The sequence below is a fragment of the Paenibacillus sp. FSL P4-0176 genome, assembly GCF_037975265.1.
Lineage (GTDB): Bacteria > Bacillota > Bacilli > Paenibacillales > Paenibacillaceae > Paenibacillus > Paenibacillus amylolyticus.
Genome location: NZ_CP150242.1, coordinates 3,402,618 through 3,863,990 on the forward strand (window position 1 = coordinate 3,402,618; position 461,373 = coordinate 3,863,990).

378 protein-coding genes, 5 pseudogenes and 1 riboswitch are annotated in these 461,373 nt (G+C 43.6%); of the genes and pseudogenes, 297 read left to right on the top strand and 86 right to left on the bottom strand.

The features are described 5' to 3' along the window. Nucleotides 1-84: 84 nt before the first annotated feature. The 10 genes from MKY95_RS15520 (at nucleotide 85) to glyA (ending at nucleotide 10,040) form a co-directional block, all read left to right on the top strand. The gene (locus MKY95_RS15520; RefSeq protein WP_339187423.1) at nucleotides 85-492 is read left to right on the top strand and encodes a cupin domain-containing protein; all 408 of its coding nucleotides are present in this window, start codon (nucleotides 85-87) and stop codon (nucleotides 490-492) included. 308 nt (nucleotides 493-800) lie between these two features. Further along, a complete protein-coding gene (locus tag MKY95_RS15525) occupies nucleotides 801-1,790 on the top strand; it encodes a LacI family DNA-binding transcriptional regulator (RefSeq protein WP_074095042.1) in 990 nt (329 codons plus the stop codon). Continuing rightward, nucleotides 1,783-2,661 carry a ribokinase gene (gene rbsK / locus MKY95_RS15530; protein WP_339199646.1) on the top strand — a complete coding sequence of 293 codons (879 nt, stop codon included), beginning with the start codon at nucleotides 1,783-1,785 and terminating at the stop codon, nucleotides 2,659-2,661. Before MKY95_RS15525 ends, rbsK begins: the two co-directional genes overlap by 8 nt. Then, a complete protein-coding gene (gene rbsD / locus MKY95_RS15535) occupies nucleotides 2,661-3,062 on the top strand; it encodes a D-ribose pyranase (RefSeq protein WP_017688515.1) in 402 nt (133 codons plus the stop codon). Before rbsK ends, rbsD begins: the two co-directional genes overlap by 1 nt. A gap of 14 nt (nucleotides 3,063-3,076) precedes the next feature. Further along, the gene (locus MKY95_RS15540; protein ID WP_036615975.1) at nucleotides 3,077-4,558 is read left to right on the top strand and encodes a sugar ABC transporter ATP-binding protein; all 1,482 of its coding nucleotides are present in this window, start codon (nucleotides 3,077-3,079) and stop codon (nucleotides 4,556-4,558) included. Nucleotide 4,559: 1 nt separating this feature from the next. Further along, on the top strand, nucleotides 4,560-5,531 hold the full coding sequence (gene rbsC, locus MKY95_RS15545; RefSeq protein WP_036615973.1) for a ribose ABC transporter permease: 972 nt from the start codon (nucleotides 4,560-4,562) through the stop codon (nucleotides 5,529-5,531). 14 nt (nucleotides 5,532-5,545) lie between these two features. Continuing rightward, nucleotides 5,546-6,478, top strand: a complete 933-nt coding sequence (gene rbsB / locus MKY95_RS15550) for a ribose ABC transporter substrate-binding protein RbsB (protein ID WP_339199650.1) — start codon at nucleotides 5,546-5,548, stop codon at nucleotides 6,476-6,478. A 323-nt stretch (nucleotides 6,479-6,801) separates the two neighbouring features. After that, a complete protein-coding gene (locus MKY95_RS15555; RefSeq protein WP_076212076.1) occupies nucleotides 6,802-7,545 on the top strand; it encodes a YggS family pyridoxal phosphate-dependent enzyme in 744 nt (247 codons plus the stop codon). Between the two features lie 19 nt (nucleotides 7,546-7,564). Next, nucleotides 7,565-8,770, top strand: a complete 1,206-nt coding sequence (locus MKY95_RS15560; RefSeq protein WP_339199653.1) for a benzoate/H(+) symporter BenE family transporter — start codon at nucleotides 7,565-7,567, stop codon at nucleotides 8,768-8,770. Between the two features lie 25 nt (nucleotides 8,771-8,795). Further along, complete coding sequence (gene glyA, locus MKY95_RS15565) at nucleotides 8,796-10,040, top strand: serine hydroxymethyltransferase (protein ID WP_339199657.1); 1,245 nt, start codon at nucleotides 8,796-8,798, stop codon at nucleotides 10,038-10,040. A gap of 95 nt (nucleotides 10,041-10,135) precedes the next feature. Here the strand turns inward: glyA and MKY95_RS15570 are convergent, their stop codons facing one another. Beyond that, entirely contained in the window at nucleotides 10,136-10,756 is a 621-nt protein-coding gene (locus tag MKY95_RS15570; protein WP_339199660.1) for an SDR family oxidoreductase, read from the bottom strand. A gap of 45 nt (nucleotides 10,757-10,801) precedes the next feature. Next, a complete protein-coding gene (locus MKY95_RS15575) occupies nucleotides 10,802-12,232 on the bottom strand; it encodes a PLP-dependent aminotransferase family protein (protein ID WP_339199663.1) in 1,431 nt (476 codons plus the stop codon). 285 nt (nucleotides 12,233-12,517) lie between these two features. Here MKY95_RS15575 and MKY95_RS15580 point away from each other — a divergent pair, with 285 nt between their 5' ends. From MKY95_RS15580 to MKY95_RS15595, 4 genes are all read left to right on the top strand, one after another. Next, nucleotides 12,518-14,623: a serine hydrolase domain-containing protein gene (locus tag MKY95_RS15580; protein ID WP_339199666.1), complete on the top strand. Its 2,106-nt coding sequence runs from the start codon at nucleotides 12,518-12,520 to the stop codon at nucleotides 14,621-14,623. A gap of 344 nt (nucleotides 14,624-14,967) precedes the next feature. Further along, entirely contained in the window at nucleotides 14,968-16,416 is a 1,449-nt protein-coding gene (locus MKY95_RS15585; protein WP_076327609.1) for an amino acid ABC transporter substrate-binding protein/permease, read from the top strand. Next, nucleotides 16,409-17,137 carry an amino acid ABC transporter ATP-binding protein gene (locus MKY95_RS15590; RefSeq protein ID WP_076327608.1) on the top strand — a complete coding sequence of 243 codons (729 nt, stop codon included), beginning with the start codon at nucleotides 16,409-16,411 and terminating at the stop codon, nucleotides 17,135-17,137. The genes MKY95_RS15585 and MKY95_RS15590 overlap by 8 nt, the downstream gene beginning before the upstream one ends. A gap of 121 nt (nucleotides 17,138-17,258) precedes the next feature. Then, entirely contained in the window at nucleotides 17,259-17,615 is a 357-nt protein-coding gene (locus MKY95_RS15595; protein WP_076327607.1) for a hypothetical protein, read from the top strand. 58 nt (nucleotides 17,616-17,673) lie between these two features. On the opposite strand, the gene MKY95_RS15600 is transcribed toward MKY95_RS15595, so the two are convergent. The 3 genes from MKY95_RS15600 to MKY95_RS15610 all read right to left on the bottom strand — a co-directional run bounded on the left by MKY95_RS15600 (nucleotide 17,674) and on the right by MKY95_RS15610 (nucleotide 20,583). After that, on the bottom strand, nucleotides 17,674-18,954 hold the full coding sequence (locus tag MKY95_RS15600) for a glycoside hydrolase family 27 protein (RefSeq protein WP_076327606.1): 1,281 nt from the start codon (nucleotides 18,952-18,954) through the stop codon (nucleotides 17,674-17,676). Between the two features lie 108 nt (nucleotides 18,955-19,062). Then, nucleotides 19,063-19,944: an AraC family transcriptional regulator gene (locus MKY95_RS15605; protein ID WP_076327605.1), complete on the bottom strand. Its 882-nt coding sequence runs from the start codon at nucleotides 19,942-19,944 to the stop codon at nucleotides 19,063-19,065. Nucleotides 19,945-19,971: 27 nt separating this feature from the next. Next, nucleotides 19,972-20,583 carry a TetR/AcrR family transcriptional regulator gene (locus tag MKY95_RS15610; protein ID WP_036615941.1) on the bottom strand — a complete coding sequence of 204 codons (612 nt, stop codon included), beginning with the start codon at nucleotides 20,581-20,583 and terminating at the stop codon, nucleotides 19,972-19,974. A gap of 138 nt (nucleotides 20,584-20,721) precedes the next feature. On the opposite strand from MKY95_RS15610, the gene MKY95_RS15615 reads away from it, so the two are divergent. From MKY95_RS15615 to MKY95_RS15630, 4 genes are all read left to right on the top strand, one after another. Further along, nucleotides 20,722-21,483, top strand: coding sequence for an alpha/beta hydrolase (locus tag MKY95_RS15615; RefSeq protein ID WP_339199671.1), 762 nt, complete (start codon nucleotides 20,722-20,724; stop codon nucleotides 21,481-21,483). A 257-nt stretch (nucleotides 21,484-21,740) separates the two neighbouring features. Next, nucleotides 21,741-22,175 carry a ribonuclease domain-containing protein gene (locus MKY95_RS15620; protein WP_101313754.1) on the top strand — a complete coding sequence of 145 codons (435 nt, stop codon included), beginning with the start codon at nucleotides 21,741-21,743 and terminating at the stop codon, nucleotides 22,173-22,175. A gap of 14 nt (nucleotides 22,176-22,189) precedes the next feature. After that, a complete protein-coding gene (locus MKY95_RS15625) occupies nucleotides 22,190-22,465 on the top strand; it encodes a barstar family protein (RefSeq protein WP_076327603.1) in 276 nt (91 codons plus the stop codon). Between the two features lie 275 nt (nucleotides 22,466-22,740). After that, nucleotides 22,741-24,435: an ABC transporter substrate-binding protein gene (locus tag MKY95_RS15630; protein WP_076253030.1), complete on the top strand. Its 1,695-nt coding sequence runs from the start codon at nucleotides 22,741-22,743 to the stop codon at nucleotides 24,433-24,435. A gap of 126 nt (nucleotides 24,436-24,561) precedes the next feature. Here MKY95_RS15630 and MKY95_RS15635 read toward each other — a convergent pair whose 3' ends face one another. Beyond that, nucleotides 24,562-25,431 carry an AraC family transcriptional regulator gene (locus MKY95_RS15635; protein WP_076253031.1) on the bottom strand — a complete coding sequence of 290 codons (870 nt, stop codon included), beginning with the start codon at nucleotides 25,429-25,431 and terminating at the stop codon, nucleotides 24,562-24,564. A gap of 163 nt (nucleotides 25,432-25,594) precedes the next feature. Between MKY95_RS15635 and MKY95_RS15640 the strand changes: the two genes are divergently transcribed. The 5 genes from MKY95_RS15640 to MKY95_RS15660 all read left to right on the top strand — a co-directional run bounded on the left by MKY95_RS15640 (nucleotide 25,595) and on the right by MKY95_RS15660 (nucleotide 33,905). Then, a complete protein-coding gene (locus tag MKY95_RS15640; protein WP_339199678.1) occupies nucleotides 25,595-27,112 on the top strand; it encodes a glycoside hydrolase family 43 protein in 1,518 nt (505 codons plus the stop codon). A gap of 7 nt (nucleotides 27,113-27,119) precedes the next feature. Then, entirely contained in the window at nucleotides 27,120-28,670 is a 1,551-nt protein-coding gene (locus MKY95_RS15645; protein WP_339199681.1) for a glycoside hydrolase 43 family protein, read from the top strand. A 124-nt stretch (nucleotides 28,671-28,794) separates the two neighbouring features. Continuing rightward, entirely contained in the window at nucleotides 28,795-30,480 is a 1,686-nt protein-coding gene (locus tag MKY95_RS15650) for an extracellular solute-binding protein (protein WP_339199684.1), read from the top strand. Between the two features lie 57 nt (nucleotides 30,481-30,537). After that, nucleotides 30,538-32,295, top strand: coding sequence for a histidine kinase (locus MKY95_RS15655; RefSeq protein WP_339199686.1), 1,758 nt, complete (start codon nucleotides 30,538-30,540; stop codon nucleotides 32,293-32,295). After that, nucleotides 32,280-33,905, top strand: a complete 1,626-nt coding sequence (locus tag MKY95_RS15660) for a response regulator (RefSeq protein WP_339199689.1) — start codon at nucleotides 32,280-32,282, stop codon at nucleotides 33,903-33,905. Before MKY95_RS15655 ends, MKY95_RS15660 begins: the two co-directional genes overlap by 16 nt. A gap of 124 nt (nucleotides 33,906-34,029) precedes the next feature. Here MKY95_RS15660 and MKY95_RS15665 read toward each other — a convergent pair whose 3' ends face one another. Further along, a complete protein-coding gene (locus MKY95_RS15665) occupies nucleotides 34,030-34,797 on the bottom strand; it encodes a helix-turn-helix domain-containing protein (RefSeq protein WP_047842955.1) in 768 nt (255 codons plus the stop codon). A gap of 274 nt (nucleotides 34,798-35,071) precedes the next feature. Here MKY95_RS15665 and MKY95_RS15670 point away from each other — a divergent pair, with 274 nt between their 5' ends. The 15 genes from MKY95_RS15670 (at nucleotide 35,072) to MKY95_RS15740 (ending at nucleotide 56,234) form a co-directional block, all read left to right on the top strand. Continuing rightward, complete coding sequence (locus MKY95_RS15670; protein WP_036615912.1) at nucleotides 35,072-36,427, top strand: extracellular solute-binding protein; 1,356 nt, start codon at nucleotides 35,072-35,074, stop codon at nucleotides 36,425-36,427. Nucleotides 36,428-36,532: 105 nt separating this feature from the next. Continuing rightward, nucleotides 36,533-39,430 carry an extracellular solute-binding protein gene (locus MKY95_RS15675; RefSeq protein WP_100526244.1) on the top strand — a complete coding sequence of 966 codons (2,898 nt, stop codon included), beginning with the start codon at nucleotides 36,533-36,535 and terminating at the stop codon, nucleotides 39,428-39,430. 19 nt (nucleotides 39,431-39,449) lie between these two features. After that, a complete protein-coding gene (locus tag MKY95_RS15680) occupies nucleotides 39,450-40,406 on the top strand; it encodes a sugar ABC transporter permease (protein ID WP_036615906.1) in 957 nt (318 codons plus the stop codon). A gap of 2 nt (nucleotides 40,407-40,408) precedes the next feature. After that, nucleotides 40,409-41,284 carry a carbohydrate ABC transporter permease gene (locus MKY95_RS15685; protein ID WP_026081082.1) on the top strand — a complete coding sequence of 292 codons (876 nt, stop codon included), beginning with the start codon at nucleotides 40,409-40,411 and terminating at the stop codon, nucleotides 41,282-41,284. Nucleotides 41,285-41,299: 15 nt separating this feature from the next. Next, nucleotides 41,300-42,763, top strand: a complete 1,464-nt coding sequence (locus MKY95_RS15690; protein ID WP_076253037.1) for an NHL repeat-containing protein — start codon at nucleotides 41,300-41,302, stop codon at nucleotides 42,761-42,763. Then, nucleotides 42,747-43,382, top strand: coding sequence for a YIP1 family protein (locus MKY95_RS15695; RefSeq protein WP_339199698.1), 636 nt, complete (start codon nucleotides 42,747-42,749; stop codon nucleotides 43,380-43,382). The genes MKY95_RS15690 and MKY95_RS15695 overlap by 17 nt, the downstream gene beginning before the upstream one ends. A 17-nt stretch (nucleotides 43,383-43,399) precedes the next feature. Continuing rightward, nucleotides 43,400-45,976: a DUF5696 domain-containing protein gene (locus MKY95_RS15700; protein ID WP_339199701.1), complete on the top strand. Its 2,577-nt coding sequence runs from the start codon at nucleotides 43,400-43,402 to the stop codon at nucleotides 45,974-45,976. Between the two features lie 53 nt (nucleotides 45,977-46,029). Continuing rightward, entirely contained in the window at nucleotides 46,030-46,875 is an 846-nt protein-coding gene (locus MKY95_RS15705; RefSeq protein ID WP_082219083.1) for a sugar ABC transporter permease, read from the top strand. Nucleotides 46,876-46,892: 17 nt separating this feature from the next. Then, on the top strand, nucleotides 46,893-47,840 hold the full coding sequence (locus MKY95_RS15710; RefSeq protein ID WP_036615897.1) for a carbohydrate ABC transporter permease: 948 nt from the start codon (nucleotides 46,893-46,895) through the stop codon (nucleotides 47,838-47,840). Between the two features lie 58 nt (nucleotides 47,841-47,898). Further along, nucleotides 47,899-48,120: a hypothetical protein gene (locus MKY95_RS15715; RefSeq protein WP_339199706.1), complete on the top strand. Its 222-nt coding sequence runs from the start codon at nucleotides 47,899-47,901 to the stop codon at nucleotides 48,118-48,120. Further along, the gene (locus tag MKY95_RS15720) at nucleotides 48,117-49,823 is read left to right on the top strand and encodes an RICIN domain-containing protein (protein WP_076253040.1); all 1,707 of its coding nucleotides are present in this window, start codon (nucleotides 48,117-48,119) and stop codon (nucleotides 49,821-49,823) included. Before MKY95_RS15715 ends, MKY95_RS15720 begins: the two co-directional genes overlap by 4 nt. 293 nt (nucleotides 49,824-50,116) lie before the next feature. Beyond that, nucleotides 50,117-52,468: a helix-turn-helix domain-containing protein gene (locus tag MKY95_RS15725; protein WP_339199709.1), complete on the top strand. Its 2,352-nt coding sequence runs from the start codon at nucleotides 50,117-50,119 to the stop codon at nucleotides 52,466-52,468. Nucleotides 52,469-52,743: 275 nt separating this feature from the next. After that, entirely contained in the window at nucleotides 52,744-53,598 is an 855-nt protein-coding gene (locus MKY95_RS15730; protein ID WP_036671100.1) for an ABC transporter permease subunit, read from the top strand. A 27-nt stretch (nucleotides 53,599-53,625) separates the two neighbouring features. Further along, on the top strand, nucleotides 53,626-54,555 hold the full coding sequence (locus tag MKY95_RS15735) for a carbohydrate ABC transporter permease (protein ID WP_036615892.1): 930 nt from the start codon (nucleotides 53,626-53,628) through the stop codon (nucleotides 54,553-54,555). A gap of 38 nt (nucleotides 54,556-54,593) precedes the next feature. Further along, nucleotides 54,594-56,234 (top strand): ABC transporter substrate-binding protein, encoded by a 1,641-nt coding sequence (locus MKY95_RS15740; protein WP_076253043.1) that lies wholly within the window; start codon nucleotides 54,594-54,596, stop codon nucleotides 56,232-56,234. Between the two features lie 224 nt (nucleotides 56,235-56,458). Here the strand turns inward: MKY95_RS15740 and MKY95_RS15745 are convergent, their stop codons facing one another. Next, the gene (locus MKY95_RS15745; protein ID WP_076317893.1) at nucleotides 56,459-57,601 is read right to left on the bottom strand and encodes a glycosyl hydrolase family 8; all 1,143 of its coding nucleotides are present in this window, start codon (nucleotides 57,599-57,601) and stop codon (nucleotides 56,459-56,461) included. Between the two features lie 288 nt (nucleotides 57,602-57,889). On the opposite strand from MKY95_RS15745, the gene MKY95_RS15750 reads away from it, so the two are divergent. From MKY95_RS15750 to MKY95_RS15815, 14 genes are all read left to right on the top strand, one after another. Continuing rightward, a complete protein-coding gene (locus MKY95_RS15750; protein ID WP_076317892.1) occupies nucleotides 57,890-59,173 on the top strand; it encodes an SGNH/GDSL hydrolase family protein in 1,284 nt (427 codons plus the stop codon). A 41-nt stretch (nucleotides 59,174-59,214) separates the two neighbouring features. After that, the gene (locus MKY95_RS15755; protein WP_076253046.1) at nucleotides 59,215-59,988 is read left to right on the top strand and encodes an alpha/beta hydrolase-fold protein; all 774 of its coding nucleotides are present in this window, start codon (nucleotides 59,215-59,217) and stop codon (nucleotides 59,986-59,988) included. Nucleotides 59,989-60,059: 71 nt separating this feature from the next. Further along, complete coding sequence (locus MKY95_RS15760) at nucleotides 60,060-60,695, top strand: glycoside hydrolase family 11 protein (protein ID WP_036615877.1); 636 nt, start codon at nucleotides 60,060-60,062, stop codon at nucleotides 60,693-60,695. Nucleotides 60,696-60,828: 133 nt separating this feature from the next. Continuing rightward, the gene (locus MKY95_RS15765) at nucleotides 60,829-61,668 is read left to right on the top strand and encodes an SUMF1/EgtB/PvdO family nonheme iron enzyme (RefSeq protein ID WP_036671125.1); all 840 of its coding nucleotides are present in this window, start codon (nucleotides 60,829-60,831) and stop codon (nucleotides 61,666-61,668) included. A 350-nt stretch (nucleotides 61,669-62,018) separates the two neighbouring features. Beyond that, nucleotides 62,019-63,134, top strand: coding sequence for a helix-turn-helix domain-containing protein (locus tag MKY95_RS15770; protein ID WP_076253047.1), 1,116 nt, complete (start codon nucleotides 62,019-62,021; stop codon nucleotides 63,132-63,134). A gap of 4 nt (nucleotides 63,135-63,138) precedes the next feature. Further along, nucleotides 63,139-64,920 (top strand): sensor histidine kinase, encoded by a 1,782-nt coding sequence (locus MKY95_RS15775; RefSeq protein WP_076253048.1) that lies wholly within the window; start codon nucleotides 63,139-63,141, stop codon nucleotides 64,918-64,920. A 13-nt stretch (nucleotides 64,921-64,933) separates the two neighbouring features. Continuing rightward, nucleotides 64,934-66,475, top strand: coding sequence for a response regulator (locus MKY95_RS15780; RefSeq protein ID WP_076253049.1), 1,542 nt, complete (start codon nucleotides 64,934-64,936; stop codon nucleotides 66,473-66,475). 139 nt (nucleotides 66,476-66,614) lie between these two features. Beyond that, nucleotides 66,615-68,270, top strand: coding sequence for an extracellular solute-binding protein (locus tag MKY95_RS15785; protein WP_036671131.1), 1,656 nt, complete (start codon nucleotides 66,615-66,617; stop codon nucleotides 68,268-68,270). Nucleotides 68,271-68,382: 112 nt separating this feature from the next. After that, nucleotides 68,383-69,348, top strand: coding sequence for an ABC transporter permease subunit (locus tag MKY95_RS15790; RefSeq protein ID WP_036615861.1), 966 nt, complete (start codon nucleotides 68,383-68,385; stop codon nucleotides 69,346-69,348). A 12-nt stretch (nucleotides 69,349-69,360) separates the two neighbouring features. Next, nucleotides 69,361-70,263 (top strand): carbohydrate ABC transporter permease, encoded by a 903-nt coding sequence (locus MKY95_RS15795; RefSeq protein WP_017688457.1) that lies wholly within the window; start codon nucleotides 69,361-69,363, stop codon nucleotides 70,261-70,263. Between the two features lie 282 nt (nucleotides 70,264-70,545). Beyond that, a complete protein-coding gene (locus tag MKY95_RS15800) occupies nucleotides 70,546-70,920 on the top strand; it encodes a response regulator (protein ID WP_036615858.1) in 375 nt (124 codons plus the stop codon). Further along, nucleotides 70,910-71,545, top strand: a complete 636-nt coding sequence (locus MKY95_RS15805; protein WP_036615855.1) for a chemotaxis protein CheC — start codon at nucleotides 70,910-70,912, stop codon at nucleotides 71,543-71,545. The genes MKY95_RS15800 and MKY95_RS15805 overlap by 11 nt, the downstream gene beginning before the upstream one ends. Beyond that, entirely contained in the window at nucleotides 71,538-72,500 is a 963-nt protein-coding gene (locus MKY95_RS15810; protein ID WP_036615852.1) for a sensor domain-containing diguanylate cyclase, read from the top strand. The genes MKY95_RS15805 and MKY95_RS15810 overlap by 8 nt, the downstream gene beginning before the upstream one ends. Before the next feature lie 1,233 nt (nucleotides 72,501-73,733). After that, a complete protein-coding gene (locus MKY95_RS15815) occupies nucleotides 73,734-74,531 on the top strand; it encodes a peptidase (protein WP_076317890.1) in 798 nt (265 codons plus the stop codon). A 72-nt stretch (nucleotides 74,532-74,603) separates the two neighbouring features. Here the strand turns inward: MKY95_RS15815 and MKY95_RS15820 are convergent, their stop codons facing one another. After that, nucleotides 74,604-74,948, bottom strand: coding sequence for a helix-turn-helix domain-containing protein (locus tag MKY95_RS15820; protein WP_074095086.1), 345 nt, complete (start codon nucleotides 74,946-74,948; stop codon nucleotides 74,604-74,606). A 266-nt stretch (nucleotides 74,949-75,214) separates the two neighbouring features. Here MKY95_RS15820 and MKY95_RS15825 point away from each other — a divergent pair, with 266 nt between their 5' ends. From MKY95_RS15825 to MKY95_RS15885, 13 genes are all read left to right on the top strand, one after another. Continuing rightward, nucleotides 75,215-76,318 carry a Gfo/Idh/MocA family oxidoreductase gene (locus MKY95_RS15825; protein WP_076317889.1) on the top strand — a complete coding sequence of 368 codons (1,104 nt, stop codon included), beginning with the start codon at nucleotides 75,215-75,217 and terminating at the stop codon, nucleotides 76,316-76,318. Between the two features lie 116 nt (nucleotides 76,319-76,434). Next, on the top strand, nucleotides 76,435-77,781 hold the full coding sequence (locus MKY95_RS15830; RefSeq protein WP_076317888.1) for an NtaA/DmoA family FMN-dependent monooxygenase: 1,347 nt from the start codon (nucleotides 76,435-76,437) through the stop codon (nucleotides 77,779-77,781). A 14-nt stretch (nucleotides 77,782-77,795) separates the two neighbouring features. Continuing rightward, on the top strand, nucleotides 77,796-78,536 hold the full coding sequence (nfsA, locus tag MKY95_RS15835; RefSeq protein ID WP_036671143.1) for an oxygen-insensitive NADPH nitroreductase: 741 nt from the start codon (nucleotides 77,796-77,798) through the stop codon (nucleotides 78,534-78,536). A 138-nt stretch (nucleotides 78,537-78,674) separates the two neighbouring features. After that, nucleotides 78,675-79,100: a MarR family transcriptional regulator gene (locus MKY95_RS15840; RefSeq protein ID WP_036671145.1), complete on the top strand. Its 426-nt coding sequence runs from the start codon at nucleotides 78,675-78,677 to the stop codon at nucleotides 79,098-79,100. A 285-nt stretch (nucleotides 79,101-79,385) separates the two neighbouring features. Further along, nucleotides 79,386-81,704 carry a glycoside hydrolase family 95 protein gene (locus MKY95_RS15845; protein WP_076317887.1) on the top strand — a complete coding sequence of 773 codons (2,319 nt, stop codon included), beginning with the start codon at nucleotides 79,386-79,388 and terminating at the stop codon, nucleotides 81,702-81,704. Between the two features lie 301 nt (nucleotides 81,705-82,005). Then, nucleotides 82,006-82,239 (top strand): hypothetical protein, encoded by a 234-nt coding sequence (locus tag MKY95_RS15850; protein ID WP_256721215.1) that lies wholly within the window; start codon nucleotides 82,006-82,008, stop codon nucleotides 82,237-82,239. A gap of 101 nt (nucleotides 82,240-82,340) precedes the next feature. Then, nucleotides 82,341-83,927, top strand: a complete 1,587-nt coding sequence (locus MKY95_RS15855) for a response regulator (protein ID WP_076317886.1) — start codon at nucleotides 82,341-82,343, stop codon at nucleotides 83,925-83,927. Beyond that, nucleotides 83,909-85,648: a sensor histidine kinase gene (locus MKY95_RS15860; protein WP_076317885.1), complete on the top strand. Its 1,740-nt coding sequence runs from the start codon at nucleotides 83,909-83,911 to the stop codon at nucleotides 85,646-85,648. Before MKY95_RS15855 ends, MKY95_RS15860 begins: the two co-directional genes overlap by 19 nt. Before the next feature lie 121 nt (nucleotides 85,649-85,769). After that, nucleotides 85,770-87,431 (top strand): ABC transporter substrate-binding protein, encoded by a 1,662-nt coding sequence (locus MKY95_RS15865; protein WP_076317884.1) that lies wholly within the window; start codon nucleotides 85,770-85,772, stop codon nucleotides 87,429-87,431. A gap of 42 nt (nucleotides 87,432-87,473) precedes the next feature. Then, complete coding sequence (locus tag MKY95_RS15870; protein ID WP_076317883.1) at nucleotides 87,474-89,150, top strand: ABC transporter substrate-binding protein; 1,677 nt, start codon at nucleotides 87,474-87,476, stop codon at nucleotides 89,148-89,150. 136 nt (nucleotides 89,151-89,286) lie between these two features. Then, nucleotides 89,287-90,228, top strand: a complete 942-nt coding sequence (locus MKY95_RS15875) for an ABC transporter permease subunit (RefSeq protein ID WP_047844314.1) — start codon at nucleotides 89,287-89,289, stop codon at nucleotides 90,226-90,228. A 15-nt stretch (nucleotides 90,229-90,243) separates the two neighbouring features. Continuing rightward, complete coding sequence (locus tag MKY95_RS15880; RefSeq protein ID WP_036615816.1) at nucleotides 90,244-91,164, top strand: carbohydrate ABC transporter permease; 921 nt, start codon at nucleotides 90,244-90,246, stop codon at nucleotides 91,162-91,164. A gap of 98 nt (nucleotides 91,165-91,262) precedes the next feature. Continuing rightward, nucleotides 91,263-93,524 (top strand): glycoside hydrolase family 3 N-terminal domain-containing protein, encoded by a 2,262-nt coding sequence (locus MKY95_RS15885; RefSeq protein WP_339199730.1) that lies wholly within the window; start codon nucleotides 91,263-91,265, stop codon nucleotides 93,522-93,524. A 91-nt stretch (nucleotides 93,525-93,615) separates the two neighbouring features. Here MKY95_RS15885 and MKY95_RS15890 read toward each other — a convergent pair whose 3' ends face one another. Next, a complete protein-coding gene (locus MKY95_RS15890) occupies nucleotides 93,616-94,260 on the bottom strand; it encodes a TetR/AcrR family transcriptional regulator (RefSeq protein ID WP_036615814.1) in 645 nt (214 codons plus the stop codon). Then, nucleotides 94,253-95,455: a tetracycline resistance MFS efflux pump gene (locus MKY95_RS15895; RefSeq protein ID WP_036671164.1), complete on the bottom strand. Its 1,203-nt coding sequence runs from the start codon at nucleotides 95,453-95,455 to the stop codon at nucleotides 94,253-94,255. Before MKY95_RS15895 ends, MKY95_RS15890 begins: the two co-directional genes overlap by 8 nt. 150 nt (nucleotides 95,456-95,605) lie before the next feature. Here MKY95_RS15895 and MKY95_RS15900 point away from each other — a divergent pair, with 150 nt between their 5' ends. The 9 genes from MKY95_RS15900 to MKY95_RS15940 all read left to right on the top strand — a co-directional run bounded on the left by MKY95_RS15900 (nucleotide 95,606) and on the right by MKY95_RS15940 (nucleotide 106,305). Next, complete coding sequence (locus MKY95_RS15900; protein WP_036671166.1) at nucleotides 95,606-96,028, top strand: DUF3237 domain-containing protein; 423 nt, start codon at nucleotides 95,606-95,608, stop codon at nucleotides 96,026-96,028. A 239-nt stretch (nucleotides 96,029-96,267) separates the two neighbouring features. Beyond that, nucleotides 96,268-97,848 carry a histidine-type phosphatase gene (locus tag MKY95_RS15905; protein ID WP_036671168.1) on the top strand — a complete coding sequence of 527 codons (1,581 nt, stop codon included), beginning with the start codon at nucleotides 96,268-96,270 and terminating at the stop codon, nucleotides 97,846-97,848. 184 nt (nucleotides 97,849-98,032) lie between these two features. Continuing rightward, nucleotides 98,033-98,524: a sigma-70 family RNA polymerase sigma factor gene (locus MKY95_RS15910; protein WP_036615805.1), complete on the top strand. Its 492-nt coding sequence runs from the start codon at nucleotides 98,033-98,035 to the stop codon at nucleotides 98,522-98,524. Continuing rightward, nucleotides 98,524-99,498 carry a hypothetical protein gene (locus MKY95_RS15915; RefSeq protein ID WP_036671171.1) on the top strand — a complete coding sequence of 325 codons (975 nt, stop codon included), beginning with the start codon at nucleotides 98,524-98,526 and terminating at the stop codon, nucleotides 99,496-99,498. Before MKY95_RS15910 ends, MKY95_RS15915 begins: the two co-directional genes overlap by 1 nt. A 198-nt stretch (nucleotides 99,499-99,696) precedes the next feature. After that, nucleotides 99,697-100,452: a carboxymuconolactone decarboxylase family protein gene (locus MKY95_RS15920; protein WP_036671173.1), complete on the top strand. Its 756-nt coding sequence runs from the start codon at nucleotides 99,697-99,699 to the stop codon at nucleotides 100,450-100,452. Between the two features lie 128 nt (nucleotides 100,453-100,580). Next, nucleotides 100,581-101,462, top strand: a complete 882-nt coding sequence (locus tag MKY95_RS15925; RefSeq protein WP_036671175.1) for a LysR family transcriptional regulator — start codon at nucleotides 100,581-100,583, stop codon at nucleotides 101,460-101,462. Nucleotides 101,463-101,640: 178 nt separating this feature from the next. After that, a complete protein-coding gene (locus MKY95_RS15930; protein ID WP_036671177.1) occupies nucleotides 101,641-103,530 on the top strand; it encodes a beta-glucoside-specific PTS transporter subunit IIABC in 1,890 nt (629 codons plus the stop codon). A 28-nt stretch (nucleotides 103,531-103,558) separates the two neighbouring features. Further along, a complete protein-coding gene (locus MKY95_RS15935) occupies nucleotides 103,559-104,983 on the top strand; it encodes a 6-phospho-beta-glucosidase (RefSeq protein WP_036671179.1) in 1,425 nt (474 codons plus the stop codon). Nucleotides 104,984-105,114: 131 nt separating this feature from the next. Beyond that, nucleotides 105,115-106,305 (top strand): MFS transporter, encoded by a 1,191-nt coding sequence (locus MKY95_RS15940; protein WP_036671180.1) that lies wholly within the window; start codon nucleotides 105,115-105,117, stop codon nucleotides 106,303-106,305. Between the two features lie 59 nt (nucleotides 106,306-106,364). Here MKY95_RS15940 and MKY95_RS15945 read toward each other — a convergent pair whose 3' ends face one another. Next, nucleotides 106,365-106,931, bottom strand: coding sequence for a GNAT family N-acetyltransferase (locus tag MKY95_RS15945; protein ID WP_036671181.1), 567 nt, complete (start codon nucleotides 106,929-106,931; stop codon nucleotides 106,365-106,367). 30 nt (nucleotides 106,932-106,961) lie between these two features. Continuing rightward, nucleotides 106,962-107,837 carry a LysR family transcriptional regulator gene (locus tag MKY95_RS15950; protein ID WP_339199984.1) on the bottom strand — a complete coding sequence of 292 codons (876 nt, stop codon included), beginning with the start codon at nucleotides 107,835-107,837 and terminating at the stop codon, nucleotides 106,962-106,964. 109 nt (nucleotides 107,838-107,946) lie between these two features. Between MKY95_RS15950 and MKY95_RS15955 the strand changes: the two genes are divergently transcribed. The 9 genes from MKY95_RS15955 to MKY95_RS15995 all read left to right on the top strand — a co-directional run bounded on the left by MKY95_RS15955 (nucleotide 107,947) and on the right by MKY95_RS15995 (nucleotide 121,248). Then, nucleotides 107,947-109,341 carry an MFS transporter gene (locus MKY95_RS15955; RefSeq protein ID WP_339199739.1) on the top strand — a complete coding sequence of 465 codons (1,395 nt, stop codon included), beginning with the start codon at nucleotides 107,947-107,949 and terminating at the stop codon, nucleotides 109,339-109,341. Nucleotides 109,342-109,674: 333 nt separating this feature from the next. Beyond that, entirely contained in the window at nucleotides 109,675-111,039 is a 1,365-nt protein-coding gene (locus MKY95_RS15960) for a cytochrome ubiquinol oxidase subunit I (protein ID WP_339199742.1), read from the top strand. Continuing rightward, nucleotides 111,039-112,052, top strand: a complete 1,014-nt coding sequence (locus MKY95_RS15965) for a cytochrome d ubiquinol oxidase subunit II (protein WP_339199744.1) — start codon at nucleotides 111,039-111,041, stop codon at nucleotides 112,050-112,052. Before MKY95_RS15960 ends, MKY95_RS15965 begins: the two co-directional genes overlap by 1 nt. 14 nt (nucleotides 112,053-112,066) lie before the next feature. Beyond that, entirely contained in the window at nucleotides 112,067-113,890 is a 1,824-nt protein-coding gene (gene cydD / locus MKY95_RS15970) for a thiol reductant ABC exporter subunit CydD (RefSeq protein ID WP_339199747.1), read from the top strand. Further along, complete coding sequence (gene cydC / locus MKY95_RS15975; RefSeq protein ID WP_339199750.1) at nucleotides 113,887-115,614, top strand: thiol reductant ABC exporter subunit CydC; 1,728 nt, start codon at nucleotides 113,887-113,889, stop codon at nucleotides 115,612-115,614. Before cydD ends, cydC begins: the two co-directional genes overlap by 4 nt. 243 nt (nucleotides 115,615-115,857) lie before the next feature. Continuing rightward, nucleotides 115,858-116,553, top strand: coding sequence for a response regulator transcription factor (locus MKY95_RS15980; protein WP_339199754.1), 696 nt, complete (start codon nucleotides 115,858-115,860; stop codon nucleotides 116,551-116,553). Then, complete coding sequence (locus MKY95_RS15985; RefSeq protein WP_339199758.1) at nucleotides 116,550-117,803, top strand: HAMP domain-containing sensor histidine kinase; 1,254 nt, start codon at nucleotides 116,550-116,552, stop codon at nucleotides 117,801-117,803. Before MKY95_RS15980 ends, MKY95_RS15985 begins: the two co-directional genes overlap by 4 nt. A 105-nt stretch (nucleotides 117,804-117,908) precedes the next feature. Continuing rightward, nucleotides 117,909-118,598, top strand: a complete 690-nt coding sequence (locus MKY95_RS15990) for an ABC transporter ATP-binding protein (protein WP_339199761.1) — start codon at nucleotides 117,909-117,911, stop codon at nucleotides 118,596-118,598. Next, nucleotides 118,591-121,248, top strand: coding sequence for an FtsX-like permease family protein (locus MKY95_RS15995; protein ID WP_339199763.1), 2,658 nt, complete (start codon nucleotides 118,591-118,593; stop codon nucleotides 121,246-121,248). The genes MKY95_RS15990 and MKY95_RS15995 overlap by 8 nt, the downstream gene beginning before the upstream one ends. A gap of 93 nt (nucleotides 121,249-121,341) precedes the next feature. On the opposite strand, the gene MKY95_RS16000 is transcribed toward MKY95_RS15995, so the two are convergent. Next, complete coding sequence (locus tag MKY95_RS16000) at nucleotides 121,342-121,617, bottom strand: hypothetical protein (RefSeq protein WP_339199766.1); 276 nt, start codon at nucleotides 121,615-121,617, stop codon at nucleotides 121,342-121,344. A gap of 187 nt (nucleotides 121,618-121,804) precedes the next feature. Between MKY95_RS16000 and MKY95_RS16005 the strand changes: the two genes are divergently transcribed. Together MKY95_RS16005 and MKY95_RS16010 are read left to right on the top strand one after the other, a co-directional pair. After that, on the top strand, nucleotides 121,805-123,421 hold the full coding sequence (locus MKY95_RS16005) for a helix-turn-helix domain-containing protein (RefSeq protein ID WP_339199769.1): 1,617 nt from the start codon (nucleotides 121,805-121,807) through the stop codon (nucleotides 123,419-123,421). A gap of 28 nt (nucleotides 123,422-123,449) precedes the next feature. Beyond that, the gene (locus MKY95_RS16010; RefSeq protein WP_339199772.1) at nucleotides 123,450-125,195 is read left to right on the top strand and encodes a sensor histidine kinase; all 1,746 of its coding nucleotides are present in this window, start codon (nucleotides 123,450-123,452) and stop codon (nucleotides 125,193-125,195) included. A 105-nt stretch (nucleotides 125,196-125,300) separates the two neighbouring features. On the opposite strand, the gene MKY95_RS16015 is transcribed toward MKY95_RS16010, so the two are convergent. The 4 genes from MKY95_RS16015 to MKY95_RS16030 all read right to left on the bottom strand — a co-directional run bounded on the left by MKY95_RS16015 (nucleotide 125,301) and on the right by MKY95_RS16030 (nucleotide 129,992). After that, nucleotides 125,301-126,191, bottom strand: a complete 891-nt coding sequence (locus MKY95_RS16015; protein WP_124114740.1) for a carbohydrate ABC transporter permease — start codon at nucleotides 126,189-126,191, stop codon at nucleotides 125,301-125,303. A gap of 18 nt (nucleotides 126,192-126,209) precedes the next feature. Next, the gene (locus MKY95_RS16020) at nucleotides 126,210-127,100 is read right to left on the bottom strand and encodes an ABC transporter permease subunit (protein WP_339199775.1); all 891 of its coding nucleotides are present in this window, start codon (nucleotides 127,098-127,100) and stop codon (nucleotides 126,210-126,212) included. Nucleotides 127,101-127,190: 90 nt separating this feature from the next. Then, complete coding sequence (locus MKY95_RS16025; RefSeq protein ID WP_339199777.1) at nucleotides 127,191-128,795, bottom strand: hypothetical protein; 1,605 nt, start codon at nucleotides 128,793-128,795, stop codon at nucleotides 127,191-127,193. 186 nt (nucleotides 128,796-128,981) lie between these two features. Further along, the gene (locus tag MKY95_RS16030; protein ID WP_339199779.1) at nucleotides 128,982-129,992 is read right to left on the bottom strand and encodes an alpha/beta fold hydrolase; all 1,011 of its coding nucleotides are present in this window, start codon (nucleotides 129,990-129,992) and stop codon (nucleotides 128,982-128,984) included. A 124-nt stretch (nucleotides 129,993-130,116) separates the two neighbouring features. Between MKY95_RS16030 and MKY95_RS16035 the strand changes: the two genes are divergently transcribed. Together MKY95_RS16035 and MKY95_RS16040 are read left to right on the top strand one after the other, a co-directional pair. Then, nucleotides 130,117-131,001 carry a LysR family transcriptional regulator gene (locus MKY95_RS16035; RefSeq protein WP_339199781.1) on the top strand — a complete coding sequence of 295 codons (885 nt, stop codon included), beginning with the start codon at nucleotides 130,117-130,119 and terminating at the stop codon, nucleotides 130,999-131,001. Between the two features lie 111 nt (nucleotides 131,002-131,112). Then, nucleotides 131,113-131,577 (top strand): NUDIX domain-containing protein, encoded by a 465-nt coding sequence (locus MKY95_RS16040; RefSeq protein WP_339199783.1) that lies wholly within the window; start codon nucleotides 131,113-131,115, stop codon nucleotides 131,575-131,577. Between the two features lie 161 nt (nucleotides 131,578-131,738). Here MKY95_RS16040 and MKY95_RS16045 read toward each other — a convergent pair whose 3' ends face one another. Continuing rightward, nucleotides 131,739-132,086, bottom strand: coding sequence for a helix-turn-helix domain-containing protein (locus MKY95_RS16045; protein ID WP_221821145.1), 348 nt, complete (start codon nucleotides 132,084-132,086; stop codon nucleotides 131,739-131,741). A 134-nt stretch (nucleotides 132,087-132,220) separates the two neighbouring features. Here MKY95_RS16045 and MKY95_RS16050 point away from each other — a divergent pair, with 134 nt between their 5' ends. Both MKY95_RS16050 and MKY95_RS16055 read left to right on the top strand, forming a co-directional pair. Beyond that, a complete protein-coding gene (locus MKY95_RS16050) occupies nucleotides 132,221-133,135 on the top strand; it encodes a DsbA family protein (protein WP_339199784.1) in 915 nt (304 codons plus the stop codon). A 116-nt stretch (nucleotides 133,136-133,251) separates the two neighbouring features. Further along, nucleotides 133,252-133,824 carry a hypothetical protein gene (locus tag MKY95_RS16055; RefSeq protein ID WP_339199786.1) on the top strand — a complete coding sequence of 191 codons (573 nt, stop codon included), beginning with the start codon at nucleotides 133,252-133,254 and terminating at the stop codon, nucleotides 133,822-133,824. Nucleotides 133,825-134,451: 627 nt separating this feature from the next. Here MKY95_RS16055 and MKY95_RS16060 read toward each other — a convergent pair. Further along, entirely contained in the window at nucleotides 134,452-135,960 is a 1,509-nt protein-coding gene (locus MKY95_RS16060) for an alpha-N-arabinofuranosidase (protein WP_253508507.1), read from the bottom strand. A 205-nt stretch (nucleotides 135,961-136,165) separates the two neighbouring features. On the opposite strand from MKY95_RS16060, the gene MKY95_RS16065 reads away from it, so the two are divergent. Next, nucleotides 136,166-137,083, top strand: a complete 918-nt coding sequence (locus MKY95_RS16065; RefSeq protein WP_339199788.1) for an ArsR family transcriptional regulator — start codon at nucleotides 136,166-136,168, stop codon at nucleotides 137,081-137,083. 140 nt (nucleotides 137,084-137,223) lie between these two features. Next, on the top strand, nucleotides 137,224-138,339 hold the full coding sequence (locus tag MKY95_RS16070; RefSeq protein ID WP_339199790.1) for a phosphotransferase: 1,116 nt from the start codon (nucleotides 137,224-137,226) through the stop codon (nucleotides 138,337-138,339). Between the two features lie 99 nt (nucleotides 138,340-138,438). Here MKY95_RS16070 and MKY95_RS16075 read toward each other — a convergent pair whose 3' ends face one another. Beyond that, nucleotides 138,439-139,290 (bottom strand): AraC family transcriptional regulator, encoded by an 852-nt coding sequence (locus tag MKY95_RS16075; RefSeq protein ID WP_339199792.1) that lies wholly within the window; start codon nucleotides 139,288-139,290, stop codon nucleotides 138,439-138,441. Between the two features lie 176 nt (nucleotides 139,291-139,466). Here MKY95_RS16075 and MKY95_RS16080 point away from each other — a divergent pair, with 176 nt between their 5' ends. Next, nucleotides 139,467-140,873 (top strand): glycoside hydrolase family 4, encoded by a 1,407-nt coding sequence (locus MKY95_RS16080; RefSeq protein ID WP_339199793.1) that lies wholly within the window; start codon nucleotides 139,467-139,469, stop codon nucleotides 140,871-140,873. Between the two features lie 88 nt (nucleotides 140,874-140,961). Here the strand turns inward: MKY95_RS16080 and MKY95_RS16085 are convergent, their stop codons facing one another. Further along, nucleotides 140,962-141,849 carry a LysR family transcriptional regulator gene (locus MKY95_RS16085; protein WP_339199795.1) on the bottom strand — a complete coding sequence of 296 codons (888 nt, stop codon included), beginning with the start codon at nucleotides 141,847-141,849 and terminating at the stop codon, nucleotides 140,962-140,964. A 384-nt stretch (nucleotides 141,850-142,233) separates the two neighbouring features. Here MKY95_RS16085 and MKY95_RS16090 point away from each other — a divergent pair, with 384 nt between their 5' ends. The 3 genes from MKY95_RS16090 to MKY95_RS16100 all read left to right on the top strand — a co-directional run bounded on the left by MKY95_RS16090 (nucleotide 142,234) and on the right by MKY95_RS16100 (nucleotide 144,871). Next, nucleotides 142,234-142,980: an acetoacetate decarboxylase gene (locus MKY95_RS16090; RefSeq protein ID WP_339199796.1), complete on the top strand. Its 747-nt coding sequence runs from the start codon at nucleotides 142,234-142,236 to the stop codon at nucleotides 142,978-142,980. A 14-nt stretch (nucleotides 142,981-142,994) separates the two neighbouring features. After that, complete coding sequence (locus tag MKY95_RS16095) at nucleotides 142,995-144,026, top strand: ketopantoate reductase family protein (protein ID WP_339199798.1); 1,032 nt, start codon at nucleotides 142,995-142,997, stop codon at nucleotides 144,024-144,026. A gap of 194 nt (nucleotides 144,027-144,220) precedes the next feature. Continuing rightward, nucleotides 144,221-144,871, top strand: coding sequence for a hypothetical protein (locus MKY95_RS16100; RefSeq protein ID WP_036671218.1), 651 nt, complete (start codon nucleotides 144,221-144,223; stop codon nucleotides 144,869-144,871). A 42-nt stretch (nucleotides 144,872-144,913) separates the two neighbouring features. Here the strand turns inward: MKY95_RS16100 and MKY95_RS16105 are convergent, their stop codons facing one another. Together MKY95_RS16105 and MKY95_RS16110 are read right to left on the bottom strand one after the other, a co-directional pair. Continuing rightward, nucleotides 144,914-146,632, bottom strand: coding sequence for an AraC family transcriptional regulator (locus MKY95_RS16105; protein WP_339199800.1), 1,719 nt, complete (start codon nucleotides 146,630-146,632; stop codon nucleotides 144,914-144,916). A gap of 173 nt (nucleotides 146,633-146,805) precedes the next feature. Beyond that, nucleotides 146,806-147,759, bottom strand: a complete 954-nt coding sequence (locus MKY95_RS16110; RefSeq protein ID WP_327196795.1) for an ABC transporter substrate-binding protein — start codon at nucleotides 147,757-147,759, stop codon at nucleotides 146,806-146,808. 429 nt (nucleotides 147,760-148,188) lie between these two features. Here MKY95_RS16110 and codB point away from each other — a divergent pair, with 429 nt between their 5' ends. Further along, nucleotides 148,189-149,466, top strand: a complete 1,278-nt coding sequence (gene codB, locus MKY95_RS16115; protein WP_036671222.1) for a cytosine permease — start codon at nucleotides 148,189-148,191, stop codon at nucleotides 149,464-149,466. Beyond that, on the top strand, nucleotides 149,435-150,703 hold the full coding sequence (locus MKY95_RS16120; protein ID WP_036671224.1) for a cytosine deaminase: 1,269 nt from the start codon (nucleotides 149,435-149,437) through the stop codon (nucleotides 150,701-150,703). Before codB ends, MKY95_RS16120 begins: the two co-directional genes overlap by 32 nt. A gap of 83 nt (nucleotides 150,704-150,786) precedes the next feature. Here MKY95_RS16120 and MKY95_RS16125 read toward each other — a convergent pair whose 3' ends face one another. Next, entirely contained in the window at nucleotides 150,787-151,911 is a 1,125-nt protein-coding gene (locus MKY95_RS16125; RefSeq protein ID WP_036671226.1) for a GerAB/ArcD/ProY family transporter, read from the bottom strand. Between the two features lie 130 nt (nucleotides 151,912-152,041). On the opposite strand from MKY95_RS16125, the gene MKY95_RS16130 reads away from it, so the two are divergent. After that, nucleotides 152,042-153,004 (top strand): WYL domain-containing protein, encoded by a 963-nt coding sequence (locus MKY95_RS16130; protein WP_339199803.1) that lies wholly within the window; start codon nucleotides 152,042-152,044, stop codon nucleotides 153,002-153,004. 85 nt (nucleotides 153,005-153,089) lie between these two features. Beyond that, on the top strand, nucleotides 153,090-153,617 hold the full coding sequence (locus MKY95_RS16135; RefSeq protein WP_036671230.1) for a VOC family protein: 528 nt from the start codon (nucleotides 153,090-153,092) through the stop codon (nucleotides 153,615-153,617). Nucleotides 153,618-153,927: 310 nt separating this feature from the next. Here MKY95_RS16135 and MKY95_RS16140 read toward each other — a convergent pair whose 3' ends face one another. After that, nucleotides 153,928-154,611, bottom strand: a complete 684-nt coding sequence (locus MKY95_RS16140) for a GNAT family N-acetyltransferase (protein WP_051449761.1) — start codon at nucleotides 154,609-154,611, stop codon at nucleotides 153,928-153,930. 173 nt (nucleotides 154,612-154,784) lie between these two features. On the opposite strand from MKY95_RS16140, the gene MKY95_RS16145 reads away from it, so the two are divergent. The 6 genes from MKY95_RS16145 to MKY95_RS16170 all read left to right on the top strand — a co-directional run bounded on the left by MKY95_RS16145 (nucleotide 154,785) and on the right by MKY95_RS16170 (nucleotide 161,392). Then, complete coding sequence (locus MKY95_RS16145; protein ID WP_339199807.1) at nucleotides 154,785-156,092, top strand: AraC family transcriptional regulator; 1,308 nt, start codon at nucleotides 154,785-154,787, stop codon at nucleotides 156,090-156,092. Between the two features lie 146 nt (nucleotides 156,093-156,238). Then, nucleotides 156,239-156,979 (top strand): type I methionyl aminopeptidase, encoded by a 741-nt coding sequence (gene map, locus MKY95_RS16150; protein WP_339199809.1) that lies wholly within the window; start codon nucleotides 156,239-156,241, stop codon nucleotides 156,977-156,979. A 164-nt stretch (nucleotides 156,980-157,143) separates the two neighbouring features. Beyond that, nucleotides 157,144-158,382, top strand: a complete 1,239-nt coding sequence (locus MKY95_RS16155; protein ID WP_339199811.1) for a DUF418 domain-containing protein — start codon at nucleotides 157,144-157,146, stop codon at nucleotides 158,380-158,382. Between the two features lie 1,022 nt (nucleotides 158,383-159,404). Further along, complete coding sequence (locus tag MKY95_RS16160; RefSeq protein WP_339199813.1) at nucleotides 159,405-159,965, top strand: methyltransferase domain-containing protein; 561 nt, start codon at nucleotides 159,405-159,407, stop codon at nucleotides 159,963-159,965. Between the two features lie 171 nt (nucleotides 159,966-160,136). After that, nucleotides 160,137-160,529, top strand: a complete 393-nt coding sequence (locus MKY95_RS16165; RefSeq protein WP_339199814.1) for a metalloregulator ArsR/SmtB family transcription factor — start codon at nucleotides 160,137-160,139, stop codon at nucleotides 160,527-160,529. Beyond that, complete coding sequence (locus MKY95_RS16170; protein ID WP_339199815.1) at nucleotides 160,526-161,392, top strand: aldo/keto reductase; 867 nt, start codon at nucleotides 160,526-160,528, stop codon at nucleotides 161,390-161,392. Before MKY95_RS16165 ends, MKY95_RS16170 begins: the two co-directional genes overlap by 4 nt. Here MKY95_RS16170 and MKY95_RS16175 read toward each other — a convergent pair. Both MKY95_RS16175 and MKY95_RS16180 read right to left on the bottom strand, forming a co-directional pair. Beyond that, complete coding sequence (locus MKY95_RS16175) at nucleotides 161,386-162,735, bottom strand: response regulator (RefSeq protein ID WP_339199817.1); 1,350 nt, start codon at nucleotides 162,733-162,735, stop codon at nucleotides 161,386-161,388. The two genes, MKY95_RS16170 and MKY95_RS16175, sit on opposite strands and share 7 nt — an antisense overlap. Further along, nucleotides 162,735-164,444: a histidine kinase gene (locus tag MKY95_RS16180; RefSeq protein ID WP_339199819.1), complete on the bottom strand. Its 1,710-nt coding sequence runs from the start codon at nucleotides 164,442-164,444 to the stop codon at nucleotides 162,735-162,737. Before MKY95_RS16180 ends, MKY95_RS16175 begins: the two co-directional genes overlap by 1 nt. A 310-nt stretch (nucleotides 164,445-164,754) precedes the next feature. Here MKY95_RS16180 and MKY95_RS16185 point away from each other — a divergent pair, with 310 nt between their 5' ends. The 5 genes from MKY95_RS16185 to MKY95_RS16205 all read left to right on the top strand — a co-directional run bounded on the left by MKY95_RS16185 (nucleotide 164,755) and on the right by MKY95_RS16205 (nucleotide 171,227). Next, complete coding sequence (locus MKY95_RS16185) at nucleotides 164,755-165,639, top strand: ABC transporter permease subunit (protein WP_036616097.1); 885 nt, start codon at nucleotides 164,755-164,757, stop codon at nucleotides 165,637-165,639. 18 nt (nucleotides 165,640-165,657) lie between these two features. Further along, nucleotides 165,658-166,527, top strand: coding sequence for a carbohydrate ABC transporter permease (locus tag MKY95_RS16190; protein ID WP_017688372.1), 870 nt, complete (start codon nucleotides 165,658-165,660; stop codon nucleotides 166,525-166,527). 255 nt (nucleotides 166,528-166,782) lie between these two features. Then, entirely contained in the window at nucleotides 166,783-168,468 is a 1,686-nt protein-coding gene (locus tag MKY95_RS16195; protein WP_339199822.1) for a hypothetical protein, read from the top strand. A 71-nt stretch (nucleotides 168,469-168,539) separates the two neighbouring features. Further along, nucleotides 168,540-170,255 (top strand): discoidin domain-containing protein, encoded by a 1,716-nt coding sequence (locus tag MKY95_RS16200; protein WP_339199824.1) that lies wholly within the window; start codon nucleotides 168,540-168,542, stop codon nucleotides 170,253-170,255. A 30-nt stretch (nucleotides 170,256-170,285) separates the two neighbouring features. Beyond that, nucleotides 170,286-171,227: a family 43 glycosylhydrolase gene (locus MKY95_RS16205; RefSeq protein WP_339199826.1), complete on the top strand. Its 942-nt coding sequence runs from the start codon at nucleotides 170,286-170,288 to the stop codon at nucleotides 171,225-171,227. Between the two features lie 78 nt (nucleotides 171,228-171,305). Here MKY95_RS16205 and MKY95_RS16210 read toward each other — a convergent pair whose 3' ends face one another. From MKY95_RS16210 to MKY95_RS16220, 3 genes are all read right to left on the bottom strand, one after another. After that, nucleotides 171,306-171,833: a DinB family protein gene (locus MKY95_RS16210; protein ID WP_339199828.1), complete on the bottom strand. Its 528-nt coding sequence runs from the start codon at nucleotides 171,831-171,833 to the stop codon at nucleotides 171,306-171,308. Nucleotides 171,834-171,979: 146 nt separating this feature from the next. Beyond that, nucleotides 171,980-174,001, bottom strand: a complete 2,022-nt coding sequence (locus tag MKY95_RS16215) for an ATP-dependent DNA helicase (RefSeq protein WP_339199830.1) — start codon at nucleotides 173,999-174,001, stop codon at nucleotides 171,980-171,982. Nucleotides 174,002-174,060: 59 nt separating this feature from the next. Then, entirely contained in the window at nucleotides 174,061-175,551 is a 1,491-nt protein-coding gene (locus MKY95_RS16220; protein ID WP_339199832.1) for a PLP-dependent aminotransferase family protein, read from the bottom strand. Nucleotides 175,552-175,698: 147 nt separating this feature from the next. Here MKY95_RS16220 and pdxS point away from each other — a divergent pair, with 147 nt between their 5' ends. The 7 genes from pdxS (at nucleotide 175,699) to MKY95_RS16255 (ending at nucleotide 186,323) form a co-directional block, all read left to right on the top strand. Continuing rightward, nucleotides 175,699-176,583 carry a pyridoxal 5'-phosphate synthase lyase subunit PdxS gene (gene pdxS, locus MKY95_RS16225; protein WP_200869424.1) on the top strand — a complete coding sequence of 295 codons (885 nt, stop codon included), beginning with the start codon at nucleotides 175,699-175,701 and terminating at the stop codon, nucleotides 176,581-176,583. A gap of 205 nt (nucleotides 176,584-176,788) precedes the next feature. Further along, nucleotides 176,789-179,248: a helix-turn-helix domain-containing protein gene (locus MKY95_RS16230; protein ID WP_339199834.1), complete on the top strand. Its 2,460-nt coding sequence runs from the start codon at nucleotides 176,789-176,791 to the stop codon at nucleotides 179,246-179,248. Nucleotides 179,249-179,452: 204 nt separating this feature from the next. Continuing rightward, a complete protein-coding gene (locus MKY95_RS16235; RefSeq protein ID WP_062834547.1) occupies nucleotides 179,453-180,685 on the top strand; it encodes a PTS transporter subunit EIIC in 1,233 nt (410 codons plus the stop codon). A gap of 19 nt (nucleotides 180,686-180,704) precedes the next feature. Next, the gene (locus tag MKY95_RS16240) at nucleotides 180,705-182,978 is read left to right on the top strand and encodes a glycoside hydrolase family 3 C-terminal domain-containing protein (RefSeq protein WP_339199835.1); all 2,274 of its coding nucleotides are present in this window, start codon (nucleotides 180,705-180,707) and stop codon (nucleotides 182,976-182,978) included. A gap of 257 nt (nucleotides 182,979-183,235) precedes the next feature. After that, nucleotides 183,236-184,318 carry an ABC transporter substrate-binding protein gene (locus MKY95_RS16245; RefSeq protein ID WP_339199837.1) on the top strand — a complete coding sequence of 361 codons (1,083 nt, stop codon included), beginning with the start codon at nucleotides 183,236-183,238 and terminating at the stop codon, nucleotides 184,316-184,318. Nucleotides 184,319-184,530: 212 nt separating this feature from the next. Next, nucleotides 184,531-185,190 carry a TetR/AcrR family transcriptional regulator gene (locus tag MKY95_RS16250; RefSeq protein ID WP_339199839.1) on the top strand — a complete coding sequence of 220 codons (660 nt, stop codon included), beginning with the start codon at nucleotides 184,531-184,533 and terminating at the stop codon, nucleotides 185,188-185,190. Next, nucleotides 185,187-186,323, top strand: coding sequence for a choline esterase (locus MKY95_RS16255; RefSeq protein ID WP_339199840.1), 1,137 nt, complete (start codon nucleotides 185,187-185,189; stop codon nucleotides 186,321-186,323). Before MKY95_RS16250 ends, MKY95_RS16255 begins: the two co-directional genes overlap by 4 nt. A gap of 131 nt (nucleotides 186,324-186,454) precedes the next feature. Here the strand turns inward: MKY95_RS16255 and MKY95_RS16260 are convergent, their stop codons facing one another. Together MKY95_RS16260 and MKY95_RS16265 are read right to left on the bottom strand one after the other, a co-directional pair. Then, entirely contained in the window at nucleotides 186,455-186,793 is a 339-nt protein-coding gene (locus tag MKY95_RS16260) for a cupin domain-containing protein (RefSeq protein ID WP_074095159.1), read from the bottom strand. Between the two features lie 79 nt (nucleotides 186,794-186,872). After that, nucleotides 186,873-187,700 (bottom strand): AraC family transcriptional regulator, encoded by an 828-nt coding sequence (locus tag MKY95_RS16265; protein ID WP_339199841.1) that lies wholly within the window; start codon nucleotides 187,698-187,700, stop codon nucleotides 186,873-186,875. A 203-nt stretch (nucleotides 187,701-187,903) separates the two neighbouring features. On the opposite strand from MKY95_RS16265, the gene MKY95_RS16270 reads away from it, so the two are divergent. From MKY95_RS16270 to MKY95_RS16295, 6 genes are all read left to right on the top strand, one after another. Beyond that, nucleotides 187,904-189,373, top strand: a complete 1,470-nt coding sequence (locus tag MKY95_RS16270) for a HAMP domain-containing sensor histidine kinase (RefSeq protein ID WP_339199843.1) — start codon at nucleotides 187,904-187,906, stop codon at nucleotides 189,371-189,373. Between the two features lie 6 nt (nucleotides 189,374-189,379). Then, the gene (locus MKY95_RS16275) at nucleotides 189,380-190,072 is read left to right on the top strand and encodes a response regulator transcription factor (RefSeq protein WP_339199845.1); all 693 of its coding nucleotides are present in this window, start codon (nucleotides 189,380-189,382) and stop codon (nucleotides 190,070-190,072) included. 119 nt (nucleotides 190,073-190,191) lie between these two features. Continuing rightward, entirely contained in the window at nucleotides 190,192-191,700 is a 1,509-nt protein-coding gene (locus MKY95_RS16280; RefSeq protein ID WP_339199846.1) for an S-layer homology domain-containing protein, read from the top strand. 10 nt (nucleotides 191,701-191,710) lie between these two features. Further along, nucleotides 191,711-192,415, top strand: a complete 705-nt coding sequence (locus MKY95_RS16285) for an ankyrin repeat domain-containing protein (RefSeq protein ID WP_339199848.1) — start codon at nucleotides 191,711-191,713, stop codon at nucleotides 192,413-192,415. A 312-nt stretch (nucleotides 192,416-192,727) separates the two neighbouring features. Next, nucleotides 192,728-193,441, top strand: a complete 714-nt coding sequence (locus MKY95_RS16290; RefSeq protein ID WP_036615630.1) for a glycoside hydrolase family 16 protein — start codon at nucleotides 192,728-192,730, stop codon at nucleotides 193,439-193,441. Nucleotides 193,442-193,629: 188 nt separating this feature from the next. After that, a complete protein-coding gene (locus MKY95_RS16295; protein WP_339199849.1) occupies nucleotides 193,630-195,315 on the top strand; it encodes an extracellular solute-binding protein in 1,686 nt (561 codons plus the stop codon). 155 nt (nucleotides 195,316-195,470) lie between these two features. Here MKY95_RS16295 and MKY95_RS16300 read toward each other — a convergent pair whose 3' ends face one another. After that, nucleotides 195,471-197,111 carry a response regulator gene (locus MKY95_RS16300; protein WP_036615627.1) on the bottom strand — a complete coding sequence of 547 codons (1,641 nt, stop codon included), beginning with the start codon at nucleotides 197,109-197,111 and terminating at the stop codon, nucleotides 195,471-195,473. A gap of 11 nt (nucleotides 197,112-197,122) precedes the next feature. Next, nucleotides 197,123-198,832, bottom strand: a complete 1,710-nt coding sequence (locus MKY95_RS16305) for a sensor histidine kinase (protein ID WP_036615626.1) — start codon at nucleotides 198,830-198,832, stop codon at nucleotides 197,123-197,125. 212 nt (nucleotides 198,833-199,044) lie between these two features. Between MKY95_RS16305 and MKY95_RS16310 the strand changes: the two genes are divergently transcribed. The 10 genes from MKY95_RS16310 (at nucleotide 199,045) to MKY95_RS16355 (ending at nucleotide 212,505) form a co-directional block, all read left to right on the top strand. Then, nucleotides 199,045-199,929: an ABC transporter permease subunit gene (locus MKY95_RS16310; protein WP_100527900.1), complete on the top strand. Its 885-nt coding sequence runs from the start codon at nucleotides 199,045-199,047 to the stop codon at nucleotides 199,927-199,929. A gap of 15 nt (nucleotides 199,930-199,944) precedes the next feature. Further along, nucleotides 199,945-200,823, top strand: coding sequence for a carbohydrate ABC transporter permease (locus MKY95_RS16315; protein ID WP_017688354.1), 879 nt, complete (start codon nucleotides 199,945-199,947; stop codon nucleotides 200,821-200,823). A 43-nt stretch (nucleotides 200,824-200,866) separates the two neighbouring features. Continuing rightward, the gene (locus MKY95_RS16320; protein WP_339199851.1) at nucleotides 200,867-205,324 is read left to right on the top strand and encodes a carbohydrate binding domain-containing protein; all 4,458 of its coding nucleotides are present in this window, start codon (nucleotides 200,867-200,869) and stop codon (nucleotides 205,322-205,324) included. 135 nt (nucleotides 205,325-205,459) lie between these two features. Next, entirely contained in the window at nucleotides 205,460-205,588 is a 129-nt protein-coding gene (locus MKY95_RS16325; RefSeq protein WP_219845137.1) for a DUF6254 family protein, read from the top strand. Between the two features lie 559 nt (nucleotides 205,589-206,147). Next, nucleotides 206,148-207,326 carry an IS110 family transposase gene (locus MKY95_RS16330; protein WP_076320423.1) on the top strand — a complete coding sequence of 393 codons (1,179 nt, stop codon included), beginning with the start codon at nucleotides 206,148-206,150 and terminating at the stop codon, nucleotides 207,324-207,326. A gap of 165 nt (nucleotides 207,327-207,491) precedes the next feature. Next, on the top strand, nucleotides 207,492-208,790 hold the full coding sequence (locus tag MKY95_RS16335) for an NCS2 family permease (protein WP_017688352.1): 1,299 nt from the start codon (nucleotides 207,492-207,494) through the stop codon (nucleotides 208,788-208,790). A 164-nt stretch (nucleotides 208,791-208,954) separates the two neighbouring features. Then, nucleotides 208,955-209,932 (top strand): alpha/beta hydrolase, encoded by a 978-nt coding sequence (locus MKY95_RS16340; RefSeq protein WP_101313828.1) that lies wholly within the window; start codon nucleotides 208,955-208,957, stop codon nucleotides 209,930-209,932. Between the two features lie 141 nt (nucleotides 209,933-210,073). Beyond that, a complete protein-coding gene (locus tag MKY95_RS16345; RefSeq protein WP_339199854.1) occupies nucleotides 210,074-210,838 on the top strand; it encodes a MerR family transcriptional regulator in 765 nt (254 codons plus the stop codon). Nucleotides 210,839-210,851: 13 nt separating this feature from the next. Further along, a complete protein-coding gene (locus tag MKY95_RS16350; protein WP_036615614.1) occupies nucleotides 210,852-211,496 on the top strand; it encodes a GNAT family N-acetyltransferase in 645 nt (214 codons plus the stop codon). Further along, entirely contained in the window at nucleotides 211,489-212,505 is a 1,017-nt protein-coding gene (locus MKY95_RS16355) for a CocE/NonD family hydrolase (protein ID WP_036615612.1), read from the top strand. The genes MKY95_RS16350 and MKY95_RS16355 overlap by 8 nt, the downstream gene beginning before the upstream one ends. 110 nt (nucleotides 212,506-212,615) lie before the next feature. Here the strand turns inward: MKY95_RS16355 and MKY95_RS16360 are convergent, their stop codons facing one another. Next, nucleotides 212,616-213,968, bottom strand: a complete 1,353-nt coding sequence (locus MKY95_RS16360; RefSeq protein ID WP_036615611.1) for an MATE family efflux transporter — start codon at nucleotides 213,966-213,968, stop codon at nucleotides 212,616-212,618. 136 nt (nucleotides 213,969-214,104) lie between these two features. Between MKY95_RS16360 and MKY95_RS16365 the strand changes: the two genes are divergently transcribed. Continuing rightward, entirely contained in the window at nucleotides 214,105-214,788 is a 684-nt protein-coding gene (locus MKY95_RS16365) for a TetR/AcrR family transcriptional regulator C-terminal domain-containing protein (protein WP_036615609.1), read from the top strand. A gap of 46 nt (nucleotides 214,789-214,834) precedes the next feature. Here MKY95_RS16365 and MKY95_RS16370 read toward each other — a convergent pair whose 3' ends face one another. Continuing rightward, complete coding sequence (locus MKY95_RS16370; protein WP_036671323.1) at nucleotides 214,835-215,722, bottom strand: LysR family transcriptional regulator; 888 nt, start codon at nucleotides 215,720-215,722, stop codon at nucleotides 214,835-214,837. A gap of 157 nt (nucleotides 215,723-215,879) precedes the next feature. On the opposite strand from MKY95_RS16370, the gene MKY95_RS16375 reads away from it, so the two are divergent. Next, complete coding sequence (locus MKY95_RS16375) at nucleotides 215,880-216,047, top strand: hypothetical protein (RefSeq protein WP_339199858.1); 168 nt, start codon at nucleotides 215,880-215,882, stop codon at nucleotides 216,045-216,047. Beyond that, nucleotides 216,037-217,215 carry an MFS transporter gene (locus tag MKY95_RS16380; RefSeq protein ID WP_339199860.1) on the top strand — a complete coding sequence of 393 codons (1,179 nt, stop codon included), beginning with the start codon at nucleotides 216,037-216,039 and terminating at the stop codon, nucleotides 217,213-217,215. Before MKY95_RS16375 ends, MKY95_RS16380 begins: the two co-directional genes overlap by 11 nt. Nucleotides 217,216-217,244: 29 nt before the next feature. On the opposite strand, the gene MKY95_RS16385 is transcribed toward MKY95_RS16380, so the two are convergent. Together MKY95_RS16385 and MKY95_RS16390 are read right to left on the bottom strand one after the other, a co-directional pair. Then, a complete protein-coding gene (locus MKY95_RS16385) occupies nucleotides 217,245-217,646 on the bottom strand; it encodes an extradiol dioxygenase (RefSeq protein WP_036615598.1) in 402 nt (133 codons plus the stop codon). Nucleotides 217,647-217,846: 200 nt separating this feature from the next. Beyond that, nucleotides 217,847-218,506 carry a metalloregulator ArsR/SmtB family transcription factor gene (locus tag MKY95_RS16390; RefSeq protein ID WP_036671328.1) on the bottom strand — a complete coding sequence of 220 codons (660 nt, stop codon included), beginning with the start codon at nucleotides 218,504-218,506 and terminating at the stop codon, nucleotides 217,847-217,849. 166 nt (nucleotides 218,507-218,672) lie between these two features. Between MKY95_RS16390 and MKY95_RS16395 the strand changes: the two genes are divergently transcribed. From MKY95_RS16395 to MKY95_RS16420, 6 genes are all read left to right on the top strand, one after another. Further along, nucleotides 218,673-220,031, top strand: a complete 1,359-nt coding sequence (locus MKY95_RS16395) for an MFS transporter (RefSeq protein ID WP_076253134.1) — start codon at nucleotides 218,673-218,675, stop codon at nucleotides 220,029-220,031. A gap of 349 nt (nucleotides 220,032-220,380) precedes the next feature. Further along, nucleotides 220,381-220,740 (top strand): iron-sulfur cluster assembly accessory protein, encoded by a 360-nt coding sequence (locus MKY95_RS16400; protein WP_017688344.1) that lies wholly within the window; start codon nucleotides 220,381-220,383, stop codon nucleotides 220,738-220,740. Between the two features lie 23 nt (nucleotides 220,741-220,763). Further along, nucleotides 220,764-221,051: a hypothetical protein gene (locus MKY95_RS16405; RefSeq protein WP_076327548.1), complete on the top strand. Its 288-nt coding sequence runs from the start codon at nucleotides 220,764-220,766 to the stop codon at nucleotides 221,049-221,051. Between the two features lie 123 nt (nucleotides 221,052-221,174). Continuing rightward, on the top strand, nucleotides 221,175-222,614 hold the full coding sequence (locus MKY95_RS16410) for an MFS transporter (protein WP_339199863.1): 1,440 nt from the start codon (nucleotides 221,175-221,177) through the stop codon (nucleotides 222,612-222,614). Between the two features lie 70 nt (nucleotides 222,615-222,684). Further along, nucleotides 222,685-223,908, top strand: coding sequence for a macrolide family glycosyltransferase (locus tag MKY95_RS16415; protein WP_339199865.1), 1,224 nt, complete (start codon nucleotides 222,685-222,687; stop codon nucleotides 223,906-223,908). Between the two features lie 138 nt (nucleotides 223,909-224,046). Continuing rightward, nucleotides 224,047-225,276, top strand: a complete 1,230-nt coding sequence (locus MKY95_RS16420; protein ID WP_339199867.1) for a multidrug effflux MFS transporter — start codon at nucleotides 224,047-224,049, stop codon at nucleotides 225,274-225,276. A gap of 167 nt (nucleotides 225,277-225,443) precedes the next feature. Here the strand turns inward: MKY95_RS16420 and MKY95_RS16425 are convergent, their stop codons facing one another. Further along, complete coding sequence (locus tag MKY95_RS16425; RefSeq protein WP_036615582.1) at nucleotides 225,444-226,418, bottom strand: HTH domain-containing protein; 975 nt, start codon at nucleotides 226,416-226,418, stop codon at nucleotides 225,444-225,446. Between the two features lie 105 nt (nucleotides 226,419-226,523). On the opposite strand from MKY95_RS16425, the gene MKY95_RS16430 reads away from it, so the two are divergent. The 5 genes from MKY95_RS16430 (at nucleotide 226,524) to cls (ending at nucleotide 231,147) form a co-directional block, all read left to right on the top strand. Then, on the top strand, nucleotides 226,524-227,003 hold the full coding sequence (locus MKY95_RS16430) for a GyrI-like domain-containing protein (protein ID WP_339199869.1): 480 nt from the start codon (nucleotides 226,524-226,526) through the stop codon (nucleotides 227,001-227,003). A 330-nt stretch (nucleotides 227,004-227,333) separates the two neighbouring features. Beyond that, nucleotides 227,334-228,512, top strand: coding sequence for an IS110 family transposase (locus tag MKY95_RS16435; RefSeq protein WP_339194353.1), 1,179 nt, complete (start codon nucleotides 227,334-227,336; stop codon nucleotides 228,510-228,512). A gap of 207 nt (nucleotides 228,513-228,719) precedes the next feature. Then, nucleotides 228,720-229,067 carry an S-Ena type endospore appendage gene (locus MKY95_RS16440; RefSeq protein WP_076317822.1) on the top strand — a complete coding sequence of 116 codons (348 nt, stop codon included), beginning with the start codon at nucleotides 228,720-228,722 and terminating at the stop codon, nucleotides 229,065-229,067. Between the two features lie 84 nt (nucleotides 229,068-229,151). Further along, entirely contained in the window at nucleotides 229,152-229,496 is a 345-nt protein-coding gene (locus tag MKY95_RS16445) for an S-Ena type endospore appendage (RefSeq protein ID WP_339199872.1), read from the top strand. Nucleotides 229,497-229,707: 211 nt separating this feature from the next. After that, a complete protein-coding gene (gene cls, locus MKY95_RS16450; protein ID WP_253508632.1) occupies nucleotides 229,708-231,147 on the top strand; it encodes a cardiolipin synthase in 1,440 nt (479 codons plus the stop codon). Nucleotides 231,148-231,309: 162 nt separating this feature from the next. Here cls and MKY95_RS16455 read toward each other — a convergent pair whose 3' ends face one another. From MKY95_RS16455 to MKY95_RS16465, 3 genes are read right to left on the bottom strand one after another with little or no spacing between them, the layout of a single operon-like run. Further along, entirely contained in the window at nucleotides 231,310-232,431 is a 1,122-nt protein-coding gene (locus MKY95_RS16455) for a Ger(x)C family spore germination protein (protein WP_076317819.1), read from the bottom strand. Beyond that, on the bottom strand, nucleotides 232,428-233,516 hold the full coding sequence (locus MKY95_RS16460; protein WP_036615569.1) for an endospore germination permease: 1,089 nt from the start codon (nucleotides 233,514-233,516) through the stop codon (nucleotides 232,428-232,430). The genes MKY95_RS16455 and MKY95_RS16460 overlap by 4 nt, the downstream gene beginning before the upstream one ends. After that, nucleotides 233,509-234,972, bottom strand: a complete 1,464-nt coding sequence (locus MKY95_RS16465) for a spore germination protein (protein ID WP_076317817.1) — start codon at nucleotides 234,970-234,972, stop codon at nucleotides 233,509-233,511. Before MKY95_RS16465 ends, MKY95_RS16460 begins: the two co-directional genes overlap by 8 nt. A 232-nt stretch (nucleotides 234,973-235,204) precedes the next feature. Here MKY95_RS16465 and MKY95_RS16470 point away from each other — a divergent pair, with 232 nt between their 5' ends. From MKY95_RS16470 to MKY95_RS16525, 12 genes are all read left to right on the top strand, one after another. Next, nucleotides 235,205-237,505, top strand: a complete 2,301-nt coding sequence (locus tag MKY95_RS16470; protein ID WP_076317816.1) for a stalk domain-containing protein — start codon at nucleotides 235,205-235,207, stop codon at nucleotides 237,503-237,505. Nucleotides 237,506-237,674: 169 nt separating this feature from the next. Further along, on the top strand, nucleotides 237,675-239,960 hold the full coding sequence (locus MKY95_RS16475) for a DEAD/DEAH box helicase (RefSeq protein ID WP_339199876.1): 2,286 nt from the start codon (nucleotides 237,675-237,677) through the stop codon (nucleotides 239,958-239,960). 20 nt (nucleotides 239,961-239,980) lie between these two features. Beyond that, entirely contained in the window at nucleotides 239,981-240,736 is a 756-nt protein-coding gene (locus MKY95_RS16480) for a class I SAM-dependent methyltransferase (RefSeq protein WP_076317814.1), read from the top strand. Between the two features lie 200 nt (nucleotides 240,737-240,936). After that, entirely contained in the window at nucleotides 240,937-241,884 is a 948-nt protein-coding gene (locus MKY95_RS16485; protein WP_036671347.1) for an ABC transporter permease subunit, read from the top strand. A 13-nt stretch (nucleotides 241,885-241,897) separates the two neighbouring features. Continuing rightward, on the top strand, nucleotides 241,898-242,767 hold the full coding sequence (locus MKY95_RS16490; protein WP_253508644.1) for a carbohydrate ABC transporter permease: 870 nt from the start codon (nucleotides 241,898-241,900) through the stop codon (nucleotides 242,765-242,767). 65 nt (nucleotides 242,768-242,832) lie between these two features. Then, entirely contained in the window at nucleotides 242,833-244,419 is a 1,587-nt protein-coding gene (locus MKY95_RS16495) for an extracellular solute-binding protein (RefSeq protein WP_036671349.1), read from the top strand. A 111-nt stretch (nucleotides 244,420-244,530) separates the two neighbouring features. Then, nucleotides 244,531-246,252, top strand: a complete 1,722-nt coding sequence (locus MKY95_RS16500; RefSeq protein ID WP_339193402.1) for a histidine kinase — start codon at nucleotides 244,531-244,533, stop codon at nucleotides 246,250-246,252. Beyond that, nucleotides 246,252-247,862, top strand: a complete 1,611-nt coding sequence (locus MKY95_RS16505; protein WP_047843079.1) for a response regulator — start codon at nucleotides 246,252-246,254, stop codon at nucleotides 247,860-247,862. The genes MKY95_RS16500 and MKY95_RS16505 overlap by 1 nt, the downstream gene beginning before the upstream one ends. A gap of 96 nt (nucleotides 247,863-247,958) precedes the next feature. Then, nucleotides 247,959-250,190: an FAD-dependent oxidoreductase gene (locus tag MKY95_RS16510; RefSeq protein ID WP_339193403.1), complete on the top strand. Its 2,232-nt coding sequence runs from the start codon at nucleotides 247,959-247,961 to the stop codon at nucleotides 250,188-250,190. Between the two features lie 17 nt (nucleotides 250,191-250,207). Then, complete coding sequence (locus tag MKY95_RS16515) at nucleotides 250,208-251,416, top strand: GDSL-type esterase/lipase family protein (protein WP_339199986.1); 1,209 nt, start codon at nucleotides 250,208-250,210, stop codon at nucleotides 251,414-251,416. 219 nt (nucleotides 251,417-251,635) lie between these two features. Next, nucleotides 251,636-256,699, top strand: a complete 5,064-nt coding sequence (locus MKY95_RS16520; protein ID WP_339193405.1) for a hypothetical protein — start codon at nucleotides 251,636-251,638, stop codon at nucleotides 256,697-256,699. Between the two features lie 338 nt (nucleotides 256,700-257,037). Beyond that, a complete protein-coding gene (locus MKY95_RS16525; RefSeq protein WP_339193406.1) occupies nucleotides 257,038-257,925 on the top strand; it encodes a cation diffusion facilitator family transporter in 888 nt (295 codons plus the stop codon). A gap of 130 nt (nucleotides 257,926-258,055) precedes the next feature. Here MKY95_RS16525 and MKY95_RS16530 read toward each other — a convergent pair whose 3' ends face one another. From MKY95_RS16530 to MKY95_RS16540, 3 genes are all read right to left on the bottom strand, one after another. Continuing rightward, entirely contained in the window at nucleotides 258,056-258,526 is a 471-nt protein-coding gene (locus MKY95_RS16530; protein ID WP_127548746.1) for a ferritin-like domain-containing protein, read from the bottom strand. A gap of 106 nt (nucleotides 258,527-258,632) precedes the next feature. After that, the gene (locus MKY95_RS16535; protein WP_339193409.1) at nucleotides 258,633-259,073 is read right to left on the bottom strand and encodes a hypothetical protein; all 441 of its coding nucleotides are present in this window, start codon (nucleotides 259,071-259,073) and stop codon (nucleotides 258,633-258,635) included. Between the two features lie 336 nt (nucleotides 259,074-259,409). Continuing rightward, entirely contained in the window at nucleotides 259,410-260,825 is a 1,416-nt protein-coding gene (locus tag MKY95_RS16540; RefSeq protein ID WP_339193411.1) for an alkaline phosphatase, read from the bottom strand. 299 nt (nucleotides 260,826-261,124) lie between these two features. On the opposite strand from MKY95_RS16540, the gene MKY95_RS16545 reads away from it, so the two are divergent. From MKY95_RS16545 to MKY95_RS16565, 5 genes are all read left to right on the top strand, one after another. Beyond that, nucleotides 261,125-262,939 (top strand): family 43 glycosylhydrolase, encoded by a 1,815-nt coding sequence (locus tag MKY95_RS16545; RefSeq protein ID WP_339193413.1) that lies wholly within the window; start codon nucleotides 261,125-261,127, stop codon nucleotides 262,937-262,939. Nucleotides 262,940-263,170: 231 nt separating this feature from the next. Continuing rightward, nucleotides 263,171-263,485, top strand: a complete 315-nt coding sequence (locus MKY95_RS16550; protein WP_036615511.1) for a metalloregulator ArsR/SmtB family transcription factor — start codon at nucleotides 263,171-263,173, stop codon at nucleotides 263,483-263,485. After that, complete coding sequence (locus tag MKY95_RS16555) at nucleotides 263,482-265,950, top strand: FAD-dependent oxidoreductase (RefSeq protein ID WP_339193415.1); 2,469 nt, start codon at nucleotides 263,482-263,484, stop codon at nucleotides 265,948-265,950. The genes MKY95_RS16550 and MKY95_RS16555 overlap by 4 nt, the downstream gene beginning before the upstream one ends. 253 nt (nucleotides 265,951-266,203) lie before the next feature. Continuing rightward, a complete protein-coding gene (locus MKY95_RS16560; RefSeq protein WP_339199987.1) occupies nucleotides 266,204-267,022 on the top strand; it encodes a helix-turn-helix domain-containing protein in 819 nt (272 codons plus the stop codon). A 24-nt stretch (nucleotides 267,023-267,046) separates the two neighbouring features. Beyond that, nucleotides 267,047-268,219: an MFS transporter gene (locus tag MKY95_RS16565; RefSeq protein ID WP_339193416.1), complete on the top strand. Its 1,173-nt coding sequence runs from the start codon at nucleotides 267,047-267,049 to the stop codon at nucleotides 268,217-268,219. A 314-nt stretch (nucleotides 268,220-268,533) separates the two neighbouring features. Here the strand turns inward: MKY95_RS16565 and MKY95_RS16570 are convergent, their stop codons facing one another. Next, nucleotides 268,534-269,343 (bottom strand): AraC family transcriptional regulator, encoded by an 810-nt coding sequence (locus MKY95_RS16570; RefSeq protein WP_282321317.1) that lies wholly within the window; start codon nucleotides 269,341-269,343, stop codon nucleotides 268,534-268,536. Nucleotides 269,344-269,478: 135 nt separating this feature from the next. Between MKY95_RS16570 and MKY95_RS16575 the strand changes: the two genes are divergently transcribed. Further along, nucleotides 269,479-270,900 (top strand): family 43 glycosylhydrolase, encoded by a 1,422-nt coding sequence (locus MKY95_RS16575; RefSeq protein WP_339193418.1) that lies wholly within the window; start codon nucleotides 269,479-269,481, stop codon nucleotides 270,898-270,900. 122 nt (nucleotides 270,901-271,022) lie between these two features. Here MKY95_RS16575 and MKY95_RS16580 read toward each other — a convergent pair whose 3' ends face one another. After that, a complete protein-coding gene (locus MKY95_RS16580) occupies nucleotides 271,023-271,937 on the bottom strand; it encodes an AraC family transcriptional regulator (protein WP_339187133.1) in 915 nt (304 codons plus the stop codon). A gap of 216 nt (nucleotides 271,938-272,153) precedes the next feature. Here MKY95_RS16580 and MKY95_RS16585 point away from each other — a divergent pair, with 216 nt between their 5' ends. From MKY95_RS16585 to MKY95_RS16600, 4 genes are all read left to right on the top strand, one after another. Further along, nucleotides 272,154-273,029 carry a fumarylacetoacetate hydrolase family protein gene (locus MKY95_RS16585; protein WP_339193419.1) on the top strand — a complete coding sequence of 292 codons (876 nt, stop codon included), beginning with the start codon at nucleotides 272,154-272,156 and terminating at the stop codon, nucleotides 273,027-273,029. Nucleotides 273,030-273,050: 21 nt separating this feature from the next. Next, nucleotides 273,051-274,517: an alpha-ketoglutaric semialdehyde dehydrogenase GucD gene (gene gucD / locus MKY95_RS16590; RefSeq protein WP_339193420.1), complete on the top strand. Its 1,467-nt coding sequence runs from the start codon at nucleotides 273,051-273,053 to the stop codon at nucleotides 274,515-274,517. A 16-nt stretch (nucleotides 274,518-274,533) separates the two neighbouring features. Beyond that, a complete protein-coding gene (locus tag MKY95_RS16595) occupies nucleotides 274,534-276,510 on the top strand; it encodes a YjhG/YagF family D-xylonate dehydratase (protein WP_339193421.1) in 1,977 nt (658 codons plus the stop codon). 62 nt (nucleotides 276,511-276,572) lie between these two features. Further along, nucleotides 276,573-278,234 (top strand): glycoside hydrolase family 43 protein, encoded by a 1,662-nt coding sequence (locus tag MKY95_RS16600; RefSeq protein ID WP_076317788.1) that lies wholly within the window; start codon nucleotides 276,573-276,575, stop codon nucleotides 278,232-278,234. Nucleotides 278,235-278,406: 172 nt separating this feature from the next. On the opposite strand, the gene MKY95_RS16605 is transcribed toward MKY95_RS16600, so the two are convergent. Continuing rightward, nucleotides 278,407-278,763 (bottom strand): DUF3221 domain-containing protein, encoded by a 357-nt coding sequence (locus MKY95_RS16605; protein WP_076317787.1) that lies wholly within the window; start codon nucleotides 278,761-278,763, stop codon nucleotides 278,407-278,409. 173 nt (nucleotides 278,764-278,936) lie between these two features. Here MKY95_RS16605 and MKY95_RS16610 point away from each other — a divergent pair, with 173 nt between their 5' ends. The 3 genes from MKY95_RS16610 to MKY95_RS16620 all read left to right on the top strand — a co-directional run bounded on the left by MKY95_RS16610 (nucleotide 278,937) and on the right by MKY95_RS16620 (nucleotide 280,546). Next, the gene (locus MKY95_RS16610; RefSeq protein WP_235193831.1) at nucleotides 278,937-279,239 is read left to right on the top strand and encodes an immunity 53 family protein; all 303 of its coding nucleotides are present in this window, start codon (nucleotides 278,937-278,939) and stop codon (nucleotides 279,237-279,239) included. A 41-nt stretch (nucleotides 279,240-279,280) separates the two neighbouring features. Beyond that, nucleotides 279,281-280,012, top strand: a complete 732-nt coding sequence (locus MKY95_RS16615) for a hypothetical protein (protein WP_076317786.1) — start codon at nucleotides 279,281-279,283, stop codon at nucleotides 280,010-280,012. A 66-nt stretch (nucleotides 280,013-280,078) separates the two neighbouring features. After that, nucleotides 280,079-280,546, top strand: a complete 468-nt coding sequence (locus MKY95_RS16620; protein WP_339193426.1) for an Imm26 family immunity protein — start codon at nucleotides 280,079-280,081, stop codon at nucleotides 280,544-280,546. 286 nt (nucleotides 280,547-280,832) lie between these two features. Here MKY95_RS16620 and MKY95_RS16625 read toward each other — a convergent pair whose 3' ends face one another. Continuing rightward, entirely contained in the window at nucleotides 280,833-281,447 is a 615-nt protein-coding gene (locus tag MKY95_RS16625; RefSeq protein WP_076317784.1) for a TetR/AcrR family transcriptional regulator, read from the bottom strand. Between the two features lie 176 nt (nucleotides 281,448-281,623). On the opposite strand from MKY95_RS16625, the gene MKY95_RS16630 reads away from it, so the two are divergent. Then, complete coding sequence (locus MKY95_RS16630; RefSeq protein WP_076317783.1) at nucleotides 281,624-282,361, top strand: SDR family NAD(P)-dependent oxidoreductase; 738 nt, start codon at nucleotides 281,624-281,626, stop codon at nucleotides 282,359-282,361. A gap of 127 nt (nucleotides 282,362-282,488) precedes the next feature. Here MKY95_RS16630 and MKY95_RS16635 read toward each other — a convergent pair whose 3' ends face one another. Further along, nucleotides 282,489-283,361 carry an AraC family transcriptional regulator gene (locus tag MKY95_RS16635; RefSeq protein WP_036671442.1) on the bottom strand — a complete coding sequence of 291 codons (873 nt, stop codon included), beginning with the start codon at nucleotides 283,359-283,361 and terminating at the stop codon, nucleotides 282,489-282,491. 208 nt (nucleotides 283,362-283,569) lie between these two features. Between MKY95_RS16635 and MKY95_RS16640 the strand changes: the two genes are divergently transcribed. From MKY95_RS16640 to MKY95_RS16675, 8 genes are all read left to right on the top strand, one after another. Then, nucleotides 283,570-289,953 carry a GDSL-type esterase/lipase family protein gene (locus tag MKY95_RS16640; protein WP_339193429.1) on the top strand — a complete coding sequence of 2,128 codons (6,384 nt, stop codon included), beginning with the start codon at nucleotides 283,570-283,572 and terminating at the stop codon, nucleotides 289,951-289,953. A 275-nt stretch (nucleotides 289,954-290,228) separates the two neighbouring features. Further along, on the top strand, nucleotides 290,229-291,941 hold the full coding sequence (locus MKY95_RS16645) for a histidine kinase (protein WP_339193431.1): 1,713 nt from the start codon (nucleotides 290,229-290,231) through the stop codon (nucleotides 291,939-291,941). Then, nucleotides 291,938-293,344, top strand: coding sequence for a response regulator (locus MKY95_RS16650; RefSeq protein WP_339193433.1), 1,407 nt, complete (start codon nucleotides 291,938-291,940; stop codon nucleotides 293,342-293,344). The genes MKY95_RS16645 and MKY95_RS16650 overlap by 4 nt, the downstream gene beginning before the upstream one ends. A 252-nt stretch (nucleotides 293,345-293,596) precedes the next feature. Next, nucleotides 293,597-295,333: a sugar ABC transporter substrate-binding protein gene (locus tag MKY95_RS16655; RefSeq protein ID WP_339193435.1), complete on the top strand. Its 1,737-nt coding sequence runs from the start codon at nucleotides 293,597-293,599 to the stop codon at nucleotides 295,331-295,333. 61 nt (nucleotides 295,334-295,394) lie between these two features. After that, a complete protein-coding gene (locus MKY95_RS16660; RefSeq protein WP_047843154.1) occupies nucleotides 295,395-296,309 on the top strand; it encodes an ABC transporter permease subunit in 915 nt (304 codons plus the stop codon). 13 nt (nucleotides 296,310-296,322) lie between these two features. Further along, the gene (locus MKY95_RS16665; RefSeq protein WP_100527586.1) at nucleotides 296,323-297,216 is read left to right on the top strand and encodes a carbohydrate ABC transporter permease; all 894 of its coding nucleotides are present in this window, start codon (nucleotides 296,323-296,325) and stop codon (nucleotides 297,214-297,216) included. A 22-nt stretch (nucleotides 297,217-297,238) separates the two neighbouring features. Continuing rightward, nucleotides 297,239-298,867, top strand: coding sequence for an alpha-glucosidase (locus tag MKY95_RS16670; RefSeq protein ID WP_339193438.1), 1,629 nt, complete (start codon nucleotides 297,239-297,241; stop codon nucleotides 298,865-298,867). A gap of 52 nt (nucleotides 298,868-298,919) precedes the next feature. Then, the gene (locus MKY95_RS16675) at nucleotides 298,920-300,590 is read left to right on the top strand and encodes an alpha-glucosidase (protein ID WP_339193440.1); all 1,671 of its coding nucleotides are present in this window, start codon (nucleotides 298,920-298,922) and stop codon (nucleotides 300,588-300,590) included. A 104-nt stretch (nucleotides 300,591-300,694) separates the two neighbouring features. Here MKY95_RS16675 and MKY95_RS16680 read toward each other — a convergent pair whose 3' ends face one another. Both MKY95_RS16680 and MKY95_RS16685 read right to left on the bottom strand, forming a co-directional pair. Further along, nucleotides 300,695-300,976, bottom strand: a complete 282-nt coding sequence (locus tag MKY95_RS16680) for a GNAT family N-acetyltransferase (RefSeq protein ID WP_036615433.1) — start codon at nucleotides 300,974-300,976, stop codon at nucleotides 300,695-300,697. Next, nucleotides 300,969-301,220, bottom strand: coding sequence for a (4Fe-4S)-binding protein (locus MKY95_RS16685; RefSeq protein WP_339193442.1), 252 nt, complete (start codon nucleotides 301,218-301,220; stop codon nucleotides 300,969-300,971). Before MKY95_RS16685 ends, MKY95_RS16680 begins: the two co-directional genes overlap by 8 nt. Before the next feature lie 577 nt (nucleotides 301,221-301,797). Between MKY95_RS16685 and MKY95_RS16690 the strand changes: the two genes are divergently transcribed. Continuing rightward, nucleotides 301,798-302,376: a YiiX/YebB-like N1pC/P60 family cysteine hydrolase gene (locus tag MKY95_RS16690; protein ID WP_165789882.1), complete on the top strand. Its 579-nt coding sequence runs from the start codon at nucleotides 301,798-301,800 to the stop codon at nucleotides 302,374-302,376. Nucleotides 302,377-302,439: 63 nt separating this feature from the next. Here the strand turns inward: MKY95_RS16690 and MKY95_RS16695 are convergent, their stop codons facing one another. Next, nucleotides 302,440-302,811 (bottom strand): CcdC protein domain-containing protein, encoded by a 372-nt coding sequence (locus MKY95_RS16695; protein ID WP_339199989.1) that lies wholly within the window; start codon nucleotides 302,809-302,811, stop codon nucleotides 302,440-302,442. A gap of 368 nt (nucleotides 302,812-303,179) precedes the next feature. On the opposite strand from MKY95_RS16695, the gene MKY95_RS16700 reads away from it, so the two are divergent. The 3 genes from MKY95_RS16700 to MKY95_RS16710 all read left to right on the top strand — a co-directional run bounded on the left by MKY95_RS16700 (nucleotide 303,180) and on the right by MKY95_RS16710 (nucleotide 312,276). Beyond that, nucleotides 303,180-303,737: a cupin domain-containing protein gene (locus tag MKY95_RS16700; protein ID WP_339193445.1), complete on the top strand. Its 558-nt coding sequence runs from the start codon at nucleotides 303,180-303,182 to the stop codon at nucleotides 303,735-303,737. Nucleotides 303,738-304,174: 437 nt separating this feature from the next. Then, nucleotides 304,175-308,566 carry an AAA family ATPase gene (locus MKY95_RS16705; protein ID WP_339193447.1) on the top strand — a complete coding sequence of 1,464 codons (4,392 nt, stop codon included), beginning with the start codon at nucleotides 304,175-304,177 and terminating at the stop codon, nucleotides 308,564-308,566. 182 nt (nucleotides 308,567-308,748) lie between these two features. Next, the gene (locus MKY95_RS16710) at nucleotides 308,749-312,276 is read left to right on the top strand and encodes an S-layer homology domain-containing protein (RefSeq protein ID WP_339193448.1); all 3,528 of its coding nucleotides are present in this window, start codon (nucleotides 308,749-308,751) and stop codon (nucleotides 312,274-312,276) included. 115 nt (nucleotides 312,277-312,391) lie between these two features. Here MKY95_RS16710 and MKY95_RS16715 read toward each other — a convergent pair whose 3' ends face one another. After that, nucleotides 312,392-313,231 carry an alpha/beta hydrolase gene (locus MKY95_RS16715; protein WP_339193450.1) on the bottom strand — a complete coding sequence of 280 codons (840 nt, stop codon included), beginning with the start codon at nucleotides 313,229-313,231 and terminating at the stop codon, nucleotides 312,392-312,394. Between the two features lie 151 nt (nucleotides 313,232-313,382). On the opposite strand from MKY95_RS16715, the gene MKY95_RS16720 reads away from it, so the two are divergent. Continuing rightward, nucleotides 313,383-314,246 carry a LysR family transcriptional regulator gene (locus MKY95_RS16720; RefSeq protein ID WP_127549400.1) on the top strand — a complete coding sequence of 288 codons (864 nt, stop codon included), beginning with the start codon at nucleotides 313,383-313,385 and terminating at the stop codon, nucleotides 314,244-314,246. A gap of 16 nt (nucleotides 314,247-314,262) precedes the next feature. On the opposite strand, the gene MKY95_RS16725 is transcribed toward MKY95_RS16720, so the two are convergent. Beyond that, the gene (locus MKY95_RS16725; protein ID WP_339193453.1) at nucleotides 314,263-314,667 is read right to left on the bottom strand and encodes a VOC family protein; all 405 of its coding nucleotides are present in this window, start codon (nucleotides 314,665-314,667) and stop codon (nucleotides 314,263-314,265) included. A gap of 307 nt (nucleotides 314,668-314,974) precedes the next feature. On the opposite strand from MKY95_RS16725, the gene MKY95_RS16730 reads away from it, so the two are divergent. After that, nucleotides 314,975-316,714 (top strand): ATP-binding cassette domain-containing protein, encoded by a 1,740-nt coding sequence (locus tag MKY95_RS16730; protein WP_339193454.1) that lies wholly within the window; start codon nucleotides 314,975-314,977, stop codon nucleotides 316,712-316,714. Between the two features lie 70 nt (nucleotides 316,715-316,784). On the opposite strand, the gene MKY95_RS16735 is transcribed toward MKY95_RS16730, so the two are convergent. Both MKY95_RS16735 and MKY95_RS16740 read right to left on the bottom strand, forming a co-directional pair. Next, nucleotides 316,785-317,177, bottom strand: coding sequence for a transporter (locus MKY95_RS16735; protein ID WP_076317778.1), 393 nt, complete (start codon nucleotides 317,175-317,177; stop codon nucleotides 316,785-316,787). 205 nt (nucleotides 317,178-317,382) lie between these two features. Further along, on the bottom strand, nucleotides 317,383-317,556 hold the full coding sequence (locus MKY95_RS16740; protein ID WP_076317777.1) for a tryptophan RNA-binding attenuation protein: 174 nt from the start codon (nucleotides 317,554-317,556) through the stop codon (nucleotides 317,383-317,385). A 345-nt stretch (nucleotides 317,557-317,901) separates the two neighbouring features. Here MKY95_RS16740 and MKY95_RS16745 point away from each other — a divergent pair, with 345 nt between their 5' ends. From MKY95_RS16745 to tenA, 5 genes are all read left to right on the top strand, one after another. Further along, nucleotides 317,902-319,860, top strand: coding sequence for a beta-glucoside-specific PTS transporter subunit IIABC (locus MKY95_RS16745; protein WP_076317776.1), 1,959 nt, complete (start codon nucleotides 317,902-317,904; stop codon nucleotides 319,858-319,860). A 72-nt stretch (nucleotides 319,861-319,932) separates the two neighbouring features. Beyond that, a complete protein-coding gene (locus tag MKY95_RS16750) occupies nucleotides 319,933-321,375 on the top strand; it encodes a glycoside hydrolase family 1 protein (RefSeq protein ID WP_036615418.1) in 1,443 nt (480 codons plus the stop codon). A 17-nt stretch (nucleotides 321,376-321,392) separates the two neighbouring features. After that, on the top strand, nucleotides 321,393-322,244 hold the full coding sequence (locus tag MKY95_RS16755; RefSeq protein ID WP_076318155.1) for a PRD domain-containing protein: 852 nt from the start codon (nucleotides 321,393-321,395) through the stop codon (nucleotides 322,242-322,244). 296 nt (nucleotides 322,245-322,540) lie between these two features. Next, nucleotides 322,541-325,213 (top strand): endo-1,4-beta-xylanase, encoded by a 2,673-nt coding sequence (locus MKY95_RS16760; protein WP_036615417.1) that lies wholly within the window; start codon nucleotides 322,541-322,543, stop codon nucleotides 325,211-325,213. Nucleotides 325,214-325,419: 206 nt separating this feature from the next. Then, nucleotides 325,420-325,517, top strand: a riboswitch (TPP riboswitch). A 113-nt stretch (nucleotides 325,518-325,630) separates the two neighbouring features. Continuing rightward, nucleotides 325,631-326,293, top strand: a complete 663-nt coding sequence (gene tenA / locus MKY95_RS16765) for a thiaminase II (protein ID WP_083669638.1) — start codon at nucleotides 325,631-325,633, stop codon at nucleotides 326,291-326,293. A gap of 210 nt (nucleotides 326,294-326,503) precedes the next feature. Here the strand turns inward: tenA and MKY95_RS16770 are convergent, their stop codons facing one another. Genes MKY95_RS16770 through MKY95_RS16790 form a run of 5 tightly spaced genes read right to left on the bottom strand, consistent with a single transcriptional unit; the run spans nucleotide 326,504 to nucleotide 328,817 of the window. Continuing rightward, nucleotides 326,504-326,800, bottom strand: coding sequence for a spore coat protein (locus MKY95_RS16770; RefSeq protein ID WP_036615415.1), 297 nt, complete (start codon nucleotides 326,798-326,800; stop codon nucleotides 326,504-326,506). Nucleotides 326,801-326,811: 11 nt separating this feature from the next. Next, entirely contained in the window at nucleotides 326,812-327,012 is a 201-nt protein-coding gene (locus MKY95_RS16775) for a hypothetical protein (RefSeq protein ID WP_076210515.1), read from the bottom strand. A gap of 31 nt (nucleotides 327,013-327,043) precedes the next feature. After that, nucleotides 327,044-328,180 carry a zinc-dependent alcohol dehydrogenase gene (locus MKY95_RS16780; protein WP_036615410.1) on the bottom strand — a complete coding sequence of 379 codons (1,137 nt, stop codon included), beginning with the start codon at nucleotides 328,178-328,180 and terminating at the stop codon, nucleotides 327,044-327,046. Further along, nucleotides 328,177-328,563, bottom strand: a complete 387-nt coding sequence (locus MKY95_RS16785; protein WP_036615408.1) for a spore coat protein — start codon at nucleotides 328,561-328,563, stop codon at nucleotides 328,177-328,179. Before MKY95_RS16785 ends, MKY95_RS16780 begins: the two co-directional genes overlap by 4 nt. A gap of 11 nt (nucleotides 328,564-328,574) precedes the next feature. Then, on the bottom strand, nucleotides 328,575-328,817 hold the full coding sequence (locus MKY95_RS16790; protein ID WP_036615405.1) for a hypothetical protein: 243 nt from the start codon (nucleotides 328,815-328,817) through the stop codon (nucleotides 328,575-328,577). A gap of 188 nt (nucleotides 328,818-329,005) precedes the next feature. Between MKY95_RS16790 and MKY95_RS16795 the strand changes: the two genes are divergently transcribed. The 5 genes from MKY95_RS16795 (at nucleotide 329,006) to MKY95_RS16815 (ending at nucleotide 334,643) form a co-directional block, all read left to right on the top strand. After that, nucleotides 329,006-329,290 (top strand): hypothetical protein, encoded by a 285-nt coding sequence (locus MKY95_RS16795; RefSeq protein ID WP_339193459.1) that lies wholly within the window; start codon nucleotides 329,006-329,008, stop codon nucleotides 329,288-329,290. A 253-nt stretch (nucleotides 329,291-329,543) separates the two neighbouring features. After that, on the top strand, nucleotides 329,544-330,629 hold the full coding sequence (locus MKY95_RS16800; protein ID WP_174806471.1) for an L-dopachrome tautomerase-related protein: 1,086 nt from the start codon (nucleotides 329,544-329,546) through the stop codon (nucleotides 330,627-330,629). 344 nt (nucleotides 330,630-330,973) lie between these two features. Continuing rightward, nucleotides 330,974-332,434 (top strand): spore germination protein, encoded by a 1,461-nt coding sequence (locus MKY95_RS16805; RefSeq protein ID WP_036615397.1) that lies wholly within the window; start codon nucleotides 330,974-330,976, stop codon nucleotides 332,432-332,434. Then, the gene (locus MKY95_RS16810) at nucleotides 332,407-333,546 is read left to right on the top strand and encodes a GerAB/ArcD/ProY family transporter (protein WP_255319871.1); all 1,140 of its coding nucleotides are present in this window, start codon (nucleotides 332,407-332,409) and stop codon (nucleotides 333,544-333,546) included. Before MKY95_RS16805 ends, MKY95_RS16810 begins: the two co-directional genes overlap by 28 nt. A gap of 2 nt (nucleotides 333,547-333,548) precedes the next feature. Then, complete coding sequence (locus MKY95_RS16815; RefSeq protein WP_339193460.1) at nucleotides 333,549-334,643, top strand: Ger(x)C family spore germination C-terminal domain-containing protein; 1,095 nt, start codon at nucleotides 333,549-333,551, stop codon at nucleotides 334,641-334,643. A 118-nt stretch (nucleotides 334,644-334,761) separates the two neighbouring features. Here the strand turns inward: MKY95_RS16815 and MKY95_RS16820 are convergent, their stop codons facing one another. Together MKY95_RS16820 and MKY95_RS16825 are read right to left on the bottom strand one after the other, a co-directional pair. Beyond that, a complete protein-coding gene (locus tag MKY95_RS16820; RefSeq protein ID WP_036615388.1) occupies nucleotides 334,762-335,103 on the bottom strand; it encodes a nuclear transport factor 2 family protein in 342 nt (113 codons plus the stop codon). Nucleotides 335,104-335,131: 28 nt separating this feature from the next. Beyond that, the gene (locus tag MKY95_RS16825) at nucleotides 335,132-335,926 is read right to left on the bottom strand and encodes an SDR family oxidoreductase (protein WP_339193463.1); all 795 of its coding nucleotides are present in this window, start codon (nucleotides 335,924-335,926) and stop codon (nucleotides 335,132-335,134) included. Nucleotides 335,927-336,102: 176 nt separating this feature from the next. Here MKY95_RS16825 and MKY95_RS16830 point away from each other — a divergent pair, with 176 nt between their 5' ends. The 4 genes from MKY95_RS16830 (at nucleotide 336,103) to MKY95_RS16845 (ending at nucleotide 343,222) form a co-directional block, all read left to right on the top strand. Beyond that, nucleotides 336,103-336,984: a LysR family transcriptional regulator gene (locus MKY95_RS16830; protein WP_339193464.1), complete on the top strand. Its 882-nt coding sequence runs from the start codon at nucleotides 336,103-336,105 to the stop codon at nucleotides 336,982-336,984. 228 nt (nucleotides 336,985-337,212) lie between these two features. Continuing rightward, complete coding sequence (locus tag MKY95_RS16835; protein WP_164783315.1) at nucleotides 337,213-337,362, top strand: hypothetical protein; 150 nt, start codon at nucleotides 337,213-337,215, stop codon at nucleotides 337,360-337,362. A gap of 397 nt (nucleotides 337,363-337,759) precedes the next feature. Further along, the gene (locus tag MKY95_RS16840) at nucleotides 337,760-339,352 is read left to right on the top strand and encodes a glycoside hydrolase family 32 protein (protein ID WP_076317774.1); all 1,593 of its coding nucleotides are present in this window, start codon (nucleotides 337,760-337,762) and stop codon (nucleotides 339,350-339,352) included. A 66-nt stretch (nucleotides 339,353-339,418) separates the two neighbouring features. Then, complete coding sequence (locus MKY95_RS16845; RefSeq protein ID WP_051449768.1) at nucleotides 339,419-343,222, top strand: GH32 C-terminal domain-containing protein; 3,804 nt, start codon at nucleotides 339,419-339,421, stop codon at nucleotides 343,220-343,222. Between the two features lie 106 nt (nucleotides 343,223-343,328). Here the strand turns inward: MKY95_RS16845 and MKY95_RS16850 are convergent, their stop codons facing one another. Next, nucleotides 343,329-344,990 (bottom strand): PucR family transcriptional regulator ligand-binding domain-containing protein, encoded by a 1,662-nt coding sequence (locus tag MKY95_RS16850; protein ID WP_339193465.1) that lies wholly within the window; start codon nucleotides 344,988-344,990, stop codon nucleotides 343,329-343,331. Between the two features lie 202 nt (nucleotides 344,991-345,192). Between MKY95_RS16850 and MKY95_RS16855 the strand changes: the two genes are divergently transcribed. The 7 genes from MKY95_RS16855 to MKY95_RS16885 all read left to right on the top strand — a co-directional run bounded on the left by MKY95_RS16855 (nucleotide 345,193) and on the right by MKY95_RS16885 (nucleotide 353,074). Beyond that, nucleotides 345,193-346,452, top strand: coding sequence for an amidohydrolase family protein (locus MKY95_RS16855; protein WP_339193467.1), 1,260 nt, complete (start codon nucleotides 345,193-345,195; stop codon nucleotides 346,450-346,452). 23 nt (nucleotides 346,453-346,475) lie between these two features. Then, on the top strand, nucleotides 346,476-347,696 hold the full coding sequence (locus tag MKY95_RS16860) for an amidohydrolase family protein (RefSeq protein WP_036615378.1): 1,221 nt from the start codon (nucleotides 346,476-346,478) through the stop codon (nucleotides 347,694-347,696). Nucleotides 347,697-348,029: 333 nt separating this feature from the next. Beyond that, on the top strand, nucleotides 348,030-348,962 hold the full coding sequence (locus MKY95_RS16865; protein ID WP_339193469.1) for an ABC transporter permease subunit: 933 nt from the start codon (nucleotides 348,030-348,032) through the stop codon (nucleotides 348,960-348,962). Between the two features lie 17 nt (nucleotides 348,963-348,979). Next, nucleotides 348,980-349,861, top strand: a complete 882-nt coding sequence (locus MKY95_RS16870) for a carbohydrate ABC transporter permease (RefSeq protein WP_339193470.1) — start codon at nucleotides 348,980-348,982, stop codon at nucleotides 349,859-349,861. Nucleotides 349,862-349,956: 95 nt separating this feature from the next. After that, the gene (locus MKY95_RS16875) at nucleotides 349,957-351,411 is read left to right on the top strand and encodes an ABC transporter substrate-binding protein (protein WP_339193472.1); all 1,455 of its coding nucleotides are present in this window, start codon (nucleotides 349,957-349,959) and stop codon (nucleotides 351,409-351,411) included. 16 nt (nucleotides 351,412-351,427) lie between these two features. Then, complete coding sequence (locus MKY95_RS16880; RefSeq protein ID WP_036615371.1) at nucleotides 351,428-352,390, top strand: amidohydrolase family protein; 963 nt, start codon at nucleotides 351,428-351,430, stop codon at nucleotides 352,388-352,390. Between the two features lie 477 nt (nucleotides 352,391-352,867). Further along, the gene (locus MKY95_RS16885; protein ID WP_339193474.1) at nucleotides 352,868-353,074 is read left to right on the top strand and encodes a hypothetical protein; all 207 of its coding nucleotides are present in this window, start codon (nucleotides 352,868-352,870) and stop codon (nucleotides 353,072-353,074) included. Between the two features lie 281 nt (nucleotides 353,075-353,355). Here MKY95_RS16885 and MKY95_RS16890 read toward each other — a convergent pair whose 3' ends face one another. Further along, the gene (locus MKY95_RS16890; RefSeq protein ID WP_339193476.1) at nucleotides 353,356-353,604 is read right to left on the bottom strand and encodes a hypothetical protein; all 249 of its coding nucleotides are present in this window, start codon (nucleotides 353,602-353,604) and stop codon (nucleotides 353,356-353,358) included. A gap of 367 nt (nucleotides 353,605-353,971) precedes the next feature. On the opposite strand from MKY95_RS16890, the gene MKY95_RS16895 reads away from it, so the two are divergent. The 8 genes from MKY95_RS16895 to MKY95_RS16930 all read left to right on the top strand — a co-directional run bounded on the left by MKY95_RS16895 (nucleotide 353,972) and on the right by MKY95_RS16930 (nucleotide 357,903). Beyond that, entirely contained in the window at nucleotides 353,972-354,121 is a 150-nt protein-coding gene (locus MKY95_RS16895) for a hypothetical protein (RefSeq protein ID WP_179086457.1), read from the top strand. A 578-nt stretch (nucleotides 354,122-354,699) separates the two neighbouring features. After that, complete coding sequence (locus tag MKY95_RS16900) at nucleotides 354,700-354,867, top strand: hypothetical protein (RefSeq protein WP_155985137.1); 168 nt, start codon at nucleotides 354,700-354,702, stop codon at nucleotides 354,865-354,867. Nucleotides 354,868-354,888: 21 nt separating this feature from the next. Next, nucleotides 354,889-355,413, top strand: coding sequence for a DUF3841 domain-containing protein (locus tag MKY95_RS16905; RefSeq protein WP_036615368.1), 525 nt, complete (start codon nucleotides 354,889-354,891; stop codon nucleotides 355,411-355,413). A 329-nt stretch (nucleotides 355,414-355,742) separates the two neighbouring features. Next, nucleotides 355,743-356,225, top strand: a complete 483-nt coding sequence (locus MKY95_RS16910; RefSeq protein WP_017688279.1) for a MarR family transcriptional regulator — start codon at nucleotides 355,743-355,745, stop codon at nucleotides 356,223-356,225. A 20-nt stretch (nucleotides 356,226-356,245) separates the two neighbouring features. After that, on the top strand, nucleotides 356,246-356,821 hold the full coding sequence (locus MKY95_RS16915) for a nitroreductase (protein WP_036615365.1): 576 nt from the start codon (nucleotides 356,246-356,248) through the stop codon (nucleotides 356,819-356,821). Nucleotides 356,822-356,838: 17 nt separating this feature from the next. After that, entirely contained in the window at nucleotides 356,839-357,324 is a 486-nt protein-coding gene (locus MKY95_RS16920) for a nitroreductase family protein (protein WP_036615363.1), read from the top strand. 184 nt (nucleotides 357,325-357,508) lie between these two features. Further along, entirely contained in the window at nucleotides 357,509-357,655 is a 147-nt protein-coding gene (locus tag MKY95_RS16925) for a hypothetical protein (protein WP_179087923.1), read from the top strand. Between the two features lie 116 nt (nucleotides 357,656-357,771). Further along, nucleotides 357,772-357,903, top strand: a complete 132-nt coding sequence (locus MKY95_RS16930) for a hypothetical protein (protein ID WP_339193479.1) — start codon at nucleotides 357,772-357,774, stop codon at nucleotides 357,901-357,903. A 258-nt stretch (nucleotides 357,904-358,161) separates the two neighbouring features. On the opposite strand, the gene MKY95_RS16935 is transcribed toward MKY95_RS16930, so the two are convergent. After that, nucleotides 358,162-359,106 (bottom strand): NAD(P)-dependent oxidoreductase, encoded by a 945-nt coding sequence (locus MKY95_RS16935; RefSeq protein WP_036615361.1) that lies wholly within the window; start codon nucleotides 359,104-359,106, stop codon nucleotides 358,162-358,164. Nucleotides 359,107-359,283: 177 nt separating this feature from the next. On the opposite strand from MKY95_RS16935, the pseudogene MKY95_RS16940 reads away from it, so the two are divergent. Beyond that, nucleotides 359,284-359,586: pseudogene (locus MKY95_RS16940) on the top strand (MFS transporter); the annotation flags it as partial. Nucleotides 359,587-359,638: 52 nt separating this feature from the next. On the opposite strand, the gene MKY95_RS16945 reads toward MKY95_RS16940, so the two are convergent. From MKY95_RS16945 to MKY95_RS16955, 3 genes are all read right to left on the bottom strand, one after another. Continuing rightward, the gene (locus tag MKY95_RS16945) at nucleotides 359,639-361,195 is read right to left on the bottom strand and encodes a BCCT family transporter (RefSeq protein ID WP_036615358.1); all 1,557 of its coding nucleotides are present in this window, start codon (nucleotides 361,193-361,195) and stop codon (nucleotides 359,639-359,641) included. A gap of 260 nt (nucleotides 361,196-361,455) precedes the next feature. Next, nucleotides 361,456-361,881, bottom strand: coding sequence for a MarR family transcriptional regulator (locus MKY95_RS16950; protein ID WP_036615356.1), 426 nt, complete (start codon nucleotides 361,879-361,881; stop codon nucleotides 361,456-361,458). A gap of 132 nt (nucleotides 361,882-362,013) precedes the next feature. Then, the gene (locus MKY95_RS16955; RefSeq protein ID WP_036615355.1) at nucleotides 362,014-362,652 is read right to left on the bottom strand and encodes a nitroreductase family protein; all 639 of its coding nucleotides are present in this window, start codon (nucleotides 362,650-362,652) and stop codon (nucleotides 362,014-362,016) included. A gap of 285 nt (nucleotides 362,653-362,937) precedes the next feature. Here MKY95_RS16955 and MKY95_RS16960 point away from each other — a divergent pair, with 285 nt between their 5' ends. The 9 genes from MKY95_RS16960 to MKY95_RS17000 all read left to right on the top strand — a co-directional run bounded on the left by MKY95_RS16960 (nucleotide 362,938) and on the right by MKY95_RS17000 (nucleotide 370,883). Beyond that, entirely contained in the window at nucleotides 362,938-363,873 is a 936-nt protein-coding gene (locus tag MKY95_RS16960) for an NADP-dependent oxidoreductase (protein WP_036615353.1), read from the top strand. 240 nt (nucleotides 363,874-364,113) lie between these two features. After that, a complete protein-coding gene (locus MKY95_RS16965) occupies nucleotides 364,114-364,266 on the top strand; it encodes a hypothetical protein (RefSeq protein WP_155985136.1) in 153 nt (50 codons plus the stop codon). Between the two features lie 24 nt (nucleotides 364,267-364,290). Further along, nucleotides 364,291-364,416 (top strand): hypothetical protein, encoded by a 126-nt coding sequence (locus MKY95_RS16970; protein ID WP_268748595.1) that lies wholly within the window; start codon nucleotides 364,291-364,293, stop codon nucleotides 364,414-364,416. Continuing rightward, the gene (locus MKY95_RS16975; RefSeq protein WP_036615351.1) at nucleotides 364,409-364,942 is read left to right on the top strand and encodes a DUF1572 family protein; all 534 of its coding nucleotides are present in this window, start codon (nucleotides 364,409-364,411) and stop codon (nucleotides 364,940-364,942) included. The genes MKY95_RS16970 and MKY95_RS16975 overlap by 8 nt, the downstream gene beginning before the upstream one ends. 88 nt (nucleotides 364,943-365,030) lie before the next feature. Further along, a complete protein-coding gene (locus MKY95_RS16980; protein ID WP_036615349.1) occupies nucleotides 365,031-365,315 on the top strand; it encodes an ATP-binding protein in 285 nt (94 codons plus the stop codon). Nucleotides 365,316-365,557: 242 nt separating this feature from the next. Beyond that, nucleotides 365,558-367,435, top strand: coding sequence for a collagen-like protein (locus tag MKY95_RS16985; RefSeq protein ID WP_339193484.1), 1,878 nt, complete (start codon nucleotides 365,558-365,560; stop codon nucleotides 367,433-367,435). A gap of 109 nt (nucleotides 367,436-367,544) precedes the next feature. Next, complete coding sequence (locus MKY95_RS16990; RefSeq protein WP_235200815.1) at nucleotides 367,545-369,212, top strand: hypothetical protein; 1,668 nt, start codon at nucleotides 367,545-367,547, stop codon at nucleotides 369,210-369,212. 57 nt (nucleotides 369,213-369,269) lie between these two features. After that, the gene (locus tag MKY95_RS16995; protein WP_036613939.1) at nucleotides 369,270-370,478 is read left to right on the top strand and encodes a hypothetical protein; all 1,209 of its coding nucleotides are present in this window, start codon (nucleotides 369,270-369,272) and stop codon (nucleotides 370,476-370,478) included. Between the two features lie 51 nt (nucleotides 370,479-370,529). Continuing rightward, nucleotides 370,530-370,883 (top strand): hypothetical protein, encoded by a 354-nt coding sequence (locus MKY95_RS17000; protein ID WP_036613938.1) that lies wholly within the window; start codon nucleotides 370,530-370,532, stop codon nucleotides 370,881-370,883. 268 nt (nucleotides 370,884-371,151) lie between these two features. Here MKY95_RS17000 and MKY95_RS17005 read toward each other — a convergent pair whose 3' ends face one another. Beyond that, a complete protein-coding gene (locus MKY95_RS17005) occupies nucleotides 371,152-371,409 on the bottom strand; it encodes a GlsB/YeaQ/YmgE family stress response membrane protein (RefSeq protein ID WP_024630063.1) in 258 nt (85 codons plus the stop codon). 154 nt (nucleotides 371,410-371,563) lie between these two features. Here MKY95_RS17005 and MKY95_RS17010 point away from each other — a divergent pair, with 154 nt between their 5' ends. The 3 genes from MKY95_RS17010 (at nucleotide 371,564) to MKY95_RS17020 (ending at nucleotide 374,513) form a co-directional block, all read left to right on the top strand. After that, nucleotides 371,564-372,271, top strand: coding sequence for a response regulator transcription factor (locus tag MKY95_RS17010; RefSeq protein WP_036613937.1), 708 nt, complete (start codon nucleotides 371,564-371,566; stop codon nucleotides 372,269-372,271). 71 nt (nucleotides 372,272-372,342) lie between these two features. Beyond that, entirely contained in the window at nucleotides 372,343-373,707 is a 1,365-nt protein-coding gene (locus tag MKY95_RS17015; RefSeq protein WP_235200814.1) for a HAMP domain-containing sensor histidine kinase, read from the top strand. Between the two features lie 101 nt (nucleotides 373,708-373,808). Continuing rightward, complete coding sequence (locus tag MKY95_RS17020; RefSeq protein ID WP_235200813.1) at nucleotides 373,809-374,513, top strand: hypothetical protein; 705 nt, start codon at nucleotides 373,809-373,811, stop codon at nucleotides 374,511-374,513. 122 nt (nucleotides 374,514-374,635) lie between these two features. Here the strand turns inward: MKY95_RS17020 and MKY95_RS17025 are convergent, their stop codons facing one another. From MKY95_RS17025 to MKY95_RS17035, 3 genes are all read right to left on the bottom strand, one after another. Then, nucleotides 374,636-375,511, bottom strand: coding sequence for a HAMP domain-containing sensor histidine kinase (locus tag MKY95_RS17025; RefSeq protein ID WP_339193490.1), 876 nt, complete (start codon nucleotides 375,509-375,511; stop codon nucleotides 374,636-374,638). Nucleotides 375,512-375,917: 406 nt separating this feature from the next. Beyond that, entirely contained in the window at nucleotides 375,918-376,616 is a 699-nt protein-coding gene (locus MKY95_RS17030) for a response regulator transcription factor (RefSeq protein WP_036613934.1), read from the bottom strand. Then, nucleotides 376,603-377,565: a phosphatidylinositol-specific phospholipase C/glycerophosphodiester phosphodiesterase family protein gene (locus tag MKY95_RS17035; protein ID WP_339193493.1), complete on the bottom strand. Its 963-nt coding sequence runs from the start codon at nucleotides 377,563-377,565 to the stop codon at nucleotides 376,603-376,605. The genes MKY95_RS17030 and MKY95_RS17035 overlap by 14 nt, the downstream gene beginning before the upstream one ends. A 391-nt stretch (nucleotides 377,566-377,956) precedes the next feature. On the opposite strand from MKY95_RS17035, the gene MKY95_RS17040 reads away from it, so the two are divergent. Continuing rightward, on the top strand, nucleotides 377,957-378,268 hold the full coding sequence (locus MKY95_RS17040) for a nuclear transport factor 2 family protein (protein WP_339193496.1): 312 nt from the start codon (nucleotides 377,957-377,959) through the stop codon (nucleotides 378,266-378,268). Between the two features lie 295 nt (nucleotides 378,269-378,563). Here MKY95_RS17040 and MKY95_RS17045 read toward each other — a convergent pair whose 3' ends face one another. Next, on the bottom strand, nucleotides 378,564-379,133 hold the full coding sequence (locus MKY95_RS17045; protein ID WP_076250577.1) for a TetR/AcrR family transcriptional regulator: 570 nt from the start codon (nucleotides 379,131-379,133) through the stop codon (nucleotides 378,564-378,566). 166 nt (nucleotides 379,134-379,299) lie between these two features. Between MKY95_RS17045 and MKY95_RS17050 the strand changes: the two genes are divergently transcribed. The 3 genes from MKY95_RS17050 (at nucleotide 379,300) to MKY95_RS17060 (ending at nucleotide 383,960) form a co-directional block, all read left to right on the top strand. Next, nucleotides 379,300-380,805 carry an FAD-dependent monooxygenase gene (locus MKY95_RS17050; RefSeq protein ID WP_339199991.1) on the top strand — a complete coding sequence of 502 codons (1,506 nt, stop codon included), beginning with the start codon at nucleotides 379,300-379,302 and terminating at the stop codon, nucleotides 380,803-380,805. Between the two features lie 423 nt (nucleotides 380,806-381,228). Further along, nucleotides 381,229-382,653 (top strand): 6-phospho-beta-glucosidase, encoded by a 1,425-nt coding sequence (gene ascB, locus MKY95_RS17055; protein ID WP_339193498.1) that lies wholly within the window; start codon nucleotides 381,229-381,231, stop codon nucleotides 382,651-382,653. Nucleotides 382,654-382,787: 134 nt separating this feature from the next. Further along, nucleotides 382,788-383,960 (top strand): MFS transporter, encoded by a 1,173-nt coding sequence (locus MKY95_RS17060; RefSeq protein WP_339193500.1) that lies wholly within the window; start codon nucleotides 382,788-382,790, stop codon nucleotides 383,958-383,960. 92 nt (nucleotides 383,961-384,052) lie between these two features. Here MKY95_RS17060 and MKY95_RS17065 read toward each other — a convergent pair whose 3' ends face one another. Then, nucleotides 384,053-384,805: a MurR/RpiR family transcriptional regulator gene (locus MKY95_RS17065; RefSeq protein WP_076250570.1), complete on the bottom strand. Its 753-nt coding sequence runs from the start codon at nucleotides 384,803-384,805 to the stop codon at nucleotides 384,053-384,055. 415 nt (nucleotides 384,806-385,220) lie between these two features. On the opposite strand from MKY95_RS17065, the gene MKY95_RS17070 reads away from it, so the two are divergent. From MKY95_RS17070 to MKY95_RS17100, 7 genes are all read left to right on the top strand, one after another. Beyond that, nucleotides 385,221-387,083, top strand: coding sequence for a beta-glucoside-specific PTS transporter subunit IIABC (locus MKY95_RS17070; protein ID WP_339193503.1), 1,863 nt, complete (start codon nucleotides 385,221-385,223; stop codon nucleotides 387,081-387,083). 450 nt (nucleotides 387,084-387,533) lie between these two features. Beyond that, the gene (locus MKY95_RS17075; RefSeq protein WP_339199993.1) at nucleotides 387,534-388,697 is read left to right on the top strand and encodes an MFS transporter; all 1,164 of its coding nucleotides are present in this window, start codon (nucleotides 387,534-387,536) and stop codon (nucleotides 388,695-388,697) included. 634 nt (nucleotides 388,698-389,331) lie between these two features. Then, nucleotides 389,332-389,577: a hypothetical protein gene (locus MKY95_RS17080; RefSeq protein WP_339193506.1), complete on the top strand. Its 246-nt coding sequence runs from the start codon at nucleotides 389,332-389,334 to the stop codon at nucleotides 389,575-389,577. Nucleotides 389,578-389,953: 376 nt separating this feature from the next. Then, on the top strand, nucleotides 389,954-390,517 hold the full coding sequence (locus MKY95_RS17085) for a GNAT family N-acetyltransferase (RefSeq protein WP_339193508.1): 564 nt from the start codon (nucleotides 389,954-389,956) through the stop codon (nucleotides 390,515-390,517). Nucleotides 390,518-390,613: 96 nt separating this feature from the next. After that, nucleotides 390,614-391,189 carry a TetR/AcrR family transcriptional regulator gene (locus MKY95_RS17090; RefSeq protein ID WP_339193510.1) on the top strand — a complete coding sequence of 192 codons (576 nt, stop codon included), beginning with the start codon at nucleotides 390,614-390,616 and terminating at the stop codon, nucleotides 391,187-391,189. A 205-nt stretch (nucleotides 391,190-391,394) separates the two neighbouring features. Further along, the gene (locus MKY95_RS17095) at nucleotides 391,395-392,435 is read left to right on the top strand and encodes an NADH:flavin oxidoreductase (protein ID WP_339193512.1); all 1,041 of its coding nucleotides are present in this window, start codon (nucleotides 391,395-391,397) and stop codon (nucleotides 392,433-392,435) included. A 72-nt stretch (nucleotides 392,436-392,507) separates the two neighbouring features. Beyond that, the gene (locus tag MKY95_RS17100) at nucleotides 392,508-392,744 is read left to right on the top strand and encodes a hypothetical protein (protein ID WP_339193514.1); all 237 of its coding nucleotides are present in this window, start codon (nucleotides 392,508-392,510) and stop codon (nucleotides 392,742-392,744) included. Here the strand turns inward: MKY95_RS17100 and MKY95_RS17105 are convergent. Further along, nucleotides 392,724-393,743, bottom strand: coding sequence for an alpha/beta fold hydrolase (locus MKY95_RS17105; protein WP_339193516.1), 1,020 nt, complete (start codon nucleotides 393,741-393,743; stop codon nucleotides 392,724-392,726). The two genes, MKY95_RS17100 and MKY95_RS17105, sit on opposite strands and share 21 nt — an antisense overlap. Nucleotides 393,744-393,888: 145 nt before the next feature. Here MKY95_RS17105 and MKY95_RS17110 point away from each other — a divergent pair, with 145 nt between their 5' ends. The 18 genes from MKY95_RS17110 (at nucleotide 393,889) to MKY95_RS17195 (ending at nucleotide 412,678) form a co-directional block, all read left to right on the top strand. Then, on the top strand, nucleotides 393,889-394,797 hold the full coding sequence (locus MKY95_RS17110; protein ID WP_339193517.1) for a LysR family transcriptional regulator: 909 nt from the start codon (nucleotides 393,889-393,891) through the stop codon (nucleotides 394,795-394,797). A gap of 66 nt (nucleotides 394,798-394,863) precedes the next feature. Continuing rightward, nucleotides 394,864-395,583, top strand: a complete 720-nt coding sequence (locus tag MKY95_RS17115) for a class I SAM-dependent methyltransferase (RefSeq protein WP_339193518.1) — start codon at nucleotides 394,864-394,866, stop codon at nucleotides 395,581-395,583. A 197-nt stretch (nucleotides 395,584-395,780) separates the two neighbouring features. Further along, nucleotides 395,781-397,712 carry a fructose-bisphosphatase class III gene (locus tag MKY95_RS17120; RefSeq protein ID WP_036613925.1) on the top strand — a complete coding sequence of 644 codons (1,932 nt, stop codon included), beginning with the start codon at nucleotides 395,781-395,783 and terminating at the stop codon, nucleotides 397,710-397,712. A 191-nt stretch (nucleotides 397,713-397,903) separates the two neighbouring features. After that, a complete protein-coding gene (locus MKY95_RS17125) occupies nucleotides 397,904-398,791 on the top strand; it encodes a chromosome condensation regulator (protein ID WP_339193519.1) in 888 nt (295 codons plus the stop codon). Between the two features lie 353 nt (nucleotides 398,792-399,144). Then, the gene (locus MKY95_RS17130) at nucleotides 399,145-399,345 is read left to right on the top strand and encodes a cation transporter (RefSeq protein WP_047843207.1); all 201 of its coding nucleotides are present in this window, start codon (nucleotides 399,145-399,147) and stop codon (nucleotides 399,343-399,345) included. A gap of 29 nt (nucleotides 399,346-399,374) precedes the next feature. Then, complete coding sequence (locus MKY95_RS17135) at nucleotides 399,375-401,813, top strand: heavy metal translocating P-type ATPase (RefSeq protein ID WP_339193521.1); 2,439 nt, start codon at nucleotides 399,375-399,377, stop codon at nucleotides 401,811-401,813. A gap of 52 nt (nucleotides 401,814-401,865) precedes the next feature. Beyond that, a complete protein-coding gene (locus tag MKY95_RS17140; RefSeq protein ID WP_339193522.1) occupies nucleotides 401,866-402,720 on the top strand; it encodes a hypothetical protein in 855 nt (284 codons plus the stop codon). Between the two features lie 16 nt (nucleotides 402,721-402,736). Continuing rightward, on the top strand, nucleotides 402,737-403,366 hold the full coding sequence (locus MKY95_RS17145; protein WP_200904541.1) for a nitrite reductase: 630 nt from the start codon (nucleotides 402,737-402,739) through the stop codon (nucleotides 403,364-403,366). Between the two features lie 5 nt (nucleotides 403,367-403,371). Beyond that, nucleotides 403,372-403,575, top strand: a complete 204-nt coding sequence (locus MKY95_RS17150; protein WP_339193524.1) for a heavy metal-associated domain-containing protein — start codon at nucleotides 403,372-403,374, stop codon at nucleotides 403,573-403,575. A 33-nt stretch (nucleotides 403,576-403,608) separates the two neighbouring features. Further along, nucleotides 403,609-403,848 (top strand): glutaredoxin family protein, encoded by a 240-nt coding sequence (locus MKY95_RS17155; RefSeq protein WP_047843211.1) that lies wholly within the window; start codon nucleotides 403,609-403,611, stop codon nucleotides 403,846-403,848. Between the two features lie 239 nt (nucleotides 403,849-404,087). Beyond that, nucleotides 404,088-404,417, top strand: coding sequence for a metal-sensitive transcriptional regulator (locus MKY95_RS17160; protein WP_047843212.1), 330 nt, complete (start codon nucleotides 404,088-404,090; stop codon nucleotides 404,415-404,417). A gap of 259 nt (nucleotides 404,418-404,676) precedes the next feature. Beyond that, nucleotides 404,677-405,516, top strand: coding sequence for a PRD domain-containing protein (locus MKY95_RS17165; protein WP_339193527.1), 840 nt, complete (start codon nucleotides 404,677-404,679; stop codon nucleotides 405,514-405,516). A gap of 146 nt (nucleotides 405,517-405,662) precedes the next feature. Then, complete coding sequence (locus MKY95_RS17170; RefSeq protein WP_339193530.1) at nucleotides 405,663-407,528, top strand: beta-glucoside-specific PTS transporter subunit IIABC; 1,866 nt, start codon at nucleotides 405,663-405,665, stop codon at nucleotides 407,526-407,528. Nucleotides 407,529-407,541: 13 nt separating this feature from the next. Continuing rightward, nucleotides 407,542-409,002, top strand: a complete 1,461-nt coding sequence (locus tag MKY95_RS17175) for a glycoside hydrolase family 1 protein (protein ID WP_339193532.1) — start codon at nucleotides 407,542-407,544, stop codon at nucleotides 409,000-409,002. Between the two features lie 286 nt (nucleotides 409,003-409,288). Beyond that, nucleotides 409,289-410,527, top strand: a complete 1,239-nt coding sequence (locus MKY95_RS17180; protein ID WP_339193534.1) for a DNA polymerase IV — start codon at nucleotides 409,289-409,291, stop codon at nucleotides 410,525-410,527. Next, the gene (locus MKY95_RS17185) at nucleotides 410,524-410,871 is read left to right on the top strand and encodes a YolD-like family protein (RefSeq protein ID WP_339193535.1); all 348 of its coding nucleotides are present in this window, start codon (nucleotides 410,524-410,526) and stop codon (nucleotides 410,869-410,871) included. The genes MKY95_RS17180 and MKY95_RS17185 overlap by 4 nt, the downstream gene beginning before the upstream one ends. 1 nt (nucleotide 410,872) lies before the next feature. Further along, nucleotides 410,873-411,241, top strand: a complete 369-nt coding sequence (locus MKY95_RS17190) for a hypothetical protein (RefSeq protein WP_339193537.1) — start codon at nucleotides 410,873-410,875, stop codon at nucleotides 411,239-411,241. Between the two features lie 603 nt (nucleotides 411,242-411,844). After that, nucleotides 411,845-412,678, top strand: a complete 834-nt coding sequence (locus MKY95_RS17195; protein ID WP_339193539.1) for a radical SAM protein — start codon at nucleotides 411,845-411,847, stop codon at nucleotides 412,676-412,678. Between the two features lie 196 nt (nucleotides 412,679-412,874). Here the strand turns inward: MKY95_RS17195 and MKY95_RS17200 are convergent, their stop codons facing one another. After that, on the bottom strand, nucleotides 412,875-413,231 hold the full coding sequence (locus MKY95_RS17200; RefSeq protein WP_036673628.1) for a helix-turn-helix domain-containing protein: 357 nt from the start codon (nucleotides 413,229-413,231) through the stop codon (nucleotides 412,875-412,877). 137 nt (nucleotides 413,232-413,368) lie between these two features. Here MKY95_RS17200 and MKY95_RS17205 point away from each other — a divergent pair, with 137 nt between their 5' ends. From MKY95_RS17205 to MKY95_RS17225, 5 genes are all read left to right on the top strand, one after another. Beyond that, on the top strand, nucleotides 413,369-414,025 hold the full coding sequence (locus MKY95_RS17205; protein ID WP_339193541.1) for an ABC transporter permease: 657 nt from the start codon (nucleotides 413,369-413,371) through the stop codon (nucleotides 414,023-414,025). Between the two features lie 11 nt (nucleotides 414,026-414,036). Then, nucleotides 414,037-414,942, top strand: a complete 906-nt coding sequence (locus tag MKY95_RS17210) for a glycine betaine ABC transporter substrate-binding protein (RefSeq protein WP_339193542.1) — start codon at nucleotides 414,037-414,039, stop codon at nucleotides 414,940-414,942. Nucleotides 414,943-414,955: 13 nt separating this feature from the next. Beyond that, nucleotides 414,956-415,726: an ABC transporter ATP-binding protein gene (locus MKY95_RS17215; RefSeq protein WP_339193545.1), complete on the top strand. Its 771-nt coding sequence runs from the start codon at nucleotides 414,956-414,958 to the stop codon at nucleotides 415,724-415,726. Next, complete coding sequence (locus MKY95_RS17220) at nucleotides 415,723-416,250, top strand: zinc-binding dehydrogenase (RefSeq protein WP_339193547.1); 528 nt, start codon at nucleotides 415,723-415,725, stop codon at nucleotides 416,248-416,250. The genes MKY95_RS17215 and MKY95_RS17220 overlap by 4 nt, the downstream gene beginning before the upstream one ends. A gap of 124 nt (nucleotides 416,251-416,374) precedes the next feature. Further along, complete coding sequence (locus tag MKY95_RS17225) at nucleotides 416,375-416,794, top strand: ester cyclase (protein WP_339193549.1); 420 nt, start codon at nucleotides 416,375-416,377, stop codon at nucleotides 416,792-416,794. A gap of 83 nt (nucleotides 416,795-416,877) precedes the next feature. Here the strand turns inward: MKY95_RS17225 and MKY95_RS17230 are convergent. Then, nucleotides 416,878-418,187 (bottom strand): annotated as a pseudogene (locus MKY95_RS17230) (amidohydrolase family protein). Between the two features lie 166 nt (nucleotides 418,188-418,353). Here MKY95_RS17230 and MKY95_RS17235 point away from each other — a divergent pair. The 3 genes from MKY95_RS17235 to MKY95_RS17245 all read left to right on the top strand — a co-directional run bounded on the left by MKY95_RS17235 (nucleotide 418,354) and on the right by MKY95_RS17245 (nucleotide 420,605). Next, complete coding sequence (locus tag MKY95_RS17235; RefSeq protein WP_036613915.1) at nucleotides 418,354-418,782, top strand: MarR family transcriptional regulator; 429 nt, start codon at nucleotides 418,354-418,356, stop codon at nucleotides 418,780-418,782. A 163-nt stretch (nucleotides 418,783-418,945) separates the two neighbouring features. Further along, on the top strand, nucleotides 418,946-419,392 hold the full coding sequence (locus MKY95_RS17240; protein ID WP_127549270.1) for a GNAT family N-acetyltransferase: 447 nt from the start codon (nucleotides 418,946-418,948) through the stop codon (nucleotides 419,390-419,392). Between the two features lie 421 nt (nucleotides 419,393-419,813). Next, complete coding sequence (locus tag MKY95_RS17245; protein ID WP_047843236.1) at nucleotides 419,814-420,605, top strand: SDR family oxidoreductase; 792 nt, start codon at nucleotides 419,814-419,816, stop codon at nucleotides 420,603-420,605. Between the two features lie 160 nt (nucleotides 420,606-420,765). Here MKY95_RS17245 and MKY95_RS17250 read toward each other — a convergent pair whose 3' ends face one another. Next, on the bottom strand, nucleotides 420,766-421,023 hold the full coding sequence (locus MKY95_RS17250) for a GlsB/YeaQ/YmgE family stress response membrane protein (protein ID WP_074095306.1): 258 nt from the start codon (nucleotides 421,021-421,023) through the stop codon (nucleotides 420,766-420,768). 199 nt (nucleotides 421,024-421,222) lie between these two features. On the opposite strand from MKY95_RS17250, the gene MKY95_RS17255 reads away from it, so the two are divergent. The 13 genes from MKY95_RS17255 (at nucleotide 421,223) to MKY95_RS17315 (ending at nucleotide 435,406) form a co-directional block, all read left to right on the top strand. Beyond that, complete coding sequence (locus MKY95_RS17255; protein ID WP_339199995.1) at nucleotides 421,223-422,875, top strand: extracellular solute-binding protein; 1,653 nt, start codon at nucleotides 421,223-421,225, stop codon at nucleotides 422,873-422,875. Between the two features lie 74 nt (nucleotides 422,876-422,949). Then, nucleotides 422,950-424,788, top strand: coding sequence for a histidine kinase (locus MKY95_RS17260; RefSeq protein WP_339193551.1), 1,839 nt, complete (start codon nucleotides 422,950-422,952; stop codon nucleotides 424,786-424,788). Nucleotides 424,789-424,791: 3 nt separating this feature from the next. Further along, entirely contained in the window at nucleotides 424,792-426,333 is a 1,542-nt protein-coding gene (locus MKY95_RS17265; RefSeq protein WP_339193552.1) for a response regulator, read from the top strand. Nucleotides 426,334-426,486: 153 nt separating this feature from the next. After that, entirely contained in the window at nucleotides 426,487-428,535 is a 2,049-nt protein-coding gene (locus MKY95_RS17270; RefSeq protein WP_339193553.1) for a glycoside hydrolase family 16 protein, read from the top strand. 199 nt (nucleotides 428,536-428,734) lie between these two features. Further along, on the top strand, nucleotides 428,735-429,109 hold the full coding sequence (locus tag MKY95_RS17275; protein ID WP_127549260.1) for a DUF2750 domain-containing protein: 375 nt from the start codon (nucleotides 428,735-428,737) through the stop codon (nucleotides 429,107-429,109). A gap of 32 nt (nucleotides 429,110-429,141) precedes the next feature. Continuing rightward, a complete protein-coding gene (locus MKY95_RS17280) occupies nucleotides 429,142-429,579 on the top strand; it encodes an Imm26 family immunity protein (protein ID WP_339193555.1) in 438 nt (145 codons plus the stop codon). 323 nt (nucleotides 429,580-429,902) lie between these two features. Further along, nucleotides 429,903-430,109 carry a helix-turn-helix transcriptional regulator gene (locus MKY95_RS17285; RefSeq protein WP_036613900.1) on the top strand — a complete coding sequence of 69 codons (207 nt, stop codon included), beginning with the start codon at nucleotides 429,903-429,905 and terminating at the stop codon, nucleotides 430,107-430,109. Continuing rightward, complete coding sequence (locus MKY95_RS17290) at nucleotides 430,110-430,550, top strand: hypothetical protein (protein ID WP_315372660.1); 441 nt, start codon at nucleotides 430,110-430,112, stop codon at nucleotides 430,548-430,550. A 357-nt stretch (nucleotides 430,551-430,907) separates the two neighbouring features. Then, nucleotides 430,908-431,480, top strand: coding sequence for a sigma-70 family RNA polymerase sigma factor (locus MKY95_RS17295; protein ID WP_237175107.1), 573 nt, complete (start codon nucleotides 430,908-430,910; stop codon nucleotides 431,478-431,480). Then, entirely contained in the window at nucleotides 431,455-432,300 is an 846-nt protein-coding gene (locus MKY95_RS17300) for a hypothetical protein (protein WP_221821440.1), read from the top strand. The genes MKY95_RS17295 and MKY95_RS17300 overlap by 26 nt, the downstream gene beginning before the upstream one ends. Next, a complete protein-coding gene (locus MKY95_RS17305) occupies nucleotides 432,281-433,156 on the top strand; it encodes an ABC transporter ATP-binding protein (RefSeq protein WP_315372659.1) in 876 nt (291 codons plus the stop codon). The genes MKY95_RS17300 and MKY95_RS17305 overlap by 20 nt, the downstream gene beginning before the upstream one ends. After that, nucleotides 433,153-434,223: an ABC transporter permease subunit gene (locus MKY95_RS17310; RefSeq protein WP_315372658.1), complete on the top strand. Its 1,071-nt coding sequence runs from the start codon at nucleotides 433,153-433,155 to the stop codon at nucleotides 434,221-434,223. The genes MKY95_RS17305 and MKY95_RS17310 overlap by 4 nt, the downstream gene beginning before the upstream one ends. Before the next feature lie 424 nt (nucleotides 434,224-434,647). Continuing rightward, nucleotides 434,648-435,406, top strand: coding sequence for an AAA family ATPase (locus tag MKY95_RS17315; protein WP_339199997.1), 759 nt, complete (start codon nucleotides 434,648-434,650; stop codon nucleotides 435,404-435,406). Nucleotides 435,407-436,079: 673 nt separating this feature from the next. Here MKY95_RS17315 and MKY95_RS17320 read toward each other — a convergent pair. Beyond that, a complete protein-coding gene (locus MKY95_RS17320; RefSeq protein WP_237175103.1) occupies nucleotides 436,080-436,280 on the bottom strand; it encodes a hypothetical protein in 201 nt (66 codons plus the stop codon). Between the two features lie 301 nt (nucleotides 436,281-436,581). Between MKY95_RS17320 and MKY95_RS17325 the strand changes: the two genes are divergently transcribed. After that, complete coding sequence (locus MKY95_RS17325; RefSeq protein ID WP_315372705.1) at nucleotides 436,582-437,772, top strand: glycine C-acetyltransferase; 1,191 nt, start codon at nucleotides 436,582-436,584, stop codon at nucleotides 437,770-437,772. Nucleotides 437,773-437,809: 37 nt separating this feature from the next. Then, complete coding sequence (locus tag MKY95_RS17330; protein ID WP_076250511.1) at nucleotides 437,810-438,769, top strand: L-threonine 3-dehydrogenase; 960 nt, start codon at nucleotides 437,810-437,812, stop codon at nucleotides 438,767-438,769. Between the two features lie 740 nt (nucleotides 438,770-439,509). Here MKY95_RS17330 and MKY95_RS17335 read toward each other — a convergent pair. Next, a complete protein-coding gene (locus MKY95_RS17335) occupies nucleotides 439,510-440,094 on the bottom strand; it encodes a TetR/AcrR family transcriptional regulator (protein WP_051447337.1) in 585 nt (194 codons plus the stop codon). A 157-nt stretch (nucleotides 440,095-440,251) separates the two neighbouring features. On the opposite strand from MKY95_RS17335, the gene MKY95_RS17340 reads away from it, so the two are divergent. From MKY95_RS17340 to MKY95_RS17370, 7 genes and pseudogenes are all read left to right on the top strand, one after another. Continuing rightward, the gene (locus MKY95_RS17340) at nucleotides 440,252-440,941 is read left to right on the top strand and encodes an SDR family NAD(P)-dependent oxidoreductase (protein WP_315372706.1); all 690 of its coding nucleotides are present in this window, start codon (nucleotides 440,252-440,254) and stop codon (nucleotides 440,939-440,941) included. A 508-nt stretch (nucleotides 440,942-441,449) separates the two neighbouring features. Further along, nucleotides 441,450-441,803 carry a hypothetical protein gene (locus MKY95_RS17345; RefSeq protein ID WP_338587030.1) on the top strand — a complete coding sequence of 118 codons (354 nt, stop codon included), beginning with the start codon at nucleotides 441,450-441,452 and terminating at the stop codon, nucleotides 441,801-441,803. 363 nt (nucleotides 441,804-442,166) lie between these two features. Beyond that, entirely contained in the window at nucleotides 442,167-443,162 is a 996-nt protein-coding gene (locus tag MKY95_RS17350; RefSeq protein WP_315373423.1) for a glycoside hydrolase family 43 protein, read from the top strand. Between the two features lie 446 nt (nucleotides 443,163-443,608). Further along, a pseudogene (locus MKY95_RS17355) lies at nucleotides 443,609-444,079 on the top strand (LLM class flavin-dependent oxidoreductase); the annotation flags it as partial. Nucleotides 444,080-444,335: 256 nt separating this feature from the next. Further along, nucleotides 444,336-445,514, top strand: coding sequence for a hypothetical protein (locus MKY95_RS17360; protein WP_339193560.1), 1,179 nt, complete (start codon nucleotides 444,336-444,338; stop codon nucleotides 445,512-445,514). A gap of 422 nt (nucleotides 445,515-445,936) precedes the next feature. Then, the gene (locus MKY95_RS17365; RefSeq protein WP_339193562.1) at nucleotides 445,937-446,074 is read left to right on the top strand and encodes a paeninodin family lasso peptide; all 138 of its coding nucleotides are present in this window, start codon (nucleotides 445,937-445,939) and stop codon (nucleotides 446,072-446,074) included. Nucleotides 446,075-446,600: 526 nt separating this feature from the next. Further along, nucleotides 446,601-447,437 (top strand): class I SAM-dependent methyltransferase, encoded by an 837-nt coding sequence (locus MKY95_RS17370; RefSeq protein ID WP_047843251.1) that lies wholly within the window; start codon nucleotides 446,601-446,603, stop codon nucleotides 447,435-447,437. A 188-nt stretch (nucleotides 447,438-447,625) separates the two neighbouring features. Here MKY95_RS17370 and MKY95_RS17375 read toward each other — a convergent pair whose 3' ends face one another. Further along, entirely contained in the window at nucleotides 447,626-448,690 is a 1,065-nt protein-coding gene (locus tag MKY95_RS17375; RefSeq protein ID WP_017688249.1) for a GntR family transcriptional regulator, read from the bottom strand. A 261-nt stretch (nucleotides 448,691-448,951) separates the two neighbouring features. Between MKY95_RS17375 and MKY95_RS17380 the strand changes: the two genes are divergently transcribed. The 4 genes from MKY95_RS17380 (at nucleotide 448,952) to MKY95_RS17395 (ending at nucleotide 453,132) form a co-directional block, all read left to right on the top strand. Beyond that, nucleotides 448,952-450,289 (top strand): extracellular solute-binding protein, encoded by a 1,338-nt coding sequence (locus tag MKY95_RS17380; protein WP_338706171.1) that lies wholly within the window; start codon nucleotides 448,952-448,954, stop codon nucleotides 450,287-450,289. Nucleotides 450,290-450,373: 84 nt separating this feature from the next. Continuing rightward, complete coding sequence (locus MKY95_RS17385) at nucleotides 450,374-451,270, top strand: sugar ABC transporter permease (RefSeq protein WP_315372012.1); 897 nt, start codon at nucleotides 450,374-450,376, stop codon at nucleotides 451,268-451,270. A 1-nt stretch (nucleotide 451,271) separates the two neighbouring features. Next, nucleotides 451,272-452,120 (top strand): carbohydrate ABC transporter permease, encoded by an 849-nt coding sequence (locus MKY95_RS17390; RefSeq protein ID WP_017688246.1) that lies wholly within the window; start codon nucleotides 451,272-451,274, stop codon nucleotides 452,118-452,120. A 28-nt stretch (nucleotides 452,121-452,148) separates the two neighbouring features. Beyond that, nucleotides 452,149-453,132 carry a family 43 glycosylhydrolase gene (locus tag MKY95_RS17395; protein ID WP_338706175.1) on the top strand — a complete coding sequence of 328 codons (984 nt, stop codon included), beginning with the start codon at nucleotides 452,149-452,151 and terminating at the stop codon, nucleotides 453,130-453,132. A 626-nt stretch (nucleotides 453,133-453,758) separates the two neighbouring features. On the opposite strand, the gene MKY95_RS17400 is transcribed toward MKY95_RS17395, so the two are convergent. Then, complete coding sequence (locus tag MKY95_RS17400; protein ID WP_339199999.1) at nucleotides 453,759-454,184, bottom strand: GNAT family N-acetyltransferase; 426 nt, start codon at nucleotides 454,182-454,184, stop codon at nucleotides 453,759-453,761. A 157-nt stretch (nucleotides 454,185-454,341) separates the two neighbouring features. Beyond that, nucleotides 454,342-454,620, bottom strand: a pseudogene (locus tag MKY95_RS17405) (LysR family transcriptional regulator); the annotation flags it as partial. A gap of 489 nt (nucleotides 454,621-455,109) precedes the next feature. Here MKY95_RS17405 and MKY95_RS17410 point away from each other — a divergent pair. The 5 genes and pseudogenes from MKY95_RS17410 to MKY95_RS17430 form a co-directional block, all read left to right on the top strand. Beyond that, entirely contained in the window at nucleotides 455,110-456,234 is a 1,125-nt protein-coding gene (locus MKY95_RS17410) for an arginine deiminase family protein (protein WP_339193565.1), read from the top strand. Nucleotides 456,235-456,260: 26 nt separating this feature from the next. After that, nucleotides 456,261-456,956, top strand: a complete 696-nt coding sequence (locus MKY95_RS17415; protein WP_339193567.1) for a response regulator transcription factor — start codon at nucleotides 456,261-456,263, stop codon at nucleotides 456,954-456,956. Next, nucleotides 456,943-458,259, top strand: coding sequence for a HAMP domain-containing sensor histidine kinase (locus MKY95_RS17420; protein WP_339193570.1), 1,317 nt, complete (start codon nucleotides 456,943-456,945; stop codon nucleotides 458,257-458,259). Before MKY95_RS17415 ends, MKY95_RS17420 begins: the two co-directional genes overlap by 14 nt. A 574-nt stretch (nucleotides 458,260-458,833) precedes the next feature. Next, on the top strand, nucleotides 458,834-460,810 hold the full coding sequence (locus tag MKY95_RS17425; RefSeq protein WP_339193573.1) for a sigma-70 family RNA polymerase sigma factor: 1,977 nt from the start codon (nucleotides 458,834-458,836) through the stop codon (nucleotides 460,808-460,810). Between the two features lie 73 nt (nucleotides 460,811-460,883). Then, a pseudogene (locus tag MKY95_RS17430) lies at nucleotides 460,884-460,994 on the top strand (tyrosine recombinase XerS); the annotation flags it as partial. Between the last annotated feature and the right edge of the window lie 379 nt (nucleotides 460,995-461,373).

Genomic DNA, 461,373 nt, shown 5'->3' on the forward strand with positions numbered 1-461,373 from the left:
ATATCGCACGTATGTGTGTAATCATATTTAGGTCAACATAGGAGCAGGACGATTAATCAATAAGATCACACTGGAGGAAATAAAATGGCTAAACATGAAGAAGTTAAAGATGGAGTGATATTCCCGGTAGGAGAAAAAAACGAAGCATTTTCGCAATATTTCATAGGGCAAAGTTATCTCGAATCCTTGGTTGCTGATCCCAAAGTGAATGTGGGTGTTGGGAATGTAACGTTTGAACCGGGATGCAGAAATAACTGGCATATCCATCGCGGTGGATTTCAGCTGTTGTTAGTGACTGGTGGGGAAGGTTGGTATCAGGAAGAAGGAAAACCTGCTCAATTCCTCAAAGCCGGCGATGTTATTGTGACTCATGATGGTGTGAAACACTGGCATGGGGCCGCCAAAGATAGTTGGTTTGAACACATTGCGATCACTGCAGGTACACCGGAATGGTTGGAACCTGTTACAGATGAAGTTTATGGGGAGTTATAAAATAAACGCTATGAATTGATTTATTCGAAAATGGTACTATCTAATTTGTTAATTAAAGGCTAATTAAGTTCAGGAGATTGCTGATTCTTATGTTGATCTGGTGCCATCACTCTGAGTTTTAATCGAGTGATGGCTCTTTACATCTATGAAGTATCGATCTCCCTGGCAGGAAGAAACCATGATATAGATGAATTCTAGTGCACTTTATGTATACTTGGAGAAATTTCCAGAATGAAAACGCTTGTCAAATTGAAAATAATATGATAATTTAATGTCTGTAACCGGTTACACATAGAGGAGAACAACTTATGACAACAATTAAAGACGTAGCTCAACTGGCTGGCGTATCTGTAGCCACCGTATCCAGGGTCATTAATGATAGAGGTTATGTTCATGCGGACACACGCAAAAAAGTGGAAGATGCTGTGAAGGCGCTTAACTTTTCGCCGAATGAAGTGGCTCGCTCATTATATAAGCGTAAATCCAAACTGATTGGCCTGTTGTTGCCGGATATTACGAACCCTTATTTCCCGCAGTTAGCCCGCGGCGTAGAGGACCGGATGCAGGAGCAGGATTACAGACTGATATTCGGAAATAGTGATGAGGATGAACGGAAGGAGCAGGATTACATCCAGACGTTTATCCAGAACAACGTGGTTGGTGTGATCTCTTCAACGAACTACCCTCATTCTTCGATATATGAAAACCTGAAGATTCCCGTTGTGTTTCTGGACAGAACTTCACTGGATCGTCCATCCGTGTATGCGGATGGCAGGGAAGGTGGAAGACTAGCTGCAAGGGAGATTATCAAACGCGGCAGTCGCCGGATCACAGTTATGCAGGGACCGTCACAGATCAGACCCGCTCAGGATCGTTTTGAAGGGGCGATTGAAATCATCCGTGATGCTGGGTTAGACTACCGGGTGATCCAGACGACCTCATTTTCAATTAACGAGGCAGGTGTATGGGCTGAAGAATTATTCAGGAAATATGCGGACACAGACGGGGTCATTGCGAGCAATGACATCGCAGCCATGGCAGTACTGCATGAGGCATCACGAATCGGAAGAAAGGTTCCTGATGACGTACAAGTGATTGGTTTCGATGATATTCCGATGAGCAGCCTATTATCGCCGGCATTGTCCACCATCCGTCAGCCAGCATACGAGATGGGAAGAGAAGCGGCGGGATTACTTATCCAGCTTGTGGAACAAGCTGCAATAGAGAATAAAAACATACAGTTGCCCGTAAGTTTCATCGAACGGGGCACTACGAGAAAGGTGAGATCAGATGGCTAAAATATGTGTAATTGGAAGCAGTTCGATGGATCTGGTTGTTACTTCGTCAAGACGGCCGGGAGCGGGTGAAACCGTTCTTGGCGATAGCTTCAAAACAGTTCCTGGTGGCAAAGGAGCCAATCAGGCTGTTGCCGCTGCACGACTGGGTGCCGAGGTTGCGATGATCGGTCGGGTAGGCGACGATGCTTTTGGCAAAGATATTGTAGAGAACTTTAGAGCAAATGCTGTAAATACGCAAAATGTGAAACCGGTTACACATTTAGAAAGTGGAACGGCTCATATCATTCTGGCAGAAGGTGATAATAGTATCGTAGTGGTTGAAGCGGCGAATCGGGAAGTTACTCCTGCATATGTCGATGAAGCAGCTGAAGTGATCCGCGATGCAGATATCGTATTAATTCAGCAGGAAATTCCGGAGGAAACGGTTGTGCATGTGAGTGCATTGTGTGCAGAACTCGGAACACCGCTGCTGCTTAATCCCGCTCCGGCGAGAACATTGCCGCAAGAAGTGATCGACAATGCCGCATATATCACGCCAAACGAGCATGAAGCCGAGATTTTGTTTCAGGGTATGAGTCCGGCACAGGCATTACGTCAGTATCCTAACAAGTTGTTCATCACGGAGGGCAGTAAAGGTGTACGGTACTTTGATGGCACTGAGGAAATTCTAGTCCCAACTTATAAAGTTGAGGCTGTTGATACTACGGGGGCAGGGGATACGTTCAACGCCGCATTTGCAGTTGCTTTGGCTGAAGGAAAAGCGTTACAAGAGAGTATACGCTTCGCCAATCGGGCTGCATCGTTGTCCGTCACCAAGTTCGGAGCGCAGGGCGGCATGCCGACGCGTGATGAAGTAGAGGAGAGCTTGTAATGAAAAGAAATGGCATGTTGAATAGTCACATTTCCAAGATTTTGTCGGATCTGGGCCATACGGACATGATTGCGATTGCGGATGCAGGTCTGCCGGTACCGGACGGGGTACTCAAAATTGATCTGGCCCTCAAACTGGGAACACCAAGTTTTCGCGAAGTGGTGGAAGCGATCGCAGAAGATATGGTCATTGAGAAAGTCATTGTGGCTGAAGAGATTTGCGAAGGCAATCCCGTAGCTATGCAATTCATCACAGAGAAATTCGGTGTAGAAGCAATTGATGCTTCCGTCAGCCATGAACAATTCAAAGCATTAACTCGGCAGGTGAAAGCGGTCATCCGCACAGGTGAAGCCACACCCTATGCCAATTGCATTTTACAATCGGGAGTCCATTTCGGTTAAAAGGAGGTTGCGTAATGCACATTCAGATGCAAGACATTCATAAAGCGTTTGGAACGAATCAGGTGCTGAGCGGAGTGGATTTTGAACTAAAGGATGGTGAAGTTCATGCCCTGATGGGGGAGAATGGAGCCGGCAAATCCACACTGATGAATATTCTGATTGGTCTTCATCAGCGTGATCAGGGAACCATTACCATAGACGGAGAAGAAAACTATTTTGCAAGTCCGAAGGAAGCCGAGAAACTGGGTCTCACATTCATACATCAGGAGCTGAATGTATGGCCTGAAATGACGGTGCTGGATAATCTCTTTATTGGTAAGGAACTGACATCATCGTTCGGATTGCTCAATACAAGACAAATGAAAGCGCTTGCCAAAGAACAGTTCGCCAAGCTTTCCGTAGACATACCACTGGAACGTCCTGCGGGAGAGTGCTCTGTCGGGCAGCAACAGATGATCGAGATTGCCAAAGCGCTAATGACAGATGCCAAGGTCATCATTATGGATGAGCCAACAGCAGCACTTACGGAGCGTGAGATCCAGAAGCTGTTTGGTGTAATCAGCTCGCTGAAGAAGGAAGGCGTATCCATCGTCTATATTTCTCACCGAATGGAGGAGATATTCACGATCTGTGACCGGATTACCATCATGCGTGACGGAAGAACGGTAGACACACAAGCTATTCCGCAGACAAGCTTTGATGAAGTGGTGCGGAAAATGGTAGGTCGTGAACTTACCGAGCGTTATCCTGTCCGGAATCCTTCTTATGGTGAAGTTGTCCTCGAAGTAAGGAATGCAAGCAGCAAAGGTCTATTCGAGAATATTAACTTCACCGTGAGAGCGGGGGAAATACTCGGTTTCTCTGGACTCATGGGTTCTGGACGAACAGAGATCATGAGAACCATCTTTGGTTTGGATACGTTAGATAGCGGTGAAATCTTCATCCGCGGCAAAAAAGCGAACATTCGTAAACCGGCAGATGCAGTGAAACATGGAATCGGGTTTATTACAGAAGACCGCAAGGATGAGGGGCTGGTATTAGACTTCTCTATTCGCGAGAATATGGCGTTGCCAAATCTGTTCAGTTTCTCAAGCAAAGGTTTCATCTCAACTTCAAAAGAACAAGACTTCGTAGATACACTGATCAAACGTCTACAGATCAAAACGCAATCCTCCGAGACGGCGGCAAGGAATCTATCCGGGGGTAACCAGCAGAAGGTGGTTATCGCGAAATGGGTTGGTATCGGACCAAGCGTACTTATCCTGGATGAACCTACCCGCGGAGTGGATGTCGGGGCGAAGCGCGAAATCTATGAATTGATGAATGAACTGACTGACCGCGGTGTTGCAATCATCATGGTATCGTCGGAGCTGCCTGAAGTGCTTGGCATGAGCGACCGGATCGCGGTTGTGCATGAGGGACACATCAGTGGCGAGGTTGCAAGGGAAGTAGCAACACAAGAACACATTATGACATTGGCCACAGGGGGACAGTGATATGACAACAATGCAGGAAAACAAAACGGCTAAAAGCGGATTCCGTTTCTCAAACGTGATACAAAAATTGGGACCGCTGCTTGGCTTAATCATTCTTATTCTCATCGTATCGGTGTTGAATCCCAGTTTCTTGGAACCGCTCAATATCTTGAATTTATTGCGTCAAGTCTCGATTAATGCGCTGATTGCCTTTGGTATGACGTTTGTTATCCTGACGGGTGGAATTGATCTGTCGGTCGGCTCAATCCTGGCTTTATCCAGTGCTTTTGTAGCAAATATGATGTTGTCTGGTCTCGATCCGATCTTGTCCATCATTATTGGTGTAGCACTTGGTGGTGTCATGGGTATGGTGAACGGACTAATGATTACCAAAGGTAAAATGGCTCCGTTTATCGCTACATTGGCAACCATGACGATATTCAGAGGACTGACATTGGTGTACACCAATGGTAATCCAATTACAGGACTCGGGGATAACCTGTTGTTCCAACTGTTTGGCCGCGGTTACCTGCTGGGCATTCCGGTACCTGCAATCACGATGCTGATTACCTTCATGATTCTGTGGATTGTTTTGCATAAAACGGCTTTTGGTCGTAAAACGTACGCCATCGGCGGTAATGAGAAAGCTTCCATTATCTCGGGTATCAAAGTTAATCGCGTGAAAATTATGATCTACTCCCTGACGGGTATGCTCGCTGCTCTGGCAGGTGCAATTCTGACATCGCGTTTGAATTCAGCGCAACCAACGGCAGGTACATCCTACGAGCTGGATGCAATCGCAGCAGTTGTATTGGGTGGTACAAGTCTTGCTGGAGGACGCGGACGCATCGTTGGTACACTGATCGGTGTTCTGATTATCGGCGTGTTGAATAATGGATTGAACTTGCTTGAAGTAAACTCATTTTATCAAATGGTTGTAAAAGGTATCGTCATTGCCATTGCCGTCCTGCTGGACCGCAAGAAAACAGCATAAGGAGAGAAGCGAATATGAAAAAGTGGACTGTAACACTCATAAGTATGCTGATGATCATCGTTCTGGCCGGGTGCTCTCTGGAGCCACCGGAATGGGCGAAACCTAACCCAAACAAAAGTAACGGACAGAAGAAAATAGGTTTGTCGATATCTACACTAAACAATCCATTCTTTGTATCACTGAAGGACGGGGTAATGGCTGAAGCCAAAAAACAGGGAATACAGGTCATCGTGGTGGATGCGCAGAACGATTCGGCCAAACAAACCAATGATGTGGATGATCTCATTCAGCAAGGTGTTAGTGCACTTCTGATTAACCCCGCGGACTCTGCAGCGATCTCCACAGCGGTTCAATCCGCTAATAGTGTGGGCATTCCTGTGATCACGCTGGATCGCTCCGCAGATAAAGGCGAAGTGGCGGCACTAGTGGCATCGGATAACGTTAAAGGTGGACGCATGGCAGCTGAATATTTTGTGGAACAACGGGGTGAGGGAGCAAAAGTCATTGAACTTGAAGGTGTGCCTGGTGCTTCCGCAACAAGAGAACGGGGTAAAGGTTTCCATGAAGTGGCTGACAAGCAACTTGATGTGGTTTCCAAACAATCTGCTGATTTCGATCGGTCCAAAGGGTTAAATGTCATGGAGAACTTGCTACAGGGTAATCCTGACGTGCAAGCGGTATTTGCCCATAATGACGAGATGGCACTTGGTGCAATTGAAGCGATTCAAAGCTCAGGTAAAGACATTCCGGTCATCGGATTCGACGGCAATGATGATGCAATCAAATCCATTCAGGATGGTAAATTGACAGCAACAGTCGCTCAGCAGCCTATACTGATTGGCCAACTGGCGCTGCAAGCAGCTCTGGATGTGCTCAGTGGCAAGCAGGTGGAGTCATCGATTCCCGCTGAATTGAAGCTGGTAACCAAGGAAAATGTGAACGAGTAAATCATCATAAAACATGTATCTTCTTGGACATGAACATAGAACTAAACCAAGCCGCTAATTTAGCGGCTTTTTTCATTTTGGAAGAAGCGTGCGGGCATCGCATCAATCAGATTATTGACTTTTAAAAGCGTATTAAAGGAACACCAATTGAATTAATGTCCTATTTGTCGTTTTGGACTGTTCCAAAAGATCATTTTTGGATATGTATATCCAATCCATGCGTTGCTATACTAGCATGACGTTCTACACAGTCTTCACAATACATAAGGAGGAGCTAATCTCATTGATTCATTCCTGTTTGGAATAGAAAGAAGGTGGCTGACATGAAACATCTAGTAGAAGAAAATCTTCAAGCTGTAAGACAGCAAATGGCATTGGCCTGCCAGGCTTCAGGTCGCAACATAGAGGACATCAAGTTGTTGCTCGCGACCAAAACGGTACCGCTAGAGAAATTACAAATAGCTATTCAAGCAGGTGAGGTCCTGTTTGGAGAAAACAAAGCTCAAGAACTCCGAGACAAATTCCCACTCATGGAACAAAGCAAGCAGGTGGAATGGCATTTTATCGGACATCTGCAAACAAATAAAGTAAAGGACGTAGTTAAATATGTTACTCTCATCCATTCCGTAGATCGTCTGAAACTGGGTCAAGCGTTACATAACCAGCTTCTCAAAGAGAATAAGACCTTAGACATTCTTGTGCAAATTAATACGTCCTACGAAGAAAGTAAATTTGGTGCCTCTCCAGAAACAGCCGTTGAGCTTGTAGAACAGTTGTCTCAATTCGAGACATTAAACGTGAAAGGTCTAATGACCATTGGAAAACTGAATGCGACAAACGAAGAAACACGACATTGTTTTCGATTGTTAAACCAGATCCGTACACAGATTAAAGAGAAAAATATTCCACGCGTAGAAATGGATATTTTATCGATGGGTATGTCTGGTGACTTCCAAGTCGCCATTGAAGAAGGAGCTACAATGATACGTGTAGGGACAAGTGTATTTGGTCAACGCTATTTACCGGACGAGTATTACTGGAATGAAAACACACGCATCGATGATTAAGTGAGAGGTAGTGTTAAATATGAAGACAGCATCCCCTTCGTTACGTGGCCGTGATTTGATATCGCCGGTGATCGCCGCTTTAATATCCGTAATTGTTAATTACGGGGGTACGTTTATCCTTGTTTTTCAAGCTGCAAAAGTCGCTGGTTTAAGCCCGGAAATGACCGCTTCCTGGATTTGGTCCATCTCGATTGGGGTAGGCGTAACAGGAATTTGGCTCAGTTATCGATATAAGGAACCGATTATTACAGCCTGGTCTACACCGGGTGTGGCGTTTCTCGTTTCAGCATTAGCGCTAACCCCTTATCCAGAAGCTATTGGCGCTTACATGATTTCAGCAGTCGGATTTATTATTTTAGGTTTGTCAGGCATGTTTGAACGTTTCGTTCGACTTATTCCCCCAGGCATCGCCTCCGGATTGTTAGCAGGTATTTTGCTACAGTTTGGTATTTCGGCCTTTGGAGGGGCGAAGGTAGATCCTTTGCTTGTGATTGTACTGTTTGCAGGCTATATCGTGCTAAGAAGGTTTACTTCCCGTTACGCCATTGTTGGCATATTGGCAATCGGTTTGATTTATTTGATATGCATGGGGAAAACAGACTTCAGTACAATCCAATTGGCTGTAGCATCGCCTGTATTTGTTGTTCCAGCGTTTTCGTTAAACGCCTTACTTGGCGTTGCGCTACCGCTGTTCATTATTACCTTGACAGGGCAGTATATGCCCGGAATGCTTGTTCTGCGTAATGATGGATTCAAGACAAGTGCCAATCCTATTTTAGCTGTAACAGGTTTGGGTTCGCTTCTTGCAGCCCCATTCGGATCACATGCTTTTAATGTGGCAGCTATTACAGCAGCGATTTGTACAGGAAAGGATGCACATGAGGATTCAACCAAACGTTATATTGCAGGTATTGCTTGTGGTGTTTTTTATATTTTTGTCGGCATTTTTGGCATAACATTGGCTGCTCTGTTTTTGATTCTTCCTGCTACCTTTATCGCAACATTAGCGGGATTAGCCTTACTTGGAACGATCGGTGGCAGTCTTGCCAATGCATTAACGGACCCTAAGGGACGTGAAACTGCATTGATTACGTTTTTGGCGACAGCAGCGAATGTGACTTTGCTTGGTGTGGGTGGTGCATTTTGGGGACTGTTTGCAGGAATGATGGCACATCTACTGATGAATAGTAAATTTCCCAAAAAACAACTTGGAACGAATAAATAACCGTAATATGGAGAGGAAGATGTTCATGAAACATTTGGAGAAGCAAGATAAAGTAATAGGAATGGCTGTCCAGCAAGAGCTTGGAAGGCAGCGGGATAAGATAGAACTGATTGCATCAGAGAATTTTGTAAGTCAAGCTGTGATGGAAGCAACAGGTTCGGTATTGACCAATAAATATGCGGAGGGGTATCCGGGCAGAAGATATTATGGCGGGTGTGAGCATGTCGATACAGTCGAAGAGATAGCAAATAGCCGCCTTAAAGCACTTTTTGGCGCTGAACATGCGAATGTGCAGCCTCACTCCGGTTCTCAGGCCAACATGGCAGTATATTTTGCCTCGGTTGAGATTGGGGACACAATACTTGGCATGAATCTATCCCAGGGTGGTCATCTAACCCACGGAAGTACTGTTAATTTTTCAGGTAGGTTTTACAATTTTGTTTCATATGGTGTCGATGCACAGACGGGCCGCATTGACTTTGACGAAGTACGTAAACTTGCTTATAAGTATCGTCCACGCATGATTGTTGCAGGTGGAAGTGCATACCCGCGGACCATTGAGTTTGAATTATTTGCCCAGATTGCCGCCGAAGTAGGAGCTCTTTTCTTTGTAGATATGGCGCATATAGCAGGAATTGTTGCGGCAGGTTTGCATCCTAACCCGGTACCACATGCCCATTTTGTTTCAACCACCACACACAAGACCTTACGAGGACCACGAGGGGGAGCCATTTTGTGCCGGGAGTCCTGGGCAAAGGCGATCGACAAAGCTGTATTCCCGGGGACTCAGGGCGGGCCATTCATGCACGTTATCGCGGGGAAAGCGGTGGCATTAGGCGAGGCATTGCAAACCGAGTTCACAACATATATTGAAGGTGTTCTGAATAACTCCAACGTATTGGCAGAAACTTTAATGAATGAAGGACTTACCCTTGTATCGGGAGGAACAGATAATCATATCGTGTTGGTTGACTTACGAACTATGGGCCTTACAGGCAAAGAAGCCGAAGCTTTACTGGATGAAGTAGGGATTACGGCGAATAAAAATGCAATTCCTCACGATACGGCAAGTCCTTTGGTTACAAGCGGTATTCGTTTTGGAACTCCGGCTATGACTTCAAGAGGGCTTGGAGCCAGGGAAATGAAAGAAATTGCTCAGCTGATAGGGCTTGCTTTTAAAAATCCAAAGAACTCGGATGTGAAAAATCAAATATTAGGTAGTGTCCGTGAAATCACTTCGCAATTTCCTCTATATGAAGGGCTTAAATAGCTTAACAGCAGACACAAATAGAGCCTGCAATTGTTCTTAATGGATAACAATTGCAGGCTCGTAATGTGCTTGTTTATATTGAAACTTAAGACGCCCTAGTAGGCTATACCTACACGAGACTGTACATACTCATCAGACATTAATTGCTGATAAGCAAACTCCGCAGTATCGATTACAGATATAGAAGTTCCACCGTCAGGCAAATAGTCGCGCTCAACCCGGTACTTACCAAGAGATTCTCCATCAAATAAGTAGGTAGGACACACGATTGTCCATTCTAACTCTGAAGCCTTCAGAATGTTGTACATCTCCAGATGCTCTTCAGCTGCTCGCGTGGACTTACGTTTGGACTCAGGGGATTGAAAACGAAGCAAGCCAGGATCCGTTCGACTTTCCAATATTCCTGCAGTACCAATGGTAATGATTCTTTTGATACGCTCCTGAGCCATAGCCTCAGCAATATGTCCCATGGATTGCGATAATGTAGTTGTTCCATCGGTATTTAAGGAACTAACAACGAGATCCACACCCTGTATGGCGTGATGAATATCCTCTTTGACTAAAGCGTTTCCTTGATGTAGAACAAAATTGTCATCGTTGATTTGTACCTTTTCCGGGCTTCTAACCAGTGCAGTTACATGATGATTGGAACGTAGGGCATTAGAGACGAAATGACTTCCAACCCGTCCGGTGGCTCCTAACACTAAAATTTTCATTACAAAAAACATCCTTTCGAATCCGATTGGAGAGCATGTTCTCCATCATAATACAATCTTTGCAAGCCGATGTATGCCTTCCTCAATCTGCTCCTCATCCACTTTTGCAAAACCTAATATCCATCCTTTTCGATGACTCTCCAAGCAATATCTACTAAGCGGATACACGCGTACACCTTGATCAAGGGCAGCATTTGTCAGCGCTTCTTCGTCAAATGACGTTTCAGATTCTAGAAGCATATGTAATCCCGTCTCCACACCACTTAATGTAAATCGTGAGCCTAGCCCAGAAGCAACAATGGCTTTGGTCATGACTTCGTGTCTGCGTCGATATATGTTCCGAACTCTTCTCATATGGCGCATAAAATGACCACGCTCAATAAAATGAGTTAGCGTTAATTGTTCCATAATCGGCAGATGACGATAGGTTAATTCATGAACTTGGGTAAGGCGATCGATGGCTATTTTGGGGCCGATGATAGCGGATAGTCGAATGCCAGGTGCAACCATTTTGGAAAAACTCATCATATAAAGCGTATTCTGAGGTTGCTGACTAAATATAGTTGGAAGTGGATCTCCACGGTACCTAAATTCGCTATCGTAGTCATCCTCAACAATCCAATATCGATGATGAGATGCCAAGTGCATCAATTGTTGCCTGCGTGGCTCCGACATAATAACACCAACGGCGCATTGATGAGAAGGTGTGACAAATACGAGTTTTGTCTGTGGGTGAATATGATCTACACATAATCCATACTCATCAACCGGAACGGGATCGACTTGCATCCGGCGGTATTTCATCGCCATCCAAGCAGCAGGGAAGCCGGGATCTTCTACGGAAACTGTGTCACCCTCACTTAAGAGTGCCTGGGCAATTAAATCAATGCTATGTTGTGCACCTGAGGTTAACAAGATTTGATCAACATCGATATGAATGCCTCGTTCAAGTGACAAATAACGCTGAATCTGTTCTCTTAACGCCAGTAACCCTCTGGCATCACCATAAGCCCAAAGATCCAGATTGGGTTCAGTAGAAGCTTGTAAAAAAGATTGCCTCCAGGCTTTTGTGAAACTTTCATCCAGATAAGGCTCGTGGGGATTAAAATCAATTTCTATTTTGCGATTGTCTCTATTGCCAAACCAACTATGCAGATGACCAATCGATTCGTTTAGTGTAGGCAGCTCGGGCGGAATAGGCCCTTGCATCGTGATGCCTTCTGATGAGCGAGGTGCATATGTCCAATCACTAACTCTTGTCCCGGCTCGTCGGGAGGTTACCGTATACCCTCGACTGAATAATTCCTCGTACACAATCTGTATGGTTGAGCGTGAAACACCAATTAATTGAGCAAGTTCGCGTGAGGGGAGCAGCAATTCGCCTGGTTGCCATTTCCCGGTTGTGATATTATGAATCGCTTGATCCAAAAGTTGCTGCCAGATCGGACGTTGGTCATTCCGATTAACTTTTAGCATTGCTTCAACTCCATTACTCATGCTGAATTATGGACTGCGTTTATTTATATACTTAGCCATGTTATTGACACTCCATCGACTGATATACCATTATAGCAAAAGTTTAATTTGCAAACAAAACAAAGCTGGACTAAAGCGATTTTTACCGTGTGTCCAACTTATTTCGGTTGGTCCTGCTTGGTTCATACTCGATTCATATTCAAGCCACAGACAGTTCATCTTCTTCGGTTACACTACGGGAGTACTAACACAGAGATTCCCAATCCATAGACTAGACAGGAGAAGATGAGATTGACACGAAAGAAACGAACGTCTATCGCCGCCATAACTTTGGTGTTTGCAATGATGTCCCCAATGTCGGCCATGGCCACACCCGCTAGCAGTAACGGTAGTAGCTCTACGTATGATCTAACTAAAAAGGCAGTAAGTGCAAAGGCCAAGGTACTTATTGAATCATACGCTACGACAAGTGTGCAGTACGCACTGATGGATGAGGGCGAGATTGTGATCTCCGGTCAGGCAGGCAAAAATGACCTGAAAAACAACACCCCACTTTCTTCTGAAACAATGTATGGCATTGGTTCAACCAGTAAAATGGTGCTTGCAACCGCCGTAATGAAGCTAGTGGACCAAGGCAAGGTTGATCTCGATGAGCCTGTCGTGAAGTATATTGCGGACTTTAAAATGAAAGACAAGCGTTACCAACAGATTACACCACGCATGTTACTGAATCATTCATCGGGACTTCTCGGAACGTCAAGTAACAGTGCAATACTGTTTGGAGATAATGATACCTATGCACATGATACGTTACTGGAACAATTGGCGACGCAACATTTGAAGGCCGATCCTGGCGCATACTCGGTGTATAGTAATGACGGTTTTACATTAGCTGAAATTTTGGTTGAGCGTGTCAGTGGCATGGACTTCACAACTTTCATGCACCGGTACATAACCGAACCCCTTGGTATGGAGCATACCAAAACACCGCAGGATATTGTGGACTTTAGCCAGATGGCAGCAACATATGCCCCTTCGCATGAGGAGCAACTTCCATTAGAGACTACAAATATGATTGCCTCGGGAGGCATCTATTCCACCGCTGAAGATCTGGTTCAGTTCTCGAAAATCTTTACAGGTGAGGTTGAAGGTGTTCTTTCGGAGGAATCCGTAGAGGCCATGGAGCAAGAAGAATACAAGAGAGGCATGTGGCCAGAAGAAGGCGATTCGTCCATTGGTTACGGCCTGGGCTGGGACAGCGTGAACCTGTTTCCTTTTAATGATTACGGCATCCAGGCAGTAAGCAAAGGCGGCAATACAATAACCTATCATTCCTCATTGATTGTACTTCCGGAGTATAATATGGCTGCTGCCGTAACCTCTTCCGGTGGTCATAGCTCAACGGATCAATTGCTGGCAACTGAGCTGTTGCTTGGCGCGCTTGAGGAGAAGAATATCATTCCTGAGCGTAAGCCGGAGAAGTCACATGATGCACCGATGAAAACAACCATGCCGAAGGAACTTACACAGCACACAGGCATGTACGCGGGTGGGGCAAACATGTTAATGAAGATGGACGTAAAAGATGATGGGCAATTAACGTTATCTAATCTGTCGTCTCCTAACAGTCCTGATCAGACCTATACGTACACCGCTGATGGCTCATTTGTTAATGATGCGGCTACGGAAAAGCTGAAGTTCGTTCAGGAAGTCAATGGGAACACATATTTGTGGTCTCGCTCGTATCAGTCTGTTCCTGGACTTGGACAAGTTGCTTCCTCTGAATATAAGGCAGAAAAACTTGAAACCAATGAATTGTCTGCAGAAGTAAAGGCCGCATGGCAGAAACGGGAAGGCAAAGCCTACGTCTTGGTCAATGAAAAATACACATCAACACTGTACAACGCAGCGATGCCGATGATTCCCATTCATACTTTTAATGAGCTGCCGGGTTATGTCTACACGAATAAAATCGTTGGAGCTAACCAAGCTGTGAACCAATTGCAAATTCCTGGATTAGCGGGCCGTGACACGATGGAGTTTAATTTCTATGAGGAAAATGGCGTGGAATATGTTACAGCTGGAGGCAACGTTTATGCTGCTCAAGACGTCATCAAACCGATCTATGCAGGAAAACAATCGAAGACAACGATTCAGGCGAATGGTCATGCCACATGGTATTCGATTCCAGCATCAGCTGCAGGTAAAGAAATGAAGGTCAAGATGTCTGCAAACAGCGCATTTGCTGTATATAACCAAGCTGGCATAGGCATTAATCATACAGTGGTCAGTGGACAAAACGAAATTGTGTTGCCTGAGAACGGAACTATTGTATTCGCGGGTGAAGCTGGTTCGAAGTTCGAGATTGTATTGACAACGAGAGCAAATTAATAGATTATAAAAAACTGTACAATAAAAAGTCGCGGAAATCGCGGCTTTTTTTGAGTTTTAAATTTTAAATAATACGTTTTAAAGTAAATGTACCTTTTTTCAGATTCACAATGTAATATTGGGTTTCGCGAAGCTTACTTAAAGGGTAAGTATTAAAAGGACTTTTACTGGTTGGAAAAAAATGATGGAGGAAAATGTTGCAAGTGGAAAGGCAAAGCATTGATTGTTAATATACAGTAAATAATAACAATCAAATGGGCAGAATATCGACAAAAAGCATAACCGTAATACCGATTCCAAAGAAAATAATGATTATTCGGACAATACCGAGACGGGGAGGACACATGAAAACAACGAAGATCTCATTTTTTATACTTTCACTGATGCTGCTCCTGGTGAGCGGTCTATCAGGATGGGTAGGGAACGCTGCCGCAGCGTCCGATTCCGGTAAAACCTATGTTATCGGAACTGATGTCACATTTGCTCCATTCGAATATGAAGATGAGAATGGTGATTTTGTTGGTATCGACATGGATTTGCTGGATGCCATCGCCAAAGATCAAAATTTTAAGTATCAAATCAAATCCCTGGGATTTAACGCAGCTGTACAGGCACTTGAGGCGAATCAAGTCGATGGTGTGATCGCAGGGATGAGTATTACGGATGAGAGAAAAGCAAAATTTGATTTTTCGGATACTTATTTTGAATCAGGTGTCGTTATGGGTGTTAGTGCCAACAATGACACAATTAAGAGTTATGAAGACCTTCGTGGACAGAAGGTAGCGGTGAAAACCGGAACAGAAGGGTTTAGTTTTGCAGAGTCCATCGCTTCAGAGTATGGATTTACGATCGTTCCGTTTGATGAGTCATACCAAATGTATGAAGATGTAAAAACCGGTAATTCCGTAGCCTGTTTTGAAGATTATCCTGTACTGGCCTATGGGGTTAATCAGAACAACGGTTTGAAAATTGTTACCGACAAAGAAGATGGCGCTCCTTACGGTTTTGCAGTAAGCAAGGGGAAAAACCAGGAGCTTCTGGAGATGTTTAATACAGGTCTCGCCAATATCAAAGCTAACGGTGAGTATAAACGCATTACCGAAACATATCTGGGTGAGAACGCTCCGACTGTTGCTAATCAAGGTCGCTGGGAGCTAATTCAGAAATCTCTTCCTGCACTTTTTAAAGGTCTGGGAAACACACTTTTATACACGATTGTATCCCTGTTCTTCGCGTTTATCATCGGTCTGATTTTCGGATTTATGAAGGTGGGACAGAACAAATTCCTTCGTGGTGTTGCCACTGTATTTGTAGATATCTTCCGCGGCATTCCACTGATTGTCCTGGCATTCTTTATTTATTTCGGGATTCCACAGGCGATGGGCTTCACAATGCCATTGTTCCTGGCGGCTATTCTGACACTTAGTCTGAATGCAGGGGCGTACGTAACCGAGATTATCCGAGGCGGGATTCAATCGATTGATCGTGGTCAGATGGAGGCAGCTCGTTCATTGGGACTTCCTTATCGCAAAGCGATGATAAAGATTGTCATTCCGCAGGCAGTGCGGGTTATGATTCCTTCCTTCATTAACCAGATGGTTATCACGTTGAAGGATACGTCAATCTTGTCCGTTATTGGTCTCGTAGAGTTGACACAATCGGGTAAAATCGTTATTGCAAGAACGTTCTCCTCTTTTGACATATGGTTAACGGTTGCGGTTATGTACCTGATTGTCATTATCACATTGACCAAAATTGCTGATTATCTGGAGGTGAAGGTTCGTCGTGGCTAAAATAAAAGTTGAAGGTTTGAAGAAAAGTTTCGGCTCGAATCAGGTCCTCAAGGGAATTGATGTGGCGGTCAACGAAGGAGAAGTTGTCTGTGTCATCGGGCCTTCCGGTTCGGGAAAAAGTACCTTCTTGCGCTGCATTAACCAATTAGATGTGATTACGGCAGGCCGGGTTATTGTGGATGATCAGGATCTGAATGACCCTAAAACGAACCTGAACAAAGCTCGCGAAAATATTGGCATGGTATTTCAACATTTTAACTTGTTCCCTCATTTTAGTGTACTTAAAAACATCATGTTTGCGCCCAGAGAACTCGGGATATTAAATGCACAGCAGGCGCGTGATACAGCACTCAAATTACTTGAGCGTGTGGGCTTGTCTGATAAAGCAGATAGCTTCCCAACACAATTGTCAGGTGGACAAAAGCAACGTGTAGCTATCGCTCGTGCGCTTGCCATGAATCCGGATGTTATGTTATTTGATGAACCGACTTCAGCGCTGGACCCTGAGATGGTAGGAGAAGTCCTCGGTGTTATGAAGGACCTCGCGAGCGAAGGTATGACGATGATGATCGTTACCCATGAGATGGGTTTTGCCCGTGAAGTAGCTGATCGTGTGATCTTCATGGACGGTGGTTATATTGTCGAGCAGGGCACTCCTGAAGAGATATTTGGAAATCCGAAGAATGAACGGACGATCAGCTTTTTGGAGAAGGTACTCTAGCACTGAATCGAGAATGAACACATTGAAAGTCGCTATATTAGCGGCTTTTTTTGTTATATTTATGAGGTGATTTAATAGAAAGACCGATCAAACTAAGCCAAGAAAGTGAGGTCTATACTCCATGGAAAACGTGTCACAAGAAGATCAACTGCAATCCATCAAAGCTTTTCAATCAACGATCCGCAAATCAGAAAATGCCTTAGTGAATATGACTCAGAAAAGGAATAACACAACATTGTTACAGAAACGTCTCCAAACTTTATACATCGGCCTAGCACTGTTGGAAAAGGTATGGAATCAGAAATCTCATCCCTACACGGAGGAAGATATCGCAGAAGCTCGTCTTGTCTTGATGGGATTGTTCCCATCTCTTGAGAGCATGTATGCCAATTCCAAAGAAGGTAGCCCACAAAAGACTCTTCTAGAAAGAAGGATTAAAGCATTTCATCTGGCCGTTCAAGCCATGGATACATACTGATGAAATGAGAGAGAGGTCTGTCTAATGAACGACAGACCTCTCTTTTTCTCTTGCAAGCTTAGGAAAACCGATAGAGACGCACACCGTGCACAGGTACAGTAGTAACTAAGGAATTCTCTGTTAATTGAGCTGCTTCTTGGCTCCACAATTCGGTACCTTCGGTAATGCCGGACAGTCCGGCCTCATCAATGGACAGATCCACAGGTAGAGCATTCTCGCCGATGTTGAACACAGCGATGTAAGAGGAACCATCCGTATGCTGGGCAGTCCACACAATAAGATCTTCTCTGCGTATGGCTTCTCTGGCTCCGTAACTCTCGCGATGCATTCGAAGAACCTCACGATTAGTTAGCAGGGATAGTGTCCAGTCATCGTTATCTCGCAGTTCACCACCAAAGATGAGCGGGGAACGGAAGATGCTCCACAGTGACATCATCGTCAACTGCTCGTCAGGTGTGAACCGAGTCCAGCGATCTGCTCCACCACCGTCTACAGATCGGATACCGATATGACCCAAAGGTAACATATCACAGTCTGGCCAGCAGCCTGCTTTGGGAACGCCTTGCCACGTCCGGCAGCGGTCGAACATATCCAATAACAGCGGCCAAAGGTCCCAGAAATCGTCCGTGACACGCCACATGTTGGCATGATCAGCGAAGAATTCTGAGTATTCCACCGGAGCAGGGCCAGGAGAGAGACTTAGTACCATGGGCCGACCGGAGCGCTCAATCGCTTTGGATATCATTTCGATCTCAGGCTGATGGGTGTCGTAGAGCCTGGAAGCAGCAATATCGTCTACTTTCACCAAGTCAACGCCCCATTGTGCATACAGTTCAAACAGCGAATCGTAGTAGGCTTGTGCGCCTTCTTTTGAGCTATCAACACCATACATATCTGTATTCCACGGACAGATGGAGTTCGGATGAGCAATATCGCGCGCAGTGGCGGTTGTTCCCAGAATCGGAGTAGCCGCATGTGCAGCTTGACGTGGAATACCACGCATGATGTGAATGCCGAATTGCAGCCCAAGACTATGAACGTAGTCGGCTAATGGCTTGAATCCCTGTCCACCTGCAGCGGAGGGAAACCGATTCTCGGCAGGCATAAGCCGCGAATATTCATCCATGATGAGTGGAACGAACGGACGATATTGCGAAGAATTGGCCAAAGGCTCGTACCATTGAATGTCGACCGTAATATAGCTCCAGCCGAAGTCTTTAAGATGTTCTGCCATGTACTCGGCGTTGCCACGAATTTCGTCTTCCGTAACGGCTGCGCCGTAACAATCCCAGCTGTTCCAGCCAAGCGGTGGAGTTGATGCTGCAAGTGTATGATTCATGGGAATGCTCCTTTATGAATTAATTATTGCTCTCGCTCAATTCATCATAATAAAGGATTTTATTAATATCTACAGTAATGTTGAGTGTCGAATGGCAAAATATTGCGGTTAGTCGAAGAACAATTTACGGTACACAAGGCTTTCTCCGCCACTACGAAATTCACCTGGCGTAACGCCTGTTATGCTGCGAAAGGCTTTGATAAAATAACTTCCGCTGGAATACCCGACTTGCTCGGCGATGACTTCAATGCTAAGAGAAGTTCCGCGCAGCAGTTCCATTGCTTTCTCGGTACGTACACGGGTTAGATACGCACCAGGCGTCAAGCCCGTACTGGAGCAAAAGCGACGTATAAAATGATATTTGGAAAGGGAAACATGCTCCGCAAGGTGATCGATACTGATCATCTTGGAGTAGTTGTTTTCTATGTATTCAACGGCTATTTGAATGTTTTCAGACCAATTCTCCCTGTTGCGCAATGTTGTTTTCTGTAATCGAGTCAATTCTGTCATGAACTGATATACGCTGGATGATGCGATCAGAGGATCAGTGATTCTGCCTGCCGCCGCATCAGTCACGATCATCCGCAATAGTCGGATGGGTGTACAATCAGCGGGAAGATAGGGAACTTCTCCTGCTTCACAAAGAAATTTTCGCCAATGGGGCAGAATAAGAGTGGGCCTGAACAGCAGGAACAGAAACTCCCAAGGTTCTTTTGATGCTGAATGGTAGTAATAGCGATGTGGCCCTGGAATTTCTGCCAAAAAAGCTTGTCCTGCGGTAACATGATGAATGCGATTATTCGACTCAAATACACCTTCACCCGAGATTGTATATTGGAATAACAGGAGAGGCCCGTCCGAACGTTCGAGTCCATCCCAATGATAAGAAGGATCGGTTATTGAATCACACCCAGCCGCATACAGTACACACAGTTGGAGCTCCTTGTCTTCCGCAAATCGAAACCCATAGGTTCCTCTAGGCATATTCATGTCAGCTCTCCTTGTTGCCCTGAATTTTTACTGCGCTCCGCGAATGAAAATATCTACTAGCTTTTGGCCCAATGAAAGATTGGAACCATATTTATGCAGGTTATCTTCCCGATTACCCATTAACATCAATGTCGAGAAAGTCTCTGCGAGGAAAAATGGATCGTCCGTTCGCAGTCTGTTTTCATCCATTGCCCGTTGGAAATGGGAGGCTAACACTTCATGAATCTGATGCTCCGCGTTGCGTATATCCTGAATTTGAGCTGGTTCAAGAAAAGGCTCAGCTTCTCTGAGCATGGTTTCAATCTCCGCATGTGGATTGCCCAGTCTGGCCTCTGCCAGACGCACAAGCCCCGACTCCAGATTCTCGGCTTGATCAAGGATATGCGAGGTTAACCGGCTCACATTCTGTAACATCGTTGTAAAGGCAACCTTAAAAAGCTCGGGTTTGCTGGTGAAATGATAATAAATGGTTGGTTTTGACACGCTACATGTTTTGCCAATTTGCTGAAGCGTGACTGTTTCGTAGCCATACTCCATGAATAACTGTGAAGCGGTTTGAATAATGGTTTGCTGAATTGAGATATCATCGTTGCCATGTTTGGGTCTTCCAGGCAATCGTTTGGGTGATTTTTCTGTCATTGGACTTCCCTCCATGAATATTTTATGACAAATAACGATAGTAAGCAAAATCATCTTGTAATTATACTTACCGGTAAGTATAATTATGAAGAGTTAAAAAAGGCATATCATTATCCTCATATTAAGGTGGTTATAAGGTTGAAAACAGCACAACGTACTAACAATTGGAAAAAAATAATCATGTGGACAATCTTGTCCATCGTTATCCTCGTGGCCGGAGTATTCGTATATCTCAATTCGGTTACGTATAGTCCCTCGGAGCGAGCCGAAACGGCGATGACAAGTAATGCTCAGGTTAATGTCACCAAGATTAAGGACGGTTACCGATTTGAACCCGTGGGTACAGAGATAATCAAACCGAATATTATTTTTTATCCAGGTGGTCTGGTTGAACCTGAAAGTTATTCTCCACTTGCCAGAGAAATGGCAGAACAGGGTCACCGCGTATATATCGCGAACATGCCAATAAACTTGGCGATTTTCGGTCAGAACAAGGCTGATTCCTTTATCGAGGAACATCCTGACGAAGCGTTCGTTATTGGTGGCCATTCTTTGGGAGGGTCATTTGCATCACGGTATGCTACGGAGCACAATGAGAAGTTGGAAGGCGTCTTTTTCTTGGCTTCTTATGCAGATGAAGGAGGGAGCGTAAAGAATACGGACTTGTCTATCTTACAGATTACAGGCTCGGATGACGGAGTGCTTAACTGGGAAGACTGGGAGAACTCCAAAGCAAATCTTCCGGAAGACACGACATATGTGAGTATTGAGGGTGGAAATCACTGTCAATTTGGCTCATACGGCATGCAAAAAGGAGATAATCAACCTGCCATTACGGAAGATAAGCAGTTGGAAGAGGTTGTTGTAGCCCTAGAGAACTGGATGGATACATTAAATTAAACTATTAAATGAATGTGTTGAATGGTAATGATCGTGGTACGATTAAAGTCGCTATTTTAGCGGCTTTTTTTGTTGTAGAATAAAAATAATGCTTCAATGGAGCAAGGCAACAGCTTTAATTGATTGAATTTCAACTCCATAATAGGCTTACAGAATTGCTTTAATTACCACAAATCGTTAACATTAGAAGCATTGTCATCGAAATAGCACCAAAACGGAAGACAGCAAGAGCAAGAACATCAAAAGGAGAAAAGATTATGTTTTTCAGAAAATTTGCTTACACGTTAGTGATCATCCTCGCTGCATTATTGTTCTCAGGTTGTACGTCAGAGTCTTTGCGTGATCTCGGATCACCTCAAGTTTCGGAGGATATGGGATTTGATGAGGTTGCCAATTATATCTCGGAACACAATGAACTCCCACCAAATTACATTACCAAGAAAGAGGCCAGAGATCTGGGATGGGAACCAAGCGAAGGTAACCTGCGAGAAGTCGCTCCAGGCAAAAGCATCGGCGGCGACGTGTTCAGGAACCGGGAAGGATTACTCCCCAACAAAAAAGGCCGGATTTGGTACGAAGCCGATATAAATTACTCAGGAGGACGGCGCGGAAGCGACCGAATTCTATACTCGAATGACGGTCTAATCTACCAGACGACAGATCATTACAAGTCATTTGAACAGTTAAAATAAACGGAGGAAATGATATGAGCATCATTCAGATTAACGGAAACGACTTTCACAGCAAGGAAGAGCTTCATCAAATTTTGCAGAACCAGCTTGAGTTAGACGAAAGTTATGGAGGCAATTTGGACGCACTATGGGATGTCTTAACTGGGGCTGTAAGCATGCCGCTTACTTTTCAATGGATTGGCTTCGAGAAAAGTAAAGAAATTCTTGGAGAATACGCTGATCAAGTCATGGAATTGTTGCGGGAAGTTGAAGCAGAAATCCAAGGATTTACGTTAGAACTATATTATTGAAAAGTAGGTTTGGTTTTATGAGGCGATGGGCAACCATCGCTTTTTTGGTCTTCACATTTTTACTGAGACACATGTCTAGATCATGCTATTTTCATGGCTTAATAATCAAGGTTGGGGTGATTAGACTTCCTTATACTTTAAACATGGAATAGGGTAGGCAGGAATGTAATCGTTTATTAACGGTTGAATATGTAAGCGTATACTATTTCAAAGTGAACCATCGCAATGTCTGGATTGGTTATTACGACTAACACCATTTAGGGGGCAGAAAAATAATGAGAGCCATTTCAAAAATGCTAGGAGCATGTCTCGTAACAAGTGTTGTGTTAGTTTCCGCCGGTTGCGGAAACGCTGGAGAGAATTCCGAATCAAATACGAGTGACCCCAACAGCCCGATCACATTTACCTTCTTCGGCGCAGATGCAAGTCCCAACTGGAACAAAATGCAGGATGCGGTAGGGAAGAAAATTACGGAAGAAACCGGTGTAAGTATTGATGCAGAATTCGATATTTCGAGCGGAGGCGGAAACGACCGCATTTCCCTGATGGCTGCCAGCGGCGATTATCCGGATTTGATCTTCCCAAAAGGTAACTTGACTAGACTCGTTGATGCCGGGGCAATGATTGATTTGACGGATCTGATCGAAGAACACGCCCCCAATTTGAAAAAGATCTACGGTGAGCACTTCAATCGGTTGAAATACAGCAATGATGATCCTTCAATCTATTGGATTCCAACGAACGGCGCAATCGATCAAGTTAGCTTCGATGCCACGAACGGTGCGGCTATTCAACATCGTGTAGTTAAGGAACTCGGGTATCCTGAGATCAAAACCTTAAACGATTTCGAAAATGTGCTACGTGACTTTTACGAGAAGAATCCGACAACAGAGGATGGCCAACCTACAATTCCACTGACGCTTAGTGCAGATGGATGGCGGCGAATGATCACTGTTACTGATCCCGCTGTCATGTCTACTGGAGGACCTGGAGATGGTGAGTATTTCATCAATCCGGACACCTACGAAGCCATTCTGCATTACAAACGTCCCGAGGAGAAGGAATATTTCCGGTGGTTGAACAAGATGTACAATGCAGGCTTGCTGGACAAGGACAGTTTTGTTCAGAAGGATGACCAATATAAGTCCAAAATCGCCAGTGGTCGCGTGTTATCCTTGCTTGATCCAAGCTGGGGATTCAGTGATGCGGAAAATGCGTTGAAAAGCGCAGGGAAAGACGATATGACCTACGGATTCTATCCGGTAACGTTAGATGACAGTTTTCAACGTAAAGATTTTCAGAATATCGGTTTTGATGGTTATGGCATTGGCATAACAGTCGATTGTGAAGATCCTGTCCGTGCCATCAAATTTTTGGATTGGATGTCTTCTGAAGAAGGGCAAGTATTGAGAAACTGGGGCGTTGAAGGCGAGCAATATAATGTGGAAAACGGTGTTCGCACCATCCCGGCCGATGTACAGGAACGTAAAAACAAAGACAATAACACATTCACCAAAGAAACCGGAGTAGGCTTGTATTACATTTTCGGTGCTCACTACGGGGATGGTGTCAAAGATTCAACGGATAACTACTATACAACGAATTATCCTGAACAGATTCAGCAAAGTTATTCTGATGAGGAGAAAGAAGCTTTGAAAGGTTATGGCATAACTACATGGAAGGACTTGTTCCCTTCCGAAGAAGAGTTTCCGGTGAAAGAGTGGGGCGCTGCTTACAATATGCCGATTCCTTCGGATAGCGGGGATTATAACGTTGTGTATCAGAAAACGCAGGATATTATTCAGAAACGGATCGCCGAAGCGATTACATCCTCTCCGAGTGCCTTTGAAGGCATATATGACAATATGATTACCGAACTTGATAATGCAGGTGCATTGGCCATGGAACAGCAGTATACGGAGTGGATTAAAGATCGCGTTCGATTGTGGACGGGTAAAGAGATCAATTAACTTGCGGATACGATCACAATAATGAATTGTTTGCAGATCCGAAGTATATCAAGAACTAAAAAACATCGAGCCATGCAGGATGGTTCGATGTTTTCAGTTTACATTTTACATTGAATGAACTTGTCATTATTGTGGTAATGCTTCAATTGCATCACGTCTTTGTTTGATATACTTACCGGGGGAGATGCCGACCATTTTGGTAAAACTGCGAATAAAATTGGCATAGTCACTAAAGCCCGATTGAAAGCATGCATCCGTAATACTCATTCCTTCTGACAGGTGGAATTTGGCCCGTTCAATACGACGACCCAAAATGTAGGAACGGATGGTCAATCCAGTATGCTTTTTGAACTGGCGGCTGATATAAGTACTGTTCATGTAGAACACTTCGGCAAGTTTGCGAAGCGTTATGTCTTGATTCAGATGTGTTTCAATATAATCCATGGTTTCACGAACCAGTTCAGGCATAATGTCATTGGGAACAAAGGAATTGTTATGAAACCAGACGTTAATCATGACCAACAATTGGGCTACGGCTGCATTTATTTTGATATCGGTGCCATAAGCATCGGAAGCAAGCAACCCTTCCAGTTCGTTTGTACATTGCAGCATCTGCTTCAAGTTATCGTCGTCTAGATGTACGATGTTGCCTGTTCCTTTGGGGCGATGGTCAAAACATGACGATAGATTGGTTGATGGTGTGGAAAGCTGAAACAGATATGTTTTTTTGAGATTGATTGTAATTCGTTCATACTCAGATTCATCCAGAATAAAGGCTCGGTGCATCTCCTCGGGTGACATCACAAGCAGATCACCAGGCTGAACATGGTAACATCGATTATCTACATAAAAGTGAACGTTTCCACGAAGAAACAGGTAGATTTCGTATGCATTATGGCGATGATAGATCGTTTCCAGCTTATACGTCGTTACGCTGTGCAGATATAAGAGCTCAGGCTGGATGGGATCATAAAAACACTCAGAGGATCCACTCATGAAGTACCTCCCGTCATTTCACGCAATAAATAGAGCGGTTAACGCAATGAAATTGTACTCAGCTTACCTTAAAATGTAATCATCCTATCATGATACCTTTTGTATTGCAAACGCTTTCTCGTAAAAAGACACAACTAAAAACGATTATAGGGGGATTCTTTTGATGAATCATCATTCTACACCACAAGCTGGTGAGCAAAAGCAAGACCAAGCTGCCAATCTGGAGCGTATTCCAGGGGAGATTGGAAAGCTTCGTCCCAACAGTAACCCTTTGGTGGCCCACAAATTTGGAGCCGATCCCTATGCTTTAGTATTTAACAATCGAGTCTACTTATATATGACTAGTGATAAGCTGGAATATGATAAGGACGGTCTTCCTCAGAAAAACAGCTACAGTTCAATCAACCGGATTACGGTCATTTCATCGGATGACTTAATCAACTGGACCGATCATGGAGAGATCAGAGTTGCTGGTCCTCAAGGCGCAGCAACATGGGCTTCGCAATCCTGGGCCCCGGCAGCTGCTCATCGAATCTTGGATGGCAAGGACTGTTTCTTTCTTTATTTCGCCAACAATGCCAGTGGAATAGGTGTACTGTCTGCACCAACACCTGTAGGTCCATGGATAGACCCTATAGGAAAAGCACTTATTACAAGAGAGACTCCGGGAGTGGAGGAAGTAACCTGGTTATTCGATCCGGCTGTCATTGTAGATGATGATCATCAGGCCTACATCTATTTCGGTGGTGGTATTCCACAGGGGAAAGCAGAAAGACCGGATACGGCAAGAGTGATGCGATTGGGAGACGATATGATCAGCGTTGTTGGCAAAGCAAAGGTTATTCAGGCGCCTTATATGTTTGAAGATTCAGGGATACATAAATATAATAATAGTTACTACTTTACGTATTGTTCCAATTTTATTGAGGGTGATCGGCCAGACGACAGCCCACCACCTGGTGAGATTGCATATATGACCAGTGTTCAGCCAATGGGGCCATGGACATATCAGGGTACGCTACTCCAGAATCCAGGACACTTTTTTGATATTGGCGGCAACAATCACCATGCTATATTTCAACTATCGGATCAATGGTACATTGCCTATCATGCCCAGACATTATGCCAAGCCATGGATATTCCCGAAGGTTACCGTTCAACGCATCTGAATCGAGTCGAACATGATGAGGCCACGGGTAAGATCAAGAAGGTACATGCCGATTATCAGGGTGTAGATCAAATCAAATGCTTCGATCCTTATGGGCGGGTAAGCGGTTCAACGATTGGATGGAGTAGCGGAGTATCAACAGAGCAATATCTTGACTCTGGTGAGATGTCTGCATCAGATTCGAATATGATTTCCGCTAAACTGCAAAATGACAGCTGGATAGCTATATCGAAGGTGGACTTTGAAAGTGAAGGACCCACAACCTTCACAGCCACGATTGCGAATCAAGGAACCGAAGGTACGTTAGAACTTCGACTTGATCGTGCAGACGGACTGTTAATTGGAGAAATCATTGTTCCGCCTGCGACCGAATCCCTTCACTGGATGGAACTAACAACTAAGGTTACGGGTGCGAAAGGTGTGCAAGACTTGTATATTAAGCTTAAAAGTTCAACAGACAGCTCAACCATCCTATTAAGAGAATGGAAGTTTAACAGACAAAATGAGGTGTAATTAAAGCATGTATCCGAATCCGATTATTTGGGCCGATTACCCGGATCTTGACGTTATTCGTGTAGAAGACACATATTATATGGTCAGTACAACCATGCATATGATGCCGGGATGTGTCATCCTGCGTTCATATGACCTGATCCATTGGGAAGTAGCCACATATGTATACGACACATTGGACGATACACCTGCCCAACGGCTGGTGGATGGTCATCACGTTTATAGTAAAGGCATGTGGGCTGCATCACTCCGCTATCATCAAGGAATGTTCTATGTGATCTTTGTTGCGAATGATACCCGTAAGACATACTTGTATACGTCGACCTCCATCTCGGGAGTGTGGAAGAAACAGATCGTGGAAGGGTTTTACCATGATTGCTCCTTATTTTTTGACGATGATGAACGAGCCTATCTCGTGTACGGTAATACCGAGATCTATCTGACCGAATTAAGCTCTGATCTGTCCGGGCCCAAACCTGGTGGAGTGCATCGCTTAATTGTAAAAGACGAGCAGCCTCATCACCTTGGTTATGAAGGAGCACATTTTTACAAGATCAATGGTAAATATATTGTGTTCCTGATTCATATAACAAAAGCTTCCGGACGTAGAACACAGGCGTTTTATATGGCAGACTCTCTGGAAGATATCTTCACTGGTGGAGAAGTATTTAATGACGATATGGATTATTTCAATTCAGGTGTTGCTCAGGGCGGTATCGTGGATACGCCGGATGGAGACTGGTATGCAATGCTGTTTCAGGATCATGGGGCTGTTGGCCGGGTGCCTGTTTTGGTTCCGCTACACTTTGATCAAGGTATACCGGTCTTTGCAAACAAAGCGCCGAAGCAGATTGATATCCCGAGCACGAGACCAGAGCACCGTTATATCCCGTTAGTGGGTAGCGACAGTTTCAATTATGAACCCGAGGAAGATGGAAGCATCCGCCTCCGTGATTTTTGGCAATGGAATCATACACCTAATCATGAACTCTGGTCCGTCACAGAGAAACCGGGAGTGTATCGTGTTCGAACGGGACAGATCAGCCCAAATCTGACGTTTGCGGTCAACACACTAACCCAGCGTTCAATGGGGCCCGCTTGCGAAGTAATAGTTACGCTTGACGGCAGTCGTCTGAATGATGGGGATTATGCCGGGTTGTGCTTTCTGATCGGTTCGTACGGTATGATCGCTCTTACGAAGCAGGATAACAAGTTTTACTTGGTCATGCATGCCAGAGATAGTGAGGATTCCACCATATTTGGCAATCTGATCGACCAGAAGCCAGCCACTGAACATGAACGTATCCCGGTATCAGATCCAGTAGTTAAACTAAAAGCATTCGGAAATTTTGAGAACAATCTGGATGAGTGCTCTTTTGCCTATTTCGATGGAACTGAATGGAGAGATATAGGGATTGTCCACAAAATGATATATAAACTGGATCATTTTATGGGTTGCCGAACGGGGTTGTTTGTATATTCAACCGAATTGGTTGGAGGAACAGCTGACTTTTCGAATTTCGAATATCGCGTAATTAATCCTGATGAGAAACAATAAAGATACGAAAAGCCGCCCAATGGCGGCTTTTCGTATTCAATGAGTACAAGTTGTTGTACAATGATATGGATTAAAGTTGACAGAGAGAAGAGAGTTGTTCAAACCGAACTGGGGGCATGTCGTCATGTATAAGAGATGTCTGGACATAACAAGATGGACCTTCATTCTGTTCCTTGCTGTATCCATACCAGCAGGTCATACCGAAGGTAATACCAAACAACATCATCCGCAGCAAGATGGGCAGCAGATTCAACTTCCCGCTACGTTTGAGAGGTATTCTCCTCCCATCGTGGTCTCTTTTGTCAGGGAAACGGGAGATGACCTTGAGCGCATGATTAGTCAGTTACCTGGTGAGACGATACTGGATAATCGCTGGACTCGTTTGTACGAGAAAGAGCTAGGTATTCAAATTCACTATGACTGGACTGCTAATGGAGATGTATACAATCAGAAGTTGGGTGTATCCCTCGCTGCAGGACGTTTTCCAGATGTGGTGAAAGTTAATCCATATCAACTTAGACAACTGAGCAATGCTGGAATGATCGAAGATTTAACCCATGTGTACCAAGAGTATGCTTCCCCACTTACAAAGAGTATATTGGAGGCGGAGGGAAGAGGCGCATTTGATGCGGCAACCATTGATGGCAAACTCATGGCTATTCCCGAATCATCTTCCTCCATTGAGACAGCGCAGTACCTGTGGATTAGAACCGATTGGTTGGAGCAACTGGGGCTACGGCCGCCTGAAACGATGGAAGAGCTTCTCCAGGTTTCGAAAGCGTTTACAGAGGAGGACCCCGACGGGAACGGAGAGCATGATACGTATGGACTTGCGCTAACAAACCATCTATGGGATCCAGTTATGGGAGCTGCAGGGTTCATGTCTGGCTACGGTGCCTACCCTAATATATGGGTTAAAGATGCAGAAGGAAACCTCACTTATGGAGGTATACAGCCTGAAGTTCGGGAGGCTCTGAAAGTACTGCAAACGTTGTATCGTGAAGGCCAACTTGATCCGGATTTTGGTTATAAAAGTGGAAACAAGGCGTTTCGTCTAGTTCAAGATGGAAAAATAGGGATGCTTTACGGCGAACAGTGGACATCCTTTATGCTTCAGAGCACCCGTGATAAAGAAACAGATATAGATGTAGAATGGCAGGCATATCCCATTGTTGCCAAGTCGGACCGGAGCCTGTTCGTACCGCTACGTTCCAACACTGGGCAATACTTTGCTGTAAAAAAGGGGTTCTCTAATCCGGAAGTTGTTGTAAAGCTCATGAATCTGCATCTGGACATCAACTGGGGGGATCAGGCACAGTATGAAACATACTACAATGACGACTCCCGAGCTGTGTGGATGCTTTCACCGGTAACTCCTTTTCCCGGTAATAAAAATATAGATGCATACAAACAAATTCGTGATGCCAGAAGTACAGGAGACTTCTCGGCTCTGCAGAATGAAGCTCTCGCCATTCACAAACGCATTGTCGCCTTTGAATTGGAAGATGTAGAGAGCGGCTGGGGCTGGAAACAAACCTATGGGCCTTCGGGTGCTTTTAGCATTGCAGATTCTTACGAGAAGAACGGCCAACTTCTCTATGATCAATTCACGGGCGGAATTACGGACACAATGGTTGATCGACAAATTATTCTTCGGGATCTTCAGCTTGAAGCCTATATGAACATTATTCTAGGCAGGTCGATAGATGAGTTTGATCAATTCGTTGAGAACTGGCGCAAGCTGGGGGGAGATCAGATCACATCGGAGGTTAACGCGTGGTTTCGCGCCAGCAAGCCAAAGGAGCGCTAATGTTCACTTTATTATTACAAGGAACCCACTCAGCCTTTGGCATTGGAGGTGAATGTATTGATCAAGATCCCTGCTAAATCATGGTTTAACAGTATATTTGCGCGATTAATAATCACCTATCTGGTATTTGTACTCCCCCTTATTCTTCTTGGCGTGTATCTGTATCATTGGAGTTATGACAATGCAAGTCAGGAAATATCGTTGTCCACGGAAAGACGGTTGAACCAATATGTCGTGGAATTGAACAGAGAGATAGAATGGATGGAATTACAGCAGTTTGATATCGTTGAGGATCGAAAACTCAATCGTCTAGCCATTCTCTGGGACATGATGGATCAGGTTGAGCGGCGTGATACATTAAATTACCTGACTGAACGACTCGCTTCATTCAAGAATAGCACTGCTTATATCAAAAACGTTCATGTACATATCCCTTCTGTTGGAAAAAGTATATCCGCGATCCAAGGCATCGATGATTTCGATAAAAGTTCTTACCTATATTTCAGTTCAGGCATGCAAGGAAAAGGTACACGTTTCACTGTGAAAGAGGACGCCTTGAACTTAAGTGCCGTCAGGCTGACAGGCACGAGAGGAGAACCCCCGCTTTTTGTCATTCAAGTGGAGCTGGATACATACCATTTTCAGAATGAACTCACACGGCTTAATTTGTACCCGGAGAGTTCAACTTTTCTGATTGAGGACAAAACGGGGCATGCCATCACAGATAAACATCAAGCTAGTGTTATTCTCGCGAATTACCGTGAGCACAGTGTAAAGGGTACACTTGATGGCTTTCGGATGAAGGTGGGTGACACCATGTACCATGTTAGTCAGTTGCATATGGACTCCCTGGGCTTATCCGTAGCTACATATCTACCCGAGGCAATTGTTACGAAGCCACTTAGCAAGTTCTATCATTGGGCTTGGCTGTTTGCAATTACATCATTTGTTGCCATCACGGCGTATCTCTATTCAAGTTACAAGTTAATTCATATCCCGTTGCTGTTGTTGGTGAAAAGATTCAAAAAAATGGAGGGAGGCATGCTTGATGTCCCCATTGCGCATAACCGAAAGGATGAATTCGGCTTCCTCTACACCCGTTTCAATCTAATGATTGAAAATCTTCAATCCCTGATCGACCGAGATTTCAAGAAAACACTGATGATGCAGCGGGCCGAGTTGAAACAGCTCCAATCCCAGATTAATCCTCATTTTCTGTACAATAGCTTCTTTATTCTGAATTCACTGGCAAGGACAGGAGAAACCGAACGTATTGAGCAATTCACCAACATGCTCGGAGAGTATTTCAGGTTCATTACGCGGAATGAAACAGATCATGTGAAGTTGAAAGTGGAAGTTGAGCATTCACGGATCTATACAGAGATTCAACAATTACGATTCTCCAGACGAATCAAAGTTGATTTTGGGTCACTACCTGCTGAGATGGAACATATTAAAGTTCCCAGACTCATTATTCAACCTATTATTGAGAATGCCTACGAACACAGCCTTGAAAAGAATACGGACTCCGGTCTTCTAATTATTGGGTTTAATATGGAAGGTTCATATGCCGGGATCACCGTAGAGGATAATGGTAATGAGTTGGAAGAGCAACACATTCAAACTCTTCAACAACGTTTGCATAAGGACGGAGGTACAGACGAAATGACGGCGTTAATAAATATTCATCGACGTCTGGTCCTGACGTATGGAGAAGGAAGTGGGCTTTTTCTATCCAGAAGTGAACTGCAAGGGTTAAAAGTCACAATTCGAATCCAGTGGAAAGAGGGGGAAAACGAATGTATCGACTTTTGATTGTAGATGACGAGGAGATTATTACGGATAGTCTCTATGAAACGTTCGCCAGACATATACCCGAACAGCTTGATGTATGTAAGGCCTACTCTGCAACAGAAGCATTGTCCTGGATGCAACGTTCGAGAATTGACATTGTTCTAACGGACATCCGTATGCCGGGTATGAGTGGGTTGGAACTGACAGAGCGGATTCAAGCCAGTTGGCCGAATTGTCGTGTCATTTTTCTGACAGGACATAGCGATTTTGATTATGCATATCAAGCTTTTCAGATGGCTAATGTGCGTTATTTGCTCAAAACGGAAGGTTATGACAAGGTGATGTCTGTTGTAGAAGATGTGATGGAAGAGATCCGGCAAAGTCACAGCATGGTTGAGTTGTTGGAACATTCTCATAAAGTTAATTCGCAGCTTGCACTGATACAGCAAAAAGAGTATTTACGGAAGTTACTTCAAGACTGTACAGCGGTTATAGATTCTACTATGCATATGCAGGACGAATTATCCAAACGAGATATAAGATTACAGATCAACTCGCCTGTTTATCTCATACTGGGTCGGTTCAATAATCTGCCAGAAAAGGGTTCGGACCTCACACAAGTCCAAGAATCTGTGCGCATTATCGGCTCTTCTCTGATGAATGAACGTACAGTGTGCGCAAGTGTAACGGACCATTATGGGGATACGATCTGGCTGCTTCAGCCGAAGCAGGAGGAAGAGATGACAAATGATAAACTTGTGCGATTTCTAGAAGGTACACTGGAACTGGTACAGGAAGCATGCATGGTCTCACTCGGCGTATCCATTGCTTTTTCATTAAGTAGTCGCAGTTGCAATTGGTCCGAGTTAACCAAACAATATGAACGTCTGAGATTACTCCAGTGGATGAAAATTGGGGATGGTGTATCCATGGTACTCACGGACCATCGTAATGATCTCTCATCTGATGTACCTAAAGAATCCATGCGGATCTCAAACCGGATCGAGATTATGTCAGGATATTTGGAAACGGGACGAATTCAGCCATTTTACGATATATTTGAGGAGCTTGCAGGCGAACTGCTGCAACAGGATATTACGATGGAACGTGCCATGGAGACATACTACAATCTGGCCTTATTATTGCATTCAACGATCAATCGTTGGGGTCTTCAACAGAAAATCCCGGATCAACGAAGCTTGCTACACTTAGGGGAGTATACATGCATGAAGGATGCAGTACAATTTCTATATCGTGCTGCCGATGAATTAGTACGCTACAAAAGATCAAATGAACAGGAACGCGCTAACGTTGTCATTCATTCCTTATGCAGTTACGTCAAGGAGAACCTGGAGAAAGATCTCTCTCTGGTAAGACTGGCAGAACTTCATCATTTTAATCCATCCTATCTGTCGCGATTCTTTAAGCAGGAAATGGGAATAAACGTGTCAGAGTTCATTGACGACTGCCGAATACGGAAAGCCAAAGAATTGCTTCAGAACACAAATCTTATGGTGCGTGAGGTCGCACTTCAAGTGGGGTATGAGGCTGCACATTCGTTTACCCGACTTTTTAAGAAAATAACGGGAATGACTCCTCAAGAATACCGGGAATCCCTCTTGGTACGTTAATAGTGAATACTCTGGAATTGACCAAACCCAAACAACCACAAAAAAACGCAGGAAGTAGAATACATCCTGCGTTTTTTTGTGGTTATTATCTAATTGATAAACAAACCGATTCGGCGATCCACCTTTAGGCCGTGTGGATTTTTTGTCTTCTATAAGCATTGGGACTCGATCCGGCATACGCTTTGAACTTTTTATAGAACCAATCAATATCCTTATAACCTACCTCAATAGCAATCTCATATATTCGCAGATTCGTGGAAGACAACAACTGCTGTGCCTTTTCCATACGTTGCTGGAGCATATAATCATTGAAAGACATCTTCTCTTCCAGCTTAAACTTCTGTCCAAGGTACGCACAGTTAAAATGAAGCATGTCAGAGATCTTCTTCAGCGTGATTTCATCACTCAGATGATCCCGTACATAGGCCTTAACGATACGAATAACATGACTGGAGTGCATGGGTTTACCGTTCATTTGAACGGGTGTTTTGAAGAACGACGACGTTTTGTGTGCCGGGTCGGTTTCAAGGTGGGATCTAAGTCCATGCAGACTGTTAAGTAAAGAAGAAGGACTAACAGGATACGGGAGATAATCATTTACCTGATACGTCAGGGCTTTGCGTACAAACCTGAAGTGATCTCTTCCACCCATCAGGAGGATAGGTATCTGACTTTTTTTTCGGATGTCATTGCATAACCAGAGCCCCGCGGTATCAAACCTCTCTGTATGTACCATAACAAGGGAAAAGTCTCGTTCTGACAATGCGGTCAAAGCCTCGGCCGATGAGAACACACAATTTGCGATAGTATATTGAGCTTTGCTCCGTAGCAACATCTGTTGCAACTCTCCGCACAAACGACGGCTGAAATCCACAAGTAAAATATCATACATGAAGCAATACCTCACCTTCTGCTGAATTGTAATGCGCTAGATTAACTGAAATTTGACTTAATTTCATTATGGTAATAAAAGAAAGCGCATACAATGTGCATATTTTTGTAGACAGTGCATTTCTTTACCAATTAAAACCTATAATGCACTTTGCTCGTGCAAAATTACGCAAATCTATATTCAGCCCGGGTAAACATCTGTATTTCGGCAGGTTGTTTGCGCTTTCATTTGAACGATACACTGTGATAGCAAACGACAATCAGGGGGGAAGACGATGAGAAAACACAAGTTCATGCTACTGAGCCTGGTATTTGCGGTCTTGTTGGTGATTGCTGCATGCAGTTCTGCACCTACCGCTCAACCCGAGCCGGAAAAGACAACACCACAGGAGGAACAAAAACCCGCGGAAACCGAGCCAAAGAATGAAAACTCCACGCCAGAAATGGACTTTGACATGGGTGGCAGAACGATCAAGGTTGTTGCTTGGTGGGACATGGAAATACAGGGGAATAACCCGGACAACATTCAACGTCTTGAGAATCTCGAAGCGCTGAAGAAAAAACACAACTTTAATATTGAATATGTTTCCATCGATTTTGGTGAATATCAGGAAAAAGTAGTTGCTTCCCTGATGGCCGGTGAACCGCTTGGCGATCTGGTGAGACTGGGCAAAAACTATGCCATTCCGGCATTGACCAAACAGGATCTGTTATGGCCGGTGGATGATTATATTAAAAACGACAAGGTATTCAACCAGAAAACAACCAAGGAATACATGCAGTATGAAGGCAAAGGTTACGGCTTTACCGAGGACCAGTCCTCGTTTATCAACGGAATTTTCTATAATCGCACACTCATGCAAGAGCTCGGCTTGAAGCCACTTCAGGAGTATGTGGATGCCGATGAATGGAACTGGGATACGTTCATCAGTGTTGCCAAGCAAGCGAACAAGGATCGAAACAATGATGGCAAGCTAGACACTTGGGGACTCGCTCAAACGGGCTTGCTGGAACCGATTCTGTATTCCAACGAGGCTTCTCTGACCAAAGAGGATAAGCAAAACCTGGAAGATCCAAAAACAAAAGAAGCGTTGAACTTCCTGTCCAAACTGGCTACCGAGAAGGTCGGTAGAGCTTCTGAGGGCGGCGATTGGACAGAGCCATCCACGTTCTTCCGTCAAGGCAACACCTTGATGTATTCAGGTGCCATGTACGAAGTTGAAGGTATTATGACGGATATGAAGGACTACGATATTGGTTTTGTACCGTTTCCAAAAGGTCCAAGTGCAACAGCGTATCACTCCGGTGAGTCACGTTACCAAGCTATAACGATTCCAAAAGCAGTAGAGAATCCGGAACAACTGATGTACATCTGGGAGAAAATTAATGAGATCGAATCGATCTATGAGTATCCGGGACAATCCACACTGGAGACACATCTGACCGATGAAGCAGATATCAACAACGCCAGAGAGGTTGCGGAAGGTATGTTGGTTCTCGACCATAACACATTCCCGTCCTTGCCGTTCTGGGATTTTGATGGGGAACTCAAAGAAGGGGTATCCGTATCTACGCTGATCGAGAAATACAAGGCTCCTTTCCAGGCTGCGATTGATGAGGTTTACAAATAAGTATCACGTTACACGGGCAGAACGCACCAGTGAAGGTGCGGTCTGTCCGGGTTAGTCAATCGTTCAGTTCTCTCAACGCTTACAGGAAAGGGGATACATTCAAACATGCGGTCACGTAAGAAAAAGGGACTAATCCTGGTGCTTGTCCTGGCCTTGGTGCTCTCCATATGGACACTATATCCATCGCGGGATCGTAATCCGGGAACGGTACATGCGCTTGAGGACTTTGAGGCGGTATCGGGAACCGAGGATTCATTCAGTTATGAGCATTATCTGACTGCTCATGACAATACGGCCAAACCGGATGAAATTGTACGCATCGAAGGCGAATCTTATGTTCAGGCAGAGGATGGGGAATTTGAGGTTGTGCAAGGGTACGCCGGATTAGACGGAAATGCCGTAATTACGCCGGAAACTGGAACCATTCGCTGGGATGTTCCCGTTCAAGTGAGCGGTTTGTACAACATTCGCATTCACTATTATCCCGTAGAAGGCAAAAGCTCCGGGATCGAACGCAGGCTTGAGCTTAATGGTAAGGTCCCGTTCAGAGGGGCTGATATTCTTCTGTTTGACAGGGTATGGGGGAATCGCGAGGATAACGTCCGGCAGGACGATCGTGGCAACGAGCTTAGACCAAGACAAGTGGAACAGCCCGAATGGCAACTGACTTCCTTCAAGGACAGCGCAGGGTACTTTGAGGAACCGTTTCAGTTTTATTTTGAAAAAGGCAGTCAGAAGTTATCGCTCACTTCATTAAGAGAAAGCATGGCGATCGATTATATTGAGCTATATCAAGAAAGCGAAGTTCCTTCCTATGCAGAGCTGGAGCAAACCTATGCCTCACTCGGCTTGAAACAATCGGCTCCTGTCATGCTGAAAGTTCAGGGGGAGGAAGCTGTTAGCAAATCATCTCCTACACTGGCACCAATCTCGGACCGATCAAGTCCTTCACTCGAGCCTTATAATGTATCGAAAATTCGGATGAACGCCATCGGGGGCATTAACTGGAAACTGCCGGGCGAATGGATTGAATGGGAAATTGACGTGCCTGAAGACGGACTGTATCAACTGGCGCTTAAGGTGAAACAGGATCAATTGCGTGGCATATATGCCACCCGCAGTCTGACGATTAACGGCGAAGTTCCGTTTAAGGAATTGAAACGCATTCGATTTAACTACAGCCCGGCCTGGCAAACTCAGGTCTTGGGTTCGGGAGAGGATAAGCCATATCAGTTTCATCTTGAAAAAGGGAAACACCGAATCCGAATGACAGTTACACTTGGCGACATCGCTCCGCTGCTTCGGACCGTGGAATCCAGCGTGCTGGAACTGAATGAGATGTATCGCAAAATATTAATGATCACCTCCAACAGTCCAGACCCACTGCGGGATTACCAGCTGGAACGGCGTATTCCAGAGATGACGGAGGTGTTTGAACGACAAGCTGACACCTTGCGTTCCGTTGCAGATTACCTGGAAAAGGCCACGGGTGAGCAAAGTGACAAAGTGGCCGTACTTCACGCCATGGTATTGCAGCTTGAAGATATGGCGGCCAGACCAGAGACGGTTCCCAAACGGCTGGATACGTTCAAAATTAACGTAGGTGGTCTCGGCACATGGATTCTATCGGTACGTGAACAGCCGATTACATTGGATTACCTTGTCGTATCTCCGCCGGGTGAATCGTTGCCAAAAGCGGAAGCGAGCACCGTCCAGCAGGTGAAGCACGAACTGGGCGCATATGTTGCCTCGTATACCGAAGATTACGACAGCATTGGTAACGTGGAACAAAAGAAGGATGCCATCACCGTATGGATCACAACTGGACGAGATCAGGCCCAAGTACTGAAAGGCATGATCGACGATTCGTTTACCCCGGATACGGATGTGTCCGTGCAGTTACGTCTCGTTCCGCCGAATATTTTGCTGCCCGCAACACTCTCGGGGGAAGGACCGGATGTAGCCATGCAGATGGGCGAAGACATTCCGGTGAACTATGCGATGAGGAATGCAACAGCGGATCTGAGCCAGTTCCCCGATTTCGAGGAAATTTCGGGCAGGTTCCGTGAAAGCGGATTGACGCCTTACCGCTACAACGACGGGGTATATGCCCTTCCAGAGCAACAGCATTTTCCAATGCTCTTTTACCGCAAAGATATTCTGAATGAACTGGGCCTCGAACCGCCGAAAACGTGGCAAGACGTATATAACGCCATCGCCGTGCTGCAGAAGCATAACATGGAGTTTTATCTGCCGATAGAGGATACGCTGAACAATGCCAACCTGGTTCCGAATTCAACCTTTGCGATGTTGTTATATCAGAATGACGGAACGTTCTACACCGAAGACCAGAAGAAAAGTGCACTGGATTCGGAGATTTCAATGGACGCGTTCAAACGCTGGACGCAATTTTATACCAATTACAAGTTTCCGCTCAAAGCCGATTTTCCGAACCGCTTCCGTACAGGGGAAATGCCGATCGGAATTGCTGATTACACCACGTATAACATGCTGACAGTTATGGCTCCGGAAATCCGCAATCTCTGGGACTTTACGATTGTTCCGGGTACACAGCTTCCGGATGGATCCATACGGCATGAAGTGGCCAGCGCTACGAGTGCGGTGATGATGCTCGAAAATGCGGACAACAAGGAAGCAGCGTGGAAGTTCATGAAGTGGTGGACTGATGATCAGACCCAGATTGAATACGGGAGAGAAATGGAAGGTCTTATGGGAGCGGCTGCCCGTTACCCAACGGCCAATATCGAAGCCTTGAAGCAATTGCCTTGGCCTGTGAAGGATTATCAAAATCTCGAGAAACAATGGGAATGGGTACAGGGAATCCCGCAGCTTCCTGGAGGTTATTTCACGGGACGACATCTGGACAACGCCTTCCGTAAGGTTGTCAATGCTAATGAAAATCCGCGTGAAGCCTTATCGGATTATGTCTTGTACATTGATGATGAAATAGAGTTGAAACGCAAAGAATTTAATCTGAAATAGAGGAAAGGGAGGGTAACGGTTGCAAGCTAAAACTACCAAGACAGCCGCCGCTCCTGCCGTCCATACCCGCCAGGTCGGCTGGTGGTCCCTATTGAAGCGGGATCTGTATCTCAGCAGGCATTATTACGTATTGATGGCACCGTTTATGCTGATTTTTTTCATGTTTACTGTCATTCCGGTCGGCATTTCACTCGGGCTCAGCTTTTTTCACTTCAATATGCTGGAGCTGCCGCGATTTGTCGGCTGGCAGAACTATTCCCGGCTTTTCCTGAACGATGACGTATTTCTGATCGCGCTCAAAAACACGCTGCTTTTTGCCGTAATTACAGGCCCTCTCAGTTATATAGCCTGCTTTTTGTTTGCGTGGATCATCAATGAGCTGTCTCCTAAAATTCGGGCGGTCATGACGCTGGTTTTCTATGCCCCATCCATATCGGGCAACGTCTTTTTCATCTGGCTGATCATCTTCTCGGGTGACAGCTACGGGTATATGAACGGCTTCCTGATGCGCCTTGGCGTCGTACTGGAACCGATCCAATGGCTCGCAGACGAGAAGTATGTACTGGCAATCGTCATTATTGTACAGCTGTGGCTGAGCCTGGGAACCAGCTTCCTGGCCTTTATTGCAGGACTGCAAACCATTGATCGTTCTCTGGTTGAAGCAGGAACCGTAGACGGGATCAAAAACCGCTGGCAGGAGCTCTGGTACATCACCTTGCCTTCGATGAGACCGCAGCTGATGTTTGGTGCGGTAATGCAGATTACCGCTTCCTTCGCCGTAGCTGAGATCTCCATCGCACTGGCAGGTTTCCCGAGCGTAAACTATGCGGCACACACAGTTGTCACACATCTGATGGACTTCGGAACCATTCGTTTCGAGATGGGCTATGCCTCGGCCATCGCAACGGTTCTGTTTGCCCTGATGCTGGGTACAAACGTTTTCACGCAAAAAATGCTTAGAAAGATAGGTGAATGACGATGACCAGCAAAGTACGTGCCGTGTTTGGCATGCCAAAAAGGCTTAATCGGTCATTTACCGTCAGCCTGATGTTATTTGCATTGCTGGGCGTGTTCGGCTCCTTTATGGTGCTTCCGCTCATCTATGCTGTCAACAATGCATTCAAGCCGCTGGATGAGCTGTTTATTTTCCCGCCGCGCTTCTGGGTGAACAATCCGACAACGGAGAATTTTGCCGATCTGATCAATCTCATGGGTAATTCGTGGGTGCCGTTATCCCGCTATATTGCCAACACATTGCTCATTACGATACTTGGCACAGCGGGGCATATCCTTCTTGCATCTGCAGCAGCTTATCCGCTGGCGAAGTATCGTTTTCCAGGTTCCAAAGTGTTGTTCACCATTGTCATTCTGTCCCTGATGTTCTCGCCGCATGTTACGGCGATTCCGAACTACATGGTCATGTCCTGGCTTGGCTGGATTAACACTCATGCCTCCATAATTGTGCCATCACTTGCGTTCTCGTTGGGACTTTTCCTGATGAAACAGTTCATGGAGCAGATTCCCGATGCTTTGCTGGAGGCAGCCAAAATCGACGGAGCCAATGAATACCGGATATTCTGGAGCATCGTGATGCCCAATGTGAAGCCGGCATGGCTCACGCTCATGATCCTGCAGTTTCCAGCGTTATGGGGAACGGATGGCGGGAGCTTCATTTACAGTGAAAATCTCAAAACGCTGCATTATGCGCTCAGTCAGATTGTGCAGGGAGGGATTGCAAGGGCCGGTGTAGGTGCGGCTGTTGCCTTGCTGCTGATGATTGTACCGATCACTCTGTTTATCATCTCTCAGAGCAGTGTTATGCAGACGATGGCCACTTCGGGCATGAAAGAATAGAAAGGAGGCAGCGAGGTGCGGAGAAGCACATGGAAAAAACGTAAATCGATCATCATGGGCATGATCTGCCTCCTGTTGTTCGTTCAAGAGGCGCCCTATGTGAGTGCAGACGGTAAAACGGATGCGTATCATTATTCCTTCTGGGGTGACGCAGTTCCTTCACCCGCGGCATATGAGGCAACAACCATTATCACCGGCAAGAAGCTGAACACAACTCCTATGAAAGAGCCAAGTGACATGCATGTTACCGCCAATCAGCACGTTTTTGTGCTCGATTCGGGCAATGGCCGCATCATTGAGATGGATCGCAACTTCAAGCTGGTACGGACGATTGATTCATTTGAGCAGGAAGGCAAGGAAGATCATTTTAAAAATCCACAGGGATTGTACGTCACGGAAAAAGGCCATCTGCTGGTTGCTGATTCGGATAATCACCGGGTGGTGCATCTGGATGAACAGGGGAAGCTGGTCAAGATCGTGTCTGAACCAAAATCGGATCTGCTTAAAGAAGACTTCCAGTTTAAACCGATGCGGATTGTTATGGACAAGGGGGAGCGTATCTACGTCATGGCTGAAGGCGTATTTGATGGATTCATGGAGTTCAGCGCCGATGGTACGTTCTCTTCCTTCATTGGAGCGAACAGAGTTCAGGTGGACCCGGTGGAGTATCTGTGGAAACGGTTTGCAACACGGGAGCAGCGGAGCCAGATGGTGATGTTCACTCCAACGGAATTTACCAATCTGGATATGGATGAAGAGGGCTTCATCTATGCCACTAGCGGGGATCGCGGCAAAGATCCGGTCAAGAAGCTGAATGCCCAGGGTACAGACATTTTGCGCAGAGAAGGCTATCAGACTCCGCAGGGTGATTTGCTGTATACCCAGGAAGCAGGGCCATCCCGCCTGATTGATGTGGATGTGGGTGACAGTGACATGTATTCCGTACTGGATTCCAGCAAGGGCCGAATCTTTACCTACAATGGAGACGGATATCTGCTCCATATTTATGGGGGCATCGGGAACCGGCTGGGCCAATTTAATACACCTGTTGCCCTGGAACGTGCGGGAGACCGGATGTTAGTTCTGGATAAAGCGCTGGGTGAAATCACCGTCTTTCAAACAACTGAATACGGACGTACACTCCACGAAGCGGTGCGCAGCTACTATAACGGTGATGAAGATCAATCTTCGGTGCTGTTTGCCCAAGCTGCCGAGATGAACGCTAACTTGGAATATGCGTATGCGGGAATTGGCAAAGCATTGCTTCGTCAGAAGGAATACGCCGAGTCTGCGAAATATTTCAAGCGCAGCATGGAGCCCAAAGGGTATTCCAAAGCTTTTCTTTTGTACCGCAAAGAGCTGATGCGTGAGCATTTTTCATGGATGATGTCCGGTATATTCCTGGCTGTCGCTGCGATTGTCACCGTCATCATCGTTCGCAGGCAGAAAAGGAGGACTACGAATGCAGGCATCAAGTAAGCAACTATACCAGTACCCGCTGCATCTGATTTTTCATCCGTTTGACGGATACTGGGAACTGAAATATGAACGGAACCAGAGAAACTCACTGCTGATTGCTTTCATGATCCTGGTGCTTCTGGTCATCACCAAAATTTTGCATGCCCAGTACAGCGGTTTTCTCATTAATCTCAGTAATCCAAAGTACCTGAACAGTCTGCTCGAAATGTTATATGTCATTGTACCGGTACTGTTTTGGTGTGTGGCGAACTGGTCGTTAACCACATTGATGGACGGGGAAGGCAAGTTCTCCGAGATTTTCATGTCAACGTGCTTTGCACTGGTACCGTTGTTACTCATTCATTTTCCATGGATCTGGCTGAGTCTTGTGATCTCTGCGCAGGAAACTGCCTTTTATTATTTCTCCAATGCACTCGCCGTTGTATGGACGGTATATCTGTTATTTGTGGGGAATATGACGGTTCATCAGTACACACCAGCCAAAACGGTGCTCACGATGCTGCTGACACTTGTAGCGATGGCGTTTATGGCATTTCTATGCCTGTTATTCTTTAGTCTTGTACAGCAGATTGTATCGTTTGTCGTAACCATCTATCAGGAATTAGTGCTTCGGGGCTAAGGGAGGAGGAAATTGTTATGAATTATACCGTAGCCAAAAAAATAACAGGAATGCTGCTCGCGGGCAGTCTGCTTCTGGGCGGTTGTCAATTCTCGCCAACACCGTTCGCTCACGAGACAGTGACTGCCGCAGATTCGACGGACTTTCCCTCCCTGCCTCCCGGAGAGAAACTGAAATCATCGTTCAGCGATGTCCGCCTTCCCGGCATGGTAGGCATTGCGCAGAATGCTGCGCTGCAATTGTTCATTAACGAAGAGACTGCCGAGATTGCAGTGATTCACACGCAGAGCGGCCAGATCTGGCGCAGCAATCCTGCAGATCGTGAGCAGGATGGGGTTGCAGCCGGGATAAACAAAGACCTATTGTCATCACAAACGAAGCTCAGCTTCTTCAACAGCCTCGGACAGAGCAGCACCGTGAATTCCTTCACGGATAGTGTTGCACACAAGCAAATAAGCTACGAGGTGCTGCCAAGCGGCGTGCGGGTCCACTACCAGTTTGGAAGCACTGAGCGATCCATAGAAGACTTGCCGATGAAGATCAGCAAGGAGCGATTTGAACAAAGGCTGCTTGCACAGCTAGACAAGGCCGGGCAACGGGCCTTGAAGGTCGGCTATGCGGAAGACAAGGATGAAGGCGCTTACGTCCGGATTGATAAGGCGATGCAAGGATTGCAATTGTCCCGGGCCTTGAAGGCTTTTGACACAGCCGGTTACACATCGGAGGATCTGGCTCAGGATCATGCCGAGTTTGGCATTGAAGAGGAACGAAGTGGACCACGGCTGTTTATGCTTACGATGGAATATGAGCTGGATGAAGAGGATCTGCTTGTACGTGTTCCGTCCTCAGGCATTCATTTTCCGGAGGAATATCCGATCAACAGCATATCTGTAATGGATTACTTCGGGGCTGGGGGTTCAGAAGAAGAGGGCTCCATACTGGTTCCGGACGGTTCGGGAGCGCTGATCCATTTTAACAATGGCAAGCTGCAGTATCCTGCCTATCAACAAGATATATATGGACCGGATATGACCATGAAACTACGGGAAGCAAGTTCGAATGAAGCCAGAGCTAGGTTGCCGGTATTTGGACTGATTCGGAAAGAGGGAGCTTTTCTGGGCATTATTGAAGAAGGGGATGCCGTTGCAGTTGTGAATGCCGATATCAGCGGCAAGCTGAACAGCTACAACAACGTATATCCAAGCTTCTATGTAGTGAATAAGAGCGATGTGACGCTTCAGGCAAGTGATATGGTTCGTACACTTCCGAAATTCCAGAAGAAACCGACCGCGTCTGATTTCGTCGTTCGATATGCTTTTGTCGGGGCGGATAAAGCCTCGTACTCGGGACTTGCATCACTCTATCGGGATTATCTGGTGCAAAACGGCGGACTTCCCGAGTTAAACGCCAGCAAGGAGCAGAGTAACGTTCCCTTTTATCTGCAATTGTTCGGTGGCATGACAACAAGGCAGCATATGCTGGGCATACCGTATGATTCAACGGAGGCTTTGACCACGTTTGATGAAGCCAAAAACATTCTTTCCGCCTTGACGGAGAAGAAGGTATCCAATATTCAGGTGCGCTATGCGGGATGGCTTAACGGCGGACTTCATCATCGACTGCCGGATTCCATCCAAGTAGATGGCGCGGTAGGCGGGAAAAAGGGATTGCGGGATTTCAGCACATACACACAAGAAGTGGGCATCGGTTTCTATCCCGATATCGCTCTGCTGAATGTGCAATCCAAAAAAGGGTTTAAACCGTCCAAAGAAGCTTCACGCACATTAACTCAGGAACCGGCGGTCTTGTATCCGATGAACCAGGCCATCCAGCGGCGGGACCGGGATCGTTCACCATCCTATGTGCTTTCGCCCAACATGCTGGAGGACGTGACGGCAGACATGTTAGATGAGTTGAGGTCCCTTCAAAAGGATGGACTGTCGCTAAGCCTGAATGATCTGGCAGCTCAGTTAAACAGCGATATGAATCCGAAAAAGCTGGTGGACCGAACACAAGCGCTTGGCTCCGTGAAGAAGGTACTTGAACAGATCGGGCAGCAGGCTGGCTCGCTTGTTGCTGAAGGCGGGAATGCTTATGCCCTGCCGTATGTAACTGGTCTGACAGATGCGCCGATGACCAGCAGTCGTTTCAAGCTGGAGGATGAAGAGATTCCGTTCTATCAGCTCGTTGTACACGGTAGCATCGGTTATACGGGGACGCCATACAATCTCTCCACATATACCAATGCTAGGCAATATGTGCTGAAGCTGATTGAATATGGAGCCAGTCCTTACTTTGCATGGTTCAATGCGCCAAACCATGTCGTGAAAGAAACGGATTATGATGATCTCTACGCGGCGAATTATGAACAATGGATCGATCTGGCTGCCGAGATTTACAACGAGGTGAACCAGGTGAACCAGCCGTTTGCCGGACGTTCCATGATGTCCCATGAATCCCTGGAGGAGGGCGTCTTCCGGACAACATATGAAGGTGGCGGGTTCGTAATCGTCAATTATAACGACTTCCCTGTAGAAGTTGACAACGATACAGTGGAAGCCCAAAGCTATGTGACTGGTGGTGAGCAGCTCTGAAGACGCTCCTGAAATGGAAATGGGGAAGTCGTACGTATGCTCAGCAGAAAGCCATGTGGGGCGTAATCTACGTGCTTCCCTGGCTCATTGGTTTTGTGTTGTTTTTCTTCATTCCGCTGTTAGCCTCTCTGCGATACAGCATGAGTACAATTCAGGCTAACGCGGAAGGCATAGCGATTCAGTTCAACGGTGTTGCCAATTACATTCAGGCGCTGACCGTCAATACAAGCTTTAACCGTGCGTTAATTGAGGCGATCACAGACGTGCTCATCAACGTACCGCTTATCGTTATATTCAGTCTGTTCCTTGCCGTCATCCTGAATCAGAAGTTCAGGGGCCGGGCTGTAGCGCGGTCGATCTTTTTCCTGCCCGTTATTCTGGCATCGGGAGTGATTATGACACTGGAGAGCACCAGCCTGATTGAAGCGGTTAATCAGAGTAGCACAGGTGGAAGCTCACTCGGGACATTTGAACTCGAAAATCTGATGGTTAACGCCGGAGTGAGCGATTGGATCGTCACGTATCTGAGCAGCGCCGTAGATCGGATCTATCAGATCGTCAGTCAATCCGGTGTACAGATTTTGATCTTTTTGGCAGGGATCCAGACGATTTCCCCTCAACTGTATGAGGCTTCGAAGATGGAAGGGGCAACGGGTTATGAAGCCTTTTGGAAAATTACGTTCCCAATGGTCAGCCCGCTTATTTTTGTCAATGCGATCTATACAATCATTGATTCTTTTGCCAATAACGCCATGACGGAACTGATCCGGGATACCGGCTTCGTCAAATTTGACTTTGGATTAAGTTCTGCCATGGCATGGGTCTACTTTCTGGCCATTGCCATCATTCTGGTTATCGTAAACATCATTTTCTCGAAGCGAGTCTTCTATCAAGATTAGAAAGGAGGGTGTCCCACGTGACAACATCACGATTATTATCGCTGGAGCATTGGAAAGGCTGGCTGTGGGCCATGATCCGATTCGTTCTGATTACCGGGCTTTCCTTCGTTATCCTGTTTCCCATATTTCAGAAGGTTTCCACATCCATCAAAGCTAAAGGTGATCTGTATTCGGCAGTGGTGGTGTGGATTCCACAGAACTTCTCCATCGACAATTTCAAAGAGGCGATACGCGTAATGGATTACTGGGCAACGCTGTTTAATACGTTTGCCCTGTCTGCAACGACTACACTGCTGACTACAGCATCCTGTGCACTTGCAGGATACGGATTCGCCAGACTGAAGTTCAGGGGAAGCAACTGGCTGTTTGCTGGTGTAATTCTGACGATTCTTGTACCGCCAACGACCATTCTCATTCCGGTATACCTGAATCTGAAAAGCTTTGATCTCATGGGGCTTATGACGCTTATAGCCGGCAAACCTGTTAATTTGCTTAATACCTATTGGCCGTTTATTCTGACGGCGATTACGGCCAATTCACTTAAGGCCGGTTTGTACATCTTTATCTTCCGGCAATTCTTCAGAGGTATTCCGAAGGAAGTGGAGGAGGCGGCCTATGTGGACGGCGCGGGCATCGGACGAACATTTTCAAGAATCATGCTGCCCAATGCCATTCCGTCCATGGTAACAGTCATGCTGTTTTCCTTCGTATGGCAGTGGAACGACAGCTTTTATACGACGACTTATCTGACTTCAAGTAAAGTCATGTCGACTCAGTTATCGTCCCTTCCGTATAATCTGGCCCAGCAGGTTACTGACGGTGCAGCTTCCCAGGCCGATCCGTTCTATTTGAGCATGATCCAGGATACAGGAATTCTTCTTGCCATTCTGCCTTTGATCATCATCTATTTGTTTGTGCAACGATATTTCGTAGAGAGTGTAGAGCGTACGGGAATCGTCGGTTAAGTTAAGTTCTTCTGTACGTTAGGAGTGGGATCAGACTGGAAGAGGGAGGAGGAACTTCATGCAACATTCCATCTGTGAAAAGGGGGCATGTAACGATCTCATGAACGTCTGCTCACAGCAGAACCGGGATCCTTCCCTGCGCAGGATCCCCCTGCTGGTGTGGAACGGGCTGCGGGAGCGGGCGCCGACCCTGAGCGATCTGTTTGATCAGAGATACTCTGACGGAGCTTACCTCGCATTATTGCAAGGCAATATATCAGATCAGGAGGAATTAAAGTGAAGAAGTTCATGACATCTTGTAAACTTGTACTCATTCTGGCTTTATTGATCACAATTGCTCCATGGGGAGGCAGCCGTGCCGAAGCATGGGTGGGCATGCCGATGGGCAAGCTGCACGTAAACGGCAAAAACTTGGTGAACAGCAACAACCAGCCTGTGCTACTGAACGGTTGGCATCAACCCTCAGGTGCCTACTGGACATATCAGGACAGCAATTATTATCTCAATCTGCATGGCAATAACCGTCATGCAGCTACACTGGCTTATCTGAAAGACATTACCGATACTTTTGCTGACACCAGCGCGAAGTACGGAAGCAATCATGGCTGGAATATGAATCAGGTGCGTCTGTTCATCGATCGTCAGGACATGGGAGATGTGGCTGCTGGTACATATAACTTTGCCGGTGTGCAGACCGTTACGCAAAATGTAATTATTCCGTACATTCAATATGCCAAAACAAAAGGTGTCTATGTTGTCCTGGGACTGGACTTCACACTGAAGGATGATCAGGCAACAACACCTGCCAACCTGCAAAAATTCAACGAAATCTGGGGTTATCTCGCTTCACGCCCGGAGATCAAAAGTGCAGACAACGTTCACTTCGAACTGATCAACGAACCGGTGAAATCCTATGCCAATGGACATTGGGGTGGATACAACGGGGAAAATGACTTTGTGGATCACTGGAATGACTTGCGTAATTTCCAAAATTCCATGATTTCAACAATTCGCAGCAAAGGTGCGGACAACGTCATCTGGGCGGCAGGTCTGGGATACAACCAATTTTACAGCTTGACGGCAAGCCATCCATTGACTGATCCGCTCAATAACTATGGATATGCGGTTCACTGGTACCCTGGTTATGGCGCATATGACAACTTCTCTATCCTGCAAGACCAGTGGAATACCAACGTGAAGGCAGCTGCTGACAAATATCCGATTAATATTACCGAGGTAACCTGGTTCAAAAACAAACCTGGCGATTCGGCCTACTGGAACTTGTTTAATGGCAGCAATGAAGGTTTTGGTACCAATACCAAAACGATTTTCAACGCATCAGGCAATGTCAGCATTGCAGCTCATATGAACGGATTCATTCTAAGTGAAGGACCACGAAGCTCCTTTGCCGACCCAACGGCTGGACTGAAATGGGATGGAGATGCTTCACGGAGTGCCATGGGACGATTCCTGTTCAACTGGTACCATGAACGTGCTCAGACTTACCCGGGCAGTGGACAAGGCGGCGGACCGACAACGGGTCTTGTATCCGGTGCAACTTATAAAATCGTAGCCCGGCATTCCAACAAAGTTGTTGATGTTCCTGGTGGTCAAAATGAAAATAATCTTCAGCTCCAGCAGTGGAGTGATCTGGGCGGTAACCCTCAGAAGTGGGTTCTGACCTCGATCGGCAGCGGCAACTATACACTGACAAGTGTGAACTCACCGGACAAAGTCATCGATATTCGCAACGGTACCCTCACCAATGGGGAAGCGGTTCAACTCATGAGCAATCTGAACACAACCGCTCAGCATTTTAAGGTCAACGATCTTGGTAACGGGTACTGGAGTATCATCAACGTGAACAGCAATAAAGCGATTGAAGTGGCAAACGCTTCCACTTCGGATGGAGCCTTGCTGCAGCAGAGCACCTACACAGGTGCTACAAACCAACAATGGAAATTTGTTGCCGTTAGCAATTAATAAGCACAACATTAAACAAAAACCTCCCCAAGTCATTCCATGTCTTGGGGAGGTTTTTTGCGTTTATTTTTGATACTTTGTGATGGATGTCATGCGAAGGTAAAATACAACTATATTTGTGCGCTAACCCGCAGACCAACAATTATTTTCATGCAAGCATTGTACGCTACAGTATGTAAATGTACCATAAGGAAGAAGTTGTACCTTCACCAGGAAGAAATGCCCGGTGTATCATTGAACAGCTACCTTAACACAGAGAAATGTAAGCGCTCGATAAAAAAGGGAGGGTACATATGCAGCTCCTATGGTCCAAATTTTCACCCGTGTTCCGCCGATTCCTCATTTCGTATCTTGTCATTCTGATGATTCCTCAAATTGCGGGATATGCCTCTTACCGAGCTTCTATTGAAGCGGCCCGTTCCAGTTCCATTGAAAACAGCTTGAAGTCGCTGAGTCTCGGGAAAGAGATCATTGAGCGTAACCTTCTTCAAGTTGAAGCCTTTACCAGGCAGCTTGCCGTCAATCCCGATTTGCAAAATTTAATTGCTGGGCCAAAGCCGCATGATCTCTACAATGTCTACGGTATGAACCGTATGCAGCGGAGCCTCTCCATGTACAGCAGTACCAATGATTACTTGTCCCATTTCTTCATTCACATTCCAAACTACAATGCCATCATCACACCAAGAACTGTGTATTATCGTCCAGAACATTATTATGCTGCCAATCAGCTGGACGGTATGTCGTTTGAACAATGGCATGACCAAATTCTCAAACAACCACACTTTAATGAAATCATACCGCTTCGAAACTATAAACGTGAAATACTCGGCACTGTGCTTGCAGACGTTCCCGCCATTACGTTTCTGCAATCTCTGCCTTTGAACAGCTTCAACAAACCGCAAGCGACGATTGGTGTCATGATTGATCAGGATCAGATGGCCAGCCTTACTCAACATATTGTGGATCAATATGGCGGCTGGACTCTCGTCACCGATGCGGAAGGACAGATCATTTTCTCCCATGGCATTGAACAAGCCGAAGCCGAGCAAATGGCACAGAGTCGCCAGAGAGAAGGTAACGCTGCGGAAACGGAGCTGAACGTGCAGAATGTACAGCCTGGAAGTGATGGTCGGCTGCTGATATCGATACAGTCCAGTCAAAATGGATGGAATTACTTGGCAGGGATTCCGGAGAAAGCACTCATGACAAAAGCGGACCAAATCAAACAAGTCACGCTGGTCTTTACTTTGGCAACCATTGCCTTGGGACTGTTATTCGGGCTGGTTCTGGCCTATCGGAATAGTGCACCCGTTTACAGATTGTTGGCCTCTTTTCGGGAACAAATCACCGATTCTCCAGGCAGACAGGGCAATGAATATGATTTTTTGGCAAGCCATATTAACAATCTCATTGCTAATAATGACTCACTTAAAAACGCCATGAATGAGCAGATTCCGTTATTGAGAGACGGTTTTATCAAACGTTTGTTAACGGGAGAAGTCTATACCTCACTTGAGTTGGAGGTTATCTCATCCCAGGCGCACATTTCTCTTCATAGCAGCAAGGGCTTGGCAGGCTTAGTGAAGGTAAACGGATATGCCAATCCGGACAGTGAAGAAACGATCCATGAACTGGGTGTCGCAAGGCTGCTCATCAAACAGGTACTTACAGAGTGGAATGCGCAGCTGCTGATCACGGATTGGGGAACAGACCAGATCGCTTTTGCCTGTCCATTGGATGAGAACTCACTGAATGAAGCTATAGGGAGATGTGAAAAAGAGCTGAACACCTTGATGGAAGTGATCTACCGGGAGCATCGGATATCCACAACAATTGGCACAGGTGCAGCTTACGAGGTCTGGAATGATGCAGGGCGTTCCTTTGACGAAGCCAAACAAGCTCTGGATTATGCCATTCATATGGGAACAGATCATCTGGTGAGATTTGAAGATACGATGAAGGAAAATGAAATGTTCTATTATCCGATTGAGTCTGAACAGCGCCTGCTGAACACAATCAAAGTCGGGGAGCCTGAAGAGGCGGTACGTATTCTGGAGCAATTGTTTCTTCGTAATTTAGAGGAGCGGGAACTGTCCTACGAGATGACACAGCAGTTCATCATGGAGCTGAAGGGGACTTTTCTGAAGCTGGACGAACCCAAATTCAAGTTGGATGCCTCCCTGCTGGAGGAATATAAAACCCGGGTGACATCCATTCAGATGACAGAAACGATTACTTCGCTGCGTGCAAAGTTCAAACGGTTAACGGAAGACATCTGCGGTGATTTCCAGAGAAGAAGAGCAGGAGCACATGCGGATACTGTAAGCGAAATGATTTGTTTTATCCAACAACATTATGGGGATGCAAACTTGACGATCTATCGGATTGCCGAGCACATGAGCAAGTCCGAGAAGTTTATATCCCAACTATTCAAAGAACATACGGGAGAGAATCTTTCCGATTATGTAGAACGGGTACGCATCGATGCTGCCTCGAACTTGTTGCACTCCACCGGTCAGACCATTGACGAGATAGCGGAGGCCACCGGGTATAATAGTGCACATTCATTCCGCCGAGCTTTCAAGCGGGTACGCGGCATTTCTCCGAGTGTATTTCGGAAAATGGACGTTCATAGCGGTTAATGTAGGCTGTTTCTCGGGAACTATATTCGCTATTTGTACTTTCTCAGCGTAACTGTACCTTTACGCATCCCCAGCGCAATCTTATGATTACTCAAAAAGTAAGCGCTACCAAGTTGAGCTGAAGTTCAGCACGATTTGGAGCCAAGAATGGGGGGATGATTCTGAGAACCACAATGACCAGTGAATCAAAGTCCGTGGAGAAACCAAGTAAACCGTTTGCCTTGAAGCAAGCATTATCCAGAAGCTGGAGGCGACATTGGCAGCTATATCTGCTGATCCTGCCACCGATTGCTTACTTTATTATTTTCAAGTATGTACCTATGGTGAATGCGGTCCTGGCATTTAAAGATTACAACGTCATCAAGGGGATCTGGGGCAGTCCGTGGGCCGGAACCAAGTATTTCGAATTACTTTTCAAAAATCCAGCGTTTGTCATGCTGATCAAGAACACACTCTACATTTCGTTTTACAGCCTGATCGTTGGTTTCCCGATTCCTATATTACTGGCGCTCGCGCTGAACGAAATCAAAAACATACGATTCAAAAAAACAGTACAAATGGTGACGTATGCTCCATATTTTATCTCTACCGTTGTTATGGTCTCCATCATTATGCTCTTTCTGTCTCCTAGGCTGGGTATTGTCAACACGATTGCAGGCGCCCTTGGTTTCGAAGCAGTGAATTTTCTCGGTGAGCCTGGACTGTTTCGATCCATCTACGTATTCTCCGATGTGTGGCAGGGAATGGGGTACTCCGCTGTGATATATCTGGCTGCTCTGGCAGGTGTTGATCCATCCCTGTATGAAGCCGCCAAAGTGGATGGAGCCAACCGAATACAGAAAATCATCAATGTTGATCTGCCTGGACTACTTCCGGCAGCCGTCATCATTCTGATCCTGAGTGTAGGGAATATCATGGCTGTTGGGTTCGAAAAAATATATTTGCTGCAAAATCCGCTCAACCTGTCTGCTTCGGAGATCATCTCCACGTATGTCTATAAAATAGGATTGCTGAATGCCAATTACAGCTTCGCTACTGCGGTTGGCCTGTTCAACTCGGTGATTAACCTGATTCTGCTATTAATTGTAAACGCGGTCGCCAAGCGACTGTCCAATACAAGCTTATGGTAACGGGAGCGAAAGGAGGAGAATCAACCCATGCCTAACACACAGACAAATGCAGGTCGTTCGCGGATCAAGAGCAGCAGTACGATTCGTGAATCCTGGGGAGACCGCGTATTTATAACGGTTGTTTACTTCATGTTGACAGTGGTGCTGATTGCCGTGCTGTATCCCTTGATATATATTGTGAGTTCTTCGCTCAGCAGCCCTGCTGCCGTCTCCTCGGGAAAAGTCTGGTTGTGGCCCATTGACCTGACGTTTGACGGTTACAAGTCTGTATTGCGGAATGATCAAGTCCTTACCGGTTATGCCAATTCCCTTTTTTATACAGCCTGCGGCACCTTCATCAGCGTGGCACTGACCATTATGATTGCTTATCCATTATCCAAAAAAACGTTTGTTGGTCGCAGCTCGTTAATGATGTTTATTACCTTCACCATGTTGTTCTCAGGCGGTTTGATCCCTACCTATCTGGTGGTCAAAACCATGGGACTGATTGATACCCGTTGGGCGTTGCTGATTCCCAATGCCGTCTGGGTATGGCAAGTCATCATTGCCCGTACCTTTTTTCAGAATTCGATACCGGAAGAATTGTCCGAAGCAGCAGACATCGATGGCTGCAGTGACATCCGGTTTATCTTCAGTATTATCCTGCCACTCGCCAAACCGATTATCGCCGTGTTGTCACTTATGTACGCTGTCGGTCAGTGGAATGCATACTTTGACGCCCTCATCTATCTGAAATCACAGTCGCTCTATCCGCTACAGCTGATATTACGCAGCATTCTTATTCTGAACAGCAGTACGGGGAGCATGGATGCATCGGAAATGATCAAACAGCAGCAGATGGCTGAACTCATGAAGTACTCGTTAATTGTAATGGCCAGCTTGCCGGTGCTAATCATCTATCCTTTTGTTCAACGGTATTTCGTGCAAGGTATGCTGATTGGCTCAGTCAAAGGATAAGTTCATTTTTTCTATTATTCATGAAGGAGAGGATTATATTGAAAAAAGCGGGATTCATCATTCTTGCCTGTATGCTGTTTACCTCGTTGGTACTTGCCGGATGTTCAAGTTCTGATAAGGGGAACGGGGAAGGTAGCGATCCATCAGGCAAGACGGCCATTAATGTGTTTGCTCACCAGGGTTCGGATACCAACCTTTCCACTAACAAATTCACGAAGAAAATGGAAGAGAAGTTTGATATTAAATTCAACTGGACTACGGTTCCATTCGACGGTGCAGCGGAGAAAAGACAGATTTCACTGGCTTCCGGTGATTATCCGGACTTGTATCTGCTCATCCCTTGGGTAGATCGTTTCTCCCAGACAGACTTGTTGAAGTTTGGTCAGCAGGGGGTTATTTTGCCGCTGAATGATCTGATTGAGGAGCATGCTCCCAATATTAAAAAAGTGCTTGAAAGCAATGACTATTATCGGGCCATGAACACTGCTCCTGACGGAAATATCTATGGTCTGACGGGTCTGAATGAATGTTTTCACTGTTCATACCCAAACAAAATGTGGGTCAACACCAAATGGATGGAACAACTGGGCCTGACCGAACCCACGACGACAGAAGAATTTAAGGAAATGCTTCGGGCATTTAAAACGAAAGACCCGAACGGGAACGGCAAAGCCGACGAAGTACCGCTAAGCGGTTCGACTGAAAATTTCGGTGTGCACATTATTCCGTACTTGATGAACGGTTTTATCTATGACGACGATCGGAATTATCTCATTGTCAATCAGGGGAAAGTGGAGACCGTAGTGAACAAACCGGAGTGGAAAGAAGGGCTTGCCTATATTAAATCCCTGTACGATGAAGGGTTGATTGATCCAGGGGCATTTACCCAAAACGTCGGGGCCTTCAAAAAAATTGGAGATAACGCTGATGCACAGCTTCTCGGTGCAGGAGCAGCGATGCATCCATCATTATTCGTAACCACTGCCGAAGGTTCTCCTTACGGGAATGATTACAATCCCATCCCTCCATTGAAGGGACCCCATGCTGCTTATGCTACGTACAACTATCCGATTGATCCCGGAGCGTCTTTTGTACTGACAAACAAAGCCAGTGAGGAAACACAGATCGCGGCCATAAAGTTGCTGGATTATCTCTATACCCAGGAAGGAACCATGGCATCATATCTCGGAGAAGAGGGTGTAAGCTGGCGCAAACCACAAGAAGGAGAAGTCGCGCTCAATGATCAGATTGAGCCGTTATATAAAGCCATTCCGCTTCCTTCTGGAGAAGAACCTCGTAATGACAGTTGGGCTGCATTAAGTCAGTACAATCATTATCAGGCATATCGGGACTCCGAAGTACAGGGGACAGACATCTATGCCAATGATGGTGGTGAGCGACGTCTCTATGAGGCGACATTGTTAATGGAGGGCAAGGAACCAAAAGAGATTTTCCCTCATTGGGCATTGTGGGTAGATCCGTCCCAAGCTGATGAAGCCAGCATGATGCAGACCAATCTCAAGGATTACATCGATCAGAACGCCCTGCAATTTATTACTGGCGCCAAAAGTCTGGATAAGGATTGGGATGAATATGTGAAAGGCCTGGAGGGATTGAACATTAATCGATATCTGGAGATTATGCAGTCTTCCTATGATACTTCTTCCGTTTCCAAATAATTAAAGTATCTGAATCATACAGAGCGGGAAAAGTTACTGCCTGTATTTGCACAACCACACGCGTTCCCGGTTCGCAGTCAACATATGCGAGCCGGGAACGTTTTTTATTGATATAGATTAAATCGTAATATCATTGCATCCTTCTTAAAATTCAGTGATTGGACCTGTGCTGCAAGCCAAACGTTCACAGGGCAGGTTCAACAGCTCGTGCACATTCCCTTAGTTTAGTACATGCGATATCTTCCGCTTAGAGCGAGCATGCTGAAAAAATACAGGCAATTGTCGTAATAACGTCGCTCTCCCTGACGCAAAGGTGTGTTCCAGAACTTGCGAACGAATGTGTCAGCATGTGGACCGTCCGCAGCCAGTGAAGCCATGGCATTGGTAGCCAGCAAACCTACAGGATGCAGTGAAGGTTCGTCGAAAGGTTCACCTTCTATTGTATACCGACGATAATCGGACATTTCAATATCACTGAAGAAGGATTGAATCCGATTGGATTGTTCGATCTGCCAGTGATCCCTGCGGAACCATTCCCAGTCCAGCGCTATATTTGCAGCAACACGGTAGGCATCACTGTAAAAATGTCTGAAATCACCATGCGGCTGTATTGGAGCCGGAGAGCCGTCATAGTTCGCATATTCAGGTGATAATCCGGTTACGGGATGGCAGGCTGTATGAAGGTAAGCACGACTAGCGGCCGCCGCTTCTTTCCAGAAGCGCTGATCTTCTTCATCCGCATATTTCGCGAATAGCTCATAAAAATGAGGCAGATGGTAGGATGGGTCGCTAAACGGTGTTTCTGGTATGAATTTGATCAGTTTTGTTTCCGGGTCCCACATGGGATCGCCTTCGCCGTCTTCGCCTTGATGTATACATGCACGAAGGATTTTGCGGGCTTGTGCCTTGTAATCATAAGGTTCAGCCCCATCGCCCCAGCGGTTGGATGCAAAAAAAAGCGCCATGGCAAAAAACTCCTCACCATCAGGAGCAGGACCTTGTGAGAGTTGGGTTCCGTCAGGCTTGCAATGCCAGGCAAAATAATCTTTATAACGTCCCGCTTTATGTTGCATAAACGTGTGTGAGAAATTCCAGAGTCGATCAAATTCCTCCTTTTTGTCCATCTGAACAGCCATCATCATGCCATAGGACATGCCTTCGGAGCGAACATCGAGATTACCGGTGTCCAGCAAATAACCCTTGTCCTCACCCATAGGGTAATATATTCGAGTATTTTTATCGCCATAAAACAGCTCGTTCCATGTTTCTTCCAATCTGTTCGTAATCTCATTCTTATCGTAGCCTAGCTTCAAGAACAGATTTGTATATGTACCCGTATCCCACGCGCCTTGACCCGTGATATTCATGAGTATCCTCCTTTATCAATGCGGTTTTTCAAAATTATATCATGGAAATAGTATACAAATTAAAGCGTTTACATGAAAAATTATAGGTGTTCTGATCTGCATGTCATTGTACTCAAATTAAAATGATATATTGGTTAAAATCCTATACTTTGTCAGGTTGTTGTAAAATTATGTAAGGGATACACTTTGGGAGAAGGATCACATCTGATCTAATAATACAAGCTGTGATTCTTTAAAAGTTGTTTGAGGATGGTCAGAATCTAAACCGGAAGGATGTGATGATGATTTATGCTCCAGGATTCAGGAGATGCAGGTGAAAACACGGAATTCACTGCACCGCGCGATCCAGTTGGAGTGACAGCGTCGGCAGTCAAGCCCGCAATTGATTTTGAGTCACCTAGATATCGCGACATGATTGGCCGATCTCTTCTGAACAAAGGAAATAATGTCAGATTAAAACGAGCCATTGAGAAGGCAAAAAACGGCGAACCTGTCGTTATCGCTTATATTGGAGGCTCCATTACCCATGGTGCTGGTGCAGTACCTATTCATCTCCAAAGTTACGCTTATCGGTCGTATGAGTCGTTCAAGTTTATGTTTGCGCTTTCAAAAGATAGTTCGATTCATCTGATTAAAGCAGGTGTGGGTGGAACTCCTTCAGAACTGGGGATTGTACGTTATGATCGTGATGTGCTGAGGGGAGGTGCCGTTCAGCCGGATATTGTCATAATCGAATTCGCAGTCAATGACGCAGATGATGAAACCCAAGGTAAATGTTACGAGAGTCTGGTACTCAAAGCACTTACTGCCGATAACAAGCCAGCGGTCATCTTGTTATTCAGTGTATTCGAAAATGACTGGAATCTACAGGATCGTCTCGCTCCGGTAGGCTGGCATTATGATCTGCCAATGGTAAGTGTGAAAGATGCTGTCGTAGATCAGTTCAATAAGACAAAAGGTGAAGGCAACGTTATTTCCAAAAAGCAATTTTTCCATGATATATATCATCCAACTAACATAGGGCATCGAATTATGGCCGATTGTTTGGAATATTTGTTCGACGTGACGAATCGTTCTGAGTGGGATGAGAAAGATCATCATATTGAAAAAGCTCCGCTAATTGGGAATGAATTTGTTAATGTGAAGCTGTTGGATCGGAAAAATGGCAATCATATTGCCCGAATCGATGCAGGCTCTTTTTGTAAAACGGACACGGATCTGCAGATGGCTGAGATGGATGCTCATGACTATGGTACACCTCAGTTCCCCAACAACTGGATGCGTACAGGAGAGGGAAAAGAGGATAAGAGTAGCTTTCGGATAAGTTTGCAGTGCAAACGCCTCATTCTGATCTTCAAGGATTCTGGTAACGATGAATTCGGAACTGCACATATCAAGGTAGATGGGGTATTTGTCCAAAAAGTCGATCCGCGTCAAGTGAACTGGACCCATTGCCATGCCACACTTCTGCTTAACGAAGAGCATGTGGGGGAGCACTCCATCGAGATCGAAATGGCGGAAGGCCATGAACATAAATGCTTCACTATTCTGGGTTTTGGCTATGTGGATTAACTGAAGACTGATAGTCACTCATATGTTCGGAGGAAAAGAGAATGGAATTGATCTCACCAGCAGTAACGGGATATGACCAGTATCGGGAGAATATACCACGTGGAGTCATGGAGACGGTAGAGTATCCTTCCACCACGGTTGGCAATTCCCGTAAAGCGATGGTGTACACCCCACCAGAATTTTCTTCGACAACGATGTATCCTGTACTTTTTCTTTTGCATGGTATTGGCGGAGACGAAACCGAATGGCATACTCATGGATCTCCGCAAATTATTCTCGATAATCTGTACAACGATAATATGCTTGAACCGATGGTTATTGTTTTCCCCAACGGTCGCGCAATGTCGAATGATCGAGCCGTAGGAGACCTGTTTGAACCTGAGAAAATCAAAGCATTTAAACGGTTCGAATCCGATCTGCTCAACGATTTGATACCTTACATGGAGTCGAACTACCCTTTGCATAAAAGCCGGGATAAAAGGGCGATTGCTGGTTTATCCATGGGTGGAGGTCAATCCTTAAATATCGGATTAAATAATCTAGACCATTTTGCATGGATCGGTGCTTTCTCTGCAGCCCCAAACACCAGAAGTCCGGAGCTACTTGTCCCTGATCTTTCGAAAGCGCCTTCATTACTCTCGCTGTTATGGATCTCTTGCGGTGAACAGGACAATCTTATAGAGATTAGTCTTGGGGTTCACCAATATTTGGCGCAACACGGAGTACCTCACATTTGGCATGAGGAAAGTGGAGGACATGATTGGCCCGTGTGGAAGAACGATTTGTATCTGTTTTCGCAACGTCTTTTCAAATGAATTTGCTGAAGAACATTCATATCGGATTGTAGCATCAACCAAATCTATTAAAATATCAGGAGGTATAATCTATGTTTAAATTTAGCAAAAAATTGTTAACCGTTGTTCTTGCAGCTTCCATGAGTTTTGGTGTCTTCGCAGCCACATCGAGCGCAGCAACAGATTATTGGCAAAATTGGACAGATGGTGGAGGAACGGTCAACGCCGTGAATGGATCGGGCGGGAATTACAGCGTGAATTGGCAAAATACCGGGAACTTTGTTGTCGGGAAAGGGTGGACATACGGTACGCCTAATCGAGTGGTCAATTATAATGCCGGCGTATTCTCTCCTTCAGGTAACGGCTATCTCACCTTCTATGGTTGGACTAGAAACGCTCTAATTGAATATTACGTGGTGGATAGCTGGGGAACGTATCGTCCTACCGGAACGTATAAGGGCTCGATGACTAGTGATGGCGGCACATATGACATCTATACAACGATGAGATACAATGCACCTTCCATTGATGGTACTCAGACTTTCCCTCAGTATTGGAGTGTTAGACAGACCAAGAAACCAATCGGAGTCAATTCTACCATCACGTTCAGTAATCATGTGAATGCATGGGCGAGCAAAGGGATGTACTTAGGCAACAGCTGGTCCTATCAGGTGATGGCAACGGAAGGTTATCAAAGTAGCGGAAGCGCAAACGTGACGGTTTGGTAAAAATGATGTGATGCAGTTCAACTTCTGCACCTGCATTTGAAATTCAATTTTCCGGTAGCGTTGAGTAACGTTATTCTCCAGACTAACGGACCTCGACGTTGCCGGATTTAAGCTAGTAAAGGAGAATAATTGAATGAAGAAGCTGGTATGGTTAACTTTAATCGCTATAGTTGTTAGTCTAAGTGCTTGTTCAGCAAGTAATACGAAATTAAGCGATGACTTGGTATTCGTCGAAGGAGGAGCCTTCAAGAGCAGTAAGCCGAGTCAGATCGATAGGAATGAAACGCTGGATTCCTTCTATATTGGCAAATACGAAGTAACTCAAAAAGAATGGATGGAGGTTATGGGGGAAAACCCTTCTGGCTTCAAGGGAGATGACCTGCCTGTTGAAATGGTCAGCTGGTATGACGCAGTGGAATACTGTAATCAAAAAAGTATAAAAGAAAACCTGAAACCTTATTACAATATAGATAAAGACAACCAGGACACGAATAATCACAATGAAAATGACACTATAAAATGGAATGTAACGATCAACGAGGACGCCAACGGTTACCGTTTACCCACAGAGGCAGAATGGGAATACGCTGCAAGCGGAGGTCAAAAGAGCTTAAATTACACATACAGCGGAAGTAACAATCCTGATGAAGTGGCTTGGTACTGGGTAAATGCCGGCGAGAACATTCTGACGGGTGACTGGAGCTGGCCCGCTATTGAGAGCAATCGTAATCAAACCAAAAAAGTCGGAACTCAGAAGGCGAATGAGTTAGGAATCTATGATATGTCTGGGAATGTGAGAGAATGGTGCTGGGACTGGTACAGCGATTCGGAGAGTCCAAATCAAACTTGGCGAGTTGTGAAAGGCGGAGGCTGGATCGGCGGTGTCAATAACAATGAAATATCATTTCGAGGCAAATTTGATGCAAATGGTTTTGGTCCCGATCAAGGATTCCGTATTGTGCGTGGAGAATGAAAACTCTTTTTCCTGGAAATAGATTACTTCTGAGCTAAACCTATACTTTGTCGGGTGAAAACCTATAGTTTAACAGGTTGTTGTACCAAAATGTAAGCGTTACACTTGAATTGTTATCCCGGCGCTTCGCTAAAATCGGAGCGTTCTTATAGTACAGTCCGATGGAACCATGTTCTATGTTATTGATAAATGACGATGAGACTGGTAGAAATTTTGTTCTCCAAAGTTGTGCGAGCAGACAACAATCCTGCTGTTGTTCTGCTGTTTAGCGTTTTCAGAACAACTGGAATCTACCTATTGATATAGATAAAATACATGCAGCTGATCAAGGATAAAAGTGAGGTGAGCTAATGTACAAGGTCATTGTCGCGGATGATGAGCCGTTTATGCTAGAAGGATGGAGAACAATGATTGACTGGCGAGCTTGTGGATATGAACTCTGCGGAACGGCAACAGATGGGGAGGAAGCACTTGCTTTATTTAACTCGGTTGAACCGGATCTTGTCGTCACGGATATTCAAATGCCTGTTATGGATGGTCTTGGTTTGATTCACACCTTGCGAGAAGATCTCGCCTATACCTCTAAAATTGTTATCGTTACAGGATACTCCGATTTTAATTACGCGAAGCAAGCCATACGGTATCAGGTCGATCAGTACGTGCTTAAACCTCTTGTTCCCGAGGAGATTCATCAAATCCTTATGGACATGATTGAACCTCTGGACAAACGCAGAAATGAGCAAAAACAGCAAAATGGAGTCACGGTTACAGATGAAGCCTATGAGAATCATCTTAATGAATATCGAATAAGCGAAGAATATGATTTAGAGCAAATGATGAACATCTCCAAAGAGATCTTGGCGTTGATTGAAGCAGAAAATACGTATTCTATCGATATTGCAGTGAGTGCACTGTTAGAGAAAAGTGAGAAAGCAGAGGTTTCGTTGGAATGGATACATCATGTCATCCGATATATCCATGGGGAGTTGCTACGTAAATATGGAAAAAGAGAGGGTTGCAGAGAAATACTATGTGAAAAAGATTGGCATGAGGCTGCGAGTTGGTCTTCCGGCACATTGCAAGACCTGTGTGTTCGACTGTCCAAGCAACTTTCCCAGTCTGAATTGAAGCAAAAGACGGGTACGGGAGGGCTGGTTGCAGAAGCAGTGAATGAATTGAAGCAGCACTATCGAAGTAAAATTAAATTACAGGATGTAGCTAATCGTATTCACGTGAATTCTGCCTACCTGGGTCAACAGTTCAAGCGGGAGATGGGGGTCAGTTTCAGTGACTATGTGCACCAGCTTCGTGTTGAGGAGGCCCGTAAACTCCTGCGACGTACCAATATGAAGATCACTGACATTGCATTCAGGCTAGGATATCATGATGCTGAATATTTCACCCAAAAGTTCAGAGCGCATACAGGGGAGCTTCCGTCAGTCTATAAAAACAAAAACCAAGGGTGATTATATGCGTCATAAATTCTGGATGTTCAGTAAGGTTAATGATATTCCTCTCCGATCCAAATTTCTGCTTATTTATGTACTTAGTATTCTCCTTCCTGTAATAACGATTAATATCTTCTTTTATGAACGAACCTCTGCGGATATCAAGATTAGAGAACAGGAAAATCTACGTAAATCCATCGACAGGGCTGCGGGGGAACTGCTAGGCATGATTGATGAGAGCGTTGCCCTGAGCCGAATTATTGCAGCAGACGATTCGCTCTATGAGGCACTGGATCGGACCTATCACTCCCCCGTGGATTATTACAACGTCTACCATGCATTCCTGCGAGATAAATTAACACGGTACATGTCAGCGAATATTCTGGAGGTGCGTATCTATACGGATAACGATACCATTCAGACGGGCAGTCATTATATCGTGATGAAAGACAAGAATGTACTCCCTGGATTGAAACAGCTGAAATCCACCAGTGGAGGCATTCTTGTCGTTGATTATATTGAGCCATCCGGATTTAACGCGGGAAGAAGAATCAGTGTGATTGGCAAAATGGATACCTATACTTCCTATGCCAATTACAACAAGTATTCCAAGATTGATCTGGAACTTAGCCGGGTGTACAGCATTTTAAATCGTGAATCAGACAGTCTTCAGCTGCGACTGGTGGACAGCAACAATCGAACTGTCGTTTCAAGTGGGGAGTTCAGCGAAACCGATTTATCCCCCCTTGATAATGAATCAATGCTCAAGGAATCTGGAGATTCTGCTTACACGCTCGAAAAATCGTTGGGGAATCTAGCCTACCTAAAGGGTTGGAAATTGATTGGAGTTGCCGATACGCGTCACCTTGACCACCTTTTGCAAGAAGCGTTTAAATCAATTCTGGGGTTGCTGGCATTAAGTATCGTGGTCCCCTCTGTATTGATCTACATTATTTTGCGTTCCTACCACTATCGGATTCGCAAGTTATCCAGACATATGGAGAAGGTTCGTAACGAACGATTCGATCTGATTGAAATTCACGAAGGCCGCGACGAAATTGGCGGGCTTATTCGTACATTTAACATCATGATTGGTAAAATTCATACGCTGATTAATGACGTATATAAACTGGAAATCCGCCAAAAAGATCTGGAGCTGGATCAAGTGAGGACTGAATTGTCCATGCTCCAGAGTCAGATGAATCCCCATTTTTTATTTAACACATTGAATGCCTTGCTAGTCGTTAGTACGAAGAATGGATATACGGAAGTAATTGAGATTATTAAAAGTCTGTCCAAACTGATGCGACAGTTGCTCAGTCATTCTGACAATCTGATTCCTTTGCAAGAAGAGCTGCAATTTACGAATCTTTATCTCCAGATTGAGAAGTTTCGCTTTGGAGAACTGTTTGATTACACCTTCGAGGTTGATCCTGATGCAGCTTCGTTGCTCATTCCCAGAATGAGTATTCAACCGCTTGTCGAAAATGCCTGCAAACACGGCTTGCAGGCGCGAAAAAATGGAAGACAGATCAAGATAACGGCGAGTCGAAACGCTTCTGAACTGGTTATTCAGGTGATCGATAATGGAATCGGTATGGATGCAGGGAGATTAACCGAGCTCCTGCGAGATATTCGTTCTGAAAGACCCAGGAACGGCGAGCATGTAGGACTCCGCAATGTCTACCGCAGGTTGGAACTCTTTTATGAAGGAAATGCGATATTTGATCTAAGCAGTGTACCTGGAAAGGAAACCATTGCAGGGTACCGTATACCGATCTCCAAGCTGGAACAGAGGAAATAGGAGGTAAACTCTCATGTATAAAGTATTGTTAGTCGATGATGAACCTTATGCCATTGAAGGGTTACAGCTTCTGATCAATTGGGAAAAGTATGGTTTCGAAATCAGAGGCGTGTGCGCCAACGGTGAGGAAGCCATTCGGATGATGGAACAAGATCGACCTGATCTCGTGGTGACAGACATTCGTATGCCTGTGATGAATGGGCTGGAACTTGTAGAAGAAGCACGACGATTGGAACATGAGTCTGTGCTGTTTGTCATCACGAGTGGATACAGTGACTTTAATTATGCCAGACAAGCTATTCGATTAGGTGTCTCCAACTATCTAACCAAACCGGTTGACAGTACAGAAGCAGAGGATATGTTGGTCCGTCTCCGTATGCAATTGCAGGAGCGTGAAACCCAGGAGCGTATAAGGGAACATGCAAACGAGCAAAGGATCAAAGCGTTTTTGTCCGCACTGATTAAGGATAAGCAAAATATATCGGAGGAGGAGATGTCAGAGATACGTCCTCGTTTGAACAAGTCCCATTGGGCATACCTGCGGATAGCCTTTCAGGGAGATATTCAGGAAGTCTGTTCAGTAGTCGAACAAACGGCTGAAGAAACAACTTGCTGTTATGTGATAGACAGAACAAGAGACTCATTGGGGCTTGTATGGGGGGAGGAAACGAATAATAGAAATGAGACGTTTGAAGCAATTAAAGCTTTTACCCAGCGTTTGATGAATAATATGCAACATAACGGCTGCGGAGATATTCATATCGCGGTTGGATTAACGGTCAACAAACTGGAGCATTTATCTGAATCCTTCCGCTCCGCTCAGGAAGTTGGGCGTTATTTGTTTTTTAATCAAGAGCATCTTTTGTTTGCCGAAGATATTCAGCTGGAGAATTGGCAGTTTGATCCGGAAACGCTGTCAGAGGTGGACCATATTTGCGATTTGCTTGAAAACGGTTCTGTGGAGGACCTCTCGTCTGCGATTCGGAGTGCTTTTGAACTGTTTGTACAGATGAAGGCTGCGCCAGAGATTGTACATATTTTCTCTACCCATATTATATTCCGCGGATTGTCCCTGTGCAGAGAATTAGGAGGAGAACCTAATGCTCTAATGAACGAATTGGCGAGCGGAATTCTGGAGAAGGGCCATCGAAATATAGAAGAGGTTGCTAACAATCTGGAACATTTCTGTTTACAATGCAAGTCAGCACTGGCAATTTTCCGGGAGAGGCAAATGGGTGGCATCCAGGCGACGGTTGCTGAATATGTGCAGATGCATTACAGGGAGACATTTACGATCCAGGAGCTCGCAGAACGATTCTACGTGAATCCTGTCCATTTAGGGCAATCCTTTTTGCGAAAGTATGGTAAGGGTGTAATCGAGGTAGTACATGATCTAAGAATGGAAGAAGCGAAGCGTCTGCTCCAGCAGACGAATCAAACATCCAGTGCGATTGCGGAGCAAGTAGGGTACCGCAGTTACCAGCATTTTCTCAGACACTTCGAAAAACGAACAGCCATGAAACCAGTAGAATACAGGCAAAAGTATGCGAATTGATCCATGAAAAAGAAGAACCCCTCCTGAATAAGACCTACAATTACAGGGGGGTAGACCTTAAATGTATATATTTTGTAACCGCATACATTTCTTCATACTAAAAACAGTAAGACATACCACTTCCAAGGAGGGCAAGTACATGGGGGGACTTAAGAAAAAGAAGCTTTGGGGTTCCGTATCACTCGTTCTGGCTTTGAGTTTGGCACTGGCAGGATGCAGCGGTGACAATGAGAAAGCGACTACAAAGGATGGGAAAGAGGTACTGAACATCTCGGCCTTTATCGGAACGCCAAATCAGGCGCCAGCTAAAGATAACCGAATCTACAAGAAGATTCAGGATGAACTCGGCGTTAATCTTGAGATGGAGTTTCTAGTAGGTGATCTTCAACAGAAGTTGGGCGTTATGATTGCCGGGGGCGATTTCCCGGATCTGATCACAGCAGACACCAAGTTGGTCTCAGCGGGTGCGGTTATTCCGCTCGAAGATCTCATTGAAGAGCATGCACCTAATCTGAAGAAACATTTCGGTAAAGACTGGAACCGGATGAAAGATTCCAGTGACGGACATATTTACTGGTTGCCTAACTATGGAGTGTATACAGGAGAGTTCATTAGTAACTATTATTCTGGTCCTGCATTCTGGATCCAAAAGTCCATACTGAAGGATGCCGGGTACCCAACTCCTAAAACGTTGGATGATTTCACAAAGTTGGTCCGTGATTATGCAGCCAAGAATCCAACTATTGATGGTCAACCAACGATTGGTTTCACTACATTGGCTTCAGACTGGCGGACGTTCCCTTTGCTTAACCCACCTGAACATCTTACGGGTCACCCCAACGACGGGGGCGTAGTCGTAGATGATAGTGGAGTCGCAACCGTTTTTGCCGACAAAGATATCTCCAAACGGTATTATAAGGAACTAAACAATCTGTACAACGAGGGATTGCTGGATAAAGAAGCCTTTGTTCAGAACTACGATCAATATCTGGCCAAAATTTCTTCGGGACGTGTGCTTAGTATGTTCGACCAGCACTGGAATTTCCAAGCCGGCGAAGACCCACTCGTAGCACAGGGGAAAATTGGCCAGACATACGTAGGCTTCCCGCTTGTCTATGATACAAGTATCACAGATCATTATCTGGATCGTCCGGTCATTAACTTGAACAATGGTTTTGGTATCAGTAAAGATGCCGAAGACCCTGTCGCACTCATCAAATTCCTCGATAAGCTTATGGACGAGAAGTACCAGAAGCTCTTGTCATGGGGTGAAGAGGGTGTAGACTATCAAGTGAATGAAGAGGGAAGATTCTATCGTACACCAGAGCAACGGACAGAGCAGGATGATCCAGCATGGAGATTGGTTAACAAAGCTGAAGGTTTCTACGCTGCTGCACCGAAGCTTGAAGGAACATTTGAAGATGGCAATGCAATTGGAGCGATCAACCAACCTGAGGAATTCTATGACAACCTCAAACCGGAAGATAAAGAACTTCTGGATGCATACGGCTTCAAAACGTGGAGTGACTTCTTCTCTCCTGCACCAGAAAATCCAGTGTACTATCCAGCATGGCAGGTCGATCTGAAAGAAGGCTCTGATGCTGCGGTAGCGAACAAACAAATGACAGACACTTCATTGAAATTCTTGCCTAAAGCAATCATGTCAAAACCGAATGAGTTCGATAACATTTGGACTGAATATGTAGACGCTTACAAGAAGATCGATGTTAAATCCTATGAAGATCGAATTAATGATCAACTGAAATGGAGAATCGAGAACTGGTCTGTTAAATAAAAAAATGCGGCAATGATTCTCTCGGAAGGTATCAACCAAAGGATTACTCAGGCGAGTGCCTTCCGGGGACATCATCCTTAAAGTCGCTGCAAGCCAATAGGAGGAGTGAAAGATGGCGAACACGCCTGGAGCCATACCAGAGCAAACCACCAGTACAGTCGTTCCCAAAGCACCACTGTTAAAACGATTGCGCGGACAAAGACAACTCATGTTCATGTCATTGCCCATCGTTGCGTACATTCTCGTATTCTCGTATTATCCCATTTGGGGCTGGGTTATGGCCTTTCAGAATTACAGTCCTGCGAAGAGTTTCACGCAGCAGGAATGGGTCGGGCTCAAACACTTTAAGTTTTTGTTAACAGACGATGCATTTCTTAACGTGCTTCGTAATACCATTGCGATGAGCGTCATCAATATGGTGCTCGGATTTGCGACAGCAATTATATTTGCCATTTTACTTAATGAGATCAAACATAAGTTATATAAACGAACCATTCAAACAATATCGTATTTACCTCACTTTCTCTCATGGATTATTGTGACAGGTATCGTAGCAAGTTCACTATCTGTAGATGGTGGGATTGTGAATGTGGTACTCATGAAGCTGCATATCATTCAAGAACCTATCATGTGGCTTAGCGTTCCGGAATACTTCTGGGGCATTGTAGGCGCATCCCATGTATGGAAAGAAGTTGGCTGGAATGCCATTATTTATTTGGCGGCCATCACGTCTATCGATCCTTCCCTCTATGAAGCGGCAGAGATTGATGGTGCGAACCGATATAAGAAAATGCTGTATGTGACCTTACCCGGAATCAAATCCATTGTTATCATTTTGCTGATCATGAATATGGGCTGGATTTTGGAAGCTGGATTCGAGGTTCAGTATCTGTTAGGTAATGGTGTGGTTGTCGACTGGTCACAGACGATAGATATATTTGTCCTGAAATACGGACTACAGATCGGGAATTATTCTTTGGCTACTGCGGCAGGTATCTTCAAAACAGTAGTTAGTATCACGCTGATCTTTGCGGCGAATTCAATTTCCAAACGGCTCGGGGAAGACCGATTAATATAAGGGGGACTAGAGATGGGAATCAATAAATCTCGGCTTGAACCGATTGTCTTCCATACGTTAAATGGTATACTGATGATCGCAATCGCGATTGTTACCCTGTATCCGTTTGTGAATACACTCGCCGTATCTTTCAATGCCGGTAATGACACCATCCGGGGTGGGATTTATCTGTGGCCTCGGGTATGGACAGATCAAAACTACAGAGCAGTATTTGCAGGAGGGACCATCTTCAGCGCCTTTGGTATATCTGTGGCGAGAACGGTTTTGGGAACAGTTTTAAGTCTATTCTTAACCTCCATGCTGGCTTACACACTAAGCCGAAAAGATTATATATTACGAAAGCCCATTACCATTACAGTTGTTCTTACAATGTATTTTAGTGCAGGTCTTATTCCAACTTACTTCCTAATGAAAGATTTGCATTTGTTAAACAACTTCCTGGTGTACATTATTCCTGGGCTGATCAGTGCATTTAATATGATTGTTATTCGAACCTATATCCAGACACTACCCGAGGGATTGATCGAATCCGCCAAAATTGATGGTGCTGGAGATTTCAGAACATTCATTTCCATTATTCTACCGCTGTGCCAACCGGTTCTCGCTACTGTTGCACTGTTCATTGCAGTCGGTCAATGGAATTCTTGGTTTGATACGTTTCTGTATGCATCTTCCAAACAAAACCTGAGCACGCTGCAATATGAGTTGATGAAACTATTATCATCTTCTATGAATTCCAACAGCAGTGCAGCCGTTGCCAATGGTGCAGATCTTGGTGCTGCGCGTAACATGGTCACACCTGTATCTATTCGGGCAGCGATTACGATTGTTGCCGCATTACCCATCTTAGTTGTATATCCATTTTTGCAGAAGTATTTCGTTCATGGCTTGCAGCTTGGAGGGGTAAAAGAGTAAACTTAATGCAGTTCCAGATAACCGATCAAAAACGGTCACTAGGTGACCGTTTTTTTATGTTTTTTAAACGGCGGACCTTAGTATGTCAATTGCACACGAATCGAACTTATTCAATAATGTTGTTGACAATTAAATTAAAGTTACTATAATTTATATTTACTTGATTCACCAGTCAGTCTCTTTTCAGGGTGCCACTGCGCGCGAAAGCCCTATATCAAGAACTGTCCACAGCGCCTGACCATCCCGAGCTCTTACCATTTTATCAAGGAGACTGAAGAGAAAATGAAAGTATTAATCGTGGAAGACTCCATTTTCGTACAGAAATTACTTACAAAGCTGATTGTTGATCATATTCCAGAATGCGAGATTCAGATTGCTAACAATGGAGAGCAAGGATACAACCTATTCAAGGAATTTCAACCTGATTTTATAACCACCGACCTGCTGATGCCTGGTTTGAACGGACAAGAAATGCTTCGAATGATTCGAGAAACGGATAGCAATGTCAAAATTATTATCTTATCTGCAGATATTCAGAAGACAACTAGGGATGAAGTTGAAATGTTAGGCATTTCTGGTTTTTTGAATAAACCGTTAACCGCAGAGAAGGCAACTACCATGATTCAACTGATTCAGGCGGCCTATCATGCTGAATGATTTACAGAAGGATTTGCTTACTGAACTAGTGAACGTTTACGTGGGACAAGCGGCTAACATGTTGTCAGAGATTGTAGACAAGCGTATCGTTTTGAATATTCCGGAAGTGGAACTAATCTCCATATCCGATGTTGATCCTGGAGATCGAAGATACAATATTTTCTTTAGTGAAGGTCACCTGTTTAGGTCATCTTTACAGTTTGGATACGAATTTCAGGGAAAAGCATTTCTGATGTTTCCTGTTGAGCAGGCTAAAGTATTGGCAAACATCTGTCTTGGAGAACTGGGTGAGAGCGTTATATCGAACGATCCGAACCTGATGGACACGGATTTGGACGTTTTGAAGGAAGTTAGCAATGTCCTGCTTAACGCCATTATTGGAGAATTCGGTAACTTCCTGGAGATCAAACTGGAATACGTCCTGCCTGATATTGAACTGATCTATGTCACCAATTCCGATCAACAAATATTGCTTCAGAATGAAGTTTATGTCCTGGTTTTACATACCTCGTTTTTACTTGCCGATACGGATGTGACAGGTATCATTGTCATAGCACTGAGTATGAACTCCATATCGAGCCTGCTGGCCAAAATGGACGCTTTGTTGGAGGCGGGCAATGGATAATCTTATTTCACAAGCTTTGAACAAAGCCCATATGGGAATAATGATCGTGGACAGGCATTTAAAAATTGTTGTGTGGAATGCCTGGTTGGAGCGCTTTACTGGCAAGAATGTAGAAGAGGTAGTAGGCTTGAATCTGCTTGAGATCTGCCCACGGTTTAAGTCGAACATGTATTTAAATATTTTGCAAAATGCGCTGTATCATGGACAGAGCAGATTTTGCTCAAGCGCTTTACATAAGGCGTTCATTCTTCCTAATGAAGGAGAGGATGAACAATTATTCAGACAAAATATGCATGTTGAACCGCTCTATCATGAAGATCGGAGTTACGCCCTTATTCAGATTACTGACATGACTAACACCAATACCAGGGTATATAAACTTAAAAATCTGATCAAAGAACTGGAGACGGAGTACGCCAAAATCAAAATCTCCGAGAAAATCAGCAAGCATTTGTCTTTGCATGATCCACTTACCGGTCTGCCTAATCGTCTTGCTTATAATGACCGTCTTGCCTGGGCCATCAGTAATGCCAAAAGAAACCATAACAAACTAGCCGTCATGTTTGTGGATGCTGATGGGTTTAAACAAGTGAATGATACATATGGACACCATGTTGGCGATCAAGTGTTGCTGGAAATGGCAAAGCGATTAAGTGAAACAATTCCAAGTGCGGACACTGTAGCTCGGCTTGGCGGGGACGAATTCATCATTTTAAGCCATCTGAAAGATGATCACGATGCTGAAGTCATCGCCAAAAGATTGGAAGCTGCATTCAGTACCCATTTCAAAATTGCCGGAAACTATATCAACCTTTCGATGAGTATTGGTATCAGCCTATTTCCCAAGCATGGACAGGAGCCTTCCGAACTTCTGAGACATGCGGATGGAGCTATGTACAAGATTAAAAAGAATGGCAAGAATGGTTACGGAATTTATGAACCTGAAAATGCTTAAGAAATCTAAAAATGTCTTTTAATAAAGTTGCTATAATAGCAACTTTATTTGTCTATACAATTAACATAAGAAAAAATACATTTTTTCTATGAATAATATTTTTTTACATATGAAGATGAGAGAGTAGTTATTGAGTAATGTAGTAATCATTCAGCCAGTAATACTTATAAAGGAGTGTGCATATTGAATGTAATAGATGGGTCGATAATCGTACTTTTGCTGTTCAGTTTCTATATTCTATTACTGTACGGAATGCCGATTATCTTAATCATAGTGGGGTATTTCATATTTAAAGGGTACAAGAAGCGCAGGGGTGTGAAGACGAACGATAAGTCGGTGGCTCCTGATGGTCAGCAAGCTACTATTAAACCATAGATTAATGTTGATACCACGATATTGAGCGGGACCAGAGTAAGGCCCGATTGAGAGCCGCTATATTAGCGGCTTTTTTGGATTTTAAATAAGAAGAAGTCTGAAAGAGGCGATAGTCAGAACAGTACCAAAAGCAAGGAGAAAAACGCCTCTAAACTTGATGCCCATCATATCGTATTCATGAAGTTCATCCTTCGTACGATTAAAAGGCCATGAATTAGGTCGTCTCAGTGCTCTAACCCCAAAGAATAAACCAATCATTCCAAGCAACAGAAAGAAAAAGAAGAAAAACATATCATCCCCCCTTTAACAAAGATAAGTAATATGGAAACCTATTGATTTGCCTATGCTGGCTGAGAATACATACTTTATGAAGGGTTACGTGGTTTGAACATTTTGTAGAAGATCAAACTGTATACATACGCCATAACCATAGGTTTAAAATACGAAGCGTAAGACCAGATGATGTACCATCTATTAAAATACCACACTTTTCCGTAATCTTTGGCGATCCACTCTACAATAGTCAATATGAGAGCTGATACAACTGCTACTAACCATGGATGTGCTCGATGCCTGTTAATATAATATATCATAAGACATCCAGCCATAAGGAAGAGACCCACATCGAATGGCAGAGCTGAAAAGGAGCGATTCGTGAATTACGGAGCAAGGTGTCAAAAATATGTCTTTGATGTTAAGGCAAGAAAACTAGCGAATCTATTTCAAAAAAACTGGAACAGTGCTATGATATAAAAGGAAAATAAATCTAATTATTACAATAAATTTAATATATTTACAGAGAGGGATTAAAGATTGAAACTATAATCCAAATATTTTTTATTATGAGGAGGATAAACTATGAATAAGAGAAAAACGAAGAAAGTTAGTACGGTAATGATTTGTATTCTATCGTTATTTTTGGCATCTTCAACAGTCCTGGCTAATACTGCATCTTCACCGTATAGTACACCCAAAATTAAGGGACACACGTACACTTTCACATCTGAAGTATGGACTCGAAATTTCACTACAGGTACGACTGCTGAAGCCGTTGCATCAGTGAAGGCTTCAGCAAGTGTTCCAAATGGATATATGGGAGCTATGGCTAGATTGTACACATCTGGCGGAAGCTTAACAGCTTCAAGTTCCATGACATATAATACGTCGAAAACCTCTAGTTTTTTTGTCTACTCTCCAAGAATAACGACTAAAACGACGTATTATGCTCAGAACGTTGGTGAATTCTATAATGGGAATGGATACACTCGTTATACTGGATACAAATCGCCAAACTTAAAGTTATCGAACGTAAATTCATCAAATGTTTTATTTGAAAACAACACTGAAACATCGGAAACGATTCACGAATTATTGCTTCAAACTAAATATGATGTCAATTCACAGGGCGATACCTATGGCTCAGCATTATCTGAACCAATCATTGGGGTTGAACCCGATTTGATTGCTGCAATTGGCACCAATGGAATCGAGGGTTATCTAAAAGCTGAAGATCTTACACCTAAAATCACTACCATCGAAGAAGTCTTGGCACAAACACAAGTGAATGGTACTGTTCGAACGATTCATTTGTATGATGTAGAAGGAGACAATATTATTGGAGAATTTGATGTAGTTACTGATTATAAAGTAGAATAGAAATTTTTCAGAGTAAAAGAGCCGCTAAATTGCGGCTTTTTTGGGTTAAGCTATCCATTTCAATTAAGTTGCTTAGCCGTATTCTTTTCCAAAGTCCTCCATCTTTTCAAGGATCGGTAGTAACTTCATTCCCTTGTCTGTTAACGAATACTCAACTCGCGGAGGAACTTCCGGATATACATCACGTTGAATAACACCATCATTCTCCAACTCTTTAAGCTGCTTTGTAAGGGAGCCTTGAGACAGATCTCCAAGGAATTTTTTGATATCCGTATATCGCCGTGTTTCGTCTTTTAGGTACCATAAGATAAAATATTTCCAACGCCCAGAAAGGACATTCTGAGTAAAAGCTATGGCGTACATGTCACTTTTTCCATCTATAAACTCTTGTTCAAAACCTTCGTTGCAAACTCTCATTCATATCACTCCTGATCCAAAGGTACATAAAGATGTACTATGTTCATTTAAATTGCCCTCTTTGCTAATAAAACAAATACACCTATGATGGTGTCAACACCAAAACAATTTTAGTTTACCTAAAGTATGAAAGAATAATTAATGTTATCTCGATTGAATAGTTAGCAAGCTAAATAAATATATCATAGAAATGAGTGACTGATAAGGGCTGGAGACAAACTGATATTCGATCATACTGTAAATTTTAACAAGGGAGATGTTTAACAATGAGCAAAAAAATTCGTACAGGTATCATAGGGGCATCCATTAATAACGGGTGGGCGAGTGGAACACATATTCCAGCTATTCAGCATTTGGATGAGTTCGAGCTTACAGCGGTTGGGACAAGTAATATGGTGAGTGCAAAGGCAAGCGCAGAAGCTTTCTATGCAGATCACGGCTTTGACAATATGAAGGAGTTGGCTCAGCATCCTGATGTGGATATGGTTGTTGTCAGTATTAATGTCAAGGAACATTATAACGCCGTTAAAGCCGTCGTGCCTGCTGGCAAACCAATCTATTGTGAATGGCCACTGGGGTCGAATACAGAGGAAGCGCTTGAAATGCAGGAATGGATAGCGTCCGCACAACTGCCAAATGCGATTGGATTACAGGCAAGACAAGCCCCGGCCGTTCAATATGTAAAAGATATATTGGCAGAAGGTTATGTCGGTAAAGTGTTGTCTGCCAACCTGAAGATCTCCATTGATGGCATGGGTGGCGTTGGTGATAAGTCGAGTGCGTACTTGTTTGATCGGAAAGTTGGAGGGAACTTGCTGACCATTGTAGGTGGACATAATCTGGATGCCTTCACTTTCATGCTTGGGGACTTTACAGAATTGTCTGCCACCACAGCTCAACAGTTTTCAGAAGTTGAATTGGTAGATATTCAGAAAGTCATCAAGAAAACAACGGATGATCAGATCATGATTACAGGGAAATTGACTAATGGGGCAGCAGCCAGCGTTCATATTCAAGGTGGAGTCAAACATCAGACAGGACTCACACTTGAAATTTTCGGAGACAATGGCACGATTGTTCTGAGCGCTCCTGCATCCATTCAATTCGGATCACACCATTTACGCGGTGCAGGATCTACGGACAACGAGCTTTGTGAACTACCCATTCCCGATGCCTATTACTCGGCTCCACATTCTCTATATAACGACTCCGGAATTGTTCTGAACATGGCTCAGGCTTATCGTAAGTTTGCCAAAGATATTCAAGAAGGTACTACCTTAGCACCTAATTTCGCGGATGCGGTGAAACTTCATCAGTTACTGGATGCCGTCGAGAAATCAGCCCAGACCGGTGAACGTCAATATCTATAACCCTCACTAAACGGAACAAAATCTGATCCATCCATATACTTAGCATGCTAAATATATTCACGCTATAGTAAGGGCACAAATATCTGTGCCTGTCCAGAACGAAGGAGAAAATCGTTATGAAAAAAAGAAGTGAAATGCAACTGGCTTTACAGATGGTTTCGGGTTATGGTGCCGAATTTAGCGCATGGAGAATGCCTGGCACGGATCCTGCAGCTTACACCAATATGGATAGTTATGTAGAACGGGCTAAATTAGCTGAACAAGGAAAGTTTCAAATGATTTTCATCGCTGACACTCCAGCATTATCCAATAATTTAGGCCCACAGACGCCTATGTTTCCTATGGACCCCATGTTGGCACTGATGGCAGTAGCAAGAGAGACACAACACATTGGGCTTGTGGCTACACTCTCTACAACATTTAACTATCCCTATAACATTGCACGTCAGTTCAAAGCACTGGATGTTATCAGTCATGGACGTGTGGGATGGAATGCGGTTACCACATCCGACCCCCTAGCGGCGGCTAATTTCGGTGCCCGGGTTGAAAATCGCCAAGAACGCTATGACAAGGCACATGAAAGCATACAAATTGTTCAGGCCTTGTGGGGGAGTTGGGAGCCAGACGCTTGGACGTTAGATGTAGAAGTAGGGGAATTTGCGGATATGGACAAAATCCAGCCTATTAACCTTCAGGGTCAATATTATGCATCTCGTGGTCCTTTGCCCATTCCGCCCTCTGAGCAAGGGCAGCCAGTGATTTTCCAGGCAGGGGGAGGAGGTGAAGGATTAGAATTAGCTGGGAAATATGCTTCCGGAGTGTACGCCAATCCTTATGATATTACTTCTGCCCTGGAACACAGACAAGCGATAAGGCAAAGTGCTGCCCGTTTTGGTCGAAACCCCAATGATATCAAAATGTTTGCTGGTTTTATGTTTTCTCTGGCTTCAACGGAGGAAGAAGCTCTGGATCGTCGGAAACAGCTTATGAGCTTTAACCCCCAGGAAATCCCCAGCAGGGTAAGTTACCTCGGATCCATGGTTGGTTTACCCTTATCGGTAAACTCCGTAGATATAGATCAACCTTTAGCGGCAGACTTGTTGAAAAATGCATATGCCAACCCCATGGACCCACGTTCTCCGAGAGCCTTAAAGTTATTAAAAGAAGGACTCTCTGTAAGGGATGTTCTCGCTCACGGGGTCATCAACTATCATCCGGTTGTTGCAGGCACCCCGACACAGGTTGCTGACTTCTTGGAAGAATGGTTTTTGGCTGAAGCATGTGACGGATTCTCAGTCGTGCCCGATGTATCTTTTGATGGCGTTGCAGATTTTGTGAATCAGGTAGTACCTATCTTGCAGGAACGCGGTTTGTTCCATAAGGAATATGAAGGAAAAACACTACGCGAGAATATGGGCGTTCCTTACGAATACGGATTGCAGGAACATGGAATCAACGAATAAAGGAGATTTTTTTAATGAATAACACAATTGAATTGCTTCATAACCATACATCGTTTCGTTCTTACACATCTCAACCCCTAACTGAGGAACAAATAGATGCAATATTTCAGGCAGCAAATCAAACTTCATCGTTCAGTCTTCTGCAGGCGGTATCCATTATACGCATCACAGATCCAGTACTTCGAAAAAAACTCAGACATCTGTGTGTCGATCAACCCTATATTGAAGAAGCGGCCGAATTCTGGATCTTCTGTGCAGATTTCAACCGAAATCATGAAATCGCTCCGGATGTGGATATTGAATATATTGAATTTCTGTTGATTGGTTCATTCGATGCTGGCCTGATGGCACAAAATGCGTTAACCGCGGCTGAATCGCTGGGACTTGGCGGAGTGTTCATTGGTGCGGTCAGAGCTAATATTAGCGAACTATCTGACGCATTGAATTTACCTAAATATGTTATCCCTCTGGTGGGGTTATGTATCGGTAATCCAGCTGGAGATAAGCCGGAACTGAAACCTCGACTCCCTCAATCCATGGTATTGCTTGATAATCAATACCAACCAATGGATCAAGAGAAATTAGCAATCTATGATGAGACCATGCTGAAGTATTATGAAAATCGTCCGACGAGAGCCCCTTTCACCGTAAAAAAAGTAAAAGGATGGAGTGACCATATCCAGGATCACCTCGAGAGAAGTATCCAACCGCAAATGATGGCCTATTTGAACAAGCAAGGTTTTGCCAAAAAATAAGGACTAAACCAATCTTTCGGGTGAAACTTGGATAGGAAAAGGCCCTTAAAGACGACACTAAGGTGAATTGACACCTGTATATCTCCATGATACATTTAGTCTGCTAAATATAATTCGGATGTTAGGGAGGGATCGTTCATGACAGATACAGTAGATTGTGAAATTCGACAGTCTTTAGATCGAATTTCCTCCCAAATGCGACGAAATTATAGTGAATCTCTTCGGGAACTTAATCTCTATGTAGGACAAGATAATTTGTTGTATCGGCTGTGGTTGGGTGATGGGGTAACCCAGATGCAACTAAGTGAACATATGAAATGCGAACCACCAACGGTTACAAACATGGTCAAATCACTGGAACAGAACGGATTTATATATCGCAAACGTGATGTACAGGATGCAAGGATCATGCGTATCTTTCTAACCGATAAGGGCAAAGAATTAGAAAAACCGGTTGAGCATAAATGGAGAGAGCAACAAGAGAAACTACTTCAATCCATTTCTTCGGAAGATCGGCTGATATTGAGACAATTCATGCAACAAATGGAGCGAAATATCTTATAACTTATGCCAAGATTAACGTAATCTAAATAAATGAACGAAACAGAGCCGCTATTATAGCGGCTTTTTTTATTGCCAATAGCTATATTTTCTTGCCCGGAACAAGAATTTGTACTGTCAGTTTCGGAATTCACGATTACATCTTTAATGCTGGGATAAGATTGTGATAATTCAAGTTAATTTTGTTCATTTAGATGCTTAAGAGATTACAGTACACTGAAAGAACATACAAACGGAACACACTAAACATGAAAATATGAGGAATTATAATTCGTTGGAGGTTTTAACGTGAAGACCAAAAATATCTGGTTTAATCAACCTGCTGGAACATGGGAAGAGGCATTACCTATCGGAAATGGAACTCTTGGAGGCATGATTTTTGGAAAAACACAGATCGAGAGAATTCAGCTTAATGAAGATAGTCTGTGGTATGGTGGTCCGATGCAGCGGAATAATCCTCAAGCACTTGAATCTTTATCTCAGATCAGAAGCTTGATTTTTGACGGTAAGATTAGGGAAGCAGAAGAACTCGCAGCAGATACTCTGGTAGGTGTTCCTGACGGGCAAAGGCATTATGAGCCATTAGGGGACTTCTATATCGCTATGGATCACAGTGAACATGAACCAAATGGATATCAAAGACATCTCGATCTGGAACAAGGCAAGGTAAACGTGAATTATACCGCAGATCAATCCATTTACAGCCGAGAATATTTTGCTAGCTACCCGGATCAAGTGCTCGTTGTTCATCTCAAATCTAGCGTGCCTGGAAAGTTATCTTTCTCCACTGTTTTTGGCAGGGGAACCGTTCTGGAATCAACATCCTATTCCGATATTCTTAAGCATCCTGTTGGTTTCCAATCCTATCTGGACCGGATCGAGAAGCGTGGAACGAATGACTTGATCATCCGGGGAAGAAGTGGGGGAGAAGAAGGAATCCGTTTTTGTTGTGCGATTCGCCTTATATCTGAAGGAGGGCAGGTTCATTATTCAAGCGGCCAGCTTTCTCTGAAAGATGGTAATTCAGCGACTATTCTAATCACGGCTTGCACGGATTTCCGAGTACCTAAGGAACAACTTGAAGCGGAGTGCCTCCGAAGAATTGAGGCCGCTTCAACAAAGCCATATAGCGAACTGCTCGCCGATCATGTCTCGGACTATCAATCCTTATTCGAAAAGATGGATATACATCTCGAAGATAAAAATAAAGATGTGAGATGTTCCGAACTTCCAATCGATCAGCGCCTTGAGCGGCTTAGAGCTGGTAAGCATGATCCAGAACTGATGAGTCTATACTTTCAATTTGGTCGCTATCTGCTTATCTCAAGCAGCCGTCCAGGTTCTTTACCGACAAACCTTCAAGGGATATGGAATAAAGACATGCTTCCTGTATGGGATAGCAAATATACGATTAATATTAATACACAGATGAACTACTGGCCTGCAGAAAGCTGCAATCTGTCTGAATGTCACGTTCCATTGTTTGATTTTATAGATCGACTGCAAGTCCGGGGAAAGGAAACCGCTAGAACCATGTATGGATGCAAAGGGTTCGTTGCTCATCACAATTCGGATATCTGGGCAGACGCTGCTCCGCAGGATGTATGCATGACATCGACGTTTTGGACCATGGGGGGAGCATGGCTTTCATTACATCTATGGGACCACTATGAATACAATAAGGATGTTCAATTTCTCAAAAAAGTTTACGCCACGATGAAAGATGCGGCTATCTTTATTCTGGATTATCTAATCGAGGATCCTTCCGGCAATTGGGTGATATGTCCTTCGTCCTCACCGGAAAATCGCTATATATTAGATAATGGAGAGTCGGGAGCTTTATGTTTTGGTGCTTCAATGGACAATCAGATTATTAGAGAACTCTTCACGCGTTGCATTGAAAGCACCCAAATTTTGCGAGAAGATCAGGAATTCGGAGAATTACTCCGTAGTGCTTTAACCAAAATTCCGGAGACCTCCATTGGAAAACATGGTCAGATCCAAGAGTGGAGTAACGATTATGATGAATTGGAACCTGGTCACAGACATATTTCCCATTTATTCGCTTTGCATCCTGGAACGCAAATTACGTTGCAATCAACGCCTGATCTCGCCAAGGCAGCTCGAGTAACACTCGACAGAAGACTGGAACACGGTGGTGGACACACAGGATGGAGCAGGGCGTGGATTCTCAACATGTGGGCACGATTAGAGGAGTCGGAACTTGCACACGATAACATCGTGGAACTTCTACGTTCCTCCACGTTACCCAATCTGTTTTGTGACCATCCTCCATTTCAAATTGATGGGAACTTTGGAGGTACTGCAGGTATAGCAGAGATGCTTCTTCAGAGTCATAACGAAGTAATCAGATTGTTACCTGCTTTGCCATCAGCTTGGCCAAAAGGATATATTCGTGGTATTCGGGCTCGTGGCGGATTTGAAATAGATCTGGAATGGAATAATGGTCGTCTATTCAATACCAGAATTCGCTCTATTGCAGAATCAAGAGTAACCGTATCCTATCTGGACCAAAAGATAGAATTAACCTTTCCTGGCCCCAATTCAATAATTGAACTAAGAGGATACGACTGGAATAACAAATAAGAACTTACTGATTACCTGAGCGAATGCCGGCTGACAAAACTGTCGTGCGAATTCGCTCTTTTTATTTGCTGAGATAAGATTTAGGCAAGAGTTGGCGTGTTTTTGCTCAATGCAAATAAGATTTCGACAGCTCTATACGGCGACTAGCGACGAAGATAACAACAGCTCATTCTGGATTGGATCAAACAGGTATTCTGAGGTCATATCAGATATATGACCTCCTTATCGTTTCGCGCAATAAATATAGCCGTTTGTGCAATGAAATTGCAGACATGAACCTATAAAATGTAACCATCCTAGCATGATGGACACCATCGGGTGGGGTTGTCAGACCTATAATCGTTATGATCAAGAATTCGGCTATGGCAAAAAAGGATGGATGTCTGAACGCTTCTGTCATTCGGAAGGACTGGTCACTGAAAAATATGCGGATGGTACACCAGCCAGCACCTGGTTTTGCCTGATGCCATGGGCCAGTGGATCGATCATTGAAGGCCTCGTTGGCGACTATTGGGATTATGCACGACATGAATGAATGTATTATGCAATAACTACAACAGTCACCATATTTGATGCCGCCGATAGGGAGACATGCTACCGGCGGTTTATTTTCGTTGGAGGAAAGGGGACAAAAGGATGTTAAAAGTATTACTGGTAGATGACGAGATGTATGTACGAAAGGGGCTGTATGAACTCATAAATTGGATGGATCTTAATATGGAGATTATCGGAGAGGCAGAGAACGGTGTAGAGGCATTAAATCTGATTGAATGCCTGCAACCAGACGTGATTATAACAGATATCCGTATGCCAATCCTGGATGGACTGGAACTGATACGTGCCGTAGAGAAAATACCACATCTGGAACCTGTGTTCATTATCATCAGTGGTTATCATGACTTCAAATATGCACAGCAGGCAATCAGGTACGGTGTTCATGACTATATCCTGAAGCCTATTGATGATGAAGAATTGACGGCGACGTTGCAGAAGTCAGCTAATCTGATTTGCAATAAAAGAAAACATATTCTTTGGACTGAGGGACAGGCCAGTAACATCATGCTGGAGGATGTGATCAAAGGCCATGTACAGAAGGAGGATGAACATCGATATGCCGAGATGCTTGGCATCAATCGTAACTCCAGTCTGCTCATAACTTTGATTGAACTTCAGACCGGATTAGATGCAATTAAAATTACGATTGAACAGCTACGTGAAGCAGTACATTCTCTGGAGAGTAATTTATGTAAAATGTTCATCAGTGAGCAACAACGCGGCACGTTTGCTTTATTACTGTTGTGGCCTGATCATCATCAAGGAGACTCGGCGTTACAGGATAACCTGCATAATATTCATATAACACTGAGCAAAAGGTTCAACCTGGATATCGGTCTTTACGCAGGAACACTCGTCAAAGAAATTGGTGATGTCACACAATCCCTTATGGCGGCTGAAGAAGCAGCCAAGCATAAATATGCTGAAACTGGTGGTGTCGTACGTTATACGGAAATCAAGGACAAACCACTGTTTGTTTTCAATGTATACCAGGACGAGGTGGATCAATTAATTCTGAGCCTGGAAGAGGGGAATAGGTCAGCTTACCACAAGATTGTAGAAGAGAAATTCAAATTGTTTCATATGAATCGATTTTCTTCTCAGGCTTTATCGGGTTCTCTTTTGCGTTATATAACGGGTATTCTCGCTGTGGTCCACGAAATGGGTGGTAATGATGAAGGGTTGCAACAACTGAAGGAGCTGGCACAACAAAGTCATGAAGGTTGGAATTTACGACTATTGAAAGATGCTTTTCTCATCGCGCTGGAGGAAGCCGAGGATTATGTCTCTCATCTGCGGATGGAACGATCCAAAGGGGATATCAGCAAGATCAAACGATATATTGATGCAAATTATACCGAGAACATCAATCTCAAAAGCATTGCTGCGCTCTTCTATATGAATCCCGTTTATCTTGGGCGATTATTCCGCAAAAGCTACAATCAATATTTCAATGACTATCTGCTCAACCTGCGGATTCATGAAGCGAAGAAGTTATTGCGCCAGACGGATCTGAGAATGTACGAGGTTGCTGCACGTGTAGGATTTCAGAATGCGGATTATTTTGTAACCCAGTTTGAGAAACTGGTTAAGTTATCACCTACAGAGTATCGCAATCTCCTTATGGGAAATGAGCAGCGAGGTGCACAATGCCAAGATGGAACCTGAATTACATGAAGCTTCGAGATAAGCTACTGCTTATGTATGTCTTATCTGTGTTTATTCCCATCGTTGTTACCAATGTGGTGTTCTACAATGTCACATCTGCCAATATTCGCAGTCAGAAAACTCGTGATGCCGGCATGGCACTGAACAATCTGAAGAATGACCTGCGGGTAACCATTGATCAGGGCGTCGGCCTCTCTTATTCGTTATATACTGACCCTGTATTCAATGACACCATCTCCCGTTCATTTCAGAGTCATTTTGAGTATATTGACGCTTATAATTCCTATCTAAAAGGGCAATTCTCCGGGCAAATGAATCAGGGGATTCGCTGGTATCAAGTGTATACCGATAATTCTACCATTTTATCTTCCGGTTATATTGATCGTTTAACTGACGATGTCCGCAACTCGGACTGGTACGTTCAATTTCAGGCATACTCCGCCCCTTATCCGGCATTGATCTCATCGGATCAGATGTTAAGTCTGGTTCAAAGGCTCGACAATCTGGACACTGGGGGGAGAGAGCAGTTACTTAAAATTGACCTGAATATGGATATGATCAAGCAGTATTTTCACAACAGCGGATTTGATGGAAAAGTGTATCTTCTTGATCCGGGGGGACACATCCAATTTTCAAATGATCCTACAGCAGAAGAAGCTCAGATAGGGAAACGTTACAGCGAGATCCAGTTTCCAAACAAAATGATTCCCTTTGAGATTACGTATACAGGTATTAACTATCTGGAAGGGTGGTCCCTGCATGGAGTGATGGATGAAGAAATTGTGTTGAAGGAGGTGCGGAAGTCCCGTTCCTTCGTCGTATGGCTGGCTTGCATTAATTTTGTCCTGCCTTCTATTATCATCGCGGCGATGTCCAGATCCATCCATGTCAGGCTGGTGCGTATTCTAAAACATATGAAAAAAGTAAAAACACAGAATTTCCAGACGATTCCGCCTGAAGATGCAAGAGATGAAATAGGTCAACTCACGATGGAATTTAATCGAATGACCGAGACGATCCATAACCTGATTCATGAGGTATATCTCGCCGACATCCAAAAGAAAGACCTGGAGTTGAAGCAGCAGGAAGCACAACTTCATGCGCTCCATAGTCAGATCAACCCACATTTTTTGTTTAATACGCTGGAGTCGGTACGTATGCGGAGCCTCATCAAAGGTGAGAAAGAGACTGCCAAAATCGTGCATAACATGGCCAAGATGTTTCGCAAGTCGATTAGTTGGAATCAGAATGATGTGACAGTGAAGGAAGAATTGGAACTCATCGAGAGTTTTTTGCAAATTCAGAAATACCGCTTTGGAGAAAAACTCCAATATACCATTGAGGCAGATCCTGCGGTACTGATGTACCGAATCCCCAAGATGGTTATCCTTCCCTTTGTTGAGAATGCAAGTATTCATGGAATTGAGTCATCTCCGGGTGTAGGCATCATTCAACTCTTTGTTTCAATGGAAAATGACCAGCTCCATATCAGACTAACGGATAACGGTATAGGGATGTCACAAGCAAAATTGGAAGAGTTGTTAAGTTACCTGGATCAAAACACCGATATGGGAGAGCATGTTGGCATGAAAAATGCGTATAGTCGCTTAAAACTTTGTTATAAAAATCACTTTACATTCGACATCCAGACATGGGAAGGAGAAGGTACGCATATCCAAATTAAGCTTCCACTTGATCCATCAGCCATGCCAGGCGACTAAATACGAGGGATATACTTTTCAAAGTAGGAGGTACACTTTCATGGGTAACTTTGAAAGCGCTATCTTGATATATTGAGAAGGCTTAAAGACACAAACAATACTTTAAGGGGGCATTTGCTACATGTTTAGAAAAAAAAACATTATAACAGGTCTGGCCATTTTACTGGCTGTAACCCTGGCAGGTTGTAATAAAGCCAGCCCGGAAGCCTCTTATCCTGACAGTAATGACAACACCCCGGTCACCTTTAAATATTTCACGTTTGGCGGTGGCAAGAAGGACATTCTGGCAAGCAGCACGACCATTGGCAAGAAGCTACAGGAGCAAACAGGCGTTGACTGGAAGATGGAATATCTGGTGGGCGACGGTGCAACCAAGGCAGGTGTAATGATTGCGAGTGGGGATTACCCCGACATCATCGACTCCAGTGGTGAAATGGCCAAATTGATGGATGCAGGTTCTTTTATCCCGCTGGATGAACTGATCGATCAATACGGGCCTAACATCAAGCAGGTATACGGGTCTTATATGGACAAATTCAGACAGGAGGATGGAAAGATATACTTCTTGCCATACACTGCCAACATCGGTTATGTGTCAGAGCCTAATTTCCAGACCGGCTTTTATATTCAGCGTGCTGTGTTAAAAGAGTTTAACTATCCCAAGATCAAAACGCTGGACGAATATTTTGACTTGATTGAGCAATACAAGCAAAAGCATCCGCAGATCGATGGAAAAGAAACCATCGGCTTCGCCACACTTGCTGGTGAATCGGGCAGCTTTTTCACCCTGCTAAATCCGGCTATGCATCTGGCAGGTTATCCAAACGATGGCAGTGTGATGGTGGATATGCAGAGTCATGAAGCCAAACTGGTAGCCGGATCTGATTATCAGAAACAATGGATTCAGAAGCTGAGCGAGGTTAACGCACAGGGGATGTTTGATCCAGAATCCTTCACAATGAACCAGGATCAGTATCTCGCCAAGTTGACGTCCGGTCGGGTGCTGGGATATTTCAGTTACTCCTGGCAAGTTGGAGACGCAACGAACAACCTCAAGAAGGCTGGTATTGACGATAAACGATACGTATCTCTACCGATCGTATTTGATGACAGTGTCAAAGACCAGTATGTGGACCCGCCAGGTTTTGTGAACAACTACGGTGTCGGAATTACCGTAAATGCCAAAGATCCCGTGCGAATTATTAAATATTTTGATAATTTGCTCAAGGAAGAAAACCAGATTCTGGTTCAATGGGGTGTTGAGAACGAGACGTATAGTGTGAATGATGAGGGTCGTTTTTACTTTGAAAATGATGACCAACGCAAGGCACATGAAGATCCAGAATTAAGTCGTAAATACGGCTTTGACTATTTTAATTACAGCTGGCCTCGTTACGGGAATAACTCCGTGCTGGAGGATGGTAACGCCTATGGACCGGGCAACCAACCAGAAGTGGCTACCTTTAGTTACACGGACGGTGACAAGCTGTTGTTAGAGAAATATGGTGTGGAGACATTCACAGAACTATTCAGCACACCGGATGAGCGTCCTTGGTCTCCTGCTTGGTCTATTGCACTGGAGCAGGGCTCTCCTGAACAGATTTTTATCACCAAGGCAGAAGACCTCCAGAAGAAATATTTACCCAAAATGATTATGGATTCGCCTTCCACTTTCGAGAACACATGGAATGAATATATGAGTCAATTGAATCAACTCGACAAGAAAACATACGAAGCTACGATAACACAGGCAGTTAAGGATCGTGTAGCTGGCAAATGGTGAGTGTAATCCATAAGAGAAAACACGGAACGGGGGAATATTCACATGTTAAAGCCAAAATTTAGAACAGCGGGTTTAGCTGTATTACTAACAGCTTTGCTGGCTGGGTGCAGTCAGAACAGTTCGTCATCAGCGCCTTCAGCCACAGGTGATGATGAGAACAGTCCAGTCACGTTCTCGTATTACATGTTCTCTCCAGGCAAGAAGGATGTTCTGGCAAGCGAAACTACCATCGGTAAAGCGTTGCAAGAGCAGACGGGTGTGGACTGGAAGTTGGAATATCTGGTAGGTGATAGTGCTACAAAAGCCGGTGTCATGATTGCCAGTGGAGACTATCCTGATGTCATTAGCTCCAGTGGTGAGATGTCCAAGTTACTGGATGCAGGTGCCTATATTCCGCTGGATGATCTGATTGAGGAATACGGTCCTAATATCAAAAGGGTGTATGGACCATATTTCGATAAAATGAAAAATGCCGAAGACGGTAAAATCTATGCCCTGCCTTATACGGCTAATCAGGGTGAGTATTCAGGTAGTCCAAATGTGGGCGGAGGAGCTTTCTGGATTCAACGATCTGTGCTCAAAGCGTTTGATTATCCCAAGATCACTACACTGGATGAATATTTTGATCTGATTCAGGATTATAAGGAAAAACATCCAACTGTCGACGGTGCAGAGACGATTGGATTTGTGTCACTTGCGGGTGTGGCCAATAACTTCTTCACCTTGCAAAATCCAGCGATGCATCTGGCAGGTTATCCGAACGATGGCAGTGTCATGGTCGACATGACTACCCATGAGGCGAAAGTTGTCGCAGGAACAGATGCCCAGAAAAAATGGATTCAGAAGTTGAATGAAATCAATGCTCAAGGCATGCTTGATCCGGAATCCTTTACGATGAACAAAGACCAGTACTTGGCCAAGCTGACTTCGGGTCGTGTGTTAGGATACTTCAATTATGGCTGGCAGGTTGGAGATGCGTCGAAAAACCTGCTCTCGGCAGGCATTGATGAGAAACGTTATGCACCACTTCCGATTGTGTTTGATGAAGGAATTAAGGATCAGTATGTTGATCCTCCGGGCTTTGTCAACAACTATGCAACAGGCATCTCGGTGAATGCCAAAGACCCTGTTCGTATCATCAAATATTTTGATAATTTGCTGAAGGAAGAGAATCAGGTTCTGGTGCAATGGGGAATCAAGGATGAGACGTACAGTGTGGATGAAAAGGGCCGATTCTATTATGCAAATGAAGATCAACGCAAGGCTCATGATGATCTGGAGCTCAGCCGTAAATTCGGGTTCACCTACTTTGGGACAGACTGGCCGAAATATGGCGGTGAATCTACACTAACCGATGGTAACGCTTATAGCCCTGGCAACCAGCCGGAAGTGGCCGCTGCATCTTACACCGAGGGAGATAAGAAATTCCTTGAAGCCTACGGTATCCAAACCTTTAGTGAATTATTTAACAAACCGGAAGAGCGGCCATGGTTCCCCGCATGGTCCATCGCCCTTGAACAAGGATCACCTGAACAGATCTTCACCACCAAATCGGATGATCTGCAACGTAAATACTTACCGGAAATGATCTTGGGAGCACCATCGAATTTTGATAAGCTGTGGGATGCCTACATGGCTGAATTGAACAAATTGGACAAAGCTGGTTATGAAGCGACCATTACCAACGTTGTGAAGGATCGTGTTGCAGGAAAATGGTAATACGAACACTTTAAAACAAACTGTTACATGCGCAGGAGAAGACGAAAGAGCATAACTCCGGCTTCTCCTCGCATGAATAACAGCACAGGAAAGGAGCAGGTTCACCGTGGAGAAACCTAATGTCTCCCTTAACTCGATGCCTCCGGCCTCGAGTCCGAAGGGAACCAGAGCACACTCGTTCTTTAAGCGACTTGTGCAGCAACGAACGCTTGCCTGGATGTGTATTCCTTTTGTCATCTGGGCTTTTATCTTCAAGTACCTGCCGTTATGGGGATGGACCATGGCTTTTCAGAATTTCAAACCGGCAAGGTCCTTCTCGGATCAGCAATGGGTAGGTTGGCAACATTTTAGTACGTTATTTGAAGACAATACCTTCTACCGGGTGCTGCGAAATACACTCGTTATGAGTTCCATTAAACTGGTGTTGGGATTTGTGACAGCAATTACGCTGGCTCTCTTGTTGAATGAGCTGAAAAATGTCATATTTAAACGTTTTGTGCAAACCGTCAGTTATCTGCCTCACTTTATCTCATGGGTTGTTGCTTCCAGCATTGTATTAACAGTCCTGTCACCAGACGGAATTATCAATCTGCTGCTGATGAAGCTTCACCTGATTGACAGTCCGGTACTATGGATGGGGAAAGGAGAATACTTCTGGGGTATTCTGGGGGCAACTGAGGTCTGGAAAGATGTCGGTTGGAACACCATTATCTATCTGGCAGCAATTACGGCAATTGATCCGGCGCAATATGAGGCTGCCGAGATTGATGGAGCCAGTCGCTTCAAACGGATGTTATATATCACCCTGCCTGGCTTGAAACCGGTTATTGTGATCTTGTTGATCATGAACATGGGAAGTATTCTTGAATCCGGATTCGAACCGCAATATCTGCTGGGTAACGGGATGAATATGGACTATTCGGAGAATCTGGACATCTTTGTACTCAAATATGGATTAGGGATGGGGAACTTTTCCTTAGGTACAGCAGCTGGCATATTCAAAACGGTGGTCAGCTTCATCTTCCTTTTCTCAGCGAACTATATAGCGAAAAAAATGGGAGAGAGCAGACTATTCTAAAAGGAGGCCTATGCCATGCGAAAAGGAAACACATCCCGCTTGCGGAATAGCAGCACCGGGGATCGAGCGTTTGACACTTTTAACATCATCTTCATGGTATGTCTGATGATTGTGACGATCTATCCCTTTGTTAATATGATTGCCGTATCTTTCAATAATGCAAATGATGCCATTCGGGGTGGAATATATCTATGGCCTCGTGTATGGACACTGGACAACTACAAATACATTTTTGGCGAATCCGATATTTATCACGCAACTCTGATCTCGGCGCTGCGTACGATCATTGGAACCGTGGTGTCCGTCTTCTGTACAGCCATGCTCGCGTATACGGTTAGTCGTCAGGAATTTGTGCTTCGCAAGTTTGTTACGATGTTTTTTGTATTCACCATGTATTTCAGCGGGGGGTTGATCCCCGGTTATCTGCTGATTCGAGACCTTGGATTGATCGGTTCCTTCTGGGTATATATCATTCCGGGTGTAATCGGTGTCTTCAATATGATCGTCATCCGTTCATTTATTGAGGGTCTTCCTGAAGGCATTCTGGAGTCAGCCCGTATTGACGGGGCAGGGGAGTTCACGACATTTATCCGCGTTGTCCTGCCGCTAACGATTCCCGCAATGGCAACCGTATCACTCTTTGTAGCTGTGGGACAATGGAATTCCTGGTTCGATGTATTCCTGTACAACTCTTCCAATAAAGAATTAAGCACATTGCAATATGAGTTGATGAAGATTCTGCAAACTTCGACAACCTCAGCGACTTCATCAGCAAGTGATGCTTATCAGTCTGCCGAAAGCAATGCAACGGCGGTCACACCAACCTCGATTCGAGCGACCATGACCATTATTGCAAGTGTTCCTATTCTGATGGTGTATCCGTTCTTACAGAAATACTTTGTCCAGGGTATGACGATTGGTGGCGTGAAGGGATAGTCATGACCTGAATATAATTTCATTGAACTTATGAAAACGCAACAAACTATACCGTAGTAACGTCTATTCATCCATAGAATACAACAGGAGTGAAACAAATGCATGTAAAATGGATGACGATTATTGGTGCCGTTGTTGGCTCTATGCTTATAGGGGTGGGAACGGCAGCTGCGGAAGAAACGTTTGTTGATCTAAAGTATTCAAAGTGGGCAGAGGATGGCATCACGTATATGGCGAAACGGGGAACAGTAGCCGGATACGGCAATGGGATCTTCAAGCCAGAGGCACTTGTGACAAGGGCACAAGCTGTCACTTTTATGGTGCGCGAGCTCTATTCAGATCAGCTTCAAAGAGCAGTGGAAGGCACAACTTATTCCGATGTTCCAACTACACATCCTTTCCATCGAGAAATCATGATAGCTGCTAAAAATGGACTTGCAAGTGGTTTTCCTAACGGAACTTTCCGTCCGGATGCACCACTTAGCCGCGCAGAGACTGCGGCCTTCCTTACACGGGCATATGCACTCGTGGAAGGTAAGAACGCCGCAAAATGGACAGACACGGACAGGCATTGGGCAGCAGCACCCATTCTTATTATGAGTTCAAACGGCTTGGTCGGCGGTTATTCAGATGCCACCTTCCGTCCGAACCAAGCTGTCACGCGCGCTGAATATGCCGTATTTATGGCGAGAGTAATTCGCTTCGAACGTGAAGTGGCCATTCGGACACAAGATTGGGACAAACTGATATCCTATATGACGGTGAGCGAGCAAGTTGGTCAGATGCTTATGCCTGACATTAGGCAATGGAATGGTAAAGCGACAACGACCGTTAATGAGGGGCTGAAACGAACTATCCATGATCAGGACTTGGGCGGACTTATTCTTTTTGACAAAAATATTGTAGACGTGACGCAGCTTACAACGTTCACACATGATATACAAAGAGAAGCAGGTGACATTCCTCTATTTCTTAGCATCGACCAAGAAGGAGGCGTTATTAAGCGAATACCAGGCGGTACGAACCTGCCAGGTCAAATGGCGCTTGGCGCAACTGGAGATGCAACACTAGCCGAAGCAGCTGGTCAGCTGACAGGGGAGGAGCTGAAGGCACTGGGACTGCAGATTAATTTTGCGCCAGTGCTGGACATCAACAGCAATCCAGATAACCCCATCATTGGTATACGGTCGTTTGGCTCGGATGCGGATTTGGTGACACGGCTTGGTCTGGCAACAATAAAAGGGCTACAGCAATCAGGGGTGATGGCGGCAGTTAAGCATTTTCCGGGACATGGAGATACAACGGTAGATTCCCATCTTGGTATGCCTGTGCTTGCCCATAACCGAGAACGGCTTGATGCGGTCGAATTAAAACCGTTTCGGGCTGCGATTGAAAATGGGGTAGAGATGATTATGACCGCGCATATTGCTTTCCCTGCCATAGACAACGAACATGTCACTTCGCTCAAGGACGGTGAACGTGTGCCGATTCCTGCCACCTTATCGAAAAAGGTACTGACAGGACTTCTTCGCGGAGAGCTTGGATATGAAGGTCTCATTGTGTCGGATGCCTTTACCATGAATGCAATTGCAGAGCATTTTGGGGAGAATCAATCGGTAGAACGCGCCGTTTCCGCAGGTGTTGATATCATCCTTATGCCAAAAGATTCAGCAGCGGCCCATCAAACGCTGGTGAACGCGGTGAACAAAGGAATGATCAAGGATGAAACCATACATGCATCTGTGAAACGAATCTTGGAGATGAAAGCGAAATATGGTTTATTTGAACGCAGTCAAACTCTTGCGCAAAAGCTAACTCAGCTTAACGGTATCATCGGATCGAAGGCGCACCGAGCAGTGGAGCAGACAATCGCAGAGCGAGCGGTCACTGTACTCAGCAGTCGCGAAGGTGTGCTTCCTGATCCAATGAAGCAAGGCGACCGGGTTGTTATTGTCGCAGCCGAGCAGGAACAGGCGAAACAGCTTGAAAAGCAACTGTTGCAAGCCGCTAACAACCTGTCGTTAAAGACTGAAATATCACTTGTTGGTCAAGGCAACATGAATGAAACACTTCAGGCGATTAGCAAAGCCAATTATGTGATTCTTGCTTCTTACCAATTCCGCAATGTGGCCAGCCAGTTCGGGTGGAGTGATTATCAAACCTTGATTAATGCGATGAACGAGAGTAATCAGCGATACACGGTGTTCTCACTCGGTAACCCATACGAGATGATCTATTTGCAAAACGTGCGCTCAGGAATTGCTGTGTATGGAAAGCAGGAGCCAAATACGTCTGCCGGGATCAAAGTATTGCTTGGTCAACTAAAAGCTGGAGGACAGTTGCCCGTGTTAACGGATTAACGCTTAATTAATGAAGAAAAAAACGGATTCCAGCATACGGAATCCGTTTTTTATTTCAAACTTTTGTTTTATCGATCCATGTACCATGCCATCACTCGGGTATTTCTTCGCTACAAACAAAATGAAGCAGCATCTTCACAAATTGCTCCGTCATCCGCATATCCAATGAATTATCATGAGCACCACGAATAGTTACCATGCGCTGGAGCATGCCCATCATCGTTGTGAAGATAAACTGAGCCAGATCCAGCGGAGGGGACGGATTCTTAATACTGCCGTCAACAACACCTTGGGATAAAGCGTCCATCAGGAAATGATTTTCTTTCCCGTTCTGGTTGAACTTATCATACTCTTCTCTTAATTCAGGGCTAAAATCATACATCTCATAGTTGATATCAAACAATTGAATAAACCGGATGTAGTCTGGATGATTCTCGGCATAAACAACCCATGCATTCAACATAACCGTGAGTTGTTCCCGCCCGTTTAAGTCCTTCGTTGAAGCACGGCTAACCTCATCCGTTAAATGTTCGATCAGTTGCATCTGAATGGCTAGAAGAAGTTCATCCATTGACTGGAAATGTTTATAAAAGGTCACTCTACTAAGTTCAGCTTTCGTACATACATCCTTAATCTTCACCTGGAGCAATCCATATTTCAAAAAAAGCTCCTTACCTGCTGCAATCAAATCATCACGATGTTTATTTCCCAATTGTTGATGCCAGTTTTCATTCACTTGTATACAATTGTCCTTTCTTCGAACGAAATGCGTTTAAGGTCAGTCCGAGAGAAGCGAGTAGCATAATTGCACCAAAAATATACGGGAAGTTTATGTTTTTGTCAAACAATAGTCCTGCGATCAGCGGCCCAATCACCGTGCCGAGACTGGAAAATGTAGTATTCAGACCCGATGCATAACCTTGCCGATCTCCTGCATTTTTGGATATTAACGTGCTGACCGAAGGTCGTAAAAACGAATTAAAGGCAAAGAATAACGCAGAAGCGAACAACAGAAACACAAGGTTGACCTTAATTAACATTAACAATAAAGCTATGGGTGTGATTATTAAGGAGAGACGGATCAACTTAACTTCACCTATTCTCTGTACGAACCAATCCAAAAGCCAGATCTGCACAACGATACCGATAATCGCGCCCAAAGTAATAATGATGGAGATTGTTGCAGCGTCGAACCCGTATTTTTGCTCTGCGAAAAGCGCGAATACTGTCTCATAACTCATGAGACCAAAGGTCATGACAAGCAACACAATCAAGTATTTGAAATAGGGGACTTTAAAAGAACTCCAGATTTTCTTGCCCAAGTGATCTCCTTTTTGAAGACGGATGGAGACCGTTCTTTTCTCGGGGGGAAGTGTCTCAGGCAATAGCAGCGTCATCAGGGCCGCAATCAGTCCCAGACCCGCTGCGAAGAAATAGGGCATGCGAATGCCCATCTCGGCGATGAGACCGCCCAGACCAGGTCCGAGAACCATTCCCAAGTTCATAGCTGCGCCGAAATAGCCCATGCCTTTTGCACGTGTCTCTGGCGTTGTAATATCGGCGACATATGCGAGGTTGGCAGGAACCATTAAACCGAGACTGATTCCACCGATAAACCGTGCGACATAGAGGAACGGCAATGACGTCGACAGCGCAAATATGATATCTGAAATGACAGACAGAAACATACCTGCGATGATCAACTTTTTGCGTCCAAATCGATCAGACAGTTGTCCCCCGAGAGGGGAAAAGAAGAATTGAGCGGCACCGAAGGCTGCAACTAAAAATCCTGCTACTGTGCCTCCCGCATGAAAAAGCTTCAAATACTCCGGCAATATGGGGATAAGCATCCCTTGCCCCAATAAAGCGATAAACAGATTTAACATCAGAATGAACAGTGGAAAGCGAACTGATTTTGGTAATGTACTCATGTACGTCATTAACTCCTTCGTTTACAATATGTTAACCTTTACATTGTGTAAACCATTTTAAATGATTTGAAGGAAATATGTAAATCTTTTTTTTAGTGAAGCAGTCTAATGAGTAGAGTTATAATTGTCCATATATGGAGGTGAGAATACGTGAAATTAGAGGAATTGTTTACGGTACATGTGAACATTGAGAAATCATTTGATTTGCAAAATAGCGAAGATGATTCGGTTGTTATGATTACTTTTACAGGCAGCGTAACCGGAAAGTACTTTGAGGGAATTGTGCTGGGTGGAGGAGTGGATACGCAGATCATCGGGAAGAATGGTGGTCCGCATACTCTATCGGCAAGATACATGCTCCAAGGAACCGACAACTCAGGGCATTCATGCAAAATTTATATCGAAAATAACGGAAATATTGATAAAACGCTGAAAACTGCTTTATTTCGTACTTCCCCCAAAATGATTACAGACAGCAAAGCCTTATCCTTCTTGAACTGTGAGACACTTATTGGAGAAGGTCATCCGACGGAGTCAGGGATAGATATAAAAATATATAGAAAACCGCTGTGATGCGGGGCAAATAGCAATTATCTTTTTATTGTATGGCAGAGAAGATAGCTTTTTATAATGAAAAGTCAGAGTCGCTAAGGAGCGGCTCTTTTTGTCGTATGAGACTTTACGTCAATATTTATATGTACTCTTTTACAATTAATTAACATAGGATGGATACGGCGCAGACACTTCACACCTATAGTATGATGAGCGAAAATAAACCAATATCAGGCGGAATAAGGAGAAAACTATTCATTATGATGATCAAAAAAATCGGGATTTCAGTAGCATCACTCGCCATCTTAACGTCTGTAAGTGTATTTTACGCATATGGTGCAGGCTCCAAACGCATGATCGAAGTGTCCGAACAATCGGCTAATGTGGTTGTGAACGGTCAAAGGGTGGAAGGCGAATCATTTCTCTACAATGGGGTTACTTATGTACCTGCAAGAGCGATTGGTGAAGCCTTAGGGCAAGAGGTAGACTGGGATAACAACACCCAATCGGTGTTTGTTGGACAGAAAATGAGCGATCAGCAGGGGTACCGCGGTACCAAAACGCCATATCCTTTTAAGGAAACAAGTTATACAAAAGCTCCTAGTGGATATGAACCCATATTTATTAACTACATAGGGAGACATGGTTCCAGACATCTATCCAGTTCCAAGTACGACAAGACGTTATTTGAACTGCTCGACATCGCTGAAAAGGACGGGCAGATCACTAATCTGGGCAAAGAGCTGAAGAAGGAAATTGGCAATCTGATGAAGGTTGAAAAAGATCATTATGGATTGTTATCCACTACGGGTGGAGAAGAACTGAAAGGAATAGGGGCCAGAGTTGGGCAGAATTTCAAAGAACTTTTTACATCGGATAAAAAAGTGATTGCACAAGCAACCTTCAAAGATCGAACGCCGCAGAGCAGAGATCAGTTTATTGACGGGTTAAAGGAAAGCTTGGGAGATAACAAGGTAGACATTCTGGCTTCAGCTTTTGAAGAAGGGAAAGACCCCTATCTACGGCCCTACGACCTAGCGACAAAGTATAATGAGTACGTAGAAGATGGAGACTGGGTTAAGTTATACGAGGATTATGTCACACAGAGCACTGGAACGCTTTATGCAAAAGAGGTTCTTCTGCAATTTTTCTCTGATGACTTCTATCAACGGCTGAACGCTGGAGAGTTTGAACTGAAAGATGAGAAGGGAAAAGTGAAGCTCAGCAACCCAACCGAGGCTGCTTCTAATTTATACGAACTCTACATCATATCTTCGAATATTAAAGGAGAAGGTGACTTCGAATTCGGGCGGTATTTCACGGCTAATCAGTTAAGATGGTACGAGAGCATTGACAATATCAATGACTTTTATGAAAAAGGTCCATCTTTAACGTCAACGGATCTGCCGAAAAATATCATTTCACCTCTGGTCAAAGAGTTGATCGTGTCTACCGAACAGTCCATTCAGCAAAAAGACACGGCTGGTATATTTCGTTTTGCTCACGCAGAAACAATTATTCCACTATCTTCATTCCTGGATATCGCCGGAGCTAATGTGAGTATCGACAAACCGCAGGACGTAACCCAAAACTGGAATGGCTCGGTTATCTCACCAATGGGAGCAAATATCCAATGGATTCTGTATTCCAATGGTAAGGATGTTCTCGTGAAAATGCTTAGAAATGAAGAAGAGATCGCCTTCCCGATCGAAACAAAGACCTATCCGTACTATAAGTGGGAAGATGTGAAGACATATTACCAAAACAAACTGCAGAAGGTAGGGGTAAGCTTGGACAGCAGTTTGGAAGACAATATCGAGCTTTTACAGAAGAAATTCTAGTTGGTGAACGATATGCATTTTATATGAAAATAAAGACGAAGATGAAGAAAGCAACTCCTTTTCATGGAGCTGCTTTCTTTTTTTGCATTTTGAATGAAATGGACCAATAAAAAAATCCTAAAACAAAATGTGACCAAATGCCGTCCGTAAGAGTGTTAGAGGTATAAAGGAGGGCATACCAACCATGCAGCGATCAGTGCCCCAGCTGGGCGATCATGTGATGAAAGTCTATGAGACATACGCGGATACGCTGTTCCGGATTGCCATGGTGCACCTCGGCAGACGAGAAGACGCGGAGGAAGCCACTCAGGATACCTTCATCAAACTAATAGAAAAAGCCCCTACGTTCAACGATGCGGAGCATCAAAAAGCATGGTTGATTCGGGTCATAACCAATCATTGCAAATCTTTATTAGGCAGAGGCTGGCGCAAACGGGAGGTCAAGCTGGAGGGAGTCGATCCTCTTACAACAGACAACCCTGAAGATCACGCGCTGATCGAACTTGTGCTGTCACTGCCCGTCAAGTATAGATCGGTGGTTCATCTGTATTATTACGAAGATTATCCGATCCGAGAAATCAGCGAGATCCTGGAGATTAGCGAATCAGCAGTGAAAATGAGATTAAAACGAGGAAGACAGCTGTTAAAACTGGAGCTGGAAGGAGAGGAACTGTAATGAACGAAGAACAATTCAAACAAAACTACAAGAAAGCGGTGGATCATATGAAAACAAACGAGCAAATGAAAAAACGGGTAGAGCAATCCTTAAACACGCAACATCAGGGACCAAAACGTCAACGTAAACCACTATACATTGCAGCAAGTGTTGTTATCGCTGCCAGCATTGGATTGGCTGCGCCAAGTGTATGGCAACAATTCAATGGACCAGCCGCACCAACACCACAGGTGGCAGCGGTGACTCCAGGCGCATCGTTTGATCCGATCGTGATTCCGAAGATGGAGTTGCCGAGTTCACAGGGCAAAGGCGCGATGGCTGATATGATGCAACTGGTTGTATATGGAGGAAGCGTATATACACAGTCCCCAACATTGCTTGAAGGCGCAAATGCACTCAACCTGCGGGGGGATAAACTGGGTACCACCACTGGCGGCATTGATGAGCTGAGCGGCCAAGATAAATATACGGAGCTTGCTTCCAACATTGGCGAAGCTGACATCTATGCTGTTAATGGCTACGACAAGGATTTCCGCATCATGTCTTACACCGAGATCGATGGTCAGGTGTATGCTCAGTTATTCGACAAGAACAACGGGATCACTATTGGTACTGGTGCCGACCTGATCGGCAAGCTTCATCTCGAAGGCAACATCGCCTCGGCGCAATGGGAGACGTTTAATAGCTGGAACAATGGATTGCAGCAGCTTCAACCGTTAGCAGCGGATGAAGCACTGGACAGCTTTATCTCATCGCTAAATGCTGCCAAACCGATCGCAACGAGCCCGGAGCTGGAAGAGAACCTCTACGGCAAGGAAGATCGCAAGATCATCTATCTCACGCTGGAAGACAAAACGCAGGTCCCACTGGTTCTGTTTGGTGAAGAAGGTCTGGTTCGTTATGGTAATGTTCCGGCATTCCTGGAGGTGGAGAAAGGCGCGTTCCAATCATTCTGGAACAGCTTGGGCGAGTAAGGTGAAGACAGTAATATGGCTACACCAAGAAGAGCGAACAGGGCACGCAAGTGCTTTGTTCGCTTTTTTCATCAACAAACAATCACTTGATAGGATTAGGCAATAAAATGATATGAATAGGATATGGATTCTTTCCCCTTTCAATGTAAAATGGGTACACCTAGTTTTAACTAAAAAGAAACAGGAGGTTAGATGAATATGAATCGAATCGAAAAGAGCCAGGAAACATATAAAAGGCTATTCGGCGAGGGAGTTCCAGCGGCATATGCTGCACATCCTGAATTTCAGGACATATTGAGTCGCTTCATATTTGGTGAAATTTTCGATCAAGGTGCCCTTGACGATAAGCAACGTGAGCTTATTACTTTGGTCGTACTGGCTACTAATCAAACGTTGCCACAACTCAAAGCACATACTCGTGCAGCGCTAAATGTTGGGTTGACTCCAACGGAGATCCAAGAAGCAATCTATCAATGCGCACCTTATTTGGGATTCCCCAAAACCTTAAATGCCATGTCGGAAATGAATGAAGTGTTCAAAGAGCGAAATGTTGCACTGCCTCTTGAAAGTCAGAAACGGGTTGAAGATGATAATCGCTTTGACAAAGGACTTGGTATTCAAAAAGAGATTTTTGGCGATATTATTGAGAAAAACCGGGAAAATGCCCCGTCAAATCAGAAGCATATACAGGACTATCTTTCAGCATTTTGTTTTGGAGACTTCTATACCCGCGGAGGTCTGGATCTGAAAACACGAGAGCTCCTTACCCTTTGTATACTAAGTGCACTCGGAGGTGCGGATAGTCAAGTCAAAGCACACGTTCAGGGTAACATCAATGTTGGCAATAATAAAGAAACCATGATCACCGCTCTAACTCACTGCCTTCCCTACATGGGATTTCCTCGAACACTAAATGCTTTAGCCTGCGTTAATGAAATCATTCCAGAGAAATAATCTTCTTTATTTGAAACAACAGACAGTTGATTATCCCAATCAACTGTCTTCTTCTGGTTAACAGGAAGGTATAGTAAAGAAATGAATGATTCAGTAGACACTTAAATGAACGTAAATCAGGAGGAATTATGGAGTTAAGAGTACTTCGATATTTTTTGACAGTAGCTCGAGTAGAAAATATCACACATGCTGCAACGATCTTACATGTGACACAGCCAACGTTAAGCAGGCAGTTGGCTGATCTGGAAAAAAATTTAGAAACTCAATTGTTTATACGCGGTAAAAGTAAAATAACACTGACAGAAGCAGGCATGCTTTTACGTCAAAGAGCAGAAGAAATTCTCACTCTTGCGGATAAAACAGAGAAAGAGTTTAAAGATCAGAACAATCTGGTCGGAGGAACCATATCGATCGGGAGTGTTGAATCATTAACGTCCAATGTTATTTTACAATTATTAAAAGACTTCAATATGGAGTATCCGCAGGTTAAATATCACATCTATAGTGGAACGGGGGATGACATAAAGGAGCGAATCGATAAAGGACTGCTCGATGTGGGCATTTTGTTAGAGCCCATTCACATTGAGAAATACGATTTCATCAGACTGCCCCAGAAGGAGCGCTGGGGAGTCCTTATGAAGACCTCATCACCTCTTGCACAAAAAAAATATGTCACTTCAACCGATTTAGCCGGAGTGCCTCTGCTCATATCCAGCCGATCTGTCGTACAGAATGAGATTGCAAGCTGGTTTGCCGATGAGTATGCACATTTAAACTTTGTTGCGACCTATAATTTAATATCTAACATACTTAACCTCGTAGAGGAGGGGTTAGGGACGGCCATCTGTATTGAGGGTGCGCTTGCAATGAAGCAGTCTGACACATTATGCTTTAGACCTTTTCAACCGGAACTTCAGTTTCCAACAGTGATTGTCTGGAAAAAACATAAGGTATTCAGTCAAACGGAGGTACGTTTTTTGGAACATATCAGGCATGCCTTTCAGGCATAATAAAGTATGAATTATAGGTATTGGCTATAGCTGTTTATCAGATGATATTTTAAAGGTGTAATGAATGCAGCCTTTATGTATTTCAGATAAATAGCTTTTTTTATTGCAAAGAGAAGTTATTTAGAGCGCTTTTGGTCTCATTCATTTAGATGGCAACAACAAGAGGGGGCATTATTGGATGAGCAAAAAATACGAGAAGTTGGCTCAAGATATTGTAGAGAAAGTGGGCGGTAGTGAGAATGTATCCACTCTGACTCACTGTATGACTAGGCTTAGATTTGCACTGAATGATACTACTAAAGCAGATCAAAAAGCGCTTAAATCGTTTGACGGTGTTATTGATGCGGTTGAGAGCGGCGGACAATTTCAAGTCGTCATCGGCACACATGTTGAAGACGTTTACAAAGAAGTGATCAAGCATCTTCAACCTAACGCGAGTTCATCGGGTGAACCAACTCAAGCTAGGAAAGTTAGTATTTTGGGGAAATTAATCGATTTCGTCTCGGGGACATTTAGTCCGATTGTTCCTGCTATAGCTGGGGCTGGTATGATCAAGGCATTACTCGCTCTACTTATTTTGTTCAACTGGATTTCAAAAGATTCACAAACCTACTATGTCGTAAGTCTTATGTCAGATGCTATTTTCTACTTTTTACCATTCTTGTTAGCGTTCTCAGCTGCAAACAAACTAAAATGTAGTCCCGTCTTAGCACTCGTTTTAGCCGGTGTTTTACTCCATCCCAACTTGACACAATTGCGTTTGGATGGGACTGACGTAAGTATTTTTGGAATCCCGCTAACTCTTGTATCTTATAGTTCTTCTGTAGTTCCAATTCTCTTAATCGTTTGGTCACAATCATATATTGAATCGTTGTTTAAAAGGATCATTCCGAATGCAGTGAAAGTTATTTTTGTTCCCATGTGCACTATTTTAGTAACGGGAATTTTGGCCTTAACCGTATTGGGACCACTGGGGTCATTTTTCGGAACGTATTTAGCGATGGGCTTTGACTTCTTCGCCGCACATGGTAGCTGGCTGGTTATTTTCCTGGTTGCAACCTTCTGGCCAATACTGGTTATGTTTGGGCTGCACCATAATATTGTTCCTCTATCCATTGCTCAAATCACCACATCAGGTTATGAGAATATCCTCGGTCCTGGAGCGATGATCAATTGTATAGGTCAAGGTGTTGCGGCATTAGTTGTAGGGATGAGAACCAAGGATAAAGCATTAAAACAAATTTCTGCTTCCAGTGGGATCACCGCGTTGATGGGAATCACGGAACCAGCTCTTTACGGCGTAAATTTACCGAAGAGATACCCACTTGTCGCGGGTATGATTGGAGCTGCTAGTGGGGGACTCTTTGCAGGGCTAATGGATGTTTCTCGTTACGCAACAGGCGCTTCAGGAATCCCGGCGATTCCTCTGTACATTGGTGAAAATATCTGGAATCTATATAACATTTTGATCGCACTTGTTATAACAACTGTCGTAACTGCTGTACTTACCTATTTGCTCAGTTTGAAATATGAAAAAGATGCACCTTCACAGAACACTGTTTCAAATGCGAACGAAGGGAGTGGGGTTGCGGATGAAGTCATTACAATTAAAGATTCTGTTATTGCAACGCCACTTAAAGGTCAGCTTATTCAACTTCAGGATGTACAAGATGCAGCGTTTGCCTCAGAGGCAATGGGTAAAGGAATTGCTATTGAACCTAGCGAGGGGAAAGTCATTGCTCCATTTGATGGCATGATTGTATCTCTATTTCCTAAGAAACATGCTATTGGACTATTATCCGATGAAGGAGTCGAAATTCTTATTCATGTCGGCTTAAATACGGTAAAGCTGAACGGAAAATATTTTGAAGCGTTCGTTGAAGAAGGTCAGAGAATTACAAAAGGGCAGACCTTGCTGACTTTTGATCTGGACAAAATCAGACAAGAAGGATATGTCACTCAAACGCCCGTTATTGTAACCAATTCGTATAGTTACTCGGATGTGATCGCAGAGACTAGTCCCCAAAATATTGATTTTAACAATACATTGTTGGTTGTCAAAGCTTAACAAAACTACAGGTTAGGAGTGTGTTTTAATGACTTTAAGAAAAGACTTTTTGTGGGGTGGGGCAGTTGCTGCTAACCAATGTGAAGGTGGATATGCAGAAGGCAACAAGGGACTATCCACAGTTGATGTAATCCCGGCAGGGAAAGATCGTGTTCCTGTCATGCGAGGACAGTTAAAAATGTTGGAGTGTGATCAAGAACATTTTTATCCGAGTCATGAGGCTATTGATTTTTATCATCGGTATAAAGAAGACATTGCTTTATTTGCAGAGATGGGCTTTACGTGTTTCCGTTTATCTTTGGCATGGACTCGGATCTACCCTAATGGAGATGACGAGTTACCCAACGAAGAGGGCTTGAAATTCTATGAAAATGTATTTGATGAATGCTTGAAGTATGGCATTGAGCCGTTAGTCACTATTACCCATTTTGATGTCCCTATTCATTTAGTGAAGACCATTGGATCGTGGAGAAGTCGAAAAATGGTGGATTATTATGAGAGACTGTGTGAAACGATCTTCACCCGTTATAAAGATAAAGTGAAGTATTGGCTTACCTTTAATGAAATTAACATGCTGTTGCATCTACCTTTTGGCAGCTCAGGCCTAGTGTTTGAAGAAGGTGAGAATGAGGATGCTGTGAAGTATCAGGCGGCTCATCATCAATTGATCGCAAGTGCAAAAGCAACTGAAATTGCGCGTAGAATTAACCCGGAAATTAAGATTGGCTGTATGTTAGCAGGTGCCAACACTTACCCGTATACATGTGCACCAGATGATGTCTGGAAAGCCATGACAAGAGATCGCGAGCACTACTTCTTCGTCGATGTACAATCCCGAGGAGAATACCCAAACTATGCCAAGAAAATGTTAGAACGAATGAATATTCATTTAGCCATGGAAGACGGGGACGAGGAATGTTTGAAAAATAATACGGTTGATTTCGTTTCGTTCAGTTATTATGGTTCGCGGTTAACCAGTGCAGACCCGGAAGTAAATACTCAAACGGCAGCTAACCTGTTTCCAACACTGCGCAATCCTCATTTGAAAACGAGTGAATGGGGATGGCAAATCGATCCTGAAGGTCTAAGAATTACAATGAATTCCTTGTATGACCGATATCAAAAGCCACTATTCATCGTTGAAAATGGCTTAGGAGCGATAGATACTCCTGATGAGACGGGATATATTGCGGATGATTATAGAATCGAGTATTTGCGTCAACACATCCAAGCTTTCATAACAGCAGTGGAAGAAGATGGCGTAGAGTTGTTGGGTTACACGTCCTGGGGTTGCATTGATCTAGTAAGCTCAAGTTCTGGAGAGATGAGTAAACGATACGGTTTCATACATGTCGACAAAGATGACGCTGGAAATGGTACGTTGAAACGCAGCAAGAAAAAATCCTTTGAATGGTTCAAAAAAGTTATTCAAAGTAACGGTAAAGAACTCTAATCGACTGAGCAGTAACGTATGAAGTCATCGACTTATGCGTTACTGCTTTATCCATTTATCGCAGCATCAAGGCTAACTATCGGCCATATGGAGCAAATACAAACATTAGGAGTTGGTTTTTTATAATATACATGGAGAAGCTTAAAACATATTCGTTATTGTCCGTTGCGTTATTAATTTCTTCAGGTCCAGTGATTGCCGCTAACATTCCTGCGATAGCCAATGATTTTCCAGAGATATCGGTAACACATGTAGGATTATTAACGACCATACCTTCATTATTTGTCATTCTTGGTGTGTTAATTGCTAATCGACTTGAACTTCTTATTGGGAAGAAAGCAACTATACTGACTGGATTAGGACTTGTTCTCATTGCGGGAGTATTCCCTGCATTGTATCATGACCTTTTTTCGTTGCTGTTCATTTCTCGCTGTTTGTTTGGGTTAGGTGTAGGTTTATTTAACCGGCTCATCATTCAGATGATCAGTGATATGTATCATAAAAATCCAGGTAAACAAGCAACCGTAATTGGCTTAGAAAGTGCCTTTGAGGGATTAGGAGGCATTTGTCTGACACTACTCGTTGGTCAACTATTGAAAATGGGCTGGCACACATCATTTTATGTCTACGCCCTGGCACTTCCTATTTTCATTGCATTCCTGATTTTCGTTCCTTCTGATAAAAAAGAGCTTAACAGAAGAGAAGAGGTCACCACGAATCCAAGCCACACAAATAATAAAAAAGCCCTTCAAGTCATGATTGGCTATGGTCTCTTATTATTTGTGATTGTAGCTATCTTCATCAATTATAATTTACAGATTACTCCTTTGATTTTGGAAAAAAATATCGGAACTGCGACAAACGGAAGCAACATGATTGCATTTATAGGTTTGGGAGCTTTTGTTGCCGGCTTTTCTTTTGGGAAAGTATACAAAACACTCGGTAACTATATCGTTCCATTATCGATTCTGTTACTTGGAAGCTCGATGTTCGTTACGACGATCTCGCAAAGTATTATTCTTACTACCGTTTGCTCAATGATCATCGGGTTTTCATTCCGCTGTATAATGCCCTATTTATTGCATACTTTTGCACAACAAATCGCCAAAATGGCAAAGCTGGGTACGACCATTGTTCTGATCGCGTATAACTTGGGAGCCACACTTTCACCCTATGAAGGAAGGTTAATTACGCAATTATTACGACTAGATACAGTGCAATCATTAGTCTCAAGTAATGCAATAATCCTATTATGGATTTCAACAGTTAGTTTGGGAATAGTAACCCTTCATCGCAAAAAGAAGAATATTCAACAAACATAGAAAACAGGGAACTTCATGATATGGAGTTCCCTTGTTTTAGATTGAGTTGTATGAACTTTTTAAATAGAATTCTTGTAATACACCAAGTGATCGGTCCACTCATTATTTTCGTGTATAAACCCTTTACGTAGACATTCAAATTCCATACCAACACTCTCTGCCAGTTTCATGGAAGGGGTGTTATCCACATTAATATGAGCTTCTATGCGGTGAAATTTCAGATGTTCGAATGCAATATGAAGTGCTTCATTCACTGCTTCTTTCCCATAACCTTTTCGCCAATACTGATTATGGATCGTGTATCCGAAACTTCCCCATTGAAAATGATCCCTTGCCAAGGTAGCAATATCAATCATACCCAGATGTGTACCATCTTGCTTTCTAAATACTCCAAAAACATAAACCGCATCTGTACGCGCTAACTCCTGGTGTCGATCTACCAGATCATGAAACCAATCCAGTGTACATTCACTCATATCCATTTTCCCTTTATCATGGCGCTGTTGGGAAGGCAAGCGGTTTTCAAACTCATTCAACCAATTTTCATAGTCGTCTTTCTGTAATGGTCGGATGACTAGCCGTTCTGTCTCTGAAATATGATCAAATTTTTCTGGTTTTAATATCAAAATGACATCTCCTTTATATTGAATTTATGCTCATGACATAGCACTGAAGTAGTCCATAACCACGCTGCGAAACTCTAAAGCGGCTTTGGAAATATACCTGTTTTTGTGCGAAAGTAGAGCGATTTCCCGAACGAGTTGGTGTTCCTCTACCTGAAGATATCTAATGCGCTCATGCGGGTTTCTGGCTGTGCTAGGTATAAAAGCTAGACCGATCTCCGCTTCAACAAGGGCGGTTAATCTTGCTGGCTCATCACCTTCATATACATACTTCGGTAGGAAACCAGCGGATTGACATATGGAATCCACCATATCACGAACCCCATAACCTTGCTTCACCCCAACAAACCACTCGTCCTTAAGCTCAGTTAATTGAATGCTGCTTCGGTCTGCATATCGATGACCTAAAGGAACAGCGACTACAATCGGATCGTCATATAGTATCTGACATTCGATATCGTCACCTTCAATCGGAGGGGAGGAGAGACAAAAGTCCACCTCGCCCCGTTGTAGGAGTCTGGACATGTTTTCTAACGAAACCATTTGCACATGGAACTGAATATCTGGCTTGTTTTTCCGGAATTCCCGCAGTATGCCGGGCAATGTGCTCGCCGTAGTCACTGCCAATTGCAGTGTACCCTGATCCGGGCTGGAGAGGTCAGCGATTTCCCGCTTTCCTTGTTCCAATTCAAATAAGGCTTTTTCAGTTCGCTGAAGAAATGTTCTTCCAAAGTCGTTTAGTCGCAGCTTTCTCCCGATTCGATCAAATAAAGGGACTCCCAGGTCGTCCTCTAATCGTTGTATCGTTTTGCTCAGGGAGGATTGCGTGACATGCAGCTTTCCCGCAGCTTCCGTAACATGTTCGCATCGGGCCACCGTCAGGAAATATTTTAGTTGAAGAAGTTCCATTTGCACCATTCCTTCATTCCTTCTAGTTCATCAAATCATAACATATAATGCGTTGGAATAAATGAATTCGTTCAAGTAAGATAACAGCAGAAGAGAGAGAGGTGCACCAATGAACGTTCGAAATAAAGGATTGATGTTAGCTGTTGGACTCGGAATTATGTTGAATCCGTTGAATTCCTCCATGATTTCGGTGGCAATCTCCAGGCTACAACAAGTGTATCAACTTAATTTTACAGCCGTTTCGTGGATTATTTTATCATTTTACATTGCCAGTGCTGTCGCTCAACCCGTCATGGGCAAGTGTAGTGATTTGTTTGGCCGCAGGAAGATCTTCCTCATGGGTCTTGTTATTGTTTTTGTATCGTCCATGCTAGCTCCATGGTCTTCCAGCTTTTCGTGGCTCATCGTATATCGGATCATTCAATCCATTGGTACTAGCATGATGGTGGCCGTCGGAATGGCGATTGTCAGAATGAACGTAACTGACAAGCAAGCATCCGCCTTGTCCACCTTGGCAATATTCCTTTCTGGAGCAGCTGCAATTGGACCTTTTATTGGTGGAGTATTAATTCATTGGTGGGACTGGCACAGCATATTCATCGTTAATATTCCGTTTGTCATGGCAAGCTTTTGGTTCGCCTGGAAAAAAATCCCGAAGGACGAGCCATCTCCGTCAACCTCTGGTCACATGTCCATTCGGCAATGGCTTGCGTTGATTGATGCATCAGGCATCCTGTTGTTTACTTTAGCTTTGGTGACTCTGCTCATCGGTTTACTTTCAGTAAATTCCGCAGGAGATGTTTCAACATGGCATCTGCTGACAGGAGGGATCGGGATAATTGCACTAGTTATATTCATCCGACATGAATTAAAAGCAGCCACACCGTTTATCCCTCTGCGAACGTTTGCCAGATATCCCGAAATGACGTGGGTCAATGTGCAATACATGCTGGTGAACATCCTGTTTTACGCTCTTTTTTTTGGAGTTCCTACGTACTTGAAGCAGGTACGTCATCTCAACGAAGTCTATACAGGAATGAGCATGCTAGCCTTGGGATTGTGTTCACTTATTATTTCTCCGATTGCAGGGCGCTGGATTGACAGATCGGGATCACGACCAGCTTTGATCGTTTCGGCTGGCTTAATGACATTCGGCTCTCTATTAATCGCAGTCATGAATGAAGCTTCCCCAATTGTCATTGTCATTGTTGCCTTAGCTTTATTTGGGATAAGCAACGGCTTAAACGCAGTTGGCATGCAAGCTGCCCTGTTTAAAAGCACACCCAAAGAAATGATTGGAGTCGCATCGGGTATTTTTAATACATCACGCTATCTGGGGACCATCTTATCGTCGTTATTAATTGGGATTGTCATGGGAGATACATTTAATGTGACAGGATTTCAGATGCTTGGAATCATCCTTACGGTATTAGCTGCATCACTGATCATCATGAGCGTACGTCGTGAGGCAGGTACGGTGAGTCCGGAGCAAGTAAGCAAGTAAAATAGCGAATCTGCCGTGCAATAGCACGTTTACACCCAATGAATCAATAGCTCCATTGGGTGTATTTTTTGTTTTTCACCAAGTTGTCAGAAAGAGTTGATCCTTTCTTGAACGTTTAGGGTAGAAGACGTGACTTTGATTGAATTAGGTAAAAATAAAGATATAATAATTTTGATTAATAGGCTTGGTTAGTACTTTAAGTGCATCAAGGTGTGGCAAGATATCGTCATACCTAACTTTGTGAAATTTTTCGCAACTCTGCATTGAGCTTGGCCAAAGCTGATATTGAATGTTTCTAAATTGAACAGAGTTTGAAAGGAGGCAACACAAAGAATGGCTATTGATACGGTTTTATGGAGCAGGCTAGTGACTGGTTTGACGCTCGGGTTCCACGTGATTTTTGCAACGCTTGGTGTCGGCGTACCTTTGATGATTGCTATTGCAGAGTTCATCGGCATTCGGAAGAAGGATCACCATTACATACTTATGGCAAAGAGGTGGTCCAGAGGGTTTGTCATTTCTGTCGCGGTTGGTGTCGTGACAGGCACAGCAATCTCACTACAGTTGGCCCTGGTATGGCCGAATTTTATGAAGTTGGCCGGGAATGTCATTGCACTGCCACTATTTATGGAAGTATTCGCGTTCTTTTTTGAAGCGATATTCCTGGGCATTTACCTGTATACGTGGGATCGGTTCAAAAATCCGTATATCCACTGGTTGCTGACTATTCCGATTGTCGCCGGGGCAGGCATGTCTGCTGTTTTTATTACAACAGTGAACGGATTCATGAACCAGCCTGAAGGTTTTGTCATGGAAGCAGGTCAATTCATGGCAGTGAACCCCGTGCAAGCGATGCTGAATACGGCGACGTTCTCCAAAGTGTTCCATGTATTAAGCTCGGCCTATCTGACAGGAGCTGCTCTGTTAGCAGGAATAGCAGCCTTTGCGATGCTGAGAAAAGGAGTGTCAGCCTACCACAAAAAAGGCTTGAATCTCATGATGGCCGTTGTGCTGGTATTCAGTTTATTAAATTCTTTAGCTGGAGATGTATCTGCCAAGTTTTTGGCTGAGCATCAACCGGAGAAGCTCGCAGCTGCCGAGTGGCATTTCGAGACGGAAAGCGGCGCGGATTTGATTTTTTTGGGATGGCTGAATGCAGAACATGAAATAATAGGTGCTCTTCATTTGCCGAAACTGCTCAGTTTCCTTGCCTTTGGAGACTTTAACGCTGAGGTTACCGGGCTAAACGAATTTCCACCAGATGAGCAGCCACCACTGCTTGTGCATTACTTGTTTGATCTAATGGCTGGAATTGGTTTCGCTCTGCTTGCTATATCAAGTCTGTACTTCCTGTTTGTATTCTGGAAGAAACGTAATCAGTTTAACAAGTGGATGCTTCGTATGGTTGCACTCAGTGCACCGCTTGCTTTTCTGGCCGTTGAGATGGGTTGGTTCTATGCAGAGATCGGGCGGCAGCCATGGATCATCCGAGGTTATATGCGAGTAGAAGAGGCCGCTACTTCTTCTCCGAGTGTGAGAATTTTATTTTTCGTCTTCTTGCTTCTCTACATCCTGCTAGGCGTTATGTGTGTCGTCGTACTGAGACGGTTGTTCAATAATAATCCTGCTGAACTCGAGATGGAGAAATGGTTGAAGGAGAAGCATGATCAATCAGCCAAGAAAGGGGATCAGGCATAATGAGTTATGAATTAATTGGTATTTCGGTACTCTGGCTGTTCTTGTACGGCTATCTTATTGTAGCTTCCATCGATTTTGGAGCAGGTTTCTTCGCCTTTTACGCACGCCTGACAAAGCAGGATCACCTGATTAATCGTCTGATCTCCCGTTATCTATCACCTGTCTGGGAGATCACCAATGTATTTTTTGTCTTTTTCTATATTGGTATCGTCGGATTTTTCCCAGACACGGCCTATTATTATGGCTCCGCGCTGCTTGTTCCGGGAAGTATAGCCGTCATTTTACTTGCCATTCGTGGGTCGTTCTATGCTTTCGAAAATTATGGTTCCAAAAAAAGTATCGTGTATTTGTTTTTATACGGAGCTACCGGGTTGCTTATTCCAGCGTCATTGTCAGTGGCACTGACACTGTCTGAAGGTGGCTTTATTTTGAAACAGGGAGATACGGTTTCCCTCGATTACTGGGCGCTGTTTACCAATCCGTTATCGTGGAGCATCGTTGGACTAGCCATCGTGTCCGTATTGTTCATTAGCGGATCATTTCTCACATTTTACGCTTCTCGCGCAGAGGACCATTCGGCATTGAAGCTCATGCGGAACTATGCTTTGTTCTGGAGCACACCGACCATTATTCTCGCGCTGACTGCATTTATATATTTGGGCCAACACAATGAGCGTCATTTTCAAAACATGATGGATTTATGGTGGCTGCTGGCGCTTTCCGTTGCGTTTTTCATGATTGCCATGTGGCTGTTATATAACGGACGACGTTATGGATTAGCTTTTATATGTATCATGCTGCAATTTTTCACAGCCTTTTTCGCTTACGGGATTGGGCAATATCCTTACATTCTTGATCCGTTCATTACCATTCAGAGCAGCGCCACATCACCTGCAATGGGCTTTGCACTCGTCGTTGTGTTTATCGGTGGTCTGTGCCTGTTAATTCCTTCTCTAATCCTGGTCTTCAAACTGTTCCTGTTTGATGCGGATTATGTGAAAGGAAAAAAATAAAGGAGGAGCGTTCAATGAAGAGGAGAGCCAAATCCAATCTGATCTCGCAGCAAATGTCTTTACAACGAAAAAACAGACTTCTCCTTGCGATCATATCGCTGGCCCTTGGTGCAGCTATAATAAGCCAGGCCACCTTGGTGGCTGAAGCAGTCCAGCGAATCTTTGTAGAGAAAGCTTCCTTTTCATCAGTGATGCTGTTGCTTGGCCTATTGCTGGCTGTCATGGCTGTACGTGCACTTTTGTCGTATGGAAACGGGAAAGTGGGCTTGCATATGGCAGCACGCGCCAAGACAAATATGCGAGCATCTGTGTTGCAAAACCTGACCCGCGCTTCTATGCCTTCAACCCTAAGTGGACAGACGGGAGGAAAGGTCAGTATTGCTTTGGATGCTGTGGATGAGGCTGATAGTTATTTCAGTCAATATATGCCGCGTATGATGGAAGCCGCGATGATCCCGATTCTGATTCTGGTTGTTACATTTACGCAGCACGCCAATACAGGCTGGATTATGCTGTTTACGGCACCATTTATCCCGCTGTTCATGATCTTGGTTGGGCTCAAGACAAAGAACAAATCAGAAGAAAAATACGCGCAACTGGCTGAGTTTTCCGGTACATTTCTGGATTCACTTCAGGGACTGGTCACGTTAAAAATATTCGGACGGGCTAAACGGCAGCAACAGGAAATTGAACGCAGCAGTCTGGGGTATCGTGATGCTACCATGGGCATTTTGAAGATTGCATTTACAAATACGTTTATGCTGGAATCGATCGTGATGTTAAGCATTGGTATTGTTGCGCTTGAACTGGCTATCCAGTTACTCGTTTTCAAATCGATGACCTTTCATACGGCCTTTCTCGTGTTGTTACTCGTTCCCGAGTTTTACAGTCTGTTGAAGAATACAGGAACGGCTTTTCACAGCGGGCGAACCAGTATGGGGGCCATTCGTAAGGTGGAACAAATGCTTGAGGAAACAAGTATCAAGAGCACACAAACGGAGCCTGAAGAAGGATCGGATCAAAGCGAATTAACCGATGTCGATGCAATTGCAAAGACGGAAGAGCTTCGTACAACTCGCGCCGAGTTGATAACAATGCCACCAACCATTGAACTGGACCATGTCCGATTCCAGTACACACCTGATTCCTTTGGACTTGAGACAGGACAGATCTCGATTGGACCGGGAGAACAGATCGCTATTGTAGGCAAAAGTGGATCAGGTAAAACCACGCTGCTCCATCTCATTGCTGGTTTGCTGAAACCAGATTCGGGAGCAGTTCTGGTTAACGGAAGCCAGCTTTTGCAACATGATGAGGCTGCATGGTTTGAACGTGTTAGCTACATTACACAGCATCCGTATATTTTTGCAGGTACATTTGCCGAAAATATCGCGATTGGCGCGGGTCGGAACGTCTCCAGAGCTGAAATTGAGCAGGCGGCAGAGGAAGCAGGGCTTGCTGGTGTTGTCGCACAATTGGAGCAGGGCTTGGATACGTTTGTTGGTGAAGGTGGACGGGGTCTGTCTGGTGGGGAAAAGCAAAGACTTGCTTTGGCACGTGCTTTTCTGAAGCGACCAGCTGTTATTTTGTTCGACGAACCCACCGTTGGTCTAGATCTGCACACCGAGCGGGTATTGCAACAATCCATTGCGTCATTAGCCAAAACGGCAACGATGATTACGGTGGCACACCGTTTATATACAATTCAACATGCGGACAACATTTTGTTTATGGACAATGGGGTATTGGTGGATTCAGGACATCATAAAGCGCTTCTGGCGCGCCTGCCTCAATATGCGGAGATGGTGGATGTACAACGGAAAGGAGGGTTAGCATGAATGAGCTGACGATTCTGTCAAAAGCGATGATTCAGGAGCGCAAGGATATCTTGCTTTCGATATTGGGCGGATTTATCGCCGGCATAGCAGGGGTAGCTCTCTTTTCCGCGAGTGGTTATATGATATCTCAAACAGTATTTGCGCCACCGTTGTACACTTTAATTGTACTCACCTCCATGGTCAAACTACTTGGTTTCCTTCGAGCGGCAAGTCGCTACGGGGAACGCTTGTATTCGCACAGAGCAACATTCTCCATGCTGAGCCGTTTGCGGACGTCCTTTTTTGCCAAACTGATCCCGGTAACGCCAGGTATATTGAACAAAAACCGAAGCGGGGATCTGCTTGCGCGGATCGTGGGTGATGTGGAAAGCTTGCAAAATTACTTTTTGCGGGTCGCGTATCCACCCATCATGGTTGTTATGGTGTTTTTGGCTACCATGCTGTTCACTTCGGCCTTTTCGATCTGGATTGCGTGTTTGTTAGTACTAGGTATGCTGATTACGGCATTTGTTGTACCAGGTATTGTCTTGTTAGGTCAGCGAAAAATACACGGACGTGTCCGCCAGCAACGGGCCTTGCTGTCCACGGAAGTAACCGAAGTGTTGTATGGTTTCAGGGATCTGAAAGTATACGGCCAATTGGAACAGCGTGAGCAACAGCTTCAGCAGGCTTCCGCTGCATTGGCAACGGAACAGAAACAAGCCGCTTCACACCTGCTGTGCGGGCAATCTATGCACGTTTTTGTGACGTATCTTGTTACATGGGGTGTACTAGCACTCAGCGCCTTCTTAATTGTGAATGGAGCGTTTGCCGGTGTATTCCTCGCCATGCTGATCCTGGCCACGCAGACCGTGTTCGAAGAAGCTGCGGCAATGGCTATATTACCTCTATATAAGCAGGACAGCGAGCACGCCGCTCAGCGACTGGCGGAAACGGTGCCAACCTCCGATGTGCAACCTGTACAGCCAAGCGGTGAAGTGTCATCCGATCAGGCAGTTTCGATTGAACTATCCGGTGTTAACTTCCAATATGAAGGGGAATGGAGACCGGCGCTGAGGGAGCTATCCCTGCAACTTGCAGCAGGCTCCAAAACAGCGATTGTCGGGCCGAGCGGGTCAGGCAAGTCAACGATTATCGATCTGTTACTCAAGTTGCGTGCGCCAACGTCTGGTGAGATACGGTTAAACGATGTTCTGGTGCAGGAACTGAATGAAGAGAGCATTTGGCAAAGGACAAATGTTGTGTTGCAGCAAAGTCATTTCTTCCGGGGAACCATCCGGGATAACCTGTTGCTGAATGAAGAAGAACATTCAGATGAACAACTGTCGGCTGTGCTGGATAAAGTCCAACTGCCGAATAAGTTGTTGACCGACATGGTGTATGAAAAAGGGGAGAACCTGTCGGACGGTGAGAAGCAGCGGTTGGCTCTCGCACGGGCCATGCTGCGCAAAGGACGGTTATGGCTTCTGGACGAACCAACTTCTTCGCTGGATTACGTCACAGAGAAACATGTGCTCCAGCATCTTCTTGCACAAGCATCCGAAGATACATTTCTCCTGATCTGCCATCGGCTGACGGGATTGGAAGAGATGGATCGGATTGTGGTCATGGACCAAGGCAAGATTGTGGAATCGGGTTCCTTCTCCGAGCTGATGGAGCAAAAAGGTTATTTTTATGAAATGAAACAAATTGAACGACAAATGGTTGGAGACGCCGGGGCGTGAAAATGTAAGATCAGTCCTGATCGTGGTCTCAGTAGTACTTCAAATCAGGCTAAAGAACGGTCACTGATGTTATCTGTTATTATCAGTAATCTTTTCTTTAGTCTTTTTGTCTATCCATTGAGAAAAACCATTAAGTGGGCAAACATTCACGTGAATGAACTCAATTGATGTATAATGACGCAGGAACTCTATAATCAACATGAAATAAATACAAATTCAAAATAGCATGATCTGAGGTGTACGATGAATCGCTTATTACTCGTAGAAGATGATGAAAATCTGGTGTTTGGTATTCAATATACTCTGTCCAATGAAGGATATGAGATCGTTGTGGCGGGGAACCTGGAAGAAGCTAGACAGGCACTGCAGGCAAAGTCGATCGATCTGATTTTGTTGGATGTCACTTTGCCCGATGGGTCGGGATATCAACTATGCAGTGAGATTCGGGTAACGTCGCAAGTGCCCATTATCTTTTTGACAGCTTTGGATGAGGAAGCTAACGTGGTCGCAGGGCTTGATCTCGGAGCAGATGACTATGTAACGAAGCCTGTTCGAACCAAAGAACTTATTTCACGAATTAAAGCCGTATTACGTCGTAACAACAAGGGAAAACAAGAAGTAAGCTTATGGACATCCGATAACATCCAGGTGCGTATTTTAGAAGGAACTGTACTCAAAAACAATAGTGAAATTACACTGACGGCGCTTGAATATCGACTACTATTGATGTTGATCTCTCATCCGAAGCAGATATGCAGCAGAAGTTCAATTCTGAATCATCTCTGGGATCTCTCGGGCGACTTCATTGATGATAATACGCTCTCTGTCCATATCCGCAGGTTAAGAGAGAAAGTGGAAGATATTCCAGCAGCACCACAATATATCGTAACCGTTCGGGGGATCGGATATAAATGGAACGTGGAAGTTATAGGGAGATGAACATGTTTGAAGTCATGCGAAATCCAGAGTGGAAATCCATCGCCATTAAAGTACTTGCTCTGCAAGTTCTTTTGTCGTTCGTGATGTTCTTTTACATGCAGTATCAAGTCGGTAGCATTAATACAACCATTGTGAATCAGAATAGTGCCCTAATCGGGCATTTGTTAATGAAAGATCCCCAGTTGGAGAATGAGGTGATTCACTTTGTTACCCAAGGTGCCCAGGCCGATGAACTTGCTGAGGGGCAACGTATCCTTGCACAATACGGATATCAGGCGGGTATGTCTTTAGAAGATCAGCCGGCTCTTTCAGGACTAGCATTACCCTTAAAAACAGCGACTCAAGTATTGTTGTTCCTGATCCCACTCATGGTGTTGCTTCTGTGGGAGTATCGTACATTTTTCGTAAAAATCAGAACGATTTCTCATGCAGCGGAGCAGGTTGTGGAACAGCAATTCGATAAAAAACTGCCTGAGACGGAGGATGGAGACTTCGGCTCACTTGGCCGGAGCTTCAATGCGATGGCTGGAAGACTAACTAACAGCCTGGAGCTACTCCAGCAGGATAAAACCTTTCTGCGCAATCTGTTATCCGACATTTCTCACCAGCTCAAGACACCCCTAGCCTCTCTGATTGTGTTCAATGAGAATCTGCTGAATGAACCCGGGATGAAAGAAGAAATGAGAATGACGTTTCTGGAACGAAGTCGGCAGCAGCTTGACCGAATGGAATGGCTCATTATCAGCCTGCTGAAGCTGGCACGGGTCGAAGCGGGAGCAATTGGATTTCGAAAAGAAAGGATCGAGCTTAGGGAGATGGTGGAGAGCGTTGTCTATTCACTTCGGACGGTAGCAGACCAGAAGCGGCAGACGATCTCCATCCTCGGTAGTGAAAATGCGTTTGTGCAAGCAGATGAAGAATGGCTCAAGGAAGCTGTTATAAATTTGATTAAAAATGCACTGGAACACTCCCCAGTAGAGGGTGAGGTTCAAATCCATTTGGAAGAAAACGCACTGTTTGATACGATCATTATCCATGACAAAGGCGAAGGCATTCATCCCGATGATATGCCTCATATTTTCAAACGATTTTATAAAGGAAAGAACCATAACAAGCCCAACAGTATAGGGATTGGTCTGGCTTTGACCAAATCGATCATTGAGGAACAACAAGGGATCATTACGGTGGAGAGTGTGCTTCAAGAAGGGACAACATTCAGAATTTCATTTTTCAAAAAAGAGAGGACTTAAGAAGAAGCTTACGATAATGTAAGCTTCTTCTTCACTTCAACGTAAGCTTCCACACCTATAATAACAATCAAGCAATGTTAATCATACAACTGGAGGTACAACAAGGTGGAAATTTTGAAGACCGATCATTTATGTAAAATATACGGAAGTGCTGAGGCTAGGGTGGAAGCATTGAGAGATGTTAATCTGTCCGTCAATCAAGGAGAATTCGTTGCGATCGTGGGCGCCAGCGGATCTGGCAAAAGCTCATTGCTGCATCTGCTCGGGGGAGTGGATCAACCGACAAGTGGCCAAGTCATTATTGACGGTATGGACCTGTATTCTCAAAGTGAAAATGAACTGGCTGTGTTCAGAAGACGCAAAATCGGTTTTATTTTCCAATCATACAATCTGATCCCGGTGTTAACTGCGGAAGAAAACATTAAACTGCCGATGCTGCTTGAGAATAAACATGTGGACGAGGGTTATCTTGAGGAATTATTGAGCGTGCTGGGACTCAGCGATCGAAGGCAGCACCTTCCGTCCCAATTATCAGGCGGGCAACAGCAGCGAACTGCAATTGGACGTGCATTGATCAATAAACCATCGATTATTTTGGCTGACGAACCAACGGGCAATCTGGACAGCAAGAACAGTAAAGAAATCGTAGATCTGCTTACCTACTCCGTCAGAAAGTATAATCAAACCTTGATTATGATCACACATGATCTGAATGTAGCTCAGAGAGCGGACCGTGTTGTAAATATAAAAGATGGCACACTCTTGCAGCAAACTGGGGTGAGAGATCGTGAATAAGTATACTAGTCTTACCCAAAAATATTTGCTAGGGCAGAAAAAAAGATCAATACTAACGATCGTTGGCATTATTTTGTCCGTGACACTACTTACAGCCATCGGAACCATCGGCCTCAGCTTCAGAGACAAGGTGGTTCGGCAAACCGTTCAAGAGTACGGGGATTACCATGTTTCTTTTAACGGATTACCCGGAGAAGCCATCTCTAAAGTTGTCAATAATGCATCGGTGGAGAGTGCCGGAATTATTAGTAGGGAAGGATATTCAGTCCTTAGTAAAACGAGTGAGAAAGAGAAGCGAGAAAATCCATTTGCTGCGCCTTATCGGTATTTGAATCTCAAAAATTATAACACTGATGCAATGAGCAAACTCCAGATTCAATTGGATGCGGGCAGACTTCCCAAGAATTCTCACGAAATTATCCTACCTACGTTGAGTCTGGATAGCTTTCCAACGAAACCGAAACTGGGTGATTCGATTAAGTTAAATCTGGGAGATCGGATTGTTGCATCAACAGGGGAAATGAAAAAAATTAATGGTTTGGGAGATCTCGGCTGGGATCAGGATGAGGATTTTCGCCCCCAAACAGAGAGGGAATTTATCGTCGTCGGGTTTAGTAACCCAGGCACTAAGGGTTCCTGGTCGGCCAACTTCATATTACCGGCCATCACTTATGATGATAACCAAACGATCAAACCGGATAAAAAATACTTCATTTACGTCAAAATGAAATCGATGGATCAAATCGAGCCAAAGACAGAAGCTATCATATCATCATTAAATGTTGAGAAAGTGGATCAAGGTTCTGCCGTAAAACTAGATAGGGCTATCGACATTAAAAATGTTCGGATCGATTACAATAATGAACTGCTCAAGTTATATGGCGAAAGCACCTACGAAGGTGTAAACCACAGTCTACTATACGCATTCGCTGCAATCATCATCATTATTATGGGTTGTACGAGTGCGGTAATTTATAATACGTTTCATATTTCTGTTCTGGAGCGGACCTCCCAATTCGGAATGCTGCGGTGCATTGGGGCTACCCCATCACAAATACGCAAATTAGTTCTCAAAGAGGCGACAATACTTAGTCTAATTGCCATTCCTATTGGATTATTGACGGGAACTGTTTTTATGAAACTTCTGTTTTACAACATCAGCTTTTTGGCGTTGGGATTTCTGAATGATATGCAAATGGTCATCTCCCTGCCAATTTTGATCATCGCCGGGGTACTGGGATTATTGACTGTTTATCTGTCGGCAATCGGACCTGCGAGACTGGCTGCAAAGGTATCCCCACTTGAGGCGATTCATAGCTCGGGAAGCACAAAGGTGGAGGACATCACATCTGTCCGAAAATCAATGCTGCTAGGAAAACTGTTAGGTATCGAAGGGCAGTTTGCTAGTCGAAATATCAGGCGGAACAAAAAGCGTTTCCGCATCACTGCCTTTTCCATAGTGATCAGCATGATTCTATTTATTGTCTTTAGCGGCTTGGCCGGATTCTTAGGACAGACGTCTCAATCGGGGATCGAGTATTCCTATTCAGTTCAATATGAAGGGGATTCCAAGCGGATCGATGATTCCGTATATTCAGACATTGTCAAAATTGACGCAGTAGAACATGCTTATAAGTTATATATCCATCAAGTGATGGCAATTCTTCCGAAGGATAAAGTCAATCCCAAATACTATGAACTCAGGAAGGGAATGTATTCTGTTGAAGAGGGAGAGGGGTATCGAACAGACAACAATTTCCTCGAATCTTACGGAGATAACGGACTCGATGCTCTGAAATCCAAACTAACGGCTGGTACGATCGACAAAGATAAGATGAACCAGGAGAATGGCGTCATTCTCAATCAGAAGTTACGAATTATAACGACGGAGGAAGGCAAACAGATTATCATCGACCAAACCCAGTTTAAGGTTGGGGATCACATCCAAGTACGTACTTTAGAGGGAGGGAATCAAAAATACAAGACACTGACGGTGACGGGGATCGTTGAACAAGGGGTGTTATCGAAAGATTATAATGAGAGCGCGATGCTTGAACTCATTACGACACCTGAAGTCATAGAGAAAGTTACAGGTAACGATGCGTATTCAAGGATCTTTATTCTTGCGAAAACCGATATTTCAAACAAGCCGATCACGGATTACCTCAAGTCCCTAACCGAAAAAGACGCTGGTTACAGCTATATGGATAATGTGATGGCGCGAGCAAAGGCCAAAAACGATGCCACCACAGCAAGCATCTTTTTGTATGGTTTTATCGGTGTAATTGTCCTTATTGCATTCCTGAATATAATGAACACCGTCAGCACCAATCTCATTCTACGCACCAAAGAATTTGCGGTGCTCAAAGCTATTGGCATGACACAGCGCAATGTAGGGAAAATGATCCTTTTGGAAGGTGTTTTATACGGCGTGTACGCTGCAGTATACGGTAGTATACTCGGAACAGTACTGAGCTATGGGATACATTATCTCTTCAAAGGTTCTGTCGACGTAGGTTGGGCCATTCCATGGTCCAGTATTGTTCTTGCTAGTGGAGGTGCCATAGCAACAACACTCGTTGCTACAGCTTGGCCGATGTATCGATTAAACCAAACGAGCATCGTTGAGGCATTGAGAAAGGAAACCTAAAGAAACTGGAGAACTATAAAATAGCATATCCCTTAAAAAAGTCGCATAAATAGATTGCGGCTTTTTTGGTATCAAGAACGTCTTGTAACACTTTTACATAACAGCAGATGATTCAGACGCCTTATTTTTCTTCGCAAGTGGCTTTTTCCTCAAAGTTCGATCATACAGATATGGCTTTCCGTGATAATCCCGTGCATGCTTTTGTTTTTGCTTTTTATGTATATCAACTTTAACCTCCAAATTAGCAACGTTGCTCTGGAATTCAGAAGCAATTCGTTTGCACCATTTCAGTCCACTTTCTTCTGATGCACTAAAATGAACGCGTAACAGATATCCATTCACCGTTAATTCAAATTTGTATAAATTCATGATATGTATCCTTTCCAGGTAGAGATTATATACTGCACAAAATACGTTAATCTGATTATAACAGGAACATACGTTCTGTAAAAGTGATATTTATGATTTCTACAATCCAAGAAGGTTCGCGAGACTCCTTCGCAATTTTTCGTTTAATGGTAAAATATCTAAAAATGGTTCATGTTGGGGGATACGCATGTATAAACTGATGATCGTAGATGATGAATTGCTCATGCGGGTTGGAATTCGTTCCATGCTGAATTGGGAAGAGTACAATTTCTATGTTGTTGGTGAAGCGGGAAATGGAAAAGAGGCATTAAGCCTTGCGCTTGAAGTGATGCCTGATCTAATTATTACAGATATCAAGATGCCGATTATGGATGGGTTGCAGCTTATACAAGAGGCCTCCTGCGTACTGAAAACCTGTAAGTATGTCATCCTGAGTAATTTTGACGAATTTCATTATGTGAAAGAGGCGCTAAAACTTGGAGCTTCAGATTACTTGATTAAAAGTGAAATCACCGAATCCTCCCTTATTGACCTCCTAAGCAATGTTGGACAGAAACTGCAAAGTGAACATGTTCACCCAACCAACACACCCTCTATAACACAGGACTATTCCAAGAGTCTAAGATATCTAAAGGATAGTTTCTTCCAAGATATTGTAAGCGGATTCATTAGTGAGGAGGATATCGTCACCAAAGCGGCAGAACTGCATTTTCGTATACGTTCGGACCAGTTGGTTGTCATGAAGTTCATCGTGAATTATTACGAGGATGCAAAGCGGAAATATGTAGAGAAGGGGGAAAAGCTGCTCCGATTTTCAATTCTTAACATTATGGAAGAGATCATTCCATCGAAGTGGGAGAAAGAGATTTTTGTTGAAAGTTCCTCTGAATATTGGGTGATTGTCAATGTACTTCCTGAGAGCCAATCTGTACACGCCGACTTGAATAAACTATGTAATAAATTGCTGTCTTCGATCAAGGATTTTATGAATCTATCACTCACGGCTGGGGTAAGTAGAATGACTTCCGGTTTCCTTCACATCAGGAAGGCCTGCCAAGAGGCAGAAACGGCTCTACAACAGAGTTTCTTCACAGGAAGCAACCAGGTGTTGTATTACGATGATATGGTTCAATCTCCAGATCGACATGAAGTTAAGGGGGCTTTAAGCCCGCAACAAGAACGAGATTTGTTGAAGTTGTGGGTAAGCAAAGATAACCAAAAGGCGGAAGAGTTCCTTGAAGGAATCCGATCCAATCTGGAACAGCTGCTAGCGGATGAGAATAGCATTCGCAAGCAATATATCATGGTAATGGAAACGATACACTCCCATCTATCCCGAGCCACGGAAAGAGGTGCACCTTCTTTAACAGAAAAATCACCCTATGAAATCGTTCTAAAGGGAGAGTATTGGGAGGATATCCACCAAGAAATGCTTGCTCATATTGCATATTACTTCCAAACCGATTCCCAAATCAAACAGGAAAGCACTTACACCGATCTCGCCACTGAATTGATCGACAAGTATTATGCGGAAGATATCTCACTGCAAAGTATCGCTAGCCAAATTAGTGTGAATCCGTCGTATCTCAGCCGTGTGTTCAAACAGGAACGAGGAGAGAACTTTATTACGTATTTGACCCGAGTTCGAATTGAACATGCCAAGGCGTATCTATTGAGCAGAGGAATGAGAGTGTATGAAATCGCAGAAAAGGTGGGCTACCATAACTACACGTACTTCAGTAAGATTTTCAAAAAATCGGTAGGGGTCACTCCTGAGGAATATCGAGAATTACAGCAGGGATGAATGTAATCGGTGAATAGAGGTGCAGCATATGAAGCATGTTCGGCCCTTCCGAATCAAGTACAAAATTATGGTGATCTGTATGACGGTCATTATCCTTCCGGTATTGGTGATGACAATCAATTCGTATTACTCCTCAGAGCGGTTGTTGGCACAGAACTATACAACGTTGCTAAACGATCTGGCCAAACAGACGAATATTCGCATTGATGAGTTCCTCAAGGAGATTGAGAAAATTTCGCTGCTAGCCAGCAATGGGCTTAGTGACAATCTGTCTGCGACTCATGAAGGGAGTTTTCCGATCCAGGATTTCCTGCGAGAGGGTGATGAACAACATGAGATTGCCGCATACAATATTCTGATGAATTATATCATGATGAAAGATCGCGTATTCTCCATTTACCTCTACAATATGAACGGGGGGCAAGACCTTTTTGTCAGTCCACATCAACCCATCGATCCAAACTTCAAAGTAGCAAACGAATTGTGGTTTAAAAAGTTCATGCATGATAAGGATCGAACCATTACCCTCACAACACGAATCGATGAACAATTGGAGAATAAAATACTGGCAGTGTCACACGCTCGCAAAATTCATGATGTGACTAGTGGAAAACTGCTTGGCGTGATTGTTGTCAGTATTGATATCAAATTCATCGAAATCGTCAATCGAAACTTGCAGGAAGGGCTGCGCTCCAGATTCATGATTGTTGATGAGGATGACAAGATCGTATATAACGTGAATGAACGATTAATTGGGACACTGTTCCGGGACAACGTTCGTCCGCCTGAAGCACTAAATGTCGTGGTGACCAGTCCCCTTAGTCAGCAAAAATGGACAACGTACTTATATATGCCTTTGGATGAGCTGACTGCTGATGGCAAAATATTGGGTCGTAATCTGGTGACGCTTGCCATTGTCATTGTTCTTTTTGCTGCCGTCATATCCATCTTTTTATCTCACGTGATCACAACTCCCATTAAGAAGCTGCTACGGAATATTGCTCTAGTCGAGAAAGGTCAGTTTGAACAAGTTGAACCTATTGGCTCAAGAGACGAGATTGGTCATTTATCCATTCGATTTAACAGAATGTCACACGAATTGAAGCGAATGGTCGAACGGATGCAGCAGGAAGAGATAGAGAAAGCCAAGGCCGAGATGCGTGCGCTCCATGACCAGATCAAGCCTCATTTTCTGTATAACACACTTGGGTCAGTGAAATGGATTGCCTCAATGCAGCAGGCTGATAAAATCGTGGAAATGACCGATGCACTAATCTCGATGCTCCGCTATGCAACAAAATCCGATGGAACCCTCGTAACCATTCGTGAGGAACTTGATAATATAACGAATTACGTAACGATCCAGAATGTCAGGTACTATGATTGTATTCAAATGAGATATGAGGTTGAGGATAGACTGCTGGATTATCGCATGCCCAAAATGATCCTGCAGCCGATTGTGGAAAATGCGATTTTTCATGGTCTGGCCGAACTGGAAGAAGACGGAACCATCACCATTCGGATTCAATCACAGCTGGATGAAGTTGTGATCGAGATCTGCGATAATGGTGTGGGTATGGATCATCATACGATGCAGAATCTATTGGAAGAGAAGCCCGCTGCAAGTACGGGAACGAATGGGATTGGATTGCATAATGTGCAACGGCGGATTCAACTTCATTTTGGGAAACCCTATGGAATACAGGTGGAGAGTAAAATAGGTGAAGGTACCATTTTCTCCATTCTGCTGCCTGCCATCCTAGAAGCCAAATAGTCATACATGCTTTCACTTAAGCATCTCATAATGCGGTACAGCGATCATAAAAATAAGTTTAGATATAAACAAAGGGCTCGCAGTATGAACTGCAAGCCCATTTGTTCACCCTTTGACGCTACCTAACACCAAACCTTTGGTGAAATATTTCTGCAAGAATGGATACACGAGCAAAATCGGAATGGCGCCCAGGAACATTTGAGCGGCGCGCCCCGTTCTGGCATTCATCATGGACAACAGCTGCGTATAATCTGACCCAGATTTCAGCATGATTTGCTCAAAACTTTGCAGGAGGGTCTGGAGGTAACTTTGTAATGGATAATTGGCTGGATTGTTCATATAGATAATGCCATCGAACCAGGAATTCCAGTGAGCGACGATACTGAACAAACCAACCGTAGCGAGAGCGGGCTTGAGAAGTGGGAGTAGAATACGAAGCAATACTTGTACAGGCCCAGCACCATCGATAATTGCTGATTCTTCAATCTCCTCGGGCAGCCCCCGAATGAAATTCATGAGGATAATCATACTGAATACGGGGAGAGCTCCAGGCAGGATCAGAGACCATATGGAATCGATTAGTCCCATTTTGACGACCACGAGATAGGTTGGAATTAGACCTCCACTGAATAACATGGTTATTATGAAAAATCCCATATAGATATTACGCCCCATCAATTTTTGTTTTGATTTGGAGAGGGGATAAGCCGTGAGTACGATCAGAACCAGATTCACCAACGTTCCGATAACGGTTCGTTGAATGGCTACCCAGAGAGAGGAGAAAAATGATCCTCCAGTTAATGCAAATTCATAGGCTTTTGTCGTAAATTCCACAGGCCAGAACGTGACACTCCCCGCAGATACAGCTGCGCTGCTGCTGAATGAAACAGCCAGCAAGTTGATAAACGGCAGGATACATAGGAGAGAGATTAGAAGCAATATGGTGTAGTTTATGATAAGAAATACACGCCTGCTCATACTTTTATCATAGATCATAATGTAAGTTCCTCCTTCTTAGAAGATACGATAACCAGCCACTCTGTAAGCCAAAATGTACGATACAGCAACGAGGACACTGGAAATGATCGATTTGAATAACCCGACAGCGGTACCAATTGAATACTGTGCTTGTTGAATTCCTAAACGGTAGACATAGGTATCAATAATATCACCCGTCTGATAGACAACAGGGGAGTAGAGATTATAGATTTGGTCAAAGCCAGCATTGAGTACGTTTCCAAGTGAAAGTACGGTCATTAAAACAATGGTTGGCATGAGGAGAGGCAACGTAATGTAGATGGTCTGTTTCCACCGTTTCGCTCCGTCGATCACTGCGGCTTCGTAAAGTCCCGGATCAATACTGGTCAGGGCTGCCAAATAAACAACCGTGCCAAACCCGAAACCTTTCCATATGTCACTCACAATCATCGTCCAAGGAAAAATTGAGGGTGTGCCAAGAAAGGAGATCGGTGCAATACCAAATAAACTTAGAAATGTATTGATAATGCCGTTGGAGCTAAGGATATCCAGCATGATGCCGGCCATAATGACCCAAGAGAGGAAGTTCGGAATGTAGACAAGGGTTTGAAATGTACGTTTAATTCCACTGTGTAGTACCTCGTTAAGCAGTAATGCAAAAATTACGGGCACGATTATACCACCGATAATCTTAAAGACAGACATGTACAATGTATTCCAGATCGTTCTTATGAAGTTCGGCTGATTAAATATGTGGGTAAAATTATCCCATCCTACCCATGGCGAGTTGAATCCGAGGCCCGGATTGTACTTCTGAAACGCAATAATAAGTCCGTAGAAAGGGATGTAACAAAAGATGAAGACCAAGACCAGGCTTGGAATCAACATGAGATGGTAAGGACTCTGCTGCTTCCATTTTCTCAACATACATATTCCTCCGTTCCTTGTACGCCAAATGTAATCGCTATCAAATAGAGGGGAGAGATGACCCTCGTCCCCTCTTTGTGACAAACGAGATTATTTCTTCCCGTAGGCTTCATTAACTGCCTGAGTTGCGTCATCGCCCCCGGCTGCACGCCAATTCTGGACAATAACATCGAAATAATCGATACTTTCGCTACCCATAATGATCTTGGTGAAACCTTCGGTCAGGATATCATCCAAGGTTGTGCCGTAGCTTGAAAGTATTTCTGGCGTAACACCCCATAAGGATGTCTTTGTATAGTTCTCGCTGTCCAGTACTTTCTTGGCAAGACCATACGCATTCTTTGGAGCCCCTTGTTGCAAATAATCACCAACTGCTCCTGGGGTTGCATTATCCATGAATTCCACACTGTTGTTATATTTTTGCCACATACCCGAAGTTGTGAGTCCACTGGTATCCTTGGATTGAAGGGCAGCGGAGACCGCCTCAAATTGCTCGTAATCGGAATTCGGATTAAGTACACGGAACGCTCCAACAACATGGGCAATATCGTTGTCCAGCAAGGCGGATAACGTTTCTGTGGATTCCTTGCCATTGCCTTCATCCACAATATAAGCATAGTCGTTCAAAATTTTGATCACTTCTTCAGGGCTCTTAAATCCCTTTTTCATAACGATATAATTGTTGTTGGCGAAGAAAATGGATTGTTTGGCTTCTTTCCCATCAACGGTAGGGATGATATAAGGGTAGAAGATGGCGTCCTTACCCAGATTGGATACCGTATCGACACCCGGATTATAACCCCACCATTGGTAATAAGGCTGCATTCCCACTTTGCCGGCTACGATATCCGCGTTCATCGCATTAAAGTCTTTGATTGCAAATTCCGGATCAATGATGCCTCGCTTGTACCATTCTGACCACTCAGCCAGCGCATTTTTCATCTCAGGCTGCACGGAGCCGTACACGAGTTTTCCAGTGCTATCTTCCATCCACATATCCGGATGCGCATTCCATGCAATGGCCAGCAGGTTGAGGTAATCCAACGATTGGTCTACCGCTATACCATAACCACCGTGCTTTTCCATGAATTTTAGTGCGATATTTTTGATGTCTTCCACAGATTTCGGATCTTGGACTCCCAATTCTTCTTTCCAGTCGTTCCGAATCCAGATGAAGTCTGGTTGTTCAATTAATCCCCAGTGCATCTGTGGTATCCCGTATAGCTTACCGTCCTTCTTTCCAGATTCGTAACTGTCTGCATCTGCTTCCATGTAACCTTTGAGACGATCTGAAGCGTGTTGATCAAAGACCTCGGAAAGGTCCATGACCATATCTGCTTCGACTAACTGTCTCAGTTGTGATGGATTAACTCTGAATACGTCAGGAAGATCGTTCGATGCGATAGCCAAATTGAGTTTTGTATCGTACTCATCGCTGACCCAGTCTGTTTTGACGTTGATATTAAACTTCTCTTTGTATCGCTTAATCCATACATTGTTGGTGATATCGTCGCCCTTTGGATATTTTGCTGAAGTGTATTCTGATGTTACGGTGTGAATGGTTGTCGTTCCAGCCTCGTTGGAATCCGTGTCCATCGTTGAACCTTTATCGGCACCGCTTCCATTGCTACAGGCTGCGAGTAATAAGGTTGACATGCACACAGACAAGACTAAGGCTTTCGTTTTCTTGTTCATTTCTTTTCCCCCTTATCAGTCATATTTCAATAACGCTTACTTGAAAATATTCTAAACGAGAAAGGGGGAACGTGATATAAAGGTTATTGACGAGAACTGGTATCTTTTTTTACTTTTGAGTTGTAGTGGAGAAAAGATAAATGAGCTTTGTGCACTTTTTTTACTTTGTACTCCTTCTTTTTTTACTCATGTCTCCAAAAATTGCTTTAGATGATGATCGATAACGAGTGAATCCTCTTCGTTTGCTCCGATTCCAAAGCAGTGTCCCCACTTGGACTCTACAGGTTGATACACAGCGTTTGGCATATGCTGAGCATCATACGCACTGTCTTCTGGCGTGAAAAACAAGTCACTTGATCCTGGCATTACGAGTGCAGGAGCAGTGATTTTGCTTAACGCCTGTTCGAAGTTACCGTCATCTACGGGATTATCGCTAATGTCTCCATAGATTCCTGTACGCAACATGGTAATCAAGTCGTTAGCATCGAAGGGAAGAAATACCTGATCCCAGTAATCTTCTACATAAGATTTCAAGGAGTCGTAACCCTCCGATTGATACAATTTCTCCAAATAGTACGCCTGCGAGAACCCCCATGGAGCATAAGCTCTTCCCATCGCTGCGAGACCGGCAACCGGAGGGCGCTCATATCTACCATTTTTATAATTTGAATCTGCCTGTAACGCCGCGATCATCGCTTCGAATACCAGCTGTGTATGGGGTCTGCTCTTTGCTGTTCCGCCAAAGGGGGCAATACGCTCGACCATCTCAGGATAACTGGTTCCCCATTGATAAACCTGCATGGCTCCCAGAGACCAGCCCACAACAAGTTTGATTTTGGAGATACCGAATTTTTGAGTGATGAGTTGATGTTGGGCATGCACATTGTCATACATGGAGATGAGGGGGAAGTTGTTCTTATCATATGGGGCAGGGGTATTACTTGGAGAGGACGATAATCCGTTACCCAACATATTGGGCACAACGATAAAATAGCGACTGGGGTCCAGTGCTTTGTCCGTTCCAATTAACCATTCATTATCTGTGTGAATTCCAGCAAACCATGTTGGGACAACAATAACATTGTCCTTTGCCGCGTTTAAGTTTCCATAGGTCTTGTAAGCGATAAAGGCTCGAGGGAGCTGTTGTCCCGATTGAAGTAATGTATCTCCAAGGTTATATGTTTCATAATCGTTCATAGATTGATTCTCCTTATAAAATAGTAATAACTTGATTTCACTCTACAATACGTCTATTATCAATTCAACGAAACGTTATCGAACATATCATTCATTTATTTTGAACTTAGGAGGTGCCTGACTCATGGAAATACGCCAGCTAAAAACCTTTTGGACACTTGCATCGACCTGCAGCTTTAGTCAAACTGCTGAATTATTGAGCTATGTACCGTCTACCATAACCATGCAAATCAAATCGCTGGAAGAAGAGCTTGGTGTAAAATTGCTGGATCGATTAGGCAAAAAGGTCGTGTTAACGGATGCTGGCCAACAGTTTCTGCCGTACGCCACTAAGATATTAAACGATGTAGAGGAAGCGAAGTGCATATCCAGTCAGCACGGAGAATTGGCGGGAACGGTTGTGATCGGAGCAGATGAAGTGCTGTGTGCATATCTTCTTCCAGCCTTGTTCAAACGCTTCCGAGCGGACTATCCTGGTGTGCGGTTATTGTTCCGCCCCTTGTCTGGACAAGAGCTTAAATCGAGTCTGAGAGAAGGGCATGCCGATGTCGTCTTTGTATTGGATGAGCCTATGAATTCCAAAGACCTTCATTCAGAGTTTTTAAAGGATGAGACTTTTCAAATGGTGGTTTCTCCCGATCATATGTTAGCATCGCGTTCCGCGTTAGTTATTGATGACTTCCACAAACAGCATTTTTTGCTGACCGAAAAGAACTGTTCGTATCGCACTTATTTTGACCAATCCATAACAAAGAAAGGTGCAGATGCTCTGACAGAGCTGGAGTTTCATAGTGTAGAAGCCATTAAACAATGTGTTGTGGCTGGTCTAGGGATCGCTTTATTACCTGAAATGGCTTTGAAGAAAGAGTTGAGAGAAGGGGAAGTGGTTGCTCTGCCGTGGGATTTATCAGATGTATCCTTTTCTGCGCAAATGCTCTGGCATCGGGAAAAATGGATCTCTCCGTCTATGGCTGCTTTCATGGAGGTCGCCAAGAGTGAGTTGATTTGATTGTTCAGAATTTGTTTAGATGTATGTGTTAAAATATTCTTCATGGAGATCGTGAGGTTAAATGGAATCAACCTTCAACAACATGATACAGATATATATGGGGGATTAGTAATGGAGAGAAAGATTAGAAATTCTGCAAAAGCATTGATCATTAAAGACGGGAGAATGCTTGCAATGAAGCAGGATGATAATGATGAAGTCATCTACATTCTGCCTGGTGGGAGCCAGAATGCAGGTGAAACCCTGACGGATGCGGTGAAGCGTGAAGTTGCGGAAGAAATCGGAATAGATGTAGAACCGTTATCACTGGAATTCGTAATTGAAGGGGTATACGGTGAAGCTCTTCATCGTGTAGATTTTGTTTTTTTATGCGAGTACATAGGTTTGATAGACCAAGATAGTTCTATTCTGCCAAGTGACGAAAACCAAGTGGAATTTGAATGGCTTGAAATTAAAGATATATACGAACTACCTTTATTTCCTTCAAAATTACGAAAGCAGATCATTAGATTGGTTGAGGGAGAAAAAACGGTTATGTATTTAGGAAATGAGGAAGATGACGACCTGAATAGTTAGATGTGTACACGTCGTAAACAAGCGACCGTCTTGTATTTATAAAGGAAAGGCTGTTTCAAAGGACATAATGGTCCAGTGAAATAGCCTTTTTGTCGTTGAACAAAGTGTACAGAGCGATTCAAAATGAACATCTATGCTAAGGGGTTACATTAGGCCAGGAGTTATATATCTTGTTGCTTCACGCCTGCTTTCATATTTTTCTGACCCCACATTACCATGGATTCAATTAAAGGAACCAATTCCTTGCCTGATTCTGTGAGCGAATACTCCACTCTCGGTGGCACCTCGTTATATTGCTCCCGATGCACGATGCCGGAATGAATCAAATCCTTCAAACAGTTCGTTAACATCGTTCCGGTAATGCCAGGCAGTCTTCTTTTTAGTTCATTGTAACGTATACAGTCATTTTCACTGAGGATTGCCAGAATCGGAAGATTCCACTTGCCTCCAATGACCTGAAATGCATAAGTCGCTGGACATAACTGATCAAAATTAAACTCGTATTTCACTTGATACCCTCCAATAGTATACTTTTTGATACTAAGTCAGAAAAAGAATCGTACTTGTTCAGAAGATTGTAGACATTATAATCAAACTAACACAAGAAAATCAATTCATAAGACAATATAAAGGCGGGATACACGTGAGTAACGAATCTATGATGTGTGATCTGGAAACAGGCGTATGTGGTGTGAGCGAAGAAGAGGCGATGCAAGAAATCAATCTGAATCACGTTGAGAAAAGGATAACTCTTTATTACGCAACAGATCCGATCTGCTCTCACTGCTGGGCGCTTGAGCCTGTGCTTCATCGGTTTATTGAGGAATACGGTCATTATTTTACGCTGCAAATTAAAATGGGTGGGCTACTGGCTAACTGGAATGGTTTCTCGGATGGCGCTAACGGGATTCAAAAACCTTCAGATGTTGCAGAGCATTGGAAGGAAGTGGGTGAACATTCACGCATGCCTATCGACGGTTCCTTATGGCACGATAATCCAATACTTTCTTCCTATCCGCCATCTCGCGTATTTAAGGTCATTCAGAGTACGCACCCTGGTAAAGAGCAGGACTTTTTAAGACGTGCGCGTGAAGCTGTGTTTGTATTTAATCGAAATATTGGAGAAGATGATGTGCTGATGGATATCGTCAATCAACTGGGCTTGAATGGGAAAGAAGTGGTTGAGGCGGCTGCGCAGCAATCTGCACAAGAGTTATTAGAGGAAGACTTTGAGAATGTCGCTAGTTTGGGCGTTAGAGGTTTCCCATCAATTATCATTGTGAATGAAGAGAACCAGGGTATAAAAATTGTCGGAGCCCGTTCGCTTGAAACATATGTGCAAGCACTTCAGCAGGTGCTTGGTGGTGATCTGAAACCCAAACAGATAAACTCGTTGGAGCAGAAAATCAATGAGGGACACCTTCTTTTTTCTAAAGAAATTGAGGTCTTGTACAGTATCGAAAAAAGTGATATTGAATCATATGTGAAATCTGAATTGGCAGAGCACACATATCGTATGGGTCATATTTTGAATGAGATGTATATTGAGCATATCTGAGGCAGGAGCCATGTCAGAATCTTCCTGCTTTCGGCACACGGATGTGTTATTCGCACAGGCAAGTCGTCCACCCATTGCGTAGACTGAAGTAGATCAAGTCAAGTGAGGTGAATTCCATGGCTAAAACCAATGAAATACACGTCCGGGTGAAACGGCTCAAGGATCGCCCAGTCTGCGTGACTCTTCATAATGGCGAGACGTACGTCGGGTACATCTCTGGTGTTAACAGCGAAGGCGTAGTGCTTACCGGGGGCGGAAAGCTTACACAGGCCGCAATCACAGCACCCTCATCTGAAGGCAGTGCTCGCAAAACCAAACCTAAAGCAGGGGCTACGAGAAAAACAGCATCCTCTCGAAACCGTAAACGGGTGAACAGCACACGTAAGTCGCAAGTACGATCCCGGTCGATGTCTCGTTCAACGTCTAGGCAAGCCCGGGTATCCTCTTTCATGCCTATGCTAGGCTCATTGTTAGGTGGCTTTGGCGGTGCAGGCTCGATTGGAGGTATGTTAGGCGGGGGTATGCGGTTGTTTGGCATGATCCAGCGGTTTACACCTGTGGTCAAAATGGGGTATGGCATGATTAAGCAGATTCAGCCATTTATGGGGGCAGTTCAAGGGCTGATGACTCCAGCGAGCCAAGCAGCTCAGGCTGAAACCGAAGTTGAAGAGGAAGCACAACAAGGATAATACTTGAAATGAAAATCGTGAAATAGAACACAACCTTCGTTGCATTTGGGAAGGAAGCATTGCTAGTATGTTGGGTGATTTGATCTCTTTCTGATCTGTTCTGTTCCTTATCTTCTTCTCTGTTCTGTTTCAGCTTCTTCGCTAGATGCTTCACTGCAAGCTGCTCTCCGTACGCCAAACGGAGGGTGGCTTATTTGCTTATGCTGTATATGAGGTTCGAACCAGCTCGATTTCGCATGCTTGCTCAGCGCTAACGAACCTCAGAAACCGTATTCGGGTCAATATCAAGCTATTAAAATTCTAACGAACATGACACACCCTATTTGCTGCAAAATGTAAGATATAGTGTGGAAAAGGGGCTGATTCTGCAGCATAGCTTCTCCTGTGTTCGTTAGAATTAAAATTCGCCCGAAACGGGTTAAATAAGACTCCCTGTGTTCGTTAAATTCGTTCGTTGCGAGGAATAAAAAATGAGGTTTCAAATACGCGCCACACTTCTAACTTTGGAACTATGTAGTTGGGCCGTTTGCCATCATACAGCAAAAAGCACCGCGCGCAGGGAGCTACACGCGGTGCGAAAAACAATGCTGATGTTGCAGAGTAGGAGAAAACTCTATCCCGCTCTTATTAAGCCTGTTTGGTTTTGAGGCGAATCACGTTCCATGATGCTTTGTTCAAGACTGCTTGCACTTTACCCTGGTCAACCGTTGTATATCCGCCGTTGTGAGGAACAACGTTACGTGGGTTTTCTTTGGTATTGGTGGCTTTCAAGTCGTTGTTCTCCAATACAATATGCTCCACAAATGTCGTTTCTCCGAAGGAACGCAGATCCACATTCAGTTCCAACTTCTCATCCAGATGTCTGTTCACCGCAAAGATTGTGATCGTGCCGTTTTCTTCATCATGCACACTGATCGCTTCGAGATAAGGCACATCTGTAAAGTCTTTGGAATCATATTTAGGTGAAGAGGTGATGGATCGCAACACCGTACCACGACCGAAGTTGGATGCATGCATGAACGGGAAATACGTCGTCTGGAACCAGATTGCTCCGTTATTTTCCGTCATGATTGGTGCAATGGTGTTAATCAACTGAGCAAGGCAAGCCATTTTTACACGGTCGGCGTGCTTGAGTATGGTAATCAGATAACAGCCCACAGCTAGTGCATCTTCATGTGTATACACATCTTCAAACTCTGGAGGAGCAATCTGCCACCGTTCTTCCATACGGCTCGTGCCGATGGATTTCCAGACATTCCATTCATCCAGAGACAGCATTAATTTCTTTTTACTGCGTTTCTTGGCTTGTACAAAATCACAGATTGAAGCAACACTATCAATAAATTGATCCAGATCCAGCGATGTCGCCAGGAAGTCATACGTGTTGTCTTTGTTGTTGTTGTAATACTGATGCAGGGACAAGTAGTCCACATTTTCATAGGTGAGATCCAGCACGGTTGCTTCCCAATCTGCAAATGTACTCATGTCACGGCTGGAACTGCCGCAAGCCACAAGCTCAATTTCCGGGTCTACCCATTTCATCGCTTTGGCGGTCTCATTGGCAATACGGCCATATTCATATGCAGTCATTGCACCAATCTGCCAAGGGCCGTCCATTTCGTTGCCTAGACACCAGGTTTTGAATTTATGCGGGTCCTTGTAACCGTGAGAGATACGCAGATCACTCCAGTATGTGCCAGATGGGTGGTTGCAGTATTCGATCAGGTTTCTGGCCGCATCAATGCCGCGAGTACCCAGATTTACAGCCATCATCACTTCGGTTCCAACCAGTTTGGCCCAATCTGCAAATTCGTTTGTTCCTACCGCATTCGTTTCAATCGTCCACCAAGCGAGTTCAAGTCTGCGTTTACGCTCCGCTACCGGACCAACGCCGTCCTCCCAATTGTAACCGGATACGAAATTGCCGCCCGGATAACGAACGATGGGTACATTCAAAGCCTTGATCGCTTCAATAGCGTCCTGACGGAAACCTTGAGCATCTGCGGTGGGATGACCTGGATCATATATGCCGCCGTATACGGCCCGTCCCAGATGTTCTATAAATGAACCATAGACACGCGGATCTACTTCAGCAATCTGAAAGTCTTTATCGATAAGCATTTTGGATGTAAGCATGGTATGTACCTCCATTGGATGAATTCATATTTTTAAAATTAACAGTGGTATTGAATTCGCTTAAAAGCAAAATCAAATCATTGATTTGTTATCTAATATGTATCATAATGCTTATATATTGAGCAAGTTCATTTTTATGAGTTCGCTAAATAACGAATCCTGAAATTGAAATAGATCGATTTTACTCAAAAAGGAAGTGGACATCATGATGCTTGGGACAGATGCAGCTTCATTGCTAATTTACGAGGCACTGGCAAGTGAAGCCCGTTTAAACATTGTGCGCCTGCTGCTACAAAACAGGGAAATGCATATCAATGCGCTTGCCCAAGAGCTTTTTCTGAGCAAAGCTATTGTAAGTACACATGTAAGCAAGCTGCAAAAAGCAGGAATTGTCGGTAGCCGAATGAAACGGGAGAACGGTGGAACCTATAAATACTGTTTTATCGTACGAGAATTCATGACTATTAACCTGTCACCAGAGCCTGTTGATGCTCCTTACCATGAAATATCCATACCGGTAGGTCAGTATACAGATTATGAAGCGTGGCCGACCTGCGGGATTGCGACAACTACGCAGATGATTGGACAGTATGACACACCGGCGTGCTTTATGGACCCGGATCGGGTCAATGCAGGTATTCTTTGGTTGGCACGAGGTTTTCTGGAATATAAGATTCCCAATTATCTGAATACAGAACAGCATCTCCAGGAAATTGAAATTTCACTCGAACTCAGTTCGGAAGCACCCCAAGTTAATGAAAACTGGCCTTCCGATATCCGTTTTTCCCTTAATGGTCATCACCTTGGAACCTGGACAAGCCCAGGGGATTTCGGGGATCGGAAGGGCAAACATACACCGCTATGGTGGAAATTGGACGTCAACCAGTATGGTGTACTGAAGGTGCTGCGTATTAACGCAGAAGGGACGTTTATGGATAGCCAGCGCATCTCAGATGTGCGTATCCATGATCTGAAACTGGATTCATCCACCTACTGGACATTTGGATTAAGACCGGAAGAAGGGGTGCCCGGTCGAGGCGGACTTACGTTGTTCGGGAAAGGGTTTGGCAACTACGATCAGGACATTTTGATACGGTACTATTACGAAGCTGCTGAGTTATAAATTTGGCTAGTAAAATGTGGAATATTAGGATAAGATGTAACCATCTGAACAAAAAGGAGCGTTTTTAAATGTCTAACAAGGTGATTTTGCTTTAGGTTCACAGAAGGATATTTGCATTACAGAGATTCCTTTTGTGGACATTGCACTGCGGGAAACCGTCCAAACAATGTTTACTGGAGGAGATTATTATTAATTTTAACGAAGCTGTTAACATCAGCAATACACATGTACTGACGCTGGTACGCGAGTTGTTTCATCTGGAGGGTTACAATATTCAGCTTATTCCGCCTCATGAGGGTGGACGTAATGTCGTTTACACTTGCGAGCAAGAGGGGCGTGAATCGCTAATTCTACGGGTGTCTTTTTTGCCTGACAGAAAGCGGGAAGATTACATTGCCGAACTGGAGTATGTCCGGTATCTGTTTGAGCACGGTGCAAGTGTCTCGAATGTAGTTAGCTCGAAAAAGGGTCATCTGTTAGAAGAGATCACTTATAATGAGCATACGTTCTTTATCTGTATGTTTGTAAAAGCCAAGGGGAAGTTGCTTGTAGAAAACCATTATCAGTACCGTGAAGGGGTCCCACTTAGCGAATACTATTATAATAGCGGAAAAGTTCTGGGCAGGATGCATCAACTATCGAAAGGGTACACTCCCGTCCATCGCCGGCATCATTTGATTGACAATTACAGCGGTGAATATATCGATAATCTGGTACCTGAATCATTCCCTCTGCTTAAGGAGAAGATGGTTGAGCTCCTGAATACCTTACAAGGTTTGGATACAAACCAGGAGACATTCGGCATGATCCATTTTGATTATAACGATGGAAATTACTCGATCGATTTTGATACCGGTGAGATCACCGTGTATGATTTCGATAATTCATGCTTCGGTTGGTATATGTATGATTTGGCTGATCTATGGTCACATGGTATGGGCTGGATACAATTTGAGTCGGATGCAGATAAACGCAAACAGTTCATGGATGATTATTTCCAAACCGCCCTCGCTGGATATACTTCCGAAACCAAGATCGAAGATTCGATGCTGGAGAAGCTGCCTTTATTTATTCAAGTCACTCTCTTGGAGAATATTCTAGGTCAATTTGAGGAAATGCAGCGTGCGGGCGAAGAACCGGAAGCTAACGAAGCACTGTTGTATCTCATTAAATGTCTGGAAGAGGATATACCGTATAAAGGATTTTTCCATGAGATGTATTCCACTGAAGCTCCGTTTGAGTATGAGGGACGCTGAAGGGACCTGTACGTTAAACTAAACCCTGAATAACCAAGGATTCATCAAGTGGGGAGGCAGCCGGATTGATCGGTTGCCTCTTTGTTTGTCTGCGGTATTTTATTCAAATTTGGATGGGGGCACGTTGTAGAATTTTTTGAATGCTTTGGAGAACGTAAAGGGATCGGGATAACCCAGAAATCCGGCAATTTGCTGGATCGTATATTTTTTCTCGTACAGATAGTCTCTGGCCCGGTTCATTTTGATCTGATTGATATACTGCCCCGGTGTAATACCGAGAATTTTTTTGAACAAAGAAATAAAATATTTCTCAGAGACGCCCGCAATGGCCGCAAGCTCGTTAACTCGGATGGCACGATGCAGATTCGCATCCACGTATGGAAAGACATTCTGCAGAACTTCCAGACTTCCTTCGATCTTCCTCGGTTTTCGGTCTTTCAGAAACTCACCGTGATACAGCCCTTGCCTATGTAATTCCAAAATTTTGGCGATGACGAGAAGTAGAGAGGCTTTCAAATAAAGTGGACTGGCTGAAGCGCCGCCACTCTGCTTGAATCTTCGATAGGACGAGGTGAACAGCGTTGATTCCTCTTGAATCAGATTGCCAGGTACAATGCCTGGGAGCTGAAACTCGCCGAGAATCCGCTTCTGCTCAGCGATGCTGAAATCAAAGTGCATGTATACGAATCGGCACAACTCTCCGGTCGTGGAAGCCGTGTAGGGCATATCCGGATAAAAAAACACGACGTCACCCGGGTTCGCCATATGCTCGATTCCATCGATGGTAATCTGCACGGAGCCTGCTGTAATGAACCACAGATCATAATCGGAATGAGACTTGTGCTCCGTCCAATTGCTGTCATGCGTTTGTTCCAAATAAGAGCTCATGCGAAGTGTGACATACTCCGAAAGTTCGTCGATTATACTCATATTTACAGTTCCTGTGTGCATCTAATCCAACCTAATCCTCTCGACTTTATGACATCCTTTATATTTCACTATTATAACAAAGGATTTATCTCTTGTTAACTATCGTACCATATGACATGTTTTGAAAACTATCACACATTCCGATTCCAGCCCACTCACCTATAATGAACTTATATCGTTACGAGGAGGGGTTATTGATGAATGCTACAAGTACACAACATCCAAAGGTAGTTGTTATTGGGGCGGGCAGCCTGTTTTTTGGTCGTCAGTCCATCTGGCAGATGGTACACTCCCCATATTTGAATCAGGGAACGCTGGCTTTGGTGGATACGGACGAGGAACGGCTTTCAAAAATGGTGAAACTAGCGGAAATGGTCGCCAAGGAGAACAACGTATCCCTAAAGATTGAGGGTTCAGTGGACCGAAGACAGGTACTACCGGGAGCCGACTTCGTTGTGCTCAGCTTTGCGGAAGAATCGGTGAAATATCGGGGCATCGACTGCCAGGTTTCTCTAAAGTATGGGATTCGCATGTGTTCCGGCGATACGATTGGCCCTGGTGGAATCTTTCGCGCGATGCGGGAACTGCCGGTTATTATGGAATGTGCCAAGGACATTGAGGAGTTATGTCCGGATGCTTGGGTGATCAATTATATTAACCCGTCTACCGTGCACGGCATTGCTTTACATCGATATGCACCGAAGCTTAAATCGTTTGCGCTGTGCGATAGTCATCATATGCCGCATAAAAAAGCCTATTATGCCGTAAGAGCTGGAATCATTGGAGACAATAGCCAGTTCACTGAAGAGATCAACCAAAAATTCGATTTTCGTATCGCAGGTGTTAATCATTTCACTTGGCTGCTCAAAGCCGAGTATGAAGGAAAAAATGTGATGCCCACAATTGCAGAAGCCATGCGCAAGCTGGCAGGTGATGAGAATAACGGCGGTGATCGCGGCGCAAAAGCTCTGTATAACGATGCGATTACCTATGAACTATATGATATTTTCGGAATCATTCCTACTTGTACGGCGCATACGAAGGAATACGTTCGGTATTGGCAGGGTCTTGGCAAAACTGCGGACACCATTCCGCCATTATCGATCTGGGAGACAGAGGACAGATATCAGCGTCACGACGAAATGTGGCGTCAGGTGGATGACTTTCTTGCAGGGAACATCCCAATTGCCGATTACATGAGTACCTTCGGACCAGATCATGCTACCGACATCATCGAAAATATGGTGGGGAACTTGGGCAAAAAGTTCTTCATCAATACGCTCAATCAAGGTGCGGTAACCAATATGAATAACGATTCGTTCCTGGAACTACTATGCGATGTAGATATGGATGGGGCGAAACCACTCCATGTAGGCGAGATGCCGCGTGGGATAAGAGGGATGCAAGAACTTGTACTGGATACGCATGAGCTTACGGTTGAAGCTGTTCTGGAACAGAGCTACGAGAAGCTGAGAAGGGCGATGCTCACCGACCCGCTCGTGAGTTCCATCAGTGACGCGGACAAGATCATTCATGAATTGTTGGAACTGGAGCGTAAGATGATTCCGGACGTTTGGTATAAGGACAGACTGCAGTATAGCTAAGAATAGATAACGATCAAAGACCACATCGGTTCCTTCCAAGGGACTAACGTGGTCTTTGTTTTTATCGTTTGTCATGTATCAAGAAATCCTACTCCACTTTAAACAATCCAGCATGGTCTTCATAGTACGAAGTAATAAAATCACGAAATTCTCCAACAGCAGGAGATAACCGTTTTTGTTTGACCCAGGATAGGCTAATGGGATATATAGCTGAATCATCAGCAATTTTTACATAACGTAACCCCAGTGCTCTACATACGGAGATCGGAATTAATGCAACACCTTGATTAAGGCTGATAATTTCAAGCAGGGTATGAGAATCGACCTCAAATGCATGATTGGGGAGGAAACCTGCTTTTTCACAGAGCATAGTTGTAAAGCGGCTGTACTCCTTATTATCGGCAAGGGAAATAAAGGGCTCATTTGCAACAACACTTAATGAAATGCTTGTTTCTCCGCCGTATGCATGATCCGTGGGCACAACAAGAACAATGTCTTCCTCAACAAGAACAACACTCTCAATCTCCTCATCCTGAATCGGATGCCCCGTAATGCCCAGATGCATGTCGCCTTTCTTCAAACCTGTAATAATTTCACTGCGGGTCCCAATACCCTGATGAAGCTTGGTTTCAGGGGAACCGTTGATATAGTCACTAATGAGACCTGTGAGGAACCGAGTATTCGTAATCGAGATCCTGATTGTATTGGATATTTGCTGTTCCTCCGCTTTAATCTCCATCTCTGCATTTTCAATTTCAATAAAAATCCGGTTTACATGCTTTAATAAAATCTCACCTGAGGAATTCAATTGAATGTTTCTTCCTCTCCTGTGGAATAAGGGGGTACCCAGTTCATCCTCAAGTCTTTTAATCGTTAAGCTTAGGGAAGGTTGAGCAATATTCAATTGGGCAGCTGCCTTGGAGATATGTTCAGTATAGGCAACGGTCTGAAAGTATTTGAGCTGAAGCAATTCCATCCATTCGCACTCCTTATTTATTCTGATAAATATATATAGTACTTATTATGTATTATATTAAATTTAAATATTGATGTAGAATTTTTTTATGAGATACAGATCAAATTTTAAATAACAAAAACCTGACTATATAAGTTGAACTAATCATTTACACAATAACGGAGAGGACAGAAAAAACCTGAAAAAGCAAAGCGTTCGCCTAAAAGCTTTCTGAAAGAAAGCTGCATCGGAAGCATAAGCTATCCCCGGATTTTCCCCTTTAGAAGGGGAATCGAAAAATCTGGGGATAACAGCGATTGGAAGATTGTTCTGTCATTGTAGTGTCAGTGTAAATAATCTTGAGTTCAACTTATATAGAACCAAAACATAAGGTAGGTGTCTTTGATGAAAATCGATGTGAATAACATAGCTAAAAATCTGAATACACCCCTAACGGCTCCGGCATACCCGATGCCACCGTACAAATTCGTGAATCGTGAATATTTGAATATTATTTACCGAACCGATGAAAAAGCGCTGCGGGCAGCCGTACCGGAACCTCTGGAAATTACTGAACCTTTGGTTAAATTCGAAGTGATGTGGATGCCAGATGTTTCTGGACTGGGTGCTTATACAGAAGCTGGACAAGTTATCCCTGTGCAATTCAATGGGGAGGAAGGCGATTATGTGCATTCGATGTACGTAGACAATTTCCCAGCGATTGCGAGTGGTCGAGAGCTCACCGCCTATCCGAAAAAGCTGGGTGCGCCCAAGCTGTATACCGATTCAGATACACTTGTCGGCACACTTGATTATGGAACGCTGCGTGTAGCCACGGCAACGATGGGATATAAACATGTGGAGATGGATAAAGAGTTCGCCAAAAGTGAAATATGCCGACCTAATTTTATGATTAAGATTGCTACCGACTATACCGGGAATTTAAGAATATGTGATCTGATCCGTACTCAAATTACGGACATCGAAGTGAAGGAAGCTTGGACAGGACCTGCCCGACTTCAACTGTTCGAACATGCGTTGGCACCTCTTGCAGATCTGCCTGTGTTGGAAGTGGTGTCAGCTTCTCATATCCTTACCAACCTAACCTTAAACGCTGCACAACCTGTATATAACTACCTGGAAGAAAAATAAGGAGGAAAAATAAAATGAGAATTGCAATTGTAGGAGCAGGATCTTTGGGAACCATCGTAGGTGCATACCTTGCGGATGGTGGACTGGACGTTGAGTTAATTGATGCATATCAAGAACATGTAAATGCTTTAAATCAGACCGGTGCTAAAGTGACGGGTACCACAGAGTTTCAGGCCAAAGTAAAAGCAATTACTCCCGATCAGAAATCAGGACAGTATGACCTTGTTTTACTTTTAACCAAACAACTCTACAACGATTCCATTCTTCAGGAATTACTTCCATTCTTGAAAGAAGACAGTATGGTGTGTTCCTTGCAGAACGGGATTCCGGAAGAAAAAGTGGCGTCCATCGTGGGTGAAAAACGTGTCATTGCAGGCTCCGTTGAATTTGGCGCTACGTTCATTGAACCAGGTGTATCAAGTCTGACTACCGAGTACACTCAATTTAAGCAGTATGCTTTTCAGATTGGCGAATTAAATGGTGAAATCACCGAACGAATTCAACGCGTGAAATCGGTGTTGGATCTTGTGGGTGGAACTCATATTTCCGATAACCTGGTTGGAACCAAATGGTCCAAATTGCTGATCAACAATGCATTTAGTGGTTTGTCCGCTGCATTGAATGGGGAATACGGAGACATTATTGATCACGAAGCCGGCATTGTGAGTGCAGCTCATATTGCGGACGAGACGATTAAAGTTGCTCGCGCCAATGGGGTTACCTTGGTTAAAATGAATGGATTCGACATCGCTTCACTCGAAATGAACAGCAAAGAAGATATCCCTGAACGGGTGAAAACATTACGTTACGTGATGGAGCCCTCCAGACTGCTCAAAGCAAGCATGCTTCAAGATCTGGAAAAGAACCGCAAAACGGAAATTGATTATATTAATGGCGTTGTTTCAAGCAGAGCAGAAGGTACCGGAATTGCGACACCTTATAATGATTTAGTTGTAAAACTGGTCAAATCTGCTGAAGAAACTCAAACCGTTCCTGATTTTGACACGAACATAAAAGCTTTTGAAGAACTATTAAGTGTTCAATAATAAATTTAATTATTTCAACTGAAAGTCGCTAATATAGCGGCTTTTTTATTGTATCCGAAAATCTAGTCAGGCTTGATTTTGCGACAGATAGAATTTTCTTCTGATTTTTGTTTCCTAAGATTATACAAAAAGGGGAATTAAATTTGATATAATATAGACTTGCTGGTCATTTTTCTATTCGAAGGAGATACATAATGAGGTACTCTTGGTGGGAATTCACGTTTTATTTTGCTGTATTGATGTTTGTCTTGTTTATGCAAATAAACGAATATCCTCTATTTCTGATTGTGGGGGTTGTAGTCGTTACCATTCTTATCGCATTTATTAAGCATGTTTTTTATCCTTTAGTATTTGATAAGCGTATAGATCGTTTAGAGTCCTTTTTATCCAAGCAGCAAAATACACCTGGGACATACATTATTTATGTTTTTGCGAACAGACTTGATGATGAGGCAGAACTTGTTATGGAGCAGATTATGCAGAAATATAAGCGAAGAACAACACAAGCACAGTTCAAGGCAGCTTACGGGTTATATCGTAAGGATATGTTTGCCATTCGGCAAGCTGTACCTCATATCGGCTTATCGGATTACCGTACATATTACGAAACCATTCTACTCTTGGAAGACGGGAAAAGTGAAGATGCGCGGGAAAGACTTCAATCCATTAAAAAACAATGGATGAGATCAACACTGCTCGCGGGTCTTGAACTCAAAGCAGAAAACCGCGATACCGCTATTCAGCACGCGCATGAAGCACTTAACTCTTCCAGAGGTGTTAATCGTTATGTTTTATATAAGGAATACGAAAGAGTATTACCAGAGGTTGTTGGACACATATCGTAAGATGGTGAAAATGTTTTGAAAAAATAAACCGTGAAGCACGGTTTATTTTTTTTCATTTACTGGCACAAGGGCCAGTCCATCCTTAGCAAAAATAGAGGGTAGAATCGTCAATAACCTCTCACGGGTAAGGGGATCATCGTAGTTCCAGCCAGCTTCTACTATATGTACTTTACTGGGTGCCAACATGCTAACCAAACTTTGGAGTGGAGAAGGGGTGTTTACATTCATCTCCTCCTGGGGAACCATCACAAAGTTTCGGTCTCCAGCGTATTGCGTGATTTTATTGTGATCAATTTGTATCCAAGGTCTGCCATCAACGATCAGTTGATTTACGGATACAGTGGGTCGAAAGCCAAGTGATTCATACACGGTAGCGGCAAATCCCGTCTGTCCCATAACATATATGTTCTTGCCCAGCACCAGATAGACAGTTGCTCGCTCTCCTGCAATATAATCATCCGCCAATTGTCGCCGTATCCTCCTGACACTTTCCTCATAGCGGTCGATCCACTGTTCAGCCGTTCTGCTCCGACCGAAAAGATCCGCAATATAACGAAGACGCTCAAAAGTGCTGGTTGATTCGCGATAGACGATGGTAGGGGCAATGGCGTCCAGTCGAGGTAACTGCTGCTCACTATAGTTGCCTAGCAGGATAAGATCAGGCTTCAGTAGGGAGACTTGTTCTGGTGCGCCTTGCAGTCCAATGTCCGGGATCTGATGCAGTTTGTTTCGATATATGACTTGTGATTTCATTGTAGTTATACCCGCGCCGACTGGACGGATACCGATAGCAAGCAACTCACCAAGGGTATTGGTGCCTGTGGCTACGATACGCAAAACCGCATCAGGAAGAGAAATCTGCCTTCCGAGGGAATCGGTGATCGTTCTTTGCCTGGTACGCCTTAGTATATTGGCGTATTCCCGTGGAGGGTGTCCTGTGAGCTGATGAAAGCGCCGACTGAAATAATACTCATCTTTAAAACCGACTTGTCGGGATATTTCACGTAAGGTCTCGGTAGAACTAGACAGTAGCCTTTTAGCATGCTCGACCCTAAGAGCTGTCAGGTAGTCCGTCGGCTTCTTACCAGTCATCACCTTAAACAATTTGCTATATTGCCATCGAACCATGCCGGCCATTTCCGCCAAAAGCTCTACGGTAAGATCTTCGTTGTAGTGCTGCTCCATATAGCTGACTGTACGCTGTACCGCTTGATCATTTTGCACTGGCGGAGCAGCGCTTTCTAGCTGAGCCATCAGGCTAAGTATCAGTTGCAGCCAGGCCTGAGTAACTGCTGATTTTGAATGATGCGTAGGCGTAAATTTCTTCTCCTGCAACCGATTTTGCTTGTTGGATTGCAAAGGCAGCGGAGAAATCCAGTCTTCACTTGCCAACGCAAGTTTTATAGTAGAAAGAGACAACCTGTAAGGAAAGCCCAGAATAAGAGGAGGGCAAGCCGGAAGCAGAGTCAACTGATCCACTTGAAAAGCAAGAAAGGTCAACCGGGCTACATGCGCTTGCTCTTTTATCGTTTGGAGAATGTAGGATTGCTGAGTAGGGAGCAGAATACAACTGCCTTGGCTCAGATCTTGGGGAATATTGTTCGTTAACAGCCGAATTCCATGATCCAAAGCAATAAGCAGTGTGTATTCATTGGCAGCCTTGCTCTTGGTTGATGGATTATGATGATTGGTTTCCTGCAGTGGTGTGAGCTGAAGCAGATCATGCTGCTGCAGTTGGATGTATAGGGAAGCCATTTGCATTCTGGAGCACTCCGATCTAGTGATAATAATTCTCAATTACTAGTTTACCACATTTTACACGTTAGAGAATGTTTCGTTGCAGACCCTATTACACGCAGTATAAATTTACAAAATCAAAAAATCCTCCATAGCCCAAAGGGTTGGAGGATTTTGACGCCATCATCAATGCGCTATTATTGATTCATCCATTTCGGTAATTCATCAAGTAATTGCTCCAGTGCCAGCAGGTTGTCGGTATTCCATTCGGCTGAAGCTGTATAGACGTGTCCTTGCTGAACGGCAGGCAACGTTTTCCACAAGGTGCTCTGTAACAAGCGTTCAGATTCAGCTCGGCTTTCGTCATTATCGAGCGTTAGGACAAAGAGATGATCACCTGCATAGTCCGGCATTAGTTCTTCCGAAAGTTGGATAAATGTTTGGTCCTTGTCGATAATGTTTTGCTGAATTGCTGGTGGAATTGAAAATCCGTGCTCTTGATACAAGACTACACCCAAGGAGCGATTACCCATCACATAGAGCTGTTTACCCAACTGCAAGAAGATGGTCGCTGTCTCGCCCTCTGCCACATTCAGCTTGTCCCACATCGCTTCCGCTTTTGTATCAAATCTGCTGATCCATTGCTCTGCCTCATCCTGTTTGCCAAAAATGTTGCCAAGCTCACGTACGCGTTCAGTAAATGGCAACGCCGAGTTGAACGGAATGGTAGGCGCAATCTTCGAAAAAGCAGCGTTCCGGTCAGCATCTTGGTTATAACCATTCAAAATCAAATCAGGCTGCAAGGCCGTAATTGCCTCCAAATCACCAGGGTTCCCGACATCCTCAATACCTTCCAATCGGTCTACAATGTAGCTTTCGGAAGCATGAATCAGATTGGCTCCAACGACGGGAATATCCATGGCCAGAAGATCTCCAAGTGTTGAACCCAGATAGATCACTCGTTGTGGTTGAGTGGGTATTTCAATCACTTCGTCTGTTTGGGTTGTATAGCTTTTTGTCGTTTGTTCGTTGGTCTTCACAGCTTCTTGTGAGGAGGCGCTTTCCGAACGGCTGCATGCTGCAAGGATGGATAGAAGAAGGAAGCATGCTCCCCATATGAATAGGTGTTTCTTAATTGTACTGTTCATCATTGTTTCCCCCTGAGTTCTCTTTTTCTAATTGATAACCATTATCAATTACAACGTAATTATAGGTGCCTTTTCAGCGGCTTACAATGAAAAAAACGCAGTGAATTTATTTGTACAAATGTCAATGCGTGCATCTAGCTGTATAAGGAATTAATAACCTTTGGATAATAATGACATTGACAACTGCAGGTTTTTCCAAAATAATAGTATGTAATTGAATACTGGTACCTTTAATTCAGTCCAGAGAGGCTGGCAAGGGCAGCGGATTTCATAATCACGCGAGAATCAGGGCTTATCCCGTCATGGGATGCTCTGTGTCTTCGCGCGGATTATGATGCAAAAAGAGGCTACTTGTCAGTGTATAACTTGACGAGTAGCCTCTTTTTTCTGCTTTTTTTGGTATCAGATACACTTTACGTTGGGGGTATTCTGATGAGCAAACAAGATCAAGAGTTTTCATGGCAAGCTGTGCCGAAATCACAAAGAAACCACTTTTGGAAGACGTTATCCGTCATGCTCGGTTTCACATTTTTCTCAGCAAGCATGCTGGCAGGAGGCACGTTGGGAGTAAGCTTGACGTTCATGGAGTTCATTGGCATCGTGCTTGCGGGTAATCTGGTGCTCGGTATCTACACAGGGGCACTGGCACATATCGCTGCCAAAACGGGCCTGTCGACACATTTGCTCGCTAAATATGCGTTCGGTGCGAAAGGGTCGTATCTGCCTTCATTCCTGCTAGGCTTCACACAAGTCGGATGGTTCGGAGTAGGCGTAGCCATGTTCGCGATTCCAGTCGCCAAAGCCATGGATTGGAACGTGTACCTGCTAATTATCGTGTTCGGACTTGCCATGACGGCATCAGCCATCTTTGGCATGAAGTCACTCGTCATTCTCGGATATATCGCGGTTCCTGCGATTGCCATTCTCGGTGGTTACTCCATGTTCAAAGGTGCAGGTTCGCTGGGTGGTCTGCAAGGGTTGCTTGATTACATGCCGACTCAATCGCTTACCGCGGCGGCAGCATTAACGATCTGTATCGGATCATTCATAAGCGGCGGAACGCTGACACCCGATTTTGCCCGGTTTTCCCGGACATCGAAACAGGCAGTTACCGCAACAGTGATTGCATTCTTCCTGGGTAACTCACTCATGTTTCTGTTTGGTGCAGTTGGTGCAATGGCATATAACTTGGCCGATATCTCGGAGGTCATGTTCCTGCAAGGATTGATCATCCCGGCAATCATCGTTCTAGGCTTGAATATCTGGACAACCAACGATAATGCACTGTACGCTTCGGGTCTTGGTTTTGCGAACATCACCAAAATCTCAAAGAAATTCTTCGTCGTCGTAAACGGTATCGTGGGTACCGTATTCGCCATGTGGATGTACAACAACTTCGTCAGTTTTCTGAACGTACTGGGCGCGGCGGTACCATCGATCGGGGCTATTATTATCGCAGATTACTTCATTGTGAAACGTAGAAACTATAAGCCATTTGCCGACATGTCATTCAAAAATGTAAACTGGGTAGCGATGGTGGCTTGGGCCATCGGCGTGGCATTTGCCCAACTGGCTCCTGGCGTAACACCATTGAACGCACTGCTTGGTACAGCAGTGGCCTATATCGTCTTGATGCTGATTGTTCCTGCGAAAGAATCTAAAGAAATGGGGAAAATAAATGATTATACAGAACGCAAAATTGCGGGGTAAAGAAGGACTATGGAATATCGTTGTGAAAGACGGAAAGTTTGAACGAATTACACAATCGCTGGAAGTGACCGAGAATGAAGAGATCCTGGATGTCAACGGATCGCTTGTGCTGCCACCGTTTATTGAGCCGCATATTCATCTCGATACAACGCTCACCGCAGGCGAGCCGGAATGGAATCTAAGCGGAACGCTGTTCGAAGGCATCCAACGCTGGTCAGAGCGCAAGGCTTTCTTAACACATGAGGATGTTAAAACACGTTCCAAAACGGCACTCAAGTGGCAATTGGCACAGGGTATCCAGCATGTACGGACTCATGTGGACGTTACCGATCCAAGCTTGATCGCAGTTAAAGCGATGCTTGAAGTCAAAGAAGAAATGGCTCCATATATGGACATTCAGCTTGTTGCTTTCCCACAAGAAGGCATTCACTCTTATCCAAACGGGGCAGAATTGCTGGAAGAGTCACTGAAAATGGGCGTTGACGTGGTCGGCGGCATTCCACACTTCGAATTCACACGGGAATACGGCGTTGATTCAATGAAAGTTGCCTTTGATCTGGCCGAAAAATACGACCGTCTGATCGACATCCATTGTGATGAAATCGATGACGAGCAATCCCGTTTTGTTGAAGTCGTTGCCAAGGAAGCTTACGAACGTGGACTGGGTTCACGCACAACGGCAAGCCACACAACAGCGATGGGGTCATATAATGACGCCTATACGTACAAATTGTTCCGTTTGCTGAAGATGGCCGATTTGAACTTTGTCTCCAATCCGCTGGTTAACATTCACCTGCAAGGACGCTTCGACACGTATCCAAAAAGAAGAGGGCTGACGCGTGTCAAAGAGTTGCAGGAAGCAGGTCTGAATGTGTGCTTTGGTCATGATGACATCTTTGATCCTTGGTATCCGCTCGGTACAGGCAACATGCTGCAAGTACTGCACATGGGGATTCATGCTTCGCAGTTGCTTGGTTACGACCAGATCGTGAATTCGATCGACCTCATTACGAAAAACAGCGCAAGAACGTTACACATTGAGGATGTATACGGTATTGAAGAAGGTAAACCTGCTAACTTCATCGTACTTGAAGCAGAGAACGAATATGAGGCTGTTCGCAAACAAGCCGGCGTACTTTATTCCTACAGAGGTGGCCGTAAAATTGCGGAATCGAAGCCGCGGGACACATCCATCATTTTTGAAGGCGGTGCAGAAAAGGTTACTTTTAATAAATAATGAAGAAAATATACTCCCATTAAAGTCGCTATTTTAGCGGCTTTTTCTTTTTTTACTGTCTACATACAATAAGAACCAAACATTCAGCTTGTCTTAAGTGCTTCACTAGAAGCCTGCTTCCCGCCTTTTTTACGAACAAAACTAATGATTAGCAGTAGCAGTGGTAACAAGCCAAATAAAAAAATGGACATATTGCCAAGAAAATCACCCAAAGCTAACGTTTCCTCCAGGTTTTTAGGCAAGTAAGCAATTACATACAAGACTGGCAACATGGCGAATTGTATGCTCGTAATATTTTTGAGACGAAACAAATCTCGGATCCCGATTGCCGCAAAATAGTGTTTAAAAGCATAGGTTGCAAAGATCTGCATCAGCCAAAACACAATGAACAGTGATTCATATCGCTCAAAAAGAAACCCCTCAATTTCAAAACTTCGAACCATGTCGAACGTTGGCCACATTCGTGTTTGAATTCCTGGCAAAGATAAGTTTCCTACAACGGTAACAATCGTGACCAAATAGATGATCGTACAACTAAGTATGCTGTATATAGCAGCTTTATTGCTTGCTTTCACGTCTACCATGTAAGCTGTGATGATGAGTAAAACTTCATATCCAGAATAGGAGAGACACGAAGGTTTAAGACCTTTCAACACAGGCATGAATCCATCGCCCAGGAGTGGTCTGAGGTTATTAATTTCAAACATCTTGCTGCTTAAAAGGAAAACCAGGGCTAACAACACAAGCGTAACGGGCAACACGATTGAAAAGACCCGGATGATGACCTTAAGACCACCCGTTAACATATAAATACCAATCCACAAACTGACCATAATGGTGACCCAAGTAGGCGTGCGCTCAAGGATGTACATACTTGTAATTTCGGCCATGACTCTAACTTCGAATGAACAAAGAACAACAAAATACACGATAATTAAAAGTCCCAATAGATAAGCAATCCACTGACCTGTGATTTCGGGTATAAATTCGAATACCGTTTTACCGGGGAATCTACGACACAAGGTTACAAGGAGGATGCTGATTGTGGTTACAATTAATCCTGATAAAATGACAGAAATCCATACATCTGGTGTCCCTACTGCTTTACTAATTGTGCGAGGGAGTGTTAGAATTCCAGCTCCGAGTATTGAATTGATAACTACAATAATGACCTCGGAGGTATTAATATTAGTTGTGGATTTCTTCATTGGCCTTCGCTCCAAACCGGAGAATATATTTCTAGGTAGTATCGCCCAACGAAGTTGTTTTATGTAAAATATGCTGTACTGATATAATGTAGAGATATCCAATAATGAACTGAAGATGAGGATGCAGGTTATGCCAAAGAACGATAATATGTTAGCCATTCTATGGATGCTGAATTCAGGCACCAAAGTAACTGCAAAACAGATGTCCGAAAAGTTAGAAATCAATATAAGAACCGTATATCGATATATTGATGCATTATGTGCCAGTGGAGTACCGATCATTTCCGATACAGGTCACAACGGCGGGTATAGCTTGCTGAATCAGCATATCAAAGCACCTCTGTTATTTGATATCGATGAAAAAAAGGCACTTCTCCAAGCTGCTGTGTTTGCAAAAGAAGCTGGATATCCTTTGAGTGAGGCATTGGACAATGCAACATCCAAATTGAAAATGTATACAAATCAGGATCAGGAAAACACACTTCGCCGTCATTTAGCCGGGTTTAACGTTATCAATCGCATGGGAGATCCATCCGTTCAGCCGATCTTGGCGGAATTGGAGCAAGCCGTGGCTAATGATTGCTCTGTCGAAATTGATTATCGCAGAAGCCGTGAAGAACAACCCAAGAATAGAATAATAGACCCGTATGGAATGGTTTACTGGAATAATAAATGGTATACCATTGCGTTTTGCCACTTGAGAAATGAATTCCGCAGTTTTCGGGCAGATCGTATTCTGCGAATCAAGCTTACTCCGCTCCGCTTTAAGCGTTCGGAAGCCTTTTCAGCCCGTGAATTTTTTCTGCAAAATTTATTACCTGATGTAGGGGGCAAAGAGGGGTTAATCTCCTTGGTTATCGAAGGCCGATCAGAGGCATTGGATGACTTGGGGCTGCATTGGTTTATGGGACATTATCTGAAAGAGCGGACTTCTAATCAAGCCATCTTTTTATTTGATGAAAAATCAATTGATACATACGTCCCCTATTTTCTCCTATCCTATGGGAAGTCCATTCAAGTCATCGAACCACAGCGCTTGAAGGACAGACTTGTTGCTGTTGTATCCGAGTTAATGGAGTACTATCAACTTTAACAACTTCACTGACACTAGATGTCAGTGAAGTTGTTTTATAATGTTGACAATCTCGGATTACTGAAAAGGAAGGCGGAGTAAACATATGAGTGAACAGACAAAACACAAGGCAGTATCAGGAAAATATACTAACAAGGGTACACCTAACGGCGTTACATCGATTACCCCATTTATAACAGTGAAAGACCCTTCTGAAGCAATAGAGTTCTACAAAGTTGTTTTCAATGCAAGGGTGAAAGATATCACTGAGCATCCAGATGGAAATCGTAATAAGATTATTGTTCATGCCGAATTAGATTTTGGAAATGGTTTTTTACAGCTGGGGGCTGCAAACCCGGCATATCAATTGGCTTTGCCCCCAGATCAAGATCATGCATGTTATTCTTTAGGGATTTATGTCATTAATGTGGATGAAACCATTGCAACCGCCGTATCCAGAGGGGCGAAAGTAAGAGAAGAGATTATTAACTTTGCGTCTGGTGATCGATTCGGAAGTATACTAGACCCTTTTGGCGTACGCTGGTCTATTCTTACCCGGATTGAAGATTTATCGGAAGAAGAAAGTAGTCGAAGAGTCACTGAATGGGCCAAAAGCATCTCCATGAACAGCTAGTTCAGAGCGCATCCTAAACATGGATGCGCTCGTTTTCTACTGTCCTAATCCTATTCGTCTGTATCGTTCGAAGTATCCTCATTAAGCTTCTTATAATCCATTCCCATGTTTCCATCACACTAATGAAAGGAGGGAACATGTTTAAGCTAAGGAAAACACGGAAGATGTTAAAGTTGTTATTGTTAAAGTTAACTTGGATGACAAAGTGGAAATCCCGTCACGTTTTCAGATTATGAGCATTTCTGCAACCATTTTATTCAAAGATGGTAAGCGTGTTGAGCAAGAAATCGGTATGTTGTCATCAGAGCGTTTAAAAGAAATGGTTGCTGCTATTAACGTGGACACAAGATCCGCTTGGCCTCCTTTGTTCTGATTTGATTGATGAATGGGTGCTCGATAAGCATTTTTGCATAAATATCACTTTTTTGAAGCCTACCTTGGCAGTAAACGGGCCCGATTTCAGTTCTTTTTTAAGCATATAACCGAACCGCTCATATAATTTTTGTGCTGAAGGATTCGTATCGACGACCTCTAGATTGATTATAGTAATTTGCTTATTTCTTGCGACTTGCTCCAACTTAATTAATAGCAATTTACCTATGCCATGACCACGTGCTTCTTCAGATACGGCAATAGGGTCAATATGCAATACATGTTCGTGATACAAATGAAATTTCAAATAAAACGCATAAAATAAAAATCGCCAAGTCGCTACCACTGGGGAGTACACGTTCCGAAAAGCTGCATAATTGGCAGGTGTGAACGCTTTTTTTCCTAAATTGTAACCGAGAAATCCAACTACTTCTTCATTTCTTAATGCGTAAATGCCCTGTTCAAATTGAATAGACTGAGCTAATAGTTCTACTGCTTGTTTTTTCGTTTTTGCATAAAACCAACGATGTGTTACTTTCAATGGAAAAGCTTCGTAAAATAAATGAGCAACTTGTTCTTGTTGTTGTGCATTAAGTTGCTGTGTGATTTGAATTTGGTTCATTCATATCTCCCCAATCCTTCATTTAAGATTTTGTTGATGTTCTATCATTTATTTTCCTAAAATGCAGAAGCGTGGACAATTCACATTTCTTTGAGTTGTGGGTTCATTTCTTAGATTTCCTTTGTATGTTGCTTGCGACTCGTTGGATTGGAGTGGAAGGAGGAGATCACAAGATGAGTGGTAGGGGTTATTTCACCGACAGTTCTCCCATGAACGTACAGTTTCTAAATTTCAAAGATGAACCGTTCCGATGGCATAATTCCATTGAAGTGGTGATTATATTGGAAGGTAGCATTCATGTTGCCATTGCAGATGAGAAAAAAACATTAGGTGCTGGTACAATAGAAATTTTCAATATCAATCAAGTTCACCGTCTATGGCAGACCGATGAAAACAATGTCGTCCTCCAAATAAATATCGATGCTGCATTTGCAAAGGAATATTACCCTGATTTATCCTATGTCTGGTTTGCGCATGAATTTAGCCCTGGAGCATATCTAGGTTTAGAACGAGCAGAAGGAATCATTGAGGCCATATGCATGTTAATAACTCCAATTGTAACTAAGAGTGAGATGCCATTTTTCACGTTAAAGAATACAGTCGAACAGTTATTGGACCTGCTTATTATGAATTTTGATGCGAAAAGAATGTTCGAAGGGAACCCAACCAAGCTGCAACGAATAGGAAGAATATATGATTACTTATTCAATAATAGGGGGTTTATTAACAAGGCATCTTTGAATGATATCGCCAAGCACACAGAGGAATATTTGAATTTGGATTATTTATCATCACAATTCAAGTTATTAATAGGAGATACGCTGCAAAACTTGCTTCATTACTTGCGCATTGAGCACGCAATCAAACAATTATTGACGACAGATCGAAGTCTGGTAGAAATATCAATTGAGAGTGGTTTTTCTTCACCCAGATATTTTTATCAACGATTTAATAAGATTTTCCCGGAAGGACCGAAAGCATTTCGTGAACAACATAAAAAGAAACAGGAGATGAAAGATCACTGTAGGGAAATCATCGATCCAGCATTAGTTTTTGCAAGACATCGTAGATTATTTGAAATTCCTGAGACGATAAACAGCGAACTAAATAAATGGATTCACATCGATATATTTGGACATGATGAACAAAATTCAACTTCTCCATATTTGATCAAGCTATCTGAATTAGTAAAAGGTGATTCACATGCGTATCTTAAGAAGATCCTTCAGGAAAATAACGTAAGCCCCAACAACATTTTTCGATTTGAAGAAACTTTGGATAATGCAAACCGTGACGATTTTCAAGTTTTGACATGGCTGCTCAACCAATTCAGGGAAAACGATATCTTGCCTGTATTTATCGTCAGGACTAGTAGTAACTCTATTCTAGAACAGATAACCACCATACAAGGACTACTTCAAAACTATACGCTCACTTATGGCGCAGAATATATGAAGGGATGGAGAATTGAACTTCAATAATACGAAGGTACAAGAGAATAACCACACTCATAATGTTGATAAAAAAGTTGCGAAGCTTTGCTGCTTTGGATATGATTATCTAATGTGCAATCAAAGATAACACTTATGTAATCAATTAATGATAAAAGATAGTGAGGTAAGAAAAAATGATCGCAAGAACAGAAGAAGATTTTAATGGCTTGAAGGAAATTGGCAAAATTGTAGCTTCTATTCGAGATGAATTGGTTCAAAGAACCATCCCAGGCATAACGACTAAAGAACTTGATGATTTGGCAGGAGAGCTTTTTGAGAAAGCTGGCGCAGTTTCTGCTCCAAAAAGTGAATATAATTTCCCGGGATTTACTTGTATTAGTGTTAATGAAGAAGTGGCACATGGTATTCCGGGAGATCGGGTTATTCAAGAAGGGGACATCGTCAATATTGATGTGTCGGGCTCCAAGAACAGTTATTTTGCAGATACGGGACTCTCGTTTGTCGTAGGCGAAGGTGCAGAAGTGTTAACGAAAATATGCGACGTTGTTAAATTGGCATTTGAAGCAGGTCTAAAAAAAGCAAAACCGGGCTCCAAAAAAAGCGGGATCGGAAAAGCCGTATTCCAAACTGCTAGACAGCATGAATTAACGGTTATCAAAAACCTTACAGGACATGGTGTTGGACGTGGAATACACGAAGCACCTGACCACATCTATAATTATAATGATCCATCGGATGATGAATTGTTAAAAGAAGGAATGGTTATCGCATTCGAGCCATTTATCTCAACTTCAGAAGAAGAAGTAGACCAAACAGGAGACGGCTGGACCTTTGTTACTAAAAACAGCTATGTAGCTCAAATAGAACATACCATTATTCTTACTAAAAATGGTCCGATTATTGTCACTCTTTAAGGTGTTCAAACTGAAAGTCGCTAAATTCAGCGACTTTTTTTGTTTTATTGGTATGTCAAAATAAATCAAAATATAAACGTTCGCTTATTAATTTATGTTGAAATTATGGAAGGATTTAACGTATATTTAGATCTGATCTTTATGTTATAGACAGAGGTGATTGATTGAGCACATCAAAAAAGCGCGTTCAAGTCATTGATGGACTGCGCGGATTCAGTCTGGCCGGCATTGTGCTGGCGAATATGCTGGCTTTTCAATATGGAATCTATGGCCAGAGCAACCCCCAACTGTTCGGGATCGGCGGAGCAGATCAGGCTTTCCTCTCGTTCCTGCTGATCACTGTGGTGGGCAGTTTTATGCCGATTTTTGCATTTATGTTTGGCTTTGGAATGGTTAAGCTCTCGGAAAGCCTAAAATCACGAGATTTACGACCAAAGTGTCATCTGGCACGCCGTTTTCTACTACTATTTGGAATCGGATTACTGCACATCATCTATCTGTGGGAAGGGGATATCCTGACATTTTATGGTGTACTCGGTTTCTTCTTGCTCATGTTTCTTAATCGGAAGCCCAAAACGCTGCTCATATGGGCGGTACTGCTACTCATGGGAGCGGGCATACTTGGTCTCCCGGCATCTAATCCGATGAACCCGCTGGCGATTGAGTCCATTCATATGGAGAACTACATCATTCAAAGTCAGGATGTATACGGCAACGGCACATACGCGGAAATCAGGAATTTCAGTAATAATGGCGATCCATTCGGCGGGGGTTTGGAGCTGTCATTTGCCCTGATAGCCCTGATGTTAGCACCACTCATGACGGTGCCGATGTTCCTGCTCGGCATGCGCGCTGCCAGAATCGGCACGTTTAGCGATCCGCAAGCGATGAGGCGTATTTTTCTTCGCCGTGCCTCGTTTTTGATTCCAGTTGGTTTGATACTCAAAGCATACGGTGTATTGGCGCCACAATTGGGTGCGGAAGGTTGGCTCGGTATCGGAATCGGGGGGACGCTTGGAGGATCGTTGCTTGCACTGGGATACATATACGCATTTGCGCTATTGTATGCTGGAAACCGCCGTTCCAGCCTGATGAGCAGGTTCGAGGCGGTTGGCCGTCTCTCGTTGACGAATTACCTGATGCAGAGCGTAATTTGTACGACAATTTTCTATGGATATGGCCTGGGGCTGTTTGGAAGTGCCGGCGTGTTCATAGGAGCAATTATTGCGCTTGCTGTCTACGGCATTCAATTGTGGCTCAGTCCGCTATATCTTAAGAAATTTAGCAATGGCCCTGTCGAGTACCTGCTACGGATCTGGACATATCTGTCCTGGAAAGGGCAGCCAAGAAAGAAGAAAAGATCGAACTTAACTACGAATGAAAACGCACCTGGTGTCCAGTAAGCATAAAGTGTTATCGTGAGACGCAAAAAGAAGCTCGTTCCACCAAAAGCAAGGGCTTCTTTATGCCGTAACGATCATCTTCCTAAACTTAAAGCAAGACACGAATTATACTCTTAACGTTAACTTTGGACTGAAGAATAAGATATCTCCCTAGTGTTTCCTGTTATAATTAGTAATTATTTATAGATTCAACATATCAACTCTAATACATAAGCTAACTAATATAGTGCGGGCAGTGGAAAGGTAATGCGAAATGAAAGATGAAGCATATACATTCAACTGTTTCCACTCAAGCTTGAAAGGATCATTATTGTGCTAAAAATAATTAATTTTCTTCTTTTCTTGCTGATCATTTGGGTAGTCATCTTTTATCCTTTTCGTTTAGCTTGGTTTGAAGGTTTGAAACAGATTCCTGCAGATCTTCATGGTGTTTATTTACTTTTCTTGTTCTTTGGATATCTGATCTGTTCATCTGCTATGGGACTTATGGTTGGCAAGATGTTTTTTAAACGAAAAGAACAGTGATTATGGAGGGACTACAATATTGTATGATCTAGGTGGGCATACAGATATTTTGCAAAAAGCTCAATGTTATATGAAGCCACATACTAAAAGACTTTCTCAAGAAATAGAAGATTTGCACTCAGGGAAATATTTTTCATAGGATACTCTGCTGGAGATGAAGTATTCAAGAGTTTGAAGTGTTGGTTTTATAATATCATTCAAAGTCACTAAAGCAGTGGCTTTTTTTGTTTTATCCATGTAATTGCCTATCTTAAAGGTTGAGGGGAAAGAACTTATTCCAATAAAGATTTATGTAATTACGTTCCGTTTTTCTAAATACCCGCAGTCAAAAGGCTTGCGGGATTTCTTTACGCCATGTGGATCGGAGGGATATTTGTTATTTACAAATCTTGTTCTTTATATTATAGTTATTAAAGATAATTTATATCTACAATATCAGTTCCAAACAAGTGAACCGTAAATGTTCTTGCAAATACGTTTAGGTGAGGAGTATGAAAATGAATCCTAAGATACAAAGAAAAATTGAGCACTTGGAGAATATTGAGAGATTCCCAGCAGAGGAGTTATTTGAGTTTATACAGCTTAATAAAGATGACGAACTATTAGACCTTGGGGCTGGCACAGGTTATATAAGCTTTGCTTTTGCTAATTATGTGAAAAGAGTAGTTGCATTGGATTACGATGACGATATTTTACAGTATCTAGAGGTGAAAGCTAAGGAAAAAGGCATAACCAATATTGAAACCATTGCCGCAAATTTCAAAGAGATGCCACTTGGGAACGAAAGATTCGAAAAGGCTGTTGCTTCAATATCCTTACACGAGGTTCAACCTCTTTCAATCGTACTGGGTGAAATTCACAGAGTATTAAAAGACAAAGGGATTTTTTTGTGCATTGAATTAGAGAAGTCTGAGATGCCTACTGGTCCAAGAGTTTCATCGAAGGTCATGGAGGATGAAATCATTAAGCCAGGTTTTTCAGTGATTAATACGATCCATTCACCGACGCAAGTTGCTAACCAATCCGTCTATATCATCATTGCACAGAAGAATAAATAAGTTCAATTTATAGAAGCCACTCCATTCGTCAGGGGTGGCTTCTTCTTTTGCTAATGTATTCTTAAGACATGGGAAAAATAGGTTCTTGAATTTCTTTCCCGATGTACAGCCGAATCCGAGATTGTGATAGGCTATATCTACAAAAGTATTACACGTTCTAAATGGAGGGGGATGATTTACCTGGATCAGGAACTTGCGACCACGATTGCTATCGAATTTAAGAACAATCAGAAGGTGTTGAATGCGATCGGAGACGAAACCCGGCAAGCCATCCTCATAGCCTTAATTCAAGGGCCGCAAAAACCCGGCATGCGCGTAGGAGAGATCAGGATGAAAACTCATCTTTCCCGACCGACCGTATCACATCATCTGAAAATATTGAAAGAATCACAGATAATAAGTGTTCGTAAAGAAGGAACTCTCAACTATTACAGCCTTGACTCCGGTAGCAAGTTGAAATTGTTAAAAAACCTGGTGAACGAGATAGAAAAGTTGCTAACGCAATGTGAAGAACAAGCATCGGAACAACAAATAGGAAACACGGGGAGGGGGAGTTGCGAATGAATCAGACAGTCGCAGCGGCAAACGGAGTGGACATTCCTCAACTCGGGTTCGGCCTATATAAGATCAAAGACGGGGGGACCTTCGAGAGGACTGTCGAGGAGGCTATTCGAATGGGTTATCGCCATTTCGATACAGCCAAAATTTACGGTAATGAAGCGACGCTAGGTCGGGTCATTCAAAACAGCGGCATTCCCAGGGAGGAGTTCTTCATTACCTCCAAGGTATGGACGACAGACCTGGGGTACCGTGCGACGAAAAAGGCATTTGAGCAGACTTGCCAGAAGCTGAACGTAACATATCTCGATATGTATTTAATTCATTTTGCCGGTCCTCAATACGTGAATGCCTGGAAGGCGATGGAAGAATTATACGACGCAGGTAAAATCAAAGTTATAGGTGTAGCCAATTTCGAGATCCGGCATCTGGAGCATCTGAAGAAGCATTCCCGGATTTCGCCGATGGTAAATCAGATCGAGACCCATCCGGAATTTCCGCAACACGAATTGCATGATTATATGGTTCGGCATCGGATTCTGCATGAGGCTTGGGGACCGTTGGGGCAGGGAAGCAAAGCGCTGCTGGAGCATCCGGAGCTGGCGGCAATTGCCCTTTGCCATCAGAAGTCGGTTGCCCAAGTCATTTTGCGCTGGCATTTGCAACGTGGAATTATTGTCATCCCCAAATCATCGAATCCTCAAAGGATAAAAGAGAACAAAGAAACATTCGACTTTGAGTTGAATGAGAAGGAGATGGAACAAATACGACGGTTGGACACGGGTAAGAGATATTCCGTAAGTCCGAATGGCTACATGGTCAACCCGATTTATATCAATTTAATGAAGTTATTTATTCGCTCTCATTGATGGATCATATTTCTGCGGTACTGGTAGGGCGTAACTCCGTATTCGACTTTGAACAACTGGATAAAATATTGATTTTTTCGGTAACCAACCATCTGCGCTATATCGGCTACACGGAGTTCCGAATCTTGAAGCAATTGAGAAGCCTTCTCCAACCTTTTCCTGGAAATGTAGTTTGACACATTTTCGCCTGTCTCCTGTTTAAACAGTTTGGAAAAGTAAACGGGATGGAGATGTGCAACTTTCCCCAGTTCATCCAGGCTAAGGCCATGTGACAGATGGTCTTCGATATACGTTTGTACTTTGTCAACGATGGTTTGAATGGACATCTGTTTGTTGTTTCTGATTCGACTGACCCGATCCAAGAGAGTTGAGGATAGTTCATCAGGATGCCGTAACTGGTGAAATATCCAATCCACGGTTTCAGAGTCATCCTGATCCTTGTCCGCCAGATATACATATAGAATGGTCTCCATGAGAAAGATTATTTTTTGCTTTTGGAGATGGATTTGATCATATTTTTTAATGATATTTCCCGCCGACTCCCAATCACTGCATGACGGAGAATGGTTGAATATGCCATTGAAGTCTTCTGAGTGTACGTCCTCATTGAGAAAGAACCTGTAGAACATCTGTCGTGTCACGTTTCGATCAGCCAACAAAAATGGAGGAGACGCGACCGATTGCTCCAGTTTGATGGTCAGTTCTGCAGCAACTTCTTCCGGAACAAGACCAAACAGTCGTGTTCCGGAAGCCCACACGAGACGATCCAATTTGTCTCCGACAGCATGTTTTATAACATCTTCATGTTCCTGTGTGAAAACCTCCAGCTTGAAGCAGCAAAAACGGCGTTCCCCTAAAAATTCAGTATAAGCATCATATTGCTTCCTTAATGTCTCGTTATGACCAAGAAGCGAAAGCAAATACCCCAATCCATTGAAGTTCTCCCATGCAACAGATTGAGCGGGCCGTGTCTTTGTAATATTATTGATGGCTTTGGACATGGCTTTCTCCACATCATCTTTGTCCACAGGTTTGAGCAAGTAATCGAGCGCACCTAAACGGATTCCTTGTTGCGCATATTCGAACTCGGAGTAGCCGGAGAGGATAATCACTTTGGTTGGCAAGTTATGTTGGTGGATATGTTGAAGCAGATCAATACCGGAAACCTCGGGCATTCGTATGTCAGTGATCAGAATATCGATGTGGTTTTGAGTCAACATGTCACGGGCTTCAATCGAATTGGTCATCGTCTCGATCTGATGAATGCCGAAGTTTTTCCAATCGAGCAAGTGCTTCATATACTCAACGACATAATGTCCGTCATCCACAATTAATAATCGCATTAGTTATCTCCTTTCACCTCGGGAATGCTGATAAGCAGCAGGACGGACAAGCCGCCCCAATCATTGGTAGTAAAATGTAACCCGCTAAGTTCGCCGTACGTATTTTTCAGACGCCGATTTACATTCCAGAGCCCTACGCCTTTAATTCCTTCAGGCGGGGTATCACTCTCAAGCCGAGCCTCCAGGCTGCGGATATCATCGAGCGAAAGACCTTTGCCGTCATCGGATACCTTGATCGTTATCGCAGCCTCCGTCTGTTTTACATCAATCGTAACCCGATGGGCACCTTGTTGTCCTTCGATTCCATGTTGAATCGCATTTTCAACCACTGGCTGGATGATCAGCGGCATGAGGGGAAGGGAGGACAGTTCCGGCGGCAGATCAATGTTGTACTCCATTTTTTTGCTGAGAGCCATAATAATCAGGAAATGTTCCGCAAACTGAAGCTCGCTTTCCAGCGTGACTTCATGCCGGTCCAACTTGGTTAAATAACGATAATATTCAGCTAGGTGTTTGCTCATGCGCATGACAGAATCAGGTGAGAACTGAGCCACCGACATGATGAAAAACAAACTGTTGTACAAAAAATGAGGATTGATCTGAGCTTGGAGTTGTTGAAGTTCCGCACTTCGTCTTAGTTCCGTTTCAGTCTTCAAAGATACAAACAGATCCTGGATCTCGGTAACCATATGATTAAAACTTCTGAACAGGCTGTAAAACTCTCTATCCGTATTTTCGGTAATACGAGTATTATGATTGCCTTGTTCGACCTGTGAAAACTTCCGCTCCAACAAACGAATATTACGGTAGTAGTTCCGATAAAACGTAAAGATCACAACCAGACCAAGCGTGAAAACGGCTAAAATGCTAGCAAAAAAAACTTTACGGTTGCGGTCAATCGGTTGCAGAAAATCATTCGTCTGTGTATATGTAATCAGGTAGGCGTCGATTGATTCAATATATCGGGAAAGAACATAATAGTCGTCCGACTTGGTGTGATAATCATATTTCAAAGTGATCTCCGGCTGTGGAGAAATCATTTCAGTAACCGCTTTCAATAGATCGTTGTCGACTTCTTTCTCACTCCATAACTGATGGGAATTAAACCAAAAAAAAGCGTTTGAGCTGTTGTTGTTCACAGCCTTTTTCAGCAGATTTTTCAAATAATCAGTATTCAGCTTTACACCAACGACGTACTGAGTCGGTTCATTTTGTCCGGGTTTTTGGATGTAAGGGTAGAGGGCAAAGTAATACAAGCCATTGCCGACGATTTGCCATCCCCGTTGATGAACATCCTTGAACGGAAGTCTCGCCTCCGGCGTACTGTTGGTGGACAGAAACGTTTCTTCAGACTTCCAGTAAATGCCGATCGATTCAATCGATCGACTGGAGAGGAGCGTTTGCCGCAAGCGATCAACAATATCGTTTTTCTTCATTTGAGAATCGTAATTGCTCAGTTCGATAACATGCCTCTGATAAAATCGGACATCACTGTCTGCAGCATATTGAACCCCGTACATGTTAGCTTCGTATATAATCCCGTCTAATATGCCTTTCACATAATCAAGCTGGTTTTTGGAAGCGCCAATCAGATTTTCTTCAAGTGTCTTGGAGCTCAATCGATTCATCACGAAAAACAAACTTAACGTCAGCAGCAGAAAAAAAACAAAAAAATAGATGAATCGCTTCATATACATTTTTCTGATCATATGTGTTTCCTTTCATATCGTCAAACGCAGAAGTTTAAAATCCAGATCGGATTAACTTTAATATAAGCCAAACCTTCGAAAAGCGGAAGGGCAGCAACAGCGAGAAATGAAAGCGGTTTTAAACTGCTTCAGGGCGGGGTGATGATCTTGAAATTTTGGCATTTTGGAGTGAAAGCGCTTTTGTTAAGCTTATCTTCAAGGATCGCTTTCGAAAGCCATCATAGAGGAGGTATGCAACATTAACGAGATTGTGCCCGTCAGATCCGCTAAAAAAACAAAGCTTTCCCAGCGGACTTCATTCAAAAAGGAAATTAAGAAAAGCTGGCCTTTGTACGTACTGTGTATTCCCGCATTTGTGTTTGTCTGCATCTTTTCTTATGGCCCGATGGTAGGTTTACTCATGGCATTTCAGGACTACAAACCATGGCTGGGCATCACAGGTTCACGGTGGATCGGGTTAGATAATTTCGAACGAATTTTCCAGTACAAAGAAGCCACACAAGCGATTGTTAATACATTAATTATCGCCGTTTCTAAAATTATCGTTGGTATTATCGTTCCAATCGTCATGGCTATCCTGCTGAGCGAGATTAGAAATATGGGCATTAAGAAAAGTGTTCAGACACTGGTGTATCTGCCGCATTTCTTGTCCTGGGTAACGGTCGCGGGGTTGATGATCGACATTCTGGGATTAGACGGAGGAATCAATCACATCTTGACACGTATTTTCGGGAACGATCCCATTTACTTCTTGGGTGATCCTGATCTGTTTCGATTTACGGTTGTGATCAGCGATGTGTGGAAGAGCTTTGGCTTTGGCATGATTGTTTATCTGGCGACCATTGCGGGAATTAATCCATCTTATTACGAAGCGGCCGAGATCGATGGTGCCACACGCCGGCAGCAAATTCGATACGTAACTTTGCCTAGCATGTTGCCCATGATTATCGTCATTTCTACGCTGAGTCTGGGCAATATTCTGGACGCGGGCTTTGATCAGGTTTTCAATCTGTACAATCCGCTTGTCTACAGTACGGGAGATATCATTGACACCTATGTCTACCGTTCATCCTTGTTAAACGGGCAATACGGCTTCGGGACCGCTGTAGGACTGTTCAAATCGGGAATTAGCTTGATCTTGATCGTTGTCTCTTACAGGCTGGCCTATAAGTATGCCAATTACAAAATATTCTAACAAGGAGGGAGAGGAATCATGTACCATAAAACGACAGGTTATAGAGTATTCTCCTATTTTAATTACGCGTTCATGATACTGGCGGGTCTGGCGTGTTTTCTTCCACTGCTTCATCTGTTGGCGCAATCTCTAAGCAGTAAAGCGGCCATTAGCGGTAATATGGTTTCATTTTGGCCGGTGGGGTTCAACGTGGATGCCTATGTAAAAACGTTCAACAATTCTAATTTCAATGGTGCCATGCTGACATCCATCACTCGAACCGTTTTGGGTACAACCATCAGCATGTTTATCCTTACCTGTGCAGGATATGCCTTGTCCAAGGAATTTCGGGGACGCAACGTGCTCATGTGGTTTTTTATCTTTACCATGCTCTTCTCGGGGGGATTGATACCTTCTTACATATTGATCACAGCCCTTGGATTAAAGGATACCATCTGGGCGCTTGTGTTACCGGGCGCTTTTGGTGCTTATAATTTGATTCTTCTCGTCAATTTTTTCAAAACGATTCCAAAAGCCTTGGAAGAAGCAGCTTTCATTGACGGAGCGTCCTTTTTCGTAATTCTCAGCAAAATATATTTACCATTATCTCTGCCTGGCATAGCGACCGTATCCTTGTTCATTATGGTGGGGCACTGGAACTCCTGGTTTGACGGGATATTGTACATGTCGGATGCAAGTAAGTATCCGCTGGCTTCGTTCTTACAGACCGTTGTCGTGCAGAGCAATATGCAAAATATGGCGATGAGCCAGTCTGAGGTGGCAGCCATGTCTGAACAGAGCATCAAGGCAGCCCAAATTTTTGTCAGCACGCTACCGATCATTTTGGTCTATCCTTTTTTACAACGTTATTTCGTGAAGGGAATTGTACTAGGAGCCGTCAAAGAATAGTTAGGATGACGAAAAATTGGATCGCTATATATGTTCAACTAAAATTTACACGATAACGGAGAGGACAGAAGAGACCTGAAGAAGCGGAGCGTTCGCCTTTATTACCAGAATTTCACCTTTGTAAAAGTGAATCAAAAATTCTGGGAATAACAGCGATCGGAAGGTTGTTCTGTCATCGGAGTGCCAGTGTAAATATGCAATTAGTTGAACTTATATAGAAAACAAATTGAGTATGAGTGAAGGGGGCATGTTTCCATGAAGAAAAGAACTGATTTATGGAAAATGGTAAGTATGGTTATGCTGTCGGCTGTTCTTATGGCTGGCTGTAGCAAAGGGGAGAGTGCTTCCGAGACCGCACCGGCATCGGTGCTTAAAGACGGAAAATATGATCCACCGTTTACAATCACCATCGCCAAACAACAGGATGAAAATGCTGGAAAGTACATCAACGGTGAGACGTTGAATGACAATGTATTGACTCGCTGGGGCGAACAAAACCTGGGTATCAAAATCCAAACCACCCTGCTGGGAGGTGATGCTTCACAATATAATACCAAGCTGCGGCTGGCACTGACGGGTTCAGAGAAGCTGCCAGACGTTCTGCCTGTCTATGACACTATGCTGGTCAATGATCTGATCGATTCGGGGCAAGTCAAAGAGATAACGGAAGACATCTCAGCCTACATGCCTGACCGGATAAAAGAAATATACAAAAAATACCCGACCACTTTCAATCCAGTGGTTAGGGAGGGCAAGGTCTACGGGATGGCGATTGCGCCGAATTTGACGGAAGGCGAAGTCATGTTGATCCGCCAGGACTGGCTAGACAGGTTAAATTTGAAAGCGCCAACAACGATTGATGAGTTTGAACAAGTCATCGCGGCGTTCACCAATGAGGACCCAGATGGGAACGGCAAGAAAGACACATACGGCTTTACTTTTTCAGGTAAAGATTCCTACAATACGGGCTGGGTCAGCGATCCAGTCATGATATTCAGCGCATTCACGGGCAAGCGCCTTCCAAGGCAATGGCATAACGACAACGGCAAACTCACCTATGGATCTGTGGCTCCTGGCAACAAAGAGGCACTTGCCAAGTTACGCGATTGGTATGCAAAAGGGTACTTGAACAAAGAATTGGCCACCCAAGGGGCCTGGGATGCTCTGTCCGATTTCACGGAGGGGAAAGCTGGTATCATCATTGGTCGTCCTTGGCTTTACGACAGTGTGAAGGACGTAGAGAAAAATGTGGAGGGTGCAAAAATTAGTGCTTATCCGACCATTCAAGGCGTGAACGGTGATAAGACCTATCAATCCGCCCAGTTGAACGATGGTGTGTTCATGTTTAACAAGGATTTTCAGAACATGGAAGCCTTCTTCCTGTACTACGATAAAATGTACGACGCAGCGTTCAGCACGGGAGAGTTCAAATACGGCTACGCGCAGGGATACGATTACGATATCGTTAACGATGAAGTCACTTTTGATCCAACGAAATTTAATACACCATTAGAGGCTGTACAAGGCGTTGGAAAAATGGCATTTACCAAAAATACACCGAGTGTTGATGGTCCCGGCCAATCCTACTACGATCTGGCGAATGGAGTTAAAGCCGACACGGGTGTCCTCATTCAGAGCGCCTCGAAGGATCAAACAACACAGGATGGATATCGGATTTCGTATGAAAACAGAGATGTTTTACTGCCAAATGAGTTTAACGGTCCACCAACGCCAACGATGCAAAATGTGTGGGAACAGTTGACGACCATGGAACAAGAGACGTTCACCAAAATCATATATGGCAATGAGCCGCTTGAAGCATTTGATACCTTTGTGAAACAGTGGCATGAAAAAGGCGGAGACACCGTGATCGAAGAAGTTAACGAATGGTACAACCAAGCCAGCGAGACAGATGTAATGACACTAATGAATTTGAAATAAAGTCTAGTTTCACCTGGATCAGCCTTCCCGCAACAGGAAGGTTGGTCTTCTAAAAAAGGAGATGATGAGACATGATCAAAGGTAAATCGTGGATGGCTATCGTCATTGCATTGATGTTGTTAACAGCTCATTTAACGTCCTCAGCTCAAACCGTTCACGCTGCTGGTGAAGAGACCTATATTGCTGCAACACTGTTTGTGCTGAAGAATGAATCCGAAGTATCCAATGCCAAAATCCATTGGGCACCTGTCCAGGGAGCGACTGCATACGAGTTGTATAGATCCGAGAACGATGCGCCTTATTCGTTATTACAGGCCTTAACCGGTACAACGACGGATGATTATGAACTCAACATAGGGAACACATACAAGTATCAAGTGAAGGCATATGGCGGAGCTTCCTTGTTAACCTCCGCTGTCTCGCCAGAATATACCCCTTACAGCCTTCCAGAGAACCTCACAACTTTTAATAACACAACGCAATCAACGCTTATGCTCCCGAATGAACTTAAAGTTGGAGACACCTACTACAGATTCAATTTCGTGCAAAAGTCATCAGGCGGTTTTGGCGAAATGATTCAACAGACGTCAACGGATGACATCAATTATGGTAACGATAAAGTGGTCCTTTCCTACACAGATCATCCCGATCTGGCGAACTCTAAATTTGAGGGGATCAATATCCTCTACCATGCGCCCACGAACAAATTTGTTTTTTGGGCTCACTATGAGAACAGTACAGACTACACACTTGCCAGAGTATCGGTGGCTTCGGCCACGCCTGGAGAAGACTTTACATTTCACAAAAGCTTTCGACCGGAAGGGAACCAATCCCGGGATATCTCCATTTTCAAAGATGATGATGATTCGGCGTATCTGATCTCTACGGCCAATAATAATTCGGACACCATCTTATATAAGTTAACCCCCGATTGGTTGGATGTGGATCATCAAGTTTCTGTTATTTATCAAAATCAACACAGGGAACTACCCAAGATGATCAAAAAAGATGGCATTTATTATTTGTTCTCTTCCCAAGCGGCAGGTTGGTACCCAAGTATCCCCCTGTATTCATCAGCAACAAGCATAGACGGAGATTGGTCTGAATTGCGGACGATTGGCAACACGTCAACCTTCTCGGCGCAGTCGGGTTCCGTCATGCGGGTGAAGCCAGATACGGGCAACAACGTGGTTATGGTTGCGTATCGCTGGATGTTCGGCTGGGCAGGTACGCAAAATGGAACAACAGAGGAACGACTGCTTCCCGTTTGGTTCTCTGATGGTTACGCATTTTATGATTATTTTGATCAAGTCCTTTATAACACAAGCGATGATGTTGTCGTTCCCGTTCAGAATGGAAAACTGCTGTCACAAGGTAAACCGGCAACAGCCCAAACGGTTACTGGAACAAATCCGGCAAGTTATGCTAATGATGGCAACTATCAAACCGAATGGGTAGGCACAGGCAGTTCCTGGCCACATTGGTGGAAGGTCGACCTCGGCTCTGTTCAGCAATTGAATAATGTGCAAATCTCCTGGTGGATGCAAAAAGGCTCCGAAGGTTTTTACAAATACAAAATCGAGACCAGTACGGATAATGTAAACTGGACCGTGGCATTGGATCGAACCAATAATACATCTTACGGTTTCACCTCAGATACGCTATCGAGCACTGCTGCCAGGTATGTACGAATTAATATGCAAAATGCGGCACTTCATAACAATCCCAACAATTGGTACACGCCAAGACTTTGGGAAGTGAAGGTATTTGGATCGGACACCAATTAACGATGTTCCTAAAAGAAGAGAGGTAACAGTGTGAATAATCAATTAACCAATGGTGGCATCTGGAATGATTCAAGCGGTAATCCAATCCATGCTCATGGTGGACATATGTTATTCCATGATGACTATTATTACTGGTATGGCGAAGATCGGAGAGACGATATATATGTGAGTTGTTACCGTTCCAAAGATCTATTCAACTGGGAGTTTCGGAATCATATCCTGAGGACATCTACGCCAGCTGCCCCCATTCGAGTTCGGACGAATCTGGCATTAGTGAATGACAAAGGCGGAAAGGTAAATCTCGAACGGCCTAAAGTTCTGTTCAACGTGGTGACAAAAAAGTTTGTACTCTGGGCTCACTATGAGAATGGAAACCATTACAATGATGCCGCATGCGCCATTGCCACATCGAATTCTCCGGATAGTCATTTCGTGTATCATGGCAGCTTTAATCCCTACGGGTATATGTCGCGTGACTGCACGCTCTTTCAGGACGATGACGGGACGGCTTATTTTATTTCGGCTGCCAGAGACAATGCGGACCTGCACATTTATCGTCTGCAGGAGGATTACCTTAATGTCGAAAGTCTTGTCGGAAAGCTGTGGCAGGGGGAGTATCGGGAGGCACCAGCTGTCTTCAAGCGGAACGGGAAGTATTATATGGTGACCTCATTTTGCACAGGTTGGGCTCCCAATCAAGGGAAATACGCGATAGCTAATACGATGGATGGTCCTTGGGGGATGCTCAGCGACTTTGGCGATGAAACGACGTACCAAACGCAACCAGCGTTTGTGCTGAAGCGATCGGAGGAGGAGTACCTGTACTTTTCGGATCGCTGGAACGGGTCGGATTACTTTCAGTCCAGCTATGTGATACTGCCCATTGAATTCACTGGGGACATTCCGATTCTAAATGATTATTCCACATTATCTTTGCGAGAGGACGCACATCGGATTCATTTTGAACGATAATTTGAACGATAAAACGACAGATGAGAAAAGACTTTGTTCCTACAGCGAATGCAGGTTCAAAGTCTTTTTGAATGAATTTTATAATTTCAAATCTAACGAATAGCGATCGCGAAGTACTGAACAATGGTGGAGCTCATGTCCAGCCATAACAAATGCAATCGATCGAGCTGAAGCAGTGTTATCACTGACGATCCCTCTACAGAGCCATGCTTCCGGGGTGAGGCGACGAAGCATAAGAATGGTTGAGCGGCGTGTGACGGCATATTCTTCGCTCAAATCGGCCAGGGTATACGCATTAAAAGGGTGGGTCTGCATAAGCACGTCCTGATCGCAGCCGGGATGATTCGCTTGGTCACCTCTGGCGATGCGAAGCAATCGGCTGCTCATGATGCGTTCGTTATCCAAAAGGTGACCGATGACCTCTTTCACGCTCCATTTGCCTTCGGCGTACCGATAATTTGCTTGCTCTTCTGTTAATGAAGAGAGCAAAGTTGGTATGATGTTGGCTTGCAGCTCTAAGCGTTCGATGATGTTCCCTTCAGGAACAAGCTGGATGTACCCTTCATAATAAGCTGCATATTCCTCTGTAGTTGGTCTTTCAACCATGGTAATGCCTCCTTTGTGATCATAGATCTGGAATATATTGTAGCATAAATCTTACTTCCAGCATCGAAATTGGCCCTTCCGCTTGATAGGTGGAAGGGCTGCTTCATGTAATTGGAACAGTCTTATAGCGTTTGGGTGTACCACTTCTAATCCGTACGTCGTATCCTTTTATTTTGAACAAATCTCTCTACAACCTCAAAATCCTCCGTCACTTTTTTGAACGGCAACGTGTCCAGCACCTGTTCCCGATAACTCTTTTTGGCCGCTGTGCTGAGACGGGAGTCAAGTATGCTGAGTATGCCAAGGTCCGTTTCACTACGAATCAAGCGTCCCGTTCCTTGCCGTAACCGCAGAAGCATGTCCGGTACAAACACCTCCATAAAGGGATTCTCCGTTACAGATGCCTTATATTCATAAACAGGATCCGATGGAACAGGGAAGGGCAGACGGAAAATAATGACCTGTGACAGGTCAGACCCCTCGATATTCACGCCTTCCCAGAATACACCAGTACCCAGGAGTACACCTTTGCTTTTCCTGAAATCGGCGATGACACTGTCCTGGGAAGATCCTTCTTTTTGAACATGGACTGCCCATGTGTATTCATTAGCCTTTGAGATCAACTTTTTGTGAATGTACTTCATGTCCTCTTTTGCTGAAAAAAGGACGATTGTTCTTCCTTGAGTTAGATTACAGAGTTGAACCAATTCCTTATAAGCTGCTTCAAGATAGATTTCGCGCTGGTCATGTTGATAATATGGAACTTTGTTCGAAATATACATCATGGCGTGGTTGGTGTAGTCAAAAGGGGAGGGTTGGCGCTCTAAGAAATCTCCCTTATAACCAAGGGAGTGCGTCATATAAGAATATTGTTCCTCCAGCGTATCCCCGCCTTGGCACAGCGTTGCTGATGTTAGGATTACAGGTACCTTGCCATTAAATAAAGCGTATTTCAGAAATTGGCTTATATCTTTGGGACAGATGCTGATCGTGGCTACTCCCAGGGGACTGCTTGCCCATCTGAGATAGTTGTCCTCTATTTCAGCCAAGACATGGATGAGCGTAATGAGCCCATTTATGGCTTCAAAAGCGTCATCTATCTCCCGCTCGTGGCGTGAGGTCAAAATGGAAAGGCGTAGACTGAGATCTTTTAATTCGTTCGAGACCTGGTTCAACGGTATTCCTTTGATCTCTGACACTTTAATTCGGTCGTTATCCTGCTTAGCATGGTGGAGCAAATCCGCGTTTACCTGTTTGAAGATGCGCTCAGCGCAGTTTTTCATGAACTTGGATTGTGAGAAGAGACTTTTATCGCCGGACTGCTTCGTGAGAAGCTGCACGGTGGTATCGAGCGTGCGGCAGATTCCCCGATAAGTGAACTCAAGTGTTCTGGCATCTCGAACTTTTGCTTCCAGATTATGCGCTTCATCAATGACGATCAGAGCAGGCTGCTCCGAGATGATGCTCTTGGTTCCTTCTTTTTTCTTCATCAAATCTCGTATGAGCAAGTCCTGGTTCACGATAATAAAATCAATCTCGTGAGCTTTTGCATTTAATTTCGCTCTCATATCGTAAAACAAACATGCACTTTTATGATGACAACGTTCAAATTTGCAATCATTCACGGAAACGTGGGACCATTCGGCATCACTAACCCCAGCTTTAATATCGGCTCTTTCATCAATTTCATAATCTAATATGCGCTGCGCAAGGGTAGACACGGAGGAGGTAGCATCATCCAGACTGATCCATTCAGCTGCTCTACTTCGGCAGGCATACTGACCCATGCCTTTTCCCACGACGGAGCGAACCGTTGAGAATCCCAACCGGCTACCAATAATCCTTAAATCTTTATGTATCTGTTCCGAGAGCTGAATGGAGGATGTCGCTATAATGACTGGTTTCTGAGACATTTGATTCGTGAGCAGACTTGGGATCAGGTACGCAAAAGACTTACCGATTCCGACACCAGCTTCAATCATGGCATTATGCCCATGGATATAAGCATCGGCGATATCGAGAGACATTTCTTGCTGTCCAATTCGCTCTCTAAGGCCAATTCGGGGGAACCGGTCATATATTCGGAAGATGGCGTTAACCAAAGAACGTTCGATTTCCTTGTCCGGTTCCTGTTTATTCATTTTATAAAGTTCATTTAACCAATTCATAACGATCGCCTCTCTTCCGAATGATGATCTTCTTGTACTTACTTTGGAGACGATTTACCTCACAATGCAGTTGTAACGGCATTTTTTAATCTGGATACGCCTTCCTGTAATTGTTCATCTGACAAATGTGCAAAAGACAAATAGATACCATACTTCGTACCAACAGACGTTGAACTGCTGACTTCTGAGTATACCACACCTTGTGACCTAGACGATTCCCGAAAGGCCTCATAAGTGGTCACATTACCTCGCCACCAACCAAACACGTGTAGACCCGCTTCATTCTCCACCCAATCAAACCATGTAGAGAGCTGCTTGTTCAAAAGTTTGAGTAACAGATGGAATTTCCGACTGTATAATCGATTCATTCTGCGCAGATGACGTTCATATTGACCGCTTGTCATGAATGCAGCTAATGCCCGTTGTTCGATCAGGTTGACGGGTCTTGGCTCGTATAATGCTTGTGCCTTTCTAAAGGTGTCAGCCAAGGTAGGGGGAAGAACCACATAACCAAGTCGTACTTCTAAAGGCAAGGTTTTGGTAAAGCTACCCAGGTAGATTACACGTCCTGCTTTATCGAGTGTTTTCAGTGGTTCAACATGCATTCCGCGATATCGGAATTCACTATCATAATCATCCTCAACAATCATGGCATCATTTCGCTGTGCCCAGTCCAGCAAGGTTTGTCTGCGTTCCAGACTGAGCATTTCACCAGTAGGAAATTGTCGTGACGGCGTGACAAACAACATACGTGCTTCCCAGTCCTGGGGCACAACGCCCTGACCATCGAGATTAGCTTCAATCAACTTTGCACCCGCAGCCAATATGGCTTTAGAAATCCCGACATAACAAGGACTTTCTGTCACGACATAATCCCCAGGATCTGCAAGTAATTGAGTGAGTAGAGCTATAGCTTGCATGGAGCCTGCAGTTACTGCAATATGATCCGGATCAACTTGAATGCCCCGCATCCTACGCAGATAGGCAGCAATGGCTTCTCTCAATTTTGGATCCCCGGTTGAACTAACCATGGCAGAGGTTGTTTTCAGGTGATGCTCACGCTGCCTTATCTCTGCATACAATCGATTATTCCATTCATCGTAAGGAAACTTGGAGAAATCAGGTTGATATTTGCTAAAGTCGATCACTTCGTCGCTATTCATTCTGGAATCATGTGTATGAGCATTGGCTGGTGTATTTCTTTGAATCGACTGCTGTTCAAACTGCTGAATACGATTCCCCCAGGCGGATAAGTGATGGGTACAAGCTTTCTCGGTGGACGCATTATTGTTCAAATCCAACTGGTAAGCAACAAAGGTTCCTCTTCCATGCTCTGAATGAATGTAACCTTGTGCAGTCAACGTATCATAGACCTGATTCACGGTTCCTCTGGAAATGTGATACGTCGTGGCTAACTCTCGAGTAGAGGGTAACTTCTCGCCATGTATAAGATTACCTTCATGAATTGCATCACGAATGGCATGATAGAGAGCCTTCATCTTCGTATATTTTCGGTTCAAATATGAACTGTAAGCTACATGAAATTGCATAGGACCTCCAGATTTATAAATGAAGTGGTACAATAAAAACCAAAAATATTGGATCTTTTTATATGACCATTCTCATTCTATACTAAATCATAGATTAGAGCGATGCCTTTATTGAAAATCACCCAAAAGTTAATTAGGAGGACTACAATCATGCAAACAGGTACAGATCGTGTAAAAAGAGGAATGGCTGAAATGCAAAAAGGTGGCGTCATCATGGACGTTATGAATGCAGAGCAAGCTAAAATCGCTGAGGCGGCAGGGGCAACAGCTGTTATGGCTCTTGAACGGGTACCTTCCGATATTCGCGCTGCTGGCGGTGTAGCTCGTATGGCAGATCCAACCATCGTTGAAGAGGTTATGAAGGTTGTATCTATCCCAGTTATGGCCAAAGCACGTATCGGTCATTACATAGAAGCCAAAGTGCTTGAATCCCTAGGTGTGGACTATCTCGATGAAAGTGAAGTTCTTACGCCTGCAGACGAAGTGTTCCATATCGATAAACATGAGTTTACTGTACCATTTGTATGTGGAGCCAAAGATTTGGGAGAAGCTCTTCGCCGTATTGGTGAGGGTGCATCGATGATTCGTACCAAAGGTGAGCCTGGAACGGGCAACATTGTTGAGGCAGTTCGTCATATGCGTCTAATTAACAGCCAGCTCCGCAAAGTGCAAAATATGTCCAAAGACGAGCTGTACGCTGAAGCCAAAAATCTGGGTGTAGCTTATGAGTTGCTGCGCGAAGTTCATGAAAATGGAAAACTTCCTGTCGTTAACTTTGCAGCAGGCGGTGTAGCTACTCCGGCGGACGCAGCATTAATGATGCACCTGGGAGCAGACGGTGTGTTTGTAGGATCAGGTATTTTCAAATCCGATAGCCCTGAGAAATTCGCTCGTGCAATCGTTGAAGCTACAACACATTACACCGATTACAAACTGATTGCTGAAGTATCCAAAAACTTGGGCGCCCCGATGAAAGGGATCGAAATTTCTAAATTGGCTCCAGAAGAGCGCATGTCCAACCGCGGTTGGTAAGATAACAGTGCATTTAGTTGAATAGGTAGTTTGAACATTTATATAGAAGAGCCGATCAATTGAACCTTAATTGATCGGCTTTTTTGTTCTTACTGTTTAGCTTGTTGATATCTTCAAAATGCTGTGGCTATAATAATCGGTATGAAGGAAGGTGCAGACAATTCGCTATCTATATGAGTTTATTCAACATCAGGACGATCTGCCTATGAATCTCTTCGTGAACTCGGTAAAACATATTGATTTTCATTGGCACAAGGAAGTGGAAGTTGTATATGTTCTCCACGGTTCAATCATCATGTATCTGGACCAGCAGCAATATACACTGCATGAAGATGATGTGATCGTGGTTAACAGTATGTCCGTCCACAAGATCGAACGAACCAATCAGGACAATGTGTTATTAACATTGCAGTTCGGTCCCGAGTTAATGAACAATAATGCGTTTATCTCCTGTAACTCTGCTATGAACGTGGAACAAAACGCTCCTCGCCTGCAAATTATTAAACAATATCTTGCGCAAATGGTATGGGAGATCAACAAAAAAACGCCAGGTTATCAAAATTTCACAATGGGCAGATTACAGATGTTATGCGGATGCCTGCAGAGGTATTTTTCCATTGGAACGAATTCCGCATTGGAAGACGGTAGCAGGGATTATGACTATAAAAGACTGAACAGGGTCCTCACATATATTGATTTACACTACAATGAAAAGATTACACTGCAGGATATGGCGCATTCCGAACATTTAAGTTTGCATTATTTTTCTCACTTCTTCACCGACAAAATCGGGATACCTTTCCAAAAGTATTTGACGCTCATTCGTTTGGAGAAGGCTCAAGCTCAGCTGGCAGCCAACGATAAAAACATCTCGGAGATCGCGCTGGATTGCGGATTTGCCAATGTGAAGCTGTTTAACAAATACTTCAAGGAAAAGTACGGCTGTACGCCCGGTTCCTATCGGGAAGCTTCTCGTACACCGGAACTCCATCAGATGAATGTAAACCGCAAACCCAAAACATATGAGGAATCTTCAAGCGGAGATTATTACGAGATGGAAACGCTGAATGCGATTGGTTTACTGTATCGATATCTGGATGTTAAGGTTGACGCCGATCAGGACACGCTTCCTGTACCGTCTGTACATCTGTCAGACCAAACTTATATTGAGATTCGTGCGGATCAGACGTCGTCTGTCTACGAAAAGCACTGGAATATGACCATGACGGCAGGGAGAGCCATTGAAGGTTTACGTGAAGATTGGCGGAAGCAGCTCTCCGCGCTGAAAGGAAAAATCCCTTTTCAATATATTCGATTTCACGGCATCTTTAATGACGAGATGATGGTGTACAGCGAGAATGAGCAGGGCACTCCCCTCTATAATTGGTCTTATGTGGACAAATTATATGATTTCTTGCTGGATCAGGGCGTTCGGCCATTTGTGGAATTAAGTTTTATGCCGAGCCAGCTGGCGAGATCCAAAGAAACGCTGTTTTGGTGGAGGGGGAATATTAGCCCGCCATCCGACCCTGCCAAGTGGCAGACGCTTGTTGGTGAATTTGTTCGCCATTGTTTGAATCGTTATGGTGCGGAAGAAGTGAGGCAGTGGTATTTCGAAGTATGGAACGAGCCTGACCTGGCGGGTGTTTGTTGGGCAGGAAGCAAGGAAGAATACTTTGCGTTTTACGAATCGACTGTTCATGCCATCAAATCGATTTTGCCGGAACTGACGGTGGGGGGCCCAGCTATGGGTTACGGATCTCTCTGGAATGATACCTGGGCTGAGGAATTTTTGTCCTATTGCCGCAAACGCGAAGTGGCTCTCGACTTTTTCTCGTTTCATATCTATTCGGAGTATCCCAAGCTAAAAGTTGAAGACGATCGTTTAACCCAGATCATGCCGCCAGCTTTTTATAAAGAGAGTATTGAACTTATGCGGCAAAAAATGAATGCGTCTTCGCACGGTCATGTTGAACTTCATGTCACCGAGTGGAACTTTTCGCTGTATGACCGTAACTTGCTGCACGATACCATGTTCATGGCTCCGTTTGTCATTTACCACACCATGAACACGCTCGGTGACGTGAAAGCGATGGCTTTTTGGTCCTTTACCGATGTATTCGAAGAAAGTATCGTTCCCGCTTCTCCTTTCTACGGAGGTTTTGGCCTGATTAACCGCGATGGGCTGAAGAAACCCAGCTATTATGCATTTGAGCTTATGCAAAAGCTTGGGGATGAGCTGATGGTCAAGGGAGACGGTTATGTCGGAACCCGAAAAAGGGATGGAAGCATGCAATTTTTGTTCTATCACTATGTGCATGTAGACCGGCTGTTTGCAAGTGGGGATTGGTCGGAATTATCCAGCTCAACCCGCTATGACGTATTTGAGGAAAAAGGCAGCAAAGCTTATGAACTTACCCTGAGCAATCTCGAGGGACCTTATAAATGCACCAGTTATCAACTGGATCGGGACCATGGATCGGTATTTGATGAGTGGACCCGCATGGGATCGCCCTATTCCTTGACGGAAGAAGAAATCCTCTTTTTAAACGGGAGGAGTGGACCCGTGATGGGGACAGAGATGATTAGAGATGAAAGTTGGCACAGAGAAATTTTGCTTCCACCGCATGGGGTAATGCTGCTCATTTTGGATAGACAATATTAAAAAAAAAGTGCTTTTAAGACATCCTTTCAGTAGTGAAGGGATGTTTTTTGTTGTTTATTTCTTGTTCAGGCTGGCAAGCTAGAACTATAGCGATGGATTGGGCAAAAAACGAACCATGATGCGGCAAGTTCCAACAAGAAAGCGTTAACACAAATCGATATACTATGGTTGTGGCAGCTTAGAGGAAGACAGGGGGAGTTTTGGATGAAGCGTTTCATGAAATGGATGACAGATTCGTTTGCGCCAAGATTGGAGGCGTTTACGAATAATATTTGGGTTTCTTCGATTCAAGAAGCCATCATGGTCGCCATTCCGATGATTTTCATCGGTTCGATTATTACATTGATTTCGATTTTGCAGGATTTCATTCCGGGAATGCCGGACCTGACACCTATCACGACATTCAGTTTCGGTTTGCTTGGGTTGTTTATTGCTTTTTTGACGCCTTATGTCGTGATGGAAAAAAGAGAACGACACAAAATCAAGTTGCTTGCGGGAATGACGGGGATATCTCTGTTCGTTATGCTGCTTAACCCGACAGTAAACGAAGACGGTACCATTCAGTTCATCCTTGAACGATTTGGACCCTCGGGGATGATTACAGCACTCTTGGTAGGTGTATTTGTCGCTCTAGTAATGATCATGTGCAACAAATTTTCGTTCTTCAAAAAAGGGTCTTCACTTCCCGAATTCATTATGGACTGGTTCGATTTTCTCGTCCCGATCGCCCTGGTATTAACAACAGGATGGTTGCTTGTATATCAGCTTCATTTTGATATTTTTGGACTGATCGTGAACGTATTTGAGCCGATCAATGCCGTTGGACAAAGCTTAACCGGATTTTTATTGTTCAATTTCATTGGCGTTGTACTGTATTCTTTCGGCGTAAGCCCGTGGGTCATGACACCGATCTGGTACGCAATCTGGATACCTGCAATCGAAGAAAATGCAGCTCTTGTCGCAGCGGGACAAGATCCGGTCAATATTAACACATTTGAAACCTTTTTCTCCGGCTGGCTGGGTATTGGCGGTATGGGTGCGACTTTGCCGTTAGTTGTTTGGTTCCTGATGGCACGTTCGAAAAAACTGAAATCTGTCGGCAAGGCGACGATTATCCCGTCCTTGTTCAACATTAATGAACCTGTCGTGTACGGAGCACCGATTGCCTTTAATCCGTTACTCATGGTGCCGATGTGGATTAACTCACTTATCACGCCGGTGATTGTGTACTTGGCTCTCGACTGGGGTTGGGTACGGATCCCGAGCCAGATCTTCCAGCTATGGTACACGCCAATCGGCCTGTCCACCTACATTATGTCCGGACTCAATGGGCTTATCTTGCTGGCGGTCGTCCTGGTGATTGTATTTATTGTCTGGTTTCCGTTTTTCAAACTGTATGATGCACAGGAACTGAAGAAAGAACAGGAACAAAATTGATATTAGAAGGGTGAGTACTATGGATAAATCAATCAATGAATTGTTGACGGCATTAACGCTGGCCGAGAAAGCTTCACTCTGCGCAGGATTGAATATGTGGATGACAAAAGGAATCGAGCGGTTAAACATTCCGCCAGTTCATATGTACGATGGGACAAACGGCATCCGTAAAACAAACAGCGATGAAGAAATGGGGATTACAACGGAAAATGTACCCGCAACCTGTTACCCTACGGGTTCAGCCATCGGTTCTTCGTGGAATACGGATTTATTGTATGAAGTCGGTGTGGCACTGGGACGTGAATCCAAAACCATGGACGTTGAGCTGCTGCTTGGACCTGGTGTCAATATGAAAAGAACGCCGCTTGGCGGAAGAAACTTCGAATACTACTCGGAAGACCCATACTTGACGGGGGAACTTGGAGCGGCGTTTATAAACGGGATCCAAAGCGAAGGCGTGGGCGCTTCTGTCAAACACTTTGCGGGTAACAACCAGGAGTTCGAGAAGATGGTAACCAGTTCGGAAATCGATGAGCGAACGCTCCGCGAGATTTACCTGAGCGCCTTTGAACGTATTATTAAGAAATCCGATCCTTGGACGGTTATGTGTTCTTATAATTTATTGAATGGAACGTATACAAGTGAGAACGAACATTTGCTGAATGACATTTTGAGAGAAGAGTGGGGTTATGAAGGTGTTGTTCTATCCGACTGGACAGCTGTCAATGATCGTATACGCGGACTGAAGGCCGGGCTTGATCTGGAGATGCCGGGTCCCGCCAATTACAATGCCAAAGCAATCATTGAAGCGGTTCAGAACGGAAGCCTTGCCGAAGAACAGTTGGATCGCAGTGTGGGCCGGATTTTGAAACTGGTTGAGCGGGTAACGGGCAAGAAAGACAAGGATTCTTCTCCAGATTCGGACTATCATGCACTCGCGCGTAAAGCGGCGGCCGAGAGTATTGTGCTTCTGAAAAATGAGAACGCGATTCTCCCGCTAGGGCAGGAGTCCATTTCGTCGATTGCCGTGATCGGACGGTTTGCCAAAAAACCGAGAATACAGGGAGCGGGCAGTGCAAAAGTAACGCCTACAAAAATCGATATTCCATGGGACGAGATAAAAAATCTGGCTGGTGATGCCATGACCATGACTTATGCAGAAGGGTACCCGGAGGATGACTCCATCAATGATGAGCTAATCAAGGAAAGCGTATCATTAGCCATGAATTCCGATGTTGCTGTACTGTTTGTTGGCCAACCGGAATATGCGGAATCGGAGATGCATGATTTGCAAGGCATTGATCTTCCCGAGCATCAAGTGAAATTGATTCTCGCGGTAGCCGCGGTTCAGCCCAAGTGTATTGTCGTGACGAGCAGCGGCTCCGCGCTGGCTATGCGCCCATGGGTGCAGCATGTACCTGGTGTGATTCATTCTTGGTTGTCGGGTCAAGGCATGGGTAAAGTGATTGCAGATGTATTATTCGGACAGACAAATCCTTCGGGCAAACTTTCTGAGACATTCCCTGTCAAACTGTCGGACAACCCTTCACATATGCGAATTCGCGGAGAGAACGGCAAGCTGTATTATCGCGAAGGCCTGTTCGTGGGTTATCGATATTATGACCGGAAAGAACTGGCACCTCAATTCCCGTTTGGACACGGATTGTCTTACACATCGTTCTCCTATACGGATCTGGAAGTGGCTCAGACCCATACCGGTGTTACTTTGTCCTTCCAATTGAAAAATAACGGAAAGCGCAAGGGGAAAGAAGTTGTTCAATTGTATGTTCATGATGAAGAGTGCACATGGACCCGTCCAGAGAAAGAATTAAAAGCTTTTGCTAAAGTTGAACTGGAGCCGGGTGAAAAACGCAAGATTACTTTTGAACTGGAAGAGAGAGATTTCTCATATTACAACACCAAGTATAACCGTTGGGTGGCTGAGACCGGATTTTTCCAAATTTCACTTGGCAGCTCGTCCAAAGATCTCCGAATTACGGAACGTCTGCATTGTGACTTTGGTAAGGAAGAAATCACATTCCACAAATTCAGTCTGCTCAGTGAGTGGATGAGTGATCCTGTAGCGAAAAAGGAATTGGAGCATTGCCTGAATGAAATGAACGAGCACGTTACGGACAAGGTATATCTTAACGAGGAGTTTGTGGGATTCTGGGCAGATTTCCCGATGATCAAAGTGTTCCAAATGTTCGGCCAACAATGGATGAATGAGCGGTCACCTGATGAAATTATTAATGAACTTATCGCCAAAGTTAATCAGGCACGTAATAAATAGTTAAGTAAAAGAGGAACCAAGTTCAATCCCGTACAGGGGAGATGAACTTGGTTTTTCTGTGAGCCACCAGGTTGCATGAACTAAAATTTATGGCCAAAGTAAGAGGCACCCATATGGGGCTCTTTTTATCCATCAGATAAATGATATTGATTATTGTTCTCATTTACACACTTCGACATTTACTGTATACTGACAATAGTTATTTTACATATGGGTCTAAAAGACAAGAGAGAATTGAAAAGGGAGAGATTATTTACATGTTAGTATCCGTTAAAAAAGGGATGTTTCTTTGTTTGATTACTGCAATGATTCTGGTGCTCGCAGCGTGTTCAAGCAACAATGGTGGCAGCAAAGATGCAAATGACAGTTCACAGCAAGCTGCGGAGAGCAACGCCCCGAATGCAGCAACAAATGGGGAACAAACCGACGCAGACGCTTCAGCACCTGCTGAAACAACTTACCCGGTAACCGTTTCAAACTATACAACAGAGAACGGCACATGGGTGAAGAAGGATCAAACGTTTGACAAGGCACCTGAACGAGTAGTTGCCAATACCCAGGGTGCAGCCGAGCTGATGATTCGCCTTGGTTTGACAGACAAACTTGTAGGTGTAGCTGCGTTGTTTGGTAGTGTACCTGAAGATATTGCTGATGAATTTAAACAAATTCCTGTGCTTGCTGAAGGCTATGTAGGTAAGGAAGTGACAATAGGCGCTACGCCTGACCTGGTTGTAGGACGTGGTGGATTGTTTGAGGATGCGGACTGGGGTGTTGGTACAGTAAGCAGCTTGAATGATATGGGGATTAAAACGTATGTACAAAGCACCAGTGTTCCTGATGCATCGTTAGATAGTCTGTATCAGGATATTACTGAATTAGGTGAGATATTCAACGTACAAGAGAATGCAGCGGCATATATTGAGACACTTAAAGCACGCGAGAATGCCTTGTCGGCCCGAGCTAGCGCTGAAACGATCAACTATGCATCTTTTTCGGATAATGGTGATGGAACCATTGGAATCTACAACGGAAACGGAGATACGTTTATTGAAAGTGCAATGTCATTAATCAATATGCATAATATGCTGATTAATGAAACTGGCACACTCAGTCTGGAGAAGTTAATCGAGATTAATCCAGATGCAATGATTATTTCGAGGTATGCAGGTGGTATTGATCCAGAAGAAACGATTAAAAAGCTGCTTGCCAACAAGCAGGTGCAAAACATTAACGCAGTTAAAAACAAAAAAATCTACATTATCGATTTCAACAACTTCTGGGGTTACGGGGATTCCATCTTCACAGGTGTTGAAGGACTCGCTGATGATCTCGAGTTGTAATGAAGCCAAGGACAAAAACATAGTACCATTAAAAGTCGCTATTTTAGCGGCTTTTTTTGTTATCAGGGACCAAATTCCTGTCTAAAGCTGTTCCCGGTCAGCCTGAATGATAGCGAGAATGGAGTGAACACTCTATTTTAATACGATTTGACTTGTGAATGAATTATCAGTATAGTGTGAATCAGTTCACACTATACATTAAGGAGTAGTCTATGCCAAAAAATACTTTCTTTCGTTTAGACGAAGCAAGGCGCGAGGAAATATCGAATAGCGCTATGCATCTTTTTGTTGATAATCTTTACGAGGATATAACTATGAAGATGGTTTTGGATAGTTTGTCCATGCACCCCGGAACATTTTATCGGTATTTTGAAGACAAAGATGACCTTTATTGTCACTTAATACGTATTGTGACCCAGAAAAGAGCTACATACTTCAGTAACAGTAATGAAGATTCCCTTTACAGCTATTTCCTTACTGGCTTATTTGGTAACGTTAATGGCATGGTGACCGAGCCACTGAATGAGTTGGAAATCAAACTGACTAAAACATGTTCATATATTCCTGAGGACATTTTGCTGAAAGTATATGTGAATGTGTTAAAGGGCGAGTCATTCCCCATGATCAAGGACATTTTACGCCGAATGAGGGTTGATGGATATCTCCGACCGGATGTTGACGACGATCTGATCTCTTTTATGTTTGAGTCAATGCAGCTTAATTTAATCTTGTTTTTTAGGGAATTCGATATTAAGGACTCTGAGCTGCAACATAAGATCAGCAAGTACTTTGCTGAATTTATGGGTCATGGGCTGCTTGAAGATCATAAATATTCTGAAATGGTTAGCGATCTTAAGGGGGAAAGAAAATGAAAACCTATGACGCATTTCCAGAACCAATTGGGGGCTATACTGTCGGTCGAACCCAGATGGATTTGGAGTACACGGCATCAGATTACTCCAAAAGAGAACTGACCGCTTTTGTGTACTATCCGTCTGACAGTAGCGAAGGTAAGACTACATCAACGTACATGTTTCCTGAAGTCTACGAGATGTTTAATGAGCAGCCACTTGTCACCGCGTTGAAGGATGTTTTCTCTATAGATATCAAGACCCAGTGTTACGACGACCTTGCTCTTTCCGGGAAGGAAAAGCGCTATCCAGTGTTATTCTATGTGTGCGGTGGGGGCGGATCTCCAGAATGGGGGACAGTGCTCTGTACAGACTTGGCAAGCATGGGGTATGTTGTGGTAAGCATCGGCCATCAGAATAGCACGATGTATAAACGTAAAGATGGGCGCCTGTTTAATGTATCCAAGGACTTTTCGGATGTCCTTACAGCCTTTGGTGAAGATCCGGAGATGCTAACGTTAGCCGGTAAGATGGAGATGCGGCCTGACGATGAAACTGCCATTGAGATGTGCCGTAACGTGCTTGCACTACCGATACTTTCCAAGATAACAGAGTATAGTGAATTACAGGCAGAAGATGTAAGGTATGTAGCCGATTATCTTTACAAACTGGACTCTGGAGAGCTGAATTTCATCTTTAAGGGCAGATTGTTGCTTGACATCGGCATGGGTATAGTCGGACATTCTTATGGAGGGCCTACGACGGCGATGGTTTGCCGGGATGACGACAGATTCGCCTGCGGGATTGGTTTGGATAGCGGTGCGTTTGGACTTCTTGACAGCGATCTTAAAAAACCTTTCTTGTTCCTGTTTTGTGAACCTAACTATAATATGAATGCGGTTATTGGCGCTAACAATAGCATGGAAACCTATTATTTCTCAGTTGATCGTGTTGCACATTTGGATTACTGTGACATCGTGTTTACCAGTGTTAATGAGGAACTCAGAGGTGAACGGGATGTTATGGAGATGCGAAATCTTGTTACAGACTATGCGAAGAACTTTTTTGATCAATACATACTGCAGAAGGCAACAAGTGTGGAAAGTCTGGCATACGATGGTGTGGAATTGATCAAGAAGACCAGCAACAAATGACATAACCGAGAGATTGCTGATTAATGCATGTCAAAAAGCTAGCCGTACAGACGCAGAGCCGATAACCCCTATTACGCGGTTATCGGCTCTCTGATATTGCAAATTAACTTCCTGGTTCCAATAACTGACGCTTATTCGGCCTTAGTCCCGCCAGTGTTTACTTCGCTTCCAGGCTCCATCAACATGATATGACATTCCTTTTCGGCGGAAGGTTTGATCTCGACTCCCTTAGGGACAATATACATCTCGCCCTTGGAAATCTTCACTTGCCCATCACGAAAATCAATTATCATTTCCCCTTCGAGCACAAAAAATAACTTGTCAGTCTCCTCATGAACATGCCACTCAAAATCTCCAGCAATCTTAACGATCTTAAATTGATAGTCATTCATTTCACCAATGAGTTTCGGAGACCAAAGATCGTTTAATTTCGAAAATTCCTCATTTAATTTAATAGCTTGATAGTGCATCGTCATTCCTCCTGTGTATTAATCCTATATGTTCAGTATACTGATTTAAGCTTTGGTATAACATGGATGCCTATTGAAATCAGGATGGATTATTGATGAACTTCAGACGATACTCCGTAGGAGAAATACCACATTGTTTCTTAAACACTCTGCTAAAATAAAAGGGGTCAGCAATGCCAACGCTCTCGGCAATCTGTTGTACAGACGCATCACTTGCCAATAACATTTGCTGTGCCATGTTTATACGATATTTCAATACATATTCTGCTGGACCCATACCTGCATGTCTTCTAAACACATAGGAAAGTCGATTTCGATTAACATTATTTTGTTCTGCAAGTGATGCGACAGTCAGACTTTGATCATAGTGTTCTTGGATATAGGTAGAGACCCGTTCGAATAAAGTATCTGATTCACAACTATTTTGCCTATGATCAACACATATTAAAGTCTCATTCAGTACATCGCGAAACAGCATCTCTGTCTGAAACTTTGAAATACCTCCGCGCTGATTATACACATGCCAAAGACGCATGATTAATTCGATCAGACGTGGGGATCGACCCGTTGATAATTCAAAATGCTGATGGGAAAAGCTTGTCTCTTCGAGGTCCGAACTACATATCCGGTATAAAACGAGGATATATTCCCAGTCCGTTCTATGAAACACGGTTTGATCCAGTTTCATTTTCGCGCCCCCATGTACAACTTTTCCTGGTGAAAAAATATAGGGTGTACCATCAAATTGAAATTGTATTTTTCCTGTAAGAGGAAATACAAATCCAGGAAAAGAATCGGTATAGTCAGCCTGGGGAACCCCTGGATTTCTAGCATATCGATATACGCCTTCTACTTGAAAAGGAATGTGTGCAAAATGCGCTGCTAACTGATTAACGTCTACTTTCACATTACGTACCTCATTTCAAAAGTGTTTGCCGGTCATTCTAAGATAAATCGTTGTGCACCTTACTCCAACATTATTGATAACGATTATCACTGTCAACATATATAATGAAAAAGAAAGCTCTTTTTTACATATGGGCAATAGAATCCATCTTGTGTTAACATGTGCACTAACTAATCCAATTGTTTGCTTGAGAAGGGGAACCCATGTCAATTCGAATAAAAATGCTGCTGTCCTTCACGGGCATGCTTGTTATAAGTCTACTGTTCATCCTGCTTACGGCAAGTCTGTATACGATTGCGGCTACAGGGGATCTACAGAGTTTCCGCGATATTTACAAGGTACATTATCAGATCAACCCCCTGACTGAACAGGGAGAATCGATCTTTCAAGAGATGAAGTTTCTGGCCAAAAATGACCCGGATGACCTGCAGAACAAGGTTTTGCTGCGTGAATATGATATGAAGCTTCGAGCTGAGAAGTCAGGGCTCTACATCAGACGAGAGAATAGTCAGATCTTCGAATCACTGACCTTCAACCAGCAAGAACTGAAGCAAGCACTGCCTGCCTATGATCTTAACAATTATCAGATTCGGAGCACCTTCAATATTGGTGAGCGATTTTACGCGTATGCAAAATTTGATTTTCAATATTCAGATGGGGAACGGGGGAGTATCTTTGTCATTCGCGAGAGAAGCCCCTTTGCGGAGCTTACTCGCAAGTTGCTGCCTGTGATGTCATTCCTGCTTATTGGTGTCCTCATCATTGCAAATCTGCTCTTGTTCCGCTGGATCACGCGCAGCTTCATTAAACCCTTGAATCAACTACGAAGTTCAGCCGAACATATCAAGGATGGTAATCTATCCTTTAAACTTCAGCTAAACTCTAATGACGAGGTTGGTCAACTCAGCGAAGCGTTTGAGAGCATGCGGAATCAATTACAGCTCTCCTATGCGTTACGACAGCAGGACGAAGTGAACCGCAAAGAGCTTATCTCCAACATTTCGCATGATCTCCGTACACCGATTACCAATATCAAAGGGTATATTGAGGGTATTCGTGACGGCGTGGCTAATACTCCAGAGAAAATGGAGAGTTATGTTAATATCATTCACTCCAAAGCAGTTAGCATGGATAAGCTGGTGGATGAACTGTTTTTGTATTCCAAGCTCGACTTGAACCAAGAGCCGTTCCTGTTTAAAACAGTTGATCTCGCTGATTTCCTTGAAGATAGCATCGAAGAGCTGAGATATGATCTGGAGGATAAAGGTGTTGCACTGGAATGGAATAACCAGGTGTCTGGTCCCGCTATGGCTGCTGTGGATCCGGAGAAGTTAAAACGTACCGTTGTTAATGTGGTGGATAATGCACTCAAATACATGGAGAATGAACACAAACGATTCGAGATTACACTTCAAGCTGATGAGAAATGGATTACGATGGGCTTTAAAGATAATGGCAGGGGAATACCCGAAGAGGCACTGCCTTATATATTTGAACGCTTCTATCGTGCAGAACAATCCCGCAATTCTTCAACGGGCGGAAGTGGGCTCGGGCTAGCAATTGCCCGCCAAATCATTGATGGACATGGGGGCTTCATCTGGGCTGAAAGCCAGCCCAATGATGGCACGAGTATATATATCAAACTGAAACGGCTGAATGAAGAGAGGGATTAATAAGTAATGGCAAACATTTTGATCATTGAAGACGAAACAACGATTGCGGAACTGGAACGGGATTATTTTGAGCTCAACGGATTTTCCGTGGATCTCTGCCATACTGGAGATGAAGGTCTGAAGCAGGCACTGGAGGGGGAATATAATCTGATCATTGTTGATCTGATGCTTCCGGGACTCGACGGCTTCGAATGTTGCAGGCGCATTCGTGAAGTAAAGGAAGTTCCCATCCTTGTCGTTTCCGCGAAAAAGGAAGAAATCGATAAGATCCGGACATTTAATCTGGGAGTGGATGACTTTATTACAAAACCGTTCAGCCCGAGTGAATTGGTTGCACGAGCAAAGGCTCATTTGACCCGATACGAGAGACTACTTGGCAAAAACAAACCAGCTGAGCAGGATGAAATCCACATTCGCGGGCTTCACATTGATAAAGGATCACGCCGCGTTTTTGTTAATGGAGAAGAGGTGGCGATTACAACGAAGGAATTCGAGTTACTTGTATTTCTTGCGAGTCATCCCAACCGTGTATTTAGCAAATCAGATCTGTTCGAGCGGATCTGGGGCATGGATTCCACCGGAGACATTGCAACGGTTACCGTCCATATTCGCAAACTGCGGGGGAAGCTGGAGACAGACCCCAAAAATCCGGAGTATATTGAAACCGTCTGGGGTGCAGGCTACCGGTTTACTGCATAAGTTTCGTGAAAATTTAGAGCCAGTTTATATTTTGTTAATAACTTTAGCCTTGGGAGTTTCTTTTTGTCCTCTATTCTATAGATACAGGCAACTACAACCTATAGAGGAGGAATTCAACCATGAATTCTACAACCCGCAAAATCGCTACATTTCTAACCATAACTGCATTAGGTACAGCAGTGTTCCCGTTAACTGCGAATCAAGTACATGCAGCTACATACGTTACTAACATTGCGGCAACAACCACACAGCTTAATCAACAACAGATTGAAGCTGCTATCAAGGATCTCAATAGCTTGGGGATCATGAACGGGTATGCAGATCAATCTATGGGTGAACATCGAGCAATTACCCGTGCGGAGTTAGCTTCATTGGTTTTCAAAACGTTTAATTTGGAGAGCAAGACGGGAGAAACCGTAGAATTGACGGATGTGAATCCGAATGCATGGTATGCGCCATATGCGTCAAAGCTTGTTGAACTTGGCATCATGCAGGCTAACGATGGACAATTCAATCCGCAAACTCAAGTGTCGGATGCTGAACTCGAACAGGTCGTATCCAAAGCGATGCAACGTGATGTAAAGTCCGTTCACCATTGGATGAGCGAGTTCTACTCCGAGAACGGTACAGCAACGCGCGGCGAAACAGCAGTGCTGTTGCAAACTGCACACCAAGCTATTCCTTCGGAGCAAGCTCAAATCAAGAGCGTTAGATCACTGAATGCCATTACGTTAATTGTAACTTTTGACAAGCCGCTGACAGCAGCGAATGAAGCTTTTGCCAAGGCACAAACGGACTTTGCGTTTAGTGGCGGGTTGACGTTAACCAATATGCCGCGTTTGAAAACAGGGTCAATCGCGACTTACATCGTTCCAACGTCCGTACAAGATGCTAGTGAAGTGTACAACCTGACTTACAAAGGCCAAGACGCTGGTTCCTTTGAAGGCAGTGGTACGAAAATAAACATGACAACGGTTAGTCAAGTAACGAATGATACATTCGAGATTGAAGCATTGCAAGTGAACAGTGTCGTGGATTATGGTTACATCATTTCGGCTTACAGTGGTGGTCGAGGAGCTAATGCATTTGTGCTGAATGATCAAGAGCAAGCAGGAGGCAAAAAGTATCAGATCATCTCTTCCATGCAGGCAAGACAAGTTGTAATTACGCCAGAAGGTGGCGAGCCTATCGTTGCCAGATATGTTCCGTTCACGCAATCCACAGATGGCAAACAAGAACCGAAGTTCCGTTTGCCTGAGGGACAAACGTTGAAATCAGGTGTCACATATACGGTTTCTTCGGATTGGGCCAACATCGAAAATGCTTCATTTACGGCGAAATCGTTTGATCCACTAGTGGTTGCAAGTGCTCAAGCAGTGAGCGAAACCTCCATTGAAGTTACACTTGACCAGGACCCTGGGGATGAACTGTTCTCTGGTCGAAGTGTAACGTTAACTTCACCTAGCGGGGATGTTCTGACGGCCACTTATAAATATTCAAGTCGAAAAGGTGCGACGGGTGTATTCGACCTAACGAATGATGGGAAGTTGACTCCAGGTACTACGTATACAATAAACCCAGTTGGGGATTGGAGTATCGCTTCTTCGGTCACCTTGACACTGGAGTAAAGGAGGTAGTATGAGTAAATCGCTGATCATCGTTGTCCTGATAAGCAGTATGTTGATCGTCCAAGGCTGCGTGCCTGAAATGAGAAACGACTCTAAAGTGGAGGTAAAGGCCATGACTTCAGCAGATGAACAGCTGTTCAAGGCAGTAGAGGACAGCGATACTGAACGCATCGAACAAATGATTCAAGGAGGCGCCAATATCAATGCTCAAGATCAGAGTGGACGAACGGCTACAATGATTGCAACTTACAATAATGATCCAACATCGGCTAAAGTGTTAATTGAAGCGGGGGCAGACGTGAATATACAGGACGATATGAAAAACACCCCGTTTCTGTATGCTGGTGCTGAAGGATACTTGGATATTTTGAAGCTGACAATCGAGGCGGGAGCGGACCCAGCGATAACGAATCGATATGGAGGGACAGCACTTATTCCAGCTTCGGAGCATGGATATGTGGATGTAGTGCAAGAACTACTGACTCAAACTTCGGTGGATGTGGACCATGTGAATCAATTGGGATGGACAGCACTACTCGAAGCGATCATTCTTAACGATGGCAATGCTCGGCAGCAGGAGACGATACAATTACTCATTGACCACGGAGCAGACGTAAACATATCGGACCGTGATGGGGTGTCACCACTCAGTCATGCGAAGAATAATGGCTTCAAAGAAATTGAAGACATTTTGGTACGAGCTGGTGCGAAATAGAACCCTTTTAGGGTGAATAAAGAAACAAACATGTTGAGATATATGTAAAAATGGTTTTCATGGAGCGCCTGATTCCTTCTATGCTGAAGGGCAGGCGCTTCATTCAATCCATCTTACGTGTATGAAACTGGCATAGTCTTAACATAACATGATTAGATACAAGAACGAAGATCTTAAAAATTGAATATCTCTGCTTTAAAGTTTGCTATAGTTTACCACCATGCTTCCGGATAAAATGGAAATACCAACCATGTAAGCGCTATCTATTATTGCGCTGATTATACATGTTGGAATCATTCATGGAGGTGTATGATGAAGAGGAAGTCTTGGTATACTTTGGCGGTAACTGGTGTCATCTCTTTGTTTTTTTCGGTAAGCGCTTTCGCGGGTTATGTGTTCTGGGAACCTCTAACCTATTTTAACGCAAGTACGTGGCAAAAAGCGGATGGGTATTCCAATGGGAACATGTTTAACTGTACGTGGAGGGCTAACAATGTTAATTTTACAAGTGACGGCAAGCTTAAGCTTGGTTTGACCAGCTCTGCACAGAACAAGTTTGATTGCGGAGAGTATCGTACCACGAATACGTATGGGTACGGCTTGTATGAAGTCAGTATGAAACCTGCCAAGAACACAGGTGTAGTTTCCTCATTTTTCACATACACAGGTCCTGCACATGGCACCCAATGGGATGAGATTGATATCGAATTTTTAGGAAAAGACACAACCAAAGTACAGTTTAATTATTATACCAATGGGGTTGGTAATCATGAGAAGATTATCAATCTAGGGTTTGATGCATCCCAGGGCTTCCATACGTACGCATTTGACTGGCAGCCGGGACATATCAAATGGTATGTTGATGGTGTATTGAAGCATACGGCAACCAGCAATATTCCTAAAACACCCGGAAAAATCATGATGAACCTGTGGAATGGAACAGGAGTAGATAGCTGGCTCGGTCCTTATAACGGGGCTAATCCGCTCTATGCTGAGTACGATTGGGTTAAATATACGAGTAATTAAGCAGACTGAAGCAGCCGTTAGCGGCTGCTTTTTTCTATTTTCTGGTATTGTATTTATTCAATATATGTATTCAATATCCAATATCCTAAATTAATGCAATAAATGTTGCAATATTAGTATGGGCATAAATATCAAAAATTCATTATGATTAACCTGTAAGCAACATTACATAGACTGGGGGAACGAAGTTGGACACAAGTAAAAAGAGACGAGTAGGCAGTTTGGTCATGATCGGTGTATTGGCTCTATCTGCAGCCCTGAGTGGGTGTAGTAACGGGAGCGACAAGAAAACAGAATCGAGTACACCAGCGACAACGTTGGAGCTCAAAGATGGAAAGTATGATCCACCAGTATCCATTACGTATTTACGACCATGGGGTCCAGACGTGAAGTTTAAGTCAGGCGAGGATCAGGATAATAATGTCCATACAAAATGGGCCAAGGAGAAACTCGGAATTGAGTTGAAAAACCAGTGGATATCTCCTTCTACCAATAATGCATTTGAGACGAAACTGCGCCTGTCACTGGCTTCCAATGCGGACATGCCAGACATTATTTCGTATCGCGGCGAATTCAATCTGGTGCGTGAATTGATTGAGTCCGGAAAATTTGTCGATGCGGGCGAGTTGTTTGACAAATATGCCAGCGACACATGGAAAGCAGCCGTAAACGAAGATCCTTCCGTATGGTATCCATACATGCAAGATGGCAAAAAGATCGGTATTCCGATTCTGGACTATTCCTATAATGGTGATCCTGTCATGTGGATCCGTGAAGACTGGATGAAGAAATTCAATCTGGAAGCACCTAAAACGATAGATGATCTTGAAGTCATTATGGAAACGTTTACGAATCAAGATCCGGATGGCAATGGGAAGCAGGACACTTACGGACTCACCATTGGCTTCAAGAACTGGCTGAACACATGGATGTCTGAAGCTGGGTGGGTATTTGGCGCTTATGGTACAATGCCAAACCAATGGAATCTGACGGCAGACGGAAAACTTGAATACGGTTCCGTTACACCTGGTGCAAAACAGGCTTTGGCCAAATTACAGAGCTGGATGAGCAAAGGGTATATCCCGGAAGAAGCCGGCGTGTATGACGAGACAAAAGCAGCTGAAGAATTTACTGCCGGAAAAGCAGGTATTGTGGTTGGTCCTCACTGGATGCCATCCTGGCCGCTGGAGGATGTGAAGAAAAACAATCCTGAGGCTGAATACAAGGCGTATCCAATTCCTTCTGGTCCAAACGGTCAAGCAGGCAGACATGGTACGTCAAACGGAAATGGCGTAGTTCTAATTAACAAAGACATGAAAAATCCGGAAGCCTTTTTCACCTATCAGAACTATCTCTTTGATCACTATGCGAATCCTAAAGAGGGCGATGAGTTTGAGCATGGATTTGCGGAAGGATACGATTGGGTTATGGTAGATGGGAAACCATCAACCGATGCAAGTCTTACGGGGGGTTATGCTCCCGAGAAGTACACTTTGACTTTTGATGGAGCGAGAATTCCGAATCTGAGTATGACAACACTCGCGAAGCTGGCAAGTGGTGAAGAAGCAACAACGCCATTTGAGAAAAAAATCAAATCAGGTGTACCAGTACCTATGCTTGATGCAGCCAAGATTGTTTTGGATCAAAAGGACATCGTGTTCAATCAAATGTTTACCGGTGCACCTTCAATGACGATGCAGATGAACAATGACATTTTGACAAAGATGGAGAAGGACACCTTCTCTCAAATTGTGTATGGCAAAACCTCTGTGGACGCGTTCGACTCATTTGTTGAGAAGTGGAAGTCTTCAGGTGGAGATCAGATTACGAAAGAAGTTAACGAGTGGTATGATTCCGTGAAAAGCGGAAAATAGGATGACGCAGGGCTGGCTGAATTGAATCATCGCGGCCACATAAGCACCAAAAAGGCATTGCAGGAGAAGATCTCCGGCAATGCCTTTTTGTATTTGATATGGAGTAGGGGAAACCAGAGAAATACCAGAACGTCAAGTCTAGTCTGTGTACTCTCTTAAACCGGCAGATTTTCCCGATATTCTTGCGGTGTAAGATCATAAAATTTCTTGAAAACTCGGATGAAATATGCGGTATTGTTGTAACCAACAAGTTCTGCAATCTCAAACACTTTGGCGGTTGATGTTCGCAAATGATAGGCTGCTTTCTCCATTCTTAACCGGTACACATAGGCAGTAAGTGCTTCACCTGTCTCCGCCTTGTATACCTTGGACAAGTAGACTGGGTGCAGATGCACATGGTCGGCAATTGCAGGCAGTGATACATCACCAGCCAGATGAAGGTCGACAAAACTTTTGACGCTGCGCACAATGGTGCTGTGATTGTCTCTAAGCTCTTGTTCAGCATCATCTCGTATGTAATGAAGTGTACGCACGGACCAGTCCTGTAGCTGCTGCGCAGTGGAATAGCTGGGAGCTTGAAAGTAACGATAGGACTCTGCTGGTATCAAAGAAGAGATTTGTTTGCCATTTTTATGAATGATGTACGCAAACGCGCCCGCAATAGCAAAATACACCTCAAAGGTTGACTCGGCAATATCATGATGTTCATTGGAATGCAGCAGTTCCGCAAAAATGTGTTCGATTTTCTGTTCCACATCCTCAAAGCGACCAGCTTCGAGCAGGCTAATCAACGTTGGTGGCTGATACAGCGACCTGATCGTATGTAGAGGGTTGGCATCCGTTTCATCGGAAGCGGTGACAAACAAACCTTGCACCTGACCCATCCGTTTACGCATGGACATAACCGTTCGCTCATAGAGTTCTCCAATTTCATGGGGAAACTTGCCCCAACTGGAGACGGAAATGGAGATTGCACCTTTCAGGTATAACTGAACATTGGTTTGAATCTGGGCAGCATACTGCTCAAGCAATGTCTGAGGCGTCTCACTCCTGCTATAACTCATCGTTGTGGAATGTTTCATGCTTACCAGAACAACAATGTAATCATGAACGTCTCGTGTGTGCCAGATATGAAAATGATTATGCATCACTTCACTTATGATATTACATATCGCATATTCCATTAGGGCCAGGTCGCCGTGCGCCATATCGGATAGATGTTTCTCCATACGGATAATCAACATGCCGAGATCTTCTCCTACGGAGTAGGGAAGCTCCAGCAGATCAAGCTTGTCTGCCAGCGTCTTCTGATCATAGACTTTTCCAGTCAGCAACTCATGCAGCATCGTGGATTGAAGCAATGGCAGATGATCCTGAAAGGCGTGTAAGGCTCTTTGATGAGATGCTGCGGTTTCCCACTTTTCTTTAATTCGATGAACAAGACGTTGCACGGATTCGATCAGATCTTCATCACTAACGGGTTTCAGTAAGTAATCAAAGCTTTCCTGCGCAATGGCCTGTTTCGCATATTCAAAGTCGGCGTGACCTGATAACAGAATTGTCTGCACATGAGGCCACTTTTCATGAATTGCTGTAATCAGTGCAATGCCTGACATTTCGGGCATACGTATATCCGTAATTACAATGTCAATGTCGTGGTTGTCCATAATTTCCAGCGCTACTGCACCGGATAATGCTTCATGAACTGTACCGATCCCGCAGCTTTCCCACGGAATGGTCTCTGCCAGCGTTTCCACGACGGAACGTTCATCGTCAACTAATAATATTTGCAACATGGGTCGTTCACCTACTTGTCTGTATTGTCGTGCCACGTGATGTTAACTTTAATCCCACCCATTGAAGAATGATCATAAGATAGTCCAGATCCTTCACCGTACAGAAAAGATAAACGCTGATGGACATTCCATGTACCACATCCCATATTCTCATCCAGCGGTTTAAGAAGATTATCTCTCAGATGATCAAGTTGTTTCTCAGACATGCCAAGCCCGCTGTCCTCCACGATAATTGTGTACACATCATCCTCGCAGTCCGCATAGATTTTAATCTCACCATCTACCGATTTGGGCTCCAGACCATGAATAATAGCGTTCTCAATAATAGGCTGGAGGGTTAGTCTGGGAACTGTTTTATCTAAAATATCATGGGGCACGTCGATTGTAAAATGCATTCGTTCCAGACGAAGTGACTGGATTTCCAAATAATTTTTGACCATTGTCAGCTCTTCACGAAGCGTGGCTTGATCCTTTTCGGACCTGGTTATGTATCGGTAATACTCCCCCAGATTCAGTGCCATGGCTACCACGGCCTTTTCATTTTTCATTCGGGCCATGTTCTTGATATAGAACAGACAGTTATATAGAAAATGCGGATTAATCTGCGATTGCAACTGTTTGAGCGTGGCTTCCCGACTTCTTAATTTCTCCTCATATACATTCTCGATTAATTCTTGAATTCGTTGAGCCATGATGTTGAAACGTGCAAATAACAGGCTGAACTCATTGCGTGCAGAATGATGAAGCCGAACGGAAAAGTCCCCGGTGGACAAGCGATTTGTCCCCTTAACCAACTGTAAAAGTGGAAGCTGCACACTTCGGTAGAGTGTATATAATACAACAACGCTCATCACGATCAGAACGGCAATTGAAGCGTAAAAAAGATTCCGGCTGCTCGTAATCGGTTTCAAAATTTGCTGCATAGGCACATAGTCAATATAATACCAGCCGAGGCTCTTGGATTGAATGTAGGAGACGTAATATTCCGTTTTGTTCAACGTTGTACTGAAGCCACCGCTGGCCTGCAGTTTTGCTTCTTTCAGGGAAGGCAGGATTGCGTTCAAGGTCTCCTTTCCAGAACTATTGCTGATTAATCCATAATCGGGATGGAACATGAACGGGTCGCCTTTATTATTTAACTTGTTTTGATTAAGAAGTGCAGTTAAGTGATGAACTGGAAAACTGATTTTGGTAATCAATCTGGCTTTGCCAGGTCTCGCCATCGCTGTCGTTGGATCGGTAGTGTACCAGATAAACTGATTGTCGGCATAGGTCCAGGATTGCGAGAGAGGCTCCTTAAATTCATCATCCCTGTACGGAATGTAAGCATAATAATCCGTTGATATCACTTTTTGCATCCTTGGGAAGTATAGTGTGATGGTCGAATGCCATTTGCTTGCTGCGTTGTACAGATTCATTTTCTCCAGAATGGCACTTCCAACTTTCACACGTTCATAGGGAATGTCCTTGTAGTCGGGACGTTGATATTCCTGAATACTCGAATCTTGCCCAATAGACATCCCATACAATGACAGTTGGTAAATATTGGATTCTACTGAATCAGCAAATGTTGAGAGATGATTCATCGTATTGTTTTGAATCTCGTGTTCGATAACACGCACGCTTTCCCGGTTCGAGTATGTATAGAGAAACAGCACCAGAATAAGCAGCATCACAAACAACAGTGTAATTTTGGTAAAGACATTCAAGCGTGTGAACAAAGTCCAACCTCCTTAATCTTATTAAAATATTGATATCGTTGTTGCAATATTAGGATATAGATCACAAATTTCCATTGCTATAATTTTAATATACAAGTTCACGATGACTTGTAAAATACAAAATTTAGAACATGGGGGATGCAGGAGTGAAGGAACATACGTTAGAAACGCCGCATAAACGGCGCTCCACCAGGGTTAAACAGCGCTGGAATATGCAACGGAACTGGACCTTGCATATGATGCTCATTCCAGCTGTATTGCTGGCACTGGTGTTTCAGTACATACCGATGGGTGGCATTGTAATTGCTTTTCAGGATTTCAAACCATACTTGGGATTTTCTGAATCCAAATGGGTGGGTTGGGACAATTTCCGATATTTATTCTTATATCCGGACGTAGGTCAGGTGATCTGGAATACGCTGGTCATTGCATTTTTCAAAATCATCGCAGGACTGTTCGCTCCATTCCTGTTTGCCATTTTGCTCAATGAAGTGCGCTTGACGGCATTCAAGAGAGTAAGTCAAACGCTTGTGTATCTACCGCATTTCCTATCATGGGTTATTCTCGGTGGTATTCTGCTCGATATCCTGTCTCCTCAGGGCGGCATGGTCAACCAGCTTGTCGTAGCCTTTGGAGGAGAACCGATCTTCTTCCTGGGAGACGGTACATGGTTCCGAATAACGCTGATCCTCAGTGATGTGTGGAAAGAATTTGGTTTTGGTACGATCGTATTTCTGGCTTCTCTCTCAGGAATTAATCCTGCACTCTACGAGGCTGCCGAAGTGGATGGGGCCAACCGATTTAAACAGACGCTGCACATTACGATTCCGGCATTAATGCCGATTACAATCGTACTGATGACACTCTCTATCGGCAATATCCTGAACGCCGGTTTTGATCAGGTGTTCAACTTGTACAATCCGCTTGTGTATGACAAAGGCGACATCATTGACACCTTTGTATATCGACTCGGGATTCTGAACGGGAAGATGAGTTTTGCCACAGCAGTAGGGTTGTTCAAATCTGTGGTTGCTACCATTTTGATTGTTATATCTTACAGAATGGCTTACAAACTAGCTAATTATCGAGTTTTCTAGAGAGGAGAAAAGGGCTTGTATTATAAAACAAAAGGATACCGCATATTCAGCATCGCTAACTATACTTTTCTTGGGATATTATCGATACTCTGCATTTTACCAATTATTCATATATTGGCTGTTTCATTCAGCAGTATGGCGCCAGCATCATCAAACCTGGTTACCTTCTGGCCCATCGGGTTCACAACCGACGCATATGTGAAAACATTCGGGAATTCAAACTTCATCAACTCCTTGATCGTATCACTTAAACGGACTGTAATTGCAACGATCATTGGTATGGTCATCATGCTCTTAACCGCATTTCCGTTGTCGAAGGAAGACATCAGTTTTAAAGGTCGCTCCTTATATACGTGGTTTTTCGTATTTACCATTTTGTTCAGCGGCGGTTTGATTCCAAGTTACATTCTGATCCAGAAGCTTGGCTTGATGAATACAATCTGGGCGCTTATTCTGCCTGGCGCACTGTCCGTGTGGAACGTTATTCTCATGATGAACTTCTTCCGCGGTCTGCCCAAAGAACTTGAGGAAGCAGCTTATTTGGATGGAGCAGGTCATATCAAAACGTTGATTCTGGTCTACGTACCGCTTTCACTTCCAGCTATCGCAACCTTGTCCTTATTTACGATGGTATATCAGTGGAACTCCTGGTTCGACGGCATGATCTATATGTCTGATATTAAAAATTATCCACTTGCTTCTCTATTACAGACCATTATTGTTCAGCAAGATCTCAGTAAAATCAACGTCGATCCTTCCATGTTGGAGAATATCTCGCAGCGAACCGTACGCGCAGCACAGATCTTTATCGGCGCGCTTCCGATCCTGATGGTATACCCGTTTTTACAACGTTTCTTCGTTAAGGGGATCGTTATTGGAGCAGTCAAGGAATAGGCTATGCAAATGCAAGGATAACTGAGCTGAGGGAGGAAGAAGGATGAGAAAAGGACTGGCATGTATGGTGGCATGGAGTTTAATGGCTTCTCTCGTTTATCCAGCAACTGCTGGAGCAGAAAGTGTACAGAGTCAAGCGGAGGTGGGAAATGTGCAGGCGAAAAGCCTGCACTTCTCTGTTCCCTATACAGACCTGACCGGGCATTGGTCACAATCTGCAGTTACACGCTTGCAAGACTTGAATTTATTGAAAGGTTATACGGACGGTACGTTCAAGCCCAGTCAGGTCATTAGCCGAGCTGAATTCGTCATGATTCTGGATCGGGCCTTTGGTTTCACCAGTAATGCGGCGACTGGTTCATATGCGGATATGACTTCAGACGATTGGTACTATGACGTGATGGTACGAGCGAATGGTTCTGGCATCATCGAAGGGACAGACCGTGAACATCTGTCACCACAACAACCGATTACACGCCAAGATGCAGCGGTTATGGTAGATCGAGCTTTTCAACTTTCAGCCGCTACAAATGAAGATAGTGAACAATTGAAATTTCAGGATGCAGATGATATTTCCGGTTATGCAAAGAAAGCGCTTACCTATCTGGTGAACGAAAATATTCTTAAAGGTTTCCAAGGCAAATTAAATCCCAAAGCCCCGATTACACGAGCGGAGACGGCAGAGTTACTGTCAGCGATGATTGCAGATGTAAAAAGCACTCCTGAAACATATGAGTCCCGGGTAGATGGCAACTTGATTATTAAATCGACGGATGTCACGTTGAAAAATATGATTGTTAATGGAAATCTGCTGCTGGCAGAAGGCATAGGCGAGGGATCTGTTGTTCTTCAGGGCGTAACTGTTACAGGAAGTGTCATCATTAAAGGCGGAGGCAGTCATTCCATCAACATTAACAACTCCAAGCTGAAGCGAGTAGTCGTTGACAAACGTGGGGAACCCGTCAGAATTGCCATTACGGAAGAAAGCAACATTCAGGAGATGCATGTAAAGCAGAAATCCATTCTGGAGATCTCTTCAAACAGCCTGATTGATTCCATGAATATTCATGCAGAAGCGAGTCAGACTCGAATGGATACCAAAGGTACGATTCAAAAATTGAGTGTAGATGCCGATGATGTTGTGATCAACGGAGAGAAAGTAAAACAAGGATTGCGCACATCCATGGTGGGTGAAGCACAACAACCTGCTTCATCGCAGCCTGGTGGTTCAACAAATGTGACAAGTACACCCACACCATCTTCTCCAGACGGGCAATCACCGTCTACACCATCAACACCAAGCAATCCTGCGGGCGAAAAACCGGTTCCAGCAACAACGATTCCGCATGATCAATGGGAGCTGGTCTGGAATGATGAGTTTAACGGGCCTTCGATTGATGCTTCCAAATGGACCGTGCAGGATACAGGACTCGTTTATAACAATGAAATGCAATATTATAGCCCCGATAACACTCGCATTACAAAAGATCAGAATCGAAGCGTGTTGCAGATTGAAGCAAAAAAGGGTCCGAAAAACGGTAAAGATTACAGCTCTGGCAAACTGATCTCCATGGGAAAAGGCGACTGGACCTACGGTAAAGTAGTTGTACGTGCGAAGCTTCCTATTGATAAAGGCATGTGGCCTGCCATATGGATGATGCCAACAGATGAAGCACATTATGGTGGATGGCCTGCCTCTGGAGAAATCGATATTATGGAGCTAATTGGTGGCAAAGAGAGTAATAACAAGGTATATAGCACATTGCATTATGACAGTGTGAAGCCTGACGGCTCCCATGGACATGATCAGGGAAGTCTTACTCTTCCGAAGGGAGAAACTTTCGCTGACGATTATCACGATTTCCAGGTGGAATGGTTGCCGGGTATGATTCGTTTCTATGTGGATGGAAAGCTGCATCATGAAGTGACCAACTGGCAAACGAAGGCCGCCGGCCAACCCGAGTATTATACGTTCCCTGCACCATTTGATCGTCCATTCTATCTGATTCTGAATCTGGCAGTTGGAGGAGACTGGCCGGGTTCACCTGAAAGCAACTTCACTTCCGAAAAGATGAATGTTGATTTTGTACGAGTATATTCTTACAAAAATCTAGACACATGGCCTGATGTAACAACAAATCCCATCGAGCCTGCGCAACAGCGTGACCCACAAACCGATGGCAATCAAATCTACAATGATCGTTTTTCGGAAGGGTCTGCAGACAATGGAGTGCCTCTTCAGTGGAAATTCATCACAAATGCTGATGGAGCTGGCAGTGTCAAAGTTGTAACGGATGAGCAGAAAGGGAAGGCAGCAGAAGTTACCATTGATGCATCGGGTACTGAAAACTACTCGGTTCAACTCACTCAGATGCCGATGTACATCAAGAAAAACAAAAAGTACAAGATACAATTTGATGCGAAAGCATCTGCTAACCGTACGATCATGTCCAAACTGAACCAATTTGAAAAAAGTTGGACCAATTATTCGGGTGATAACACCTTTGCACTCACGACAGATTGGCAATCCTATGACTATACCTTCAATATGCGGGATGGAACGGATAACAATGCCAGATTCGAATTTAATCTGGGGTTGGATGATACAACCGTTTGGTTTGCCAATGTCAGACTGATCGAGGTGGGTGAAGCTGATCCGTTAACTGTCGAACGAAACGCGCTACCTGATGGCAACTTTATTTACAATGGCACATTCGATCAAGGCAAGGAGCGTCTTGGATTCTGGTCAAGCAGCATTCAGGACAGTGCGGCAGCCAATATAAGTGTAAATAACTTTTCGAAATTCCCGATTATGGAGCGTCAACTGGTTGTTGAGGTTACTCAAACGAATAATGACCCACAACAAGTTTCGGTGAACCAACCGGATTTGAAACTGGAAGCGAATACAACGTATGGTTTCTCCTTAGATGCCAAGGCAGACACACCGCGAAGTATCGACATTGATGTTGTCAGCAGTAATGGGCATACGGTACAGGTTCATCAAGGGCAAAACCTCTCCTTGAACCAAGAAATGAAAACATTCACTGGTGAAATCATCATTGGAGATGGAGCATCAATCGCACAATCCGAGCTAAGAATGTTATTCGGCAGTTCTGAAGGTAAGGTATATGTGGACAATGTTCGTCTGACGAAACGCGGAAAACCTCTGTCAGTGAATGGCTACGCACATGTTCCTGCAACCGAAGCCTGGATGATGCAGGGCTTACAACTGGAGGACTCCGTAGAAGGAGGAAAACATGTCAGTTACATGGATCAGGGAGATCTGCTGCAATATAAAATCGATGTAGCTCACGACGGAGTATATGTTCTGTCTGCCCGAATGGCCAGTGGAAAAAGTGATTCCAAGGTTCAGTTCAGCATCCAGGATGAACAAGGTACAACCGTTGCACAATCAGACCTGAGTCTCGGAGACACGGGTGGATGGCAAGCATATCAAACGGTGTATTTCCCAGGGGTCAACTTGACAGCAGGCAAACCCTATTATGTGAATTTTGAAGGAGCAGATTATAATACACGTTGGGTGGATATTTCACAAAACAAAATTCAGAACAGTGAGCTAACAGCTGATCTGAATCATTGGGAGCTAATTCCTAATGATCTGACAGCCTCACATGACGAGGGCGCAGGATTAACGATTAAATTGCCTGGTACAAGTGAACATTGGTGGGATGCTTTGTTACAACAAGGTCAGATCAAACTGGATGCAAACAAAACGTACCGACTTACCTTCGAGGCATTTGCTTCAAGTCCTAAATCCATGCAAGCGGTTCTTTCTCAGAATGCAGGGGATTTTGTGAAGTATTTTGAAGAAGAAGTGGAATTAACCGCGGATCAAAAGTCATATAGTTACACCTTCACTATGGGGGATAGCTCCGATTCGGCAGCTATGCTTGCATTTGGATTAGGATATCCGCTCTCTACAGGTGAACACTCGATTCACATCAATAACGTCCAATTATATGAAGTGAATCCGAATGCAGATCAAGGAGGTCAGCCTGCTCATGTTAATCTTATTCCTAATGGAGACTTCTCCAAAGGTAAGGAAGGTTGGTTTACCCATGCGGACGGTAATGCAGCGGACCTTGAGATGCAAGTTAGCAATCAACAGCTTCAAGCCAAGATTGGTCATGCAGGACAGCATCCATGGGATCGTCAAGTCATCAATGAAGGATTTGGCATACAGCAAGGTTTTAAATATAAATTAACGTTTAAAGCCAAAGCGGAGAAGTCCAGGAAATTGGGTTTGGGGATTGGATGGGTCGATGCAGCTGCCAACTATGAATGGCATGGGTTCTTTGGGGCACGAGTTGATTTGACCCCAGAAGAACAGGAGTTCACGTTTACATTTGATGCAACAGAAGACAGCTATGCGAATACTCGAATTTCATTTGATCTGGGTAACATTGATGGTGAGCAAGATGGCAACACAACCGTCTCATTATCCGAGGTCAGCTTGATTAATCTGGGTCCTGCCAATTAACTTCTGAATTCTCTATAATTTGTCTTATATGCTTGCCTAATTCTCTTATTACCTATACAAGCAGAATAAAGTTGTTCAGGAATGACATCATAAAGAAGTAGTATACATCTCAGTTTCCAGAGGAGGATATCTTGTATGGCTGACCAGAAGAAAAGAAAAGAAGCTGCCTGGAAGTCACGAAAGCAAGAACAGCATCCCCATGGCAAAATCAAATCGCTAAAAGAATTATCCAGCGAATATGAAGAGAAACCTACTACGAATTAAGCAAGAGACTGTCAGTGAACATTGCTGGCAGTCTTTTCTTCATATATCGCAGACATTGAGCGATACGTACTTACTCTATCCTAAAAACGAATGAACAAAAGAGATAATGTCTGTATAGTTCGTAAATAACTGTGAACAAATCGTTAATTCATTGACATTGCATGTAATTTTAATTAGAATACGAAATGGACTTCAGGTTGAAAACAGATATGAGTATCTTTATGTTTAGTTTAGAGCTTAGCTGTTGAATCTTTAAATCCTAACAACGAATATAGGAGCGACAATATTACAATCCTATATGAAGATTAGGATTTTCGTATTATCAGGTTAGCCAGTAATTACTGGTTGGCCTTTTTTTGTGGTCGTTTTACGATGGGGGAAGCCGGGAGAACGTGGCGGTTTTAGGGGCTAGGACCTCGTAACAAAAACAGTTCTCCCACGACCTCCAAAAGACCATGTTTGGGCTGGTAGGGGCAGTTGACCCCGTATAACAAGCGAAGCTATGGGTTTGGAACCATCGTGGAAAGGACCGGCGAAACGAAAGATAAGGAGTGAGGACATGGAACCTGTTGTTGGTGTAGATGTCGCTAAAGGTTCAAGTGTGATACAGGCGTTTCAAAAACGAAATGAGCCCGTTGGTAAAGCTATCGTCATTGAGCATGTTGCGAGTGGATTCGTACAATTTACGGAGGTGTTAGGGGCCCTTCAAGCCGAAACGGGTGTCGCTCCAGTGGTTGTTTTGGAGGCGACTGGGCATTACCATCGTGCCTTGGTGTCCTATCTGAATCGGAGTGGCTACACCTACTACATTGTGAATCCCTTGCAATCCAAGCGAGCGAAGGGAACGCAGTTACGCAAAGTTAAAACAGATGCTGCAGATGCTTGGCATCTGGCAGAGATGTACTATCGCGGCGACGTGAAGCCGCATCGAAATTGGGATGAGACGTTTACAGAGCTACAGCATTTGACTCGGCAGCATGAGTTTGTCACGGGAATCTTTGTGCAGGCGAAGCTGAACAGCAGAGCCTTGCTGGAGCAAGTTTTTCCGGCGTATGAGCAGATATTTTACAATGTGTTTTCAACAACATCATTGACGGTGCTGTCTCATTGTTTGGAGGGAAGTGTGACGAATTGGAATGAAGTCATTCAGGGTAATTCGGGACGATCCCATTCCAAGCGATGGGCCAATGAAAAAGCGAGAAAACTGGAGGAAGTACAGGATGAATGGAGAGAAATTCGGCGTAGCCCCGCTCAAAGCAAGGCACTGCTCGGAATGGTCTCTTTATTGTTGACGATGATTCGGCAACTGGAGGAACTCGAAAAACAAATGGAGGAACTCGCAGAAAATCTGCCTGAAGTCGAACTGGTGAGAAGTATCCCGGGAATTGGAACGAAACTGGCCGCAGCCATTGTAGCTGAACTAGGTGATGTGAAACAGTTTAGTGATGCGAAGCAACTTGTAGCGTTTGCGGGCCTTGACCCAGGGATTTTCAGTTCAGGAAAGTTCACAGCGACAAGTACACGAATTACGAAACGAGGCTCTAAAAGGCTCAGACGTTCACTATATTTAGCGGTGCAATGTGGAATGCGAAAGAATGCGAATGCAAGAATCCGTTCGTACTACGAGAAAAAAAGAAACGAGGGCAAGCCCTACAAGGTGGCCGTGATCGCCTGCGCAAACAAGCTGTTACATCACATTTTCGCCATCTTGCAGAAAGGCCAGCCCTACCAAGTGTAATCCATATTTAACCAAAACCTCCATACCCGTGGAGGTTATTCGTGTTGGTCGGAAAAAGTATACCACGAAAAGAGAACTCATCCAACCAGAAATGCTTGACAAACATTAGCTGGTTTTTGTTTTTAGCTTTGGAGTATAATTTGAAAGTTGGAGGCTGGCTTTACCATGGACAAATGGTTCAAACTTAAAGAACGAGGCACGACCATCCCCACAGAAATTATCGCAGGGGTTACAACATTTTTCACAATGGTATACATAGTTATCGTAAACCCAGGAATACTCAGCAGCACAGGCATGGACTTTAACGGAGTATTCATAGCAACGGTACTGGCAAGTATTGTGGGAACTCTGATTATGGGAATATGGTCCAATTATCCAATCGTCATCGCGCCGGGTATGGGGCTGAATGCATTCTTTGCCTATAGCGTAGTTGCCGGGTATGGCGTATCTTGGCAGGTTGCACTGGGAGCCGTATTTATAGCAGGGATTTTGTTTATTATTTTATCACTGACTTCATTCCGTTACATGTTGCTAGATGCAATTCCTGCTAGCTTAAAACATGCCATAACCGCAGGGATCGGATTGTTTATTACAACGGTAGGTTTGCAAAATGCCGGGATTATTGCCGATTCAGAATCGAATTTGATTACGATCGGAAACTTGGCTGAGCCAATGGCTTATCTGACCATTATCGGATTGATTATTACCGTTGTGCTGATGGCTTATAATGTGAAAGGTTACCTGTTCATCGGAATGGTGGTAACAGCGATACTTGCCTGGATCATGGGACTATTCCAAATGCCGGAATCGATTGTATCCATGCCGCAAGGCCTCGCGTCAACGGCTTTGCAACTGGATCTGGCAGGTGTATTCTCGAATGGTTTATATACAATCATATTTACCTTCTTGTTGATCACGCTGTTTGATACGACAGGCACGATGCTCGGCGTTGCTGAACAAGCAGGATTGCTTAAGGATGGTAAATTCCCACGCTCGCGTGGCGCATTATTGGCAGATGCCGTAGGAACAACCTCAGGTGCTTTGCTCGGAACAAGTCCAACATCGGCTTACATCGAATCCAGCACAGGGGTAGCTGCCGGAGGAAGAACGGGACTGACCGCTGTAACGGTAAGTGTGCTGCTTGCGCTGACTTTGTTCTTCACACCGATCGTAAGTGTAATATCAAGCATTCCGGCGATCACTTCTCCGGCACTGATCATTGTTGGATACTTTATGATTAACGTTATCAGCAAAATCAAATGGGATGATCTCGAAGAAGCATTTCCTGCCTTCCTGATTATCATCCTTACTCCATTGACGCATAGTATTGCGACAGGCATCGGCGTAGGTTTCATCTTTTATCCGGTACTCAAGCTGCTTCGTGGAAAAGGTAAAGATGTTCATCCAATCTTCTACATTTTTGCGGTATTGTTCTTCATTCAGCTTGTGTTCCTGGACCACTAAAACTGTCTTATCCTATGGAGAACTGCTCTCAACAAGCAGCTCTCTTTTTTTTGTAGTTCATACTCCGTTCATATTCCCGTCACGAAGGGGACATCTTTCATGGTTACACTATACCTATGTCGCAAGAGCGGCTCTACAGATATAAACGACAGGAGAAGATGGAAATGGCAGAAGCAGTGGATGTAACAACAACGGGGACTAAGGGCCGTAAAAAACGGTACTTATGGTTGAAAATAATAGGTGGTATTGTCGGCGCGCTGGTGCTGTTCATGGGCATCACGTTTGTCGTTCATACGATAAGTAATGGGGCCGAGAAAAAGAAAATCGAATCGTACGGCCAATATGTCAATATTGATGGGAAGAATATGAATGTATCCATTCAAGGTAGCGGCGAACAAACCATCGTGCTACTTCCCGGACAAGGAACACCGTCACCAGTACTTGATTTCAAATTGTTAATCGATGAATTAACTTCTGATTACAAAGTTGTGGCGATTGAGCCTTTCGGTTATGGGTTAAGCGACCAAACCGAAAAGGAGAGAACCACCGAGAATATTGTTAGTGAAATTCATGAAGCTGTACAGCAGCTCGGTATAGATCGTTATATTCTGATGGGGCATTCCATCACGGGACTGTACGCGGCGACTTATGTGAACACGTATCCGGATGAAGTCTCTGCTTTTGTCGGGATCGATAGCAGTGTTCCGAATCAACCTGGCATGGATGTTAAATTACCTTTGAACTTAATGAAATTCTTTCAAAAATCAGGCTTAATGAGAGTACTCAATAAAGTGAGTGGTGATTCATATGCATCACTTGACTATGATGAACATACCAAAGAACAGATGAAGTTGATTTCGAATCAAGTCTCGACAAATCCGACATTAGTAAATGAGCTTAAACATCTGGGTTCCAATTTCAAAAATGGAGAAAAACTCACGTATCCTAGTGATCTGCCAGTGCTTCTCTTTGTTCAATCCAATAACGAGAAAAACCCGCAGTGGATTCCGCTACATGAAGAACAAGCCAAACAATCCGCACAGGGTAAGATGATCCCAATGGAAGGTTCACATTACCTGCATCATACCAAATACAAAGAAATTGCTGAGGAATTCAAATCTTACATGAAACAAATCCAATAGGATGATTGATTAATAAACTGCGGTACCGAATCTGGTGCCGTGGTTTTTTTGTTATCAGGAGAGGCTAAAATAAAACTTGACCTTAGGTCAGACCTAAGGTTTATGCTTGTAATATGAAAAACAGCAAAGGTGGTGAATTGGTTGAGTGATGAAATTACGATTAGTGAGCTGGCAAAGCTGATGAAAGTCTCTGTACATCAAATTCGATACTTCGAAGAAAAAGGGGTGTTACACCCTGCTTATATAGCAGAAAACCAATACAGGATGTATGGGGTAGATGAAATTTACCGTCTATCTCATATTTTGTTGCTTCGCAAAATGGGACTGTCTGTTCAAATGATCAAGGAATGTTTGAGTAATCTGACAACCGTTCAAATCACATCATTATTTCGCCAAGCGTTGGCAGACACGGAAGAAGCCATCACTCAGCTTCAGCAAACAAAGCACCTTATCAGCAAGTTGTTGCATGAGCAAGAGCATATTCCGCTTGAGGATCAAGTGACTTATTATATTGTTACTCGTGAGGAGATTCACTTATCACTGTGGTTCCATATGGAAGCGCAAGGGTACTTGCAAGCAAGGCAACTGACCCAACATAAAGGAAACATTCCCAATTTATTTGAAGCCGACATCCATTATGCGTACGACGAGACGGACACCGTAGGAATTTATACACAAAAGGAGGGAGCAAACGATTTAGTTTTGCCTAGAGGAAAATACCTTTCTCGTCATGTATATGTACACATTGAAGCTGAACTCAAAGAACATATCAACGAATTTTATGCTTACGCAGAAGATCAGGGCTATCCCTATCACGGTCCACTTATTATGGTAGAGAAATCTTATTTATCTTTATTCACACCAGAAAAGCTTCATTATGAGCTATTGTTACAAATGATCGAGTAGGGGGAGGCACACAGTGACAACTTCCATTCAGATAGAACCCGTTTGTCCCCAGTTTCATCAAGCTGTTGCTGAACTCATGGCTTATGGTTTTGGACACAAATTTCAAAAGATCACTTCATTGTCCATAACTGATCTGGCTTATGTATTTGAACAGTTGCTCAATCATCCGCCCATAGAACAGAGTACTCTTCGAGTCATTGCTCGTGAAAATGAGGAGATTGTTGGCACCATGTGCTTGAAATGGAAGGAAGCAGATAACAGAGTAGCAATAACAAGCGTTCGTGCCAATCCTCATTGGTGGAGCCAGTGCAATAGAGTTGGCATGTGGAAACTGCTTCAGTTAATAACTGGTTTACATCTGCTGAAGCATACTCCTAAATTAGGCGAATGTTATGTGGAAGATCTGGTTGTACATCCACAGCACCAAGGCAAGGGAATTGGTACGCAGTTGCTTCAATGGGCACAGAAATATATGTTGCAATCCAAATCAATGTCATCTCTTAGCTTGCATGTGGCAAGTCAGAATCATCAAGCGATACAGTTATATGAACGCTATCAATTTCGCAAGCAGTATAGCACAAACAGCTTTCTGACCGGCCTGCTCTTAGGCGAAAACCAATGGCATTACATGATTTACAAAGGAGATAGTTATGTTTAATTGGAAAAAACGATACATCTCAGTTATTGTGGCAATCTTACTGATGGTTGGTGCAGGACTGTACATAGTCGATCAAAGTGATTTTGACATGGAGGAACAAACCATTGAAATTCAATCTCCACAGGGTAAGTTAACAGGTACGCTCACGTTACCCAGAAACCATTCAGGCAAGCTAGGTCTAGTACTGTTTATTCACGGTGACGGTCCGATAGACTCTACTCATGGTGAGGGATACAAACCGTTGTGGGAGCGACTGGCATCGATCGGGTATGCATCCTTGTCGCTAGATAAACGGGGAATCGGGGGTTCAGAGGGAAACTGGCTAGATCAAAGCATGGATGATCGTGTTGTGGAGGCACAGCAAGCTATTGCATGGGCGAAAGAACAATCCATCATTGATGATTCCAAAATAGGCGTATGGGGTGCCAGCCAAGCAGGCTGGGTGATTCCTAAGCTTGCTGGGAAAGAACATCTCGCCTTCAGTATCTTGGTATCACCAGCGATAAACTGGTTGGAACAGGGAGAATACAACACACGCAGCCAAATGGCGAAAGATGGTTATTCCACGGAGGAGATTCAAAATCAGGTCGATTATGAAAACCAGATTAAAGAGATTTTAAAGAAACATGGCACATATGAAGAGTACACCAAGATTGCTCGAGAGCATGATCTGATTTCCAAAGAACGCTGGAACTTCATAAAGAAAAATTTTGCTTCAGATGCCACGGCGGATTTGCATCATTTCAAAACCCCGGTACTCCTTCTGCTTGGAGAAGATGATGTGAATGTGGACATTGTTGATACAGAGCAAGCATACCGTAAAGGAATTCAGCCATCTTCCTTGCTCCATGTAAAAATCTTCTCTAATACAGAACATTCGATGTTACCAACCTCTATTGCAGGCTCGGAATGGAAACAATCACTACGATTTCTGTTTGCTCCGAGAAGCATTACAGTGGATGGGTATATGGATGAAATAGAACATATGTTGACCACTTCTTCCTTATAACAGACGGTTTACGATCTCTTCGTATCACCAGATAGATATTTGTCATTTCGAAATGAAAGAGCAGGGTCAGGGAGCGCCCTTATCCTGCCTTTTTGCGTGTTATACGTTAACTACTGTGCCAAATGTTCCAGATCCGGCTGCAATTTGGTCCGCAAAACATATAACATAATGGCCCCAACTAGGAACGCCACGGCATCCGCAATAACGAGCGACCAGATCACTCCATGAAAGCCATTCATTTGATTAGCGATATACAATATAGGAATTAGTGTAATCCCTTGAATTATGGACATAACAAACGCGGCGGTTCCTTGGGCTGTTGCTTGGAAGATCCCCATAAACAAAGAAGTCATTCCTGTAATAAACAAGGATAAGAAGGTTACATGCAGAATGTAGCTACCCATTTCAATTAATTGCGGGTCAGTCGTAAATAAACCAATCAAGTGGTCAGAGATTAGATAAACGATAACACCAAACAGGACGGCTAAGCCCAAAATAGCTTTGATCGTGAATCCAATCGTTTGTTTCATGCGTAATTTGTTCGCTGTGAATGAGAAGGCAATTAACGGCACAACTCCCTCGCACAAGCCCATCAGAATAAACTCAGGAAATTGCAATAAACGTGATGAGATTCCATACCCCGCAACGGCCTGATCCCCATATTCGACAAGAAAAAGGTTAAGAATAAGCGACATTGCACCCAAGAAGACACTCATAACAAAGACGGGAACACCGATTTTGAACACATTGCTCAGGATGTCCTTGGTCACCTTGAACCATTTCAGGGAGACGGTTAAGAATTGACTCTTATAACTCATATGGTAAGCGTAAAATGCACTCGCAACCAAGTTGGAGATGACAGTAGCAGATGCAACGCCAATTACGCCCCAATGGAAGACAAAAATGAATAGTGCATCAAGGATAATATTTATAACAACACTGAGAATCATACCGGTCATAGAAGTCATTGCTGAACCTTCTGAGCGCACGATATTCTCCAGGGTGAAGAATAAGATGACGAAGGGTGAACCCATAAGCATAATCGTGACATACTCTTTCGTAAATCCGAAGGACTCTGGCGTTGCCCCCAGCCCATGAACGATTGGTTCAATCAGCGGGAGCCCAACGGCCATCACAATAATTCCGAGAACTAAACTGCTGTAAAAGGCAAATGAAGATACATGCTTTAGATCATCTACTTTTTTCTCTCCCAGCAAACGGGAGATGAATGTGCCGCTGCCTATACCAATTAAATTACCAAGGGCCATGATGACCGCGAATAAAGGTAAAGTTAATGCGAGTGCGGTTAACATTGCCGTATTACCCAGTGTGCCAAGGAAATAGGCATTCAAGATGGAGTAAATAACACTCATTGACGTGCCTAGCATCATTGGGACAGCAAAATGAGCTACGGCTTTGGCGATTGGTGCTTTTTCAAAGTAATGGAGGTTTTCTGCATCCATGTGGGTCACTACTTTCTTCGTTAATATTGATCTAATCTAACACCGTTAGATTGAACCTTACAGTGTTAGATGTTATCATGAACTTATGAACCTGTAAAGCATAAACTTACACTGTTAGATAAAAGGGCGGATACTGATGAAAAAACAACAGCCTCAGATTTCGGAAGATAAGATTTTGGAAATTTCGTGGGAGCTTCTCGGGGAAGAGGGCATCGAGAAATTCAGCATGAGACGCTTGGCAGACAAGTTGGGGATTCAGGCTCCATCTCTATACTGGTACTTCAAGAGCAAGCAGACACTCTACCAGCGTCTGGCCAACCAGATATCGAAAATTATTCTGGACGAGTTTCATACTGAAGGGGACTGGAAGGAGCAGATGGAGGGGCTTGCGGTGACGGTACGGAGTGTGCTCAGCAGATACCCGTGCTCCACACAGCTCATGATGATGACGTTGCCCCATGAACCGGACATGATCCGCTTCACCAACCGCATGTTGCTCTGCATGGAATCAACACCGCTAGAGCAAGAGCAGAAATTACAGGCCGTTCTTACACTGGTCAACTATGTATTCTATTTCGTACTCGACGATTATCAGCATCAGCGCAATATCTCTGCTGTTATTAAGGACCAGGAAGCACTTCAGGGTGAAGAGATGATACATCTTCTGGATTCTATGAGTGAGAAGGAAGCTGGACTCTTTAGCAGGATGTATAAGAACGGTCTGTTTGAGGTGATGGGAACCGACAGAGCTTTCGAGTTCGGCTTGAAGCTTATTTTGCTCGGGATTGAACAAGTCATAAAGAAACCCACCGAGAATTAAACTCCGGTGGGTTTCTTCTTATACTAACGTTAATCCCTTTATCAGTCTAAAATTTAGCCTGAATTTCTTTTAAAAACAAATCCGCAGCAGTCGAAAAGACCTGATGTTTTTTCCAAACGATATTTAACCCAGATTCAAGTCTTGGCTCTAGAGGTCTGAAACAAAGATCGCTTTCACTGGACGTATTCACTATTTTATCAAGTGTTAATGCATAACCAATGCCTTCTTCAACCATAATGGCAGCATTATATGCAAGATTGTATGTAGTAACGACGTTTAATTTGTCAAAATCTTCGCCAAACCAATCCGCAAACTCATTTTTTGAAAATGTCTGCTTCATTGACTGTCGTGAACAGATCAGTGGAACATGTAATAAATCTGTAGATCGAATCGTATCTTTGGAGGCGAGTGGACTTTCTTTTCTCATGACCACTCCCCAAACATCCTTGTCGGAGAAATTGATATAGTTATATTTGGAGACATCCGCTGGCTGGATTAGAATACCGAAGTCAAGGAGTCCCTTGTCAAGCCGCTCAGTTACATCATCTTCGTTACCGCTGTATAGGTGATAGCGTATATCGGGATATTTATTCTGAACTTCTTTTGCCACTCTTGCAATCTGTTTCATGGCTTCCGTTTCTCCACCGCCAATATAAATATCTCCACTTATGGTTTCTTCCATGGATTCAAATTCTGCCTCTAATTTATCAACCATACCTACAATTTCTTCAGCTCTATTCCTTAAAAGCATACCTTCATCTGTGAGAATAATACTGTAACTACTGCGAATAAATAATTTCTTTCCCAACTCTTGTTCAAGGTCTTTCAATTGTCTGGACAAGGTGGGCTGCGTAACATGCAAGAAATCAGCAGCGCGTGTAATGCTTCCTTCTCTGGCGACCGTAAGAAAATAACGCAATACTCTAATCTCCATCGTAACTCCTCCTTTATCCCTTATATTCTACAATAAACCTTACAGAAATGCCTTTCAAGCATAACTTGTTATAAGATATGAGTATTTGCTATGTGGTGTATAAACGCTAAACTAAAAAGCAAGGCAACTGGAGAAGAAATTGAAAGGAATGAATGATATGGATAAGACAAAAGTATGGTTTATCAATGGCGCTGGTCGAGGTATGGGCACAACTATTGCTAAGGCGGCTGCTTTAACTGCTGATGCAGAGCAGAAAATTGCCAACCTTCAGACAGAGATCAATGCTTACCGGGATCTCTCTAAATCCATGGCATATGACAACTAAACGAAATCACCTGCTTGTATTCATTCTGACCTTTGGTGTATTCAGTATTTTAAATACGGAGATGGGCGTAATCGGAATCTTGCCTTTGATTGCAGAACATTACGAGGTCAGTATCTCAACCGCTGGTTTGATCGTGAGTCTTTTTGCGCTTGCGGTTGCTATATCTGGCCCCATTTTCCCCTTATTATTTTCGGGCATGAACCGCAAGCATGTCATGTTGTTTGTACTTGGCATTTTTATTGTGGGCAGCCTGGTCTCCGCCATCACATCAAACTTTACGGTATTGGTCATTGCACGTGTCGTTCCGGCTTTTTTCCATCCGGTCTATTGCTCATTGGCATTTACGGTCGCAGCGGCGTCAGTCCCCAAGGAAGAAGCGCCGAAGGCAGTGGCTAAAGTATTTGTAGGCGTGTCGGCAGGCATGGTACTTGGAGTACCCCTTTCGAGCTTGATTGCCACCAGCACATCGTTGTTCTATGCGATGTTGTTCTTTGCCGCCGTAACGATCGTTGCATTTGTAGCAACACTTCTTTTTGTGCCCTCAATGCCAGTTCCGAAAAGAATCTCTATGGGTACTCATCTGTATGTATTGAGAAGATCCGCGATGTGGCTATCCATTACTGGCGTGATTTTCATGAACGGAGCTGTATTTGGGGTCTATAGTTACCTTGCCGAGTTTCTGAAAACCGTGACAAGATATGACTGGAACACCGTCAGTGTGTTGCTATTTCTATATGGCTTGGCCAATATCGTTGGGAACATGATAGCAGGGAAACTGCTCGCTAATTTCCCTTTGAGAACGATCAAGATGTATCCCATTGCATTAATAACGGTATACATCTTGTTGTTCACCTTCGGACAATTTAGTGTGCCAACAGCCTTCCTTATTTTCATTTGGGGGATCATAGGAGGCATAGGAGGCAATATCACTCAATATTGGGTGGTATCGGCAGCACCAGAGGCACCCGAATTGTCGAATGGGATCTTTCTAACCTCTTCCAACCTGGGAACAACACTTGGTGCTAGTGTATGTGGACTAATCGTAACTGGAATAAGTACACAATATATTGTAGTTGGAGGAATCGTGTTCCTTATCTTTAGTATTGTAACGAATTACTTCAGAATCTCCATGACTGGCCCATTCGAGGGCTCCAAAGTTGAAGGATAAGAGGCGGATGTAGTGATAGCCGTTATACATTACCGTTTCGGCATTTTGCTCTCATCCATATACAGCAGGTTCCAGCGGTGACCGTCCAGGTCGGCAAATCCAGCGCCGTACATCCAGCCGTCTATTTCACCCGGCTTGCCAAAGATGGTTCCTCCAGCTAACTCGACTTTTTTAATAAAAGCATCAACTTCTTCTCTGCTGTCAGCACCAATGGAAAATATCACTTCTGCGCTATGGGAAGTATCTGCAGTTTTGGCACCCGTAAATTTCTCAAACGTTGCATCTGGAAACAGTAGAATCGTTGTTGAGCCTATGACAAGCTGGGCTCTCTCGTTGCCAACATTCTCCCCATGGAATCCAATCTCATTGAAAAAGGTAGTGGATTGCACAACATCTTTCACCGGCAGGTTCATCCAGATTTTTTGTGACATGGCAGTAGCCTCCTAGAGTATATTTTCGACACTCTTACTATACTCTACCTCAATTCAAAATTACATAATCGGGTACATACGATTATGTAAGCGTTAGAAATAACCGGTATAATGAAGGATGATTTAGAGAAATCCGAATCGTTCTAATCAGTTCAAAATCCAAACCAAAAGAGCAATCTCCAATGAGGTTGCTCTTTTGGTCATGGCTTATTATGCCTAACGGTGTATACGCAGTTTCTTCCTCCGGCTAGAATGTATTCTCCCCGTTCAATATGAACATTATCGCCTAGAACTGTTTTGAATAAATGTAACTCATTCTTGCATAACCCGGTACATACCGCGGCCGCTTCACAGATCGGACAATGCTTCTCAATGAATAGGAGACTGCCATCATCCTGCTCCTTAACCTCGGCCATATAACCTTCATTCGTACGAATTTCGGCCAATTTCTCCAATCTCTCTCTAACTCCTGATGAATCGCCAAGATGCTGAAGATATTGTTCTTGCATATTTTTATTTCGAACATCCAGCAGCTTGTCCAGCCCTTCAGTACCAAAAGCCTCTTTCATCGAATTGATGAGGCTGACGGATAGATCCGAATATCCACTTGGAAAAAAACGATTAGCCGCGGGAGTTAATATCCATAACTTGGTGGGACGACCCATGGGACGGGCCTCTTCCACAGTGGTGACCAATCCTTCTCCTTTTAGCGCATTCAGATGTTGACGAATAGCCATTCCGGATAACGAAAACTGAGAGGAGAGAGTGACAACATCCATTCCCCCGCGCTCTTTTAACAGATTAATAATTGCTCTCCGGGTACTGGTCGAGACATCCTTTTTAGTTTGATTTCCGCTCATGGTGCACCTCCTTGTGACGCAACTGAGTCTACATGACTAACTACATTTTAAACAAAAATGTTGACAAAGTCAAAGCCGGACTGTAGCTTAGACATTATAAACAAAAATGTTTACTAAGTATCCGGATACGATGTATACATACCAATTTTCTTGGAGGTCACATTTCATGTCGTCTAATCATCAAAGTATTTTCAGTCCGCGTTATTTTGCACTAACCATAGGGATTATTTTATCAGTGATGGCCGTTGGATTCGAAGGTCTATCCGTCACCACCATTGCTCCTTCGATTGCTGGAGACTTGAACGGCCTTAGCCTGTTCGGATGGATATTCAGTACCTATCTGCTTGCGCAGATTATCGGAACGCTGGTCGTCGGTCGAATCATTGATAAAAGAGGACCTGCAGCACCGTTCACTTTTGCACTTCTGTTGTTTATCGTAGGGCTGATCGCTGCCGCAACCGCAGGCGACATGTATACCATGATAGGATCACGGGCTCTACAGGGTTTGGGTGCCGGAGCTATGATGACTTGTGTGTATACAGCTATATCGTTAAGTTACCCGGATGAGTTACGTGCCAAAATTCTTGGAGCATTTGGTACTGCCTATGTTCTTCCGTCCATGCTCGGTCCATATGTAGCAGGAGTTATCGCAGATCAGTGGTCCTGGCGCTTTGTTTTCTGGGGGATCTTACCTGTGCTGGTGGTTTCAGCATTGCTTAGTTTACCTGCCTTCAGGAAATTGAAAGTGCAGAAGACGGGAGGGGATAGCGGATCTTCATCCACTTGGATGGCGTTACTCTTAACGTTGGGTACAGGGATTTTCCTGGTTGGTCTAAGTAGGCTTCCGAGCATTATGGGATTTGTTTTAGTCGTGATTGGCCTAGTTTTGATGATATTTCCTCTCCGTAAATTGCTACCGAAGGGAACACTTACGTTGCGCAGAGGAATGCCAGCTATTTTGGCAACACGTGGATTGTTCTTCGCTGCCTATACTAGTACACAGAATTTCTTGGTATTGGCTCTAATCGATGTGAAAGGAATTACACCTTCTCAGGCCGGATTAATTGTGGCGAGTGCTGCATTAAGTTGGTGTATCATTGCGTATCTGCAAGGACGGTGGGATGCGGCAGATCAGGGCAGTGGACGTCATATGAGAATTATTCTTGGCGTATTGTTACTTGCCATAGGGATTGCCATCGTATTTTGGGTACCTGTTGTGACCGTTACCATTGCAGTTATTGGTCAGATCATTGCAGGAGTTGGTATTGGATTGGCGCATCCAATTAGTGGTGTTGTCGCATTTTCCCAAACGGGGGAAGAAGGCGTGGGCCAAACCTCGGCAAATCTGCAATTTGCAGATTCTTTTACACCTGGTGTAGTGATCGGCATTGGTGGTTCCATTCTTGTCGTGTGTCAGGCTGGCGGTATGTCACTTCAATCCGGCTTAATTGTAGCCATGGGTTTCCATCTCTTGTTGATCGTCACGAGTATCATTGCCAGCACTCGGATCTCACCACGAAGATGAATAAGGAAGTGGGTGTACAGACCATTGCTCACTGAGGATCCGAATAAACTATTTACAGCTTATCGCATCATCGGAACGAAATGGACGATCCATATTTTATGTGCTCTGTCTCAAGGCCCGAAGAGATTTGGTGAAATATTCGATAACATTCCTTCCATTTCCGAAATGATCCTCTCCAGACGTTTAAAGGGTCTTCAACATGATCATTTGGTCAAAAGAACAATACGGACACGCCCTACACAAATTATTTATGAACTTACGCCAAAAGGAGCTGCTCTTGCAGCATTCATACCCTGTCTAATGGACTGGGATACCAAATTTCAAAATGATACCACCGGGAGGAATAAAGATGATCATTGAGGTCAGTGATACAGCATCGGACAAAATCGTTGAGATCTTATCAAGTGCGGATATCCAAAATGCCTTTCTTAGAGTAGGCGTTGATGAAGGGGGATGCAGTGGTTTATCTTATACCCTTATCGTGGATGAACAGCAGGCAGAAGAAGACATTGTGTTAAATAAAAAGCAATTTAAGATATTGGTTCACGCGAACAGTATTCCATATATTGATGGTCTTGAGATTGACTATGAAGAGAGCGGAATGTTAGGCGGATTCACCATGAATAATCCAAATGCCAAAGTTTCGTGTGGATGCGGGGCCAGTTTCAGAATGGCCAATTATCGTGGCGAAGTGAAAAAATGTGACTGAACTGAAGGAAGGAGTGCAGAGCAATGATCTCATTTGTAATATCTGACCAAGCAATCGATTCATTTAAGAATGAATGGGAATTGGAAGAGGACCAATATGTAAGGATTTACGCAAAATATGTCGGAGGAGGCTCCGATGCTTTTACAATTGGCATAAATGCGAGTGCTACACCGGTCGATCCCGCATTGGTTCAATCCATTGGAGGATTCCATTTCTTTGTTGAAAAAACAGATGCCTGGATCCTGGAGGATGAACTTCTCCAAATTGACTGTAATGAAGATGGCATATTTTCAAGCAAAATCTCCTATTGAACATGGGGGAACCCTATTCTAGACCATAATCTTACTTTTTAAACATTTAACTTTACAAAGTATAACACTTCATGTATATTCAGGGAGTAAAAAGGTTTATTTTACCATAACACCCATCAAATTATGGAGGTGTGGAAGACAAACAACAATCAGATTGGGATTTTTGATGCTCAGTACAGGGCGCCTACAATTGGGATTATGCTGGTTCTGGCAACCGTAGCTTTTGAAGGACTGGCTATCACAACGATTGCCGCGAAAATGGCACAAAGTTTAGAGGGTATTCATTTATACGGTTGGATTTTTAGCGCATTTTTGTTATCTCAGCTTATTGGAACTTTGGTTATGGGTCAGCAGATTGACAAGCGCGGCGTTTTTACATCCATGCTGATATCTTTTAGTGTTTTTGTGTTAGGAACTGTGTTCTCCGCTATTTCTTTCGATATGCACATGCTTATTGCCGGAAGAGCCCTTCAAGGTTTTGGAGCGGGAGCCCTGATCACATGTGTTTATACCTGTGTGACGTTACATTATCCAGATACACTTCGTACTCAAATCCTGGCCGCATTCTCTATGGCATTTGTCCTACCAACCTTAATCGGACCTTATGCAGCAGGCCTTATTGCTTCCTACATCTCGTGGCGATATGTTTTCTGGATCGTTTTACCCTTGATTGGAATAGCGTTGAGTCTCACATTCCGTTCTTTCCGTAATTTGCAGCTTCAGCAAGATCTGTCAGGTCCAGCGCGAGCAACCGACTCAAAGATTATGTATGCGATTCTGCTTGCGGTTGGAACGGGGCTGTTACTCACAGGACTTGGTATGATAACCGATTGGAAAGGCATAGTACTCACTTTGGCTGGATTAGTCATCATGATCCAACCAATGCGTAAATTGCTGCCAGTAGGGACTTTTTCGGTAAAAAAAGGATTGCCTGCTACTTTGGTATCGAGAGGGCTATATGTTGCTTGTTATTTTACAACGGAAAGTTTTGTGATCTTGGCGCTAACCGAAGTGAAGGGGTTATCAGCTGACCTTGCTGGCCTCATCGTAGCAGCAGGTTCTCTGAGCTGGTCCGCCGCAGCGTGGTTACAAGCCAAGCTTGATGCACGAGATCAAGGTCGTGCCCGAAAGGGTAGGGTCATGACGGGCATTGGGATTATGATCGTTGGAACTGCACTTGTGATCCTGGCTCTTATTTTGACGGACGGCGGGATTATACTCATCCTTCTCTCACAAATGATTACAGGGTTCGGTGTTGGATTGGCCAACCCTACAACAGCAGCCATTGCTTTACAACATGCCTTGCCCAGGAAAGAGGGAGAAATGTCTGCGAATCTGCAATTTGTGGATTCCTTCTATATGGGCGTAAGCATTGGAGTTGGTGGCGCTCTGATTGCCTTGTCCGAAACGTTACAGTGGGGCATATCGACAGGTGTTTTGATCGTGTTAACACTGCAATTATTATGGGTCTTGTTAAGTTTCTTGGCATCACTACGAATTACCAAACTCGTTCATCAAGAACATCATCCAATCAACCAAGTGAAGGATAACATCTCCATGTAACGGATGACGACCGCGTCGTTAAATACATCATGAAGAACGGGGGGACTAATTGCATCGGGAGGTGGGTAAGATGGCACGTGTATTAGTAGTCATTACTCCAGCTGAAGGACATGTGAATCCATCGTTAGGATTAGTTACTCAGTTGATAGACAATGGTGAGGAAGTCATCTATGTGTGCACGGAGGAGTACCGTTCCCGAATTGAACAAACCGGTGCCCAGATCATTACCTATCCGTTTCCACAAGATGCCTTCTCTCATGATCCGGTGTTGAAACCCCAAGAATACAAGCATTCTTATCAGTTCATTTATATGATGGTAAGCGGTATTATCCGGAGGATCATCCCCAATGTGCTACAGGTGATCGAGGATCAAAAGTTCGATTATATGATCTTTGATTCCCTGATGGGATGGGGAGGGACTATTCTTGCAGAAAAACTGGGAATTCCTGCGGTGTGCTCGATTGCGTCCTTTGCTTTTGTGGAGCCTCTGGGATCTAGCTCAGTTCTGAATGAGACGGAGACGAAGGAGCTTTATGAGGCTACGATGAAGATCACAACGGAGTTAGCTGAAGAGCTTCAAGTGAGTATTCCAGCCATGGAAGAGATTCCGGCACATACAGGTCAGTTAAAGCTCGTGTACACCAGCCGTTATTTTCAGCCGCAGGCAGAAAAGCTGGATGATCGTTTTATTTTCACGGGTCCTTCGATCATAACACGTCAAGATGCTCCGACCTTCTCGTTTGAGTTGCTTCGTGAACGGTACCCGCAAACCGTGTACATTGCTATGGGTACGATTCTAAATAAAAATTTGGATTTCTATCAGCTTTGCTTTGAAGCATTAGGGGACCTACCCGTGAATGTTGTTTTATCTTCAGGAAAGTACACGGACATGACGCCGCTGGCGGATCAAATACCTCCTAATTTTATCGTCAAGCCATACATTGCCCAGTTGGACATGCTGCAGCATACCGATGTGTTTATTACACATGCTGGAATGAACAGCACAAGTGAGGCGTTATATTACAACGTTCCAATGGTGATGATTCCATTAACATCGGATCAGCCTCTTGTCGCCAATCGGGTACAGGAGTTGGGCGCGGGTATTACTTTAAATAAACATAACCTCAGTGCAACTAATTTGAGAGAGGCATTAACAGAAGTGCTACACAATTCACTTTATAGACGGCAGGCTTACCTCATTGGTGAATCTTTAAGGCAGGCTGGCGGTTACACACGAGCTGCCGAAATGATCATGAGTCATATGGGTTCAGGCCGGGGGAGTTACACAATTTAAATGGTTTTCCATTCAAAGTCGCTTAATAAGCGGCTTTTTTTGGTTTTAATAGTCTTAAGACTTGACCTACAGTTAACTCTATGTCTTATACTCGATTAGGCTTGCAAATTATATAAGGAATTGGAGATTTTATTTATTATGGCGAAGAGCACGAATTGGAATGTTTTTGGACTGGCAATACTACTAGGTTTATTTTCTACATTAGGTCCATTTACGATTGATATGTATTTACCGGCTTTTCCGGAGATTGCACAAAATATGAATACAACGGCATCACTTGTACAATTTAGCCTTACTGCCTGTTTATTAGGACTTGGTGTAGGACAACTCGTTATGGGTCCTTTGAGTGACGCGTACGGTAGACGTAGACCATTGTTGATCTGTATGGCAGCCTACATTATTTGTTCCTTGGCATGTGCTTTTGCTCCGAATATCGGACTATTGATTTTGTTTCGTTTCACGCAAGGATTTGCGGCTTCAGCTGGAATTGTCATTTCCCGTGCGATAGCTAGAGATCTATACAGTGGACATGAACTCACTAAATTTTTCTCTTTGCTGTTGCTTGTAGGGAATTTGGGGCCTTTGGCAGCACCGATTGCGGGAAGTGGGGTTCTTTCCTTCACAACATGGATTGGCGTATTTATCTGCCTTTCATTCTTGGGGATTTTCTTATTAATCATGACAAAGTGGAGCTTAAAAGAAACACACCCCGTCGAAAGACGTATGGTTCCTGACTTCAAACAGCAATTGGGTAATTACAGAATGCTTCTGCGTGACCGCAAGTTTGTTGGTTACATGCTGGCACAGGGAATCATGACGGCAGGGGTCTTTGCTTATGTAGCAGGAACACCATTTATTTACCAAAATATCTATGGCGTCACACCCACTGTATTTGCTATATTATTTGCTTCGAACGGAATCAGCTTGATCATCGGATCTCAAATCGTGGGTCGATTGGCCAAACGTATCCCTGAGCAGACGCTGCTATTATCGGGACTATGGCTTGCTATAATAGCAAGTGTGGCTGCTTTGGTCGTAACCCTGGCTCATGGTCCACTTTTCGCATTGGTGATTCCATTGCTCTTCTTTGTATGCTCGATCGGCATTACGTCTACAGCGGCATTCCCACTTGCCATGGAGAGTCAAGCTAAGATGGCCGGAAGTGCAGCAGCACTGCTTGGAGTCGTTCCTTTTCTTCTGGGTGCACTGGTTGCTCCTCTGGTCGGCATCGCAGGTGAGGACACTGCCGTCCCGTTAGGACTCACTTTGTTAATGACCAGTATCATTGCCATTGTTACTTATTTCCTACTCGTTAAAAACGTCCCGCAGCATACACCTAATCATGCCCAGTCTAATGCTGACTTCTAGTATAGAAGGAACAGCTCGCCAAGCATTGGCGTGAGACATGAATGAATATGATTCCATTACAAGTCGCTAACACAGCGGCTTTTTTTTGGTTTTCCGTACTGAACCCTCAGCCTGAATTCAGGTAAGGCATTGTTAGATAATGGAGAGACTAGGTAGGAGGGGGCTGCTCACTGCTTCATTTGATATAAGCTTAATCTATCTTGTACAGCATTCAGGGCTTCTTTCGGAATTTCCTTCACCTTGATATCTTCTCCTAGAAAAAGCAACCAATTGGTGATTTCGGTTAACTCTTCTGAGTTATGAACATTCATAAATGCCTTTAGGAGAGCCGTAGTCTGGTATGGATTTGTATAGGCAATTGAAAACTTTAAAGGATGGTATTTTTTGAATTGCGCAATCGCCTTTGGGCCAAGTTCCAGGACAAGGTTGATAACTTCTTCCTGCGTATTTCGTTTGAGTTGTTCTACAATCTTTTTTGTACTCAGTCTTTTTTTCGCCGGGTATGCTTCGACATGGATGAGGTTGTCAACGGATACGATTCGTCTTTTTTCTTCCTCCAAGTCAAAACCTTCAATGATCCAATGGCCTTTTTGATGATGAAGGTGCAAGAGAACAATGGGATAGGATTTTGTTTTCTTCTCTTCTTGGACAGTAACTAACAAATAACGTTCTATAAGAAGAATTTGGATGAGTTTCTCCAAAGTAGGGTGAGGCAGGTCTGATAGATCAAGCAAGTCTGGATTACGGGGATTGGTTCCTTCAAAAAGCAATATTTGATTCAAATGTACAAGGTCATCTTGCTGATTTTCTGAGATAAGGCCCAATAATTTTTCAGCCAAAGATTGACGACTCTTCAGATAAGGAAGCTGTTGATTTCTTGTCGCCATAAAAGCAATGAATAACGCTTTGATTTCATTATCGGTAAACCGTACCGTGGGCAGGAGGGAGTTGTTCATGACAAAATAACCCCCGGCCCGCCCAACTTCAGCGACAAGTGGCATTCCCATGGCTTCAATTTCTCTGATATCTCGAATGGCTGTCGAACGAGAAATATTAAATTCTCGCATGATTTCAGAGATGGTAAAGTGTGCACGGTTATTGATATACCGCGTGATGGTATTAATGCGTTCAACTTTTTTCATTGGGCCCCCTAAACAGTATCATATTCTGACATGATTTAAGGTTATTATAAACCTATCAAGTGAAAACACAAATCAATTGAAAATTGAAAGAGGACGGTGTAAACCATGAGTAATTATCATTTCGAAGAAAAAGAGAGCTTTATCGTGTTAGGTATTGGAACGGATCTTAAGAGCGACTATACAGACTATGTTGGCATCAGCAAGGAGAAGGCGGATTTTTGGTCCACGGTGAAAGAGGATGGAAGCCTGGACAAACTAAAGTCTCTGGCAACAAACGACTACATTTTTGCAGTAAACGAAGCAGTAAATAACCAGATGATGCATTATGCTGGTGTCATGACAGCAGAAAATTTGCCAGAAGCAACGAGAGTAATCCAATTTCCTAAGGGAGAATACCTGGTTGTGAAGGGCGAAGCTGAAACGGCTGATGCGCTCAATAATATGCTTACTGGCATTGCCTTTGGTCAAGCCCTCCCCGTAGAAAAAGATTATGCCTATGTTGGCGGTCCAAATACAACAGTTGAAATGGGAGAGAAAAACGGTTTGGTATATGGTGAAATGTGGATTCCTGTTGTAAGGAACTAACGAGCAGGGGAGATTGGATAGTCGGTCGTATATCGTTTAAAGTCACGAACATAGTACTATTAAAAGCCGCTAATGTAGCGGTTTTTCGTATTATCAGGTTAGCCAGTAATTACTGGTTGGCCTTTTTTTGTGGTCGTTTTACGATGGGGGAAGCCGGGAGAACGTGGCGGTTTTAGGGGCTAGGACCTCGTAACAAAAACAGTTCTCCCACGACCTCCAAAAGACCATGTTTGGGCTGGTAGGGGCAGCTGACCCCGTATAACAAGCGAAGCTATGGGTTTGGAACCATCGTGGAAAGGACCGGCGAAACGAAAGATAAGGAGTGAGGACATGGAACCTGTTGTTGGTGTAGATGTCGCTAAAGGTTCAAGTGTGATACAGGCGTTTCAAAAACGAAATGAGCCCGTTGGTAAAGCTATCGTCATTGAGCATGTTGCGAATGGATTCGAACAATTTACGGAGGTGTTAGGGGCCCTTCAAGCCGAAACGGGTGTTGCTCCAGTGGTTGTTTTGGAGGCGACTGGGCATTACCATCGTGCCTTGGTGTCCTGTCTGAATCGGAGTGGCTATACCTACTACATTGTGAATCCCTTGCAATCCAAGCGAGCGAAGGGAACGCAGTTACGCAAAGTTAAAACAGATGCTGCAGATGCTTGGCATCTGGCAGAGATGTACTATCGCGGCGACGTGAAGCCGCATCGAAATTGGGATGAGACGTTTACAGAGCTACAGCATTTGACTAGGCAGCATGAGTTTGTCACGGGAATCTTTGTGCAGGCGAAGCTGAACAGCAGAGCCTTGCTGGAGCAAGTTTTTCCGACGTATGAGCAGATATTTTACAATGTGTTTTCAACAACATCATTGACGGTGCTGTCTCATTGTTTGGAGGGAAGTGTGACGAATTGGAATGAAGTCATTCAGGGTAATTCGGGACGATCCCATTCCAAGCGATGGACCAATGAAAAAGCGAGAAAACTGGAGGAAGTACTGGATGAATGGAGAGAAATTCGGCGTAGCCCCGCTCAAAGCAAGGCACTGCTCGGAATGGTCTCTTTATTGTTGACGATGATTCGGCAACTGGAGGAACTCGAAAAACAAATGGAGGAACTTGCAGAAAATCTGCCTGAAGTCGGACTGGTGAGAAGTATCCCGGGAATTGGAACGAAACTGGCCGCAGCCATTGTAGCTGAACTAGGTGATGTGAAACAGTTTAGTGATGCGAAGCAACTTGTAGCGTTTGCGGGCCTTGACCCAGGGATTTTCAGTTCAGGAAAGTTCACAGCGACAAGTACACGAATTACGAAACGAGGCTCTAAAAGGCTCAGACGTTCACTATATTTAGCGGTGCAATGTGGAATGCGAAAGAATGCGAATGCAAGAATCCGTTCGTACTACGAGAAAAAAAGAAACGAGGGCAAGCCCTACAAGGTGGCCGTGATCGCCTGCGCAAACAAGCTGTTACATCACATTTTCGCCATCTTGCAGAAAGGCCAGCCCTACCAAGTGTAATCCATATTTAACCAAAACCTCCATACCCGTGGAGGTTATTCGTGTTGGTCGGAAAAAGTATACCACGAAAAGAGAACTCATCCAACCAGAAATGCTTGACAAACATTAGCTGGTTTTTGTTGTTCATTAGGAGCATAATCATACATGAAAACAGCAGATCACTAATAAAATAAATGAAAGGAAGAATTATGGAAGGGAGCAGTCTGAGTGAATACTCGTCTCGCTGAAACAACTATTTGTGGGGAGTTCCATATAAATTCAGCAAACATAACAGAGGTTTTAACGCTGTGGTCAGCATCTTCAACCTTAAAAGTACATGGTACAGTAAGTATTTATAATCATAAACAAAGTAATTCATCTGTCTTTTTGAACATAATACATAATGAAGGAACGTGTTCGCTTCCTGTTCTACCGGGTAACACCTGTGCTTTTAGCTGTGCCGGAATGCATCATATTGAAGTGGAGATTGAAAAGAGCTTAAACAATATTGCAAGCGGCACATTTGGAATAGATATATACTATCAAGTTCTAAATGAAGAAGAGGATGAGGAATAAATGGAAACAAAGTTGGAATAGCCCGAACCACTACTATCTCCCCACATATATTTATAGAAAGAGCATTTTTAAGGAGGTTCACAAATGGCTCAAATTGGTAATTGTAATAATACGGTTTCTCCAGCGGTGGTGAACGATGCCGTATGTACTACGATAAATTTGTCAGATACGGGAGGGACACCAACAATTATATACGAAAATTCCTCAACGTTTCTGATAAACGGAACTATTCTAATTGAGAATAACGGAGTGGGGGCTTCACCCACCGCTGCTTTGCTTATTGACGGTGTTCAAATTCCTGGTTTTGTCGTAGCCCCAGGTAGCAGTAGATCTTATACTGCACCAACAATTAATTCTATAAGTCTCATTGGAGCCGGTGCGGGAACAACAAGTATCAAAATAGCGTTCTCTTTGAATTACAGATTCTAAGTATAGTATATTCAATGTGAAAGAATCCCTTCTTTTATAGAAAGTGGATTCTTTTTTAGTTCGATGTCAAGTGATTATCATTTAATAGATTTAGTATTCCTCAAGTATGTTATCATATTCTTTGTGATGGCGGCTTCATTCGAGAACAGCTAAGTAATAAGCACTTTTTATTATTTACATAAAGTCAATGGAAGGCAGGAGATATAGCAGTATGGTCACGCTGATACTTTCGCTCGTTATGATTATAAACATATTACTCTCAGCGGTATTTTTGTTTTTTGAAAGGAGAGACATTGGTTATACTTGGGCCTGGCTCATGATATTTTACTTCATTCCTATTTTAGGTTTTATCGTTTATCTCTTTTTGGGACGTAACCTTAAAAAGAAAAATTTCTACGGACTTTCAGTTGAAGAGAGAAACTCCCTAAAGTTAATTGTCGAGAACCAGTTAGTGACATTGAAGGAGCAACGTAAGGAAAACAACCCCCTGCTCATGAAATATGCTGACCTGATTCAATTGAATCTCACATCATCCAATGCAATCCTAACCAATGACAATGAGATATTCATCTTCGATGATGGACAAGAGAAATTTGATTCATTATTTGCTGATATCAAGGAAGCCAAGAAAGAGATTAACATCCAATATTACATTATTCAACCGGATTCCTTAGGGAAGAAATTACGAGATGAATTAACTATAAAAGCTAAAGAAGGCGTAAAAGTGCGAGTTCTCTATGACGAAATTGGTTCAAAGAAACTTTCATTGAAGTTTTTCAGAGAACTGATCTCTGCCGGTGGAGAAGTAGAGGTCTTTTTCCCGTCACTGATTAGGCCATTAAATTTCCGTATGAATAATCGAAATCATCGAAAACTTTGTATTATTGATGGGGAGATTGCTTATATTGGCGGATTTAATCTGGGAAATGAGTATCTAGGCATGGATAAAAAGTTTGGATATTGGCGTGATACACATTTTAAAATGCACGGAGATGCCGTTAATCATATTCAAGGAAGGTTTATTCTGGATTGGAAACACGCCAGCAAATCCGATCAAGTAAGTTACGAACAATACTCCTTCAACACAGCAAGGCTTGATGGTTCAAGTCCAGTTCAGATTGTGTCTAGTGGTCCTAACTCACAGGTGGAACACCTGAAGAATATGTACATCAAGCTTATAGTAAATGCCAAAAAGAGTGTGTATATTCAAACGCCTTACTTTATTCCTGACAGCACTTTTATGGATGCATGTAAAATCGCACTGCTATCCGGGGTGGATCTGCGCATTATGATTCCCAATAAGCCCGATCACCCGTTTGTATATTGGGCGACTTGGGCGTATGCTGGTGAATTATTGGACTATGGAGCCAAGATTCTGTTGTATGATAATGGATTCTTACACGCAAAGACCATTGTAGTAGACGAAGAAGTCGCTTCAGTAGGGACGATGAATATTGATTCCCGGAGCTTTAGGTTGAATTTTGAGGTGAATGCAATTGTATATGACGAGCGAGTTGCGAAACAACTTCAAGAATTGTTTCATCAAGATAGCCAGTTAAGTACAGAACTTACTTCTGATCGTTATAGAAACAGGTCCCTTATTATCAAATTTAAAGAAGGAATATCACGTCTTCTTTCACCTATTTTATAGCTCAGCTTCACTGCCGATGTTATACTCAACCAGGCACGATAAAGCTTTTCACTGAAGTGCTTCTTAACGACTAGAATATTAGCAAATCCTTCTTTTAAGTCAACAGTTAAAAGCTCTCTTCCAGATGGAAGAGAGCTTTCCCAATTGCACGACAGCATGTTATTAATTTAAAACGCCGCTGCCGACTATTGTAACCTTTACTTCCGGGTGAAAACGAACTTGCGCATATTCTTTATTCCAGTTTAGGCTTTTCCATAAGACCGGGTAATGGGCAATTAAATGTCTGCCAATACCGAAGGAATCACAACCACTTTGCTGAAGTGTCTTGATAATTTGTTCTGCGTCCTGAGTCATGTCATCGGTTAACTTGCGGTTCAGACGTTCAATTGTGTCTTTTTCCTGAAGATGATTCATTGCATACTCAACGATCGTTACTGGAAGTTCGATATGGAGGTTCACATCAATTTGGCTATCATTTGCCACCTTTACCGCAAGTTTGCGCTTAATTTGTGCGATATTTGCTTCATAAGTGACATAGTTCCGCGGGTTGCTGGAAGGCCCTGGGTGGACCTTTTTGACAAAACGCGCTGTTTTATTCCATTTCCCACTCATAATAATGTATAGAGGAGCCTGTTCGGTAGTAAGACTCCCATTGAATCTTTGCCCATGAAACAGGGCGATTCCCCGAGCATCAATCTCCTCTCCATCCTTATATAGATAAGGCAGTGTAAAATCCTGTCCCGGATCCAGCATGGGAGGGAGAAGGGTCTCTAACGTCATTTCCGGAAAAATACATAATTCCTCCAGACTCTTAATTTTTTTCGTAATAAAATCACCAATCAATATGCTGCCAACTTTTTTTTGGTGTAACAGATCTCCGGCATCGCCATCCACAATCGCAATTTTCACATGTGATGTTGGGTAATCGGGTTCCCGATATAAGACGTCCAGGTAGGGGTAGATATCATTTTGTGCGAGTTTGTTGCCGTATAAGATCATCCCATATTTAAAAAACCGGATATCACCAGTCACTTTAGCGCGAATTCTATCCGTACTTTGACGGACGGATCTCCCGGTGCCTGAGTGGACTTCATTACCGTTGCTCCCTTGTTGACTCTCAGAATCATCGACAATTTCAAGCGTCTGTTTAATTTCACCCTCTGAGGTGATGTCAAACGCCGAAGCATTAGCTAGTCTTGCATCTTTTAAACTATCCTGATCCCAGCATCCCGTCATCACCATGAGCAGTAACAGGGGGAGAAGAATTTTTCCTCGTTTACTCATATCATCTTCTCTTTTCGTTTCATTATATAAGATAGAACCAACAGGAGCAGAGGCAGGATCATGAGAAAAAAGTATGCCGATCTGTTGGCTATCGTACTAATTAACTCAAGTTTTTCCTTCTGTTGTGGCAGATAGGCAATTATGCAAGAAGCAAGAACGACATAAGGCACCGCTTTTTTATGGTGTTTTTGTTTGAAGAGATAACTTATACCATAGGATGCCGTATAGTAATAGCCACATATGGCCCCGAAAATTGAAATTAACCAGATAGGGAGGAACAGGAAATCGGCCCGATCCATTGTCCCGAGTGGGATAGAGCGGAGCAGATATATGACCGGTTCAGGCATTAAGTCAAGTTGCTGGGGGCTGAACGCCGTTGAACAAATGAACACGGTGAATGCATACAACACCACGACTACAGCACTTGCTAAAGCAACAGACTTGAGTTTGCCACCGCTGCTACCTTCAACCATAGGAAACACAACGAGAAAAAACTCGAATCCAAACATAGCCATTAATGTTTCGGTTGATCCACTAATGATATTGGGCCATCCTGCTTCGGTTAAAGGCAAAAGATATAACAGATTAACTTCCTTGAGTCCATAACTGATCAATACCATCATGGGCAAGACCAAAAAGGAGATGAGTACAAGTACTCGGGCAATGATTCGTAATTTTTGCCGAACCAAATAGATACTGCTGAACAAGAAGAGGGCTAATATAGCCCACCGAGGCGTATCCTGCAGCATCCAGCGGTTAATCACACTGTAGGCGTTCACCAGAACAGAAGTACCCATTAACAGGAAATATCCAACGTAGGCAATGATCAGCAACTTGCCAATCCATTTCCCCGTAATCAGCGTTACAATGTCATAAATGGATGAACTCGGGAATCTTCGCATCAAAAGCCAGCACAACAATATGACAAGTTGGATCAGGAACCCTCCAAGGAATACAGAGATCCACCCACCGCCTTTAGAGAGAAGGTGTATACGGTAAGGGAGGGACAAGATATCTACACCAATTTCAAATTTCAAAATGAGCAAGAATAGTTGTCCCCGAGTAATTGTTGTTTCCTTATTCACGTTTTTTCCAACTCCTAGAGAACTTCTGCTGATTCAGCCGCTGCGGGCGGGCATCATGAGGACGCCCGCGAAGCGCCCAGATGGGAAATCGAATCCATACATCCTTCATGTCGGCTAATCGGAAAGGGGCCACTGGAGCAAAATAAGGCGATCCGAAGTTTTCCATCTTACAGAGGTGAATGGTTAGAATCACCAGACCAAATGCGATGCCGATATATCCAAAAAGCGCCGCTCCAATCATCATTGGAAAGCGGAGAATACGGACTGCCGAACTCATCTCATGCGAAGGCACCAAAAACGACGAGATAGCGGTTAGTGAAACCACAATAATCATTGTATAGGATACAAGCCCCGCACGAACGATAGCATCTCCGATAACCAAACCGCCAACGATGCCGATGGTCTGGCCCACTCGGCTGGGAAGTCGGACCCCGGCTTCTCTTAATACTTCAAAGATCAGTTCAAGCAACATTGCCTCTACAAGTGCAGGAAAGGGGATGTTCTGCAATGATTTCTTGATTGTGTGTGCCAGTTCGATCGGTAAAATAGCGGAGTGAAAAGAGATGGTTGCAATATAAACAGCAGGTAATGTAAAAGCAATGACAAAACTCATCATGCGAATTAAACGTAAAAAGGAACTGACAATCCAGCGACCATGGTAATCATCTGGACTTTGATAAAAAGCAAAAAACGTAACTGGAGCGATAAGAGCTGAAGGACTTCCTTCGGCAAGTATGGCGACACGTCCTTCCATCAAGTTGGCAATAACCCGGTCAGGTCTTTCTGTATTGAGCTGCTGGGGAAACAGAGAGAAGGGGTTATCCTCCATAAACTCTTCAATAAAACCTGGAGCGAGCACCATATCTGAAGATATGGACGTGATTCGCTCTTTTACTTCGCTCACTAACTCCGGATTGGCCAAGTCCTGAAGATATACAACTGCAATTTTGGTATGTGTCTTCTCGCCGACGTTAAAATATCGAACGATTAGGGATGGACTAATAATTTGTCTACGGATCAGATTCAAATTAACCGAAAGCTGCTCTACGAATCCATTGTGCGGCCCTCGAATAACGCCTTCATTCTCCGGTTCGGTTGTGCTTCGGACATACATTTTCTCGGTAGAAAGAATGTAAAACTCCGGGTGCCCGTCGATTATGTAAAGACATTTCCCTTGAATAAGTGAATCTATTCCACGTTGCAGATCCGTATCTTTTCGACTTTCTAAAGTGGTGAACGATGGGTAGATTTCCGAATGAGCTTGGCCATTCAGTGCTGTTAAGACATGTGTTTGAATGATCTCCTGATCTACAAGTGAATCGATATAGAGAAGCACACTCTGTACACCATTAAGTAGAAGCTGTTGTTGTTTCAAATCGTCAGTACAGTAGAGGGACTGTTCAACATAAGAAATATTCATTTTTAATTCAGAAAAAGCCTGATTGGTTGGGGTCATTGATCCACCTCTTTATAAAATGCGACATGGATTATCTTGTGCAAAATCAAGACTATTATGCAATAGACGCTTCTTATTCAAAGAACTTATAACCAAACATTGAAAAAATAGTTGCACAAAAATCCATAATTTACAATTCAATTAGAAACTTTTTCCTAAATCTAGCGTCTAATATTATGACTTTTTGAGGGGTTATACATTACTAGAGAGTAGAAGGAGCCAAAGACAACACATGAATATGAAGAAGAAACTATCCATTTTTACCGCTTTAGCCGTTTTTCAAGCATTTGCAGTCGGTTCTGTGAGTGCGCAATCAGTACCGCAAGGTGACACCGCGTCAGTAAACACAGCCAATGTAGAATCAGTTGAGGTGTTACAGCAAGAGCAGCCGATTGCAGAGCGTGAAGTGAAGACGGAGAGCAATAACAAATCTATCAATACTCCGCCCACTGAAGCCAAGGACACTCAAACCTCAACCGGCACTGAGGCAACACCCAAAACAGATAGCGAGAAGCCTGCATTGGATGGGGGAGAGACCCCTGCAAACGAAACGGGTACAAAACCTGTAGTTCAAGAGGAAACCCCTGAGATGGTTGAAACGCCAGCTACGCCTGCTCAGATAGAGCAACCATCCGTTGATGGGACGTCTCCTGCAGTAGCAGGTGGAAATCTGACGTTGTACATGAATAGCAACAAAATGGAGCAGGATGGAAAAACGTATCTTGCTGGACAGCCAATGGCTGTAAAAAACGGTGTATCCTATGTTGCAATCCGTGCGTTGGTTGACCGTGTGGGATATGGCGTCAAATACGATAACAAAACCAAGGAAACCATCATTATTAGTGGTGAGGATGAACTCCGATTCAAAACTAACAGCAAGGACTATACGGTTAATGGAGAGACCAGAACGATGAAAGGCCCTGCTTATCAGCAAAAAAGTACTTTCATGGTGCCGTTAACTTCCATTACTCAAGCTCTGAACATCACCTATAAAGTGAATCAGTCGGCTAAAACGGTTGTGTTGAATCTTAATACAAAACCTGTTGCAAGCTTTACCATTTCCCAAAAGGAAATCTTTGCGGGTGATCAAGTGGACTACGTGACTTCTTCCAGTTCACCTAATGGAATGGATATCGTTGACGAACGCTGGACTGGTCGCCAGGATTCATTTGATCAAGCAGGTACATATACGATTTCATATCAAGTACAGGATTCCAATGGTCAATGGAGTGATCCCTATTCAACTACGATTGAAGTTTTGGCTCCTAATCTTCCTCCTGTAGCCATGTTCGCCACGGATAAAGAAGAGTATAAAATGGGCGAAAAAATAACATACACAGACCAAAGTACAGATGATGAAAATAATATTGTTAAAGCGGCGTGGGAGAACAATTCACTTGCGTTCTTTGAACCGGGTCCAAAAACGGTGACACTTACAGTTACTGACAATCACGGTGCTACGAACACGTACTCCAAAGTCATCACCATAACCAATGAGACCTTATATTCATTTACCGATTTTAATTTACTCTTCACGCCGGTAGGACAGAAATTCACCTTTAACGGCGGCGAAGTGACTACGATGGAGAAAGTGCCTTATACGTACATGGATGAGCCAAGTTTGCTGATTCGCAGTAACAGTCCGGAAACTGTGAATACGGAAGGCATTGTATATAAAGAATCATCTTTGGGGCAGACCCGTTTCATGATTCACCACGTGAACAATACAGGCAAAAGAGTAAAAATGTATGTGATTGCAACCAATAACAACCCAAATCCGGCCGTATTTGAACAACAGAATATGGGCTTTGCCGGACCTACTCCGTATGCTACCGTAGCTGGGAAATTGTCTATTGATAAATGGTTCAAGTCGATTCAGACTGGAGCGGATCAAAAGAAAGAGTACCTTCAACCTGGAGAAAGCAAACTCATTTTGACCGAACTTAATAAAACGCCGATGAAAGAAGGACAAGTCATCTCTCTCTATTCGGACGCTTATAGCGATTATTCCTTAGACTATAACGTTATCCTGGTGGAAGAAAATAAAGATCCGTTCGAAGCTCTGCCATTGCTACCTGTGCTTGATCGTGACGGAGTGCACAACCGTGGTACGTACCCGAATGCGACTCGCGTTATAAAGTACGATGAGCACGTGGGAATCAAACCTGCCCGTCTGCCACTTGGTGACAATTCAAGCGATCCCAATCTGGTAGGAACAGATCCGATGGCTTACACAGACGCATCCAATGCGGGTAATTTCGGCGTATTGTACAAAATCACGCTGACCAATGTTGCACCACGTACGCTTATCTCCTTTAACCCTCGTGGAGGGAAGTACTCCGGAGTAGCTCTGGTGAACAATCAGTTGGTATCGATTGCCGATGGTAACGTTGCGGTTGCCAATTCAAGTGAACAAAGCGTGCTTTACCGCACCGGGTCAACTGGAGAGAGCGTAACCATTCTATTCTCTGCCGCGCCGGGAAGCAACCTGCCGGTCAATCTGCTCTTTACACCACTCCCATCGGAGAAGTAATGTAGGTTTCTCTTATAATGAATGGTTTGGTGGCACGCTGATCATCGACAGAAAAGACTCCATATGGAGTCTTTTCTTTTCATAAGGCAATATGAGGATGTACGCAATGGATGCAGCTAAAAAAGCCATATATAGCACCGCTATTTCTACTTAGGAGGAATCAATTCCGATGAATGTAGTCGTCAAGTTGATACGTGAATTGAAAGAGCGGGATACCCGGCGTTTGTTGAAAGATTATCGAGATAGAGTGGAGCTTATCAGGAAACGGAATTTGGAAACTTGGGACGATCAGCGCCTGCAAGCGGAATCCCTTCGGCTGCAAGAAGAAGCAAGATTAGGCACGTCTTTGGATGAGTTACTTGTTGATGCTTATGCTTTAGTCTGCGAGGCTGCGAAGAGAACACTCGGATTACGGCCTTACGATGTCCAGATTATGGCTGCTATCGCTTTGCACGAAAGATTTTTGATCGAGCAGCATACCGGTGAAGGAAAAACACTCTCTGCTGTTATGCCTGTTTATCTCAACGCTTTGACAGGCAAAGGCGTTCATGTGCTTACTTTTAACGACTACTTGGCAAATCGAGATGCAGCGTGGATGGGCCCGATCTATCGCTTCCTCGGGTTAACGGTAAGCTCGGTTCAAGCGGGCATGAGCCTGTTCGAGAAACGAGAAGCTTACGCCAAGGACATAACCTATGTTACAGCTAAAGAAGCAGGGTTCGATTATTTGCGCGACACAATCGCATTCAATGAAGCTGATACCGTGCATCGTCCTTTCCATTACGTCATCGTCGACGAAGCAGATTCATTGCTTCTTGATGAAGCACGAGTGCCACTAGTCATTAGTGGCGATTCGAGTGCTTCCAAAAGTGATGGCGTTCTTTTCGCAGAAGTGGCCCGGCAGCTGCAGCCAGGAGAGCATTACGATTTTGACGAGTTCCAGCGGAACGTTTACTTGAATGAAGCGGGTGCTGCAAAAGCAGAGTTGCTGCTGGGATGTGGCAATTTGTACGATAGCCATAACAGTCATTGGTTAACGTCATTGAATTGTGCGCTGCATGTGGAATCGTTATTAAAAAAAGACGTTGATTACATCGTCCGGGACGGTGTAATCGAGCTAATCGAAGAACACACCGGCCGTGTGGCCGAGAACAGGTATTTGCCGGATGGGTTGCAAGCTGCGCTGATGGCAAAAGAAGGGTTGCAGTGGAAGGCCGGTGGTAGAATTCTCGGCACGATCACGATTCAGCACTTTATTAGCCTGTATTCGGGAATTTGCGGAATGACGGCTACGGCTCACTCTTCAGCAATGGAATTTGAGGATATCTATGCGTTACAAGTCGTGCAAATTCCGCCAAACCAGCCAAACATACGGATCGACCACAAACACCGAATTTACACCCATAAAGAAGCCAAATATAAGGCGCTTGTACAAGAAATCTCTTCCGTCCATAGGATGGGACGCCCCATTCTTATTGGTACGTCAAGCGTCGAGGAATCTGATATGCTGGCGAAGGCGCTTGCCGCTGCTGGCGTACCTTGCCAGGTTCTGAATGCCAAAAACGATGCAAAAGAAGCCGAAATCATCGCTAAAGCGGGAGAAATAGGCGCGGTAACGGTATCTACGAATATGGCAGGGCGCGGCGTCGACATTCGTCTCGGCGGTGGTAATCCCGCTCAGGCAGAAGTGGTTGCCAAACTGGGCGGATTATACGTGATCGGTACATATGTGAACGAAAGCATGCGGATTGATGACCAGTTGCGCGGACGTTGCGGCCGCCAAGGTGACCCTGGGTCTTCCGTATTTTATATTAGCCTGGAGGACGAGTTGATGCTTCGCTTTGGCATTCATAAACTGTTTCGCGCTCCAAATCAGGACGAGGTTCTTGATGGTCCGGCGCTCCACAGCAAAATCGAGCATATCCAGCGCGTTATTATAGGTCAAAACTTCGATATTCAGCGGGAATTGAACTGTTACTCGGATATGGTGGAGGATCAGAGGCGAATTCTATATGAAGAACGGCTCGGAATTATGAAAGCTGAGAGACTGATGAGTCCATCGGAGCAGCGTGTACGGCTTTTTTATATCGACGAGTTCTGGGCTGACCATCTGGCATTCGTTTCTTACATTCGTGAAAGCATTCATCTCGAGAGCATTACCAGTCGTAACCCGATCGACGAGTTTCATACGCAAATCACCCAAGCATTCGAGCAAATTCCGGCTAAAATTGATCATGAATCGGCGAATATGCTTAGAAAACTCGGAGGTTCGAATGATCCCGGGAAATGGGAACAGTTCGGTCTGAACAGTCCTATTTCGACTCGGACTTATATGATCAACGATCAATACAGCCAAGATAAGCGCAGCTCATGGACCGGAACGACGGTATTTGCTTTTTGGGGCAGTAAGATTTTGAAGCTATTACTGAAGCCAGTATATAGGATGTCAAAATAGTGATGGGAGCGTGACGATCGATGAACAATAGAGAACGGTTTTCGAGCCGGGTCGATTCGTATTTGAAATACCGCCCGAGTTATCCAAAAGAGGCTATTGACTATTTGTACGACGTCGTTGGTTTACGTGTGAGCAGTAATATAGCAGACATCGGTTCAGGCACTGGCATCATCTCAAAACTACTTCTGGAACGCGGAAGCTATGTAATCGCGGTGGAGCCAAATCAGGCAATGCGGGAAGCCGCCGAGCAAATGTTAGAAAGTAATCCGAAATTTCAGAGTACATCAGGTTCTGCAGAATCTACAGGATTACCTGATCAGTCGGTTGATTTTATTGTCTGCGCTCAGGCATTTCACTGGTTTGATCGCTCCGCAGCCCAAATCGAGTTTCGCAGAATTCTACAGCCGGGTGGGAAAGTAATACTCATCTGGAATTCACGTCTTACTAACGGTACTCCATTTCGTGAAGAGTACAATCAACTGCTCCATACATATGGAACCGACTACGAAAAAGTTAATCATAAAAATATTTCTCAGGCGATGCTTCTCTCTTTTTTCATGGAAGGTTCAATGCATGAAATGCGATTCAAAATGAGTCAGGAGTTCGATTTCGAGGGATTGAAAGGCCGGTTGTTATCATCTTCTTACAGCCCTGTACCCGGGCATGCAAATTACGATCCAATGATGACAGAACTACGGAATTTATTTGATAAAAATAATCAAAATGGTCTTGTTGAATTCGATTATGAAACTGAGATTTTTTGGGGAGAAGTATAAATACGGCATTTGAAAGTCGCTATTATAGCGGCTTTTTTTTATTTTAGCAGAACAAGTTCTTGTCTCAGTTGCCGGAATTAGCTGTTGGAACGAGCCCAGGCACACTTCCTTAAAATCTTATAAGAAATTCTTGATATTTCAGAAATTTATCCGAAAGGCGGGTGCTATTATACAAATACAAACAAAGACGAGGTGATGAAATGCAAGCAAAGTTGGCAGCGGACGCCATTCCCATCTCCAAAAAGCGAAAGACATGGATAAGGACGATACAAAAGCACAAAGTGATGTATGCTCTCTTATTACCAGCTTTAATTTACTTTGCGGTATTCAAATACATTCCTATGGCGGGAATTATGATTGCTTTTAAAAACTACAACCTGGCTTTGGGACTATGGGATAGTCCATGGGTGGGATTCAAAAATTTTACGGATTTTATGAACGGCGTTTATTTCTGGGACATCATGAAAAATACGATCGTCATATCGTTGTATAAGCTATTGTTCGGTTTCTCCGCGCCCATCGTGCTTGCTTTACTCCTCAATGAAGTGTATAGCCAATGGTTTAAGAAAATCGTACAGACGATCACTTATTTACCTCATTTTCTATCATGGGTCATTGTGTATGGAATTATGGTAGCCTTACTAGCCCCAGGGGATGGTCTCTTTAACATGATTTTGAAGGATTTTGGTGTTGAACCCATCTCGTTTCTAACGGAACCTGCCTGGGGCAGAATGCTGATCATCTTATCTGAAGTATGGAAGGATATTGGATGGGGGGCGATTTTGTACCTTGCCGCCTTGGCAGGAATCGATCCAAGCTTGTATGAAGCGGCTCGAATGGATGGTGCATCCAAATGGAGACAGCTCTGGCATATCACGTTACCTGGCATTCGAGGAGTCATTATTCTGATGCTGATTCTTAAATTAAGCCATATCCTGGATGCGGGATTTGACCAAATATTCATGTTTGCCAACACCTTTAACCAGGAGAAGATCGATATTATCGACACATGGGTATACCGCGAAGGGTTGGAACGTCTTAAGATTGGCTTGGCTACGGCTGTAGGATTGTTTAAAGCTGTCATCGGATTTGCTTTAGTGTTGGCAGCGAATAAGCTCGCCAAAAAATTCGATGGGCAAATCTGGTGAGGTGGTCTTTAGAATGATCCATATGACAATCGGGGAAAAAGTCTGGCAAATCGTCGTTTATGTAGTTCTTATTATATTATCCCTACTGTGCGTGCTGCCCTTTCTATATGTGGTTGCTGTCTCCGTAACACCAGAATCGGAAGTATTAAGAAGAGGGATTGTGATTATACCAGAATCCTTTACCTTTCTGGCCTATAAAGAAGTATTCATCTCGCATGGGATCTGGCAGGCGTATAAAATTACGTTATTTCGAACGATTGTAGGGACTGCGTTAAATGTGTTTTTTACGGTAATCGCGGCCTACCCGTTATCCAAAAAATATTTGCCCGGAAGAAGTCCGTTTTTACTCTTCATTGTGTTTACCATGATGTTCAGTGGGGGATTAATTCCGACTTATTTACTAATCCGCTCTCTAGGATTGTTAAACAGTCCTTGGGTATTGATTATTCCAAATCTCATTAGTGCATTTAATCTGGTGATTATTAAAGGTTTTTTTGAGCAATTACCTGGTGAAATCGAGGAATCAGCGAGGGTAGACGGTGCCAGTGAACTTCAGACGTTATGGCGGATCATTTTACCCCTGTCCTTACCCGTCCTGTCCACCATTTCCTTATTTTACGCAGTCGGGCATTGGAACAGTTATTTTGATGCTATTGTATATATCAATGATTCCAACTACATGCCACTTCAAGTGATTTTGCGCAACATCCTGCTTAACGTCGCAACTCAAAGCGCTGATTCGCTCGCCAATTCCGGGGCTGTCAGTACGTTCGCTGTGCAGATGGCTACAGTAGTTGTAACTACAGTCCCGATATTGATCGTTTATCCATTTTTGCAAAAGCATTTTACCAAAGGTGTACTCCTGGGATCCGTTAAAGGATAAAAGGTGTTCCAACCTAACTTATTACGGGGAAACCGTGATAATATACAAGCAAAGGAGAGGTCAATATGCAGCGTAAAAAGATTTCATTTGCTATTCTGTCGGCAATCTTAGGACTTGGAACGCTTTTGTCAGGATGTGGGGGAAATGAAGAAGTTACATCGACAACTTCGAGTAATTCGCAAGGCCAGTCTGGCCAGTTTGCAACCAAAATGAAAATCTCAATGTTTAACCAGGGCACTTTTAATGCTGCTGCTCCGGTACCTCCACGTGATGAAGATATTCAACGCCAAATGTTGGAAGAAGAGATGAACATCGACTTGGAGATGATGATTCCTCAAGCGGGTCAAGCAACAACCAAACTGAATACACTCATTGCAGGCGGGGATATTCCAGACTTGATCTTCTTGAAAAGTCGTGCTGATCTTGCGCAATATTACGACCAAGGAGTTCTTGCGGATTTAACACCGTATATGGACCAATTCCCTGAACTACAGAAACGGTTTGGCACCGACTCATGGGAGGCAATGTCCTATCAAGGAAAAACCATTGGAGTTCCAGGCTATGATAATGTAAACGGTATCAGTCGAAGCTTCTTCATCCGAAACGATTGGCTGAAAAAGCTGAATATGGAGGTACCAACGACACCTGATGAGTTGTTCGAAGTTATGAAAGCCTTTACAGAGAAAGATCCGGACGGGAATGGCAAAAACGATACGTACGGATTCATCGGTGGTATGAATAAAGAAGGTAATCTGCAAACCTATGGCTTTGATAGCTTGATGTGGATGTTTGGCGTCAACCCTCCTTCAGCCGTTGAGATAAAAGATAATGAACCGGTATTTCTGTTTATCGATCCCAAAATGAAAGAGGCGCTTGCTTACATTAATAAAATGATGGCAGCCAAGGTGGTTGACCCGGACTGGGTGACGATGAATTCGCCTGATCTGTTGGACCAAAAGATGTTTAAGGGTAGAGTTGGCTTCATGATCAGAGATGCTCGCAGACTGGAGCCGGACTATCAGCAGAAAATGAAAGAAATTAGTGGCGAGGTGCCGGAATGGATCGTTATTCCTCCGATGAAAGGTCCTTACGGGGATCAAATTGTAGAGAGAAAATCGTTCCAGGGCAATTCATGGGCCATATCCGCAAAAGCGGACGAGGATAAAATCATTCGGATCTTGTCCATGCTGAATTATCTCTTTACGGATGAAGAAGCTTATCCAAACTTTGCATACGGAATCAAAGGCATCCATTGGGATGTTGTAGACGGCAAGATCAAAAATAAAACCTCCGAATTATCAAAGGAAATGAAAGAGAAGTACCTGTGGGTCGATCATTATAGAATGCCACGCCGTGGTGATGATGCGGAGTACTTCAGTTTCCAGAATCCGAAGACGGCGGAAGCTTTCAAGGACAATCAGCAATATGTGGGGCCAACGCTGCCCGGAAATTTATTGACCCCTGACCCTAGCGATACCTTGGATGCTGACCGCACACGTTTCATTAATGAAAGCTTGGTTAAATTTATGACGGGCAAAGAGCCTCTTTCCAACTGGGACAATTTCCTCCAGACGCTGGATACCAAGTTTGACATGCAGAAATATAAGGAAACAGCAATCCAGCAATTTAAAGAAGCCGGCCTTATCAAGTAAAAATAAACGAAGAGAGAGTGGCTATTCGTAGCCCCTCTCTTTATTAGCATATGCTATTCTTAGTTTAAAACGGAACTAAAAGGAAGATGATGGATGCGAAGAAGAATCAGCTTGCCTTTAAAATTATTTTTTATCGTGTTTGCCTTTGTATTAGGCTGCATCATCTTGATAAGCCAATTGTCTTATCGCTATGTCCAAAAGGAAATAAGAACCAATGACATTTTTTACACCAATCAAATATTAGACAAGGTTGACCAGTATTTTACCGTTAATTTTTCCTCTTTCCAGACGATTCTCTTCTCAGTTGAAACATCAGTGAAAGCCAACATTAACAATACCGAAGTGATTAAAAAGCAATTAAGGGAGCTGTATGAACTCAACAGTATTTATGTCAGTAATATTTATTTGATTAAAAGTGATTTATCCATTCTGGGTGGAAGTACACCTACTCGAATATTCGATGAACCTTTATCTGAAAGAGCACCTTTATTTGATGCGGCTGACAAAAATAGAAGGACTACCTTTGTTAGTGAACCTTACAAATCGAAGTATTCTGGCTGGACCGTTACGATGGTTCGATATCTGAACGGTGCTCCGTTTCCTATGGCCATTGCGGTTGATTTGGATCTAAATGCCATTGAAGAAACCTTGTTCAAGATTAATAAACAGGAACAAATGAATCTGGCTCTGATCACTGCGTCAGGTAAGATCATTGCCGGATTTTCTGAAAATAAAGGACCTCTGAATATTCAAGATCATTCTTTTTCGATTGGAGAGACGTCAGCGGAAGAAATTCTGGATACGACAGAAACAAACCTTCAACTGTATTCCAACGACGGTATTCCGGTCTCCCTTTTGAAAAAACCAACGGAGAAGTTCAACTGGACCATCATCTCGATCAACGATGAATCACGCTTAAAAGCAGCGTTGTCCAGATTGGAAACCTATTACCTCGAGTTGCTCGCTGCAGGTCTTCTTTTAAGTTTGTTCATTTCTTTTTTGGTTGCCAAATATATAAGAAAACCACTCTATACGCTCAAAACAAAAATGAAGCAGGTGGAACAAGGTATCCTTACAACAACAGTTACGATTAATCGAAACGATGAGTTTGGCGATCTTTCACGAGCATTCGATCGTATGCTGCAACAAATTGTGGAACTGATTCGCCGGGCCGAGCTTCATAATGAACTTGAGCGGAAGCTGGAAATCCAAGTGTTACAGTCTCAAATAAACCCACATTTTCTGTATAACACACTTGGTTCAATCAGCAATGTGATACGTCTCGGACAAATAGAGAAAGTAGATGTGGTGATCGGGTCACTAATTTCATTATTGGAGTACGGGATAGACGACGCTTCAGAGAAGGTTTCCCTACGCCAGGAATTACGCAATGTAGCAGACTATATTGAGATCCAGAACATTCGGTATAACCGAAACTTCCACTTGATTGAAAATATCGAAGCAGGACTGATGGATTTCCCAGTTTTCCGAATGCTGCTACAGCCCCTTGTCGAGAATAGTATCTTCCATGGTTATAACGGAGGGGGAATTGAGGGACCAATTACGATTCATGCGTACAGGGAGGACGGCATCGTCATCATCGAAGTTATTGATCAAGGAGAGGGAATTCCAGCTGATAAAATAAAACATATTTTAATCTCAGAACCGAGTGAAGAGGAAGTAAAAAGGAAAAGAATCGGACTGAATAATATTCATGGGCGAATAAGACTCCACTACGGAGATCAATTCGGGCTGGATATCATTAGCATACCTAAGGAAATAACCCGTATACGCGCTGTATTCCCGGCAGAATTGCCAAAAGGAGATGCATAATGGGGAGAGACTATACCTGCTTCATTGTTGACGATGAAGACCTGATCATTCAACGATTGGAATTGTTTTTTAATGAGCTCTCTCATAGGGATAGACGTTTTGTTCTGGTGGGAAAAGCGAATAATGGGCTGAATGGGATCGAGGAGATCATAAAACTTAAACCGGATATCGTCATATCCGATATTGTAATGCCGCGAATGGACGGAATCTCCATGATTGAGCAGCTCAAGGCGGAGCTCCCCCATACCCAATACATACTGCTGACCGCCTATTCATCCTTCGAATACGCTCAGCGAGCGATTCAAGCCAACGTATTAGAGTACATTGTAAAGGTTCCGCTGCGGGAAGCCGATTTGAATCGAGCGTTGGATAAGGCAGCCGGAATTTTAAATGAGTTTGAGAAAAAAGAGGCGGAGTTTCACTCATTAAACGTATCCGTGCTTGAAAATAAATACAGAGTCCGCAAGCAATTTTTTAACGAATTGATCCGAGGTGAAATTCCTTCTCATCGGGCATCGGATTTTGCCAATCGCATGCAGTTTCATTTCTTTCAAGCCAACTATTGCTGCTTCATCGTTGAGATGAATACGTATGAAAGTTTCCGAAATGAATACGCGGCCGCAGATCAAAACATCTTGAAGTATGCGATAACAAATATCATCGAAGAAACGGTGATGAATGGTAGCAGTGGCGTAGCTGCGGATCTCTCCGATAATCGTTTTATTGGCTTTTTATCTTGGGAAAATAACCGCAGTGATATGGAAACGGAATATGCTTGTTTATCTTTGGGAGGGCAGATCATCTCTCATTTGCATCAATATTTGAATAAAAGGGTATCTGTCGCTTTTGGAAGTCCACACCGAGGTTGGGAATCGATCAAACAGGCGTACACGGAAGCTAAAAATGTGAGTGAGGATTTCTATTATCATACCGAAAAAGTCGTAAAAACACCGATGCATCGGTTCCAATACCATAATGACAAAAAAGCAGATTTTCAACAGAAGCTGGCTGATTTTCTTATACGGCTGAAGAGGAAGATTTCCAAGGAAGAGCTGGATAATGCACTTGCCGATCTGTCGCAATTTGTTACGGACCATAAAATTCACAAGTCTATCATGGCGCCAATGATTAGAGACTTGTACAGAGACATTACCGTGAAGTTTAAATCAGGGAATAAGATGGCCACGGAAGTTCCAGACTTCCCCATGGAATTTATGGCTTTTCAGGAGCAACTCGCCTATATTGGCGATTTCACATTCGAATACGTGCATGCGGGCCAACTATTACATCGTGCAGAGATCATGAGTGCTATGCATTATATAGAGACAAACTTGAAACAACGTTTAACGCTGGAGGCAATTGCGGAGGAAGTGAATCTAGCGCCATCGTATTTTAGCAGCTTATTCAAAAAAACAATGAACGAAGGCGTGATCAGCTACATTAACCGTAAAAAAATCCATCTCGCCCTCGAGTTGTTAAACGTTCGAGATTATTCTTTATTGGAATTGTGCGAGGAAGTAGGCATCGTCAATGAAGGGTACTTTTGCAAACTTTTTAAAGAATATACGGGGGATACACCTAAGCAATATCGGATAAAAATGACACGGTAGGAATTCAAATAAGGATACAAAAAATGTATGATTTTTTCGCGAAATCCTGTAAAAAAAAAGGGGTCAAAACCATTACCATGATAGGAGCATCTAATCATGGAGGTTATCAAAATGGAGCTTATGAAATCAGATGTAACCGTCATAGGTGGAGGAATTGCCGGGATATGCGCTGCCATTGCTGCCGCACGCCAAGGGTTGCTGGTTTCACTTATCAATGATCGGCCAGTTCTGGGTGGAAATGCGAGCAGCGAGGTCAGAGTTCACATTAACGGGTCTGCATATCTCGGAAATAGTCCATCCTATTATGCTCGCGAAGGCGGGTTGGTGGAAGAACTCAAACTGAAGATCTTTCATTATAATCCGTTATACAACAAAAAACTTATGCTTTCACTTTCGGATACGGTCTTGCTTGACATGGTGTATGATGAGCCCAACATTTCTCTATTTCTGAATACATGTGTACATGAAACGGGCATGGAGAACGGCAGAATTCAATGGGTGGAGGGCCTTCAATTGGCTTCAGAGAGAAAATTTCGTTTTGAAAGCCCGACCTACATTGATTGCTCCGGCGATGGAATTGTTGGATATCAATCAGGTGCTCACTTCCGATGGGGAAGAGAGGCGAAGCATGAATACCAGGAGGAGCTCGCTCCAGAAGTGGCGGATCATTACACCATGGGTGATACGATTCTGTTTCAAGCCCGTGACGTAAACTATTCCGTTCCTTACAAAAGGCCAGGCTTTGCGTATGATATTACGAAGCTGGAGTTTTTTGATAGTATCAGAAAAGGATTAAACCATCGGTCTTTTCCAAGGAAAATCAACGGGCTTGGCGGATTGTGGTGGCTGGAATACGGCGGACATATGGATATTATCAAGAATAATGAAGACATCGCATTGGAACTGCGGAAATTGGTATACGGGATATGGGATTATATCAAAAATAGCGGTGAGTTTGATGATGTGGACAATCTCATTTTGGATTATGTATGCCCGATTCCGGGGAAACGAGAGTCGAGGCGGTTTATAGGGGAACACATGCTGGCTCAGAACGATCTTACAGCAAAGACTCATTTCGAAGATGCGGTATCCGTCGGAGGTTGGTATATGGATCTGCATGCAAATAAAGGCATCTACGATGAAGGGCCGGCTACAGCATGGAATTTTGTGCCGGGATTGTATAATATCCCGTTTCGCAGCTTGTTTTCACGTAATATCCCAAATCTCATGTTTGCTGGCCGTAATATAAGCGCTACTCATGTGGCTTTTGGATCTACAAGGGTCATGGCAACTTGTGGTTGTATGGGGCAGGCGGTAGGAACGGCTGCTGCGTTATGCGTAAAATATGATACAGACCCTGCTGCCATCGTCAAAGCACATATGGATGAGCTTCAGACGCAGCTACTTCGAGACGGGCAAACAATTGTAGGCTTCCAAGAGCCGTTAGATCCTTATTTTGCTGACGAATTAACGATACGTGCATCGTCTCAGCGAAGCTATGAACAACTTCATCCAACCGAAGAGATCTCCTTGGAAAAAGCGTTATGTTTGGTCTTGCCGATCCAGACATCCGTAGCAGAAAGCGTGCAGATCAAAATTAAAAATAGTTCCGAGCATTCGGAAACGTTGCAAGTGAAGCTGTTTGGCGGGGATCGAAAGGAAAACTATATTCCTACCAGCGAGCTGAAGGGCTACAACTTGGTGATTTCAGCGGGTCACGATGACTGGATTACACTGGACCTCAACTGCAAGAAGCCAGCAGACGACAAAATCTACATCGTATTGGAAGGTACGACGGGCCTTACTGTACAGAGCAATGAGGAGAAAATGACAGGAGCGGTGAGCTTCCTTTATAAGCCGGAAGAGCCGTCCAGACTGAAGAAGCTTAACAAGAGCATTTGCTTCAAGGATCTAAAACCATCCCAGGATATGTATAATCCCGCGAATGTCGTCAACGGCTTCTCCAGACCTTATGGTCTGCCTAACGGCTGGATTTCTGAACGTACGGAAGGACAGGAATGGTTGGAATTTGGTTTTGCAAGCCCCAAGAATCTGGATGAAATCCATCTTGTTTTTAATTCGCAGCTGAATTTGGAGCATTTCGACGATCCAATCGAGTCGTTGATTCAAGATTATGATGTGACTTTAACTTTGGAAGACGGAACCGAGAGTGAAATTAAAGTCCGTGGGAATTATCTTTCGTTGAACAAACATCAGGTGTTTGCACAAGGTGTAACCCACATCCGGTTTGATTTCTGTGCAACGTATGGTTCGCCTTATTATGAAGTGTTTGCTGTAAAACTTTATGCTCCTAATAACGCTAAGTGAGGGCGGGTGAAGTCGTGATGAAGGAATTTTTCCCACGAAGAGGGCTACCTAATGTCATTCAGAAGTTGGAAAATGGAGAAACCGTGACCATCGTTTATTTCGGCGGTAGTAATACACGTTCGAAAGGATATAGGGTCATGACGGCGGATTGGTTGCGAGGGCAATATCCCCATGCCGATATCCACGCTGTGAACGCAGGCATTGATGGGACAGGATCGGACCTCGGCTGCGCCCGTTTAGAGACAGATGTGCTTCGTCATCAGCCTGATCTCGTATTTGTTGAATTCGTTGGCAACGATGGCGGAGTGCCCGAATCCAAGGCGCGGATCGAAGGCATTGTCCGACAGATTCGCAAGCGCAGCCAGTTTATCGATATCCTGTTTGTATATACGATCAAGGAGCGGGACTTGACCTCATTTCAATCCGGCGAGTACCAGAAGGGCGCTCTTATGCAAGAGGAAGTCGCCGACTATTACGGCATTCCTTCCATTCATCTGGGCGTAGCGGTCAGTCAATTGGTTTCGGATGGAAAGCTTATTTTTACTTCAAGAGCAGACGTGTCCATCCCCGGAGCCGTTATTTTCACGCATGATTCGATCCATCCGACGATTCCCGAAGGACACCAGATCTACACAGACACCATCATTCGTTCGTTTGAGAAAATGAGCGAACTTCGAGATCACGTGGGAAAAGTCGAACATCACTTGCCGCAGGACCCCTTGGTCCCGGCCAATCCTTGGGAGTATGCAACCATGTTGCCACTGGATCGTCTTACTCATTTTTCCGCAGGGTGGTCTTACATGACCTCTGATGATTTTCCTTTAGTGCGTGAGTATGATTGGTTGTTCCCCGGATTATGGCGAGCAGTTGATGCAGGAGAGGCGATCACAGTGGAGTTTGAGGGAACCCACATCGGCTTATTTGATATCGGGGGGCCGGATTCTGGCCGATTGAAGGTGTCGGTGGATGGAGGAGAACCCTTCCTTATTGATCGATTCACACCCTATAACGATCATAATCGAAATCAATATGTTTTCTTGCCGGAACTACCAAATGGGAAACATACAGTTTGCTTCGAGATCGATCACAAGAAAACTGACAAAGCGGCCGTGTTTGAGGCAAGTGGCAATGAACGAAGTATGGAACATGTTCGGCAGCATCAAGCTTGGTATGATCAAACGGTCATTCAGCTAGGAAAATTGTTATTGGTGCAGCCGCCATTATAATTGATGGGTTCACTTGGAAGACCTATATTCTATCTGACTGCTACTGAGCAATCAATTAGGATGTAGGTTTCTTTTTTTACTTAAAATCGTATAAGAAATTCTTAAAATGAAAGAAATTTCACCGTAATCTAACATGCTAAGATAAAAACGACAGAGCGGGATTAGGCAGATAACTCATTTTTGGAAGCGTTATCATTATGAGGAGAGGCTGTGAATTGTATGGTCAAAAGGAAGCTGTTTTTCTTCATCGTTTTCATGTTGACGGTCGTAGTTCCTTCCAGCCTGATCGGAATAAGGACCGCTTATGCGGAGACCTTACCTTATCAGACGATTATCATCGATGACGGGAGTATCAAGATCAATGATGTTGTGACACCTGATGCGGGTAACGAGAACAATGGATATGCGGCTCCGAATTGGACTACAAGCACAGGGGTGAAGGGGTATGATCTTTCCAGCACCAAATATACGAGTACAGCAGGCAGAACGATAACATGGAATCCACGCTTGGAAGAAGGAACCGCGAAAATATCGTTCTATAAGCTGGATTGGGCGGATAAGGCTGATAGCAATGTAAAAATCGAAATTGTTCATAATGGAACAACGGATGTAGTCTTTATGGATCTAAGACCCTCATCTGGCGCTCCAGCAGGGTGGGTTGATTTGGGAGAGTACTATTTTTCTGGAGTTGGTGAAGAATTCGTTCAATTGACCCGTTCTACCGGCACCACAAACACGATCCTTACACGCGCGGATGCGGTCAAGTTCGAAGGGAATATAACGCAGAAAGAGCCACATAAGACAATCATCATTGATGATGGGAGCCTCACAATTGATCATGTCGTTACGGTTGATTCCGGCAACGCTAATAACGGATTCTCCGCTCCATATTGGAGCACAAGCGCGGGAGTGAAGGGATACAATAATTCCAGTTCCAAATTTACAGACGCTGTAGGTAGAAGCATCACCTGGAATCCACGCTTGGAAGCAGGGACGGCGAGAATATCGTTTTATAAGCTGGATTGGGCGGATAAAGCAGATAGTAATGTGAAAATTGAGATTGTTCATAACGGGATTACGGATGTTAAGTTTATGGATCTAAGACCTTCGTCAGGTCCATCGGTTGGATGGGTGGATCTGGGGGAGTATGAGTTTAGTGGTAATGATAGCGAATTTGTCAGGCTGACTCGAACACAGCCTTCTACGGGTACAATTATTACGCGGGCTGATGCAGTCAAGTTCGAGGGGAATATCCGTCAACAAGCACCACCGTTGCCCCCGCTAAGAAGCCGTACCTTAGCAAATCTCAGTTACACAGAGAAAGGCAGCATCGAAAATGCGAACTACAAGGCAACCTTCTATGAGGCAGCATGGGATGGAGGCAAATCTATCGTTCGTGACATGTTCTACAAGAACACGGACATGGGAAACTGGATGCCAATCAATAATGAATCGGAAAGACTTGAGGAGCAATGGGTTTTATTAGATGGGAACGCGGGCAGCCGAACCAATTACTACGATACGATGAACAAGCGCTGGATTACATTCGACGGGGTCCATTTTCCCGACAGCCAGACGGCGGTATTAACCGATTCTACGCATGGCAGTGATTACGATTTTGAAGTGAACTGGTCCATGGCAGGGGATAAACCAGATGTTTCTTTTGCCTTTACGCCTCGCCGCGACGGCAATTATGTGATTGGATATCAGTCCTTCACAACAGAGGCAGTCTCGGGGATCAATGAAGTGTTAAATGGATTCCGGTCACATGCCAAAATGGTAGGTACAGTGGAATCAACAAGTTTAAGAGAGCTGAGCGCTCCGATGAGCCTGGTTGAGAAAAATGATGGTGCGGGAAATCCATTGACCTATGGCGTATTTGTACCTACGACAGAGCTTCCGGTTGAATTTGAACCGACGGGAGGCGTGACGAAACAACGGCTTGGCATGAGCCTGGTTAACAACGAAGGCAGCGTGCAGCCCATCCTGTATGCGCCTCAATTAGGGACTTATTCGCAAATGACCGCAGAAAGCACTTATCAATTTCATATGGGGCTAATCGCTCAAAAAAGCAATCTATATGAGTCCTACGTGGATATTCTTCGCAATGAGTACGATTATTCGGCATACCGGGAAAATGTGTCAGATCAGTCGCTTACTGACGCGATGTTTAATATGATTGATCTCCTTAAAATTGAGCCGCAAGGGGACGACTCTGTTAATTATGTCCCATCACCCAGCGGGTGGTGGAGCCGTGCCAAGGGTTTTATTGATATCGAAAACGAGGATAGCGTCCGAACAAGCTCAAATGCGGTTCTTTTGGGGGCTTACTATTTGACTGGAGATGACCAGCTATACGATACGAGAGCACTGCCGTCCGTCCAGTATGGCGTATCGCGAAACGGTATCGGTTGGTCGCCAACGCAGAAGAAAGTATACGGTGTGCCTTCTTTATGGAAAATGGCTACTCTGCCATTCGATGTTTCAAGCGTAGCCGCTGTTAATCAGATGATGGGCACTTCGGCAGGCATTGGTGCACTCGCTCAGGAAGAGTACCTTGTGCGTGACCCGGATCAGAAAGACCGCGGGCCTGTCATTCAGCCCCTGATGATGTATCGGATGACGGGAGATGCACAGTATTTGCAAGCTGCGAAGGATGCAGCCGACAGTTATATCACGCAACATATCGATATGCCTGCATCCGTTGATGTGAGTAAAAATGAGTTCATTTATTATTATAGCAAGCTGTGGATGGAGATCTTGGAGCTATATGAGGAAACTCAGGATTCCAAATACTTGGATGCCGCCTATAAGGAAGCCAAACGGTATGCAACGATGTTTGTTGCTCGTCCAGTTCCTGAAGGTGACGTTACGATTCCGCAGCCGGAGACATATAATTATGCGGAGTCGTTCCATTGGCCGGAAAGTGGTAAATTTCAATATCCTAGGCTCAAGCTTCCCGAAGATATTGCCGGAGGTGTTCAAGCGGAGCGTTGGCTGGTTTCACCGAGCGGATTGACGTTTGAAGCAGGAAGTACAACCGGCTATTATCGGATGAATGCTCAGGAAGCTCCGTTCATGCTGAGATTGTCGCTTTATACAGGGGATGAACTGTTGCAGGATATTGCTCATAATGCGGTTATTGGACGATATTCCAGTTATCCAGGTTATTATTATAAAGGCTTCGCCGTTAGCCAACTTGAACCGGACTTTCCTCTGGAAGGCCCAAGCGGGGCTACATCCATCTATTATCACCATATCCCGGGGCAACTCGGGCAAACGATGGATTATTTGATCAGCGAACAATCATTGAAATCAAACGGCAGTATTACGTTTCCTTCCGTTTTTGAAACGAATTTTTTATGGTTCAAATATCATCTCTATGGGAATAAACCAGGTCAATTTTATGGTAATTCGGACGTTTGGCTCTGGATGCCTAAGGGGATTATTAAGACCAACCATCCTCAATTGAATTGGATAACGGGTGAGAGCGGGGATAAATTCTACATCGGATTAAGCAATGCATCGTCTGAAGAAGTTCAGACTCCGATTGAATTGAATGAACAGATCATTGGATTCAACCCGGCACAGGATTATACCGTAACGATCATCCGCGACAATGGCACACCAGAGCAAACGGTAATGAGTGGCGGAATCATTCAAACCACGGTTTCAGGCAAGGGCATCACCGCGATCATTGTAGAAGGACTTAACATTAATGTGCCGCTGCATCAGGTTAGAACGGCTGATACATCGGGTGCAAGCTATTTCTTTGATACCCACAGTCCAATTGATGCTGTTAAAGGCATGCTGATGGTTAAGCCCGACGAAACGGTTTATGATGCTTATGTGCAGGCCAAAACGACAAAACCAGCGACAATTCATTATTCCTTGGATGGCGGGGCCACGTACACGACCATCCCAGATACGATATACCCGATGGAATGGTCGATACGAGTGAATGATCTATCCCAAACTTTCACGTATTACGTGGAATCGGAGGGGAAACAGACCAACAAGCGTACACTTTATCTGCCTGATCAGGTAACGGAAACTCCAGTCCAACCCGATGGGCAGGATAGTTCAACCATCATTGTGGATAATACAGAGGCCGAGACAGAAGGCGTCTGGATAAGGGATACGACGGCTAACGATTATTATTATGATAACTATGTGTATGCCAAATCTACGACCGGCACAGCGACAAGCAAAATGAGATGGCGGCCTGAGCTTCCAGAAAGTGTCACTTACAGTGTGTATTATAAGATTCCGCAAATCACGGCTGCGAGTGAAAATTGGGCAACAAATGTCTCATTTACCGTTTATCATAGCGGAGGCTCCGATACGGTGACAGTTGATGAGACAACAGCGAATGGTACTTGGGTGCACCTGGGGGATTATCCTTTTGCTGCAGGCGATAGCGGGTACGTGGAACTAACCAATAAGGCCAATAAGTCCAGAGTCGTTGCCGATGCAATCATGTGGGTGGACCCAAACAGGGTACCGCAATTGGAGTCTGCTGTGATCCTGTCCGATCGGAACGAGCTGCAGATGACTCAAACCGCACAACTGAGCGTAACCGGTTATTTGGATAACGGTTTGGTCGGTGATCTTACACAGGCCAATGTGCAGTATTTCGTTGATCGTACGGATCTGGCTGAAGTGAATAGCAGTGGGGTGCTGACTCTTCTTAATCTCGATGGGGATACGGATCACATTGGGGTATGGGCTACGGTTACGATTGACGGAGTGACCTTAACCACACCGCCTTTGAATATCACGATCAGGGACCTAACGGTTATCGTCGATAGTACAAATACAACGGGGTTATACACGACAGAAGGGTCGTGGAGCCAAAGCAATTTAGCCGGATACAAAATTGGTGTTAAATCCCGCTATTCAACAGTTCAAGACTCATCAGCAACGTGGAAAGGCGAGTTTCCAGAAGGTAAATATACGGTCTCGATCTATAAACTCGTCCATACGACAGCAAACGATAACAATGTCAAAGTGGAAGTGAAGCATAAGACGGGTACTGAGGTCACCTATATGGATGCAACGACCGGATCATCGGGTTGGGTTAATCTGGGGACGTTCGACTTTACGGGCGACGGCAGCGAGTATGTCCGGTTAACCAGAGTTACGCCTACAACGGTAGACCCACCAACGCTTCCTGCGGATATGATCTATACGAGGGTTGACGCAGTTATGTTCGAACGGCATTCTGATGATTCGGAGATGCTTGCCAATGAGGTGCAAGGTGAACCGACACTTTCTGAATGAGGGCAGTGAATTATGAATGGAAGTGGAACAACGGTAAGTGATGTTATACAAATGATTGTAAAATAACGCAAAGAGCCGAGTGGATCAAAACGATCCATTTGGCTCTTTGTGTCTAAGTGCAAGAAAGTGTGGTTACAAGGGAAGGCAGTCGGCCACCTTCCTCTTACCACCCATTAATCACTTAAGTTTGCCAAATCCAACTTTTTTGGATGCTCGTAAAAAAATTGCCGCGTTCAGATTATGTTTCGTCACACTCAAAACGTTTCTCTAGACCCACACAAATCTTCAATGGTACCATCATACACGTGCTTGAATTGAAGATTGCAGGAGGATATCATGTGGATCAACTTAAATACGATAATTTAAAGCTGGGGGAGCGCGGAGCTATCATCAGCATTATCGCCTACATATGTTTGACCGTATTAAAACTGATCGTTGGCAATATGGCCGGATCAGAAGCGCTCAAGGCGGATGGATTAAACAATGCCACCGATATTGTGGCCTCAATAGCTGTACTGATCGGTTTGAAGCTTGCCCAACGCCCAGCCGACACAGATCATACATATGGTCACTGGAGAGCAGAGACCGTTGCGTCACTTGTTGCTTCTTTCATTATGATGGCAGTAGGTTTACAAGTACTTTTTGAAGCCATTGGTTCTGTGTTTCAGGGTACACATGAATCTCCGGATATCATCGCTGCGTACACAGGCATTTTCTGCGCAGTTATCATGTATCTGGTCTATCGTTATAACAAGAGACTTGCTACACGTATTAAAAGTCAGGCGGTCATGGCTGCGGCTCGTGATAACATTTCCGATGCCTGGGTGAGCACCGGTACGGTCATTGGAATCGTGGGTTCCCAGTTCGGCCTCCCATGGCTGGACCCTGTAACGGCTGTCATCGTAGGTTTCCTCATCTGCAAAACCGCTTGGGACATTTTCAAGGAAGCAACGCACCATCTGACCGATGGTTTTGATGTTGAACTGATACAGGAGTACAAAAAAACGATTGCCGGAATTGACAGCGTAGAGACAGTTAAAGACGTGAGAGCGCGGAACTATGGCAATAACGTTGTAGTAGACGTTGTCATAACAGTTGATGCTGAGCTGGATCTTCAACAAGCACACGATATCTGTACAGACGTAGAGAACGAGTTAATGGAGGAACATGACGTATACACCGTTCACGTTCATGTGGAACCTGATACGTTGGAAGAGTGCATTTGATAGCAAGAGTTTATATAAGAGAGACTCAGCAAAGCAAAAAAACCAGTGAGCTTTACTCATTCACTGGTTTTTTAGTGCTTTCAATTGTTCATTTTTAAAAGAATACGCACGTTTTTCATCCCATACATGACTATCTCGGCAAATTGTAGGTAATCAGATTGTTATATTTATCCGCATGTTTCTGTTCGTCCAGGATGATTCCCCAAACCGTGTCTTTATATATGCCATAAGGGAGACCAAACCATATTTTTCTATACTTTTCCACGGCGGCCAATTCACCCTGAAACGCCTTTTGCAGTCCGGCGAGATAAGAGGTGACCGTCTCAACTGGCTCACTGCTTACGCCCGAAATCTCTTGACCTGTCAGATCCTTGTACATTTGGCGGAACATTTGATTATGTCCTCGTTCATCATTGCGGATGCTCGTGATGATGGCAGCCTGATTGGCATCAGGTGACAACTGAATCAGTGAATCATAGAACACCTCATCGTTTCGTTCTCCTTGCACAGCCGTTTTGATTAATTCAAGTGCTTCGGCTGATGATGTTGCCCATACCGGAGTAAAAGTGTACCTGTAACCATAAGGATATGCCACATACATTAAGAATCCCTCCAAGACAAATATGAGTTAAGATATGCACGTATGCCCATCAGCGTTAACCCATATCATCTGTCCTGCCTTATTAGTGGAAAGCTTCAGTAAAACTTCACTTGGTATACCTCAATAGTTTACTGTAACCATAAGCAAGAACAAATGGCAGGAGGTATGACAAAAAGGTCCAAAGAATGTTCCATCCATTAAAATAAATGACATGCCCCATCATTTTGGCAACCCATTCGATTAATGTCAGCGACAATGATGCAACAAGAATCGCCAACCATGGCTTGGCACCTTTGACGATAATGGCATACATCATCAAGCAGCCGGCGATCGGATAGACTCCAAGATCCATTGGAAGAGCAGCCAAGGATTGATTATGAGTATTCGGCAGAATATTCCAGAAGTAATTAAATCCGATATTGTTGATGGATGCTGAAATAGCCACACCAAGTGGATAATATAGAATAAGGATTGTAAAGTTCCGACGCAGAATCCATACACCCAATATAATGGGAATGACCATACCCAACAGAATGTTTCCTAACATGCCATTTTCCTCCAAAGCTTTGTTACTTCTGTAGTTTCACTATAAGCCGCATCAGCATTTATCGGATTTTTCTCACTTCAATGCAAGTGGTGTTGTATAAGGTAACCAACTCCATGGGATATAATGCATATTAGCAAATTCGGAATGGGCGTACGCCTTACTCGAAGTGAATGGACAAGTTTCGGTCATGAAAAAAGAAAAGTATAGAACGGCTACGGTTGTGGATGTTCATAAAAAGGTAGAGTGGCATATCAATAAGGATTTCATGAAAAAAATCCCTTCTCTTCGGATGAAAGAAGAGAAGGGATGATCCTAAACTATTGAATTATTGTCGAATTATTGGTGCTTGCTGAGAATATCGAATATGATTTTGGCATTATCTGTGTTGTCGATCAAACCGGTGAAGCGATGACTTGCCGGACCGTAGGCATAGACCGGAACATCTTCACCTGTATGTCCACCTGTTGTCCAGCCGGTAAATGAACGGTTATCAATAATCGCTTCAATAGCATTATCAATCTTTGTTACATCCGCAGTTTGGGCTGCTTCTTTCACCGATTGAATCTCTTCAGGTTTCAACTCCAGTTTCAGATAACTTTTCAGTGTTTCTTCAACCGAAGCACCTTTTGCAATTTGTGCTGCCATGAAGTCAGGTGTACGCAGTGCAGCTTTGATCGGGTCTACGAAGAAGTTGTACTCGCCGTCTTTTCCAAGCGTAAGTCCACCTGTGGAGTGGTCGGCAGTAGCTACGACAAGTGTTTCACCGTCTTTTTTGGCAAAATCAATAGCTGCCTGAAATGCTGCTGCGAAATCATCCATTTCACTCATCGCACCAACGATATCATTATCATGTCCTGCCCAGTCGATCTGGCTGCCTTCGACCATTAAAAAGAATCCTTTGTCGTTAGAACTGAGGCGATCAATCGCTGTATTGGTCATCTCAGCCAATGATGGAGTTGCAGCAGTACGATCAATCAACTTGTCCAGACCTCCGTCCGCAAACAGTCCAAGAACTTGTTGATTCTTATCAGCGAGGAGAGAGGAACGATCCGTCACATAGCTGAATCCGGCCTTCTGGAACTCCTTCGTCAGGTCACGACCCTCGCGTACAAAATTGGATTTCCCTCCACCCAGAAGTACATCCACCTTATGCTTGCCATTAATCAACTCATCATAATAATCGTCCGCAATTGCATCCATATTTTTTCGACTGATATCATGGGCACCAAATGCAGCTGGTGTGGCATGAGTGATCTCCGATGTAGCCACGAGTCCGGTGGATTTCCCGTTTTCTTTGGCCTGCTCAAGTACGGTTTTGACTTCCTTCTGCTCAGGGTCAACCGCAATGGCCGCATTGTATGTTTTCACGCCCGCGGACATGGCCGTTGCTGCGGAAGCGGAATCCGTCACATTTTGTTTATCATCATCCGGATAGGTCATTTGTGCTCCAACCAGATAAGGGTCGAATACGGTTTTATCCATGCCCTTCGTCGAAGGATCATCTTTCATATAACGGTAGGCGGAAGTATAAGAGGTCCCCATGCCATCCCCAATGAGGAAGATGATGTTCTTGATTTGTTTTTTCTCCACACTTACAGCTTGAACCGCACTTGCTTGTCCTGCAGACAAGAGAGTAGAAGCCGATACAGCCAGAGTCAGCGCTACCGCTGGTAATACTCTTTTGGATAATTTCACAATGATTCCTCCTCGTAATATCTCAACAACAAAATGAATGCATGAATCTATATTCATTTGTTCATCATTAAGAAGATTAGCATTTATATGTAAATGAACACCAAGAACTTTGTATACCTGAGGTAAAATAAACAAATACGGCGATAACTTTAATTTCTTTGCATGAGGAGCAAGTCAAACATTCCAATTAAGGAATATGTTTTCGGCAAAAGATACACATGATCTTCTACATACGAGATTACAAAAATATACTCATTCCGCTGTTTTTGAAGTATGATACAACATAAGTAGAACGCTTTCATTTTTATATTACTGTTAGTATACAATCAATTTCATTTTCAGGAGGCTCTTTACCATTGACCAAAACAACTCCAACTTATGATGGGTATCTCTTTGTACATTTTATTGGCGAACAACCAGACGGAGAGCAGGTTTATTTCTCCTATAGCGAGGATGGTCTTCACTGGAAGGACCTTAATGGCGGCTCACCTGTGCTATTTTCCGACCTTGGAGAAAAGGGGGTACGGGACCCGTTTCTGGTTCGTTCAGTCAACGATAATAAATTTTATCTGATTGCTACGGATCTCCGCATCGCAAGCGGTAAAGGATGGACTCATGCGGTTAATGCCGGGAGCCGTGACGTAATCGTATGGGAATCCAGCAATCTCGTAAACTGGTCATCCCCATGGAACGTTACACTAGGTGTTGAGGGCGCTGGATGTGTCTGGGCACCGGAAGCTGTGTATGATGAAATAACAGATGAGTTTCTTGTATTCTGGGCTTCTGCGACGCAGGAACCACAGGAGCAAGAACGAAAACAAAAAATATACAGCGCTCGTACAAAAGACTTTCGTTCGTTCTCGGCATCGGAAAGATACATTGAACGGGATAATCATATTATTGATACAACGATTCTTCCTGCGGATGGCTCTTATTATCGATACTCCAAGGATGAAACAACCAAAAACATACGGGTAGAAAAAGGAGACTCTCTCGACAAAGAGGCGTTTGTTACGCTTCAAGCCCCGGTACTGGAGGCTTTGGCAGGTGTGGAGGGACCTCAAATCTTTAAATTCAATGACCGGGAGGAATGGTGCCTGATTGTTGATCGATTTGCTGAAGGCAAGGGTTATCTTCCTCTGCTGACTACGGATCTGGGAAGTGGAGAATTCCGAATCGTCCCTGATGGTAAATTCGATATGGGATCAACTCAAAAGCGGCATGGAAGTGTCCTGCCAATCACAGCTGAGGAGTGCAGCCGGCTTCTCGTGGCTTTTGGGGATGGTCATCAGGTGCTTCCCGGACAATATGCCGATCCTGATGTCGCACAGTTTGGGGATCGTTACTATATGTATCCGACAACAGATGGCTTCGAGGGGTGGTCGGGGACACAGTTCAAAGTGTTTTCTTCTTCAGACCTGAAGCATTGGCAAGATGAAGGTGTTATCCTTGATCTGGGAACAGAGGATGTAGCTTGGGCAACCGGTAATGCCTGGGCACCGGCAATAGCCAACCGTAACGAAAAGTTCTATTTTTATTTCTGCGGCAAAATGCTGAACGGCGAGAGTGCCATCGGCGTTGCTGTAGCAGATACACCGATTGGTCCATTCCTGGCCGAGTCACAGCCTTTAATCACAATGGAGCAGTTGAAACGTCTGGGCATTACTATGGGCCAAGCTATTGATCCCTCCATCTATGTCGAAGATGATGGAAGACCGTATCTGCTATTTGGCAATGGACATGGTGCCATTGTGGAGCTTGGTGAAGACATGATAAGTGTCGTTGAGGACACAATGAGCAATCTGGCGGGCTTGCATGATTTTCGTGAGGCGGTAACCGTGTTGAAGCAGGGTGGACTATACCACTTTACATGGTCCTGTGATGACACAGGTAGCGAAGAGTATCATGTAAATTATGGTACGGCAGAGCAGTTATATGGTCCAATTACCTATCGATACCCAATCTTGAGCAAAAATGTCGAGAAGGGCATGCTGGGAACAGGTCATCACTGTATCTTTAATGAAAATGAAACCGGTCAACTACGGATTGCCTATCACCGTTTTGTAACACCACTGTCCAGATTCTCCTCTGGAAAGGGGTATCACCGCGAAATATGTATGGACCCGCTTCTTTTTGGTAAGGACGGACTGATTCAGCCTGTTATACTCTAAAATAAGCAATTCAATTGAATCGCTATTTAATGAAGGCTTGATACAGCATGAATGCCTGTCAAATGTCGCTTTTAGCGGTTTTGGCAGGCATTTTTATCATCCACCTGGAACAAGCAAAGCCGTAGGGTTGAGCGGGTATGCGACTTATTAAACGCATTAATTCCAGAATACATTTGACAGACGAATCAATAAATCGTATTATTACGATATAACGATTTAGGAGGAATACTTTTGAACACTCCCGCTTTTGACAGTAATAACATTAAACAGTTCGATGAACCAGCTAATCTGCTGAAAGCTTTGTCTCACCCCATTCGTTTATGCATTGTGCGGGGACTGATGATGAAAAAAAAATGTAATGTTTCTTATATGCAGGAATGTCTGGATCTTCCCCAATCAACAGTCTCACAACACCTCCAGAAACTTCGTAGTGCAGGTATTGTTGCTACGGAGCGGAATGGTCTTGAAGTGAACTATGTGCTTGCCGATCAACGGGTTGAACAGATTATCAAAACTTTATTTGAAAAGGATGATTGTGAATCATGAGCAAAAAAGTACTCATTGTTGGCGGTGTAGCTGGAGGTGCATCTGCAGCTGCACGTCTTCGCCGTCTGGATGAACATGCCGAAATTATTATCTTTGAGAAAGGGCCCTACATTTCATTTGCCAATTGTGGTTTGCCTTATTATATAGGTGGCTCAATCGATGATCGAGAGCGTCTGCTGGTGCAAACGCCAAAAGGGATGGCAGATCGCTTTCGTATCGATGTCCGTACAGGAAGTGAGGTCGTAGCTATTGATTCGCAGAAGCGAGTGGTTAAGATACAGTCCCAAGAGCGCGGTGCATATGAAGAAAGCTATGATGAGTTGATATTGTCACCAGGTGCAAAACCGATCATTCCCGATCTGCCGGGTAAGGACAATCCGCTAATTTATACCGTACGAAGTATTCCAGATATTGATCGGATCAAAGACCAGGTAAGTTCGTCTAACAACAAGTCTTCGATTGTCATAGGCGGTGGATTTATAGGTGTGGAAATGGCTGAGAATTTAAAGGAAGCTGGTCTGGATGTAACGCTGATTGAGGGGAACGCACAAGTACTCACACCCTATGATACCGAGTTAGCAGCCGCATTAGCACAAGAAATGGAGAATCATGGTGTAAATCTGCTGTTTTCCAAACGTGTTCAGGGATTTCATTCTCTAGAGCAGGGCATAGGGGTTGAACTTGCAGACGGTCATGTGTTGACAGCTGACATGGTTATTCTTGCGATAGGCGTAACACCAGACACCTATTTTTTGAAAGATAGTGGCGTTTCGCTGGGTGCACGTGGACATATTATCGTAAATGAAGCCTTGGAAAGTAGTGTGCCACATATCTATGCTGTTGGGGATGCGATCGAAGTAACGGAAACCATTCATGGTACGAAGGCAACGATACCACTTGCCGGACCTGCCAACAAACAAGGCCGTATTGTTGCCGACCGTATCGCAGGGCTTCCTTCTACCTATAGAGGAACACAAGGTACGTCCATTATCAAAGTATTTGGAATGACCGCAGCGACGACAGGCAGTAATGAAAAAACACTACAGCGTCTCGGCATGGACTATCAAACCGTTATTGTACACCCTGCTTCTCATGCATCGTATTATCCGGGTTCAAGTGCAATTACTCTTAAACTGCTGTTTACTCCTGAAGGCAAAATTTTAGGCGCACAAGCAGTCGGTTATGATGGAGTGGATAAACGAATTGATGACATTGCTGTAGCCATCCATTTCGGAGGACATGTCCGGGATTTGACAGAGCTTGAACTGAGTTACGCGCCACCTTATTCTTCTGCCAAAGATCCCGTGAATATGGCTGGATATGCAGCAGAGAATATGATCACCGGACGTGTTCAGACGTTCACCTATAATCAACTGGCTGATCGTCAGCAGGAGCAGTCGATACTTCTGGATGTTCGCAGTGAAATCGAGCATCAAAATGGTCATATTCCGGGTTCACTCTCTATTCCAGTTGATGAGCTTCGTGAGCGGTTAGATGAATTAGACCCATCCAAAGAAATCTGGCTATACTGTCAAGTTGGCTTACGTGGTTACACTGCTTCGCAAATTTTGCGTCAGCATGGTTTTAGCGTAAAAAACTTGAGTGGTGGTTATAAAACATACCGTCAAGCCCAGTTTAAGCCTGCTCCATTTACTGCTGCAAAACAAGATCAACATGATCCTGTGGTGGACGTTAAGGAAAAGGAGTCTATTCCCACTCCCTCAACACAGCCGCAGCGTATTGATCATGAGTTGAACGTATGCGGATTAAGTTGTCCTGGTCCGCTAATTCAGGTTAAGCAGAAAATGGATCAACTCTCGAACGGAGAAACCCTTCGCGTGAAAGCTTCCGATCCAGGATTCTATGAAGATGTCAAAGCATGGGCCACGATGTCGGGTTCCACAATCTTGCAGTTGGAAAGACTGAAAGGCGGTACGATTGAGTCTGTCATTGCTAAAAATACAGCACAACCCGTATCCGATTCTCCAATCAGCGATCCTGCCAGCACGATGGTTGTCTTCAGTGGGGATCTGGATAAAGCGATTGCTTCACTCATTATTGCAAATGGTGCAGCAGCCAGTGGACGGAAAGTAACCCTGTTTTTCACATTTTGGGGATTGAGTATTATTCGCAAGCATCAGCCGCAGAAGTTATCCAAAACTATGATCGGCCGTATGTTTGATAGTATGTTACCTCGCGGTAGCCAGAAACTTGGTATGTCCAAAATGAATATGCTAGGAGCAGGCCCGAAGATGATTCGTGGTTTGATGAAAAAACATCATGTGCCTTCGTTGGAAGAATTGATAGAGAGCGCAATTGCACAAGGAGTAGAGATCGTTGCCTGCCAAATGTCCATGGATTTAATGGGAATTCAGCGCGAAGAATTAATAGACCAAGTTAAAATTGGTGGTGTCGGTTATTATCTTGGACAAGCATCACAAGCCAATCATAATCTGTTTATTTAAAAAATTAATAATGCTGAGCAGGATAATTGAATGCGTACCGAGAGAATGCCACGATGAGTGGCATTTTTTTGTTCAAAAAAAATGAACGTTTCATTCAGAAACGGTTCTTTGACTTACATTTAACAGCAACATAGAGTGATGACAAGGACGGTGGTTGATTTAGCTAGGCAAATGAGAAGCATATATACCCTTGACTTTCCCCTGTACGGGAAACTATATACTCGCATTATGTTAAAAGATTGGAGATGATATGTTGTTCAAAATCAGTGCGTTTTCCAAGCTAAGTAGGGTCTCATTAAAAACACTGCGTTATTATGACCAGATTGGCATACTTAAGCCGAGAAAGGTAGATCACGATACGGGTTACCGTTACTATTCCGCAGATCAGCTTCTCGAGCTCAACCGAATCTTCATTTATAAAGAATTGGGGTTCACGTTGCCACAAATCACACAGCTGTTACAGGAGCATATTACATTGGAGAATATTCAAGGCATGTTTAAGCTAAAAAGAAGCGAAATTCAGCAGATTATCGATACGGAACAAGCCAAACTCGTCCGGATTGAGGAACGCATGCAGCTTATAGAGGAAGAGGGGCACGTCGAAACTGGACAAGAAATTCGAATCAAAGAGGAGGGTGCTCGGCAGTTTCTTTTTCAGACAGGGTGCGGGAGGGAAGAGGATATCCCGAGTTTATTTCATCAGTTTGATCAATCATTAACAAAAGAAATGCGCCAACTGATCGACGGACCTCAGGTTGTTTTGTGGAAAGAAATCGCAGGACAAGAGGAAGAGTTCGAGTTTGAAATAGGTTACTTCTTAACCTGTGAGCTGCGATCACCTCCCGACCCATTTCAACAGCGGACTCTTCCTGCCGAGCCCATGATGGCCACCATAGCTTATCGTTCCAATGCCACCTTTGCCTGTAAAGCCTGTGTTCATCTAGCTACATGGATTGAGAATAATAACTATCAGATCAAGGAGAACGGAGCTGGTAGGGAATTATATTTACCCTTATCTCAAGAACAAGATGTACAGTTTATAGAAATACAAATTCCAATACTAAATAGATAACTAGAGAAGACGGAGTGGATTAAAGTGAAAAATAAATGGATTATATATATCTTGGCATTGGCTGTTTTTCTGATCGGAACCCTTGAATACATTATTACAGGAGTCATTGAAATGATCGCCTCAGACTTGAGCGTATCTACTTCCGAAGTGGGTTTACTGGTGACTGTATTTGCTCTGGCAGCGGCCATTATCGCTCCGATTCTCATTGCAATTACAATAAATATGGATCGCAAGAAGTTACTGTTGTCCGCCCTCAGTGTGTTTATTGCCAGCAACGGACTTATGCTTGTTGACCTTTCTTATGAAACTTTACTATGGGTGCGAATTATTCAAGGGGCTAGCGGAGGAGTGGCTACCGTAGTAGCGATGGCCGTATCGACACGACTGGTTGAAAAAGAAAAAAGGGGCAATGCCATCGGCATCATTTTGATGGGGCTAAGCAGTTCGCTAGTGCTCGGTGTCCCATTGGGCACATTTTTTAGTGAAATGTTTGGATGGAGAGTTCTATTTATATTCATTGGATTGTTAAGTGTTCTTCCATTACTTATTATCTACAAAAAGGTTCCGGCAATCAAAGAGGAAGAAAAGATCACCCTCAGAATGCAGCTCTCCATTTTAAAAAATCCACTCATTCTGACTGCCTTGCTTATTACATTATTGTATATCGGCGGCTATTCGACACTGTTCACGTATATTACGCCTTTCTTGCAAGCTACGTCTTCTCTTTCCATGACCGAGATAAGCGGTGTTCTGTTTCTCGCGGGAATTTGCAGCTTTGTCGGATCAAAAGTGGGCGGACAATTGGCAGATGCAAAGGGATCAAAGTTTACAATTTGTCTAGGCCTTCTGTTACAAGGCGTAACTCTTCTTTTGTTTGCTCTAGCTGGAGTTAATCTTATGATGTTAATCTTGGTTTTAATGATTTTTATGTTAGCAACGTGGAGCATATCTCCGGCCCAGCAACTATATCTGGTTACACTGGCACCTCGTAATCCCGACATTGCCCTTAGCGTAAATACGTCATTTATCCAATTTGGTTTTGCACTGGGATCTGGATTAGGTGGGATTGTGATCAGTCGTACATCTGTCCTGTACTTAAATTGGTTGGGGTTTGGAGCTGTAGGAATTGCTTTACTTCTTGCCATACTGCTATTTAAGAAATCGAGAAGCAGAACTGGAACTCCAGATCCAGTGTAATTTCAATGATGGGTAATTCTTGCTTATGAGTAAAATAAAAAGAGGATCTCTTCAGCATTCACTGCTCAAGAGATCTTTTTGGCGTATAACAAAGTTATAACAAGAATCACGTGTGTTTTGCGTATCACAATATGATAATTGATCAATCATGCTTGAGAATATGTCATTGCATCATACAGTCTAAAACCTTAACTTAAAATGACAGCAGAGAACGCTAACAACCTCGATGACGTTTATACCGATTAAATGGCTAAAGTATGTAAACGCCCATTGGACAGAGTGGGAATTTTTCCATTGATCTAAGTACATCCCCCTTAAAAGTGAGATTTATATCCCAACTCTGTTAAGTCAGCCGGGACACCTTCACGTCGTTTATGAAACTGTTTAGGCGAGGAACCGGTCATTTGTTTGAACTGCCTGCAAAAATGCTCGACATTACGGTAACCGCATCGATCGGCAATCTCTGCAACCGTATACAAATGATGTCTGAGATATTCTTTGGCCAAACGTATTCTGCTATGAATAACATCCTCCATACACGAGAGGCCAAACGATTTCTTGTACATCAACTGCAGGTACCCCGGGCTGACGTTTATGATCTTCGCCATTTCTGATATTGTCCAAGGATGGCTGGGATGGTTATGAATTGCCGTTCGAAGCTTCAACAGAGGATAGTGCTGAGGACTAATATCTTCTTGGACACAAGACTCAAGCAATTTATTGAACAAGGTTCGCAGCAGGCAATTGATGGATGATTCCCGGTAATCGTTCTGAAAAGAATGCTCTGCAACAAGCAATTGGAACAGCTTATGACAGTATTCCGGATCATCCAGTGGGAAAGGTGTGCCTGGCGGAAGGGAGGTATCGGTTACAAACGGTTCATCACTTTCAAAACGAATCCAATCATTTATATAGCGCTCTGAACAAGCCCGATAATATATTTTTTGATACGGTTTGAAAAGTACAGCACAATGAGCCGGGTATTCCTTAAGTTGTCCATCAACCCAAAACTGGGCAGGGGTCTGTGTAATGACTAATAACCAGGCATCATGCCCTTCAGGGATATCAAAAACAAAATGATTCTGATGTACCGCGTCACATTCAACGTAAAAAATAGATGTCATGGTTCTTCCCCTTTATCTTTAAGTTGTAGAAAAGAATAACCCATACACTACTTAAGCTATTTTCTATTATACGAGAGTTATCTTTATTTCATAGAACGAATGTACTATTACAATTATATGAGGAGTGTAGCTGGAATGAACAAGCAGGGGTTCAACCCATATCTTCCATCCTGGGAGTACGTACCTGATAGTGAGCCTTATGTATTCAATGAAAGAGTGTATGTGTATGGTTCACATGACCGTTTTAACGGACATGCCTTCTGTCTGAACGATTATGTATGCTGGTCTGCACCGGTGAATGACCTGGGGAATTGGAGAAATGAAGGGGTGATCTACCGAAAAACAGATGACCCGTTGAATCCGAATGGCCATATGTGCTTGTATGCGCCAGATGTTACGCTGGGTCCTGATGGGCGGTATTATCTGTATTATGTGCTGGATAAGGTACCCGTTGTTTCGGTGGCTGTATGTGATGCACCTGCTGGCAAATATGAATTCTATGGTTATGTACAATATGGCGACGGCACTCGTCTGGGCGAAAGAGAAGGGGACGAGCCCCAGTTCGATCCCGGCGTGATGACTGAAGGACAGCACACTTATCTGTATACCGGCTTCTGTGCGGCCGGAGACCAATCAAGACATGGCGCGATGGCCACGATGCTAGGTCCGGATATGCTGACGATTGTAGAAGAACCCATATTCGTAGCACCGAGCGAGCCTTACAGTGAGGGCAGCGGTTATGAGGGCCATGAATTTTTTGAGGCGCCTTCCATTCGGAAGAGAGGTGATACCTACTATCTGGTGTATTCCTCCATCGTTATGCATGAATTATGTTATGCCACCAGTCGATTTCCAAATAAAGGATTTACATATCAGGGCGTCATCGTAAGCAACTGTGATCTCCATATCGACTCCTACAAACCTACTGACAAACCCATGTATTATGGAGGCAATAACCATGGCAGCATTGTGGAGATCAACGGAGACTGGTATGTCTTCTATCACCGTCATACCAATGGGGACGCATTCAACCGGCAGGGCTGTATTGAGAAGATATCTTTTGCAGAGGACGGCAGCATTCTTCAGGTGGAAATGACCTCCTCTGGTCCAAGTGGGAGACCGCTTGAAGGAAAAGGCGAGTACCCCGCATATCTTGCATGTAATCTTTTGACCAAAGATGATCAGAAGTACACTGGAGGTTTCGGGGCAGGAGCCTGGCTGGACAGCCGCTTTCCAAAGATCACTCAGGATGGTAGAGACGGTGATGAAGAAGTCGGATATATCGCCAATATGGTTGAATCCGCAACGGCAGGTTTTAAATACTTTGATTGCCGAGGAATTCGCCAGGTCTCGATCAAGGTACGGGGATATTGTCACGGGGTATTTGAGGTCAAAACCGCATGGAACGGTCCTGTCCTGGGTACAATCACGGTACATTTCACCAATCATTGGAAACCCTATTCAGTCGAGATGACCATTCCGGATGGTATACAGGCTTTGTATTTTACGTACAGAGGTTCTGGAAGTGCAAGCCTTGCATCATTTATTTTAGCGTAATCCTCAAACACATGATCTGAGCAATCCAGACAAAACAAAGCAGCTGCTGGTCATCCAGTAGCTGTTTTGTTGACCGATCAGCCTATGCGGCTCAGACAATTGGGTTTTTTATGATTAAACTTTTAGTCATCCGCAACGTTGGCTTCTCCTGCCTGCTGCGAATGGCTGCGATATTCGCTTGGCGCGATGCCTGTCCACCGCTTGAATTGGCGACTAAAATGCGCATTGGTCTTATACCCCAGCATCATTGCAATATGGTCTATGTTTAGGTCGGTTTGCTTTAACAGCCGCTGCGCTTCGTTCAGAAGGGTTTCGGATAGAAACTTGCGTGGAGCGATGCCGTATACCTGCCGAAAAATACGATTAACCTGTGACGGGCTAATGCTCAGCGACTTGGCAATGTCCTGAATCCAGGTTCGATCGCTCTCCTGAATTTCCCCGTGAAGATGGATATATCTTACCGAATCCTCAATGTGCTCAGCAATCTGATGGGCAATGGTTTCTTTTCTCGACAACGTAACGGAGGCTTGCTGAGATAACTGACCGACCAGGGAACCGAGCAGTTCAAACACGGCGGCATGTACCTTCATTTGTTTGGAGGAAGTTAGCGAGCTAGACAAATGCTCTGTGGCAAGACCATACAAGGTAGACAGGGAAGGGGAAAGCCCCAGAGCCAAATTTGAATTTGCCGGATAATAGATGTCTTTGCAACGGTTAAGTTCTCTGCAAAAGGATGTATCGTGTATGCTGAAATGCACGGAAAAATAAGTAAACCCCTCCGGTCCGGCTCCGGTGCAAGAGTGGGTCATACCAGGCCGGATGAACAGAAGGTCGCCAACCGACTGCCGATAAGACTGCCCGTTGACAACCATGTTCATCTGCCCGTCCATCATCCAGTGCACTTCATACATTGAATGTTCATGAGACGGATAAGTCCAGCTGGAATCTACTTTTCTTGCATGCAGCCCCAATAATTGAAAAGACATGCGAACATCGGGTAGACGACCTAAATACACAGCATCCGAAAGCTTGGTCACAGCAAACCAACCCCCTTGTACTATTCTATATACCAACATCCTGTCATCGGATTGTCCTCGTAAATTATCTTTAGTTTAATGGATCTAACCTCATCTTAACAGAAAAAAATGCGTGAAAAGGGTAAATCGTCGGAGTGATTAGAACATCGTCATGAACCATAGCGGGTGCTATGGTAGTATTATCAACCCGATGGGGAAAAATGGAGGCAAGCCTGAATGAGAATTATTCGATTTCTGGACGGACAACAGAAGTGGCTGGCAGCCGTTACGGATGATGAACAAGCGTATCGTTTGCCACAAGCAGATTTTATGACTTTGATCCATCAAGCAAGAAAGCAGGGGGTTTCTCCAGTTCAACTTGTTGAAAGCGCTTTTAAACCGTTAAACAAGTTAACTGACGATTGGACTTCCTTACATCTAATCACTCCATTGGAAGCTCCGGAAGTATGGGCGGCGGGTGTGACTTATCAGCGCAGCCGGGAAGCGCGAAATTATGAAGCGACGGAAGGCAAGCTGGATGCAAAGACCTTTTACGATAAAGTTTATGATGCCGAAAGGCCGGAGATCTTTTTTAAATCTACAGCAGCCCGCACCATCGGGCCCAATGAGGCTGTCACACTTCGCAGCGATTCCAATTGGCAGATCCCGGAGCCTGAGCTGGGGTTGGTGCTTGCCGCGGATGGCAGCATTGTGGGATACATCGTTGGTAATGACATGAGCTGCCGCGATATTGAAGGGGAGAATCCGCTGTATCTACCGCAAGCAAAAATGTGGCGCAATTCCTGCTCGATAGGGCCAGCCATTCGTCTAGCGGAAACGGTGCAAAATCCATATGCGTTCAACATCGTCTGCGAGATATATCGCGAAGGTGAAGTAGTTGTCAAAAGCGAAGCAAGCACAAGTGAGTTAAACCGAAAACTCGATGAACTGGTCTCTTTTCTGGCCAGAGATAACGATCTTTTTGACGGTACGGTGTTATTGACAGGAACTAGCATTGTGCCACCCAATGATTTTACACTTGCACCCGGGGACCGCATTGAAATATCCATTAGCGATATCGGGACACTTATTAATCCAGTCATTTCAAACTAATGTACAAGGAGGATGAATGCGATGACCACATTTCAGGTAGAGCAGACATACAGCAATTACATTAACGGAGAATGGGTGAAGGCGACGTCCGGTGAAACCGAACCGAGCATCAACCCGGCGAATCGGAAGGAGGTAGTTGGCTACGTACCCACCTCAGGCGTAGAGGATCTGAACCGGGCTGTTGCAGCCGCGAAGGAAGCAGCAAAAGATTGGCGGAGGTTATCGGGCGCGGAACGCGGAAACTATCTATTTCAGGCAGCCAATGTGCTGGAACGCCGGGCCGATGAAGTTGCAGAGGCGATGACCAGGGAAATGGGCAAAACACTCCCTGAAGCCAGAGGAGAGACACTGCGCGGTGTCGCGATCTTAAGGTATTACGCCGGAGAAGGCATGCGAAAAACCGGTGATGTCATTCCATCAACGGACAGCGAAGCGCTGATGTTTACGACCCGCGTACCCCTTGGCGTTGTAGGGGTTATTGCTCCTTGGAATTTCCCAGTAGCCATTCCGATTTGGAAAACGGCTCCGGCCTTGATTTACGGCAATACGGTTGTGTTGAAGCCTGCTCAGGAAACTGCGGTCACTGCGGCTAAAGTAATGGAGTGTTTTGAAGAGGCGGGCATTCCGGCAGGCGTTCTTAATCTGGTATGCGGCAGAGGCTCAGTGATCGGGTCTGCACTTGCTGAGCATCCGGATGTGGGCGGAATAACGTTCACAGGTTCCAATGAAGTGGGCAAACGGGTCGGCGGCGCAGCACTGGCACGTGGGGCCAAGTATCAACTTGAAATGGGTGGGAAAAACCCGATTATTATCGCGGCTGACGCCGACCTGGATTTGGCTGTGGAAGCCACGATCAGCGGTGGGTTGAAATCGACCGGGCAAAAATGTACGGCCACCAGCAAGGTCATTATTGAACGAAAAGTATACGATGCCTTCAAAGAAAAGCTGCTCTCGCAAATCCAGGAAATTCGGCTGGGTGACGGCATGTCTTCTGGAAGCTGGATGGGTCCATGTGCAAGCGAAGGACAGCTCAATACCGTGCTGAGTTATATTCAAAAAGGCCAAGATGAAGGTGCCGTTCTGCTCACTGGTGGAAAAAGAGGGGACGGTCCGGGACTGGAAGAGGGATTCTATGTGCAGCCGACCGTATTTGAAGGGGTCGAATCCCATATGTCCATCGCCCGGGAAGAAATCTTTGGCCCGGTTCTGGCCTTGATTGCGGTAGATTCCCTGGAGGAAGCCATCGAAGCGGCTAATGATAGCGATTATGGCTTGAGTGCTTCCATCTATACACAGAACGTCGGAGCCATGTTGTCTTTCATCCGGGACATGGATGCAGGACTGGTCAGAATTAATGCAGAAACAGCCGGCGTAGAGCTGCAGGCTCCGTTTGGCGGAATGAAGATGTCAAGTTCACACTCCAGAGAACAGGGGCAAGCGGCTATCGAGTTTTTCACGGCCATCAAAACGGTCTTTGTGAAGTCATAAACTGTGGGAGGCTATCATGTACGAACAGATTACGTCGATTATGGGAGAGACCGCGTCCAACTGCTTCGATATCATAGCACATGCTCCAGGGGCTGCCGGACGTCTGCCTTTAACGGATGATTTGCTGCGGAATGCTCCAAGCGGCGACTTGTTCGGCATGTCCCAGAACGTTGGAATGGGCTGGAAGCCCGGGGAATTGAACGGAAAACAATTTCTGATCTTGAGTACACAAGGTGGCATACGGAATGAAGACGGTAGCCCGGCAGCACTCGGTTACCATACCGGCCACTGGGAGGTCGGCCTGCTGATGAAGGCTGCCGCAGAAGAACTGTCAAGCCGGGGAGGAATCCCGTTTGCTGGATATGTCAGCGATCCGTGTGACGGCAGATCACAGGGGACAACCGGCATGTTTGACTCGCTTCCGTACAGGAATGATGCCGCTATGGTATTTCGCAGACTGATTCGCTCGCTACCAACTCGTAAAGGCGTGCTTGGTGTCGCCACTTGTGACAAAGGTCTTCCAGCGATGATGCTCGCACTTGCCGGCATGCCGCAATTGCCTGGTGTAATTGTTCCCGGTGGCGTCACACTTCCGCCTACCGATGGAGAGGATGCCGGTAAAATTCAGACCATCGGTGCACGGTACGTCAACGGGGAACTTTCTCTGGAAATGGCTTCGGATTTAGGATGTCGAGCTTGTGCTACACCGGGAGGAGGCTGTCAGTTTCTAGGTACCGCGGCTACGGCCCAGGTTGTAGCAGAGGCACTGGGTATGACAGTGCCACATGCTGCGCTTGCACCTTCCGGACAGCCCATCTGGTTTGAAATGGCGCGCCAATCTTCACGTGCACTCATCCATATGGAGTCACAGGGGATGAGGATGGCAGACATTGTCACCGATGCATCCATTCGCAATGCGATGACCGTTCATGCCGCGTTTGGCGGATCGACCAATCTGCTTCTTCACATACCGGCGATTGCCCATGCCGCCGGTTTAACCGTACCCACGGTACAGGACTGGATACAGGTCAACAAAAATGTTCCAAGGCTGGTTAGCGCCCTGCCAAATGGACCGATCTTTTACCCGACCATACGTGTCTTTCAGGCAGGAGGTGTCCCTGAGGTCATGCTACACCTCAGACAGCTTGGTCTGTTGGATGAGTCTGTACCAACGGTTACAGGTACTTCATTGGGTCAGGTACTGGACTGGTGGGAATCGTCGGAACGCCGTCATCTCATGCGGAAGCAGTTAAAAGAGCAGGACGGCATCGATCCAGACAGTGTCATCATGAGTGTAGAGCACGCTCAGCGGCTTGGAATCTCATCGACTGTAACATTTCCAACCGGGAATATCGCTCCAGAAGGTTCTGTCATCAAATCCACCTCTATTGATCCTGCTGTATTGGATGAACATGGCGTATATCGTCATCGTGGCAGAGCAAAGGTTTTTACCACTGAACGTGAGGCGATCCATGCGATTAAGACGGGAGGTATTCTGGCTGGCGACGTTGTTGTGCTTCTCGGGCGAGGTCCATCGGGAACTGGAATGGAGGAGACGTACCAGCTTACATCTGCGCTTAAACATTTGCCTTTTGGCAAATACGTGTCACTGATTACGGATGCCCGGTTCTCCGGTGTTTCCACCGGAGCATGTATTGGTCATGTTGGCCCCGAAGCGCTGGCAGGCGGACCGATTGGCAAGTTGCGGAACGGAGACCTGATTGACATCGCGGTTGATCGTAACACGCTGGAGGGCAGCGTTAACTTTGTCGGAGAAGGCGATCTGGAGTTTTCACCGGAAGAAGGCGCTCTCATCCTGGCACAAAGGCCCTTCCACCCGGATATGAGACCTGATGAAGCTTTGCCGGATGATACAAAGCTCTGGGCTGCATTGCAATCGGTCAGCGGTGGGACTTGGAGAGGGAATGTATATGATGTCGAGCGGATCATAACCGCCCTGGAAGCCGGCAAAAAAGCGCTAGGCTGGTACTGATATCTACCTTTCGTGAATCTGCTGTTGTACAGATCATTACTTTCATACCGGAGGTTTCTTCCATGAATAAGATCCAGAAAATGATCACCAATCCCATCCTGCCCGGTTTCCATCCCGATCCGTCCATCTGCCGAGCAGGGGAGGATTATTATATCGCCACTTCCACCTTTGAATGGTTCCCTGGTGTACGAATTCACCATTCCCGGGATCTGGTTCATTGGCGGCCCATCGCTTCTCCGCTGACTCGTGTAACGCAGTTGAACATGGAGGGCAACATTAATTCCGGAGGCGTATGGGCACCCTGTCTTAGTTACAACAACGGTGTGTTTTACCTGATCTACACCGATGTCAAAAGCCGGGTAGGCGCTTTTAAAGATACCCATAATTACCTTGTGACAGCAACGGATATCGAGGGCCCTTGGTCCGATCCGGTGTATCTGAACAGCAGCGGTTTTGATCCTTCCCTGTTTCATGATGAAGACGGGCGTAAGTGGCTGGTCAATATGATATGGGATCACCGTAAGGGCAAAAATCGGTTTGCAGGCATCGTTCTTCAGGAATATTCCGTCCAGGAACATAAGCTGATCGGACCGGCCATGAACATATTTAAGGGAACAGAATTAGGCCTGACCGAAGCACCCCACCTGTATAAACACAAGGACTATTATTATCTCATTACGGCTGAAGGTGGAACCGGTTATGAGCATGCGGTTACCTCAGCACGTTCCCGTACGTTACAAGGTCCTTATGAGGTCGATCCTGCCAATCCGATCCTCACTTCATACGGCAGACCGGATTTAGCTCTGCAAAAGGCAGGCCACGGTAGTCTGGTCGAAACGCATACCGGCGAATGGTACATGGCTCATCTGGTCGGACGACCCGTTCAGCACAAATATTGCATTCTTGGACGTGAGACCGCACTTCAGCCATGTACGTGGAGTGAGGACGGCTGGCTGAGACTTGCGAGCGGTGACCGATATCCGGAGGTTCAGGTGCCTGCACCGATGATCCAGTCCCATCCGTTTGAGCCGATTGCTGAAATGGATGACTTTGATCACTTTGAGCTTCGGCATGATTGGAATACACTTCGCATTCCACCCGATTCGACTTGGCTCAGCTTGACGGAACGTCCCGGTTACATACGATTGCACGGCATGGAGTCGATGAGTTCAACGCACAGGCAAAGCATGATCGCACGGAGACTTCAGGCCTTGAAGTGTGAAGCCGAGACGTGTCTGGAATTTGCGCCGGACCATCCACAGCAAATGGCCGGATTGATTTTGTACTACGATACCCAGGACTATCTCTACTTACGTGTAACTTATCATGAGGAGAAAGGGCTCTGCCTGGGGATCATTCAGTCCAAATACGGGGTATACGATGAACTGCTGGAGGATATTCCGCTAGAGTTGGTGAGCACGCTCCGTTTAAAGGTGGTGGTGGATCAAGATCGCGCCCGCTTTTATTATGCGTTAAATACTGATTCATCCTGGAATACTGCAGGCGGGTGGGTTGATATCACACATCTGTCCGATGAATCTCCAGAGTATATCCGGTTTACGGGAACTTATATCGGTCTTTGTGTGCAGGATCTAGGTGGAACCCGAAAACATGCCGATTTTGATTACTTTAAATATAAAGAAACAAAGCATGTAGCTGGTGTATTGGAAACGGAAATGGAGAGCCTTACCTTTGACGGCGTAGAGATGATTAAAAAACCTTAAAAGCCTTAGCATTGATTTGAATGAATTTCGGGAGGGCTAATGAGAGGAGAGGCCGGTCGGATTTATCCGTACGAGATTTAACTCCGAACTCTTGAAAACAAAATGATAAAAGACCTTACGTTTGCTTTGAAACGTTAAGGTCTTTTTATCGTTTTAAACAATCGAAGAATTCTCAGCCTATTTTTTCAATACTCACAACGGTTCTAATGGGTGGCGAGGGTTCTAGTTGGTCAAAGCCAGTAGTAATTCTTACTCTTTGCCCTACCTCAATTGTTTCATATGTTTCTCTATTGACCAAATAATACGAACCTTCCTGGTCTTGTGCTAATTCTATAAAATCCTCAAGATTTCCATTCTCCAGGTCTTCCTTACTTACATTTTGAAGAACAAGAAATTTGTACTTGTCATTTTCATCTGTTTTAAATACTACAGTGCCCTCGAAAACTGGATAATTCTCTTTCTCATCCTTGTTAGAACAGCCCGAAAGTATAATCATACTAATGAAGATAAACAATATTATTTTATTCATAATGACCTCCTTGATTTGAAATAAAGTTTTCCCCTTGTTTTTAAGTATACCCTACGTAAAAAAAGCAAATTATTACTAAAAGGTAATTCATACGAAAAAAGTATGCAACATGGCATGAGAATTCCTTTAAATAATAAGTCCCTAGAGTAGAAAAAACAAAAAAAGAGGTCACGATGATGGATATCCTAAAATGGATTCAAAGCTGGTATTATGAAAACTGTGACGGTGATTGGGAGCATTCATACGGTGTGCGAATTGATACGGTGGATAATCCTGGTTGGTCTGTCGAAATCGATTTGACGGATACCTATTTAGAAGATGTGCCATTTGATTCGATTGAAGAAGAGAGAAATGAAGAAGATTGGTTCTACTGTATCGTGAGAGATGGAGTGTTTCACAGTGCAGGGGGAGCAAAAAATTTAGAAGAAATGCTTAATTGCTTCAAAAATTGGGCTTCAAGTTTGGATAGAAGTTAATAATGCACTAACCATCGGGAGTAATCTAAGGAGAGAACCAGATGTATCTAAAAGAACTCAATTTGGATTTACCGTATATTGTAGATGATGAAAATATTGAATCTATAATGAAAAAACAAAAATGTGAGTACAACGAAGCAACAAAATTAGATTATGCGTTGAATTGGAAATGGAAAAGACGCTCTTTTAGTTTGGAAACTCGCTGTATTACAGCGATGTATGAACGTCTGTTGGGGAAATACAAAACGAAAGATTGTTGGAAAGTCCTAATAGATTGTGTAGAAAACATTACGGATGAACGTATTGTTAACGATTCTGGTGTGTGTTCGGTACCGATCCAATTTAGTTTGAATGACTTTAGTGGAAAAAATGAGTTGGAGAAAAAAAAGGCTACGCTTCGCCTGCTAATGGAAGGCATAGAGAAACTTGCTCTACGTAATAATTTGGATATTGATCCATTTAGGGAGATAGCTTTGCAAATAGAGGAGTTAGATTATGTAAATGAATGGACTTGGAAAAAAGACGTGAAGAGCCCTAATAAAGAGTACAATGCTAGAGTCATTTGTCATCATAATGTAGATAGCATGGATATATTCCTATCTATTTTACAACGTGATGGTACGCAAGTACATTTAGAGAAGGTCATATCAGAACAACCAGATGAATTTGCCTATGCTGAACATCTAGGTGAACTTACATGGGTATCTGATTTTGAAGTTGCTTTAATTAATAAAACTGGTACTGAAAAGTATTCTGCAACCCTGAATAATTAATACGCTGTTAAAACTTCCACTTAGAAGACTAGGTCGAATAAAAAAGAAATAGTAAAGGATAAAATAATGAAAAAAAGAGTTTCGGTGAAGATAGGAGATGTCTTCTCAATAAAACTAAATCAGGATTTGAATTGTTATGGACGAGTTGTTTCTGAAGGAAGAATATCAGATTGTATGATTGTATTTGATTTGATATCAATGGAACACCCAACAGTAAGTGAGATCACTTCTAATCCAATCATTTTCTTATTACAGACTGTAAACTCCAGGATTGAAGATGGTATCTGGAAAGTGATTGGTAATGCTCCAATACCTAGGATGACATTTCCCATGTACAAAGAGGAAACTGAAGATGGATATACATTGGTAGATCATAAGGGTGATATTGTGACTGAAAATCCCAGTGCTTCACAGATTGAAGTTGCCTCCGAACTGGAGTCTTGGTCACCTGTTAGTTTAGAAAAAGCAGTCATTGCTAGATTTGTAACTGGAGAATGGGACCCGTATTATAATGATTTAATTTATATAGAGTAGTCTATGTTCAATGGTCTAGAGAAAAGGACATAGTCCGTTTACCGCTTGGGCTTGTATCTAATTAATTTTCACTTAGGCATGCATGTACCTTGAGGATTTTATTCCTCTCGTGTAAATGCATGCCTGTTTTTTTTATTTGTGCTGTAAATCCCTTGTGATTTTGCGTCCTGTTGGTGTCTGGGCATGTCCCTGAGTAATCAGGAGCATCTGCTCCATCTGCAACTAGCCTGTTATCTAAGGCAGACATATCGTTCATCGTGATGTTCACAAATCAACTTACTCGAGATCATGATTCAAACGTGTTACCGACATAATGAAAAGAGTGAATATGCGTTTTGGTGAGTTCAATCACGTTTTTGATAAATGCCACGCGTGATTCACGATATCCGCTTAATATCCAATTGTTTAGTAGTCCAAAAAAACCGTAGGCGGTATAGTACTTGAAATAGTCCATGTTCACTGGGGAGTTGTTGATCGTCTCAAAGACAAATTGCTCCTGATAGATTTTGAGTATGGTTTGTGGAAAGCCTGTATGTAAACCGGGTAACGTATCATCGTATTGAATCAACTCGAAGAAGTCACGGTGTTCGTAGATATAATCCACGATTTGAAAAGATTCGGCATCCAGCTTGTTTGTTGAAACCTTTTGACCGTGCCAATAAGGTTTGCCTACTTCGCCCCTCAATCCTTCGAGTGTCATAATTAACAACTCTTCGGCGAGAATATATTTATCCTGGTAGTGTAAATAAAACGTGCTGCGATTATAACCCGCCTGATCAACGATGTCTTTGACAGAAACACCATGGAATCCTTTTTTCTTAATGAGCTGAATCAGAGCAGTTTTTAGGTGCTCCTTGGTTCGATTACGATGTTGAGATGTCACAATAAGTTCATTATTCATTCAAAAAAACTCCTATAAATATAGACATAGTTTTATAAAGTGTCTACGAGGTAGACACTTGGTCACATCTTAATGATTGGATTGTTACAATTTTAAGCATAGAATTAGTTTTGTAAACATCATATAGCACTATTTATATAGGCGTTATTCAAAATATTATACTGGGGGATTTATTCATGGGCAAACTTCAAGATAAAGTTGCAGTCATCACAGGAGGAGCATCCGGGATTGGCGCAGCGACAGCTCGCTTATTCGTTTCCGAAGGAGCTAAAGTGGTCTTGGTGGATCTAAATGAAGAAAAAGGCAAGGCGTTTGAGCAGGAACTGAAAGCGCTTAAAGCAGAGGCTCTCTTTATTAAAGCAAACATAACAAGTGAAGAAGAGGTTTCTGAGATTTTCAAACAAACCGTAGAAGCATTTGGTCAAGTCGATATCGTATTCAACAATGCGGGAATCGGACGTGTTCATCCTACGCATGAGCTTGATTATACCGAATGGCGCAATACAGTCAATGTTGATCTGGACGGCGTATTCTTGGTTGCACGTGAAGCGATTCGCGAAATGCTCAAAATTGGTGGAGGTACAATCGTCAACACGGCTTCCATGTACGGATGGGTTGGTTCACCTGGCTCTGCAGCCTACAATGCAGCTAAAGGCGGCGTTGTGAACCTGACTCGTTCGCTCGCGCTGGAGTATGCTGAGCAGAATATTCGGGTGAACTCCCTTTGCCCAGGCTTTATCGATACACCGATTATCCCGGAAGAGAGCAAACAAGCACTTTCAGCGGCAACACCAATGAAACGTCTGGGTCAAGCAGAAGAGATGGCCAAAGCCGTTCTGTTCCTAGCTAGCGACGATTCTTCATATATGACAGGAAATAGCCTGATCATAGACGGAGGATACACCGCTCAATAAGTGCAGCAAATATCGAAGCACACAAAGAACATATTTCCATTAAAAGTCGCTATTCTAGCGGCTTTTTTTATTGTATTGGTATAAGAGCAGTTCCCAATCCAAAGACGACTAGCAAACGGCGGTTCGGTTATTCATAATAGATGGCCTCATAAGGAAACTCTAACTTATTCAAGCGATATTCTTTGGGAGACATGGACATATATTGCCGAAAAACTTTGCCGAAATAGCTGGGACTCTCAAACCCGCATTGTTGACCAATCTGAGAAATCGGAAGTTCCGTTGTGCGGAGTAGTCGGATTGCAACCTCAATGCGTCTGTCTTTAAGATAGGCTAGCGGTGATGTTTTCTCGGATTTCTGAAATAACCTGCACAAGTAGTGTTTATTGATATCGCAATGGCTGGCTAGAAGATCCAACGTCAATGGAGATGCATAATTCTCTCGGATGAACTTTTTACATTTCTCAATCGTTGTTATGGATAGGGCACCGATATCCTTCTCCGCATCCCGACTCGTCTGTACCAGGATAAGCAACCACCGATAGATTTGCATGGACAAGCGATACTTGTCCGTAACCTTCTCTTGATGAATCAAATGGATAATTTGCCATAACTCTTGAATCAAGGGAGAGTCCGCGTTTCGTCGAATGACATGTCCCTCATTATCATGCATCATATCCCAAATTCGGTTAGCTTCATCCCCGCGAATGTTGATCCATATAAATTCCCATGGTTCGTTGTTCTCTTGTTTATAGTAATAGCAATGTTCTCCTGCAATTTTGACAAGTAGGGCATGTCCCTTCGGTAAAGGGAGCGTTTGATTGTCAATATCCAGATAACCCTGGCCATTAAGTGTGTATTGAAAAACGACATGCCCCGGGTCCGGTCTATCATCACTTGGACAACGATATTCCTCGCTAGAAACGATCTGCCATCCAATAGAGTCCAGTGTCATGATTGATGTATCGTCATTACGAAAAGCATAAGAAACCGTATGAACCATCGTTTCATCTCCTTCCTAAAAAAGTCAATTATCTTATATAATACGTCACATTTTTTAGATTGTCTGTCTTTTTTTAGACCTGTAAGATAAATGTAAGCGGTAACATAAAGAGGAGGTGGCTGTAAATTGTGTTCATATGACAACAAGCTGGGCAGGATCGAACTGATGATTCTAAAAATGAATTTTTAGATAAGGGGGAGTTAATCGAATGATCCGAAGAACTGTTTCCATCCAAAAATCGATGTTTGTATCTTTTTTAGCACTCCTTATGGTTATTTCACTGGCTGTTCCTCCGGCGCCGATACGTGCAGAGTCATCAAGCAGCCTGCCGGGTCGCCAAGCAGAGTATCTTAACCGGGGATTGGTTGCGGTTCTTGTAGACAACGGCGTTTTTTTAAGCTGGAGGTATTTAAACAACGATCCAGATGATATCGCTTTTAATATATATAAAAATGGAACCAAAGTGAACGCATCGCCCATAAGCGATGTGACCAACTATGTGGACACCACTGGTTTCGACAGCTCGCAATATCAGATCTCCACCGTTATTGCAGGCAAAGAGCAAATGCAACCGGAGGTTGTATCGGTCTGGCATAACGATTATCTGCCTATTCCGCTCGATAAACCGGCCGATGGCCGGACTAAGGATGGTGGAACTTACTCCTATTATGCAGGAGATGCTTCCGTAGCTGACTTGGATGGGGACGGCGAATATGAAATTGTCTTCCTGTGGAGTCCGAGCAATTCCAAGGACAATTCGCAGGCAGGTTATACCGGCAATGTGTATATCGATGCTATCAAACTGGATGGCACCAAGCTGTGGAGAATTGACCTGGGAGTCAACATCCGCGCCGGAGCGCATTATACGCAGTTAATGGTGTATGACCTGGATGGCAACGGAAAGGCAGAGGTTGTTGTCAAGACCGCGGACGGCACGAAGGATGGCCAAGGCACAGTCATTGGTGATGGCACGAAGGATTATCGCAACGACGGCGGATACATACTGTCAGGTCCAGAATATCTCACGCTGTTTAACGGTGAGACTGGCGCGGCTGTATCCACCGTGAATTATGATCCGCCAAGAGGCAACGTCAACGATTGGGGTGACGGCTATGGCAACCGTGTAGATCGGTTTCTTGGCGCGATTGCTTATCTGGACGGTACGAAGCCAAGTGTTGTGATGAGCCGGGGGTATTATACCCGCACAGTGCTTGTTGCTTATGATTATGTTGGCGGGGAACTCGTCAAACGCTGGACGTTCGACACAAACGAAGCAGGATCACAATATCAATCACAGGGCAACCATAATCTAAGTGTGCTGGATGTCGACAAGGACGGCAAGGACGAAATTATGTTTGGCGCCTTGGCCATTGATGATGACGGCAGCTTGCTGTACAGCACCGGACTCGGCCACGGTGACGCCATGCACGCCGGCCAGCTCGATCCGAACCGGGAGGGCTATCAGGTCGTAAGCGTGCATGAGCATTCTGATGCGGCATACGGTCTGGAGATGCGCGATGCGGCAACAGGTGAAATCCTCTGGGGTGAGAAAACAGGTTTTGACACCGGTCGCGGGATGTCGGCGGACATTGATCCGAACTATCCGGGTTACGAATCATGGGCCACGACCGTTACCAACGGGCAAAGTGTACCTGTAACCAATACCTATTCAGCAGCCGGAGAGGCTATCTACACTGTGGAGGAAGGGCCCAAAACCGCCAATTTCGCCATCTGGTGGGATGGAGATCTTCAGCGGGAGCTGTTGGACCATGAGTGGGATAATAGCACAGCCAAAGGTATTCCGCTCATCTATAAGTGGGATTACCAAAACAAAAAGCTGAATGAAATCTTCCGGGCGACCGGTACGTTAACGAACAACCATACCAAAGGCAATCCGGCACTTCAGGCGGACATTCTGGGTGACTGGCGTGAGGAGCTTCTGCTGCGGAGCGAAGATAGTTCGGAGTATCGTCTCTACACAACGACCATTCCTTCAGACTATCGCATCCCTACGCTGATGCAGGACCCTGTGTATCGACTTGGCGTAGCCTGGCAAAATGTAGCCTACAACCAGCCGCCTCATACCGGCTTTTATCTTGGAGCGGAAGCTACAGCATTCCCTAAAGCCGATCTGACTCTGACCCGCGAAGCTGAAATGCTGGAGCCGGTCTACCGTTTTAATTTCGGTACAGAGACTGCGTCAGGAAGTACGAACATACAGGATACGCTCTACGCACAAGATCCGGGATACGGCTTCAAGGATACAAGTGATGTTACGGTAGGGGCAAACCAGGTCTCGGTCGCTACAGGTACGACATTTGCTGTTGACCTGCCAAATGCCAACTATAAGGTGACGCTGCGATTGGGCAATGATACAAAAGACTCGAACGTTGGAGTCAAATCCGAATTCGTTCAGAAGCTCGCCTTAACCAATGTGACAGCAGGAGCACCACTGGAGTATTCCTATGATGTTGCATTGGTGGATGGACAGCTCGATCTTCTCTTCACGGGTACAGCCATAGACATCCAAGACGTCATCATCGAGAAATATCCAGAGAAAGCGGCTGGTGCGGCAACAACGATCTATATGGCTGGTGATTCAACCATGCAATCTTACAGTGAAGCGCAGGCTCCTCAAGAAGGATGGGGGCAGCAGTTCGGACGTTATTTCTCCAATGGGGCAGTGATCGTGAACGATGCGATCGGCGGTCGAAGCAGCAAATCGTTTATGGTAGACGGTCGTCTCGATACGATCCTGCAGCGAATTAAGCCGGGGGACTTTTTCTTCATTTCCTTTGGTCATAACGACGCGAGTGCAGGGATACCGGACCGTTACGCATCACCGGAGGACTATAAGATTTATTTGGCTCGTTATGTAAACGGTACCAAACAGCGGGGCGCTACACCGGTATTGCTCACTCCGGTTGGGCGCAGAGATTTTAATACAGTGACTCAAGAATTCAACGTCAGCTTCCCGGCATACGTTCAGGCTGCCAAAGAAGTGGCGGAGGAGCAGGACGTGCCGCTGATTGATCTCAGCAAGTTGAGTATTGCTTACTACGACAAAATTGGAAATACAGCTACGGAAAAAGTGTTCCTATATGCTAATCCGGGTGAATATCCAAAATACCCGAATGGGATCAACGATAATACGCATTTCAGCAGCTATGGTGCACAGAAAATTGCCGGACTCGTTGCTGGTGCAGTCAAAGACATGGAGCTGAGCATTTCATCACTGGTCATCGACCCGGATATTTCCGAGCCAGAACCAGAACCGGAAGCCCAGCTATATGAGGAGGACTTTGAAGGCGACGCTGCCAACTACCAGTATGCGATGGTCAATGCCACGGGTATTGCAGGAACCATGACGGGAACCGTTGTTGAACAGTCTGGAAATAAGGTACTGTCCGTCGCGGGTTCCGGATCGGGCAATCGGGCCAAGGTATTCCGTCTGTTCGATGCCGTAAACGGCGATCAGGTGAACGTGAACTTTGACTGGCAATCCGGTAATGTGACTGCCTATCCATCAGAAGGTCATCTCACAATACAGGATTCTAACGAAAATGCCCTGTTCACGCTGTATACCAAAACTGGAAGCACCAAAATTCATTATTTTGTTGGTGCATATAACCCAGACTACGGCACAGGGGATACAGCCATACCCGAAGGGGGAACGGCTACAAATATTTCCAAGAACCAGTGGGTCAATGTGGATGCAACCGTTAATTTTGCCGAGAAAACATTGGATCTGACATTAACGAACCTAGCCGATCCGAGAGTTACCCAAACGATTGCAGATATCTCGCTGAGTTCCGGTGCATATGCGGACAACGTCAGATCCATGCGGTTCCTGGGAACAAGAAAAGGCGGTGGAGGCACGTTGAACTGGACTACCCAGATCGACAACGTGCGGATTGAAGGCACTCAGCTCTCTTCGGAGAGTGGCGATCAGACGGCCTTAATCGCTCTGTACGATGAGATCAAAGCAATTGATCTGTCGGAATATACAGATGCATCGAAGGCCGTGGTGAACCGGGCTTTGGTAGCTGCGGAAGCTATATTTAATACGGAAGCCACGCAGGCTAAAGTTGACCATACGTTTAACATGTTAACTGTGGCGAAGGATTCATTGACAAGTGAACCAAGCGAAGAGATAAGTGAATACAAATTTGACTTTGGTTCTGGCGACGCAGCCGACGGATACATCAAGGTAGATGCCAAAAGAGCGTACATTGAAGGCAATGGGTACGGCTTTGCTGATACTGCGCTGACCAAAGATGAGAACCGGGAAACCGGAGATTTGCTCAAGGAGGATTTCACACGGGTAAACGGCACCTCCTTCCTGACGGAAATGGAGCCGGCGAATTACCGGGTAACGATGACCATCGGGGATACGGAGGAATTGACCAGCGCAAATGTCGTTGTAGAGCAGATGACAAAGCTGCCGCTTACAAGCATTGCCAAGGGCGAATTCAAAGAAATCACGTATGACGTTGCCCTGATTGATGGGGTCTTTAACTTCAACTTTACCGGAAATGCACCGAAGATCAATGCGCTGAAGCTGGAGCGACTGCCAGATCACAGTGCAAGTGATAAACCAGTTATTTATTTGGCCAGCGATTCCACGGTGGCCAATTACGCGGAAAACTATCGTCCGCAAGCGGGCTGGGGAGAAACGTTGGGTGAATATTTTGATCCAAATGAAGTCAGTATTGATAACCGGGCAGTTGGAGGTTTGAGCAGTAAGACCTTCCTGGTCGGTGGATATCTCAACGATATTTTACTCGACATTCAAGAAGGCGATTATCTGTTCATGCAGTGGTCTCATAACGATTCCACACCTGCACGTCCAGAGCGTTATCTTACACCAGAGCAATTTAAGGTATATCTCAAAGAATACATTAACGGTGCTCTGCAGAGAGGGGCAATTCCAGTTCTGGTCACGCCAGTGAATCGTCGTGATTTTACCGGAGAGGTGCTGAACAAAAGCTTCCCGGAATACGTACAGGCGATGAAAGAAACGGCGCAGGAAACGGAAACGCTTATCATCGATCTGAACCAAGCCAGTTGGGAGCATTTCCAGGAGCTTGGCACAGAAGGAACCAAATCGATATTCATGTGGGTAGGCACAACGGAAGACAATACACATTTACAAATGAACGGTGCAATCAAGGTGTCTGAACTCGTAGCACGCCTTGTGAAGGAATTGAATATACCTATATCTGATTTTGTTACGTTGGAAGGAGAATCTCCGGAGCAGAAGGCCCCGCATACTATGGCAACTGTGGAAGGAGAATTGCAGAACGGCTGGTATACTTCTCCGGCACAAGTAACCTTCACAGCAAGCGATGAAGATTCCGATATCGAAGGGACCTATTATCAAATTAATGGTGGCGAAACGGTGAGTGGCACACAGTTGACCCTAACTGAAGAAGGAACACATACCATCACCTACTGGAGCGTCGATGTTGACGGTAACAAAGAGAGCGAACAGTCTTTGTCCATATCCATTGATCTCGTACCTCCAACCATTGAAATTCATGGTCAAACCGAATACACCATTGATCAGCAGGTGGAAATTGGCTATACAGCCTCCGATTCGGTATCCGGTGTAGAAGAACCAGAGGGTGTGCTTCTCGACACACCTGCGTATACACTGGAACCCGGACTGAACCAGGTTACGGCAACCGTCTCCGATTTGGCTGGGTGGGAACAGACGGTAGAATATAGTTTTGCAGTTATTACTACATTCGACAGCCTGATTAATCTGACCAACACCTTTGCTGATGAATCGATCGATCCTAATGCCAGCATTCTTGCTGATCAGCTCACAAACACGTTACAGCAGGCCAAACAGGCAACAAACGATCGTGAAGGAGCAAAAGCGCGTCAATTGCTTGCATCCTACGGTAATGACGTTCAAGCAGCTAGAGGAACCGTATTTACGGATGAGCAGACAAGTGTGCTGATTAAGTGGGAGGAATGGCTCCATCAGACAACGCCACTTGCAAACGGTGCCCCAGGCACTCCGGTGTTATCTGATAATAATGGTTACGACACAGGGCTCAAAGACGGCGACTACACGATCACGATGAATCTATGGTGGGGTAATAACGGCAATCAGTTCAAACTGTATGAGAACGGTGAATTGATTAAGGAAATTTCTCTGGTCGATCAATCCCCGTCCGCCCAATCTGTTCAAGTTGATATTACTGGAAAGAAAAATGGCACCTATATCTATACTGGAGAATTGATCAATGCACTGGGTTCAACCATGAGTGTTCCACTGACAGTCATCGTCACGGATGCTTCCCCGGGGCAAGCCGTTCTGTCGAACGACAACTGGGACGGTGACGGCAACTATAATGTCACCATGAATCTGTGGTGGGGAACAAACGCAGCCGAATACGAACTTTACGAAAATGGTGTATCGATTGACACACAATCGCTGCAATCTCATTCGCCTGGTGCACAGTCTGCGGTTACCTCAATCTCTGGAAGGGTACCCGGTATCTACGAGTATGAAGCTGTACTTCGCAATTCTTCAGGGGAAACCAGATCACACAAATTAAATGTGACGGTACGAGAGTAGACTGAAATGTTTGAGCATTCCATTAACAAGAAGTGATTACAACTGAAGTAATGTACGCATATAAAAGTGCTATTCCTCATCATTTTGAGGAGTAGCACTTTTTGTATATGCACAGTATGAAAGCGTTTGACTTATTTGAATATCAATCTATAATGATGAAAGGAAATTGGACTTGGACAGGATACAGACAGCCTGTCCGCTTGAATGTATATTCAGAGCAAGCTTCCATACGCAGGAGGCTTGCTGTTTCATTTTCAGAAGGAGAATAGGTTCCCATGACACTTAAAAAAAGAATATTTTTACTGTTCTTTCTCAGTGCGTTTATCCCCTTTATCAGTATATTTGCAATTTCTTATTATACGATCGACTCCATTTTCGCAAATAAGATCGATGATGGTATCCGCAGCAATTTACAACAGGTGACATCCTCATTGGAGAATTCCATCACCAATCTGAATCATGTGACGCAACAATTATCTTACAGGGGTACTTTAGGCAAAAGAATGGATGAATTCTTGAATCCGTCCTCCGATATCTTCGAACTGATTGAGGCCAGGGACGAAATAAAGAACGAGTTAAGTGTTGTCACCTTCACCAATCCTAATATCGGATTAACCCTGTATTACTTTCAAAAAGAAGGTACTACTCAGTTCGGCAACTTTCCAATCAAGGATCGTTTCTCTCCTGAGTCTCTGCCTGTGCTCTTCCAAACCTATGGCATTAAGTACTATGGCCCCCATATGAGTATGAACCGATTTGATGATCAACTCGTTCTGTCTGCTATGCGCAAAGTGCAACTATCAGAGAGGAACGACGTGTTCATTTACGTAGAATCAGGCTTTCGCCTCACTCAAGATATCTTGGGCTACAATCAATACAACGGCGCATTATCTCATCTCATCCTGGATGGTGAAGGCAACATTGTGTACAGCGAAATACCGGAAGCCATGAAGGTAGGGGAGAATTTCACCAGCTTAACGGTCGATCCTGCCAAGGACGGAATATCCCGCGGGTATCACTGGTTCAAGGAGGATTCCTCACAGAAATGGAGTGTCGTATCGGTCATTTCGCAGTCTCAATATCAACAGGAGAAAAACCAGTGGTTGCTGCAAATTTTGCTGGTCGCTTTATTTTTCCTCGGCTTTACCGTGTTTCTCGCTTGGCTCCTGTGGAAGATGGTGTACAAACCACTCGGTCTGTTCCATTCGGAGATCAACGGGATGTCCAAAAATCCACAAAGGACAGTGAGCCGAGCTCGCACTCAGATTCCCGAATTTGATTTTCTGTTGGGTGAATTTTCGAATATGCAGCATCAAATTGGTGACCTCTTCACGGAAGTACAGCAGAAAGAGAAGATTCGTGCAGACCTGGAAGTGGAAAAGCTGCTCTATCAGATCAACCCGCACTTTCTAATGAATACGCTCGATACAGTGCACTGGCTGGCCGTCATGAACGGACAAGGGGAGATCGACAAGTTGGTGCAGTCATTGAACAAGCTGCTCTATTACAATCTAGGCAAATTAGGGCAAGTATCCACCATGGAAGAGGAGATCGATGCCCTAAGACAGTATCTAATTTTGCAGCAAATTCGCTATGACTTTGAATTTGACGTCCGCATTACTGCAGATGAACAAGTACTTCAAATTCCTGTGCCCCGCTTTATTCTGCAACCGCTGGTTGAAAATTCGTTATATCATGGATTAAGTGACGAAGGTTTTATTCAGATTGAAGTGACATGCACTTCAACGTTGAACATTATGATACAAGATAATGGCGCAGGTATGACTGAGGAAACCATTCATAATCTACTGAACAATCGTGAAGCTGAACAACAAAAAGTAGGGATGGGCATCGGACTTAATTACGTTCACCGCATGTTGAAAGCACAGTACGGGGACCAAGCACAACTGGTGATCGAGAGTGAATTGGGAACAGGGACAAGCATACTGCTCGTATTGCCTATTAAAGGAGAAGATATCTCGGCATGATTAAGGTATTGATTGTAGATGATGATAAGCTGGTACGCAAAGGTATTAGCTCTGCGATGCCATGGGACGAGTTCGACATGGAGGTTGTAGGAGAAGCAAGCAACGGGTTGAAAGCACTGGATTTTCTGAAAACCCAACCGGTCGATCTGATGCTAACGGATCTTGCGATGCCCGTCATGTCAGGGATCGAACTGATGCGAGCTGCAAGGCAGCTCTATCCTGAACTTCATATCGTTGTGTTAACACTGCATCAGGATTTCGATTATATCCAGGAAGCGCTAAGACTCGGAGCCATCGATTATATAGCCAAAGTGCAGCTGGAGAAAGAGCAATTCGAACATGTTCTGCAACGGATTCATACCCGAATTAACGGGTTGACAAGCACGATAAGAAAGATGCCTTCGCTGGATGAAATCAATGTCCATTATCGAAATGTGTATACACTTGTTTCACAGGAGCGGAAATCAGAGCATAAGTGGCCAACGGAGTTAACTGCGCATGAAGATGAGATAAGGTGGGAGGTTGAGCGTCATAGCTGCATGTGGGCTGCACCCCCGTCCGAAGAGGATCAACTATTTCATCAATTGAAGGAATGCCTGCATCAAGTTCCCCAGTGTACGTTGTTGGTTTTGTCTGATGTACAAGAGCGAACATGGTCGCAAATCAAAAACTGGATTATGAATTATACAGAGACGTCTTTATTCTATGTTTACAACCCCAATAACCAAGTCATTGCCGTTTCCATGAATGAAGAAGACACATGTTCAAATGAACCACAGGATGAGGACCTTGACCGGATTAAACAAATTTGGTTCCAAACCCCATGGACCCACCATGACAGTTACTACAATCAACTCATTGACCAGTTTATATCCTTACGATTACATAAAGGTCAGTTGATGGGATTGCTGTACTCAATCGTGATGGAATGGAACCACCTTTTTGCCCAAACTACGCTTGGAAGAATCGCGATGATCCATTCTTTCGAGTCTTGGTACGAGGTTGAAGAATGGATCAAACAGACTGCTGCAAGCATTCGCAAGGCTGATGAACAGACTTCGTACTCACAGGAAATCATCGATGCCGTGAAAAAAGCGGTGATGATCGTGCAGCAGGATTTGGAACAGGCCTATACAGCTTCAGGTCTCTCCCAACAACTCAATATCAGCCGAAGTTATTTCAGTCAATGTTTCAAAGATTTGATGGGGAAAACCTTTAATGAGTACTCCCGCTTCATCCGGGTAGAGAAATCCAAAGAGTACTTGCTCAATACAAATAATACGATTTTCTGGATTGCGGAGCGAGTGGGTTATTCGGATGAAAAATATTTCAGCCGGATTTTCCGCGAACTGACAGGTCTTCTGCCAAGCGAATATCGGCAGCTAGGTAGAGGAAATAAATAGCCGACAGTCTCCTGTTTTAGGAGCTGCCGGCTTTTGTTTTTTGATCGAGAAGAGGGGTAGATAGACAAATGTTGGTCAGTAGGTAGGGTAAATGATCAGATGTTAACCATCCTTCATCATACGGACTGAAAACTGTAACCATTTCTCTATCCAAACGGACGTGTAATCCCTATCTCGATTGGCCTTCACTTCATTTTATAATGAAAGCGTAAACAATATATTGAACATCAGAATAAAGGGGAATCGAACTAGATGAGAACAAAATGGTCTATGAAAAGCAAACGGGTAACAAAGCGTCTGGCCGTGCTGTCCATGTCCGCCTTGATGGTTGCAGCCCTAGCGGCATGTGGAGACTCTTCCAATCCTCCTACTGCAGAGGAAGCAGGCAAATATGAGGTAACGCCTGGAGATCCGTTCAGTGCCTATAAAGACGAAATCACCGTAACCATGGGACGGGTAACCACAGCCAACCCAAAACTGCCGGCTGGTGATACCTATGAGAACAACGCATATACTCGGCTGGTCAAAGACACGTTTAACGCTCAGATTACAGATCAATTTGAAGCCAATGGTGAAGATTATAGTCGTCAAGTATCGCTTGCCATCGCATCCGGGGAATTGCCTGACATGATGCGTGTTGATTCCAAAGACGAACTGAAAGAGCTGGTGGATAACGACCTGATTGAGGATCTGACATCCATTTACGATCAATATGCCACGGATAATATCAAGCAAATGTACGATTCCTACGACGGCCGAGCATTAGACAATGCAACGATTGATGGACGTTTGATGGGACTTCCGGCGACTTCCCTGGATTCCGCACCAACAATGGTTTGGGTTCGTCAAGATTGGCTGGATCTGCTGGGGATTCAACTGGATGCAGACGGAGACGGCGCCATTTCCCTGAAGGAAGTGGAGCAAACAGCGCTGGAATTTCTGAAAAGAGATCCTGGCCAATCCGGGAACCCTGTAGGTATTCCATTTGTGAACACGATGAATACAACAGATTATAATGGCTCTGCTTATACGATGCTGGGTGTGGCCTCAACCGAGGGAGCTTTCCCGCAATATTGGATGAATGGTGAAGACGGCAAAATCGTGTATGGTTCCACGACAGAAGAAACGAAGAAAATGCTGGGCACCATGGCGAATTGGTTCAAGAATGGCATCATTGACCCGCAATTCGGAACCCGTACGTTTGATGATATTACCGCACTCTACGCCAATGGCCAAAGCGGTATCGCCTTTGGACCGTGGCATATCCCTGACTGGGGACTGATCAGTGCAAAACAAATGGATAAAAATGCGAAATTTTCGGCTTATACGCTGGAGGATGCAAATGGCAAGGTCAACGTGGCGCATGCCAACCCATCCAATCAGTTTATCGTGGTGAGAAAGGGATATGAACACCCTGAACTGGCGGTTAAGATTGTAAACCTGTTCTACGATAAACTGGCAAATGATAAAAATGCCGCAGCAACCATGCCGGAAGCTGCCAAGTATCAGGAGACCGGGGTAGACGGTTCAACGAGACCGTTTAATATCGAAGTCAATTCGGCTACATCGCTACTGGATGATTACTCTGACGTTGTTCGCGGGATTAAAGGAGAGATCAGCCTGGATGAGGTTCGCACTACAGAATCGAAGAACAATATCGGAAGCATCAAAACCTATTTGAGCGACATGGATACGGATGATGTGACTGCTTGGTCCAAATATCATTCGCGGATCAACGGAGTGGGACTAATCGACAAACTGACACAAGAAAACAAATTTGTCTGGATGACACCTGCTTTCTCTGGCACTACACCAAGCATGAAACAGACGTGGGCCAATCTGACAAAGTTGGAGCAGGAGTCGTTTATCAAAATCGTAACGGGTTCAGAACCGCTCGATTACTTCGATACATTCGTGAGTAACTGGAAGAAACAAGGTGGTGATCAAGTCATTCAGGAAATTGAAGACGAGATCGCATCGAAAAAATAAACATCTATGAACAGTAGCAGGGCTGCGATACGCAGCCTTTCTTCAGAAAAGGGGTTCATCCATGAAACAGGGGAATTGGAAAGCGCGAGGGCGGCTCGGCCCAGGTGCCATGTACCATATGATGATGCTTCCGGGCATTTTGTTTTTGCTTGTATTCAGCTATGTTCCAATGGTCGGCATCATTACGGCGTTTCAGGACTATATACCGGCCAAGGGCATGTTTGGCTCCGAATTTGTAGGCCTGAAGCATTTTATGTATATGTTCAAGCTGCCGGATATCGCGCAGGTCGTCAGCAATACGTTGGTGATTGCGATTGGCAAGATTCTGCTCGGAACGATGATGGCCATCATTTTTTCCGTTTTATTAAATGAAATTCGTATCAAATACGTTAAAAAATCCGTGCAGACGATTGTTTATCTGCCACACTTTCTATCCTGGGTTGTACTGGCATCCGTTGTTGTCAACATGTTCAGTTTGGATGGCATTGTGAATCAAATGTTGGCGTTCTTTGGCCTCGAAAATATTAATTTCCTTGGCAGCAACACCTGGTTCCAGCCACTGATTATCGGTACAGACGTATGGAAAGAGTTTGGTTACAGTTCTATCGTCTATCTGGCTGCAATTACTTCCATTGATCCCGGTCTGTATGAAGCGGCAGGAATGGATGGAGCAAGTTGGTGGAGAAAAGTGTGGCATATTACATTGCCAGGCATGCTGCCTATTATTCTGCTCATGGGCGTAATGAGTCTGACCAACATTTTGAGCGCTGGTTTCGATCAAGTCTATAATCTGTATAACCCGGTTGTCTATGAGTCGGGCGACATTCTGGATACCTATGTCTATCGGATCGGTCTCGTTGGGCGACAGTATAGCTTCGGTACAGCTGTTGGTTTGTTCAAGTCCGTTATCGGTATTGTTTTGCTCATGTCTGCCAACCAGTTGGCCAAAAAATATACGGACCGAAAAATATTCTAAGGAGGCCAAACCTGTGTCCTATTCTGCAAACTTAAAAGATCGAATTGGCCGGTTTGCCATCTATGCCATCGTCATCATGCTGGCATTGGTCTGCCTTCTTCCGTTATGGAATATCGTCGCCATTTCATTCAGCAGCAGCGAGGCAGTATCCGCGAACGCAGTAGGTCTCGTTCCAGTTAATTTCACAACAGCAGCGTATACCAAAATTATCGAAGATGCACAGTTCTGGCGCTCCTTTGGTATATCCGTTCTACGTGTTGCGCTAGCTCTTGTGCTTAACATGATTCTGATTATTTTAATGGCTTATCCGCTATCCAAATCAAAAAGAGATTTTAAAGGCAGAAACATTTATATGAATATCATGATTTTTGCCATGTTGTTCAGTGGAGGCATGATTCCCAGTTACCTGCTGATCAAAAACCTGGATATGCTGAATACGATCTGGGCACTTGTTCTGCCAGGCGCTGTCCCGATATTCAGTGTCATTCTCGTGATGAATTTCTTCTCCGCTGTACCTAAAGCGCTTGAAGAAGCAGCATTCATCGATGGGGCCAATCCGCTCCAGGTCTTGTTCAAAGTGTATGTTCCCGTATCCATTCCTGCACTGGCGACAGTCGCCTTATTCAGTATCGTGGGTACGTGGAATGACTTTTTCGGCGGGTTGATCTATATGACCAAAGTGAGTAATTATCCGCTAATGACCTATATTCAATCCCTTAACGTGAATATTGCTGATTTGCTTCAAGCTGGCACCAATTCCAGCGAACTCAGTAACCTGACTGAAATATCGAACAAAAACCTGAATGCAGCCAAAATCGTAGTTGCTGTTATCCCGCTATTGCTGATTTATCCCTTGCTTCAAAAATACTTTGTGACTGGTATTGTCGTAGGATCGGTCAAAGAATAACCTTAGAGAGGTTGAATGGAACATGGAAAATAAAAAATGGTGGAAAGAAACCGTTGTATATCAAATATATCCACGGAGCTTTCAAGATCACAACGTAGATGGCATCGGCGACTTGAAGGGCATTGTATCCCGATTGGATTATTTGCAGGAACTCGGCATCGGTGCGATCTGGTTATCACCTGTCTGCAAGTCTCCTCAAGATGATTACGGATATGATATTTCAGATTATCAGGATATCGATCCGATGTTTGGGTCTTTGGAAGATATGGAAACATTAATTCAGGAGGCCGGGAAACGAGACATTCGAATCATTATGGATTTGGTGTTGAACCATACATCGGATGAACACCCCTGGTTTCTAGAAGCCAAAAAAGGTAAAGACAATCCGTACCATGACTACTACATCTGGAGAGATGGCGTTGATGGAACGCCCCCAAACGACTTGGGGTCCACCTTCGGTGGTTCAGCCTGGAAATGGGTGCCTGAGATCGGGCAATATTATTTACATCTGTTTTCCGTAAAACAGCCAGATCTCAACTGGGAAAACCCCAAAGTCCGGCAGGAAATATACAACATGATCAACTGGTGGATCGACAAGGGTGTGGGTGGTTTTCGCCTTGACGTGATCGACTTAATCGGTAAAGAACCGGATTTGAAGATTACGGGAAACGGACCTAATTTGCATAAATATATCAGGGAACTGAGCAAGGAGACGTTTCAAAAAGCGGAAGACCTGCTAACGGTTGGAGAAACATGGGGCGCCACTCCGGAAATCGCCAAACTGTACAGTAATCCAGACGGAAGTGAGTTTTCAATGGTCTTCCAATTTGAACACATCAGCTTGGATGAACAAGAAGGCAAAGGAAAGTGGGATCTTAAACCTTTGGATGTGATGGCATTAAAAAAAGTGCTGTCCAAGTGGCAGACGGAGCTCAAGGGTGATGCCTGGAACAGTCTATTCTGGAACAACCATGACTTGCCACGTATCGTATCTCGTTGGGGAAATGATGGAGAATTCAGAGTTGAATCGGCTAAAATGTTGGCTACCCTTCTTCATGGCATGCAAGGTACGCCTTACATATATCAGGGTGAAGAGCTGGGTATGACGAATGTTCAATATGCGATCGAGGATTATCGGGATATTGAATTGCTCAACTTTTATAAGGAAAGAATGGAGAAAGGTTATCCTGAACAAAGCGTGATGGAGTCGATCTACGCCAAGGGCCGCGATAATGCACGCACACCTATGCAATGGGATACTTCGGATAACTCGGGTTTTACACAAGGGGAACCTTGGATTAAGGTGAATCCAAATTATAAGCATATCCATGCCGAGGAAAGTTTGAATAACCCTGAATCCATATTCCATTATTACCGGAAGTTAATCCAACTCAGAAAAGATCATGAAGTCATCGTATATGGTGATTATGAGCTCATCTTTCCAGAGAACCCAGACGTGTTTGCTTATACCCGAACGTTGAATAGTACGACAATTCTTGTGGTATGCAATTTCCAAGGATATACGACTGAACTTCCGCTTCAGGAGCAATTGACAGAGACGAATCAGCTTTTGATAGCTAACTATACAGGTGAACTCTCGGAGAGCGAATTACGTCCATATGAAGCAAGAATGTACCTTATTCATAATTAAAGCATAATACGTTATATAATGTTCAGTTCTCAAGAAAGAAGGATTATATTCAATGAAAAGAGTATGGTGGAAAGAAGCAGTAGCTTATCAAATCTATCCGAGAAGTTTTATGGATTCCAACGGAGATGGGGTTGGTGACATCAAGGGGATCATATCTAAACTGGATTATATTCAAGATCTCGGTATTGATCTGATATGGATCTGTCCGATGTATAAGTCACCTAACGACGATAATGGTTATGACATCAGTGATTACTGTTCCATTATGGATGAATTCGGCACGATGGCGGACTTTGATCAATTACTGCATGAAGTGCATCACCGCGGCATGAAACTCATCATGGACTTGGTGATCAATCATACAAGTGACGAACATCCGTGGTTTATTGAATCCAGAGCTTCGCTGGATAACCCCAAACGGGATTGGTACATCTGGAGAGATGGGAAGAATGGAGACGAACCAAATAACTGGGAGAGCATCTTTGGCGGTTCTGCATGGGAATATGATGATGTCTCCGGACAGTACTATCTCCATCTGTTCTCCAAGAAACAACCAGACTTGAATTGGGCAAATAAAGACGTTCGGAAATCCATATATGAAATGATGAATTGGTGGCTGGATAAAGGGATTGATGGTTTCCGTGTGGATGCAATCAGCCATATTCACAAAGAAGAGGGCCTCTTGGACATGCCAATAATAGAAGGCGTCAAATACATCTCTTCATTTGAAAAGCATATGAATGTGAAGGGAATCCAGAGTTATCTGCAAGAAATGAAAGAGAACACATTATCCAGATATGACGTCGTGACTGTTGGGGAAGCGAATGGAGTTAAGGTGGAGGACCAAGAAGATCTGCTGGATTGGATCTGTGAAGTCAGAGGGAAATTTAATATGGTCTTTCAATTCGAACACCTGGACCTTTGGAAAAACAGTACAGACAGGCAACTGGATGTTCCCAAATTGAAAAACGTCTTGACCAAGTGGCAAAAATCACTGGAAGGCGTAGGCTGGAATGCTTTATTTATTGAAAATCACGATCAGCCTCGCAAAGTTTCATCTTGGGGAAATGATACGGAGTATTGGTATGAAAGTGCCACAGCACTTGGAGCCATGTACTTTTTCATGCAAGGAACCCCTTTCATATATCAGGGGCAAGAGATAGGCATGACAAACGTGGCTTACCCATCCATAGCGGATTATAACGACATAGCCGATCGGAATTTATATCAGATCAAACGCGAAGAGGGGATGTCGCATGAGGAGATCATGAACATCATCTGGGCTTCGAGTCGCGATAACTCCAGAACACCGATGCAGTGGTCTTCGGCCAAAGAGGCCGGGTTTACCAGTGGAACACCATGGCTGAAGGTGAATGACAATTACATTAATATTAATGTAGAGAAACAACTCCAGGAACCACGTTCTATTCTTCAATTTTATAAAGAAATGATTCAGCTGCGAAAAGAGCACGATACGCTGACTTATGGGATCTATGAGCTTCATATGCCGGATCATCCGAGTGTATATGCATATACACGTACACTGGCAGATCAACAGGTGCTGGTAGTAATCAATCTTTCTGAACACATGGTGGAGCTTGAGGAAGATGAGCTTGGCCTCAACTTCTCAGAGATCTGGCTTACCAACTATGAGAATGGCTTGCTGCCACTGGTGTTGCGACCGTTTGAAACTATTGTTGGATTAAGCGATATAGTAAAGTAAAGTAGGATACGTAAAAAGAAAAAGGCGCCTATATCATTCAGAAAATGATATAGACGCCTTTTATTGTTGTATAACCACATGAAAATTAGCTGCGAATATTCGTTTTATTGATGGAGAACATCCGCGTATTCGGAAATACGTTCGAAACGTCCCTTGGCAAACGGACATAGAGGTAAAATCTTAATACCGTTTTCCCGCGCGTATTCCACCATAGCTTTGATAAGTTCATCGCCAAGCCCTTGTCCTCGGTAAGCATTTTCCACCAAAGTGTGATCGATTATGTATAGCTCTGGACTCGAGATTACATAGGTCATCACCGCAGCAATGTCACCGTTATCTTGAATAAGAAATCTTTTATTGGCAGGTTCATGTTCTACGTTATGCATGTTCATCCTCTTTCTTTGTTGAATATTCACCGTCCAGAAGCTTATACGTCAATGCTCCGCTTGGACATGTGTCAATATGCCGGGCAATGGCCTCCGAAGTGTCACCATCAGGATCAACCCAAGGACGCTTGCTTAAATCAAAAACAGCAGGAAGGCCCTTTACGCAAATACCGGAATGAATGCAGACTTCCGAATTAAACATAACCTCGATATCTTTACCGTAATATAATCTCTCTTTAACCATAGTGCACTCACATCTTTCACTGTTGAGTTTGTTACAGATCGATAGCCCAAACATACATGGTAAGCCATGTCTACCAGGCTCTTAATGTCCGAATTATAAATGAGGAATCGTTAATAAGTCAACGTAACGAATCTCCTAATACGTTGGTGGAAGCTACCTTTCACAAGAGAATAATGGGCTTCGGAAGATATTCAACTTATCGCAGACAAGCTTGAACAACTGAACGACGGGATCCCACCTTCATGCTCGACAATTTAAGTATTTGAGATTACTGGGAAAACGAAAGATCGATCTATTGGGTGATGTGCTGTCTCGCTATCATATTTCAATTTACGTGGTGGTCATAGCGTTGACCTTCTGCATTTCTGGTAGGATGGCGTGCGTACATGCAGAAAAATAACGTAACGAAGTGGTATTACCAGCGAATTACGACTTTGTTTGGACGATTGACCAAAGGGATGCGCATTATTTGCGGTCAGTTGCGTGAAAGGGGACCCGTGTCGAGGAGTAAGAATATAATAGAAGACCTGATTGCTGGGTATGTTAAAAGGTAAACGAAACGAAGGGATGTATGGTCATGGAGTCAAGTCAATATCTAAATATCCGAGATCAAATTAAAAATGGAGATTTTCTATTTTGTAGTGGTAACGGACCAATGAGTGAATTAATAAAAAAAGCAACCAATTCCCCTTATAGTCACGTTGCTTTGCTGATGTGGTTCCACGATCGTCTTATGGTTCTAGAAAGTGTTGAGACAATTGGCGTGCACATGGTGCCGTTATCATCCTATGTACAAAATTATAACAATACAAATAAGCCTTATAATGGGGATGTATTTATCGGTCGACATAACATTCTTTCTGATCTACTCGTTAGCCCAAATACAGAAAAAACCACAACGTTACGTATCATGCAACGAGCCCTAGATTTATTGGGGAAAAAATATGGAACCAAAGATTTAGCAAAGATAGCGTTAAGGCTTACTACGGGTATAGGTAGACGAGAAGATGACGATGAATACATCTGTTCAGAGTATGTAGCAGAGTGTCTTCGTCCGGTAGGAATATCTTTTACAAACATTGGAGGGTTTACTGTTCCTAAGCAAATAGCGGAGGATCCAATGGTAGATATCTGGAGTAGAATTATCGTAAATTAATACTCAATCCCAATTTTGTGCTTTGCTCTATCGAGGGGAAAGAAGATGGCCCTTTTGAAGTCGCTATATAGCGGCTTTTTTTGTTTTATCGATACAAGTTCTTCTCCCTAGCCAAGGACAAGAACTTGTAATGATTGCCAAGATAAACAGGGCGATTACATTATTCAGGAATCCCAGTGTTTTGGGATCAATGTCTGTGATGAACATGAAGTCAAAAAAGCGGATCCCAAAGATAACAACGATGAAAACATAAAGAGATACGTTTCTTTTATAATACATCCAGCCATCTGATTTCCGTTCAAATTGCGTCACCAGAATTAATGGGATCGATAGAATCGCACCTATTGCAACCGAGCTAATAATTCTGCCAGTTGTAATCACCAGCGCAGGGTCAAACAACTCAAACAAAGATGTAGAGATATATAAGATCGGAATTACCCCCCCTCAAAATTAGCAGGACAATTAGTATCGAGATTGTTAAAGATAATACATTCATAGTAAGCACCTCGTCTGTTTTTTGTGTAACCTAAGTATCGAGGATATTTAAATTTTTCATAAGTGAACAAAGTCATTCGTTTGGATGACTTTTGTCATCTTCCCGACAGGATAGAGCGTCACAGCTAGAAGTATATTAGTTATCATTCTTTTCATGGCAGTGTACTACTTTCGTATGACTACAAGCTCCTATATTTCTCTCTACAATGTTAGATGGGATTGAATTATAGGAGCTTTTTTTGTGCGAAGACAATCAGGATACTTTTATCGGTTGTTGTGCAATGAATGAATACAAGGAGCGATTATCAGTGAAACAAACGGTTACGAATAAAGTGACAGGTGAACAAATTACGTTTATAGAGACGGCAAAGGATACGAACGGTGAATATTTATTAATTGAGGTCACACTTCCACCACGTGGCAAAGGTCCACCCCTACATATTCATGATCACTTCGAAGAGGAATTTGAAGTGATCGCTGGTTCGCTCACAGTTACCTTGGGTAAAACAAAGCACTTGTTAGTGACTGGTGAACGTTGCGTTGCCCCGCTCAGAACGCCACATACATTTACAAATGATCACGATCATCCTGTTGTATTTCGCGTTCGATTAACGCCACCAAGCAAGTTCGAGCAATCCGTACGCATTCATTACGGACTTATGGACGATGGATTAACCGATGAGAAGGGCAATCCTAAATCTCTCGCCCATACCGCTTTAGTATTAACATTACAAAACACACTGATCATTGGTATTCCACTCTGGCTGCAACGCTGCCTCTTTGGACTAATCATTAAGCGTGCCCGCAAAAAAAGGCATTTATGCATCGCTAGAAAAGTATACCGGACAGGAAGTCTGAATAGATGAACGATGAAGAGTTAGCGGTTCCAACAACTATTGAAGCACCTAATCGGGAGCGCCACCACACTCACACCGAAAGCAGCTATCACCCGAGCTGAAGTTGCCGTCGTTATTCAATGACTGCTAAAAAAATCGGAGTTGATCTAATAACACTGATCACAGATTACTAGACCAAGAATTAATAACATTATAATAAAAGGCGTTTGCTCAGAAATTGAGCAAACGCCTTTTATTATTTAAGTTCTAACCATTCATACCTATTTAAAAGCGTAACGTCTGCTTCCTCTTCCTATATTACGTAAGCTAGACTCTACATGCATCATAGATTAAAATTCATTTAAGTAAGTATCTTAATAAATCCATTTCATCAAACCAAAATTTTGATTATTAAATTCTGATACATATCATTTTCCCGAAACGAAATATAACTTAGATAGGTGTGCATGAACATCAAGATTTTAAGAGACTACATCACAGATCCCCCAATAGAGCTTACTATGTTCATTGAACTATCTATTATACTGGCCGAAATGGTGCAGCGTGAACACGAGCAGAATAGGATCATTGGATACCTTAGCCCTGACCATATCAGTGTGCAGTGGCAGGGGAAAACGGCGCATATAACCTGGCATACGGAAAGTCATGCAGCTTATCATTCTCCAGAGCAATTTGCACGACTCAATCTCGTGCCGAGTGAACGCAGTGATCTCTACGCATTAGGTGTTATTCTCTACGAGTTGTTGACCGGGCAATTGCCTTTTCATGCTGACAATGATGACAACTGGGATACCGTACACACCCGTAAGGTTCCTCATCCTTTATCCGATATTCGACCGGACTTAGACGAAACACTGCAAGCGATACTGATGAAATTACTTGCCAAATCACAGGTGGAGCGTTATCAGAGTACATATGGGGTGCTTGAAGATCTGAAGTTGTATCAGAACCTGATGGATAACCATGGAGTGTTTACGCCATTGGAAGTGGGACGTTTCGATAAAATCCGGACGCTTTCCCTATCCGATTCGTGGTATGGACGTCGTGCCGAAGTGGTGCAAATGGAGACCGGACTGGAACAGGCTTTTCAAGGAATGAATGCCTTTCGTTGGGTAATAGGCAAAGAGGGAACGGGTAAAACGACGCTTGTCCATAGAATCCAACAAAACGTCGTGCGGCATGGAGGCCGGCTGATTACTATGAAAGCGGAACCTTCTCAACAAAACATGCGGTTTGGTCCGATCCTTCAGGGGATGCGGGAATGGATCTATCAACTGTGGAGTGAGCCGGTTGAAATCATTACACGTCTGAAATCCAAACTTCAAGCCGAGTTCGAACCAGAAATGCAGGTAATCGTCTCCTGCTGGCCCGAGGCCAAACTATTGTTCAACAACGATGCGAAAGTATCGCATATCTCGGACGCTGCGAAGGTCTGGGACCGGTTTGAAGAATTACTGCCCGACTTGATCTGTTGTATGGCTGAAAGCAAACCACCGCTTGTTCTGTTTATGGACAATCTACAGTGGATCGACAAAGGTACACAAGACGTCATTCGAGAACTTGCATTATCACAAAAAGCGCATGGATTATTCCTAATCGGGGCTTATCGTACGGAGGAGATGATCACTTCCGCTGAGGATGAAGCGAATGCTGATCAAGAGGAATTTCTGATTTGGTTAAGCCAAAGATGCCGTGCGAATCCAGAGGAACAAGTGACTCTGCTTCCGCTGGCTTACGAGGATGTGAGGAAACTGATCTCTGATGTTCTATATGAGAAATCCGCTCGCATTCAACTTCTGGCACGGTCTGTCTATGATCAGACAGGTGGTAATCCCGGCTCGGTTCGTCTCTTACTGGAGGAATGGTTAAAGGAGAACAGACTACACTTTGACGAGGAACGACGTCAGTGGGTATGGGACTCAGAAATAACCCGGCAACGAAGCAGGTCGGAAGAACATCTACGGCTGCTGGAGATAAGCTTCTCCAAGCTTGAGGAAGATCGGAAGGAGTTCATTGCTATGGCGGCTGCAATAGGTCCGGTATTTCAGTTAACACTCTTGGCCGAAGTGTGTGGCATAGCAGTGGATAGGGTATTCCGTAATCTTCAAGAGGCGGAAGCAAAAGGATTTATTTATCAGGAAGACGAAGCAGGACAAGAACATGGACAGGATTCAACTTATGTGTTTGCCCATGAGTTCATTCACCGAATGGCATATGCCTTCGATTCAGGACGCAATATCCACCGACACCTAGCAATTGGACGTATGCTACTAGATCGCACGTCAGAGTCGCGTGATGACCTGTCAAGAACAGCGATTGATCATCTGAACTTGGCTGCTTCGGTATTATCGGAGCAAGAAACGAAGCAATTAATCGAGCACAATCTTCAAGCGGGACAAGAGGCGTTGACATCCGCGCGTTATGCGAAAGGGAAGCATTATGCCGAAAATGGGCTTCATCTGTTGGCAACATGCAAAGTTGATGTACCAGATACACTCGATGTCGGATTGCAGCTGGTATTAGCATGGACGGAGTATATGGGTGGCAATAGTGCACGGGCGAAAAAACTGCTGGTGGACTTGAACCAAGACAGCGATCGACTGAGCCGATCAGAGCGGCTCAAAATCTGGGCACCTTTAATCCAATTCCATGCACTCGCGGACAATGAGACTGCGGTTCAATTTGGAATGGAGGCGCTAGGATCCTATGGTTGGAAGCTTGAGAAGAAAAGTACACTGTTGTCTATAGGCAAGGAAGTGACCCGAACCGCGATCCTCTTACATCGAAAACGGGAGAAGCATCTTCTGCTGTCCGACCCACTCGATGAGGATTATGAAGAATTATGCCATGTAATGGAGCTGTTGTTTCTTCCATTGCTTGCACACGATGCGCGATCGCTTCTGGAATTGTATGCCCGATTTATTCGTTATGGGTTGCATAAAGGGGTGAATGAGTCCCTAGCCGCAATGATCGGTGCATACGAACTGATTGTGCAAAGGTCATTTCCGAGCTTTGTTCGAGCGACTCCGATTGCTGAGCAGGTGTTCCTGCAAATCGCCAACACCTCTACATTCAGGAAAAAGCATGTATTTACGTTTCTGAGCGGAATGATCAAGCAAATGGACAGTCCTTTGGAATCTTCTGTTGTCCTGTTCATTGCGATGCGTCAAGCGATGGAAGCCGGTGATCATGACTTTGCTAATCCTGCCTTAATTTTCAGTGTTATGTGTAATCATGGGAATGTATATGCCCTGAATGATTTGCTCCAATACTTTGAGGAGAACATGCGACAGGTTGCCGACGACAAGATACTGGACATGATGCGGCTGACGAGCAGTTACGCAGCAGTGCTGCAAGACGATTCTTTGATCGACAGTTTTGTTACTATTCCACAAGTGCCGGCTGACAGCGAGTTTGAGCAACAGGACGAGGATAACTATAGCTGTGGTCGCCGGCTCGAGGTGGCGTATCTGTCGGGCAGGTACAAGGAAGCGCTATATTGGTCGCAGCGAGGAAGGGGAAACGAATTACATCTGGATTGGATGCAAATTCGTAAACACCGCGTTTTCGAGGCTTTGACGTTAACTGGATCTTATTTCGAGACGAATAGAGAGGACCGTAAGCGGATCCGGAAGGCCATACGCGCGCAATTGCGATTAATGAAGAGTTGGCGAGGATTCTTGGACAGTACGTCCTCCGCATACTTGCTAATCAAAGCAGAGGCTGAACGGATCTCAGGGAATTCGGTGAGCGCCATGCAACAATATACGGCTGCAATCAGGCTAGCGAGAATCGAGAAATACGTGCTGCTGGAAGCCATTGCTTGCGAACGGCTTGCGGTATGTTATCAAGATGATCTGCTCAGCCGATCCGGAGCGGCAATTACGATGATGGATGCATGTGCGGCATACGCCGAATGGGGAATCACCTTCAAAGTAACTCAGATTAGAAGCAGAGATGCTAAATTGCTGGACCCGATATACAAGCGTTATGAAGGTCCTGTATTACAGGATCGAATCCAAATGACTCAAACCGGCACATCGTTACCTCACCAGAACGGCTCCAAGACGGGTGAAGGCTTGAAGAGTGAAGAGGAACTCGAGCTTTTGCAACGACTCATCCATGGGTTAGCACAGCAGAATAAGGTCGATTGGAAGGTAAATCTATTGGAAACGGCTTTACGACAAGCCGGAGCAGAGCGTGGTCTGTTGTTGAAGCGTCAAAATAATGAATTCGATATTGAAGCTAGTCGTTCTGACTGGACTGATCAGGAAAACGGAGCCGGCCTGTATGCGGAGAGCGTCTTACGTCATACAACGATGACGGGAAAACCGCTAATTTTGCATGATGCGCTTCAGAGTTTTTGGGTGAAGGATGCTTATATTGCAGCAAGAAAACAGAGGTCGATTCTATGCATGTCCATTGATGCTCCGGGAGAACAAACTTCCTATCTACTCTACTTGGAAAATCGACAGATGCCGGGTGTGTTCACAAAGAGGGATGTTCAGATGTTGGAGCTTTTTGCGACACGGATCATATATCTCAAACTGCTGCAAGACGAAGCTGCGAATACAACAATCCCGAGTGCTTTCGAAAGTAAGGCCTCGTCTGTGGTTCCTAGTCCCAGTCAACCAGGGCTGACGGAACCGCTGACGGAACGAGAAACGGAAATTATAACAGCAATTGCAAAAGGCTTGTCGAACAGAGAGATTGCCGAACTCTTTGGGATCGCAGAGACGACGGTCAAGACACATACATCTAGAATATACGGCAAGTTGGGTGTAAAACGGCGGGGGCAAGCTGTCCTACGTGCCAGAGAGCTACAATTGATAGAGTGACAAACAAGGAAGCGAGCCTTAAGGGGCCGCTTCCTTGTTTGTTAAGACGGACGACAATCTTTTTTATGGAGTACTACTTTAGTAGGACTTAAATATCCTCTGACGAGACTATGATGTTTAGATGGAGTCAAATGAAAAGAGGTCATTATGAACAATAACGAATTGTATGAAAGGAAGTGTACATGGTGAGAAAGAGAGTTGTCTCGATTGCGAGCTTGCTCGTTGTAATCGTGTTTATGGCATTTATCGTAATTTTTAATAATCAAAGTTTAGCTTCTGCCAATGTAGTTTCGTCACCTATTTTTGCAGCAGAGGATACAACTATCATTTATGAGTCTGGAATGATTTATGAGGATGGAAACCTCAGGTATCTGGATGTAGGCTATCAAGGAACATTTGGTGTTCCCTTAGAGGCTCAGGTATTACTAAAGTTTAATTTGCCAACAATCCCTGCAGGGTATGAAGTTGAAACTGCGAGTCTGTATCTGCCTGTAACAGGTGGTACTTTTCAGGCAACAACTAATTTTTCGCTAAAAGTTTCAACGAGTACAAATCATAGCTGGGCACAGGATAGTGGAATAACATCGCCACCAGCTCCAACGTCAGGTTCTACACAATCAAGATTATTATCCAATAATGTCCCCCAACTTAAACCTACATTAGCTCCGTTTAATTTTACTAGCTACATATCAAGGGAATCCGCGGAACCTGATCCTAGAGCAACCTTCATTCTATCGGGTATGACGGCTCAAGAAGCAGCTGAAGCAGGAATAACACATGCTGATCATTTTATACAAATGACCGAAAATCATGCACATGATGGCAGTTTGGGCCCGTATTTGATTATTACGTATTCTGAAATTGTTAATATTGAAATAACTGGAGTCGTAGATGGCGGTCTATACAATACAAATCCAACGCCAACATTCAACATCGGTACAGCAACTTTGAATGGAAGTCCATTTACAAGTGGAACACAAATTACTGCTGAAGGTTCATATACACTAACAGTTACAGCAGGCAGTCAATCAGAAACGATCCAATTCCAAATAGATAAGACCCCTCCGACTGGAACGGTCATAGTAAATCAAGGTAACCAATACACAAATAGTTCGTCTGTACTTATTTCAACAAGTCCTGATGCGGGAGTAACTGATATCACGCATATCCAATATTCGATTAATGGAACCCCATTTTCAGAAATACCTTATGTACCAGTCTTTTTGTTATCTATAGGAAGTAATGATGGAGAGAAGGTCTTAAAATTTAAACTAGTTGATCGTGCAGGGAACCAATCAACTGAATATCAAAGAACCATAACACGGGATACCGAAGTGCCAACAGGCTCTATTGTTATTAATAATGGCAACGTGTATACAACTAATCGTGAAATAACGCTTAATCTATCTTTAGGCAACGGTGTAACAGATGTGGTAGCGGTACAATTTTCTAATAACAATAGTTCTTGGTCAGGAGTTGAAGCCTTTAGTTCCATAAAGAGCTATACGTTACCAACTGGAGATGGTAATAAAACGGTGTATGTACGTTTAATTGATCGAGCAGGTAATATTACTGTAATTCATAATAGCATTATTTTGGATATAACAGCTCCAACAGGAACGCTAACACTTATAACCCCAAGTGTAACGAATGCAACTACTGTATTATTAACGGTAACAAGTAGTAATACGGATTATATGGAGTTAGGCGAGACGGGCCAAGATTACGGCGATTCAGTAGTGTATAGCGCTAGTCCACAATCGTATACATTGCAGGATACAGAGGAAGATGGCGTGAAGACGCTGCAGATTCGCTTATCTGATTTGGCAGGAAATACGACAGTGCTTACACAAACCGTAACACTGGATCGTGAAATACCAACAGGAACAGTCGTTGTGAATGAAGGTAAGACTTACGCAAATGATTCGGATGTAGCAGTTGAAGTGACACCAGCAGCGGGCGTAACAGATATTGTGAATATTCGCTATAGCGTTAACGGGTCAGCACCAACAACCATAGCGTATACGAATAACTTTACAATAGATGTAGGAAGTATAGATGGAGAGAAGGCAATTATTTTACAGCTTATTGACGGTGCAGGAAATGAATCAGTGGAGTACAGTTCAACGGTAACATTAGATACCGTACCACCCACAGGAATAGTTGCCATTAATGGAGGAGCTGCTTACGCAACAGATCGTGAAGTAACCCTCGGGTTTGCTTTAGGAGCAGGTGTTACGGATGTTGTAGCCGTGCAGTTCTCGAATGATGACACTACATGGTCAGCTGAACAGACTTATGAAGCAAGCATGAGCTATACATTGCCAGCAGGTGATGGCAGCAAGACGGTTTATGTTCGCTTCATCGACCGAGCAGGAAATATGGGCTCGGCCGAAGCAAGTATTGTACTGGACACTACAGCTCCGATCGTTACAGGTGTAACAGATGGAGAGAGCTATAATTCCTCCCGAACCATTACCTTTAATGAAGGTACAGCAACATTGAACGGGCAAAACTTTATAAGTGGCTCACCTGTGGACGCTGAAGGTTCCTATGTACTTGTTGTTACAGATGCCGCAGGTAATTCGATTACCCTAGCATTCACCATTATTAAATATAGCGTAGGCTATGACGGGAATGGAGCTACTGGAGGAGCGGTACCCCTAGATAGTCAAACCTATGAAGCGGGGAGCAGTGTAACCGTCGCCGATAATGTTGGAAGTCTAGTGAAGACTGGATTTACGTTGATTGGTTGGAATACGGAAGCAGATGGAAGTGGGAAAAGCTATGTAGCGAATGATGCTTTCCATATAAACGAAGCTGATGTCATGTTGTATGCGGCGTGGGAAATTAATCACTATACCTTGTCTTTTGAGTCAAATGGAGGAAGTCTGGTAGCGCTTCAGAATAAACCTTACAATGAACAGGCAACTGAACCGAGCACACCAACGAGACCAGGTTATACATTTGGTGGTTGGTTTAAGGAGACCTCTCTCACTAACCAGTGGAACTTTACGAAAGATGTCATTACAGCGGATAAGACGTTGTATGCGAAGTGGAGTATAAACAATCCTTCTAACAATAACGGAGGAGGAAGTAATCCACCGCCTCCTCAAAATTCAATACCGGTACCAACACCCAATCCGCAACCTACCCCAGAAGAACCCAAACCTGAGCCTGAACCACCTGTCGTTACTTTTGACGACCTTTCAGGACATTGGGCAAAAGGAATGATTGAGGAACTAGCAAGTCAAGGGATAATTGCAGGGTATCCAGACGGTTCTTTTCACCCGAATGAACACATCAAGCGCCATCATATGGCTCTACTATTCACACGTGCTTTCAAGTTTGAACCCATACGTGAGGCAGTTTCGTTTTCTGACGTATCACCAAGTCATCCTTACTATGAAGCCATCATGTCACTGCAACAAGCAGGAATAGTCGATGGAGCCAATGGGAATTTTAATCCAAACCATTCGCTGACTCGTGCAGAGATGGCTAAAATTTTGACGCTAGCCTTTGAGATCAAACCAGGTGGAACAGTTGCTTTCCAAGATGTTCCTACAACGCATTGGAGCTATGATTACATCGCTGCACTGGCAGAACTAGAGATTGTACTCGGGGATAACGGGAAATTTAAGCCGGATGAACCCGTGACGCGTGCACAGTTTGTGGCAATGATGTACCGAGCCTTGAATGTTATACAATAAGCATCTAATTACATTAATCAGCAACGTATTCCGAAGATACAAACCAAGGTTAAAGTAAATAGAAAAACACGAGGGACTGCATTCGCGCCTCGTGTTTTTTCTTTAGCATCCTAACTCACGGATGTTTATTGCAGAAACGGTCGATATACTCAGAACATTGCCCCGGCTCATCTTCCATGACAAAATGACCAGCTTTGGGAATGACATGTAGACAAGCATCAGGGATATCCTGGACAAGCCTCTTTGCATAAGCGAGGGGCTGCCATTCATCTTCTTCACCCCATAGAATTTGAACAGGGACATTCAGCTTGGGTAAATCTGTTCCATAGGATTCAGTATATTTTGCATTATAGTGAGCTACCTGATGGGAGAAAAAAGAGGCTTTGCCCAATGAACCTGCATGGGGTTCCAGATACGCATCAAGTGTATCGCCAGTCATAAGCTCTTTATTATACACTGCCATGGGTAATTGTTTCTTTAGCATGATATCAAAATCTGCACGGGGCATTTGTTCAACCTGTTCAAGCTGTTCTTCAATAATTTTCTTCCAGGTTGGTGAGGGCCACGAATCATAGCTGGGCATGTTGAGTAACGTAAGCGATTGTACACGCTCAGGCTGTTCCAAGGCTAGTTGGACTCCAACAATTCCACCTAGATCGTGGGCTGCGACATGTAACCGATCCATTCCGAGTGCGTCTAAAAGCTGACTAAACAGCGCATATTGTGCTGCCACAGAAGTATTTGCTTCGAGTGGTCTTTCGGATGCTCCATATCCAAGAAGGTCATGTACGTAGACTTTATACCCTTTTTGAACCAGCGCGGGTATTACTTTTCTCCATTCATAGCTATAAGAGGGTGTTCCGTGAAGGAGCCATATGGGAGAGCCTTCTCCGTATTGCTCATAAGCGATTCGATATCCATTAATCAAGATGGATGACGTTGCTACTGTTTGCATAGTGATTACTCCCTTCCATAAACGATTGAGATTAAAAATGAAATGGGCTCTTAATGAGCTACATTGAATATAAACGATTGCTTTACATTAGTTAAATTGATAGTTTATATGTAAACGATCAGTTTTAATGATGTTACAAAGAAGGGAGCCAATGATGGAAATACGTCATCTGGTCACATTTATTGCAATTGTGGAACACGAGGGATTTACCAAAGCTGCTGAACATCTTGGATACGCGCAATCTACAATTACATTGCATATTAAGGCGTTGGAAGAGGAGATTAACTACCCTTTATTTGATCGAATTGGTAAGCGGGTTATTTTAACGGAGACCGGGAAAAAATTGTTGCCACATGCCCAAAAAATGCTTGAGCTTTATCATATGATTAAGGAAGTGACTGTTGCACAAGGTGAATTAACAGGTAATATCGTGATCAGTATTGGGGAAACGTTGTTGATCTATCGTTTTCCACCTATTATTGAAGAGTTCAAAAAATTGCATCCTCATGTCAATATCGAGTGGCACCAATTAGATTCCGTACATTATAAAGAGAATTTGATGCAAGGTAAAAGTGATATTTCCTTCATGTTGGGGACAGAGGTGCATGATCCCAATCTGTACAGTGAGAAATTGGCTGAGGAGCCCATGATGCTGTTGTACCCCAATTCATTTGAGCTACAACGCGACATCGTACGAAGCAATTTACTTTTTACCGAAAGAGGTTGCGGTTATCGCACATTATTTGAACAATGCATTGAAGAGTATCAGATTGGGATTACTTCCAATATTGAATTCTGGAGTATTGAAGCTGTGAAACAGTCGATATTGAGCGGTATGGGTATATCCTTGTTACCTCGAATTACGGTAGAGAAGGAGCTGAAGGAGGAAAAACTTTCAGGTCAGCAGTACAAACAAAATCTAGCTACACAGTTGCTGTATCCCAAAAACAAGTGGATCTCTCCCCAAGTAGAAGCATTTATTGAGATCGTTAGAAAGCATGCCTCCCTATGGTAGCTCATTTCAACTGTCCTTAACGCCTACCACTGAACCGTTGGATTGCTTCCTCGGTCACCGGCGTGAAGAGATTAACCAGATTACCGTCAGGATCGCGAAACAGCACAGCACGATTCCCCCACGGCATTGTGGTAGGTTCCTTTACCCACTCATCGACAAACGGCTTCAAGCGCTCGTATTCGGCATCGACATCGTGGACGTGGAACTCAATAATGACAGTACGATTGTTGGCCGCCACAGCGGAACCAGCGCCAAACAGTTGCACCGTCTGGGAGTGGCCGATCGCTAGAGTGCACGATGGCATAACGAGTTCGGCAAAGACAGGTGCAGGGCGTTCCGCCGAAACACCCGTAATTTTCTCATAGAACTCGACAAGACGATCCACGTCATCAGTAATGATACGCACAGAAGCAAAATTCACGAGATATCATCCTTCCTATAATAAGTAATACATTTTGGATCAAAAACACTTCGCATTTACTTTTACTCCTTTACAATTGCTTACTCCAACTATACAAATACACTACTGACAACAGTATGTCAGTAGTGTTTTACGAAGAAACCACCGTCCACTAGCCATCATTCTATAGAACGTATTAGAGTTTCAAAGTGAGGGTAAGTGCTAAAAATCGATTGTACTTGGTGGTAAACAGTGTTACTCTAAAAGTCTGTGTTCGACAATATATTTAATATTAGCCACCAATTTAGTTGTAAAGAAAGGTAACACTATGATAAAAGTTGAAAACCTATCCTTCTCATTTCCACAAAAGGAACTATATAAAAACATTTCATTTACGTTTGAAGAGGCACAACATTGTGCTTTTATCGGAACAAGCGGCAGTGGAAAAAGTACATTGATCGATATCCTGATGGATCCGGAACGATATTTGTTCGAGGGCAAGTTAGAGATAGACCCCGATTGCAGAATCGGGTATGTGAGTCAGTTTTTGCAAGTAGACAAAACAAAAGAAATGACCGTTTTTGAATATATCGCAGAAGAATTCATCAAGATACAAGATGAAATTACAGCGATTTATGCGGAGATGGCCACCACATCGGATATGGATTCCCTGATGGAAAAGCTTCAATTGGCTTTGGATGCATTCGAGGCGATGGATGGGGATAATTACGAAAAAAACATCAATAAACAGTTAAACCTTGCCAACCTCATGAAGCTCAAAGATCTTAGTATATCCGCCGTAAGCGGCGGGGAATTCAAACTTATTCAAGTGATGAAGGAAATGCTGAATCGTCCAGACTTCATGATTATGGACGAACCCGATGTATTTTTAGACTTTGAAAACCTGAACGCGCTTAAAAAATTGATTAACACACACAAGGGAATGTTGCTGGTCGTTACGCACAACCGATATCTGTTGAACCATTGTTTCAACAAAATCATACACCTAGAAAACACAGAGCTCCAAGAGTTTGACGGGCGATATATCGATTACAACTTCTCACTGCTTCAGTCTAAGATCGAACTGCAAGAAATCGCAGTTGCTGAAGCTGAGGAAATTGAGAGATACGATCACATCATCGACAATCTTAGAGAGATCGCCACATATAATTCCGAAGCCTCCAGAGGCAGAGCGTTAAAAGCCAGAGTCAAGTTTCAAGAGAGATTGGAAGCACGTCGAATAAAAGAGCCATTTGTCGATATCAAACAGCCGAATATCCGTTTTGGAATCGATAAGGAAATGGAAGACACCGTTGTGGTTAACGTCAATAACTATAACGTTTCCTTTGACGAGTTGCTTTTGGAAAATGTGAACTTTGAGATCAAATCTACAGATAAAGTAGCCCTGATCGGTCCTAACGGTACCGGGAAAACGACTTTACTCCGAGAAATCTTTAAAAATAATCAGGATGCCATTGAAATAAATGCTGATGTTAAAGTGGCCTATTTATCTCAGGTTCAAGGCGAAATGCTAAAAGATTCGAATACCATCCTAAATGAATTCATTGATTCCGGCTTTCAAACGTATGATGAAATTAGATCGTATCTTCCAAACTATGGCTTTGAAGGAGAAATCCTTGATCAAAAGATTGAATCTTTATCTGGTGGAGAAAAAAATATGCTTCAACTGGCTAAAGTTTCTGCCAGTCAAGCCAACGTATTGCTCCTAGATGAACCGACAAGCCATCTGGACATCTATACACAAATCGCATTGGAGAAAGCCATTGAAGACTACAAAGGTGCGATTATCATGATTTCTCATGATTTCTATTCGGTTGTAAATGGTATGGATTATGTTTTAATTATCGAGGACAAAACGATTAGTAAAATGAGTATAGAAGAATTTAGACAGATGATTTATGCGAGTCATTTTAATGAAAACTATCTAGAAAATGAACAAAAGAAAAAGTCTGTTGAAATGAAAATTGAATTGGCTTTAAAAGATACTAATTTTGAACTTGCAAAGAGTTTGGTTGATGAGCTAGAAAAGCTGATTAAGTTGCTTTAGACAAGGTGAATATTCCATAAATCTAAATCCCCCTGTATGTGGATTAATCCGCATACAGGGGGATTTACTTCTAGAAACAGCTAAACGAGCTGATTCGCTGCAGATCAATGCCTGTGTATAGCCAGAAGAAGCCATTCCAACGGAAGCCAGCCACCGAATTTCTACCTACAAATACCGGGTACATCCAGAAGCCGGGACCACGATCCGGCCAAATATATGTGTAGCGAAACAGACAGCCGGATATGGCTCTTGGATCTACCGCATATAACGAAGCGGGTTGCTGTGGAATGAATGATGGTGGCGGCCCTGTAGGTGCCTGCACGCCTTGTGGTCCGCCGCCTCCACCCCCGGGGAACGATGGCGGACCAGGAAATCCGCCGGGTCCGCCGGGTCCTCCTGGGCCTCCGGGACCCCATGGTCCGCCAAACCCTCCACCAGGTCCAAAAGGAGGTAAAAATGTCATATCACATCACTCCTGTTCATTAGTCTAATGTATTGTATGTAGGCAATTGAGCAGGGGAATGGGTGGGAGCCTATAGAAGGCCGCTAATTTGGTCATAACCTTGTTACGTCCCGATTGTACATTGGATACATTTTCACCGTATATAAATTGGATAAAGACAGAAAGAGACCGCAACTATAATAGTTACGGTCTCTTTCTACTTATTTTAAGTATGTTTTTTTATGAAGTGAAGTAATGTTTGTCCTAATGTAGTTATAATTACGCCCTTACCTTCACATTTTGGACAAGGCACCATTTGATCCTCCTCATTAACTTGCTTTTCGCCATTACAATGCGGACAAGAAAGTTCTAAATCATCTGTTGATATAATGACCGACACCTTTTAGCACCATCCTGTCATTTAGATTTATTGTGGTGTAAATTCAATTCGCTTTTTTTATAGTAGCTAATGTAAGATTTTTTTTCAATATGTGCTGATATAACATAATTGGAACTATGTTAAATGCAGAAAAATGTCGAATAAAGTGATTGCTAACTAATTTATTGTGTGATATTATGATCCAGTAAACGTTTACATCGATAACGAATTGAATATTAGCAGTGTTTGGCTGTTACTGGTAAAGCAGGCATGACCAAAATGATTTTGCATTTTCCTTATGTGAGTAGGGGAAGGCATATCGTTTTGGTCTTTTTTTATATCCAAATTCAGAAATGAGGCATTGGTATGGATTATCGCAAGTTGGGACAAGAGATAACGGAATTGATTGGGAAGAAAGATAATATCGCTCGGCTTACGCACTGCGCAACTCGACTTCGGTTCGAACTGCACGACATCTCCAAAGCGGAGACAGAAAAACTCAAAGCACTTCCAGGTGTCATTACCGTTGTGAACAATGGTGGACAATACCAGGTCGTTGTGGGCAATGAGGTGCAGCAGGTCTACCGAGTTATCACTCAGCAGATGGGTTCGGCTACCCGAAGTGCGGAATCCAAATCGGATTCTGGCAAAAATAACGGACCAAAGCAAAAACAGAGCTGGATATCCAGATTCATCAGCGTGATCTCAACAACATTTACTCCGGTAATTCCGGCAATCATTGGCGCGGGTATGATCAAAGCGATATTAGCCGTACTTGTGCTGACAGGCCTCGTAACGACGGAAAGCCAAAACTACTATATCCTTAATACCATTGCGGACGCGGCTTTTTATTTCATGCCAATTCTGCTGGCTTATGGAGCTTCCATTAAATTTGAAACTAGCCCCATTCTGGCGATGACAGTTGCCGGCGTGTTATTACATCCAGGCTGGAGCGCCCTGATGGCGGAAGGAAAAGACGTGTTTTTCATCGGTGTGCCAGTTCGACTAACCGATTACGCGGGCTCCGTGCTGCCGATTATTATCGTCGTTTGGCTCATGTCCTATATTGAACGTTTCGCGGATCGGGTATCGCCCTCAATGATTAAATTTTTCACGAAACCAATGATTGTACTATTGATTACAGCACCACTTGCATTGGTGGCGATTGGGCCTTTCGGAACGTACCTGAATGATCTGGTTGCGATGGGTGCAGAAGCGATTAATGCCAGAGCCAGTTGGCTGATTCCTTTGTTAATGGGAACTTTGCAACCATTCCTGATCGTAACAGGTACCGCATGGGCCATGACGCCGATTGCAACTAGCCAACTGACCAAAAATGGATATGAAATGATCAACGGTCCCGGAATGCTCGCGTCCAATATTGCTCAAGGTGGGGCTACGCTTGCTGTAGCATTGAAAACGAAAAACAAAAAACTGAAACAGCTCGCTGCTTCATCCGGTTTCACTGCTGTGTTGGGTATCACTGAACCATCCTTGTACGGTGTAACGCTGAAACTGAAGAAACCCTTAATTGCCGCAATGATCGGTGGTGGTGTAGCAGGGATATACGCTGGTCTGACCGGATTAGTACGTTATGCCTTCGTGTCTCCAGGGCTTGCCGCGTTACCTGCATTCATTGGCAGCAATCCGATGAACATCGTTCATGCCATTGTGACTTGTCTGATCGCTTTTATCGTTACCTTTGCTCTGACATGGATCATTGGTTTTGAAGATCCAGTGGACGATGAAGAAGAAGGAAATACCAACGTTAACGATGACAAGACACTTTCCGGGCAGCCTGTTCAAGACAACAGCTCAAGCACACAGTCTTCTACAATAACAAATGCAAATGTACCGAGCCAAAATGAATTACGCCCACTTAAGATCACCAGTCCGATGCAAGGGGAATTAGTCCACCTTGACCGTGTACCAGACCATGTCTTCTCTTTGGGATTACTGGGTAAGGGCGCTGCAATCATTCCTGCCAAAGGAGAACTGTATGCACCGATCGCAGGTGAAGTTACGGCTTTCATGGACTCCAAACATGCGGTCAAATTAAACGGTTATGATGGAGAAGAGGTGCTCATTCATATTGGAGTGGATACCGTCAACCTAAAGGGGAGACATTTTGACTCTTCCATTAAAGTAGGGGATCGCGTACAACGGGGGGACTTGTTGATCCGCTTTGATATCGATGCCATCAAGGCAGAAGGGTATGAAGTCATAACCCCGATCATTATCGCCAATTCGGATCGTTTCTCGGATATTAAGCTGGAGAAGCAGAATCCTGTGGAGGTTGGAGCAACCATTATCCATCTTTCGTAACAAACGTAATACGATACTTCATATGGTCCGTCATATATCATGATCAACATTTAAAATGAAGGAGTGCTTGAGATGTTATATCAACAGATCAAACCATTCCCCAATGAATTTCTGTGGGGAGGGTCTACCTCGGCCTATCAAGTGGAGGGAGCCTGGAACAAAGATGGCAAAGGCCTGTCCGTCATCGATATGTGTGATCATCCGGCTGGAACCGCCGATTTCACGGTTGCGAGCGATCACTATCACCGGTTCAGAGAAGACGTGAAGCTTTTTGCAGAGCTGGGCCTCAAAGCATATCGTTTTTCAATTGCATGGACTCGAATCTTGCCTTCAGGCACAGGGACTGTTAATGAGAAGGGACTCGATTTTTATCACCAATTAATTGACGAATTGCTGCTCCATGGTATTGAGCCCATTGTGACCATGTACCATTTCGACTTACCCTACGAGCTTGAGAAAACCGGAGGATGGAACAACCGGGGGACGATCGATGCCTTCGTCGAGTATGGGCGTATCTTGTTTGAGCATTACGGGCATAAAGTGAAATATTGGTTGACCATTAATGAGCAAAATACGATGATTCTTCATCCAGGTGCTATTGGTACACCAAAAGGCGGGCGTTTGCCATCCAATAAGGAACTGTATCAGCAAAATCATCACATGTTTGTAGCTCAAGGCAGAACGATGCGACTATTTCATGATATGCTCCCGCAAGGTAAGATCGGACCTGCTTTAAACATGACTTCCATGTACCAGGCAACCTCCAGACCAGCCGATGCAGTCGCTGCTCATAACTGGGAGACGATTCGTGGATGGGGTTTTCTCGACTTATCGGTGTGGGGACGGTATAATCCATTATTCTGGAGTTATTTACAGGAACGCGGCATCGAGCCGGTTATTGAGCAGGGTGACATGGAAGATATCCAGTTTGGCCGCCCCGATCTGGTAGCAATCAACTACTACTCGACGGCAACCATTGCCGCCAGTATGGGCGATGCGTCGGATGTTACAGCTCGTGCGGGTGATCAGCAAATTATGCTTGGCGAGCAGGGAGTATACCGGGCCGCGGAGAATCCTTATACGGAAAAAACGAAATATGGTTGGGTCATTGACCCGGTTGGCCTAAGGCTGACATTGCGTAAGGTATGTGAACGATATGGTCTCCCTATTCTAATTACGGAAAATGGTATTGGAGCCCCGGATGTACTTGAGGCAGATAACACCATTAACGATACGTACCGGATTGATTTTATCGAGAAACATCTGGAACAGATCAGACTGGCTCTAACGGATGGAGTAGATGTGATTGGTTATTGCCCTTGGTCCGTTATTGACTTGGTAAGCACACATCAGGGGTATGGGAAACGTTATGGAATGATCTATGTAAACCGCGGTGAACAGGATCTGAAAGACTTGAAGCGTTTGAAGAAGAAAAGCTTCTCGTGGTATCAAGAGGTCATTAAACAGAATGGCAGATGTATCGGAAATTCGGATCAGGCGGTCACGAAAGAATAAAGGATCGTGATGAATGCATGAGAGTAATCAAAATATTAAATAACAGCTTGCTTCTGACCAAAGATGAACAGGGACAAGAGATGATTGTCATGGGAAAAGGGTTGGCATTCAAAGGCAAAGTCGGCGAGCGGCTGGATGAAGAACACATCCAGAAACGATTCATTTTGCAAAATAATCCGTCTGCCCAGGCTTACGTACGAACCATCGAAAACATGCCAGAAAAACATGTGAATGTCATAAACAAACTGATTACCAATGCAAAAGAAAAGCTGTCTCTTGACGATCAAATCTTCTTCACGCTTATGGATCACTTGTCATTTGCCATTGAACGATGGAAAAAAGGTGTAGCATTACAGAATCGCATGTTATGGGAGATCCAGAGGTTTCATCCTGTCGAATTCGAACTGGGCCTTGAAGCCGTTCAGATGCTGAATCTAGAATTGGGTATCGAACTGCCGGAAGAAGAAGCAGGGAATATCGCTTTTCATTTCGTGAATGCCCAAACGCATGAACAGAATATGGAGCGAACGATGCAATCCGTTAAGATGTTAAAAGATATTTTTAACCTGATTCAATACACCTTTGATATGCAATTGAACAAAAATTCCATCCATTATGTGAGACTTGTCACACATTTGCAATTCTTCATCCAGCGTTTACAAGAAGGACGTCTGGGCAATTCGGCGAAAGATTTTATATTTCAACACATGGTGAAGGAGCATCCGTTTGAATACAAATGCGCGGAGATGATTAAAACCTACGTGCAGAATATGCTGGATATCTCCATATCAAACGAGGAATTATTATATTTGATGATTCACATAGCTCGAATTGTGCAGGAGGATCAGGGTCACGAGGGACGATTATAAAACAAAGTTTATATGCCTGTTAGCAGACAGGAAAAAAGATACTTTCTAACGATGACCGTTTTCTCGTATTTTATCGGGAAACGGTCTTTTATTTTTGCAAATATGTAGCGGTTTTTTGATATCCCTTGCGAACGAACTCCAGCTTCCTAAACCCACACGAGATTACCAAGTGATAACATTTTATTGTAATTATTGTAAATTTGTTATATGTAAGCGTTATCCAAAGAGCTATAATCTATTTATCTGGATGTTAATCCGTTCAGAAATACTTAGACCAAATCAAGAGGAGGAATTGTATGAAACGGTTAGGTCAATGGAATATAACGGCCTTGGTTCTTGTGCTCGTACTCGCCATGCTTCCATTTACGAATGTCTCACATGCAGCCAAAGCAGTTACGGAAGTGGAGGGAGGTCATTTGAGTACAAACTTTGAAGACGGTACACTTCAGGGGTGGACTCCACGTACAGGTAACGAAAGGCTGACAGTGACACAGCAGGAAGCACACGAAGGTCAGTCCAGTATGCTGGTCGCCAACCGTGAGCGTTCCTATCATGGACCGATGTTATCCATGAAGGATCTGCTTAAGCGTAACCAAGAGTACGAAATTGCGGCATATGTAAGACTTACTCAGGAGCCCACCACGGATCAAACATTACAGCTCACCACATATAAAAAAACAACTGCCGAAAGCTGGAACCCAATCGGTAGCGTGAAAATTGCCAAAGCAGAATGGAATACATGGCACAAAATCACCGGAAAATTTCAGTATAGCGATGATCCCACTGAATTGAATTTGTTCATCGAAACACCCTACATCTCTGAAGATAGCGTAGATACGTTATCGTTCTATGTGGATGATGTATCATTTACTCTGGCCGAGCAACTGGAGATTGAAGAAGGGATTCTGTCTCTGAAAGACCTGTATCAAGATGATTTCCCCATTGGTGCAGCGGTGTATCGCTGGCAGTTGGAAGGCGCATATGGACAACTGCTCACAAAGCACTTTAACAGCTTGACCGCAACCTACGAGATGAAACCGAAGTACATGTCTCCTTCCGAAGGTGTTTATGAGTTCGAGGCAGCCGATCAATATGTTCAGTTCGCCGAGGAGCATGGTATGGGCGTACGCGCACATGCGTTGTTGTGGCATATTGATGCAGCAGAGTGGATGTTCAAGGATCCTCAGGGTAACCCTGCGAGTCGAGAATTACTACTTGCCCGGATTCAGGATTACGTTGAAACCGTCATGACCCGATACAAAGGTAAGATCTATGCCTGGGATGTGGTAAACGAGGCGATTGCGGATAGCAATGGTGATGCCAACGGTTTACGTAAAAGTCCCTTTTATGAACTAATTGGTCCGGATTATATTGAGAAAACCTATGAATTCGCTCGTGCAGCCGATCCGAATGCCAAATTATATTACAACGAATACTTCACGGAAATCTCTGAGAAAAGAGAGCATATGTATCAGTTGGTCAAACGACTGAAAGAGAAAGGGCTCATCGATGGTGTGGGTTTGCAATCCCACTATAACCTGGAATCCCCGCCCATCAAGGAAATTGAAAAAACGATCAGCATGTTCGCCGAACTTGGATTGGATATTCAGATCACGGAACTGGATGTGGATAGCGGAATTCCATTTGGTGAAGAGATGTCCGATGAAGTTGCAGTAAAGCAGGCGTATCGATATAAGGAACTGTTGGATTTGTACAAAAAACACAAAGACCACATTTCTTCAGTTACCTTATGGGGACTCCAAGATGAGAAGTCTTACAACAACCAGGCTATGCTGTTTGATTCAGCCCTGAAGGCCAAAAAGGCATACTGGGGACTCGTGGATGAATCCAGTTTGCCTGTGTTGACGCAGAGAGCCGTCTCACTTTCGGGTAAACCGGATATCAAAAAACAGACACAAGATCCGCTCTGGAACAAAGCGGTGTCTACTCCACTGAAGGGTGACTCTTCGGGATCAGCCAGTTTCCGCACTTTATGGGATCATAGTAACCTGTATATCCTCGTGGATGTACAGGATGCAAAGGCAGATGTGAATGACAGAGTAGATATCTTTGTTGATCTCAATAATGGCAAGACCACTTCATATGAAGCAGATGACCGACACGTAATCATTAAGCGGTCGGGCAAAGCTGAGGGTGTGGAGCAGCGTTCATATCGTGTACGCGAGACAAAAGCCGGATATCAGGTTGAATTGTCCATTCCGTGGGGTGGTATCCAAGTCGGATCAGAATATGAAGCCGGATTGGATATCCGTGTGACTGATGGCGGTTCAAGTGGGACACAACCTTATAATCCACTGTACTGGAATGATAGAACACAATCTCAGGAACAGGATACAAGCAAATACGGCGTGATTCAACTCGCCCCTATGCCCAAATCTGCACAAGCTGTGCAAGGGATTGTTCAGATTGATGGGAAGAAAGACACATCATGGAATAAGGCTGCACCATTTGAAGTAAAACGGTTGAACCAGAGCGAAGGTGCAGAGGCAGTGGCTCGCGCAATGTGGTCAGGTGAGTATCTATACCTGCTGATCGACGTCACTGATCCAAACATCATTACAGATAGTATCAACCCATGGGATCAGGATTCGGTTGAGATTTTCCTGGACGAGAATCACCAGCGCACACCGTATTTTCAATATGATGATGCCCAGTTCAGAATCAGTGCAGACAATGTGGGAACCTTTGCAGGGGGTGCCTCACCTGGACGCCTTGTAAGTGCTGTGAAGAAAACAAATAAAGGATATCTCGTAGAAGCCAGAATTCATTTACAATCATTGACGCCCAAAGCAGGAAATGTTCTCGGTTTCGAGCTCCAAATTAACGACAACCAGGGCGGAGGTAAGCAGAGCGTAGCCAAGTGGAATGATACGACCAATGAGAGCTGGAGAAATACTTCCCAGTACGGAATACTCACTTTTGTCGGAAAGAACAAACTCGGGCATTAAACCATCGGCAGTAGTTGCAAGAATAGAAACCATCATAACAGTGGCTGAAACTCAACCATTGTTGTGATGGTTTTCATCGTTTACATCCGTCACCAAAGGTGATGAGGGGCGATACAATCTTCCTTGACTATATTTAACAGCCCTTGATATACTAAATGGATGTTATTTTATCTTTTATGGGAATAGGAAAGTAATCAACTACATACAACCGTTTGCGAGGGAGCCTTAACCGGCTGAGAGGGTGTTAAACCGACCTTACCTGATTTGGATAATGCCAACGTAGGGATGCAACGATGAAACACTGTACTTGGGTAGCTCATGCGAACCCCCTTGTTTTAGTGTATTTGTCTGCGAAACATCCATAGGATGTTTCGTTTTTTTGTTTTTAAATACGTACATTATGAATTGGAGGAACACATGTTGACTATTTCAGAGAGACTATATCAGGCAGCACAGCCTGTGTGGAAGGAATGTCTTGAGCATCCCTTTGTTAAAGGAATCGGAGATGGTTCCTTAACGGTTGAACAATTTCGTTATTATTTGCTGCAAGACTACTTGTACCTGTTCGATTATGCCCGCGTATTTGCACTAGGTATTGTCAAGTCGCACGACCCCAAATTGATGCAGTTTTTTAGTGAAAACGTAGATAACATCCTGAATGGTGAAATGAAAATTCATCGTTCTTATATGGAGCGATTAGGAATTACAGAGGATCATGTTTTCCAGGTAAAACCTGCCCTGAAAAATGCAGCCTATACTAACTATATGCTCTCTGTTTCCCATGCGGGTGGCATAGCAGAAGTACTTGTATCCATTCTGGCCTGCTCATGGAGCTATGCAGAGATTGGTCAAGTCCTTGCCCAAAAGCCAGGTGCAGCTGAGCATCCTTTTTACGGAGAGTGGATCACAGGATATGCTTCCTCTGAATACAACAGCAACAATCAATCCCTAGTGACGTTAACTGATAAGCTATTAGAAGGCTGTAGCGAGGGAACGTACCAACGGATGGAGGATATTTTCGTGATGTGCAGTCGCTTTGAGCTTGATTTTTGGGAAATGTCATGGAAGCTGGAGCCTTAAGTTCACTGTAGTCAATTAAAGTAGAGAGCAGCGGCCATAAACAGTCTCAGGATAGAAATAAGTAGAATACGTAAAGGAACGCTTGCAATAAGCGTGTTTCGTGACGATGCCAAAAAAAGGGCGGATAGTGTCCGCCTTTTTTCATTGTTGAAATTCTTGACACAGGGACATTTTGTTCTCTGAAGTCTCTGGCTAAAATCAAAAAGGGTGTCAGGACGGAATGTTCATAGCAGTCTGAATGTTTTTCAGATCGAGCTGAATTTGCTCTGCAATATGGTAAGGGTGGTATAAACCATGCTGCACCATGTAATTTGATATCTTTTCATGAGAATCTATGGCTTCATCGAGCTGTTTCATCAAAATTTGTTTGATTTCGGGGGTGGCACATTCGGTCACAGCCATGGCGTAGTTTCTGACACCGCTCTTGGCGTTCATCAAAAAATCCATTGCGATCACGTCATCGGTCAGCGTATTAAGACCAGTCATGTGTTCTAATATTGGGTTCATTTTTTTATCTCCTATACAGTCGCTTTAGACAGCACTCCACCGAGCTCCTGAAGCTGCTGTTGTGATAAGATCGCATCTTGTTGCAAAATTTGCTTGAGCTCCGGGTCGGTTACCAGAGCTTGCATGGTCTTGGATTTAGTCATACAAACCGTCTTGAACGCAGCTATTTCATGTACCTCGAGCATCTCATGCAAAGCGTATGTGGAATCCATTCAGATTGTCCTCCCATGTATCTATTCATATTTAAGGCTTTAAGATGACTTTAATGCAATCGTCCGTTTTTGTATCGAACACTTCATAGCCCCGTTTGGCCTCGCTGAGCGGAATGACGTGCGTAACAATGTCGCCAGGGTCCACTTTGCCAGACGTAACCAACTCGTACATGTATGGCATGTAGTGAATGACCGGAGCTTGTCCGGAACGGATATTCACGTTTCGCTGCATGATATCACCGAGCGGGAATCCGTTATAACGTCCGCCGTATACCCCAGTGACTTGAATGGTGCCACCTTTGCGAACAGCCTGAGATGCAATGATAAATGCGCTCATGGTGCCGCCTTGCAGTTTCATACCGCTGGCTAGAAATTCAAGATCGCTCATCTTGCCGTCCATTCCTACCGCATCAATGACAACATCGGCGCCGCCTTTGGTCATTTCCTTGAGAGTGTTCCCAATATTCTTATCCTGTTCGAAGTTTACTATTTCCACATTGTTTGTTCGCTTCGCATGCTTTAAGCGGTAATCGACATAGTCGACGGCTATGACCCGCTTAGCTCCTTTCAGCCAGCAGAACTTCTGGGCTAGGAGTCCGACCGGGCCGCAGCCGAGCACAATGACCGTATCTCCATTTTTAACGCCGGCGTTATCTACGCTCCAGAATGCCGTCGTCATGGCATCGGCGATCAAGCTTAGCTTTTCGTCCGGTTGTTCGCAGTTTTCAGGGATCTTAAAGTGGGTAAAATTAGCAAATGGGACCCGTAAATACTCCGCTTGCCCGCCGGGATATCCGCCGGTCGTTCCGGAGTAGCCGAAATATGCGCCCATATCCCCGTGTTCGTTGGAATTGTCACATTGGCTTTCCAGCTGATTTTTGCAAAAAAAGCATTCTCCGCATGCGATGTTAAACGGGATGATTACGCGGTCGCCTTTTTTTACCTTGGTCACGCCAGGGCCCACTTCTTCTACGATCCCCATCGGCTCATGTCCGATGACATAGTTTTCCTGAAGGTTAGGGATCATCCCGTGAATAAGATGAAGGTCAGAACCGCAAATCGCGGTACTGGTGATCTTTACGATCATATCGTCCGGTTTCACAATCTTCGCATCCGGCACCTCTTTGACCACGACATTTTTAACCCCTTGATACGTTACCGCCTTCATGCTTTATGTCCTCCAATATGTTCATCTGGGGTCCGATCAAACATCCCTTTACGTGACGTATCACCCGGGAACAGATTCATCTGCCCGATCATCACCGTATTTTTCGCCGAAAGCTGATCGAGTTGGTACTGTTCGTTCAGCTCATAAGGATGAAACCATTTTTTGCGAATCATGAGCTCCGAAATTTCTTGGTGCATTGAAATTCCCTGCTTCAGATGAGTATGCAACAGGGCTCTTACATCCGGTGAAGCCGTTTCCGTCAGGGCGATGGACAAATTACGTACACCCTCCTTGGCACGAAGAAGGAAGTCCATGGCAAAAGTCATATCTGCCATTTCCGGCATATTCAATGAATTAATCGGATCTAAATAATCGGTATTCATCTGAGTTCCCCTTAATGTGTTATAGGTGTCGGATTATTCGGAACGGGTGCTTGAAAAGGAGCTCTTGCGTAGATTGCTTGCAGCTCAGCAATCTGTTGTATGGATTGAATTACGTCTTTCTGCATTAATGCTTTTAGCTCTTGGTCAAAGACCAGGCCTTGCATAAGTTTCGACTTAGCGATGCAGAGCGTTTTGAAGTTTAACGCTTCATGCAGTTCCATCGATTCGTGCGGCGCTAGCGTTGGATTAGCCATTCAGAAATGATCCCCTCCTTTTTCATCAAGATTAGATTTTCCAATGCATCGGATCTTATACTAATATGGATCACCGGAGAGGTAAGATCCGAATATTCCCATACAGTCGCAGGGATATAAACAAAATCTCAATCCCATACTTATTTCTGTTTAAATGAATGATCTTACTCATGGAAGGAGGAGTCACGGTGCCCAATAAAAACAAAATTGATCTAGCAACCGAAAACGCAAGAAAACCAGCAGAAGATGCACTTAACTCGAGTGGTAGTAATACGCTGGAGAAGCATGCATCTAACGCGGTTTCTAAGGTGCAGACGGCTTTAAATCAGGCAATAAGCTCGTTAAGTGAATCTAATGCGGCAACAAATTCACAAGCGTTGGAGATTGCCAGGCAGCAATTGACCCGAGCAGAGGAATTTTTAGATCAAGCGATAACTTCAGCCAATGCATTAGGTTTACCGGACCAACAATAAAACGGTTTTGGTACTGATAAGCTTGGCAAAGTTTTGCGTTGACGATCGGAAGAAGCATTTTTCCTAGAGCACATATAGTTAACGTCAACATGCTTCGGCTTACGCCGAAGTTTTTTTGTATTTTTAAATGTATCGGACAATTTCAAAATCGAGGTTAAAAAAGAATGATTAAGGGCCAGGCATTAGAAAAAGTCTTGAACATAATTATAGGTAATATCTATTCAACTATGTTGAGGAGGACATCATACAGCCTATGTTACCTATGGAAGAATATTTTGGTAAGTTAGAACTCGTTCATTCCTTTTACGGGGCTATGCCTACAGGCGTTAGTGTATCCGAAACCGGGCGTACCTTTATTTGCTTTCCAAAATGGGGAGATGACGTTAGATTTACGGTAGCGGAAATTGTTGATGGTCAGATGCAACCTTATCCTAATGAAGAAACGAATTTGATCAACCCATTGAATATCGTTATGTCCTTCATTAGTGTCCAGAGTGTTGTTGCAGATGGAAGGGGAACCCTGTGGGTACTGGACACGGCTGCACCAAATTTTTCAGAGCCTATTAAAGGAGGGGCAAAATTAGTCGCGGTAGATTTAGAAACAAATACAATTAGAAAAGTATATACATTTGCAGATGATGTAGTCTTGCCGACAACGTATCTAAATGATGTCCGATTTGACTTTCGTGTAGGAAAAGCAGGTTACGCATATATAACGGATTCTTCTTCCAATGGTCCAGGCGCTATTATCGTCGTAAATTTAGAAAACGGAAATGCGTATAGACGGTTGCATGGAGCAAGCTCGACCTCACCCGATCCGTATTTTGTGCCGAAAGTGGAAGGTAAAATTTTGATGAATCGAAACGCGGATGGTTCGACATCTCCGTTTCGATTGGCCTCTGATGGTATAGCGATTTCCCCTGATGGAAAAATGTTATTCTATTGTCCATTAACCAGTCGCCAGTTATTCTCTATCTCAACAGAATCGTTAAGAGACAGAACGATACCGGATTTTAAGTTAAGTGATCTTGTGCAGTATTGGGGAGAGAAGGGTGCATCTGATGGGATGATCACAGACGCTAAAGGAAACGTTTATGCTGGAGATTACGAAAACGATAGTATTCGAAAGATATTGCCAAATGGAATCATGGAAACCATCGCCCATGATCCCCGAATTTTATGGCCGGATACTTTTTCTATTGGTCCGGATCAATACTTATATGTAATTGTGAACCAATTACATAGGCAGGCCAGATTTCATTACGGAAAAGACCTGCGACAAAAACCCTATAGTCTACTACGCATGAACATTGATGAATTACCTGCTCCTACCTTTTGATACATCCCACTTTTCAAAGCAGATTTTAATAGCAGATTATTCAGTTCATTTTGCGGGACCGTAGGCCCTTTATCTAAGGGCAATATAGTAATTCTAATGAACTTAAGATAGGGACAGGTATCAGTTGATGCCTGTCTTTTTGTTTTTTGTCGCCCAAGAGGAAAGCCGGAGACAGATACAAAGGGTAGGGTACCATAATACACTCATTCGATTAAGATTAATCTGGTAGCATGTTGTTCCCGATATTGCTGTTAAACTACAAATTGCCGGTCGTATGATTTTTCGATTACAGGACAAGATATTAACCTTATCACCATTTTATTACTTTGATAAAGGAGACGACCATGGTTGAAAAACACGAGCCTCAAATGAAAAATCATCAAAAGTCTACATGGCTTGATGATTTAAAACAGATATTAAACCATATGGAAGATGCCGAAATCATTGAGCACAAAATAGGTACGAGTGCTTCAGTCCATCTTTTATTTATAAAAACATTAATAGATCAAGAGCGTTTAAACGAGGCGATTATTCAGCCACTTCATCAATCAGGCGGAAATTCGCTTCCTTCATGCATAATCAATTCTGATGTTTCAGAAGTTATATCGATCGAAGATGCTGGGCAAAAAATAATGCAAGGATATATTCTTCTATACGATTCAGTCAACGATCAATGGCTAGGCATACAGTTGGAAAATCCTCTTGGCCGGGCAATTGAACCTTCCCAAACGGAAACGGTTATATATGGAGCGAAAGATAGCTTCAGCGAACAAATCGATAATAACATTACAATGTTGCGCAGACGTTTGCCTATAACGACATTAAAAACGGAAAGCTTCACTATAGGATCACTGAGTAAAACAAAAGTTGTGTTAATGTACATAGACGGAATAATTAATCCGGAATTTGTTTCCCTTGCAAGAGAGAAAATTGAAAGTGTGGATTTCGATCAGTTTTTAGACTCCGCACAGCTTGCAGCTTTTATTGAAGATCATAACCATACGGTCTTTCCCCAGTTTCTACAAACGGATCGGCCGGATGCCTGCGCCTTCGCCTTAGGTGAGGGTAAGCTGACTTTATTAGTCTCCAATTCACCGTTTGCTTTAATTTGTCCCATTACATTATTCCATCTATTCCAATCGCCAGAAGACTACTTCCTTCGTTGGCCGGTAGCCAGTTTTTTACGTTTAATGAGGTATGGAAGTTTTATTATTTCTTTGACGATGATTCCTTTTTATGTTGCGTTAACGACATTTCATTACCAAATGGTTCCGCTGCCGATTCTCTTCGTATTATTGGAATCGAGAAGCAAACTGCCCTTTACTCCGTTTGTGGAAGGAATTTTCATGATCGTAACGCTGGAAATCATCAAAGAAGCAAGTTTGCGAATGCCGACCAAAACCAGTCAAACTCTAGGGGTTATCGGTGGTATTGTCATTGGACAAGCGGCTGTAGAGGCAGGCTTTGCAAGTAAAGTATTAATTGTTTTGATGGGTATATCCGCTATTGCTTTCTTTTTAGTTCCCAATTATCAAATGACAAAATCCATGGTTCTGTTGCAATTGCTTCTTCTTATCCTTGCATCGTTTCTTGGGCTGCCAGGAATCGTGGTCGGGATAATCGGCATTCTTGCGCATCTCCATGCATTAACGTCATTAGGTCAACCTTATTTAGCGCCGCTTTCACCTTTTTATGGGAAGGATTGGATTGACCTCTTTATTCGCGGGCCTTTGATTTGGATGAAAACGCGTCCGCATAATCTAAAACCACTACAGAAATGGCGACAGGAGAAGATGAAGAAATGAAGACTTTATCCCTATTCAATCAAACTTCCACCCTTGGCGGCATCCATTTCCTTTTATTAGTTAATCGAACGCAAATGCATTATTTTATTTTAATCATGCCGGTTTATTTGGTTCATTCCTATATGGTTTGGGGAATTGTCGCCTTGGGGCTACTGTCCCAACTTAATTTGATGATGCTATCCAAATGGTTTACTTCCAGTTATGCATCGAAAGGCTATCAAGGATTTGTACAGCTTTTTGGGAAACGGGCGGTTCAAGTTTTCGCAATACTTGGTTTTGTAATAATACTGTTAAAAATTTCAATCATCACACTGGGTTACGTTGAAATGCTCCATAATTTTATATATCCATCAATGAATAAAAAGTGGCTGATCCTAGTTATTCTTTCGATCAGTTTATTTGTGGCTTCACATGGCATGGAAAAAACATTGCGTTTTGTCGTTATCGCCTTTCTTTGCGGGGCGTGGATCTTAATCATGTTTATTCCCTTTTTCTTTCCAACGATTGCAAATTACCGCGATTTGTATCCTCTAATCCCCACCGAATGGTCAGGACATTCATGGCAGGGCTTGTTGTTTATTTGGTCGGCATTTTCCGGTCCAGTATATTTGGCCTTTATGGTTCCATGGTTAAGCTCCAATAAAAAAATATCAAAATATCTTGTCATTGGAAACATGCTGACGATTATGGAATATTCATTATTGTTCATTGCTTCGGTATTGTTTTACGGTTCAAACTTTTTAAGCAAGATCAACTTTCCGGTAGTATATATGGGAAGTTACATTCAAATGAGTGGTTTAGAACGAATCGATTACATCCTTATCTCTTTCCATATGTTTAATTATGTATTTGACATTTCAATTCTTTTGTTGTGTTTATATGGAGCTGGAAGAGTCTTTATGAAAAAAATGAACAAAAGCACTACTCGGATCGGATTATTGTCGAGTTGGTTTGTCATTTTGATAAGTATTATCATAATGGATCAATGGTTATGGCAAACGGTTCCGGGTCAAAAGATGTTACTGAACATTCAAATCTGGCTTGGTGCATTCATTTATTTACTTGTTCCTACGATCCTTTTCACTATGGTTAAACGAAAGGAGAGTGTGTAGGCATGATACCATACAAGCATTATGGTTTATTGGCGATTGTAAGCCTTATGTGGATGGCCGGTTGCTCTTCTCCATATGCCGAGAACAATATCATCGAAGAGATCGCTCCGGTAGTTTTCTGGTCGGTTGACAAGGGGACGGAGGGGAAGTTTAAAATCAGCACTTTAGTGCCACCACTCATCAAAGAAAAAAAACGCTTTCTCTCCAAGGAAGTTGATCTGTTAAAACAGGGGGGCAAGGAGTTTAATTTAATTTATTATCGGGAATTAAAGCAGGGGCAGCTGCGAATGTTATTAATCAATGAGGAACTGGCAACAAAAGAAGGCATTGAAAAGCTGATCAATACGATATTGGTTGATCCCGATATTTCAATGCATGTCTATTTATTGATTGTCAGAGGCGATTTTGATGAATACATAAAAAATCAATTGACGAAGCAAGAAAACCAAGATTATTTTCTTTATCGGATGTTAAAGCATTACGAGGAACATAACCAAGGTGAAATGAGCATTGTCAATATTCATCAATTCATGAAGATGTTATATTCCCCTCTTAAGGATCCGATCCTGCCGGTTTTTCATGCGGATAAAAACAATTTCAATTACGTAGGAACGGCCTTTTTCCAAAATGATAAAGAAGTAATGGTTACTCAAGACGTAAGTGATGAAATTTTTCAACTTCTGGATAACGATCATTTCTTAAAAGTCTTGGCCATTCCAAAGTTATCTATCAGTTTGGGACGTGTTCGATCCAATATTCGCATGAAACTATCAAGTGACTATTCATCCTTGTCTTTACATGTGGGATTGAAAGGAAGAATTGAGGAATACCAGGGAGAACAGAATATACAAAGCGAGGAACAATTGGAACATTTAATTCATGAGATTGAGGTATACCTTGAGGAACAAACGTCAGAATTATTAAAAAGTATGCAACGGTTGAGAGTGGATCCCTTAGAGGTCGGAACACATTCACTTAAGCCTTTTTCTAAACCAATAACGGAAGAGCAATGGTTTAGATATTGGGAAAATATGAAAATTAATGTTGACTTCGACATCAAAATACAGCCTTTGATTAATGTTGAACGGCTGTCGTGATTTAAAAGATGCCCCCTACATGATCAAATACATCATTGTGGGGGCATCTTTTTGTTCAAATCATGTACAAAGAGAGCTTATTACTGCAGCCCGTGGCGGACAAGCCATTTGGATATCTTTAGAAAATGGAAAGTCTAATGATCTTATCGTCAACAATAACAAAATGATAATCCAATAATAGCGGATCGGGTAGACCCGTCTTATCGTAGGTACCATCCAGCTTGCATGTTAACACAATTTCATCACCTATTTTTTTGGCTTTTGTTGGCTCTAACGTTACATTCGCCGCGAAATGGTTTTGATCACTCCATTTCCGAATCGCCTGTTTGCCATTTCGCTTTTTTCCTTCATCCATCACAACGGCATTTTCTGAAAAACAATCTACAAATACTACTGGGTCTGGCTTGTTAGATGCAGTAATGTATTTGGCAATTACAGACGGTAAATGATTGAGATCCATATTGTTCTCTCCCTTTATTAATTAATTATTAGACGGTAGGGATAGTTCCCCCATCTATGACATATTCACTACCTGTAATAGATGCTGCTCGGTCTGAGACCAGAAATGCGACCAGCTCAGCGACTTCTTCAGGAAATCCTGGCCGACCAATTGGAATACCTCCGAGTGAAGTCATAAGTTGTTCGAGCGCACTTTCTCGACTTCCGGTTTGCGTTGCGATCCGATCAATTAATGCGTCAGATGCTTCTGTCTGAATAAATCCGGGAGACAATGTATTGATGCGAATTCCTTGAGGGGAAAATTCATTCGATAATCCCTTGCTATAATTAGTCAGCGCGGCTTTGGCAGATGCATAAGCCAGTGTAGTTTCATATAAAGGCAAACGTCTCTGGATGGAAGTGAAATGAAGAATAACACCTGAATTATTTTCTAACATAAGTGGAATTAAGCCACGATCAAGTCGAACTGCTGCGAGTAAATTCCAATTTAATGTATGAAGCCAATCCTCATCACTCAATACAAGTGCGCCTCCTGGTGGTGTCGTTGATCCACCTACGCAATGGACAATAATATCGATACCTCCAAGTTGTTCTTTTACTGCTGAAATTATTTGCTCTACACCCTCAGTTGTGGCGACATCTGCTTGAACAAATTTGACCGAATTTGGCAAGTCAGCAGATAGGGAACGGGCAGTAGTAAGAACTGTAGCTCCGCCGTTTGCAAGTCTTTTCACAACTGCTTGCCCCATTCCCTTTGTTCCTCCGGTTACAAGCACCCTTTTACCTTTAAATTCTGATACAGAGAACTCAAACTCTTTATGCATAACTATTCCTCCTAGTGATGGTATTCAATGATTAATTTGAAATTGCTCTGTCTCTAAACCTTAATGTGTAGTTCGAGAGGAGCTAGAACTAATACTACACTTGCTACTTTCATAACGTCCAATTTATTATAATAATAGAAATGATGAATATTATTAATATATGGAGGGGTGTTTTAATGGAACTTACACAATTGGAATACTTTATGACCGTTGCACAGCTTGAACATATGACCTTAGCCTCCAAAAAACTCGGTATTACTCAGCCAGCGTTAAGTCATGCAATTGCCAAGCTTGAAAACGAGATAGGAGCTCCTTTATTTGAGAGAAATGGACGAAATATTAAGCTGAACCGGAACGGTACTATGTTCTCTAAATGGATTGGTAGGGCCCTACATAATATTGAAAATGGTCTAAAGGAAATCGAAGAGTGGTCCAACCCGGATACTGGTGTGATTACGTTGTCTTATCTAAATATTCTCGGTGTTGAATTGATCCCTAGCCTAATTCGGAGTTATCAATTGAAGTATCCCAAAGTTCGGTTCGAATTGACACAAGGGAACTTAGGAGATATTGATGAACATCTGGAGCAAGGATTCTCGGATATTATGATTACATCGAGGGAATCTAGTTTGAATAATCATCACTGGAAGACGATTAAAAATGTTCCTTTATACATTGTTGTTCCCTCCCAACATCGTTATGCAGATTGTAGCGCTCTTAGTTTGACAGAGCTGTCTGGCGAGCCTTTTATTGGATTGAAAAACAACTGTGGATTAAAAGCAACGATCATATCCCGGTTCCGACATACCGGATTTTTTCTTGCTTCGGCTTATGAAGCGGAGGACCTGATCACTGTAGCCGGTTTTATAAAGTCGGGTCTAGGTGTATCAGTACTGCCTAAGACGCTGGGGTTGATGTTAGATGAATTGGTCTGGATCCCTATCATTGATGAAGGATGGTACTGGGAAATAGGATTAAAGTGGAGAGATGATCATAATATTTCCCCAGCAGCGAAAAGGTTTATTGAATATGTGGATACTTTACATCAAGGAGAATGACCGCCAAATTTTTTAGTTTTGAAAAGAAATTCTGAGAAAACAATCATACTTTATTGTATTTGAAGACAAGGTAAAAATCCTTTTACAATCATTGGCAGTACGTTATAATACAATCACCAGGTAGATTACCCAACAAAAAAGTGAAATATTGTAATATCTAGTCACACCCGGCTCATCATAGTTCTTTGAGCCGCATAACACAACATAATAGATATCGGAGGAATGGTTATGGTCAAGAAGAAAATTTCCACAGCCCTCAGCGCAGCTTTAATTGTTTCTATGCTGGCTACTGGCCTAATAGTCACTATCCAAGGTAACACAACGTTAGAGGTAGCGAAGTCAGCAGGGGATAAAAAGGTTGAAGTTGTTAAAGCATAAGCCAGCCGTTAATTTATTTAGAACATGTTAAGAGACAAGAGCATAATCCTATTGAAGTCGCTATTTTAGCGGCTTTTTTTGTTTTATCGGTAAAATTAGGTTTAATACTAACGATATTTTGCTGAACAAGTAAAGAGAAGTTTAGATACAACCTTTTTTACATTTGTAAACCAATGGGTTTAAAGCAATAAAAAAAATGAATAAGTCAACTTAAATTAAAAATTGTTATTTTCTATAATCAGTCATAAATTGTGCAAATGTAAACTAAAACAGATTTATACATAAAAAATAGTGTTCATTTATACAAAAATACTTTGACAAATGAAAACAGGTGGCTTATTTTGTTAATAAGGAATGCATATTACTTTTTTTAGATCTTAAATAGCCTTAAGGGAGCGTGAATAAAATTAAAAAAGTACATCTATCAGGTGAAAATAATATCAGCAAAGATCCAGAAAACTTTATTTATAAAAATGAATACCGACCGCAAATACATTATTCCCCTAAGGGAAATTGGATTAACGATCCTAACGGAATGGTTTATTACGAAGGAGAGTATCACCTTTTCTACCAATATACTCCCCATGATACGCAGCCTGACTTCGACAGAATGCATTGGGGACATGCAGTAAGTAATGATTTAGTACATTGGGATGAACTCCCACCAGCCATCTCACCTGGGGAAGATGGAGCGATCTTTTCGGGAAGTGCGGTAGTCGATAAGAACAATACAAGCGGATTCTTCAACGAAGCAGGATCAGGATTGGTTGCAATTTATACTAATAATGGTAACAACGCTCAACCCGGTAAACCGCAGGTTCAAAGCATCGCTTACAGTAAGGACAATGGTCGAACCTGGACAAAGTATGAAGGTAACCCTGTTTTATTCCCCACGGAGACGCTAGACTTTCGAGACCCAAAGGTATTCTGGCATGAAGAATCCTCAAACTGGGTAATGGTTCTTGCTGTAAGTGACCATGTAGAATTTTACACATCTTCGAATCTTAAGGATTGGTTTTTTGCAAGCGGTTTCGGTTCTGATATTCCAGGCATACATCGTGGGATTTTTGAATGTCCTGATGTTTTTAAACTCCAAGTGGATGAGGACCCTAATACCACTAAATGGATTCTGACACTAAGTATCGGAGATAGAAATGGCGTAAATCCAAACGATTCAGAACCACCCGCAGGCGGTTCTGGCATGATGTATTTTATAGGTCACTTTGATGGTAAGGTTTTTACACTAGATGAAACATTGGAATCATTCGATACAATCCAATGGATAGATTACGGATCTGACTTTTACGCGGCCGTGACCTGGGATGGTATACCGAATGAGGATGGGCGAAAGATTTGGGTCGGCTGGATGAATAATTGGCGTTATGCTTCCACTCTTCCTTCTAAAGAATGGCGTGGCCATATGTCCATCCCACGAGAGATTCAGCTCAGGACGTATTCGGAAGGACTTCGCTTAATTCAAGCACCCATAAGTGAGTTAAATCAACTTAGAAGATCAATTCTGTCTCTACAAGACATTACGATTAAACCAGATATGAACGTTTTGTCTGATGTTTCTGCTACAAAGATGGAAATTATTGCGGAATTCGAAATCGGTAATGCAATAGAATTTGGGTTCAAGGTGCGAAAGTCTTCCTCTTCCAACCAGGAGACAGTCATCGGATATAATGTCTTGAATGAGGAGTTGTTTGTCGATCGAACGAAGTCAAACGCTGTTGATTTCCATCCCGATTTTGCTACAAAACACAAGGCCCCTATGAAGCCAGAGCATAGACGGATACAGTTGAGCATCTATGTTGATTGGTCAAGTGTAGAGATCTTTGGCAACAATGGGACAACTATCATTTCAGACACGATTTTCCCCGACTTGGGAAGTAGAGGGCTGGAACTCTATGCCATTGGCGGAGAACTAAAGGTCGTGTCGCTTCAAATCAATGATCTCGTAAGCATTTGGGAAAATCAACCGAACTGAACTGGTTGTCCAAAACCAATTAAATTTGAACCAACTTCACAATATTATTAGAAAAGAGGGTATGGAATGAAAGATAAATCTAAATTCGCAATATGTCTTCTGATGGCAACGGGATTAGCTCTGACTTCAAACGGGATTTTTACATCTAAATCAATTGCGGCTAGTGCTGTACTTGCTGATCAGGAAACAAATAAACAGGCAAAGGAGGAGCTTGATATTTTTGAAAGCGCATCCAAATCAAATACCAATCTGATAGGCTGGCAAGTGAAAGGAAAAGGAGGATTAGAGGATACTTCAGAAGGAATCTTGCTAACTTCACAGCCTAAAGAAAATGTAATGGCCATCTCAGAGACAGTGTCCGATGATTTTATCTATGAAGCTGATGTCATGATCAGGGATACGAAGGCGGATGCAACATTGTTGTTTCGATCTAATGAGGATGGCTTTAGCTCGTACATGCTGCAAATCGTTCCGGACGCAGGCCTGATTCGGTTAAGAGATGCAAGAAATGGAGATGGGAAATTAAAGGAGGAGCGTAAAGTTTCTGTTGAAATGGGGCAAATCTATCATCTCAAAGTGAAGGCAGTGGGTTCCTCGCTAAAAGTATATTGGGGCAATCAATATAAACCATTAATTGATGTTCAGGACATTTCGTATCAAAGCGGAAAGCTTGGACTCCATGTATGGGATGGATCCGCCTTGTTTTCGAACATCGTGGTGAGTGATCTGAAAGGTAATTTGGGGCCGGTGATTTCTAGCAAGGGAAAATGGCAACCTGATATCAACGGCAAAAGAGGGACGGTAGAACAGGGGAGCATAGCACAGCAAATCTATAACAAAGAGGCGACTGATATGGTCTATGAAGGGAATATTACCCTTCGTCCTGATTCTATTGCAGCTCTCGCATTTCGATCTTCAACCGATGGAGCTGAAGGATATGAAGCTACTCTTACGAAGGAAGGAGATCAGGTCCGTGTAAGTTTGACGAATACAAAAGGAACAGTAATTGCAAGTTCGCAACGTACTTATCCGAGTCAGATGGGAGCCAAACATCATGTGGAAATCAAGGCAAAGGGAGATCGAATTCAGGTCTTCCTGGACGGATACACTACGGCCGCGATTGACGTGAAAGATTCAACCTACAGGAGTGGAAGTACCGGAATCGTCGTAAAAAAGGGGACGGCTTACTTTCAGGATACTTATGTAACGGAACTGAGCCAATATTACAATGAGATATATCGTCCACAATATCATTACACGCCAATACGTGGTTCAGCGAGTGATCCGAATGGACTTGTCTACTTCGAAGGAGAATATCATCTCTTCCATCAGGATGGAGGAACATGGGCGCATGCGGTAAGTAAAGATATGCTGAACTGGAAACGGCTTCCGATTGCACTTCCCTGGAATGATCACGGACATGTCTGGTCTGGGTCGGCTATTGCGGATATGACAAATGCATCTGGTTTATTCGGAGATTCAGGAGGCAAGGGCCTTATTGCATATTATACTTCCTTTAACCCAGATAGCCCGAATGGGAACCAGCGTATAGGTCTGGCATACAGTAAAGACCAAGGTCGTACTTGGGAGTATTCGAAGGAACGCCCGATTGTGATCGAGAACCCGGGTAAGAGCGGAAATGAAGCTGGGAATTGGGATTTCCGCGATCCGAAAGTGATCCGTGATGATGAGAATAACCGCTGGGTTATGGTTGTGTCCGGAGGAGATCATATTCGTTTCTACACGTCAACGAACTTACTTGACTGGACATTGACAGATAATTGGGGATATGGGGATTACGTCCGCGGAGGCGTATGGGAATGCCCTGATTTGTTCCAGCTTCCGGTAGACGGAACGTCACAGAAGAAGTGGGTTATGATGATCAGTACAGGAGCGAATCCCAAAACAGGCGGATCAGATGCCGAGTATTTTATCGGTCATTTAACAGCTGATGGTAAATTCGTGAACGATAATCCGGCGGGTAAGGTACTAAGAACAGATTTTGGTAAAGAGTTTTACGCTTCGATGTCTTTCGCTAACATGCCTGATCATCGCACAGTGATGATGGCGTGGATGACGAATTGGGACTATCCGTTCGCTTTCCCAACGTCCAATTGGAAAGGTGAACTAACCATTCCGAGAGAAGTATCATTGGTAACAACCAAAGATGGAATTCGGATGACGCAAAGTCCAATCAAAGAATTGGAATCACTGCGTAAACCTTTGTACTCTGCTTCTAACAAGTCGGTGAGTCCTTCTTCCGGGAATCTGCTAAAAGGTATTATTTCAGGTGCTTACGAAATTGAAGCTGAAATTGAAATCCCTGAAACCAGCACAGCGACCGAGTTTGGCTTTAACATTCGTGAGGGTGCAAATCAGAAGACGGTCGTGGGTTATAAGGCAAGCGATAGTAATATGTTTGTGGACCGAACTGCATCCGGTGAAACGGATTTTTCTAACCTATTTAGTAAGAAACATGAAGCGCCTACGCAAATGGAGAATAATCGGATCAAGATGCGTATTCTTGTGGATGAATCTTCTGTTGAAGCCTTTGGTAACAACGGCAAAGTCGTCTTTTCAGATGTAATATTTCCGGATCCTGCTAGTAGAGCGATGAGTTTTTACGTGAAAGGTGGGAATGTGAACGTTGTTTCCTTGAAAGTGCATCAACTTCAATCTGTCTGGAATGAGGACATTCCTTCAAAAGCTCAAATAAAGATGGATACGAGGGTTCGGGAACTGGGGGTAGGCGAGTCGGATACACTGCAGGCGATGGTCGAGTATGGCCCAGGTCTAGGCGTTCAACCGCTGAAGTGGAGTTCCAGTAATAACGACGTAATAGCCATAGACTTGGTAGACAATTCACATGCAGTTATTAAGGCAAAAAAAGAAGGGGAGTCCACAGTCACTGTATCTACTCCGAATGGTAAAGCTTCCAGTAGTGTGCTCATTAAAGTCTCAGGTGGCGAGTTCCGGACAAACCTGAGTGGATGGACTAAAGATCTGTCTGCTGCTTCATGGTTAGTTAGTGAACATGGGATTCGTGGTAAGTATTTTAGCGATGCGAATTATATTGCCAAAGAGAAGGCTGGGAACTTTACGTATGAAGCAGACATGATGCTCGGTGAAACAGGAGGGGCAGGTTCTATTTTGTTCAGGGCTAGCGAAGATGGTCGCAGTGGTTATTATCTGAATCTAGACCCTAACATGAAGGCCATTCGTCTTTTCTATAAAATCAATGGAGGATTTGAAGAACGTCAGGTTCTTGCAAAAGTACCAACGTTCATTCAGCCAGGTCATACGTATAAGGTGAAAATAGAAGCGCATGGTCCGCATATTGTCGTTCACGTGGACAGTCAAAAAGTGATAGATATCATGGATGGTACTTTTGCAGAAGGCCACTTTGGACTCCATGTTTTTGGCGGCTCCGCATCTTATCAGAACGTCAATGTGAGCAACGGTGAACCTGCAAACATCACCAAGTCCAGTCTTATAAATGCCGCAACACAAAAATCCATTTATACCGTGAACCTTGTCAACGGGGAGCCGGTTACCTTGCAAGATACAAGTGCAGCTTCCGTCCAGAAGTGGGTATTTGTTCCGACAGGTGACGAAGAAGGTTCGTATTCGATTCGTACTACGGCCGGTCAGACGCTTGATCTGGATATAGGGCAAAACAAACTTCAGCTGTATCATTACTTAGGGTACAACAACCAGCGTTGGGTCCTTCACGAGAACAAAGACGGATCAGTTCATATTACTTCAGCTCATCATCAAAAAGCATTAGAGGTATCGGAAGATGGGACCGAACTCTTCTTAAGTGAACTGAATCCATCACTTGATCGACAAAAGTGGATATTAGCAAAATAATCAAAGTTTATTCCATAATGGCGTAACTAATAGATATTCCAATAAAGAAGTGTCGTGGGACAGGAACATGTTCAATTCAAGTCGCTATTATAGCGGCTTTTTTCTTTTAATCTTGTCCTAGCAGAGGTTCGATGGCTAGCGCTATGCGGATTCGTAAGCTTTCAGTTGGATCTTTGAGTTTCACACCCAGGATTTTTTCACACTTTTCCAGTCGATACACCACCGTATTTCGATGAACGAAAAGTTGCTTGGATGTTTCGACAAGCTGGCATTGTGTATCGTAAAAAGCGTTTAAGGTGCGCAGCAACTCTTTTTTTTCATGTTCGTCTGCAATCTGCAGCAGTCCGTTTAAGGTCGCGTCGTAAAATTGTTTCAGTTCGTTGTGGGGAAGCATGTGGAATAAATATCCGATGTCCTTGGCTTGGTAAGATTGGACGAATTGCTTTCGTTTTAGCCAGTAGCCGAATTGCAATGCATTAATCGCTTCTGTATAAGAATGACGAACGCCGAGTACATTTGTTGCAGGTTTGCCAATGCCGATAGACAGACTCAGTCCTGTCTCAACATGCAGCTCTTTAAGCATTCCTGACAACTGCTCGGTGATTTTTGCCTCATCCCACCCCGACTCAGGGATAGATAGAAGAAGACAGTAGGTATCATGTTTGGTAAACATGACGAAGGAATGATCTAACCCACCAAAAACACGTTTGATGTGCTCGTACTGCTCCTCTTGCTCCGTGATATTATCTCCTTTCGGAGGCGCCGAACCTTCGTAATTAGGAAATCTTTGATGCATGTGATGCACCTCGTCATTACGCATGGTCAGCAAGACGCTTGCACGCTCCTTGATAAGCCCACATCTCTTGCCGCGGTTCAGCGCCTCCTGCTCAGACGTGATATATCCCTCAATCAGATCGGAGAAGAATTCGTTTTTGTGCCTGCGGGAGCGCTCTTTGACAGCCTGTGATTTAGTCAACTCCATTCCAATGACGTTGGAGGCCTGCTCAAGCGTCAGACCGAAAAGCCCAGTCCATTGATCCGGTGAATGAAATGATAACAAATAGCCTTCGTGGCGGTAAGTTTTTACTGGATATACCAGCATGCAGCAACGCTCTCGGACTGATGGGTTGATGAAGCACAACGAAGTGGGACTAGAAATATCGGACAAGTCTTGAAGTGTATTTACAGCGGCTGCAGTGAGTTCAGCAACACTTGTATTCTGGCTGGAAGCAGAGATAGTTTGCCATTTGTAGTTTAATAGAACGACTGGGGATGAGAACAGTTTGGACAGAGAATCGATAATGCTGGAAATTCCTTTGCCGCGCATGATCATCTCGGAGAATTTTTTGTGGATGCTGAGTGCATATTGCAGTTCGTCACTCTTGTTATTCAGAATCACACTGGTCGATCGCTGCAAAATTTCGCCAAGGGATAGACGGACATCGGAAATTTCGATGATGGGAAATTCGTTCTGATCCGCTTCCCAAAGTATTTCATCAGGGATTGGTAGTTCAAAGCGCTTGGTTTTGATGGCCAACCCCGAGCACTGAAGACGCTGCATGTCCCTGATTAGTTGAATAAACATCTCTGGTTGCTGCTTCATGAAAAAGCCGTTGGTCAGCAAGAGCTCGTTCGGCCTTAGAAAGCGAATGATATCCGGACAGTCCATAATGTTGACCGTTTGAACCTCACGTACTAGCCCCTTATGCCCCGTAATCACTCTAGCATCATCGTAAATGCCGTTTTTCAGCAAATCTGTCAGCAGCACATCGACCCATCCCTTTCTGGAACAAGTTATTTTATTGTTAAGTAATATAACACTAGGATCATGTGGAGTAAATATCTTTGGTTTGATCATCCAATATTGCTAATTATTTTTATCCTTTTCATCCAATGATTTCTCAGAAGGAGTGAATTATGCTTAAAGTGTTTCTTGCGTGTAATAAAAGCGTACATGAACGGAGGATGTAATGATTGATCTACTTATCACAGATACGGTGATTTCCGGGGATGAAAGGCGAATGGATGTCGGGATATCCTCAGGCAAGATTGCATTTGTCACGCCATGCGGGGAAAGGAAAACCGAAGCTTCTCGTGTAGTGCAAGGCAAAGGGGGCTTATTGCTACCCGGATTCGTCGAGCCGCATATTCATTTGGAAAAAGCATATTTGCTGGATTCCATGGATCGGGAGGCGGAGTCTCTCCAGGACGCGATTCAGATAACATCCAAACTGAAAAGTTCGTTCACAAGGGAGGACATGTATCGTCGCTCGCTGGTTGTCATTCGGGAATCCGTCAGGAATGGTGTAACCCATATGCGTTGCCAAGCAGAGGTCGATCCGGTTCTTGGACTCAGAGCTGTCGAATCTGCTCTTCGTCTCAAACAATCCTTAAAACATCAACTGGATTTACAGGTAGTTGCCTTTCCGCAAGAAGGGGTGTTCAAGAGTCCGGGGACTGTTGAGCTGATGGAAGAGGCCGTTCGTATGGGAGCCGATGTGATTGGAGGAATCACTTATCAGGATGCAGACCTGGGGGAGCACTTGGATTTTGCATTTGGTCTGGCAGGGAAGTACGGAAAACCGTTGGATTTTCACGCGGATTTCTCGGTCGATTTCAACGACCGTGCCGTTGTGGAAATTGCAAAAAGGACCATTGCTGCAGGCATGCAGGGGCATGTAGCCGCCGGACATGTAACCTCGCTCGGTTCCCTCCCTGAACACGAAGCTTCGGCTATCGGGGAGCTTCTGTGTCTTGCCGGAATCAGCGTCATTACGCTGCCGATGACGGACCTCTTTTTGAATGGAAGAGAAGGTCCAGAAGGTTATCATAGAGGTCTGACTCCTGTGAAACTGCTCCAGGATTGTGGAGTGAATGTGGCAATTGGCGTCAATAATGTGCGCAACCCATTCACGCCGTTTGGCAAAACAGACCCGATTGAGGTTGCCTGGCTATTGGCGATTACTTCTTACATGGGCGGCAAACGGGATGCGCTCATCTTGACCAACATGCTGACTCATAACGCAGCACAGGCGTTAGGCATTGATAATTATGGCGTTAAGGTTGGCGCTCCGGCTGATATGGTATTGTTCCGAGAGCGGTCGGAGAGGGAAGTGCTGCTTAATAAACCGGAGGCCCGCACGGTTTGGAAATCGGGATTACAGGTAGCTTGTACTGACTCAAAACTTTTGGAATTACCGTGGTTGTCGGATGGGATGGAAACAATCTAATTATGAAGTAAGGGGATGGAGTTATGGAGAAAGGCTTAACACTCGTGAAAAATGTCAAATGGTCGGAAAACCTGTTTGATCTAACGATTGATCAAGCAACTGGACTTATTGTCAGCATTGAGACTGCCGGAACGGATGCGGATCTCACATCTGTAAATATTGCCGGTAGGGCGACAACCGTCATTGACGCGGATGGGCTGCACTATGTACCGCCAATGACAGATATGCATACCCATCTGGACAAGCATTTTATTGGGGAGCCGTGGAAGTCTTTGCAGCCGTTTGTCACGCTGCCCGGCCAGTTGGAATTTGAGAAAAGTATGTTGGGAGAACTACCGACCGGAGCGGGAGAACGTGCGAAACGAATGTTGGATTTAATGTTAGCCCAAGGTACAACGGCAATCCGCACACACGTTGACGTGGATCCGCAAATTGGTCTCTCTCATCTTGAGGAGGTCTTGGAAGTGCGCGAGATGTACCAAGGACGCATCGATATGGAAATTGTGGCATTTCCCCAGCAAGGCCTGCTTCGATCCGACTCCGTTTCCGTCATGCGGCAAGCGCTTCGTGCTGGAGCCAACTATGTTGGTGGTGTGGATCCGGCCGGATTGGACCGCCGAGTGGATGCCAGTCTGGAAGCCATGTTTGAACTTGCGACAGAATTCTCTGCTGGCATCGACTTGCATCTGCATGACCCGAGTCATCTCGGAATATACACGATCAGGAGCTTCGCCGAACTGACAGAACAAGCCGGTATACCCGGCCGTACCGCGGTAAGCCATGCCTATTGTTTGGGCCAGGTTGGGGAAACAGAGGTGCGCTCACTCGCGGAAAGGTTGTGTGCGACCGGCGTAGCCATCATGACGAGTGTGCCCATTGACAGGCCTATGCCCCCCATCAAACTGTTGATGGAAACGGGAGTGTCCGTTCATATCGGTTCCGATAACATTTTGGATTCGTGGAGTCCATTCGGAAATGGCGATATGCTCTCCCGTGGGTCACGTCTCGCTGAAGCATCCGGTTGGGTGGAGGACTTCTGGTTGCTAGAAACGTACAAGCTTATTTCCAATGCGCCATTAACTCCAAAAGTGGGTGAACAAGGCACTTTCTCGTTGGTAAATGCCATAAATGCGATGCATGCGTTGGCTGCAGCACCTCCACGCGAAGCTGTATTTTCGGGTGGTGTGCTTGTTGGTGGTCGAATGTTTCCCAACAGCAGACAGATGGCAGCCATCCATTCGTAACAATCTTTAATTATACATGAAGCAGCGCATCCTTTTTCAGGTGCGTTGCTTTTTGACATGAAAAGGCTGATCACAGGGCTTATAATACGTTGCTTAATGCAGTGAATGTGATAATACATAACATTAAAATTTAGACAGGCTTTTCTTTTGGTGTAATAATCCAAATTAAATCATTTTTTTTAGTGAATCACACCAATGACTGAGGCTTACTTACATCGTATTATTCATATAAGAACAATTTTGAGTCACATAAACTGACATTCATAGAATAGGAGGGATGTTGGAGGAGTTACACAAACCAAACATCATTGTTACGAACAGGGGGAGAGAGACATGCGTCGAGGTTTCCATGCAAACCGCATCCAAAACATCAGAAAGCATGGGCTGTTATTGGTCATGATTTTGCCAGGCATCGTCTATCTGTTCATCAACAATTACTTGCCCATGTTCGGCATTGTGATTGCGTTCAAAGATATCAATTTTGCAAAAGGAATCTGGGGAAGTGACTGGGTAGGCTTCGATAATTTCGCCTATCTGTTCCAAACGCAGGATGCTTGGGTGATTACCCGAAACACGTTACTTTACAACGGCGCATTTATCGTGCTTGGAACAGTGCTCTCTATAGCTGTGGCCGTATTGTTGAACGAGGTAAAAAAGCGATTTGCCTCCCGACTGTATCAAAGCATCATTTTGCTGCCCTATCTGATCTCGATGGTCATTGTCGCTTACTTGGTTCTGGCATTGCTCAACGAGGAAAACGGATTCGTCAACGATTACGTGCTTCCTTTACTGGGGATAGACCCCGTGTCGTGGTATGCGGATTCCGGTAAGTGGCCCTTTATATTAAGTGTCGTATATCTATGGAAAAACGTTGGTTATACATGCATTGTTTATCTGGCCTCAATCGTAGGCATCAGCCAAGAATATTATGAATCCGCTACGCTGGACGGAGCATCCAAGTGGAGGCAAGTCTGGAGCATTACCCTTCCTCTGCTTAAACCCACGATGGTCATTATGGTGCTTCTTGCAGTGGGACGCATCTTCAATTCCGATTTCGGATTGTTCTATCAGGTTCCGCTGAATTCGGGTGCACTGCAAACGACTACCGATGTCATTGACACATACGTTTATCGTGGATTGATGACTTTTGGGGATTTCGGAATGTCATCCGCTGCCGGACTGTACCAGTCCATTGTCGGTTTTCTGTTAGTATTAACGACCAATGCGATCGTTCGTCGCAAAAACCGGGATTTGGCGCTGTTTTAGCTAAGGGGGAGAACAACATGTATTCAAATAGGATATATCAAATGGCTGTTCACCTCGTGCTCATCATGATGGGAATCGCTGCAGTGTTTCCGTTTATACTTCTGATATCCGCTTCCCTAACCGAGGAACAAGCCATTATCAGGGATGGTTATCGTTTGTTCCCGGCTCAATTCAGCTTCGATGCTTATGTGTATCTGTTTAATCAGTATTCGTTGATTCTGCGGTCGTATGGAATTACGACGTTCATCACGGTCGTGGGCACGATCGTTGGATTGTTGATCACAACCCTGGTCGCTTATCCGCTATCCAGAAATGTGCTTCCATTTCGTTCGTTCCTGTCATTCTTCGTATTTTTCACCCTGCTTTTCAATGGGGGGCTGGTGCCGATGTACCTGGTTTATACGGATCTCTTCCATTTGAAAGATACCATCTGGTCGCTAATCATCCCGAATTTACTGACCAACGGGTTCTACATTTTGTTGATGCGCAGTTTCTTTTCCACATCAATTCCCGGCGAAGTCGTGGAGTCAGCCTATGTGGATGGAGCCAACGAATGGGTTATTTATTGCAAAATCGTTCTCCCGCTTGCTCTCCCAAGCCTGGCAACCATTGGTCTGATGCTCATGATCTCGTATTGGAACGATTGGTTTAACGGTCTGATCTTCATCAATGACGGAAGCCTCTACAGCATTCAAAACCTGCTTAATCGAATGTTGTCTGATGTCCAGTACTTGCAGCAAAGCAGTTTGTCTGGTCAGACAGCAGTTGTCTCATCCGTACCTCTCGGCAGTGTGAGAATGGCTATTGCCGTAATCGGCGTGTTGCCGCTGATCGCAGCGTATCCGTTTTTCCAGAAGTTCTTCGTCAAGGGATTGACTATTGGTGCCGTAAAAGGTTAGTTATGCTTCGTATCCAAGATGTCTTATCCAAAAGCAAACATGGGGAGTGAATGAAGATGTTCAGAAAAAGATTGCCTGTGGGTTTCATAAAGGTAATGTCCTTAATTTGTGCGGCCCCTCTATTGTTGACGGCATGCGGAAACCCAGACAGTAAGGAGGGGGCAGAACTTGGAAAAGCTTCAGCAACAGACATGTATGAAGTGGTCATGACGTATCCAGCTTTTGGGGATGTAACAGATGTTAAGGAAATTCAGGAAGCCATCAGTGATATTACAGCGGAAAAGGTAGGCGCCACCGTGAAGCTCTTGCCTGTTAATGGATCGAACTATGCCAATCAAATGAACTTGATGCTGGCGGGCAGCGAGAAACTGGATCTGGTGTATACCAGCGTATGGTTCGGCCTTGAATCCCAAATCGGCAGGGGGCAGTTACTGCCCATGGACGAATCGTTGAATGAATTTGGTAAAAAGATACTGGAGGCTGTTCCGGAGGAAGCCGCAGAAGCCGGGAAGATGAATGGCGAAACATATGGCGTTCCCAGTATTAAAGCTTGGGCACTTTCCCCCAGTTTTGTGATGGACAAAGAGCTTGCCGATAAACATGCTATTGACCTTAGCGCCATAAAAACCTGGAATGATATCTCTGCTGTATTGCAGCTTATCAAGGACAAGGAGCCGGGTGTCACGCCGATTGTCAGCTATAACTCACAGGAAACACCCGGACAAGCCATGCTGAATTTTGATCCATTGGGAACAGCACCTGGCGTACTGGATTTTGGCGGGGAGGACTTCACCGTGCAGAACCTTTTTGCGACTTCGCGGTTCTCCACAATGGCTGACCTGATGCGTGATTGGTATCAAAAAGGTTATTTCAGCAAAGACGTCGCAACGTCACAGGAAACGGGGGCCAATCTGATCAAGGCAGGCAAAGCCTTCTCGTATATCCGGAATATCAATGAATGTTACTCGGAATCACTTGCGGCTGGGACTGAACTTGTATGCGTCCCCCTTGAGGATTCGTATATGACACGAAATAGCGTAGCTTCCAACATGATGTCTTTGGCAAGGAACAGTGAGCAGCCGGATAAGGCGATTCAAGTATTGGAACTGTTTTACTCGGACGAAGCAGTCATTAATCTGTTTACGAATGGGATCGAAGGCAAGCATTATGTTAAACGGGATAATGACCTAATCGGCAAGCCGGATGGCGTTACTGCAACAGGATACGATTCAAACCAATATGCCGTGGGGAACAATTTCCTGTCCTATATATGGGAAGGGAACGATCCTGACATGTGGGAGCACTTGAGGGGCGAAAATGAGAGTGCCGTAAAATCAAGGGCGATGGGTTTCAGCTTCGACATCAATCCGGTCAAAACACAAATTACCTCGGTGGCCAACGTCCAAAACCAGTATGATGCAGGCTTTCAGACAGGAACTTTTGACCCGTCAGAACTGGGTGCTTATCTCGACAAACTAAAGAATGCAGGCGTAGAGAAAATATTGACGGAAAAGCAAAACCAGTTAAACCAGTGGCTTGAAAATAAATAGAAGGAGCTGATCACGCATGTTTAATCCTGTCATTGATGTTCACCACCATATCATCTCTAAAGAAATGCAACGAAAGCAGCGGGAGCTGGGAATGGAGATTCCAAGTTTTATGCCGAAGTGGACGCCCGAGATCGGGATGCAAAAAATGGATGTATGTGACATCTCGTTTTCATTCCTTTCAGCCCCGTCAGACCTGACGTTCATCGACCAATCTTCTGCCAACGCATTGGCACGTAAAATGAATGAAGAGCTCGCATCGTATGCTCAACTTCATCCTGAGCGGTATGGTGCATTTGCAACGCTTCCACTCCCCGATCCCGCAGCAGCCATGGAAGAAACCTTGTATGCACTTGATGTTCTTGGGATGGATGGTGTTGCAATGCTGACAAGTTATCAGGGTAAATATTTAAGCCATCCGGATTACACCGAATTGTTAACCGAATTGGATCGACGCAGTGCTGTTGTGTTTCTACATCCCATCCTTATACCACAAAAAATCGCTGGACTTAGTCCTGCATTGCTTGAGGGCACCTTCGATACAACGCGGGCTGTCACTACGATGGCTGTTCATCGCATTTTCGACCAATATCCATCCATTACGTTCATTCTTCCCCATACAGGGGGCATGGTTCCGTATATCAAATGGAGAATTGCGCTTGCCGCTATCGGACAAGATTCGATTCAGGTTGAAACAACACCGGAACAATTTCAAGCTGAAATAGCCAAACTGGACCACCTTTATTATGATTCCACGTTGAACCTCGGCACGATCCAAAAGTTGATTGCGCCTGATCGGATTCTGTTCGGAGCGGACATACCTTGGCCAGCGGACAGCGTCCTTCGGATACAACGGGAGTCGGTATTCCATGAAGCACAGCAGATCAGCGAAGAAAACGCGAAAGCGATCGCTTATGGCAATGCCTTTCGTCTATTTCCCCGCATTTCTAAGCTTTTTGATATAGAGAAAAAGTTAATTTAAAGTGTTAGGAACCGATAACTCAACATTACAAAACAATAGTTTAATCTGTCATGACAATGTAACAACAAAACAATCGTTCTTGAAACGGTTGTTTTGTTGTTAACACCCATTAGTTACATTCTGGTTCCTATCTAATAAAAAGGTGCCTACTTTTCAAGTAGTATGAGACATTTTAAGATTAAACGAAAGGTGGTTAAACAGAGGGCGTATGTAATGAACAAAAGTTATATGCAACGTTGCTTTGACGTAATAGAGATCATCCCGAAGGAGTTGCAGAGAATATAGATCGCACCATTACTTTGTAGAAGATATGCATAGTGTGATCGTCAAATTAACCGATTAAGTGGGAGATTCATTGAAAGTAATTGAGGGGATGGTAGCGCCATGCCAATTGAAATCAAAGACATTGTAGTGTTTTAATGAGTAAGCTTCAAGATCATAGTTTTTAATCTAAGTATTCTTCGAGTTGCTGACGAGTTGAAGACATTAACTGGCGAAACCATCTTTATCGGTGTCTTGAGTGATGATTCCGTTCTTGCCACGCATATTATTCCAGGTAGTTTTCCGACAAGGACACATTATGAAAAAGGAGAAAAATTGCCTGTTATTAAAACGGCGGTGGGAAGATATATCTTAGCCTTTCAATCACCTGAAATTCAGGAGCAAAATCGGGTTTTGCGGTAGATAACGAGGAAGCCGATCAAGGAGCAAAGAAAACAGAATAACCCTTCTCAGAAATGAGGTGGGTATCCTGTTTATAGATGTTGGCATTTTAAAGTGCCCTCAATCATCATGGAGAGCCTTTTTTTGGGGGAGTAGTATAGTTTAGTGTTAATCATCTGAACTAGTGAGTAGAAATTTTCCGATAATATTCTCGTTGCTATCGTACAAGTTTATATACTTATCGACTTTTGGTTCATTCATACTCTGAATTGCTTCTTCGGGAGTTTGTGGCAAATCTTGATTCATATCTGAAGTCTTAATGTAACACCTTCAGTTCCGTCTACACCAAAAGCCTTAACTAGATCTAATTCTGTTTCATCATGATAAATAAATGAACCATATGTTTGACCGTTATCATTGATTTTTATTTCCATTTGATCTTTAGAGGGACTAGTATCGGCAGATGCAGCTCCCCAGCCATAAACTCCTATTCCAATCCCTAAAGCACAAGTCACACCAACTGTAATTAATTTTAGTGATTTTGTTTTCATTAGAATATCCTCCTAATGTTGAATGAATGGTGTTTTAGAACCACCGTCATATTCATACTTACCAGACTGTCAAACGGCAAACACTGCCTCAGTTTCGTAATCCCCAGATCCTTAACCCCAGTCGAATCTATTAAATTACTCAATTTCAAATTAATGTAACATTTAATGTCGTAATTGTAAACCATTTTTAGGTTATTTAGATTCTTATGTAACCACGGAAAATTCACTGGCATATTCAGTCGCAATAGTGGGCAACCGGAGGAAGGAACAAATCCTTTTACAATCATTGTCAGTACGTTATAATACAATCACCCGATGGATTACCTAACAAAGTTAAATATTGTAATTAGACATTGGAGGTATGGTTATGGTCAAGAAGAAAATGTCCAAAGCCCTCAGCGCAGCTTTAATCGTTTCTATGCTGGCTACTGGCGTGATAGTCGCTATCCAAGGTAAAACAACGTTAGAGGCATCATCAGGTGATAAAAAGGTCGAAGTTATTAAAGCACAAGCGTGACCTTACTATGAAGAAGCTTAGGTGCGACTATATCGTCCTAATTAGGGCATATTCGAAGCACCTGATGCGAAAACCTCAGCTCGGTTAACCGAGCTGAGGTTTTTTCATTATCATTATGAATTGATGTCGAGGGACAAGATCATGGTGCGCAATTACCAATTATTCATTGGCACCTCGTGCAGGTACCTGGGCAATTTTACGATGGCATTCAGCCACCACTTGGCATGCCTTACGGATGGATTCAATTTCATAATCACTTTTTAAAATGATCATGTTCGTATCAGGCCCCATTCGTAATAGCTTGCATAATTTGTTCACAGTTTGTCATGTCAGCTAGAAACCGTTACGATGTGTTATATGGAATTTATCTTTGAGGCTCAATCAGTTATAGAAAAGAGAAAGGACAAGCGGCATGATACAAAGAGAAGGGAATGTAGCTTGGAACGCCAACTCAGAATATATATGGTGAGCAACGGGACTTGTTTAAGGAATTAAGCAAAAAAAGATGATTTATCTGTACTTCAGAGAGATCCAAAACTTATCTTAGTTGAACTATATTTTATAAGGAGACACGTAAGATGGAATTAAAATTTAGGGAAAAGGCTCTGTTATTTTATTTGATCGAGGCTAGATACAATGATTTGGAGTTACGAGAGGAGCAAGTATATCAGGAAATTGAAGATCTATACTTTAAATTTAAAGATGAGTTAGAAAGAGAATATGGGGAAGACTGGCGAGAAATTTAAAGCAAGGAGGTACCCAAGAAAATGATTTATTGGAGTATGCAGACATCAGAGGTTTGGAAACAAGCTCAAGAAACAGGTTACTTGGAGGGAAGCTCTGAACACTTAATGTTTCCAAAACAATACATATGGATGATGGAACAAATGAAAACAAGATTACCTAATTATAAAGGTGAGTATCCAATCTGGCTATGGATCAAAAAGCCGGATATGAGATCTACCGGACATTTTGAGGGAGGAACTAAATGCGTAAGATTGACCATTGATCTCAAGGAGACAGATGTACTAATATCAGATCTTGATAGATGGAACCTGGTACTGAACAATGGATTTTGCTCTGATAATGAACATGAAGAAGGTGAGTTTAATAAGGGGATACTAGAAATGACGAAAGAAGAAAGTTGGGAGCGGATTTTTGATTTAAATCGAGCGGTTGATGTTAATTGGACAGGTAATGGTGCATGGCTTCAGGGAACTACGGGACGAATCTACTTAGAAAAAGTGAAGAGAGTAGAGCAATATATTAGTCGTAAATCAAAGTTATACTAATAACAATTATAACAATAAGGTAAATAAGACATATCATGACCTCTTTTCAAATGTTGTTGGGGGAACATTGAAAAATCCTTCCTTTTAATCGTTACTTACAATTCCAAGTTAGGATATGGCCAATAGCCTAAATGTGTGAGGGCTAAAGTCATTAATCTGGTGGTTTAGTACTCTAAACTCATCATTCATAATGTCAGAGAATATAGTTGATAAGCATTATCATTCATGGTATATTGTTAACCAGTAAACTAAATATTAGAATTTATTTAGAATAACTCTATTTTTAAAAGAATATTTTTGTTTACAAGTAAATAAGGAGCGATCAAAGAATGATCTCAAAAGATCGAACAAAACAGTTGCTTTATGACCAATTTATCCGTTTTTTACATGTGTATGAGAACCACAAGGATACAGAAATCGAGCATTTCCTAAGTATCGCCCAGCGTGAAAGCATCGAGAAAATCCCTCAGCATTTGACCGCGGTTCATATGATAGATTGCATAGGCAAGCATGAGCCCATTAACAACACGGGTATTGCCGAGGCAATGAATTTGTCCAAAGCAAGTATCACCAAAATTGGCAACAAACTGCTGGAGGAAGGATTCGTCAAACGTACGAAAATGAACGACAACAAAAAGGAGAGCTATTTCCGGTTGTCACCGCAAGGCAAAAAAATCTTTGAATTGCATGAACGTCTGCATATACATGAGGCTGAGCGCTTCTATCGTACTCTTGACAAATATTCGGAAACGGAGCTAAAAGTAATCCATCAATTTCTACAAGACAGCAGTATAAATATTGAATCCAGATAGAACAAAGGAGAGTGAAGCATATGAGTCTGGCGGAATTGATCAGGGAGCGCAGGAGTATTCGTAAATGTAACTCTACGCCGGTGGACCAGGAGTTGGTTGTTGAACTACTGCGTAAGGCTATACGGCTTCAACCATATCTTGAGTCTGGCTCATGGCGTGTAGTATATGCCGGAACGCCAGAAGCACGCAAACGGTTGGTGGACTGCATGCTGGAACAGATGTCACAAAGCAAGCTCGGCAAGCTGATTCCAGGGAAACTTCTGGATGTTTTTAAAAAGAGATTTACCGATATTCCTGCGCACGTCATTGTTATGTCGACTGTAGGACCGAATCGTCTGACCAATGACCGTAATTATGCGGCTGCCTGCGGGGTGATGCAGAGCTTCCAACTGCTGGGCTGGGAACGAGGGTTAGGAATGTTGTGGGATACAGAGTCCATGATTCAGCATGAAGGGTTCTTCAATGGAATTGGCTTACGTGAGGATGAAAGATTTGTTGGTATTCTTCATATAGGGTATTACGACAAAGCGCCAAGAAGTCGGAAAAGGACACCAGCCGAGCAGAAGTGGACCGTATTGCGAGGGCAGCCTACATAGAAGAGGAGGATATGAAAATGAAATTGTCAGATTTGGAAGGAGACATGGACGGTCCGATTGAGTTTTTGGATCAACCGGTATCGCAGGACCTAATCCTTGAGTTGCTCAATCATGCCGTATGGGCGCCAAATGATGGCCTCCGAGAGCCGTGGCGATTTATCTTTGCTGATAACCGGTATGGGGACATCATGCAGGGATTACAGAACCAGGCTCCTGCGTATCTTCTGGTCTTGGTGAAGGAAGAGGCGGATCAATATAAGCGGGAAGAGGACTTTGCAGCTGTCTGTTGCCTAATTCAGAATTTCCGCTTGCTGGCTCATGAGCAAAGTCTGGGTGTGCGCTGTACCTTGCATGACTGGATGTACGACCCGAGCCGTACTGAAATGTTTGGTGTACTAAGTAACGAGCGCATTGCTGCGGTTCTGGAATTGGGATACGGTGCAAATCAGTGGAAAGGAAATACGAAGTTACCTGAGACTCAACTTCATTTTGAACTGCTGTAAGGTGGGAACGATGGGATGAGACTCCAAATGGAAAAAATTGTTTTACAATCATTGTCAGTACGTTATACTACAATCATTAGGTGAATTACTCAATAAAAAAGTGAAATATTGTAATTGATTAGTCACCCACGGCTCGTCATCGTCTTGAGCCACTTATTACTTAATAAATATAGGAGGTATGATTATGGTCAAGAAGAAAATGTCCACAGCACTCAGTGCAGCTTTAATCGTTTCTATGCTGGCTACTGGCGTGATAGTCGCTATTCAGGGTACAACAACGTTAGAAGTAGCGAAGTCAGCAGGGGATAAAAAGGTTGAAGTTATTAAATAAAGCATACGTGAGAGACCTGCTAGAAAGTTAAAAGAACCTCATCTCGGTTAACCCGGCTGAGGTTTTTTTCTGTATCATTAGGCATTGAAAAAATGCAGACCTAAGTCCGTGAACGCTTGACCACCATTTACCTTGACGCAAAGTCCAATCTAATGTACACGGAACTGGAAATGACCAACCAGGAAAAACGGCAATCCAAGCAGTCACAATTAGTTGCTTACTACAAAACACCAGATAACGAGTATTAACAGCTCAACATTACGAGAGGTGAGGGAACGCTTAACGCAGGGAAAGATATTAACACTTGGTACCGATTTAACCGTTGGCAATAATAGATCAAACTTCATGAACTTGAATACCAACTTAAGCAAAATCATAAATAGTGGGACAGTTCGAATCAATCTGTATGATGTACCTCTGTCAAGAAAGTGGACACTTACGCTACGGATCTTGCGGTAAATTGCTGTGCAAAACGGGCAGGGGAAAGGTACCCCTACACCAAAACATCATAATTGATTGAGCTTGCTTTCAGGCTCTTCACCATTTTCTACACGTTTTATATTCTTTATAAAGAAATCATATCTTGTTTTATGAAATTTCCGACCATCAGGCATTCCCGCTGTATGGGGAGTAAGTATCACATTACCCAGACTCCGGAGCTCACTGTCAATCGGAAGCGGTTCAGATTCAAACACATCCAGGCATGCGCCTGAAATATCCCCGTTTTTTAATGCATCAATCAAGTCTCTTTCGTTGACAATGCCGCCGCGTGCTGTATTGATAAAAAGAGTGGTGTTTTTCATTTTTTTGAATGCCGCTTTGTTGATCAGTTGTTTGGTTTGCTCATTCAAGGGTACATGTACACTGACTATGTCCGATGTACTTACAAGAGTATCGAAATCCGTCATTTTCACAAAACCATCAGATTGTACAATGGCATTTCTCGCATACGCCAGCACATTCATGTCAAAAACCCTGGAAAACGCAGCTACTTTTTTTCCAATAGCACCCAAACCGATAATCCCAATCGTTTTGCCCTTTAATTCACTCCCTGTATAGTCCAATTGATTTTCATCCATCTTGTTTTTCATGAAAGTATCAAGAAACGGTATGTTTTTATAATAAGACAATATCAGTGCCATGACGTGCTCGGCCACTGCCTGTGCATTCACTCCTCCAGCATTGGCCACCCAAATGCCGCGCTGTGTACAGGCAGGGACATCCACATTATCAAATCCTGCACCTGTCTGTACCAATTTTAATTTTTTTGCGTTAGAAAGCAGACTGTGATCCACTTTAATATGTTCAGGAATGATTACTTGGCAATCTTCAATATGATGCAGCATTTCTTTTCCGGGCGGAACAATTACAACGTTCCAGTCTTGCGGAAAACACCTTGCAATATTTGATTTTGAGGTCTCGCTAAAATAGCCAACGATGAGAATTTTCATTGCTAAACCACCTTTCATAAGCTATACCATTTTTCAAATAAAACCGTTGATGCTCGTCATTTTATCCTTTTAATACAATTTTATCAATAAAATCTCATCACGTTCTATTGAACGGGAATGGAAAAGAATCTAGATAAACAATATACTAGCTATATAGTTTTTTTTGTTGAGGTGAATAGTTCTAATGTCATTCTGTTGTGGATCGTCATACTCGGAATTGGTGGAGGTTTCGCCTTTAGTTTGGCCATGATGTTTTTCGGGTTGCGTACTGAAAATGCGCATCAAGCAGCGGAACTATCTGGCATGGCCCAATCGATCGGATATCTTCTTGCCGCAATCGGTCCAGCCCTTATAGGATATCTGCACGATGCAACAAATAGTTGGAACCTGCCACTTTTCATTCTTCTTGGGGCTTCGGTGTTACTCTTTGTAGTTGGTATAGGAGCAGCAAGTAATCAAAAACTCAATACCATGAAATAATAAAAAGCCCGCAAGGACGCGGGCTTTTGTTAGTTTTAACATCAAGTATACATTACCTGCCGGAAATTTCCTTCAACGAGATTTCTTGTTCCTCCAGCAGTCGTTTCAGCTTTTGGCGCTGCCGTTTTTCCTTCTGACGGCGCTCTTTGTCCTCAGCCTTTAGAGCCTTGAGCAGGGAGAAACACATACCGATAAGGACAATAGCGAACGGCAATGCGGTTACAATGGATGCCGTCTGGAGGCCAGTTAACCCCCCGCTGATTAGCAGTACTACCGCGATGGAGGACTGCATAATTCCCCAGGTTAATTTCACTCTTGTACTTGGGTCCAGTTTGCCATCTGAAGTGAGCATGCCCAGTACAAAGGTAGCTGAATCAGCCGACGTAATAAAGAAGATCATGATCAGCATTGTGGCGATGAATGCCACGATCGTGCCCAAAGGCAGCTGCTCCAGCATTAGGAATAAAGCGGTTGTCGTATCTTCCTTGACAGCCTCCGCCAGATGAGCGGCATTGAACAATTCCATGTGAAGTCCTGTTCCGCCAAAGACGGAGAACCAGATAAATCCGAAAAGACTTGGAATAACCATGACGTAAATTACAAATTCCTTTATGGTTCTTCCTCTGGATACCCTTGCGATAAAAGTGCCGACAAAAGGAGCCCACGAGATCCACCATGCCCAGTAAAATAACGTCCATGCTCCAATCCAGGTTTCTCTTGAGAACGGCGTCAGTCTCAAACTCATGTTAATAATATTCTGCATGTAACTGCCCAAGGTTGTTGTGAATGTGTCAAATATAAAAGAAGTCGGTCCAGTCACCAATACAAACAACATCAATAACAAAGCTATAACGAGGTTGACGTTGCTCAGAATCTTAATACCTTTATCCAGACCGGAGGTTGCCGAGATTAAAAACAGTACGGTTACAACGATGATAATGACAACCTGAGACAGAGTCGAGTTAGGAATACCGAATAAGTGATTCAGACCCCCGCCGATCTGAAGAGCACCCAATCCAAGCGAGGTCGCAACACCAAAGATGGTGGATATGACCGCCAGAATATCAATAACCTTACCAAGCCAGCCAGCAGCAAGACGCTCACCGATCAAAGGAATAAAGGTTGAACTGATCAGCCCTTTGTATCCTTTCCGGAACTGGAAGTAAGCAAGTGCTAAGCCGATGACGGTATAGATAGCCCAAGGATGCAGCCCCCAGTGGAAAAAGGAATAACGCATTGAAAGTATGGCTGCTTGCGTTGTTTCGGGTACCGCCCCCTCAGGTGCAGATAAATAGTGGGATAGCGGTTCAGCAACTCCCCAGAAAACCAGCCCAATGCCCATACCCGCGCTAAACAGCATGGACAGCCAGGAAATCGTAGAATACTCCGGCTCATCATCGTCATCCCCAAGCCTAATACCCCCAAACCGGCTGAACGCCAGATAGAAAGCAAAGATCAGGAAGAACAGTGTCGCTAGCAAATAAAACCAGCCAAAATTCTGAATAGAGAAGTTGTAGGCAACATTAGCCACATCCGCTAGCTGATCAGGAGCGACGGCTCCCCATATTGCAAACAGTGCAACGATGATAATTGTGATTGTAAATACCATGATGAGACCTCCATTATGTAAGCTTCAGCCAACTGTTCCTTAGTATGTGCTAGTCCAACTTGTAATATTTCGAAAAGCTAGCTGTTGATAAATTAAAACAAACCGCCATGTAATGAAACACTCAGCGGTTTGTTTTGATCTTGCATGAATAATATATGGTCTATATTCTCTTGTTAATCTGAGATATTGTATCATCTCATCTAACTAGTTTTATTCATTTATGAAAAGAAATCTGAAGAAGGCTGACTGTCATCGTAAATTTACAGATCCTTCAGATTATATTGCATGCGAGTAAGCATGTCGGTCATCATTGCAACTTCTTCTTCACTGAAATCCAGTATCATCTGATGAAGAAACTGGTTTCGATCCTGTTTGAAATTGGCGATATGCGTTAGCCCTTGTTCTGTTAACCGGACGAAGGTTTCCCGATGATCGTCGGGGTTTCTTCTTCGTGACACCAAACCGTCTGCTTCCAGTTGCTTCAAATGGCGTGTAACAGCAGCACTGTCAATATGAATGGCCTTCTGCAAATGGCTTTGTGTAACTTCTTCATGAAGATAGAGATGATACAGCAGAACGTATCGTGAGGAGCTGATCCCCGTACAACGTTCAAATTTAGGTTTCAACTGATTGCTTATATTTTTAAGTAATATTAATAAGGTTTCTTGTTCCAGCGAACAATTCATGTTTGCCCCTCCTTGAATGGTGCAGAATGTCTTGAAAAGCTTCATGTAACAAGGGCAGATTCCTTCCAAGACATTCAGCAACTAAAGGCAACTATATCACAATGTGGAGACTACTCGCACTATCGCTTTGAATCATGCCCAAAACGTGGTCTCTTCGGCTGGCATACGGTAGGAGGTGTATCCCTCGCTTGCAGCTTTTCCAATTGTCAGTAGCATGACTGGTACATAACGTTCTTTATCCAAGCCAAACACTTCAGCAATTTGATCTTTTTCATAACCACCGACTGGATTGGTGTCATACCCATGTGCACGGGCAACCAGCATCAATTGCATGGAAACCAGACCGGCGTCAAGCATAATGACATCGTTCATTTCAGCATCGGACATGTTGTTATATATCGGTTTGAATGCCTTCAACTGAAAGTCCTTAACATCTTGTGGCATTAAGCCATGCTCAACAGCTTTTCCATAGATGTTTTCTGCATAATCGAAGTTGTTTTTGTCCGCAAACACGGCAATGACAGCAGAAGCTTGAGCGACTTTTTCTTTGTTAAAGCGAGACAGTGGGACGAGTTTTTCTTTTCCCTCTGGAGTATCCACCACAAGGAAGCGCCAAGGCTGCATGTTGATGGAGGAAGGGGCAGTGCTAGCTTCATTGATGATTTGAGTCATTTCTTCCCTGCTGATTTTTACGGATGAATCGTATGTCTTAATGGAGCGGCGTCCATAAATAATTTCGTTAAAATCGTTTGTTTGTTGGTATGGTTTCATAATAGTTACTCTCCCTTTATATTTAGTTGAGCTATCAATGTTTGACTAGTCAATTGTTGATAAGTCAAATATAAACTAAAACTAAGTCCATTTCAATAGTTTTTTATGTAAAATTATAACAATAAAAGCAACATTTCTAACGATTCCAACTTAACTTTTGCATAATTTTATCCTGGTTGTTTAAAAATGAGTAAGCATAATATGCATGAACCCCAGTGACTAGATACAAATAAATAATCGGGAATAACATGTAAAAGGCTATTAGCATAGAGGAGTGATACAAAAATGAAAGCAGTTGTGATTAATCAATATGGAAGTAAAGAAGAGTTAGTTGAGCAGGAAGTGAATAAACCGAGGGCAGAAGCCAATCAAGTGGTTGTAAAATTAGAGGCTACATCCATTAATCCAATCGATTGGAAATTAAGAGAGGGTTACTTAAAAGAAATGTATGATTGGGAATTTCCTATTATCTTAGGCTGGGATGTAGCCGGGGTCATAACTGAAATCGGTTCAAACGTTAGCAAATGGAAAGTTGGAGATCGAGTATTCAGTCGTCCTGATACAACACGTTTCGGTTCGTATGCTGAATATACAGCAGTTGATGAGCACCTTCTGGCAAAACTACCTGATTCAATCTCATATGAGGAGGCTGCGGCTGTACCTTTGGCTGGTTTAACAGCATGGCAGGTACTGTTTACTCATGGCGATCTAAAAGAAGGTGAAACCGTACTTATTCACGCTGGAGCTGGTGGTGTAGGTATGTATGCCATTCAATTAGCAAAGCATGCCGGCGCTCATGTTATTACAACAGCAAGTGAAAAAAATCATGAACTTCTTTATTCGTTAGGTGCTGATCAGGTGATTGATTACAAAACGGAAAATTTTGAAGAGATTCTAAAAGATATAGATTTAGTGTTTGACACGATGGGTGGAGAAGTAGCTGAGAATAGCTATAAGGTGCTTAAGCCAAATACCGGAAGACTGATTACCATTGTTGGTGAACCCAATCATGATACTGCTAAGTCTCACAATGTATCGGCAAAGGGGATTTGGCTACAGCCAGATGGTGATCAATTGGAGAGAATGGCAGATCTGATGGAAGAGAAAAAGATAAAGTCGATTGTAGGGGCCACATTCCCGTTTAGTAGACAGGGGATTTATGATGCACATGCTTTGAGTGAAACTCACCACGCTGTAGGTAAGATTGTCATTACATTTTAAAAAAGAAGACTGGAAAAAACCGCTAAACATTAAAATTGGCATCTGTCGAGGGACAAAAACATATTCCCATTAAGTCGCTATCTTAGCGGCTTTTTTATATTATCAGTACAAGTTCGTGTCCCGAGCCAAGCACTTGTACCGATTGCGATTTAAGAGATTTATGTAAGCAAACTTTGCGTCTCTTTAATAAAAGCGGCGATAGCAGGAGAACTCGCTCCCAGGGAGGGGACTGCCAATCCTATGACACGGTTAATGGAAGGGGTTAACGGTTTTAGCAGGATATTAGCTGGTACAGCCGGTAGTATCATCAAAGGCAATCGTATGGCTAACGCCCGATTGGCTGGTATTTTTCATTTTACACTCGAAGGGCAATTCATTATCATGGATCAATAGAGCAGATGGAGGTGGGTTACGACGATGATAAATTTGCGAGTCGTTCATTTTATACATACAGGTTTCTCCATTCAAGTTGGAGAATTCGCGCATGTAACCCTTGAAGATTATTTGCGCCTGACCGAGAATTGGGAGGATGTTCATGATTGAACTGATCAGACACGTTATGGAAGACATGAACAAGCAGCTTGACCGTATCGAGAAGAGTTTGAACTTGCTGAATGATGAACTCATTTGGATAAGAATAAAGGGCTCCATGAATAGCATCGGTAATCTTTGTTTGCATTTGGCAGGTAACGAATATCAGAATTTCGTTAGCGCGATCGGCAACAGACCGTTCATCCGGACGCGAACCCGTGAATTCACGAAGGACGGGGGAATATCGAGAGAAAAGCTGATTCTTCTTCTTCGGGAAACCAGAAAGGAATCGGAAAATGTTGTAGCTGCGTTATCGAACGACGATTTGTCCCGAGAGGTTATCATTCGCTATGACCGTGAGGATTGGAACCGAATGCATCGAACGAATAGGTGTACTGAAGAAACCTACGATACAAGAGTAATCGGTCGTCTGCTTATCCAGGTATCGGCACACTACGGATATCACGCAGGACAGATCGTTGTGCTTGCCAAGATGCTGCAAGATACGCAAGAACATGTCACGGGTCAGTACCATTGAGGAGGGCATAGATGGTCATGATCAGACTTGAACCGTTCAAACATCCCGATTCGACAAGGCTGGTTCTAGCGAACTGGAAGTCGAGAAAATGGAGGATAAGCTTCTGACGAAAGTCCACGCCAACGTGAATCCAATGCTGATGTCCCATGCGATCGCCAACCTTGTGGACAATGCCATCAAATATTCAGGCAGTCCATCGCTAATCGAATTGAAGTTGGAACATACGACAAGCGAGATAGTTATACGGATACGTGATCAAGGTATCGTTATCGCGGGCGATGAGCTGGAGAGAGTGCAGGAACGTTTTTACCGGGCGAAAAATGCAAGCACAGCGAACGGTTCAGGTCGATGTAAAAGAACGAATACCCTTTAAAGTCGCTATTTTAGCGGCTTTTTTTGTTGTGAAGAAAAGGTACAAGTGCTTTCCAGAGTCAATTAGTTCCCTTTAATGAAAAAATAAAAGCACAACATTAATGGATACAAATATGCGGCACAGAGAAGCGGATGACCAAACCGTTGAAATTGTCGGTCTATAGGAGTGAGAGAAGGATTAGGATATAAGGAATGCAAATTTCTCTCCTGTTCCTAAAACGTAAAGAAAGCGGGGTGAAATAAATGGCCATTTTATCAACTGGACCGATTGAGAATAATCCGGTCAGTGGTGTAAGACCAACACAACAGCTGACCATTAATATTGATAATAGAAATTTGGTTACGAATGCAATTGTTTTGATTCAGGGTTATTACCTAAACGGAACCAGAACGGAATATATACTCGAATTAATTAGCGTAAATCCAAATCAAGCCATAAAAAAAGATTATTTTGCAAACCTAGACGTATTTGAATTTGTCTTTACAACGAGCGGTTTAGCAGAACAACAAGTAGAAATTTCAGTTTGGGGAAAAAACTCCATGGGACAGCTCGTAACGCCTCACCGTATTGTATCTTCAGAATTGTTAGAAGACAATGGAGCCACGGGAATCACAGGCTCAACCGGCGCAACTGGGGCCACGGGCGTAACCGGAGCTACGGGCATCTCAGGTGCAACCGGCCAGACAGGCGCAACGGGTGTAACCGGAGCCACGGGGATCTCAGGTGCAACTGGCGAGACAGGGGCTACGGGGGCAAGCGGAGCCACAGGCATCACGGGCGTAACCGGCGAGACTGGTGCTACCGGCGCAACCGGAGCCACAGGCATCACGGGCGTAACCGGCGAGACTGGTGCTACCGGCGTAACGGGAGCCACAGGCATCACGGGTGCAACTGGCGAGACTGGGGCCACGGGTGTAACCGGAGCCACAGGCATCACGGGTGCAACCGGGGAGACTGGTGCAACGGGGGTAACGGGAGCGACAGGCATCACGGGTGCAACTGGCGAGACTGGGGCCACGGGTGTAACCGGAGCCACAGGCTTCACGGGTGCAACCGGGGAGACTGGTGCAACCGGGGTAACGGGAGCGACAGGCATCACGGGTGCAACTGGCGAGACTGGTGCAACGGGTGTAACCGGAGCCACAGGCTTCACGGGTGCAACCGGGGAGACCGGTGCAACGGGGGTAACTGGGGCCACAGGCTTCACGGGTGCAACCGGGGAGACTGGTGCAACGGGCGTAACTGGAGCCACAGGCATCACGGGTGCAACCGGGGAGACTGGTGCAACGGGGGTAACTGGAGCCACGGGAATCACGGGTGCAACCGGGGAGACAGGCGCAACGGGCGTAACCGGAGCCACGGGAATCACGGGTGCAACCGGGGAGACTGGTGCAACGGGGGTAACTGGGGCCACAGGCATCACGGGTGCAACCGGGGAAACTGGTGCAACCGGCGTAACCGGCGTAACGGGAGCCACGGGCATCACTGGCGTAACCGGGGTAACTGGTGCAACGGGGGTAACTGGAGCGACAGGCATCACGGGCGTAACCGGCGAGACTGGGGCCACGGGTGCAACCGGAGCCACAGGCATCTCAGGCGCAACGGGCGTATCTGGGGCCACGGGGATCTCAGGTGCGACTGGGCAAACAGGCACAAGTGGGGCAACAGGTGCAACGGGCTCAACTGGGGCAACAGGGAGCACAGGTGCAACCGGGGCAAATGCCACAATACAAAATGGATTATTTAATGTTAGCGTACCTTCTGTTGCAAATGCGACAGCTATTTCGTATACGACTGTATTTATTAATGGCACTAACATATTGCATCCTACAAGTACAACCTTTGTACTGGCAATAGGCCACATTTATTTGGTTTCGTATACGTTTAGAGCAACGAGTTCTGTAGTTGGGAACGTTACGGTCACACCAAGAACTAACCTCGTATTTCAAAGTCGGTTTTCAGGGAGAGCAGTTACAGGAACTTTAGATGCGAATGTAAGTGTATCGGGTACGTTTTTAGCTGATGCTACTTCAACTGCGCTTACAATCGATTTTCTTTATAATGGATCGGCAACAGCTACACTTACAGATGGTTCTGTTTCGATTATTCAGGTTCAGTAGCGGAGTGGAAGATGAGCGCCTAAATTTTTGTTAGTTTAAAACCAAAGGGGTGGAGGTGGATGAATATTTCTACCTCTAATCATTTTGGAAAAAAGGAGAATAAAATTTTATGGCTATTTTATCAACCGGACCGATTGAGAATAATCCGGTCAGTGGTGTAAGGCCAACGCAGCAACTGACAATTAAAATGGATAACCGAGATTTAATCAATAGTGCCGATATCTTGATTCAAGGATATTATCTAGACGGAGCTCGAAACTTATACGTAAACGAACTCATTAATGTGAATCCAAATGAAGTAATAACGAAGAATTATGATGGGAACTTTAATGCTTTTGAATTTGTCTTTACAACGAGCGGTTTAGCAGAAGATCAGATGGGAATCTCGGTTTGGGGAAAAAATGTAGAGGGGCAACTTGTAATTCCCCATCGCATTGTATCTTCAGAATTGCTAGGCGCAAATGAAGTAACAGGACCCACAGGAACAACGGGAGCTACAGGAGCCATAGGAGCCACTGGGGCTACAGGGGCTACAGGAGTCACAGGAGCGACGGGAGCCCCAGGTACGATTGAGCCTAATGCGACCATCGTGGGAGTAGGACCAAATGTCAGCTCTCAATTTAACGAATTAAGAACCAGTGAAAAAACGCCGATTATTGAGTTGACTTCTGTATATGGCTTATCCAACCTAAGAGACATTGTTTTAACATTGGGCGATGCTACAGTGGGAAGTAATAATACGGAATTTCAATTAACTACAACTATATCCGGATCTGACATTGCTATTCTTCAAAGCTCGGAGAGAGGAAGGTATGAATCAGGTTTAGCGGGAGAAATAGGAATAGGAGTTCGATTGCCGGCTCCACCGACAGGGGCCCAAGTGGTCAGATGGGGCGCTTTTGACGATCAGAACGGCTTATTCTTTGGACAGAGCGTAGTGAATGGAATATTTGTAGCGATCAGAAGAGCAGGTGTTGACACTATTATTCCTCAAGCATCTTGGAATGTGGATAAATTAGATGGAACAGGTCCGAGTGGCGCAACGCTTAGTTTATCTACAGGGAATATATTTCAAATCGTATTTACATGGTACGGGTATGGAGTAATCGAATTTAGAGTCGTCATCCCTGATCCTGCAACTTTAGCACAAGAAGTAATTATCGTTCATCGCTTTTCCCCCAATGGGCAAACCAGTCTGGCCGATCCTAATCTTCCGCTACGTGCGGAAATCTTTAATAATGGCACAGAATCAGAACTCAATTTATTCGTTGGAGGAAGACAATACAGTATATTGGGTAAATATAATCCCGTTTTCAGGGTTACTTCCGAAAGGAGAACTGTAACTGCAACAGGGTCACTCACACCAATTTTGTCTTTCCAGAGAAAGACATCCTTCCCGCCAGGTTCAGGTAGGGCAAATTCAGTGAGTGTCAAATTAGAAAGTATTGATCTTATAACTACAGATGATATTTATTATCAGATCATATTAGGCGGAACGATTAATGGAGGCTTCGTAAACTTTCCAACAGCAACGACTAATATTCCAACTTCGGAAACAGCTCTTCTAATTAACAACACACTAACGACAATTGCGGATGGTCAAGTCCTATTACAAGGCTTAGTAGCCGGAGTTGCGGGAAGTGTCAGAATATCAGCTTCAGCTTCATTATTGGATTTCCAATTACCTGACTCTGAAATTGTGACTTTAGCCGTAGCGAATTTAAGCGGGGGGACTAATCCTGTTACGGCCACCTTCAGTCTTACTGAAGAATGGTAAAAAGTAATAGGAGAAGGAGGAAATTCACTTTTCCCTTCCTGCGAAGGAGGAACTATCTTGTCGGATATTATAATCTCAAATGTGGGTCCCAATATAAGTTCGCAATTCGATGAGCTAATTGTATCGGAAAAAACCCCAATTGTGGAGTTAACATCTGCATATGGTCTATCCATTCTAAGAGATTCCGTTACAACCCTTGGGGATGGTACGGTTACCAATGATGCAACGGAATTTAATCTAAGCAATACCACTAACGGAATAGATTCAGCCATTCTAGAAAGTGTATTACGAGGTAGATACGAGCCAGGATTCGCAGGAGAAGCCGGAATCGGCGTTCGAATACCTATGCTGCCGATAGGTAATCAGATTGGAAGATGGGGATTCTTTGACGATCAGAACGGGGCTTTTTTTGGAGTAAATAGCACAAATGTATTCGTGGTCATACGGCGAGGAGGCTCCGATACAACATTTCCTCAAAGTTTATGGAATGTAGACCGATTAGATGGAACAGGTCCGAGTGGAGCGACGCTTAGTTTATCTAAAGGGAATATATTTCAAATCGTATTTACTTGGTATGGATATGGAGTAATCGAATTTAGAGTGGTCATCCCTAATCCGTCGACTTTAGCGCAAGAGGTAATTACCGTCCATCGATTCTCTCCAACAGGTCAAACGAGTTTTATTGACCCGAACCTCCCATTAAGAGCACAAATCGATAATAACGGAACTGCAGAAGCTTATACCCTTTTTGTAGGAGGAAGACAATATAGTATTATCGGAAAATATGATCCTACTTTTAGGGTCACTTCGGAGAGGAGAAGGATTACTAATCTTACATCAACACTAACGCCCGTCCTATCATTTACAAGAAAAGCAATCTTCCCTTCGGGATCAGCTAGAACGAACTCTGTTCAGGTGGATCTAGAAGAACTAAACATTATCTCATCCGTAGATCTTAGTTATCAAGTACTTGTGGGTGGAACTCTTGATGGAGCATTTATTAATTATCCAACAGCTACAACGATCATTCCCGATAGTGAAACAGCTTTGTTGGTAAACAATTCGTCTACAACGATTACCGGAGGAGAAGTAGTGTTTCAAGGTGTTACAGGAGGCGGAACAGGTGTTGCCAGAATATTAGCTTCATCAGAACTATTGGACTTCACGCTTCCTGAAAATCAGGTCGTAACATTAGCTGTATCAAATATTGGTGGGGCAGGCTCAAATATAGTTGATGTGGTATTTAGAGTTGCTGAGAGCTGGTAAAACCTCAGGTCATAATGATGCACAATAGATGTTGGGAAGGGGTAAGAGAGAATGATTTTATCCACCGGACCGATAGAAAATAATCCTGTTAATAGTGTAAGGCCGACACAACAGTTGACGATCAAAATAGATAATCGAAACTTAGTCGATGGCTCGAATATCCTGATTCAAGGTTATTATTTGAATGGAACAAGAACACTATATGTACTTGAGTTAATTTCTATAAATCCTAATCAGGTCCTAACCAAAAATTATTACGCAGACTTTAATTCTTTTGAATTTGTCTTTACAACGAGCGGTTTAGCAGAGCAACAAGTTCAAATTTCAGTTTGGGGTAAGGATGCTTCCGGACAGCTTGTCTCGGCGCATCGCTTAGTAGCTTCTGAACAACTTGACGAAGCATAAGAAGCAAGATAAACGGCGGGCTTGAATTAGATAAAACAAACTCGTCAAAACACTTAGAAAAGAAATGAAGAGGATGGTGGATGTGTCTTTTGGCTCAGGGGATGATAACAGCCAAAAACCAATCTTCCGAAAAACACGACAATGGATGAAATCAGTACAAAAATAAAAAAAGGACCGTAAGTGTTCATCTTCCATCGATGAATGCTTTCGGTCCTTTGATGTTTATCCTGTACTAATGAACGACGGGATCGGTTTCCGCCTCTCTATGTTAACGTCTTCGGAAGGCTCCGCCGCGTGCCAGAGCAAAGAAGATGAGCAGGGCAATAATCGAGCCAACGATGGCGGGAATAATATGAAATCCGCCAATTACCGGCCCCCTTGGTCCCAACAATTCCGTTCCTAACCAGGAACCGATAAAACCCGCAATAATGTTCCCAAGTACACCGCCCGGTACGTCCCGCCCAATCAAGTTGCCGCTTAACCAGCCAATAAGTCCACCAACAATGAGTACCCAGAGCAGATCCATGGATTGTTCTCCTTTCTTCGAGTTTATTACAAGTTATGTTGGGCTGAGTGGAATATACCTCACCTTCCAGTTGGTGGAGGAATCTAAAGTGTCTGTGCTAAGATGAGGGTAAATGATGATTCAAGCTGGGGAACAAGGCTAGAAGGGGTGCACATTGAAGAAAATACTTGTCATTGACGATGAAATCGCAATCAGAGATTTAATTGAGCTTGTACTGAGAAGAGAAAACTACGTCGTTCAAACGGCTGAAAACGGTAAAATAGCCCTGCAGCTGCTGGATACTTTTGGGCCGGATCTAGTGGTGCTTGATTTGATGTTGCCTGACTGCTCCGGATATGACCTATGCAAGGAAATCACCGGGAAACGTGCCGTTCCTGTGATCATGCTCTCTGCCAAAAATGAGGTAATCGACAAGGTGTTGGGACTAGAGCTAGGGGCGGAAGATTACATAACCAAACCCTTTGACAATCGTGAATTGCTCGCTCGGATCAAGGTCATTCTGAGAAGAAACGAGAGCAAGGAAGAATCAAGTGAAGGAACAGAAGTGAAATCTACACGCATCATTCATGAAGAACTGACATTTGATCTGGAAAGCCGCAGGGTGCTGAAAAACGGTGTACCCGTGTCTTTAACGGCCAAAGAGTTTAAAATTCTGGAAACGTTACTCAAAAGGCCAGACAAAATCTTTACCCGGGATGAGCTGCTGCAGATCGGATGGGGATATGATTTTATGGGAGACAGTCGCAGTGTAGATATGACCATCATGCGATTACGGAAGAAGCTGGAGGATAACGCCGACGAACCGAAGTATGTCAGGACGATCTATGGATTTGGCTATCAACTTGGAGGTGGCGAGGCCTGAAGTATGCAACCCGGTTACTGCTGAATTATTTATTTTTCTCCGTGCTGTCCTTTGGCATCATCATTTTTGCGGTGAATAAAGCCATCGATTATTACAGCTTCATTACCATTGAGAAACAGATGATGGAGAAAGCAGATCTGTCCGAGTTGTCCTTCCGTGAGGTGTTATCACAGCATAGGTCAACTTCAGGAGACCCCCAGACCAAGGAAATTGTCAGACTTGCTCTAGAGAAGCTGAAAGCTTCGGGCAAGGAAGTACGTATCTATGACAGCTCCAAGCAGTTGCTGGGCTTGGCTGTGGATGGCATCATCATTAATGATGGCAAACCTCTTATTTTCGAAAAAAATATTGAGAAATCCCTGAGCGGCAGTTATGCCTACACCGTAACGGAAGATCATCTGCTTTATTTTGCGACGCCCATTCAGGATCAATTCTACGAGAACGCTTATGTGTATGAGTTCGTGGAGGACATTTCCTACTTTTATGCGATTATGGACCAAATCCGTTATATCTTGTTTGCGGGTGCAGGCGGATTTATTGTACTGATTACGTTATCCAGTCTGTGGATTGCCCGCAACACTACCAAGCCGATTAAACTGTTGCTTAGCGCTACGCAAAGTTTCTCTAGACAGGAGTTTCGGAGAGTTCATCTCAATCGGAAGGATGAGCTGGGCATGCTGGCAGATGGGCTGGATTCCATGGGGCGGCAGCTTCATGATTACATTCAGTACCAGAAACAATTTGTCTCCAATGTATCTCACGAGTTAAAAACACCCTTGGCAGCCATTCGTGGTTTCTCTCAGTACTTGGTTGAAGGGGAGAACGAGGACAAGGAGTTGCAAAAAATCTATGCTCATCTGCTGCAGGAATCGGATCGGCTGACGCGCTTGATCAATGAACTGTTGTTGTTATCCCGATTCGACAAGGCTGGTTCTAACGATTTGGAAGTCGAGAAGACAGAAATGAACGAACTGATTCAGCAAGTCGCAACGAATATGGGTGCCAAGGCCAAGGATAAAGGGATAGAGATCAGAGTTAGTCAGGCGGAGGAAGAACCGGATGATGAGGGTAAGACAAGAGTTTACGCCAACGTAAATCCAATGCTGATGTCTCATGCGATTGCGAACCTTGTGGACAATGCCATCAAATATTCAGGCGGTCCATCGCTAATCCAATTGAAGTTGGAACATACGCCAAGCGAGGTAGTTATACGGATACGTGATCAAGGTATTGGTATCGCGGGCGATGAGCTGGAGCGAGTGCAGGAACGTTTTTACCGGGCGAAAAATGCAAGCACAGCGAACGGTTCAGGTCTTGGGCTTTCTATTTGCAAGGAGATTGTCGAGCGGTTTAATGGTTATATTGACATGGAAAGTCAAATCGGGGAAGGAACAACCGTTACGATTGTGTTGCCCCGTGCGGAAACACGCGGGTAAATAATTAAAGTTACAAGATTGGTACATTTCTGTTATGAGACTAACAAATGATTTATTTATAATCACTTCATAAGAACAAATCACACATTTATGGAGGGATCATGATGAAATTGATAAACAAAGCAACAGGTGTTATCGTACTAGGTGCTCTACTAACGGTGGCATTAGCGGGCTGTCAGTCCAATGATGCTACGCCCCCAGCAACCGGACAGAACACAGCGAATGAACAGAGCAAAGGCGAAGGAGCAACCAATTCTCCTGCGCCTGCTTCCGAAAGTTCGGAAGAAAAGGGTACTGAAGCTATTAAAGAAGGTTCGATGGAGAAGGAAGGTAATGTGGTGCTGAAGGAGCTTGCTTTTGTCTATAATGAGCACACCATTGCGATTTCGGATACAGCGAATGAAGATCAGATGGAACAGATGCTGGGCAAACCGGATAACCTGAAATCTCATACGTACAGTGCCGACGATGGAACCAACATGGATACGTTAATCGGTTTTACAGAAAAGGTCTATACGTATCCTGGTCTGGAGATTAAAACAATCAGTATACCAGAGGGAAAACAAGACTCCATCTTTCATATCGAAATTACAGATCCTAAGTACGCGACAGCGCGAAACATTAAAGCAGGAGATAGCCTGGATACACTCAAGAACGCCTACCCTGAGGGGAAACTGCTTGGTGATGGAGCCCCAGATGAAGAGGATGACTTCCGTTACGAACCATCCAATTATGTGGATGTAATGTCGTTTCATATCAAGGATGCCAAGGTGGAGAGCATTCAGATCTACAGCCTTCTGGACTAATATTTAGGAATCGATGTTGGTAAGCCATTCATACGATTCACCTTTAGTACCTGATAAAAATGAAAAGTTAACCCTCATACTCCTGAAAAGGAGCATTGAGGGTTAACGTAGTTTTAGGACTTTTAAATTAAGCGCTGCTTGGGCAAATGCAGAATAACGTTGAATTGATCACCATGAATTTCAATTTTGATCTCCCCGCCGTGCAGCTCAACGATACTTTTCACAATGGACAGCCCTAGGCCGGAGCCTTCTGTCTGGCGGGATTCATCTGCTCTTTTGAAACGCTCGAACAACTCTTCCGCAGCAAAATCAATCTCATAAGCAGCAGTATTTTGAATTTTGAATAGCACCAGATCATCAGACTCGTCCAAATAAATATAGATTCTGGTTCCCGGAAGCGAATATTTCTGCGCGTTGCCAATTAAATTTTCGAATACACGCCAAATTTTATTGCCGTCCAAATGTGCATGGATCGGGAATTTCGCAATCCTCTCCCGAATCACAGGCGACGCTTGTCCTATACTGGTGTTGGACTCGGCAATCGCCTGTGTCAACAATGTCGCGACATCGACGTACTCAATATCCAGCTCTACTGTACCGCTGGCCATCTTTGAGATTTCGAACAGGTCTTCAATCAACAGCTTCATCCGTAGCGCCTTCCGGTCCAGGGTTTCAATATAGGCTCGGGTGGTCTCTGTAGACAGATTTTCTTTTTTTAATAAATCAACATAGTTGATAATAGAAGTAAGTGGGGTCTTCAAATCATGTGATACGTTGGTAATCAGCTCTGTTTTTAACCGTTCGCTCTTCATTTGATTCTCCAGCGCGCTTTGATACCCAGCTTTCATATTGTTAATATAACCAGCAAGCTTGGATAGATCATCCTTGCCGGTATCCTGAATTGTGTTTTGAATATTTCCTTCGGCAATCTCTTTGCTCCCGTTGATAATGGCGATGAATCTTCTAAGCTTGGAAAGTATATATGGAACCAAGAACAACACGTAGAGCAACAAATAAAGTAGAAGCCACCCCTGTCCGTAATATGTGACTGCCTGCCAAATACAAATGCCGGCTATCGCGGTTAGCAAAAGCATCATGATGAGGCCAAACGTTAGTCTCCCGTTTTGTAAACTGGCTCTAAGACCGGTTCTCCAAATATGAAAGTAATCCATCAGCAGACTGCCATGCCAGAAGGAACGCCTACTATGGGGTGCCTTAAAATAAAGAAACAGTCTGCTTGCCAGCAGGCAAAGAATAATTAAGGCAAGCAGTGTCTGGATATAACTTGAAGTTGAATAGCTCAGACTCAACCCCGTGTATGAATACCTGTTTATGAGTACGAGGCTCCATAGAATCGCGGCGACAATGATGACAATAAGGTCGATTGGAACCTTCCGATCGGCTTTATTTTTTCTCGATTTTGTATCCAATTCCCCATACCACCTTTAAATATTTTGGGTCTTTGGGATTGATTTCAATTTTTTCACGAATGTTTCTCACATGTACGGCAACCGTATTCTCTGAAGTGAAGATCAGTTCATTCCACACGCGCTCATAAATCTCTTCGATTGAGAAAACTCTGCCCTTGTTCTCCATCAGCAGCTCCAAAATTTTGTATTCTTTCGGGGTCAATCTGACGTCCTCTCCATCTATCTCAACAGTCTTCGAGCTTTTGTTCAGCACGAGTCCTCTTACTTGAATGAGCTCATCCCCGTTTGACTGGAAGGAACCTAAATTCGTAAACCGGCGCAGCTGAGATCGGACTCTAGCGATCAGCTCTAGAGGATTGAACGGCTTCGTAATATAGTCATCAGCCCCAACGTTGAGTCCCAAAATCTTGTCGCTATCTTCTGACTTGGCGGAAAGCATAATGATCGGTATATTTTTGTTTTCACGAATTTTAAATGTCGTTTTAATTCCATCGAGCTGTGGCATCATGTTGTCCATGATAATAAGATGAATGGTTTCTTGTTCAAGAATTTCCAGCGCCTCCAATCCGTTAGAGGCAGTTAATACATCCACATCTTCGCTTTTCAAATAAATAACAAGCGCTTCTCGAATTTCCGGTTCATCGTCTACAACAAGAATGTTATTTATAGCCATTATTTCTCACCTTCATCACGATATTTCTTATATTTACTAATCCGGAACTCATGTATTCCGAAAATTCAACATGGCCTGGGGGAGCGTCTGCAAGCATCAGCTCCTCTGGTGATTTTTCCTGATCCGTGTAAAATCCATGCACCCCGAACCTGGACAGAATCTGCATAACCGGTCTGCTGTTGACGGTGTGAACATAGCTTTTTACCCCAAACTTATGTAGTGTTGGAACTAAATTGGGGTTTAGATACACACGGTATACAGGCATGGCGACCGCTGTCAGTTGTTTGTCCCTTACGAATTCTACAATACTTTCGGCGGAGGCGCCAGTTTTGTAAAGTGAATATATTTTGTTTGGAAAGGGGTGGATTCCCATAACCGTGTCATACATTTCCGGGCTGAAAATTTCAGGTATAATCCGGTTGAGCAGTGCAGGATCCGTACGTCGAACCTCATTGACTAGATGCGCAAACTGCTGCTGAATTTGCTCTTTGCTGCCTGCTTTCGTATCCACAATTAAGTCAAAATCAGGATATTGCTTCATCATCTGCAGTATGTCCGGCAGGGTAAGAGGGCGGAATCTTCCCATAATAAGCGAGTTTGCAAACTGAAGCTTTGTTACGTTTCGTCCGCGATGAGTGGCCAAATCCGGCTGTAGCTTCTGCGACCAATCATGTCTGGCTACAAGTTTCCCGTCCGTCGTCTGCACCAGATCAACCTCGAACAAACGGTACCCTCTATTGTAATTGGTTATAAACGCCTCATAAGAATTGGTGTAGCTAGCCCCGTTAACTCCACCAAATGCATGTGCAATAAGCCTATTTTCCTGCCAGCCGCTGGTGCCAAATGTTGAGTCCGGCTGATTCTGACCTGTCCTAACAAGCCCCCAGTTGAACCAGATCATTCCTGCCGTAATGACTATGAGTAAGGTTAACATTATCGTTTTCTTCATTCGTTGTGCTCCTTCGTTATCCCGATGTAAGACATACTACAGGACGCAAATGAAGAAGGAGTCGTATAAAAACGAAGGAATTTATGAAGTTTTTACATTTCACTACCAAACGAGATTTCTTCACTGAAGAGAAGACATTCACAGTCACAACTTTCCGCCTAGTCACGCCCACCGTATGCACTGTTCAATGACCCCGAATGAAATGAAATTGGTACTTCAGAGTTTAAGAAGAGTTTTGGTAATCAACAAGTATTAATTTTTAATTTGAAAAGGATAGATTTATGGCCTTACCGCTGGCAATACTACCAACTCTCTGAACACCGATGCAAACATCACGATGTTAAATAATTATTTTCGCTTGTTTGATGCATCTCGCACTGACGATCGGGCTATGAAGGACTTGTTATCCTTATTTACGGAGGATGTCGAAGTTATTTCGAACGGTAGCAGCCGAACAGGATTCGAAGTAGTTATTAAGACTATTTATGAATACAACAAAGACATTAAACATATGTGGGATGCATGGGTACTTCAGCCCGACGGCAGTTATCGAACTAACTGGGCAGTATGCGGTCAAGCAGTAGATGGCACGGTTTTCACCAAAGAAGGTATAGATATTATGCGTTTAAATGAAGAGGGAAAGATTATGTATATGAAGAACGTGCAGACGACTGAAGATGCTTACAATGAATATTTCTCGTAAGGGTAGTTGTTACTTAGGTCTTTGGTAAGAAAACAATTGCTGGTTTGCTACATAGTAACCCATGTTTTTGATCAGTAGGCATAATTTTATCGACTTATATTTTAGATTCACAGCATTTGTAGCCTTCAACCGAACTATCCTAAAACTAAAGAAACCGATGGAACTTTACATTTGTAAATGCCCATCGGTTTCTTTAGTTTTATTTTATCTCAACAATAAGATACCTTCTTATTCTGGTGAAAATAGGTCAGGCTGGATAACTTGGCTAGGTGTGTAGCGTAGAGTGAGCTTCATGCTAGTCTAACATGATTTTCTCGTTAACCATTTGATAGTAATACTCATCCATCTGTCCTGCCGTAACATCTTCTTCAAGATGATATATCCACCACGTGACAAGTAAACTAATGACCCCTGAATGATATTCGGCTAAGAGTTCTATGGGGGGTGAAAATGGTTTACCTCTTCTTTTTAGTTCCAGAAAATCTCTTCTGGATATATCTCCGATATAGTTTTTGAAAAAGTCAGTAAATCCCTTGTCATTCTTCTGGTTTTGAACAATCGGCTCCAGTAAATTCTCCAACATGAATCTAGATAGGCTTTGCAAGGGCTGCCGAAGCCGATCTTCTATACTCATTTGTAAATAATCCTGAAGAACCCACGTGAGGGTAGCGGACAACAGCGCAAATTTATCCTCAAAATGTTTGTAAAACGTTGTACGGTGAACCATCGCTTTATCACATATCTCATTAATCGTGATATTGCTGAATAGTTTGCCTTGCTCAGATAACAGATCTTTAAAGGCCGTAATTAACAATTTATGAGTCCGGGCAACTCTTAAATCAAGCTTTTTTTCAATGATTTTCATCTACACCACTTCCATATCGTAGTTTAACTATATACCAACGCTATATTGATTCTTACTATAAAAGAAATTTTAATTATATATTGGTATTATAAGTAATATTTTGATTGATCTACAAGTGTAGAATAAAATCTAATTTCTTAGAAAGGATGAATCTTCGGTGTCTGACATGAAAAAAGCTGTGGTGATCGGAGCAGGGATTGCTGGATTAATTACTGCAAGAATGTTAGCCGATTATTATGAGGAAGTATGTGTGATTGAGAGGGATGAATTCCCTTCGGAGCCAAATAACCGGCAGGGTGTACCTCAATCTTTTCATCCACACCGTGTACAACCACGCGGCGCGCTGATTATGGAACATTATTTCCCAGGTTACAATGACGAATTGATAGAATTGGGGGCCATCTCTTCACATGATGAGAAGCTTATAGTTACTAATCGATACGGTACATTAGTTAACAAGGAGGATCCTTCTTCATTCAAAATTGCATCGTGCAGCAGAGCTTTGCTGGAATGGGTGCTGCGCAAACGACTCCAGGACATTTCTCATGTAAGCATCTTAACCAGCTTGGAAGTTACCGGGCTAATGGTCTCTGAAGATCAGCACTCCATTACAGGAATTTACACAAAAGAAAGAAAAGGAGAGAAGCGAGAAGACCAACTTCCAGCGAATATGGTTATTGATGCCTCTGGTCGTTCCTCCAAATTGATCAGATGGCTTGATAAATTAGGGTTGAATGTGCCGGAGCCGGAGGTGCTGAAGGTATCTCTTGGTTACAGCACTCGTTATTACAAAATAAAATCCTCTATTCCAAATGAATTCGTGATGTCTGATTCAGATCCTGAGCAAGGTATTCGTGCAGGCATATTTACGCGCATTGAGGATGATATCGCTGGACTCATTCTTTTCAATGCTGGAGGAGATGAGTATCCGTCCACTCAGCCGGAAGAATTTCAAGATCAAATCAAGCATCTATTTGCTTCAGATAAAATTGTAAAGTTAATGGAGCAGTTAGAGCCATTGCAGGGGCCTAGGGGGTACCGTATTTCCGAGTCTGTTCGCCAGCATTTTGAACTCATGGAAGATTGGCCATCTGGATTACTCGTCCTTGGTGATGCATTTTGCAGCTTTGATCCTATTCATGGACAAGGTATCACCGTTGCTGCGATCGAAGCTGAGACTATAGGAAAGTCTTTGGAAGCACAGCGCTTGCATCCCGATCCGAAGTTTGAACAGAACGTATTGCTGCGTATGCAGCAGGCCATCGATCCGGCTTGGTGGCTTAGTTCCGTGGCTGACCTGCGTTGGAGAGGGGTAGAACATGGTGGGCCTTATGAACTGAAAGGAGTAGATTTTGCTCAGAAATATATCAACTTATTTACGAAGAAAGCGATGAAAAAAGCGGATCAGGAAAAAGATAACCATCTCTTTTTTATGCAATTCCTGATGAATGCTTTGATCCTTCCTCCAAGTGAATATTTCAAAGCGGATGTCCTGGACATGATTTTGAACGACAATGGTTCAGAAGAAGAAATGGAATTAAGAGCAGCGCTTCGTGTCCAGGATCTGGATTTGTACCAGCAAAAATTAGATGAGATCATTCCTTTATTCCAACTGGACTATGATGAAGAGATTAAGAAACTGCTGGAAACTCTTCAGCCTGCGATGAGCTAATAAAACAACTTAAAAGCTGTGTGTAGGGGTGAGTACAACCACCACAACTAATAGTCGAGAAACCCAGGTGATTCATAGACCTTGGGTTTCTTTCATGTTTGAATGAGGACGTACAATTGAATAACGAGGTGACGGTGCTCGCAAGTGAGGAGGCTGCACCCTGTTTGACCGGAGCCATTCCGCTTATTAAAAGTAAAGTTACCCTCGAGCTAGCATGCAGCAACCCTTTGAAACACTGTGTTACTTTTATGTTACAAATGTGAATCTGTGATACCTTGAACTAAATACGAAATAACATATATTTTATGAATTAATCTATGTAGCATAAGTTGTGCAAACAAATACATGATAAAAAACCGATAAAGCGGGATTCGTTTTTTATCCAGATCAGCTGAAGGTTTAAAAGAAAGGTGGGCTTACTAAATGAGTCAAACATTTCAATTTCCTAATGGTTTTTTGTGGGGCGGTTCCGTCTCTGCGAACCAAATTGAGGGTGCATATCTAGAGGACGGGAAAGGACTATCCATTTCGGATATCATGCCGCACGGCATTCAGACACCTCCAACAACAGAACCAACAGAGGAGAATATGAAGTTAATCGCAATTGACTTCTATCATCGATACAAGGAGGACATTAAACTCCTTGCCGAAATGGGTTTCAAAGTTTTCCGCACGTCTATCGCCTGGTCCAGAATCTTCCCCAAAGGGGATGAACTTGAGCCAAACGAAAAAGGCCTCCAATTTTACGACAACCTTTTTGACGAGTGCCGGAAATACGGAATTGAACCTCTAGTTACGATCTCTCATTATGAGACTCCTCTACATCTCGTTAGGGAATATGATGGCTGGACGAATCGAAAAATGATCGGTTTCTATGAACGGTATGTGCGAGCCATTTTCGACAGATATAAAGACAAAGTGAAGTATTGGCTTACATTTAACGAGATTAATTCTATTTTGGAACACCCGTTTGTGGGCGGCGGGATTAACACGCATGCGGATCAACTTAGCAAACAGGATCTGTACCAAGCGGTTCACCACGAGTTTGTTGCAAGTGCTCTGGCGGTTAAAATAGGGCATGAAATTAACCCTGATTTCAAAATTGGTTGTATGGTCATTGCTATGCCGATTTACCCATTGACTCCTGATCCTAATGATATGATCAAAGTGATGGAAGCTGATCATAAGAATACAGGTTTCACGGATGTCCATGTGCGTGGTTACTACCCAGGCTACATGAAACGTTATTTGAAAGATAACGGAATTACCATTCATTTTGAACCTGGCGACGAAGAAATATTGAAAAACACCGTTGACTTTATTTCCTTTAGCTATTATCAAAGTTGTTGTGAAACGGCTGATCCTGCCAAGCAAATTAAAGGAGAGGGAAACCTGATTGGGGGTGTTCCAAATCCGCTCTTGGGCGCGAGTGAATGGGGTTGGCAGATCGACCCCCAAGGCCTGAGGTACATCATGAATGCGATGTATGACCGTTATCAGAAACCATTATTCATCGTTGAAAATGGATTAGGAGCCGTAGATGAACTGATCACGGACGAGCATGGCCACAAAACAGTTATTGATGATTATCGCATCAATTATTTGAAGGAGCACTTGCTTCAAGTCGCTGAAGCCATCCAAGATGGTGTTGAATTAATGGGCTATGCAACATGGGGTTGTATTGACTTGGTTAGTGCAACAACTGCAGAAATGAAAAAACGGTACGGATTCATCTATGTGGATCGTCATGATGATGGTTCAGGAACATTGGAACGCTATCGTAAGAAGTCCTTCCACTGGTATAAGGATGTCATTCAAAGCAACGGGATCAGCTTGTTTCGTGAATAGCGACAGCTGCTGATGTTGGAAATACGTTTATTACAGATTAGCGTACAGGCCTACAGAATAAATTAAGAAAGGGCCGCCAGTCAGCGGCTCTTTCTTAGTTTAATATTGATATTTGAACGATTAGGGAGCAGAATATGAGAAAAAAAATGTTTTTAATAATTGCATTATTTGTTGCTACATTGAATTTGCGCCCAGCTATTAATTCTATATCTCCGCTGCTAGATACGATTCGGGAAGATCTGGGGATGAGCGCTGCACTAGCCAGTTTGCTAACTTCTATACCTGTACTGTGTATGGGCGTATTTTCACCTTTTGCCGTCAAAGCAAGTGGGAAATGGGGAATAGAACGAATTATTGGATATTCCCTGATTGTGGTGGGAATCGGAATAGCCACTCGGCTATTTACACAGTCTACGTTCGTTTTACTTTTATCTGCATTAATCGTAGGTATCGGGATCGCTTCGATTGGCCCGTTAACTTCAGGTTTTATTAAAAAATATTTTCCCGATCATGTTCCATCTATGATTGCACTCTATAGTATTGCAATCACTGTAGGGGCTGCGGTCAGTTCAATGGTATCCATTCCTTTAGAAGCATACTTCAATTCTTGGCAGATAGCAGTAGGAGGGTGGGCAGTAATTGCCTTTGTAGCAGCGATCATTTGGTGGATCATGGTGAAGCCGCGATCTGAATCTGCTCATGTGAGTGAACGAAAAGAACGTCCGCAAATTAAACTTCCCTGGGGAAATAGAAGCGCATGGACGCTTACGCTTTCATTTGGATTAATGGCTATGTTGTTTTATTCTTTTACAGCGTGGCTCCCGTTAATGATTCAGGAAATGGGGTATAGCAAATCCTATGCAACGCTTTGTCTGACCATATTTGTTGTCATCCAAATCCCAATTAGTTTTGTACTTCCTGTATTATTGAAGAACTTTCCTTCAAGAAGAGTATGGATGATTGGTGAATCTCTGTTCATGATTGTTGGTTTGATTTTATTGATGATGAATTTCATACCGATGGTTTCCGTTGTACTCTTTGGAGTTGGAGCAGGGGGCTTGTTCACTTTAAACCTGATGTTACCGATTGATTCTACAACCAATGTGAACGATGCAACTTCCTGGTCAGCGATGCAGCAATCTGCCGGGTATGTTATTGGAGCGATGGGTCCAATATTACTAGGTTGGATTCATGATGCTTCCAATAGTTTCACACCTGCTATGATTGGAATGATTGTGATCATCATTCTAATGATTATGACGCAAATTGCAGCAACACGAGGAAAAAAAGTAATGGAAAGCGTCTAACGTAGTCATCCCATAGAGAGTCATTAAGACTGAAAAGAGAGCCTAGAGGGCTCTCTTTCTGGTGCGTGTTTATAAAAAGATCGGGTTCTCTCTCATAGCTCTAATTCTGTATTTACCATTTCTTTGAAAACCTCTCGTCCCAGCCATTCTAAAAGGAACGCAACAGGAACCTGAGTGGTGATGTTAGTGGATTCATAATACTCTTCTTTTACATAATAAGGGATATTCACATCTGATATTTTAGCCATGGTGGATTGGCGATTGTTTGTTATCGCCACAATTTTATTTTGCTCCTGCTTGATCCGTTGGAGATAAGGTAGAACATATGGGTTTTCACCTCGCGTAGATAATGCAATCGTAACGCTGTCTTTTTGCATTTTGATATGAACAGGATAATGAGGATCTTTTATGTACACGGAGCATATCCCTAGATTTGAGAAAAATCGGGCTCCATACTCACCCATTATTCCGGAGCTCCCGATACCAATAAAAATGACGCTACTGGCTTTAGCAATTAATTTTGCTGCCGTTTGAATTTTTTCCTCCAATTCAGGAGATTGAGAACGTTCAAAAAACTCATACACAGCATGATGTGGACTTTTTAACTCCTGCTTCGTTAGTTTACCCTTTTGGGAAATGAGCATCTTAAGTTTTACTTTAAATTCCGAAAATCCCTCACATTGATTCTTTCTGCAAAATCGCATAATGGTGGCTGTAGATACATGAGTTTCATCGGCCAGCTCTCTAATCCGCATGTACGCCACTTTTTCCATGTTCTGAGAAATATAGTTATATAAAGATAATTCCAATTCATTATAGGATGAGATTTGTTCACTGGTGAACATGGATATGCACTCCCTTAGACCATAATAAAAATAATAGGTAACCTGCTTAGGCAGTATACATTACCTGTATTCAAAAAACAACACGTTACATTTTTGTTACAAAAATCATTTCGTGTCAAAGGAAACTAAACACTTAAACAATATATATTTTCTTCTCTGTTCTGAGTAACATGACGTTATAACATATGTTCCGCACTTCCATTATAACTGGCTAACGCGTCCATGGTCAGAGAACGAAGGTGGCAACGAATAAACCAACCTACCCTTAACTAGTTCCAGTTTCAAGCTTGTTGAGCTTCCTTAGTCTGCTTAAGAATGTCACAATAGCTGTCATATGAAAACATAATGAGTTTGTTTTGCCATCCTCAAAATTTTAGCTTTACTACCTTAATATACGTCGAAGGAGCCTTACATCATGGATAAACAACAATTGTCCAAAGATATTCTCAAACTGGTTGGTGGGGAAGAGAATATCGATCAAGTTACGCACTGTATGACTCGACTCAGATTCAATCTAAACGATAACAATCTAGCAGACAGAACGACGTTAAAAAACACACCTGGCGTTATGGGTGTAACGGAAAACGGTGGACAGTTTCAGGTGATTATTGGCAATGAAGTTTCCGAAGTGTACAAAGCACTAGTGAACAATATGAGCATGAAGCCTAACGGAGAGAGTGCTCCAAAAGGTGGAAAGAAACAAAGAAATCCGATCAGCGCATTATTTGATTTCATCTCGGGCATGTTCACGCCAATCCTGCCAGCAATTGCTGGCGCAGGTATGATCAAAGGGATCGTGTCCATTCTGGTGGCTCTTGGTTGGATGACGAATACAAGTTCAACCTATATCATTTTGTCTGCGGTTGGCGATGGCGCATTCTACTTCCTGCCCATTATTCTGGCCATTAGTGCTGCGAAGAAAATGGGGAGCAATGTTTATGTAGGTGCTGCACTAGCGGCTGGTCTCATGCATCCAACCATTACAGCGTTGCTTCAAGAGGGTAATACTTCGTTTGCAGGCATTACGGTTATTGCCACATCCTATGCATCATCGGTTATTCCCATCGTCATTGCAATCTGGATCGCTGCTTACGTGGAGAGAGCGATTGACCGCATCACTCATTCTTCACTGAAACTGATTGTTGTACCAACTGTTACGTTACTCATCATGGTACCACTAACCTTGATCGCGATCGGGCCACTGGGTGGCATTATTGGAAACGGTTTATCTGGGGGTATCAGATGGTTATTTGATAACGTATCCATTTTGGCAAGTATCTTGATTGGTGGCACAATGTCTGTGCTGATTATTACAGGCATGCATTATGCACTGTTGCCGCTTGCAGTTGGTTCGATTGCAACACTTGGTTACGATTTTATCGTTCCGTTAATGTTCGCAGCTAATATGGCCCAGGGTGGTGCTGCATTTGGTGTGGGCTTCAAGTCTAAAAACACCCAAACCAAATCACTTTCATATTCTACAGGACTGACCGCTCTTATGGGAATTACGGAGCCTGCCATGTACGGAATTAACATGAAATTCAAAAAACCATTTATTGCAGCGCTCATTGGGGGCGCAGTCGCTGGGGCGTTTCTGGGAACCTTTTCTGTTAAAGCCTATTTCATTAGCACTGTAGGTCTTCCGGGAGCTGCCTCATATGTCGGTCCAGACATTAGCAACCTGCTCTTTGCACTGATTGCTGCTTTAATTGCATTCGTTGTAGCTAGCGTAATTACTTATTTTCTGGGCTTCCAGGAAGAGGCAGCTGCACCATCAGCAATATCCACAACTACACCTGTAGTAACTGAAGACACTAAATTACAGGATCAACAAATATTCAGCCCCATGAATGGGGAAGTTAAGCCACTTAGCCTAGTGCCAGATCCTGCTTTTTCAGAAGAAATGATGGGTAAAGGATTTGCCATTCAACCTGCTGAAGGACGTGCAGTATCTCCGGTTAACGGCACAGTAATATCTGTGTCCAAGAGTGGACATGCTATTGGTCTCGTAAGTGATCTTGGCGCAGAGATGCTGATTCACATCGGTATTGATACTGTAAAGCTGAAAGGCCAATATTTCTCACCAAAGGTACAGGCAGGAGCTAAAGTATCCGTAGGCGATCTATTGATGGAATTTGACCGTGAAGAGATCGAAAAAGCGGGTTACAATATGATTACGCCAGTCATTATTACGAACATGTTTCAATATACCGATGTGCAATCGGCTGGGCGTACCACAATTCATGAAAAAGAATTGATGTACACAGTCAAAGCCTAATTTGATGTTATTAATAGCGGCAGTGATTCCAAGTTATCTCTGGAACGCTGCCGTTTTTAATAAAACACTGCGTTACTTTTGAGTAACAAATGTGATCTCATGTTAATTCAAACTAAAATGCCAGAATGTATATATTTATTTGAATAATAAAAGTAACATAAGTTTTGCAAAACAAAATTTATTACAGACGGATAAGTAGGATTACTCTGAATATGGAGAAATCTCTTACGGAGTTAACACTGAAAGGTGGAACACACAAATGAGTCTAACCATTCGATTAGCGGATGTTTTAATGTGGGAAGGTCTTTAGCTACTAATTCAATAGAAGGGTCTTATATAGAAAATGGTTTTGTCCCAGATGAGTGAATGTAGAATATTTATTTTAGTGAATAGTTAATTAATCTATTTTTCTAGAAATACAGAAATAAGAAGGTGAAATTGTTGAAAAATATGTGGAAAATATATTTATTAGCTGTAATTAGTTTTCTTAATGGCGCATCAGAATATGTTATTGCCGGGATCCTAGACAAAATTGCTGAATCTAGCAACATTTCAGTTTCTTCTGCTGGACAGCTAATTACAGTGTTCTCTATAGCATTTGGCATAGGTACTCCTTTTTTAATTGCTTTCACATCTAAATTAGATCGAAAAAAACTCTTAGTTTATGCATTAACTGTATTCTCTGTTATTAACATTTTAATTGCAACGATAACAGGATATGAGATGCTTATCGTAGCTAGAATTATTTCAGCACTTAGTGCCGGTGTTATTCAGGTTACGCTCCTTACTCTTGCTGCGGTTTTGGCTGCTCCAGGAAAGCAAGGCAGTTCAATTGCTACTGTTATTATGGGAAATAGTACGGCATTAGTTATCGGTGTACCCATAGGCAGGGTTGTAGCTTCCCATTATGATTGGAACATCATATTTATTGGTCTTGGAGTAATAGGACTTATTCTCTTATTCCTAGCGCTGCTGATCATCCCCAAAGTGGTTGCTGAAGAAGTTGTTCCTTTGCGTGATCAGTTTAAATTCATCATGCAACCGCGTATCGCAGCAGCGTTACTGATTACGTTCGTGTGGTTAGGCTCATATTCCATTTTATTTACGTACATTTCACCGTATCTCCTTGATATATTTAGCATGAGTGATCAAGGTGTAACGGTAGCCCTGTTTATATTTGGTATCGCTAGTGCTATTGGTTCCAAAATAGGAGGACTCAGTACAGATAAATGGGGTACATTCCGTACACTAGCTGGTGGAATGATACTCCATGCCACTGCGTTATTGTTGTTCCCGTTTATAGGCCAATCCATATTTCTTCTATATATATTACTTATTTTCTGGGCAATAGCAGCCTGGTCCTCAGGTACGCCGATCCAATTCCAGCTTATAAGTCTCGCTCCCGCTGCTTCAGGCATTGTACTTAGTTTGCATAGCGCGATTGGACAAGTTGGAATGGCTGCCGGAGCTGGTGTCGGGGGTATCGCCGTCAACCACAACCTGTTGACCTACATTCCATGGATCGGTGCGCTTGCCCTTGTGATTGGCATCGTAACAACGCTGCTTGATAACTCCCTATCTAAAAGAAAACAAACGAAACAATCTTTGCAATAAATAAACACTTGTATCATCTTCGTTTGATATATGCCTTTTAACGATGTATAAAACCTCTATAACAATAAGAAAGCAGCTGACCCAAGTGATCAGCTGCTTTCTTTGTTTTATGATTCATAACTCATTAACCCAATGATAGTAGGTCCAACTGCACCAAAGTTTGATGTGATGGGATTAAGTTCACAGCGAATGAAGCTGTAGACACGATCTCGTCAAGCTTATTGACGGTTTCCGCATACATTTTATGTACCGATTGAGGCGAGTACTAACCTCCAAGCCTTGTTACACCACAACTAACAATTCTCAAATTTGCATCTTTCATCTGATAATAGGAAAGTATTTATTTCATCGTATAGCAAAGTAAATCAACTGGAAGAGAATTATGTCGAGTTATTAGAAGCATTTTTTATTTGGTCAATCATTAGGACTTTCGCATTCCATTCTCTAAATCCAAATGAACAACAATCCTTAGCGGCAAATTTTCCATCAGTTATTGAAAACTATTTTAGGAAATATCTTAAAGGAGAAATTTTTTTGTTAAACTAAGGAGTAGGTTAGTGTAATCTCCCGTTTTAGATAACGTTATAATATAAACAGTGTCCTAGACATGAATAAAATAAATGGAGGGGTAGGATTGAACAAGTATGTGTTACATATAGTTGCAAGTATAGTTTGCATATTGTTACCTGCTGTTGGTCTCTTATATGTTTTGTGGGATAGCCACCAACCCAAAATAGGACCTGTAGGAGACGGAAAACCGAATTATCCTTCAATATCTCAATGGATATCTATTGGCTCTTCTTTTATACTTGGAGTAGTTAATTTACCTCTTTCCATAATTCGATATAGACAAAAGGCTAAAGAAGATATAAAAAGTTAATGCTTGTTGCGCTAACGTAGAAACTATAATTGAATAAACGACGAAAATGAAGTTGCCTGTGTTGGACCGGCAGCTTCATTACGTTAACGGGCAGGATAGATGAAATTTTGTGAATAAACGCCATATATGCGAACGATAAAAATATAAACTTTTAAGATTAAAGACATGCTACAGTCTTCAGAATCGCAGAATTCGTCAAAGGAAGTACGATCGCAGAAAAAAGAGGGCGAACCCGTCCGAATTTTATGGCTATCAGCCCTTCGATGGTGAATTGCCTTCATGTACAAGATACGATCATAATCCATTAAACCGGAAGGAATATCTCTTACATGTCTTGAATCACGATAAATCTGAATTAAAGCTGGAGGCGAATGAGATGCTGGAATTAGAGTTTACGACTATAGAGGAGTGGGATGAAGCATTGTGGGCGCGGATGGAGCGAATCTATCATGAGGCTTTTCAAAGCGGCGCTAAGACAAAAGCGATTCTGCGCAGTATGCTGGACCGGAGGATTGGTTATTTACACACGGGCGTGCATCATGGAGAAGTGGTTGCGATGGCTGTTACTGGACTGGAGGGGAAGGTTGCGGACCGCATCCTGATCATCGATTACCTCGCGGTTGAACAGAAGATGCGTGGGTGGGGCATAGGGACCTGGATGTTAGAGCAGCTCAGAGCCTGGGCGTTAAGGGAACACCGGATCAAAGGTATGATTATCGAGGCGGAGTTCGGGACAACGGAGGCTCATCAGGAACGCATTCAGTTCTGGCAACGCAACGGGTTCATCCTAACCTCCTATGTCCATCAATATAGAATGGTGCCAGAGCCGTATCAGGCAATGATGCTGCCACTGGATACAAGTACGCATGTGCCTGATGATGGTGAAGCACTGTTTCGTTATATCAATGCTTTTCACAAGGTTGCTTACCGGAAGAGTTAGACCGCATTCAATGGACCTGCAGGAAAATACCGTAGAGATTAGGATGTAAAATGATCAGTTCTTGACTGCATGGTCAATAACTGATACATTAATCCCATGAGCAGACCAAGAGAATTTGATGTTGATCGTGTATTACACCAGTCTATGGAAGTGTTCTGGAATCAAGGCTTCAAAGCAACTTCTTATGAGGACCTTACGCGTACTACAGGAGTCAAAAAACAAAGTTTGTACTGTGTTTTTAAAGACAAGCGATCATTGTTCCTGAAGACGCTGGCACTTTACCGTGAACAGGTTATAGCGAAACTGAAAGAGATTGAAGCCCTGGATTCGTCTCCCGTTGATAAACTGGATACCTTACGATATTCCCTTTTAGACGATGAAACTAGCTGCCAAGGGTGTCTAATTGTGAATGCATCACTCGAATTCGGAACAGATGACGAGCAGGTCACACGCGAAGCTGAGCTCATGGCAGAAGAGATTCAACTGGTATTAGAGAAGATCATAAGTAGTGGCCAGAAACAACAGTTAATTTCCAACCGGTATACGAGTATAGAGCTTGCATCTTATCTAAATAACACCATTCTTGGTGTGAGAGTTATGGAGAAATCAGGTTCATCCCGTGAACAGATCGAGACGGTTCTGCGTACTTCATTTGGCATGATCATGTCTTGATCTTTTTTTTGTGAAATTCTTGACTACGAAGTCAAAAATAATTAAAGGCGGATTAATACACCACGAAACCTTGAAGGAGGTGGGGCTTTTCGTTAAAAATCGTGTATTGATTCATTTGGAAATAACGTCTAGCTGTTAACCAGGCTGGTTGCTGTTTAACATCCCCTAGGTCAATTTATATAAAACGAAATATGTGGAGGTTATTATGAATTATTCTCAATCCGTAGAAGCATTGTTCCAACCTATAGAGTTAGGTCACTTGAAGTTATCCAATCGGATCGTGATGGCGCCGATGACGCGTCAATTTTCTCCGGACGGTATCCCGGGTTCGAATGTTGCGGGCTATTATCGCCGCAGAGCAGAAAACGCAGTGGGGCTTATTGTGACAGAAGGGACAATAATTAATCATCCGGATGCATCCAATCAAGCCAATGTGCCGCACTTTTATGGTGAAGCTGCAATGAATGGTTGGGCACATGTTGTATCTGAAGTACATGAAGCTGGCGGTCGAATTATTCCACAGATCTGGCATATGGGAGCCAAAGGTCATGTTAATGATTATTCGGAAGCTGAGATCGCTACAATCGTTCAGGAATTCGCACAAGCAGCCTCAGAAGCGAAACGCGTTGGGTTCGATGGTGTTGAAATCCATGGAGCACACGGCTATCTGATCGACCAATTCCTGTATGAGAAAACCAACTCTCGTACGGATCGTTATGGTGGAGATATGATGGCTCGCACACGTTTTGCAGTTGAAGTGATTGAGGCTTGCCGTAAAGTAGTGGGATCGGAATTCCCGATTGTACTGCGTTTATCTCAGTGGAAGACAGATGATTATCAGGCTAAATTGGCTGAAACACCGGAATTACTGGAGCAGCTTCTCGCACCGTTGGTTCAAGCTGGAGTCGATATCTTCCACTGTTCCACACGCCGTTTCTGGGAGCCGGAATTCGAAGGGTCTGATCTGAATTTTGCTGGTTGGACCAAAAAACTGACTGGTAAACCGACAATCACTGTTGGATCGATTGGTCTTGATGGTGACTTTACAAGTCTGTTCACAGAAGGTAAAGGCGCAAGTAACGTCGGTATCGAGGGATTGGTACAACGACTTCAGAATGATGAGTTTGATCTGGTTGCTGTAGGCCGTGCTCTTCTAGTCGACCCTGAATGGGTTAAGAAAATTCAAGAAGGACGTACTGATGATCTGGTTCCATTCACAAGAGAAGCGATGACTGTACTTACTTAATTGTAGTTATAATCATTAGGAATATGTATTAATCAAACACACCTTCAAGATCATCTTGGAGGTGTGTTTGTAATGGCAACCAGAGTGAGTTATCCGGTGGAATTAAAGATGAAAGACATAGAAATGAGACTGGCAGAGGATGCAAAAGAAACATCGGATAAGGTCCTCAACTTCATTATTGCTGGTTGCTTAATTTCTACATCATCACTCAACAACACCACTGCTGGGGGAGCTCTCCCTCTGAAAGATCAACGCTTCTGTTCACTGAATTCCCATGCAAGTGACGATCTATTCATTAGTGCTAAGTGACAACAAGTGTTTTAAATTCTCATCAATAAATTGATTATCGGCACTGTTGATTCCACGACCGGCAAAATGGCCCCAGATCGATTGGATCGGTTTCAAGACAGCATTAGGTATACGCTTAGCTTCGTATTCATTATCTTCCGCTGTGCAGAAGAGATCCGTGCTTCCCGGCATGATACAGGCATAAGCTTTTATGCTCTGAAGTGCTTTATCAAAGTCTCCGTTATAGGAGGGGTTTGCACTGATATCTGCATGTTGACCTGTCCATAACATGGCCAGAACATTATGCGGATCCATATTCATAAAGCTATTTTCCCAGACACCAGCTACAAAATCCTCCAATGTGTCAAATCCCATCTCACGGTATAGCTCTTCTCTATAAAACGCATGTGATAGTCCCCATCCCGCATACACCCGACCAACGGCACGCATGTCTGTAGAACTTAGTTGGTTTAATTTACTTGAGTCGAAGCCGACTGCAGATAGCAGCGAAGCTTTCATGCCTTCCAGGACCACAAATGTGTGAGGCCAAGGTTTGGCGATGCCTCCGAAAGGTGCGATTCGTTCAACCATCTCCGGGTAACTTGCCCCCCATTGAAATGCCTGAATGCCGCCCATCGACCACCCGACGACGAGAGCAATCTTTTGAATACCGAATTTTTCGGTCAGCAGTTGGTGCTGGAAACGTACGTTGTCATAGATGGTTACCTGTGGAAAGTTAGCCCGATCGAATGGAGGAGACGTGTTACAGGGAGAGGAAGAGAGTCCATTGCCCATCAAATTCGGAATGATAATAAAATATTTCTCTGGATCCAGTGCCATCCCGCTGCCAATGAGCCATTCATTCTGAACATGCTGATCTCCAAAAGCCGTTGGATAGACAACAACATTATCTTTCTGTTCATTTAATTTTCCGTAAGTTTGATAAGCGAGATAAGCGTTTGGTAACGTCACTCCTGATTGTAAGAGTACATCACCCAAATTAAAAATTTCATAATCCATCGTATAATTGCTCCCTTCAAAATGAAAAACCACATGTTCACTGTGATCTCTTGTACTCAGTATAGAGCTGTGATACTCTCAATAAAAGTGAATAGAATTCAGGATATTATTCAATAAAATTGAAAGATGAAGGAGGGATCATCGGATGGAATTGCGTCAACTGAATACGTTTTGTACGGTTGCAAAAACATTGAATTTCACGCGGGCAGCAGAAGCGCTGAGCTACGTTCCTTCCAACGTCACGATGCAAATTAAAGCATTGGAAGATGAGCTAGGTGTTCGCCTCTTTGATCGGTTGGGCAAGCAACTCGCGCTCACAACTGCGGGTAAACGCTTTTTAACACACGCCCAAGGCGTTCTCGAAAAAATGGACGAGGCTCGTAGTGCTGTCCATGATAATGAAAAACTAAGTGGAACCTTAACGATAAGTGCGAATGAGGTTATTTGCTCCTATCGGCTTCCACCTGTCTTCCAACGGTTTCGTTCGCAGCATCCGGGAGTTCGCTTAATTTTCCGCTCAGTTCCGAATCAAGAGCTCAAGCAAACGCTCTTTGAGGGGACCACGGATATTGTTTATATGTTGGATGAACCTATTCGCTCGAGTGGACTTTCCGTGGAACCTTTGCTGGAAGAACATTTCCGATTGTTAGCTGCTCCAGATCATCCACTCGCCAAACGAACTGTGCTGCAATTGGAAGATTTTCATGATGAAGTGTTCCTGACAAATGAGAAGGGTTGTCCCTATCGGACGATGTTTGATCGGTCATTTGAGAAAGAGGGCATTGATAGCATTACATATTTAGAGTTTCAAAGTGCTGAAGCCATTAAACAATGTGCAATTTCAGGAATCGGTATTGCCTTTCTTCCTGAGATCGTCGCGGAATCTGAAGTTGAACGCGGAGAACTTGTTGTCCTCCCCTGGCAAATTCCGGACTTGCAGGTATATACACAGATGTTGTGGCATAAAGACAAGTGGCTTTCACCAATCATGTTATCTTTTATAGAAGCAACTAGGGTAGTTTTTGGTTCACAGAGTGAAAATAAAACCGTATAGCTTATGTACGAGACATCAAACTCTTGAGCACAGTAAAATGCTGTTGAAAGTGAGGAGACATTATTTATGATTCCATTAGTATATGACCAGATTAACCATTGGGGAAAAGACGATGAATTTTTCCTTGCATTGTTAAAGAGATTACAAGTAGAATCTATAGCTGACCTGGGCTGTGGAACAGGAAGATGGACTACTCATCTTGTTCAGTACGGTTATAAAATTACCGCTATAGATCCCAATGAAGAAGCGATTGAAATAGCGCGAAGTAAAGATAATTCTGAAAGTGTGGAATGGATTATAGGTGATAGTGCGGATTTACAAACCAATACCTATGATGCGGTAATTATGACAGCGAATGTTGCACAGGTATTTCTTACAGATGACAGCTGGAAACGAGTAATCTCAGACGTATTCCGATCCCTAAAAATCGGGGGTCACTTTATTTTTGATACAAGAAACCCTTTGGTAAAAGTATGGGAAGAATGGGAGAAGGACAAAACTCCTGACTTAGCTAAAGATAGACTAAGCGGAGATCCTTTAGAAATTTATACAGAATATGAAGGGTTTGAGGGAGATATTTACACTTTCTATGAAATAGTAAAAAATACTAAAACGGACAAAGTGTTAGTTCATGAAAAAATGCAGCTGAGGTTTCGAAATCAAGAAGAATTCAATGAGTCGCTGAAACAAATCGGTTTTTCAAAAATTAAAACATATGGTGATTGGGAATTTAAACAAGCAAATTCTGAGAATAGATCGTTTATTTTTCATTGTGTAAAATACTAAAATAACTACAAACATGGTTCATTCAAATCCATTCAATGAAATTTGTTCATATATGATGAACTGGAGTATGATGGGGGAAGGCGATGCTGATAATTACCATATAATCAATGCCAAGTATAGAGTGTAATTTGATATCGGTCTAAAGCTTTTGGACCCGGCTATACAACACCATACTTCCTTGAAGGGGGACATCTGTTTTGGATGAGCAGTTTCTAGATTTATTGGCCGAGAAATATGATACGGAAGAAAAAATCATAACAGAGATCATCAACCTTGAAGCGATCTCCAATCTCCCGAAGGGAACCGAGCATTTTGTCAGTGATTTGCATGGGGAGTTTCAGGCTTTTCAGCATGTACTACGAAACGGTTCGGGTACCGTCAAAGAGAAAATCAAAGAATTATTCCGGGAGGTTTGGACGGATCAAGAAATCAATGATTTTGCGGCGTTGGTTTATTACCCGGAAGAAAAAATTCAGCTGGTTATAGGGGAACTGAGCAATAAACAGGCTTTGAACCAGTGGTATAGACTAACAATTGAACACATGCTTAAGCTTATTTCTTATGCCTCTTCCAAGTATACACGCTCAAAATTGCGTAAAGCTCTGCCGGAGCAATATGTATATATTGTAGAAGAGCTTCTATACAAAACGGATTCGACCAACAATAAGGATCCTTATTACGAGGAAATATATCGGCAAATTATATCCTTGGGCCAGGCGGACAATCTCATTATCGGCCTTGCTTATACGACACAGCGCCTGGTGGTTGACCATCTTCATGTAGTTGGAGATATCTATGACCGGGGGCCGTACCCCGATAAAATTATGGATACGCTGATCAACTACCATTCTGTAGACATACAGTGGGGGAACCATGATGTCCTCTGGATCGGAGCCTACGCAGGTTCTCTGGTCTGCCTTGCGAATATTATTCGAATCTGCGCCAGATACGATAATCTGGACATCATTGAAGATGTATACGGAATCAATCTGCGCCCACTGCTAAACCTGGCGGAGAAATATTACGAAGACAATCCGTCCTTCAGACCTAAGTTACAGGCTGGACATAATGTATCGGAGCAGGAAATTCTGCAGATCACCAAAATTCACCAAGCCATTGCCATGATTCAGTTTAAACTTGAAAGCCCGATTATCAAGAGACGCCCATACTTTAATATGTCTGAAAGGCTTTTGCTGGAGCAGATTGATTACGACAACAATGAAATCAACATCTGTGGTAAAACGTACCACCTGGAAAACACCTGTTTCGCAACCGTAAATCCGCAGAAGCCCGAACAATTGCTTGAGGAAGAACGCCAGGTGATGGAAAAGCTGCTGTTTTCCGTTCAGCATTCCGAAAAGATGGCCAGACATATGAATTTTCTCATGAAAAAGGGCAGCCTTTATTTAAAATACAACGGGAATTTGTTAATCCACGGCTGTATTCCTTTGGATGAAGAAGGAAATATGGAAGAAATGCAGATTGAAGACAAGACATATGCGGGCCGTCAATTGCTTGATGTTTTTGAAGATTATTTACGTTACGCCTTTGCGCATCCGGAAGAGACAGAAGATCTGGCGACGGATATGGTATGGTACATCTGGACAGGAGAATGTTCCTCGCTCTTTGGAAAGAGAGAAATGACCACTTTTGAACGGTATTTTATCCAAGATAAAGAAGCACATAAAGAGAGAAAGAATCCTTACTACCATTTACGTGAAAATGAAGATATCTGTCGAATAATCTTGCAGGAGTTTGATTTGAATCCAGATCATGGACATGTCATTAACGGGCACACGCCAGTCAAAGAAATTAGTGGAGAGAGCCCTGTTAAAGCAAACGGAAAAATGATCGTGATTGACGGCGGTTTTTCCAAAGCCTATCAATCCACAACGGGCATTGCCGGATATACCTTGTTGTACAATTCCTTTGGCATGCAGCTCGTCGCCCATAAGAAATTTAATTCAAAAGAAGATGTGTTATGTAACGGAACGGACGTGTTATCTCTAAAAAGATTGGTGGACAAAGAACTGGCGCGGAAGCTGGTGAGGGAAACCAATGTCGGAGAAAAGCTGTTGAAGAAAATTTCAAATTTGAAGGATCTATTAGACTATCGCTACATGAAATGAAATGATTGCTAAAAGTACACATTCGGATCAACCGTTTGAGTGCAATATGACATAGACGCTCGTATTGGGCAGGGAAGTAATAATACCCTGCCTGTGCGAGCCTTTCTTTTGTAACATGCGATTTAACAACAAACTTTATGACTTACAGTTGAACTAAACGAGGATTTTCAATTGGTGGAGAGGAGGAAGATATGGACTACAATTCACGGAAGGAAGCGGTTTTTGAGACGAAACGGTTCCGTAACTGTACCATAGCGGCAGGTCGTCGTCATACCGTTGCTCTTAAATCTGACGGAACAGTAATAGCTGTGGGTGATAATAAATATGGTCAATGTAAGGTAAGCGATTGGTGCGATATCGTCGCAGTTGCGGCTGGTAATGTTCATATGGCTACGAACACCGGTAATGCACATACCGTTGGTCTTAAATCTGATGGTACGGTAACTGCTATAGGTTGGAATAAGCATGACCAATGCGATGTAAGCGATTGGCGCGATATTGTAACCGTTTCGGCAGGTTGGTGCCGTACGGTTGGGGTTAAATCAGATGGCACCGTGGTTGCGGTCGGGCGAAATAATGAAGGGGAATGCAACGTGAGTAGCTGGCGCGATATTGTATCGGTCACGACGGGTGACTGGCATACAGTCGGTTTAAAAATAGACGGAACGGTAACAGCCGTTGGTAACAATAAATATAACCAATGTAGCTTAAACGACTGGGGCGATATATTAGCTGTTTCGGCGGGGTATCTTCATACAGTTGGGCTCAAATCGGATGGCACGGTAGTGGCTGTGGGTAGAAATAATGAAGGCGAATGCGACGTAAGCGGATGGCGCGATATTGTAGCAGTTGCAGCGGGGAGTTATCATACCGTTGGTCTTAAGTCCGACGGTACAATGGTTGCTGTGGGTTCGAATAAACATCACCAATGCGATGTACGTGGCTGGCACGGAATTAGAGCTGTTTCGGCGGGGTGTGCCCATACGATTGGACTGAAATCGGATGGTACGATGGTTGCTGTGGGTGATAATGATTATGGACAATGTGATCTAAGCGGATGGATTAACATTCAACCATAAATAAAGGAATTTTATATCGTGGGACAAGATCATGGTCCCAATAAAGTCGCTATTTTAGCGGCTTTTTTGTTTTATCGGTACAAGTTTTATTCCCAAGTCAAGGACAAGAACATGGTCCGATTACCAATCAGCGTATAAATAATCGGTTCTTCTCTCCATAAATTCATTGATCTAACGAGAAAGATAGTCCATATAGGGTATGGGGGTATAAAAATATGTTGACTAATATAGGGTAGGGGGGTATTGTATTGTACAAGAGCTTGATGAGACCTGAAAAACTGGCCTCGAGAGTTTAGCCCATCGTTTAGGTCAAACTAAACCAAAAAATCACCCACAAGAAGGGACGAAATAAGATGAAAAACATTGTTTTGAATGTACAAGGTATGAGCTGCCAACATTGTGTAAACTCCATCGAAGGTGCTCTGAAAGAAATTGGAGTGAGTGGCAAGGTGAACCTCAGTGATGATTCGGTTGAAGCGACGTATGATGAAAATCAAGTCTCCTTGGAGCAAATTAAAGAAGTTATTGAAGAGCAAGGCTACGAAGTAGCGTAAGTAATGGACGATGAGGGGAGTGAGTTATTGTGGCAACAGCAGAGGCTCAGACAAAACAGTCGAGTATACAAATTACAGGAATGACCTGTGCAGCATGTGCAAACAAAATCGAAAAAGGCCTCGGTAAAATGGACGGGGTCACATCAGCAAATGTTAACTTTGCTTTGGAAAAGGCAAGTGTAACGTATGATCCCACGAAAGTGGAAATGAAAGAACTTGAGGAAAAAATCAAAAAACTTGGATATGGTTCCGTATCAGAGGTTGCGCAGTTCAATCTTGAAGGCATGACCTGTGCAGCATGTGCGAACAAAATTGAAAAGGGCCTGAACAAGTTGCCCGGCGTGACTAACGCTTCAGTAAACTTCGCCATGGAAACGGCCCGAGTTGAATTTTCCCCTGGTGAAGTTTCCATCGAAGACATGAAAAACAAGGTGAAAAAACTTGGTTATACGGCGATCGTGAAGGCAGACGGTTCCAGTGGTGGTGCAAGTGACCATCGTGCGAAAGAACTGAGTAATCAAAAACGGAAATTACTGATTTCGGCGATTCTTTCCTTGCCGCTGTTGTGGACTATGGTAGGTCACTTCTCGTTCACTTCATGGATCTATGTGCCGGAATTGTTTATGAATCCGTGGTTCCAACTAATCCTAGCTACACCAGTACAATTTTATATTGGTAGACAGTTCTATGTAGGTGCGTATAAGGCTCTCCGAAACAGGAGTGCCAACATGGATGTGTTGGTATCACTTGGTACCTCTGCAGCTTACTTCTATAGTTTGTATTTAACCATTCAATGGTCAAGTATGGCTGACGGGATGCATCATGGTCCATCCCTCTATTATGAAACGAGTGCGGTCCTTATTACATTGGTTCTTATGGGTAAATTGTTTGAATCACTTGCGAAAGGCCGAACATCAGAGGCAATTAAATCATTGATGAGTCTGCAGGCGAAGACGGCATTAGTGGTTCGGGATGGCAAAGAACTTACCATTCCAGTGGATGAAGTCATTGTAGGAGATGTTGTCCTTATTCGCCCAGGAGATAAAGTTCCTGTAGACGGAGAGGTGCTGGAAGGGATCTCATCTGTAGATGAATCCATGCTTACGGGTGAAAGCCTTCCAGTAGAGAAAAAAGTCGGAGATGCTGTGATTGGAGCTACGATTAATAAAAACGGTATTCTTCGGATCAAAGCAACCAAAGTAGGTAAAGAAACCGCTCTTGCACAAATTATTAAGGTTGTTGAAGAAGCTCAGGGATCAAAAGCACCAATTCAGCGGGTAGCCGATGTGATCTCGGGCATATTCGTCCCGATCGTTGTAGGGATTGCAATAGTTGCTTTCGTGGTTTGGTACTTCTGGGTTACACCAGGCGATTTTGCAGGTTCGTTAGAAAAAGCAATTGCGATTCTTGTTATCGCATGTCCTTGTGCACTTGGACTTGCAACCCCAACATCCATTATGGCGGGGTCTGGTCGTTCGGCTGAACTAGGGGTGTTGTTCAAAGGCGGGGAACATCTGGAACAGACACATAAAATTGATGCAATCCTTCTGGATAAAACCGGTACTGTTACAAAAGGTAAACCTGAATTGACTGACGTCGTCGCTCTTGGCAATGAAAATGAATTCCTGAAACTTGTTGGAGCTGCAGAGAAAAATTCTGAGCATCCACTTGCAGAAGCCATCGTTGTGGGCATCCATGAACGAAATATCGAACTACCAGGAACTCAATCCTTTGAAGCATTTCCGGGTTTCGGAATCCAGGCAATGGTTGAAGGTAAACAACTGCTCGTGGGTACACGTCGACTGATGGAAAAGTATAATATCGATGCAAAAGCAGCTTATCATTCGATGTCACGTTTGGAAGAAGCGGGGAAAACTGCGATGCTGGTTGCCATTGATGGTCAATATGCAGGTATGGTCGCTGTGGCAGACACAATTAAAGAAACGTCGAAAGCTGCAGTGAGCCGTCTGAAAGAAATGGGCATTCAGGTCATTATGATTACAGGTGACAATGAACGGACGGCAAAAGCCATCGCTGCTCAAGTAGGTATTGACCACGTTCGTGCAGAGGTCTTGCCTGAAGGAAAAGCGGAAGAAGTTAAAAAACTTCAGTCTCAAGGTAAAAAAGTGGCCATGGTTGGCGATGGTATTAATGATGCACCGGCTTTGGCAACTGCAGATATTGGTATGGCGATTGGTACGGGGACAGATGTAGCGATGGAAGCAGCTGATGTAACACTCATGCGCGGCGATCTATCCAGTATTCCTGATGCTATCTACATGAGTCGTAAGACCATGCGCAACATTAAGCAAAACTTGTTCTGGGCACTTGGTTACAACACTTTAGGCATCCCTATTGCAGCTATCGGTCTGTTAGCACCATGGGTTGCAGGCGCAGCGATGGCCTTGAGTTCGGTATCCGTCGTTCTGAACGCCCTGCGATTGCAACGCGTAAAAGTACGTCACTAGTCAAAGTACTAGAATAGGAGCGAACAAAATGATGAGGAGGAGTAAAAAAATCATGCTAATGTTAACCGGTGTTTTAGCTTTCGGTGTGTTGTCTGCTTGCGGAACCCCTAAAGAAAGTGCACATACAGATGGACATGGTGGTATGAATCATACTGAGATGAATTCTGAAACTGAAGGTGCGAGTCATGATCATGCAGGGCCTCACGCTGATTCAACAGCAAGTAGCCCTAAAGCCTCGTTCTCCTTTGCATCAGATGTGAAGGCCAATGAAAATTCGCATCTGACAATCCAAATCACGGACGCCGATGGAAATCCGGTTAATGAATTTGAAATGGGCCACGAAAAACGAATGCACCTTATCGTAGTGAGTAAAGATCTTTCTTACTTTAATCACATTCATCCTGATTATAAAGGCGATGGAAAGTTTGCGATTGAAACTTCATTTCCAGCCGGTGGCGAATACAAAATCCTTGCCGACTTTGTTCCAAAAGGTGGAGCGAGTACTACACCCAGTGAATGGGTGAACGTTGGGGGTCCAGAAAAAGCCCAAAAGCCTGTTCAAGCGGATTCCAACCTTGTAAAAGAAGTGGATGGTAAAAAAATCGAACTTTCATTGAGTACCAAAAAGGCCAACAACGACGTAAATCTGACCTTTAATATCATGGATGCGTCAACGAACGAAGGGATCAATAATCTGGAACAATACCTCGGTGCTGTAGGTCATGTTGTTATCCTTTCTGAGGATGCAGAGCAATATCTGCATGTTCATCCAACAGAGGAAAAGGCAACAGGTCCAAAAGCGGAGTTTATGACCTCCTTCCCGCATAGCGGAATCTATAAAATCTGGGGCCAATTCCAGCATGATGGGGAAGTCTTTACAGTACCTTTTGTAGTAGATATAAAGTGAGTAGAGAGGTATGAGCATGGGAGATAAATTTAAAATAGCGATTAGTCCAGCAATCCAACTTGGTGGAAGCTTATTCACTCCGGAGCAACTAGTTAAAATTGGTGAGATTATTGGTCCAGATTCAAAAGTGGAGATGACACCCTTTAAGCAACTATACGCAGAAGTATCGATTGAACAACGAGATCAGATCAAAAATAAACTTGAGGATCGCGGTCTTGAAATAAACCCTGCAGGATTTGTAACCAAAAGTCTGATCGCTTGCAACTTTTGTAGAGGTGCAGAAGAAGCAGGCATGGAAACAGCCAAAAATTTAAATCAGGCCATTTCCGGTATCGATACGCCTACACCACTCAAGATTGGATATGCTGGATGCGCCTTAGGCACAAGTGAACCGTTGATTAAGGATATTGGGATCGTAAAGATGCGCGATAAGTTCGATGTTTATGTTGGTGGCGAGTCGAAGGGGCTTAAACCCTCCTTCGCCAAGCTTCTATACTCCGGATTAATGGAGGATCAGCTTATTCCTTTCGTTACCGCAATTATTGATTATTATAAGATGCATGCAAAAGGCAAAGAAAAGTTCAGCAAATTCGTTAATCGAATGACACTGGAAAACTTGAAGTCTATGACGCTTGAAAGGGGGTGAAAACAGTGAAAGAAGCAACTGTAAAAATTCAAGGTATGTCTTGCCGTTCTTGTGTATCTAAAATTGAAAGTGCAATTAGCGCTCTTGGCGCTGAAGGCCACGTTAATTTTGAACAGGGAACAGTAGAAGTTCGATTTGACGATTCTAAAGTTCAAATCGCTGAAATTGAAGAAGCGATCCGTAAAAAAGGATATAACGTCGGAGCGTAATATATATTGAAATACAAGGGAGAGTAATTGGGCATGACGGAATCCATTCAGATTTATTCAATCCCAACCTGCAGCGATTGCAATTATGCTAAACGTTACTTTAAAGAGCGTGAGCTTCCCTATACGGATTACAATTGTGAAGAAGATGCCAAGTACGCTGAGGAAGTCTGGAAGTTGACTGGAAAACAGGTTGTTCCAACCATTGTCATTAGAGATAAGGTGTTTGTAGGCTTTGCCGAAAATCTCACTGAAATCAGTGAGTTAGTTAAGTAACTGTTATGACCCCGGTCAACTTCCGACTGGGGTTATTCTTAATAAAAAATACCTTTGACTGATATATCTTTGTAGGAGTGGAGGGTATAATATGCTTACAAGATGCAGTAGATGGTTGCCCAACCGATTCAATCTTGGTTGATGACAAGCCGTTCTCTTAGCACGTACCATGATACTTCTTGCTCCCTTTACATAGGGTAGGGGGGGATGGTAATGTGTTAATAAAGGAGTTGATCTACATGGATGATACGATACTTGAGGCCGCCTCATGTGACCATACATCTTCAAACGAGCGGAAAAGCCATCATTCGGAGAGTACAAAGCGAAAATTAATTAGCCGGTTGAATCGGATTGAAGGGCAAGTGCGTGGAGTAAAAGGAATGATTGAGAAGGATACGTATTGTGATGACGTGTTGCACCAAATTGCCTCCATTCAATCCGCATTGAATGGCGTAGGAAAGCAGCTTTTGGAACATCATATGAAAAGCTGTGTCATTGAACGCATTTCAGAAGGCGATCACAAAGTTTTGGATGAACTGATGATCACTGTAAATAAGTTAATTAAGTAAGCTAGGATAGGGGAGATATCCTCTTGTTTTATTCAGGCAAATGCCCCATCAGTACTTCAAATGACCATATTGACAAATCTAACGCCTTCCACTAAGATAATCGTACAAGTAAATAATGAATATAATCAGGATTGTTACTGATCAGCAGGCAAGACCGATTAATATGCAAACATGTAGAGTTTAATACCATGGGTGCACTATTAATGGTCTTTTTTATTTGCTAAATTCTGTTAACGTTTCATTTTAAAAGGAGATTCGTATGAAAATCACGCGAATTATTAATAATAATGTCGTCTGCGCTGTAAATGAAAGACGCCAGGAGATGATGCTTCTAGGAAGTGGCATTGGTTTTCAGAAGAAAAAAGGAGACGATGTGGACACAGAGAAGATTGAGAAAGAATTTTTCCTGAAGTCCAAAAATGTAACTGGCAAATTATATGCCCTGCTCGCGCAGATTCCGATGGAGTACATCCGTGTGTCCGATAGTATTATTCAATATGCCAAGCAGTCCTTGGATAAAGAGCTGAATGAAAATATATATTTGACGCTAACAGACCATATTAACTTCGCCGTATCACGCTATAAACAGGGAATGAACTTCAACAATGCGTTATTGTCTGAAATTAAAGCATTCTACGCCAATGAGTATCGAGTGGCTTTGAAGGCTTTGGATATGATTAATCAAGAATTCAACATTACGTTGCCTGAAGATGAGGCTGGATTTATTGCGCTTCATATTGTCAATGCAGAGCTCGGATCTGAAATGGAAGATACCATGAAGATGACACAATTGATTCAAAAGGTCTTAAATATTATTCGTTATCAGTTCAACATTCACTTTAACGAAAGCTCCCTTCACTACTCCAGACTGATCACGCATCTAAAGTTTTTTGCCTATCGTCTGTTTAACAATACGGTGATGAAAAGTAATGATAACGATTTCCTCAATATTATTAAAGAAAAATATAAGCTAGAGTACCAATGTAGTCTAAGAATTGCGCAGTTGATTCGGGTAGACTATGGGAAAGAATTAACCGAAGACGAATTGGTGTATTTAACTGTTCATATCAAAAGGGTGACTGATGAAGAAAGGGATTGACCCATCATCGCTCCATAATGACTATACTAGGATTGTTACTGGTGATGCAGGCAAGACCTAGAGTTCCATCGTGTATAGAGCATATCTATATTCGATAGAACTCTAGGTCTTTTTTTGTAAAATAATACATTGAAGGGGGAACAAAAATGAAACATGAACAAACGGCTACCGACATTCTAAAACTTGTTGGTGGTGAAAAAAATATTGAAAGTGTTACACACTGTGCTACCAGGCTGCGCTTTAACTTAAAAGACGAGTCGATTGCAAACAACGAAGCACTGAAAAACGTACAAGGAGTTGTGGGCGTTGCCAGTAGTGGAGGTCAGTATCAGGTCATTATTGGTAATGAGGTCAACAACGTCTATAAAGCCCTTGCGCAGCTAGGGAACTTTACAAGCAAGAATGATGCTCCAACTGTGAAAAAAGGAAAAGTTTCTACTGTTCTGGACACGATTTCCGGAATCTTTACACCCATCCTACCGGCGATGATCGGTTGTGCCATGATTAAGGCAGTTCTTCTTATTTTGAAAACCTTTGATCTCGTTGACCTTGACGGTCAATTTAATACGATTATGACTTTCGTCGGGGATGCGGCTTATTACTTCTTGCCAATGCTACTCGCCTGGAGTGCTGCTGTTAAACTTAAAGCTAATGTGGGCTTTGCTTTAACCATTGCGGGTATCTTGTTACATCCTAGCTTTTCGGCGTTAATGTCTGCAGGTGAGCCTGTTACGTTCTTTGGTCTGCCTGTCACACAAGCGACGTATTCTTCTTCCGTTATTCCAATTATTCTAGCCGTATGGATCCTGTCATATGTGGAACGATTTGCTGAAAAGTATTCTCCTTCCGTGATCAAATCCATTTTGAAACCTTTAGTTGTAATACTTGTTATGGCACCACTAACATTAATTATTCTAGGACCATTGGGTGCGATTGCCGGTAACTACCTTGCTTCTGCTGTATCCTATGTCAATACACACGCAGGATGGTTAGTGTCTGGTATTATTGGCGGCGCATTCCCATTCCTGATTCTGACTGGGATGCACTATAGTTTGGGACCTGTTGTCCTCACTGCTTATGCACAAACAAAAACAGATGGCATTGTTGGCCCAGGTATGCTCGTACACAATATTGCTCAAGGTGCAGCTGCGCTCGCGGTCGGATTAAGAACCAAAAATAAAGCGTTTAAACAAGTTGCTTACTCTACTAGCGTAACTGCGCTGTTAGGAATTAGCGAACCTGCATTGTTTGGTGTAAATCTACGGTTAAAAAAACCACTGATCGCTGTTGTCATTGGTGGTATTGTAGGTGGAATATATGTCGGCTTATTCGGTGTAGCTCGATCTGCTTTAGGCATTGCCGGCTTGGCTACGTTGCCAGCATTCATCACAGATAATCCATGGAACCTAATCCATGCAGCAATTGGTCTGGTCATTGGCTTTGTTGTTACCTTCTTGATGACGCTTATTTTAGGATTTGAAGATGTGCCTGAGGATGTAGAGGATCAACAAACACCAGCCAATTCCTCTTCAACAAACCGTGTGCCTGTTGTTAGTGTTTCTGAACATGTACTCACAGCACCAATGACTGGTCGAGTTCTAGAGTTATCAACAATAAAGGACGAAGCCTTTGCAACTGGAGCTATGGGAAAAGGGATCGCCATTGAACCTACAGTTGGAAAGCTTGTTTCACCAGCCGATGGTGTAATATCCGCGGTATTCCCTACCTTCCACGCAATGGGTATTAGCTCGAATAATGGCGCTGAACTCCTCGTTCATATTGGCATGAACACGGTGAAGCTGAAAGGTGAACATTTCAAGGTACATGTACAAGAAGGTGATGAAGTAAAAGCTGGGGATTTACTTATCGAATTCGATACAGATGCAATAGCCGCCAAAGGTTATGATCTGACTACACCTATTATTGTTACGAATTCAGATGACTTTACAGATGTAATTGCTATAGACAAACCATCGATTACGATCGGTGAAAAACTAATTAAGATCATATAAGGAGGAATTTCCAATGAAGAACACAACCGTATTCCCAGACTCTTTTATGTGGGGCGGCGCAACAGCGGCGAATCAATACGAGGGTGCCTGGAACATTGATGGTAAAAAGGCAAGTACAGCAGATATGATGACGGGTGGAACGCATACTATTCCAAGACGGATCACTAAACACATTGAGGAGGGTGTAAACTATCCTTCCCATGAGGCAGTAGACTTTTACCATCATTACAAAGAAGATATCCGTCTGTTTGCAGAGATGGGCTTTCGATGCTTCAGAATGTCCATTGCTTGGTCCAGAATATTCCCCAACGGGGACGATGTAACGCCAAATGAAGCAGGACTTCAATTTTACGACAAGGTGTTCAGTGAACTGAAAAAGTATAATATTGAACCTATCGTTACGATCTCACATTACGAAGCTCCGTTTGCGCTAACAGAGAAATTCAATGCCTGGGCTTCCAGAGAGATGATCGACTGCTACGTACGGTATTGTGAGACCATTTTCACCCGTTACAAGGATGTCGTGAAGTACTGGATTACATTTAATGAGATCAATAGTTTAATTGTTCCAGCAGGAGCATATATAGCAGGGGCATTATTAGTTGATGATAGTGGGGTATTTAACAATACGGTTGTGGATAGTACGCAATTAAGATTCCAGGCTTTACATCATCAATTTATAGCAAGTGCAAAAGCGGTCAAGCTTGCTCATGAGATTAATCCGGCGTTCCAAATCGGTTGTATGATTAATTATAGTCATGGTTACGGAAGTACATGTAAACCGGAAGATATGTTGAAGGCTCTGAGAATGGATCAGATTAACAATATGCTGAGCAGCGACGTGCAAGTTAGAGGGGAATACCCTGACTTTGCCAAGAGATATTTTAATGAGAACAATATTCAGATTGAGATGGCAGAAGAAGACGTAGAAGTGCTAAAACAAGGCTGTGTTGATTTCTATAGCTTCAGCTACTACAAGTCTCATGTAGTGGGTACCCGCCCAGAAGGTGATGAGACCCAGGGGAATGTCTTTGGTGGATTCAAAAATCCTTATTTGAAGGCAAATGATTGGGGATGGCAAATCGATCCAGTTGGACTTCGTTACGTACTCAATCATGTGTACGATCGGTATAGAATCCCTATAATGATCGTTGAAAATGGTCTAGGAGCGGTTGATGTCATAAAAGAGGATGGCTCTATCCATGATACGTACAGGATCAATTTCCTGCGAGATCATATCGAACAAATGAGAGAAGCTATCCTCGATGGCGTTAATCTTATCGGCTACACGGCTTGGGGTTGCATCGACATCGTTAGTGCCTCAACTGGCGAAATGGAGAAACGCTACGGATTCATTTATGTAGATAAGGATAACAAGGGCAGAGGTACCCTGAAAAGAAGTAAAAAGGACAGTTTCCACTGGTATAAAAAGGTGATTGAATCCAACGGGGAAAGATTGGATTTGGAAATATAATTTGCAATCGAACGAAAGATGATTCAATCTTTAAATTCCATCAAATTGACCAAGTACTTATCACTTTGTGAGACAAGTACTTGGTTTTTTGTGCATCAATAATAAAACTAAGAACTAATTATTTTGATGGCTAAAGTGGCTGACAATATCCAGTCTACAGTTCATTATGGTGTCCAAGGGTTTTCAAAATCTAAATATAAATATTTACCTCTTGCATAAAGAACATGTGTTCGGTCTATAATGTATACAAACATACGTTCTTAAAAGTACAGGAGTGATTTCAGTGTTGACTAAGCAACGAACCATTATGCTCATTGATATGCAGAGCTTTTATGCTTCAGTCGAAAAGGCAAAAATGCCTCAATACAAAAATAGACCATTAGCTGTTGCGGGAGACCCCGCAAGACGCTCTGGAATTATCCTTGCCGCTTGTCCACTAGCCAAAGCGAAGGGTGTGTCTACCGCGGAACCACTCTGGCAGTCTCTTCAGAAGTGCCCTGAACTGATCATTGTGAGACCACACATGCAAGAATATATCGAAGTATCCACTCAAATCATGTCCATTATTGAAGAGTTCACCGATCTGGTCGAACCGTACAGTATAGACGAATTATTCGCTGATTTTACAGGGTCTATGCATCTATTCGGTAATGATCCAATCGATTTGGCCAAGCAAATTCAAGACAAAATCTATAATGAAACAGGCGTTTACGCAAGAGCTGGCATTGGTGAAAACAAAATCATCAGTAAATTGTGCTGTGATATGATCGCTAAAAAAGCAGAGGGGGGTATTTTCCACTTAAAGAAAGAGGAATTACACCTCCACATTGGAGATAAGCCCATCCGCGATATGTGGGGGATCGGCTCAAGAATGGAAAAACATCTGTGGAAGATGGGCATCCGAACCATTAGAGACCTGGCGAATACGCCTCTTTCCAAGTTAAGAAGTAAGTGGGGTGTTAATGGAGAAGTCATTTGGCGAGTCGCAAATGGACTCGACAATTCGCCGGTAACCGTCAACACGCACAGTACACAAAAAGATATTGGAAACGGAATGACCCTACCTAGAGATTTCACAGAGGCTTGGGAGATCGAAGTGGTTATTCTCGATATCTGCACAGAAGTATGCAGAAGAGCCCGCAAAAAGGGACTGATGAGTAGTGTCGTATCCGTAAGTGTATCTGGAGCGGATTTTGATCACCCCACTGGTTTTCACAGGCAGGTTAAACTGTCTGATCCTACAAACATAACCGTTGATGTATGCAAGATAGCCAAACGCATATTTCATCAACACTGGGATGGGCAACCTGTGCGCCGTGTAGGCGTATCCCTGTCTCAATTATCCAACGCGGATACATATCAACTATCTTTTTTTGATGATCAAGAACAGAAACGGGCCATTGATCAGGTGATGGACGACATTAAGGATCGATTTGGCGACATTGCCATTCTACGAGCAAGCTCCATTACGGCTGCGGGTCAAGCGATCGATCGAGCATCTAAAATTGGGGGGCATTATAAATGAGCAAAAAACTGGAGGCCAATGGATTATGGGAATCGAGCCGCATGATGCTTCCTCAACATAAAGAACGAATTATACAGCATCGTACTCAAGTTCATTATCTAACGAAACCGCTGATCCATGAAGATGAGTGGGAGATTATTACACAAAATATAGATATGTCGCTCAATTATACATTGCAAGCCACCTTTGAAATATTTACTGAGTCAGGCAATCGTTATATACACGGGATCGTCACTTCAGTCAGTACCTTTGGAAAGAAAATCAAAATTGAAATGGAGAATGGATTTGAATGGGTCGATTTTGATCAATTGGTCGCTGTGAAACTTGAAGAAGGAGGCGTGTAAAGTGCGACAGACTTTCGAGGAACTTTCACTCGTGAAGAGGGTGGTAGAGCTCCCTTATCTTTTAGGTGCTCTGGAGGTAGATAAGCATAAAATATACGCTTCAAACTTCAAAATGAAATCTGTGTATGTTGACTATCTGGACGGTACCCAAAAGAAAATTGCTTTAGAGATGTACAAATCGAAACAAACGCTAAAGGAACATCATATTAAAATCATAGATGAAGTGAGATCTGAACTGAGTTTAACGGTAGATTATTCGGTGAGAGGTTACATTCATAAAATGACATTATTATGGAGCAAAGTGAAAGTGGATGTAACCTTAATGCTTACTGAACATATGAACGTTGATATTACTGATTTTCTCAAATGAACATAGAAAAATAAGAGTCTAACTCATCGATGCGGCAACCAATACGAGCAGAACTTTCGGCAAACCGGGAATCACAAAAAAGATAAATAAAAAGGCAGAGTAAACTATGTTTGGATCTCAAAGATAAAAAAACTCCATTATTATATATCTGCCCCTGTATTCAGTAAGGACATTCAAAAGAAAAGCCGCGAAGGGGGAGGAATAGCAGAAGGTTTAAGACAGTCTAAAAATCAGCAGGATGCCCAATTTCCGGGTTCGCTTGCGAGACGTAATTATCAAGTCATCATTGTAGGGAAACAATTGCTCCAATATAAGGATTGGTTTAAAGTACTTGATGTCACGTTCCGCGATCCTCGCAATACGATTACCGACCGCATCATTGCTTTTGACGGTCCTATTGCGGATATTTTCAATTTTCAAGCCAAAGATAAGCTGCCGTTACCTTTATTTATAAAAACGGTTGTTTTGTTGTTAACACCTAATAGTTACATTCTGGTTCCTATCTAATCAAAAGGTGCCTACTTTTCAAGTAGCATGAGAAATTTTAAGATAAAACGCAAGAGGAGAAGTGGGCATAAAAGTAATTGAGGGGATGGTAGCGTCATGCCAATTGAAATCAAAGACATTGTGTCTAAGAAAATATTAAGTGAAGTAAAAGGTTATCTAGATATTGGTTTTACTCATTCACTAAATCCCTATACGGGTTGTGCATTTGCTTGCGAATACTGTTACGTCAGAGAAATGCCTATTCAAAAGTTTAAGGATATTCCTTGGGGATCGTGGGTGGATGTCAAGAAAAATGCAGCAGAAAACTATCTAAAGGAAGTCTCTCTTCTAAGACGTAAAAATAAACCCATAAGTATATTCATGTCATCAGCCACAGATCCTTATCAACCTGTAGAGCAGAGGGCAAACATTACAAGAAGCCTAATGGAAGAAATGGATAAAAACCCACCAGATTCACTTCAAATTCAAACTAGAAGCCCGCTGGTTGCCAGAGACCTTGATATACTGCTGAAATTAAAGGAAAAATGTAGAATTATGGTTTCAATGACAATCGAGACAGATCGCGAAGACGTGAAACGAATTTTTTCGCCTTATGCTCCTGGAATAGATTTACGAGTTAAAGCCTTGAAAAAGATAAATGATGCAGGGATACATACACAAGTATCTATTTCCCCTGTGCTACCTTTTTCACCTAATTTCGCTAACATGTTACAAGGCATAACTGATCGAATTTGGATTGATACGCTATTGATTGGTGATGGTCAAATGGGGATGAGATCTAAGCGGTTAGGGATGCCACAATTATTTGAGGCGAACGGCTGGGAGAAATGGTACGAGAAAAGAATTCATCTGAAAGTCGAAAAATATTTTAAGGCAAGGTTTCCATCTGAAATTATTCATGTATCCAAAAACAGTGCATATCCATTTTGATTTTAAATAGCCAATTATTTAATGAGGATCTTGTCCGTTTTTTCTTCATGCAATAGAAATATTGCAGAAACTGGTGTTCGAAGATCAACTCTCTCATACGAATTAATGGAGGACGCATGAGTCCTCCATTGACTTAACTTGAAGATGTAGAGGAATTTATTCTATTTTGAAATGACCGTGGAGTAACAATTTGACATCATTCACTCTGATGAATATCGTTTGGAAGTTCATCATTGAGTTTCTGGTACCCGAGTCCCCATGTTTCCATAGAGAATATAATTGGCTTCAGTGAATTTCCTAAATCACTTAAGCTGTATTCGACTCTCGGAGGGACTTCTGCAAAAACAGTACGAATGACAATTCCATCCTCTTCCATTGAACGTAAATTTTCAGTGAGAACCTTTTGACTGATCTCCGGGATACTTTTACGAAGTTCTCCGAATCGTTGAGTTCCCTTCAAAAGATCCCTCATAACCAATAACTTCCACTTGTTACCTATCAAGCCAACTGTCGTTGCCACGGGACACAACGGCAAATCTTTTTTTGGAATCACTACATTATCGCCTCCAATAGTTACTATTAGGTTCCTATACAACAAAAAGGTGCCTACTTTCAAAACCACTACATTGCTTATATTATAGTTCTGTCGATAAAAAAAGCAAATGAAAATGAATGAAAGGAGGAGGGGTTTTGCAAGAAAGTTTATGGATGCAACTGGGTGACTATTTTTCGAATCATATGTTAACGTTCTTGAATTCTTGGAGACAGCATTTAGAGATCAGTTTATTGGCATTGATGGGTTCTACACTTATCGGAATTACATTAGGTACCTTATCAACTAAATACGGTCGTTCCGAAAAATGGATCCTTTCGTTATTTCAAACATTACGAATCGTTCCCAGCCTAGCGATCTTACTTCTGTTGCTTCCTATCATGGGTACTGGAATTAGGCCGGCCCTTGTCGCTCTCATTATTTTAGGAATCCCTCCTATCTTAATGAATACAGTATCCGGGTTACAAAGTGTGTCCATGTCTTTACTTGAATCTGCACAAGGTGTAGGGATGTCTGAACGACAAATTAGATGGAAAATCCAATTTCCAGTGGCTGGACCATTGATTTTGACAGGGATTAAAACCGCTGCGATTGAAATTATCGCCAGTGCTACTTTGGCTGCCAAAATTGGAGCTGGCGGATTAGGAGAGATCATTTTTACCGGTTTAGGGCTCAATCGAACGGATTTACTTTTAATTGGTGGTATTTCAGTAGCGATTCTGGCTATTGGTATAGGGTTTATTTTAGATCTGTCTGAACGTGTATTGTTTAGATATAAATTCTTGCAAAGGTAGGGTCCACACAAATGAAAAAGAACATAAAGAAAAAATTAGTTTTAGCCATTTCAATCACGCTTGTTTTGTCCATAATTTTGAGTTCATGTGGTAATAAAACGAATAATAATGGATCGACAATACGAATTGGTTCAAAAGACTTCACTGAGAATTTAATTGTCGGGGAGCTATATGCGTTGGCTTTGGAGAGCGCGGGGTATCAAGTTGAGCGGTTTCCCAATATTGCGGGTTCCATCATTCATTCATCGATTGTTAATAACGATATCGATATGTACCCAGAGTACACAGGTACGGGTTTGTTGGCCGTTTTGAAGATGAATTTGATGACAGATCCGGATGAAGTGTATACAACAGTCAAAGAAGAGTACAAAAAGCAATTTAATATCTCATGGCTCGATTATTCAAAAGCAAATGATGGAGCAGGTCTCGTTATTCGAACGGAAGTATCACAAAAATTAGGGATCAAGACCATTACTGACTTGCAAAAACATGCCGGTGAGATTCGATTTGCTTCCCAAGGAGAGGTTGACCAGCGCGCTGACGGTATTCCAGCATTAGAGAAAGTGTATGGCAAGCTCAAATGGAAATCATCCAAAGTATATGATAACAGTTTGAAATATGAAGTGCTTAGAAACAACGAGGCTGATGTCGCGCCCGCATATACCACTGAAGGTCAGTTGGTGAACAAAGACGAGTTCACTCTATTGGAAGATGACAAACAAGTATGGCCACCTTATAACTTGGCGCCTGTTATCCGTGATAATGTGCTCTCAACGGACCCCGGCATCGCTGAAGTGATCAACAAGGTTAGTTCGGTATTGGATACAGACACCGTAACCGCACTAAACGCAAAAGTGGACGTAGACAAAGAAGAATATGAAGATGTAGCAAAAGAATTTTATGATTCCATTAAATAAGGATGGCGTTAACATGAATCCAACAGCAATCGAATTCCATGATGTGAGCAAAACATATTCAGATTCCAATGAATTTGCAGTTGATCATGTGAACTTGTCGATAAGTGAAGGAGAGTTTATTACAATCCTCGGCTCCTCTGGATCAGGAAAAACAACTTTATTGAAGATGGTGAATCGGCTTAATGATCCTTCCCACGGGATTATTAAAATATTTGGGGAGGATATCGCTGGAGTTGATCCTGTAAAACTTAGAAGGAAAATTGGCTATGTTATTCAGCAAGTAGGCTTGTTCCCTCACATCAATATTGAACAAAATATATCTACTGTTCCTCGTCTTTTGAAATGGGACAAAAAGAAAATCGAAGAACGGGTACAAGAATTGTTAGCTTTGGTTGGGTTAGATTCAGAGAACTTCAAACGACGTTATCCTTCACAATTGTCCGGAGGACAGCAACAGAGAATTGGTCTTGCGCGAGCATTAGCAACCGATCCCAATATTATGCTGCTGGATGAACCCTTTGGGGCCTTGGATGCCATTACGCGCTTAAATCTCCAGGATGAACTCTTGAAAATTCATGGTGGAATGAAAAAAACCTTTTTGTTCGTGACTCATGATATTAATGAAGCATTCAAGATGGGAACCAGGGTTATGATTATGAATCAGGGGAAGGTTTGCCAGTTCGATACCCCGAGAGAAATTGTAACTCATCCTGCAGATGATTTTGTGCACTCACTCATTCAATCTTCGAAGGAGCAAGAACGCTTCTGGGGGAACTTAAAATGATCGACTATGCCATTAAACATCCGGATAAGTTGGTACAAGCATTATTGGAGCATGTGGAGATCCTCATTCTGACCATGCTGCTCTCTGTGATCATTGCAATCGTTTTAACCATCTTAGCTCTGGCCTCTGATAAAGTATCTAGATCACTCATTTACATGTTTTCAATCTTGTATTCTATTCCGAGCTTGGCTTTGTTTGCAATAATGATCCCTGTGACCGGATTGGGGAAAACGACAGCCATTACCGTGCTCATTGCCTATAACCAATATATCCTTCTACGTCAGTTCATTGCAGCTTTGAATCATGTTTTTACAGCGTTCACCAGTGAAGTTATCAAAGAAAGTACACTGATCTCTTTATTTGAGCATATCCAAAAACATGGTATAGTCCCACCTATTGCTCGAGTCTTTACACTCGAGGAGATTGGAAAGGCACATCTTTTAATGGAAAGTAACACCGCAAACGGTAAGATCGTTATATCCAATGATATTGTAGAGACGAATGATAACTTCTCTGCAACCTAGAGATAAAATAATAGTTACAAAAAGGTGCCTATATAACAAAAAGGTGCCTACTTACCAATTATCTAAAGTAGCGATAAAATTTAAGTGAAGGCATATGCTCACGAAAATAGAAAGGGGTTTAAATATGACGATTACAGAAAACAAACAATTAATGCACCGTTTCACGAACTTCATTAATACGGCAAGCAAGGAACTTGCTGAAGAATTGATTTCTCCAGATGCTGTTTTTTATGTACCTATGCAAAAAGAACCAATGAATGGTCCCAGTGGTTATCTCTCCATAATTCATATGATGAGATCTGGTTTTTCCGATATACAGTGGACTGTTAAGGAGCTAGTAGCAGAAAAGGATCTAATAGCAGCTCATTTTGTCATGAAGGGCACACAAGACGGAGAGTTTCTCGGGTTTCCACCAACGAGCAAAAAAATCGAAGTAAATGCAATGAATTTTTATCGGATCTCCAATGGCCAAATTATTGAAGAGTATGGTCAACCCGATATGCTTGGCTTGCTTCAACAAATAGGGGCAATTCCAAAAGCATAATTAGATTAAAGTAGAAGAGGGACTGCATTTTTGCACTCCCTCTTCTTAGTGATTTTACAATTAGGAAATATAATCTACTAGTTCTAGCCTAGTTTTTGCGAACCATTGAACCACACGGATTTGATTGACAAGGTATCTGAAATATTAGTGATCGGATCACCGTTTATGAGAATAAGATCAGCACGTGCACCTTCGGTAATCCGGCCACGATCATGTAGACCAAAGCAACGGGCCGGTTTGGAAGTAGCCGACTGAAGAGCTTCGATCGGAGTGAACCCAGCCTTCACCAGCAGCTGCATTTCGTGGTGAACACTGGCCCCATGAGCAAGGCCACCAAGGTTCGGAACGGGAACCGGCGCGACATCCGTCCCTACAAGAATATCAACTCCGGCACGGTGAAGATCCATCACATTTTTGAAGCTGTTCTCCATGTTACCTTGTGGGAATGTATTGAAGCTTGAGTTCAAGATATCGATCCAATCCGGACTTAATTTGGAATGAACTCGTGGATCATTAGCCAATTCTGATGCCGGATTACCTATAATCGATGAATTCAACACCAAGCACGGTGTAACAAAAACTCCAGAATCAGCTATGGATTTGACCAATTCGGACGTGTACTCGGGTCTGTCGATAAACAAGTGGCCCAAACCGTCGACTCCAAAATCGATGGCTGCTTTCGATGAAAGAGCCGTCAAAACGTGGGCAATAACCAACTTATTGAACTTGTGGGCTTCAGTAACGGCTGTTTTTAGAATCTCGTCACTTAGAACAGGCAGGCCAGGTGCACCCATAACCGTTCCCTCTTCAATCATGATCTTAATATAGTCAGATCCATTCTCCACTTGGGTATGCACATGTTTGATCGCTTCATCAACCGTCGTCACTTGAGGTATTTCGTCGTGATCGTGAGCGTAGGCGGCTAACATTGCTTCCCGGTCTTCCTCCGATAACTTCTCTAGTTCCTTTAATACGAATTCAGGTATTTCATTCCATCAGGTAGTAATTCATCTGGGTGCCCACCAGGAGCGGTAATCGCTGTACCAGCAGATCGAACGTCTGCGATGTCATCGACATTTTTTAGCTGAATTTCGCGCCCTCTTTTCGTAAAATCGCCGTTCATTTCGAGTTCTGTTGTAACACCGAATTTTAAGGCATCTCGTAATCCACCAATGGAGGTATGGACATGTGCATCAATCAGACCAGGTATTAATGTCGCATTTTCTCCATCGATAATTGTTGCATCGCTTGGGATGTCTCCGCCCACTGAAATAATGGAAACCCCTTTAATGACAATATGTCTGGGAGCAATAATCTGATATCCATCAAAGATTCGTACATTTGTAATCGCCGTAATTCCTTCTGATCCAGCATTCTGATTTAATTTCTCCATCATAACTCCTCCTAATGTGTTTGTGTTTCAACACTTCGGAGTATAACTGTTAGATATCTAACAGTCAATAGTCTAACTTTTGTTTGACAAGCCTACTGGGATCACTGTATATTTTAGCTACTTACAATTAGATTCCTAACAATTACAGAGGGGACGATGGACGGTCATGCCTTCCCGAGAAGATACGCCTTATATGGAGTTGTTTCAAATTATCGGTCTTAAGTTAAAGAAAAGAGCGGATGAGAGTATAAAAGAGCTAGGATTAAGTTCTCAACAAGGAAAAGTAATCGATTATATTTATGAGAATCAAGATAATCATATTATTCAAAAGGATCTTGCAGATCGGTTTCATCTGCGTGGGGCAAGCGTTACAAGCATGCTTCAAGGTCTAGAGCAAAAAGGTTTCATCGAACGTAAAATCCCGGCCAATAATGAACGGCAAAAAAATATTTATGTATTACCAAAAGCGGTTGACTTGATTGAAGACTTCAATAACTCATTTCAAAAAGTGGAGGATGAAATCGTTCAAGCCCTTAATGACGAGGAGAAGCAAATCTTAAAGAAATTACTGATCAGAATTAATGAACGCATATAATAGACTGGCAGGCAGAGGTAACTGGTGGCCATAGAACACTGATGACATTGATTTCTCATCAGGAATTATTACTTACAATGGAACGGAAATCTTGGATCAAGAAGATATTTTTCAAGTCATTACTGCATCGTTTGAAAATCTTTCTATTTAAGGCGGTATATTAATAAACAAACTTGAAATTAAAGTATCTAACTATAATCCCAAGTATGCTGAACATACAGTGAAAATGTGGAGAGATAGTAAGGAACGGGCAATTGGTCAGGCTGAAACCCATAGCTTCGAAAACCATCTATATTTTTTAAATCATATACTATCTAAACAGTATCAAATAGATTTAGCGTTAATTGATGAAAAAGTAGTTGGAATGATTGCCTATAGTGAAACTGAGATAAGCCAACTTTATATTCATATTGATTATCAAGGGAATGGAATAGGGCGAACCTTGCTTAATAAAGCAAAAGCACAAGCAAATGGAAAATTAACTTTATATACATTTGAAGTGAATAAAGATGCCCAAAAATTTTATGAGAATAATGGGTTTGAAATTACTGGTAGAGGACAAGAAAATGAAGAGAATTTACCTGATATACGATATGAATTGAAGTTGTAAGAATTGAAGTTGTAAAAATCGAACATAAAGTTAAATTCAAAAAAGTGAACAGTCTGCAGGTTAGCAGGATGCTTGACCACCCAACCATTTTCACTGGAAATGTAATCCCATGTATTTGTCTTGACAGTAATTGAGTCTGACTCGTAATATTTAAAGTGGAGATGTAGGAAAGGGGACTCGCCGGACCATGTGGACTTCCTTGTAATGATTATCTAAACTGGATCGCTCGACTTGGTGTTTTGGTTATAACCACACGCCTGGTTTGTGATGCCGATCCGCAATCATTCAAGGGACGCGAGGAACCGTTTGAATCAAACCCGGGCGCGGATACTTGATGTATCCGCTTTTTGTTATACCTAGGATAATTCCATCTCCAATGAAAAATGGTTTTCTCCCTCCCTTATTAAACGGAGGTAATAAAATGACCAAACTATACGGAAAAACCGCTATTGTGACAGGCACAAGCCGCCCCGGAGGTATTGGAACCGCTGTCTGCCGCACGTTGGCACAAGAAGGCGCTAATGTGTTCTATACCCATCTGTACGATTACGATAAAACAGAGAATCCGGGGGATGCCGACAAAAACTGGCCGGATCTCTTTGCCGAAGAACTTCGCTCCTATGGCGTTAAGGCAGCGCATATGGAGGTCGATCTTACCGATCCCAATTCTCCAGCGCAACTGCTTGATGCATGCCGATCGGCTCTCGGGCTGCCGACCATTCTCGTCAACAACGCTACCTACAGTGTAGCAGCTGATTTCCGTCAATTAAATGCATCATTGATCGATGCGCACTGTGCCATGAACATTCGAGGTACATTCATGCTATCGGCCGAATTTGCGCGTATGCTGGAGGTTGAACTGGCCGTCCATCAGGACCTTTGCGGCGGCCGGATCATCAACCTCACGTCCGGTCAAGGTAAGGGGCCGATGCCTGGCAATCTCGCTTATGCCGCAACGAAAGGCGCTGTCTCCACCTTTACCGAATGTCTATCTGCTGAACTGGCTCCGTTTCACATTACTGTGAATGCGGTTGATCCCGGGCCTACCGATACGGGTTGGATGTCAGAAGAAGTGAAAAAAGCTTTGCTACCGGAATTTCCGATGGGCAGGATCGGTCTTCCTGAAGATGTATCCCGTCTGATTGCTTTTCTGGCAAGCGACGATTCCCAATGGATCACCGGACAAATCATTCATTCTAGAGGTGGTTTCTAATTTCCATAAAACCAAAGGAGGCCGCCGATCAACAGGATCGGCGGCTTTATTCGACTACCGGGTGGAAACTACACTTTATGAAGAAGATTATGCAACGGTGGCGAAAGAAGCTTTACTTCAATACCCAATCAATTGGTTAAAAACTTGTCGTCTCCGCCTTTTAACGTCTTCGGAACGCTCCACCGCGCGCCAGAGCATAGAAAATCAAGAGAGCAATGATCGACCCGACGATCGCGGGTATGATATGAAATCCACCCACCACCGGCCCCCTCGGTCCCAACAGTTCATACCCTAACCACGATCCAACAAAGCCAGCAATGATATTGCCGAGTACGCCTCCCGGCACGTCCCGTCCAATCAGATTTCCGCTTAACCAGCCAATTAGCCCACCGACAATAAGTATCCAGATTAAATACACGAATTGGTCTCCCTTCCATTGATTTATTACAAGTTATGTTTCGTTAGGGGGAATGTTGCGGATCATCTGCGAATCGACCATTAAACCATTTCCATTTTAATCCAAGGGTAGTAAAATCGGTTGTACCACCACTAGTATGAATGCTGATGCAGATGGGGATTGGAGATCGCCAGTATAGGAAGGAGGCACTTAGGTGTTCATGTTTCGAAGTCCTTTTATTATAGCCTTATTGATGATGTGTCTGATGTCAGGCTTGACTGCTTGTTCTGAGTCAGAGCAATCGGAAGATAGGCGTGCTTCGACAAAGGTTGACTTCACGGAGCAGATACAGAGCCTTAATCTGAATCTGGAAGAACCGTCATGGAAGCTGGATACCACCCCCGTGAATCTAACGTGGTTCGTTGGAGCTGAATGGTACGGGCAAACTTGGGGTGAGAGCCTGACTTCCAAATATGTCACCCAAAAAACAGGGGTCAATATCGAATTTGAAGTATCAACTGGTGAACCAAGCGAGATGTTATCACGGATGTTGACGACCGGTAGTCTGCCGGATCTGATAACCATCGGCTCCTGGGAGAGTGCGGTTAACAAACTTCGGGAGAGTAATCTCATCTATGCCCTGGATGAGCTAGCCAACCAGTATGATCCTTACTTTTACAAGGTAGCAGGTGATGATGCTCTGCAATGGTATCGGCAGGAAGACGGCCATACCTATGTCATCCCCAATGATGCGTACAGTCCCGAACAGATGCGTTCAACCGGCTTGACGGGAGCGAACCAAACCTTTCTCGTACGTAAAGATCTGTATGAGTCGATGGGCAAACCGGACCTTACCACACCAAAAGGTTTTCTAAATGCATTGCAATTGCTGAAGAATCAATATTCTGTTTATAAAGGCAAGCTGATCAGTCCGTTCTGGGCACAGGGGAATGCATCCTATGGGATGACCGAATATTTGCAAAATCTGCTTGCGATCCCCCATGAACAGAACGGTAAAGTATACGACCGAATGACAGATCCGGATTATATTGAGTGGCTGAAAACATTTCGTATCGCTTACGAGCAGGGCCTGATTAATGTTGATTTTCTGGTCGACTCCAGTGCACAGGTGCAGGAAAAAACCAACCAAGCCCAATATTTTATGATGATTCGGGAATGGACAGACATAGCAGACCTTAATTCGAAATTGGAAGTCCTTACGAATCAGAGTTCATACTATATTGCTGTAGATGGACCCCGGAGCAGCAGGGGAGAATCCGCCAAACTGTTTCCTGGCAGCATGGATGGCTGGATGGTTACGATGATTAGCAGATCCACGGAAAACCCTGAACGGGCCATCCGATTTTTGACCTATCTGGCCAGCGAAGAAGGCCAAAGGGATTTATTTTTGGGCAAAGAAGGTGAAACCTGGGCGATGAAGAACGGCAAACCACAGTTGACGGCGGCAATGCTTCAGTTGCATGACACGGATAGGGAGCGGCTGGAAAAGGAATATGGCATTATGGATACCTACTGGATGCTGCGAAACCCTGCTTTCGTTAACAAGTGGAGACCAGAGAATGCCCCATCCATTAAGCAAATGGAGGAGTTCGCCAACCAACAGGCCGATCTGGACAGCGGCATCTATAAGGGACTAGATCCTATAGGGGATTCCGATATAGCGTTAGCCTGGTCACGTATTTCTCAGAATTGGGAAGAAGTGCTGCCAGAACTGATTACAGCGAAGGATGAAGCTGCCTTTGACAAAATTTTTGAAAATTTTCTGATACGTCGTGTGAACTATGGCTTTAACCAGGTGATGGAATATCGCCAGGCTGAACTGGAACTGAGAAAAGCCAAATTAGTCAGATAACCATTCCCTACTACATTGTTAACGATCAGCTAACTAGTAATATATGGTATAACAAAGGTGGTGAATACATCAGCATGAAATACCTACTAACGAGATTGAGGAAGATTTATCGCAATGCCCGTATATCCCAAAAGCTGTTTCTGGCATTTAGCCTGATGATTGCCATACCTGTTATTTTGATATCCTTCGTGTATATCCGCATGCAAGAAACCCAGCTATATAAGGATGCTATGGCAACGGGCAACAGCCACGTTTCATGGCTGAATGAACAATTGCGCAGAAGAATGGATATGATTGAGAACGCTTCCAACACGGCTCTTACTCAAAAGTCATTTGTGGATTTTATTCATTCCAATATGCTTGTGGATGGACTGCGGCTGGTGAAGTTTAAGCAAAACCAGTTTGAGCAAATGCTTAATATTATTCAAAGCAATGCGATAATTAGTGAGCTTAGCTTTTACGTCGATAACCCAAACTTGTATGAAATCTGGCCTGAAATCTATCATTATAAGAAATTTTGGCCGCAGGATTATTGGGTAAAGCTTCGGGACGAAGGTGGTGCGGCTTACCGTTTATTTTCTTTTAGGGATGGTGAACACACATTATCCTACTATCGTCTGGTTCGCCTTCAAGGGCAGGAACAAAAACGCCCTAGTATTATGGAAGTGCGAGTCCCGCACAGCATGTTTTTCAGCGACCTGCTCCAGGAGAGCAAGGGGGACTTCTTTTCGGTGTTGATGAACGCAAGCGATCCTCCCCAGTATGTTTACAATCCCCAGCATGAGTTTTCTGAGAAGTATGGGCAGGGGATGGAGGAGATTCTTGGCAGTATTCATCACCAGCTGGATATATTGCCGCAGGAAAGCCCGCTTCAGGTTAAGGTGGGAGATCAGAGCTTCTATGCATTGTATCGATACATCGCTCCGTTGAACACTTATGTGGTTGAGATTGCTTCCCATCAGGCATTGATGAAGGGACCGCGCAGTTGGTATGCATTTGTGGTAACGATTACATTATGTGTATTGCTGCTGATTATGCTACTCGTATCCCAAACGACACGGCGTATTTTCCGGCGGTTGGACAGCGTATTGGTATCCATGCGTCAGGTACGGAAAGGCGAGCTGGATTCAATGATTGATACAGGCCTTGATGAGAACGAAAGAGGGGATGAAATCGATGAGGTGGCAGTGAATTACAATAAAATGTTACATGAGGTCAAACGTCTAATGACACAGGTCGTGGATAAGCAGTTAATTGCCAAAAACGCACAGTTGCACTCCCTGCATTCGCAGATTAATTCTCATTTTCTATATAACGCCCTGGAATCGATCCGTATGGTGGCAGAGGTACAGCGGCAGCCTGCTATAGCCAATTCATTGGTGTCGTTGGGCTCCCAACTACGTTACAGCATGCAGTGGCGTAGCGATACCGTTGCTTTTCGTGAGGAGCTTGCCAATATCCAAAGTTATATTGAATTTATCAACTTTATGGAAGGTGGCAGTATCGTTATGACGGCGGATCTTCCTCAGGAGATACTTCGCTATGCCATTCCCAAGATGTGTATGCAGCCCATCGTTGAAAATGCAGTTCATCACGGGGCACTTTCAGGCAGGAGGGTAACTATAGAGATTACCTTTTCTGTGGAAAATGACAGTCTGCTTTTCATTAACATAAGAGATGACGGAAAGGGGTTAGAGCCTGAGATGTTACACCGTCTTCAGGCAGTACTGCGGAGCGAATCGGATACACCGATGGTTACTAGCAGGAGCGGACTTGGTTTGGAAAACGTGAATAAGCGATTGCAGCTTCATTATGGCAAGAATTGCGGTCTTTGGATTGATAGTGTGCAAGGTGCATATACCTGCGTAACGATACGCTTGCCTTGGGAAAATGTAAATCTTGGAGGGTGGTAGAGCATGATTAATATCCTGATTGTGGACGATCAAAAACACATTCGTGACGGCCTGCAGGCCATGCTGCATCAATTTCCTCTGGAGCTGAACAACATATACTGTGCCGCGAGTGGGATTGAGGCGCTGTCCCTATTGCGGCAGCATTGCATTCACATCGTTATTACCGATATTATGATGCCCGATATGGATGGGTTGACGCTCATGGCTCAAACCAAAGAGGACTACATGGATGTGGAATACCTCATTATCAGCGGTTATAGTGACTTTACATATGCCCAAAAAGCGATCGGGCTTGGTGCAAAGGGTTACTTGCTCAAACCTTTGAAGCGAGAGGATCTGCAACACTCCCTGGAGCATGTATGGCAAGAGATCCAGACACGGCAGGCACTTACGCATAATATGCAGCGTGTATCCCGCCTCGCCCAAGAGACCGATCGTAAAGAATTAAGAATGTTTATGCAAGGTGCGTTAAGTGATGACGCATGGATCCTTCAGATTGAGGAACAACATGATGCGTTATGGGGTAATTATCGTCTAGCCCTGCTGCGGGAAGAAGTTTGCATGAACCAGCCCGGAGCCAGCAGCGCCCATAGCATGGAAGCCATTGCTTATCGTGTGTTTGGCAGACAAGGTTGTATTTGCCTGCAACATCGCCCCTACCTGATCCTTGCGGCGGATGCGTCCATAGATCCAAGTGTTTTGCCTGCAGCGCTCAAGGAAGCAAAGATCAATGCCATAACGGCCATGACTAACCCGATTCAGGGGTTAAAAGAACTACCCGACAGCTATACCCAAGTGCTTGAGCTCTATCGCCACAGTTACCTGTTTCCTGATCAGTACAGTATCTTCCCAGCACATATTGAGCATATGGAACAGCAGTGGCAACTTCCCTATGAAGACTTATATGAACTGTTCCAGTCGATTGGAACAGATAACAGCGGAACAATTACTCAGGGTATTTCTGCAATATTTCACAAAAAGGTGCTGCAACGCTATCCTATTCGCTATACCCAACAGCTCTGCGCCGCCACCGTTCAGATGATGGAGGAATACGAACGAGTTATCCACCCTTATATGGGGGAAGAAGTGCTGGATCTTGAATCATTGCGTAATCTCTTTGATTATCAAGGGATGCGTGAGTATATACAAGCACTGCAACAGCAGCTGCTTCGGTTGAATCAGTTATATTATGACTATAAGTGCAGCTATCGCCATTCGCAGGATCTAAATGAAGCTATTCGTTTTATACACGAGAGTTACCACAAACCGCTGGACCTCGCGATGGTATCCAATCATGTATCGCTTAATTATGCTTATTTTTCAAATCTGTTTAAGAAGAATATTGGTAAAGGTTTTGCTGAATACCTACGAGATGTGCGTCTGGATAAAGCGCGGCGGCTTCTCGCCGAAACCGATCATAAAATTGTGGAGGTGGCTGCTATGGTTGGCTATGAAAGCTATAAAAGCTTTACACGCGCGTTCCGACTTGCGATGCAGATCCAACCCACAGAGTACCGACAGATGATGCGGCAGAAGGCAGAATGAATCAAAAGCCAAAAAAATGGGATACCACAAAAACAATTGTACCTTTTCAGCAAATGAACCTATTCGATAGAATAAAGATACTCCCACTTGTAAGCGATTTCCTTAATGCGCATGGATTGGGAGAAGCTATTATTCTATTAAAGGAGGGTAATTATGAAACCATCTCACTTTACGGCGAAACGGTTTATGAAAAAGGTACTCGGTATGTTCCTTGTGGTTGTGATGCTGGCTAGTATTGGCATACTGCCAGCTTCAAAGGTTCAGGCAGCGGGAACTACCGTAACCTCAATGGAGTACTTCTCACCAGCAGACGGGCCTGTTATTTCTAAATCTGGGGTTGGCAAGGCCAGCTACGGATTTGTTATGCCTAAGTTCAATGGAGGCTCCGCGACATGGAATGATGTTCACAGTGATGTCGGCGTGAATGTAAAAGTGGGCAACAACTGGGTTGATATCGACCAGGCAGGCGGTTATATCTATAACCAAAACTGGGGGCACTGGAGCGATGGCGGCTTCAATGGTTATTGGTTCACCCTCTCCGCAACAACTGAGATTCAACTGTACTCCAAAGCGAATGGTGTTAAGCTGGAGTATCAACTTGTATTCCAAAACATCAACAAAACAACTATCACCGCGATGAATCCAACACAAGGTCCACAAATCACAGCAAGTTTCACAGGCGGTGCAGGCTTTACATATCCAACGTTCAACAATAATCCTGCGGTCACTTATGAAGCTGTTGCGGATGATTTGAAGGTGTATGTCAAACCTGTAAACAGCAGCACCTGGATTGATATTGACAATAACGCAGCCAGCGGATGGATCTACGATCACAACTTTGGCCAATTCACCGACGGTGGAGGAGGTTACTGGTTTAACGTAACGGAGTCGATCAATGTCAAATTGGAATCAAAGACTTCTTCAACTAACCTTGTTTATACCATTACGTTTAATGAACCTACAAGAAATTCATATGTCATTACGCCATACGAAGGAACAACCTTCACAGCAGATGCGAATGGTTCCATAGGGGTTCCGCTTCCCAAAATTGATGGAGGCGCGCCAATCGCCAAGGAACTGGGCAATTTTGTATACCAAATTAACATGAATGGGCAATGGGTGGATTTGAGTAACTCCAGCCAGAGCAAATTTGCATACTCCGCTAATGGGTATAACAATATGTCCGATGCCAACCAGTGGGGTTACTGGTCCGATTATATCTATGGTCTTTGGTTCCAGCCAATCCAAGAAAATATACAGATCCGTATTGGATATCCGCTGAACGGACAGGCGGGTGGAAATATCGGCAACAACTTCATCAACTATACTTTCATCGGCAATCCAAATGCTCCGCGTCCGGATGTATCCGATCAAGAGGATATCTCGCTCGGAACACCAACCGATCCGGCAATCGCGGGCATGAACCTCATTTGGCAGGATGAGTTTAACGGAACTACGCTGGATACAAGCAAATGGAACTATGAAACAGGATATTATCTCAATAACGATCCCGGTACTTGGGGATGGGGAAATGCAGAACTGCAGCACTACACAAACAGCACTCAAAATGTTTATGTACAGGACGGGAAGCTGAATATCAAAGCCATGAACGATAATAAATCTTTCCCGCAGGATCCGAATCGGTATGCACAGTATTCTTCGGGAAAGATTACCACCAAGGATAAACTGTCCTTGAAGTACGGCAGAGTAGATTTTCGTGCCAAGCTTCCTACAGGTGATGGGGTATGGCCAGCACTGTGGATGCTTCCAAAAGATTCGGTATACGGCACTTGGGCTGCATCAGGTGAAATTGATGTTATGGAAGCGAGAGGCCGTCTGCCTGGATCAGTAAGCGGTACCATACACTTTGGTGGACAATGGCCCGGGAACCAGTATTCGGGCGGCGATTATCACTTCCCGGCGGGGCAAACTTTTGCCAATGATTATCATGTATATTCGGTAGTCTGGGAAGAGGACAATATTAAATGGTATGTAGACGGCAAGTTTTACTATAAAGTCACTAACGAGCAGTGGTATTCCGCAGCTGCACCGAATAATCCGAATGCACCTTTTGATGAGCCGTTCTACCTCATTATGAACTTGGCAATCGGTGGAAACTTTGACGGCGGCCGTACCCCGAACGCCTCCGATATCCCGGCGACGATGCAAGTGGATTATGTACGCGTGTATAAAGAACAGTAATTTGCGATTTCGGATACAGCGAATGAAGATCAGATGGAACAGATGCTGGGCAAACCGGACCTGAAATCTCATACTCTAAAATAGGCTTACGACCGATTCCCAATATTTCTACCTGGGAATCGGTCGTTTAAATTTAGACTTGATACTGTAGTTCATCGGCTGCAACTCTTGTCGAAGGACAACATCATTAGGAGGAAATATGAATCAGAAAGAATTTGAATCAGTCATCAATCTCCCTGCAAATATTCGTTATGAATACTTCATCAAAAAAGTAGTGGATTCAGAAGAAGTGTGGGGGCTTTATGAGAATGCTTGGTCAGTTACTGAAGATGATAAAGGTAATAAATTACTTCCATTTTGGCCTAAAAAAGAATTCGCGGAATACTGTGCAACTGATGGTTGGGAAATTTACTCAAGTAAAAGTATGGATTTGTACGAGTTCATAGACGATTTTCTACCCAATTTAAAAAAAGAGGGTTTTAAACCTTCAATATTCTTAAATAATGCTGATTCTGCTGTATTAGAAGTCGATATACTAATTGAGGATTTAAAGACAGAACTTGAAAAATACTAACTTAAAACCTCAACGAAGGAGTTTGGAAAACCGTGAAAAATACGAGACGTAAACGAATAAAATTGGGTGATATCTACGCTATACCTCTGCCTAACGCTAAGTTTGCCTTTGGGAGAAGGCTTAAAGATGCCAGCATTGCAATCTATAATGTGATAAGTGACACGATAGAAGAGATACCTCAAGAAGAGGAATACCAATTTATCGTGGGTGTATATGATGATGTACTGAAATCAGGTGATTGGCCGGTTGTTGAAAATCGTCCATTCCCGGATGAAGAAGAGGCTTGGCCCCCACCTGCCTGTATCATTGATAAGATATCAGGAGAATATTTGACTTATCATATGGGAGAGATTAGACCTTCTAAAAGCGAAGAATGCGAAGGATTAGAGATTGCGGCTGTTTGGGAAGCCCATCATATTGTTGATAGAATAATGGGAGATGATAAGTGGCACCGAGACCCGAATAAATAGTGTACGAGTATACCATCTATGGTTCCAGAAATCAGGTGTAGCGGTTTAAACCACTTTTTCACTTTCCAATACTAACATTAAGTCACGGCCTACATACGTTTCTATAGGGGTAACACCAAGCGCTTCAACCATTTGCTCTGTTAAAGTACACTCTTCTGGCATCTTATATAAACAAAATCAACCGAGCCAAGCCCTCCTTTTACAAAGAGGGGCTTGGCTTGTTTTGCATTCAGATGTAAGTAATAATGCAAAGTGAACTTGACACATAATGCAAAGTGAACTATGCTAAAAATGCAAAGTAAACATTGCAAGGACGTGATCACTTGAAGACAAGAATTGCAGAACTGCGTAAGCAGCATAAGCTGTCACAGGAAGAGCTGGGACGAATTGTTGGTGTTACCCGGCAAACCATCACCTCTCTTGAAAGGGGAAAATATACGGCTTCCCTTATTCTTGCTTACAAAATTGCCAATTTTTTCGGACTCGCCATTGAAGATGTTTTTGATTTCAGCGAAGTGGAGGAAATGTAAATGGACAAGTACAAGATTAAAATAAAAACTCGCAAAAACGTACTGTCACTGGTAGCCGCTGCTACCCTATTGATCTATGTAGGACTTATATTTTACCGAGGTGGACTACCCGATTTACCTAGTTTTATAAAGGGATTTCACACAGGCGCTTTTATCGGGGTTGAAGTGGCCGTCGCTTTTTTCCTCGTCAGGTATATAAAAGCCAGTAATAATGAAGCCGAGCTGAAGAAGCAGTATATTGAGGAGAATGACGAGCGGAGTGTAATGATACTCCAGAGAGCCGGCACACTCAGCACAGCAATCATTCTCATTGGTCTGGGCGTTGCCTCCGTGATCGCCGGTTTCTTTAATCCCTTGATATTCTACACCTTACTAACTTGTTTATTATTTGTTTTAATCGTATTTTTTGCACTGTGGATGTTTTATGCGAGAGAAATTTAAGGCTTAGATCAATGTTGCTCATACAACCAAAACGAATATACTTAATAACAAAGTTGTCGAGGGACAAAAACATGATCCCATTAAAGTCGCTATTTAGCGGCTTTTTTTGTTTTATCGGTACAAGAACATCTTCTGCTTATCGATTAGATGAATATCCATAGGCCGGTGAGACTTTCTCAACAGCATGGAAGCAGGAATTTCCCCGCTGTTCTGATAATATAGGGCCTTGACCTTCACGTGGGCTACCCAGGAATATTCGAAATGGCTAATTTTGCATTATGCGTAAAGCAAGACATAAATAGTTTTGATCTTTTATGATCAAGTTATCGTTAATTAGTTTGGGGGGGTGAGGGAGCGTTGGATGATGAAGAATTAATTCATGAGATTCGTGAAGGTAGTCGGGCTGCAATGGAAGTTTTGGTGAAGCGGCATTACAAGTCGATATTTTCATATGTGTACCGAAAAACGGGAGATTATCATATCTCTTTTGATCTAACTCAAGAGGTATTTGTAAAAATGATGAATTCATTGGGGAATTATCGAGATAACGGAAAATTCAGTCACTGGTTATTGAAAATAGCAGTGAATCATTGTATGGATTATTTTCGTGGGCGCGAGTTCAAGCAACAACTCAGAGAGAGTGAGTTAACAGAAGAGGCGCTCCCAGCAAGTGAGCACCAGAATGTGTGGAACATATTCTATAAACGGCTTCAGAACGATAAGGTCAGGCTGGCGGTACAAAGTTTGCCTGAGCACCAGCGGGACGCAGTCATTCTGAACTATTACAACGGGCTAAAGATCAAAGAGGTTGCCGAGCTGACGGGATCGAATGAGTCGACAGTGAAATCACGTATACGCTTGGGCATAACAAAGTTAAAAGAGATCATTGTGGGAGGTGAGCGGGATGAAACGTACAGAAAACGAAGATAGAAGGAAGCGTCGAGCTGAATTAGAGATGGAGGAGTACGCCGAAATTGCCCCTTTTTTGGATGACTATGTGGTTGAATATCCATCCGAGATGGAGATCGATAGGACGATAAGGGCCTTGGATGCACATATGCCGGGACAGATGAATGTTCATCTGGAGCAATCACCGGGGAAATCATTTACAGAACTGTTCCAACTCGTTCGGGGTGAGGTTATGGTTTTCCACAAATCGTACTGGCTAGTTTGCGCATTGCTTCTGTTGTGCGGATTCTGGTTGGGAACCCGCAGCACAATATCCCCATACATGAGTGGACTTATTCTGGTACCTGTACCTTTTATTCTCGGATTACTGGAAGTATTCAAAGGTCGGGATCAGGGGCTGATGGAGATCGAACTGACCTGTAAAATTACGGCACAACAGCTAATGCTGACTCGTCTGATCGTCGTGCTTGCAGGAAATATGGTATTTGTTCTGCTTCTTATGCTATTGGTATCTGGCGGAAGAGGAAGTTTCATCTCATGGAGTGGCGTCGGTCTGTGGTATACCCAACTGATGATTGCGGCAGGGGCTAGTTTGTGGCTGGCTATGCGTGTTCGGGGTGGAACAGCTGTTAGTATTTTCTTGGTCGCATGGTTTGGGCTTTTCTGGCTTATGTTAAGCAATCCCCGATTTGTTACTTTAGTACAATCTATCCAGACCCCAGTACTTATTGCAATCGCATTATGTGGAGTGGTTCTGTTGATCAGTCAGATCCGGCAGATGACGCGAAAATATACATCACAAACGGAAAGAGGTTATTCCTTTGAAATTGACCATGGATAACGTATCCAAGAAGTATAGAAACAAGTGGGCCGTGAAATCGTTCACGCTAGAGCTGTTCAGCGGTGGCGTCTACGGCCTGCTTGGACCAAATGGAGCGGGCAAAACAACGCTGCTTCGCATGCTTGTAGACATCGCCAAGCCAACGTCCGGACAAATTATGCTGGATGGGCAACCCATTGAACAGATGGGGGATCGTTATCGCGATATATTGGGCTATATGCCGCAGCGCTTTGGATTTTATAATCGTTTCAGTGCTCATAAATTTCTCATGTACATGTGTTCGTTAAAAGGACTGAGTACGAATCAAGCCGCTATTCGAGTGCAGGAGACATTACGTATGGTTGATCTGGAAAAGCAGGCACAACATAAAATTCGTACGTTCTCTGGCGGTATGAAGCAGCGGCTCGGAATTGCACAAGCCTTGCTAAATGATCCGCAAATTCTAGTTCTCGACGAACCTACGGCTGGCCTTGATCCGAAGGAACGTATTCGATTTCGTAACATTATCGGTGAGTTGGGAAGAGACCGGATTGTACTGTTATCGACGCATATTATCTCTGATCTGGAGTTCTCGTGTAAGGAAATGATCCTGATGAATGAAGGTCAACTGATTACACAGAACACACCGGAAGCGATCATGAACAGTATGCAAGGCAGCGTTTGGACTGCAACGTTAACAGAACAGCAGCTTGCCGAACTCACCTCTCGTTTCAAGGTAAGCGGATTGTCCTATCAGTCCGATGGTATTGTGGCGAGAATCTTGGCAAAAGAACGGCCTGTCCCACAAGCTATGCCAGAGGCCCCTCGGCTTGAAGACGTATATATGCACTATTTTGATGAGGAGGCGACATCGTGATTCGGTTGACCCGATATGAATTTGTTAAAATAATGACGCGTAAAAGTATCTATCTTGCACTCACCGGGCTACTAATACTGCTTGTTCTGTATGCCTATCTCGGACATCCGGGGCCGATGAAGGGTACATCGTTCTACAAACCCTATGAAGGAGCCATTACAGCTGAGAAGGTTCAGGCTGCACAGGAACAGTTACAAAACAAGGGTTACAGTGATGAAGCGAATCAGAACCGATATGGCGTATTTTATGAGATTTCCCTATTTTCGCCGGAATTCATAAAAAACTACACCAAAACTGATGATAGCGGAAATGTCATGGAACGGACCGTAAACGTCACTGAGATTCACTACAATAAACCTTGGGGTTATCTGTTGGAATACATTGATCAATTTGGCGTGCTTTTTATGATGATCATGATTTTGCTGGGACTGGCTCCCGTATTTGCAGAGGAATATGCATTGGGAACGGCAGCGTTGGTACGCAGCAGCAAGCGAGGGAAGAGCCAAATCGTATCGGCTAAATTGATGGCTTCAATAGTATATATTGTCCTATGCGTCATCTTGTTTACAAGTATCAACTTGCTAATCTACTGGTTGAGGTTTGGAAATTTGGCTGGAGCAGATACCCCAATACAGAGTGTAGGCATGTACTTTCAAGGCTTCGATTATGAGTTCTCGCCTTATAGGTTGTCTGCGCTTCAGTATTATGTAGTTCAGTTGGTCACACACTTGGCAGGCAGCCTGATTTTTGGATGCGTTGTGCTATGGGTTTCTTCGCTCAGTTCAACGGCGTTTGTTGCCATAATCATTAATGTGGCTATTGTAGGCGTGCCCTATCTGGCTTTTGATGTGATGAACTTTAACCCAGGATGGGCGAAGTGGATTGAGGAATTTTCCTTCAGTACAATGATGCGGGTAACGAGACTGTTCCAAACTCCAGTAAACTACTCCATATTCAGGGTGGAGGTGTCATATCTACAGTTGTATTTGCTTATTATAACTGTAGTTACAGCTGTAGTTGTACTTGGTACATATCGAGCGTTCCGTAATCGTGAGGTATTTTCTTGATTTGAAGCACTATGAGGAACATGATGTATTACACAATTAGGTCCGCAGATTCTGCGGACTTCTTTTCATATGAATAAGCATGGCAGTGTCCCAGCTGAGGACAAGAACTTGGTTCCATTGCCAAAAGGACAAGAACATTGTGTCATATCTGATTAGATAGTTATCTAAATAGTAGCATGATGGAACTCCTATGGCGAGATAAAACCCACATTAATATAAGACTTCGTTTGAATGACGATTTTAAGAACATGGTACCGATGTCGATTAGAACATTTATCTGTTTCATTAAACTAACGGGCAGGTTAGTTTCGGTATGTGGTATTATTTGTTTGATGGAGTAAACTAAAGGGCGAGACTAACATGAGTCAGCGTTTCCCAACATAGGTAAGCATAACGATCAAAGTTTTAAAAGGGAGTGAACTATATTAATATACAGCATCCCTATTTACGACAAATTCAGATTAAGAGGCAACAAGTACCCACCTATAATCGTTACCCCTTTGATTTGGCGGTCATTCGAAACCTAAATACTCTTGATTTCCACCCCAAGGTAACCTATATCGTAGGTGAAAATGGGATGGGTAAATCAACACTGATGGAGTCCATTGCTGTCGCATGGGGATTTAACCCGGAGGGTGGGACGATCAACTTTTCCTTTTCAACCCAGGCTACTCACTCGAGCTTATATGAATATATACAATTGATCAGAGGTCCGCGAAGCCCAAGGGATGGCTTCTTCTTCCGGGCAGAAAGTTATTATAATTTAGCCACAACGATCGATGAGTTGGACAGCCAGCCTTCATTCGGTCGCCCTATTCGCCCTATTAAAGATTCGTACGGTGGCAAGTCCTTGCATGAGCAATCGCACGGAGAGTCGTTCTTTTCCACTTTCATTCATCGGTTCGGGGAGAATGGATTATATATACTGGATGAGCCTGAGGCTGCACTGTCTCCCCTTCGCCAAATGGCGATGCTGACACGAATCCATGAACTTGTTTTGCAAAACTCTCAATTTATAATTGCGACCCATTCCCCGATCCTTATGGCATACCCAGATTCGATTATTTACAATCTAAAGCCAGATGGTATCGAAGTCCAAGTATTGGAAGAAACCGACCATTATATGATTATGAAAGAGTTTGTGAATAACAAGGATAGGATGCTCAGAGAGTTATTCGAGTAAGCTTAATATTAATTCCACTGTTATCCTATAGAATCTAAAAGCTTAAGAGAGATCGTTACAAAGAAAGCGATCTATTGTCGAGATTAAGCTAACGAGAAACGTTAGCTTAATCAAACTTAATAAGGTATCAAATTGATCATCTGCTGATTTCAACTAGCGGACTGACAACAGGGATCGTTGCAGAAATGCTAACGATCCTTTTTTGTATATGTTTACGTATGAGTATTTAAATCACGAAAAAGGGCTCCTCCGTAGACTAGGACGCCCCAAGTTCAGGTCAGCGATCACGTACTTGATATAAAGGGAAAACAGTGGGTGTTGCCCGGCAAAGTGATGTTTTTATTTTTCACAGTCCGATCGGTAATTTTGGTGATGCTGAGTATCTTACATGCTGTAGGCTTAGTAGAAGTGACTTTGTAGAACCATTCAAACGCTCTACACAGAGAAACAACGGATCGAACAGGAAGAACGGTACAACTATATTGGACTGTTATGGAAAAATAAGGTATAGAAAGCCACTGCTTCTATATATTTTAAAACAGAAGATTCTATTTTCTAGCATGGGTGCTTGTAGGGGGGAATGCATGTTTCATTATTTTCTGAAGATAAGCAGAAACATTGTTAGGATTGCTACTGCGAAGCATTCGTCCTAAATCGAGGAAGTATAAATATACTACTCACTATTTTCATCATCTAATCGCCGACGAAATATCAAAGCCGAGACAGCAAATATAATAAAAGATAATGTTGAAGCAGCAGTAACCATCTTCAACACACTTCCTATTGGAGGGTTAAACAACAGAGCAATTGAGATGATTAAAACAGCACCTGTTAAACCCATTCCCAAAATCGAGATCGCTAAAATCTTGTTCATCAAATCACCTCACAGGTTGAAATAGAGTTTCTCATTGCATAATAATAGTTTAATACATGATGAATTAGTATAGAATGTAACAAAAAGTATAGCAAAGATTTAGTAGCGATTGCTTCCGGGAATGGGGGAAGCAATCGCTATGTTTTTTTGCGGATATTTTTATTTTTTTGTCCGCCACATGTGTACAAAAAAATAAAAAGATGATACATTAAAATCAATCTAACCCTTTTTATAACAGGTTTTTCCCGGAGAATTATGTGTCTCCTGTACGAGGACATACGTATATCGAGGAGGGAATGGAATGTCAAGTCAAGCATTGGACCAATTTTTAAGTTCGAACATCGAAGATCTAAAGACTAAAGGTCTATATAACGTCATCGATACGCTACAGGGTGCAAATGGTCCTGTTATTCGTATCGACGGAAAGTCCTTAATCAATTTGTCTTCCAATAACTATTTGGGACTGGCAACAGATCACCGCCTGATTGATGCTTCAGTTAAGGCGTCGCAGACATACGGGGCAGGCGCAGGGGCTGTGAGAACAATTAATGGTACGATGGATCTTCATATTGAGCTTGAAGAAAAACTGGCCCGTTTCAAAAAAACGGAAGCCGTTATCGTGTATCAATCGGGATTTAACTGCAATATGGCTGCTATATCCGCGGTAATGGACCAGCATGATGCGATTTTATCAGATGAGCTGAACCACGCTTCGATTATTGATGGCTGCCGCCTGTCGAGAGCCAAGGTGATTCGCTTTAAGCATTCGGATATGAATGATTTAAGACAGCAGGCGAAAGATGCGAAGGAATCCGGTCAGTACCATAAAATTATGGTCATCACCGACGGGGTTTTCTCCATGGATGGTGATATAGCAAAGCTGCCTGAAATCGTGAAAATAGCAGAAGAATTCGATCTGATTACTTATGTGGATGATGCCCATGGTTCGGGCGTTCTCGGAGCAGGTGCGGGAACCGTGAAGCATTTTGGATTGTCCGACCGCATTGACTTTCAAATTGGTACTCTTTCCAAGGCGATTGGCGTTGTCGGCGGTTATGTGGCGGGTAAAAAACAACTGATTGAATGGTTGAAGCTGAGAAGCCGTCCGTTTCTGTTCTCGACATCGCTACCTCCGGCTGCAATCGCTTCTTGTAGCGCTTCTGTCGACATTTTGATGAATGACAAAGAGCTGATCGAGAAGCTGTGGGAGAACGGCAATGATTTGAAAAATGGCTTGAGCCGGCTTGGATATGATGTAGGCCAAAGCGAAACGCCGATCACACCTTGTATCATTGGCGATGAAGTAACCACCCAACAGTTCAGCAAACGGCTTTATGAAGAAGGCGTTTACGCCAAGGCAATCCTGTTTCCGACGGTTCCGAAAGGAACCGGAAGAATACGCAACATGCCGACAGCTGCCCATACCAAGGATATGCTCGACCAGGTGATCTCCGTTTATGAGAAAGTTGGCAAGGAAATGAAGCTGATTTAGCTGCATTCGCGGGAGTACATTTCGGGAGGAATGTCTTATGAACAAGATTTTGGTGACCGGAGCACTGGGCCAAATCGGTTCTGAGTTAGTTGTTAAATTACGTGAAATTTATGGTGCGGATCACGTCATTGCTACGGATCTCAGATCATCAGCCCACGAAATTACCCGATCCGGGCCATTCGAGCTGCTGGACGTGACGAATGATAAGGCGATGTTCGAAATCGCCAAGCGGTACGAAGTTGATACCGTCATCCATTTGGCTGCGCTGCTGTCGGCTACCGCAGAGGAGAAACCGCTACTTGCCTGGAATTTGAATATGGGTGGATTGATGAATGCACTTGAAATATCCAGGGAGCTCGGCTGCCAATTTTTCACTCCAAGCTCCATTGGATCTTTTGGTCCTTTGACTCCGAAAGACAATACCCCTCAGGATACGATCCAGAGGCCCAATACGATGTACGGCGTGAACAAAGTGTCCGGCGAACTGCTTTGTGATTATTATTTTCACAAATACGGCCTGGATACTAGGGGACTGCGATTCCCGGGTTTGATATCTTATATGACGCCTCCCGGCGGAGGAACGACGGATTACGCCGTGGAAATTTATTACGCAGCCGTGACGGCTGGCCGATATACATCTTATATCGCCAAGGACTCAAACATGGACATGATGTATATGCCGGATGCCCTGAACGCTATCATCGATTTGATGGAAGCGGATTCTTCCCGGTTGATGCACCGAAATTCATTTAATGTCACCGCAATGAGCGTGGATCCGGAGGCGATCGCTGCAGCGATTCGGGATGAGCTTCCAGGCTTTATCCTCGATTATGACGTTGATCCGAAGAGACAGGCGATTGCCGATAGCTGGCCGCATTCCATTGATGCGACGGCAGCGAAAACAGAATGGGGATTTCATGCTCGCTACGACCTGAAGGCCATGACGAAGGATATGCTTTCACATCTAAGCGAGAGACAAATGCTTCGCAAGGCTTAAAGTTATTATGAATTCGATCGAAGAGTGACATCGCTAAAAAAAGCAAGAAAGGGGAACTTATAAAAACAAAAATAGAACGAAATTGTCGAGGGACAAGAACATTGTTCCATTAAAGTCGCTATTACAGCGGCTTTTTTTTGTTTTAAGGACAAGAACGTTGTGTCATTTCGGATTAGGTATCTATCTAAATAGCATCATGATGAAGATCATGTGGCAAGAAAAAAGCACATGAATTTAAGAATTCGCGTGAATAACGATTTTTTTATTAGAAATAACTTTTTTCCGGTAAAGACCAATCAATCTGCGCCAACCATCGGGACGCGAATATGTGCTTAGGGGTTCCACCTAAGATCGTGAATGCAAATTTCATAAGTACAAAAAGACACTTGCCGCATTCAAGCTCAACATCATAAAGGAAGCAACCGATTATTTGCTATTTTGGATTAAGATTAATTTTACAAAATATGGATTATAAATAATCTTCGGTTTAATGAAATCAATTGTATGTAAGTGAGAATTTATACTTAACGGGGATATTCTGCTTTGTAGTGGTGGTAATTACCCATTAAGCAAGTTGATTCAAAGTATGGTGAAACAGGCGGGCCATCCTACCAACCTGAACTCTCTCGGCTGCAAACATTATTCTATGCCTGCCTAGTTCTGACAGATCTAAGCAGGGAGTCGAGCCAGATCAGATTCGGCAAGAATAGCCTTTCTGTTCAGATCATACTAGTTTATTATCAAGTATCCTTCAGCAAGTCAACCATGTTAGAATAGTGAATTTCACTCAGTTGCTCGATAAAGTTATCTACCCTGTAGTTCTCCGGTTCAACTATCCAGAGACAAATTACTCCTACCAATCCAGATATCATGTATTCGATGCCAATTTTTATCTTCTCATCGTGGCGATGATCGCCGATTCCCGAAAAAATGATCGTTTTAAAAGCCTCTTTCAAGTAAACGGAGAAGTTTGGATAAATATTTTGAGTGATCATTGTCTTAAAGAATATCATATTGGCTTCAATATCGTCGAAAATCGTTTTTAACATGGTCGCAAACATATCTTTATCCATCTCATGAATTGAACTCACTTCCAGGCTTAAGCAAGCATTTAAACTCTCCACGTTTTCCTGAAATAACTTCTCCATGAATTGAGGTTTATCTACATAGTGCAAATAAAATGTGTTGCGATTTATCATCGCTTCTTTGGCAATGTCCTGCACAGTAATTCGTTCATAGCCTTTGGTTTGTACTAATCTCAGAAACGCTTCTTTAATGGCTTTCCGCGTTTTGAGAATGCGCAGATCCACTTTATCTTTACCCAATTCGTGCTTCCCCTCCATAAATAATAGTCGGATTTATCAAAAGTGATGTTTAATTAACACATTGAATTATATCAACCATTGAGCCCTTTAAGGGTACGTTTTACAATTAAAACTGTCAATTGAACTCACTAACTCATTCATAAAAGGAGAATCATAAATGAAAACACTGGCGATTGTTGGTGCAGGTAAGGGATTAGGATTATCTATTGCGAAGAGCTTTGGCAAGCGCGGCTTCCAAGTGGCATTAGTTGCAAGAAATGCTGCAAAACTGCAAGATATGGTGGAGGAACTGAAAGCGGATGGTATCGAGGCATCTTATTTCGTAGCAGATATTTTTAACAAGGAACAGATTGAACAGGCTATGACCAACATGAAAGAAAAGTATGGTCAGATTGATGTGTTGGAATTCAGTCCAACAGCAGGCAATTATCCTCCCACTTCTGTATTGGAGTTAACGGCGGAGAACGCCAGGGACGCATTTGAGGCGAATGTGGTTAGTGCCATCCATGTCGTCAATACGGTTCTCCCTGATATGCTCGCCAGGAAAGAGGGAGCCTTGCTCTTTACCTCAGGATTATCCGCCATGTACCCTGTGTCCATGATGGGGAATATCGGTATTGCTCTTTCAGGGTTACGCAATTATGTTACTAATCTTCATACTTCATTGTCTACTCAAGGGATTTTTGTGGGCCACCGCTCATTAGGTTTATTGATCAAGGAGTCAGGTACTGGCGCAATTAATGATCCGGATGTAATTGCCGAGATGTGGTACCAAGCCTATGTAGAGAAAAACGTATGGGAGGAAGAGTATCCTAAGGGTGTTACCCCCGAAACCATTCTGTTTTAAAATTGGTGATGATTTTAGCAGGTCATAACATACAGTTGTAACCAAGTAGATGAGCTTGAGATCTAAGCATATATTTTGTGCTAAGAGACGCTTGAAAGAGATGAAGAAGTCGCTAATTTAGCGGCTTTTTTGTTTTTCGGTACAAGTTCTTGTCCCGAGCCAAAGACAAGAACTTGTACCGATTGCCGATTAGATAAACACCTAACTAAGTTTCATACAATTTCATTTAACAAATGTGTAGGAAAAATAAACTAATTGTCCAGTGAAAATATAGTATTTTCTTAGTGTTTAGGTTAAAGATAAGTCCCTGTTTAAGCACTACATGCTACACGCGTAGGTTCTTTAATAAATGATTGGAAATGGAATATAAAAAGGAGGACGTAACCCGCGAAGGCGCGGAAGGCAGTGCTTAGACTTTCATGAATAAAAGAGGTGTCTGTGGTATTATATGTAATTATGGGTTATGAAATAAATGGATTATTTGCTAAGAAAGTGGGGGAATCAAAATATGGAACGTAAAATTCAACTAATGGAAACCTACGTAAACATCGACTTTGGAAACTCACCCTTTTTAAAATTAGATAAAGGGTTGCAAATTCCATACTCTTCAATCGAGGGAATAACAACAGGTAGACCAATACCCAATGCTTTTAAACTATATGGTGCTTTATTAGGAGAAAAGAGAAATGGGTTATTTAGATCAAATGGTGGTTATCAACTCCATTTTTTTGAAAATGAGCTTGAAACTCTTCATTTAGATTTGAATAGCTTGAAAGTTGGTATGTTCAGCATATCAAAGTTGATCATTGGTGTTGAAAATCCTGAAGAAATAAGTGAAAATATTTCCGAAAGAGTGAAGTGATAATAAAGGAAAAGTGTATTACGAACGTGAGACGGTGGAACTTCGAGAAAAAAGCTTACGAGCTCAAAAACTTGTGAAGACATATAATGGTTGTGATCCATAGGAGAAGAAATAATATGTGCGACAAGACAACGCAAAAAAGATCACTTCATTGTAGAATATAAGAATTATGAGATGGGCGGGAATTGTACATTTTTTCGGGGGAAGTTCTTTATTATGTGTACTAGGAAAGAATAAGCGGAGCTTATACAATAACATTAGAGATTGTAAACGCTTGCTTTTAATTCTGAGGATGCAATCAATGAATTACCGTAATCCCGTATATGAAGGATTCTATTATTCCAATACCAAAGGAGATGCCTTATGAATCAACAACAACTACCTAAGCCCCACCAGCCGCTCGTAACCCACATCTTCACTGCTGACCCGTCCGTCCATGTCTACGAGGGCAAAATCTACATCTATCCTTCCCATGACCTCGATCATGACGAGCCGAGCAACGATAACGGCGACCAGTATAAAATGGAAGACTATCATGTCCTCTCGATGAACAACTTCGATTCCCCGGTGGTTGATCACGGCGAAGCGTTGCATCTGAGAGATATTCCGTGGGCCTCCAAGCAGCTCTGGGCACCAGATGCCGCTTATAAGAACAATACCTATTACCTGTTCTTCCCGGCACGGGATCATGACGACATCTTCCGTCTGGGTGTGGCAACATCAGAGTCTCCGGCAGGCCCATTCATGCCGCAACCGAATTATATGGAAGGCAGCTTCAGTATCGATCCGGCCGTACTGGTGGATGACGACAATCAGTCATACATCTATTTCGGCGGACTCTGGGGTGGCCAGTTGGAGAAATGGCAGACCGGTAGCTTCGTGCCAGATGCAGAAGGACCTGCTCCTGACCAGCCGGCGCTTGGACCGCAAGTTGCACTGCTTAGCGACGACATGCTGTCCTTCCAAGGCAAGCCTGCCGAGATATCGATTGTCGATGAAGACGGGAATCCGATTCTGGCTGGGGATGAGGAACGGAGATATTTTGAAGGCCCATGGGTGCATAAATATAACGGCTATTACTACCTGTCCTACTCTACAGGAACCACGCATAAGCTCGTATATGCGATCGGCAAGAACCCGATGGGACCATTCACGTTCATGGGCGAGATTCTCTCTCCGGTTATCGGCTGGACAACCCATCACTCCATTGTGCAAGTTAAAGACAAGTGGTATCTGTTCTATCACGACAGCTCCCTGTCTGAAGGCGTCAACCACAAGCGCTGCGTTAAATATTCGGAGCTGAACTACAACGAAGATGGAACGATCCAGAAGATCAATCCTTATCCGGGTGCCGAGTAAGTTAGCTGGTTAGAGGAAACAGATAAGATTACAATATAAGGCATAATACATGAGGCAGCTCCTGACGGGGCTGCTTTTTTGATAGGAGGAGGATCAGTTGTTTCACTCAAACTTGGAGAAAATCTCTGCTAACAAAGAATACTTCAGCAGTATACTGATTGAATTAATAAATTTAACTTAATTAAACATTAGGATTAAATCCAAAAATCTGTCTTCGATTACCACTGAAGAAAAAATACAGTTAACCGATCTTCTCAAGAAGCTCGGACTAGGTGCCAGTAAGATCAACGAATGAATTGAGATGAAACCAACTTTTGGTTTCTAAGCCTCCATGGAACTCATATGGAAGGACAGACAAAGATGGAACAATATTGTATTCACCAAGAAAAAGGTATGGAGATCGGTCTCTATTCCATTTAACAGGCCAGCGCATCTCTGCACAGCAACGGATTTATGAAGACTTTGCAACGTTGGATCTGATTTCAAATGGACGTGCGGAAATTGTAGCAGGACGTGGTTCACGTCTAGGTGCATATGAGTTATTAGGTTTTGATGTGAGTAACTATGAAGAATTGTTTGAAGAGAAATTGGCTTTACTGCTGAAGATTAACGAAGAAGAACGTGTTACATGGCAAGGTGAATTCCGGGCACCACTACATCATACCTAAATCATCCCCCAACCATTACATGGGAAAATGCCGATATGGCGTACAGTAGGAGGACCACCAGCAAGTGCGATTAAAGCAGGTTTAGCAGGATTACCCATCTCCACAACGAGTGTCATGTACGTAGCTAAAGATAGCCAAACAGCCTTAAGTGAATACTACCCATATATTAATAACGTTACTGTTCAATTGAGAGGCAGTGGTTACCATGAGCAACAATTCTTGGCTGCTACCGATTATCGAGATGCACTCTCGGATGACTAGAGCGCTGCTGCATCAAAGCGGATTAGCGCCTCTAAACAGTATGCTACGAAGAATGAAATATGTCGCTGTTAGGTGTTTTCAAAAAATGTCATGTTATATTCCTTAATAATAGTGAAATAATGTCGATAAAATTATATAGTCCAATAGGAGAGGGGAAAACAATGCAAGTTTATAAGGGGCAACCCTATTGAATCTAACTCCGGTTATGAAGTATCAATTCAAAAAGGAAAGTTGAGGTTTTCGTATGAAAAAGAAGTTAATTAGTCTCATGGTAGCTACCCTGGTTTTTGCAAATGTTGGTGGGGTGGTGGCTGCTAAGAATTATGAATCCTTGCCACAAGCGGTTTGGACTCAATCACCGAATGAAGATTACATATCGATTCAACCAGAGAGTTTTTATGTGCCAGGAAAAGATACGCTGTACTTACATGTTGGAGAAGAAAGATTCTCTGAGACAAAAGCTTGGTCACCCGATACACTTCGAGCCGTAGATCCCAAAACAGGAAAGATTAAATGGGTATTCTCGTTTGCAAAGGCGGGATACGGATGGCCAAGTACAGAATATCCTTTTGCTTATGCACCAGACGGTACGGTATACGCCTATTTCTCATTTCCAGGAATTCTTTATTCTGTGAGCCCTGCAGGGAAGGAAAATTGGAGTAAGCGCGTAGGACAAGATCTAGGGGCATTTGATGGCAAGTTATATCGCATGAGTGACGGAAACTTAATTATTGCAGGTCAGAAATCGAATACAATCGGTGCAGAAACGGTACAACTACTATCTTTCGATAAAAATGGCAAGCAGAAAGCAAGTAAGGTGGTATCCGGAAAGCTAACTACTGTGTCGAAGAACCAAATCGCCATAGAGCTGTTAACAAAGCAAGGCAATGCTCAAAAAGTTGAAGTATACAACTCTTCCTTACAGCGCTCATTTCAATACACATTCCCAAAGGGAGCAGGAGTCAACTTTTATACTGCTTTTGCACTCGATGATGGTACTTTTGTGTTTTCAGTATATCAAGCAAATACGCGTAAACTAATAGCTTTATCTCCAAAAGGTTCCGCTATCTGGGGAAGAACAATCGATCAATTTGGGTTTGCTTTCCAAGCTGGGGATGATTATATGGTATTTAATCCTCAAACCAAAAAATTAAGATTGTTCAACCAGAAGGGTTTAGTAAAGGATAGGGTACTATCGAATTTTAATATGTCTGAGGGAGACGGTCTGCCGACAGCAAAGAAAACGGTAGAAGGAAACCTATATGTAGATTTGCTTACCACCCAGTATATTTTAGATGTAAAAACTTTGGCCTCTATTCACGAATTTAATGGAGTAAAAGGGTCTGTATTGGACTACCGTGAGAATAGTGTCTTAGTATACGACTGGAATGAGAATAGGATCTCAAAGCATTTATTGAAATAAGGTTTTAACAAATTCTAAAAAACAAACCGACAACTGAAACAAGTCAGTTATCGGTTTGTTTGATATCATATGATCCAGGTGACCGGTGCTACTCCTTAATAAAGTCAGCCATCAATTCATGAATGATTTCTTTACTGCTCTTCACTTCAGTGATCAGATCAAAAATAGTCCGATTAACGATTAGATGAGTATCAAAATAAAAAAGCTATATAGAGGAGAGTTGGCTTTAACTCGGGTCAGTAGCGCTACAGGGGAATACTTAACCCATAGAAAGGGATGAAATAGTTGTTTACTTAGATACGTATTGTGTCTTATAATTTTCGCAAAGATACATATTGTATCTTAAAAAAGTTTGTATCGCACAAGTAATGTAAGGGTGCTCGCATCTTGGTTCCAGTTTTTGTAGAAAGAGGGGACGACCGATGGAAACGAAAAAAACGCCTTGGCAGGCACCGGAATTAGAGGTGCTGGATGTGCAGCAAACGATGGCTGGCTATGGATTCAGGCAAATTGATTGGATCGAAGAACATGATGCAGACCTATATGATCCATTGTCCTGATGATCATACTTCAAATTGAAAATCGTATTCTTGCTCAAAAGGTCGCCTGTGGGCGGCTTTTTCGATGCTCAGATGAGGGATAAGAACGTAGCCAGCCTCCTGTTGATGTAACATTTGTTCGAATACGTTGCGAAATTCGTTACGCCGCTCGACAAACATTGTCCAATTGAGGCCTCCACGAAAAAATGATATCTCCAAAACGGCTTATACAGACAGTTCATAATTATAACGGAACCTGTTCTTTCAAATCCAGTGGTTGAAACACATGTGATGCATCATCGTAAACGGCTCTTTTTTTGTCAGCTTCAAATGGACGGAGGTGAAGGAGTCAAAAAATACTCTTCTCTAAATACGATTGAATTGTGCATGATCAGATTCCCTTCGCTTCGTAAGTCATTTGGAAGGAAGCATTGCTTACGGACAGTATGTCTGTATTTTTCGGCGCATTCAACCATATATTGGATTCGTTTATTATGTTAAAGAGGTTCTACACCATTTATAGCGTTGTGAGAGGGGAGTGATCATTTTGAATACTTCTAAACAAATGATGTCTCATAATTCCAATGATCGTTTTAGTAAACTTGGAATTTATAGCGTCCAAAGTGTCTTTATTATTCTGTTCTTGCTGTTAACCCCTGTCTACTATTTGAACAAATGGGACTTTAAACGTCACAAAAAGCGGAATCCTTTCTACACCAGTAAATTGGTTCGATTGCAAGAGCGTTATCCGATTTTCTACGAATTGGCCATGTACGTTCAAAATTTTCCTATTCCTCGTAATGTTTACAAAGTTTTACCCCCTTTAAAGGGCGATGTTCTTCAGGTGGGCTGTGGTACAGGTTTATTGAACAAGTATCTTCGCAAGCAGAAGGATGTTCGTTTTCTCAACATGGATCCGAATATAAATGCTCTAAAACTTGGAAAGAAGTGGGGAAGGTTTAATTCTTATATCCATGCTTTCATTGATAAACCGACTTCTTTACCTGATCATAGCTGCGATATGATTTTGTTTGCAAGAAGCTTTCATCACATTCGCTATCACAAAAAAGCCTTCATAGAGAGCTGCAGACTGTTACGTGACGGTGGATCTATCATTATTGCGGACCCGGTTGTTCTCAAGTCTCTTTCAGGTTCTGTAACGGACGGTGGTTATATGGCGAACTCTTCGATTGATGGTGTAATTTGGAGATTTACCAAAGAAACATTAATTACTCACATAGAGCGCTGTCTTCCTCCTGAATTAAAGATAGAATCAGTAACCGAAACGAGACAAGTGCATGTAACGAATTATAACTTATTTGTACCTCAGACAGATATCGTAGTGGTACTACGAAAAAGGGAGGCTGTATACAATGACAACTAAATTTATTTATGGTGTTTGAAATCTGCAGCATTATTCAATGTTTATCCATTGCTCAGCCAGAAACATGTCTTGCGGATAATATAGGTAAAGGTATCTCTCCACAGAGGTGCCTTTTTTTTGTTTTTAGGAACCAAGTCTTGTCCCAAGCTGAAGACAAGATCATTGTGTAGGCTGCAACGTTTGTCGTGTCAAGGGAAGATGAGTTGCACGGGAATAACGGCGTTCTTGGGAGAATAGATATCATCCATTTGTTCACGTAACAGCTTTACGGCTGTTCGTGCCATTTCCTGTTCATCCTGCTGCACATAAGCTACGCCTGAAAGATGTGGATTATCAAAAGATAGCAAGTCGATATTTGAGTGAACGTTCAGAAGACTGATAGCGGCGGATGTAAGGCGTGCTGTTTCTTCAGTCAAGGAAAAGGCTGCCGAAATTCCACTGTGGTTCTGCAAGAAGTTGCTTACATAGTCCAATGCTTGCTCGCTGCGTAGAATGTCGAGAGGGATGTGACACCACAAGCTCTTGTCAATCGAGATGCCTTGATCTGTGTACGCCTGCTCGAAGCCGAGCGTGCGATCCTCGACGGCTGTATTGGCATTTTCAGGTGAGATGAGCGCAATCTGCTGATGACTCTTGGATAACAAATGGGATACAGCTTTATACGCACCGCCGTAATTGTCGGATGTAATGGTGTACGTCTCAATGTTGCGCAGATAGCGGTCGATGAACACACACGGGAATTTATCGAGCGACAGACGCAGTAATGATTCGTTATACTTCTCATCTTCTGTTGGAAAAACGATCAACCCCTTCACACCGAGCTCCGTTAGTGTACGAATGACGTTTGATTCGATAGAGGAGGACTCGCGCGTGATGCTTAGTACCATGCTGAGGCAGGCTTCTTGTAGGAAGTGTTCCGTGTAGTCAACGAGCTTCTGAATGACACGGGTTCTCATCGTCGGAATGATGAAGCCGATGAGCGGCATGGAGCACGCGCTGCTTGGGGATGGCGAGAAATTGATGCTAGAAACAACAAGACTAGAAGAGACGAATGAGCCTTTGCCTTGTACGCGTATAATTAATCCTTCGTCAGCTAGTAGGGTTAGGGCGTTCCTGACGGTTATTTTACTTACTCTGAATTCGTCCATTAGTTCTTGTTCAGAAGGAATGCGGTCCGTTGGCCGAAGCTGCCCTGATTTAATTTTCTGTATAATGTTTTCTCGAATTTGTTTGTAGAGCGCCAGCTTTTTCAAAGAGTAGCATCTCCCCATAAACTTTATGATTTTATAATCAATTGGTTATATAAAGCTTATTTCATATATATTATAATACGGCATGTAAAGCGCTTACAATATGGAATCTGAGAAATTGTTGCGAAGGGGTCTTTTCTTTGAAAGGTTAGAATTATGTTAAGGATGGTGGTGCCAAGATGGATTGTAACCGCTTAAATTAACAGAACTAACTAGTCAGCCGACTTTTCAAATGCATAACAAAAAAGAGAGGATGACGAACAAATGAAAAAACGCAGTGCTTTAATCTCCATCGTTACTCTCCTGATTATGTCACTTGTTTTTACTGCATGTGGTAGTCCTTCTGGTTCAGAAACGGAAACACAACAATTAGGCGCTAATGCCGGTGAGAATGCAACAGAATTATCATTTTGGACATTCGCAGATTTGCACGGCAAGCATTTGGATAAAATGCTGGGGTTATGGAACCAACAGAACCCAGACAAACAGATTAAGTTGAATGTCACGGTTATGCCTTACGATGATATGCACAACAAGCTCTTATTGGCAGTTACAAGCGGAAAAGGTGCTCCTGATATCGCGGATATTGAGCTTGGTCAATTCCCTAAATTCTTGGAAGGTGACAACGTTCCCCTGGAATCTTTGAATGATGTATTTGCACCATACAAAGATGTTGTTGTTCCTTCACGTGTCGAGATTTACTCCAAAGCCGATCAGGTTTATGGCTTTGATTATCACGTAGGTGCTACGCTTGCTTTCTACAACACTGAAATTCTCGAACAAGCAGGTGTTGACTACAAGACAATCAAAACGTGGGAAGATTACAAACAAGCAGGTATCAAGGTTTACGAAAAGACTGGCAAGTACTTAGGTACTGCTGATACATCAGCTTCGTGGCAAGCATCGCTGCTACTAGCTCAGCAAAATGCCGATTTTACAGATGAAAATGGTAATCCAAAAGTGAACTCGCCTGAAATGATTAAAGCGTATGAAATGTTAGTCGATCTGCAGAAGAACAATGTTATTCATACGATCCCTGGCGGACAACCCGACACAGAAGAAGCAAAGGGTGAATATAACAAAGGCAACTACGCAAGTGCATTGATGCCTGAGTGGTACATGTCCCGCTTTGTAAACGAAATGAAAGACCTTAAAGGTAAGTATGCAATAGCTCCATTGCCTGTATTCAAAGAAGGTAATCCTCGTTCCGTTGGCTTGGGCGGTACTGGCACAGTTGTTACTAAGAATGGTAAAGACGTTCAGTTGGCAAAAGAATTTGTAGCCTTTGCTAAGCTTTCGAAAGAAGCTACTACAGAAATCTGGAATACACTTGGATTTGACCCAATCAACATGGAAGTATGGAAAGATGATGCAGTTACGAAAAACCCTGAAAATGAATACGTCCAATACTTTAAAACAAATGCATTTGATACGTTGAATGAAATCAAAGACGAAATTAGAGCGATTAAGTCCGTTAAAGCTTCACCAACCATCGGCAATATATTCAATACGGTTACTTTGAATGCTATCTTTGAAGATGGTCAAGACGTGAAGGAAGCATTGGATGAAGCACAAGCAGCAATTGAACAAGAATTGAAATAAATATAATAAGTAAATGATTTGATTAAACCTGTCGGCAGGTACAGTGGTCGGCAGGTTTAACCATAGTCAAGGGAGATTGAGAATATGATAAAGAAATTTGTATACTCTCAAAAAGTTGCACCTTATGTTTTTGTATTGCCATTTATACTCATATTTTTGATATTCTGGTTTTTTCCGCTTGTAAATTCATTCGTAATGAGCTTTCAAGATAGGATGCTGGGACAGGATCCTAAATGGATTGGTGAAGCAAATTATTCGAAATTACTTACTGATAAAGTGTTTTTGACATCTATTAAAAATAGCGTTGTGTACATGTTAGGAACCTTAGTGCTGTTGATTCCTTTTCCCATGTTATTCGCCGTTATGATCAACAGTAAGTTAATGATGGGAAGAGAGTTTTTTAAATCTTCTTTCTTTCTCCCTGCATTGACATCTGTCGCAGTTGCGGGTACCATTTTCCGCCTTACATTCGGTGAGATGGAAGGTTCATTAATGAACAGTTTCCTAGGTCTATTTGGTGTAGAGCCTATCAAATTTTTGAAAGACGGAAATTGGAGTATGGCAGCACTGTTAATCCTCGCATGTTGGAGATGGACAGGCGTTAATATGCTTTACTATCTATCGGGTTTGAAAAGCATTGACAATGAATATTATGAGGCTGCTTCAATTGACGGTGCATCAGCTTGGCAGAAGTTTAGAACGATCACAATGCCATTATTGAAGCCGACCACGGTATATGTTACCACAATTAGTGTTTATGCAGGTTTAGCAATGTTTACCGAGAGCCTGATGATGTTCAACGGTAACAAATCACCCCAAAATATTGGCTTAACCATTGTTGGATATCTGTATAGACAAGGGATTGAGCAGAATAAGCTGGGTTACGCAGCTGCAGTTGGTATCGTTCTGTTAATCATTGCTATGGTTATCAATTTAACGCAGTTGAAATTTAGTGGAATGTTCAAAAAGGAGGAGGATTAAAGTGGGCAGAAGTCAGACGAGGAGTGATTTCATCTCTAGAATAGTAATTATTTGTTTATTCATTATACTATTCGTTATAATTATGATCCCATTCTACGCAGTGGCCCTATCTTCCTTTAAACCAGGTGAATCATTAGTTAGATATGGTCTTAACCTAAGTTTGGATTTTGAAATCATGAGTTTTGATAATTTCATCTTTCTGTTTACTGGAGAACATGATTATTTTGTGTGGTTTTGGAACAGTATGATTTTAACAATCGTTCAAGTGGTTTTAACACTTTTTGTAAGCGCATTTGTTGCATATGGTTTTGCAGCATATCATTTTAAAGGTAAGAACTTCCTCTTTATATGTGTTTTGCTCATTATGATGGTGCCTTTCGAAATACTGCTGGTTCCTTTGTACAGCCTAATTAATGATTTGGGAATGGTGAATAGCTATTCGGCAATCATTCTGCCCGGTATAGCCAATGCCGCGACAATATTTTTCTTCAGACAATATCTACGAAGCATACCCAAAGAGATTATTCAATCTGGGCGGGTTGATGGCGCAAACGAGTATGCGATTTATTTCAGACTAATTATGCCGATTATGAAGCCATCGTTTGCAGCAATGGCCATATTGAATGGTATGAATAGCTGGAATAATCTATTGTGGCCATTCATGGTGTTGGGAGATCAGAGTAAATATACACTTCCAATCGGTTTGAAAACGTTGTTAACTCCTTATGGCAATAACTATGACTTATTGATCGTGGGCTCCTTCTTCTCCATCATTCCAATTTTCATACTATTCATTGCTTTTCAGAAATATTTCATAGACGGTATGACTGCAGGCGCTGTTAAAGGGTAATCTATATTATGATGAAACAGGTGATAAGATGGAAATCCAACAACGAGCGTCACACGACATTCAACCATTAATTGAACAGAGAGCTGATCCTTTTATTTATAGACATTCGGATGGTTATTATTACTTCGTAGCATCCGTTCCGGAGTATGATCGGATTGAAATCCGTAGAGCCCAGAACCTTGAGAAGCTTGTTACATCAACTCCTGTAGTGATCTGGAGAAAGCGCGAGACTGGTATCCTTAGTGCTAATATTTGGGCACCAGAACTGCATTTTATTGATAACAAATGGTACGTGTATTTCGCTGCCGCACACACGACGGAAACGAATGAAGGCTTGTTCGACCATCGGATGTACGTGCTAGAGAATGAAAATGACAATCCGCTCGAAGGCAGTTGGATGGAAAGAGGGCAGGTTCGTACCGAATGGGAAAGCTTCGCCCTCGATGCCACTACCTTTGAGCATAATGGCAGCCGTTATTACGTATGGGCACAAAAGGATCCGAACATCGGAGGTAACTCTAATCTGTATATATCTAAAATGAGCAATCCGTGGACGCTGACTGGGTCGCAAACGATGATTTCGATGCCGGAATATGACTGGGAGATCATTGGTTATAAAGTGAACGAAGGCGCGGCATTTCTTCGCAAGGGTAATCGGGTATTCCTCTCTTACTCGGCTAGCGCCACCGATTTCAATTATTGCATGGGCCTACTTGAAGCCGATGCGGATGCTGATTTGCTCGATGCCACCTCATGGCGCAAGTCGCAAACAGCTGTTCTCTCGACAGATGAGAGCATCTCAATGTATGGTCCCGGTCATAATTCCTTCACGGTGTCAGAGGACGACGAAGAGACGCTATTTGTGTTTCACGCAAGAACGTACAAGAACATTATAGGAGATCCACTGTACGATCCGAATCGCCATACATTTGTGACAGCGCTTTTGTGGACGGCTGACGGCAGACCCGATTTCCGCGGCTCTGTTGCAGCACTTGCACGTTCTTTACAATGAACGAGTGTCCCAACAAGGTTGGTTGATGGATTTGAGTTCGTTTATCCAACTTGCCAAAGAGAGACAGTTAGAACATCGAAGGCACCCTACTGGGTGCCTTCGATTTCGCTCTACAGATAATACTTCGAACCGTATCATAAGGGCAGGATAGTTTAACAAATAAGTCGAAGAGTTGAGTGGGACTAACCTTGCTTAAAGAGGAAAGAGATAACGTTAAATTATAAAAATGTTGTTCACACTTAAATTAACCATGAATTAACCAAAAGTGAGGAAAAAATACTTGTGATAATTTTGGGTTTTATCGAACAAATAGCTTTAAGTAATGATGTTGATGTTCGAAATGTTGTAAGTGTATCAGTTATGGCTCGGTTAGGCGACGATACAACAGTTCTGACTAACGACTTGAAATATCTAGGGGAACAAACAAATGTATTGTCTAAAGAAATTGAGGCGAGTTATGGAAGAAGTTGCAATCTAAAGATTCGGGAAACGATAGCTCAATAAAACCGAGGATAGGGCAGGTTATAATCAAACTGCTTAGCGACTTTTTTTGTTTTAAGGAACCAAGTTCTTGTCCCAAGCTAAGGACAAGAACAAACCGACCAGATTTACACGTGATAACGGCATCATTTCGATAATAAATCTTTTACCATTAGATAATGCGGAATTCCATCTTCCATAAATACATCGGAGGTAGTCTGGTATCCTAGCTTGTGATAAAATCCCTCTGCATGTGTCTGTCCGTGTAATTTAACTTTGGATATTCCTTTATTTTCTGCAATTTCTTCCAGTGATGTAACGATTAATTTACCGAGACCATATTCGCGATAAGGTTTTAAGATACATATTCGATCTAATTTACCTACGCCATTTCGAATAATAATTCTGCCTGTTCCGGCGGGTAGTTCATTAAAATAGACCAGGATGTGCTCACACTGTCCATCTAAATTATCATAATCATCAAACTCATCTTCAATTGGTACATTTTGTTCTTTCACAAACACTTCTTCTCTTATTTGAAAAGCGATGTTGAGCCCCTCAATTGAGTCTATTTTTTTTTGATTTCATTTCTTATAATCCTTTCAGAAATTCATTTTGTAAACAAATTAAACATACTTTTAGAATGATTATAAACGATAATTTTTTTGTTGTAAATACAACAAAAAAAGGAGGGGCTAAAGGACTACGACAGATCATTAAAGACTCCTAGATACCGAGTGTTAAATTACCAGTTGCCTTATCATTTGTAGTGAGCGCTTGAGTGTACAACTCAATGATTTTTAAAGCATACGGCAGGAATTGATGACCATACTGAGTAAGAACGACTTGTTTACCCAAGCGATCAAAGATAGGTTTTCCAAGTTCAGTTTCCAATTCTTTAATATGCGTTGTGACAGAAGACTGAGCATAACCTAGTTGATAAGCTGCTTTCTTAAATCCCTCTTTTTCAACGATGGTCTTTAAGGTAATTAGATGACGAAGTTCCATAATTACATCCTTAATTAATTGCTCTTAATAGGAGGTTTTATTATGATTTTAATTGAACTTTGGAATCATTATAAGGCTGATAAACGAATTCAAGGGTTGAGCCCTCAAGATGTTGGTTTCTGATCTAGGGGATGTCGATATTTCGGGAGTAACTCTAAATCTCCTGAAGGAATACTTAGCAAAGCAATCTGATCGTCTAAAACCAAGCAGCCTAGGGCACGGTATCCCTTTTGTACGTTCCTTATTTTGCTTTGCACATGAAGAAACCTATCTATCTAGCAATCCTTCTATTAAACTGCATGAGCCAAAACATGGAGAAGCGGGTATTTAAGTTTTTGATGGAAGAAGATGTGATTCATTTAAAGATCTCTTTTCAGACCTTACGGAAAGGAGTTTAAATTAAAATAGTATGCCTTCATAAACTGTTAAGAATTGCTCTCTATAATTCAAACTGTAAGCATTAAAACAAATTATTAGGAGGGCATTAATATGAAAAAAAAGAGTTTGAAGTGGGTTGGATCAACAGCATTATCACTTGTACTGGTAACTAGCATATTACCAGTGGCAGGGGCGACTGGTGTGTCTAAAGTTAATAGAGTTACGGAAGTGAATGGAACTGTGACTACAAAAAGTGAGAAAAACAATGTATATGTAGAGAGTGAGTTCGCCACGCTAAAAAGAGTTGTATTGACACAATCTGAAGCTTTTATGCACTTCAATTTTGATGATTTTCCAGAAGGAGACATGCCTATGCCTGAAGGAGGCATGTCTATAATGAATACGGATCCGGCAGAGGCACAGAAAAAGTGGGAAAAAGAGCGTGAAGATCTTAAAAAGGTTCTTGAAAAATACGGGGTTGAGGTTCAACGTCCACGCCTTTTAAATGAAAAAGAAAAACAACTAGGGGCTGTGAAAGATGGCATTACAGGTGGCGAAGGAGTAACTAATTTCTTTGTCAGAGATCCATTCTTCACAATCGGAAATCATCTAATTGAAGGTTCATTTAAATCGGCTTACCGGAGACTTGAGGTTTTACCTGTTAGAAGTATTCTGGATAAGGAAGCAGCCCAAAATAACGTTCCGCATGTAGCTGTCCCACAACCAGACGTTTCTAAAGGAATCAACTCTGCTGCCGGTCCTTACCTTGAAGGTGGAGATATCCTCGTGTATGGAAAGACTGTATTCGTCGGTAATTCTGGTCTAGCTTCAAACAAAGCCGGTATTGATTGGCTCAGAAACTATTTGACACCATCAGGTTATAAGGTGGTTGAGGTGAAGCTAGAGCCTGGCACATTGCACCTGGATTGTGCTATCAGTTTTGTAAGAGATGGATTAATGATTGTTAGCATGGATTCGTTAGCCAATGGGCTCCCAGAAGAACTTAAAAATTGGGACAAAATCGAAGTGAGTTACAAGGATGCTCAAGATTTGGCAGTAAATGGATTGCCAATCAGTAGCAAAGTATATGTTACGGACATTGCATTCAAAAATACAATTGGAAAAGAGCTTGAGAAAAGAGGAATCAAAGTAGAATATGTTGATTACGAAATTTCTCGTTCTTTCGGCGGAGCTTTCCGTTGCAGTACACAGCCATTGCTTCGCACGGATAGCTAAAAGTTAAATCAAGTATGAGGTGAACTATGACAAGCCGGATTTTAGTGGTTGAAGATGATCAGGAAATTCGTGATCTGCTACGTATGTCTCTTGTCCGTGAAGGTTATGAAGTAACAACAGCTAAAGATGGAGAACAGGGAATTGAATTAGTAAATGAGTCATTGGATTTGGTGATTCTGGATATTATGATGCCTGGAATAAACGGACTGGAGGCTTGTATACGAATCAGAGAACGATACAATGTTCCTATTCTTTTTCTAACTGCTAAATCCGGAACTTTGGACAAAACGGAAGGTTTGCTTGCTGGTGGAGATGATTACTTAACTAAACCTTTTTCTGTACAGGAGCTTCTGGCAAGAGTTATTGCTTTGTTGCGTAGGTATACGATTTATCAAGATAAAAAGGATTATGGCGAAACATTTCTTATCGGAGGACGCTTAAAAGTAAGTGGACAATTTAACGATGTATGGAAAGGCAGTCAGAAGATTGAGCTTTCCGATCTGGAGTACGGTCTACTTAAACTGTTGATGACCAGAAGAAATAAAATTTTCTCTGCCCAAAATATTTATGAGAGTATTTGGAAGGAACCTTATTTCTACAGTTCAAATAATACGGTAGTAGTACACATCCGAAAATTACGATTGAAAATCGAAGAAGATCCAGCAAAACCAGCGTATATCTTAACGGAATGGGGAAGAGGTTACCGTTTTGGCCACTCATAAACTTACTATAACTAAAAAGTTGACTGTTTTAATAATTATTGCTCTCACCATAAGTGTTCTTTGTTTTTTACTTTTGCAGTCCATAAGCAATCGGGTTATGGATCATTATTTTACTTCTGATGAGCGTTTAAAGTCCGAATCTCAAGTTTACGTCCAAAAATTTTCAGAATATGTTTCAGCAAACGATCTGTCAACGACAGATCGTATTGCGTTTTCAGACTGGATTAAAAGTCAGAAGAGTAATTTATTTTTATACGTATTTCAGAACCAGGTGCTTCAATATGATTCCTTGTACCATGCTGATGACGAAGGAGCATATGGAAGTCAGCCTGAAACTGATTATGATCGACGGAACTCTTACCCAGTAAAATTTAAGGATGGGACAGGTAACGTTTCAATCTATGGATTTTATTTTTCTCACTACTATAATGTGGCCTACATGCTTGAAATATTGCTGTCCGCAATGTTATTTATAACCATTGTTTTATTTGGAATACGTAGAGGGATCAAATATTTAAGCACAATTAATAATGAAATTCATATCCTTGAAGGCGGCTCATTAGACTATTCTATAACGGTACGAGGGTATGATGAATTGGCGATGATTGCGGAAAGTATAGAGGAACTACGTAAAGCATTTTTAGGCAGGTTAGAAAGGATAGAAAATTTGCAAAATGAGAGTAGAAATCTTGCAACCGAAATGTCTCACGATATGCGTACGCCACTGACATCTCTCATCATGTATTTAGAGTTTGCCCGTAATACACCAGAAGATTTATGTGTAGAAACAAGGTATCAAATCGAGAGTGCGTATCAAAAGGCTCTCCAACTTAAGAATCGTACAGACGATCTGTTTTCATACTTTTTATTAGATAAAGAGAGGGAGGCAGACTTAGTAACCCTTTCAGTTCGGGAATCAATTCATGATGTATTGTCAGATATTACAGCTGTACTTCGAGCGGAAGGATTTCAGGTGCTTGTAAATGCCTCCCCAACGGATGTCATAATTATTGTGGAAATGGAAAATATTGGACGTGTATTTGATAATTTTCTGTCGAACATACTAAAATATGCAGATCGAGAGCAAAAAATTAATTTATTTACTTATATAGAAGATCATCATTTTGTGATTTGTGTAGAAAACAAATTAAAAATAAATAATGAATCTGTAGAAAGTTATAAATTGGGTGAAAAAATCATAGAAAAAGTTATGCATCGGATGATAGGACAATTCTCTTCATCTGAAGATCGAGAGAATTACAAGATTATCCTGAAATTTAAAATAAGTCGAGCTTTTAAATAGCTGACTAAAATTGCATGTAACATGTTTTCGTAGATCTATCACGTTGACTGTATTCAATTCGTTCGACGATGAAGTTATGCGCGGGGTTGTTACGACAAAACGGGTAATTCTGTTGGAAGAAGGTACAGCAGAGATGAAAGGGCTAATGGGCAGTAAAGGGGCTCAACGAAGCGAGCACTGGAAATCTGCCCACAAAGATCCAGCCACAACTCATGTTCACCTTTATAATTGGACTGATGAAGTGAAAGAGCTAAAGGTACTGGCCCATGCTGATCGATCGACCACAGGATGCCCTGACATCACGAGAATCAATATTTTTCCAGCCCATTCCAAAATGAATTGTCGAGGGACAAGAACATATTCCCATTGAAGTCGCTATTTTAGCGGCTTTTTTATTTTATCGGTACAAGTTCTTGTCCCAAGCTAAGGATAAGAACTTGTACCGATTGCCGATTAGGTGTATATCTAAATAATCAGCATATGCACTTATTTGGGAACAACTATAAGAATAATGTTACATTAATTAAATCCAAACCCCCGAGTTAGCTGTCTATATAACAGGAGGTGAACGACAATGATCGATGCACAGCAACAAATCAACGCCGCACAAAACGGAGATCACGATGCCTTCGTTTCTCTTATAAAGGATCGAACGGATAAGCTGCACCGAGTGGCTCGCCATTATGTACGGGAGTCCAAAGATGCGGAGGATATCGTTCAGGATGCCCTGGTTAAGGCTTATGAGTCACTGCAAACGCTGCAACAAGCCGAAGCGTTTGAGAGCTGGCTTACCAGAATTGTGGTGAACCGGGCGCTCAATCATTTGAAGAAATCCAAGCGTGTTCACCTGAGCGAAGACCCGCAGGCGCAAGAGCCATTGGTCGTTAATGATATCGATCAAACCCTGGATCTGGAGCGTGCATTGGCCAGTCTGAATCCGAAGCTGCGTCAGCTCCTGTTCTTAAAATATAAGAAGGACCTGACCCAGCAGCAAATCGCCCATCTCCTGGATATGCCATTAGGTACTGTAAAAACACAATTACGGAAGGGGCTGGAACATTTGCGCAACGAAATGGCTCAAGATTTTCTCGAACGAGACCTGGATACATTACGCCTGCAGTTAAGACAACAGGCAGAGCACCAGTTTGCCGTTTCACCGGATTATGATCTGATCGTCAATGACTATCAAGAGAACACCGGGAGGGGAACAGGGAAGGGAGAAGCGGGATTCTTATGGGTTAAAACGGGGAGTGATGACGCCGTTTCTGCCACGCTCTCTAGGGGCGGCAACTTGCTAGACTATGCCATTTCCTGGACCTCATTGGACAACGAGACACGGATATCTGAGGAGGAGCTCAAACAGCAGGCAGAGCAATTCCTGGAAGATCATTATCCCGGCGCACTGCGTGATTTTCCGTATTGTGAGATGGAGTGGATGGAAGGGATGTTTGTGTACACACGACAGCAGAAGGCGATGGGGCTGCCGCTTCCTGAGACGGGATGCCTGATTATGGTTCATCCCAGCGGTCGCGTGGTCGGATTTAGGTACTATGGAACCGTTCCAGGGCCAGCACTCCCAACCATGATCACACCAGAAGAGGAACAGATGGCGTGTATGAAGGCGAATTTTTTGCTACATGTGGAATATTGCGTATTGGACAAAGCCGTGTACACGGATGGTGACGATCAGGTCCATCTTGTTTACGCCCCCCGAAGTAGAGGACTAATCTATACTGCATCATCACAGGAGGAAGTTCCGACAGCCTATAGGGCAGAAGCTGTCCCCTCTGACCCAAGAACTCTGGACGAGTGGCCAGGTGAGTTCCCGTCCGCACGAAGCCTAGAAGAGTGGATTGGCGTAGACAACGACCATTTTCAGTTAGTACAAGACGACAATATTGGCTCGAACACCAAGTTGATGGTGTGGAAGCAACAGAATGAAGAGCGTCCAGCCAAGAATGACCGGTCTTGGAAGGCCTATTGGGCGGATCAGATGGAGGGAGCGGTCAAGGCGCGAGTAGACAGCCAATCCGGACAACTGATTGACTTTGTTTCGCATGGTAAGCCAGATCAACTAGCTCCATTAACCTGGGATCGAGACGCATGTATAGAAGTAGCTATGGACTATGTCCGAGGACTAGCAGCCGAAATGTTGCCGTATCTCAAGCTTCTAACTGAAGAGAGCGACGACGAAGATCGTTTGGAAATCATTCGCTTTGGTGTATATGTTCAAGACATATCTGTCAGGGATGAATGCTATCAACTAGCTGTTGACCGCTCTAATGGGAGGGTCAAAAGTTTGATGTCCCCCTCCATAAGGCCAGAACAGTTAAAGAAGCTGGAGACCGTGCCTTCATTTGATTACCAGACAGCTATCCTCCGATGGACGGCACAGGCCAAGCTGCGTCTGCAATGGGAACGGATGCACAATGCTAGGGCGGAAGAGGCCCCGTACGAACTAGTGTATCGAATGATTGGTAGCGAGCACGAGCGGACGCCCGAAGTGCTTGATGCGCATACGGGGAAGTTATACGAAAATACTTTTTACTGACAAACAAAAACATCTAGCCCGAAACTAAGGGCTGGAAGGCATTCAAAAGCCTGCGGACGTAGAACAGCATTTTAAAAATAGACGTTTAACACAACGTTCTATAGAAAAACTTGTTGAGAAATATGCAACAGCCTTTGGAAAGCCGGCTTTGACGGTTCATTCTTCTTTGAGGCATTCATTTGCCATTATTTAGACAAAGGGCATAAATTCATGAATCTGGAGGATGCGAGAGTCGATCAAACCGGCATATTAATTGTGTCCATTGAATTTTAAAAACGCCGAACTCGGAATATGAGTTCGGCGTTTTAGGTAGATTATACGACGGAGGGGTGGGAGTTAAAACTACAAACTCATGTCGAGGGACAAGAACATGGTCCGATTGCCGATTAGATGTGTACTAAATAAAAAGTACATAAGCCCTCATTAGTAGCAAATAATTTTATATAAGAACATTCACATTAAAATATATTACTTATGTAACATTTCTCAAAGAAAGACTTTTAATTTATAGTTCTCTTTTTTGTCTCAAACTCTCAATAAAAACAGGTAGTGATCTCGATAAA

What these genes read in the sequence shown, in the direction of transcription:
- MKY95_RS15520 (WP_339187423.1), top strand. Translation starts at nt 85, where the DNA reads ATGGCTAAACATGAAGAAGTTAAAGATGGAGTGATATTCCCGGTAGGA.
- MKY95_RS15525 (WP_074095042.1), top strand. Translation starts at nt 801, where the DNA reads ATGACAACAATTAAAGACGTAGCTCAACTGGCTGGCGTATCTGTAGCC.
- rbsK (WP_339199646.1), top strand. Translation starts at nt 1,783, where the DNA reads ATGGCTAAAATATGTGTAATTGGAAGCAGTTCGATGGATCTGGTTGTT.
- rbsD (WP_017688515.1), top strand. Translation starts at nt 2,661, where the DNA reads ATGAAAAGAAATGGCATGTTGAATAGTCACATTTCCAAGATTTTGTCG.
- MKY95_RS15540 (WP_036615975.1), top strand. Translation starts at nt 3,077, where the DNA reads ATGCACATTCAGATGCAAGACATTCATAAAGCGTTTGGAACGAATCAG.
- rbsC (WP_036615973.1), top strand. Translation starts at nt 4,560, where the DNA reads ATGACAACAATGCAGGAAAACAAAACGGCTAAAAGCGGATTCCGTTTC.
- rbsB (WP_339199650.1), top strand. Translation starts at nt 5,546, where the DNA reads ATGAAAAAGTGGACTGTAACACTCATAAGTATGCTGATGATCATCGTT.
- MKY95_RS15555 (WP_076212076.1), top strand. Translation starts at nt 6,802, where the DNA reads ATGAAACATCTAGTAGAAGAAAATCTTCAAGCTGTAAGACAGCAAATG.
- MKY95_RS15560 (WP_339199653.1), top strand. Translation starts at nt 7,565, where the DNA reads ATGAAGACAGCATCCCCTTCGTTACGTGGCCGTGATTTGATATCGCCG.
- glyA (WP_339199657.1), top strand. Translation starts at nt 8,796, where the DNA reads ATGAAACATTTGGAGAAGCAAGATAAAGTAATAGGAATGGCTGTCCAG.
- MKY95_RS15570 (WP_339199660.1), bottom strand. Translation starts at nt 10,756, where the DNA reads ATGAAAATTTTAGTGTTAGGAGCCACCGGACGGGTTGGAAGTCATTTC.
- MKY95_RS15575 (WP_339199663.1), bottom strand. Translation starts at nt 12,232, where the DNA reads ATGCTAAAAGTTAATCGGAATGACCAACGTCCGATCTGGCAGCAACTT.
- MKY95_RS15580 (WP_339199666.1), top strand. Translation starts at nt 12,518, where the DNA reads ATGAGATTGACACGAAAGAAACGAACGTCTATCGCCGCCATAACTTTG.
- MKY95_RS15585 (WP_076327609.1), top strand. Translation starts at nt 14,968, where the DNA reads ATGAAAACAACGAAGATCTCATTTTTTATACTTTCACTGATGCTGCTC.
- MKY95_RS15595 (WP_076327607.1), top strand. Translation starts at nt 17,259, where the DNA reads ATGGAAAACGTGTCACAAGAAGATCAACTGCAATCCATCAAAGCTTTT.
- MKY95_RS15600 (WP_076327606.1), bottom strand. Translation starts at nt 18,954, where the DNA reads ATGAATCATACACTTGCAGCATCAACTCCACCGCTTGGCTGGAACAGC.
- MKY95_RS15605 (WP_076327605.1), bottom strand. Translation starts at nt 19,944, where the DNA reads ATGAATATGCCTAGAGGAACCTATGGGTTTCGATTTGCGGAAGACAAG.
- MKY95_RS15610 (WP_036615941.1), bottom strand. Translation starts at nt 20,583, where the DNA reads ATGACAGAAAAATCACCCAAACGATTGCCTGGAAGACCCAAACATGGC.
- MKY95_RS15620 (WP_101313754.1), top strand. Translation starts at nt 21,741, where the DNA reads ATGTTTTTCAGAAAATTTGCTTACACGTTAGTGATCATCCTCGCTGCA.
- MKY95_RS15625 (WP_076327603.1), top strand. Translation starts at nt 22,190, where the DNA reads ATGAGCATCATTCAGATTAACGGAAACGACTTTCACAGCAAGGAAGAG.
- MKY95_RS15630 (WP_076253030.1), top strand. Translation starts at nt 22,741, where the DNA reads ATGAGAGCCATTTCAAAAATGCTAGGAGCATGTCTCGTAACAAGTGTT.
- MKY95_RS15635 (WP_076253031.1), bottom strand. Translation starts at nt 25,431, where the DNA reads ATGAGTGGATCCTCTGAGTGTTTTTATGATCCCATCCAGCCTGAGCTC.
- MKY95_RS15640 (WP_339199678.1), top strand. Translation starts at nt 25,595, where the DNA reads ATGAATCATCATTCTACACCACAAGCTGGTGAGCAAAAGCAAGACCAA.
- MKY95_RS15645 (WP_339199681.1), top strand. Translation starts at nt 27,120, where the DNA reads ATGTATCCGAATCCGATTATTTGGGCCGATTACCCGGATCTTGACGTT.
- MKY95_RS15650 (WP_339199684.1), top strand. Translation starts at nt 28,795, where the DNA reads ATGTATAAGAGATGTCTGGACATAACAAGATGGACCTTCATTCTGTTC.
- MKY95_RS15660 (WP_339199689.1), top strand. Translation starts at nt 32,280, where the DNA reads ATGTATCGACTTTTGATTGTAGATGACGAGGAGATTATTACGGATAGT.
- MKY95_RS15665 (WP_047842955.1), bottom strand. Translation starts at nt 34,797, where the DNA reads ATGTATGATATTTTACTTGTGGATTTCAGCCGTCGTTTGTGCGGAGAG.
- MKY95_RS15670 (WP_036615912.1), top strand. Translation starts at nt 35,072, where the DNA reads ATGAGAAAACACAAGTTCATGCTACTGAGCCTGGTATTTGCGGTCTTG.
- MKY95_RS15675 (WP_100526244.1), top strand. Translation starts at nt 36,533, where the DNA reads ATGCGGTCACGTAAGAAAAAGGGACTAATCCTGGTGCTTGTCCTGGCC.
- MKY95_RS15685 (WP_026081082.1), top strand. Translation starts at nt 40,409, where the DNA reads ATGACCAGCAAAGTACGTGCCGTGTTTGGCATGCCAAAAAGGCTTAAT.
- MKY95_RS15695 (WP_339199698.1), top strand. Translation starts at nt 42,747, where the DNA reads ATGCAGGCATCAAGTAAGCAACTATACCAGTACCCGCTGCATCTGATT.
- MKY95_RS15700 (WP_339199701.1), top strand. Translation starts at nt 43,400, where the DNA reads ATGAATTATACCGTAGCCAAAAAAATAACAGGAATGCTGCTCGCGGGC.
- MKY95_RS15705 (WP_082219083.1), top strand. Translation starts at nt 46,030, where the DNA reads ATGTGGGGCGTAATCTACGTGCTTCCCTGGCTCATTGGTTTTGTGTTG.
- MKY95_RS15715 (WP_339199706.1), top strand. Translation starts at nt 47,899, where the DNA reads ATGCAACATTCCATCTGTGAAAAGGGGGCATGTAACGATCTCATGAAC.
- MKY95_RS15725 (WP_339199709.1), top strand. Translation starts at nt 50,117, where the DNA reads ATGCAGCTCCTATGGTCCAAATTTTCACCCGTGTTCCGCCGATTCCTC.
- MKY95_RS15735 (WP_036615892.1), top strand. Translation starts at nt 53,626, where the DNA reads ATGCCTAACACACAGACAAATGCAGGTCGTTCGCGGATCAAGAGCAGC.
- MKY95_RS15745 (WP_076317893.1), bottom strand. Translation starts at nt 57,601, where the DNA reads ATGAATATCACGGGTCAAGGCGCGTGGGATACGGGTACATATACAAAT.
- MKY95_RS15750 (WP_076317892.1), top strand. Translation starts at nt 57,890, where the DNA reads ATGCTCCAGGATTCAGGAGATGCAGGTGAAAACACGGAATTCACTGCA.
- MKY95_RS15755 (WP_076253046.1), top strand. Translation starts at nt 59,215, where the DNA reads ATGGAATTGATCTCACCAGCAGTAACGGGATATGACCAGTATCGGGAG.
- MKY95_RS15760 (WP_036615877.1), top strand. Translation starts at nt 60,060, where the DNA reads ATGTTTAAATTTAGCAAAAAATTGTTAACCGTTGTTCTTGCAGCTTCC.
- MKY95_RS15765 (WP_036671125.1), top strand. Translation starts at nt 60,829, where the DNA reads ATGAAGAAGCTGGTATGGTTAACTTTAATCGCTATAGTTGTTAGTCTA.
- MKY95_RS15770 (WP_076253047.1), top strand. Translation starts at nt 62,019, where the DNA reads ATGTACAAGGTCATTGTCGCGGATGATGAGCCGTTTATGCTAGAAGGA.
- MKY95_RS15775 (WP_076253048.1), top strand. Translation starts at nt 63,139, where the DNA reads ATGCGTCATAAATTCTGGATGTTCAGTAAGGTTAATGATATTCCTCTC.
- MKY95_RS15780 (WP_076253049.1), top strand. Translation starts at nt 64,934, where the DNA reads ATGTATAAAGTATTGTTAGTCGATGATGAACCTTATGCCATTGAAGGG.
- MKY95_RS15785 (WP_036671131.1), top strand. Translation starts at nt 66,615, where the DNA reads ATGGGGGGACTTAAGAAAAAGAAGCTTTGGGGTTCCGTATCACTCGTT.
- MKY95_RS15790 (WP_036615861.1), top strand. Translation starts at nt 68,383, where the DNA reads ATGGCGAACACGCCTGGAGCCATACCAGAGCAAACCACCAGTACAGTC.
- MKY95_RS15795 (WP_017688457.1), top strand. Translation starts at nt 69,361, where the DNA reads ATGGGAATCAATAAATCTCGGCTTGAACCGATTGTCTTCCATACGTTA.
- MKY95_RS15800 (WP_036615858.1), top strand. Translation starts at nt 70,546, where the DNA reads ATGAAAGTATTAATCGTGGAAGACTCCATTTTCGTACAGAAATTACTT.
- MKY95_RS15805 (WP_036615855.1), top strand. Translation starts at nt 70,910, where the DNA reads ATGCTGAATGATTTACAGAAGGATTTGCTTACTGAACTAGTGAACGTT.
- MKY95_RS15810 (WP_036615852.1), top strand. Translation starts at nt 71,538, where the DNA reads ATGGATAATCTTATTTCACAAGCTTTGAACAAAGCCCATATGGGAATA.
- MKY95_RS15815 (WP_076317890.1), top strand. Translation starts at nt 73,734, where the DNA reads ATGAATAAGAGAAAAACGAAGAAAGTTAGTACGGTAATGATTTGTATT.
- MKY95_RS15820 (WP_074095086.1), bottom strand. Translation starts at nt 74,948, where the DNA reads ATGAGAGTTTGCAACGAAGGTTTTGAACAAGAGTTTATAGATGGAAAA.
- MKY95_RS15825 (WP_076317889.1), top strand. Translation starts at nt 75,215, where the DNA reads ATGAGCAAAAAAATTCGTACAGGTATCATAGGGGCATCCATTAATAAC.
- MKY95_RS15830 (WP_076317888.1), top strand. Translation starts at nt 76,435, where the DNA reads ATGAAAAAAAGAAGTGAAATGCAACTGGCTTTACAGATGGTTTCGGGT.
- nfsA (WP_036671143.1), top strand. Translation starts at nt 77,796, where the DNA reads ATGAATAACACAATTGAATTGCTTCATAACCATACATCGTTTCGTTCT.
- MKY95_RS15840 (WP_036671145.1), top strand. Translation starts at nt 78,675, where the DNA reads ATGACAGATACAGTAGATTGTGAAATTCGACAGTCTTTAGATCGAATT.
- MKY95_RS15850 (WP_256721215.1), top strand. Translation starts at nt 82,006, where the DNA reads ATGATGGACACCATCGGGTGGGGTTGTCAGACCTATAATCGTTATGAT.
- MKY95_RS15855 (WP_076317886.1), top strand. Translation starts at nt 82,341, where the DNA reads ATGTTAAAAGTATTACTGGTAGATGACGAGATGTATGTACGAAAGGGG.
- MKY95_RS15860 (WP_076317885.1), top strand. Translation starts at nt 83,909, where the DNA reads ATGCCAAGATGGAACCTGAATTACATGAAGCTTCGAGATAAGCTACTG.
- MKY95_RS15865 (WP_076317884.1), top strand. Translation starts at nt 85,770, where the DNA reads ATGTTTAGAAAAAAAAACATTATAACAGGTCTGGCCATTTTACTGGCT.
- MKY95_RS15870 (WP_076317883.1), top strand. Translation starts at nt 87,474, where the DNA reads ATGTTAAAGCCAAAATTTAGAACAGCGGGTTTAGCTGTATTACTAACA.
- MKY95_RS15875 (WP_047844314.1), top strand. Translation starts at nt 89,287, where the DNA reads ATGCCTCCGGCCTCGAGTCCGAAGGGAACCAGAGCACACTCGTTCTTT.
- MKY95_RS15880 (WP_036615816.1), top strand. Translation starts at nt 90,244, where the DNA reads ATGCGAAAAGGAAACACATCCCGCTTGCGGAATAGCAGCACCGGGGAT.
- MKY95_RS15885 (WP_339199730.1), top strand. Translation starts at nt 91,263, where the DNA reads ATGCATGTAAAATGGATGACGATTATTGGTGCCGTTGTTGGCTCTATG.
- MKY95_RS15895 (WP_036671164.1), bottom strand. Translation starts at nt 95,455, where the DNA reads ATGAGTACATTACCAAAATCAGTTCGCTTTCCACTGTTCATTCTGATG.
- MKY95_RS15905 (WP_036671168.1), top strand. Translation starts at nt 96,268, where the DNA reads ATGATGATCAAAAAAATCGGGATTTCAGTAGCATCACTCGCCATCTTA.
- MKY95_RS15910 (WP_036615805.1), top strand. Translation starts at nt 98,033, where the DNA reads ATGCAGCGATCAGTGCCCCAGCTGGGCGATCATGTGATGAAAGTCTAT.
- MKY95_RS15915 (WP_036671171.1), top strand. Translation starts at nt 98,524, where the DNA reads ATGAACGAAGAACAATTCAAACAAAACTACAAGAAAGCGGTGGATCAT.
- MKY95_RS15920 (WP_036671173.1), top strand. Translation starts at nt 99,697, where the DNA reads ATGAATCGAATCGAAAAGAGCCAGGAAACATATAAAAGGCTATTCGGC.
- MKY95_RS15925 (WP_036671175.1), top strand. Translation starts at nt 100,581, where the DNA reads ATGGAGTTAAGAGTACTTCGATATTTTTTGACAGTAGCTCGAGTAGAA.
- MKY95_RS15930 (WP_036671177.1), top strand. Translation starts at nt 101,641, where the DNA reads ATGAGCAAAAAATACGAGAAGTTGGCTCAAGATATTGTAGAGAAAGTG.
- MKY95_RS15935 (WP_036671179.1), top strand. Translation starts at nt 103,559, where the DNA reads ATGACTTTAAGAAAAGACTTTTTGTGGGGTGGGGCAGTTGCTGCTAAC.
- MKY95_RS15940 (WP_036671180.1), top strand. Translation starts at nt 105,115, where the DNA reads ATGGAGAAGCTTAAAACATATTCGTTATTGTCCGTTGCGTTATTAATT.
- MKY95_RS15950 (WP_339199984.1), bottom strand. Translation starts at nt 107,837, where the DNA reads ATGGAACTTCTTCAACTAAAATATTTCCTGACGGTGGCCCGATGCGAA.
- MKY95_RS15955 (WP_339199739.1), top strand. Translation starts at nt 107,947, where the DNA reads ATGAACGTTCGAAATAAAGGATTGATGTTAGCTGTTGGACTCGGAATT.
- MKY95_RS15960 (WP_339199742.1), top strand. Translation starts at nt 109,675, where the DNA reads ATGGCTATTGATACGGTTTTATGGAGCAGGCTAGTGACTGGTTTGACG.
- MKY95_RS15965 (WP_339199744.1), top strand. Translation starts at nt 111,039, where the DNA reads ATGAGTTATGAATTAATTGGTATTTCGGTACTCTGGCTGTTCTTGTAC.
- cydD (WP_339199747.1), top strand. Translation starts at nt 112,067, where the DNA reads ATGAAGAGGAGAGCCAAATCCAATCTGATCTCGCAGCAAATGTCTTTA.
- cydC (WP_339199750.1), top strand. Translation starts at nt 113,887, where the DNA reads ATGAATGAGCTGACGATTCTGTCAAAAGCGATGATTCAGGAGCGCAAG.
- MKY95_RS15980 (WP_339199754.1), top strand. Translation starts at nt 115,858, where the DNA reads ATGAATCGCTTATTACTCGTAGAAGATGATGAAAATCTGGTGTTTGGT.
- MKY95_RS15985 (WP_339199758.1), top strand. Translation starts at nt 116,550, where the DNA reads ATGAACATGTTTGAAGTCATGCGAAATCCAGAGTGGAAATCCATCGCC.
- MKY95_RS16000 (WP_339199766.1), bottom strand. Translation starts at nt 121,617, where the DNA reads ATGAATTTATACAAATTTGAATTAACGGTGAATGGATATCTGTTACGC.
- MKY95_RS16005 (WP_339199769.1), top strand. Translation starts at nt 121,805, where the DNA reads ATGTATAAACTGATGATCGTAGATGATGAATTGCTCATGCGGGTTGGA.
- MKY95_RS16010 (WP_339199772.1), top strand. Translation starts at nt 123,450, where the DNA reads ATGAAGCATGTTCGGCCCTTCCGAATCAAGTACAAAATTATGGTGATC.
- MKY95_RS16015 (WP_124114740.1), bottom strand. Translation starts at nt 126,191, where the DNA reads ATGATCTATGATAAAAGTATGAGCAGGCGTGTATTTCTTATCATAAAC.
- MKY95_RS16020 (WP_339199775.1), bottom strand. Translation starts at nt 127,100, where the DNA reads ATGTTGAGAAAATGGAAGCAGCAGAGTCCTTACCATCTCATGTTGATT.
- MKY95_RS16025 (WP_339199777.1), bottom strand. Translation starts at nt 128,795, where the DNA reads ATGAACAAGAAAACGAAAGCCTTAGTCTTGTCTGTGTGCATGTCAACC.
- MKY95_RS16030 (WP_339199779.1), bottom strand. Translation starts at nt 129,992, where the DNA reads ATGAACGATTATGAAACATATAACCTTGGAGATACATTACTTCAATCG.
- MKY95_RS16035 (WP_339199781.1), top strand. Translation starts at nt 130,117, where the DNA reads ATGGAAATACGCCAGCTAAAAACCTTTTGGACACTTGCATCGACCTGC.
- MKY95_RS16040 (WP_339199783.1), top strand. Translation starts at nt 131,113, where the DNA reads ATGGAGAGAAAGATTAGAAATTCTGCAAAAGCATTGATCATTAAAGAC.
- MKY95_RS16055 (WP_339199786.1), top strand. Translation starts at nt 133,252, where the DNA reads ATGGCTAAAACCAATGAAATACACGTCCGGGTGAAACGGCTCAAGGAT.
- MKY95_RS16060 (WP_253508507.1), bottom strand. Translation starts at nt 135,960, where the DNA reads ATGCTTACATCCAAAATGCTTATCGATAAAGACTTTCAGATTGCTGAA.
- MKY95_RS16065 (WP_339199788.1), top strand. Translation starts at nt 136,166, where the DNA reads ATGATGCTTGGGACAGATGCAGCTTCATTGCTAATTTACGAGGCACTG.
- MKY95_RS16075 (WP_339199792.1), bottom strand. Translation starts at nt 139,290, where the DNA reads ATGCACACAGGAACTGTAAATATGAGTATAATCGACGAACTTTCGGAG.
- MKY95_RS16080 (WP_339199793.1), top strand. Translation starts at nt 139,467, where the DNA reads ATGAATGCTACAAGTACACAACATCCAAAGGTAGTTGTTATTGGGGCG.
- MKY95_RS16085 (WP_339199795.1), bottom strand. Translation starts at nt 141,849, where the DNA reads ATGGAATTGCTTCAGCTCAAATACTTTCAGACCGTTGCCTATACTGAA.
- MKY95_RS16090 (WP_339199796.1), top strand. Translation starts at nt 142,234, where the DNA reads ATGAAAATCGATGTGAATAACATAGCTAAAAATCTGAATACACCCCTA.
- MKY95_RS16095 (WP_339199798.1), top strand. Translation starts at nt 142,995, where the DNA reads ATGAGAATTGCAATTGTAGGAGCAGGATCTTTGGGAACCATCGTAGGT.
- MKY95_RS16100 (WP_036671218.1), top strand. Translation starts at nt 144,221, where the DNA reads ATGAGGTACTCTTGGTGGGAATTCACGTTTTATTTTGCTGTATTGATG.
- MKY95_RS16105 (WP_339199800.1), bottom strand. Translation starts at nt 146,632, where the DNA reads ATGCAAATGGCTTCCCTATACATCCAACTGCAGCAGCATGATCTGCTT.
- MKY95_RS16110 (WP_327196795.1), bottom strand. Translation starts at nt 147,759, where the DNA reads ATGATGAACAGTACAATTAAGAAACACCTATTCATATGGGGAGCATGC.
- codB (WP_036671222.1), top strand. Translation starts at nt 148,189, where the DNA reads ATGAGCAAACAAGATCAAGAGTTTTCATGGCAAGCTGTGCCGAAATCA.
- MKY95_RS16120 (WP_036671224.1), top strand. Translation starts at nt 149,435, where the DNA reads ATGATTATACAGAACGCAAAATTGCGGGGTAAAGAAGGACTATGGAAT.
- MKY95_RS16125 (WP_036671226.1), bottom strand. Translation starts at nt 151,911, where the DNA reads ATGAAGAAATCCACAACTAATATTAATACCTCCGAGGTCATTATTGTA.
- MKY95_RS16130 (WP_339199803.1), top strand. Translation starts at nt 152,042, where the DNA reads ATGCCAAAGAACGATAATATGTTAGCCATTCTATGGATGCTGAATTCA.
- MKY95_RS16135 (WP_036671230.1), top strand. Translation starts at nt 153,090, where the DNA reads ATGAGTGAACAGACAAAACACAAGGCAGTATCAGGAAAATATACTAAC.
- MKY95_RS16140 (WP_051449761.1), bottom strand. Translation starts at nt 154,611, where the DNA reads ATGAACCAAATTCAAATCACACAGCAACTTAATGCACAACAACAAGAA.
- MKY95_RS16145 (WP_339199807.1), top strand. Translation starts at nt 154,785, where the DNA reads ATGAGTGGTAGGGGTTATTTCACCGACAGTTCTCCCATGAACGTACAG.
- map (WP_339199809.1), top strand. Translation starts at nt 156,239, where the DNA reads ATGATCGCAAGAACAGAAGAAGATTTTAATGGCTTGAAGGAAATTGGC.
- MKY95_RS16160 (WP_339199813.1), top strand. Translation starts at nt 159,405, where the DNA reads ATGAATCCTAAGATACAAAGAAAAATTGAGCACTTGGAGAATATTGAG.
- MKY95_RS16165 (WP_339199814.1), top strand. Translation starts at nt 160,137, where the DNA reads ATGATTTACCTGGATCAGGAACTTGCGACCACGATTGCTATCGAATTT.
- MKY95_RS16170 (WP_339199815.1), top strand. Translation starts at nt 160,526, where the DNA reads ATGAATCAGACAGTCGCAGCGGCAAACGGAGTGGACATTCCTCAACTC.
- MKY95_RS16175 (WP_339199817.1), bottom strand. Translation starts at nt 162,735, where the DNA reads ATGCGATTATTAATTGTGGATGACGGACATTATGTCGTTGAGTATATG.
- MKY95_RS16180 (WP_339199819.1), bottom strand. Translation starts at nt 164,444, where the DNA reads ATGATCAGAAAAATGTATATGAAGCGATTCATCTATTTTTTTGTTTTT.
- MKY95_RS16190 (WP_017688372.1), top strand. Translation starts at nt 165,658, where the DNA reads ATGTACCATAAAACGACAGGTTATAGAGTATTCTCCTATTTTAATTAC.
- MKY95_RS16195 (WP_339199822.1), top strand. Translation starts at nt 166,783, where the DNA reads ATGAAGAAAAGAACTGATTTATGGAAAATGGTAAGTATGGTTATGCTG.
- MKY95_RS16200 (WP_339199824.1), top strand. Translation starts at nt 168,540, where the DNA reads ATGATCAAAGGTAAATCGTGGATGGCTATCGTCATTGCATTGATGTTG.
- MKY95_RS16210 (WP_339199828.1), bottom strand. Translation starts at nt 171,833, where the DNA reads ATGGTTGAAAGACCAACTACAGAGGAATATGCAGCTTATTATGAAGGG.
- MKY95_RS16215 (WP_339199830.1), bottom strand. Translation starts at nt 174,001, where the DNA reads ATGAATTGGTTAAATGAACTTTATAAAATGAATAAACAGGAACCGGAC.
- MKY95_RS16220 (WP_339199832.1), bottom strand. Translation starts at nt 175,551, where the DNA reads ATGCAATTTCATGTAGCTTACAGTTCATATTTGAACCGAAAATATACG.
- MKY95_RS16230 (WP_339199834.1), top strand. Translation starts at nt 176,789, where the DNA reads ATGAATCTCTTCGTGAACTCGGTAAAACATATTGATTTTCATTGGCAC.
- MKY95_RS16235 (WP_062834547.1), top strand. Translation starts at nt 179,453, where the DNA reads ATGAAGCGTTTCATGAAATGGATGACAGATTCGTTTGCGCCAAGATTG.
- MKY95_RS16240 (WP_339199835.1), top strand. Translation starts at nt 180,705, where the DNA reads ATGGATAAATCAATCAATGAATTGTTGACGGCATTAACGCTGGCCGAG.
- MKY95_RS16245 (WP_339199837.1), top strand. Translation starts at nt 183,236, where the DNA reads ATGTTAGTATCCGTTAAAAAAGGGATGTTTCTTTGTTTGATTACTGCA.
- MKY95_RS16250 (WP_339199839.1), top strand. Translation starts at nt 184,531, where the DNA reads ATGCCAAAAAATACTTTCTTTCGTTTAGACGAAGCAAGGCGCGAGGAA.
- MKY95_RS16255 (WP_339199840.1), top strand. Translation starts at nt 185,187, where the DNA reads ATGAAAACCTATGACGCATTTCCAGAACCAATTGGGGGCTATACTGTC.
- MKY95_RS16260 (WP_074095159.1), bottom strand. Translation starts at nt 186,793, where the DNA reads ATGCACTATCAAGCTATTAAATTAAATGAGGAATTTTCGAAATTAAAC.
- MKY95_RS16270 (WP_339199843.1), top strand. Translation starts at nt 187,904, where the DNA reads ATGTCAATTCGAATAAAAATGCTGCTGTCCTTCACGGGCATGCTTGTT.
- MKY95_RS16275 (WP_339199845.1), top strand. Translation starts at nt 189,380, where the DNA reads ATGGCAAACATTTTGATCATTGAAGACGAAACAACGATTGCGGAACTG.
- MKY95_RS16280 (WP_339199846.1), top strand. Translation starts at nt 190,192, where the DNA reads ATGAATTCTACAACCCGCAAAATCGCTACATTTCTAACCATAACTGCA.
- MKY95_RS16285 (WP_339199848.1), top strand. Translation starts at nt 191,711, where the DNA reads ATGAGTAAATCGCTGATCATCGTTGTCCTGATAAGCAGTATGTTGATC.
- MKY95_RS16290 (WP_036615630.1), top strand. Translation starts at nt 192,728, where the DNA reads ATGAAGAGGAAGTCTTGGTATACTTTGGCGGTAACTGGTGTCATCTCT.
- MKY95_RS16300 (WP_036615627.1), bottom strand. Translation starts at nt 197,111, where the DNA reads ATGTTGCAAATATTATTAGTTGACGATGAACGTTCCGTCGTGGAAACG.
- MKY95_RS16310 (WP_100527900.1), top strand. Translation starts at nt 199,045, where the DNA reads ATGCAACGGAACTGGACCTTGCATATGATGCTCATTCCAGCTGTATTG.
- MKY95_RS16320 (WP_339199851.1), top strand. Translation starts at nt 200,867, where the DNA reads ATGAGAAAAGGACTGGCATGTATGGTGGCATGGAGTTTAATGGCTTCT.
- MKY95_RS16325 (WP_219845137.1), top strand. Translation starts at nt 205,460, where the DNA reads ATGGCTGACCAGAAGAAAAGAAAAGAAGCTGCCTGGAAGTCACGAAAG.
- MKY95_RS16330 (WP_076320423.1), top strand. Translation starts at nt 206,148, where the DNA reads ATGGAACCTGTTGTTGGTGTAGATGTCGCTAAAGGTTCAAGTGTGATA.
- MKY95_RS16335 (WP_017688352.1), top strand. Translation starts at nt 207,492, where the DNA reads ATGGACAAATGGTTCAAACTTAAAGAACGAGGCACGACCATCCCCACA.
- MKY95_RS16340 (WP_101313828.1), top strand. Translation starts at nt 208,955, where the DNA reads ATGGCAGAAGCAGTGGATGTAACAACAACGGGGACTAAGGGCCGTAAA.
- MKY95_RS16355 (WP_036615612.1), top strand. Translation starts at nt 211,489, where the DNA reads ATGTTTAATTGGAAAAAACGATACATCTCAGTTATTGTGGCAATCTTA.
- MKY95_RS16360 (WP_036615611.1), bottom strand. Translation starts at nt 213,968, where the DNA reads ATGGATGCAGAAAACCTCCATTACTTTGAAAAAGCACCAATCGCCAAA.
- MKY95_RS16365 (WP_036615609.1), top strand. Translation starts at nt 214,105, where the DNA reads ATGAAAAAACAACAGCCTCAGATTTCGGAAGATAAGATTTTGGAAATT.
- MKY95_RS16370 (WP_036671323.1), bottom strand. Translation starts at nt 215,722, where the DNA reads ATGGAGATTAGAGTATTGCGTTATTTTCTTACGGTCGCCAGAGAAGGA.
- MKY95_RS16375 (WP_339199858.1), top strand. Translation starts at nt 215,880, where the DNA reads ATGGATAAGACAAAAGTATGGTTTATCAATGGCGCTGGTCGAGGTATG.
- MKY95_RS16380 (WP_339199860.1), top strand. Translation starts at nt 216,037, where the DNA reads ATGACAACTAAACGAAATCACCTGCTTGTATTCATTCTGACCTTTGGT.
- MKY95_RS16385 (WP_036615598.1), bottom strand. Translation starts at nt 217,646, where the DNA reads ATGTCACAAAAAATCTGGATGAACCTGCCGGTGAAAGATGTTGTGCAA.
- MKY95_RS16390 (WP_036671328.1), bottom strand. Translation starts at nt 218,506, where the DNA reads ATGAGCGGAAATCAAACTAAAAAGGATGTCTCGACCAGTACCCGGAGA.
- MKY95_RS16395 (WP_076253134.1), top strand. Translation starts at nt 218,673, where the DNA reads ATGTCGTCTAATCATCAAAGTATTTTCAGTCCGCGTTATTTTGCACTA.
- MKY95_RS16400 (WP_017688344.1), top strand. Translation starts at nt 220,381, where the DNA reads ATGATCATTGAGGTCAGTGATACAGCATCGGACAAAATCGTTGAGATC.
- MKY95_RS16405 (WP_076327548.1), top strand. Translation starts at nt 220,764, where the DNA reads ATGATCTCATTTGTAATATCTGACCAAGCAATCGATTCATTTAAGAAT.
- MKY95_RS16410 (WP_339199863.1), top strand. Translation starts at nt 221,175, where the DNA reads ATGGAGGTGTGGAAGACAAACAACAATCAGATTGGGATTTTTGATGCT.
- MKY95_RS16415 (WP_339199865.1), top strand. Translation starts at nt 222,685, where the DNA reads ATGGCACGTGTATTAGTAGTCATTACTCCAGCTGAAGGACATGTGAAT.
- MKY95_RS16420 (WP_339199867.1), top strand. Translation starts at nt 224,047, where the DNA reads ATGGCGAAGAGCACGAATTGGAATGTTTTTGGACTGGCAATACTACTA.
- MKY95_RS16425 (WP_036615582.1), bottom strand. Translation starts at nt 226,418, where the DNA reads ATGAAAAAAGTTGAACGCATTAATACCATCACGCGGTATATCAATAAC.
- MKY95_RS16430 (WP_339199869.1), top strand. Translation starts at nt 226,524, where the DNA reads ATGAGTAATTATCATTTCGAAGAAAAAGAGAGCTTTATCGTGTTAGGT.
- MKY95_RS16435 (WP_339194353.1), top strand. Translation starts at nt 227,334, where the DNA reads ATGGAACCTGTTGTTGGTGTAGATGTCGCTAAAGGTTCAAGTGTGATA.
- MKY95_RS16445 (WP_339199872.1), top strand. Translation starts at nt 229,152, where the DNA reads ATGGCTCAAATTGGTAATTGTAATAATACGGTTTCTCCAGCGGTGGTG.
- cls (WP_253508632.1), top strand. Translation starts at nt 229,708, where the DNA reads ATGGTCACGCTGATACTTTCGCTCGTTATGATTATAAACATATTACTC.
- MKY95_RS16455 (WP_076317819.1), bottom strand. Translation starts at nt 232,431, where the DNA reads ATGAGTAAACGAGGAAAAATTCTTCTCCCCCTGTTACTGCTCATGGTG.
- MKY95_RS16465 (WP_076317817.1), bottom strand. Translation starts at nt 234,972, where the DNA reads ATGACCCCAACCAATCAGGCTTTTTCTGAATTAAAAATGAATATTTCT.
- MKY95_RS16470 (WP_076317816.1), top strand. Translation starts at nt 235,205, where the DNA reads ATGAATATGAAGAAGAAACTATCCATTTTTACCGCTTTAGCCGTTTTT.
- MKY95_RS16475 (WP_339199876.1), top strand. Translation starts at nt 237,675, where the DNA reads ATGAATGTAGTCGTCAAGTTGATACGTGAATTGAAAGAGCGGGATACC.
- MKY95_RS16480 (WP_076317814.1), top strand. Translation starts at nt 239,981, where the DNA reads ATGAACAATAGAGAACGGTTTTCGAGCCGGGTCGATTCGTATTTGAAA.
- MKY95_RS16485 (WP_036671347.1), top strand. Translation starts at nt 240,937, where the DNA reads ATGCAAGCAAAGTTGGCAGCGGACGCCATTCCCATCTCCAAAAAGCGA.
- MKY95_RS16490 (WP_253508644.1), top strand. Translation starts at nt 241,898, where the DNA reads ATGATCCATATGACAATCGGGGAAAAAGTCTGGCAAATCGTCGTTTAT.
- MKY95_RS16495 (WP_036671349.1), top strand. Translation starts at nt 242,833, where the DNA reads ATGCAGCGTAAAAAGATTTCATTTGCTATTCTGTCGGCAATCTTAGGA.
- MKY95_RS16505 (WP_047843079.1), top strand. Translation starts at nt 246,252, where the DNA reads ATGGGGAGAGACTATACCTGCTTCATTGTTGACGATGAAGACCTGATC.
- MKY95_RS16510 (WP_339193403.1), top strand. Translation starts at nt 247,959, where the DNA reads ATGGAGGTTATCAAAATGGAGCTTATGAAATCAGATGTAACCGTCATA.
- MKY95_RS16515 (WP_339199986.1), top strand. Translation starts at nt 250,208, where the DNA reads ATGAAGGAATTTTTCCCACGAAGAGGGCTACCTAATGTCATTCAGAAG.
- MKY95_RS16520 (WP_339193405.1), top strand. Translation starts at nt 251,636, where the DNA reads ATGGTCAAAAGGAAGCTGTTTTTCTTCATCGTTTTCATGTTGACGGTC.
- MKY95_RS16530 (WP_127548746.1), bottom strand. Translation starts at nt 258,526, where the DNA reads ATGTATGTGGCATATCCTTATGGTTACAGGTACACTTTTACTCCGGTA.
- MKY95_RS16535 (WP_339193409.1), bottom strand. Translation starts at nt 259,073, where the DNA reads ATGTTAGGAAACATTCTGTTGGGTATGGTCATTCCCATTATATTGGGT.
- MKY95_RS16540 (WP_339193411.1), bottom strand. Translation starts at nt 260,825, where the DNA reads ATGAATATAGATTCATGCATTCATTTTGTTGTTGAGATATTACGAGGA.
- MKY95_RS16555 (WP_339193415.1), top strand. Translation starts at nt 263,482, where the DNA reads ATGAGCAAAAAAGTACTCATTGTTGGCGGTGTAGCTGGAGGTGCATCT.
- MKY95_RS16570 (WP_282321317.1), bottom strand. Translation starts at nt 269,343, where the DNA reads ATGACATCTATTTTTTACGTTGAATGTGACGCGGTACATCAGAATCAT.
- MKY95_RS16575 (WP_339193418.1), top strand. Translation starts at nt 269,479, where the DNA reads ATGAACAAGCAGGGGTTCAACCCATATCTTCCATCCTGGGAGTACGTA.
- MKY95_RS16585 (WP_339193419.1), top strand. Translation starts at nt 272,154, where the DNA reads ATGAGAATTATTCGATTTCTGGACGGACAACAGAAGTGGCTGGCAGCC.
- gucD (WP_339193420.1), top strand. Translation starts at nt 273,051, where the DNA reads ATGACCACATTTCAGGTAGAGCAGACATACAGCAATTACATTAACGGA.
- MKY95_RS16595 (WP_339193421.1), top strand. Translation starts at nt 274,534, where the DNA reads ATGTACGAACAGATTACGTCGATTATGGGAGAGACCGCGTCCAACTGC.
- MKY95_RS16600 (WP_076317788.1), top strand. Translation starts at nt 276,573, where the DNA reads ATGAATAAGATCCAGAAAATGATCACCAATCCCATCCTGCCCGGTTTC.
- MKY95_RS16605 (WP_076317787.1), bottom strand. Translation starts at nt 278,763, where the DNA reads ATGAATAAAATAATATTGTTTATCTTCATTAGTATGATTATACTTTCG.
- MKY95_RS16610 (WP_235193831.1), top strand. Translation starts at nt 278,937, where the DNA reads ATGATGGATATCCTAAAATGGATTCAAAGCTGGTATTATGAAAACTGT.
- MKY95_RS16615 (WP_076317786.1), top strand. Translation starts at nt 279,281, where the DNA reads ATGTATCTAAAAGAACTCAATTTGGATTTACCGTATATTGTAGATGAT.
- MKY95_RS16620 (WP_339193426.1), top strand. Translation starts at nt 280,079, where the DNA reads ATGAAAAAAAGAGTTTCGGTGAAGATAGGAGATGTCTTCTCAATAAAA.
- MKY95_RS16625 (WP_076317784.1), bottom strand. Translation starts at nt 281,447, where the DNA reads ATGAATAATGAACTTATTGTGACATCTCAACATCGTAATCGAACCAAG.
- MKY95_RS16630 (WP_076317783.1), top strand. Translation starts at nt 281,624, where the DNA reads ATGGGCAAACTTCAAGATAAAGTTGCAGTCATCACAGGAGGAGCATCC.
- MKY95_RS16635 (WP_036671442.1), bottom strand. Translation starts at nt 283,361, where the DNA reads ATGGTTCATACGGTTTCTTATGCTTTTCGTAATGACGATACATCAATC.
- MKY95_RS16640 (WP_339193429.1), top strand. Translation starts at nt 283,570, where the DNA reads ATGATCCGAAGAACTGTTTCCATCCAAAAATCGATGTTTGTATCTTTT.
- MKY95_RS16645 (WP_339193431.1), top strand. Translation starts at nt 290,229, where the DNA reads ATGACACTTAAAAAAAGAATATTTTTACTGTTCTTTCTCAGTGCGTTT.
- MKY95_RS16650 (WP_339193433.1), top strand. Translation starts at nt 291,938, where the DNA reads ATGATTAAGGTATTGATTGTAGATGATGATAAGCTGGTACGCAAAGGT.
- MKY95_RS16655 (WP_339193435.1), top strand. Translation starts at nt 293,597, where the DNA reads ATGAGAACAAAATGGTCTATGAAAAGCAAACGGGTAACAAAGCGTCTG.
- MKY95_RS16660 (WP_047843154.1), top strand. Translation starts at nt 295,395, where the DNA reads ATGAAACAGGGGAATTGGAAAGCGCGAGGGCGGCTCGGCCCAGGTGCC.
- MKY95_RS16670 (WP_339193438.1), top strand. Translation starts at nt 297,239, where the DNA reads ATGGAAAATAAAAAATGGTGGAAAGAAACCGTTGTATATCAAATATAT.
- MKY95_RS16675 (WP_339193440.1), top strand. Translation starts at nt 298,920, where the DNA reads ATGAAAAGAGTATGGTGGAAAGAAGCAGTAGCTTATCAAATCTATCCG.
- MKY95_RS16680 (WP_036615433.1), bottom strand. Translation starts at nt 300,976, where the DNA reads ATGCATAACGTAGAACATGAACCTGCCAATAAAAGATTTCTTATTCAA.
- MKY95_RS16685 (WP_339193442.1), bottom strand. Translation starts at nt 301,220, where the DNA reads ATGGTTAAAGAGAGATTATATTACGGTAAAGATATCGAGGTTATGTTT.
- MKY95_RS16690 (WP_165789882.1), top strand. Translation starts at nt 301,798, where the DNA reads ATGGAGTCAAGTCAATATCTAAATATCCGAGATCAAATTAAAAATGGA.
- MKY95_RS16705 (WP_339193447.1), top strand. Translation starts at nt 304,175, where the DNA reads ATGAACATCAAGATTTTAAGAGACTACATCACAGATCCCCCAATAGAG.
- MKY95_RS16710 (WP_339193448.1), top strand. Translation starts at nt 308,749, where the DNA reads ATGGTGAGAAAGAGAGTTGTCTCGATTGCGAGCTTGCTCGTTGTAATC.
- MKY95_RS16715 (WP_339193450.1), bottom strand. Translation starts at nt 313,231, where the DNA reads ATGCAAACAGTAGCAACGTCATCCATCTTGATTAATGGATATCGAATC.
- MKY95_RS16720 (WP_127549400.1), top strand. Translation starts at nt 313,383, where the DNA reads ATGATGGAAATACGTCATCTGGTCACATTTATTGCAATTGTGGAACAC.
- MKY95_RS16730 (WP_339193454.1), top strand. Translation starts at nt 314,975, where the DNA reads ATGATAAAAGTTGAAAACCTATCCTTCTCATTTCCACAAAAGGAACTA.
- MKY95_RS16735 (WP_076317778.1), bottom strand. Translation starts at nt 317,177, where the DNA reads ATGACATTTTTACCTCCTTTTGGACCTGGTGGAGGGTTTGGCGGACCA.
- MKY95_RS16745 (WP_076317776.1), top strand. Translation starts at nt 317,902, where the DNA reads ATGGATTATCGCAAGTTGGGACAAGAGATAACGGAATTGATTGGGAAG.
- MKY95_RS16750 (WP_036615418.1), top strand. Translation starts at nt 319,933, where the DNA reads ATGTTATATCAACAGATCAAACCATTCCCCAATGAATTTCTGTGGGGA.
- MKY95_RS16755 (WP_076318155.1), top strand. Translation starts at nt 321,393, where the DNA reads ATGAGAGTAATCAAAATATTAAATAACAGCTTGCTTCTGACCAAAGAT.
- MKY95_RS16760 (WP_036615417.1), top strand. Translation starts at nt 322,541, where the DNA reads ATGAAACGGTTAGGTCAATGGAATATAACGGCCTTGGTTCTTGTGCTC.
- tenA (WP_083669638.1), top strand. Translation starts at nt 325,631, where the DNA reads ATGTTGACTATTTCAGAGAGACTATATCAGGCAGCACAGCCTGTGTGG.
- MKY95_RS16770 (WP_036615415.1), bottom strand. Translation starts at nt 326,800, where the DNA reads ATGAACCCAATATTAGAACACATGACTGGTCTTAATACGCTGACCGAT.
- MKY95_RS16775 (WP_076210515.1), bottom strand. Translation starts at nt 327,012, where the DNA reads ATGGATTCCACATACGCTTTGCATGAGATGCTCGAGGTACATGAAATA.
- MKY95_RS16780 (WP_036615410.1), bottom strand. Translation starts at nt 328,180, where the DNA reads ATGAAGGCGGTAACGTATCAAGGGGTTAAAAATGTCGTGGTCAAAGAG.
- MKY95_RS16785 (WP_036615408.1), bottom strand. Translation starts at nt 328,563, where the DNA reads ATGAATACCGATTATTTAGATCCGATTAATTCATTGAATATGCCGGAA.
- MKY95_RS16790 (WP_036615405.1), bottom strand. Translation starts at nt 328,817, where the DNA reads ATGGCTAATCCAACGCTAGCGCCGCACGAATCGATGGAACTGCATGAA.
- MKY95_RS16800 (WP_174806471.1), top strand. Translation starts at nt 329,544, where the DNA reads ATGTTACCTATGGAAGAATATTTTGGTAAGTTAGAACTCGTTCATTCC.
- MKY95_RS16805 (WP_036615397.1), top strand. Translation starts at nt 330,974, where the DNA reads ATGGTTGAAAAACACGAGCCTCAAATGAAAAATCATCAAAAGTCTACA.
- MKY95_RS16810 (WP_255319871.1), top strand. Translation starts at nt 332,407, where the DNA reads ATGGCGACAGGAGAAGATGAAGAAATGAAGACTTTATCCCTATTCAAT.
- MKY95_RS16815 (WP_339193460.1), top strand. Translation starts at nt 333,549, where the DNA reads ATGATACCATACAAGCATTATGGTTTATTGGCGATTGTAAGCCTTATG.
- MKY95_RS16820 (WP_036615388.1), bottom strand. Translation starts at nt 335,103, where the DNA reads ATGGATCTCAATCATTTACCGTCTGTAATTGCCAAATACATTACTGCA.
- MKY95_RS16825 (WP_339193463.1), bottom strand. Translation starts at nt 335,926, where the DNA reads ATGCATAAAGAGTTTGAGTTCTCTGTATCAGAATTTAAAGGTAAAAGG.
- MKY95_RS16830 (WP_339193464.1), top strand. Translation starts at nt 336,103, where the DNA reads ATGGAACTTACACAATTGGAATACTTTATGACCGTTGCACAGCTTGAA.
- MKY95_RS16835 (WP_164783315.1), top strand. Translation starts at nt 337,213, where the DNA reads ATGGTCAAGAAGAAAATTTCCACAGCCCTCAGCGCAGCTTTAATTGTT.
- MKY95_RS16845 (WP_051449768.1), top strand. Translation starts at nt 339,419, where the DNA reads ATGAAAGATAAATCTAAATTCGCAATATGTCTTCTGATGGCAACGGGA.
- MKY95_RS16855 (WP_339193467.1), top strand. Translation starts at nt 345,193, where the DNA reads ATGATTGATCTACTTATCACAGATACGGTGATTTCCGGGGATGAAAGG.
- MKY95_RS16860 (WP_036615378.1), top strand. Translation starts at nt 346,476, where the DNA reads ATGGAGAAAGGCTTAACACTCGTGAAAAATGTCAAATGGTCGGAAAAC.
- MKY95_RS16865 (WP_339193469.1), top strand. Translation starts at nt 348,030, where the DNA reads ATGCGTCGAGGTTTCCATGCAAACCGCATCCAAAACATCAGAAAGCAT.
- MKY95_RS16870 (WP_339193470.1), top strand. Translation starts at nt 348,980, where the DNA reads ATGTATTCAAATAGGATATATCAAATGGCTGTTCACCTCGTGCTCATC.
- MKY95_RS16875 (WP_339193472.1), top strand. Translation starts at nt 349,957, where the DNA reads ATGTCCTTAATTTGTGCGGCCCCTCTATTGTTGACGGCATGCGGAAAC.
- MKY95_RS16880 (WP_036615371.1), top strand. Translation starts at nt 351,428, where the DNA reads ATGTTTAATCCTGTCATTGATGTTCACCACCATATCATCTCTAAAGAA.
- MKY95_RS16890 (WP_339193476.1), bottom strand. Translation starts at nt 353,604, where the DNA reads ATGAAAACAAAATCACTAAAATTAATTACAGTTGGTGTGACTTGTGCT.
- MKY95_RS16895 (WP_179086457.1), top strand. Translation starts at nt 353,972, where the DNA reads ATGGTCAAGAAGAAAATGTCCAAAGCCCTCAGCGCAGCTTTAATCGTT.
- MKY95_RS16900 (WP_155985137.1), top strand. Translation starts at nt 354,700, where the DNA reads ATGGAATTAAAATTTAGGGAAAAGGCTCTGTTATTTTATTTGATCGAG.
- MKY95_RS16905 (WP_036615368.1), top strand. Translation starts at nt 354,889, where the DNA reads ATGATTTATTGGAGTATGCAGACATCAGAGGTTTGGAAACAAGCTCAA.
- MKY95_RS16910 (WP_017688279.1), top strand. Translation starts at nt 355,743, where the DNA reads ATGATCTCAAAAGATCGAACAAAACAGTTGCTTTATGACCAATTTATC.
- MKY95_RS16915 (WP_036615365.1), top strand. Translation starts at nt 356,246, where the DNA reads ATGAGTCTGGCGGAATTGATCAGGGAGCGCAGGAGTATTCGTAAATGT.
- MKY95_RS16920 (WP_036615363.1), top strand. Translation starts at nt 356,839, where the DNA reads ATGAAATTGTCAGATTTGGAAGGAGACATGGACGGTCCGATTGAGTTT.
- MKY95_RS16925 (WP_179087923.1), top strand. Translation starts at nt 357,509, where the DNA reads ATGGTCAAGAAGAAAATGTCCACAGCACTCAGTGCAGCTTTAATCGTT.
- MKY95_RS16935 (WP_036615361.1), bottom strand. Translation starts at nt 359,106, where the DNA reads ATGAAAATTCTCATCGTTGGCTATTTTAGCGAGACCTCAAAATCAAAT.
- MKY95_RS16945 (WP_036615358.1), bottom strand. Translation starts at nt 361,195, where the DNA reads ATGGTATTTACAATCACAATTATCATCGTTGCACTGTTTGCAATATGG.
- MKY95_RS16950 (WP_036615356.1), bottom strand. Translation starts at nt 361,881, where the DNA reads ATGAATTGTTCGCTGGAACAAGAAACCTTATTAATATTACTTAAAAAT.
- MKY95_RS16955 (WP_036615355.1), bottom strand. Translation starts at nt 362,652, where the DNA reads ATGAAACCATACCAACAAACAAACGATTTTAACGAAATTATTTATGGA.
- MKY95_RS16960 (WP_036615353.1), top strand. Translation starts at nt 362,938, where the DNA reads ATGAAAGCAGTTGTGATTAATCAATATGGAAGTAAAGAAGAGTTAGTT.
- MKY95_RS16965 (WP_155985136.1), top strand. Translation starts at nt 364,114, where the DNA reads ATGACACGGTTAATGGAAGGGGTTAACGGTTTTAGCAGGATATTAGCT.
- MKY95_RS16970 (WP_268748595.1), top strand. Translation starts at nt 364,291, where the DNA reads ATGATAAATTTGCGAGTCGTTCATTTTATACATACAGGTTTCTCCATT.
- MKY95_RS16975 (WP_036615351.1), top strand. Translation starts at nt 364,409, where the DNA reads ATGATTGAACTGATCAGACACGTTATGGAAGACATGAACAAGCAGCTT.
- MKY95_RS16980 (WP_036615349.1), top strand. Translation starts at nt 365,031, where the DNA reads ATGGAGGATAAGCTTCTGACGAAAGTCCACGCCAACGTGAATCCAATG.
- MKY95_RS16985 (WP_339193484.1), top strand. Translation starts at nt 365,558, where the DNA reads ATGGCCATTTTATCAACTGGACCGATTGAGAATAATCCGGTCAGTGGT.
- MKY95_RS16990 (WP_235200815.1), top strand. Translation starts at nt 367,545, where the DNA reads ATGGCTATTTTATCAACCGGACCGATTGAGAATAATCCGGTCAGTGGT.
- MKY95_RS17000 (WP_036613938.1), top strand. Translation starts at nt 370,530, where the DNA reads ATGATTTTATCCACCGGACCGATAGAAAATAATCCTGTTAATAGTGTA.
- MKY95_RS17005 (WP_024630063.1), bottom strand. Translation starts at nt 371,409, where the DNA reads ATGGATCTGCTCTGGGTACTCATTGTTGGTGGACTTATTGGCTGGTTA.
- MKY95_RS17020 (WP_235200813.1), top strand. Translation starts at nt 373,809, where the DNA reads ATGATGAAATTGATAAACAAAGCAACAGGTGTTATCGTACTAGGTGCT.
- MKY95_RS17030 (WP_036613934.1), bottom strand. Translation starts at nt 376,616, where the DNA reads ATGGCTATAAATAACATTCTTGTTGTAGACGATGAACCGGAAATTCGA.
- MKY95_RS17035 (WP_339193493.1), bottom strand. Translation starts at nt 377,565, where the DNA reads ATGAAGAAAACGATAATGTTAACCTTACTCATAGTCATTACGGCAGGA.
- MKY95_RS17040 (WP_339193496.1), top strand. Translation starts at nt 377,957, where the DNA reads ATGAAGGACTTGTTATCCTTATTTACGGAGGATGTCGAAGTTATTTCG.
- MKY95_RS17045 (WP_076250577.1), bottom strand. Translation starts at nt 379,133, where the DNA reads ATGAAAATCATTGAAAAAAAGCTTGATTTAAGAGTTGCCCGGACTCAT.
- MKY95_RS17050 (WP_339199991.1), top strand. Translation starts at nt 379,300, where the DNA reads ATGAAAAAAGCTGTGGTGATCGGAGCAGGGATTGCTGGATTAATTACT.
- ascB (WP_339193498.1), top strand. Translation starts at nt 381,229, where the DNA reads ATGAGTCAAACATTTCAATTTCCTAATGGTTTTTTGTGGGGCGGTTCC.
- MKY95_RS17060 (WP_339193500.1), top strand. Translation starts at nt 382,788, where the DNA reads ATGAGAAAAAAAATGTTTTTAATAATTGCATTATTTGTTGCTACATTG.
- MKY95_RS17065 (WP_076250570.1), bottom strand. Translation starts at nt 384,805, where the DNA reads ATGTTCACCAGTGAACAAATCTCATCCTATAATGAATTGGAATTATCT.
- MKY95_RS17070 (WP_339193503.1), top strand. Translation starts at nt 385,221, where the DNA reads ATGGATAAACAACAATTGTCCAAAGATATTCTCAAACTGGTTGGTGGG.
- MKY95_RS17075 (WP_339199993.1), top strand. Translation starts at nt 387,534, where the DNA reads ATGTGGAAAATATATTTATTAGCTGTAATTAGTTTTCTTAATGGCGCA.
- MKY95_RS17085 (WP_339193508.1), top strand. Translation starts at nt 389,954, where the DNA reads ATGCTGGAATTAGAGTTTACGACTATAGAGGAGTGGGATGAAGCATTG.
- MKY95_RS17090 (WP_339193510.1), top strand. Translation starts at nt 390,614, where the DNA reads ATGAGCAGACCAAGAGAATTTGATGTTGATCGTGTATTACACCAGTCT.
- MKY95_RS17095 (WP_339193512.1), top strand. Translation starts at nt 391,395, where the DNA reads ATGAATTATTCTCAATCCGTAGAAGCATTGTTCCAACCTATAGAGTTA.
- MKY95_RS17100 (WP_339193514.1), top strand. Translation starts at nt 392,508, where the DNA reads ATGGCAACCAGAGTGAGTTATCCGGTGGAATTAAAGATGAAAGACATA.
- MKY95_RS17105 (WP_339193516.1), bottom strand. Translation starts at nt 393,743, where the DNA reads ATGGATTATGAAATTTTTAATTTGGGTGATGTACTCTTACAATCAGGA.
- MKY95_RS17110 (WP_339193517.1), top strand. Translation starts at nt 393,889, where the DNA reads ATGGAATTGCGTCAACTGAATACGTTTTGTACGGTTGCAAAAACATTG.
- MKY95_RS17115 (WP_339193518.1), top strand. Translation starts at nt 394,864, where the DNA reads ATGATTCCATTAGTATATGACCAGATTAACCATTGGGGAAAAGACGAT.
- MKY95_RS17125 (WP_339193519.1), top strand. Translation starts at nt 397,904, where the DNA reads ATGGACTACAATTCACGGAAGGAAGCGGTTTTTGAGACGAAACGGTTC.
- MKY95_RS17130 (WP_047843207.1), top strand. Translation starts at nt 399,145, where the DNA reads ATGAAAAACATTGTTTTGAATGTACAAGGTATGAGCTGCCAACATTGT.
- MKY95_RS17140 (WP_339193522.1), top strand. Translation starts at nt 401,866, where the DNA reads ATGCTAATGTTAACCGGTGTTTTAGCTTTCGGTGTGTTGTCTGCTTGC.
- MKY95_RS17145 (WP_200904541.1), top strand. Translation starts at nt 402,737, where the DNA reads ATGGGAGATAAATTTAAAATAGCGATTAGTCCAGCAATCCAACTTGGT.
- MKY95_RS17155 (WP_047843211.1), top strand. Translation starts at nt 403,609, where the DNA reads ATGACGGAATCCATTCAGATTTATTCAATCCCAACCTGCAGCGATTGC.
- MKY95_RS17160 (WP_047843212.1), top strand. Translation starts at nt 404,088, where the DNA reads ATGGATGATACGATACTTGAGGCCGCCTCATGTGACCATACATCTTCA.
- MKY95_RS17165 (WP_339193527.1), top strand. Translation starts at nt 404,677, where the DNA reads ATGAAAATCACGCGAATTATTAATAATAATGTCGTCTGCGCTGTAAAT.
- MKY95_RS17170 (WP_339193530.1), top strand. Translation starts at nt 405,663, where the DNA reads ATGAAACATGAACAAACGGCTACCGACATTCTAAAACTTGTTGGTGGT.
- MKY95_RS17175 (WP_339193532.1), top strand. Translation starts at nt 407,542, where the DNA reads ATGAAGAACACAACCGTATTCCCAGACTCTTTTATGTGGGGCGGCGCA.
- MKY95_RS17185 (WP_339193535.1), top strand. Translation starts at nt 410,524, where the DNA reads ATGAGCAAAAAACTGGAGGCCAATGGATTATGGGAATCGAGCCGCATG.
- MKY95_RS17195 (WP_339193539.1), top strand. Translation starts at nt 411,845, where the DNA reads ATGCCAATTGAAATCAAAGACATTGTGTCTAAGAAAATATTAAGTGAA.
- MKY95_RS17210 (WP_339193542.1), top strand. Translation starts at nt 414,037, where the DNA reads ATGAAAAAGAACATAAAGAAAAAATTAGTTTTAGCCATTTCAATCACG.
- MKY95_RS17215 (WP_339193545.1), top strand. Translation starts at nt 414,956, where the DNA reads ATGAATCCAACAGCAATCGAATTCCATGATGTGAGCAAAACATATTCA.
- MKY95_RS17220 (WP_339193547.1), top strand. Translation starts at nt 415,723, where the DNA reads ATGATCGACTATGCCATTAAACATCCGGATAAGTTGGTACAAGCATTA.
- MKY95_RS17225 (WP_339193549.1), top strand. Translation starts at nt 416,375, where the DNA reads ATGACGATTACAGAAAACAAACAATTAATGCACCGTTTCACGAACTTC.
- MKY95_RS17235 (WP_036613915.1), top strand. Translation starts at nt 418,354, where the DNA reads ATGCCTTCCCGAGAAGATACGCCTTATATGGAGTTGTTTCAAATTATC.
- MKY95_RS17245 (WP_047843236.1), top strand. Translation starts at nt 419,814, where the DNA reads ATGACCAAACTATACGGAAAAACCGCTATTGTGACAGGCACAAGCCGC.
- MKY95_RS17255 (WP_339199995.1), top strand. Translation starts at nt 421,223, where the DNA reads ATGTTTCGAAGTCCTTTTATTATAGCCTTATTGATGATGTGTCTGATG.
- MKY95_RS17260 (WP_339193551.1), top strand. Translation starts at nt 422,950, where the DNA reads ATGAAATACCTACTAACGAGATTGAGGAAGATTTATCGCAATGCCCGT.
- MKY95_RS17265 (WP_339193552.1), top strand. Translation starts at nt 424,792, where the DNA reads ATGATTAATATCCTGATTGTGGACGATCAAAAACACATTCGTGACGGC.
- MKY95_RS17270 (WP_339193553.1), top strand. Translation starts at nt 426,487, where the DNA reads ATGAAACCATCTCACTTTACGGCGAAACGGTTTATGAAAAAGGTACTC.
- MKY95_RS17275 (WP_127549260.1), top strand. Translation starts at nt 428,735, where the DNA reads ATGAATCAGAAAGAATTTGAATCAGTCATCAATCTCCCTGCAAATATT.
- MKY95_RS17290 (WP_315372660.1), top strand. Translation starts at nt 430,110, where the DNA reads ATGGACAAGTACAAGATTAAAATAAAAACTCGCAAAAACGTACTGTCA.
- MKY95_RS17300 (WP_221821440.1), top strand. Translation starts at nt 431,455, where the DNA reads ATGAAACGTACAGAAAACGAAGATAGAAGGAAGCGTCGAGCTGAATTA.
- MKY95_RS17320 (WP_237175103.1), bottom strand. Translation starts at nt 436,280, where the DNA reads ATGAACAAGATTTTAGCGATCTCGATTTTGGGAATGGGTTTAACAGGT.
- MKY95_RS17325 (WP_315372705.1), top strand. Translation starts at nt 436,582, where the DNA reads ATGTCAAGTCAAGCATTGGACCAATTTTTAAGTTCGAACATCGAAGAT.
- MKY95_RS17330 (WP_076250511.1), top strand. Translation starts at nt 437,810, where the DNA reads ATGAACAAGATTTTGGTGACCGGAGCACTGGGCCAAATCGGTTCTGAG.
- MKY95_RS17340 (WP_315372706.1), top strand. Translation starts at nt 440,252, where the DNA reads ATGAAAACACTGGCGATTGTTGGTGCAGGTAAGGGATTAGGATTATCT.
- MKY95_RS17345 (WP_338587030.1), top strand. Translation starts at nt 441,450, where the DNA reads ATGGAACGTAAAATTCAACTAATGGAAACCTACGTAAACATCGACTTT.
- MKY95_RS17350 (WP_315373423.1), top strand. Translation starts at nt 442,167, where the DNA reads ATGAATCAACAACAACTACCTAAGCCCCACCAGCCGCTCGTAACCCAC.
- MKY95_RS17360 (WP_339193560.1), top strand. Translation starts at nt 444,336, where the DNA reads ATGAAAAAGAAGTTAATTAGTCTCATGGTAGCTACCCTGGTTTTTGCA.
- MKY95_RS17365 (WP_339193562.1), top strand. Translation starts at nt 445,937, where the DNA reads ATGGAAACGAAAAAAACGCCTTGGCAGGCACCGGAATTAGAGGTGCTG.
- MKY95_RS17380 (WP_338706171.1), top strand. Translation starts at nt 448,952, where the DNA reads ATGAAAAAACGCAGTGCTTTAATCTCCATCGTTACTCTCCTGATTATG.
- MKY95_RS17385 (WP_315372012.1), top strand. Translation starts at nt 450,374, where the DNA reads ATGATAAAGAAATTTGTATACTCTCAAAAAGTTGCACCTTATGTTTTT.
- MKY95_RS17395 (WP_338706175.1), top strand. Translation starts at nt 452,149, where the DNA reads ATGGAAATCCAACAACGAGCGTCACACGACATTCAACCATTAATTGAA.
- MKY95_RS17410 (WP_339193565.1), top strand. Translation starts at nt 455,110, where the DNA reads ATGAAAAAAAAGAGTTTGAAGTGGGTTGGATCAACAGCATTATCACTT.
- MKY95_RS17415 (WP_339193567.1), top strand. Translation starts at nt 456,261, where the DNA reads ATGACAAGCCGGATTTTAGTGGTTGAAGATGATCAGGAAATTCGTGAT.
- MKY95_RS17425 (WP_339193573.1), top strand. Translation starts at nt 458,834, where the DNA reads ATGATCGATGCACAGCAACAAATCAACGCCGCACAAAACGGAGATCAC.